Consider the following 441,172-nt stretch of genomic DNA (forward strand, 5'->3'; position numbering starts at 1 on the left):
ATCGGCGCCGCGAAATTGCTGGCCGTGCTGGCCGAGGCCACGCCCAACAACGAGCGCGGCACGCCGGACGTCTGGTGGCAGCTGCATCTGGCTGCACTGCGCATGATGAACATGCCCGACGACTTCGAGCTGGTGGCGCTCAACTACTGCATCACCTACGAGGTGTCGCCGCCGGCCTGGCAAGACCCCAAGGGCGCCTGCACTTCGGTGGCCGCACCGGCGGCAAGCCGTTCGAACTCCGTGTGGTCGCTGCTCTCGGTCAATGGCGAATCGGAGAGCTTTCCCACCACCGACACCGGCTTTGCCGCGCTGGCCGGCGATCTGCGCGGCGAGGCGCATTCGAGCCTGCAGCGTCTCGATACGGACCTGCGCAACACCACGGCGCCCGTCATCTCGTGCGCCGCGCTGCTGCGCATGGACCTGGCTGCCGCCGGCACGCTGCTTGGCTGGGTGCGGGCGCGCGACGCCCAGGGCGAGCGCGTGCAGTTCGTGGATGCCCATCGGCTGATCGCGGTGCTGTTCGACCTGGTCGGCATCGCCGACCATGCGACCGTGGCCCTGCGGAAGAACTAGGGCGCCCTGGCGCTGCGCACATTCGGTAGCAGCCGCGGGCTTGCATTGCCCTGCGGCATCCCCAGATGGCTTCGATGGAACAGTTTCACGGCACCACCATCGTGAGCGTGCGCCGCAAGACCCCCCAGGGCGACCAAGTCGCCATTGGCGGGGACGGGCAGGTCACTCTCGGCAATATCGTCATCAAGGGCACCGCGCGCAAGGTGCGGCGGCTCTATCACGGCAAGGTGCTCGCGGGCTTTGCCGGCGCCACGGCCGACGCCTTCACGCTCTTCGAGCGCTTCGAGGCCAAGCTCGAGAAGCACCAGGGGCACCTCACCCGCGCCGCCGTCGAGCTCACGAAAGACTGGCGCACCGACCGCGTGCTGCGCAAGCTCGAGGCCATGCTGGCCGTGGCCGATGCCACCACCTCGCTCATCATCACCGGCAATGGCGACGTGCTGGAACCCGAAGACGGCGTGATCGCCATCGGCTCCGGCGGCGCCTACGCCCAGTCCGCCGCCAAGGCGCTGATCGACAACACCGAGCTCACGGCCGAGCAGATCGTGCGCAAATCGCTGGCGATAGCCGGTGAAATCTGCATTTACACGAACATGAACCACACGGTGGAAGCGCTCTGACCATGTCCATGACCCCGCAGGAAATCGTCTCCGAGCTCGACAACCACATCGTCGGCCAGCCCGCCGCCAAGCGCGCCGTGGCCATTGCGCTGCGCAACCGCTGGCGCCGCCAGCAGGTCGAGGAGAAGCTGCGCACCGAGATCACGCCCAAGAACATCCTCATGATCGGCCCCACGGGCGTGGGCAAGACCGAGATCGCACGCCGCCTTGCGCGCCTGGCGGATGCGCCCTTCATCAAGGTGGAAGCCACCAAGTTCACCGAGGTGGGCTATGTCGGCAAGGATGTCGACTCGATCGTTCGCGACCTGGCCGAGATTGCCGTCAAGCAGACGCGCGAGGCCGAGAGCGCCAAGGTGCGCGCACGGGCCGAAGATGCCGCCGAGGACCGCATCCTCGACGTGCTGCTGCCTCCCGCGCGCGGCGCCGACGGCGCAACGCCGGCGCTGGACGGCCCCAACCCCACGCGGCAGGCCTTCCGCAAGAAGCTGCGCGAGCACCAGCTCGACGACAAGGAAATCGAGCTCGACCTGGCCGAAGCCCGCGCGCCGCTCGAGATCATGGGCCCGGCCGGCATGGAGGAAATGACCGAGCAGCTGCGCGGCATGTTCGGCCAGCTCGGCGGCGGCAAGCGCAAGACGCGCAAGCTCAAGATCGCCGAGGCGATGCGTCTGCTGATCGACGAGGAAGCGGCCAAGCTCGTCAACGAGGACGAGATCCGCACCCAGGCCATCACCAACGCCGAGCAAAACGGCATCGTCTTCATCGACGAGATCGACAAGGTCGCCACGCGCAGCGAGGCCCAGGGCTCCGACGTGTCGCGGCAGGGCGTGCAGCGCGACCTGCTGCCGCTGGTCGAGGGCACGGCCGTGAGCACCAAGTACGGCGTGGTGCGCACCGACCACATGCTTTTCATCGCGAGCGGCGCCTTCCACCTGAGCAAGCCGAGCGACCTGATTCCCGAGCTGCAGGGGCGCTTTCCGATCCGTGTCGAGCTGCAATCGCTCTCGGTGTCCGATTTCGAGAGCATCCTCACGCAGACCCGCGCCTCGCTCGTGAAGCAGTACCAGGCGCTGCTCGCCACCGAGGGCGTCACGCTCGAATTCACGCCCGACGGCGTGAACCGCCTGGCCACCATCGCGTACGAGGTCAACGAGCGCACCGAGAACATCGGCGCACGCCGTTTGTCGACCGTGATGGAGCGCCTGCTGGATGAGGTAAGCTTCGACGCGACCCGCATCGAGGGGCAGACCATCCGCATCGATGCCGCTTATGTCGACGAGCGCCTTGCGGCACTAAGTCACGACGAAGATCTTTCGCGCTTCATCCTCTGAAGCTGCTTTGCGGCCCCTGTAACGGCGGCCGCGCTTCACGCATCACATTCATTGCGTGAGCTAAGTGCTTAATTCTCAACGAAATTCGCCGATTTCCAGGTTTGGAAATCGGCGCTAAGTCGTTGATTCCATTACAAAAAATAGCACCAACGGCCAGTTGCGTCTGAAGTGTTTCCTGCTACAGTGCAAAAAAGTGCAGTTAAGTGGGAAAAAGTGCGGGTGGTGCCTCTTTCGGGTGCTGCGGCATTCCCAATACAGGGGTTCTGGTCGTGTTTCAAGGCGCTTCATCGCTCAGTCTGGATGCCAAGGGGCGGCTCTCCGTGCCGACCCGGCATCGCGACGTCCTGAGCGCCACGGCGGGCGGCCAGCTCACGATCACCAAGCATCCGCACGGCTGCCTCATGGTGTTCCCGCGTCCCGAGTGGGAGAAATTCAGGGAGCGCATCGCCGCGCTGCCGATGTCGGCACAGTGGTGGAAGCGCGTCTTCCTCGGCAACGCCATGGACGTGGAGATGGACGGCACCGGACGCATCCTGGTGTCGCCCGAACTGCGTGCCGCCACGGGCATCGTGCGCGACACGCTGCTCCTGGGCATGGGCAACCACTTCGAGCTCTGGGACAAGGCGACCTACGAGGCCAAGGAGGCCGAGGCCACCCAGGGCGAGATGCCGGATGTGTTTCAGGACTTCGCGTTCTGAGGACCGACGTGAACACTCCATGGACCCATACGACCGTGATGCTGAACGAAGCGGTGGAAGCCCTTCTTTCCGGCAGCACGGCAGCCACCGGCACCTACGTGGATGCGACCTTCGGGCGTGGAGGGCATGCGCGCGCGATCCTCGCGCGGCTGGCGCCGGAAGGCAGGCTGATCGCATTCGACAAGGATGCGGAAGCGGTGGCCGAAGCAGCGCGCATCTCGGATGCGCGTTTTTCCATCCGGCACCAGGGATTCCGTTCGCTGGGCGAATTGCCCGATGCCAGCGTGGCGGGCGTGCTGATGGACCTGGGCGTGAGTTCGCCGCAAATCGACAACCCGGTGCGCGGTTTCAGTTTTCGTTTCGACGGTCCGCTCGACATGCGCATGGACACCACGCGCGGCGAGAGCGTGGCCGATTGGCTGGCAACGGCCGAACTTCAGCAGATTGCAGAGGTGATCCGTGACTATGGCGAAGAACGGTTTGCTGTTCAGATTGCAAAGGCGATTGTTGCTCGCAGACAAGAACGGGGCGCAATTTCAACCACCACCGAACTGGCCGAGCTCGTGGCTGGCGCGGTCAAAACCCGCGAGCCGGGCCAGAACCCTGCAACGCGCACATTTCAGGCTTTTCGGATTTTCATCAACGCCGAGCTTGAAGAGCTGCAACAGGCGCTAGAGGCAAGTCTTTCCGTGCTGCAACCCGGAGGCCGGCTCGCGGTGATCAGCTTCCATTCGCTGGAAGACCGCATCGTGAAGCAGTTCATCGCCAGGCACTCGAAGGAGGTGTACGACCGCCGCGCGCCGTTCGCCGCCCCCAAGGCCATGAAGCTGCGCGCGCTCGAGCGCATCAAGCCCTCGGCCGAAGAGGTGAGCGGCAACCCGCGCTCGCGCAGCGCGATCCTGCGCGTGGCCGAGCGCACCGCCGAGTCTGTCTGACATGGCCCGCCTCAACCTGCTCCTGCTGCTCGCGGTGGTCGCCTCCGCGCTCTACCTCGTGCACACGCAGTACCTGTCGCGCCAGCTCTACACCGAGCTCGACCGCACCCAGCAGGAAGCCCGCCGGCTCGAGCTCGACCACGACCGGCTGCAGGTGGAAAAGCGCGCGCAGGCTACGCCATTGCGCGTGGAGAAGCTGGCCAAGGAGCAGCTGCAGATGCGCACCACCACGCCGGCCATCACGCAGTACGTGCGGCCCGACGGCACGGTGATCCCGGCCGTGGTGGCGCCGCCGCCGGCGCCGCCTGCGACGCCAGCGGCCAAACCCGTCGCGAGGACCCAGCGATGAGCGCCGCGCCGGGCCGTCCCAAGCAAGCTCGCTCCCGCTCGGCGGGAAGGCGCGCAGCGCCAAGGGTGCACCAATGAGCCGTCGCAGCGTCCGCTACACCACCAGTCCCTTGCTCGCGAGCAAGACGCCTGTCTGGCGCAGCAAGTTCATCGTCGCCGGCATCGCCTTCGGCTTCGTGGTGCTCGCGGGCCGGGCCGCCTACGTGCAGGTGTTCAACAACAGCTTCTTCCAGCGGCAGGGCGAAGTGCGCTTTGCGCGCACGCTCGAGCTGCCGGCCAACCGCGGGCGCATCCTCGACCGCAACGGCCTGATCCTGGCGTCCAGCGTGGTGGCGCCGAGCATCTGGGCCATTCCGGAAGACATCGAGCGCGACGACCCCGAGGTGCGGGCCAAGCTCAAGCAGGTGGCCAAGCTGCTCGAGATGCCGCAGAAGGACTTCGACAAGAAGCTCGAGGACGAGGACAAGACCTTCGTCTGGATCAAGCGCCAGGTCGACGAGCCGATCGCCAAGCAGATTGCTGCGCTCAACCTCAAGGGCATCTACCAGCGCAAGGAATACAAGCGCCAGTACCCCGAGGGCGAGGCCGCGGCGCACGTGGTGGGCTTCACCAACGTCGAGGACAACGGACAGGAAGGCATCGAGCTCTCTTTCAACAAGGAGCTGGCCGGCAAGGCCGGCTCGCGCCGCGTCATCAAGGACCGCCTGGGCCGCGTGGTCGAGGGCGTGGGCGAGCAGGTGCCGCCGGTCGACGGCAAGGACATCCAGCTCAGCGTCGACAGCAAGGTGCAGTTCTTCGCCTACCAGAAGCTGCGCGACGCGGTGACGGCGCGCAAGGCCAAGGCCGGCAGCGTGGTGGTGCTGGATGCGGTCACCGGCGAGGTGCTGGCGCTGGCCAACTATCCGAGCTACGTGCCCGACAAGCGGCAGAACCTCACGGGCGAGCAGCTGCGCAACCGCGCGCTTACCGACACCTTCGAGCCCGGCTCGACCATGAAGCCGATCACCGTGGCCATGGCGCTGGAGGCCGGCCGCGTGAAGCCCTCCACGCTGATCGAGACCTCGCCCGGCCGCTTCCAGCTGGGCGGCTTCACCATCAGCGACACGCACAACTACGGCACGCTCACGGTCGAGGGCGTGATCCAGAAGTCGAGCAACGTGGGTGCGCTCAAGATCGCCCAGAAGATGACCCCGCACGAGATGTGGGACACCTACACGGCGCTCGGCTACGGCCAGAAGCCGCAGATCCAGTTCCCCGGCGCGGTCACGGGGCGCCTGCGCCCGTGGAAGACCTGGAAGCCGGTCGAGCAGGCCACCATGGCCTATGGCTACGGCCTGTCGGCGTCGCTGTTCCAGATGGCGCATTCGTACACCGCCTTCGCGCACGACGGGGCCATCATTCCGGTCACCATCCTCAAGAGCACCGAGTCGCCCGTGGGCGTGCGGGTGTTCTCGCCGTCGAACGCGCTGGCCGTGCGCAAGATGCTGCAGATGGCGGCCGGCCCGGGCGGCACTGGCACGCGCGCGCAGACCATCGGCTACTCGGTCGGCGGCAAGTCGGGCACCGCCCACAAGCAGGTTGGCAAAGGTTACGCGAGCAACAAATATCGCGCCTGGTTCACCGGCATGGCACCGATCGAAAAGCCGCGCATCATCGTCGGCGTGATGATCGACGAGCCGAGCGATGGCCAGTATTTCGGCGGCGTGGCCGCCGCGCCCGTTTTCAGCGAGGTCGTGCAGCAGACCCTGCGCATGATGAACGTTCCGCCCGACCTCGCGGTCAAACCGCTGGTGGTGACGCAAGGCGTCGACGAGAGCTTCTGAGCATGCTGACACTCACTTCCCCCTCGCTCGCCGCGCTCTGGCTCAAGGAGCGCGTGCAGGGCGCGCTGCATGCGGACAGCCGGCCGGTGGGCGCGGGCGACGGCTTCATCGCCTGGCCCGGCGCGGCCACCGACGGGCGCAGGCACGTGGCTTCGGCACTGGCGCAGGGCGCTGCGGCCTGCCTGGTCGAGCACCAGGGCGTGGAGGCCTTCGGCTTCGATGGCGACGAGCGCATTGCAAGCTACCCGGGGCTCAAGGCCGCCACCGGTCCGATCGCATCGGCCTTCTACGACGACCCCTCGGCCGCGCTCGAAGTGCTGGCCGTGACCGGCACCAATGGCAAGACCTCCACCGCATGGTGGCTCGCCGAATCGCTCTCCGCGCTGGCCGTGCCCGGCGGCGTTCGCGCGCCGCGGCTCGACGGCAGCGCCGAGCGCGGCGTGCCTTCTCCCTGCGCGGTGATGGGCACGCTGGGCATCGGCGTGCCGCCGGAGCTCGTCTACACAGGCCTCACCACGCCCGACCCGGTGATGATGCAGCGCGAACTGCGCGCGCTGGTGGAGCGCGGCTTCGGCGCCTGCGCCATCGAAGCCTCGTCGATCGGCATCGCCGAACGCCGGCTCGACGGCGCGCGCATCGCGGTGGCGGTGTTCACCAACTTCACGCAGGACCATCTCGACTACCACGGCAGCATGGAGGCCTACTGGCAGGCCAAGGCCGAGCTGTTCCGCTGGCCCGGCCTGCGCGCCGCGGTGATCAACATCGACGACGTGCACGGCGCCAGCCTGTGCGCGAACCTGCTCGAGGCCGGCATCGGCGCGCTCGACGTCTGGACCGTCTCGGCCGCCGGCGCGCCGGCGCGGCTCATGGCGCGCGACGTCGGCTACGACGCGCAGGGCCTGCGGTTCTCGGTGGCCGAGCACGACAACGACGCCGTGGAGCGCATGTCGACCGGCCTGATCGGCCAGTACAACGTGGCCAACCTGCTGGGCGTGCTCGGCACGCTGCGGGCGCTGGGGCTGTCGCTCGCGCAGGCCGTGACGGCCTGCGCCGGGCTCACCAGCGTGCCGGGCCGCATGGAGCGCGTGGGCGCGGCTGCCAATGCGCCGCTGGCCGTGGTCGACTATGCCCACACGCCCGACGCGCTCGACAAGGCACTGGCCGGCCTGCGCCCGCTCGCGCAGCAGCGCGGCGGCGCGCTCTGGTGCGTGTTCGGCTGCGGCGGCGACCGCGACCCGATCAAGCGCCCGATGATGGCGGCCGTGGCCGAGCGCCAGGCCGACCGCGTGATCGTGACCAGCGACAACCCGCGCAGCGAGAACCCCGACGCGATCATCAGCCAGGTGCTGCTCGGCCTCGCGCGCCCCGAAGCGGCCCAGGTGCAGCCTGACCGCGCGGCCGCCATCGCCGACGCCATTGCGCAGGCCGCACCGCAGGACGTGGTGCTGCTCGCCGGCAAGGGCCATGAAGCCTGGCAGGAAATCGCCGGCCAGCGCATTCCGTTCTCGGACCGCATCCATGCGCTCGATGCACTCACCCGGCGAGGTGCCGCATGAGCCATTCGCCGATGATGTTCACGCTGGCCCAGGCGCAGCAATGGATTCCGGGCGCACGCCTGGTGGGCGACCCGGCAACCACCATTGCCCGCGTCCATACCGACACCCGCACGCTCGCCGAGGGCGACTTGTTCGTGGCGCTCAAGGGCGAACGCTTCGACGCCAACGAATTCCTGGCCGATGCCAAGGCGCGTGGCGCCGTCGCCGCCGTTGCGCACGGCGGCCTCGAGGCGGCCGGCCTGGCCGGCCTCGAGGTGCCCGATTCGCTGGCCGCGCTCGGCGCGCTCGGCGCCGGCTGGCGCGCGCAGTTCGATCTGCCGCTGATCGCCGTGACGGGCAGCAACGGCAAGACGACCGTCACGCAGATGATCGCGGCCGTGCTCGTGGCCTTCAGGGGCGATCGCGCACTCGCGACGGCCGGCAATTTCAACAACGAGATCGGCGTTCCGCTGACGCTGCTGCGCCTGCGCGCGAAGCACCAGCATGCGGTGGTCGAGCTGGGCATGAACCATCCGGGCGAGATCGCACGGCTGGCGGCCATCGCGCGTCCGACCGTCGCGCTGGTCAACAACGCGCAGCGCGAGCACCTGGAGTTCATGGCCACCGTGGAAGCCGTGGCGCTCGAGAACGGCGCGGTGTTTTCCTTCGTGCCGGAGGACGGCACCGCGGTGTTCCCGCATGGCGACGAGTTCGCCCCGCTGTGGAACGACATGGCACGCGAGGTGGCCACGCGCCGCTGCATGACCTTCGGCGAGCAGGAAGACGCCGACATCTCGCTGGTGGCCGCCGAATGGCGGCAGGGCGCATGGCAAGCGCGCATCCGCACGCCGCTGGGCGACTTCGATGCGCAGCTGCACATCGCGGGCCGGCACAACGTCGTCAATGCGCTGGCAGCCACCGCGTGTGCGCTCGCCGCCGGCATTCCGCCCGAAGTCATTGCCCGCGGCCTCACGGCCTTCGCGCCGGTCAAGGGCCGCTCCAAGGCGAGCGCGGTGGTGCTGCCCGGCGGGCATTCGCTCACGCTGGTGGACGACAGCTACAACGCCAATCCCGATTCCGTGCGCGCGGCCATCGACGTGCTTGCGGCCTTGCCCGGCCCGCGCCTGCTGGTGCTCGGCGACATGGGCGAGGTCGGCAACCGCGCGCCCGAGTTCCATGCCGAGGTCGGCGACTGGGCGCGCCAGCGCGGCATCGAGGCCGTGTATGCGCTCGGCGCCGAAACCGCGCACAGCATCGCGGCCTTCAACGGCGGCGACAACGGCCGCCATTTCCCGGACATCGAGGCGCTCGTCGCCGCGGTGCTGGCGCGGCTGCCCCAGGTGGGGAGCGTGCTCGTCAAGGGTTCGCGCTTCATGAAGATGGAGCGCGTGGTGCAGGCGATCGAGCAATCACGACAACAACAAAAGGAGGCCGGTCATGACGCATGAGCCGCGCGACACCACATGCTGATGAGCCTGGCCCAATGGCTGCAGACACTTTCGCCCGAGTTCGGGTTCCTGCGCGTTTTCCAGTACCTCACGTTCCGTGCGCTGATGGCTGCGCTGACGGCGCTGGTCGTCGGTCTGGTGGCCGGCCCCTACGTGATCCGCCGCCTGGCCGCGCTCAAGATCGGCCAGCCGGTGCGCGGCTATGGCATGGAAACGCACCTGACCAAGAGCGGCACGCCCACCATGGGCGGCGTGCTGGTGCTGTTCGCCATCGCCTTCGCCACGCTGATGTGGTTCGACCCCTCCAACCGCTTCGTCTGGATCGTGCTGTGGGTCACGCTGGGCTTCGGCGCCATCGGCTGGGTCGACGACTGGCGCAAGGTGGTGCGCAAGGACCCGGAGGGCATGCGTTCGCGCGAGAAGTATTTCTGGCAGTCGGTGGTCGGCCTGATCGCGGGCTTCTACCTGCTCTTCAGCATCTCGGAGAGCTCGAACTGGCGCGTGCTGCAGCTGTTCTTCGCCTGGGTGCAGTCGGGCTTCGACCTCGACTTTCCGCCCAAGATCAACCTGCTGGTGCCCTTCTTCAAGGAAGTGAGCTATCCGCTCGGCGGCATCGGCTTCGTGATCCTGACCTATCTGGTGATCGTGGGCGCGAGCAACGCGGTCAACCTGACCGACGGCCTGGACGGCCTGGCGATCATGCCGGTGGTGATGGTGGGCTCGGCGCTGGGCGTGTTCGCCTACGTCACGGGCAGCGCGGTGTATTCCAAGTACCTGCTGTTCCCCAACATCCCGGGCTCGGGCGAGCTGCTGGTGTTCTGCTCGGCCATGGCCGGCGCGGGCCTCGCGTTCCTCTGGTTCAACACCCATCCGGCGCAGGTCTTCATGGGCGACGTGGGCGCGCTGGCGCTCGGCGGCGCACTGGGCACCATCGCGGTCATCGTGCGCCAGGAGATTGTGTTCTTCATCATGGGCGGCATCTTCGTGGTCGAGGCGATCTCGGTGATGGCGCAGGTCATGTACTTCAAGTACACCAAGAAGCGCTACGGCGAGGGCCGCCGCGTGCTCAAGATGGCGCCGCTGCACCACCACTTCGAGAAGAGCGGATGGCGCGAGACGCAGGTCGTGGTGCGCTTCTGGATCATCACGATGCTGCTGTGCCTCGTGGGCCTGTCGACGCTGAAGCTGCGGTGAAAAGAAGAGAAATCACATGCGGCACCTGAAAGACCTCCCCGTATTGATCCTCGGCCTCGGTGCGTCCGGGCTGGCGATGGCGCGCTGGTGCGCGCGCCACGGCGCGGCCGTCACGGTGGCCGATACGCGGGAGGCGCCGGCGCTGCTTGCGACGCTTCGGGCGGAATGGCCCGAGGTCGCGTTCATCGGCGGGCCGTTCTCGGCCGCGCTGGTCGAAGGCACACCGATCTGTGCCGTGTACCGCTCGCCGGGGCTGTCCCCCGCGACCATTGCACCGGTCGTCGATGCGGCGCGGGCCGTGGGGCTCGCGGTCGGCGGCGAACTGGATCTGTTTGCACGCGCGCTGCTGGACCTGCGGACCGTCGAGCTGCCCGCGGTCGAAGCGGCAGCTGAAGTGCCGGAAGACGAGCCTGTGGTGGAGGTGCCGGCGGAGCCCGTCGCAGAACTCGAGGCGCAGGGCGAATTGCCACTCGCTGGCGAACCGGCGGAAGCTGTGGCGGCCCCGGCACCGCAAGAGCCGGCAACGCCCGAGATGCCGGAAGCGGCAGAGCCCGCTGCCGATGCGGCAGAAGCCGAACCCGCACCGCCCACCGCGCAGGCCGAAGCCATGCCGCGCGACCCGTCGCTGAGCGTTCCCGCCGCGCCGCCGCCCGAAGAAGAGCAACAGCCGGCGCAGGAAGAGGCGCCGGCAGCCGAGGCGCAAGAAGCCCCCGCGCCGGCACCCGCACCGGCCTCCGCCACCGTGTCGCGCCTGCCGACCCCCGGCCAGCCCTACGTCCCCACGGCCGCCAGGGAGGCCGCCGAGTTCGTCGCGAAGATCGCCGAACTCTCCGCCACCAACCCGGCCTCCGCCGCGGTCGAGGAAGAAGACACGCCGCAGCTCAAGCTGGTGCCGATCGAGGAGCCGCCGGCGCCCAAGGGCTACACGCCCGCGGTGCTCGCCGTCACCGGCACCAACGGCAAGACCACCGTCACCGCGCTCACCGGCCAGCTGGTCGAGCGCGCGGGCAAGAGCGTGGCCGTGGCCGGCAACATCGGGCCGACGCTGCTCGACACCCTGGCCGCGCACATCGATGCCGAGACGCTGCCCGACGTCTGGGTGCTCGAACTCTCGAGCTTCCAGCTGGACGGCGTGCAGGGCTTCGAGCCGACCGCCGCCACGGTGCTCAACCTCACGCAGGACCATCTCGACTGGCATGGCGACATGCCGCATTACGCCGCGGCCAAGGCGCGCATCTTCGGCACGCAGGGGCTCATGGTGCTCAACCGCGACGATCCCGGCGTGATGGCCATGCTGCCTGCGCCCGTCAAGGTGAAGCTGCAGCGCCCGCAGGTTCGTGCCCATGTCACCTTCGGCGCCTCGATGCCGCAGCGCCCCGGCGACTACGGCATCGAACGCGTCAACGGCATGGCCTGGCTGGTGCGCGCACTCGAAGCCGACGAGACGCAGAAGCGCAAGCGCGGCGCGGTGGTCGAGGAAGAAATCTTCCTGCAGCGCCTGCTGCCCGCCGACGTGCTGCGCATCCGCGGCCGCCACAACGCGATGAACGCACTGGCGGCGCTCGCGCTGGCCAGCGCCGCCGGCTGCCCGCTCGGCCCCATGCTTTATGGCCTGCGCGAATACCGCGGCGAGCCGCACCGCGTGGAGCCGATCGCCATCGTCGACGAGGTCGAGTACTTCGACGACAGCAAGGGCACCAACGTCGGTGCAACGGTCGCCGCGCTCAACGGCCTGGGCGAAGACCGGCGCGTGGTCGTGATCCTCGGCGGCGAGGGCAAGGGCCAGGACTTCGAACCGCTGGCCGGGCCCGTGGCGCAGTACGCGCGCGCCGTGGTGCTCATCGGCCGCGATGCGCCGCTGATCGAGCAGGCGCTGGCCGCCACCGGTGCTTCGCTGATGCACGCGGGCTCGATGCAGGAGGCCGTCAAGCTGGCCGCCGCGCGCGCCAACCCCGGCGATGCCGTGCTGCTGTCACCGGCCTGTGCGAGCTTCGACATGTTCAAGGACTACGAGCACCGCGCGGCCGTGTTCCGCGAGGCCGTGCAGGCGCTTGCGGACGACCCGCGCGAGGCGGCCCCGTCGTCGAACGATGCCGACTTTTCCTCGGGAGACCCGGTTTGAACACCACGGCCGCCGGCGCCACGCCCAATGCAAAGACCAGCCGGTTCGGCGGCTGGTTCCGGCGCGCGCGCAGCGGCATCGACTCGCTGCCGGTGCACCTGCCGGTGCGGCTGGGCGGCGCTGGCGTCACGCAGACCAAGGCCGCGCCGATGCGCGTGCTGGGCTTCGACCAGGCGCTGGTCTGGGTCACCGTGGCGCTGCTCACCTGGGGCCTGGTGATGGTCTATTCGGCCTCCATCGCGCTGCCGGACAACCCGCGCTTCGCGCGTGCGGGCTACAGCGCGTCGTTCTTCCTCACGCGGCACGCGGCCTCGGTGGTGTTCGCGTTCATCGCGGCGCTGCTGGCCTTCCAGATTCCCATGAAGACCTGGGAGCGCGCCGCGCCCTGGCTCTTCGTGGCCTCGCTGCTGCTGCTGGTGGCGGTGCTCATTCCGCACATCGGCATCAACGTCAACGGCGCGCGGCGCTGGCTGCCGCTGGGCTTCATGCGCTTCCAGCCGTCCGAGCTCGCCAAGCTCGCGATGGTGCTCTATGCCGCCAGCTACATGGTGCGCAAGATGGAGATCAAGGAACGCTTCTTCCGCGCCGTGCTGCCGATGGGCGTGGCGGTGGTGGTGGTCGGCATGCTGGTGATGGCCGAACCCGACATGGGTGCATTCATGGTGATTGCCGTGATTGCCATGGGCATCCTGTTCCTGGGCGGCGTGAACGCGCGCATGTTCTTCGTGATCGCGGCGCTGGTGGTGGTGGCCTTCGGCACCATCGTGGCCACCAGCTCGTGGCGCCGCGAGCGCATCTTCGCGTACCTCGATCCATGGAGCGAGGAGCACGCGCTGGGCAAGGGCTACCAGCTGTCGCACTCGCTGATCGCCATCGGCCGCGGCGAGGTCTTCGGCGTCGGCCTGGGCGGCAGCGTCGAGAAGCTGCACTGGCTGCCCGAGGCACACACCGACTTCCTGCTCGCGGTGATCGGCGAGGAGTTCGGCCTGGTCGGCGTGCTGCTGATCATCGGCCTGTTCCTCTGGCTGACGCGCCGCGTCATGCACATCGGCCGCCAGGCGATCGCGCTCGACCGCGTGTTCTCGGGCCTCGTGGCGCAGGGCGTGGGCGTGTGGATCGGCTTCCAGGCCTTCATCAACATGGGCGTGAACCTCGGCGCACTGCCAACCAAGGGGCTCACCTTGCCGCTGATGAGCTTCGGCGGCTCGGCCATCCTGATGAACCTGGTGGCGCTCGCTGTCGTGCTGCGCATCGACTACGAGAACCGCGTGTTGATGCGGGGGGGACGCATATGACCGGCCGCACCGCACTCGTCATGGCCGGCGGCACCGGCGGCCACATCTTCCCGGGGCTCGCGGTGGCCGAGGCGCTGCGCGAGCGCGGCTGGCGCGTGCACTGGCTGGGCGCGCCCGGCAGCATGGAAGAAAAGCTCGTGCCGCCGCGCGGCTTTGCCTTCGAGCCGGTGCAGTTCGGCGGCGTGCGCGGCAAGGGGCCGCTCACGCTGTTCCTGCTGCCGCTGCGGCTTCTGCGCGCGTTCTGGCAGAGCATCGGCGTGGTGCGCCGCGTGCAGCCCCACGTCGTCGTCGGCCTGGGCGGCTACATCACCTTTCCGGGCGGAATGATGAGCGTGCTGCTCAACAAGCCGCTGGTGCTGCATGAGCAGAACTCGGTGGCCGGCCTTGCCAACAAGGTGCTGGCGGGTGTGGCCGACCGCGTGTTCACGGCCTTCCCCAACGTGCTGAAGAAGGCGCAGTGGGTGGGCAACCCGCTGCGCGCGGCGTTCACCTCGCAACCCGAGCCGGCCGTGCGCTTCGCAGGCCGCAGCGGACCGCTGCGGCTCCTGGTGGTGGGCGGCAGCCTGGGGGCCAAGGCGCTCAACGCCGTGGTGCCGCAGGCGCTGGCGCGCATCGCGCCGGCCACGCGCCCGCGGGTGCTGCACCAGAGCGGCGCCAAACAGATCGACGAGCTGCGCGCCAACTACGCGGCAGCCGGCGTGGAGGGCGAACTCACGCCCTTCATCGAAGACACCGCGCAGGCCTATGCCGACGCCGACATCATCGTCGCGCGCGCCGGGGCCAGCACCGTGACAGAAATCGCGGCCGTCGGCGCAGCAGCGCTGTTCGTGCCTTTTCCCTCGGCGGTCGACGACCACCAGACCACCAACGCGCGCTTCCTCGTCGACGCGGGCGGCGGCTGGCTGGTGCAGCAGGCCGACCTCACTCCTGAATTGCTGGCTGATTTGCTACAGAAAACCGAGCGCACCGCGCTGATCGACAAGGCCACCAGGGCCAAAACCATGCAGAAGACCGAAGCCGTCGAGGCCGTCGTCCGCGCCTGCGAGGAGCTTGCCAGATGAAGCACGCGATCCGTCACATCCATTTCGTGGGCATCGGCGGCTCGGGCATGAGCGGCATCGCCGAGGTGCTGTTCAACCTGGGCTACCGCATCACCGGTTCCGACCTGGCCGACAGCGCCACCCTGCGCCGGCTCGCGGGCCTGGGCATCGGCACCTTCGTGGGCCATGCCGCTGCGCACATCGACGGCGCGGATGCGGTCGTCACTTCCACCGCGGTGCAGTCGGACAACCCCGAGGTGCTGGCCGCGCGCGAGAAGCGCATTCCCGTGGTGCCGCGTGCGCTGATGCTGGCCGAACTGATGCGGCTCAAGCAGGGCATCGCGATTGCGGGCACGCACGGCAAGACCACCACCACCAGCCTGGTGGCGAGCGTGCTCGATGCGGCCGGGCTCGATCCCACCTTCGTGATCGGCGGGCGCCTGAACAGCGCCGGCGCCAACGCGCAGCTCGGCAGCGGCGACTACATCGTGGTGGAAGCCGACGAGTCGGACGCCTCGTTCCTGAACCTGCTGCCCGTGATGGCAGTGGTCACGAACATCGATGCCGACCACATGGAAACCTACGGGCACGACTTCGCAAGGCTCAAGAAGGCTTTTGTCGACTTTCTGCACCGCATGCCGTTCTATGGCGTGGCCATCCTGTGCACCGACGATCCGGCGGTGCGCGACATCGTGGCCGAAGTCACCTGCCCGGTGACGAGCTACGGCTTCGGCGAGGAAGCCCAGGTACGCGCGATCGACGTGCGCGCGGTGGGCGGCCAGATGCATTTCACGGCCCAGCGGCGCAACGGCGTCACGCTGCCCGACCTGCCGATCGTGCTGAACCTGCCGGGCGAGCACAACGTGCGCAACGCGCTTTCGGTGATCGCGGTGGCGGTGGAGCTCGGCATTCCCGACGAAGCGGTGCAGCGCGGACTGGCCGGCTTCAAGGGCGTGGGCCGACGCTTCCAGAGCTTTGGCGAGGTGGCCGCGCAGGGCGAGCCGGCCGGCAGCTTCACCGTGATCGACGACTACGGCCATCACCCGGTCGAGATGGCCGCGACCATTGCCGCCGCGCGCGGCGCGTTCCCGGGGCGCCGGCTGGTGCTGGCCTTCCAGCCGCACCGCTACACCCGCACGCGCGACTGCTTCGAGGACTTCGTCAAGGTCATCGGCAATGCCGACGCGGTGCTGCTGGGCGAGGTCTATGCCGCGGGGGAGCCGCCCATCGTGGCGGCGGACGGCCGCACGCTGGCGCGCGCCCTGCGCGTGGCCGGCAAGGTGGAGCCGGTGTTCGTCGACGACATCGGCGCCATGCCGCAGGCCATCCTGGACAACGCGCGCGCCGGCGACGTGGTGCTTTGCATGGGTGCGGGCTCCATTGGCGCCGTGCCGGGCAAGGTGGTTGAAATTGCAGCCGCGGCATCGCTGCCGCCAACAACGCGCAGCAGGCGCAAGGGGGAGGCAGCATGAGCCTTCAGGATCCAAAACAATTCGGCAAGGTGGCCGTGCTGTTCGGCGGAAGCTCCGCCGAGCGCGAAATCTCGCTCCTTTCCGGCAATGGCGTGCTCGGGGCGCTGCGCTCGCGCGGTGTCGACGCGCATGCCTTCGATCCCGCCGAGCGCGACCTGGTCGAGCTGCGGCGCGAGGGTTTCGCGCGCTGCTTCATCGCGCTGCACGGCCGGCACGGCGAGGACGGCACGGTGCAGGGCGCGCTCGAGCTGCTCGGCATTCCCTACACCGGCTCGGGCGTGATGGCTTCGAGCGTGGCCATGGACAAAGTCATGACCAAGCGCATCTGGCAGGCCGACGGGCTGCCGACGCCCAGGTACGTGCGCCTGGCCTTCGACCAGCAAAGCCGCGAGCAGATCCGCGCCGTGCCCGACGTGCTCGGGCTGCCGCTCATCGTGAAGCCGCCGCGCGAGGGCTCGTCGATCGGCGTGACCAAGGTCGAAGGCTACTCGCAGATGCAGGATGCCGTGGCGCTGTCGGCGAAGTACGACGCCGACGTGCTGTGCGAGGAGTTCATCGAAGGCGAGGAAGTGACCTGCGCCGTGCTCGGCAGCGGCCTCGACGCCCGTGCGCTGCCCGTGGTGCGCATTGCCGCGCCCGAAGGCGCCTACGACTACCAGAACAAGTACTTCACCGACGACGTGAAGTACCACTGCCCGAGCGGCCTGCCCGAAGCCGAGGAGCACGAGATCCAGCGCATCACGCTGGCCGCGTACCACACACTCGGCTGCCGCGGCTGGGGCCGCGCCGACGTGATGATTCGCGCGAGCGACCGCAAGCCTTTCCTGCTCGAGATGAACACCTCGCCCGGCATGACCAGCCATTCGCTGGTGCCCATGTCGGCGCGCGCATCGGGCATCGCCTACGAAGACCTGTGCCTGCGCGTGCTGGCCTCGGCTTCGCTGGATGCCGCGGGGGGAGCGCAATAGCCATGGCCGACAGCATTCCCGTGCCCTTCGACGTCAAGCTCATGAACATCGTCTCGAACCTGGCGTTCGTGGTGGTGGCGCTCATGCTGCTGGCGGCGGGCGCATGGTGGGTGCTGCGCCAGCCGTTCTTTCCGATCGGCGGCATCAAGGTCGATGGCGACGTGACGCACAACAACGCCGTGACGCTGCGCGCCAACGTCGCGCCGCAGCTCGCGGGCAACTTCTTCACCGTCGACCTGGCACGTGCGAGAACCGCCTTCGAGTCGGTGCCCTGGGTGCGCAAGGCGGTGGTGCGGCGCGAGTTCCCGAACAAGCTGCGCGTGACGCTGACCGAGCAGGTGCCGGTGGCCAACTGGGGCGACGAGGCCGGCTCGAAGCTGATCAACGGCTTTGGCGAGGTGTTCGAAGCCAACGTGGCCGAGGTGGACGACCGGCTGCCGCGGCTCGACGGTCCCATCGAGCAGGCCGGGCAGGTGCTTGGCATGTACCGCGTGATTGCGCCGCTGTTCCCGCCCTACGACTTCAGCGTGGAAGAACTCACGCTGTCGAGCCGGGGCAGCTGGAAGGCGGTGCTGGACACCGGCGCCGAGATCGAGCTGGGCCGCGGCCAGGCCGAGGAGGTGACGGCCCGCACGCAGCGTTTCCTGAAGACCGTGACCCAGGTCGCGGGCCAGTACCGCCGCACCGCGGCGGACGTCGAGGGGGCCGACCTGCGGCACAACGACGCCTATGCGCTGCGTCTTCGCGGCGTCACCACGGTCGTTGCCGACCCCAAGACGAAGAAGAAATAGATAGCGAATACCGAGGACATTCAATGCCCAAAGAATACAAAGACCTGGTTGTCGGACTCGACATCGGAACCGCCAAGGTGATGGTGGTCGTCGCCGAGGTGCTGCCCGGCGGCGAACTCAAGCTGGCGGGGCTCGGCATCGCGCCGAGCAACGGCCTCAAGCGAGGCGTGGTGGTGAACATCGACGCCACGGTGCAGAGCATCCAGCAGGCCTTGAAGGAGGCCGAGCTGATGGCCGACTGCAAGATCAGCCGCGTCTACACCGGCATCACCGGCAGCCACATCCGCGGCATCAATTCGAGCGGCATGGTGGCGGTGAAGGACAAGGAGGTCACGCCCGCCGACGTGGCCCGCGTGGTGGAAACCGCGCGCGCCATCAACATCTCGAGCGACCAGCGCCTGCTGCTGGTGGAGCCGCAGGAATTCGTGATCGACGGGCAGGACGTGAAGGAGCCGATCGGCATGAGCGGCATGCGGCTCGAGGCCAAGGTGCACATCGTGACCGGCGCGCAGAGCGCGGCCGAGAACATCATCAAGTGCGTGCGCCGCTGCGGCCTCGAGGTCGACCAGCTGATGCTCAATCCGCTGGCCTCCAGCCAGGCGGTGCTGACCGAGGACGAGCGCGAGCTCGGCGTGGTGCTGGTGGACATCGGCGCGGGCACCACCGACGTGGCCATCTTCACCAACGGCGCGATCCGCCACACGGCGGTGATCCCGATCGCGGGCGACCTGATCACCAGCGACATCGCGATGGCGCTGCGCACGCCCACCAAGGACGCGGAAGACATCAAGGTCGAAAACGGCTATGCCAAGCAGCTGCTGGCCGACCCCGACACGCAGGTGGAAGTGCCGGGCCTGGGCGACCGCGGTCCGCGCATGCTGAGCAAGCAGGCGCTGGCCGGCGTGATCGAGCCGCGCATCGAGGAGATCTTCTCGCTGGTGCAGCAAGTGGTGCGCGAGTCGGGCTACGAAGAGGTGCTGTCCTCGGGCGTGGTGCTCACGGGCGGCAGCGCGGTGATGCCCGGCATGGTCGAGCTCGGCGAGGACATCTTCCTGAAGCCGGTGCGGCGCGGCATTCCGAAGTATTCGAGCGCGCTCTCCGACATGGTGGCGCAGCCGCGCGCCGCCACCGTGATGGGCCTGCTCGAGGAAGCACGCTTCGCACGCATGCGCGGCTTCAAGGTCGCGCAGAAGAACGGATCCGTAAAGACTGCGTTCGGGCGTTTCAAGGACTTCATCGTGGGGAACTTCTGACCATGAACCACTCCCCACTCTGGCTCGCACGCGGCGGTCCGCCCTTGCATTTCAACGAGCGATGGCGGCGCACGGGTCCACCGCCGCGACGACAGCTTCGTTGAACTCGTCAAGACACCAGAAAAATTCATAGATACACAACGGCAACTGCAAATTCAAGGAGTTAGAAATGACCATCGAAATGATCGAAGTCGAAGAATTCAACCAAGGCACCCAGATCAAGGTGATCGGCGTCGGCGGCGGCGGCGGCAATGCCGTCGCGCACATGATGGAGCGCGGCGTGCAGGGCGTGCAGTTCGTCTGCGCCAACACCGACGCGCAGGCGCTCCAGCGCAGCAACGCGCACAAGATCATCCAGCTGGGCACCAGCGGACTGGGCGCGGGCAGCAAGCCCGACAAGGGCCGTGACGCGGCCGAAGCCGCGGTGGACGACATCCGCGCGGCCATCGACGGCGCGCACATGCTTTTCATCACGGCCGGCATGGGCGGCGGCACCGGTACCGGCGCCGCACCGGTGATCGCGCGCGTGGCCAAGGAGATGGGCATCCTCACCGTGGGCGTGGTGACCAAGCCCTTCGACTGGGAAGGCGGCCGCCGCATGACCAACGCCGACGCCGGCCTGGCCGAGCTCGAGGCCAACGTCGACTCGCTGATCGTGGTGCTCAACGAGAAGCTGCTCGACGTGCTGGGCGAGGACATCACCCAGGACGAAGCCTTCGCGCATGCCAACGACGTGCTCAAGAACGCGGTGGGCGGCATCTCGGAAATCATCAACGAGTACGGCGGCGTGAACGTCGACTTCGAAGACGTGCGCACCGTGATGGGCGAGCCCGGCAAGGCCATGATGGGCACGGCCGCTGCTGCCGGCCCGGACCGCGCGCGCATTGCCGCCGAGCAGGCCGTGGCCTGCCCGCTGCTCGAAGGCATCGACCTCTCGGGCGCCAAGGGCGTGCTGGTGCTGGTGACCGCATCGAAGGGCTCGCTGAAGCTCAACGAGTCGAAGCTCGCGATGAACACCATCCGCGCCTACGCCTCGCCCGATGCGCACGTGATCTATGGCGCGGCCTACGACGAGAGCCTGGGCGACCAGATGCGCGTGACGGTGGTCGCCACCGGCCTGTCGCGCGCCGATGCGCGCCGCCAGGCACCGACGCTCGAAGTGATCCGCACCGGCACCGACAACATCCCGTTCAACGTGCCCACGCTCGGCGCCGGCCATGCGGGCCACGCCGGCCACGGCGGCGGCAACCAGCCGAACTACGACGGCATGGCCGTTCCCAGCGTGTGGCGCACGAACCGCACCATGGCCGCGGCCAAGGTGGACGCGCTGTCGTCGGGCGGCATGGACGATTTCGAGATCCCGGCATTCCTGCGCCGTCAGGCTGATTGACGGCAAGGCAACCGAACGCAGAGGGCACGAAGGTTCGCAAGGGGTACGGGGAAGACCTGAAAGGGACTTCTGCCGGCTCTAGGCGCTGCGTCCGCTTCGTGCCCTTTGCGTCCATCGCCGGTCGGTGGGCATAGAACCCATGTCTATCGCTGCCATAGCGAGGGGAATAGCGCGACACGGGCGCCGCGCGCCTAAAATCTTCGGCGTGCTGCAACAACGAACCCTCAAGTCGATCAGCCGCGCCGTGGGCGTGGGGCTTCACAGCGGCCAGCGCGTGGAACTCACGCTGCGCCCCGCTCCGGTGGACACCGGCATCGTGTTCCGGCGCGTCGACCTGCCCGAGCCGGTCGACATCCGCATGACCGCCGAAGCGGTGACCGACACGCGCCTGGCCTCCACCGTCTCGACCGGCGGCGCCAAGGTGCAGACGGTCGAGCACCTGATGTCGGCCTGCGCCGGCCTCGGGATCGACAACCTCTACATCGACATCACGGCCGACGAAGTGCCGATCCTCGACGGGTCGGCCTCGTCCTTCGTGTTCCTGCTGCAAAGCGCGGGCATCGAGCTGCAGAAGGCGCCGCGCCGCTTCATCCGCGTGACGCGCAAGGTCGAGGTGCGCGAGGGCGAGGGCGCCAACGAGAAGTGGGCGAGCCTGGAGCCCTACCACGGCTACAAGCTGAGCTTCGAGATCGACTTCGACCACCGCGTGGTCAATTCCACCGGCCAGCGCGTGGAGTTCGACCTCGGCACCGACTCCTACAGCCGCGACATCGCACGCGCGCGCACCTTCGGCTTCACCAAGGAAGTGGAATACATGCGCAGCAAGGGCCTGGCGCTCGGCGGCGGCCTGGACAACGCCATCGTGATGGACGACACCAAGGTGCTCAATGCCGGGGGCCTGCGCTACGACGACGAGTTCGTGAAGCACAAGATCCTCGACGCCATGGGCGACCTCTACATCATCGGCAAGCCGCTGCTCGCGGCCTACACCGCGTTCCGCTCGGGCCATGCGCTCAACAACAAGCTGCTGCGCGAACTGCTGGCCCACAGCGACGCCTACGAGGTCGTCACCTTCGAAGACGAAAAGCGCGCACCGCGCGGCTTCGGCGAAGTGGCGCGGGCCTGGTAGGCCGCGTTCGCAATGCTTCTCTTCCGCTGGGCCATCCTGCTGCTTCTGCTGGTGGCGGGCGTGTCGTTTGCGTTCTATGCGGGCACGGGCCAGGCCAAGTACCGGCGCTTCGGCTGGATCGTGCTCAAGTGGACGCTGCTTGCGGCCTTCGGCTTCTTCGCGGTGCTGATTGCCGAACGCGTGGTGTGATCTGGCTCGTCCCCAGGCTGCGCGGCACTTCGTGGCCGGTGATCGATCTCAGTCGGCCAGGGTCTGCAACGCCTGCACCTGCTGCGCCAGCAGCGGCCCCCTGCGGTGCGCGGGCACCAGCAGCATGAGCGTGTCGCCCAGTGCCTTCGGCCGTCCCCAGGGCGCATGCAGCCTGCCTTGCGCGAGCAGCGGCGCCACCAGCCGCTCGCGGCCCATCAGCACGCCTTCGCCGTCGAGCGCCGCCTGCAGCGCGAGGCTGTAGAGCGAGAAGTCCGGGCCGGCGGCCAGCGCATCGGCCTCGGCTGCGTTGATACCGGGACGCACGGCCTGCAGCCAGCGCGCCCAGTCGTCGTGCCACACGGTGTCGTGCAGTCCGCCGCAGCGGGCCAGTACATCGACCAGGTCGTCGAGCGCGCGCGGGCGCCCGCTTGGCAGCGCCTGCTGGAGGCGCGGGCTGCACACCGGCACCAGCCGGTCGCGCGCGAGCGCCATGCCTTGCGCGCCGACGGCGGTTTCGATGCGATCGCCGGCACGTGCATAGAAGAGGCCGAGGTCGAAGGGTTCGCGCCGGAAGTTCGGCGGCTGCTCGAGCGCCGTCACGGACACCTGCACGCCGGGCAGCGCCGCCTTCAGCCGCGAAAGCCGCGGCGACAGCCACAGCTGCGCCATCGCCGGCAGGGCCGCGACCTGCAGCGTGCTGCGGCGCGCGGCAGTCTGCGTCTCGTGCCGCAGCGCCTGCACCGCGAGGCCGAGCTGGTCGACCGCGGCGCTGAGGGCGGGCAGTGCGCGCCGTCCGTGCGCGCTGAGGCGGATGCCCTGGCTGTGGCGTTCGAACAGCGCACCGCCGGCCCAGGTCTCCAGCGCCTTGATCTGCTGCGCGACGGCGGCCGGCGTGACGAACAGCTCCTCGGCCGCACGCGCAAAGCTGCCATGGCGTGCCGCAGCCTCGAAGGCGCGAACGGCTGTGTGCGGGGGCAGGCGAGGGCGGGGTGGTGCGAGGGGCATGCGGCGTGGAGGCCCAAGTTTTTCTATCGCTCGGGCCCAGATTATCCGTGTTGCCCGCAGTGATGGCGCAGGCGACCATGCGGCCACCTGCCACTTCCAGCGAGATCTGCCGCATGCCTGCCGCCCTCCAACGCCGTTCCTGGGTTCCCGCTGCCAGCGAAGACCATGTGCTCGCGATTGCCGCCGATGCCGCCGCGCGCGATGCGGCGGGCGTGGCCGCCGAGATCGAAAGGCTCGCGGACGACAACCACCGCATCCACGACCGCGAAGGCCTGAACCTCAACCCCGCCACCAACGTGATGAATCCTGCCGCCGAGGCGCTGCTGTCGCGCGGGCTCGGCTCGCGGGCATCGCTGGGCTACCCGGGCGACAAGTACGAAGTGGGGCTGGAGGCCATCGAGCGCATCGAGGTCATCGCGGCCGAGCTGGCCGCCGAGGTGTTCGGCTCGAAGTTTGCCGAAGTGCGCGTGAGCTCCGGCGCGCTGTCGAACCTCTATGTGTTCATGGCGACCTGCCGGCCCGGCGACACGATCATCGCGCCGCCGCCGGCCATCGGCGGCCACGTCACGCACCATGCGGCCGGCGCGGCCGGGCTCTATGGATTGAAGACGGTGTCCGCGCCGGTCGATGCCGACGGCTACACGGTCGATGTCACGGCGCTGGCCAGGCTCGTGCGCGAGGTCAAGCCGAAGCTCATCACCATCGGCGGCAGCCTGAACCTGTTTCCGCACCCGGTGCCGGCGATCCGCGAGATCGCGGACAGCGTGGGCGCGAAGCTGTTGTTCGATGCCGCGCATCTTTCGGGCATGGTGGCCGGCAAGGCCTGGCCGCAGCCGCTCGAGGAGGGCGCGCATGCGATCACCATGAGCACCTACAAGAGCCTCGGCGGTCCGGCCGGCGGGCTGATCGTGTCGAACGATGCGGCGCTGATGGAGCGCATCGATGCCATCGCCTATCCCGGCCTCACGGCCAACTCCGATGCGGGGCGCACCGCGGCGCTGGCGCGCGGGCTGCTCGACTGGAAGGTGCACGGCACGGCCTACGCCTCGGCGATGCGCGAGACCGCGCAGGCGCTGGCACGCGCGCTCGACGCCGAGGGCCTGCCGGTGTTCGCGAAGGCGCGCGGCTTCACGCAGTCGCACCAGTTCGCGCTCGAGGCCGCGCCTTGGGGCGGTGGGCAGCGCGCCGCGAGGAAACTGGCCGGGGGTGGCTTGCTGGCCTGCGGCATTGGCCTGCCGATCGCACCGGTGGAGGGAGACATCAACGGCCTGCGCCTGGGCGTGCCGGAGATCGTGCGGCTCGGCTTCACGCCCGACGACATGCCGCAGCTTGCGTCGTGGATCGCGCGTGCGCTGGAAGGCGATGCGGCGTCCGTGGCCGCCGAGGTGCGCGAGCGCCGCACCCGGCTGGGCGGCCTGCGCTACATCGTGCGCTGAGTCAGCGCGAACGGCCCTGCCGGTAGGTGCCGGCGTGCGTCTTCGACAGCTCGGCCGCCTCGGCCAGACGCGCCATCGACCGGCCCACCTGCGCATGCGTGATGGCTATGCCCAGCGCGTCGGCCGCATCGGCGCCCGGCAGGCCCGGCAGGTCGAGCAGGCGCTTCACCATTTCCTGCACCTGCGCCTTGGCGGCCTGGCCGTGGCCCGCCACCGCCTTCTTCATCTGCAGTGCGGTGTACTCGGCCACCGTGAGCTTGCTGTTGACCAGCGAGGTCACGCAGGCGCCGCGCGCCTGGCCCAGCAGCAGCGTCGACTGCGGATTGACGTTGACGAAAATGATCTCGACCGCCGAGGCATCGGGCTGGTAGCGCGCGGCGATTTCCGCAATGCCGTCGAACAGCACCTTGAGCCGCGCCGGCAGGTTGCCGCTGCCCAGGTGGCGCGTGCTGATGGTGCCGCTGGCCACGTAGCGCAGCGCATGGCCGTCCGAATCGACCACGCCGAAACCGGTGGTCAGGAGGCCGGGGTCGATGCCAAGAATGCGCATGTCAGTTTTCCACCGCGCTGTGGGCGACCCACGAGCATGAAACCGACACGGCCCCAGGCCAGGAACACCGCGGAACCGGCTTTGCCGGGCCGCTGGTGTTGCCCCCTGGAGGGGGGAGTCGAGCTACACGAAGTGAGCGAGGGACGGGGGTGGGTTTCATCCTAGAGGTTGAAGTACCAGCGGATCGAATGGAAGAAGATCGGCGCCGCGAAGCACAGCGCATCGACACGGTCGAGCAGGCCGTTGGCCCCGGTCACGCCCACGCCCTTCTTGCCCCAGTTGGGAATGCCGCGATCGCGCTTGAGCGCCTTCATCACCAGGTGCCCCATGGAGCCCGCGATGCAGGCGATGACGGACACGGCGAGGGCCTGGCCGAACTTGAAGGGCGTGATGAACGAGAACAGCGCGCCCACCAGGCTGGCCACCACGATGCCGATGCCCCAGCTGGTCCAGTTGAAGCTGCGGCTCACGTTGGGCGCGAAGGGCTTGCGCTGCGTGCGGCGCGAAATCACGTGCTGCACCAGCACCGAGGTCTGCACCACGAACACCAGGAAGAACACGAGAAAGGCGCTCTTGCCCTCGTAGCCCGGAAAGCTCAGCAGCAGCAGCGCCGGCACATGGCTCATGCCGTAGACGCAGACCATGATGCCCCACTGCAGCTTGGCGTTGCGTTCGAGGAAATGGCTCGGGTCGTCGGCCAGCGCACTGGCCACCGGGATCGCGAGGAACACGTAGACCGGAATGAACACGGTGAACAGGTCGAAGCGCGCGGTGGCGACGAGCCAGAACTGGATCGGCAGCACGACGAAGAAGGCCAGGATCAGGCTGCGATGGTCGCCGCGCCGCGTGGGCGAGAGCGTGATGAACTCGCGCAGCGCGAAGAAGGCGATCAGCGCGAACAGCACGGTGGCCACCGTCTCGCCCAGCGCCCAGCCGACCCAGAACACGATCACCATGAACCAGGTGGTGCCCAGCAGCTTGCGGTAGTGCGCCAGCTCGGCCTGCCAGGCGGCGTCGTGCACGGGGTTGCGGCGTTCCTTGAAGGTGAGGAAGAAGGCCGTGGTGCTCACGACCACGAGCAGCCCGAAGACGATGAGGAACAGGGCCGCGACCTGCTGGGTCGGGGTGAGGCTGCGCAGGAACTGGTTCATGTCAGACCTCGCGCAATGCGATCACCGCGGCACGCGCGCGGTCGAGGAAGGGGCGGCGCTCCTCGCCTTCCTCGACGCGGATCGGCGCGCCGAAGGTGACGGAGCACAGGATCGGCACCGGCACGATCTCGCCCTTGGGCATCACGCGCTGCACGTTGTCGATCCACGCCGGCACCAGCACCACCTCGGGGAACATCGTCGCGAGCGTGTAGAGGCCCGACTTGAACTTCTGCGGCTCTCCCGTGTGGCCGCGCGTGCCCTCCGGAAAGATGATGATCGAGTCGCCGCTGCGCAGCGCTTCGACCAGCGGCGCCAGTGGATCGGAGACGGGCGCGGCAGGTTCCGGCTCCACGGCCGGCGGCGTGACGGCGAGCGGCGCGGCCGGTGGTGGAGGAGGCGGCGGAGCGGGAAGGTCGAGCCGCCCTTGCACTTCGTCGAAGGCTTCGGGCGTGATGTCGACGACGGGCGGTGCCATGGGCGCCATCGGCAACAGGGGCTCCATCGAGGGTTCGATGCGCTCGGGCTGTGGCGCAGCAGCGGCATCTCGGACGGGCGGCAGCGGCGCTTCAGGTTCCGCCGGCGCTTCGGCAGGCGCGGCCGGCGCCGTGGCCGCGCGCTCCACATACACCGCGTTGAACACCTCGGTCGTGATCCAGCGCTTGAACGGCGTATTGGCCCAGTAGTCACGCGCCGCAATGGGCCGCGTGATGCTGCGCAGTTCCTCGGGCAGGGCCGCCCAGATCATCACCAGGTCGGCGTGGCTCTGGTGGTTGGCGAAATAGATGCGCTGCTCGGCCTTCGGCGGGCAGCCGTACCAGCGTGCCTGGGCGCCGGTGAGCAACCGGACGATCCCCAACAACAACCAACCCGTGAGCTTTGCCAGCATGGGCGCGATGATACGGGGCATGCGATGGCGTTTCGATCCTCTTTGTCTGGCGTGGGCGATGGCCCTGTTCCTTGTTCTCATCCTGCTGGCCACCATCGGCGCGCGCTGGGGCTGGCTGCGGAGCTTTTTTGGCGACGTGCTGGCCGTGGCGTGGGTCTACCTCGTCTTCAAGACCTTCGTCGCCGCGCGCGTGCTGCCAGTGGGGCTGGCCGCGCTCGGCGTAGGCCTGGCGGTCGAGCTGGGGCAGTTCCTGGCATCGGCCTGGCACCTGCACATTTCGAACCGCGCCCTGCGCATCGTGCTCGGCAGTACCGCCGACTGGTGGGACGTGCTGGCCTATGTGATCGGCTTCGCAGCCGTGCTGGCCATCGAAGCGCTGCGCGAAGCCCTCAGGGCAGTTCGGCCGACGGCATCCGCGCCACGATCGTCGACGCCCTCCCGCTGAGGTAGGACGAGCCGATGCGGCGCTCGAAGAACTTGGGGCTCGGCAGCATCACGGCGAGGCGCGCGGCTTCGGCTGCGCTCAGGCGCGAGGCGGGCTTCCTGAAGTAGTACTGGGCCGCCGCCTCGGCGCCGAACACGCCTTCGCCCCATTCGACGTTGTTGAGGTAGATCTCGAGGATGCGCCGCTTGTCGAGCAGCACCTCGAGCGCCATCGCAAGCGCCAGCTCCTGGCCCTTGCGCAGCAGCGTGCGCTCGCCGGAGAGCAGCAGGTTCTTCGCCAGCTGCTGCGTGATGGTGGAGCCGCCGCGCAGCTGCACCGGCCGCACCGGCTTGCCGCGCGCAATGGCGCGCGCCGCACGCCTGGCCGCCAGCTCCTCGGCCTTGGCGTTGCGCTGGCGCGCACGCTCGATGGCTTCCCATTCCACGCCGTTGTGGTCGATGAAGTCGGCATCCTCGCTCGCGATGACGGCGCGCTTGAGGTTGTCGCTGATCTGCGCGTAGGGCACCCATTCCTGGCGCCAGGCACCCTTGCGGCCCTGGTGGATGGCGATCTGCCAGGCTTCGCTGCGCTGGAACGCGGTGCTTTGCGGATCGATCACCGCCATGGCCGCGATGCGCCCCACGAAGAAAAGCTCCAGTGCCACGCCCGCCACCAGCAGGCAGGCCACCAGCCGCAGCAGCCGCTTCATTGGCCGGCGGCGAGTGAAGCGCGCAATTCGGCCAGCACCTGCGCGGAGGGCGGGCGCACGCCGCGCCAGAACTCGAACGCTTCGGCCGCCTGTTCGACCAGCATGCCGAGCCCGTCGCGCGGCACGGCGCCGTGCGTTTCGGCCCAGGCCATGAAGCCGGCGGCCGCGGGGCCGTACATCAGGTCGACCGCGAGCGCGCCGGGGCGCAGCACCTGCGCGCGCACCGGCACCGCATCGCCAGCGAGGCTGGAGGCCGTGGCATTGACCACCACGTCGAAATTGCCGGTCACCTCGTCGAGCGCCCAGGCTTCGAGCGCCGCGCCATGACTCAGCGCCAATGCCGCATGGCGCTGCACCAGCGCCATGGCCTTGCCGACCGTGCGGTTGGCCACCACGATGCGCGCAGCGCCGGCGTCCAGCAGCGGCCCGAGCACGCCCGCTGCGGCGCCGCCCGCACCGATGAGCAGCAGCTCGCGGCCCGCCAGCGGCACGGCGGCATTGCGCACGATGTCGTTGACCAGCCCGATGCCGTCGGTGTTGTCGGCGTGGATGCTGCCGTCGGCCTCGAAGCGCAGCGTGTTCACCGCCTGCGCAAGCACGGCGCGCTCGCTGGTGTGCAGCGCGAGCGCGGCGGCGTCGAACTTGAACGGCACGGTCACGTTGCAGCCGCGTGCCGCGTCGCCGCGCTCGGCGGCTTCCCGGCGGAAGGCGGCCACGCCTTCGGCAAAGGCGCCGACCGGAACGAGCCGGCGGCTGTAGTCCATCTGCTGGCCGCAGAGTTCGGCAAACCGGGCGTGGATGCGCGGCGAGCGGCTGTGCTCGACGGGGTTGCCCATTACGCAGTACAGGTCCATGGCGCGTGGATTCGCTGTTGGCTATTGGGAGGAGAGCTCGATGGTCTCGTCGCGCGTGAACTTGAAGCGCGACTGCAGCACGATCTGGTCGGTCTCTTTTCGCATTGCGTCGGTGAACTTTCCGAAGCTGCCGATGCTGTGCACGATGGCCTTGGCGCGGCGGTCGAGCACGATGTCGCCCGAGCTTTCGTCGACCACGGTGTCGAGGATCTTGCCGTCGTGGTTGATGGTGATCGTCATCTTGAGCTCGCCATAGAGCTTCTTGCCGGCGGCCGTGGGGAAGTTCTCGGTACCCCGCACCTCGATGCGCCGGCGCAGCGTGTCCACGTAGATGGCGTAGGCCGCCTCGCGCGTGGAAGGGCTCAGGTAGCGCTTCTTGGGGCGCGCGTTTTCTTCATTCACGCGGCGCTCGATCTCGGCCAGCAGCTCCACCATCTGGCGCCGCTTTTCCTCGCGGGCGATGGCTTCCTTCGGATCGCCCGAGGCGCGCGGGTCCGGCGCAGGCATGGCCGCCAGGTCGCGCTTGAGCTGCGCGAGCAGCTGCATCTGCTGGGCCTGCATGGCCTCGACCTGGCGCCGCGCCTCCTCGATCGAGTCGCCGACGGCGGTGAAGCTCGACGGCGGCAGCGGGCTGGTGGCGCGGCCGCGTTCGAGGTCGCCGCCGCCCGCGAGCGAGGTCTGGGCCATCACGCGGGTCTTGGCGTCGGGCTTGTCGTTGGTCTTGCTGTTGACCAGGATCACCTCGAGCGGGGTTTCGCTGAAGACCCGGTTGAACGATTCGGGATCGACGAAACGCACCGCCAGAAGTGCGGCGTGCGCGATGACCGACACGCCAAGTGCGATCTGCAGCGTGCTCAGATCCCTGAAGTTCATGGACGACGCTCCTTGGCGCGCATGGGATGACCGGTGCTCATGCCGGCGTGTTTTCCGGGGCCGCCTCGCTGTCGCTGAGGTCGACCGCAATGGCGATGGGGCCGGCGACTTCTTCCGCTTCCTCGTCGCCGCCTTCCTCCTCGGCCGCGACATCCACCTTGGGCGCGTCGAGGCGCTCGAGCACGGTGCCGTGCACGTCGAGCGCGATTTCGTCGATCTCGCCGAGCTTTACGCGCAGGCGCGCGCCGCGCTCCTGCTGGCCCGCCACCGGGAACACCAGCGGCAGCGTGTCCGCGCGCACCAGCGCGCCGTTCGGGATGTCCTTGATGACGGTCGCCTCGAGCTCGGTGATGCCCCGCTGCTGCAGGTACTTGAGCGTCCAGAAGCGCTCCATGCCGCCCTGGTAGGCGTTGTAGGTTGCGTAGGCGGCGTCGAAGCCCGAGAGAATGGAGAACAGGTCCGCATCCTTGGGCTTGAACGGCGCGGCCAGCGCGGCGGTCTTGCCGTGGCGCGCGGCGGCAATGATCTGCCACTGGTTCACCAGGTCGGTGTAGCGGCGCAGCGGCGAGGTGCTCCAGGCATAGCTCTTCACGCCCAGGCCCGCATGCGGCAGGGCCCGCGTACCCATGCGCACCTTGATGCCGGGCGCCAGGCTGGCCTGGCTGCGGTAGAGCCCGGGCACGCCGAGCTCGCCGAGCCAGCCGCCCCAGCTGCTGTTGGCCAGGATCATGGCTTCGGACACGATCAGGTCGAGCGGCGCGCCGCGCTGGCGCGTGCTGATCTGCACCTGCTCGCTGCCGTCCGGTTCGCCGTCGTTGCCCACGAGGCGGAAGTTGTAGTCGGGCCGGTTGAAGTTCTCGGGCTTGCCGCGCACCACTTCGCGCCGGGCCTTCAGCTCTTTCGCGAGGCGGAACAGGAAGGACAGCGGCGCGCGCAGCTTTGCAGCGGCCTCGGGCGTGTTCTCGCTCGTGAACGAAGCGTCCTCGAGCCAGGGCTGCGTGACCACCGCGTCGAGCTGGTCGTGCCGCAGGTTGGCCACGATCGGCACGCGTTCGAGCTTCGTCTCGGTCGATTGCAGTTCGAGCGTGGCTTCGTCGAAGCGCGCGTAGAGCGACACCGCGGGCCGGTCGCCGCCTTCGAGCAGCGTGTAGGTGCTCACGACATCGTCGGGCAGCATGGTGATCTTGTGGCCCGGCATGTAGACCGTGGACATGCGCGCGCGCGCCACCTGGTCGATGGCGCTGCCCGGCGTCAGTGCCAGGCCGGGCGCGGCGATGTGGATGCCGACCGTGACGCTGCCGCTGCCGAGGCCCTGCACCGAGAGTGCATCGTCGATTTCGGTGGTCTGCGAGTCGTCGATCGAGAATGCCTGCACGCCTTCGGCCAGCGGCAGCTCGTCCACGATGGGCGGCGCGGCGAGTGCCGGGAAACCCGTGCCCTTGGGAAAGTTCTCGAACAGGAAGCGCCGCCAGTGGAACTGGTAGGGCGAGTCGATGGCGCCGGCGCGTTCCAGCAACTCGAGCGGCGGACGCTGGGTGGCGCGCGCGGCGTCGACCACGGCCTTGTATTCGGGCGCGTTCTTGTCGGGCTTGAACAGGATCTTGTAGAGCTGCTCGCGGATCGGCTGCGGGCAGATGCCCTCGGCCAGTTGGGCGGCCCATTCGACGATCTGCGCCTGCACCACCTTCTTCTTCTCGATGGCGGCCAGCGCCTGCTGCAGGATCTCGGCTGGCGCCTTCTTGAAGCGCCCTTTGCCCGCGCGGCGGAAGTAGTGCGGCGCCTCGAACAGCGCGAACAGCGCGGCGGCCTGCTGCGCGAGCGTGGGCTTGTCGCTGAAATAGTCGGACGCGAGGTCGGCAAAACCGAACTCGCCCTCCGGCGCGAATTCCCAGGCCAGGTCGAGGTCCATTGTGGCTGCGAGCGCGCGCGCCTCGGCGATCAGCTCGGCCGGGGCCGGCTTCTCGAAACGCAGAACGATGTTGGCGCCCTTGACCTTGACGCGCTTGCCGGTGTCGAGCTCGACCTGCGCCGATGCTTCGGCCTCCGACAGCACGCGGCCGCCGAGGTACTTGCCGGCTTCTTCAAACAATACAAACATGCCCGGATTGTCCCAGACTTGGGGACGCGCACGGGCCTGGCTGCTGCGCGATGCCTGCCGGGCTTCAGACGGGATTGATGAACGCGATCACGTCGTCGAGGTGGTTTTCCTCGAAATCGGACAGCGCATGGTCGCCGCCCTCGATCAGCTTGATGTTGCTGTCGGGGTAGCGTGCCGAGGTTTCGTGCCAGTCGAGCGCTTCGTCGCCCTTGGCGATGATGGCCAGCACGCGCTCGGGGCGGGTGAGCGCGCCGACCTCCATGGTGCGCAGCTCCTGGATGTATTCGGGCTTGAAATAGAAGTGCTCGGCCGGGTCGTGCCAGGCGGTCTGGTCGCCGATGTAGCGCGCAAGGTCGCGCGCCGGATGCACCGCCGGATTCAGCAGCACGGCGCGGCAGCGCGTCATGCCGGCCACGTAGGTGGCATAGAAGCCGCCCAGCGAGGACCCGACCACGGCCATCGACTTGCGCGGCCAGTCCGCGATGCCCTTCATCACCATGTCGATGGCCTCGCGTGGCGAGGGCGGCAGCTGCGGGCACCACCACTGCAGGTCCGGGTGCTCGCGGGCCACGCGCGCTGCCATCAGCCGCGCCTTGGTGGAGCGGGGCGAGGAGCGGAATCCGTGCAGGTACAACAAGTGAGTGGTTTGCGGGTCCATGCGGGGCGGAGACTGGAAGTGGTGCGGTCTACACAGCTCCCTGGAAGGAGCCGGTTGATTTTGCATGAGGACCGTGCGCCCGACGCGGTCGTCGGCGCACGAGGCTTCGATATGAGGGCTTACTGCACGGGCAAGCTGGTTTGCCACAGGGTCCATGGACGATGCCAAGAGGCAAAAAGTATTCAACTGGAGCGCGCGACCGGACTCGCAAGTCGAAGCGAGTTTCGACGGCCCGCGCTGGTGTCCGCATCCCATGAAAACGGGAGGTCCGCCGGCTCTTTTGCGTTGCGCCGAAGCTTATGCTCAAGCCCATGAATATCGAGGCAACGGACACCGGGAAGACGCACCGCTGGGGCGTGCTCGTGGTCGAGGACGACAGCCGCGCGCGCGCCTTCTTCGAGGCGAGCGTGCAGCGCAGCGCCAGCCTTTTCTGGCTCGGAAGCGCCGGCACGGTGCACGAGGCACTGGCGTGGATGGCCCAGACCACCATCATTCCCGACGTGCTGCTCGTCGATCTCGGCATGCCCGACGGCAGCGGGCTCGACGTGATCCGCGAGGCCGTGGCGCGCTTTCCGGGCTGCGAGCCGCTGGTGATCTCGGTCTTCGGCGATGAGGAAAACGTGCTTGCCAGCATCGAGGCCGGCGCCGTCGGCTACATCCACAAGGACGCTGCGCCGGAAGACATTGCGCAGACCATCGTCGAGATGAAGGCCGGCGCCTCGCCGATCTCGCCCATGATCGCGCGGCGCGTGCTGGCCAAGTACCGCAGCCTGCAGCTGGCCGGAACGCTCGCCGCCGCGCCGCCCGAGGCAGCCCTCGGCACCACCACGGCGCCCAGCCTGCTGTCCGTGCGCGAGCACGAGGTGCTGACCTTGATAGCGCGCGGTTTTTCCTATGCCGAGATCGCACGGCTCAAGGGCCTGAGCGTGCACACAGTGCAGACGCACATCAAGAATCTCTACGGCAAGCTGGCCGTGCACTCCAAGAGCGAGGCCGTGTTCGAGGCCACGCGCCTCGGCCTGCTGTCCCATCCGGGGTGAATCGCGTGGCCGGACGCATGTTCGGGCGGGCGGGCAGGGCGCTTGCTGAGCTATGGCTCGCGGCAACTCTGATGCTGGCGGCGCAGCCGGCGGCGGCCGCGCCGGCCGAGGGCACGATCGAACTGCGCCGCGGCACCGTGTGGACCACCGTCGACGGCGCCACGCACAAGGCGCCCGTCGAACTCTCCTACCACTGGGACCGCCAGCACGGCGGACGCCCCGGCTACGCGACCTTCGAGCTGCCATTCACGCTCGAAGCCGAGCCCGAGGTGCCCTGGGGCATCTTCATTCCACGCGCCGGCAGCGTTCTGGAGGTGTGGCTCAATGACGCGCTGCTGCAGGTCTACGGCGACCTGACCCGCGGCAACGGGGCGGACTACGCCAAGGCGCCGCTGTACGTGCCGGTGCCGGGGCACCTGCTGAAGGCCGGCGAGAACCGCCTGCAGGTTCGCATACGCGCCGACAGCGCCCGCCGGGCCGGGCTTTCGCGCGTGACCATCGGAGCCGCGACGCCGGTGCGCACCGATCTCTTCGAAAGCGCCTATGCCTGGCGCTTCACCGGCTCGGTGCTACTGACCGCCTTCAGCCTGATCGTCGGCAGCATCGCGCTGGCGCTGTGGCTCACGCAGGTGGATGCCGCTGCCACCGGATGGCGCCGGCGCGACAGCCTCTATTTCTGGGCCGCGCTGGCCGAGTTCTGCTGGGCGATCCGGGTGGCCGACGGCGTGATCGCCGAGCCGCCGCTGCCCTGGGGCGCCTGGGGCGTGCTCATGGCCACCTGCTATGCGGGCTGGGCCGCGTCCGCCATGATGTTCTGCTACCAGCTCGCAGGCTGGGACGGCAGCCCGCGCATGCGCTGGCTGCGCTGGCCGATGGCAGGCATGGTGGCCGGAACCTTCGCGGCGAGCGCCATTGCACTTCACCGCGAACAGCCCTATTGGCTCACCGGCTGGCTCGCGCTGGAGATCGTGTTCGTTGCGCTGTTCGTCGGCGCCTTTGCCGTGGCCACCATCCGGCGGCCGAACGTGGGCCGCCTGCTCGTGGCTGCCGCCGCACTGGTGACGCTGGGCTTCGGCACCCGCGACTGGCTCGTGATCCGCCTGAGCGACACCTACGGCGAGACCACCTGGGTGCGCTATTCCTCCGTGTTCTTCGGCATCGCGCTGCTGCTGATCGTCTTGCGGCGCTTCCATGCCGCAAGCGTGCAGGCGCGCGGCTCGGTCGCTGCCCTGGCCGAACGCGTGGCGCAGCGCGAGCGTGAACTCGCATCCACCTTCGCCGCGCTCGAACAGGTGGCGCGCGACCAGGCGCGCACCCACGAGCGCGAGCGCATCCTGCGCGACATGCACGACGGCGTGGGCTCGCACATCAGCTCGGCCATCCGGCAACTGCAGTCGGGCCAGGCCAGGCCGGAGGAACTGCTGCGGACGCTGTGCGACTCGCTCGACCAGCTCAAGCTGGCCATCGACTCCATTCACCTGCCGCCGGGCGACGTCGGCGCCCTGCTGGCGGCACTGCGCTACCGGCTGGAGCCGCGCCTGGCGGCCGCGGGCATCCAGTTCGAATGGGCTGTGGACGAGGTGCCCGACGTGAAGCGGCTCGACGCCCAAGCCATGCGGCAACTGCAGTTCCTGCTGTTCGAGGCGATTTCCAACGTGCTGCAGCACGCCCAGGCCAGGACCCTCCGGATCGAGGCCGAAGCGCTGGCCGGCGCCGTGCAGCTGCGCGTGATCGACGACGGCCGGGGCTTCGATGCGCTGCAGGTGCCCAGGGCGCTGGCGGAGCGCGCCGCCGCCATCGGCGCCCGGCTGGCGCTCGAAAGCCGACCGGGGCGCACGGTCGTTCAGCTCGGCTTCGGCTGAGGTGCGCCGCGGGGCGCGGATAATCCGCCCCCATGTCCGCAGTGTTCAACCAGCCCTCCCTGGCGCGCCGGGTCGCGCCCATCTTCCAGGGCTTCGACGGTTTTCTGGCCTTCGCCGTGCTGCTGCTGGCTTTCGCCGGGCTGCTGACCATGTATTCGTCGGGCTACGACCATGGTTCGCGCTTTGCCGACCACGGCCGCAACATGCTGCTGGCGGGTTTCATCATGTTCGTGGTGGCCCAGGTGCCGCCGCAGCGGCTGATGATGTTCGCGGTGCCGCTCTACGCGACCGGGGTGGCGCTGCTGATTGCGGTTGCGCTGTTCGGCATCACCAAGAAGGGCGCACAGCGCTGGATCAACGTGGGCGTGGTGATCCAGCCCAGCGAAATCCTCAAGATCGCGATGCCGCTGATGCTGGCCTGGTGGTTCCAGCGCCGCGAGGGCCAGCTGCGGCCGCTCGACTTCGTGGTGGCCACGGTGCTGCTGGCGGTGCCGGTCGGGCTCATCATGAAACAGCCCGACCTGGGCACCTCGCTGCTGGTGCTGGCGGCCGGCATGGCGGTGATCTTCTTTGCCGGGCTGCCCTGGAAGCTGATCGTGCCGCCGGTGGTGATCGGCGCCGTGGCGGTCACGCTGATCGTGGGCTTCGAGTCGCAGCTGTGCGCCGACGGCGTCGACTGGCGCGTGCTGCACGACTACCAGAAGCAGCGCGTGTGCACGCTGCTCGACCCCAGCAAGGACCCGCTGGGCAAGGGCTTCCACATCATCCAGGGCATGATCGCCATCGGTTCGGGCGGCGTCGGCGGCAAGGGCTTCATGCAGGGCACGCAGACGCACCTCGAATTCATTCCCGAGCGCACCACCGACTTCATCTTCGCCGCCTATTCCGAGGAGTTCGGCCTGGTCGGCAACCTGGCGCTGATCGCGGCCTTCATCCTGCTGATCTTCCGCGGGCTGGCCATCGCCGCTGCGGCGCAGACCCTGTTCTCGCGCCTGCTCGCGGGCGCGGTCACCATGATTTTCTTCACCTATGCCTTCGTCAACATGGGCATGGTGAGCGGCATCCTGCCGGTGGTGGGCGTGCCGCTGCCGTTCATCAGCTATGGCGGCACCGCCATGGTCACGCTGGGGCTGGGGCTGGGCATCCTGATGTCGATCGCCCGGGCCAGGAAGCTGGCCCAGAACTAATTCCAGAAACACCGAGGAACCGGCTTTGCCGGGCCTCTGGTGTTGCCCCCGGTAGGGGGTGGGCGAAAGCGACACGAAGTGCGCGAAGCCTGGGGGCGAGCAATAATCAGGAATGATCTCCCGCGAACCCACCATCGAGCGCCTCGCCACGGCGCAAAAGCTCCTGCTCACGCCCTTCGGCCTCGACGAATCTCACCTGGGCAAGGCCCTGGCCGAGATCACCGCACACAGGGTGGACGACGCCGACCTGTACTTCCAGTACACGCGCAGCGAAGGCTGGAGCCTCGAGGAGGGCATCGTCAAGACCGGCAGCTTCAGCATCGACCAGGGCGTCGGCGTGCGCGCGGTCAGCGGCGAGAAGACGGCCTTCGCCTATTCGGACGACATCTCCGAGGCTTCGCTGCTCGACGCGGCCCGCACGGTGCGCTCGATTTCCTCCGCAGGCCGCACCGGCCGCGTGAAGACCGCCACCCGCAAGATCGCCTCGAGCCGGTCGCTCTACAACGGCATCGACCCCATTTCCACCCTCGACAGCACGGCCAAGGTCAAGCTGCTCGAAAAGGTCGAGAAGCTGGCGCGTTCGCGCGACCCGCGGGTGGCGCAGGTCATGGCGGGCCTCGCGAGCGAATACGACGTGGTGCTGGTGGCGCGCGCCGACGGCACGCTGGCGGCCGACGTGCGCCCGCTGGTGCGCCTGTCGGTCACCGTGATCGCCGAACAGAACGGCCGGCGCGAGGTCGGCTCGGGCGGTGGCGGCGGGCGTTTCGGCCTGGCCTACTTCAACGACGCGCAGATTGCCGAATACGTCGACCAGGCCGTGAAGGCCGCGCTGACCAATCTCGATGCACGCCCGGCGCCCGCCGGCGAAATGACCGTGGTGCTCGGCTCCGGCTGGCCCGGCATCCTGCTGCACGAAGCCATCGGCCACGGCCTGGAAGGCGACTTCAACCGCAAGGGCTCGAGCGCCTTCTCGGGCCGCATCGGCCAGCGCGTGGCGGCCAAGGGCGTGACGGTGCTCGACGACGGCACCATTGCCGACCGCCGCGGCTCGCTCAACGTTGACGACGAAGGCAACGCCAGCCAGCGCAACGTGCTGATCGAGGACGGCATCCTCAAGGGCTACATCCAGGATTCGCTCAACGCGCGCCTCATGAAGGTCAAGACCACGGGCAACGGCCGCCGCGAAAGCTACGCCCACGTGCCGATGCCGCGCATGACCAACACCTACATGCTCGGCGGCGACAAGGACCCGAAGGAAATCGTGGCCAGCATCAAGAAGGGCCTCTATGCCACCAACTTCGGCGGCGGGCAGGTCGACATCACGAGCGGCAAGTTCGTGTTCTCGGCCAGCGAGGCCTTCTGGGTCGAGAACGGCAAGATCCAGTACCCGGTCAAGGGCGCGACCATCGTGGGCAACGGCCCCGACGCGCTCACCCGCGTGACCATGATCGGCAACGACATGGCGCTGGATTCGGGCGTGGGCACCTGCGGCAAGGAAGGCCAGAGCGTGCCGGTCGGCGTCGGCCAGCCCACCCTGCGCATCGATGGTTTGACCGTAGGCGGAACGGCCTGAGAGCTTGTAAGCTCCGCTCCTCATTTCTTACAAAGAGGAGCATTCGATGAGGATCAGGATCAATTCGTCTGCGGCCCTGTGGGCCGCGGCTGCCGCCGTGGCGCTGGCAACCGCAGGTTGCGCTTCGCGCGGCGGTTCGGGCGACAGCAGCCAGCCCGCGGCATCGGCACCTGCGGCCGGCGCCCCCGCGGCCCCGGCACGCGGCGGCGCCAAGGCCGGCATGGACGCCAAGGGCAACGTCGTTGATTCCTCCAAGGTCGAAGCCGGCAGCGGCCGCACCGTCAAGGGCCTGAATGGCTACGAAGGCGAGATCACCGGCAATCCGGCGCGCAACAGCAGGTTCACGCGGCTGCAGATCGGCATGAGCGCCAAGCAGGTCACCGACCTTGCCGGCCCGCCGACCGACCAGGGCGCCTACGTGACGGGCAAGGCCTTCATCCCGTTCTATTTCGGCAGCGACCGCCATCGCTACGAGATGACCTACAAGGGCCAGGGCCGCCTGGTCTTCGCGGGCGGCGGCATGGGCGACTACTCCAGCGGCAACCTGATCTGGATCATCCACAACCCCAACGAATCCGGCTACCGCTGAGCCCTTGAAGCCGGGCCTTTGCCCGGCTTTTCGTTTTCCGTGCTACATTTCGCCCACATGTCCGCCCTCCGCGCTTATTTCTTTGCCTACTTTTGGTTCCCGGTTTCCGGCGGACGAGAGGCGAGCGCGTAAAGCAAACGAACACCCTCCCAAAACCGCCGGCGCCTCGAGCCCCGGCGGTTTTTTTATGCCCTGACGATATCCACTCCAACAAGGAAAGCACCATGAGCACGAACACTGCCCCCGCCAGCGACAGCTGGTATGCGAGCGTCGAAAAAACCAGCAAGACCGACGACGAACGCATCAAGGACATCAACGTGCTGCCCCCTCCCGAACACCTGATCCGCTTCTTCCCGATTCGCGGCACGCCGGTCGAGACGCTGATCGAGGGCACCCGCCGCAGCATCCACAACATCATGGCGGGCAAGGACGACCGGCTGCTGGTGGTGATGGGCCCGTGCTCCATCCACGACCCGGCCGCGGCGCTCGAATACGCCCGCCGACTCAAGGCGGAGCGCGAAAAGTACGCCGGCACGCTCGAGATCGTGATGCGCGTGTACTTCGAGAAGCCGCGCACCACGGTCGGCTGGAAGGGCCTGATCAACGACCCGTACCTGGACGAGAGCTACCGCATCGACGAGGGCCTGCGCATGGCGCGCCAGCTGCTGATCGACATCAACCGGCTCGGCCTGCCCGCAGGCAGCGAGTTCCTCGACGTGATCTCGCCGCAGTACATCGGCGACCTGATCGCCTGGGGCGCCATCGGCGCGCGCACCACCGAAAGCCAGGTGCACCGCGAACTGGCCTCGGGCCTGTCGGCGCCCATCGGCTTCAAGAACGGCACCGACGGCAACATCCGCATCGCCACCGACGCCATCCAGGCGGCGGCGCGCGGCCACCACTTTCTCTCGGTGCACAAGAACGGCCAGGTCGCGATCGTGCAGACCAACGGCAACCGCGACTGCCACGTCATCCTGCGCGGCGGCAAGGCGCCCAACTACGACGCCGCCAGCGTCGAGGCGGCCTGCAAGGACCTCGAGGCCGCCAAGCTCCCGCCCACGCTGATGGTCGACTGCAGCCACGCCAACAGCTCCAAGCAGCACCAGAAGCAGATCGACGTGGCGAAGGACATCGCCAACCAGATCGCCGAGGGTTCGAACCGCGTCTTCGGCGTGATGGTCGAAAGCCACCTGCAAGCCGGCGCGCAGAAGTTCACGCCGGGCAAGGACCAGCTCTCGGGCCTCGAATACGGCAAGAGCATCACCGACGCCTGCCTGGGCTGGGACGACTCGGTGCAGGTGCTCGACACCCTGTCGCAGGCGATCAAGCGGCGCCGGGGTTAAAGCATTCCGGCCAGTTCGGGCCAGTGGTGCCGCATTGCGGCGGCTTCATCGCCGTCCGGCGGCACCAGGGAGAAGTCGGCGAAGTCGAAGCCCGGCCCGACCATGCAGGCGACCAGCGTGTAGTCGCCGCTCGCGTGGCCCTGGATCGGCCGGGCGGCCTGCCACTGGCCGGCCGGCACCACGTGCTGGGGCCGCGTGCCATGGGCGTCGACCGGCCCCAGCCGCACATGGGCCGGGGCCGTGCGCAGCGCGGCGTCGCAGGTCCAGAGCGCGAGCGGCACGCCTTCCAGGTGCACCCACACTTCATCCGACAGCACCCGGTGCCAGCGCGAATGCTGCCCGGCCTCGAGCAGGAAGTAGATGCTGGTGAGCGCACTGCGCGCAGCGCGGCCATCGGTGGGCAGGACGCTCGCTGCCGAGCGGAACACCTCGCTGTACCAGCCGCCCTCGGGGTGCGGTTGCAGCGCGAGGGTCTCGATCAGTTCGCGGGCGCGCATGGCCGTCATGGCGCGGGGGCCGCGCGCAGTGCCGCGAGCAGCTTCTCGTGCACCCCGCCGAAGCCGCCGTTGCTCATGCACACGATGTGGTCACCCGGCCGGGCCGCCGCCACGATCTGGGCGACCAGCGGTTCGATGGCTCCGGCCACCTGCGCACGCTTGCCCATGGGGGCAAGCGCGGCTGCGGCATCCCAATCGAGCCCGGCCGTGTGGCAGAACGACAGGCCGGCCGATTCCAGGCTCCATGGCAGCTGCGCCGCCATGACGCCCAGCTTCATCGTGTTGCTGCGCGGCTCGAAGGCCGCAAGGATGCGTTCGCCTTGCCGGCCGGCGTCGTCGAGCTTCTTGCGCAGCCCGTCGAGCGTGGTGCGGATGGCGGTGGGGTGGTGGGCGAAATCGTCGTAGACGGTGATTGCGCCGCCGCTGCGCTCGACGGTGCCGCGTAGTTCCATGCGGCGGCGAACGTTCCTGAAGCTGCCCAGCGCGCGCGCCGCATCGGCCGGCGCGACGCCGATGTGCTCGGCGGCGGCAATGGCCGCCAGCGCGTTCATCTGGTTGTGCAGGCCCGAGAGCGCCCATTCGACCCGCCCCACCACCTCGCCGCGCAGCAGCACGTCGAAGGCGTCGTGCGAGCCGCGCGCCTGCCATTCGCCGCCGGCGCCGAAGCGCGCCATCTCGCTCCAGCAGCCCTGGGCCAGCACGCGCTGCAGGCTTTCTTCCATGGCGTTCACCACCAGCCGCCCGGTGCCGGGGACGGTGCGCACGAGGTGATGGAACTGCCGCTCGATGGCGGCCAGGTCGTCGAAGATGTCGGCGTGGTCGAACTCCAGGTTGTTCAGGACCGCCGTGCGCGGACGGTAGTGCACGAATTTGCTGCGCTTGTCGAAGAAGGCCGTGTCGTATTCGTCGGCTTCGATGACGAAGGCCGGGCTCTCCCCGAGCCGCGCCGAGACGCCGAAGTCGAGCGGCACGCCGCCGATCAGGAACCCCGGCGCCTTGCCGGCCTTCTCGAGCACCCAGGCCAGCATCGACGTGGTGGTCGTCTTGCCGTGGGTGCCGGCGACCGCCAGCACGTGGCGCCCCAGCAGCACGTGTTCGGCCAGCCATTGCGGGCCGCTGGTGTAGGGCTTGCCGGCGTCGAGGATGGCTTCCATCAGCGGAAACTTGGGCGTGCCGTCGGCCAGCCGGGCCCTCGAAACCACGTTGCCGACCACGAAAACATCGGGTGAAAGCGCGAGCTGGTCCGCGCCGAAGCCCTCGATCAGATCGATGCCGAGCGACCGGAGCTGGTCGCTCATGGGCGGGTACACGCCGGCGTCGCAGCCCGTGACCCGGTGGCCTGCCTCGCGCGCCAGGGCGGCCAATCCGCCCATGAACGTGCCGCAGATGCCAAGAATATGAATGTGCATCGGGCGATTCTAGGGAGGCGGCAAGCGGTGCACGCGCTCCAGTCCTCGTCCCTTGTACTGATGTTTGTGCGAGGGGCGCCGTACTGCGGGCAAAATGTGTCGATGGACACGTCCACCAAGCGCGAGATTGCCGCCGCTGCAGCCCGCCTCGTCGTCGAGGAGGGGCTGGAGTACGGTCCGGCCAAGCGCCGGGCGCTGCGCGACCTGGGCTTGTCCTCGCGCACGGCGCTACCGAACAACGACGAGGTGGAGGCTGAGGTGCGCGACTACATCGCGCTCTATTGCGCCGACACCCAGCCGCAGGAGCTGCGTGCGCTGCGGCTGCTCGCGCTCGAATGGATGGAGCGCATGGCGGCGTTCCGTCCGCATGTGGGGGGCGCGGTCTGGCACGGCACCGCCACGCGGTTGTCAGACATTTATATTCAATTGTTCTGCGATGATTCCAAGTCGGCCGAGATTGCCCTGATCGACCACCACGTGGACTACGAGCCGCGGATGGTCACCGGGTTTCACGGCGAGCAGGTGGAGGCGCTGAGCGTGCACGCCGCAAGCCGTGCCTTGGGCGAGGAAATTGGCGTGCACCTGCTGGTGTACGACCTTGACGACCTGCGCGGTGCGCTCCGGCCTGACGCCCAGGGCCGCACGCCGCGCGGCGACCTCGCGGCGCTGCGCCGGCTGATCGAAAGTGAAAAGGACAGTGAATGACTTCTTCGCCCACACGGCGAGGCCTCCTTTATGGCGGCGTAGCGGTCGCGGCCGCTGCGGCCGGCCTGGGCGGCGCATGGTGGCGTGAGCGCGGCAGCAGCCCGAAGGGCGAGGTGCTGGCCGCGAGTTTCTGGGAGCAGCGCTTCGAGCGGCCGGAGGGCGGCGAACTGGTTTTTTCCAGTTTGCGCGGCAAACCGCTGCTGCTCAACTTCTGGGCCACGTGGTGTCCACCGTGTGTCGAAGAAATGCCGATGATCGACCGCTTCTTCCGCGAAAATGGCGCGAACGGCTGGCAAGTTGTGGGCTTGGCCATCGACCAGCCCAGCGCGGTGCGCAAGTTCCTGCAGAAGACGCCGGTCAGCTACCCCACGGGCCTGGCCGGCCTGCAGGGGACGGAATTGGTCAAGAATCTAGGCAACACGGGCGGCGGATTGCCGTTCACGCTGGTCCTGAACGGCACGGGCGAAGTGGCGGCTCGTAAAATGGGCAAGCTCGAAGCGGCCGACCTGGACGCTTGGCGGCGTGAACTGGTTCACGGTTAGAATCAGATACACACTCGGCATTAGCCGCCAATCGCTGAAAATCACCGATTTTTAGCCAAGTTACATCCTATTGACCGGCAAAGTCGGCACTGGAGCTCCATGGATCTGCGCAAACTCAAGACACTGATCGATTTGGTGTCGGAATCCAATATTTCCGAACTGGAAATCACTGAAACCGAAGGCAAGGTTCGCATCGTCAAGGGCGGCGGCGCTGCCCCGGTGCAATATGTACAGACCGTGGCGGCTGCACCTGCCGCTGCTCCTGCTGCCGGCGCACCGGCGGCACCCGCGCTTCCCAGCGCCCCCGCACCCGAAGCGGCACCCACCGGCCACGCGATCAAGTCGCCGATGGTGGGTACTTTCTACCGCTCCTCCAGCCCGGGCGCCCCGGCCTTCGTCGAAGTCGGCAGCAAGGTCAACGAGGGCGACACAGTCTGCATCATCGAGGCAATGAAGATCCTCAACGAAATCGAAGCCGACAAGTCCGGCACGATCACCCAGATCCTCGGCGAAAACGGCCAGGCGGTCGAATACGGCCAGCCGCTGTTCATCATCGAGTGACCATGTTCAAGAAGATTCTGGTTGCGAACCGAGGGGCTCGCGCCTCGGCGCGGGCGGGCGAAGGCCGTCAAATTGCCCTGGCACGCGCAGCGTACGGGCGATGCAGCCGCGGGGGCGCACATGTTTAAGAAGATCCTGGTTGCCAATCGCGGCGAAATCGCCCTCCGGATCCAGCGCGCCTGCAGCGAACTCGGCATCAAGGCCGTGATGGTCTATTCCGAAGCGGACCGCGAGGCCAAGTACGTCAAGCTTGCGCAGGAGGCCGTGTGCATCGGCCCGGCGCCGTCGTCGCTGAGCTATCTCAATATGCCGGCCATCATCTCGGCGGCCGAGGTGACCGACGCCGAGGCCATCCACCCCGGCTACGGCTTCCTGAGCGAGAACGCCAATTTCGCCGAACGCGTGGAGCAGAGCGGTTTCCAGTTCATTGGCCCGACGCCTGAAAACATCCGTGTCATGGGTGACAAGGTCTCGGCCAAGCAGGCCATGATCAAGGCCGGCGTGCCGTGCGTGCCGGGTTCCGAGGGCGAGCTCTCGGACGACGCCACCACCAACAAGCGCATTGCCCGCGCCATCGGCTATCCGGTCATCATCAAGGCGGCAGGCGGTGGCGGTGGCCGCGGCATGCGCGTGGTGCACACCGAGGCCGCGCTGATCAACGCAATCCAGATGACCAAGGCGGAAGCCGGCGCTGCATTCAGCAATCCGGCCGTGTACATGGAGAAATTCCTCCAGAACCCGCGCCACGTCGAAATCCAGATCCTGGCCGACAAGCACAAGAATGCGGTCTACCTGGGCGAGCGCGACTGCTCCATGCAGCGGCGCCACCAGAAGGTCATCGAGGAATCGCCGGCACCCGGCATTCCGCGCAAGCTGATCGAGAAGATCGGCGAGCGCTGCGCCGCGGCCTGCAAGAAGATCGGCTACCGCGGCGCCGGCACCTTCGAGTTCCTCTACGAGAACGGCGAGTTCTATTTCATCGAGATGAACACGCGCGTGCAGGTGGAGCACCCGGTGACCGAGTTCACCACCGGCATCGACATCGTGAAGACGCAGATCATGGTGGCGGCCGGCGAGAAGCTGCCGTTCACGCAGCGCCAGATCGAGATGCGCGGCCACGCCATCGAGTGCCGCATCAACGCCGAGGACGCCTGGAAGTTCACGCCGTCGCCGGGCCGCATCACCATGTGGCACCCGCCGGGCGGTCCGGGTGTGCGCGTCGATTCGCATGCATACACCAACTACTTCGTGCCGCCCAACTACGACTCGATGATCGGCAAGATCATCGTCTATGGCGACACGCGCGAGCAGGCCATGGCGCGCATGCGCACGGCGCTCAACGAAACCGTGATCGAAGGCATTCAGACCAACATCCCGCTGCACCGCGAGCTGATGGTCGACGCCAAGTTCATGAGCGGCGGCACCAACATCCATTACCTGGAAGAGTGGCTCGCAGCGCACAAACGCTAAGCGGACACCTGACGCCATGTTTGAACTTCGCCTGATGGCGCCGGAAGACCGGGTCGAAACGCTCAGCGACGCGCTCGACGCACTCGATGCGCTCAGCGTGTCGGTGGAAGATGCCGACGCGCAGACCGATGCCGAGCAGGCGCTGTTCGGCGAGCCCGGCATGCCCCCGCCCAAGGAAGGCTGGCAGCGTTCGCGTGTGATCGCGCTGTTTGCCGATGAAGCGCTTGCGAAAGAGGCCGCGTCGGTGCTTGCGCTGCAGGATTTCTTCGAAGGCTGTGCGGTGCTCGGCGTGGCGCCGGTGCCCGAGCAGGACTGGGTGCGGCTCACGCAATCGCAGTTCGCGCCGGTCGAGATCACGCCCGAATTCTGGATCGTGCCGACTTGGCATGAGCCGCCCGAGCAGGCAAGGCAGGTGATCCGGCTCGATCCGGGGCTTGCCTTTGGCACCGGCACCCATCCCACCACGCGCATGTGCCTGCGCTGGATCGCAAGGCAGGGTTCGTTCGCCGGCCAGCGCGTGCTCGACTACGGCTGCGGCTCTGGCATCCTGGCCATCGGCGCGGCGAAGTTCGGCGCGACCGACATCGATGCCGTCGACATCGACGAGGCGGCCGTTTCGTCGACCCGCCTCAATGCCGAAGCCAACGGCGTGCGCCTGAATGCCGGCCTGCCCGAAGCGGCCAAGGGCCGCTACGGCACCGTGCTGGCCAACATCCTGGCCACGCCGCTCAAGGTGCTTGCGCCACTGCTGCGCAGCCACGTGGCGGCCGGTGGATCGCTGGTGCTGGCCGGCATCCTCGAGCGCCAGGCCGACGAGCTGAAGCAGGCCTATGCGCCTTATGCCGCGCTCGAAGTCAGCGACAGCGAGGATGGCTGGATCCTCATGACGGCGCGTTGCTGAGGACGCGCGCGCCTGCCGTTTCGCGTTTGATCCCACTGGCGCGGCGAGGGCCCAACCCTACAATCGCCCCGTCATGAGCCTCGTCACGCGCTGCCCCGCCTGTGCCACCACCTTCAAGGTGGTGCGCGACCAGCTTCGCATTTCGGATGGCTGGGTGCGCTGCGGACGCTGCAGCCACGTGTTCGACGCCACGCTCGACCTGCACGAGGCGCCCGATGGCCCGCCGGCCACGAGCGCTGCGCCTCCACCGGCACCCGCTGCATCGACCGAGCCGTCCTCCTCCGATGCGATCGAAGACGCTGATTTCTTCGACGACGAACCCGAGCATCGCGAGCCGCCGGAGGCTGCAGCTGCGCCTTCCGAGGCCGGGCTGGTGCCGGCACCCGACCCCGCGCCTGCACCCGCACCAGCTCCCGCGCCCGCGCCCGCCTTCGCCTTGCCGGCGCACGGCATCGTCGCCGACGAGCTGTGGACCGACTTCGAAGCCAACGAGCCCGAATGGCGGCCGCCGGCGAGTTCGCTGCCGCCGTTTCCGAACATCGACCTGAATCTGGCGGCTCCGCCTTCGCCGCCGCCCCCGCCCGCACCACCGTTGCCGGCCCTGCGCCTCCAGGCGCGCGAGATGGCGGCAACCGCCAGCGAAGAAGACGAAAAGCACGCGCCCGAACCAGACCGCGACCAGGTGCAGATGCAAAAGGCGCTGCGCCGGGCCCGCATCAAGTCGGCCAAGATCGCGAGCGCCAAGGCGCGCGACGAGCGCGCCGCCGCAAAGATGTCGGCCTCGATGGTGCGGGAGGCGAGCGAGCCCGAACCGGGCCTGCTCCCTTCGCCTTTGCCGGCGGTCCGCGACGATGCGGAAGACTCGGAGCGGCTTCCTTTTTCCGATGGCAACGAGAACCTGGGCCGTCGCGCCGCAAGCGTCTGGCAGCGCCCTGGGGCACGGCGCTGGCTCTGGCTGCTGGCCGCGCTCGCCGTCCTGCTTCTGGTTGTGCAGGTCCTGCGCCACGAACGCGACGGCATCGTCGCGCGCCAGCCGAACCTGCGTCCCGCGTTCGCGGCCCTGTGCCGCGCGACTGGCTGCGAGCTCACCGCGCTGAGGCAGATCGGCGACATCGTGATCGAGGGCGCGGCCTTCGCGCGCGAGAAGACCGGCAACAACGACTACCGGCTCAGCTTCACACTGCGCAATGGCGCGGCCGTTCCGCTGGCCATGCCGGCCGTCGAGCTCTCGCTGCTCGACACGCAGGAGCGCGCCGTCGTGCGTCGCGTGTTGATGGCTGCGGACTACGGCGCGCCAGCGGTGCTTGCGGCGCGCTCCGATCAGGCGGCGTCATTGCCGCTGAGTTTGTCCGCGACCGAAGCGGCCGCGCTGCCCCCCATTGCCGGCTACCGCGTCGAAGCGTTCTATCCTTAGGCTTGGCTCGCGCCTGCCTTCTCATTCCATTCATCCATTTCTACCCAACGGCTCACCCATGGCAGCAGTGATTTGCGGTTCCCTCGCGTTCGACACCATCATGACCTTCGAGGGCCGGTTCGCCGACCAGATCCTTCCGGACCAGCTGCACATCCTCAATGTGTCCTTCCTGGTGCCGGGCCTGCGGCGCGACTTCGGCGGCTGTGCCGGCAACATCGCCTACAGCCTCAATGCGCTGGGCGGCACTGCCTTGCCGATGGCCACCCTGGGCAGCGACGGCGCCGATTACCTGGAGCGCATGCGCATGCTGGGCATCAGCACCGAGTTCGTGCGCCAGCTCGACGACACCTTCACCGCGCAGGCGATGATCATGAACGACGTCGACAACAACCAGATCACCGCGTTCCACCCCGGCGCGATGCAGCAGGCGCACCTCACGAAGATCGCCGCGCGCGAAGACATCCGCGTCGGCATCATCGCACCCGACGGCCGCGAGGCGATGCTGCAGCACGCGGAGCAGTTCGCCGCAGCCGGCATTCCGTTCGTGTTCGATCCGGGCCAGGGCCTGCCGATGTTCGACGGCGAGGCGCTCAGGCACTTCGTCGACCTGGCGAGCTGGGTCGTCGTCAACGACTACGAAGGCAAGATGCTGTCGCAGCGCACCGGCTGGAGCCTGGGCGAGATTTCGAAGCGTGTGCGCGGCCTGGTCGTGACGCTGGCGGCCGAGGGCTGCGAGGTCTGGATCGACGGCGAACGCGAGCATGTGCCGGGCGTGACGCCGGCGGCGGTGGTTGAGCCCACCGGTTGCGGCGATGCCTGGCGCGGCGCGCTGCTGTTCGGTCTGGAGAAGGAATGGCCGCTCGCGCAGTGCGCGGCACTGGGTAACCGCATCGGCGCGCTCAAGATCGCGCAGCGCGGGCCGCAGAACTACCAGATCGACCTGAAGGCGCTGGGCCTCTGAGCCACCCGCTGGCAGGCGCCCATAAAAAAAGCCCAGCACCGTGAGGTGCCGGGCTTTTTGCCGTCAAGGCCGCTGAGCAGACTCAGGGCTTGCTGGCCGTCGGAAACGGCCAGGCTGCCTGGGGGTTCAGCGTCGTTTGCGCAGCAGGAGCAGGCGCTACGGCAGGAGCCTTGGCAGCCTTCTTCGCAGCAGGCTTCTTGGCAGCAGCGGCAGGCTTGGCAGCAGGCTTTTTCGCGGCTTTCTTGGCCGCGGCCTTTTTGGCAGGAGCCTTCTTGGCGGCAGCCTTCTTCGCAGGGGCCTTCTTGGCAGCGGCCTTCTTTGCCGGAGCCTTCTTCGCCGCCGCCTTCTTGGCAGGAGCCTTCTTCGCTGCGGCCTTCTTCGCCGGCGCCTTCTTGGCAGCGGCCTTCTTGGCCGGAGCTGCCTTCTTGGCGGCTACCTTCTTTGCCGGCGCCTTCTTGGCGGCTACCTTCTTCGCTGCGACCTTCTTGGCCGGAGCCTTCTTCGCAGCTACCTTCTTGGCGGGAGCCTTCTTAGCGGCCGCGACCTTCTTTGCCGGAGCCTTCTTTGCAGCGGCTTTCTTAGCCGGCGCTTTCTTTGCAGTTGCCATTTCTATTTCTCCTTGATCAAGTTGAAAAAATCAACCTATTGAAGCACTCCACGCACGTTGGTAGCGTGAAGCGATCCATGGCGTTGGAATCTGAGCTCCAGCACCATGAACACCTGAGCCCTCGTCCATGCCGCGCTCTTCGGCGCGATCGGTGGCAAGGGCAATTCTTGAAATCATTAATTCTTGTCGAAAGATTCAATCCCAGGAGAGCGCACCACCCGACTGGTATTCGATCACGCGGGTTTCGAAGAAATTGCGCTCTTTCTTCAGGTCAATCATTTCGCTCATCCAGGGGAACGGGTTTTCCTCGTTCGGGAAGAGCGTTTCGAGGCCGATCTGCTGCGCACGGCGGTTGGCGATGTAGCGCAGGTAGCCCTTGAACATGGAGGCGTTCATGCCGAGCACACCGCGCGGCATGGTGTCTTCGGCGTATTTGTACTCGAGCTCGACGGCCTTCAGGAAGAGGGCCTTGATCTCGGCCTTGAACTCGGGGGTCCAGAGGCCGGGGTTCTCGAGCTTGAGCTGGTTGATCAGGTCGATGCCGAAATTGCAGTGCATCGACTCGTCGCGCAGGATGTACTGGTACTGCTCGGCGGCACCGGTCATCTTGTTCTGGCGGCCCAGCGCAAGGATCTGCGTGAAGCCGACGTAGAAGAAGAGGCCTTCCATCAGGCAGGCGAACACGATGAGCGACTTGAGCAGGGTCTGGTCGGTCTCGTGCGTGCCGGTCTTGAAGTTGGGGTCGCTGATGGCGTCGATGAACGGGATCAGGAACTGGTCCTTCTCGCGGATCGACGGCACTTCGTTGTAGGCGTTGAAGATCTCGCTCTCGTCCAGGCCGAGCGACTCGACGATGTACTGGTAGGCGTGCGTGTGGATCGCTTCCTCGAAGGCCTGGCGCAGCAGGAACTGGCGGCATTCGGGCGCCGTGATGTGGCGGTAGGTGCCCAGCACGATGTTGTTGGCGGCCAGCGAGTCGGCGGTCACGAAGAAGCCGAGGTTGCGCTTGACGATGCGGCGCTCGTCTTCGGTCAGGCCGTTCGGGTCTTTCCAGAGCGCGATGTCGCGCGTCATGTTCACTTCCTGCGGCATCCAGTGGTTGGCGCAGGTGGCGAGGTATTTTTCCCAGGCCCACTTGTACTTGAACGGCACCAGCTGGTTGACGTCGGTCTGGCCGTTGATGATGCGCTTGTCGGAAGCCTTGACGCGCTGGGCCGCGGCGGGTGCCGCGGGTTGTGCAATCGGCGAAGTCGGAGCATCCACCGGTCGGCCTGCGGACAGGCCGCTGGTCGATGCGTGGTGTTGCTGCAATCCTTGTTGCATATCCTTTGATAAGGAGGGCTTGACTTCTTCGTCCCAGGTCAACATAGAAAAATCCAATGCTCAATTATCGGAGCAACGATGTGAGTTGCAAAGTGCTCGTTCACGTCGCGCTCCATTTATGTGGTTGTTATGTTGCTCTCATGCATCGCGCGATGTCAGTCGATGCCGTGATCGACTGAGAGTTCGCGCGTCGTGCATGCACCTCTCTGACATCACTCGCGCGTCATTGGCATGCTTCGCAAGTCGGATCGTCGACGCCGCAGAAGGCGATGTCGGTGGCAGGCATCGCACTCATCTGCGCCTTCGCTGCGGCAGCCGCGGCTTCGAGTGCGCTCATGCCCGAAGGTGCATCGCTGCCCGAGGACACCGCGTTGAGGCGGCCCGACTGCACGGTGGATTTCTCGGCGTGCGTCGCGCTCTGCGTGCGCAGGTAGTAGGTGGTCTTCAAGCCGCGCAGCCATGCGAGCTTGTAGGTGTCGTCGAGCTTCTTGCCAGATGCGCCGGCCATGTAGATGTTGAGCGACTGTGCCTGGTCGATCCACTTCTGGCGGCGCGCTGCGGCTTCGACCAGCCAGGTGGTCTCGACTTCGAACGCGGTGGCGTAGAGCGCCTTCACGTCCTGCGGCACGCGGTCGATCGGGCGCAGCGAACCGTCGAAGTGCTTCAGGTCCATCACCATGACGTCGTCCCACAGTCCCAGGCGCTTCAGGTCGCGCACCAGGTAGTGGTTGATGACGGTGAACTCGCCCGACAGGTTCGACTTGACCGAGAGGTTGCCGAAGCAGGGCTCGATGGAAGCGTCGACGCCGATGATGTTCGAGATGGTCGCGGTCGGGGCGATGGCCACGCAGTTGGAATTGCGCATGCCGTCGGCCTTGATCTTCTGGCGCAGGGCTTCCCAGTCGAGCGTGGCCGAGCGGTCGACCTCGACGTAGCCGCCGCGGGCTTTTTCGAGCAGGTCGAGCGTGTCGATCGGAAGGATGCCCTTGTCCCAGAGCGAGCCCTTGTAGCTCGAGTACTTGCCGCGCTCGCGGGCCAGCTCGGTAGAGGCCCAGTAGGCGTGGTAGCAGATGGCTTCCATCGACTCGTCGGCAAACTGCACGGCTTCCTGCGAAGCGTAGGGAATGCGCAGTTCGTACAGTGCGTCCTGGAAGCCCATCAGGCCCAGGCCGACCGGGCGGTGGCGCAGGTTCGAGTCGCGCGCCTTCTTCACGGCGTAGTAGTTGATGTCGATCACGTTGTCGAGCATGCGCATTGCCGTCGAGATCGTCTTCTTGAGCTTTTCCTGGTCGACCTTGCCGTCCTTCAGGTGCTGCAGCAGGTTCACCGAACCCAGGTTGCAGACGGCGGTTTCGGTGTCGCTGGTATTCAGCGTGATCTCGGTGCACAGGTTCGACGAGTGCACCACGCCGGCGTGCTGCTGCGGCGAGCGCACGTTGCAGGCGTCCTTGAACGTGATCCACGGATGGCCGGTCTCGAACAGCATCGTGAGCATCTTGCGCCACAGGTCCGAGGCCTGGACCGTGCGCGCCGGCTTGATCTCGCCGCGCGCGGCCTTTTCTTCGTAGGCGGTGTAGGCCTGCTCGAAATCGGCGCCGAACTTGTCGTGCAGGTCGGGCACGTTGGAGGGCGAGAACAGCGTCCAGGTGCCCTTTTCCATCACACGGCGCATGAAGAGGTCGGGGATCCAGTTGGCGGTGTTCATGTCGTGCGTGCGGCGGCGGTCGTCACCGGTGTTCTTGCGCAGTTCCAGGAACTCCTCGATGTCCAGGTGCCAGGTTTCCAGGTACGTGCAGACGGCGCCCTTGCGCTTGCCGCCCTGGTTCACGGCCACGGCCGTGTCGTTGACCACCTTGAGGAAGGGCACCACGCCCTGCGATTCGCCGTTGGTGCCCTTGATGTGGCTGCCGAGCGCGCGCACGCGGGTCCAGTCGTTGCCCAGGCCGCCCGCGAACTTGGAGAGCAGCGCGTTTTCCTTGATCGACTCGTAGATGCCGTCCAGGTCGTCGGGCACGGTGGTCAGGTAGCAGCTGGAGAGCTGCGAGCGCAGCGTGCCGGCGTTGAACAGGGTGGGGGTGCTCGACATGAAGTCGAAGGACGACAGCACCTCGTAGAACTCGATGGCGCGGGCTTCGCGGTCGATCTCGCCGAGCGACAGGCCCATGGCCACGCGCATGAAGAAGGCCTGCGGCAGTTCGATGCGCGACTTGCGCACGTGCAGGAAGTAGCGGTCGTACAGCGTTTGCAGGCCCAGGTAGTCGAACTGGTTGTCGCGTTCGGCCTTGAGCGCGGCGCCCAGGCGCGGCAGGTCGTACTGCAGCAGCTTCTCGTCGAGCAGGTCGTTCTCGACGCCCTTCTTGATGAACTGCGGGAAGTAGTCGGCGTAGGCCGTGGCGCGCTCGGCGGGCATCACTTCGCGGCCGATGATCTCCTTGAAGATCGTGTGCAGCAGCAGGCGGGCGGTCGCGAAGGTGTAGTCGGGGTCTTTTTCGATCAGCGTGCGGGCCGCCAGGATCGAGGCCTTGTAGACCTCGTCGAGCGGCACGCCGTCGTACAGGTTGCGCATCGTCTCGGCGACGATCGGTGCGGCGGTGATGCTGTCGCCCAGGTTTTCGCAGGCCGATTCGATCAGGCCCTTGAGCTGGTTCAGGTCGAGCGCGACGCGTTCGCCGTTGTCCAGCACGTGCAGCGTCGGCGTGGCCGGCGCTTCCTGCTCGACCTGCTTGGAACGCTCCTGCGTGCGGCGCTCGCGGTAGAGCACGTAGGCGCGCGCGATCTCGTGGTGGCCGCCGCGCATCAGGCCGAGTTCGACCTGGTCCTGCACGTCTTCGATGTGGAAGGTGCCGCCGCCCGGCCGCGAACGCACCATCGCGCGGATCACGCCTTGCGTGAGCGCGTCGACGGTTTCGCGTACGCTGGCCGAAGCCGCGCCCTGGGTGCCGTGCACGGCCAGGAAGGCTTTCATCATCGCGATGGCGATCTTGTTGGGTTCGAAGGGAACCACGGCGCCGTTGCGGCGGATGATCTGGTAGTGCGCGAGGTTCTGTCCGGCGGGCGAGCCAGCGGTGTCGCGCTGCTGCTGCGTGGGCGTGGAGGGAACGGCACGCGAGGTCGATGGGGTGTTCAGGGCTGTTTGCATTCGCTTCCTCTCGGTTGGCAATTCTTGTTGGATGGCGATGCCTTGGTTAGGCGTCGCGCCGGCGTTGTTGACCGGACGGAGGACACTATATCTAGGGTCTGAGGGGTGTACAACCCACTAGATGTAGCGTTTTCCAGTGGATACAACCCCTGCCGTTTTTTCTTTCGGCCCGGCATACGGCCGTCGATGCCGCATGAATACTGGCCTATGTTGTCGCAACCCGCATGGGGCGTGGCTTGCAGGCCGATTTGGGCTTGCAGGGCGCATGGTTGCTGAATGCGGCGATTGCAATTTTCTCATTGCTGCGCCGCGGGATCGGCGCATCGCGAGGTGCCGCGCGATTGAAAAAATTAGCGCTGCACCACCTGCGGAGGAAACATCCGTGGACTCCAGCCGAGGTGCCCGCGCAGCAATTGCCAATCGAAACCGGCGCCGGGGTCCTGTTTTCGGCCCGGCGCGATGTGCTCGTGGCCGGCGATGTGCGCGATGGCGTAGTGCTGCGCAATGGCGGGGCAGAGGCTGGCCAGCGCCTCGTACTGCGCCTCTTCGAACGGCTGGCCTTCGAGGCCTTCGAGCTCGATGCCGATGGAGTCGTCGTTGCAGTTCTCGCGGCCGCGCCACGACGACACGCCCGCATGCCAGGCGCGCTCGTCGCAGCTCACGAATTGCCAGAGTTCGCCATTGCGCCGCACATAGAAGTGCGAGGAAACCGCAAGGCCGCGGATCGACTGGAAATAGGGGTGCGCATCCCAGTCGAGCTGGTTGGTGAAGAGCTGCTGCACGGCGTCGCCGCCGTATTCGCCGGGCGGCAGGCTGATGGAGTGCAGCACGATCAGGTCGGTCTGCGCGCCCGCGGGCCGGGGGCCGAAATTCGGCGAGCGCAGCGCCTTGGCGAAGCGGTACCAGCCGGCTTGCCAGAGCCCGTCGTCGTTGCTCGCCTGTGCTTCAGTCGTCGGCATGGCTGGTGCTGGCACCTTCGTCGCCGCCGGGCGTGGTGATGCCCAGCCGCGCGATGCGGTAGCGGATCTGGCGCAGGCTCATGCCGAGCCGCGCGGCGGCGGCCGTTCGATTGAAGCCGCTTTCGTGCAGCGCGCGCACGAGGATCTCGCGCTCCTGCTGATCGAGGTAGGCCTGCAGGTCCGAGGGGAGGGCGGGCGCCGAGGGCTTGGATTCCGCGACGGCCGCGGCGGGCGACCTAGGCGCTTCGCCGCCGGACGTCGCAGCAGAAGAGGGTGCGGGTTCGGCGATGGCCGTCTCGGCCGGCGCTTCGGCCGCCTCCGGCCGCGGTGCCATCAGGTCCAGATGCAGTTCGTCGCCGTCGTTGAGCGCCACCGCGCGGTGCAGCAGGTTCTCGAGCTCCCGCACGTTGCCGTCGAGCCGGTGCTGGGCAAGGCGGCGCAGCAGTTCGGCGGAAAGATGCGGCACCGGCAGCCCGCCGTCCTGCGCAATGCGCGCGAGCAGCGCGGCGCAGAGTGCCGGCAGGTCCTCGCGCCGGTCGCGCAGCGCGGGCACCGCGATCTCGATCACGTTGAGCCGGTAGAACAGGTCCTGCCGGAAGCGGCCGGCCTGGACTTCAGCGTGAAGATCCTTGTGGGTGGCGCTCACGATGCGCACGTCGACCGCGTCTTCCTGCGTCGAGCCGATGGAGCGTACGCTGCGCTCCTGGATCGCGCGCAGCAGCTTGGACTGCATCGCCAGCGGCAGGTCGCCGATTTCGTCGAGAAAGAGCGTGCCGCCGCGGGCAGCCTGGAAGTAGCCGTCGCGGTCCTGCGACGAGCCGGTGTAGGAGCCCTTGCGGGCGCCGAAGAATTCGGCCTCGAGCAGGTTCTCGGGGATGGCGCCGCAATTGACCGCCACGAACGGGCCTTCGCTGCGCTGGCTGCAGGCATGCACGGCGCGCGCCACCAGTTCCTTGCCGGTGCCCGATTCGCCGCGCACCAGCACCGGCGCCATGCCGCGCGCCACCTTGGCAATGCGCGACTTGACCAGGCGCATCGGTTCCGAGTCGCCCACCAGCCGCTCGAGCGCGGCGACGCCGCTGTCCGGAACGGCCGGCGCGCCGGCGCGCGGCTGGCCCGCGGGCGCCGCCTGCCAGGCCTTGGCCGGCGCTGTCTGTTGCGCCTGCACCGCGGAAGCGACCACGGCGCGGAATTGCTTCAGGTCGACCGGCTTGGTCAGGTAGTCGAAGGCTCCGGCCTTCAGCGCCTCGACCGCGTTCTCGGCGGAGCCGTAGGCCGTCATCACCACGCAGCGCTCGCTGCGCTGGTTCTTCTGGATGCGATGGATGATTTCCATGCCCTGTCCGTCGGGCAGCCGCATGTCGGTGATCACCGCATCGAACTGCCCCGCCTCGAGATGCTGCCAGGCTTCGGACACGCTGCCGGCGGCCTCGACGCGATAGCCTTCGCGCAGCAGGGTCAGCTCGTACAGCGTACGCAGGTCGGGCTCGTCATCGATGACCAGGATGTTGGCCGGGCGCTGCATGGAGGGATGGGGAGTGCTCACGGCGCTATTGTGTCAGCCGGTTTTCGCTGGGCGCGAAGCTGACGAAGAATTCGTTGCCCTCGGGCCCGCCCGCGACCAGTGCGCGCCGCTCGTAGCCGATGGTGGCGCCGTGGCGCCGGCACAGCTCGCGGCACAGGAAGAGGCCGAGCCCGCTGGAGCGGCTCTCGGATGAGAAAAAAGGCTCGAACAAGTGGCGCTGCACCGCCGGCTCCAGCGGCGCGCCGTCGCTCCACACCTGCAGGCTCGGGCGGCCGGAACTGCCGCGCTGCGTGGTGGTGACGACCTGGATCGCGCCCGCGCGGCTGCTGGCGTAGCGCGCCGCATTGTCCAGCAGGTTCACGAGCAGCCGGCGCAGGTGCTCGACGTCGAAGCGCACTTCGGCGTCGGCGGCGTCCAGCGCGATCAGCACGCCCTGGCGCTGCGTCTGGCGCACCCACTCCTCGGCCAGCGCCTGCACGGCGGGATCGAGCACGACCTGCTCGCCGAGCGAGAGCACGCGCTGCTGGCGCGCGCGCGAGACGTCGAGCACGTCGTCCACGATGCGTGCGAGCCGCTGCGCGTTGTGCTGCACCATGCTGGTCAGCTTGCGGTGCGCGGGGTCGGTGAGGTCTTCGTTGAGCAGCGCGCTGGCCTGCGTGATGGCCGCGAGCGGATTGCGGATCTCGTGCGCCACCGCGGCCGACATGCGGCCCATCGCCGCCAGCTTCTCGGTGCGGATGCGGGCCTCGAGCTCGCGCAGGTCCTGCAGGAACATGACGCAAAGACTGTCGACGTGCCGGTCGCTGGTGGGCGTGAGCCGCGTGCGCACACGCACCTCGCGCGCGGCGCCGCGCGCCTGCGCCACGGGGATTTCCTCGCTTTGCGGCGCACGGCGCGCAAAGGTCTGGCGCGCCAGCGCGGCCAGCGCATGCCAGGCGGGCTGCGCATGCAGCGCGAACGGCAGGCCGAGCCGGCCCAGCCCCTGGCCCAGGATCGCGTCGGCCGCCGGATTGGCCGCATGCACCATGCCTTCGGCGTCGATCACCAGCACGCCTTCGCTCAGCGTCTCGATCACCAGGTCGTTGACCTGCGCCTGCATCTGCGCGCTGCTGCGGTTGCGCAGCGCGGTTTCTTCCTCGCGTGCCAGCCGGCGCGCCAGCTCGTGCGCCAGCAGGGCCACCACGAAGAGCCCGGTGCCGGTGAGCGCCGCCTGCACGAAGCGGGTGGAGGAATCGCCGGGCTGCTGCAGCAGCCAGTGCCAGCCGGCATCGGCGAGCAGCAGCAGCGTGACCGTGGCCGTGGTGCCCAGGCCCACGGTCACCGTGCCCAGCACCGCGCTCATGAGCACCGGCAGCGCGAACAGCGGCGTGTAGTTGATGCTGCCGCCCTGGAGCACCTGCAGCGCGGTGAAGGTGCCCAGGTCGATGCCGATGGTGAGGAACCACAGCATGCCGAAGGCCCGGATCGGCGGCGTGAAATGCGCGTAGCGGGCGCCCAGCCAGGTGGCAGCCAGATAGCCGGCCGAAAGGGCCACGGCCAGCGGCTGCACCGTCTGGCCGAGCGCCATGGCCACGCCCTGCAGCAGCACGAGCACCAGCGCAACGAAGCAGCGCGCCGCCATGAAGCCGCGCCACAGCCGCAGCAGCGCGGCACTTTCGCCGCGCCCCGGCTCGAGCGTGCTCCAGTCGGTGGCGGGCTCGCCGCGCGCCCAGGGAGAAGAGCTCACCGGTGCATTCCTGGCGCTGCGCTCATCGATGCGGCGCCCGCTCAGCCGCGCTCGGCGGCCTGGCGGTGCGCCGCGCTGCAGTAGACCGCGTCGCCCGGCCCCGCGATCGCATCGCTTGCAGGCAGGTGCAAGCCGCAATGGGCGCAGCGCAGCATGGCCTGCGGCGAAGCCGGCGCGGCGGACGGGCGCTTGGCGGCGCGGGCGGCCTCTTCGCGCAGGGTCTCGCGCATTTCCTCCCGGCGGTTCTTGCGCCAGAGCCAGATCGCCACCCAGAGCACCGCGAGAACGAGCAGGTATTTCATGTCGCGCCGCGCGCCAGCACCACTTCGAGCACGAAGCGCGAGCCCACATAGGCCAGCAGCAGCAGGGCGGAGCCGGCATACAGCACGCGCCGCGCCGTGCGGCCACGCCATCCGAAGCGGACCCGGCCGATCAGCAGCACCGCGAAACTGATCCAGGCGAGCACCGAGAACACCGTCTTGTGGTCCCACTTCCAGCCGCGCACGCTCGCGCCGTAAAGCGTTTCGCTGAACAGCAGGCCCGCGAGCAGCGTGGCGGAAAGCAGCACGAAGCCGGCCATCACGAAGCGGAAGGTGAGCCGCTCGAGCGTGAGCAGCGGCACGCCGCCTTGCGGCTCGGCGGCGGCAAGGCGGATCTGCTTTTCGGCCCGCGTGATCAGCCAGGCATGGACCACCGCGGCGCCGAACAGGCCGTACGAGGCGATGCCCAGCGCAAGGTGCAGCGGCAGCCAGGGCGATGCCGACACATGCAGCGGCGTGCCGGGAAACAGGATGGCCAGCAGCACGGCGGCTGCGCCCAGCCAGGCCAGCGCGCGGCGCACCTTGAGTTGCGGGTACATGCGGCTTTCGACCGCATAGACCGTGAGCACCAGCCAGGCCGTGACCGAAAGCGCAGGCGCGAAGCCGAATTTCGGCTGGCTGCCGACCAGGCCATGGCCCAGCACCGCGGCATGCAGAAGCCACGCCAGCCCGAGGGCCCACTGGGTGGCTTTGCGGCTCAGCCGGGCACCCGCGGCAGCGGCAAATCCATAGGCAGCCGCGGTGGCGATGCCCAGCGCCACGGCAAGTGGGGAGGGGATCGCTAAAATCATTGCCGGAGTTTATCTCCCCCAGGCTTGCGCACTTCGCGTCGCGGCGCCAACCCCCTCAACGGGGCGACACCAGAGGCTCGGCAGAGCCGGTTCCCGGTGTTTCGCGAAGCGGCAGCAAGCGGCCGATACCAGTTCACGACTTTCCAATGGCCCGCCGCGGCGGGCAGCAAGGCATCTCCTTCATGGCCACCGCCCTCACAGAAAAGTTCTCCCGCCTCGTCAAGACGATGAGCGGCCAGGCCCGCATCACCGAAAGCAATGTGCAGGACATGCTGCGCGAAGTGCGCATGGCGCTGCTCGAGGCCGACGTGGCGCTGCCCGTGGTGCGCGATTTCGTCGCCCGGGTGAAGGAAAAGTCGCTCGGCCAGGAAGTGCTGGGCTCGCTCAAACCGGGCCAGGCGCTGGTCGGCATCGTCAACCGCGAACTCGCCGCCACCATGGGCGAGGGCGTATCCGACATCAACCTTGCGGCCCAGCCGCCGGCCGTGATACTGATGGCCGGCCTGCAGGGCGCGGGCAAGACCACCACCACCGCCAAGCTGGCCAAGCACCTGATCGAGAAGCGCAAGAAAAAAGTGCTCACGGTGTCGGGCGACGTCTACCGGCCCGCCGCCATCGAGCAGCTCAAGATGGTCACGAAGCAGGCCGGCGCCGAATGGTTCCCGAGCACGCCGGACCAGAAGCCGCTCGACATCGCACGCGCCGCGCTCGACCACGCCAAGCGCCATTTCTTCGACGTGCTGCTGGTCGACACCGCGGGCCGCCTGGCCATCGACGAAGTGCTGATGAGCGAGATCAAGCAGCTGCACGGCGCGCTCGATCCGGTCGAAACGCTGTTCGTGGTCGACGCGATGCAGGGCCAGGATGCGATCAACACTGCCAAGGCCTTCAAGGAAGCGCTGCCGCTCACCGGCATCATCCTGACCAAGACCGACGGCGATTCGCGCGGCGGCGCGGCGCTGTCGGTGCGGCAGGTGACGGGCGTGCCGATCAAGTTCGCGGGCACCAGCGAGAAGATCGACGGCCTCGAGGTGTTCGACGCCGAGCGCCACGCGGGCCGCATCCTCGGCATGGGCGACATCGTCGCGCTGGTCGAGCAGGTCACGGCCGGCGTCGACGTGGCGGCGGCGCAGAAGCTCGCGGCCAAGGTCAAGAGCGGCGCGGGCTTCGACCTGAACGACTTCCTCGGCCAGCTGCAGCAGATGAAGCAGATGGGCGGCCTCTCCAGCCTGATGGACAAGCTGCCGCAGCAGATGGCCGCCAAGGCGACCGAGGCCGACATGACCCGCGCCGAGCGCGACATCCGCCGCAAGGAAGGCATCATCCAGAGCATGACGCCGCTGGAGCGCCGCAAGCCCGAGTTGCTCAAGGCCACGCGCAAGCGCCGCATCGCGGCCGGCGCAGGCGTGCAGGTTCAGGAGGTGAACCGCCTGCTCAACGAGTTCGAGCAGATGCAGGGCATGATGAAGAAGATGAAGGGCGGCGGCCTCATGAAGATGATGAAGAAGATGGGCGGCATGAAGGGGATGGGCGGGATGGGTGGGCCCGGTGGGCCGAAGCTGCCGTTCTGAGCCCCACGCATATACATAGATAGAAGCCCGCCGGGGATGCTCCGGCGGGCTTCGTCGTTTTCAGGTCTGCACGTCGTAGTGCGTCGCGTGCGCCTCCACGGGCGCCGGCAGCTCCCAGCGATGCAGCATCCGCTCGATGCCTGCATTCGAGAGCGTCGTGTCGCGCTCGCGGTTGCGGCGCATCAACTCGGGGTGCGGCACCTCCAGGTACACCAGTTCGATCCGGGCGTGGTACGCCCAGAGCAGGTCCAGCGTCTTGGTGCGCATCTGCTGGCTCAGGTGCGTGGCGTTCCAGACGAAGCGCTCCTGCTTGCGCAGCAGCGCCTTGGCCTGATCGACCGCATGGTGCGCAGCGAGCCCGTCGTTCTCGCCGTGCTTCAACCCGAGTCCGGCACGCGCATCGTCAAAGGACACCACCGGCCAGCCCTTGCGGTGCTGCGCCACCCAGTGGTTCTTGCCGCTCGCCGGCAGGCCGCACATCACCGTCACCTGAGAGCCCGCGGCGTGGAACAGGGGGTAGTCCGGACTGGTGTCCGCGCCACGGAAGTAGGCCAGCCGAGTGTGTGCATCGGCCATTTGGCGGGGGCCTTCCCAGCAGCCTTCTTCCTGGGCCAGCTCCTCGAAGAGTGCGATGTCGGCCATGCTGTCCGCGCGCTTCTCGTAGTGGCGACCGAGCATGTCGCAGCGCGCCACGCAGCACAGGTCGGGCAGGCTCAGTTCCCACGAGAGCTTGTGCACCAGCCACTCGGGCCGCACCCCCTTGCGCGAGGCAAAGGCATGGAACGGCAACTGGTGCACCGCGATGAGCCGGCATACGGCTTCGCGCAGCGCGAACGGCACGCGGGCCTTCCACATCAGCACGCGCACGTCGACCGAACCGCGGCGGGAATGGCCGGGCTGGCCGATGCGGCCGCTGGCTTCGTCGATCACCGTGGTGTCAGGCTTGGCGATGTCGTGCAGCAGGCAGGCCATGAACAGCACGAAACGGCCGTCGACGCCGGCGCGCTGGTAGTGCGGGTCCTGCATCAGCGCGTCGAGCACCATGCGCGTGTGGATGCCGACGTTGCCTTCGGCGTGGTAGTACGGGTCTTGCGGCGTCTCTTCGAGGCGCAGCAGGCCCGGCAGCAGCTCGCAGCACTGCCGCCAGTCGGTGCCTTTGCCAGGCGCGGGCACCAGGGCGCACAAGTCGTCATAGGTCATCGCGTCCTCCCGGTGGTTGCGAGCTCGGCCGGGGAGTGCAAGGTGCGCAATCCCAGGTCTTGCCATGTGGTCGTGGGCGTCGGTGCGTACGGATCCACGCCTGCCGCCAGTCGATTGGGCAGCACCGGCCGGCGGCTGTGGTGCGAGCCCGAGTCGAGGATGGTCTGCACGAAATCAGGCCGCACCCACTTGTAGCGGCCGGTCACCTCGCCCTGCGATTCGGTCTTGAGGTACAGGCCCTCGGCCAGGTCGGACAGGTCGGTCTGCTGCCGCACGAGGTCGAGCGGCTGGCCTTCCTGCATCACGGCTTGTTCGAAAGCCGCCTTCCAGCTGGCAGTGCGCGCGAGCGACGGTCGTACGAGGGAGCGCAGTGCTTTCGCGTGGCGCGGCATCTCGCCGTCGTAGAGCACCGGCACCGAAACGACCGGGCTGCCGTCGAGAAGCGCGTGCCGTGCCGGCGTCGACAGGAAGCACTGCCTCTGCCGATCGTAGAGGTCGAACTCGAGAAAGAACGCGGGCAGCCGGTCGTACCAGCAGCTGTGTTTGGCAAAGCACCACTCGCCGTACATGACGTAGCGGTCTTCGAGCCGTTCGAGCAGCCCCGCTTCATGCGCTGCGGCCCAGTGCTTGAACAGGTTGAACTGGCGCTCGCTGGCGCCGCCCGCGAGATAGTGGCCGCGCGACTGCAGCAGCAGTTCACCCGCAGAGGTGAACGACACGGCCGCATTGGCGCCATCGAGCTTTTCCTCGATGACCACATGCTGGTCCTGCAGCGCGGACAACGGCGTCTGGCCATCGTCGGTGTCGCCGGCCTGCAGGCGCGAGCCTTCCAGATGCGCAGTACGCGGGTACTTGAGCAGTGGAACCGATGAAAGAGAAGAGAGAGGGAACACGTTGTTCTCCAGATGCAAATCAGGAAGAACCGACAACGTGCGGGGGCGAAGCTGGAAGAGAGATCGACTCGGTGGCCGGAGTAGAGCGGGCCGTGCCTGGTCAGTGAGGGAACGCAGCTAGGCGCCCGACATGACCAGCGAGTGGTGTTGTCGGCGTCAGAGGGTGGTGACGGCGAATCGGGGCACTTGGCGCTCCAGGGGATCGAGGGATCCGTGGGTTGAAAAAAGGAAGGCGCGATTCTAGCCACGCGCCATGAAAAAAGCCGACCCCGAGGTCGGCTTTTTTTCGAGGCTGTGTCTTCAGCGCATCAGGCCGTTGCCAGCGCCGCGGGGCGCGCCAGGCGCAATGCATGCATCCAGGCGCGGCGCAGCACGGCCGGCGAACGCGATTCCTCGGGAATCAGCAGGAAGCCGCGGTCGCGCAGCGAGGTGCCCAGCGCGATCTGGCTGGTCAGCACCGTCAGCGGAATGGCCAGCAGCAGCGGCAGGCCCACCGGCATGAGCCAGATCAGCGCGCTCGGATCGATCATTGCGACACCCAGGGCCAGCGCGCCGACCACCACGCTCATGGGAGCGAGCTGCGTCACGGCGACCTTCCACGGCACGGCAGCGGCTTCGCGCGGGGGCGACTTCCAGTCGAGCTTGATGCCGGTGAGGGCGACCAGCACGAACAGCGAGTGGGCCAGCATGCGAACCGGCGCCTGCACGATGGCCAGGCCGCTTTCGAGCACCGAGCTCTTCACCAGGCCCCAGAGGCCGCCGTACTGGCGCTGCTCGCCGCGCATCAGCACGGCCGCGATGCCGAGCACGCGGGGCAGGAACAGGAGGCACAGGGTCCAGACCCACAGGCCGGCGAGTTCCGCCGGCAGCACGCTCCAGCTGGAGATCAGGCTCGAGCCGCTCAGCCACAGCGCGGTGCCGAGCGTCAGGAATGCGAGCCACAGCGGCGCCGAGACGTAGGCCATGGTGCCGGTCACGAACATGGCGCGGTGCACCGGGTGGATGCCGGGCTCGGCCATCAGGCGGGCGTTCTGCAGGTTGCCCTGGCACCAGCGGCGGTCGCGCTGCAGTTCGGCCAGCAGGTCCGGCGGCTGCTGCTCGTAGCTGCCGACCAGGTCGGCGCAGAGCCACACGTTGTAGCCGGCGCGGCGCATCAGCGCGGCTTCGACGAAGTCGTGCGACATGATGCCGCCCGACATGCCGCCGGTGCCCTTGATGGGCGCCAGCGCGCAGTGCTTCATGAAGGGCTCGACGCGGATGATCGCGTTGTGGCCCCAGTAGTGCGATTCGCCCAGTTGCCAGAACTGCATGCCCAGCGTGAACAGGCGGCCCGTCACGCGGGAGGCGAATTGCTGCGCGCGGGCATGCAGCGTCACGTGGCCGATGGCCTGCGTGGCGGTCTGGATGATGCCGGCGGTCGGATTGGCTTCCATCAGCTTGACCATCGAGGTCAGGCAATCGCCGCTCATCACGGAGTCGGCGTCGAGCACGACCATGTAGCGGTAGTCCTTGCCCCAGCGGCGGCAGAAGTCGGCGACGTTGCCGGCCTTGCGGTGCGTGCGGCGGGTGCGCAGGCGGTAGTACACCTCGACCTGCGGCTGGTTGGGGCTGTCGGCCAGCGCGGCGCGCAGGTCTTCCCAGGCGGCGCGCTCGGCGGCGGCGGTTTCGGGCGAGTAGCTGTCGGACAGCACGAACACGTCGAACTGCTTGGCGTGGCCGGTGGCCGCGACCGATTCGCAGGTGGCGCGCAGGCCGGCGAACACCGTGGCCACGTCCTCGTTGCAGATCGGCATGATGATCGCGGTGCGTGCCTCGGGGTTCATCGGGTGGTGGGCCACCTGCTTGACCGAGAGCGCGTGTTTGTCACCGCGCACCGAGACGTAGAAGCCCATGAGCGCGGTCACGAAGCCGGTGACGACCCAGCCCGAGAGCAGGCCGTACAGGCCGATCTGGCCGTATTCGAGCCAGACGTTGTCGTAGTCGGGTTGCACGCCGGCAAACAGCACGGACGCGATCACGGTGCTCAGCAGCGTGAGCGCCATGAAGGCGAAGCGGCGCTGGGCCGCGGCGCGTTGCCAGGGCTGCTTGACCTGGGCGCCGGCTTCGGCGGTCTGGCTTTCCGGCTTGCCGCCGGCGCCGAGCTTGACCAGGAGGGCCGTGCCGATGCTGTTCCAGAAGCCGCGCCAGGGGCGGGGCGTCATGGAGCCGCGGTTGACCGGCGGAGCGGTCACGGAATTGGGGTGGCGTTCTTCGCGCACCGGGCTGCGGTGCGAAAAGTCGGCTTCGGTCAGCACGTTCAGTTGGGAGAAGTCGTTCGGCTTCATGTGTGATTTACCAACGTTGCTTGTCGAGGGAAGGGGTGTCGCCAATGGCAGGAAAGCGCTTGATCACGCAATCCGGTTCGGCGCCGCCCGCGCTTGCGAGCGCGGCCACCGAATGACCGGCGGCACGGGGCCGCACGGGGGAAAACTGCTTTTGACGCAGGCCGTCGCGCTGCTGGCGCAGTGCGAAAGATGGGCTGGTGAGTGCTGTCATGCCTGTACAGGGGCAAACCCTGTGCCAGGCTGGAAAAACGCTTTCAGATCAACGACTTATGGCGATCTGGATGCTGTTTTCGGGGTTGGAGCCGGCTGGAAGGCCCCGAAACCCCGGTTTTTGTCGCCGAATCCCGACAAGCCCGCGAGGCTGGTGGAGAATGGCCTTTTAAATCAACAACTTAGGGGCGTCGCTAGTCGGCGACAGGCTCGCTGCCCGGAGCGACAGCGTCGGCCTTGAAGTGGCCCGGCGTGAGTTCGTGCTTCTGCAGCAGGCGGTAGAACTCGGTGCGGTTGCGGTCGGCCAGCCGGGCGGCGTCGGCCACGTTGCCGTCGGTCAGCTTGAGCAGCCCGACGAGGTAGTCGCGCTCGAAGCGCTGCTTGGCCTCGGCATAGGTCTGGACCTCGACCGTGGGCACGCGCAGCGCGCGCTGCACCAGCGCCAGCGGGATCAGCGGCGAGCTCGACAGCGCGCAGACCTGTTCCACCACGTTGTAGAGCTGGCGCACGTTGCCGGGCCAGGCCGCGGTGGCCAGCGCCTTGAGTGCCTCGGGCGCGAAGCCGGACAGGCGCTTGCCGTACTTGGTCGAGAGCTTCTGCAGGAAGTGGTTGGCCAGAAGCGGAATGTCCTCGCGCCGGGCCGACAGCGGCGGCAGCGTGAGCGTGACCACGTTGAGCCGGTAATAGAGGTCTTCGCGGAACTGGCCGGCTTCCATGGCGACATCCAGGTCGCGGTGGGTGGCCGAGATGATGCGCACGTCGACCTCGATCGACTGGCTGGCGCCGAGCGGGCGCACCGCGCGCTCCTGCAGCACGCGCAGCAGCTTGACCTGCAGGGCGGGCGGCATGTCCCCGATTTCGTCGAGCAGCAGCGTGCCGCCGTCGGCCTGCTGGAACAGGCCCTTGTGGTTGGCGTGGGCGTCGGTGAAGGCGCCCTTCATGTGGCCGAACAGCTCCGATTCGAGCAGCGCCTCGGGGATGGCGCCGCAATTGACGGCCACGAAGGGCTTGTCGGCGCGCGGGCTGGCGCGGTGGATGGCGCGCGCCAGCAGTTCCTTGCCGGCGCCGCTGTCGCCGCGCAGCAGCACCGAGGCGTCCGACTTGGCGACCATGCGCGCCTCGGCCAGCAGCTCGGACATGCGGTTGCTGCGGCTCACGATCTCGGCGCGCCAGCTTTCGTCGCCGGCCTTGGCGGGGGTGCTGGCCGGTGCGCCGAGCGCCAGCGCCTGCGCGATCTTGTCGAGCAGTTCGCGGCCGTCGTAGGGCTTGGTGAGGTAGGTGAACACGCCGCGCGCCGTGGCCTCGACCGCATCGGGAATGGTGCCGTGGGCGGTGAGCAGGATCACCGGCAGCGAGGGGTGGCGCTTTCGGATCTCGTCGAACAGTTGGAGTCCGTCGCGGCCGGGCAGCCGCACGTCGCTGAGCACCAGCTGCGGATGCTCGATCTCGAGCTGCGTGAGCGCGGTTTCGGCCGAGGTCACGGCCGTGACCTGGTAACCCGCCGAGCTCAGCCGCATCGAGAGCAGCCGCAGCATGTCCGGGTCGTCGTCGACCACCAGCAGGCGCGCGCCGGTCGTGCTCATCGATGGGGCTCCTTGGGCAATCGCCGGCTGCGGTTCATGGATTGGGCCTGGTGCCGGAGGGCGGAGGCAGGGTCGGCGCCGGCACGTTGTTAGGACGCGCGAAGCTGCGCTCGATGGCGCGCAGCGCCTCGATGCGGTCGTTCAACTGGTCGATGCGGCGCTGGCTTTCGCGCACCTGCTGCGCCTGCTTGTCGCGGTCGTCCTCGACGCGGCGCTGTTCCACGTAGCGCGCGGCCAGCGCGCGCGCCAGCGGCTGCAGGGGCTGTGCCTCGGGCGAGGGGTTGGAGATCACGCGCTGCATCAGGCCCAGCGCGCGCGCCAGGTCGGCCGGCACCCGGGTCTGCGCGAGCAGCAGTGCAAGCTGCATCTGGGCGGTGGGCGAATCGCCCGGATCGCCGGCGCGGGTGATTTCGGCGGCCAGCTCGGTGCCGCCCAGCGGGCGCATCTTGTCGGCATAGGCCAGCATGGCCGCGACCGGGCCCTGGGTCATCAGCGTGAAGAGCGAGGCGGGCTGCGTGGCGGGCGCCTTGGGCTCGGCCTCGACCGGCATCACGCGCGGCACGGCGGGCGGCGGCGGCAGGGCCTCGGCCTCGGCGGGTGGTGCGGGCTGCGTCGCGCAGGCGGCCAGCAGCAGGACGAAAGGCATGGCCACCGCCCCGGACAGGGTCGAACTGCGGACGAACGGAAAAAGCATGGATTGAAGAAAAGGCAAGAGGCGGTATTTGTTTTCAGGGGATGCCCGGGGGCTTCACGGTGGGTTCAGGCCGTGCGCGGCAGTTCGATGCGAAAGCGCGCGCCGGGCCCCTCTGGCAGCAGGGTGATGCGGCCCCCATGGGCAGCAATGTACTCCTGCACGATCGAAAGGCCGATGCCCGTGCCCTTGACGGCATGCTCGGGCTGGCGTTCGCCCCTGTAGAAAGGCTCGAAAATCCGGTCCCGGTCGCCCTCGGCAATACCCGGGCCCGCGTCGTTGATATCGATGCACGCGGTGGTGGGCGTGCCGGACACCACGATCGAAATGACGCCGCCGCGCGCCGAATACCGGATCGCGTTGGACAGCAGGTTGGCCACCGCCGTGCCGAGCTTGGCTCGGTCCACCGGGAGCGTGATCGACTCGCCCTCGGCATGGACGCGCAGGCCGTGGGCCTGCCATTGCAGGCGCTGCGCCTCGATCTGCTCCTCGACCAGCGGCAGCAGGTCGGTGCGTTCGCGGCGCAGTTCGCGGGCCTCGAAGGCGGCGGCGTTGAAGCGCAGCAGCGCCTCGATCTGGCCCTGCAGCGAAACGGTGTTCTGGTTCAGGATCTGCGCCACTTCGAGCTGGGCCGGGTTGAGCGGACCCGTCACGCCGTCTTCCAGCAGCGAGACGCCTTCGCGCAGCGCCGCCAGCGGCGTCTTGAGTTCGTGCGAGACGTGGCGCAGGAAGCGTGCCTTGTCGGCATCGAGTTCGGTCAGGCGCAGGCGCAGCCACTCGAGCTGCTGCGACAGCCGCCGCACGTCGGCCGGGCCGCGGATGTCGATGGGCTCGTCGAGCCGGTTCTGGCCGAGTCCGACGATGGCGTGCTCGAGCCGCTTGAAAGGGCGCGCGAGCCAGATGCCGAAAGCCAGCGCCAGCGACACCGCCAGGATGCTGGCGGCCACCACTTCGCGCATCAGCCGGCGGCGCGCGTTCTCGATGCGCTTGGCCAGCGCGTCGTTCTGCATTTCGATCAGGAACTGGGCCTGCTGCGCAAGGTTCGTGTTCAGCGAATCGAGCTCGCGGAACTGCATGGCCATGCCGCTTTCGCGCGAGAGCGCGCTCTCGGGGCTGCCGCTCATCAGCCCCTCGATCACGCCGAGCTGGGCGCGCCAGAGCTCGATGCCCGAAGGTGCGAGGCCGTTTCTCTCGAGCCTTTCGAGCACCTGGTGCGCTTCGCGCGCGGCGTCGTCGAAGCGGCGGCGCAGCACGGCGTCGTTCAGCACCAGCGACTGGCGACCGGCGCGCTCCATGGCGGCACTGCGCTCGGCCAGCGACTGGGCCGCGCCCGAGAGCCGCAGCGCACGGGCCGCCGCATCGCGGCTCTGGGTCATGAGCGCGTCGTACTGGAACACCGAGCGCAGCGCCACGCCCACCAGGAGGGCGGTGATCAGCAGGAACGCGAAAAGCAGGAGCTGCTGGAACGAGCCCCGTCTGGACGGCCGCTTCGCCATCAGGCGGCGAGCGCGGCGGGAACCGGCACCGTCGACGATTCGCGCGTGGCCACTTCGCCGCGCAGCGTGTAGGCGAGCGAGCGCGTGATGCGCAGGTCGGCCATCTGCCCGACCAGGCGTGCGTCGCCTTCGAAGTTGACGACGCGGTTGCAGGCGGTGCGGCCCATCAGCTCGTTCGCGTCCTTGCGGGAAGCCCCTTCGACCAGCACGCGCTGCGTGGTGCCGACCAGCGCATCGCCGAAGCGGCGCACGTTGCCGTCGATCACGCGCTGCAGCGTCTGCAGGCGGGCCAGCTTCACCGCATGGGGCGTGTCGTCGTGCAGCGCGGCGGCGGGCGTGCCGGGGCGCGGGCTGAAGATGAAGCTGAAGCTGTTGTCGAACTGGCAGTCGTCGATCAGCTTCATCATCCTTGCGAAGTCTTCGTCGGTCTCGCCCGGGAAGCCGACGATGAAGTCGCTGGAGAGCGCGAGTTCGGGCCGGATGGCGCGCAGCTTGCGCACCGTGCTCTTGTATTCCATGGCGGTGTAGCCGCGCTTCATGGCCATCAGGATGCGGTCGCTGCCGTGCTGCACCGGCAGGTGCAGGTGGCTCACCAGCTGCGGCACCTTGGCATAGGCCTCGATCAGGCGCGGCGTGAACTCGTTGGGGTGGCTGGTGGTGTAGCGGATGCGCTCGATGCCGGGGATCTCGGCGACGTACTCGATCAGGAGCGCGAAGTCGGCGATCTCGGCCGTGTCCCCCATGCGGCCGCGGTAGGCGTTCACGTTCTGCCCCAGCAGCGTGACTTCGCGCACGCCCTGGTCGGCCAGGCCGGCGATTTCCACCAGCACGTCGTCCAGCGGCCGGTTCACTTCCTCGCCGCGGGTGTAGGGCACCACGCAGTAGCTGCAGTACTTGGAGCAGCCTTCCATGATCGAGACGAACGCCGTGGCGCCCTCGACGCGCGCGGGCGGCAGGTGGTCGAACTTCTCGATCTCCGGAAAGCTGATGTCGACCTGCGGACGGTCCAGGCGCTCGCGGTCCTTCAGCATCTCGGGCAGGCGGTGCAGCGTCTGCGGGCCGAACACGATGTCGACGTAGGGCGCGCGCGCGATGATGGCGTCGCCCTCCTGGCTCGCCACGCAGCCGCCCACGCCGATCTTCACGCCCCTGGCCTTCAGGTGCTTCACGCGGCCGAGGTCGCTGAACACCTTTTCCTGGGCCTTCTCGCGCACCGAGCAGGTGTTGAACAGGATCAGGTCGGCCTCGTCCACGTTCTGCGTCGGCTCGTAGCCCTCGGCGGCGTTCAGCACGTCGGCCATCTTGTCCGAGTCGTACTCGTTCATCTGGCAGCCGAAGGTCTTGATAAATACTTTTTTGCTCATGGGGTGTTTTCCTGGCCTTCCTCGCCGGGAGGGCCGATGCAGGGCGCTTGCGTGGTCCCGCGACGCGGCGGGCGCGGCCCGCCGGCATCTTTATTGCGTGTTGACGGTGTCGTTCGAAGTGAACGGCCAGATGTTCAGCAGCGGCTTGTCGAGCGACTCGCGCTTGGCAACGGCTTCGTCGGGCGTGAGGATCCAGACCTCGCGCAGCAGGCCGGCGGCATCGCGCGTGTAGTTGACGAGGAATTTCTGGCCCGTGATGGTGCTGGACATGACCAGCATGTTCTGCGCGCTGCGGATGCGGCCGCCCGGCGCCATGCGGTCAGGCTTGCCGTCGAGTTCGACGTCGACCCCGTCGATCACCATGAACTTGCCGCGCAGCGTGCCGACCGGGAAGGTGCGCCCGCCCACCAGGGACTCGTTCTGGGTCTGCGGCCGGGGCACCTCGGACTGGGCCGCGGCGCCAATGGAAAAAAGGCTTGCAGCTACTGTGCAAAGCGCTATGAAAGTGAGAGCATTCGTGGGTTTCTTGCAGCGGTTCATGGGGTATATCCAGAGGCTGTGGAGCGGCGATTTTAGCGGCGGGGTGAAATCATCCCCGGCGCCTGCCACAGCGGGTTGTACATGGGCCCTGGCATTGCGGCTTTACTTATCTTTACGGCACTCACGGACACTGCGAGTCGACGGCTGCTCCAATAGCCGCTGTCAGCCCAAAGTGCACAAGAACCCATGAAGAAAAAACTCGTCCTCGCTCTTGCAGGTGTGTTGATCGTAGCCGTCGCGGGATGGTGGTGGAACGGGTCGGGCGATCGCATGGCGGCAAAGAGCGCCAGGCCGGCCGCCGCCGCCGGTGGAGCCCCCGCGAATGGCGCGCCGGCCGCGCTCGTCACGCTCGCCACCGCCGAGCGGCAGGACGTGCCGGTCACGGTGCAGGTCAACGGCAGCGTGGTGTCGCTCAACAGTGTCGATTTGCGGCCGCAGGTGACCAACACCGTCGCGGCGGTGCACGTGAAGGAAGGGCAGTTCGTCAAGGAGGGCCAGTTGCTCTTCACGCTCGACGACCGCAACGACCAGGCCAACCTGGCGCGTGCGCGCGCCCAGCAGAAGCGCGACGAGGCCACCATGGCCGACCTCGAGCGCCAGTACAGGCGCAGCCAGGAACTGCTGGCGCAGAACTTCATTTCCAAGAGCGCCACGGACGCCACGCTGTCGCAGCTCGAGGCGCAGCGCGCTGCGGTGGCGGCCGACCGCGCCGCGGTGCAATCGGCGCAGGTGGCGCTGGGCTACGCCACCTTGCGCGCGCCCATTGCGGGGCGCATTGGCGCGGTCAACATCTACCCCGGCACGCTGGTGCAGCCCACGCTGTCGCTGGTCACCATCACGCAGCTCGATCCCATCGCGGTGAGCTTCCCGGTGCCGGAGGCCAATCTGCAGGACCTGCTGGCGGCGGCGCGCAGCCGGGCCAAGGTCGAGGCGCTTGTCAGTGGGCGCAAGGAGCCGCTCAGCGGCGTGCTCAATTTCGTCGACAACACGGTCGATCCGCAGATCGGCACCGTGCGCGCCAAGGCGGTGTTCGACAACGCCGACCAGAGCCTCTGGCCGGGCCAGTTCGTCGGCACGCGGATCACGGTCCGCACGCTCTCCGGCGCCACGGTGGTGCCGGCCGCGGCGCTCATGATGCTGTCCGACGGCGCTTCGCTCTACGTGGTCGACCAGGCCATGAATGCCAAGCGCCGCAAGGTGCAGGTGCTCTACACCTTCGGCACCAAGGTGGCGGTGAGCGGCGTCGAGCCGGGCGAGCAGGTGGTCATCGAGGGCAGCCAGAACGTGCGCCCGGGCGGCAAGGTTCGCGTCGACAAAAAGCCCGCACCGGCCGGCACCACCGGTGTCACGCCTGGCAGCGCAGCCTCCTCGGACACCCAGGCTCCGCGGGAACGCGCATGAACATCTCCGAGCTGTGCATCCGTCGTCCCGCGATGACGGTGCTGTTGTCTGCGGCAGCGGTGGTGGCGGGCATCTTTGCCTACTTCAGCATCCCGGTCGCCGCGCTGCCGAGCTACAACACGCCGGTCATCAACGTGAACGCCCAGTTGCCGGGCGCGAGCCCCGACACCATGGCTTCGTCGGTGGCGCTGCCGCTGGAAAAGCAGTTCTCGACCATTCCGGGCCTGCAGACCATCAGCTCGGTCAACACCCAGGGCGTGAGTTCGATCACGCTGGAATTCGTGAGCAGCCGCGACATCGACGCCGCCGCCGTCGACGTGCAGGCCGCGCTGCTGCGCGCCCAGCGCCAGCTGCCGCAGGAACTGACGCAGCTGCCTTCGTACCGCAAGGTGAACCCGGCCGACGCGCCGGTGCTGTTCATCTCGCTGATCTCGCCGTCGATGAACCCGTCCGAGCTCAACGACTATGCCGAGAACCTGATCTCGCCCACGCTCTCCACCATCGACGGCGTGGCACAGGTGGCGGTGTATGGCCGCAAGGCCTTCGCGGTGCGCATCAAGGCCAATGCCGACCTGCTCAATGCGCGCAACATCACGCTCGACGAGCTGGCCAAGGCGGTGAATTCGGCCAATGCCAACACGCCCGTCGGCGTGCTCGACGGGCCGCGCCAGACGCTCACCATCCAGGCCAACCGGCAGCTCACCAAGGCGGAAGATTTCGCCAAGCTGATCGTCGGGCAGCGCAACGGCGCGCCGGTGCGGCTCGACGAGGTGGCCACCATCGAAGACAGCTTCGAATCGGTCAAGACCGCGAGCAGCTTCAACGGCCAGAGCTCCATCTCGCTGGCCGTTCAGCGCCAGCCCAATGCCAACACGGTGGAGGTGGTGGACGCGGTGCGCGCACTGATCCCGCGCTTCAAGGCCGAGCTGCCGCAATCGGTCGAGATCCACATGGTGAACGACCGCTCGCTCTCCATCCGCGAGGCCGTGCACGACGTGCAGCTCACGCTGCTGGGCACCGTTGCGCTGGTGGTGCTGGTGATCTTCCTGTTCCTGCACCGGCTGGTGGCCACGCTGATCCCGGCCGCGACCATTCCCATCTCGCTGATCGGTGCTGTGGCCCTGCTCTACGCCTTCGGCTACAGCCTGGACAACGTCTCGCTGCTGGGCATCACGCTGGCCGTGGGGCTGGTGGTGGACGACGCGATCGTGGTGCTGGAGAACATCATGCGCTACGTCGAGAAGGGCATGGAGCCGATGGCTGCCGCGCTGCGCGGGGCGCGCGAGGTGGGCTTCACCATCATCTCGATCTCGATCTCGCTGGTGGCGGTGTTCATTCCCATCTTCTTCATGCCGGGCGTGATCGGCCTCCTGTTCCATGAATTCGCGGTGGTGGTGGCGCTGGCGGTGCTGGTGTCGGCCATCGTGTCGCTCACGCTGGTGCCGATGCTCGCGAGCCGGCTGCTCAAGCACGTGCCGCGCAAGGAAGGCGTGCTCGACCACGAGGAAGAGCACCCCGAGCCGGGAACCGCCGTCGGCCGCGCCTTCGAGCGCGGCTACCGCTGGGTGCATGCAGGCTACATGCGAACGCTCGACTGGACGCTCGCGCACCGCAGGCTGATGCTGCTGCTGGCGGGCGGCACCTTCGTGGTCACGGCCTGGCTGTTTGTCTCCATTCCGAAGGGCTTCTTCCCCGAGGAAGACATCGGGCAGATCCAGATCACCACCGAAGCGGCCGAGGACATCTCCTTCACCGCCATGAACGCGCTGCAGGAACGCGTGGCCGCTTCGCTCCAGGCCGACCCGAGCGTGGCTTACGTGAGCTCGTTCGTCGGCGTGGGCGGGCCGACCGCCACGCAGAACTCCGGCCGGCTGTTCGCCGTGCTCAAGCCGCGCAGCGAGCGTCCCAAGATGGCCGTGGTGCTCGAGTCGCTGCGCCAGCGCTTCCGCGAGATCCCGGGCATTGCGGTCTACATGCAGCCGGTGCAGAACCTGCGCCTGGGCGGCCGCCAGAGCAAGGCGCGCTTCCAGTACACGCTGCAGAGCGTCAATGCGGGCGAGATGGTGCCTTGGGCCACGCGGCTCATGGAGCGCATGCGCGCCGACCCGGCCTTCCGCGACGTCACCAGCGACTCGCAGAACCGCGGCCTGCAGGCCACGCTGGAGATCGACCGCGACAAGGCCGGCGTGCTCGGCGTCGCCGTGGGCGACCTGCGCACCGCGCTCTACAACGCCTATGGCGACCGGCAGATCGGCAGCATCTACGGCGCGAGCAACACCTACCAGGTGATTCTCTCGGCCGCCGACAACGACCGGCAGTTCGAGGACGACGTGTCGCGCCTGTCGGTGCGCAGCACCAGCGGCCGGCTGGTGCCGCTGTCGGCCTTCTCGACCGTCAAGCGCACCGTGGGGCCCACCTCGGTCAACCACCAGGGACAGCTGCAGGCGGTGACGGTGTCGTTCAACCTCGCGCCCGACGTGCCGCTGGGCAACGCGACCGCGAAGATCGACCAGTTCAAGCAGGAGCTGAAGATGCCGCAGTCGATCATCACCACCTATGGCGGCGACGCGGCGGTGTTCCAGAGCTCGCAGGCCAGCCAGGCCGTGCTGCTGGTGCTGGCCGTGCTCGTGATCTACGTGCTGCTGGGCGTGCTGTACGAAAGCTACATCCACCCGCTGACCATCCTGGCCGGGTTGCCGTCGGCGGCCGTGGGTGCCTTGCTTTCGCTCAAGCTCTTCGGCTTCGACCTGACGCTGATCGCGACCATCGGCATCCTGCTCCTGATCGGGATCGTGAAGAAGAACGCGATCATGATGATCGACTTCGCGCTCGACGCGCAGCGCACCGAGGGCATGAAGCCGGTGGATGCGATCCGCGAGGCCTGCCGGCTGCGCTTCCGCCCGATCCTCATGACCACGCTGGCTGCGCTGATGGGCGCGCTGCCGCTCGCATTGGGCCTGGGGGCCGGCGCCGAACTGCGCCAGCCGCTGGGCGTGGCGGTGGTGGGCGGGCTGATCTTCTCGCAGGTGATCACGCTCTACATCACGCCCGCGATCTACCTGGCGCTCGACCGCTACAGCGGCACCGGGCCGATGGTCGAGCTGCCGGGCGAAGCCAAGGCCGAGGCCGGTGGTGCCGCGGGGCATGCGGCCTCGCACGCCTAGGTCGTTGTCTCGTCGAGAACGTCGTCGTCTGCCGCCAGGTGGGCGGTGTCGCTCCAGCCGACGAGGCTGAAGCCCTCGGGCGTCCACAGCATGCGGTTGATGGCCGCATTGCCGAGCTGCCAGGTGCGCGGCGCCTGCAGCTCCTGGCGCGTGGCGGCACGGTAGAGCACGTCCATCACGCCGCCGTGCGCCACCAGCGCCACCAATTGGCCCGGATGGCGCGCGGCCAGTTTTGACGCGATGCGCGTCACCCGTTCGCGGAAGACCAGCAGGCTCTCGCCGCCCTCGGGCTGGAATTCGGGATCGCGCTCGCGCCAGCGCCGGGCCTGCTCGGGCAGGGTGGACTCGATCTCGGCAAAGCTCATGCCCTCGAAGCGGCCGAAGGCACGCTCGCGCAGGCCGGGTTCGGGCTGCACCGCGAGGCCGTGCGGCCTGGCGATTTCCTGCGCGGTCTGCCAGGCGCGCGACAGGTCGCTGGCGTAGATCACGCCGATGTCCTCGTGCGCCAGCGCCTGCCCGACGCGCCGGGCCTGCCAGAGCCCGGTGTCGTTGAGCCCGATGTCGAGCTGGCCCTGGATGCGCGTGTCGACGTTCCAGGCGGTTTCGCCATGGCGAACGGCAATCAGGCGGGTGATTTCTTCCATCGGTCAGATTCTAGAAGCGCGTCATTTCTTCTTCGCGGTGGACAGCTCGATGTTCACCCGGCGCTCGCCCTGCGGCGGATTCGGAAAGCCCTGCAGCGCCGCTTCGAACATCACCGGCAGGATGGTCGCGCTGACGTTGTACGGGCCCTCGTTGCGGGCCCGCGTTTCGTAGACCACGCGGTTCGAGCCGATGTCGCGCAGCACGATGCTTACTTCGCGCTCGTACCAGGGGTTGGCCGCGGGCGGCATGAAGGCCGGGCCGCCGTACCAGCCGCCGCCATACCAGCGGCGTGCGTAGCCGGGATAGCCGTAGCCATAGCCCCAGGGCCCGTCGAAGAGCCACGGGTCGGCCCAGGGCGAGAGGCCGGCCGTGACGCGGGCGCCGATCTGCGCGCTGTATTGCGGCCTGGCATCGTCGCGGCGCAGTCCCACTTTTTCGAGCGCGGCTGCGGCCATGGCCTCGAGCGATTCCTGCCGGGCGGGGTCGGCCTGCTGTGACGGCAGGCGCTCGAAGCGGTAGCTGGCGCCGGGCGCCACGGTGCCCGGCGACGCGAAGCTTTTCACATCGCTGTCGACCACCCAGGAGGTGGCGCAGCCGCTCAGGCTTGCTATCAGAAGAAGAGCTGAAAATGCACGTTTCATGAGGATCTCCGGGCTAGTCGGCCCAAAATTCCCCTGGGTTGCCCGCTCAGCCCTGAAGGATGCGCAGGGCGGCAGGTGCCTGGGAGAGCAGGTCGAAGGAGGGCGCGTCGAAGGCCTTGTCGCCGTCTTCGTCGGCCACGCCGGTTGCCTTCAGACCCTTGAAGTCGTGCCGCGTTCCGTCGAGCAGGTGCGAGGGCACCACGTTCTGCAGCGCGGTGAACATGTTCTCCACGCGGCCGGGGAATTTCCTGTCCCACTCGCGCAGCATTTCGCCGACCTGCTTGCGCTGCAGGTTTTCCTGGCTGCCGCAGAGCGTGCACGGAATGATCGGGAATTCGCGGTGCTGGGCCCAGCGCACCAGGTCCTTCTCGGCCACGTAGGCGAGCGGGCGGATCACGATGTGCCTGCCGTCGTCGCTCACCAGCTTGGGCGGCATGCTCTTGAGCTTGCCCCCGAAGAACATGTTGAGGAAGAAGGTCTGGAGCATGTCGTCGCGGTGGTGGCCGAGCGCGACCTTGGTGGCGCCCAGCTCGTCCGCCACGCGGTACAGGATGCCGCGGCGCAGCCGGCTGCACAGGCCGCAGGTGGTCTTGCCCTCGGGGATCACGCGCTTGACGATGCTGTAGGTGTCCTGGTTCTCGATGTGGAAGTCCACGCCCAGTTCGCTCAGGTATTTGGGCAGCACCTCTTCGGGGAAGCCGGGCTGTTTCTGGTCGAGATTGACCGCGACGATGTCGAAATGGATCGGCGCGCGGGCCTTGAGCTTGAGCAGGATGTCCAGCATGGCGTAGCTGTCCTTCCCGCCCGAGACGCACACCATGACCTTGTCGCCGTCCTCGATCATGTTGTAGTCGACGATGGCGCGGCCCACCTCGCGGCACAGGCGCTTCTCGAGCTTGTGCGTCTCGCGTTCGATCTTCAGGGAATTGGCGGGGGTGGCGCCGGCGACGGGCGCCTCGTCGATCCAGACGGCGTTCATGGGTGGGCTGCTTCGGTCAGGCAAATCGGGGGGAGGAGGGCCCGATTTTGCCTTGGTTCACCATTCCCCGGCTTCCATGCGGATAGCCACCTCGCAGTCGTCGAAGATCTCCAGCTTGGCGATCTTCACCCGCACGCCGACCACGCCGGGCAGCTGCAGCAGCCGCTGCGCGAGCTTGCCGATGAGCGTTTCGAGCAGGTTCACATGCTCGGCCGTGCACTCGTCGATGATGATGCGGCGCACCTTGCGGTAGTCCAGCACGTGGTAGATGTCGTCGTCCTTCGGCAGCAGCGGCTGGGCGCCCAGGTGCAGCTCGGCGTCGACCTGGATCGGCTGCGGCGCCGTCTTTTCCTGGTCGAGGATGCCCAGGTTGGCGTCGAAGCGCAGCCCCTGCAGGGTGAGTGTCTGGCGGCCGATCGGGTTGGAAGGCATGGTGGGGCTCACATCAGCGAGAAGTCGCGGTCGAATTTCATGAGGTGCTGGCCGCCGTCCACCACGAGCGTGGTGCCGGTGATCGAGTTGTTCTCCAGCGCGAACTTCACCGTGGCCGCCACGTCGGCCGGCGTGGAAGAGCGGCCCAGCGGCGACAGCGTGTGCAGCTTCGAGAACCTGTCTTCGTCCAGCATGTGGCTGGGCAGCGTGAGGCCGGGCGCCACGCCCACCACCCGCACGCGCGGCGCCAGCGCCAGCGCAAGCATGGGCGTGGCGGCCTCGAGCGCGGCCTTGGAGAGCGTGTAGCTCAGGAAGTCGGGGTTGGGGTTCCAGAGCTTCTGGTCGAGCATGTGCACCACCGCGCCCTGTGCGTCGCCGCGCAGCGCCAGGTGGTCGCGCAGCGCCTGCGCCAGCACGATGGCCGCGCCGGTGTTGCTGCGCGCATGGCGCTCCATGAGCGCGTAGCTGAAGCTGGCGGCGTCGTCGTGCTCGAACAGGGCCGCGCTGTGGACCACGGCATCGACGCTGCCGAAGTGCGCCGCCACGCGCGGCAGCAGGGCGCGGGTGGCGTCCTCGTCAAGCAGGTCGGCCTCGAACAGTGCTGAATTGCCCGACAGGGCCGCGCAATCGGCCACGGTCTGGGCGGCCTCGGCCTGCGAACTGCGGTAGTGCACCGCCACCTGCCAGCCGCCCGCGGCCAGCGCCAGCGCAATCTCGCGCCCCAGCCGGCGGCCGGCACCCGTGACGAGGACGGTGCGGCGGGCCGGCGTAACAGGAGGAAGTGGCGCTGTGCTCATGCGGGCAGAGAAGGGAGAATCGGCGGGTGACGACAAAAACGACGACAAACAGTTTACCCATCGCCCTCGATATCCTGATTGCCCGTTCGGTGGAGCGGGCGGGCGGATGGATCGGCTTCGACCGCTTCATGGCGCTCGCGCTGTATGCGCCGGGGCTGGGCTACTACGCCAACAGCTCGGCCAAGTTCGGCCACATGCCGTCTTCGGGCAGCGACTTCGTGACGGCGCCGGAGCTCACGCCCATGTTCGGGCAGGCGCTCGCGGCGCAGGTGGCCGAGGCGCTCGCGAAGACCGGCACCGACACGGTCTGGGAGTTCGGCGCCGGCACGGGCGCGCTCGCGGTGCAGCTGCTGCATGCGCTCGACGAGATGGGCCGCGCGGACGTGCGCTACCGCATCGTCGACCTGTCGGGCACCCTGCGCGAGCGCCAGCAGCAGGCGCTGGTGCGCTACGCGGACCGCGTCGAGTGGCTCGGTGAACTGCCCGATGCGATGCAGGGCGTGGTGGTCGGCAACGAGGTGCTCGATGCGATGCCGGTGCAGTTGCTGGCACGCGTGGGCGGCCAGTGGTTCGAGCGCGGCGTGGTGCGCAACGCGCGCGCCGACGGCTGGGCCTGGGCCGACCGCGAAACCGCCTTGCGGCCGCCGTTCGAGGTGCCTGGCGAGCACGACTACCTGACCGAGATCCATCCGCAGGCCGAGGCCTTTGTCGCAACCCTCGCGGACCGCCTGAAGAAAGGTGCGGCCTTCTTCATCGACTATGGTTTTCCGGAGCGCGAGTACTACCACCCGCAGCGCCACATGGGCACGGTGATGTGCCATCGTGCGCACCAGGCCGACGGCGATCCCCTCTCGGATGTGGGCTACAAGGACATCACGTCGCACGTCAATTTCACCGGCATTGCGCTTGCGGGGCAGGAGGCGGGGCTCGAGGTGCTGGGCTACACCAGCCAGGCGCGCTTTCTGCTGAACTGCGGGCTGCTCGAGCGGATGGGGCAGGGCAGCACGGCCGAAAGGGGCATGGCGGCTCGGCTCATCCATGAGCATGAGATGGGGGAGCTGTTCAAGGTGGTGGGGTTTGCGGTGGGGGAGGGGTGGGAGGCGATGGGGTTCCTGGAGGGGGATCGGAGCCATACCCTTTGAAATGTTTGTTTTCCGGGGCGAGACCCGGCCCCCGACCTCAAAAAGAACCATAAGCAACCAACAAAGATTTCTTTGAGAAAACCCCCGTCAAAACCTACATTGGCGCAATGACCGCCCCCCAGCACTTCGAAGTGCGCCCCTTCAACGCCCCCGTAGGCGCAGAAATCCTCGGCCTCGACATCGCGAAGCCCATCAATGACGAAGACTTCGCACGCATCCACCGTGCGCACCTCGATCACCACGTGCTGGTGTTCCGCAACCAGCAGATCACCCCGGCCGAGCACATCGAATTCAGCCGCCGCTTCGGTCCGCTCGAGATCCATGTGCTGCACCAGTTCCATCTGAAGAACCATCCCGAGATCCTGATCGTCTCCAACATCAAGGAGAACGGCGAGCCCATCGGCCTGGGCGATGCGGGCGTCTACTGGCATTCGGACATCTCGTACAAGCCACAGCCCAGCCTGGGCTCGCTGCTGCATGCGCAGGAGCTGCCGAGCGAAGGCGGCGACACGCTCTTTGCCGACCAGCATCTTGCGTGGGAAACGCTCTCCCCCGAGCTGCAGCAGCGCATCCTGCCGCTCAAGGCCGAGCACAGCTATCTCGCCAAGTACGAAGAGCTGCGCGCGAAGAACCCGTGGCGGCCCAAGCTCTCGCAGGAACAGATCGACCAGGTCGCGCCTGCCGTCCAGCCGGTGGTGCGCACGCATCCCGAAACGGGCCGCAAGGCGCTGTTCGTCAGCGAGCATTTCACGACGCGCATCGTCGGCCTGCCGCAGCAGGAAAGCGACGCGCTGCTGGCCGAGCTGTTCGCGCACAGCGTGAAGCCGCAGTTCGTGTACCGCCACCAATGGGCGCCGCACGACCTGGTGTTCTGGGACAACCGCTCGCTGATGCACCTGGCGGCCGGCACGCCCGACCATCTGCGCCGCCGCCTGAACCGCACGACCATCGTGGGCGACACGCCCTTCTGACTGCTTTTTCCGCTGATGCAGCGGGCTCAACCCGCGCCGGCCTTGTCGCCGCCCCGGCGCAACGCACGCAATTCGGCGTTGAGGAATTCGTTGGCGTCGCGCATCGAGCCGTTCGGCATCTTGACCTTGTAGGGCTTGCCCGTCACCTCCGAGCGGGAGGCGCAGCGGTCGATGAAGTCTTCCGCTGTGGCGATCTCGTCTTTGAAGTAGTCGAACTTGGCCTGCATGTGCTTGGCGGCATCGGCGGCGTCGTGCTCATTGCCGTTGCGCATGAAGGTCATCGTCGTCATCTTCGAGACGCGCAGGATCAGCGTGTCGATGAGTTTTTGCTCCGACGCGGAAGGGGTCGCCTGGGCCGCTGCGGCCGCAAGGCCGAGCACAAGCGCCAACAGGGCGCGACGCGGAAGTTGAAATGAAGCCATGTGGTCGATGTGGCAATTTCCGGACCATGCTAGGGCGGTGGCCCCCCGCGTGTCAAACCGGGCCCGGCTCGGGTCTAATCGCAGGTTTTGGCACGCTTGGTTTCCCATGAGCTCTTCCGCCCCCGATTTGCTGTCGATCGCCCATTCCCTGGCCGATGCTGCAGCCGCGCAGTCGATGCGCTATTTCCGCACGCCGCTGGACATCATCACCAAGGCCGACGAGAGCCCCGTGACGCTGGCGGACCGCGCCGCCGAGACGGCCATGCGCGAGATCCTTGCCGTGCGCGCCGCGGCGGACGGCATCTTCGGCGAGGAGCACGGCCTCGAGCGGCTCGACGCCGAGCGCGTCTGGGTGCTCGACCCGATCGACGGCACGCGCAGCTTCATCACCGGATCGCCGCTGTGGGGCACCTTGATCGGCGTGCTGCAGGGTTCCCGCGTGGTGCTCGGCATGATCGACATGCCGGTGCTCAAGGAGCGCTGGGTCGGCCAGGCCGGCCAGGGCGCCACGCGCGATGGCCAGCCGGTGCATGCCAGCGGCTGTACCGAGGTGGCCAAGGCGCGCATCGTCACCACCTCGCCCGACATCTTCGCGCCCACCGACTGGCAGGCCTTCGACCGCCTCAGCCGGCAGTGCGCGATGCGTCGCTTCGGCGGCGACTGCTACGGCTATGCCCAGCTGGCGGGCGGCACCATCGACCTCGTGGTGGAAACCGGGCTGCAGCCTTACGACTACCTGGGTCCGGCGGGCGTGATCGAGGCCGCGGGCGGCGTCATCACCGACTGGCAGGGCCAGCCGCTGGGGCTGGCGTCCGACGGCCGGGTGATCGCGGCCGCAACGCCCGAACTTCACCGACAAGCCATGGCCATCCTGGCGGCCTCTAGGGCCTGTTAACGCTATGGAAGGGGTCGCGAAGCTCGCCACAGCCCGCCCATCAAGGCGCGTGACGCCGTGCGTGCGTCCGCACGCACAAGGAGCGCAACGCCGAGGGGCGGGCTGTGGCGAGCTTCCCTTCGGGTTGCTTCGCCAAGGGGCCGTCTGCGGCGTTGCCCGCGCTTGCAAGGCCAAAGCCTTGCTGCGCCCGGGCGCCTTGCATCCAGCCCCTTGGCGAAGCAACGCGATCCCCTTCCATAGCGTTAACAGGCCCTAGACTGTTCCCCATGATCCGCTGGCTGATCGTCGTCGTCCTTGCCCTGGTGCTCATGAGCGGCCTCACGGCTTGGCTGCGCCGGTTCGGCTTCGGGCGGCTGCCGGGCGATTTCGAATTCCGCGCCTTCGGCCGCGAGTGGCAGCTGCCGATCTCGAGCACCCTGGTACTCAGCATGATCGCGGCGCTGGTGGCGCGCTTCGTCTAGCGCCGTTGATGAACCCAGAGACCCCAGAGAGAAGAACCACGCGATGAGAGCCTGCGTTGACATCGGCGGCACCAAGGTGGCCGTGAGCCTTTCCCCTTCGAGCGATGCGCCGCTGGCCGGCCGCCGCAGCGAGCCCACGGCCAAGACCGGCGACAACGACGCCGTGGCGGTGCAGATCATGCGCATGATCGACGAGGTCTGCGCCGAGCAGGGCATCGCGCCGGCCGACATCGACCGCGTGGGCGTCTCGTCCACCGGCCCCTTCGAGCTGCGCGACGGCATGGTGGAACTGGCCACGCCCAACATCTGCGGTGGCATTGCGGGGCCCGCGCGCGGCCTGCCCAACAACTGGATGACGGCGATCATCGAGGCGCCCCTGGCCCGGCGCTTCGGCCGCGTGCGGGTCGAGAACGATGCCGTGGCCGCGCTCGAGGCCGAGCGCCACTGGGGCGCGCTGCAGGGCCTGGACCACTGCGCCTACGTCACCTGGAGCACCGGCGTGGGCGTGGGCCTGTGTGTGGATGGCCGTGCGCTGCGCGGCAAGAACGGCAATGCCGGCCATGCGGGCCACAGCTTCGTGGCGGACGACGCCAGCGGCGCGCTGTGCGGCTGCGGCAACCTCGGCGACGTGGAAGCGCTGGTGGCGGGCAACTCCATCGCGCGCCGCTTCGGGCAGCCCGCGCCCGACCTGTTCGCGGCCGCCTCGGACGGCGAGCCGCATGCCGTCGAGATCGTCGATGCCCTGTGCCGCGTCATGGGCCGGATGATCTACAACCTGGTTGCCACGCTCGACCTCCAGCGCATCAGCCTGGGCGGCAGCGTGTTCTGGCACCACCGCGACTTCCTGCTGCCGCGGCTGCAGGCGCAGGTCGACGGCAAGCTCAAGCCGCTCACGCGCGGCGTGCTGCTGGTGCCCGCGGGGCTGGGCGAAAAGGTCGGCGACTACGCCGCCCTGGCACTGCTCGACTGAGAAGGTGCGAATGAACCTGCTGCGCACCCCCGATCTCGCACCTGCGGTCCTCACCGTACGCGAGTACGGTTCCGGTCCTCGACGCAAGCTCGGGGCGCTCGCGACGGCTCCTTCACACCTTCTGAGGCCGGCGCGCGGCGGCTCATCAGCGTCTCGACGATCTGGCCCAGGCGGCGCAGGCCCGTGTCGACCTCCTCGCCATACGGCCAGCCGCAGTTGATGCGCAGGTAGTGATCGAAGCGCGAGGAGTTGGAGAACAGCGTGCCGGGCGCCACCACGATCCGCTCCGCGAGTGCCGCATCGAAGACCCGTGACGACGACAGGCGCTCGGGCAGTTCGACCCACAGCTGCAGCCCGCCGGGCGGCAGGTTGATGCGCGTGCCGGCCGGAAAGTAGCCGGCGATCGCATCGGCGGTCTGTTCGCGCTGCGTCTTCAGGCAGCCGCGCAGATGGCGCAGATGGCGGTCGTAGGCGCCGGTGCCCATGAACAGGCCGGCCCCGCTTTGCGAGAGGCCCTCGTTGTTGCGGGTCTGCGCGTACTTGAGCATCTCCACCCGCGCGTGCCAGCGTCCGGCCGTGATCCAGCCCAGCCGCAGGCCGGGCGCGAGGATCTTGTGCAGCGAGGCGCAGTGAATGACGTTGCCGCTGCCGTCCCAGGACTTGAGCGCACGCGGCGGCGTCGGGGCGTCGACGAGCTCGCTGTAGGTGTCGTCCTCGATCAGCGGAATCTCATGCCGTTCGCACAGCTGCGCGAGCCGTGCCTTGTGGGCGTCGGGCATCACGCTGCCCAGCGGGTTCTGCAGGTGCGGCACCACCACCACGGCCTTGATGTTGTCGTAGGTGCGGATCGCGAGTTCCAGCGCCTCGATCGAGAGGCCGGTCTGCGGGCTGGTCGGGATCTCCAGCGCGCGCATGCCCAGGCTCTCGAGCACCTGCAGCAGGCCGTAGAAGGTGGGCGACTCCACCGCCACCGTGTCGCCCGGCTGCGCCACCGCACGCAGCGCGAGGTTGAGCGCCTCGATGCAGCCGTTGGTGACCAGGATGTCTTCCGGCGAGATCGCCATGCCCACGCGCAGGCTGCGCTGCGCGAGCACCTCCCGGAACTGGCGGTGGCCCTTGAGCGGCGCCGCGACCGTCAGCATGTCGGGCTGCTGGCGCAGCATGCGCGTCATCGCATTGCGCAGCGCCTCCGCGGGATACAGCTCGGGTGCGCCGCGCGCGATCGAAAGGTTGAGCTTCTCGGAAAGCTGCCGGCGGCGCGCCACGAAGTCCGACACCTTGGCGTGGATGCCCACGTACTGCGCCGGGTCGGGCGGCACGCCGGCCGCGGGCTCCTCCATCGGCGCGATGGCAAGGCGCCGCGGCCGGCGCACGAAATAACCCGAGCGGTCGCGCGCCTCGACCCAGCCGTCGCTTTCCATCGTGCGGCACAGCTGCAGCGCAGTCGACAGGCTGATGCCGTGCAGGCGCATGAGGCTGCGCAGCGAAGGCAGCTTGTCGCCCTGCTTGAGCGAGCCGGTGTGGATCGCATCCACGTAGTGCGCTGCGAGCTGGCGGTAGAGCGGTAGCGAATCCATGGGCTCGATGCTCCCCCTGTCGCGCATCCAAAAACAGATGCAGTTGCGAAGGAAAACGACCATAACAGATGCGCCGCGGCCACCGCTGTTCCGGTGCGAATCGCCTGGGCGTGTGCCTGTTTTCCGGGCGCCCGAATTCCTACGATGAACGCACCCACTCCAGAAGGCGCGCCATGTCCCCCACCACCCTCGACCGACTGCCCGATACCGTCGTCCTGCAACCCGGCGAGGCCCTGCGCGCCGCGCTCGACCCCGCCACCTGGCTGGAGATGCTGGAGGGTCGCGCGCTGCTGGTGTCGCCGCCTTCATGGTTCGGCGACACCGTGTTCACCGCGAAGACCGCGCTGACCGAGGGCGACGTGCACCGGCTGGAACGCGGCGGCTGGATCGAGCTGTCGGCGCTGGCGCCGGTGCGGCTGCGCGTGCATGCGCCGCAGCAGGCGCCCGCATCCACGGTCCGGCCAGCAGAGGCCCGGCCCGTCATGCGGCTGGTGCGGCTGCTGACCGGAACCTAGCCGACGTCCAGCCTACCGCTGGCTTGCGGCATGGCGCAGCGCCTCGAGAAAGCTGCGCCGCCACCAGTGGATGTCCTGCTCGCGGATGCGCGACAGCAGCTTCTGGTGCCGCTCGCGCCGTTCCTCGAGCGGCATCTGCAGCGCCTGCTGCACGGTCTCGGCCGTGCCGTGCGTGTCGTACGGATTCACCAGCAGCGCTTCCTTCAGCTGCTCGGCCGCGCCGGCGAAGCGCGACAGCACCAGCACGCCAGGGTCGGCCGGGTCCTGCGCTGCGATGTATTCCTTGGCGACCAGGTTCATGCCGTCGCGCAGCGGCGTCACCAGCCCGACCGCGGCCGCGCGGCACAGCCCCGGCACGCGCTTGCGCGCCACCATGCGGTGGATGTAGCGCACCGGCATCCAGTCGAGTTCGCCGTAGTCGCCGTTGATGGCGCCGCACAGCGATTCGAGCTCGCGCCGGATGTCGCCATAGGCATCGACGGTTTCGCGCGTGGGCGAGGCGATCTGGATCAGCGTGGCGCTGCGGCGGTTCTCGGGGTAGTTGGCGAGCAGTTCGCGAAAGGCGCGCACGCGCTGCGGAATGCCCTTGGAGTAGTCGAGCCGGTCGATGCCCAGCAGCAGCCGGCGCTGCGAATACTCGCGCTTCATGGTCTCGAACATGTCGCGCGATTCCTTCGCATGCGTGAGCGCCGCGAATTCGTCGACGTCGATGCCGATCGGGAAGGCGCCGCATCGCACCGTCTGGCCGTAGGCGCGGTACATCTCGTCGCCCAGGTATTCGCCGTGCGCCTCGTTGCGCACGTAGTGCTCGAAATGCTGCACGTCCTGCTGCGCCTGGAAGCCGATCAGGTCGTAGGCGAACAGCGAGCGCATGAGCCATTCGTGCTGCGGAACGGCCGCGATGATGATCTGCGGCGGCAGCGGAATGTGCAGGAAGAAGCCGATGCGCTGCCTGCAGCCCATGGCGCGCAGCTCGGCCGCGAGCGGCATCAGGTGGTAGTCGTGGATCCAGATGATGTCGTCGTCCTTCAGCAGCGGCTTGAGCTTGCGCGCGAACAGCTGGTTCACGCGCCGGTAGCCGCCGATGAAGCCGGCGTCGAAGTGGGCGAGGTCGAGGCGGTTGTGGAACACCGGCCACAGCACGTCGTTGCTGTAGCCCAGGTAGTAGCTGTCGTGGTCCTCGCGGCTCAGGTCGATGGTGGCGAGGGTGACCTTGCCGGCCTGCAGCATGTGCAGCTCGCCTTCGCCCGTGGGGCCGTTCTCGACGATCTGGCCGCTCCAGCCGAACCACATGCCGCCGCTTTGCTGCAGGCTCTCGCCGAGCGCCACGGCCAGGCCGCCCGCGGCGGGCTTGCGCGGGTCGGCCACGCGGTTGGAAACGACGACCAAGCGGCTCATATGCACGAATCCCACGGCGCCGAAAGCCGCACGGCCGCATTGATGATGCCGACCATGGAATACGTCTGCGGAAAGTTGCCCCACATCTCGCCCGTGACCGGATGCGTGTCTTCCGAGAGCAGGCCGAGCGGGTTGCGCGCGGCCAGCATGGTCTCGAAGATCTGGCGCGCCTCGGCCTTGCGGCCGATCTTGGCGAGCGCGTCGATGCGCCAGAAGGTGCAGATGTTGAAGGCGGTCTCGGGCTTGCCGAAGTCGTCGGCCGCCTCGTAGCGGCGCATGTAGGGGCCGTCGCAGAGCGTCTTCTCCATGGCGTCCACGGTCGAGATGAAGCGCGGGTCGCGCGCGTCGATCAGCCCCACCTCCACCATCAGCAGGATGCTGGCATCGAGCTCGTGGCCGCCGAAGCTTTCGGCAAAGGCCTGGCGCTCCTCGCACCACGACTTGGCGAGGATTTCCTCTTTCATGCGCGCGGCGTGGCCGTGCCAGTAGGCGGCGCGTTCGGGCAGCGCCAGCGCGCGCGCGATCTTGGCGAGCCGGTCGCAGGCGGCCCAGCTCATGAGCGCGGAGCTGGTGTGCACGCGGGCGCGGGTGCGCAGCTCCCACATGCCGGCATCGGGCGTGCCATACACGCGAATGGCCTGTTCGCCCACGGCCTCGAGGTGCGGAAACTCGGCCACGCCCGCGCGGCTCAGCAGACGGTGGTCATGGAAGGCCTGCGCCGCGCCGAGCACGATGTTGCCGTAGACGTCGTGCTGGAAGTGCTCCTGCGCCTGGTTGCCCACGCGCACCGGCCCCATGCCGCGGTAGCCCTGCAGGTTCTCGACCATCGACTCGGGCAGTTCGCGCTCCAGCCCGATGCCGTACAGCGGCTGGATGTGCTCGCCGTGCGAGCCGATCACCACGTTGCCGAGCCAGCGCAGGTAGTCTTCCATGGTGCCCACCTCGCTGAGCGAGTTGAGCGCGCGCACCACGAAGAAGGCATCGCGCAGCCAACAGTAGCGGTAGTCCCAGTTGCGCTGGCTGCCCGGCGCCTCGGGAATGCTCGTGGTCATGGCGGCGACGATGGCGCCGGTGTCTTCGTAGAGCGAGAGCTTGAGCGTGATGGCCGCGCGGATCACCGCCTCCTGGTACTCGAATGGAATCGCGAGCCGCTTGCTCCAGGTGCGCCAGTAGGCGATGGTTTCCTGCTCGAAGCTGCGCGCGGTGTCGGCAATGCCGTCGAGCAGGGTTTCGTCGACGCCGAACATGAAGTTGTATTCGCGCGAGATCACGAAGGGCTGGCGCGAAAGGATGTGCGAGATCGATGCGTCGGTGTTGAGCCGCAGCGTCACGTCCGGCCCCACGTAGCGGATGTGGTTGCTGCCGCGCGTGACCTCCAGCGGCCCCGAGGCGCCCCACTGGAAGCGCGGGTCGAGCGCCACGCGGATGCGCGGCGCGCCGGCAATCGGCCGCACGCGGCGCACCATCATCAGCGGGCGGAAGTAGCGCGAGCGGCTGTAGAAGCGCGGCGCGAAGTCGGTGATCTCGATGCCCTGGCCGGCGCTGTCGAACAGCTGCGTGCGCAGCACCGCGGTATTGGGTTCGTACCACTGCTTGCTGGAGGCGAAGTCCTCGATCTCGATGGCCCAGGCGCCGGCCTCCTCGCCGGGGTGCAGCAGTGCATTGAAGACCGGATCGCCGTCGAAGCGCGGCAGGCAGCACCACACGGCGCGCCCGCGTGCATCGATGAGCGCGCTGTAGGCGCAGTTGCCGATCACGCCCACGTTGAGCGAGGGCTCGGCCGGCGGCCCGAAGCCGCGCGGCGCACCGGAAGCTGCAACGCGCGGGTCGACCGGCGCCTGGTCGGCAGGCCCGGCTGCCCCGGAAATGGACATGCCCGCGCGATCTTCGGGTGCTTTCGACAATTGCAGCTCGCTCATCCATCGCTCCTCGGGGATTCGTTTTTCTTGCGGGCCGGCGCGGCCAGCTGGTCGCGCAGCTGCACCAGCCATTCAAAGACCGCGCGCGGCGATTCCAGCCGGTGCAGCGCCAGGCTCGGGCCCGAGCCGACCTTGATGCCGATGCCGCCGCGCGGCTGCACCACCGCGAAGCCGCTCTCGTCGGTGGTGTCGTCGCCGGCAAAGACCGGCAGGCGGCCCGCGAACGGCGCCTCCGTCATGAAGGATTCGATGGCAATGCCCTTGTTGACCCCGGTGGGCTTGACCTCGAACACGAACTTGCCGTGCAGCAGCTCGAGCAGCGGCCGGCCCGCGATGGCGCGCGACATGGCATCGCGGCACACGGCCTCCAGCTGCGGTGCGAGCCGGTAGTGCAGCGCGATGGCCGCGTGCTTGCGCTCGACCAGCAGGCCTTCATGCACGCGGGCCAGTTCGTTGGCGATGTCCAGGATGGGTGCGAGATCGGGCGCATGCTGCTCCTGCATGCGGCCCTGCGCGTCGCGCCGCTGCACGCCGTGCTCGCCCGCGGCGGGCAGGCGCAGCGGCGCGAGGAAGCGGTCGATGGCATCGATCTGGCGGCCCGAGACCACGGCCAGCGCGCCGCCGAGCTGATCGCGCAGGTCTTCGAGCAGGCCCACCAGGGCGGGAGGGATCTCGATCGCCTCGGGCGTCGGTGCGAGCGCGACCAGCGTGCCGTCGAAGTCGAGAAAGAGGGCGGTATCCCGGCCCAACGGGGGCGGCAACTGGGAGGACATTGGCATCGGTGAAAACCATAACACGGGCCTGGCATTTCCCGTGTCGGCCAAAGTCGGACGTCTGCGGCGGCGGCGTCAGTCCAGCGAGGCCGCCACGGCCTCCACGCGTGCGCGGTGGATCGCCTCGCCGATCTGCGGCCCGGCGGCGCCGGACTGCTGCGCCGCACGCGCCACGGCATCGGTGGGCACGCCGGCCGCGGTGGCCAGCACGGCCAGCAGCCGCTCGCGCTGCGGATAGGGCCGGTCCTCGAAGCCGAGCCGGCCGCGCGCATCGCACTCGCAGGCCAGCAGCACGTCGGCAAAGCGCGCCGGCTTGCGAAACGCGTCGCAGCGCTCCAGCAGGCGCACCAGCGCCGCGGCCGCGAGTTCGCCGCTGCGGTGGATGTTGCCGTGCTCGCGCGCCACCACTTCGGCCAGCTCGCGGATCTCGACCGGCACGCGCCAGCGCTCGCACACCGCGTGCAGCAGCTCGGCGCTGCGCTTCTCGTGGCCGATGTGGCGCGGCAGCAGCTCGGGCTCGGTCGTGCCCTTGCCGAGGTCGTGCATCAGGCAGGCGAAGCGCACCGGCAGCGAAGCCTCGAGCCCGGCGCTGGTGTCGATGACCATCATCAGGTGCAGGCCGCTGTCCACCTCGGGGTGATGGATCTCGGGCTGCGGCACGCCCCAGAGACGGTCGACCTCGGGCAGCAGCACCGCCAGCGCGCCGCAGGCGCGCAGCACCTCGAACATGCGCGACGGGCGGGTTTCCATCAGCCCGCGCGAGAGCTCCTGCCAGACGCGCTCGGGCACCAGCGCATCGGCCTCGCCGGCTTCGACCATTTCGCGCATCAGCGCCATGGTCTCGGGCGCGACCGAGAAATCGTCGAAGCGCGCCGCAAAGCGCGCCACCCGCAGGATGCGCACCGGGTCTTCGCGAAAGGCGTCGGTGACGTGGCGCAGCAGCTTTTGCTCGAGGTCGCGCCGGCCATGGAAGGGGTCGGCGAGCTTGTCGGCGTCGGGCTCGAAGCGGCCGTCGGCGTCCACGAACTCTGCGGGCAGCGCGATGGCGTTGACCGTGAGGTCGCGCCGCGCCAGGTCCTGCTCGAGAGTGACATCGGGCGAGGCGTGCACGGTGAAGCCGCGGTAGCCCGGCGCGCTCTTGCGCTCGGTGCGGGCCAGCGCGTATTCCTCGCGCGTCTGCGGATGCAGGAACACCGGAAAGTCGCGCCCCACGGGCAGGTAGCCGCGCGCCGCCATTTCCTCCGGCGTGGCGCCCACCACCAGCCAGTCGTGGTCTGACACTGGCCGCCCCAGCAGCCGGTCACGCAGCGCGCCGCCGACGAGATAGGTTTTCATGCGCCCAGTGTAGGGATTACGCGGGATGGAAAAAATAGAACGACCGTTCGATAATTTTTGGGCCGATCGGACGATCGTTCGTCGATATGCCCGAAAAGTAGCCGCTGTCGCAGTGGAGGCCGCGTGCTCAAGATTTTTAAACCAAAAGGAGTAATCACGTCATGAAGAAAACAATGCTTGCGCTGACGGTCATGGGCGCGCTGGTGTCCGGAGGTGCGTGGGCGCAGAGCGCTGGAGACTGGGTGGTCGGCGCGGGTTGGCTTCATTTCGCGCCGCAGGATTCGAGCAAGCCGCTCACGCTGACCGCGCCGGTGCGCAGCGTGGTGGCCGGTTCGGGCGCATCCGTCAAGGATTCGGACACGCTGGGCCTGAGCGCGATCTATTTCATCGACAGCCACTGGGCCGTCGAGGGCGTGTTCGGCATTCCGCCGAAGTTCAAGCTCGAAGGCACCGGCACGCTGGCCCGCGTGGGCGAACTCGGTGAAGCCCGCCAATGGAGCCCCACCATTCTCGGCAAGTACTACTTCAACGAGGGCAATGCCGCGCTGCGCCCGTTCGTGGGCCTGGGGGCGACCTATGTCTGGTACAGCGACATCCAGCTCACGCCGGAGCTGCAGGGTGCGCTCGGCAGCCAGCTGCGCCAGCGGCCATTCTCCACCTCGACCACCGCCAAGCTCGACAGCTCGTTCGCGCCCGTGCTCAATGCAGGCGTGGCCTACCAGATCGACAAGCACTGGGGCGTGTCGTTCTCGGTCTCCTACATTTCGCTGAAGACCAAGGCCAAGCTCACGACGTCCACGATCACCGGCCTGCCGGTCGCCACCAGCGAGGCCAGGCTCAAGCTGAACCCGATCGTGACCTACCTCTCGGCGACCTACAGGTTCTGAGGGCCCACCCCCGTCCCTCGCTCACTTCGTGTAGCTCGACTCCCCCCTCCAGGGGGCAACACCTGCGGCCCGGCGAAGCCGGTTCCGCGGTGTTCCTGGCCTGGGCTGCGCCCTGGTCAGCGGTGCTGGCGGTAGGGCTCGTTGAACGCCACGAAGTCCTTCTCGGCCAGGGCGTCGTCGATCCATGCCTTGACGCCGGGCAGGGCCTGCACCCGTTCGATGTAGGCGCTGATGGCTGGCGGCACCGGCAGCCCGTAGGTCTTGATGCGCGTGCCCACCGGTGCGAAGTAGCTGTCGGCAATGCTGAAGCCGCCGAACAGCAGCGGGCCGCCGTGGGCGTCGAGCAGGCCGCTCCACATCTGCACGATGCGGCCGAGGTCGGCCTGCAGGGCGGGGTTGTCCTTCAGCAGCCGTGCGCCGACGTCGGGCAGCGAGGCCTCGATGTTCATGGGGCAGAGGCTGCGCAGGTTGCCGAAGCCCGCATGCATCTCGGCGCAGACGCTGCGCGCGCGGGCCCGGTCGGCCGCGGCGCGGGGCCAGAGCTGCTTCTCGGGAAAGCTCTCGGCCAGGTATTCGGCGATGGCGAGCGTGTCCCACACCACCAGCTCGCCGTCCACCAGCGCCGGCACCTCGGCCACCGGGTTGATCGCGCCCATGGTCTTCTTGAAGTGCGAGTCGGGCGCGAAGGAATCGAAGCGGACCTTCACCTCTTCGAACGGGATGCCGGCCTGCTTCATGAGCACCCAGGGCCGCATGGACCAGGACGAGTAGTTCTTGTTGCCGATGTAGAGCTTGCGCATGGTGCGATCCTGCGGTTGGGATGAGAGAGAAAAACCGTCGATGCTAGCGGGGCCGCGTCCGCGAATTGATGCCGAAATGCGGCCGAATTGATGCGCCGCGGCGCTGCATTCTTCTTCAGCGCGGCGGCGGCTGCTGCTGGTCGTCGGGCGAAGCGATCACGCGCGGCGCATCGCCGGACTTGGCTTCGCCGCGCGGCGGCCCGACCAGGCGCTCGACCATCTCGACCAGGCGCGGCACCAGCGCAAGCACGGCCAGCGCCAGCAGTGCGCTCAGGATGGCGGTGACTTCGCGGCCCAGGCCGCAGGCCATGCCGATGGCGGCTGTCATCCACAGCCCCGCGGCGGTGGTGAGGCCCTGCACGTGATGTTCGTCCGGGCCGCGCTTGAGGATGGTGCCGGCGCAGAGAAAGCCCACGCCCGCCACCAGCCCCTGGACCACCCGGCTCATGTCGGCCGGCGCGATGCCGGTCTGCTGCGGAATCAGCACGAAAAGCGCCGAGCCGATGGCCACCAGCATGTGGGTGCGCACGCCGGCCGCCTTGCCCTGCTGCTCGCGCTCGAAGCCGAGCATGAACCCGATCACCGCCGCGAGCATCAGCCGAACGACGATGCGCGTGAACTGGGCGGCGTCGCCCACGTCCGAGAATTCGGCCGCGACGGTGTCCAGCACCTGGCCGGCCCAGCTCATGTCAGGGGAGGTCCTTGTTGGGTTCGGGCTCCGACGCGTCGCGCGGGCCCACGCGGCCCAGGCGCTCCTTCAGCGACTGCGGGCGCCCGCTGATCAGCGCGGCGTAGTTGGTGGTGTTGGCCAGCACCTTCTTCACGTAGTCGCGTGTTTCGCTGAAGGGCACGTTCTCGGCCCAGATGGCGGCTTCCATCACCGGGCCGTTGCGCCAGCTGCGCGGCCGTCCCGGGCCGGCGTTGTAGGCGGCCGCGGCCAGCGGCATGGAGCCGTCGAAGTCGTCGAGCGCGAGCTTCAGGTAGTTGGTGCCGATCGTGATGTTGGTTTCATGGTCGTTGATCTGCCCGGGCGTGAAGCCGGCCAGGCCGATCTTGCGCGCGGTCCAGCGCGCGGTGGCGGGCATGACCTGCATCAGACCCGAGGCGCCGACGCCAGATCGCGCGTCCATGATGAAGCGGCTTTCCTGGCGGATCAGGCCGTAGACGTAGGCCGGGTCGAGCCCGATGTCCTGGCTCTTGCGCAGCACCGTGTCGCGGAAGGGCATGGGAAAGCGCTGCTCGGCGTCGATCATGCCCTTGGTGCGCTCGCTGGTGTTGATGCAGCGGTCCCACACCTCGCGCTGGCAGGCGAAGTCGGCCGCGGCCAGCAGCGCGCGGTCGTCCATGCCGCCCTTGTCGTGCAGGTTGGTGGCGTAGTTCCATTCGCGCGTGCCCTCGGAGCGCAGGCCGATCGCAATGGCGTAGAGCGCGCGGTTGAGCGCGATGTTGCTGCGCGCGGCATTCTTTTCTTCGGGCGTGAGCGGCGCCGGGCGCGTGGGCACCACGGTGCGCTGGCCGAGTTCCTCCAGCGCCAGCATCTCGTAGAAGCCGCGGGTGCCCGCAATGCTCTGGTAGAGCTCGCTCGCCTGTGCGCGGCGGTCGTCGCCGCCCACCGCGCTGAGCGCGCGCGCCTTCCAGTAGACCCAGGTCGGCTCCAGCTGGGCGGTTTCGCTCATGGCGTTGATGGCGGGCACCACCTCTTTCCACTGGCCGTTGCGCAGCGCGGCGCGCACGCGCCAGCCGAGCATGTCGTCGGACAGGTCGCCGTTCTTCGTGACGTTGGCAAAGTAGCTGCCGGCCAGCGGCGAGAGCTTGCTGGCGGCCTGTCGGCCGATGGTGCCCCAGAGCCAGTTGCGCTCCTCGGCCGAAAGCATCGGCCCCCACTTGCTGTCGAGCTGGGTGGCGGCCTGCTCCGGGTCGGCCATGGCGATCTTGATGAGCGCCAGCACCACCAGCTCCTTGCGCGACTTGGCGGCCACGAAGGCGCGGCCGGTCAGGAACTTGGCCGCGCTGGCGTTGAGTTCCTCGAACAGCGGCAGCGCATCGGGCGCGGCAATGGTCACGGCGCCGCGCGCGGCCTGCGGCCGGTTGGCCTCCATGGCCAGGCGCGCCTTCTTCCAGGCGTCGTTGGGCGACAGCAGGCGGGCCGCGACCAGGCGGTCGGCCGCGGTCAGGCAGCCGTCGTCCGCCTCTTTCTGCGCGAACCAGTTGCGGCGCACCTCGTGGGCCTGGGCCTGCGTGGTGTTGCCGGACTGCAGCGCCTCGACCAGGATCGCGTAGCAGCGCACCTGCGGATCGTCGCCCATGCGAAAGCCCGCCAGCGCGGCGGAAAAGCCGTCCCAGTCGCGCCGCTGGCCCAGCAGCAGCAGCCAGTCGTTGCGCAGCCGGTCTTCCTGGTAGGTGCCGGGGTAGCGGGCGAAGAAGTCCTGCACCTCGTTCGGCGCGGCTTCCTGCAGGCGGGCCTTGAGTTCCCAGTAGGCGGCCCAGGGTTCGAGCGCATGGCCGCGCGCCTGCGGCAGCAGCGCCGCGAGCCGGCCCTTGTCGCCGCGCTGGAACGCCTGCTTCATTTGGATCAGGACGTCGTCGTTGCTGTTGGCCTGTGCGGCGGCGGGCTGCTGGAAAAGCAGTGCGGCGGCAGCCAGGACGGCGGAAAAAACCAGCGCGGACGCTGCATTGCGCGGGCGATGCCGCATGGGTGCCAAAATGCTTGGGAACTGCATCGGGGGATTATGGACAAGTCAAAGGATGCCGACACCTCGGCGACCACGAGTTTTCTCAAGGATCAGGTGAGAAAAGCACTGATCGAGCAGCGCCTGGCGATGCCCGACCGGCTCGCCAGGGCCGACCTGCTGCAGCGCGTGATGCGGATCTGGCTCGTGGGCCGGCCCGACACCGTGATCGGCGCCTACTGGCCGATCAAGGGCGAGTTCGATCCGCTGCCCGCGCTGCACCGCTGGAAGGAAGACGGCGAGCTGATCGACGAGCCTCAGCGCCGCCGCATCGGGCTGCCGGTGATGAACAAGGTCCACAAGACGCTGACCTTCCACGCCTGGTACCCGGGCTGCCAGATGGAGGAAGACGCCTACGGCATTCCCAAGCCCAAGGACACCGAGCTGATCGTGCCCACGCTGCTGTTCGTGCCCTGCGTGGGCTACAGCGCCGGCGGCTACCGGCTGGGCTACGGCGGCGGCTTCTACGACCGCACGCTGGCCGCGCTGGAGCCGCGCCCGTTCACGGTGGGCCTGGGCTTCACCAACGGCTTCCTCGAAGACTTCGAGCCCGAGGCGCACGACCTGCCGTTGGACGCCATCCTCAACGACAACGGCGTGGTCTGGCCTGCCGGCTGAGCCCGTCGCGAAACGAGCGCGGCCCAGGCCAGGAACACCGCGGAACCGGCTTTGCCGGGCCGCCGGTGTTGCCCCCTCGAGGGGGGGAGTCGAGCTACACGGAGTGAGCGAGGGACGGGGGGTGGGCTCGTTTCAATCGAGGTTGTCGACGGTGTCCGGATCGGGCACCTCGCCGATGGTCTCGCGCGTGGTGATGGCCTGCACCTGCAGCCAGTCCCAGAAGGCCTTGATCTCGGGCCGCAGCGCATTGCGCGGCCCGGCGATGAGCCAGTAGCCCATCGGCGAATCCATGCGGTGCTGCGGCAGCACCTCCACCAGGTCGCCGTTGGCCAGGCTTTCGGCGATGAGTGAACTGCGCGCCAGCGTCACGCCCTGGCCGGTGAGCGCGGCCTGCACCATCTGGTAGGCGTAGTTGAAGTAGAGCCAGCGCCTGGGCTGCGCGCGCTCCAGGCCGTTGACCTCGAACCAGCGCCGCCAGGTCAGCCATTCGAGGTGCGTGCGGTGCGCGTCGCCGGCCTCGATCAGCGTGAAGCCGGTGATGTCGGCGGGTGTCTTGATGGGCGGGCTGCTCTTCAGGAGCCAGGGGCTCGCCACCGGCGTGAGCGTTTCGCCGAAGAGGCGCACGGCGTTGGGCGGCATGACCTCGCGCGTGCCGTAGCGCAGCGCGATGTCGACGTCCGCCACCTCCAGGTCGACCGCCACGTCGCTGGCGTCGATGCGAATGTCGATCTCGGGGTTGTCGCGCTGGAAGGCCTCCAGCCGCGGAATCAGCCACATCGATGCGAAAGACGCAAAGGTGGTGAGCGACACGCTCTTGCGCCCCGCGCTCTGGCGGATCTGGCGTACCGCCGTATCGATGCGCGGCAGCGACTGCTGCACCGCGAGCAGCAGCTGCGCCCCCGCGCTCGTGAGCTCCACGGCCCGGGTGTGGCGCAGGAACAGCGCCACGCCCACTTCTTCCTCGAGCGACTGGATCTGGCGGCTCACGGCGGACTGGGTGAGCGCCATTTCTTCGGCGGCGGCGCGGAAGTTGAGGTGGCGCGCCACCGCCTCGAAGGCGCGCAGGTGCCCCGCGGAAATGGGGCGGGAGCGCAGGTGGGTTTGCGAATGCTGCATGGATGGGGACATGGGCGGCATCGGAGCATTGATGCGGATTCGGAATCAGTAGGCTACCTCGTTTTCATTGGACTGCCAACGCCATGGAAACGATCATTCATTCCCGAACTGCGCTATTGCCTCTGTCTTGTCATCGCACTTCGGAGAACGCCCAAGGAGTTTCATCATGTCCACTGCCGTCTGCACCACCGAATCGCTTGCTTCCCTGCCGTCTTCCACCCGCACCGCTTCCGCCGTTCCGCCGGCCGTGCGTCGCGGTGCCTGGCAGATCGCTCCCGGCGAGGCGATGAGCCTGAAGGCGCGGTCGGCCAGTGTGCTGCGGGTCAGGCAAGGCCGGGTCTGGGTCACGCCGGACGCCACGGCCGCCAGCCCCAGCGAAGACCTGGTGCTGGCCCCGGGCGAATCGCTGAACGTGGCCGCCGGCCAGCGCATCGTCATGGAAGCGTGGGATGGCTACGGTGCCACCTACTCGTGGGACCAGGCCTGAACGGTCATCCCTCCATGGACGCAAAGGGCGGCTTCGGCCGCCTTTTTCTTTTTCAGCCGTTGATGTCGAAACTGGGGCGCAGCGCCAGGAAGTGCGCCAGCGCGGCTTCGCCCTGCAGCGCACGGATGCCGGCCATGAGGTCGGGCCCCTCGCTTTCGGCCAGGCCCACGCCAAAGCCGCTGTAGCGGCGCGCCGCGAGCGGGCCGCGGCGGAAGACCTTGATGTCGGTGTGCCGAGGGTCGCGTTCGATGCGGCGCATCAGCGTCTCCACCGCCCCGTGCGGGCCTTCGAGGTGCTGGCAGAAACGCATGCCGTCGAAGACCAGAAGGCCGGTGATGCCGTACTGGGCATTGCGCGCGCGGGCCTGGGTCACGATCGAGCCCACGGTGGCCGGTGGCAGGTCCGGCGTGAGCATGCTGCAATAGAAGACTTCGTGGAGAGCTTGCTTTTCTGTCATGCGTTCGGAAGCGGAAGGCGTGCGAAGTGTATGAATCTCCCGGGCCCTGCGAAATGTCAAAAGACACAGGCCCGAAGCCTATAGTGGCGCGTGAAATTCGAGGACCATGCACCCCCCGCCTCGCCCCCTCCGGGGCCCCATCCCTGCGAGGCCTGCGCGCTGCGCAGGATGGAAGCCTTCCTGCCGGTCGCGCCGCAAGAGCTCGAAGCCATCGCATCCTTCAGGGCCGGCTCCCGCCGCGTCGCCGCCGGCGCCACCATCATCGACGAGCACCGGCCGAGCGCCGAGCTGTTCACGCTCTATGCCGGGTGGGCCTTTCGCTACAAGACGCTGAGCGACGGCCGGCGGCAGATCCTGAGCTTTCTGCTGCCCGGCGACTTCATCGGCCTGCAGGACGAGTTTGCCGACGGCCACACGCACGGCGTGGAGGCCGCCAGCGAAGCCACGCTCTGCGTGTTTCCGCGCGGCAGGCTCTGGGAGCTGTTCCATGCCCAGCCGAAGCTCGGCTACGACATCACCTGGCTGGCCGCGCGCGAAGAAAAGCTGGTGGACGACAACCTGGTGACCACGGGCCGCCGCAACGCGGCCGAGCGCGTGGCCATGCTGCTGATGCACCTGTACCGCCGGGCCCAGCGCGTGGGCATGGTGCGCGACGGCTGGGTCGAGTTTCCGTTCAGCCAGCAGCACCTGGCCGATGCATTGGGGCTGTCGCTGGTGCATACCAACAAGACGCTGCGCCGGCTGCAGAGCCTGGGGCTCTACAAGCTCGACGCAGGCTGGCTGCGCATCCTGGAGCCGCGTGCGCTCGAGGCGCTGGGGGATTATTTCGAGCGCCCGATGCGGCCGACGCCGCTGATCTAACGCGCGGCCACCAGCTGCCGCAGGTCGTCCTGGTAGGCCTGCAGCCGGCGCACCGCCTGCTCCCGCTGGCCGGCGCTCGTGGTGTTGTGCAGCGCGGCCAGGTTGCGGCAGCCTTCCTGCAGCAGGGCCTGCTGGTGGTCGCGCCAGGGGCCGGGGGGCGGCTCGGCGATGCGCATCACGTAGGCATGGATGGCCGCGCGCGCTTCGGACACCGGGGGCTTGGTGGCGTTGAAGCCGCGCAGCAGTTGCAGTGCCTCCTGCTGGCGCTGGCGGCGCTCGGCATCGGCCAGCCGCGGGTCAAACACCGACTGCGCCACCTGCCGGCGCAGCAGCTCGCGCTGCTCCGGGCTCAGCCGGCCATAGAAATCCTCCAGGCGGTCGAGGAAGCGGTCGTATCGCTTTTCCTGCACATCGGCGGCGCTGCGCTCGAGCCAGTCCTTGCGGTAATCGGCGTTGTTCTTCGCGTACTTGCGCTCGAGCTGCTGCAGCTGCGCCGCGGTCAGGCTCAATGCCAGCTCGGTGCCCGCCGGCTCGGCACGCTCGGTGACCGCCAGCAGGCGCTCGCGGATCTGGTCCGCCATGCGGCAGGCCTGGGCCGCCGTCACGTCGTGCGGCGCCAGGGCCTGCGCTTCCCGCAGCAGGCCGGCAATCCGCGGCAGCTCGTTCTGCCGGTGCCAGCTCAGCAATTGCCCGAGCTCGTCGCGCACCTTGGGCGTCTGCGAGCCGTCGAAGTCGAGGTAGGTGTCGAGCCACCAATAGCTCACCTCGGGCAGGTTGTTGTAGGCCAGCCTGACCGTGCTGCAGCCTGCGAGCGCGGCGGCCATCAGCAGCACGCCGATAATCCGCGCCAACTTGGCGCAACGCATTCGGGTAGAAAGAAGCATGAATCAGATTCCGCAAGACAACCAGGGACCGGTCGACGTCGTCATCATGGCGGCCGGCAAGGGCACGCGCATGAAAAGCAGGCTGCCCAAAGTGTTGCATCGTTTGGCCGGGCGCGCATTGCTCGGGCACGTGACCGATACCGCCGCGCGCATCGGCGCGCGCCATGTGGTCGTCGTCACCGGCCACGGTGCGGCCGAGGTCGAGGCCGCCATGGCCGGCAACGCCATTGGCGCCGCGCTGCAGTTCGCGCGGCAGGAGCCGCAGCTGGGCACCGGCCACGCGGTGCAACAGGCGGCCCCGCTCCTGCCCGACGACGGCACGGTGCTGGTGCTGTCGGGCGACGTGCCGCTGATCGGCGAGGACACGCTGCGCGCGCTGATCGCCGCCAGCAGCGGCCGGCGGCTCGCACTGCTGACCATCGAGTTCGACGATCCCACCGGCTACGGGCGCATCGTGCGCGCCGAAGGGCAGGCGGGGAGCGAGGTCAGGGCCATCGTCGAGCAGAAGGACGCCACCGAGGCGCAGCGCGAGATCCGCGAGATCTACAGCGGCGTGATGGCCGTGCCCGCCGCCCTGCTCAAGGGCTGGCTCTCGCGGCTGGACAACCGCAACGCGCAGGGCGAGTACTACCTCACCGACATCGTCAAGCTGGCCGCGGCCGACGGCGTGCCCGTGGTCGCGCACGTGATCACCGACAAACTCCAGGTCGCCGGCATCAACAGCCCCGCGCAGCTGGCGGCGCTGGAGCGCGCCTGGCAGCTGCGGCAGGCCGATGCGCTGATGGCGCAAGGCGTGCGGCTCGCCGATCCCGCGCGCTTCGACCTGCGCGGCGCGCTGGCCTGCGAGGCCGACGTCGAGATCGACGTCAACTGCGTGTTCGAGGGATCGGTGTTCCTGGGCGAGGGCGTGCGCATCGGCGCCAACTGCGTGATCGCCAACGCGCGCATCGAGGCGGGCGCGGTGATCCACCCGTTCACCCACATCGACGGCGAGAAGGCCGGCGTGAGCGTGGGCGAAAGGTCATTGGTCGGTCCCTTCGCGCGGCTGCGGCCGGGCGCACAGCTGGGCGCCGAGGTGCACATCGGCAACTTCGTCGAAGTGAAGAATTCGACGCTCGCCGCCGGCGCCAAGGCCAACCACCTGGCCTACCTGGGCGATGCCAGCGTGGGCCAGCGCGTGAACTACGGCGCGGGCAGCATCACGGCCAACTACGATGGCGCCAACAAGCACCGAACCGTCATCGAGGACGACGTGCACGTGGGCAGCAATTGCGTGCTTGTGGCGCCGGTCACCATCGGCGCGGGCGGCACCATCGGCGGCGGCTCGACGGTGAACAAATCGACCGAGCCTGGCGCGCTCACCGTGGCGCGCGGCAAGCAGGTCAGCTTTGCGAACTGGAAGCGGCCGCAGAAGAAGCCGAAGGCTGATTGAGAGAAGAGAGCCTGCGGCGCCTCAGGGCGTGAGCGGCACCCTGGGCTCGAACTTCGCGCGCTTGAGGCTGAAGAAAGCCTTGACGTTGCGCACATTGGCGTCGGCCGTGAACAGGCGCTGCGCCAGCGCGCCGTAGTCCGGCATGTCGCGCGCCGCCACCACCAGCACGAAGTCCGGCCCCGGCGAGACGCGCCAGCATTGCTGCACGGCGTCGTCGGCGATCACGCGGGCTTCGAAGGCATCCAGCGCTGCGGCGTCCTGCCGGTCCAGCGAAATCTCGACCACCGCCTGCAAGCCATGGCCCAGCACCGTGGCCAGCCGGTCGGGCGAGAGCAGCGCGACCTGGCGCTCGATCAGCCGCTCCTGCCGCAGGCGCTGCACGCGACGCAGGCAGGTGGGCGGCGAGATGCCCACCTCGGCGGCCAGCCGCTGGTTGGTCTGCGAGGCGTCGCGCTGGAGCGCATCGAGCAGACGCAGATCTATTGCATCCAGGGAAACTGATTCCATATTCAATTGAATTATGGAATAAAAATCCAGATATCTTGAGTAATGAAAGAAAAGTTCGAAATTTCATGAATTTCGAATGCATATTTTTTCAACTGTTTCCTACCATCGAGCCTCTTCTTCATTCAAAGGCAGCTCACCATGTGCGGCATCGTCGGCGCAGCGTCCCATCGCAACATCGTTCCGGTCCTGGTCCAGGGCCTGCAGAGGCTCGAATACCGCGGCTACGATTCCTGCGGCGTCGCGGTCCATGCGGGCGGGCTCACGCGGGCGCGCACTACATCGCGCGTGGCGGACCTCGTCACGCAGGTGCGCGAAGACCATGTCGAAGGCCTGACCGGCATCGCCCACACGCGCTGGGCCACGCACGGCGCGCCCGCCGTGCACAACGCCCATCCGCACTTCAGCCATGGCCCGGGCGCCGATGCGCAGGGCACGCGCCCCGGCCGCATCGCGCTGGTGCACAACGGCATCATCGAGAACCACGAGCCCCTGCGCGCGGCGCTCGAAGCCAGGGGCTACGTGTTCGAGAGCCAGACCGACACCGAGGTCATCGCCCACCTCGTCGACAGCCTCTACGACGGCGACCTGTTCGAGGCCGTGAAGGCCGCGGTGCTGCAACTGCACGGTGCCTATGCCATTGCCGTGATCTGCCGCGACGAGCCGCAGCGCGTGGTCGGTGCGCGCGCGGGCTCGCCGCTGATCCTTGGCGCGGGCAAGGAAGGCGGCGAGAACTTTCTTGCGAGCGACGCCATGGCGCTGGCCGGCGTGACCGACCAGATCGTCTATCTCGAGGAAGGCGACGTGGTCGACCTGCAGCCCGGCAAATACTGGATCGTCGACCGCAACCACAAGCCCGTGCAGCGCCAGGTGCGCACCGTGCAGGCGCACAGCGGCGCGGCCGAGCTCGGCCCGTACCGCCACTACATGCAGAAGGAAATCTTCGAGCAGCCGCGCGCCATCGGCGACACGCTCGAGGGCGTGGCCGGCATCGTGCCCGAGCTGTTCGACGGCATCGGGCAGGACGGCGAGGGCGGAAGGACGACAGGCGCAAGCGCCCACCGCGTGTTCAAGGACATCGACAAGATCCTCATCCTGGCCTGCGGCACCAGCTACTACAGCGGCTGCACCGCCAAGTACTGGCTCGAGAGCATCGCGAAGATCTCGACGCAGGTCGAGATCGCGAGCGAGTACCGCTACCGCGATTCGGTGCCCGATCCGAAGACGCTGGTGGTCACCATCAGCCAGTCGGGCGAAACCGCCGACACACTGGCCGCGCTCAAGCACGCGCGCTCGCTCGGCATGGAACAGACGCTGACCATCTGCAACGTGGCCACCAGCGCGATGGTCCGCGAATGCAAGCTGGCCTACATCACGCGTGCCGGGGTGGAAATTGGCGTGGCCTCGACCAAGGCCTTCACCACGCAGCTGGCCGGGCTGTTCCTGCTGACGCTCGCTATCGCGCAGACCAAGGGGCGCCTGAGCGAAGCCGACGAGGCGCGCTACCTGAAGGAGATGCGGCATCTGCCCGTCGCGCTGCAATCCGTGCTCGCGCTGGAGCCGCAGATCATCGGCTGGGCCGAGGACTTCGCGCGCAAGGACAACGCACTCTTCCTGGGCCGCGGGCTGCACTACCCGATCGCGCTCGAAGGCGCGCTCAAGCTCAAGGAAGTGACCTACATCCACGCCGAGGCCTACGCCGCCGGCGAGCTCAAGCACGGCCCGCTGGCCCTGGTCACGAGCGAGATGCCGGTGGTGGCCGTGGCGCCCAACGACACCCTGCTCGAAAAGCTCAAGAGCAACCTGCAGGAAGTGCGTGCGCGCGGCGGCGTGCTCTATGTGCTGGCCGATGGCGACACGAAGATCAAGAGCAGCGAAGGGCTGCACGTGATCCGCATGCCCGAGCACTACGGTGCGCTGTCGCCGATCCTGCATGTGGTGCCGCTGCAGCTGCTGGCCTATCACACGGCGTGCGCGCGGGGGACGGACGTGGACAAGCCGCGCAACCTGGCGAAGAGCGTGACGGTGGAGTGAGTGGGCGGGGTGCGGGGACCGGCGCCTTCGAGAGGACAATCGAAGAAACTCAGTTCGAAATCACAGCCTGCCACCACCATGCCCCGCCTCGACGACCCCCTGCACGATGCCGAAATCGGCTCCCGCGACAGCACGCTCGACACCACCCGGATCGACGACGTGCGCATCGGCGCCGTCCGTCCGCTCATCACCCCGGCCTTGCTGCAGGAGCGCGTGCCCGTGCGCGACAACACGCTGGCGCTGGTCGAAGGCAGCCGCGCGGCAATCGCCGACGTGCTGCACGGCCGCGATGACCGGCTGGTCGTCGTGGTCGGCCCTTGCTCCATCCACGACCACGACCAGGCCATCGAATACGCACAGCGCCTGAAGGCCGTCGCCGACTCGCTGCAGGACGACCTGCTGATCGTGATGCGCGCCTACTTCGAGAAGCCGCGCACCACCGTGGGCTGGAAGGGCTACATCAACGACCCGCACCTGGACGGCAGCTTCGCGATCAACGAAGGGCTGGAGCGCGCGCGGCGACTGCTGCTCGAACTGACCACGCTGGGCCTGCCGACCGGCACCGAATTCCTCGACCTGCTGAGTCCGCAGTTCATTGCCGACCTGATTGCCTGGGGTGCCATCGGCGCCCGCACCACCGAGAGCCAGAGCCATCGGCAGCTGGCGTCGGGCCTGAGCTGCCCGGTGGGCTTCAAGAACGGCACGGACGGCAGCGTGAAGGTGGCGGCCGATGCGATCCTCGCGGCCCGCGCGCCGCATGCCTTCATGGGCATGACCAAGATGGGCATGGCGGCGATCTTCGAGACGCGCGGCAACGACGACTGCCACGTGATCCTGCGCGGCGGCAAGGCTCCCAACTACTCGGCCGCGGATGTCGCATCCAGCTGCGAGGCACTGCTGGCGAACGGGCTGCGGCCGCAGGTGATGATCGACGTGTCGCACGGCAACAGCAGCAAGCAGCACCAGCGGCAGATCGTGGTTGCCGAAGACGTGGCGGCGCAGATCGCGGCCGGCGAGCGGCGCATCACGGGCCTCATGATCGAGAGCCATCTCGAGGAAGGGCGGCAGGACCTGAAGCCCGGCGCGGCGCTGAAGCACGGCGTCTCGATCACCGATGCCTGCATCGGCTTTGCCCAGACGGTGCCGGTGCTCGAAGGGCTCGCATCGGCGGTCAAGGCAAGGCGGCGCCTGCCCAAGGCCTGAGAGCGGCCATGCCAGCGCATCGAATTTTCACGATGGCGTTTGCGAAGGTCTATCCGATGTACGTCCAGAAGGCCGAGCGCAAGAACCGCACGAAGGAGGAGGTGGATCAAGTCATTCGCTGGCTGACCGGCTACGACCAGGCGGGCCTGGAGCGGCAGATCGAACTGGAGAACGATTTCGAGACCTTCTTTGCGGAGGCTCCCGCCATGAACCCGAACAGCTCGCTGATCAAGGGCGTGGTCTGCGGTGTCCGCGTCGAGGAAGTCGGCGATCCGCTGATGCAGAAGATCCGCTATCTGGACAAGCTGGTCGACGAGCTCGCGAAGGGCAAGAAGATGGAGAAGATCCTCCGGTAGCAGGACGATCCGGCCGGAAAGCAGTTCACGGCAGCTGCATGTCCACGTCTGTCCCAAGTGCGGCACCACCCACGGGCGCGCAGGCCTCAAAGGGCATCTGCCCGCCAGCCCTCAGTCCCACGCAGGAAGCTTCTGCAGCGCATCGTTGGGTCGGCCCACGATGTCGACGCCGGTGATGCCGGCGCCGCCCGGCAGGAGCTGGACGTCGCAAACCACTTCCCAGGCATGACTTTCGGTGCGCCGTGCAAGGCACACTTCCTCGCCGGCGGCAAGGAGCTCGGCGCATTCGCCGATGCCGATCCGCCGTGCCGCGCCAAGCGCAAACTCGGTCGAGCCGAACTCCTGCTCCACCACCGGGTGAATGGCGACGAGATCGATCTTCCCATCGCTGAAATGAACAGCGGTAATTGCATGCTGGGCCATGTTCAACCTCCATTCGTGGAGAGCCCCCCGCGGGGCGACGGCAACCGCCCTGGGCCTGGGCTCGGCCACCCACTGTACGCCCGCAACGGCGCGTCTCCTCGCCGTTGCGCCAAAGCCGACTCTGGCGAAGGGCGGCTTCCAGCGGCCGCGGCTGCACAATCCGCGCCATGCCCCGATCCCTGCCCGACCCCGGTCCTGTGCCTTACTGGCTCTACCTCCTGGAATGCGAAGGCGGCGTGTACTACACGGGGATCGCGCTCGACGTGGAGCAGCGCTTCTTTCAGCATGTGTTCGGGCTGGGCGCCAAATTCACGCGCGCGCGTCCTCCGCTGCGCGTGCTTGCGGCGCGCCCCTACCCTGACAAGGGGGCCGCGCTGCGGGCGGAGATCAGGGTCAAGGCACTGCCCCGCGCGCGCAAGCTCGCCTTCTTCGAAACCAAGGACTGACGCGCCCGCAAGAAAGAATACGCGGTTGACCGGCTGCGCTCCCGCCTGAAATTCGCTAGGCTTTGCTGGCGAGCGATCCCATCGAGCGCGGAGACAACGCGATGAGCCAGGGCGCACCTCTTCGTCTGCATGTGCCGGAGCCCACAGGGCGGCCGGGGCACGAGACCGACTTTTCCTACCTCCACCTGTCGCGTGCCGGCGAGGTGCGAAAACCGCCAATCGACGCATCGCCGGCCGACACCAGCGACCTGGCCTACACGCTGGTGCGCGTGCTCGACGACGAGGGCCGCGCGGTCGGTCCGTGGACGCCCGAGGCCGACCCCGAGCTGCTGCGCCGCGGCCTGCGCGCGATGATGAAGACGCGCGCCTTCGACGCCCGCATGCTGATCGCGCAGCGGCAGAAGAAGATCTCGTTCTACATCCAGTGCCTCGGCGAGGAGGCCATTGCCACCGGCCACGCGCTGGTGCTGCAGCAGGGCGACATGTGCTTTCCCACCTACCGCCAGCAGGGCCTGCTGCTGGCGCGCGAGGACGTGACGATGCTCGAGCTGATCTGCGAGCTGATGTCCAACGAGCGCGACCCGCTCAAGGGCCGGCAGCTGCCGGTGTGCTATTCGATGAAGCGCGCCGGCTTCTTCTCGATCTCGGGCAACCTGGCCACGCAGTTCATCCAGGCGGTGGGCTGGGGCATGGCCTCGGCGATCAAGGGCGACACGCGCATTGCCTCGGGATGGATCGGCGACGGCGCCACCGCCGAGTCCGACTTCCACACCGCGCTGACCTTCGCCCACGTGTACCGCGCGCCGGTGATCCTCAACGTGGTCAACAACCAGTGGGCGATCTCGACCTTCCAGGCGATTGCCGGCGGCGAGGCCACCACCTTCGCGGCGCGCGGCGTGGGCTGCGGCATCGCGTCGCTGCGCGTCGACGGCAACGACTTTCTCGCGGTGCTGGCGGCCTCGCGCTGGGCCGCGGAGCGCGCGCGCAGCAACCTGGGGCCGACGCTGATCGAGTGGGTCACCTACCGCGCCGGCGCGCACTCGACCTCGGACGATCCGTCGCGCTACCGCCCGGCCGACGACTGGGCGCATTTTCCGCTGGGCGATCCGATCCCGCGTCTGGCGCAGCACCTGACGGCCATCGGCGCCTGGTCGCAGCAGGAGCATGAGCAGACGCAGGCCGACCTGGAAGCGCAGGTGAACGCCGCGCTGAAGGAGGCCGAGCGCTTCGGCTCCATGGCCGACGGCCACGTCGCCGGCGCCGCGACCATGTTCGAGGACGTCTACAAGGAGATGCCCGAACACTTGAAGCGGCAGCGCGCGCAGCTGTCCTCCGAGGGATGACGCCATGGCCTCGATGACCATGATCCAGGCCCTGCGCTCCGCCATGGACGTGATGCTCGGGCGCGACGACAACGTGATCATCTACGGCCAGGACGTGGGCTACTTCGGCGGCGTGTTCCGCTGCACCGAAGGCCTGCAGGCCAAGTACGGCCGCTCGCGCGTGTTCGATGCGCCGATCAACGAGGGCGGCATCGTCGGCTCGGCCATCGGCATGGGCGCCTACGGCCTGCGCCCGGTGGTGGAAGTGCAGTTCGCCGACTACGTCTATCCGGCCTACGACCAGATCGTGTCCGAGGCGGCGCGCCTGCGCTACCGCTCGGCGGGCGACTTCACCGCACCGATCACCATCCGCATGCCCTGCGGCGGCGGCATCTACGGCGGCCAGACCCACAGCCAGAGCCCCGAGGCGCTGTTCACGCATGTCTGCGGACTGCGCACGGTGATGCCCTCGAATCCGCGCGACGCCAAGGGCTTGCTGATCGCCTCGATCGAGAACGACGACCCCGTGATCTTTCTCGAACCCAAGCGGCTGTACAACGGCCCTTTCGACGGCCACCACGAGCGGCCGCTGGTGTCCTGGTCGGCGCATCCGCTGGGCGAAGTGCCCGAGGGCTACTACACGGTGCCGCTGGAGTCGGCCACCGTGTTCCGCCCCGGCGCCGACCTGACGGTGATCAGCTACGGCACGATGGTCTTCGTCTCGGAAGCGGCCGCGCAGGAGACCGGCATCGACGCCGAGATCATCGACCTGCGCAGCCTGTGGCCGCTGGACCTGGAGACGCTGGTCGCCTCGGTCAAGAAGACCGGCCGCTGCGTGGTCGTGCACGAGGCCACGCGCACCAACGGCTTCGGCGCCGAGCTGGTGGCGCTGGTGCAGGAGCACTGCTTCCACCACCTGGAGGCGCCGATCGAGCGCGTGGCCGGCTGGGACACGCCCTATCCGCATGCGCAGGAGTGGGCCTACTTTCCGGGGCCGGCGCGCGTCGGTGCGGCGATGCGCCGCGTCATGGAGAACTGAATGGCCACGCATGCAATCAAGGTCCCGGACCTCGGCGAAGGCATTGCCGAGGTGGAGCTGGTGGCCTGGCGCGTGCAGCCCGGCGACACGGTGGCCGAGGACCAGGTGCTGGCCGACGTGATGACCGACAAGGCCACCGTCGAGATTCCCTCGCCGGTCGCGGGCCGGGTGCTCGCGCTCGGCGGCGAAGTGGGGCAGCAGCTTGCGGTGGGCGCGGAGCTGATCCGGATCGACGTGGAGGCGCAGGGTGAGGCGGTGCAGGTGCCGGCCGCACCCGCACGTGCGTCGGCGCCTGAACCTGCACCAGCCGTGGCGGCAGCAGCCGCAGCGGCATCCGCACCGGCCGCGCGCACGCCACCCTCGGTCGGCAAGCCGCTCGCCGCACCCGCGGTGCGCCACCGCGCCGCGGTGCTCGGCATCGATCTGCAGCAGATTCAGGGCAGCGCCGCCGACGGCCGCATCCTGCACGAGGATCTCGACGCCTGGCTGCTCCGCCGGCAGCGCGCGCAGGCGCCGAGCCCGCCGCGCTACGCAGAGCGCAACGACGAGGAGGCCGTGCCCGTGACCGGCGTGCGCCGCCGCATCGCGCAGCGCATGCAGGATGCGATGCGCCGCATCCCGCACTTCACCTACGTCGAGGAAGTCGACGTGACCGAGCTGGAGCTGCTGCGCGCGCGGCTCAACGAACGCTGGGGCAGCGAGCGGGCGCACCTGACGCTGCTGCCGCTGCTGGTGCGCGCCATCGTGCTGGCGGTGCCGCGCTTTCCGCAGATCAACGCCCGCTTCGACGACGAGACGGGCGTGCTCACGCGCCATGGCGCGGTGCACGTCGGCATCGCGACCCAGACCGCGGTCGGTCTCATGGTGCCGGTGCTGCGCCACGCCGAAGCACGCGATCCCTGGTCGAGCGCCACCGAGATCGCGCGGCTGGCCGAGGCCGCGCGCGCGGGCCGGGCCACGCGCGACGAACTGAGCGGCTCGACCCTCACCGTCACGAGCCTGGGCGCGCTGGGCGGCATCGCGTCCACGCCGATCATCAATGCGCCCGAGGTGGCGATCGTCGGCGTCAACCGCATCGTGCAGCGCCCGGTGATGCAGGATGGCGCGGTGGCCGCGCGGCGCATGATGAACCTGTCGTCCTCCTTCGACCACCGGGTGGTCGACGGCCAGCTGGCGGCCGAGTTCGTGCAGGCCGTGCGCGCCTCGCTCGAATGCCCGGCGCTGCTTTTTGCCGAGTAGCCGGCGCCGCGGCGCCTCAGGCCTCGCCGTCCGGCGCGAGTCCCGGTCCCTGGTGGAACACGAGGTCTTCCACCACCACGCCGCCCACCAGGTGCTGCGACAGGATGCGGTCCATGTTCTCGGGCGTGACGTTGTAGTACCAGGTGCCGTCGGGCTGCACGCACATCACCGGTCCGCCCTTGCAGGCCGCGAAGCAGCCGACGCGGCTGCGCTTGACGCGCAGCGCACCCTCGTGGAGGCCCGCGGCCTTGAACTTGTCGCCCAGGCTGTCGAACAGGTCCTGCGAGGCGCCGTTGGGGCTGCAGCGCGGTCCGGTGCAGACCAGCAGGTGGCGCTTGTAGCCGCCGATCTTCGGCTTGACCACTTCGCTCATTCCTGCGCCTCCTCGAGCGGCGCGGCCGCGGCGCTTTCTTCCTCGGCCGGTGCGGCCAGCACGGCCTCGATGTAGTCGGCGGGCAGGCGGTGCTGGACCGCCAGCGCGGCGGCGCTTGCCCCTTCGGCATGGTCGGCGCGCAGGTTGGCCATCCAGCCCAGCAGGCCGGTCGACAGCGAGCGGCCGGGCTTCTCGCCGCTGCGCGTGTTGCCGCCGTCGTCCAGGTCGTACTTGTTGGCATAGCCGCGCGGCGTGACCATGAGGCCGTGCTGCACGAAGGTGTGGCTGTTGCCGATGAGCACCGTCGTCAGCATGCCGATGTCGCACTCGCTCATGTGGGCGAGCGTGGTCAACTCGATGCGCTCGCGCCGGCGGTAGGCCGACTTGACCACCGCCACCGGCGTGTCCGGCCGCCGGTGCCGCAGGAAGAGCTGCTGCGCCTGCACGATCTGCTGCGTGCGCCGTCCGCTCTTCGGGTTGTACAGGGCCACCACGAAGTCGGCCGCCGCCACCGCGTCGAGCCGCCGCGCGATCACGGGCCAGGGCGTGAGCAGGTCGCTCAGCGAGATCGAGCAGAAGTCGTGCGTGAGCGGCGCGCCCACCAGCGCCGCGCAGGCGTTGATGGCCGACGCGCCGGGGACCACCTCGACGGCGATGCCCGCGTCCGGCGTCCAGCCGGCCTGGAACAGCACCTCGTAGGTCGGTCCGGCCATGCCGTAGACACCGGCGTCGCCGCTGGAGATCAGCGCCACCTTCTTGCCTTCGCGGGCGCGCTCGAGCGCGTTGACGGCGCGGTCGAGTTCCTCGGTCATGCCCTTGCGGATCACCTCCTTGCCCTCGAGCAGGTCGGCCACCAGCTTGATGTAGGTGCTGTAGCCGACCACCACGTCGGCTTCGGCGATCGCGGCCAGCGCGCGGCCCGTCATGTGGTCGTGGTGGCCGGGGCCGATGCCGACCAGCGAGATCTTGCCGCTCATGGATTCACCTCCAGTGCCGGCGCAGTGCGCGAAGCACCGAACGCAGCGGCCAGCGCCGGCCGCAGCCAGCGCTCGAACGCCAGGCCGCAGGCCACGCCCGTCGAGGCCCAGAAGCTCAGCGAGATCCAGGTGGTCGCCCAGATGAAGCGCGCATCGAGCATCCGCAGTGCGGCCTGTGCCTCGGCGCCGAAGCCCGCGAAAGGATCGCCCGCGGCCTGCGGCGCACCCACCACGAAGGGCAGCGCGAGCCAGGCCGCGGCCGCGGGCCAGCGCAAGGCGCTGCGCAGCCCCGCGAGCGAGATGCAGGCCAGCGCCGCGCCGGCCGCGGCCAGCACCCACCAGCCCTGGCGCGAACCCAGCCGGGCCGCATCCATGCCGGGGATCTCGGCCGGCAGCCCGAGCGAGGGCCAGAAGTGAAAGATCAGCCAGCCGGCGGCAGACACCAGCAGCGCCAGCGGCAGCGAGCGCATGCGGGCGTCGCGCCAGAGGCAGACGCCCATCGCCGCGAGCACCAGCAGCGCCATGCTGAAGGCATGCAGCATGTTGGCGACCCAGCTCCAGAAGCTGCGCTCGGCACCGTCCTGGGGCTGCCACTGCACTTCATCCGCGGCCGCGCCGTGGGCATGCGCCGCGTCATGGCCGTGGTCCGGCAGGGGCGCGGCCTTCTGCGACTCGTAGCTTTCGGCCGCCTGGATGATCGGCGTGGCCTGCCACTGCTGCACGCCGGTCTGCACGCTGCCCACCAGCACGGCCACCGCCAGTGCGCACCAGATCAATCGTTGGAAGATCATGGAATGTTCCGTGCTCAGTGGCAGGGCTTGACCGTGACGTGGCGCACGTCGTGCGCGGCGTTGTGCGCGAGCGGGCTTTCGGCGAAGGCGACGCCATACAAGACGAACAGGCCCAGCGCCGCGGCGCCGGCCAGTTGCAGCAGCAGGCTGCGCGGCGTGCCGGCATGGGCGAAGCCGCCGGTGTGGGAAGTGGTGTGCGTGGAGGAGGTGTTCATTGCGGGTTCCATTCGAGGTGAGGGTTGGGATTCATCAGGACATGCGCGCGATCGAGACCGTCGCGTGGCGCCCGTCGGTGCCGCGGTGCCTGTGCTTGGGGACGACCAGCGCCGCCATCGGCAGGCCGCCGCCGGCCAGCAGCGCGGCCGCCTCGCTGACCGAAGGCGTGCCGGTGTGGCGGCGCACCGTTTCCGACGGATGCGGCACGGGCACCTCGGCCAGCTGCGCGGCGGGATAGAAGCGCAGCGCCCAACCATGGGCCGCGGCCAGCGCCAGCAGGCCGGGCTCGTCGGCCTTCAGGTCGATGCTGGCGGCCGCGGCCACCTGCGCGAGCTGCGCGCCGATGCCGGCCAGCGCCTCGTCGATCGCCTGCTGCAGCGTGTGCCGGGGCGTACCGCGGTCGCAGCCCAGGCCGATGGCGTAGCGCACGGTGCTCATTGCGGCGGCCGGTAGACGACGAGCCGCTCGGCCAGCGTGCGCCAGCGCTCGGCGCTCACTTCGGCCTGCGTGATCCACAGCACGGCCTTGAAGCGCGCGAGATCCACATCGTCGAAGCGCGCGAAGCGGTGGATGTTGGCGGGCAGGGGAGTCGGGCGGTTCCACCAATCAGTGCTGCCCGCTTCCTGCACCACCGCGACCGGCTCGCCGTTCACGACATGGGCCGAGACGCGCGTGATGTTGATCTTGGGCGCCTCCACCTTCCAGCCGAGTTCGCGCCCGAGGATGTCGACCGGGATGGTCTTGCCCACGTCCGACGCGGTGGTCAGCACGGGCGTGGCATCCAGCAGCGCGGCGACCTGCTCGGCCATCGCGTTGGCGCCGCCCACGTGGCCCGAGAGCACCGGAATCACGAACTGCGCGGCGTCGTCCACCACTAGCACGCCCGGGTCTTCGTCCTTGCTCTTGAGGTGTGGCGCGATCAGGCGCACCACGGCGCCGAGCGAGACGAAGAACACGATCTGGTCGAAGTCCGCGAACAGCGCCGCGATCTCGTCGCGGAAGGCACCCGCGTAGGCGCGCACCGGGTTGGGCAGGCCGGCCATGAGCGGCGCGAACTTGTAGCCCACGCACACGCTGGCCTCGGGCAGCAGGCGGGCCAGTCCGGCCGTTTGCTGCGCGCCGTGCTTGGTGATGGCCACGAGCACCACGCGGGGTGCGGCTTCATTCGTCATTCGGGTTTTCGTCCTCTTCGATTTCGGTGCTGGTTTTCTTGCGGCAGCCGCGCACCAGTTCGCCGCGTTCGCGGCCGGGGTTCTTCACCAGCAGCAGCGACAGGTAGTTGACCTTGCTGCCTTTCAGGCTGGCCACGTCGTGCACGATGCGTTCGACCGGCGAGCCGGCCTTCTCGATGAAGCGGCTGTGCGCGAGCAGGCCGCGCCGCGCCAGCAGGTCGATCAGGTCGTCCAGCAGCGGCTTGACCTTCATCAGCACCAGCGTGTCGAAGTCGTCCAGCATCTTCTCGACCGCGGCAATGCCGTAGGCCGCCGGTACGATGGCTACGGTGTCGTCCTGCTCCGAGAGCGGCAGCTGCAGGCGCGCGCAGGCTGCGTTGAAGGAGGTGACACCGGGCACCACCTCGATGCGCGCGGCCGGGTCGAGTTCGCGCAGCACGCGCGCCAGGTAGCAGAAGCTTGCGTAGGTGGAGGCATCGCCCTCGACCAGGAACAGCACGTCCTGCCCGGTCGCCAGCAGCGCCTGCACGGTCTCGGCGGCCTTCAGCCAATGGCGCGCGAGCTTCTCGGCGTCGTGCGTCATCGGGAACAGCAGCGCCTGGTGCTGCGCGGGCGCCGAAAGCCCGGCGCGCAGCGCGATGTCGAGCGCGTAGCTTTCCTTGCGCAGGCTGCGCACGGGGTAGGTCCAGACCGCGTCGGCGCGCGTCAGCAGGGACCAGGCGCGGCGCGTGATCAGGTCCGGATCGCCCGGGCCGAGCGATACGCCGTGGAGCATGCCGGGTGCCGTCATGCCGCACCGCCCGTCAGCACGCGGACCTCCGTCCTTTGCGCACAGACCAGCCACACCGGGTTCTCGGCCGCGAGCCGGTGCATGTGCAGGATCGGCTTGCTGCGCGAGGCCTGCAGCTGCAGCACGTCCCAGCTCGCACCCTGCGCCTTGAGCGCCTCGACCGCACCTGCGAGGTTCTCGATGGTCACGAAGTTCATCACCAGCCAGCCGCCCGGGCGCAGCCGCCGCAGCACCAGCGCGATGAGCTCGGCCAGTTCGCCGCCGGAGCCGCCGATGAAGACCGCGTCCGGATCGGCCCAGGCCGCCAGGCCCTCGGGCGCCTTGCCGTGCACCAGGCTGTGGTTGCTGATGCCCATGGCCTGCCGGTTGCGCGCGACGATGGCGCTGTCGTCCGCGTTCTTCTCGATCGCGTAGACATGGCCGCGCCAGCACAGCCGCGCCGCCTCCAGCCCGACCGAGCCGGAGCCCGCGCCGATGTCCCACACCACGCTGTCGGCGCGCAGCTGCATGCGCGCGAGCGAGACGGCGCGCACCTCGTTCTTGGTGATCAGGCCCTTCTCGGGATGGCGCTGTTCGAAGCTCGCGTCCGGCAGGCCGAACAGCACCTGCGGCGCGCGCAGCCGGGTGCGCCAGAGCAGCACCACGTTCGGGTCGGCAAAGCGCATCTGTGCCGCCGCCGCGATGCGCATGCCGCTGACCACGCGCTCCTCGGGCTGGCAGAGGCGCTCGGCGACGGCCATCTCGAAATCGTCGGCCAGGCCCTCGGCCACCAGCATGCGCGCGATGCGGTCGGGCGTGTTGTCGGGGCTGGTGAGCACCGCGAGGCGATCGTGCTGGCGGATGTCGCGCAGCAGCGCGTAAAGGCCGTGCGCGGGCGGCGAACCCGGCAGCCAGTCGCCCGCGTCCTTCGCATGCACCGAGGCGAACTTCATCTCCTGCCACGGCAGGCCGAGGCGCGCGCAGGCCAGCTGCAGCGTCGACACGTTCGGAATGACTTCGATCGCCTCGATGCACAGGCGCGCGGCCAGGAAGGCCGCGATGCCGTGGCACAGCGGATCGCCGGTGGCCAGCACGACCACGCGGCGTTCCTCGGCCTGCGCGGCGCGGATCCATTCGGGCACCTGCGACAGTGCGCCGGTGAGGTCGCGCTGCACCGCGCCGGGTGCGATGTGCGGCGCGAACAGCGCCAGCGTGCGTGCGGCGCCGATCACCAGCTGCGCCTGCTGCAGATGGGCCATCGCGCTGCGCCCGAGGCTCGCATCGCCATCGTCCAGCACGCCGAGGATGCGGCATTTGTGGGTCATGTTGTTGTGGTTGTCGTTCACGGGGCCTCCGCGATCTTTCGGCCTTCGAAGTCGCAGACCAGCACCTTCAGTTCGAACTGGTCGGGGTAGCGCGTGCGCAGCGTCTGGATGACGCGCTGCGCCAGCGCCGTGTGAAAGGCGGTGCCGAGCCCGAGCGCGTCCATGCGCTCGCCGGCATAGCGGGCGGTCTCGTTGCCGCGGATCGCCTCGCACACCTCGGGCGGTGCGCCGAGTCCGGCGGCCAGTTCGGCCAGCAGGCCGGTGTCGACCTCTGCCCGGCCGGCGTGGGTGATGGTCTCGCCCTGCGCGATCTTGGTGAGCTTGCCCACCATGCCGCCGATCACCACTTTCCGGATCCCGGCCTTGACCGCGGCGCCCATCGCATAGCGCAGGAAGTCGCCCATCTGCACGAAGGCCGGCTCGGGCAGTTCCGGCATTTCGGCCATCACGAATTTCTCGGTGCGCCCGCCGGTCGTGAGCACGACCACGCCGTGGCCCAAGGTGCCCGCCACCTGCACGCCCTGCACCACGCTCGCACGGTAGGCGGCGGTGGAGTACGGCTTGACGATGCCGGTCGTGCCCAGGATCGAGATCCCGCCGAGGATGCCCAGGCGCGCGTTGAGCGTCTTTTTGGCCATCTCCTCGCCCTGCGGCACGGAGATGGCGACTTCGAGGCCGACCTCGTCGAGCAGCGCCGCGCCCACCGCGCGCACGTTGGCCTCGATGTTGCGGCGCGGCACCGGGTTGATGGCGGGGCCGCCCACGGCGAGCCCGAGGCCCGGCATGGTGACGGTGCCCACGCCGGCGCCGCCGGCCAGCACCACCTGGCCCGCGAGCTCGGGCAGTAGGCGCACGTCGGCCGTGAGATGGGCCTTGTCGGTGCAGTCGGGGTCGTCACCGGCGTCCTTGATGACCATCGCATGCGCGCTCGCGCCGTCGACGCGGCCGTCGTGCACCGCGAAGCGCACGAGGTCGCCGTTGGGCAGCAGGCACTCGACCTCGCCGGGCACCTGGCCCGTGACCAGGCCGATCACCGCCGCGCGCGCCGCCGCGGCCGAACACGCACCGGTCGTGAAACCGGTGCGGGTGCCGCGGGGCGCGCCCTTGTCCATCATGCGGCGTGTTCGCGCGCCTCGGCCAGGCCCAGCAGCGCGTGGATCGCGGCCACCACCAGCGTGGAGCCGCCCTTGCGTCCGCGGATCACGATCCAGGGCACGTCGTTTTCGAGCGCGACCAGGTCCTTCGACTCGGCCGCCGACACGAAGCCCACCGGCATGCCGACCACCAGCGCGGGGCGCGCGCCCTCTTCGTGGATCAGCCGCACGATCTCGATCAGCGCGGTCGGTGCATTGCCGATGCCGACGATCGCGCCGTCGACCAGCCCCAGGCGATGCGCCTTGCGCATGGCCTGCACCGCGCGCGTGGTGCCTTCGGCCATCGCCTGCGAGATCACGTCCGGGTCGCTGATGAACTGGTGCGTGCCCATGCCGAAGTGGGCCAGGCGCGGGGCCGAGAGGCCGACGCAGATCATCTCGACATCGGCCAGCACGCGGCTGGCGCGCGAGCGGATGGCGGCGATGGCGGCGTCGACCGCTTCAGGATGGAAGTCGGTCAGGCCGTTGAAGTCGAAGTCGGCGTTCGCATGGATCATGCGGCGCACCACGGGCCACTGGTCGGCGGTGTAGACATGCGATGCCACCTCGCGGTCGATCACCGCGAAGGAATCGTGCTCGATGGCACGGCCCGCCGCGGTGAGCTGCTCGGTGACGACGTTGGCCGCCGTGGAAGACGCCGGCTTCATCGCAGCACCGGCACCGGATCGTGCGCATGGGTGTGGCCATGCGCGTGGTCGTGGTCGTGGTCGTGGCCGTGATCGTGGTGGTGATCGTGGCCATGCGCCGCCGCGTCGCCGTGGTGATGGCCGCCCAGCCCGTGTTCCACCGCGAAGTCGCGGAACTTGCAGCCGTCGCAGGGCATGAGCGCGGCCGGCGCGCCGCGCCGCAGGTCGTCCACGCGCTGCTCCAGCAGCGCGAAGATCTCGGGCTCGAAGCCGAAGTAGCGCGTGGAGACAAAACGGATCGTCGGGTATTGCGCCTTCAGGTGCTCGACCTGGCGCGCGATGCGTTCGACCAGCGTGCCGTTGAACAGGTAGTACGGCAGCACCACCACCTGCTTCATGCCCAGCAGGCTCTGGCGCTGCACGGCCCGCTCCAGGCGCGGGTAGGTGATGCCCGTGAAGGCAAGGTCGACCAGCTCGTGGTCGGTCTCCTCCATCAGCCAGCGCGCCATCTTGGCCATGTCGCCGTTGGCCTGGCGGTCCGACGAACCCCGCCCCAGGATCACCACGCCGGTGGTGGTCGGGTCGGGCATGTCGAGCGCCTGCATCGCGTCCTTGAGGCGGCGCCGCAGGACCGCGAGGATCGGGTCGCAGGCCGTGAGGTGCGGCGCATAGAGGAACTGCACCATCGGGTACTTGAGGCGGGCGCCGTCGATGGCCTGCGGGATGTCCATCTTCACGTGGCCCGCGGCATTGAGGATGAGCGGCACCACGATCACGCGCCGCGCGCTCTCGGCGGCGCGGCGCAGGCCCTCGCTCATCGTGATCTCGGAGAACTCGATGAAGCAGACCTCGATGCGCCAGCCCGGCTGCCGCTCGCGCCATTGCGCGGCGAAGGCCTCGATCTCGTCGTTGCCGGATTTTTCGCGCGAGCCGTGGCCCACCAGCAGAATGGTTTCGGAGTTCATGGAAGTTCCTGGCGCAGGGTTTCGGCGGGAACGCTCGCGCGCCGGAAGCGGTGCGTGAAGCTCGCGTCGTAGAGCTTGGATTTGGCGAGCCTGGTCCACTGCCGCGCGCCCAGCGTGGGGCTGGCAATGATCATCGACTGGGTTGCGATGCGGGCCTCGCGGCACAGCGCCTGGATGGTCGCGACCGTGCCGCGCACGATCTTTTCTTCGCCGGGCCAGCTCGCCTTGTGGACCACCACCACGGGCGCATCGGGCGACCAGCCGGCGGCCGCGAGCGCGGCCGTGACCTTGCCCAGCAGCGTGATGCTCAGGAAGATGCACAGCGTGCTGTGGTGCGCGGCCAGCGCCTCGAGCGACTCGCCCTCGGGCATCGGCGTGCGGCCTTCGACGCGCGTGAAGATCACGGTCTGCGTGACCTCGGGCAGCGTGAGGCTTTCCACCGCCGCGGCCGCCGATGCCATGGCGGAGGACACGCCCGGCACCACCCCGACCGGCACGCCCGCCGCATCCAGCGGCTGCACCAGCTCGATCAGCGCGCCGTACAGGCCCGGATCGCCGGTCTGCAGGCGCACCACGGTCTCGCAGCGCGCGGCCTGCGCGATCAGCCAGGCCGACATCTGCTCGAGCGTCATGTCCTTGCTGTCGGCAATGGCGCAGTCCGGACGCGCCCAGCGCATCGCGGCTTCGCTCACCAGCGAGCCCGCGAACAGGATCGCCCCGGCGCGCTCGACGAGGCCGCGGCCCTTGACGGTGATGAGTTCCGGATCGCCCGGGCCCGCACCGACGAACCACACGGTTCCCGGCGCCGGCGCACTGCCTGGAGCGATGGCTCGCTCGTTCATGATGATGATTCCTCCGCGCCCGCCGCGCGATAGATGGTCGGTAGGACCTGGCAGCGGGAGAAATCGGAGGGGCGTCAGTGGATGCGGTTCCGGCGGATGCACACCTGCATCGAGCCGGACGCCATGCGCCGCCCGCCGATCCTCGCCCACCGCAAGGTCATGCGCTGGTCGTCAGGCCGGTCTCCGGGCTCACGAGCGGAGGGCCATCGGCTCTCCAGCAAGACCACCTTCCCATGCCGTTCGCGGCACAGTGGCGCGGGACCGAATCCCGGGGCCTTGCTTCTGACTCGTTTACCGTTGCGGGGGCAGCGTCGGCATTGCGCGGTGTTCTCTCCACCGCCGCGCACCGACTTCCCGTTTCACCCTGGCCACCCCGCCGTTGATACGGGGCGCCAGGACACCTGACAACGCGCGCAAAGTGTATCAGCCGCTTGCGGCAGGGCAGCGGAGCGTCACCTGTCCAGACCGAGCCGCCCGCGCAGTTCCTTCCGGGCTTCGGCGAAATCGCCCTGGTACGCGGGGTTGCCCTGGATCAGCACGACGATCATCGTCGCCAGGCGCCGGCCGGCCTCGATGTCGCTCGGATAGTGAACGCCGCCGAGCACGCGGTTCTCGCCGAACTCGCTGGCACGCGCGAAGATCTGCGCGCGCTTTTCCGGAACCATCTCGGCCAGCACGATGCCCGACAGATAGGCAAAGGCCGAGTGGCCGCTCGGGTAGGAGCCGCTCGACGAATAGCGCGCCACCGGCTCGATGCGCTTGTCGAACAGCGGCGGGCGCGTGCGCTGCCACTTTTCCTTTCCCTGCTTGTTGAGAATGCTCTCGGTCCTGTACAGGGTCTCGAACAGCCTGGCGGTGCGCGGCAGGTCTTCCTTCCTGAACCTGTCGCCCATCACGTCGGAAAAGCGGAAGACGCTCTGCTCCAGGTCGGCAACGGAGCGCTCGGCCTGCGCGGGCGTGCGCTGCCGCTGCAGCACGAGCATCTGCTCGATCTCGCGCCGCGTGGCTGCCTCGTCGGGGGGAGGTGCCAGGAAGCGCGTGGTGTCGATCTGCGCTGGATCGAGGTAGGTCGCCGTCGACGCAGCCGTTGTTTCGCCGACCTGCGGCGCTGTAGTTGGCAGCGGTGCCTGCGTGGTGCAGGCAGTGAGCAAAAAGGCGGCAAGGGACAGCCAGCAGAGCTTGCGGGTGATGCGCATCAAGGGTCTCCATTCGGTCGGGCGGCCAAAGTAGCAGAGCGGCCGGCCTCGTTCCAATCACCTCTTCTGATGGCGGCCATAAGACAATCGCAGCCGGCGCGTCGGGGTCTCAAAAGCTAGGACGCGAATTGCCGGCACTGCGCCAGTTCGATGCCGAGCGCGATGTCGGCGCCGACGGCATGGCGCGCCGCGCCGCGGTGATGCGGCTCGTCCACCAGCACGGCGTGCTCGCCGATGCGCACCCGGTAGCGCACGGCCCGGCCCAGGAATTCGGCGTGCTCCACCAGGCCCGCGAGCCAGGTGTAGCGGGCGTCGTGCACATCGTCGTCACCGCCGATCTTCACGGTATGCGGACGGAAGCCGATGGACAGCCGCGCAGTGGCGGGCATGTCCGGCCGCAGTGGCACGCGCAGTTCGCCGACACCTTCAACGTCGAGCAGCAGCACGCCACCTTGGCGAGCGCGCGCGATGCCGCTGAGCAGATTCCATTGGCCGACGGCACGGGCAACGGCCGCGTTGGCCGGGTAGTCGTACAGCCCAATGGGGCTGCCGACCTGCTGGATGGCGCCGTTGTCGAGCACGGCAATCCGGTCCGCCAGGCCGAGCGCCTCTTCCTGGTCGTGCGTGACCAGCACGGCCGTGATGCCAAGCTGCTGCTGCAGCTGGCGCAGCTGTTGCCGCAGTCCCAGCCGGAGGGTCTTGTCGACGTTGGAGAACGGTTCGTCCAGCAACAGCAGCCGCGGCTCGGCGGCAAGGGCGCGCGCCCAGGCCACGCGCTGCTGCTGCCCGCCCGACAGCTGGTTCGGTTCACGGTTGCCGTGGCCTTCCAGGCCGATGGCGCCCAGCCACTCGGAGACCGCGGTGCGAACGATCGGCGCTTCGACCCGGCGCTCGATCAGGCCGAAGGCGATGTTCTCCGCCACTGTCATGTGCGGCCAGAGCGCGTGGTTCTGGAACACCATGGCCACCTGCCGCGCCCAGGCGGGCGCTTCGGACACGTCGCGGCCGTCCAGCAGCACGCGGCCCAGGCCGGGCGCCTCGAGCCCCGCGATGATCCGCAGCAGCGTGGATTTTCCCGAGCCCGACGGCCCCAGCAGCGCAAAGAATTCGCCGGGCGCAATGTCGAGGCTGACGTCGTCCAGCACCTTCGTGGGGCCGTGAGAAAAGTGGATGTGGCGGCATTCCACACGCACTTTCTTCATGGAGGTGTCGGTGGGCATGAAAAGGGGTAAGGCGGGGGAAAGCGTGGAGTATGCAAGGCATGGCGCCGAAGGGCGAGAGAGGCGGCGAGCTGCCGGTCCGGGCAAACCCGAGTGAGGCTCCCGGCAATGCCTCGAATCAAAAACTGTGATTGGAATGCGTTGCGCCCCGGCCCTAAGCTCGGCCCGCCATCCACAAGACAACGGGAGACTTCCATGCGCATCGACTTTCGGCCCTTGCTGACGCTGGCCGCCCTCGCTGGTTGCACAGCGCTGCACGCGGGCACCGTCTCGGTCGTGACCTCGTTCCCCAAGGAACTGACGCAGGCCTACAAGACCGCGTTCGAAAAAGCCAACCCCTCGATCAAGCTCGAGATCCTCAACAAGAGCACCACCGCGGGCGTGGCCTATGTCCGCGAAATGCCGGCAGGGCAGCGGCCCGACGTGTTCTGGGCCTCGGCGCCCGATGCCTTCGAGGTCCTGGTCGACGGGAAGCTGCTGGAGCCGATTCCGGCGCTCGCGAATCCCGCCGTTCCCAAGATGGTGGGCAGCTATCCGCTCAACGAGGCTTCGGGCATGTACCTCGGCCAGGCGCTCGGCGGCTACGGGCTGATGTGGAACACGCGCTATCTCTCGGCCAACAAGCTGCCGCCGCCCGCCGAATGGAGCGACCTTGCCAAGCCGGTCTATTTCAGCCACGTGGCGCTGAGCTCGCCCTCGCGTTCCGGCACAACCCACCTGACCGTGGAAACCATCCTGCAGGGCGAGGGCTGGGACAAGGGCTGGTCGGACCTGCTCCAGATCACCGGCAACAGCGCGGCCATCACGGAGCGCAGCTTCGGTGTCCCCGACGGCGTCAACAACGGGCAGTTCGGCATCGGCATGGTGATCGACTTCTTCGGGCTCGCGGGCAAGTACTCGGGCTTTCCGGTGGAGTTCGCCTACCCGAGCGTCACGGCCATGGTGCCGGCCAACATCGCGCTGATCGCCGGCGCCAAGAACGCCGAGGAAGGCAGGAAGTTCATCGCGTTCTCGCTGTCGAAGGAAGGGCAGCAGCTGCTGGTTGCGCCGCAGATCTCGCGCCTTCCGGTGCTGCCGCCCGAGCAACTGAAGATGCCGGCCGGCTTTCCGAATGCCTATGAGGTGGCCAAGCGCACCAAGGTCAAGTTCGACGCGGATCTTTCGGCCACGCGCTACAACGTCGTCTCTTCTCTCTTCGACCAGACCATCACCTTCCGGCACAAGGAGCTGAAGGCCGCGACCAAGGCCATCCACGGCGCCGAGGCGGCGCTGGCGCGCAAGCCCAATGCGGAGGCCGCGGCACTGGTCAAGAAGGCGCGCAGCCTCGCGTTCACGCCGCTGGTCAGTGCGTCGATGGCGGCCGACAAGGCCTTCATCGCGATGTTCGCGGCCAACAAGAAGGATTCCGAGGCGAACAAGCGGATCACCGGCCTGGAGGGCGAGTGGAGCGGCAAGGCGCTGGAAAACTACAACCAGGCACGAAGCCTGGCCGAGCAGGCCGAGGCGCTTCTCAAGTAACCACAATGTCGCGCGGCCCGGCAAATGCCGGGCTGCCATGGAGATTTCATGCGCGGTTTTTTTCCATCGGACGTGCGGTCAGGTGCGTGGTGCGCCGCGGGCCTGGTTGCCGTCTTCCTGCTGCTGTTCCTCGTCATGCCCGTGGCATGGGTCTTCTACACCGCGTTCGTGAATGCCGACGGGAGCCCGACGATCGGGCACTTCGTCGCATTCTTCTCGCAGCCGCTGATGCAGGAGGCGTTCTTCAACAGCCTCTACGTGGCCGTGATGTCGACCGTGTTCGCGTCGCTGATCGCTGTGCCGCTGGCGTACTTCACGGTGCGCTTCCAGTTCCGCGGTGCGGCGCTGATCCAGACGCTCGGGGTGCTTCCGCTGATCATGCCGCCCTTCGTCGGCGCGGTGGCGCTGCAGCTGATCTTCGGCCGCTCCGGCAGCATCAACCTGCTGCTCAACGATTACTTCGGCTTCACGATTCCGCTCATGGATGGGCTGAGCGGCGTGATCTTCGTCGAGTCCATCCACTACTTTCCCTTCGTGCTGATGAACCTCACGCTCGCGCTGCGGAACATCGACGGCGCGATGGAAGAGGCTGCAATGAACCTCGGCTGCCGCGGCTGGCGCCTGTTCTGGCGCGTCATCTTTCCGCTGGCGCTGCCGGGCTTCGTGGCCGGCGCATCGCTGGTGTTCGTCAAGGTCTTCGACGACCTGGGCACGCCGCTGGTGCTGGGCACGACCAACATGCTCGCCCCGCAGGCCTACCTGCGCATCACCCAGGTGGGGCTGGAGGATCCGCTGGGCTACGTGACCAGCGTGATCATGATCGCGTTCTCCATCGCCGCCATGTCGCTGTCTGCGCGGATGCTCAAGGGCAAGGACTTCTCCACGATCCAGAAGGGTGGCGGGGCCATCCAGCGGCGCGTGCTGTCGCCCGCGGGATCGCTGCTGGCCTACGGCTGGATCGGGCTGGTGATGCTGCTGGTCCTGTCGCCGCACATCGGCGTGCTGCTGCTGTCGTTCGGCAACGTATGGAGCTTCTCTCCCTTGCCCGATGCCTACACCCTGGCGCACTACGCCACGGTGTTCCAGGACGCGGGCAGCATGATCGGCAACACCATGCTGTATTGCGGGCTGGCCGCGGGGCTCGACGTGGTGCTGGGCACCACCATCGCCTACCTGCTGCTGCGCACGCGGCTGCCGGTGCGCCACTGGCTGGACGTGACCGCGACGGCGTCGCTGGCCGTTCCGGGCCTGGTGCTGGCCATCGGCTACCTGCGCTTCTTCAAGGGCGTGATGGTCCCCGGCACCGAGGTGCTTCTCACCAGCACCTGGGTCATGATCATGCTGGCGTACGCCGTGCGGCGCCTGCCGTATGCGCTGCGCTCGTGCGTGGCGGCATTGCAGCAGATCCACGTGTCGCTCGAAGAGGCGGCCGAAAGCGTGGGAGCGACCAAGGCGCGCACCATCCGGCGCGTGGTGGTGCCGCTGATGGCCGGAGGAATCCTGGCGGGCTTCGTTACCAGCTTCATCACGGCGGCCGTCGAGCTGTCGGCCACCATCATGCTGACCACCAGCCAGTCGCAGGCGCCGATGAGCTACGGCATCTACCTGTACATGCAGAGCGTCGCGGGCCGCGGCCCGGGCGCGGCGCTGGGAGTGCTGGCCATCGTGGTCGTGGCGCTGGGCACCTACATCTCGCACGTGGTCGTGGAGCGCACCCGCAGCCGCTTCGTCGCGCGGCCGGTGGAAGACCAGGAAGGGGAAGCCTCGTTGTCGTTCGGGGCGGTTCCCGCGAAGATCTGAGGAGAGGAGACATCATGAAAAAAGTCAGCGTCGAGTGCCGCAACGTCCGGCTTGCCTATGGAACGACGGAAGTCCTGCGGGACGTCAACCTGCTCATCGAGCCCGGCGAGTTCTTTGCACTGCTGGGGCCTTCGGGGTCGGGCAAGTCGACCTTGCTGCGGCTCATTGCCGGCTTCAACCAGCACCAGCACGGCGAGCTTCTGGTGGACGGCAAGGACGTCAGCGGCATGCCGCCATGGAAACGCAACATCGGCATGGTGTTCCAGAGCTATGCGCTGTGGCCGCACCTGAGCGTGTGGGACAACGTGGCGTTCGGCCTGGTGGAGCGTCGCGTCGCGCGGGCCGAGATCAAGCGCAAGGTGGCCGCCGCACTCGAGACCGTGGACCTGCTGCGCTATGCCAAGCGCAAGCCGAGCCAGCTCTCCGGTGGCCAGCAGCAGCGTGTTGCGCTGGCGCGCACCATCGTGATCGAGCCGCAGGTGCTGTTGCTGGACGAGCCGCTTTCCAACCTGGACAAGTCGCTGCGCGTGCAGATGCGCCAGGAGCTGCTGGCGCTGCAGCGGCGGCTCGGCATCACCACCATCTTCGTGACCCATGACCAGGAAGAGGCCATGACCACGGCGGACCGCATGGCCATCCTCGACCGCGGCGTGCTGCAGCAGGTGGGCAGCCCCGCAATGCTCTATGACTATCCGGTCAACCCGTTCGTGGCGAACTTCGTCGGAACGATGAACTGCCTCACCGGCCGGGTCAGCAGCCGGCAGGGCAACACCGTCACACTCGACATCGACGGTGTCGGGGACCTTCCATTCCAGCTGCAGTCGGACGCGCCGGCCTCGGACCGCGTGCTGGCAACGTTCCGGCCGCACTCGCTGCGGGTGGACGTGGTCGACGCGGCGCGCGATGCACGCTTCGTCTGGATGCCGGGAACGGTGGAAGCGAGCGAATTCCTCGGAGAGTTTTCGCGCTACCGCGTGCGCGTCGGGCACCAGGCTGTCGAGGTTGACCAGCCGCACTATGCGGGCCTTTCCAAGTTTCCTGCGGGATGCGCGGTGAGCCTCGGGCTGGAGCCTTCGCAGGTGCGTCTTTTCGCGGCCTGACGCGCCTGTTGTTCGTGAACCATGGAGCTTTACCAGATCCGTGCCTTCGTCTCCGTGGCCCGGCTGGGCAACGTGACCAAGGCGGCTGATGCACTCCACGTGACCCAGCCCGCCGTGACAGCGCAAATCAAGGGGCTGGAACAGGACCTGGGCGTGGCCCTGTTCGTTCGCGCGGGCGGCCGGCTGAGCCTGACCCGGGCGGGAGAGCGCCTGCTTCCCTGCGCGGAGGCGCTGCTGCAGTCCTCGGCCGAGATGCAGGCCACGGCGCAGCGCCTGAAGGGCGAACTCTCGGGGAGCATCGAGCTGGGTGTGCCGGGCGAGACGCCCGAGTTCCTGCGGCTCGGTACGCTGCTGGGAGGCATGCAGCAGGGGCTGCCGCTGGTGGAGCTGCGTACGCGCAGCCTGCCGCTGCTGCATCTGCTGGACCAGGTGCGCGGCGGCGGCTTGTCCTGTGCACTCATCGTGGCGCCCAATCCGCCGCGCGACGTGCAGTGGCATCCGCTGCGCTCGCTCAGCTATCGGGTGGCCATTCCCAACCGGCTGAAGCCCGAGATGCAGAACTGGGGCTGGCGCTTCCTGGCGGGCCTGCCGTGGATCGACGGCGCGATCGAATCGCATGTGCATCAGATGCTGCGCGCCCTGTTCGAGCAGCAGGGGCTCGATCCCAACGTGGTCCTGCGCAGCGAGGACACCAGCGGCCTCGATGATTTCGTCCGCTCGGGCAGCGGCTGCGCGCTGCTGCGCGAAGAGGTCGCCTTGCTCGGCGCCGAGCGCGAGGACTGGATGGTCTGGAGCGCGGCCAAGGTCGATGCGCAATTGTTCTTCATCACTTCAGCGGAGCGTGCCAGCGATCCGTTGATCGTGGCGATGTCCTCGGTGATGCAGGCGGTCTGGGCTCAATGAACGGCTGAAGGAGCCTCTCGCCGGACGAGCGCAGGCGCATCGGCACGCTCCATCCGCCGCAGCACGGAACTCAGCTCGTCCTGCTCCGCAGGACCCAGCTCGCTCGCCAGGCGCCTGAACCCGGCCTGGTAACAGGGCAGCATCAGCGCCGCGGTGAGCGCGTGGACGTCATCGCCGCGTGCAAGGCGCTCATGGCACGAAGCGATGCTTCGATAGATTCCGAGCGCCTGCGCGACGCGGTCGTTCTTGCTGCTGTTCCTGCTGTTGCTGCTCATCGCCGGCTCCTTGTGGCGCGCCGTGGATGGCGCCACAAGGCAACTCTATGGATTGGCGGGCGCAGCGGGGAGTAACAAGATCGTCGTGAATCCGGCCCTACTCGACCGCGACCTTGCCCTCCTTGACCAGCCTCGCGAACTTCACCGTCTCCTCACGGATGCGGGCCGCCATCTCGGCGGAGCTGTCGCCGATCGGCTCGGCGCCGATGGCACGCATCCGCTCGGCGAACTCCGGCGACTTGATGATCCTGGCCATCTCGGCGTGAAGCTTCGAGGTGATGTCCTTCGGCGTGCCGGCCGGCGCCAGCACGCCGAACCAGGTGCCGATGTCGAAGCCTTTCAGGCCGGCCTCTTCGAGCGTCGGTACCTCGGGCAGCACGGCGGAACGCTTCGCGGTGGTGACGGCCAGCGCGCGCAGCTTTCCGCCCTTGATGTGCTGCAGCACGGGCGTGATGGTGTCGAAGGACATCTCCACCTGTCCGCCCAGCAGGTCGGTGGTGAGCGGACCGCTGCCCTTGTATGGCACGTGCAGCAGCCTGACGCCGGTGCTGGCCTGGAACTGGGTGCCGATCAGGTGCTGTGCCGTGCCGTTGCCGTTGGAGCCGTAGGCCAGCTCCTTCGGTGACGACTTGGCGAGCGCGACCAGTTCGGCGACCGACTTGGCCGGCGTGAGCGCAGCGTTGATCACCAGCACGTTCGGCACCATCGCCACCGTGGTGATGGGCGCGAAGTCTTTCTGGAAGTCGTAGGGCAGCTTCTTGTAGACGCTGGTCGCGATAGTGTGGTGCACCGCGCCCATCAGCAGCGTGTAGCCGTCGGGCCTGGCTTTCGCGACATAGTCGGCGCCGAGCGTGGCGCCGGCACCCGGCTTGCTTTCCACGATCACGGGCTGACCCAGGGCCTTGGAGAGCGCATCGGCGAGCGCGCGGGCCAGCACGTCGGTGGTGCCGCCGGAAGGAAAGGGCACGACCAGGCTGATCGGCTTGGCCGGCCATGGCTCCTGGGCGGCGGCCCAGGGCGCGATGCGAAGGCCGAGGGCCGCCAGGACGGTTCCCGCGAGGGCGCGGCGCCTGGTGGCACATGGTTGCTTCATCATGTTTTGTCTCCTGGCTGACGGTCTGTGCCGTGTGTTTTCGTTAGGCGAGCCGCGCGCACACGGCCTGCGTGACCTGCGCCGTGGTGGCGCTGCCGCCGAGATCGCGCGTGTGCAGCGCGGGATCGGCCGTCACGGCTTCGATCGCCTGCATGACGCGCCGCGCGGCCTCGGCCTCGCCCAGGTGCTCCAGCAGCATCACGACCGACCAGAAGGTGCCGACCGGATTGGCCAGGCCCTTGCCCATGATGTCGAAGGCGGAGCCGTGGATCGGTTCGAACATCGACGGGTAGCGCCGCTCGGGATCGATGTTGCCGGTGGGGGCGATGCCCAGGCTGCCCGCGAGCGCGGCGGCCAGGTCGCTGAGGATGTCGGCATGCAGGTTGGTCGCGACAATGGTGTCGAGCGAGGCCGGCCGGTTGATCATGCGCGCGGTCGATGCGTCGACCAGTTCCTTGTCCCAGGTGACGTCCGGGAACTCCTTCGACACCTGCAGCGCGATCTCGTCCCACATCACCATCGCGTGGCGCTGGGCGTTACTCTTGGTGATGACCGTGAGCAGCTTGCGGGGCCGCGACTGCGCCAGCCTGAAGGCGAAGCGCATGATGCGTTCGACGCCCGCGCGGGTCATCATCGACACGTCGGTCGCGGCTTCGATCGGATGGCCCTGGTGCACGCGGCCGCCGACGCCGGCGTACTCGCCTTCGGAGTTCTCGCGCACGATCACCCAGTTCAGGTCGTCCGGTCCGCAGCGCTTGAGGGGGCCATCGATGCCGGGCAGGATGCGCGTCGGGCGCACGTTGGCGTACTGGTCGAAGCCCTGGCAGATCTTCAGCCGCAGGCCCCAGAGCGTGATGTGGTCGGGAATGTGCGGATCGCCCGCCGAGCCGAACAGGATCGCGTCCTTGCCGCGCAGCGCGTAGAGGCCGTCGACCGGCATCATCACGCCGTGTTCGCGGAACCAGTCGCCGCCCCAGCCGAAGTTCTCGAACTCGAAGCCGAAGCTGCTGCTGGCCGAAGCCAGCGCTTCGAGCACTTTCTGGCCTGCGGGAACGACTTCCTTGCCGATGCCGTCTCCGGGGATGGTTGCGATCTTGTACGTCTTCATGGCGATGTCTGCGGGAGGTTGGAAAGAGCTTCGACTGTAGGAAGCAGGAGCCCGCGGAATCGGCGCTAAAGTGAAGCCATCGTTAACCTGTATTCAACAGTGGGGCCACGATGAGCAGCGCCATCCTTCCGGCCGATCTCGGCTTCTTCTCCACCCTGGCCAGCGCCGGCAGCCTCAGCGCCGCCGCGCGGGAGCTGGGCATCACCACGCCCGCGGTCAGCAAGCACCTGGCGCTGATGGAATCGCGCGCCGGCGTGCTGCTGGTCAACCGCTCGACGCGCCGCATGAGCCTCACGCCCGAGGGCGAGCTGTACCTGGAGCATGCGCGCCGCATCCTCGGCGAGATCGACGGCATGGAGGAACTGCTGGGCGTGTCGCGCGCCACGCCGCGCGGCCTGCTGCGCGTGAATGCCACGCTGGGCTTCGGGCGCAGCCATGTCGCGCCGCTGATCTCGCGCTTCGTGCGCAAGCATCCGGCCGTGGAAGTGCAGCTGCAGCTGTCGGTCAATCCGCCGGCGCCGAGCGAGGACCTGTTCGATGTCTGCGTGCGCTTCGGCGCGCCGCCGGACAGCCGCGTGGTGGCAAGACACATCGCGTCGAACCGCCGGCTGCTGTGCGCATCGCCTGCCTACCTGACGGCGCGCGGCATGCCCAAGGTGCCGAACGACCTGGCCAGGCACAACTGCATCGGCATCCGCCAGGGCGAGGAAGCCTATGGGGTCTGGCGCCTGACGAGCGGCAGAGGGCGCCATGCGCGCACCGAGTCCGTCAGGACGCGCGGCAACCTGGCGACCAACGACGGCGAGATCGCCGTGAACTGGGCCCTCGAAGGCCACGGCATCCTGATGCGCGCCGAGTGGGACATCAACCGCTACCTGCGCAGCGGCCGCCTGGTGCAGGTGCTGCCGCAGTACTTCACGCCCGATGCGGACATCTATGCCGTGTACCCGCAGCGGCACCAGCTGGCCGCGCGGGTGCGGGCCTTCGTCGATTTCCTGGCGCTCTCCTTCACGCAGCAGGCGGCGTCGGGCAAGGCATAGCCGTGCCGAGGAGGGGCGCTGCCGAAAGACCCATGCTTGCCAGCCCGCCCACCGCAGGTGTAGGAAAGGGGCGCGTCGGCGCGTGAGAACGGCTTGCCGCCGTGCAGCACGGGTGAGAATCCGCGGATGCATCCAACCAGCAGCACCTCATTCCTGCAGTCCACCATCAGGCCCGCCCTCATGGCCGCAGCCATCGCGGCGCTTGTCGCAGGCTGCGCTTCCGCACCGCCCGGATCGGCAACGCAGCCGCCGGGCACCACAGCGGGTCAGCGGCCCGCAACTGCGCCCACGCCCGCAGCTACGGACACTGCCGCGCTCGAGCAGCAGCGCTTTGCCAAATGGGTCGCAGACTTCCGCGCCACCGCACGCGCATCCGGCATCAGCGAGGCCACCTTGCGAAGCGCCTTCGACCAGGTGCAGTTTCTTCCGCGGGTGATCGAGCTGGACCGCGCCCAGCCCGAGTTCACGCGCACGGCCTGGGACTATCTCGACAACACCGTCTCGCCCCAGCGCATTGCCACGGGCCAGGACAAGCTGCTGCAGGTTCGCGCCGAAGCCGATGCGGCGGCCGCGCGCTACGGCGTGCCGGGCACCATCGTCGTTGCCATCTGGGGTATGGAAAGCAACTACGGCGGCAACTACGGCAGCACGCCGGTGATCGACGCGCTGGCCACGCTGGGCTTCGAGGGGCGGCGGGAAGACTGGGCGCGCCGCGAACTGCTCGCGGCGCTCAAGATCCTCGACAGCGGCGACATCGCGCGCGACCGCATGATCGGCTCCTGGGCGGGTGCCATGGGCCAGACCCAGTTCCTGCCGTCGAACTTCCTGGCCTACGCGGTCGATGCCGACGGCGACGGACGCCGCGACATCTGGGGCAGCATGCCCGACGTGGTGGCCTCGACGGCCAACTTTCTCTCGCGCTCGGGCTGGCAGGCCGGCATGCCGTGGGGCGTGGAGGTCAAGTTGCCGGCGAGCTTCGACTACGGCCGCGCCGACATGGCCGTACGCCAGCCGAGCACGCAGTGGGCGGCCGAGGGAATCACGACGATGGACGGCCAGCCGCTGCCGGAATTTGCCGACGGCTCGGTGCTGCTGCCCGCGGGCGCACAGGGGCCGGCCTTCCTGGTCGGGCCGAACTTCCGCGCCGTGCTGCGCTACAACAACTCGACCAACTACGCGCTCGCCGTGGGCCTGCTCGCGCAGCGCCTTGGCGGCGGCCCCGACGTGCAGACGCCATGGCCAAGAAGCCTGTCGGCGCTCTCGCGCAGCCAGATGGTCGAGTTGCAGACTGCGCTCACCCAGCGCGGCTTTGCCACCGGCGCGGCCGACGGCGTCATGGGCCCCGCCACGCGCGAAGGGCTGCGCCGCTACCAGCGCAGCGTCGGCCTGCCCGCGGATGGCTATCCGAGCGCGGAGCTGCTGCAGCGCCTGCAGCAACAACCCTAGCGGGCACCGTTAAACTGGGGCCGGGTGCGGGGCCCTTGCTTCTGGTTGGCGGCGCCGCAGGTTCATGCGATGGTCGGGCCGCCACGCGGATCAGCCACGCCACCCTCCCATGCAAGAGCCCACCATCCAGTACGTTGCCGCAGCCATCTTTGCCGTGGCGCTCCTCCACACCTTTGCCGCCAAGCAGTTCGAGCGGCTGTCGCACCGCTTTCCCCGCCATGCCGGCCTGTTCCACCTGCTGGGCGAGGTGGAGGTCGTGTTCGGCTTCTGGGCCATCGTGCTCGTGCTTGCGATGGCCCTGCTGGTCGGAGGCGGGCCGGCGCTCGGCTATGCGGAGTCGCGCAATTACACCGAACCCCTGTTCGTCTTCGTCGTGATGGTGGTGGCCGCCTCGCGGCCCGTGCTGCGCACCGTCATGTCGGGCGTGAGCCTCATTGCGCGCGTGCTGCCGCTGCCCACGCCCGTCGCGGCGGCATGGCTCGGGCTGGCCGCCGTGCCGCTGTTGGGCTCGCTCGTCACCGAGCCCGCGGCCATGACCATCGCGGCGCTCATGCTCGCGCCGCAGATCTTCAGGCCGCAGGTGCCCGAAGCGGTGAAGTACCTCGCGCTGGGCGTGCTGTTCGTCAACGTGTCGATCGGCGGCACGCTCACGTCGTACGCCGCGCCGCCGGTGCTGATGGTGGCCTCGACCTGGCAGTGGGACAGCGCCTTCATGCTCGCCACCTTCGGCTGGAAGGCAGCCATCGCCGTGCTCGTCAACGCCACCGTGGCCACCTTCGTGCTGCGCAAGCACCTGCCCGCCGCATCGGCCGCGGACGCGGCGCTCTCCGAAGCGCCCGTGCCGCCCGCCGTGGCCCTGGTGCACCTGGTGCTGCTGGCCGGCATCGTGCTGTTCGCGCATCATCCGGTCGCGTTCCTCGGGCTGTTCCTGATGTTCCTCGGATTCACGCAGGCCTACGAGCGCCACCAGAGCCCGCTGATCATCAAGGAAGCGCTGCTCGTCGGCTTCTTCCTGGCCGGGCTGGTGGTGCTGGGCGGCATGCAGCAGTGGTGGCTGGAGCCGGTCGTATCGAGCCTGCAGCCGCTGGCCTTGTTCTTCGGTGCGCTGGGCCTCACGGCCATCACCGACAACGCGGCGCTCACCTACCTGGGCTCGCTGATCACGAACATCTCGGACGAATCCAAGTACATGCTCGTCGCCGGCGCGGTGGCCGGCGGCGGCCTGACGGTGATTGCCAACGCGCCCAATCCCGCGGGCGTCGCGCTGCTCAAGCGCGGCTTCTCCGACGAGACCATCGGCGCTGGCGGACTGCTGCTGGGTGCGCTCGGGCCCACGCTCGTGGCCGCCGCGGCCTTCATGCTGTTGTAGCAGTGGAACCGCGCGCGGCGCGGATCGAAAGGAGACAGGAACATGCACGCGTTCTTTCACATCGGTCCGGCCGCAGGCGCGGTGCTCGCAGCGGCCCTGGCCATCGGCGGCTGCTCTTCGCACGGCGACGCCGTTTCATCCAGAAGCGCGAGGGCCGAGCCGCCGCCCACCGATTGCCGCGCCTGGGTGGGCGTCGACCGCAACCACGAGCTGCCCGGCTACCGGCTGCGGCAGCCCGATGGCCGCACCGTCTGCGTGCCGTTCGGCGTCAACGCCTACCGTCCGCCTGCGGGCTATGCCGGGAGCGACTACTACGTCGATGAATTCACCGATGCGCGCCTGAAGGAGCGCTGGCGCGCCTGCAAGGACGATGCCGCCTGCTTCGCGCGGATCGATGCGCAGATGCAGCGCTGGCTGCCGCCGAACAAGGCGCGCTCGACGCGCTCGACCGGCGTGGTCGATCCCTCCGGCAGGATCGATCCGGAAGGGCTCGTCGACCTGCGGCAGATCCGGCGCCCGGCCTTCTTCGCCAAGGCGCCTTATGCGGAGGCCATTGCGCGCGCCGATGGCAGCACCTTCGTGGTCGAGTTCACCGTGCCGCGCGACAGCTTCGAGCGCCTTGACCTGAAGATGGCCGATCCGGTCAAGCTGCGCGGCTGGTACATCGAGGGCCGCGGCGTCGACGACGGCAAGGGCGGCAGGATGCGCGCGCTGGTGATCATGGCGCCGGGCGGCGGCGGGCAGCTCACCGCGATCCAGCACCCCGACGAAAAGCCCTACCGCATCGACCCGGCCACGGGCCGCGCGGTCGAGGTCAAATTCCCGAACGCCACCACCGAGACCATGGGCCAGCGCTGGTGGCGCGAGAACCTCGATGCGCTCCACCAGGCGGGCTTCGACGTGCTGGCCTACGACCGGCGCGGCGAGGGCATCTCGGGCGGATTCAGCGACACCCACACGCTGGAGCAGGGCGAGGACGTGTTTCGCGTGCTCGCGCAACTCGACACCGGCCAAGGCCTGCGGCTGCTCACGCCTGACGGCCGCGTGCTCGAGGGCAGCGAGGCGGTAGGCAGGCTGCTGGGCGGCATGAAGTCGACGCGCATCCCGATCCTGCTCGGCGGCTATTCGCGCGGCTCGATGTCCACGGCCTGGGCCATGGCCAAGAACTTTTCGGGTGCGTGCAGCTACGACATGCCGGTGCCCGAATGCCAGCCGCCCAAGGGGCTTTCGAACATCAAGGGCGCGATCCTGCTGTCTTCATTCGCGAGCGGCGCGGGCTACCTGCCGGCATCGCCCGACCTGGCCGACCGCAACCTGTTCCTCGGTGGCATGGCGGCGGACCATCACATCCTGTTCTATCCGAACTCGGCGCCGCTCGCGGGCATGCACAAGTGGCCGGCCGCGTTCTTCGGCAAGGGCCTGTGGGACCGTGCGGAAACACTGCAAGGCACCGTGGCAGCCTACGACCGCATCCCTGGTGCACGTGAAATCGTGGTGGCCCGCGCACCCCATTCGATCGAGACCTGGCCGGACGGCGACAGGCAGTATTTGCGCGAGCGGATGGTGGCCTTCGCGAAGGTGGCGATCACGGGCGGCACCACCGTGCCGGGCGCAAAGCCCTGGTCCAACCTCAAGGAACTGGTCGCGACCACGCCTGATTCGTGGGAGTCGTCGTCGAGGCCGAAAGAATGAAGCGCGCCGCGATACTTGGGCGTGCAGCGGCAAACACCCTGGACGTGCGGACTGGTTGATGAGCCCCGCCGCCTACGCTCCAAACAGCATGGCGGCGAGTGCCCAGCTTGCCCAAAGAGCTGCATAGCCGGTGCCCCAAAGCCCACACACAAAGGCGACGGCGTACACGATTCGGCGGCCGACCCCTGGCGCATGAGGTACATGGCGCCAATAGATCCATGCGGCCCAAGGCAGGAGGATCAAGACTTCGATCAAGAGGGTAAGCGTCGGCGCGAACCTTCCCAACAAAGAGAACGCGCTGCTCCCGACGAAGCCGGCCAGCACCTGAATCAACGGCGAGGCAATGACCCATAGTGCGACATGCAAACCGAGCCGCCAGCCAGCCTTCATCGCAGTGCCTCGCCTTTGAAGAAGTGCAGGGGCATGGGTTGCTCCCATCCGGGAGTCTGGTAGCCAGCCACGCGGACATCCGGCACGTAACCCATCAGGCTTCGCAGAAGCGCCGTCCATGGAGCGTGAAGCTCGGCTCCGAGTGCTGTGCGCGCCCGACCGAATTGGTGTCCGATGACATTGTTCTCTCCCTTTGATTGGCCAGTTGCCCTGGCTCATTCGCCGCATGATATCGAACGATCCGGCCGGTTCGGTCGCGCAGCCGCTTGACTTGCCATCCATGATGTTGGATATTCCTCCGACATCATGGAAAATCAGCCATCCAGCCTCAACGATCGCATCGCGCAGCGCGTGCGAGACCTTCGCGCCGACCGCGGCCTTTCTCTCGAGGCGCTCGCGGCGCATTGCGGCGTCAGCCGCTCGATGATCTCGCTCATCGAGCGGGGCGAAAGCAGCCCGACGGCGGTGCTGCTCGAAAAACTTGCGACCGGCCTCGGCGTTCCGCTGGCGTCGCTGTTCGATGTACCCCTGCCCGAGCCAGGACCGGTGTCGCGGCTGGCCGACCAGCCGCAATGGCGTGATCCGCATTCGGGCTATGTGCGCCGCAACGTGTCGCCCGGCGGCTCCGCATCGCCGATCCATATCGTCGAGGTTCTTTTTCCGCCCAAGGCGCGCGTGGCCTACGAAACCGGCGCGCGGGAACCCCAGGTTCACCAGCAGGTGTGGGTGCTCGAAGGAAGCATCGAAGTCACGCTTGGCGACGATCGCCACCGGCTCGGCGCGGGCGACTGCCTGGCGCTGGTGCTCGACCGCCCCACCAGCTATTACAACCCCACGCGGCAGATCGCGCGCTATGCCGTCGTGATCGCCACCTCGCCTTCTTCCTGGAGATGACATGACAAAGCCAGCAGCAACCCCCGCGCCGCGCATCCGCGTTCTCTCCAGCGTGGACGACGCACATGTCCGCCAGCTGGCCGACGTGCTCGTCGACTGCGTCGAAGGCGGCGCCTCGGTCAGCTTCATGCTGCCGCTGACACGCGAGCGCGCACTGGCCTTCTGGCGCCACGTGGCCGAGGGCGTGGCAGGCGGAGAACGCGCACTGTTGGTGGCCGAAGACGCGCAAGGCATCGTCGGCACGGTGCAGCTGGTGCTCGCACAACCCGAGAACCAGCCGCACCGCGCCGAGGTCTCGAAGATGCTCGTGCACCGGCGTGCCCGCCGCCAGGGCATCGGCGCACTGCTGATGCAGGCCGCCGAGCAGCTGGCCCGCGAATACGGAAAGACCCTGCTCGTGCTCGACACCTCCAGCGCCGAGGCCGAGCGGCTCTATGCCCGGCTCGGCTGGGCGCGCGTGGGCGTGGTTCCGGGCTATGCGCTGCTGCCCGGCGGCGAGCCCTGCGACACCACCTACTTCTATCGCACGCTGCCGGATCAGCGCGTGGCACCGCAGGTGCGGTAGGCCGGGTTGCTGTTGCCTGCGGCGCGTGGCGCCGGTGCCGCAGCGGCCCTGCGGTTCACGGCCGTATGCAGCAGCAGCCCGCCGACCACCATCGCCATGCCGGCCAGCTCGTGGGCCGAGGGCAGCCTGCCCATCGCAACGCCCATCAGCAAGGCCGACACCGGAACGAAATTCAGGAACGCCGTGCCGGTGACGGCACCCAGCGTGCGCACGCCGTAGTTGAAGGCCAGCACGGAGATGGCGGACGGCACCAGGCCCACGAACAGCAGCGCGTGCCACGAGAGGCGCAGGCCCTCGGCAGTGGGTGCATGGCTCGCGCCGAAGGCGGTGGCGATCAGCGCGCCCGCCAGCAGCAGCGGCCAGGAAGCCAGCACGGTGAGGGCCGAATATTCGACCACGTCGAGCGTGGGAAAGCGCGCCGCGCCGCGCGTGTACCAGATCCAGCCCAGCGTGCCGGCAAAGGCCACCGCGTCGCCGAAGAGCGTCGAACCGGCGGATGAAGCGCCGCCGAAGACAAGGCCCGACACCATGGCGACGCCCGCGAGCGCCAGCGCCGTCGCCAGCAGCGCCAGGCGCGCGGGCCGCACGCCGTCGAAGGCCCAGCGCACCAGTTGCGTGGTCATGGGCGTGGTGGCCACGATCACCGCGCCGTGCGAGGGCACCGAATGCGCGAGCCCGACGAACAGCATCACGCTGAAGACGCCGAAGCCCGCGGCGCCCCGCAGCGCCAGCGGCAGCGCGTGCAGGCGCAGCTTGCGCCAGGGCGCCGCGCCGCGCGGCAGCAGCAGCGCAGCGAACAGCAGGGCCGACATGCTGTAGCGGATCAGCGTGAGCCACACGGGCTCGACGTGCGGCAGGACGTCCTTGCCGACAAGGAACATGGCGCCCCATCCGGAGGTGGCGAGCAGCAGCGCGGCAATGCCGAGCGGGCGTGGATTGGCGGTGAACATGGTGTGCGAGCCTCGTTGCATTGAATCGATGGCGCCAAGCTTCGGCTTTTCCGCGCGGTGCGGCCATTCGCTTCTTTGGACGGGGGTCTCCGAAAAAACGAACGGACGCGGGCCGCGCCAGCGCTCACAATTTGGGCCATGGAGCTCTACCAACTGAAGACCTTCGTTGCCATTGCGAAGGAGGGCAGCCTCACCCGCGCCGCCGAGCGCGTGTTCACCAGCGCGCCGGCCGTCAGCGCGCAGCTCAAGGCACTGGAGGACGAGCTGGGCGTGAAGCTGTTCGAGCGTACGCCGCGCGGCATGGTGCCCACGCAGGCCGGGCGCAGCCTGCTCGAGGAAGCCGAGCGCACGCTGGCCTCGGCCATGCGCATGCGCTCGGCCGCCGAACAGCTGCGCGGCGCGGCGCAGGGCGTGGTGCGCTTCGGCACCGTGGTCGATCCGGTGGCCTTGAGGCTCGGCGAGGTGCTGGTCAAGCTTGCGGAGCGCCATCCGCAGGTCACGCTGCAGCTGCGGCAGGGCCTGTCGTTCGAGACGCTGGCGGCGGTGCAGCGCGGCGAGCTCGACTGCGCCTACGCGCTCAGCGACAGCGAGCAGGTCGAAGGCATGGAGCTGCTGCGCCTCGTTCCGGTCGAGCTGGTCGTGGCGCTGCCGCTGCCGGTTTCCGAGGCCCACCCCGGCCTCACGCTCGATGAACTCACCCGCCTGCCATGGGTGGGCACGCCGCCCTCGTGCATCCTGCGCACGCACCTCGAGAAGCTGTTCGCGGGCGCCGGCCGCGACTACCGGCAGGGCCGCACGGCCGACAGCGAAAGCGCCGTGCGCAGCATGGTCGCAAGCGGCATGGGCGCGGGCCTGCTGCGGCTCGACCAGGCCGAGCAGGGCGAGCGCAACGGCGAGCTTGCGATCTGGAACGGCTGGCGCTCGCGCACCTGGCTTTGCTGGCTCGCGGCGCAAGGCCGGCACGCGAGCGCCGTCGAGGCGGTGCGCAGCGCGGTGCTCGAAACCTGGACCTGAGCGGCGCGCGTAGAGGCCGCCGAATTTGCAGCGGGCGCGCGCGGCCTGTCATCATTCGCGCCTGCAATGACCCAAGAACCGACTCTCTCCATGGATCTGTTGAACCGCGCCAGGCAGCTCCTGGCCGCTCCGGACGGCACGCTGCCCGGCGCCGCCGCCACACCCGAGGCCGGCTGCGTGGTGCTGATTGCGCTGGGCGACGGCGCGAGCCGCGCGCGCGTGGTCGCCGGGCGCGCCGAAAGCGCCGAGCAGGCCTGGCAAAAGGCCAGCGATGCGGCGATTGCGCTCGCGCAGCGCATCGGCATGCAGCCGCGCCGCGTGCGCGTGGAGCTGGTCGACCAGGTCGAGCCCATGAGCTGGGGCGCGCTGAAGGACCGCCTGGCGCGCACCAAGCGCAACTACTTCAACCAGGGCGTGTCCCTCGATGCGGCGTTTGACGCGGCGCTGCTCGCGCCGGAGATCAACGGCAGCGCCATCTTCTACAACGGCACGGTGGGCCATGCCGAGCCCAATCCGGGCAACCTGCGCCTTCATGCGAAGCGGCGCTTCGGTGTCGAGCTCGATTTTCCGCAGGACGACGCGGCGCCGGTGTGGTGCTTCACCACGCGCGCGGCCTATGCCGACGCGGAGGGCGCGTGGCCCATCACCCCCAAGGGACAGGCGGCGGGCTACCGCACGCTGCCCGAGTGGGGCGCCGGCCAGGTGCGCAGCCTGGTGGACAGCGCGAGCGACTATCTCGCGGCACAGATCAAGCCCACGGGCGAGTTCCACTACGGCTGGTTCCCGTGCTTCGACCGCGCGATTCCCACCTACAACACCTTGCGCCACGCGAGCTCGACCTATGCGCTGCTCGAAGCCTGGGAGCTGACCCGCAGCGACAGCCAGAAGGCGGCCATCGACCGCTCGCTGTCGCTGCTGACGCAGCGGCTGATCCGCCAGGCCGAGCTGCCCGGCGGCACGCGCGCGGCCTACCTGCTGGACATCGGCGACGAGGTCAAGCTCGGCGGCAATGCGGTGTGCCTGCTGGCGCTCGTCAAGTACACGGAGCTCACGGGCGATCCGCAATACCTGCCGCTGATGGAGCAGCTCGCGCTCGGCATCCAGGCCATGCAGGATCCGGCCACCGGGCGCTTCGTGCACGTGCTGAACTACCCGTCGCTCGAGGTGAAGGACGCATTCCGTGTCATCTACTACGACGGCGAGGCCGCCTTCGGCCTGATGCGCCTGTACGGCCTCACGCGGGACGAGCGCTGGCTCGCGGTGGTCGAGAAGGCCTTCGAGCATTTCATTGCCGCGGAGCACTGGCGCGCGCACGACCACTGGCTGAGCTACTGCGTCAACGAGCTCACAAGGGTTCGGCCCGAAACGCGCTACTACCAGTTCGGCCTGCGCAACGTGGCCGACTACCTGGACTTCGTGCTGGAGCGCATCACCACCTTCCCGACCCTGCTCGAGCTCATGATGGCCGCGCGCGAGATGGTGGAGCGCCTGGCCGCCGACCCCGCGCTGCGCCCGCTGCTCGAAGGCTTCGACCGCGCCAAGTTCGACCGCGCGCTCGAGCATCGCGCGCGCTACCTGGCCAACGGCTACTTCTGGCCCGAGCTCGCGATGTTCTTCCGCAACCCGGACCGCATCGCCGGTTCGTTCTTCATCAAGCACCACAGCTTCCGCGTTCGCATCGACGACGTGGAGCACTATTTGTCCGGGCTCATTGCCTACTGGAAGCACCGTCGATGAACAGCAGCAGCAATATCACCACCCGCGAATTCGGCCGCATGCCCGACGGGCGCGTCGTGACCGAATACACCCTGGACAACGGCCGGGGCCTGCGCCTGAGCGCCATCAACCATGGCGGCATCGTCACTGCGTTGCACGTGCCGGACCGCCATGGGCACAGCGGCAACATCGTGCTCGGCCTGCCGAGCCTCGCCGATTACCTCGGCCCGCATCCGCACCTGGGCACCATCGTCGGGCGCTACGCGAACCGGATCGCGGGCGGGCGCTTCACGCTCGATGGCGTTGCGCACCAGCTCCCGCTGAACAACGGCGCCAACACGCTGCATGGCGGGCACCAGGGCTTCGGCACGCGCTTCTGGCAGATCGAGCCGGTGCCGGCGGACAGCGCGGCGGGCGACATCGCCATCGAGCTTCGCTACACCAGCGCCGATGGCGAAGAGGGTTTTCCGGGCGAGGTGCAGGTGACGGTGCGCTACGCGCTCAGCACCAGCGAGAACACCTGGCGCATCGACTACCGCGCCGTGGCCGACCGGCCCACGGTGCTGAACCTGAGCCATCACGACTATTTCAACCTCGCGGGCGAGGGCGCGGTGCTGGACCATCGGCTCACGATTCCCGCGAGCCGCTACTGCCCGGTGGATGCAGGCCTGATTCCGCTCGGCCTCGCGCCGGTGGACGGAACGCCGTTCGACTTCCGCGCAGCCACGCCCATCGGCGCGCGCATCGATGCGCCGCACGAGCAATTGCGCGTCGCTGGCGGCTACGACCACAACTGGGTGCTCGACCGCGGGCCCGACGGCCTCGCGCTGGCGGCGCGGCTCGAGCACCCGCCGTCCGGGCGCGTGATGGAGGTACACACGACCGAGCCGGCGCTGCAGTTCTATTCGGGCAACTTCCTCGACGGCAGCCTGCGCGGTGCCGATGGCGAGAGCTTGCGGCGCGGCGCGGGGCTGTGCCTGGAAACACAGCACTGCCCCGATTCGCCGAACCAGCCGGACTTTCCTTCGACGGTGCTGCGGCCGGGAGAGGTGTTCGGCAGCAGCACGCTTCACCGCTTCGGCATTTCCTGAACCGTGGCCGCAACGAGCTTGCGGACCACCGGCAGCACCACCAGCAGCGACGGAAACGCGACCAGCCAGGAGACGCCCCAGGCGCTCATCCACATCTGCAGGAGCCCGCTCGCGAGCCCCACGCTCTTGAGCGTGGAGACGCCGGCGACGATGCAGGACATGAAGACCGAAAGGAAAAACGGCATGACGATGCCCGCATAGCGGGCGGGAAGTTTTCTGCGGTTCATGGGCGGGCCAGCTCCTGGATGTATTGGTTCAAGGTACGCGGCTCGCGGCCGAGGATCGCCCGCAGCGTCAGCGGATTTCCGCCGAGCCCGTGCGCGGCATAGTGCGCGTGCACCCTCGAGAGCAGCAGGCGCTGGCGCTCGTCGTAGGGCGGATTGGCCCGCGCAACCCAGTCGCCGAAGCTCCATTGCTCGGCCGACACCGGGCGCCCCAGCGCCTCGCTGGCCATGCGCGCGATTTCAAGCCGGTTGAAGCGGTCCGGCGCGCACAGCTCGAAGCTGCCGAAGGCGAGGTGGTCGCCCGTCAGCGCGAGGGCGGCGACTTCCGCCACGTCGCGAAAGTCGACCCGGGCGATGCGCGTGGAAACGGGGTAGGGCTCGGCAAGCACGCCGTCCTTCGCGATGGCGGGCCAGGCGGCATCCAGGTTCTGGAAGAAGTTGGCGGGATGCAGCAGCGTGTATTCAAGATCCGATTCGAACAGCGCCGTCTCGACCGCGACCTTGCTCGCATGGTTGGCGAGCGTGGCGTGCGTGGGCTGGATCACCGAGGAGAAAACGAACTTCCGCACGCCCGCGCCGGCGGCTGCGGCCACCATGTTGCATCCCATCCGTGCTTCGTCGGGCTGGAAGGCGGGGCCGATGTGGAACACGCCGCCGGCGCCCGCGGCCGCGCGCGCAAGGCTCGCCGGGTCGCGCAGGTCGCCGATGACCGCTTCGGCCGCGCCGTTGCCCAGGGCGGCGCGTGCGCCTTCTTCGTTGCGCACCAGCGCGCGCACCGCGGCGCCGCGCGCCAGCAGGGCAGACACCACCCAGTGCGCGACCCGGCCGGTCGCGCCGACCACCAGTACGGTGGCTTTTCTTTGCTCTTGCATGCATCTCTCCTTCGGTTGAGCGGTTCAAGACCGCGGCCGAAGAACGATACGAATTGCCGAAAAGTTTGAGAATCCATGCAAATCGACATAGACCTTCATTCAAAACGGAAAGATCTCATGGAGCAGATCCAGGACATCCGGGCCTTCGTGGCCATCGTCGACCACGGCAGCCAGAGCGCAGCGGCGCGGCACCTCGGGCGCTCGGTCCAGTCGGTCAGCCGCTCGCTCGGCGCGCTGGAACGCAGCCTCGGCGTGCAGCTGCTCCGGCGCACGACGCGGCAGTCCTCGGTCACCGAGGTCGGCCTCGCCTACCACCGCCGCGTGCAGGCGGCGCTTGCCGAATTCGATGCGGCCGCCGCCGAGGCGAGCAGCCAGCTCGCATCGCCCAGGGGACTGCTGCGGATTGCCGCGCCGGTGCAGTTCGCGCCGGCTTTCGTGGTGCCGCTGATCGCCGCCTTCATGCGGCGCTATCCGGCCATGGAAGTGGAACTCACCGCCTCGGACCGCTTCGTGAACCTGATCGACGGCGACCTGGACCTCGCCATCCGCATCGGCGAACTGCCCGACTCCGAACTCGCCGCCCGGCGGCTCGGCGGCTTGCGCATGATCGTGGCGGGCGCTCCGGCGTATTTCGAGCGCCATGGCCGCCCGCAGCGGCCCGAAGACCTGGCCGGCCACCAGTGCCTCGTGCGGACCACGCACGAGACCGATGCGCACTGGCCGTTCACGATCAACGGCAGGCCAAGGCGGGTCAAGGTCTCGGGGCGGTTCCGGGCCGACAACACGGCGGCCATCTATGCGGCCGTGACGCAGGGCCTGGGCCTGTGCTTCACGCCGCTCTGGCAGATTCGCCATCTGCTGGAGGGCGGCCGCGTCGAACTGGTGCTGACCGATTTCGAACCGCCCGAAATACCGGTGCACGTGGTGTGGCCCGCCGCCAGGGGAAGCCAGGCAAGGGCGAAGCTGTTTGCGGACTTCGCCGCCGAGAACCTGCCTAGGCCTTGACGGCCGCCGCGCCGAACTCGGCCGCGGGCAGGCCCGGGCTGCCGATGCGCACCGCGAACAATCCGCCGGCCAGCGGCTCGGCCTCGAGCTGTTCGGCCGTGAGCCCGCTGCGCGCGGTGCTGATGTAGAGCGTGCACAGGTCCTCGCCGCCGAAGGCGCAGTCCGTGACGTTGCTCGCGGGCAGTTCGATGCGGCACAGCTCGGCGCTGCTCACCGGGTCGTGGCAGCTCACGCAATGGCCGCCCCAGCGCGCAATCCAGAGGCGGCCGGCCGCGTCGGTCGTCATGCCGTCGGGCAGGCCGTCGCCCTCGGCGAAGCGAAGCCACACCCGCTTGTTGCCCACGGTGCCGGCCGTGCTGTCGAAGTCGTAGGCATAGACGCAGCCTTCGACCGTGGCATTGAAGTACATCGTGCGTTCGTCGAGCGACCAGGTCGGCCCGTTGGTCACCGCAAAGCCGTCGTCGTGGCGCGTGCAGCGGCCGTCGGCATCGAAGCGGTAGAGCGCGCCGGTCGGCGCCACGCAATCGAAGTCCATGCTGCCGCCCCAGAAGCGGCCCTGCCGGTCGCACTTGCCGTCGTTGAAGCGGTTGCCGGGCCGGTCGGGCTCGGGCTGGTGCAGGTAGCGCGGCGCCGCATCCACCGCGGGGTCGAAGAAGGCGAAGCCGCGGCGCATGGTGACGATCAGCCCCGGCGCGTTCGCGCGCTCGGCCAGCGCGGTGATCTCCTCGTCGAACTGCCAGCTGCGCCGCGCGCCGCTGGCCGGATCGAGGCGGTACAGGCGGCTTTCGAGGATGTCGATCCAGTAGAGCGCCCGTTCGCGCGGCGACCACAGCGTGCCCTCGCCGAGCGTGGCGCCCGCGGGCCACAGGCACTCGGGTTGGCCGAGGATCGATGGCACGCCTAGGGGCGTGGGAGTGGATGCGGTGCTTCCGGTCTGGGTCATTTGTTTTGCGCCTTTGTTGTCTCTGTCCTTGACGCGGCGGATCGTATCAAGGCATATTGATAATAGAAACCAAACTATTTGGCATCAAGTGATATTGATTTTGCAATGTCACAGCCAGCTCTCTGGAGACACCCATCTTGAAGGATTCCCCGCAGCTTTCGATTCATCCCAGCCTGAAGGGACGCACGGTGTTCGTCACCGGCGGCGGCAGCGGCATTGGCGCGGCGATTGTGGCCGCGTTTGCCGCGCAGGGCGCACGCGTGGCCTTCGTCGACATTGCCGAAGGCGCCAGCGCCGCGCTCGCGCAGCGCATCGAACAAGAAGGCCATGCCGCGCCATGGTGGCGCGCCTGCGACGTGCGCGACATCGGCGCGCTGCAGAAGGCCATTGCCGATGCGGCCGCCGAGCTCGGCGACTTTGCGGTGCTGGTCAACAACGTGGCAAGCGACGACCGCCACACGCTCGAATCGGTCACGCCCGACTACTACGACAACCGCATGGCCATCAACGAGCGGCCCGCGCTGTTCGCGATCCAGTCGGTGGTGCCGGGCATGCGGCGGCTGGGCTTCGGCTCGGTGGTCAACCTGGGCTCCACGGGCTGGCAGACCAAGGGCTCGGGCTATCCCTGCTATGCGATTGCCAAGTCGTCGGTCAATGGCCTCACGCGCGGCCTGGCGGTGGAACTGGGCCGCGACCGCATCCGCATCAACACCGTATCGCCCGGCTGGGTGATGACCGAGCGGCAGGTGCAGCTGTGGCTCGACGACGAGGGTGAGCAATCGCTCAAGCGCAACCAGTGCCTGCCCGACAAGCTGATGCCCGAGGACATCGCGCGCATGGTGCTGTTCCTCGCGTCGGACGACGCGAAGATGTGCACCGCGCAGGAGTTCACCGTGGATGCGGGCTGGACCTGATCAGTCCAGTTCCAGCTTGCGGCCGTAGACGCTGAGGCTCGCGGTCTTCAGCGCCTTCATCATCACCTTGGCCGCCGGCGACAGCAGCCGGTCGGTGCGCGTGATGATGCCGAAGGCGTCCATGTGGCAGGGCATGTCCAGCGGCAGCAGCGACACGATGCCGTGCGCGGCGTAATAGCGCGCCACGTCGGTCGCGAGCACGGCCACCATGTCGCTTTGCTGCAGCATGCGCGTGATGAAGAGCAGGGCTGAGCTCTCGATGATGTTGTTCGGCGGCACCAGGCCCTCCTCCTGGAACATCAGCTCGAAGCGGTGGCGCAGCACGCTGCCCGCGGGCGGCACGATCCAGCCGGCGCCCACCACGTCGCGCAGCGTGAGGCCGCTCATGCCCAGCAGCGGATGGCCGGGGCGCACCAGCGCACACACCGGCTCCTCGGCCAGCGCCTCGTAGCGCAGCTGCGACTTGTCGTGCTCGGCGAAGAGCCGCGCCACCAGGATGTCGAGCTTGCCCTGCTCGAGCCGCTCGATCAGCACCGCGCTGGTCTCGATCTCGAGCGACACGCGCAAATCGGGCTGCTCGCGCTTCACCATCGCCACCGCGGGCGGCATCAGCGTGAGGCCCGGCGCGGTGATGGCGCCCACGCCCACCTGGCCGAAGCGGCCGGCCTTGAGTGCGGTGAGTTCGTCGTGCGCCTGGTTCAGGCTGGCCAGCGCCACGCGGGCGTGGCGGATCATGGTTTCGCCGTACCAGGTGGGCCGCATGCCGCGCGGCAGCCGGTCGAACAGCGGCACTTCCAGCACGTCCTCCAGGTCCTTCAGCAGCTTGGAAGCGGCCGGCTGGGTCATGTTGAGCACCTGGGCCGCGCGGTGGATGTTGCCTTCCTCCGCCAGCGCCACCAGCAAGAGCAGCTGCCGCGTCTTGAGGCGCGCACGGATGAACCAGTGGTTGTAGTTGGTCATGTCTCGTGGGTTGTTGTTTGTGAGAGCTTTGTGCTCAGAGGGTTTTCCAGAATCCAGCGATTGATATGCATTTTGTCGAAAAAATGATTGGATTGATATCAATTCTGTTCATAGACTCGCCGCACTTTTCCAAAACGAGAGACAAGGTCGGCGCGCAGGTGATTCACGGCGAGATCCATCAGAACGTGCGGCAATACATCAACGGCCGCTGGGAAACCAGCGCGACCACCGGTGTGAGCGCCAATCCTTCGGACACCAGCGAAGTGGTGGCCGAATACGCACGCGCCGATCGCCGCCAGGTGGAATCCGCGATCCGCGCGGCCGCCGACGCCTTTTCCCACTGGAGCCACAGCACGCCGCAGCGCCGGGCCGACGTGCTCGACCGCATCGGCACCGAACTGCTGGCGCGCAAGGACGAACTGGGCCTGCTGCTGGCGCGCGAGGTCGGCAAGACCCTGCCCGAAGCGGTGGCCGAGGCGGCGCGCGCGGGGCAGGTGTTCAAGTTCTTCGCGGGCGAGGCGCTGCGCGGCGGCGGCGAGAACATGGCCTCGCTGCGCGCGGGCGTGCAGGTCGACGTCACGCGCGAACCGGTCGGCGTGGCCGGGCTCATTACGCCGTGGAACTCGCCGCTCGCGGTGCCGGCAACCAAGATTGCGCCGGCGCTCGCGCACGGCAACTGCGTGGTGTTCAAGCCCGCCGAATTGGCGCCGGCCTGCGGCTGGACGCTGGCCGAGATCATCAGCCGCGCCGCGCTGCCCGCGGGCGTGTTCAACCTCGTGATGGGCAGCGGCCGCGAGGCGGGCCAGGCACTGGTCGACAGCCCGCTGGTCGATGCCCTGAGCTTCACCGGTTCGGCGCGCAACGGCGAGCGCATCCTGCAGGCGGCCGCTACGCGGCGCGCCAAGGTGCAGCTCGAGATGGGCGGCAAGAACGCACTCGTGGTGCTGGCCGACGCCGATATCGACCATGCGGTCGACTGCGCGGTGCAGGGCGCGTATTTTTCCAACGGCCAGCGCTGCACGGCATCGAGCCGGCTGATCGTCGAGGCCGCGGTGCACGACGCGTTCGTCTCGCGGCTGCGCGATCGGCTCAAGGCACTGAAGATCGGCCATGCGCTCGAACGCGGCGTCGACGTCGGGCCGCTGGTCGATGAAGAGCGGCTGGCGCGCAGCCTGGCCTGGGTCGGCATTGCGCGCGAGGAGGGCGCCGAGCATGTGTGGGGCGGCGAGCCGCTGCAGCGCGCAACCGCCGGCCACTACATGAGCCCCGCACTGTTCCTGGCCACGCCCGGGCACCGCATCGCGCGCGAGGAAATCTTCGGCCCGCTGGCCTGCGTGCTTCGCGCGGCCGACTACGACGAGGCGCTGGCGCTGTGCAACGACACCCCTTCGGGCCTGAGCGCGGGCATCTGCACCAACTCGCTCAAGCACGCGATGCATTTCAGGCGCCATGCCGAAGTCGGCATGACGATGGTCAACCTGCCGACGGCGGGCGTGGATTTCCACGCGCCCTTCGGCGGGCGCAAGGGGTCGGGCTACGGGCCGCGCGAACAAGGGCGCCACGCCGCGGAGTTCTACACGACGGTCAAGACCGGCTACATGCTGGCCTGACCACCACGGATGGTTTTCATCAACAAGCAAGCACTCAGAAAGAAGGAGACATTCCAATGAAACTCAATCGCCGCACCCTCAACATCGCGCTCGCCGCCGCCTCGCTCGGCGGGCTCCTGCCTGCCACCGCGCTGGCGCAGAAGAAGATCGTGCTCGGCTTCAGCCAGGTGGGCGCCGAGAGCGAATGGCGCACCGCCAACACCGAGTCGATCAAGGCCTCGGCCAAGGAAGCGGGCATCGAGCTCAAGTTCTCCGACGCGCAGCAGAAGCAGGAAAACCAGATCAAGGCGATCCGTTCGTTCATCGCGCAGAAGGTGGACGTGATCGCCTTCTCGCCGGTGGTCGAGTCGGGCTGGGAAACCGTGCTGCGCGAAGCCAAGGCCGCGAAGATCCCGGTGGTGCTGACCGACCGATCGGTGAACACCAAGGACGACTCGCTCTACGTGACCTTCATGGGCTCCGACTTCGTCGAGGAAGGCCGCAAGGCGGGCCGCTGGCTGGTCGAGAAGATGAAGGACCAGAAGGGCGACGTGAACATCGTCGAGCTGCAGGGCACCGTGGGCTCGGCACCGGCCATCGACCGCAAGAAGGGCTTCGAGGAAATCATCAAGGCCGACCCCAAGTTCAAGATCCTGCGCTCGCAGACCGGCGACTTCACGCGCGCCAAGGGCAAGGAAGTGATGGAAGCCTTCCTGAAGGCCGAGGGCAAGAAGATCAACGTGCTCTACGCGCACAACGACGACATGGCCATCGGCGCCATCCAGGCCATCGAGGAAGCGGGCCTGAAGCCGGCCAAGGACATCACGATCATCTCGATCGATGCCGTCAAGGGTGCCTTCGAAGCCATGATCGCCGGCAAGCTCAACGTGTCGGTCGAATGCAGCCCGCTGCTCGGCCCCCAGCTGATGAGCGCCGTGAAGGACATCAAGGCCGGCAAGCCGCTGCCCAAGCGCATCGTGACCGAAGAGACGATCTTCCCGATGGAAGTCGCCGCCAAAGAGTTTCCCAATCGCAAGTACTGAGAGCCCACACCCATGAAACGCAACTTCCTCAAGGCCTCGCTCGCAGGCATCGCACTGGCCATCGCCGGCATCGCGCCGCTCGCGCACGCGCAGGACAAGGGCCCGATCGCCATCTCGATGCCGACCAAGTCGTCGGCGCGCTGGATCGCCGATGGCGCCAACATGGTCAAGTACTTCAAGGAGAAGGGCTACAAGACCGACCTGCAGTACGCCGACGACGACATTCCGAACCAGCTCGCGCAGATCGAGAACATGGTGACCAAGGGCTCCAAGGTGCTGGTCATCGCGGCCATCGACGGCACCACGCTGTCCGACGTGCTGCAGAAGGCGGCCGACAAGGGCGTGAAGGTCATTGCCTACGACCGGCTCATCAAAGGCTCGAAGAACGTCGACTACTACGCCACCTTCGACAACTTCCAGGTCGGCGTGCTGCAGGCGCAGTCGATCGAGGCGGCGCTCGGCCTGAAGAGCGGCAAGGGCCCGTTCAACATCGAGCTGTTCGGCGGTTCGCCCGACGACAACAACGCCTTCTTCTTCTACAACGGCGCGATGTCGGTGCTGGAGCCGTACATCAAGAGCGGCAAGCTGGTGGTGCGCAGCAAGCAGATGGGCATGGACAAGGTCGGCACGCTGCGCTGGGACGGCGCGGTGGCGCAGGCCCGCATGGACAACCTGCTGTCGGCCTACTACACCAAGGACCGCGTCGATGCGGTGCTGTCGCCGTACGACGGCCTGTCGATCGGCATTCTCTCGTCGCTCAAGGGCGTGGGCTACGGCTCGGCGTCGCAGCCGATGCCGGTGGTGTCGGGGCAGGACGCGGAGATCCCGTCGGTCAAGTCGATCCTGCGCAAGGAGCAGACCTCGACCGTGTTCAAGGACACGCGCGAGCTGGCCAAGGTCACGGTGGCCATGGTCGACGCCATGCTGTCGGGCAAGACGCCCGAGGTGAACGACACCAAGACCTACAACAACGGCATCAAGGTGGTGCCCTCGTACCTGCTCAAGCCCGTGAGCGTGGACGGCGGCAACTGGAAGCAGGTGCTGGTCGACAGCGGCTACTACAAGGAAAGCCAGGTCAAGTGAGCGTCGGAATGGCAGCAGCAGAAGCGGACGGCCGCAGCATCCTCGAGATGCGCGGCATCACCAAGACATTTCCGGGCGTGAAGGCGCTCAGCGATGTCAACCTGGCGGTGCGCGCGGGCGAGATCCATGCGGTGGTCGGCGAGAACGGCGCGGGCAAGTCGACGCTCATGAAGGTGCTGAGCGGCGTCTATCCGTGCGACTCGTACACCGGGGAGATCCACTTCGAGGGCGAGCTGCGCCGCTTCCGGAGCATTGCCGACAGCGAGAAGCTCGGCATCATCATCATCCACCAGGAGCTGGCGCTGGTGCCGCTCTTGTCCATTGCCGAGAACATCTTTCTCGGCAACGAGATTGCGCACGGCGGCGTGATCGACTGGTTCGCCGCCTATGCGAAGACGCACGAGCTGCTCGCCAAGGTGGGCCTGAAGGAGCCGCCCACCACGCTGGTGACCGACCTGGGCGTGGGCAAGCAGCAGCTGGTGGAGATTGCCAAGGCCCTGGCCAAGGAGGTCAAGCTGCTGATCCTCGACGAGCCCACCGCCAGCCTCAACGAGAACGACAGCGACGCGCTGCTGATGCTGCTGCTCGAGCTGAAGCGCCAGGGCATCGCATCGATCCTGATCTCGCACAAGCTCAACGAGATTGCCAAGGTGGCCGACTCCATCACCGTGCTGCGCGACGGCGCCACGGTGGAGACCATGGACTGCCGCGGCCAGCCGATCAGCGAGGACCGCATCATCCGCGGCATGGTGGGGCGCGACATGGCGCACCGCTATCCGCAGCGCAATCCGAAGATCGGCGAGACGGTGTTCGAGGTGCGCGACTGGCGCGTGCACCATGCGCTGCATGCCGACCGCGAACAGATCAAGGGCGTGGACCTGCATGTGCGCAAGGGCGAGATCGTCGGCATTGCGGGCCTCATGGGCGCGGGCCGCACCGAGCTGGCGATGAGCGTGTTCGGCAAGTCCTACGGCCAGCGCATCAGCGGCACGGTGCTGATGCACGGACAGCCGGTGGACGTGGGCACGGTGCGCAAGGCCATCGACCATGGCATTGCCTACGTCACCGAAGACCGCAAGGGCCTGGGGCTGGTGCTGGAGGAAAACATCCAGAAGAACGTGAGCCTCGCCAACCTGGAGGCGGTCTCGAGTTCGATGGTGATCGACGACGCGCGCGAATTCAAGGTGGCGAGCGACTACCGCCGTGCACTCAACATCCGCTCTTCGGGCGTGGAGCAGCTGGTGGTGAACCTGTCGGGCGGCAACCAGCAGAAGGTGGTGCTCAGCAAATGGCTCTTCACCCAACCCGAACTTTTGATTCTCGACGAACCCACGCGCGGCATCGACGTGGGCGCCAAGTACGAGATCTACACCATCATCGACCAGCTCGCGAGCGAGGGCAAAGGCATTCTCATGATTTCTTCCGAACTGCCGGAACTGCTTGGCATGTGCGACCGCATCTACGTGATGAACGAGGGCCGCTTCGTGGCCGAATTTCCGGCCGCCGAGGCTTCGCAGGAGCGCATCATGCATGCCATCGTGAGCGCGGGGAGTTCCGTCCATGTCGCAGCCTGACGCCAACGCGGTGAACGCCGCCGTCCCCCTGGCAGAGGCCGCCCCGAAGCTGCACGCCGGCTTCCTGAAGAACAATCTGCGCGAATACGGCATGCTGATCTCGCTGGTCGCGATCATGGTGCTGTTCCAGGTGCTGACCGACGGCACGCTGCTGCGGCCGCTGAACCTCACCAACCTGCTGCTGCAGAACAGCTACGTCGTCATCATGGCGCTGGGCATGCTGCTGGTGATCGTGGCGGGGCACATCGATCTGTCGGTGGGCTCGGTCTGCGGCTTCATCGGCGCGCTGGCGGCGGTGCTGATGGTGGAGTACGAGTGGCACTTCGTGCCCACGGCCATCATCAGCATTGCGGCCGGCGCGGTCATCGGCGCCGCGCAGGGCTGGTTCGTCGCGTTCCGCAAGATCCCGTCGTTCATCGTCACGCTCGCGGGCATGCTGGTGTTCAAGGGGCTCACGCTGGCGCTGCTGGCGGGGCAGTCGGTGGGGCCGTTCCCGGTCGAGTTCCAGCGGCTGAGCTCGGGCTTCATTCCCGATCCGCTGGGCGGCGACACACTGCGCACCACCTCGCTGGTGGTCGGCGCGCTGGCCGCTGCGGCGCTGGTGTTCTTCAAGCTGCGCGGGCGCGCCAAGCTCGCGGCGCACGGCATGGAAACGGAGCCCTATGTGTTCTTCCTCGTGAAGAACCTGTTCTTCGCGGCCATCATCCTGTTCTTCAGCTACCTGCTCTCGACCTACAAGGGCCTGCCCAACGTGCTGATCGTGATGGCGGTGCTGATCGTGGTGTACGACTTCGTCACCAACCGCACCACCATCGGCCGGCGCATCTATGCGCTCGGCGGCAACGAGAAGGCGGCGCGGCTGTCGGGCGTGAAGACGCAGCGGCTTGCCTTCCTGACCTTCGTCAACATGGGCGCGCTGGCCGCGCTCGCGGGCCTGGTGTTCGCGGCGCGGCTTAACACGGCCACGCCCAAGGCGGGCCTGGGCTTCGAGCTCGACGTGATCGCGGCCTGCTTCATCGGCGGCGCCTCGGCCTCGGGCGGCGTGGGCCGGGTGATGGGCGCGGTGATCGGTGCCTTCATCATGGGCGTGATGAACAACGGCATGTCGATCCTGGGCATCGGCATCGACTACCAGCAGGTCATCAAGGGCCTGGTGCTGCTGGCGGCCGTGTTCCTCGACGTCTACAACAAGAACAAGTAGGCGCATGAGCCAGAGCGGCATCAGCCCCGTGCTTGAACTGCGGGGCATCCACAAGCAGTTCGGCGGCATCCCGGTGCTGCGCGACGTGCAACTGCGGCTGTACCCCGGCGAAATCCATGCGCTGATGGGGCAGAACGGCGCGGGCAAGTCGACGCTCATCAAGGTGCTCACGGGGGTTCTTCCGTCGAGCGGCGGCGAGATGCACCTCGAGGGAAAGCCCATTCATCCCGCCTCGCCGCTGGAGGCGCAGAAGCTCGGCATCAGCACGGTCTACCAGGAGGTCAACCTGTGCCCGAACCTCTCGGTGGCCGAGAACGTGTTTGCGGGCCGTTATCCGCGCTGCGGCGCGGCGCAGGGTTTCCGCATCGACTGGGCGGCGGTGAACCGGCGCGCCGAAGAGCTGCTGGCGCGCATCGGCCTGGACATCGACGTGAGCCGGCTGCTGTCGAGCTATTCGGTCGCGGTGCAGCAGATGGTGGCCATTGCGCGCTCGCTGGGCGTGTCGTCGAAGGTGCTGATCCTCGACGAGCCGACCTCGAGCCTGGACGACGACGAGGTCGAGAAGCTGTTCGAGGTGCTGAGGCGCCTGCGCAGCGAAGGGCTCGCGATCGTCTTCGTGACGCACTTCTTCAACCAGATGTATGCGGTGTCGGACCGCATCACGGTGCTGCGCAACGGCAACTGGGTGGGCGAGTGGCGCGCCGCGGACCTCGGCCCGCAGGCATTGATTGCCGCGATGCTGGGGCGTGAGCTGGCAGCCCAGTCGGCCCGGCCCGCGGCGCTGCCGGCCTTCGATGAAGCCGCGCCCGCCTTGCTGCAGGCCGAGGGCCTGGGCCAATCGGGGCAGCTGCAGGCCACCGACCTGCGCGTGCGCGCGGGCGAGGTGGTCGGCATCGCGGGCCTGCTGGGCGCCGGCCGCACCGAGCTGGCGCGCCTGCTGTTCGGGCTCGAGGCGCCCGACCGCGGGGTGCTGAGCATCGATGGCCGTTCCGTCAGCTTCTCGAACCCCGCCGACGCCATCCGCGAAGGGCTCGCGCTGTGCCCCGAAGAGCGCAAGACCGATGGCATCGTGGCCGAGCTGTCGGTGCGCGAGAACATCGCACTTGCGCTGCAGGCGCGCCTCGGCGTGCGGCGCTTCCTGTCGCGTGCCGAGCAGACGGCGATCGCCGAGCGTTTCGTCGCGTCGCTGGGCATCAAGACCGCGAGCGTGGAAACCCCCATCGGCCTGCTCTCGGGCGGCAACCAGCAGAAAGCCATGATCGCGCGCTGGCTCGCGACCGAGCCGCGCCTGTTGATCCTCGACGAGCCCACGCGCGGCATCGACGTGGCGGCCAAGCAGGAAATCATGGAAGAGATCCTGCGGCTCGCGAAGGCGGGCATGGCGGTGATCTTCATCTCCTCGGAGATGAGCGAGGTGGTGCGCGTGGCGCATCGCATCGTGGTGCTGCGCGACCGAAAGAAGGTGGGCGAGCTGCCGGGCGGCTCGAGCGAGGACGAAGTCTACGAAATGATTGCGGCGGCATGAACCAGCGTGATGTCTTGTCTTTCTCCCTCCCCCGCTGGGGGAGGGCCGGGGTGGGGGCCAGCGGCCTTCACTGCCGCGCAGTGTTCGAGGCCGCGTGCCCCCATCCCAGCCTTCCCCCGGAAGGGGAAGGAGCAAGGCAGAAGACATGAAGCGCCTCTCGTCCCTGATGAGTCATCGCCTCGCCTGGCCCATCATCACATTGCTGCTGCTGCTCGCAGTCAACACCGCGTTCAATGCCAGCTTCCTGCACCTCGAATGGCGCGACGGCCATCTGTACGGCAGCCTGGTCGACATCCTGAACCGCGCGGCGCCGCTGGTGCTGGTGTCGCTGGGCATGACGCTGGTGATTGCCACGCGCGGCATCGATATTTCGGTGGGCGCAGTGGTGGCCATTGCGGCGGCCGTCGCGGCCTGGATGATCGGCGGATCGGTGGCGAGCGACGTGAGCCGCTTCCCGATGCCGCTTGCGATCCTCGCGGCGCTCGGCGTTGCGCTGCTCTGCGGCCTCTGGAACGGGATGCTGGTCGCCAAGGTCGGCATGCAGCCGATCATCGCCACCCTGATCCTCATGGTGGCCGGCCGCGGCGTCGCGCAGCTCATTGCCGACGGGCAGATCATCACCATCTACTACAAGCCCTTTTTCTTCCTCGGCAGCGGCTACCTGCTGGGCCTGCCGTTCTCGCTGTTCATCGTGGCGGCGGTGTTCGTGCTGCTCTACCTGGCCATCACGCGCACGGCGCTGGGGCTTTTCATCCAGGCGGTGGGCATCAACCCGACGGCCGCGCGCGTGGCGGGCGTGCAGGCGCGCAGGCTCATCGTGGGTGCCTATGCGTTCTGCGGCGTGTGCGCGGGCGTGGCGGGCCTGTTGATCAGCTCCAACGTCAAGAGCGCGGACGGCAACAACGCGGGCCAGCTGCTGGAGCTCGACGCGATCCTGGCCGTGACGCTGGGCGGAACCGCGCTCACTGGCGGGCGCTTCAGCCTCATGGGCAGCGTGATCGGCGCGCTGATCATCCAGACGCTGACCTATGCGATCTATTCGCTGGGGGTGCCGCCGGAGATCAACCTCGTGGTGAAGGCCGTGGTGGTGTTCGCGGTGATGCTGCTGCAGTCGCCGGAGTTCAGGGCGGAGGTGCGGACGCTGGTGCAGCGGCCGGTGCATGAGGGGATGCAGTCATGAGCGCGGTGATCGAGGCGGCACCCTCACCCCAGCCCTCTCCCGCGAGCGGGAGAGGGGGCAAGGCAGGGCTCAACCCGAAGTACCTGCCGCTCGCGGCGACCATTTCGCTGTTCGTGCTGGTGGCCACGCTCGGCTCGGTGTTCTACGACGGCTTCTTCTCGGCGCAGGTGTTCCTCAACCTGCTGATCGACAACGCCTTCCTGATCGTGGTGGCCGTAGGCATGACCTTCGTGATCCTCTCGGGCGGCATCGACCTGTCGGTGGGCTCGGTGATCGCGCTCACCACGATGGTGTCGGCCTCGCTGGTCGAGAAGCACGGCTGGAGCCCGGCGGTGGTGATCCCGCTGGTGCTGGCCATGGGCACGGCCTTCGGCGCGTTCATGGGCCTGCTCATCGAGCGCTTCCGGCTGCAGCCCTTCATCGTCACGCTCGCGGGCATGTTCCTGGCGCGCGGGCTGTGCTACCTGATCAGCATCGACTCCATCAGCATCACCAACGCCTTCTATGCCGAGGCCTCGCAGATCCGCATTCCGGTCTGGGGCGGGGCCTCGCTGTCGATCAGCGCGGTGATCGCCATCGGCGTGCTGCTGGCGGCGGTGTTCATTGCGCACTGCACGCCCTTCGGCCGCGCGGTGTACGCCATTGGCGGCAGCGAGCAGTCGGCCATGCTCATGGGCCTGCCGGTGCGCTCCACGCTCGTCGGCGTCTACACGCTGTCGGGCTTCTGCTCGGCGCTGGCGGGCGTGATCTTCACCTTCTACATGCTCTCGGGCTACGGCCTGCATGCGCTGGGGCTGGAACTCGATGCCATCGCGGCGGTGGTGATCGGCGGCACGCTGCTCACGGGCGGCGTGGGCTACGTGGCGGGCACGCTGTTCGGCGTGCTGATGCTCGGAATCATCCAGACGCTGATCTCCTTCGACGGCACGCTGAGCTCGTGGTGGACGCGCATCGTCGTCGGTGCGCTGCTGTTCGTGTTCTGCCTGTTGCAGCGCTTCTTCACCTCGCGTGCGCCGCGGCGCTGACGCGTTCTTTTTTTCTCTCGCTTTCAGGAAACTTCCGCATGCCGGACCCAACCCCCAAGAAGAAGCTGCGCTCGACCGAATGGTTCGGCTCGGCCGACAAGAACGGCTTCATGTACCGCAGCTGGATGAAGAACCAGGGCATACCGGACCACGAGTTCGACGGCCGGCCGATCATCGGCATTTGCAACACCTGGTCGGAGCTCACGCCCTGCAACGCGCACTTCCGCAAGATCGCCGAGCACGTGAAGCGCGGCATCTCGGAGGCGGGCGGCTTCCCGGTCGAGTTTCCGGTGTTCTCCAACGGCGAATCGAACCTGCGGCCCACCGCCATGCTCACGCGCAACCTCGCGAGCATGGACGTGGAGGAGGCCATCCGCGGCAACCCGGTCGATGCGGTGGTGCTGCTCACGGGCTGCGACAAGACCACGCCGGCATTGCTGATGGGCGCCGCGAGCTGCGACATCCCGGCCATCGTGGTCACGGGCGGACCGATGCTCAACGGCAAGCTCGAGGGCAAGGACATCGGCTCGGGCACGGCCGTGTGGCAGCTGCACGAATCGCTCAAGGCCGGCGAGATCAACCTGCACCAGTTCCTCTCGGCCGAAGGCGGCATGTCGCGTTCGGCCGGCACCTGCAACACCATGGGCACGGCCTCGACCATGGCCTGCATGGCCGAGGCGCTGGGCACCTCGCTGCCGCACAACGCGGCCATTCCGGCGGTCGACGCGCGGCGCTACGTGCTCGCGCAGATGTCGGGCATGCGCGCGGTCGAGATGGCGAAGGAGGGGCTCACGCTGTCGAAGATCCTCACGCGCGAGGCTTTCGAGAACGCCATTCGCGTCAACGCCGCCATCGGCGGATCGACCAATGCGGTGATCCACCTGAAGGCCATCGCGGGGCGCATCGGCGTCGACCTCGAGCTGGAAGACTGGACGCGCATCGGCAGCAACACGCCGACCATCGTCGACCTGCTGCCCTCGGGCCGCTTCCTGATGGAGGAGTTCTACTACGCGGGCGGCCTGCCCGCGGTGCTGCGGCGCCTGGGCGAGAGCGGCCTGCTGCCGCACCCCGGCGCGCTCACCGTCAATGGCCAGTCGATCTGGGACAACGTGCGCGAGGCGCCGAGCCTCAACGACGAGGTGATCCGCCCGCTCGACAAGCCGCTGATCGCCGACGGCGGCATCCGCATCCTGCGCGGCAACCTGTCGCCGCGCGGCGCGGTGCTCAAGCCTTCGGCGGCATCGCCCGAACTGCTCAAGCACCGCGGCCGCGCGGTGGTGTTCGAGAACCTGGAGCACTACAAGGAGCGCATCGTCGACGAGAGCCTCGAGGTCGATGCGAGCTCGGTGCTCGTGATGAAGAACTGCGGTCCCAAGGGCTACCCCGGCATGGCCGAGGTCGGCAACATGGGCCTGCCGCCCAAGCTGCTGCGGCAAGGCATCAAGGACATGGTGCGCATCTCGGATGCGCGCATGAGCGGCACGGCCTACGGCACGGTGGTGCTGCACGTCGCGCCCGAGGCGGCCGACGGCGGACCGCTCGCGGCGGTGCGCGACGGCGACTGGATCGAGCTCGACTGCGATGCGGGCCGCCTGCACCTCGACATCAGCGATGAAGAACTGGCCTCGCGCCTGGCTTCGCTGACCAGCGTCGATGCGCAGCCCATGAGCACGCGCGGCGGCGGCTACCAGAAGCTCTACGTCAACCACGTGCTGCAGGCCGATGAAGGCTGCGACTTCGATTTTCTGGTGGGCTGCAGAGGCTCCGCCGTTCCCCGCCATTCACACTGATCCATCATGACCCCCAGATACCGCGGCATCTTCCCGGTGGTGCCGACCACCTTCACCGAACAGGGCGCGCTCGACCTCGAGAGCCAGAAGCGCTGCGTCGACTTCATGATCGACGCGGGCTCCGACGGCCTGTGCATCCTTGCCAACTTCTCCGAGCAGTTCGTGCTCTCCGACGAGGAGCGCGAGGTGCTCACGCGCACGGTGCTCGAGCATGTGGCGGGCCGCGTGCCGGTGATCGTCACCACCACCCACTACAGCACCCGCGTCTGCGCCGAACGCAGCCGGCGCGCGCAGGACATGGGCGCCGCCATGCTGATGGTGATGCCGCCCTACCACGGCGCCACCTTCCGGGTGCCGGAGCCGCAGATCTTCGAGTTCTATGCCGGCCTCTCCGATGCGGTGAGCATTCCGATCATGATCCAGGACGCGCCGGCAAGCGGCACGCTGCTGTCGGCTCCGTTTCTCGCGCGCATGGCCAGGGAGATCGAGCACGTCGCGTATTTCAAGATCGAGACGGCCGGTGCCGCATCCAAGCTGCGCGAGCTGATCCGCCTTGGCGGCGATGCCATCGAAGGCCCGTGGGACGGCGAGGAGGCCATCACGCTGATGCCCGACCTCGATGCCGGCGCCACCGGCTCGATGACGGGCGGCGGCTATCCCGACGGCATCCGGCCGATCATCGAGGCGCACCGCGCGGGCGACCGCGACAAGGCCTTCGCGCTCTACCAGCAATGGCTGCCGCTCATCAACTACGAGAACCGCCAGGCGGGCCTGCTGGCCTGCAAGTCGCTCATGAAGGAGGGCGGCGTGATCGCTTGCGAGGCACCGCGCCATCCATTGCCGGCGATGCACCCCGAGACGCGTGCCGGCCTGATCGAGACGGCGAAGCGGCTGGATCCGCTGGTGCTGCGCTGGGGGAGATAGCCGGTTCGCCGTCCTCGACGAAGTAGGGCGCGAGGATCTCGGTCAGCCAGTTCATCACGGCGAGCACGCGCGGCGCGAGGTGGCGCCGGTTGACGTACACCAGCGACACCGGCATCGCGCGGGCGGTGAACGCCGGCATCACCTGCATGAGCGAGCCGGCCGCAAAGCACGGCAGGAGGCCGCCGATCGGCGCCTGGATCAGCCCGAGGCCCGCGACTGCCGCGGCGTTGTAGGCGTCGGTGCCGTTCACCGTGACGATGGAGCGCATCGGCTTCATCCGGTAGCGGCCCTGGGCCGCGTCGAAGTATTCCCAACCTGCGTCGTTCGGCGAGAGGGTCTGTGCGAAGTGCACGATGCGGTGCTGCGCGAGGTCGGCGAGCGTCTGCGGCGTGCCGTGCGTCTGCAGGTAGGCCGGGCTCGCGGCATTTGCCATCCGCATGAAACCGAGGGGCCTGGCGACGAGTTCGGAATCGCCCAGCACGCCCACGCGCAGCACGCAGTCGAAGCCCTCGTTCACGAGATCGACGCGGCGGTCGGTCGTGCTGATGCCGATCTCCAGCGCGGGATGCCGCGCGAGGAATTCGGGCAGCCGCGGAATGACGAGGTCGCGCGCCACGGTGGCCGGCAGGTCGATGCGCAGGCGCCCCGTGAGGCCGCCGATGTTCGAGCGGAACATGGTGGCCAGTTGCTCGCCTTCGGCGAGGTAGTCCTTGCAGCGGTCGAGGAAGCGCGCGCCGTCTTCCGTGAGCCGCACGCTGCGCGTCGTGCGCTGCAGGAGCCGCGTTCCCAGGCGTTCTTCGAGCTGTTGCACGGCCACCGAGACGCGCGCGCGGGTCAGGCCGAGCTGGTCCGCGGCCCGGCTGAAGCTCGCGAGTTCGGCCACCTTCGAGAAGATGCGCAGTTCGTCGATGATCATGGCGGCTGATTGTTTCTTTTTCGGATAACAGTGTGCGTAGTTTGGCGGAATTTATCTTTCTGCCGGTAATTTTTAAAGTCCATCCATCGATCTACCGATGAACCACCAAGGACTTTGAAATGACCGCTTCCAACACCTCTCATCCCTCCCGCATCGCACTTATCACCGGCGGCAGCCGGGGCCTCGGCCGCAGTGCCGCGCTGGCGCTCGCCGCCGATGGCGTCGACGTGATCCTGACCTATGTGTCGAACGAAGCCAGCGCGCAGGCGGTGGTGTCGGAGATCGAGGCGAAGGGGCGCCGTGCCGTCGCGCTCCGGCTCGACGTCGGCGACAGCACGGCCTTCGCGGCGTTCGCGGACTCGGTGAAGGCGACGCTGGCTGCCACCTGGCAGCGCGAGCGCTTCGACTTCCTGGTGAACAACGCCGGCGTGGGCCTGCATGCGAACTTCGAGGACACGACAGAAGCCCAGTTCGACATGCTCTTCAACGTGCACTTGAAGGGCCCGTACTTCCTCACGCAGAAACTGCTGCCGCTCATCAACGACGGCGGACGCATCGTCAATGTGTCGTCCGGGCTCACCCGGTTTTCCATGGCCGGTGCGTCTGCCTATGCCGCGATGAAGGGCGGCGTGGAAACGCTCACGCGCTACCTTGCGAAGGAACTCGGCGCGCGCGGCATTGCGGCCAACACGATTGCGCCGGGTGCGATCGAAACCGACTTCAGTGGAGGCATGGTGCGTGACAACCCGCAGGTGAACGCGATGGTGGCGGGTTTCACCGCGCTTGGGCGCGCAGGCCAGCCCGACGATATCGGCGGAGTGATCGCGGGCTTGCTGGGGGAGGGCAATCGCTGGGTGAATGCCCAGCGCATCGAAGCATCCGGAGGGATGCTGGTCTGAGCGTGCGGCGCACCCGGCAGGTTGGGGTTCAGCTCTTCTCGAGCTCGCTCACTTGCAGAGACAGGTCGAACAGCTTCGACTTGCTCGCGTAATAGCGGTCGAGCCGCCATTCCTTCAGGATGTCCATGGCGAGCTCGAAGCTCTTGTAGTCGAGGCTGTAGAGCCTGACCAGCTCGAAGCTGCGTTCGGATTCGAGCGCCAACACGAGCTGCGCCAGGATCTTGGCCGACTCGTTGGCCGGGTCCGTTTCTATGAATCGGCGAGCGACCTTGATGGCATTCATGGGATAGTGTTCCTCGGTAGGCAGAGACCGAGAACTATAGCTAGCACGCCCTCGTGCTTTATGACAGTCGTGTGACAAGCGAGGGTCATTGCCCTTGACGGGCGTGGTGCACGCGTCCGCCGCCGCCCGGTCCGGGCAGCGGGGACGCCGCCGGGCAGCGAGCTTCAGCGTGTCGGCGCCGGCATCGGGGCCGGCATGGGCATCGGCTCCATGGGCGCGATGGGTGCAATGGCCGGTGGCGGAACCCGCGAAGGCGCGGGCATCGGCGCCGGCATCGCAGCAGCGGGCGCCGGCATGACGACGGTGGTGACCGATTCGCGGATCACGCCGCCGCCCATCACGCTGCCATCCACATTGCCGCGGGTGTTGCCGCTGCCGCCCATCACGCGGGCCTCGCAGTCCGCGCGATCGGCCGGTGGCTGGAGTCCGCAGCGCGCGAGGGCATTGCGCTGGTAGTCGGGTGCGCTGGTCAAGCCGCCGCGCGCAGCTTCCTGACGCGCGGCGCCGGCCTCGCGGATGCAGGCCGCGCGGTCCTGCTGGTTGTGGCCGCAGACCGCGAGTTCCTGCTGGTAGGTGGAGTCGCCGCGGCGCGACTGGGCCGGGGCCGAGGTGGCGGCGGCCAGGCCGCCCACGGCAATCAGGGCGGCAATCATCGAACGGGTGGTGCTGTTCATGGGGTGCTCCTTGGAGTGACCTGAGACATGAAACTGTTGGACGGGGTGGGCCGCCTCGGGTTCCGCGCGGCCGATGTCCATCAGCGCGTGGGTGCGGCCGGCTGCGCCGGCAGCGGGGTCACTGTTTCGCGGATGACGCCGCCGCCCATCACGCTGCCTTCGGTGCTGGTGCGCGCGCCGCCCTGCAGGCGGGCCTCGCAGTCGGCGCGGTCGGCCGCGGGCTGTTCGCGGCAGCGCGCCATCGCGTTGGCGTCGTAGCGGCCGGGGCTGGCGCTCGTGAGGCCATTGCGCCCCGCTTCCTGGCGCGCAGCGGCAGCCTCGCGCAGGCACGCCGCGCGGTCCTGCTGCACGCCGTCGCAGGTGGCGCGCTCCTGCTGCGCGCGCGCGGCCGTGCCGGGCGCCTGCGCGAACGATGCGCCTGGCACCAGCAAACCGCTTGCTGCAAGAAGCGCGGCAGCACAAAGGGTGGAACGAACTGTTGTTGTCATCGGGTGCTCCTGGTTAGGGCGCGCCCTCCGAAAGCGCGACCGGACATGCAGTGTGGTCCGGTGCAGGCCGTGCGGGGTGTGGGACGGCACAGACAGCAGCCCCGGCCGGACTCGCCCCTGCGTGTGGGACGTGTCCGGCATGGGCCGGCGCGCGGCCGGTCCGGTGCGTGTCAGCCCGCCGCGATGCGCTGCGCGAGGTGCGCGAGCGCTTCCTCGACCTGGTCGACCAGGATCAGCGACAGGTCGCCGGGCTGCAGGCGCGCCAGTGCGGTGTCGATGGCGACGAATTCGCCGCGGATCTCGTCGATGTAGCGCGTGCGCGCCGCGCCCTGCAGGCCCTGGCGCAGCAGCGCCATCACCTCGCCATCGGCGCGGCCGCGCTGGGCCGCGTCCTGGTACAGGATCACGTCGTCGAAGGCCTGGCCGAGGATGGCGGTCTGGTCGCGGATGTCGGAATCGCGCCGGTCGCCCGCGCCGCTGATCACCACCGAGCGCTTGTTGGCCGGCATGGTGTCCACGGCCGAGACCAGTGCGCGCATGGCGTCGGTGTTGTGGCCGTAGTCGGCGATCACGGTGGCGCCGCGGTAGTCCATGACATTGAAGCGCCCCGGCACCCCGGCCGCGTCGTTCATGAAGCTCGCGAGGCCGCTGCGGATGGTGTCCCAGTCCAGGCCCACGGCCCATGCGGCGGCCACGGCCGCCATCACGTTGTCGACCTGGAAGCCGATGGTGCCGCCGCGCGTGATCGGCACGTCGCGCAGCGCGATGCGCTCGCGCCAGGAGCCCTCGGCGGCCACCAGCGTGTCCTGGTCCACATAGACGGTGCGCTTGCCCTGCGCGCGGTGCGTGGCCATCACCGGATGCTGGCGGTCGGCGGTGAAGAAGATCACGTGGCCCGGGCAGCCCGCGGCCATGGCGGCGACGTTGACGTCGGCCGCATTGAGCACTGCATAGCCGTCGGGCGCGACGTTGCGCACGATCACGCGCTTGAGCACCGCGAGGTCTTCGACGGTGGTGATGTAGTTCAGGCCCAGGTGGTCGCCGCTGCCGATGTTGGTGACCACGGCCACCTGGCAACGGTCGAAGCCGAGGCCCTCGCGCAGGATGCCGCCGCGCGCGACTTCGAACACGGCCGCATCCACGTCGGGGTGCATCAGCACGTTGCGCGCGCTCTTGGGTCCGCTGCAGTCGCCGCTGTCCGTCTGGCGGCCGTCGACGTACACGCCGTCGGTGTTGGTCATGCCGGTGCGCAGGCCGCTCGAGGCGAGCAGGTGGTTGATGAGGCGCGCCGTGGTGGTCTTGCCGTTGGTGCCGGTGACGGCCACCACCGGGATGCGGCCGTCGTCGCCGTGCGCGAAGAGGGTGTCCATGACGGCCTCGCCCACCGCGCGGCCGCGGCCGAACGAGGGCGAGATGTGCATGCGCAGGCCGGGCGCGGCATTGACCTCGACCACGCCGCCGTGCTGTTCCTCGAGCGGGCGCAGCACGTTCTCGCAGACCATGTCGACGCCGCAGATGTGCAGCCCGACCATCTGCGCCGCATCGACCGCGCGCGCGGCCACTTCGGGGTGCACGGTGTCGGTCACGTCGGTGGCGGTGCCGCCGGTGGACAGGTTGGCGTTGTTGCGCAGCACCACGCGCTGGCCGCGCGCGGGCACGCTGTCGGGCGTGAGGCCCTGGGCCTCGAGGCGGCCGATGGCAATGTCGTCCAGGCGGATCTTGGTGAGCGAGGTGGCATGGCCTTCGCCGCGGCGCGGGTCGAGGTTCACTGCCTCCACCAGCTGGCGCACGGAGGCGCTGCCGTCGCCGATCACGTGCGGCGGATCGCGCCGCGCGGCGGCCACGAGGCGGTCGCCCACCACCAGCAGGCGGAAGTCGAAGCCGGGCAGGAATTTCTCGACCATGACCTCGCCGTACACGGCGGCCGAGTCGTAGGCGGCCGTGAGCTGCTCCTCGGTCGTGATGTTGACCGTGACGCCCTTGCCCTGGTTGCCGTCCTGCGGCTTCACCACCACCGGCAGGCCGATGTCCATGGCCGCGGCCCAGCCGTCTTGCGCATCGGAAACCGGGCGGCCCAGCGGCACCGGCACGCCGGCGGCGTTGAGCAGCTGCTTGGTGAGTTCCTTGTCCTGCGCGATCGATTCGGCCACGCCGCTGGTGCTGTCGACCTCGGCCGCCTGGATGCGGCGCTGCTTGGAACCCCAGCCGAACTGCACCAGGCTGCCGCTGGTCAGCCGGCGGTAGGGAATGCCGCGCGCCACGGCGGCATCGACGATGGAGCCGGTGCTCGGGCCGAGGCGCTCGGACTCGTCGAGGTCGCGCAGCTCGGTGATGGCGGCGGCGGCGTCGAAGGCGGTGTCGGCCTGCGCGGCCGCGATCAGCTGTTCGGCCAGTTCGATCGCGCGGCGGCCCACGGCCTCTTCGCTGTACTGGAACACGACCTGGTAGACGCCGTCTTCCACGGTGGGCGAGGTGTGGCCGAAGTTGACTGCGCAGCCGGCCTGGGCCTGCAGCGCCACGGCGGCGTTCTCGAGCACATGCGCCAGTGCCAGCGGCTGGCCCAGCACCATGGGATGCAGCTCGCCGATGGTGGGAAACCGTGCGCGCAGGCGGGCTTCGAAGCCCGGCAGGCGGCTGATGGCGTTCTCGTCGCCTTCGCAGGCAACCACCGCTTCGATGGCGGTGTGGCGGCTCCAGAGGTTGGGGCCGCGCAGGGCGCGGATACGGGTGACTTTCATGGGCGGCGGTGCGCTTCAGGCGAGTTGCAGTTGGGGGGACGAGAGCGGCTGGGTCTGCGACAGCTGCAGCGAGGCCAGCGCCGCCTGCAGGTCGGCCTCGAAGGCCTCGACGCCAGCGCCGATGAGGTTCAGCGGAATGCCCAGCGCCCAGGCCGCGGCCACCGCGGCCAGCAGGCTTTCCAGGCTGACACCCACGTGCGTGGCGCGCCAGACGGTCAGCCGGCCGAGGCCGGGCAGGAAGGATTCGCTGCTGCCGTTGGCCAGCACCACGCGGTCCTGCCGCACCAGCACGGCCTTGCCGCCGGCGGCCTGGTGCGCGGCGAGCGCGGCAGCCTGCGGATCGGCCGCATAGAGGATGACGGCGCCGTCGCACAGCGGCGCCAGGCCCGCCACGCGCGGATCGCCCGCGTTCAGCACCGCGGTGCCTTCGCCCAGCACCACGTCGACCTGCGTGCGCAGCACCTTGACCATCTGGTCGCTCTCGGTGATGTCGTAGTCGGCCAGCGCCTCGGCGCCTTCGAGGTCGGTCACGATGCCGATCTCGCAGCGGTCGTAGGCCAGGCCGTCGCGCAGGATGGTCTCGGCGCCGTTCTCGATCACCACGGCTTCCACCGCGCGGTTCACCAGCAGGCGGCGGCCGGCCTCCCAGTTGGCGCTGTCGCGCGCATCGACGCGGCGGCGCTCCAGGAACAGGCCGTCGCGGCAGGCCAGGCCCGTGTGGCGCCCGCCCAGGTTGATGAGCCAGGCGACCAGGCGCGCGAGCACCGCGGTGTCGCGCGAGCCGGCCACGCCGATCACGGGGATGCGGCCCGGCGCATCGCCCGGGAACAGGTGGTCGCAGATCGCGCGCCCCACCGGGCGCGGCGAGCCCACGGCCGGCTTCAGGTGCATCAAGAGGCCGGGGCCGGCATTCACTTCGACGATGGCGCCGCGCTGCGGGCCGAGCGGCTTGCCGATGTCCTGCGCCACCAGGTCGATGCCCGCGATGTCGAGGCCCACCACGCGCGCAGCCAGCACGGCGGCATGCGCGACTTCAGGGTGGACCTGGTCGGTGCAGTCGTTGGCCATGTTGCCGTTGCGCTGGATCGTGACCACGCGGCCGGCGGCCGGCACCGAGGCGCCGTCGAGTTCCTGGCGCTTCAGTTCGAGCTGCAGCTTGGCGTCGGTGTCGAGCACGATCAGGTCGAGCGGGTATTCCTCTTCGGCGCCGCGGCGCGGATCGCTGTTGAGCTGTTTCTCGATCAGCTCGGCGACGGTGCTCTTGCCGTCACCGGTCACGGTGATGATCTCTCCGCGCGCGGCCGCCACCACTTCACCGCCCACCACCAGCAGGCGGTGTTCGTGGCCGCGGATGAAGCGCTCGACCATCACGTCGCTGCCTTCGGGCTCGGCCACCGCGAAGGCGGCCATGACTTCCTCGCGGGTCGTCAGCTCGAGCGAGACGCCGCGCCCGTGGTTGGCATCCGAAGGCTTCACGGCCACCGGCAGGCCGATGTCTTCGGCCGCTTCCCAGGCTTCCTCGGCGCTGGCCACCACCTGCCCCTCGGGCACCGGCACGCCGCAGCTCGCGAGCAGCGACTTGGTGAGCTCCTTGTCGCTGGCGATCGATTCGCCGATGGCGCTGGTGTAGTCGGTTTCGGCGGTCCAGATGCGCTGCTGGTTGGCGCCGTAGCCCAGCTGCACCAGGTTGCCGCTGTTGAGACGGATGTGCGGAATGCCGCGGTCGGTGGCGGCCGACACGATGGCCGCGGTGCTCGGGCCCAGGTAGCAGTCCTCGACCTTGGCCTTGACCGCATCGACCGCCTTCTGCACGTCGGCCGAAGTGAACGGGTCGTTGTTGATGGCCGCCATCAGCAGGCGGTGACCCTCGGCCAGCGCCACGCGGGCCACCTGCTCGTCGCGCGCGCGGAACACCATGCGGTAGACGCCGTGCTCCGAGGTGCTGCGGGTTTGCCCGAAGCCGGTCGGCATGCCGGCCAGGTTCAGGAGCTCGATCACCACGTGTTCGAGCACGTGGCCCGACCAGGTGCCTTCGGTCAGCCGCTGGATGAAGCCGCCGCGCTCGCCCACGCCGCAGTGGTGCTCGATGAGCGCCGGCAGCAGGGCCGTGAGCCGGTCGGTGAAGCCGTCGATCTTGTTGGAAGGGTAGTCCTCCAGCTGGCCCAGGTCGAGCCAGACTTCCAGCACGGGCCGGTAGGTCCAGAGGTTAGGACCGCGCAAATAGTTGATGCGCAGCAGGCGGATGTCGTCGAAACGGGTCATGCAAACGTTCGATGTGCTTTGGCCGAGCACCGCGGCGCCTTCAAGCGCGCCCATGGCAATCGGTCAGAATCGGCGCCCGACAAAGGACGCCATGGCGCGGTCCCTGAGGCCCGCGACGGGCAAGAGTCAAAGAAACACAATGCAACATCACGATCCAGTCGGCACCCGGGAGGGCGAAATCGAGACGGCCTCAGACGCGCTGAAAAGCCGGCTCGCAGCCGCGGAAAACGTTCTGGTCACACTGCCGGTTGACCTTGACGATGAACTTCTGTTTACCTTTGGGCTCGTGGCCCTCACCGACCGGCGGCTGCTGGCGCTGCAACCGGACGGCCAGTGGTGTGAGTGGACACTATCAGATTCATCGCTCCGCCTCCATCTGAGCGATCATTCGGGCGTAGGAACGCTCGACCTGGTGGGCGCCGAAGGCCGCCTCGCGCGCTGGCGCTACACGCTGGCCAGCCAGCCGGCCGCGCTGCGGCTGCTCAAGCTCTTCGGCCAGCGCGAGAACGGCACTGTCGCGGAGGCGACAGCCGAGCCCGATGGCGACGAGCTGGCCTCGCCCGACGCCGAGCTCCAGACGCCGCCGTCGACCTGGGTGCTGCTGCGGCTGGGCCGCTTCGCCAAGCCCTACCGCAAGCAGCTGATCGCCGGCTTCCTGCTGACGCTCGTCTCCACGGCCGCGACGCTGGTGCCGCCCTACCTGACCATCCCGCTGATGGACGACATCCTGATTCCGTTCCAGAACGGGCAGAAGATCGACCCGGCCCGCGTCGGGCTCTACCTGAGCGGCCTGCTGGGCGCGGCGCTGGTCGGCTGGGGCCTGGGCTGGGCGCGCACCTACCTGCTGGCGCTGGTGTCGGAGCGCATCGGCGCCGACCTGCGCACCACCACCTACGAGCATCTGCTGACCCTGCCGCTCGACTATTTCGGCGGCAAGCGCACCGGCGACCTGATGGCGCGCATCGGCTCGGAAACCGACCGCATCAACGTGTTCCTCTCGCTGCATGCGCTCGACTTTGCGAACGACGTGCTGATGATCGTGATGACCGCGGTCATCCTGGTCTCCATCAATCCGCTGCTGGCCGTGGTCACGCTGGTGCCGCTGCCCTTCATCGCCTGGATGATCCACGTGGTGCGCGACCGGCTGCGCACCGGCTTCGAGAAGATCGACCGCGTGTGGTCCGAGGTGACCAACGTGCTGGCCGACACCATCCCGGGCATCCGCGTGGTCAAGGCTTTTGCGCAGGAGCGCCGCGAAGCCGAGCGCTTCCGCGTGGCCAACGCCTACAACCTGCAGGTCAACGACAAGCTCAACCGCACCTGGTCGCTGTTCACGCCCACCGTCTCGCTGCTGACCGAGATCGGCCTGCTCGTGGTCTGGGGCTTCGGCATCTGGCAGGTGGCGCGCGGCAGCATCACGGTGGGCGTGCTCACGGCCTTCATTGCCTACATCGGCCGCTTCTACACGCGGCTCGACTCGATGAGCCGCATCGTCTCGGTCACGCAGAAGGCGGCGGCCGGCGCCAAGCGCATCTTCGACATCCTCGACCACGTGAGCAACGTGCCCGAGCCCGCCAACCCGGTGAAGATCGAGCGCGTGCAGGGCCGCATCGAGATGAGCGGGCTGGGCTTTCGCTACGGCTCGCGCGCCGTGATCCACGACCTCGACCTGACCATCGAGCCCGGCGAGATGATCGGCCTCGTGGGCCACAGCGGCTCGGGCAAGAGCACGCTGGTCAACCTGATCTGCCGCTTCTACGACGTGACCGACGGCGCCATCAAGGTCGACGGCACCGACATCCGCCGCTTCGCCGTGGCCGACTACCGGCGCCATGTCGGGCTGGTGCTGCAGGAGCCGTTTCTCTTTTTCGGCACCATTGCGCAGAACATCGCCTACGGCAAGCCCGACGCCACGCGCGCCGAAGTGGTGGCCGCCGCGCGGGCCGCGCATGCGCACGACTTCATCCTTCGCCTGCCGCACGGCTACGATTCGCTCGTGGGCGAGCGCGGCCAGGGGCTGTCAGGCGGCGAGCGCCAGCGCATCAGCATTGCGCGCGCGCTGCTCATCGATCCGCGCATCCTGATCCTCGACGAGGCCACTTCGGCGGTGGATACCGAGACCGAGAAGGAAATCCAGAAGGCGCTCGACAACCTCGTGCAGGGCCGCACCACCATTGCCATCGCGCACCGCCTGTCGACGCTGCGCAAGGCCGACCGGCTGGTGGTCATGGACCGCGGCGAGGTGGTCGAGGTCGGTCCGCACGACGACCTGATGGCCAGGCAGGGCGCCTACTGGCGGCTCTACCAGGCGCAGCTGCGCCAGGCCGACGAGGAGGCGAGCGAAGGCGCCGTCGACGAACGCGCCGGCGCACAGCTGCCGCTGGCCATCAGCCACGCGGCCCACCCGGCCGGAGAAGCATGATGAGCGACACCATTCCCACTTTCGATCTCGAGCGCGATGCCTTCGGCCGCCTGGTGCTGACCGATGCCGAGGGCGAGCGCCACGAGGGCGTGACGCCCGTGCGCGCCTTTCCGCTCAGCGCGCCCGGCGAGGGCGTGTCGCTGGTCGGCAGCGATGGGCGCGAACTGGTCTGGATCGACCGCCTCGAAGCGCTGCCTCCACAGATCAGCGCGCTGCTCGAACAGGAACTCGCGGTGCGCGACTTCGCGCCCACGCTGCTGAAACTGCACCGCGTGTCGAGCTTCGGCGTGCCCAGCACCTGGACCGTGAGCACCGACCGCGGCGACACCAGCTTCGTGCTCAAGGCCGAGGAAGACATCCGCCGCCTCGAAGGCGGCGCACTGCTGATCGCCAGCGCGCACGGCGTCCAGTTCCGCATTCCCGACGTCAAGGCGCTCGACCGTGCCTCGCGCAAACTGCTGGAGCGCTTTCTCTAGACCGCCCCGTTCAGGCCGAGGCCGCGCTGCCCGGTGCGGCCGGCAATGCAGGTGCCGGCTGCGTGGCCGCGCGGGCCTGGCGGTGGCCCCACTCGGTGATCGGCTTCTCGAACCGGCGGTAGAGAAAATCGGAGACAACCAGCGCCGCGCCGAAGGACGCGAACAGCAGCGTTGCCCCCGCCACCGTGGTGGGCGAGATGCCGATCACGGCCTGCGCTGCCAGGTACTGCACCAGGTACATCGCGTACGAGCGGCGCCCCACGAACAGCATGAAGCGCGACGAAAGAAGCCTGCGCAGCCAGCTGTTCGCCGCAACCAGCGAGGGCAGCCACAGGCCCACCAGCACCACGTACACCGCGATGAGCTGCGGCTCGCCGAAGCGGGCGCTGATCGTGAGCGACTTGCGGTGCACCAGGAACAGGGCCAGCGCAATGGCGATGGCGGCCGCCTGCGTCATGAGGCCGCGCATCCATGGGAAGGTCCGGCGCGTGTGCATCGCCATCGCCACCATCGAGCCCACCAGCATCCCAAGGTAGTGCCAGGGCGAGAATCCGGCCGGGTGGGCGCCCGTCATCCAGACGGCCGCCAGCAGCGCGAGGCTGCATCCGGCGATTCCGAAGCGCGAGGCGGCCGTGGAACCGAACAGCGCGAACAGCGCCGGCCACACCAGGTAGTACTTCCACTCGATGCCCAGCGTCCAGGTCATCTGCAGCGGCGCGAAGCCGGCAAACTCGTTCAGCAGCGTGAGGTAGTAGGGCGTGGCCGCCTTCATCTGCTCCCAGGCCGCACCCTGGGCAACATAGCTCAGCGCGAGCACCAGCAGGTAGACCAGAAAATACAGCGGCAGGATCCGGGCCGCGCGCCGGATGTAGAACGCCTTGAGCGACACCCTGCCCGTGGCATCGCGCTCGCGCAGCAGCAGCGTGGTGATCAGGAAGCCGGAAAGCACGAAGAAGGCATGCACGCCGAGCCAGCCCGAGAACTTGTCCCAGCGCGGCCCGCCGAAGTGGAACCCGAAAACAAGGAAGACGGCCACCGCCCGCAGCCCATCGAGTGCTGCGAAATTGCGGGTCTCCAGGTAATCGTCGGGGCCGTGGATCGACCCTTGTTCACGCATGTTGAGCGGTGCCTCTCCTTCGAATCGCGCGGATTCTGCCCGAGATAGCACTTTCGTGGTGCATCGGCAGGGTCGGGCGGCCGCGGCTGTTGGTGCGGCGCCACGCTGCGCCGCAAGGGCTGCGAAAATCGCGGTTTTGAAGAGACGGACATGCCCCTGCACACCACCGCCCTCGTCCTGTTCTCCGGCGGCCAGGATTCGACCACCTGCCTCGCGGACGCGCTGTCCAGGTACCAGCGCGTCGAGACGCTGGGCTTCGACTATGGCCAGCGGCACCGCGTCGAGCTCGACGTGCGCGGCACCATCCTCGCGAAGATGCGCGAGCGCTTTCCCGACTGGGCGCCGCGCCTGGGCGAAGACCACGTGCTCACGCTGGCCGCGCTGGCCCAGCTCGGCGGCTCCTCGCTCACGGAGGAAGTCGCCTTCGAGATGCAGGCCGACGGCCTGCCCAACACCTTCGTGCCGGGGCGCAACCTGCTGTTCCTTACCCTGGCCGGCGCGCTGGCCTACCGGCGCGGGCTGCAGGTGATCGTCACCGGCGTCTGCGAGACCGACTTCTCCGGCTACCCCGACTGCCGCGACGACACCATGAAGGCGATGCAGCTCGCGCTCTCGCTCGGGCTGGAGCGCCGCCTGGTCATCGAGACGCCGCTGATGTGGATCGACAAGGCCGAAACCTGGCAGATGGCGCACCGCCTGGGCGGCGAGCCGCTGGTCGACCTGATCGTGGAAGAAACCCACACCTGCTACCTTGGCGACCGCACGCATCGCCAGGCCTGGGGCTATGGCTGCGGCGAGTGCCCGGCCTGCGAGCTGCGCAAGAAGGGCTGGGAGCGCTATGCTTCGCGCCCCCAGGAGGCCTAGGTAGCCGCCGTTTCCAGCCGGTAGCGCGCGCCGCCCGCCGGTGGGTCTTCGGGCTGGGGCACCAGCGTCCAGCGCTGGTTGTGGAAATCGCCCACCGCCGCGCGGTGCGCGATCGACACCATGGCGCCGCCCGCGGCCTTCACGCGGTCGGAGAGCCGCTTGTAGAGCACGCCCTCGGCCTCGGCATCGAGCGCGCTGGTGATCTCGTCGGCGAAGAGCCATGACGGCTTCTTCAGCAGCACGCGCGCGATGGACAGCCGCTGCTGCTCGCCACCCGAGAGCTTCTGGCTCCAGGCATCGCTGTCGTCGAGGCGGTCCACGAGGTTGGGCAGCAGCGCGTCGACCAGTGCCTGGCGCAGCTCGGCATCGCTGTAGTTCTCGGCCGGATTCGGATAGGTCAGCGCATTGCGCAGGGTGCCGTCGGGCACGTAGGGACGCTGCGGCATGAACACCGCGCCATCGGGCACCTTCACATGGCCGCGCGCGAACGGCCAGATGCCGGCAAAGGTGCGGAACAGGGTCGACTTTCCGCTGCCCGACGGCCCCTGCAGCAGCACGCTGTCGCCCGGCTGGACCGCCAGCGCCGCACCGGCCAGCAGCGAGGTGCCGTTGGGCAGCGCCACCGTGAGATCGCCGGTCTGCAGCGCGGGCGCGCTGCCGTCGCGCTCGAGCGACTGGCTGCGCGCGGCGTGCGCGCGCATCGCATCGTCGAAGCTGGTGAGGCGGTCGGTGGTGGCGCGCCAGACGGCCACGCGGTCGTAGTTGTCGACGAACCAGCTCAGCGAATCCTGCACCTTGCCGAAGGCCGACGAGATCTGCATCAGCTGGCCGAGCTGGATGGCGCCGCTGAAGAAGCGCGGCGCGGCCACCAGGAACGGAAAGATCACTGCCGCCTGCCCGAAGAACGAGGTGAAGGTGATCAGGTTCTTCTGCTGCTTGATGAGCACCAGGTAGTTGCGCAGCACGCTGCCGAAGCGCAGGTCGAGCTGGCCGTGCTCGACCTTCTCGCCCTTGTCCAGCGCAATCGCCTCGCTGTACTCGCGCACCCGCACCAGGTGGTGCCGGAAGTCGGCTTCGAAGCGCTGCTGCCGGAAGTTGGTGCCGATCAGCGGGCGGCCGATGAAGTGCGTGATGGCCGTGCCCACCACGCAATAGGCCACCGCCAGCCAGACCATCGCACCCGCGATCTGGTAGCTGCTGCCGCCCATCGAGAACGCGAAGCTGCCCGACAGTCCCCAGAGGATGCCCACGAAGCTCACCAGCGTGACCACGGCGTTCAGGAGGCCCATTGACAGCGTCATCGTGTAGTCGGTGAACATCTGCATGTCCTCCTGGATCCGCTGGTCGGGATTGTCGGGCGCCTGGCCGTCCTGGTTCGCGTAGCGCGCGAGTTCGAGGTGATAGAAGGTGCGGTCGGACATCCAGCGCGACAGGTAGTCGCGCGTCATCCAGCTGCGCCAGCGCAGCTGCAGCAGCTGCGTCACATAGAACTTGAGCACCTGCACCGCGATGTTGAAGAAGGCGATCCAGCCGAAGACGCCCACCTCGCGCCAGAAAACCGCCGAATCCTTGTTCTGCAGTCCGTCGTAGAAGCGCCCATACCACTGGTTGCCCAGCACCGCCACGTACACGTAGAACAGGTTCAGCGCGACGATGCCCAGCAGCATCGCGCGGGCGCGCCATTTTTCCTCGGAACGGAAGTAGGGCGCCGCAAGCGCGAAGACGCGCTTCACTACCTGGGCGAACGTGGCGGCACGCGCCGTGACGGATAAAGACATGCAGGTTTCCTCGCTGGGCGCGGGTGCGCCGGACATCGTGAGGAATCGATGGTAGTCAAATGTTCCTTAAGCAGGGCTGAACCGGCCCGGATGCTCGGCAAGCGCTCAGCGCAGCATGATGCGCGCCGCGATCTCCAGGAAGTGCTTGAGCGGCGGCGTCTCGAGTCCCTGCACCTTCGCTTCCTCGTCCCACAGCCGCAGCCGCACGGCATCCGCGGCCCAGCGCTGATCGGCAAAGCGCCGCGCCGCTTCGTCGTCCATCACGCCGCCCTGCAGCGCGAGGCTGCGTACCGAATCGGGCGAAAGCCGCGCGAAGTAGCCGGGCCGCGTCGCGCAAAGATAGCGCTTGGCGTCCACGTGCAGCCGGATCGGCTCGCGCACCTCGGCGCCGAAGACGCCGCGCAGGAGCGGCATGGCGATGTACTGGTGGCGGTCGTCGATGCCCAGTTCGGTGGGCGAGCGCGACAGCGTCTGGTGCTCGGCGATCAAGAGGTGTCCGAGGTCGTGCAGCAGCGATGCCGTGACCAGCGCATCGCCCGCGCCGGCCTGCTCCGCAAGCCATGCGCACTGCAGCGCATGCTCGAGCTGCGACACCGGCTCGCCCGCATATGCGACCCCGCCGCGTTCGGCGAACAGGCGGGCGATTTCGGCGAGGTCGAGTGTCATGGAGCTGGGGCGAAGGCGGAATGCGCGGAGCGAGGGCACGCAGCTTCGCGCATTCCGATGACCGGGGCATGACGAAGCCCGCGGCGCTGCACCAGCGCACCGCTCAGTCGGCATGGCGTCCGACTTGACTTGCGGGAAGGCGGGCATAGCATCCGCCGCATGAGAAGCACAGTCCTTGTTCTTCTGCTCTGCATCGGCCTGGTAGCGGCCGGCTGCAACGACAAGCCCAAGCCCGGCGTCCCGGTGCCGAAGGCTTCGGCCGATGTCGTGATGCCGGTCCCGTTCGCGGGCTGATTCGCCCCTCCCGGGCGTGCGGGCGGCCATGCGCCGCCGGGCATTGCGCGTGCTCGCCTTGGCATGTCCGCGCCCGGCGATATCCTTGGCGCGGAGCAAAAAACAATGAAGACTTTCGAGACAAGCGCCCACGCGGCGGATTCGCGCTACGCCATGCTGCGGCTCGGCCTCACGCTGCTGGTCATGACGGTCGGCAGCAGCGGCATGTACGTGGTCTCGGTGATGCTGCCTGCCGTGCAGGCCGAGTTCGGCGTCGCGCGCGCGGACGCCTCGCTGCCCTACACGCTGCTGATGCTCGGCTTCGGCGTGGGCGGCGTGCTGATGGGGCGGCTGGCCGACCGCTTCGGCGTGATGTGGCCCTTGCTGATCGGCGCGCTGAGCCTTGGCGTGGGCTATGTCGCCTGCGGCATGGCCGATGGCATCGTTTCCTTCATCGCGGCGCAGGCCGTGCTGGTCGGCCTGCTCGGCAGCGCCGCGGCCTTTGCGCCGCTGGTGGCGGACACTTCGCTCTGGTTCGTCAAGCGGCGCGGCATCGCGGTGGCGGTGTGCGCGAGCGGCAACTACGTGGCCGGCGCCATCTGGCCGCCGATCGCGCAGCACTTCATCGAGACGGTCGGCTGGCGCCAGACCTACATCGGCATGGGCCTTTTCTGCGGCCTCGCGATGGCGGCGCTCGCGCTCTTCTTCCGTGCGCGGCCACCGGCACTGGCCGTCGTGCCGGCCAGCCATGCCGGCCATGCCGCGCGGCGGCGCGACCTGACGCGGCCCTTCGGTTTCAGCACGGGCACGGCCCAGGGCCTGCTGTGCGTGGCGGGCGTGGCCTGCTGCGTGGCCATGGCGATGCCGCAGGTGCACATCGTGGCCTACTGCGGCGACCTCGGCTACGGCGCGGCGCAGGGCGCGCAGATGCTGTCGCTGATGCTGGGCTTCGGCGTGGTGAGCCGGCTGGTGTCGGGCGCGATCTGCGACCGCATCGGCGGGCTGCGCACGCTGCTGCTGGGCGGCGCGCTGCAGGGCGTGGCGCTGCTGCTGTTCCTGCCGTTCGACGGGCTGGTGCCGCTCTACGTGATCTCGGCACTGTTCGGACTGTTCCAGGGCGGCATCGTGCCGTCCTACGCGATCATCGTGCGCGAGCACTTCCCGCCCGAGGAGGCCGGCGCGCGCGTGGGCACGGTGCTGATGTTCACGCTGTTCGGCATGGCGCTGGGCGGCTGGATGTCGGGCAAGGTGTTCGACCTCACCGGCAGCTACCACGCGGCGTTCCTCAACGGCATCGGCTGGAACCTGCTGAACGTCAGCATCGCGGCGATGCTGCTGTTCAGGGTCCGGCATCTGCGGCTTCGCACCGCCGCGGCGTAGCTCGCTGCGTCAGAGGTCGGGCATGCCCATCGCCGGATCGCTGACCGTGTGCCGGCCGGTCTCGACGCGGCCGGCAAAGCGGCGCACGAAGCTCGTGTCGGCATCGCAGCTCACGGCAAAGTCGTACCACGCGCCGCTGGCTGCGAGGTCCCAGTGCAGCTCGGCCTTGGCGCCGCCTGCCACCGTCGCGGTCCACGGGCCGTCGCTGCGGTAGGCCTTGGCGCGCACGCTGAACTTGCAGGCGTTCTTGCCGCCGTTGAGCAATTCCAGGTAGACGTTGCCGTTGGCGATGTCGTAGCACACGCGCACCTCGGGCATGGCGGCGTCGCCGGCGCGCAGGGCGTTCAGGTCGCCCTTGAAATGGCGGTGGAAGCCGTTGGGGCCGAGCACCCAGAGGTCGTAGAAGCCGCTGTCGTCGCGCATCGCGCTCCATGCATCGTCGAGCGTCTTGCCGGGCTCGACCATGTAGCGGCGCGGCAGGCGGTCGAGGTTGAGCCTGTCATAGACATGGAACACCGCGCTGGCCGTGCCGGTGTTCGAGAACAGCAGCTGGATCTTTCCGCCGATGGCATCGGCGCGGGCACTCGTGTGCAGCTCGTAGGGCAGCGCGCGCGAGGGCCGCGTGCCGGTGGCCTGGCGCGGCAGCAGCGGGTCGAGCGGCAGTGCCACTTGCGCCAGGGCCTGCTGGTCGGCGCGCAGCTTGTCGGCGTCGGCCCTGGTCGTGCGCCCCGCCAGGGTGGGCAGCGCTTCCGTATTGGGCGTGGCGAAGTTGAAGGCGCTGGTGAGATCGCCGCACACTGCGCGGCGGAAATCGCTGATGTTGGTTTCCTTCACGCCGAAGCGCGTCTCGATGAAGCGCAGCACGGAGGTGTGGTCGAAGGCCTGCGAATTGACCCAGCCGCCGCGACTCCACGGCGACACCACATACATCGGCACGCGCACGCCGGGGCCGTAGACGCGGCCATCGGGCGGCGGCTGGTCGGTGGTGCCGGGCGGATTCGGATGGTTGAAGTATTCGGGCGCGAGCGCTTGCACTGGCAGCGTGGTCTTGCCCGCGGGCGTGCCGTCGGCGTTGATCGAAGGCGCGGCCGGCGAAGGAACGTGGTCGAAGTAGCCGTCGTTCTCGTCGAAATTGATGAACAGCACGGTCTTGCTCCACACCTCGGGAACGGCGGTGAGCGCATCGAGCGTTTCCTGGATGTACCAGGCGCCCTGCACCGGGCTCGACGGGCCGGGGTGCTCGGAATAGGTCGCGGGCGCGACGATCCACGAGACCTGCGGCAGCTTGCCGTTCCTGATGTCCTGGCGGAACTGCTCGAGAAAGCCGCCGTCCGGCATGGTGTTGGCAATGCCCTTGTAGAGCGGATTGCCGGCGTCGTCGCTGGCCGGGTCGTAGGCGGGCGAGATGGCGTCGTTGCTCACGGGCTTGCCCGAGACTTCGTTGGCGAGCCGGTACTGCTTGAAGCCGGCCAGCGAGTTGTCGCCGAAGTTCTCGGGCATGTTCTGGTAGACGATCCAGCTCACCTTGGCTTCCTGCAGCCGCTCGGGGTAGGTCTTCCAGCTGTAGCCATTGGCCGAGCTGTCGATCGAATCCCACTCGTTGTTGACCGTGGCCACGTTCGCGCCGGTGGGGCCGTTGGTGCCGGTCCAGAGGAACATGCGGTTCGAATTGGTGCCGGTGTGCATGCTGCAGTGGTAGGCATCGCAGAGCGTGAAGGCGTTGGCCAGCGCGAATTGGAAGGGCAGCTCCGCTTCTTCGAGGTAGCCCATCGATTGCGTGAAAGGCGCCGTCTTGGTTTTCTTGTAGCGCACCCATTCGTACATGCGGCCGCCAGCCCACGCAGCCTGGCCGTCGCTCCAGCTGTGCGGCGTCCCGGCCACGCGCTGCGCGTTGCCCTTCGAGCCGTCGAGGTGGTAGGGCAGCACTTCCTTGCCGGCGTCGTCGAGCTGCTGCCACACGCTGCGTCCCTTGGGCAGCGGGATGGTGAAGCGGTCGCCGAAGCCGCGCACGCCCATGAGCGTGCCGAAGTAGTGGTCGAACGAGCGGTTCTCCTGCATCAGGATGACGATGTGCTCGACGTCCTTGATGGTGCCGGTCTTGTTGTTGGCGGGAATGGCGAGCGCGCGGCGGATGCTCGGCGGAAAGGCCGAGAGTGCGAGCGCGGCGGCACCGGTGGTGGCTGTGCCTGTGAGGAAACTGCGGCGTGAGGTCATGGTGTTGTTCTGGTGTGGGAGGGTGTTCAGGGTGCGCAGCGCATCTCGGGCTTTGCGCCGGTGTCGGGCGGCGGCGTGGTGGGCGTGGTGGGCGTGGTTGGCGTCGGCGTGCCCACGCCGGGCAGGCCGCCGAAGAAGCCGCCGCCACCGCCGCTGCCGCCGCCGCAGGCGGAAAGGGCGCAGGCCAGGATCAGCGCGGGAACGAGCCGCGCAGGCAGGGATGAAAGTCGCATGGGGATTCCTTGGGAGTCGTCGTTGCGTGGGCGCCCGGAAGAGCGCTGAAAAAAGACCGCGCGGGCTCGAAGACGCAGCGCCGAAAAGGCATCGCGAAGCACCCGCGCGGAGGCAGGCCGCAAGACTAGGGAGATCGCGTTACATCGCCATGAACGAGCGATGACAAGGCAGCGGCGCAGGGCGCGCCGCGGGAGCGCTCAGCGCTCGTTGCTGATGCCGCTCGAGACGTGGCCCGCAGGCACGTGGCGCGCCGCGGCATCGACGTGGCCGGTCTGGTCGTCGAAGAAGAAATCGGGTTCGAACTCGCGCAGGAATTCGCCCTTCGGAAGGCCACCGAGGAACATCGCTTCGTCGACGCGGATGTTCCACTTCATGAGCGTGCGGATCGCGCGCTCGTGCGCCGGGGCGCTGCGCGCAGTGACCAGCGCGGTGCGGATGCGCATCTGCGCATTGCCCGCCATCTGCAGGCGATGCAGCGCCGTCAGCAGCGGCTTGAAGGGCCCTTCGGGCAGCGGCAGGTCGGCCTTGCTGAGCTCGTGCGCCTGGAAGGCATCGAGGCCTTCGGCCTGGAACACGCGCTCGGCTTCGTCGGAGAACAGCACCGCATCGCCGTCGAACGCGATGCGCACTTCGTTCGGCCAGGCATCGCTGGCCTTTACCGATTCGACCAGCACGCGCGCGGCAGGAAAGCCCGCGTTGAGCGCTTCGCGCACGTCCTGCGCATTGACCGAGAGGAACAGGTGCGCGCGCAGCGGCCGCAGATAGCCGAAGGGTGGGCGTCCCTGCGTGAACACGCCGCGCTGCAGCTTGATGTCGGCCGCCGCGCTCGAGCGGAAGATGCGCATGCCCGAGACCGGATCGTTGCGCGAAAGAATGACCACCTCGACGCGCTGCACGCCGTCCTCGTTGAAGCGCAGCAGCTTGCGGATCAGCGAGTAGGCGATGCCCGGCGCGGCCGGCACGTCGATGCGGTCGAGCTGCAGCTTCATGTAGCCCTCGTTGTCGCCGGCCTCGAAGATCCTGTTTTCTTCTTCGAGGTTGAACAGCGCGCGCGAGGAGATCGCGACCACGAGTTTGTCTTCGAGCGTGACGGGCATGGCGTGCAGTGCTTCCTGGCGGACTTACTTGACGAACTGGTTGAGCTGGATGATAGGCAGCATCACCGCCAGCACGATGAGCATCACCACGCCGCCCATGGCCACGATCAGCAGCGGCTCGAGGATGGTGGCCAGGTGCATCGCGCGGCGCTGCACCTCGGCGCCGAGCTGGTTGGCCGCGCGCTGCAGCATCAGCGGCAGCGTGCCGGTCTGTTCGCCGAGCCGCGCGAACATCGACACAAGGCCAGGGAAGCGCTTTTTCTGCGCCAGCGCCGAGGCCAGCGGCGCGCCTTCGCGCACCAGCACCAGGGCGTCGAGCGCATCCGCGCGCATGGCGCGGTTGCCCAGTGTCTCGGAGGCCGCCTGCAGCGCGCGCAGGATCGGCACGCCGGCGGTGGCCAGCATGGCCAGCGTGCTCGCAAAGCGCGCCGCGTTGTAGCCGCGCGCGAGCTTGCCCACCAGCGGCAGCCGCAGCCAGGCGGCGTCGAACTTCAGCCGGAAGGCCTCCTGCGCCAGCGCCAATCGCGCGGCGATCGCGGCGAACACCACGCCGCCCAGCATCCACCAGCCGTAGTTGCGCACCGCCGCGCTCAGCGACAGCATGACGGTGGTGAGGAAGGGCAGCGAGCGCTTGGTGCCCGCGAACACCTGCGCCACCTGCGGCACCACATAGCTCACGAGGAAGATCACGATCACGATCGCCACCAGCGTGACGATGGCCGGATAGAGCGCGGCGCCGATGAGCTTCTGCTGCAGCGCCTGCCGCTCCTCCAGGTCGTCGGCGAGCCGGTCGAGCACGAGGCCGAGGTTGCCGCTTTGCTCGCCTGCGCCGATCACGGCGGTGTAGATGGGCGAGAACTCGCGCGGATGGGCCGCGAGCGCGTGCGCGAAGGGCGAGCCCGCGTTGACCTCGGCACGCAGCGAAGCGACCAGGTTGCGCTGCGGCTCGGTCTCGGCTTCGTCGGTGAGCGCGGTCAGCGCGCGTTCGAGCGGCAGGCCCGAAGAGACCAGGCCCGCGAGCTGGCGCGTCCAGACCGCGAGGCCGGTGGAGCTGAAGACCCTGGCGCCGCCGCCCAGCCAGCGGCGCAGGCCGCCATTGCCGGTGCCGTTGACGTGGCTGCTGCTGACTGGCGTGACCGATAGCGGAATGAGCGCCTGCGCGCGCAGCAGGCTGCGGGCGCTGCGCGCGGTGTCGGCCTCGAGCACGCCTTCGCGCGACTGGCCGCTGGCATCGATGGCTTCGAAGGAATAGGCGGGCATGGCGGGTGCCGGGCGGATCAGTCGCGCGTGACGCGAAGCAATTCGGCGCGCGAGGTGATGCCGGCCTGCACCAGCCGTTCGCCGTCTTCGCGCATCAGGCGCAGGCCGCCGCGCGCGCCGGCCTGGAGCAGTTCGCTCTCGGCCGCCCTGCTGTGGATCAGGCCCTGCACGGTCTCGTCGGCCACCAGCAGCTCGAAGATGCCGGTGCGCCCCTGGTAGCCGGTTTGCCCGCACACCTCGCAGCCGGCGCCGCCGCAGGCCGTGCAGACCTTGCGCACCAGGCGCTGCGCGAGCACGCCCAGCAGCGACGAGCTCAAGAGGAAGGGCTCCACGCCCATGTCGGTCAGGCGCGTGACGGCGCTGACCGAATCGTTGGTGTGCAGCGTCGCCAGCACGAGGTGGCCGGTGAGCGAGGCCTGGATGGCGATCTGCGCGGTCTCGAAGTCGCGGATTTCGCCGATCATGATCACGTCCGGGTCCTGCCGCAGGATCGCGCGCAATGCCTTCGCGAAGGTGAGCTCGATCTTGGCGTTGATCTGTGTCTGCCCCACGCCCGGCAGCTCGTATTCGATCGGGTCTTCCACCGTCATGATGTTGCTGCGGCTGGCATCCAGCCGGGCCAGCGCGGCATACAGCGTGGTGGTCTTGCCCGAGCCCGTAGGGCCGGTCACCAGGATGATGCCGTGCGGCTGCGCAATGAGCTTCTCGAAGCGCGCGAGCGTGTCGCCCTGCATGCCCACCGATTCGAGCGTGAGCTTCGATTCGCTCTTGTCCAGCAGGCGCAGCACCGCGCGCTCGCCGTGCGCGCTGGGCAGCGTGGAGACGCGCACGTCGACCGCGCGCGTGCCGATGCGAAGGCTGATGCGCCCGTCCTGCGGCAGCCGCTTCTCGGAGATGTCGAGGTCGGCCATGATCTTCAGGCGCGAGATCAGCGCGGCATGCAGCGCGCGGTTGGGCTGCACCACCTCGCGCAGCGTGCCGTCGATGCGAAAGCGCACGGACGAGGTGCGCTCGTAGGGCTCGATGTGGATGTCGCTCGCGCCGTCGCGCGCGGCCTGCGTGAGCAGCGCGTTGAGCATGCGGATGATGGGCGCGTCGCCGGCGCTTTCCAGCAGGTCTTCCACCGCCGGCAGCTCCTGCATCATGCGCGAGAGGTCGGCGTCGCTCTGCACCTCGCTGACCACCGCGGCGGCACTCGACTCGCCCTGCGCATAGGCCGCGCTGATGCGCTGCGCGAGCGGGCCGTCGGCCAGCACCTCGAAGGCCTGCACGCCGTACTTGCGCGTGACCTCGCCGACCGCGCTGCGCGAGGGATGGCTCGACATCCACAGCGTGTGGCTGCCGTCGTCGGCTTCTTCGAGCAGCAGTTGCTGGCTGCGGGCGAACGCGTAGGGCAGGGGGTGGCGCATGGGCTTCAGGGCAATTCGCGCGAGCTGGTCGGGTCGGCCGTGGGCGGCAGCGCGCCGCGCAGCGGGCTCGGGCGCAGGCTGCGCGTGTCGGCGGGCGGGCGCGGCGGCGGGATCAGCTGCGTGCCCTGGATGCGGTCGCTGCCGCTGCTGTTGCTGCTGGTGTCGCGGCTGCCCGCGCGCGGCAGCGGTGCCTCCGGCAGCACGGGCGCGGCATCCACGCCGCGCAGCATGACGTTGTCGGTGTTCGGCTGGGTGCGCTGCTGCATGCCGCGGATCTCGTCGTAGCGGTCGTAGGCAAAGGCTTCGGTCGAGGCGCCGTCGCGCATGACGGCGGGGCGCAGGAACATCATCAGGTTGCTCTTGTTGCGCGTACGGATCTCGTTCTTGAACAGGTTGCCGAGCACCGGGATGTCGCCCGCCACCGGCACTTTCTCGACCGTGTTGCCGTAGTCGTCCGACAGCAGCCCGCCGAGCATGACCAGGCCGCCGTCTTCCACCAGCACGCTCGATTCGATCGAGCGCTTGTTGGTGGTGGGGCCGTTGGGGTTGTTGATGGTGTTGCCGTCGACGGTCGAGGTCTCCTGGAAGATGGTCATCTTCACGGTGCCGTTCTCGTTGATGGTCGGGCGCACGCGCAGCGTGAGGCCCACGTCCTTGCGCTCCACCGTGGTGAACGGGTTGATGCCCACCGAGCCCGAGGTGCTGGCGTACTGGCCGGTGACGAAGGGCACGTTCTGGCCGATGACGATCTTGGCTTCCTCGTTGTCCAGCGTCAGCAGGTTGGGCGTGGAGAGCACGTTAGCGTCGCCGTCGCTGTTGAAGAAGTTGGCGATCGCGCCCAGGATGTACTGCCCGCCGATCTTGCCGGCGATGCCGAGGTTCAGCCCCGACGACGGCCGCACGTTGGCCACGTCGCGGGTGGCCAGTGCCTGCGTCAGCGCCAGGATGTTGGCGCTGGCCAGGCTCGAATTGGTGCCGATGACCGCGTTGTTGCCCAGCGCGCTCTGCCACTGGACGCCGAAGTTGGCGGCCTTCTTGGCGCTGACCTCGACGATCAGCGCCTCGATCATCACCTGCGCGCGCCGGCCGTCGAGCTTGTCGATCACCGCGCGCATCTGCCGGTACTGCGGCTCGGGCGCCGTGATGATCAGCGAGTTGGTCGACGGGTCGGCCTGGATCTGTCCGCCGGTCGACGGCTGGTTGGCATTGTTGAGCGGCGCGTTGGCGGCCGCCGAGCCGCCGCCTTGCCCGCTGAGATTGACCGGCATGGCCTGCGGAACGTTGGCTTGCTGTTGCGGTGCGCCGCCGCCGCCGGCGGCCCCCGGTGCGCCCGGCGTGCCGGGCAGCTGGTTGGCTGCCATGGCGGCGCGCAGCGTGGCCGCCAGCCGCACCGCATCGGCGTTCTTCAGGTAGACCACGTAGATGTTGCCGGCCGCGCCGTTGCTGCTCTCGGCGGGTGCGCGGTCGAGCTTCTCGACCAGCGTGCGCACCAGCGCCGCGCGCGCCGGATTGGCCGCGCGCAGGATCAGCGCGTTGCTGCGCGGGTCGGCCAGCAAGGTGGTGCGGAACGAGGCATCGGCCGTGCCCGGCGCGGCGGCGCCCGGCGTGGCGCCCGAGCCGCTGCCGTCGACCAGCCGGGTGATCAGCGGCAGCATGTCGGTGGCGATCGAATGCTTGAGCGGGATCACCTCGATGTCCGACGCATTGGGCACGTCGAGCGCCGCGATGATGCGCGCCAGCCGGCGCATGTTGTCCGCGTAGTCGGTGATCACGAGCGAGTTGTTGCCCGGGTTCACGTTGATGGTGTTGTTGGGCGGAATGAGCGGGCGCAGCACCGGCAGCAAGCTGTTCGGCGACTCGTAGTTGAGCCTGAAGATCTGCGTGACGATCTGGTTGCCCGCCACCGAGCCGGCGCTGGGCGTGGCGGTATTGACGGTCTGGGTCTGGAGCTTGGCGTCGGCTTCGGGCACCACCTTGTAGAGCCCTTCGGCCTCCACCACCGCAAAGCCCTGCAGGCGCAGCGCGGAAGCGAACTGGTTGAACGCCGCGGCCGGCGCGATGGCCCGGTCGGTCACGAGGTTCATCGTGCCCTTCACGCGCGGGTCGACCACCACGTCGCGGCCGGTGACCACCGCCATGGTGCGGGCCACGGCCTCGATGTCGGCGTTGGCGAAGTTGAGCGTGATGGGCTCGCCCCGGCGCGGCGCATCGCCGGACTGCGCGAACACGGGCGGCGCGGCCTGCAGCAAGGTGGCGGCAACCAGCATCTGCGCTGCGAGTGCAACGACGGCGAGGCGGCTGCCGGGCGAAGTCAGTGGCTTCATCATGATCAACCCAGGGTGATGATCGAACGCGCGTTGTCGCGCCGCCCGATGATGTTCAACAAATTGGAAAGCGCGTCTTCGCGGCCGGCCGCGGCACTGGCTTCGCCATTGAAGCGAAAGGCGGTGCCGTTCCAGCTGCCGCTGCCGTTCAGCTGGAGGCTGCCTTCGCGCGTGCTCAGCAGCAGGCTCGGGCGGCTGCCGCCTTCGAGCGTGAGGCGGTAGCTGCCCATCGGCTTGAGTGTCGACAGGCTGGACGAGACATCGGTGGCGTCGAGCGTGGCCTGGCCCGCGATGCGCAGCACGGGGCCCTCCCACTGCATCGAGAGGCCCCGGGTGGAGAGGTCGAGCGTGCCTTCGAGCCGGAGCGTGTTCCAGGGCGCGCCCAGGCCGGTCAGCAAGGTGGCGGGCCAGCGCGAACTGCCGTCGTCCCACTGCAGCTGCATGCCGCTCGCGCGCGGGCTGGCCTTGAGCTGGAGCGGCCGCGCCGCGCAGCAGGGCAGGTCGAGCACCGCGAACATGCCGCTCCATGCCGGACGCATGCGCCAGTTGAGCGCGCCGGGCAGCGACACCGCTTCGGCGCCGCCGGCGCCGCTGGCAAGCACCACGGCCGCGGTGCCGTTCCAGACCGTGCCGCGCGGGTTGACCAGCAGCAGCCGGCCCTGGCTCCAGTTCGAGAGCGCCGCGGCCAGCCAGCGCGCCGGCGCGAACAGCACCAGGGCCAGCAGCGCCCCCAGCACGATGCCGAGCAGGGCCCAGCGCCAGCCGCGGCGCGGCGCCGATTCGGCAAGGGAGGAGCGCGTCACCATGCGGCCGTGCTCAACGGGCTGCGGGCAGCGCCATCACGAGCGTGCCCTCCCAGCGCACCTTCGCGGGCTGCGGGTCCTTGCTGCCGGCGGCCGGCGGCGCGGCGGCCGCGCGGGTCAGGTGGGCCTCGCGCGGCACCGCGTGCGCATTGCCGCGCGCCTGCGCCAGCCACTGGGCCACGGCCTCGGCCGGCGTGGCGCGCATCGTGAGGGTGGCGGCGCCATCGCCGCTGGCCGTCATGAGCTGGGCATTGGTGCCCAGGCTCTCGCGCACCGAGGTTTCGAGGGCGCGCAGCGCGTCGTCCCGGTTCAGCCGCGGCTGCGCCTGCAGCGCCTTGGCGCGGTTCTGCAGCATGGCCATCTGCTGCAGCTGCGCGTCGAGTTGCGCATGTTCGGCCGGCGCTGCGGCCAGCGTGCGCAGCGCGGGTGCGAGCGCAATCCACCACAGCAGCGCGAGCGACACGAGCACGGCCGCGATGGCGACCATGCGCCGCTCGCGCAGTTCGAGGGCGGCCCAGCGGGCCCGGAGCTGTTCGCCGAAGTTCATCGCGCAGCCTCGGCCTGCACCAGAAGCAGATCGCCTTCGGCGCGCACGCTGTAGCCGCGCGGGCCCATCGCGCCCGAAAGCCGCGTGAGCTCGGAAGGCTGCAGGCCCAGCCCGCGCAGGCGCAGCTGGCCGGCGCTGTAGTCGATGGCGCTGGGCGTTTTGCCCGGCGGGAGATGGGGAGCAAGCGCGCCGATCATCGGTTCGAGGTCGCTGCCCGCGACATCGCCCACGGCCTGCTGCAGCGCCGCGACCTCGCGCGCCATCTGCAGCGGCGCATCGACCACGAGTTTCACGGAGGGGAAGGTCTGGGTCAGCATGGTCTTGACGGCCTGGCGCTTGGCCTCGAGTGCATTGCGCTCCTTCCAGGCCCAGGCATTGAGGCCGATCAATTGGGTCAGCAGCAGGGCGGCGATGCCCCAGCGCGCGGCGCGCCACTCGGGCGCATAGCGCAGCGCCTGCACCACCGACGCAAATTTCTTGCCGGCGCGGGCACGTCCCGTCACGGCCAGGTCGAACTGCGCGAGCTCCCAGGGCGAGCGCGCCGCCTGCAGCCAGCGCTGCGGCGCCTGCGCGATGGGCACGCGGCGCTCGAGCAGGCGCTCGGCGGCCTGCGCGACGGCGGGCTCGGCGCTGATCACGGCGGTGTCCAGCGGCAGGCCGGCGGCCAGCGCGAGCCCGGCGCCCGCGAGCGGCAGCGAGACCACGCCATCGGCATCGCACACCGTGAGCTGCGGCGCCTCGGCCTCGCCGGTGACCTGCAGCAGCGGCGGGCCGTCCACGGGCTGCGGCGCGAATTCGGGAACGATGCGCACCACGCGCCGCCCCGCCGACTCCAGGCCCTGCACCAGCATGCGCAGCCAGATCCGGTTGCAGGCGGCCACCCAGACCGGCACGCCGGCCCTGGCTTCGGGTTCGAGCGCGAAGTGCAAGGCCTCGGGTTCGTCCAGCAGGTGTTCTTCGAGCAGGCCGTCGAGCACGGCGCGCAGCTTCGATGCGCTGCTCATGCTGCCCTTGGGCAGCGTCACGCGGTGCCAGGACAGCGCCGCGGCCGGAATGCCGAGCGTGACTTCCGCGCCGGCCGGCAGCAGCGCGAGCAGCGCGCGGCCATGGTTGCGCAAGGCGATGCCGTCGTCGCCTGCCTGGGCCCAGTCGTACTCGCCCGCGGCGTCGGCCGGCGGGAGGGGGGCGATGAGCAGCAGCGGGGTCATGTCGATTTCAGGAGGGCGGGTGATTGTAGGGGTGCACCGATGGTGCCATTGCTACTCTATTTGTAGCGTTTGACGTAGATGCGACGGGCTCTGGACGATGTATTGAAGCAACAAAAATGAGGAAAGGAAGCCGCACTCAGGGTTTAGCCGGAGTGGCTGTGGCAAGGCCGGCGCCGCGGTTGCGCCAGATCGTCTTCACCGTGACGCCGTCGCGCTGCAGCAGCGAGCGCTCCTCGACCCAGGTGCGGTCGAGCCGCAGCCGGCCGTAGACCTCGAAGAACTGGGTGCCCACGCTGTGCTGGCCGGCGTTGAACTGCGTGCCGCCGTTCGGGAGCGCGGCATTGGCGTCGGCAATCTGCTTGAAGTAGGAGCGCGTGCGCTTTTCCACCAGCTGGCGCGCGTCGCTGATGCTCAGGGATGGCAGGCTCGCGCTGAGGGCTTCGGCGCTGGCGGTATTGATGTTGAGCGGCGTGCGGATCGGGAGGATCGTCACGTAGGGTTCGAGGGCGGCCGCGGTTGAGGGCGAAAGGCCGAGCCACACCAGCTGCGAGACCTCCTGCGGCATCAGCGGCGCCGCCCCGGCGTCGCCGCCGCCGGCGGCATCGGTGCCGGTGGCGAGCGCGCGCACGAGCGAGGCGGTCATCGCGCTGAGCTCGGAGGCCGGCAGGCCCAGGATGTTGAACAGCTTGGTGAAGGTGGCGACGCTGGCCGGCACCGGCTTGTTGCCGTCGACCAGCGACAGCACGTTGAGCTTGGATTGCGCATCGACCACGCGGCCTGAAAGGAAGGCGTCGGGCAGTCCTTCGAGGTTGTCGCTCGCCACGTTCTTCTCGGCCGACAGAAAGCTCGTGAGCCGCGCTTCCGCGAGCGGCACGGCCCAGGGCTCGGCCAGATGGTCGGGCCCGCCGGTGAGAGCGTCTTCGCGCAGGATCAGGCGCGACCAGTCGAGCGCGCCAATCAGCACCCATGCCGCCTGCACGCGTCCGCGCTCGGCCGCCTCGACTTCGGACGCGCGCCACTGCTGCCACAGCGCCGCGGCGGAGAAGGTGGCGACCAGCATCACGGTCAGCATGGCCGCGAGCAGCGCGGCGCCGCGCTGGCGTTGCCCGGTGGGTCGAAAAACCGTGGATGCGGTCATGAGCGCGGCGCTCCCACCGTGGGCTTGACCCAGTCGCGCGTGAGCGTGCCCGACAGCCCTTCGCCCGGAGCCAGGGTCAGCACCAGGCGAACGCCGTCCGGCATGTTCACGAGGGCGCCGACAGGATTGGCCGGGTTCGCCGGATTGGGCGCGCTGGCCGGCAGCTCGCCTGCGGGCGTCCAGGCGTTCTCGCGGAAGTAGTAGAGCTGCCAGCTCGTGGCCGGCATCAGCGCGACGTCGCCGCCGCCGCCTTCCTGCGCCCACGAGGACGCCATGTTCCACGCCTGCTGCCATTCGCCGCGCGTGGTGAAGGGTGGCGACTGCCAGCGCCGCCAGCGGATGCCATCGGCGCCGGCGCGCAGCGTCCACGCCGCCACCAGCATGGCGGGTGCTGCCGCATCGCTGCTGCGCCGCGTGAGCCGCAGCACGCGGCCGTCCCAGTCGATGGGGCGGGTTTGCGCGATCGGGGTCACGGCGTCGAGATCGGCGCTCCATTGCGCGAGCGCGGTCTGCAATGCCAGCACCGCGTCGGCGCGCTGCTGGTTCTGCGTCGTGGCGCGCGACATGTTGTCGAGCCCGCGCCAGCTCACGAGCGCCAGCAGCGCCATCACCGAAATGGCCACCAGCAGCTCGATCAGCGTGAAGCCGCCGCGGGTTCCGTGGCTTGCGAAGCGGCGCATCAGAAGCGGCCCACCACGGTCGACACGCGCAGCACCGGCGCGTTGGCCTCGTCGCGCACCTGCACGTCGACGCGCCGGAAATTGGGATTGAGCGTGGCGATGGTGGAGGTGGTCACGTTGAACGAGACGCCGGCCTGCACGCAGATCGAGCCCGAATCGCCCACGGCCGGCATCTGCCTGGCCAGCCGCGCCTTGGCGAGCTCGTTTTCCGCGCACAGGTCGGCCAGCAGGAGGTCGGACTGGCGCTGCGCATTGCGTGTCAGCGACATCGTGGCCTGCGAGCCCGCCGCAAGCGCGAGTGCGACGATGCCCAGCGCAATCAGCACCTCGATCAGCGTGAATCCGCCGCATGCCGATGGGCGTCGGGGCGTCATGGCGTGCTCACGGTGAAGGGCCTGAGGCCGTCGGTGGCAATGCGCAGCGAGCGCGCGGGCGGACCTTCGGAATACAGCACGATCTGCTGCGCGGCAATGATCGGGTCGGGGCCCAATTGCACCGCCGCCACCGGCGCGCCGCTGGCCAGCGAAGCCGTGGCGCTGATGCCGCTCGCGGCCCAGCCGCTGGGCAAGGCATCGGGCGGCAGGCCGTCGAACACGAAGCTGCCACCTTCCACGATGCGCCATCGCACTGCGACGCCGCTCGCGCGCGACTGGGCGCGGGCCGATTCGAGCAGTGCGGCCAGCCGGTCGGCCTCGCGGTCGAGCCGGGCTGCGTTGGTGTCGCGCATCGCAAAGCTCACGCTGGCCGTCGCGATCGCGATGATCGCGATCACCACGATCAGCTCGAGCAGCGTGAAGCCGCCCGCGCGCCTACTGCCAGCTGCCGATGTCGGCATTCTTGCCCTCGCCGCCGGCCTGGCCATCGGCGCCGAGCGAGAGCACGTCGATTTCGCCCTTGATACCCGGATTCATGTATTGGTACGGATGGCCCCACGGATCGTTCGGCAGCTTTTCGACATAGGGCTTCCAGTTGGGCGCGGCCGGCCCCACGGTCGGGCGCACGAGCAGCGACTGCAGGCCCTGCTCGGCCGTCGGGTAGCGCTGGTTGTCCAGGCGGTAGAGCTTGAGCGCCTGCATCAGGTTGTTGATGTCGGTCCTGGCGGCGGTCACGCGGGCATCGTCGGCGCGCTCGATCACGTTCGGCACGATCAGCGCGGCCAGCACGCCGATGATGACCAGCACCACCATCAGCTCGATCAGCGTGAAGCCGCGCTGGGCAGCGCGGGTGGCGTCGCGTAGGATTTTTTTCATAGCTTGGATGACATGGTTCGGAAGGCGCGCTGCATGATAATCCGCGCCCATGACAAGTCCCTATTCCGCCGCGCGCTGGCACGCCCCCGTTGCAACCACGGGCCTGTGGGCGCTGGCCGCCGGTGCGGCGGTGTTCTGGGGGCTGCGGCTCGCGGCGCCGCCCGAGCCCGTGGCCGCAGCGGCCACCATGCCCCGGGCGGCGGTCTCGGCCGACGCGGATGCGGTTGCGCGGCTGCTCGGCGTGGTTTCGGGCACCGAAGCAGCGCCCGCCGCACCCGAGGCGGCCAGCCGCTTTGCGCTGTCGGGCGTGGTCGCGGATCCGTTCAATCAGGGCGCTGCGCTGATTTCCATCGACGGCAAGCCGCCGCGTCCGTTCCGCGTCGGCTCGCGCGTCGGCGACAACTACGTGCTGCAGTCGGTCGGGGTGCGCGCGGCGACGCTCGGCACCAGCGCGCAGGGACCGGCGGCCTTCACGCTGCAGTTGCCCGTGCGCGCGCCGATCAGCGTCGGCAGCCCGGCCGCGCCAACGCCGACCGCCAGGCCCAGCGGACTTTTCCCGGCCACGGTGCCTCCGGTGGTGGCACCGCCTGCCGGCGGGGCCGCAACGCTACAGGCGCCGCCATCGCCGCAGCCGGGGTCTGAGCAGCAGCCACCGGCACAGTCTGCGCAATAAGGATCAGGCGGCCGCTCAGGCCTGCAGGAACAGCCTGTACGCCGGATTCGCCGTTTCCTCGACGTAGGGATAGCCCAGCGTTTCGAGGAAGTCGTCGAAGGCCGCGGCGTCGCCGGCGGGCACCTGCAAGCCCACCAGGATGCGGCCGTAGTCGGCGCCCTGGTTGCGGTAGTGGAAGAGGCTGATGTTCCAGTTCGGCCGCATCAGGCTCAGGAACTTGAGCAGTGCCCCGGGGCGTTCCGGAAACACGAAGCGCAGCAGCCGTTCGTCGTGTGCAAGGCCCGTGCGCCCGCCCACCAGGTGCCGCAGATGCTCCTTGGCGAGCTCGTCGTGCGTGAGGTCGAGCGCGTCGAAGCCATGGGCAATGAAGGTCTGCGCGATGGTCGTCGATTCGCCGCGTGCCGAGGTGGTGAGGCCCACGAACACATGCGCCTTGGCCGCGTCGCTGATGCGGTAGTTGAACTCCGTCACATTGCGCAGCGCGCCACCAATCGAGCCCGTTTCCTGCGACTCGCTGGCCGGCATCTCGCCCACCAGTTCGCAGAAGCGGCGGAAGCTGCCGCGCTCTTCGGGAATGGTCACCGCGAACAGCGCCTCGCGCTCTTCGCCGACCTCCGCGCGCTCGGCCACGAAGCGCAGCCGGTCGAAGTTCATGTTGGCGCCGCACAGGATGGCCGCGTAGGTCTCGCCATGGCGGCCGTGCCCGGCCACGTACTGCTTGATGGCCGCCACCGCGAGCGCACCCGCCGGCTCCACGATGCTGCGGGTGTCGACGAACACGTCCTTGATGGCCGCGCAGACGGCGTCGGTGTCGACCGCGATGTATTCGTCGACCAGGTTGCTGGCGATGCGAAAGGTCTCCTCGCCCACCAGCTTGACCGCCGTGCCGTCCGAAAACAGCCCGACGTCGGGCAGGCTCACGCGCTGGCGCGCCGCCACCGATTGCATCATGGCGTCGGAGTCGTTCATCTGCACGCCGATCACCTTGATCTCCGGGCGCACCGCCTTGATGTAGTTGGCCACGCCCGAGATGAGCCCGCCGCCGCCGATGGCCACGAACACCGCGTCGAGCCGTCCCTGGTGCTGGCGCAGGATTTCCATGGCGATGGTGCCCTGGCCCGCGATCACGTCGGGATCGTCGAAGGGGTGCACGAAGGTCAGGCCCTGCTGCGCCTGCAGTTCGAGCGCATGCAGGTAGGCATCCGAATAGCTGTCGCCATGCAGCACCACCTCGCCGCCGAAGCCGCGCACCGCATCGATCTTGAGCCTGGGCGTGGTCACCGGCATGACCACCACTGCACGCGTGCCCAGCTTGCGCGCGCCCAGCGCCACGCCTTGCGCGTGATTGCCGGCCGATGCGCAGATCACGCCGCTCGCCAGTTGCTCGGGTGTGAGGTGCGCCATCTTGTTGTAGGCGCCGCGCAGCTTGAAGCTGAACACGGGCTGCTGGTCTTCGCGCTTGAGCAGCACGGTGTTGCCGAGCCGCTCGCTGAGCGCATTGGCCTTCTCGAGCGCGGATTCGACCGCCACGTCGTAAACGCGGGCGTTCAAAATTTTTCTGAGATAGTCGGCGGGCGTCAGTGCCGGCACAGGTACGTCGCGCACGGTTTTTTCCAAGGGAGGCTCAATTGTTAAATAGCAATGATAAGAGGCATCGGGATTGCGTACGGGATATGGCATGGACACAAATGTCATAAACCTCATCCAGAGAGCCCCGGCTGCGAACGATTCGGGTTTTTTTGCGCGCAGCTATCCCGCGAGCGAGGCGCCCGCCAGTCATTTAACAAATGAGCAAAATCTGTTAACCCTTTTTGTCAGCGACCTTTCCAAAGGGTTGATGCAGGCAGAAGCGGCGCGCGTGCAGCGCGGCGAAATCGGACGGCCGACCTGGCAGGTGATGGGCAACAGATTGCGCGCGCACATCATTCCTTTGCTGGGTGCCGTGCCGGCGCAGGCATTCGCTACTTCCGATGCGCAGCGCCTGATCGATCACCTTGGCGCGCAGGGCTTCACCAGCACGACGATCGCGCAGTACCTTGTGTTGCTGCGAAAGGTGTTGATGCACGGTGTGAACATCGGCGTGGTTCGCGATGTACCTGCCTTCCCGAAGGTCAAGGTGCGCAGCCAGCCGCGCGGAAGCTTCAGCGTTGCGGAATACCGGGCCGTGGTGGCGGCTGCACGGCGACTGCGCGGGCAGCCGCATCCGGTGCTCGATGAACTGGCCTCCGGCGAGCGCTTCTGGATCGCGCGCGAGCTGCTCGTCATGCCGCAGGAGTTGCCCTGGCTGATCCGCTGGATGGTCAACACCTTCGTGCGCCCGAGCGACATCAAGCTGATGAAGCACCGGCACATCGACATCGTGCGCGGCAAGCATGTCTACCTGCGCATGAACCTGCCCGAAACCAAGCGGCACAGCCAGCCCATCGTGAGCCTGCGCCCGGCGGTGCGGGTCTATGAATGCCTGCTTGCGCACCGTCGCGAGCAGGGCTTTGGCGGCGCGGATGACTACATCTTCATGCCGCAACTGAAGAACCGCGAGCACGCGCTGGCCGTGCTCAACTTTCTTTTCCATTGGGCGCTGGAAGCAACGTCGCTCCAGAAAGGGCCGCAGGGCCAGTCGAGGACGCTTTACTGCTTGCGCCATACCGCCATCACCTTGCGGCTCTTGTACGGGCAGGGCATCGACATGCTGACCTTGGCGCGCAATGCGCGCACGAGCGTCAACATGGTCGAACGTTTCTACGCGTCGGTTCTGAGCGGAGAAATGAATGTGGGCTTGCTGCAAAGCAGGCGCGGCCGCGCGAACTGAGCAAAGCCAAAAAGCCGCCCGGCTTGCGCTGGGCGGCTTGGGACTGGACCGATTCGAACTGGCTGAAGCCAGCATTGGAATCAGGCCGCGATCAGAAAGCGTGGCGGATGCCGAAGTCGTAGCCGGTCGAGGTCTTCGGGGTGAAGACGTTGTTGCTGATGAACTTCGGGCCGCCAACGGTCAGGGCTGCACCGTTCTTGTTGCTCACGCGAGCGATCGTTGCGTACAGGGCCGTGCGCTTCGACAGGTTGTGCACGTAGCCGAGCGCCAGCTTGTTGGCCTTGCGGTCCGGTTCGTCGAAGAACGGATTGTTGTCGTCCGTCTTGTACGTCACGGCCGAATACGATGCGCGGATCAGACCGGCACCCACAGGCGCCGTCACGCCCAGCAGCCAGCCGTTGAGCTTGTTCGATGCCACGGACGCCGGTTGGACGAAGAAGTCGCCGTCGATGTCGGTCTTTTCCTTGGCCCGAGACAGTTCGCCGAAGAGCTTCACGGGACCGAAGTCATACGAAGCGCCGAGGTTCAGTGTATTGACCTTGGTGGTCGTGCCGGCGTAGTAGTCGTCGCCGACGGTGTTGCTGCCATAAGCCAGCGCAACGTCCAGGGGGCCGTTGGCGTAGCCGAAGCGGCCGCCGACGTATCGGCCGGTGCGCGAATTGTTGACCGCATGAGGCGTGGCCAGGGCAGGGCTGTACTTGTCCTTTTCATGGAAGCCGTACTGCAACTGGCCATAAAAACCGCCGAGGTTTGGCGGCAGGAAGTAGCCGACGGTGTTGCTGGCGCGGGTGGGGTTGCCGAATGCACCGGTAGCCGTCTGGATCAGGTTGGTGCCAACGCCGTTGGCGCCGAACGGATCGAACACGGTGTTGTTCCAGAACGATGGGGTGTAGTCGCGGCCGAGGCGGACTTCACCGAAACCACCCGACAGGCTCACGGTCGAACGACGGTTGAAGGTTGCAACACCTTCCGAGCCGTCGTCGTTCTTGATCGGAGCTTCGAGCCAGAAGCTGGCTGCCAAGCCGCCGCCGAGGTCTTCCGTGCCACGGAAGCCGAGTTTGCTGGAGTTGTAGGCCGAGTTGGCCAGTTCACGGCGGCTGACCCTGACGCTGCCCTGGTTCACATAGAACGGGTTGTAGGCAACCGGGAAGCCGAGGGCGTTGTACGTCACGCCGTGGTTCAGGTCACGCGAGCTGTTCGAATAGCCGCTGATCGACGCATCGACCAGGCCGAACAGCGTGACGGACGACTGGGCCGAGGCAACACCGGCAACAGCCAGGGCAGCCAGAGCAACTGCCCTTCAGGCCCAAAAACTAGAGTGGACCCGCAGCGCCGCGGCCCCCCCAAAGAAAAAAGCCCCGAGCCTTGCAGCTCGGGGCTAAATCCACCAATTGGAAGGGTGGAGGAGACAACCGGTGCGCACGGTTTCGTACGCGATGAAATAAAGTATATCGGTTGTTTGTTGCGTTGCAACAAGCAAGTGACGATTTCCCCACACACTAATGGATGTCGGCGTGATTTTTTGCCGAACATCCTGAATGGATCTGACACAGATGGAATGCACAGTAAGTTGGACCGGCGATGCCGGAACCCGCTCGGCCATGGGTTTCGTGGCCGAGACCGGCAGCGGCCATGTCTTGATGATGGACGGCGCGCCGGATGCCGCCAAACCCGAGAACGGCGGCCAGAACCTGGCGGCCAGGCCCATGGAAACCGTGCTCGCCGGCACCGGGGGCTGTACCGCCTATGACGTGGTGCTGATACTGAAGCGAGGCCGCCACCGCGTGGAGCGCTGCAGCGTCAAGCTGACCAGCGAACGGGCAGAAAAGGATCCCAAGGTGTTCACCAAGATCCACATGCACTTCACCGTGGCGGGCAAGGGCATTCCTGCCGCCGCCGTCGAGCGTGCGATTGCCCTGAGCCACGAAACCTACTGCTCGGCCAGCATCATGCTCGCGAAAACCGCCGAGATCACCACCAGCTTCGACCTGATCGAAACCTGAGCCCGCCAAGCCTCAGATCCGGTGCGCCACCGTGGTCATCACGCGGGAGGCGAGCCGCATCAGGGCCTTGGCCGGCGCCGGCAGTTCCGCCGCGCCGGCATCGACGGCCTGCGCGGCGTGCCGCGCCTCGTCGATCTTCATCTGCTCGACTACCGCCCGGGAGGCACTGTCGGCGGCCGGCAGGCGGCCGAGATGGCTCTCCAGGTGGGCTTCCACCTGGCGTTCGGTCTCCGCGACGAACCCGAGGCTCAGCGGGTCCCCCAGGCGTCCGGCCATCAGGCCCAGGCCGAAAGCTCCGGCATACCAGAGCGGGTTCAGCACGGAAGGCCGGGCGCCGAGTTCGTCCAGCCGCTGGCGCGTCCAGGCCAGGTGATCGGTTTCTTCGTGCGAGGCTTCGAGCAAGCGGGCCCGGAGGACAGGATCGCGCGCCACCGCGGCCTGGGCCGTGTAGAGCGCCTGGGCGCACACCTCGCCCACGTGGTTCACCCGCATCAATGCCCCGGCCTCGCGCCGTTCCGAATCAGTCATCTCGCCGGGCGCCTGGATGGGCGCAGGCGTGGCCCGCGTTGCATGGGGCCGGGCAAAAAGAGTGCGCAATGCCGCATCAGCCGCAGCCAGGACGGGGTCGAGCGTGGAAGTCATGCCCGTATTTGAACGTATGCGGAAAGAGCAGCGCGAAACAGTTGCTTCATTTCATATGGTGGTTTGTGAGCGAGCCAAAGTCCTTTGTTGCAGGACTGCAACGAAACGCAGGGGCCACTGGAGATTTCGGGCGATTTGTTTTGCCCTGCCGCAGCGGCTCTGGTGCAATAGCATCAACTTCCCAAAAGGAGGTTGGCCCGGGGTCCGGTGGGAGCACAAAAGTGCCAGTCACGGTGAGCCCTTCGCACCGGAGCCCTATGTTTAACCTTGGAGAAACTTGCAATGAAAAAATCTCTAGTTGCTCTGGCTGCCCTGGCTGTTGCCGGTGTTGCCTCGGCTCAGTCGTCCGTCACGCTGTTCGGCGTGGTCGACGCGTCGATCAGCGGCTATTCGAGCACCTCGCGTGACCTGAACGGTGCCACGTTCCTGAACCCGTTCTACCTGAACCAAGGCAGCGTCAAGGTCAGCCGTCGTGAACTGGCTAACTCGGGCTACAACTCCAGCCGTCTGGGCTTCCGTGGTACGGAAGACCTCGGCGGTGGCCTCGCAGCCAGCTTCTGGCTCGAAGCCCCGATCAAGAACGACGACGGCTCGGAAGGTGTTGCAACCTTCGCTCGCCGCTCGACCGTGAGCCTGTCGGGTGGTTTCGGTGAAGTCCGCCTCGGCCGTGACTACACCCCCACGTTCTGGAACGACACCGTGTTCGATCCGTTCGGCACCAACGGCGTTGGCAGCAACCTGATCAACACCGCCAACAACACCTTCGGCGCGTTCGGCACCCCCACGGCTGCCGTCGGCTCGTTCACCAACGTTGGCGCCAGCAACTACGTTCGCGCCAGCAACACCATCGGCTACTTCCTGCCGCCGAACCTGGGTGGTTTCTACGGCCAAGTGCAGTACGGCTTCAGCGAGAAGACCAAGTACGATCCGGGCACCGCTACGCCGACCACCGCGAACGCTTCGCGTCAAGGCCGTTACGTTGGTGGCCGCTTCGGCTACGCCAACGGTCCTCTGGACGTTGCAATCGCTTACGGCAGCAGCACGGTTGGCGATCAGTACTACGTTGGCACGACCACCAAGGTCAACACGCTGAACCTCGGCGCTTCGTATGACTTCGGTCCCGTGAAGCTCTTCGGTGAAGTGTCGAAGGCCAAGAACAAGGTCGACTACGAAGTCGAACCGTTCCTCGGCGGCCGTCCTGACGTGGACCTCACCGGCTACCTGCTCGGCGTGACCGTGCCGGTCGGTGCTGGCCTGATCCGCGCTTCGTACTCGCACGTCAAGTACGACAACAACGCACCTGTGGTGTTGTTCGCTCCTGCCGTCGAAGATCCGAAGGCCAACAAGCTGGCTCTGGGCTACGTGCACAACCTGTCGAAGCGCACGGCTCTGTACGCAACGATCGCTCGCGTGAGCAACAAGAACGGTGCAGCCCTGACCGTTGGCGGCCCGGCCTTCATCAGCAACGGCGTCTTCACCCCGAAGACCTCGACCGGCTACGACTTCGGTATCCGTCACGCTTTCTAATTTGAGGCTGGCTTTCGCCAGCTTTGAATCGAAAGACTCAAAAGCCACTCGACGAAAGTCGAGTGGCTTTTTTATTTGTGCTTCGCTGGTTGGTTGTGCATGAGCTCAAGCGAAGCGCACCATCTGCGTGCACCCCCGGGGAACCACCGTGCGGGCACGCAGCTTGCACTGCTAGCATGCCTGTTCACTCTGCTTGCTGAATGATTGCCTTCGTCCTGCGCCGCCTGATCCAGGCCGTGATCGTCATGATCGCGGTCGCGTTCATCGCCTTTCTCCTCTTTCAATATGTGGGCGACCCCGTCGTGTTTCTGCTGGGCCAGGACGCCAAGCCCGAGCAGATCCGCGAGCTGCGCGCCGCATTGGGGCTCGACCAGCCCTTCTTCGTGCAGTTCTGGCACTTTCTCGTCAATGCGGCCCAGGGCGAGTTCGGCCTGAGCCTGCGCCAGGGCGCGAAAGTCTCGCGCCTCATCGGCGAGCGCTTTCCGGCCACGCTCGAACTCGCGCTCGTTGCGGCCGTGCTGGCTCTGTTCATCGGCATTCCGATGGGCGTGTACACCGCGCTGCGCCGCGGCACCTTCCTGAGCCAGGTGTTCATGACCGTGTCGCTGCTCGGCGTGTCCCTGCCCACCTTCCTGATCGGGATCCTGCTGATCCTGGTGTTTGCGGTGATTCTGGGCTGGTTCCCGAGCTTCGGGCGCGGGGAGACCGTGCAGTTCGGCTGGTGGAGCAGCGGCCTGTTCCGGGCCGACGGATGGCATCACATCATCCTGCCGGCGGTCACGCTCGCGATCTTCCAGCTGACCCTGATCATGCGGCTGGTGCGCGCCGAGATGCTCGAGGTCCTGCGCACCGACTACATCAAGTTTGCGCGCGCGCGCGGCCTGACGAACCGCGCCATTCATTTCGGCCATGCGCTCAAGAACACGCTGGTGCCGGTGATGACGATCACGGGCCTGCAGCTGGGCGGCCTCATTGCCTTTGCCATCATTACCGAGTCGGTGTTCCAGTGGCCCGGCATGGGGCTGCTGTTCATCCAGGCCGTGACCTTTGCCGACGTTCCGGTGATGGCGGCCTACCTGTGCCTCATTGCCTTGATCTTCGTGGTGATCAATCTCGTGGTCGACCTGCTCTATTTCGTGGTCGATCCGCGGCTGCGCGTGGGCAAGGCGGGAGGACATTGAAATGACGGTTGTCGCAGCAGCTGCAGCACCGCGACTGCAGGCCTCGGGCAGGGCGTTTGCGCACATCGCGAGCTTCTATCCGGAGATCACGGCCTTTCGCCGCGACCTGCACGCCCACCCCGAACTCGGCTTCGAAGAGGTCTACACGGCCGGCCGCGTGCGCGAGGCGCTGCGTGCCTGCGGCGTGGACGAGATCCACGAGGGCATCGGCAAGACCGGCGTGGTGGGCGTCATCCGCGGCCGGTCCACGGCGAGCGGGCGGATGATCGGCCTGCGCGCCGACATGGATGCACTGCCCATGCGCGAAGACAACGACTTCGGCTGGCGCTCCGCCAACGACGGCCTGATGCACGGCTGCGGGCATGACGGGCACACGGCCATGCTGGTCGGCGCGGCGCGCTACCTGGCCGAGACCCGCAGTTTCGACGGCACCGCGGTGCTGATCTTCCAGCCTGGCGAAGAAGGCTTTGCCGGCGCGCGCGTGATGATCGAGGACGGCTTGTTCGACCGCTTTCCGGTCGACGCGGTCTATGCAATGCACAACTGGCCCGCCATGCCCGCGGGCACCGTGGGCATCAACCGCGGCGCCATGATGGCGGCGGCCGACCGCATCACGATCGAGATCAAGGGCAAGGGCGGCCACGGTGCCCATGCCTACCAGACCATCGACCCCGTGGTGGTCGCCGCGCATATCATCACGGCCGCGCAGACCATCGTATCGCGCAGCGTGCGGCCGATCGATGCTGCAGTGGTCAGCATCTGCGCGGTGCAGGCGGGCGACCTGGGCGCGATGAGCGTGATTCCGGGCGAGGCCACGCTGGTGGGGACCGTGCGCACCTTCAGCGCGCGCGTGCAGGCGCAGGTCGAGCAGCGCCTGACCGAACTCTGCACCGCGGTGGCTGCGGGCTTCGGCGCCACGGCCACCATCAGGTACGAGCGCATCTACCCCGCCACCATCAACACCGCACCGGAGGCGATGTTCGCGGCCGACGTGGCCGAGTCGCTGGTGGGCGCTTCCAACGTCGAGCGCAGCATGGAGCCCAGCATGGGCGCCGAGGACTTCTCCTTCATGCTGCAGAAAAAGGCCGGGGCCTACCTGCGCATCGGCCAGGACGCCAAGTGCGGCGCCTTCCTGCACAACAGCCGCTACGACTTCAACGACGAGATCCTGCCGCTCGGCGCCGCATTGCATGCGGGGCTGATCGAGCAGGGCATGCCGCTGGCTGCCACCCGCAGCCAGCAGCCCGTGAAAGACGCCGCTACCGCGACGTCTTGATGTACTTCAGATTCCAACCCGAGGAGTGTTTCCATGAGTTTTCAGAAGAAGGCGGCTGCGGTCGCAGTTTTGTGCATGCTGGGCACCGCCAGCCTGATGGCCGGCGCGCAGACCATTCGCGTGGCGAACCAGGGGGACGCGCTGTCGCTCGACCCGCACTCGCTCAACGAGTCGCTGCAGCTGAGCACCACCGCCAACGTCTATGAAACGCTGGTCGGCCGCAACAAGGACCTGAGCGTCGCGCCGTTGCTGGCCACCAGCTGGAAACAGACCTCGCCCACCGTGTGGCGCTTCGAACTGCGCAAGAACGTCCAGTTCCACGACGGCACGCCCTTCACGGCCGACGACGTGCTCTTCAGCTTCGCGCGCGCCTCGGGCGACGGCTCGGACATGAAGTCCAACACCACCGACATCAAGGAAGTGCGCAAGGTCGACTCGCATACGATCGAGATCGAGACCAAAGGGCCGTTCCCCATTCTTCCCGACGTCATCACGCAGCTCATGATCATGAGCAAGAAGTGGTGCGAAGAAAACAAGGCCGTCACGCCCGTCGACCGCCGCAAGGGCATCGAGAACACCGCCTCGTTCAAGGCCAACGGCACCGGCCCGTTCCGCGTGCGCGAGCGCCAGCCGAACGTGCGCACGGTGTTCGTGCGCAACCCCACCTACTGGGGCAAGATCGAAGGCAACGCGCAGGAGATCATCTTCACGCCGATCGCCAACCCGGCCACACGCGTCGCCGCGCTGATCTCGGGCGAAGTCGACGTCATGGAGCCGGTGCCCGTGCAGGACATCGCGCGCGTCAACGCCAGCCCGACGGCGCGCGTCATCTCCGGCCCCGAGCTGCGCACCATCTTCCTGGGCATGGACCAGAAGCGCGACGAGCTGCTGTACTCCAGCGTCAAGGGCAAGAACCCGTTCAAGGACAAGCGCGTGCGCCAGGCCTTCTACCAGGCCATCGACATCGCCGGCATCCAGCGCACGGTGATGCGCGGGGCCTCGCGTCCCACCGCGCTGATGGTCGGCCCCGGCATCAACGGCTGGAACGAAGCGCAGGACAAGCGCCTGCCCTACGACGTCGAGGCCGCCAAGAAGCTGCTGACCGAAGCCGGCTACCCGAACGGTTTCGAAGTGACGATGAACTGCCCGAACGACCGCTACGTGAACGACGGCCAGATCTGCCAGAGCGTGGCCTCCAACCTCGCGAAGATCGGCGTCAAGATCAACCTCGCGGCCGAGACCAAGGGCACCTACTTCCCGAAGGTGCTGCGCCGCGACACCAGCTTCTACATGCTGGGCTGGACCCCGACCACCTACGACTCGCACAACGCGCTCACGGCGCTGATGGCCTGCCCGGACGACAAGACCGGCGCCGGCCAGTTCAACCTGGGCGCCTACTGCAATCCCAAGGTCGACGAGCTGACCAAGAAGATCCAGTCGGAGACCGACAAGCCCAAGCGCGACGCGATGATCAAGGAAGCCTTCGACCTGCACACCGCGGACATCGGCCACCTGCCGCTGCACCAGCAGACGCTGGCCTGGGGTGTCAGCAAGAAGGTGGCACTGACGCAGATGGCCGACAACTACATGCCCTTCAAGTGGATGAGCATCAAGCCGTGATCTCGCCGGCCGCTCGCCAATGGGCGGCCTGAGAGGCTCGATTCTGGGCCCGCTTCTTGCGGGCCCATCCTTTTTTCCTCACGATGAAAAAAACATTCGCCCGCTGGCTCGACAGCGATGTCGGCTACAGCTTTCGCACTTCGCCCGTGGCGATGGCGGCGGCGCTCATCGCGCTGGCCTGCGTGTTCTGCGCGGTCTTTGCAGGATGGGTGTCGCCGCACAACCCCTTCGACCTCGCGACGCTCGAACTCGGCGACGCGCGCCTGCCGCCCGCGTGGAGTGCCGAGGGCTCCTCCAAGTACCTGCTGGGCACCGACGACCAGGGCCGCGACATTCTCTCGGCCGTGATCTACGGCGCGCGCATCTCGCTGATCGTCGGCATCGTGTCGGTGGCGCTGTCGATCACGGTGGGCGTGGTGCTCGGCCTGCTGGCCGGTTTCCTCGGCGGCTGGCTCGATTCGTTCCTCATGCGCCTGTGCGACGTGATGCTGTCGTTTCCGCCCATCCTGGTGGCGCTGCTGATTGCCGGCGTCGGCCGCGCGCTGTTTCCCAATGCGCATGAGTCGCTGGCCTTCGGCGTGCTCATCATCTCCATCTCGCTGACCGGCTGGGTGCAGTACGCGCGCACGGTGCGCGGCTCCACGCTGGTGGAGCGCAACAAGGAATACGTGCAGGCCGCGCGCGTGACCGGCGTGGCGCCGCTGCGCATCATGCTGCGCCACGTGCTGCCCAACGTGATGGGCCCGGTGATGGTGCTGGCCACCATCCAGGTGGCCACCGCCATCATCACCGAGGCGACCCTGTCGTTCCTCGGCGTCGGCGTGCCGCCGACCTCGCCTTCGCTGGGCACGCTGATCAGCATCGGCAACCAGTACCTGTTCTCGGGCGAGTGGTGGATCACCGTGTTCCCGGGCCTGATGCTGGTGCTGATCGCGCTCAGCGTGAACCTGCTGGGCGACTGGCTGCGCGATGCGCTGAACCCGCGCCTGCGCTGAGATGGAAAAAAGGACAACGCCGCCATGACGCTGCTCCAGGTCAAGAACCTTGTGGTCGAGTTCCCGCACCGCCGCGGCACGCTGCGCGCGCTCGACGGAATTTCCTTCGACATCGCGCCCGGTGAAATCCTGGGCGTGGTGGGCGAGTCGGGCGCCGGCAAGTCGCTCACGGGCGCGGCCATCATCGGGCTGCTCGAGCCCCCGGGCCGCGTGGCCAGCGGGGAGATCGTGCTCGAAGGCCAGCGCATCGACAACCTCGGCTTCGATGCGATGCGGCCGATCCGCGGCCGCAAGATCGGCGCGATCTTCCAGGATCCGCTGACTTCGCTGAACCCGCTCTACACCGTCGGGCGGCAGCTGGTGGAAACCATCCGCGCGCACCTGCCGGTGACCGAGGCCGAAGCGCGGCGCCGCGCCATCGGCCTGCTGCAGGACACCGGCATTCCGGCCGCCGAGCAGCGCATCGACCACTTCCCGCACCAGTTCTCGGGCGGCATGCGCCAGCGCGTGGTGATTGCCCTGGCGCTGGCGGCCGAGCCCAAGCTCATCGTGGCCGACGAGCCGACCACCGCACTCGACGTGTCGATCCAGGCGCAGATCATCCAGCTGCTCAAGCGCATCTGCAAGGACCGCGGCGCCGCCGTGATGCTGATCACGCACGACATGGGCGTGATCGCCGAAACCTGCGACCGCGTGGCCGTGATGTACGCGGGCCGCATCGCCGAGATCGGCCCGGTGCACGAGGTGATCCACCAGCCGGCGCATCCCTACACCTCGGGCCTGATGGCCTCGATTCCCGACATGACGAGCGACCGCGAACGGCTCAACCAGATCGACGGCGCCATGCCGCGGCTCAATGCCATCCCGCAGGGCTGCGCCTACAACCCGCGCTGCCCGCGCACCTTTGCGCGCTGCCTGACCGAGCGGCCCGAGCTCATGCATGCCGGCGCCACGCGTGCCGCATGCTGGCTGCACGATGCCACCGATCCGCACAAGGGCCAGGCCGAGCTGGCCGCCCGGCACCACGATGCGCAGCTGGCCGGCGAGCGCGCCGTGCCCGATGCGGCCGCGCCGCTTGCGGAGGTGACCCGATGAGCGCCGCACCGCTCGTGGTGGCGCACGACCTCGCCCGCACCTTCGACGTCTCGCCGCCGTGGCTCAACCGCGTGCTCGAACGCAAGCCGCGCGTGCTGCTGCATGCGGTGGACGGCGTGAGCTTTTCGATCGAGCGCGGCAAGACGCTGGCGCTGGTGGGCGAGTCGGGCTGCGGCAAGAGCACCGTGGCGCGGCTGCTGGTCGGCCTTTACGCACCCACGCGCGGCGGCCTGCAGTTCGACGGGCAGGACGCGCACGCCGCGTTCAAGACCCCCGAAGGCCGCAAGCTGCGCCGCCGCATCCAGATGATCTTCCAGGACCCGTACGCGAGCCTGAACCCGCGCTGGATCGTGGAAGACATCGTCGGCGAGCCGCTGCGCGAGCACGGCATCCTCAGCGGCAAGGCCGAGCTGCGCGAGCGCGTGGGCGAACTGCTCAAGTCGGTCGGCCTTTCGCCGCTGGACATGAGCAAGTACCCGCACCAGTTCTCGGGCGGCCAGCGCCAGCGCATTTCGATTGCGCGCGCACTCGCCACCGAGCCCGAGTTCCTGGTGTGCGACGAGCCCACCTCGGCGCTCGACGTGAGCGTGCAGGCGCAGGTGCTCAACATCATGAAGGACCTGCAGCGCCAGCAGGGCCTGACCTATCTCTTCATCTCGCACAACCTGGCAGTGGTGCGGCACGTGGCCGACCAGGTCGGCGTGATGTACCTGGGCCGGCTGGTCGAGGTGGCGGACAAGCAGAAGCTGTTTGCCGAGCCACAGCATCCCTATACGCGCATGCTGCTCGACGCGATTCCGCAGATGAAGCACACCGGCCGCGCGCGCACGCCGGTGCAGGGCGAAGTGCCGAACCCGCTGAACCCGCCGGCCGGCTGCGCGTTTCATCCGCGCTGTCCGCATGCGAATGCGCGGTGCTCGGCCGAGCGGCCGAAGCTGCTGACCATCAGGGGCGTGCAGGTGGCTTGCCACGCGGCGGAGGAAGGCCGGATCTAGCCCGAGCCGAGGTGTGCGTAAACGCACCGACAAGCGTGGCAAAGCGGCGCAGAGTGCGGCCATGACGATGAAGCAGAACACAGGCACCGGCGGCAGCCCGGCGATCCGGTCGGCGCTGGGCCGACGCGGCTTTCTCATGGGTTCCGCGCTAGCGGCCACTTCGACGCTGGCTTCGCTTTGTTCGCTGTCGCACGCCGCCACCGGGGCGCCGTCGCAGCGGATGCCGGTCATCTTCATCGGCCATGGTTCGCCGATGAACGCGCTGGCCGACAACGCCTTCACGCGCCGGCTGTCCGCCTGGGGCAGGGAACTGCCGCGGCCTTTGGCCATCCTGAGCGTTTCGGCCCATTGGCTGAGCCGCGGCGCCACCGGCGTCGGAATGCAGGAGCGGCCGAAGACGATCCACGACTTCGGCGGCTTTCCACAGGCGCTTTTTGACATCGAGTACCCGGCACCGGGCCATCCCGCGCTCGCGCGCGAAACCGTCGGCGCGGTGAAGCAGGCCCCGGTGGTGGGCACCCAGCAGTGGGGCCTGGACCACGGGACCTGGACGGTGCTGAAGCACCTCTATCCGAAGGCCGACATTCCGGTGTTCCAGCTCAGCATCGACTACGACCAGCCGGCCGCCTTCCACTACGCGGTGGGCCGCGACCTGGCGGCGCTGCGGGACAAGGGCGTGCTCGTGATGGGAAGCGGCAACGTGGTGCACAACCTGCGGGCCACCGACCGTGGCACGGCCGACGGGCTCACAGCCAGCCGGCCCTGGGCGCAATCGTTCGACGACGCGGTGAAGGCTGCGCTCGCGGGGCGGGACGACCGCGCGCTGGTCGGCTATGAAAAGCTGGCAGGTGCCGCCACCGCGGTCGCCACGCCGGACCACTACTTTCCGTTTCTCTACGCGCTCGGTGCCGCGGGGCCGAGCGAGCGTGCGAAAACGGTCCACGAGGGATTCCAGTCGGGCACGCTGAGCATGCGCTGCGTGCAGTTCGGCTGAGCGCGCGGACCTACTGTTCCTCGCTCCACGAGAAGCCGTCGCGCGCAATCATCGCGCTCGAGGCGCTCGGCCCCCAGGTGCCCGCGGCATAGGGGCGCGGCCCGCCGTCCGATGCCCAGCTGTCGATCAGCGGCTCGACCCAGCGCCATGCCTCTTCCTGCTCGTCGCTGCGCACGAAGAGGTTCAGGCGGCCGTCGATCACGTCGAGCAGCAGCCGCTCGTAGGCGCCCACGCGCTCGGCGCCAAAGCGCTTGTCGAAGTCGAGGTCCAGCTGCACGGGCGCGAGCTGCGCGGCGCTGTGGTGGCCGTTGCTGCTGCGGCGGTTGTCCTGGGCCTGCGCGAGCAGGTGCAGCTCCAGGCCGTCCCGCGGCTGGAGGTTGATCACCAGCTTGTTGACGGCGCCGGCAGGTGCGCGGTAGATCGCATGCGGCGTGGGCCTGAAGTTGACCTCGATGCGCGCGTCGCGCGAGGCCAGCCGCTTGCCGGTCCGGATGTACAGCGGCACGCCGGCCCAGCGCCAGTTGGCGATCTCGGTGCGCAGCGCCACGAAGGTCTCGGTGCGGCTCTCGGGGTCGACGCCCGGCTCGTCCCTGTAGCCCGGCACGCGTTCGCCGTAGGCCGTGCCGGCCGTGTACTGGCCGCGAATCGCATGCAGCCCCAGCGTCTCGGGCGTCCAGGGCTTGAGTGCGCGCAGCACCTTGAGCTTCTCGTCGCGGATGGCGTCCGCATGCGAGTTGATCGGCGGCTCCATGCCGATGGCGCAGACCAGCTGCAGCGCATGGTTCTGCACCATGTCGCGAAGCGCGCCGGTCTGGTCGTAGAAGGCGCCGCGCTTTTCGACGCCCAGGTCTTCGGCGATGGTGATCTGGATGTTGGCAATGTGCTCGCGGCGCCAGATGGGCTCGAACAGCGCATTGCCGAAGCGCATGGCGAACAGGTTCTGCACCGAGGGCTTGCCCAGGTAGTGGTCGATGCGGAAGACCTGCTTCTCGTCGAGCACCTTGCACACTGCGGCATTGATCGCGCGGTTGGACGCCAGGTCGTGGCCCAGCGGCTTCTCGAGCACCACCCGGGTCGACGCTCCGTTGAGGCCGGCCGCGGCAATCTGCTCGACCACCTGGGTGAAGAGCGCGGGCGCCGTGGCCACGTACATCACCACCGTGTCGGCATTGCGCTGCTTGAGCAGTTCGGAAAGCCGGGCGTAGTCGGCCGGCTTGGACAGGTCCATGCGCAGGTAGTACAGCAGCGAGGCGAACTTCTCGAACTCCTCGGCCGAAGGGCGCTTGGCGCCTTCGACGGCATTGAAGCGCGACTGGATCAGTTCGCGGTACTGGTCGTCCGAGAGGTCGTCGCGGGCCACGCCGACGATGCGTCCGTCTTTCGGAAGGCTGCCGTGCCTGAAGGCCTGGAACAGCGCGGGCATGAGCTTGCGCCATGCGAGATCGCCAGTGCCGCCGAACAGAACGAGATCGAAGCTCATGAGTCGAAATTCCTTTTGTCTTGGTGCCGAGTGGGCTCTCTGTTTCAACCGAATGGTACTTGTACCAATTCATGAAACCTGTACGAAAGCTACGCTCAACCCCGGCCGGGAGGCCTATTTTTGTTTTGGAGGCGGGGTTTTCACATGAAGAAGCTTTTTACTGCAGCGGCCTTGGTGGGTTTGTCGGCTGCCGCGTCGGCCCAGGGCACGGTCAACGTGATCTGCTCGGTCCAGGCCGAATGGTGCAACGTGATCGCCACCGTGTATGCGCGCACCACGGGTACCCGCATCAACATGTCGCTCAAGGGCTCGGGCGAGGCGCTGGCCCAGCTCATCGCCGAGAAGGACAACCCCAAGACCGACATCTGGTTCGGCGGCACCGGGGACCCGCACCTGCAGGCGGCCGAGCAGGGCCTGACGCTCGAATACAAGTCGCCCACGCTGGCGCAGCTGCACCCCTGGGCCCAGCAGCAGGCGAAGCAGTCGGGCTACAGGACCGTGGGCATCTACTCCGGCCCGCTGGGCTTCGGCTACAACCCCGAGCTGCTCGCCAAGAAGAAGCTGCCGGTGCCCAAGACCTGGGCCGACCTGCTCAAGCCCGAATACAAGGGCGACATCCAGGTGGCCAACCCCGCATCGAGCGGCACGGCCTACACCATGATCGCCACGCTGGTGCAGCTGATGGGCGAGGACAAGGCCTTCGACTACCTGAAGGCGCTGCACAAGAATGTCGGCCAGTACACGCGCTCGGGCACCGGTCCCATCAAGGCGGTGGCGCGCGGCGAAACGGCCGTGTCGATCAGCTTCGTGCACGACGGCCCGGGCGAGAAGATGCAGGGCTTTCCGGTCGAGACCATCACGCCGGCCGACGGCACCGGCGCCGAGATCGGCTCCATGAGCATCATCAAGGGTGCGCGCAACCTCGAGGCCGCGAAGAAGTTCTACGAATGGGCGCTGACGCCGGCCGCGCAGGAGCTCGGCGCCGCCAACAAGCAGTTCCAGCTGCCGAGCAACGCGAATGCCAAGCTCGATCCGCGCATCCCTGACTTCAAGAAGATCAGGTTCATCAACTACGACTACGCCAAGTACGGCGCGAGCGCCGAGCGCCGCCGCCTGATCGCGCGCTGGGAAAAAGACGTCAATTCGCTGCCGCGCTAAGTGCAAGCCCTTTCCATCGGCGGCGCGCCGGCCAATCCGGCGTCAGTGGCCGCCGCCCGGCGGGCGCAGCGCTGGATCCGGGCCTGGGTGGCGCTGGGCCTTGCGGCCTACCTGCTGCTGCCCTGGTATGCGATCCAGGACGCCATCTGGTACGAAGCCGTTCCGCAGGTCTTCGGCCGGGCCGAGGGTGCCAACGGCCTGATGCAGGCGGCCACGCAGGGGCGCGGCTGGCTCTTCATCGGGCTTGCCGGACTCGCGATGTGCGCCATCGGCGCCTGGCTGCCGGCCGGCCGCGCGCAGGGGCGCTGGCTGCTGGCGGGTGGCGCCATCGGTGCCTTCGGCCTGGCCATTGCCGGGTTCGCCATCGGCGCGCGCGGCTGGAGCTTCGAAGCGCTCAACGCGCTGTTCGGCGAACTCGCAATCAACCAGTTCGGCATCGGCGCGGGCGGCTTCGTGGCGCTCACGGCGCTCACGATGCTGGCCGCCTTCGGCATTGCGCGGCTCGGGCTTTTCAAGGGCGACCTGTTCGTGGCGGCCGCGGTCATCGGCTGCGGCGTGCTGATGGCGCTGTTCATTGCCTACCCGGTGAGCAAGGCGCTCGCGGGTGCCTTCCTCGACGAGGACGGCCGCTGGTCGATCGCGGCCTTTGCCGCGCGCGTGTTCGCCGAACGCATCTGGGGCGTGGGCTGCCTGGCCGGCGGCGTGCGCTGCGGCGTGGCCTGGAACACGCTCGTGCTGGCGCTGCTGACGGCGGCTGGCACCACCTTCCTCGGCACCTTGATGGCGCTGATGGCCGAACGCGGCAGCAAGCGCGGCCAGGGCGCGCTGCGCGTGCTCGCGCTGCTGCCGATCATCACGCCGCCCTTCGTGGTGGGGCTCGGGCTCATCCTGCTGTTCGGCCGCGCGGGCATCGTCAACCAGCTGCTCGAGAGCGTGTTCGGCGTCGAGCCGACGCGCTGGTTCTACGGCATGCCGGGCGTGCTGGTGGCGCAGCTGTTCGCCTTCACGCCCATTGCCTTCATGATCATGCGCGGGGTGGTGCAGGGCATCGCACCCAGCCTGGAAGAGGCGGCGCAGATGCTGCGTGCCGACCGCCGCCGCACCTTCTTCACCATCACGCTGCCGCTTTTGAAGCCCGGGCTGGCCAATGCCTTCCTGGTGGGCTTCATCGAAAGCATTGCGGACTTCGGCAATCCGGTGGTGGTGGGCGGGCAGTTCTCGGTGCTGTCGACCGACATCTTCTTCGCCATCGTCGGCGCGCAGTACGACCAGGGCCGCGCGGCTTCGCTGGCGTGGGTGCTGACGATCTTTGCGCTTGGCGTGTTCGCGCTGCAGCGCGGCGTGCTCGGCCGGCAGAACTACACCACCGTGAGCGGCAAGGGCGACGCGGGCATCGCGATGGCGCTGCCCGACGGCGTGCGGCGCACCATCCAGTGCATCGCGCTGCCCTGGATCGCGTTCACCGCGGTGGTCTACCTGTTCGCCTTCGCGGGCGGCTTCGTGCAGACCTGGGGGCGCGACTACAGCTTCACGCTCGACCATTTCAAGAACGCGTTCGCGCTCGAATGGGGCCAGTTCGGCCTGGTGTGGGCCGGCACCGCGTGGAACTCGCTGCTCACCACGCTCAAGCTCGCGGGCATCTCGGCGCCCATCACCGCCGCGCTGGGGCTGCTGATTGCGTGGCTGCTGGCGCGCAACGAGTTCAAGGGGCAGGGCGTCTTCGAGTTCGGCGCGCTGCTGGCCTTTGCCATCCCGGGCACGGTGCTGGGCGTGAGCTACATCCTGGCCTTCAACGTGCCGCCCTTCGAGCTCACGGGCACCGGGCTCATCATCGTGCTGTGCTTCATGTTCCGGAACCTGCCGGTGGGCGTGCGGGCCGGCACGGCGGCCTTCAAGCAGCTGGACCGATCGCTGGACGAAGCCTCGCTGATGCTGCGCGCCTCCACGGCCCAGACGCTCTTCAGGGTGGTGCTGCCGCTGCTCAAACCTGCGCTGGTGGCCGCGCTGGTCTACAGCTTCGTGCGCGCCATGACGACGGTGAGCGCGGTGATCTTCCTGGTCACGGCCGAGAACGAGCTCGCCACCACCTACATCATCGGCCGCGTGGGCAACGGCGACTACGGCATCGCGCTGGCCTACTGCACGGTGCTGATGATCCTGATGTCTGTCGCGATTGCGCTGGTGCAGTTCGTGGTGGGGGAGCGCAGGCTGGGGCGGCGCGGGGCCACGCCGCCGCACCAGGGGCATCACAAGATGGAAAGCCTGGCGGCATGAGCCGCGCGGAGATCATTGAATGAACGGCATCGAATTGCGCAACGTCACCAAGCGCTACGGCACCGACAGGAACGGGCCGCTGGCGGTCAAGGGCATCAGCTTCGAGGTGCCTGCGGGCACGCTCACCACCATCCTCGGGCCCTCGGGCTGCGGCAAGACGACCACGCTGCGCATGATCGCGGGGCTCGAATCGGCCACCTCGGGCTCGATCTTCATGGGCGGGCGCGACGTCACCACGTTGGGCCCGGCCGAGCGCAACGTGAGCATGATGTTCCAGAGCTACGCGCTGTTCCCGCACATGAACGTGATCGAGAACGTGGGCTACGGCCTGCGCATGAGCGGCGTGAAGAAGGACGAGGCCGCCTCGCGGGCACGCGGCGCGCTCAAGGGCGTGGGGCTGGTCGGCTTCGACGAGCGGCTGCCCAGCGAACTCTCGGGCGGCCAGCAGCAGCGCGTTGCCTTGGCGCGTGCACTGGTGCTGGAGCCCGCGGTGCTGCTGTTCGACGAGCCGCTGTCCAACCTCGACGCCCGGCTGCGGCGCGAAATGCGCGAGGAGATCCGCGCGCTGCAGCAGCGCCTGAGGCTCACGGTGGCCTACGTCACGCACGACCAGAGCGAGGCCCTGGCCGTGAGCGACCAGATCATCGTGATGGACCACGGCGTGATCGCCCAGCGCGGCACGCCGGAGCAGCTCTATGCGCGGCCCGAGAGCGAATTCGTCGCCGGCTTCATGGGCGAGGCGATGGTGTTCCCGGCGGTGGCGCAAGCCGACGGCAGCGTCGCGCTCGGCCCGCTGCGGCTGCAGCCGCGCCATGCGGTGGCGCCCGGCGCGGTGAAGGTGGCGGTGCGGCCCGAGGCCTGGCAAATCGGGTTGGACGGCACCCGCGAGGGCCTGCCGGCCACGTTGCGCAAGGCGGCCTACCTCGGGAGCTTCTACGAATACGGCTTCGACACGCCGCTGGGGCCGGTGTTCGTGGTGTCGACCGATCTGTCGACGCCCCTTGCCGCGGGCGCCGAGGCCACGCTGTCGCTGGCGGCGCATGGTGTGAGCGTGGTGCCCGCCGCATGAAACAATGGAGCCATGAACGTGGTTTTCGATCTTGGCGCCGTGCTGCTGGCATGGGAGCCCACCCGGCTGGTGCAGACCCATCTTTCCGAGCATGCCCCCACCGAGGCTGCCGCAGCGGCGCTGGGCCGAGCGCTTTTCCACCACGACGACTGGATGAGCTTCGACTGCGGCATGCGCTCGCTGGACGAGGCCATCGCGCGCATGGCCCGGCGGCTGTCGCTGCCGGCGGAGCGGCTGGACGCCATGCTCGGCACGCTCGGGGAGCGCCTCGAGCCCATTGCCGTCACCGTGGAACTGCTGGAGGGCCTGTTCGTCCGGCGCGAGGCCGGCGAGGCGCTGCGCCTGTACTACCTCTCGAACATGCCGGCGCCCTACGCACGCGCGGTCGAGCGCCGGCACGGCTTCATGCGGCGCTTCGACGGCGGCGTGTTCTCGGGTGACGTGAAATTCATCAAGCCGGATCGCGAAATCTACGAACTGCTGGCGGTGCGCCATGCGCTCGATCCCGCCGAGACGGTGTTCATCGACGACTCGGCCGCCAACGTGGAGGCCGCGCGTGCCTTCGGCTGGCAGGCCATCCATTGCACCTACCCGCCAGCTCTGGCGGCGCAGCTGGCGCGCTACCTGCCGGCTACCGGCCGGTGAGCACCACCTTGGAGGTGTCGAAGCCCAGGCTGGCGGCGTAGTCCAGCTCGGCCTGCAGCGCGTCGTCCTCGAGGCGCGGCGCGCGTGAAAGCACCCAGAGGTATTCGCGGTCGGGCGTGCCGACCAGCGCCACCTGGTAGTCGCGGTCGAGCTTCAGGATCCAGTAGTCGCCCCACACCATCGGCAGCCAGCTGAGCCACGACGGTGCAAAGCGCACTTCGAGCCGGCCCGCGCCGGGCTGGCCGGCCACCGGCACCACACGGGCCGTTCCCACCGCTTCGTCGAAATTGCCATCGGGCCGCACGCAGCGGTTGAGCACCTGCATGGTGCCATCGACCTGGAGCGTGTACTCGGCGCTCACGGGACCGGCGCACTGCTTCTGGAAGCGGTTGGGCAGGCGGGCCTGCTCGTGCCAGATGCCCGCATAGCGCTGCAGATCGACCGGCGCCACCACCTGCAGCGGCGCACGCATGAGCGGCGCACCATCGGGCGGCCCGGGCAGCTGGGCTCGCCCGGTGCGCCCCGCACCCATGGCGATCCAGGTGGCGACGCCGCCCACCACGAAGGCCGTGGCCAGGGTGCCGATGGCGTGGCTGGTGCGGCGGTCATCGAAGGAAGGAGCGCGGCTGGCGGCGGCAGCCGCGGCGGAGCGATGGCGAAGGGGCATGGGCGTGGCACTCCTGTGGTCGGAAGCATCAATCGGAAACAGCCAGCCTAGTCCCCGGCCGGGGCGGCGCGCCGTCAGCGGCGGACCACAGCCGCTGTAGGGCAGCGCGGCCGGCCGGCCACTTACAACCCTGTCGGCGGCAGGCTGATGCGGGGCGGTGAAAACCCGTGCTACGGTGCGCATGAAAACATCGGACCCGGCGCAACAGCGTGCAGGACTTGTCATCACCCGCACTGGATAATCTTTCTCCATGAACCAACTCGATGCTCTCCGCCAATGGACCACCGTGGTCGCCGACACCGGCGACTTCAAGCAACTTGCCATCTCCAGGCCGCAGGATGCGACCACCAATCCGTCGCTCATCCTGAAGGCGGTGCAGAAGCCCGAGTACCGGCCGCTGCTCGACGAAGCCGTCAGCAAGCACGCGGGCAAGCCGCTCGACGAGGTCATCGACCGGCTGCTGGTGCGCTTCGGCACCGAAATCCTCTCGATCATCCCGGGCCGCGTGTCGACCGAGGTCGACGCGCGCCTCTCGTTCGACACGGCCGCCACCGTTGCGCGCGGCGAGCGCATCGTGGCGCTCTACAAGGCCGAAGGCATCGACACCGAGAAGCGCCTGCTGATCAAGGTGGCCTCCACCTGGGAGGGCATCGAGGCGGCGCGCGCCCTGGAGCAGAAGGGCATCCGCACCAACCTCACGCTGCTGTTCTCGTTCGCGCAGGCCGTGGCCTGCGGCGCGGCCGGCGTGCAGCTCATCTCGCCCTTCGTGGGCCGCATCTACGACTGGTACAAGAAATCGGCCGGGGCCCAGTGGAACGAGGCCGCCAACGCGGGCGCGAACGACCCGGGCGTCAAGTCGGTGCGCCAGATCTTCGAGTACTACAAGCAGCACGGCATCAAGACCGAGGTGATGGGCGCGAGCTTCCGCAATGTGGGACAGATCCGGGCCCTGGCCGGCTGCGACCTGCTGACCATCAGCCCCGAGCTGCTGGCCGAGCTGGCCGCAAGCAACGAGCCGCTCGCGCATGCGCTCGACGCCTCCGCCGCGCCCACGGCCGACATGCAGAAAGTGAGCTACGACGAGGCCGGCTTCCGCTTCGCGCTCAACGAAGACGCCATGGCCACCGAGAAGCTCGCCGAGGGCATCCGCGCCTTTGCGGCCGATGCCGTGAAGCTCGAAAAACTCATGCAGGAAAGCGGCAAGTAAGCATGGCCATGACCCTTCGCTGCGACCGCGCGCCCGCCTGGGCGCAATTGCAGGCCGCCTTCGAGACCGCGGGCCGCCAGTTCGACGTGCGCCACGCCTTCGTCGACGATGCCGGCCGTTTCGAACGCTTCAGCCAGGAAGCGCCGTACCTGTTCGCCGACCTGTCGAAGAACCTGATCGATGCGCGCACGGAAGAGCTGCTCTTCGCGCTGGCCCGCGAGTGCGGCCTCGAGGCGCACCGCGACGCGATGTTCGCGGGCGAGCACATCAACAACACCGAAGACCGCGCCGTGCTGCACACGCTGCTGCGCGCCCCCGCCGATGCGAAGGTGGGCAAGACGGCCGACAAGCTTCGCGAGGTGCACCAAACCCTCGATGCGATGCTGGCCTTTGCCGAGAAGGTGCGCGCCGACCACACGATCACCGACGTGGTCAACATCGGCATCGGCGGTTCCGACCTCGGGCCGCAGATGGCGGTGCTCGCGCTGGCCGAGTTCGCCGCGCCGGGCAAGCGCTTCCACTTCGTCTCGAACGTCGATGGCCACGAGCTGGCCGGCGTGCTGCAGGGCCTGGCGCCCGAGCACACGCTGTTCCTCATTGCCTCGAAGACTTTCACCACGGCCGAGACGATGACCAACGCGCTCTCGGCCAGGCGCTGGCACGAGCAGTCGGGCGGCACCGACATTGCCGGCCACTTTGCCGCGCTCACCACCAACGTCGAGGCGGCGAAGCAATTCGGCATCGACACCACCTTCGGTTTCTGGGACTGGGTGGGCGGGCGCTATTCGCTGTGGTCGGCCATCGGATTGCCGATCGCGCTGGCCATCGGCGCCGACGGCTTCCGCCGGCTGCTGGCGGGCGCGCACGCAATGGACGAGCACTTCCGCAGCGCGCCGCTCGAGCAGAACCTGCCGGTGCGGCTCGGCCTGCTCGACGTCTGGTACCGCAACTTCCACAAGTTCACGAGCCGCGGCATCGCGCCGTACCACAGCGCCCTGAAGCGCCTGCCGGCCTACCTGCAGCAGCTCGAGATGGAGAGCAACGGCAAGCAGGTCGATGCGAGCGGCGCGCCGCTGCCCGCCGGCCTGGGCACCTCGCCCGTGCTCTGGGGCGAGCCCGGAACCAACGGCCAGCATGCCTACTTCCAGATGCTGCACCAGGGCACCGACGTGATCCCGCTCGAATTCGTGGCGGTGCGCGATGCGGCGCACGACCTCGACGGCCACCACCCCAAGCTGCTGGCCAATGCGCTCGCGCAGGCGCAGGCGCTGATGGTCGGCAAGCTCGATGCCGGCGGCCACAAGAACTTCCCGGGCAACCGGCCGAGCAGCTTCTTCGTGTTCGAGAAGCTCACGCCCGAATCGCTGGGCGCGTTCCTTGCGCTGTACGAGCACCGCGTGTTCACCAGCGGCGCGCTGTGGGGCATCAACAGCTTCGACCAGTGGGGCGTGGAACTCGGCAAGGTGCTCGCGAAGGACATCGAGCCGCGCCTCGCCTCGTGCGACATCATGGGGCTCGACGCCTCGACGGCCGGCCTCCTGAAACGCCTGGGCACGCAGGCCTGATCCGCTGAAAGGCCGGGGCAGCAGGTCCGGATAGGCCGCGACAGGCCGATTCATAGGCCGTTTGTTTGCGAACTGATGGCCGAATTTGCCGTTGAAAGATGCATCGATATGATCGGCCCGGGGAATTTCCCTGGGATTCAATCAAGAGGAGTCGATCAATGGACTTTCAGACAGCAGTCAAGACCTGTTTCAGCAAATACGCCGATTTCAACGGACGCGCATCGCGTTCGGAGTACTGGTGGTTCGTGCTGGCCGAGGTCGTCGTTCTCATCGTGGCGAGCCTGATCCATCAATATGTGTACGTCATCGCGGCGCTGGGCTTCCTGCTGCCCGCGCTGGCCGTGGGCGCGCGCCGCCTGCACGACATCGGCAAGAGCGGCTGGCTCCAGCTGTTGATGATCATTCCGATCGTCAACCTGGTGCTGATCTACTTCTACGTGCAGCCCACGCAGCCCGAAACCAACCCGCACGGGGCACCCGCCACCTGAGCCTCGGTCAGGCTGCAATTTCCGCGCTGGAAAGCGCGCGCACCGGTCCGCCACTGGCCATGCGCACGCACAGGTCGAAGGCCTGCTGCAGCCCTTCGATCTGCGCGATGCCCTTGCCCGCGATGTCGAAGGCGCTACCGCTGGCCGAGGTGGCCACCGGCACGGGCAGGCCACCATGCAGCGTCACGCCCTGCTCGAAGCCCATCAGCTTCATCGCGATCTGGCCCTGGTCGTGGTACATCGACACCACCGCATCCACATCGCCGCGGCGCGCGCCGATGAACACCGTGTCGGGCGAGAACGGGCCGCGCGCATCGTGGCCCTCGGCGCGCAGCCGCTCGATGGCCGGCGCGATGATCTCGATCTCTTCCATGCCAATGGAGCCGCCGTCGCCCGCATGCGGGTTGAGCCCCGTCACCGCAATGCGCGGCTGTGCCACGCCCGCGCGGCGCAGCGCCGACGCAATGATCTTCACCGCGTCGCTCACGCCCTCCACCGTGATGTGGCTTGCCACGTCCTTCAGCGGAATGTGCGAGGTCACGCGCGAGGTCCAGAGCGATCCCGTGAGGTTGAACTCGCAAACGAAGCCCGTCACCGCGAAGCGCTCCTGCATGTAGCGCAGCTCGTCCTCGTGCACGAGGCCACCGAGCCGCAGCGAATGCTTGTTGAGCGGCGCGAAGAGAATGCCCTCGGCCTGGCCGCGCCGCACGGCCGCGGTGGCGAGTTCGAGCGCCTCGAAGGAAGCGCGGCCCGAGGCCTCGTTCGACGCCCCGAGCACCGGCTCCCGGCCTTCCATCCAGTCGTGCAGCAGCACGGTGAGGCGGCCGTCTTCGAAGCGCAGGTCGTCGAGTCCGCCGACCCGCAGCGGGTCCAGCTTCATGCCCGCCACGCGCTCGCCCGCGGCCAGCACCGCGGGGTCGGCGATCAGCAGCACGCGCGCGGCGTCCAGATTGCGCTGGCGCGCGAGCAGCTTCACGGCCATCTCGGGGCCGATGCCGCCGGGGTCGCCGAGCAGCACGGCGATGCGGGGCTTGGCGGAGATCAGGCTGGGGGTCTTCGATGGAGTGGACATGTGGGCAGGAATGAAATGATGATGAAGAAGAGAGGCCTCATTCGGCCTTGATGTTGGCGTCGCGCACCAGCTGGCCGTAGTGGTCGAACTCCTGCCTGTTCATCGCCGCGAAGGCTTCGCCGGTCAGCGTGCCGGGCTCGCCGCCCAGGGCCTTGATGCGCGTTTGCACGTCGGCCAGCTTCAGCGTGCGCACGAGCTCGGCGTTCAGCCGTTCGACCGCGGGCCGCGGCGTGCCGGCCGTCACGTAGAGGCCGTACCAGGTGGAGACGTCGGCGCCCTTGATGCCCTGCTCGGCCAGCGTGGGCACATCGGGCAGCTCGGGCGAGCGCTGCGGCGCGCTCACGGCCAGCGCGCGGAACTTGCCGGCCTTGATCTGGCCCATGGCGGAGGAAGTGCTGTCGAACATCATGTCGACTTCGCCGCCGATGATGTCGACGTGGGCCTGCGAGCTGCCCTTGTAGGGCACGTGGATCGACTTCATGCCGGTGGCCAGGTTGAAGGCCTCGCCGCCCACGTGCTGGGTGCTGCCGATGCCGGAGGAGGCGTACTTGAAGCCGCCCGGCCTGGCGCCCATGGCCGCCACCAGCTCCTTCACCGATTTGTAGGGAGAGCTTGCCGAGACCACCAGCACGTTGGGCATCACCGCCACCAGGCCGATCGGCTGCAGGTCTTTCAGCGGGTCGTACTTGAGCTTGAGGATGTGGGGCGCCACCGCCTGCGCGGTGTTGGTGGCCAGCAGCAGCGTGCTGCCGTCGGCCGCGGCGCGCGCCGTGAGTTCGCCGGCAATGGTGTTGGAGGCGCCGGGCCGGTTCTCCACCGTCACGGGCTGCTTGAGCACCGGAGCGAACTTGTCGGCCAGCACCCGTGCCAGGATGTCGGTGCCGCCGCCGGGCGAGGCGCCGACCAGGATGCGCAGCGGCTTGTCGGGGTAGGCCGGCTGCTGCGCACCGGCGGTGGCGGCCATCAGCGCCAGCGCGGCCGTGCCCGCCGCGCGGGCCAGAAAAGATTGCTTCATCGGGGTGTCTCCTGCTTGTTTGGCGCGAGCTTAGGCAGCTTCATGCGGCCGATCCAATCAAAAAAGCCCGAAGCTCCATATACTTTTGTGCATGACCTCCGGTTCCGGCCTGACCGACGCATCGCTGATGCTCCACGTGCGGCCGCGCCAGTTGCTCCTGCTGGCGCGGCTCGATACCCACCGCCACCTGGGCCGCGCGGCCGAGGCCATGAACATCAGCCAGCCGGCCGCCACCAAGCTGCTGCAGCAGCTGGAGGACTCGCTCGGCGAAAGGCTTTTCGAGCGCCTTGCGCGCGGCATGGAGCCCACGCCCTACGGCCAGATCCTGATCCGCTATGCCCGCCGCGTGCTCAGCGACTTCGGCAGCGCGCGCGAGGAAATGCTCGCGCTGCGCTCCGGCCTCAGCGGCTCGCTGCGCGTGGGCAGCGTGCCGGGCGCCGTGCCCGAACTGCTGGCGCCGGCACTGGTCGAGTACCACCGCCGCCATCCGCAGGTGGCCGTGTCGGTGGTGGTCGAGACCAGCGACGTGATGCAGGCGCAGCTGGAGCAGGGCGATGTCGACCTGGTGCTGGGCCGGCTCACCGACGGCCATGACGAGGCGAAGTACGCGAGCGTGCCGCTGCTGGGCGAATCGCAGGTGGTGGTGGTGCGCGCCACGCACCCGGTGTTCGAGCGCGCCACCGTCACGCTGGCCGAGATGGCCAACTGGTCCTGGGTGCTGCAGCCGCCGGGCTCGCCGCAGCGCGGGCGCTTCGAGGCGGCGATGCGGGAGGCGGGCATCCAGGCGCGGCTCGACATCATCGAAACGGCATCGCCCATCGCCATCACCGCCTTGCTCGAGAACTCCGACATGGCGGCCGTGATGCCGGCTTCGCAGGCCAGCCATTACGCCCGGCTGGGCGTGCTGCGCACGGTGCCGGTGGAACTGCCGGTGCGCGTGCCGCCGATCTGCCTCGTCACCCGGCAGGACCGCGCGCTCTCACCGGCCGCGGCGCAGTTCCGGCGCCAGCTGCTGGGCGGCGCCTGAAGCCTTTGGATTGAGATTTTCCATGCTGTATTGCACCAACTAGGGAATCTCCTAGCCAACTGGTGCATGAAAGTACCATGGCGAGCCGGTGAAGTACCAAACCCGCAAGCGCGTTTCTCCAGAATCCCGCCACGGCGACCCAAAAAGAGCGGGCGTCGCTCACCTCTAGGAGACAACATGAAGCGTTTTCTGAAAGCGGGCCTCGTCCTCGCACTCATCGGCACGGGCGCGATGTCCCAGGCCGCCACCGAACTCGTGATCGCGACCGTCAACAACGGCCACATGATCGAGATGCAGAAGCTCACCCCCTTCTTCGAAAAAGCCAACCCCGACATCAAGCTCAAGTGGGTCACGCTGGAAGAGGGCACGCTGCGCCAGCGCGTGACCACCGACATCGCCACCAAGGGCGGCCAGTTCGACGTGATGACCATCGGCCTGTACGAAACGCCGATCTGGTCGAAGAAGGGCTGGCTCAAGCCCATTGCCACCGACGCCGCCTATGACGTGGACGACCTGCTGCCCGCCATCCGCAACGGCCTGTCGACCGACGGCAAGCTCTACGCCGCGCCGTTCTACGGCGAGAGCTCGATGCTCATGTACCGCAAGGACCTGGCCGACAAGGTGGGCGTGAAGTTCTCCGAGCAGCCGACCTGGGCGCAGGTGAAGGAGTTCGCCGACAAGGCCAATGACCCGAAGGCCGGCGTGTACGGCATGTGCCTGCGCGGCAAGCCGGGCTGGGGCGACAACATGGCCTTCCTGACCACGCTGGTCAATACGCACGGCGGCCAGTGGTTCGACATGCAGTGGAAGCCGCAGATCGACACCAAGCCATGGAAGGACGCCATCACCTTCTACGTCGACTTGATGAAGAAGAACGGCCCTCCGGGCGCCTCGGCCAACAGCTTCAACGAGAACCTCGCGCTCTTCAACGAAGGCAAGTGCGCGGCCTGGGTCGACGCGACCATCGCGGCCTCGTTCATCAGTGACCCGAAGCAGTCGAAGGTGGCTGACAAGGTGGCGTTCGCGCAGGCGCCGATCGCCGTCACGCCCAAGGGCGCCAACTGGCTGTGGTCGTGGAACCTGGCTATTCCGGCCAGCTCGACCAAGGACGACGCCGCGCAGAAGTTCATCAAGTGGGCCACGTCCAAGGACTACGTCAACCTCGTGGCCAAGGAAACCGGCTGGGCTTCGGTGCCGACCGGCACGCGCAAGTCGACCTATGCGAACCCCGAGTTCCAGAAGGTTGCGAAGTTTGCTGCAGCCGAGAAAAGGGCCATCGACACCGCCAACCTCACCGACAGCACGCTGCCCAAGTCGCCCTACGCCGGCGTCCAGTACGCGGCCATCCCCGAGTTCCAGGCCATTGGCGTGGCCGTGGGCCAGCAGATGAGCGCGGCGCTGTCGGGCAAGGTCACGGTCGACCAGGCGCTGAAGACCTCGCAGACGGCGGCCGAGCGCGAGATGAAGAAGGCCGGGTACTACAAGTAAGCCAGGCTTTCTTTCTTGCTCCCTCCCCTCCCGGGGGAGGGTTGGGGTGGGGGCACGCGGCGCACCAATCGCCGCAGCGCTCGAGCAGCGAGCCCCCATCCCCGCCTTCCCCAGAGGGGGAAGGAGCCAGAGACAACGAGAAGGAACCTCTTCATGAAACGCCTCCTGCCCCGCGCCCTCATGGCGCCCGCCGTGCTTACGCTCCTGCTGTGGATGATCGTGCCGCTCGCGATGACGTTGTACTTCTCGTTCGTGAACTACAACCTCATGCAGCCCGGCGAACGCACCTTCGCGGGCATCGAGAACTTTCACTACTTCGTCACCGATCCGGACTTCTGGCCCGCCACCTGGAACACGCTGATGCTGATCGGCAGCGTGATCATCATCACGGTGGTGCTCGGCGTGCTGCTTGCGCTGCTGGTGAACGAACCCTTTCCGGGCCGCGGCATCGTGCGGGTACTGCTGATCTCGCCCTTCTTCGTCATGCCCGCGGTCAACGCGCTGCTGTGGAAGCACATGATGATGAATCCCATCTACGGCATCCTGGCCGACGTGTGGCGCTTCTTCGGCGCGACGCCGGTCGACTGGCTCACCGATGTACCGCTGTTCTCGGTGATCGTCATGGTGGCCTGGCAGTGGCTGCCGTTCGCCTGCCTGATCTTCATCACCTCGCTGCAGTCGCTCGACCGCGAGCAGATGGAAGCCGCGCGCATGGACGGCGCGAGCGCGTTCCAGCGCTTCTTCTACCTGACCATCCCGCACCTCGGCCGGCCGATGGCGGTGGTGATCATGATCGAGATGATCTTTCTGCTCAGCGTGTTCGCCGAGATTGCCATCACCACCAATGGCGGCCCGGGCAACGAGAGCACCAACATGACCTACCTGATCTTCAAGCAGTCGCTGATGAACTTCGACGTGGGCGTGGCCTCGGCCGGTGCGCTGTTCGCGGTGGTGCTGGCCAACATCGTGGCCGTGTTCCTGATCCGCATCATCGGCAAGAATCTGGATTGAAGGAACGACCATGCAACCCAGCAATTTCCTTCCGCAACTGCTGCGCACCGCCGGTGCATGGGCCGTGGCGCTGCTGCTGTTCTTCCCGCTCGGCTGGCTGTTCCTCACGGCCTTCAAGACGGAGCTGCAGGCGATCCACGTGCCGCCGCTCTTCATCTTCGAGCCCACGCTCGGCAACTTCAGCGAAGTGCAGCGCCGCAGCGACTACCTGCTGTATGCGCGCAACTCGCTCATCACCAGCCTGGGCTCGACCATCATCGGCCTGCTGATCGCGGCGCCCGCCGCGTACTCGATGGCCTTCTTCCGCACGAAGAAGACGCGCGACATCCTGATGTGGATGCTCTCCACCAAGATGATGCCGGCCGTCGGCGCGCTGGTGCCGATCTACGTGCTCGCGCAGACCGCGGGCCTGCTGGACTCGCTCACCGCGCTCACAGTCGTGTTCACGCTGTCGAACCTGCCGATCATGGTGTGGATGCTCTACAGCGCCTACAAGGACATTCCGAACGAAATCCTCGAAGCCGCGCGCATGGACGGCGCCAGCCTGTGGACCGAGTTCCGCCACGTCGTGCTGCCGCTGTCGGTGGGCGGCCTCGCATCGACCGGCCTCTTGTGCCTGGTGCTGAGCTGGAACGAGGCCTTCTGGGCGCTCAATCTCAGCTCGGCCAAGGCCGGCACGCTGGCCACGCTGATCGCCTCGTACTCCAGCCCCGAAGGCCTGTTCTGGGCCAAGCTGTCGGCCGCCTCGCTGATGGCGATCGCACCCATCGTCGTGTTCGGCTGGTTCAGCCAGAAGCAACTGGTGCAAGGCCTGACCTTCGGCGCCGTCAAGTAAAGAAAGGGAGACACCTCATGGCCTACCTGCAACTCAAAGACATCAAGAAGAGCTTTGGTGAAGTCAACATCATCAAGGGCGTCGATCTCGAAATCCAGAAGGGCGAGTTCATCGTCTTCGTCGGGCCTTCGGGCTGCGGCAAGTCGACGCTGCTGCGCCTGATCGCGGGGCTCGAGCCGATCACCAGCGGCAAGCTGCTGCTCGACGGCAAGGACATCACCTGGACGCCTTCGGGCAAGCGTGACCTGGCGATGGTGTTCCAGAGCTATGCGCTCTATCCGCACATGAGCGTGTACGACAACATGTCCTTCGCGCTCAAGCTCGCGGGCGTGCCGAAGGACGAGATCAAGACCAAGGTCGAGTACGCGGCGAAGACGCTCAACCTCACGCAGTACCTCGACCGCACGCCCAAGGACCTGTCGGGCGGGCAGCGCCAGCGCGTGGCGATCGGCCGCGCGATCGTGCGCGCGCCCAAGGTGTTTTTGTTCGACGAGCCGCTGTCCAACCTCGATGCCGCGCTGCGCGGCAACACGCGCGTCGAGATCCACAAGCTGCATCGCTCGCTCGGCGCCACCACCATCTACGTGACGCACGACCAGGTCGAGGCCATGACGCTGGCCGACCGCGTGGTGGTGCTCAGGGACGGCCTGATCGAGCAGGTCGGCACGCCCCTCGAGCTCTACGATCACCCGGCCAACCAGTTCGTCGCGCAGTTCATCGGCATGCCGTCGATGAACATGGTGGCGGCAAGCGCGATTCCGAGCTTCTCCGCCGCCACCGGCGGGCGCCTGCCGAGCGACGGCTTCCTGGGCGTGCGGCCCGAAGGCCTGCGCGTGCATCCGAAGCAAGCTGCCGCCACGGGCGTGCCGGGGCGTGTGGAGCTGATCGAGGCGCTGGGTGCCGACACGCTGATCCACGTCGACGTGGGCGGCGTGCCGCTGATCGCGCGCCAGAACGAGCGCACGCCGCTGCATGCGGGCGACGACGTAGCGGTCGAGCTCGATCCGTCGGTGCTCCATTTGTTCAACCGCGAAGGCCGTTCGGTCTCCGCCTGATTTCTTCCGGAACATTCCCGTGACCCTCGCAGCAGCGCCTCTCGATGCGCCAACTCCACCCGCGGCTCCGTCGGAGTTCATGGTGCTTCACCTCGGACTCGGCTCGTTCCATCGGGCCCACCAGGCCGTCTATTTGCAACGGCTGATCGATGCGGGCGACACCCGCTGGTCGCTCTCGGGCGCCAACATCCGTCCCGACATGGCCGAGGTCGTCGCCGCGCTGCAGGCGCAGGGCGGCCGCTACACGCTCGAAACCGTGTCGCCGGCCGGCGAGTACCGCTACGAACAGATCGAGGCCATCCGCGAAGTGCTGTCGTGGGAGCCCTCGCTGGCCGCGGTGATCGCGCGCGGCGCGGCGCCGTCCACGCGCATCGTGTCCTTCACCGTGACCGAGGCTGGCTACTACCTCGACACCAAGGGCCGGCTGGACCTGTCGTTCGGCGATCTCGCGGCCGACATCGAGCGCGCGCGTCGCGGCGAGGCGGGTGGCGAGGGCGTGACCATCTATGGCGCCGTCTGCGCGATCCTGCGCGCGCGCAAGGCCGCGCAGGCCGGTCCGGTGACGCTGCTCAACTGCGACAACCTGCGCCACAACGGCGATCGCTTCCGTGCCGGGCTGCTCGAGTTCATCGAACGCGCGGGCGATGCGGAACTGCTTGCCTGGGTGCAAGCGAACACTACCTGCCCGAACGCAATGGTCGATCGCATCACGCCGCGCCCGCCGCCCGAGCTGCGCGCGCGCGTGAAGGCCGCGACGGGGCGCGACGATGCGGCCGCGATCACCGGCGAGAGCTTCATCCAGTGGGTGATCGAGGACAACTTCGCGGCCGGGCGCCCCGACTGGGGCCGCGTGGGCGTGGAGCTGGTCGAATCGGTGCAGCCTTACGAAGAGGCCAAGATCCGCATCCTCAACGCCACGCACAGCTGCATCGCCTGGGCGGGCACGCTGGCAGGGCTGAACTTCATCCACGAAGGCACGCACGACGCGGCCATCCGCCGGATGGCCTTCGACTACGTCACCGACGACGTGATCCCGTGCCTCAGCCCGAGCCCGATCGACCTCGCGGCCTACCGCGACGTGGTGCTCGACCGCTTCGGCAACCCCGCGATCCGCGACACCAACCAGCGCGTGGCGGCCGACGGCTTCTCGAAGATCCCGGGCTTCATCGCGCCCACGGTGCGCGAGCGGCTGGCCGCGGGGCAGCCGATCGACAGCGTTGCGATGCTGCCCGCGCTGTTCCTGGCCTTCCTGCAGCGCTGGCATCGCGGGGCGCTGCCCTATGCCTACCAGGACCAGGGCATGGACGAAGCCGCGGCGCACGCGATCTGCGATGCCGCCGATTCGGTGCTCGCGCTGTGCTCGGACCCGGGCCTGTGGGGCGCCGCCGCGGGAGATGCACGGCTGGTCGACGCGGTGCGCGCAGCGAGCGGGCGCGTGGCAAATTTCCTGAACTCTGGAGCAACGACATGAGCGAACGTTTGAAGAACCGCCACGTGCTGCTGACCGGCGCCGGTGGCGGCATCGGTCTGGCCGTGGCCGAGGCCTGCATTGCGGAGGGCGCGCGCTGCAGCGTGGTCGACCGCGCTGCAGCGGCGCACGAGGCCGTGCGGGCGCTGCAGCAGCGCCACCCCGACAAGCTGGCCTACATCGCGGCCGATGTGACCGACACGCAGGCCATTTCGCACATGCTGGCCGAGGCGCAGGTCGCCTTCGGGCCGATCCACACGCTGTTCAACAATGCCGCGGTGTTCGACCTGGCGCCGCTGCTCGACAGCGACGAGGCTTCGTTCGACCGGCTGTTCGCGGTCAACGTGAAGGGCATGTTCTTCGTGATGCAGGCCGTGCTGCGCCACATGGTCGAAGCGGGCACGCAGGGCGCGTCGGTCATCAACATGGCCTCGCAGGCCGGGCGGCGCGGCGAAGCGCTGGTGTCGCACTACTGCGCGACCAAGGCCGCGGTCATCAGCTACACGCAGAGCGCCGCGCTGGCCATGGCGCCGCACGGCATCCGTGTCAACGGCATTGCACCCGGTGTGGTCGACACGCCGATGTGGGACCATGTCGACAGCCTGTTCGCCAAGGCCGAAGGGCTGCCGCCCGGCGAGAAGAAGCGCCGCGTGGGCCTGGAGGTGCCGCTCGGCCGCATGGGCGTGCCGGCCGACATCGCAGGCGCGGCGGTATTCTTGGCCAGCGACGAGGCGCGCTACATCACGGCGCAGACCCTCAACGTCGACGGCGGCAATGTCATGAGCTGACGAGTGATGACCGAAGACTTCCATCTGTACCTCGACAGCGCGGACCTGGCCGAACTGAAGACTTGCCTGCCGCACCCGGTAGTGCACGGCGTGACGACCAACCCCACGCTGCTGCAGCGTGCGGGCGTCGGCCGTGGCGAAGTGCCCGCTTTGCTGAAACGCTGCATCGAACTGGGCGCGCGGCAGGTGCAGGCGCAGGTGTATTCGAGCGAGGTCGACGGCATGCTCGAAGACGCGCAAGCGCTGCTGTCGCACTTCGACCGGGGCCAGCTGGTCGTGAAGATTCCCGCCACGCGCCAGGGCCTCGATGCCGGCGCGCGGCTCATCGCGCAAGGCGTGCCCGTCACGTGGACGGCCGTCTATGCGCCCGAGCAGGCGCACTTCGCGGCGCAACTGGGCGCGGCCTATGCGGCGCCGTACCTCGGGCGGCTCGAGGACGCCGGTGTCGACGGGCTCGCGCTGATCGCGCAGATGCAGTCGCTGGTCGCGCAGCGCCCTTCGTCCGGCACGCGGCTGCTGGTGGCCAGTATCCGATCGCGCGAGGCGTATCTCTCGTTGCTGGGGCTGCGCGTGGGGGCCATCACGATCCCGCCGCGCCTCTTTGGCGAACTGCTCGACCATCCCGCCACGCTGGCCGCCGAACGCGGCTTCCTGGCCGATGCACGCGCCTTGCCCTGACAGAGGAAAATCCGAGCACCATGCGCATTGCACTCACGGGCGAAGCCCTCATCGATTTCACCGCCAGCGAGGCCGGCACGCTCGCGTTCCTGGGCCATGAGGGCGGCTCGCCGCTCAACACGGCCGTGGCCTGCGCGCGCCTCGGCCAGCCCACCGGCTTTCTCACGCAGCTGTCGACCGACCTGTTCGGCGAACGGCTGATGGGCTTTCTCGAACGCAACGGCGTCGACACCAGCTTCATCCTGCGCAGCAATGCGCCGTCGACGCTGGCCTTCGTCGAGCGCACGCCGCGGACCAACCGCTATGCCTTCTACACGCGCGGCAGCGCCGACGCCACCTGGGCGCCCGAACCGCTGCCGCAGCTGCCGGCGGAGTGCCGCTTCCTTCATTTCGGCTCGATCTCGATGCTGCAGGAGCCGGCGGCCACGCGCATTGCCGAGCTGGTCACGGCCAGCGCCGGGCGCCGCGTGATCGTGTTCGACCCGAACGTGCGTCCCAGCCTGATTCCCGACATGGCCGCCTACCGCGAGCGCGTGACGGGCTGGCTCGCCATGGCCGACCTCGTCAAGCTCAGCGACGAGGACGCCGAACTGCTCGCCCCCGGCCAGCCGGTCGATGCGCTGGCCGCGGAATGCCTCCAGGCCGGCGCGCACGCCGTGGTCGTCACGCGCGGCGGCGCGGGCGCCACACTTTGGCGCACGGGGCACGCGCCCCTCACCGTGGCGGCGCCGCAGGTCCAGGTGGTCGACACCATCGGCGCGGGCGACACCTTCACGGCCGGACTCTCGGTGGCGCTGCTCGCGCACGGCGTCGAGCACCCGGCCCGGCTCGGCGAACTGGGCGACGACGCCTGGCGCGAAGTGATGCGCTTCGCCGCCACCGCCGCCGCACTCAACTGCACCCGCGAAGGTGCCGATCCGCCCACGCTCGACGCGGTGCACGCCGCGCTGGCGCAGGAAGACAATGGGGCCGTCGCTTCCCGGCCCTGACCCCCGTGCTGCCATGACAACGTCCACACGCAAACGCTCGATTCCCCGTCAGCGCCAACCCGAGCTGGAGCGTGACATTGCGCGCTCGCCGTCGCTGGGCTACGAGGCCCCCGAAACCGGCCTGGTGCGCTGCCTGGCGCACGGCTTTCCGAGCCCGCTGGTGCGATGGCATTTCCATGAAGACTACGAGCTGCACCTGATCACCGAGACCTCTGGCAAGGCCTTCATCGGCGACTGGATCGGGCCGTTCCAGCCCGGGCACCTCGTGCTGTGCGGGCCGCGGCTGCCGCACAACTGGATCTCGCTCGACGTGCCCGAAGGCGGCGCCGCGGGACGCGACCGGGTGATCCAGTTCCGCCACGAGCCCATCGAGCGCGCCGCGGCCGAGATTCCGGAACTGCGCGAGGTGATGCAGCTGTTCGAACGCGCGCGGCATGGCATCGAGTTCTTCGGCATGTCGCAGCAGGCGCAGGCGCACTGGGACAACATCAAGGCCGCGCGCGGCGTGCGCCGGCTCGGGCTGTTCCTCGAGTTCATGGCCGACCTCGCGCAGTGCACCGACTACCGGCTGCTCTCGAGCGTGCAGATGCAGGGCGCGCAAGGCATCGAGGGCGACGCCCAGGTCGACCAGATCAACGACATCGTCAACCGCATCACCAGCAACATGGCGGAGCCGATTTCCATGTCGGAGGTGGCGGCCGAACTGGGCATGAGCGAAAGCCGCTTCAGCCGCTTCTTCCGGCGCTCCACCGGCAACAGCTTCACCGACTTCGTCAACCGCGTGCGCATCAACAGCGCCTGCCACCTGCTGATGCAGACCGACCATTACGTGACCGACATCTGCTATCAGGTCGGCTTCAACAACGTGGCCAACTTCAACCGCCGCTTCCTCGAGATCAAGGGCATGACGCCGAGCGAGTTCAGGCGCCAGGCCGACACGCGGTTCGGCTGACCACAGGCTTTTTCCAAGGCGCAATCAGGGGGCACCATCTTGTATCTGGGACTCGACCTCGGCACGTCCGAGCTCAAGGCGCTGCTGCTCGCCGACGATCACCGCATCGTCGGCGTGGCACGCGCGCCGCTCACCGTCGAGCGGCCGCAGCCGCTCTGGTCGGAGCAGGCGCCGAGCCAATGGTGGCATGCGCTCGAGGAGGCGATGCGCGCGCTCGGAAAGTCGCATCCCGAGGAGCTGGCGGCCGTGCGCGCCATCGGCTTGTCGGGCCAGATGCATGGCGCCACGCTGCTGGACGCCGCCGGCGAGGTGCTGCGACCCGCCATCCTCTGGAACGACGGACGCAGCGGCCCGCAGTGCGAGGCGCTGGCGCGTACCGTGCCGCGGCTGGGCGAGATCGCGGGCAACCTCGCGATGCCTGGCTTCACCGCGCCCAAGCTGCTGTGGGTGCGCGAGCACGAGCCCGACATCTTCGAGCGCGTGGCGCGCGTGCTGTTGCCGAAAGACTGGCTGCGCTTCATGCTCAGCGGCGAGGCCGTCAGCGAAATGTCCGATGCGGCCGGCACGCTGTGGCTCGACGTCGGCGCGCGCGACTGGTCCGACGAACTGCTCGCGGCCACCGGGCTCACGCGCGGCCACATGCCGCGGCTGGTCGAGGGCAGTGCAGTGTCGGCGCGGCTCAAGCCCGAGCTGGCCGCGCGCTGGGGTGTGGGCAGCAGCACCGTGCTCATTGCTGGCGGCGCGGGCGACAACGCCGCCAGCGCCGTCGGCATGGGGCTGGTGGAGCCGGGGCAGGGCTTCGTGTCGCTCGGCACCTCCGGCGTGGTGTTCGTCTCGACCGACCGTTTTTTGCCCAACCCCGCGCAGGCGATGCACGCCTTCTGCCATGCGCTGCCCGGGCGCTGGCACCAGATGTCGGTGATGCTTTCGGCCGCGAGCGCCGTGAGCTGGGCCGCCAAGGCATTCAAGTTCGCCGACGAGGCGGCATTGCTCGAAGCTGCCGCGTCGGTTGCACCGGCACAGCGCGAACGTTGCCCGTTGTTCCTGCCGTACCTCTCGGGCGAGCGTTCTCCGCACAACAACCCGAACGCGCAGGGCGTGCTGTTCGGGCTCACGCATGCGCACGGTCCGGCGGAGATCGCCTATGCCGTGGTCGAGGGCGTGAGCTTCGGGTTGCGCGACGGCTTCGACACCCTGCGCCTGCCGGCCGGCATGCCGCTGCGCGAAGTGGCGCTGGTGGGCGGCGGCGCGCGCAGTGTGTGGTGGGGGCAGTTGCTGGCCGACATCTTCGAGGTGCCGCTCACGCTCTATGCGGGCAGCGAGACGGGTGGGGCGCTGGGTGCGGCTCGCCTTGCCTGGCTGGCCGACGGAGGCACCGTGGCCGAGGTGTGCACGCTGCCGCCGGTGAAGCAGCGGCTCGTGCCCTCGCAAGACGGCGCCACCGCGCACGCGGCACGCCATGCGCGCTTCAAGCGCCTCTACGCAGCATTGCGCGATCAGTTCCGATGAGCGCCGCATTGTGAAGCGCCCATAAAAAAACCCGTCGAGAGACGGGCTTTTTTGTTCAGGAGGCACCGCGGATCCGGCTCCGCCGGTCCGCAGGTGTCGCCCCCCTGGAGGGGGAGGCGGCTACACGCAGTGAGCCGCTTCGGGGGTGGGCAATTACATGCCCATGCCGCCCATGCCACCCATGCCGCCCATGTCGGGCATGCCGCCGCCAGCACCGGCTTCTTCCTTCGGTGCGTCGGCGACCATGGCTTCGGTCGTCAGCAGCAGCGAGGACACCGAGGCGGCGTTCTGCAGTGCGGTGCGGGTGACCTTCGTCGGGTCCAGGATGCCCAGCTCGAGCATGTCGCCGTACGTGTCGTTCGCAGCGTTGAAGCCGTAGTTGCCCTTGCCGGCCAACACCGCGTTCACCACCACCGAGGCTTCGCCGCCGGCGTTGTTCACGATTTCGCGCAGGGGTGCTTCGATGGCCTTGAGCACCAGCTTGATGCCGGCGTCCTGGTCAGCGTTGTCGCCCTTGATCGAGTCGCCCACGGCTTGCTTGGCACGCAGCAGAGCCACGCCGCCGCCAGCCACGACGCCTTCTTCCACTGCAGCGCGGGTGGCGTGCAGGGCGTCTTCGACGCGAGCCTTCTTTTCCTTCATTTCGACTTCGGTGGCAGCGCCAACCTTGATCACTGCAACGCCGCCGGCCAGCTTGGCCACGCGCTCTTGCAGCTTTTCACGGTCGTAGTCGCTGGTGGCTTCCTCGATCTGCACGCGCACTTGCTTCACGCGGGCTTCGATGTCGGCTGCAGCACCCGAACCGTCGATGATGATGGTGTTTTCCTTGCCCACTTCGATGCGCTTGGCCTGGCCCAGGTCGGCCAGCGTCACCTTCTCGAGCGTCAGGCCCACTTCTTCAGCGATGACCTTGCCGCCCGTCAGGATGGCGATGTCTTCCAGCATGGCCTTGCGGCGGTCGCCGAAGCCAGGTGCCTTGACGGCCACGACCTTCAGGATGCCGCGGATCGTGTTCACGACCAAGGTAGCCAGGGCTTCGCCCTCGACTTCTTCGGCAATGATCAGGAGCGGACGGCCAGCCTTGGCGACTTGTTCCAGCGTGGGGAGCAGGTCGCGGATGTTGCTGATCTTCTTGTCGAACAGCAGCACGAAGGGGTTGTCCAACAGCGCCGATTGCTTCTCGGGGTTGTTGATGAAGTAGGGAGACAGGTAGCCGCGGTCGAACTGCATGCCTTCGACGACGTCGAGCTCGCTGTCCAGCGACTTGCCGTCTTCCACGGTGATCACGCCTTCCTTGCCGACCTTGTCCATCGCGTCAGCGATGAGCTTGCCGATGGTTTCGTCGCTGTTGGCCGAGATCGAGCCGACTTGAGCGATTTCCTTCGACGTGGTGGTGGGCTTCGAAGCCTTCTTCAGCTCGGCGACCAGGGCCGTGACAGCCTTGTCGATGCCGCGCTTCAGGTCCATCGGGTTCATGCCGGCAGCCACCAGCTTGAAACCTTCGCGAACGATGGCCTGGGCCAGCACGGTCGCGGTGGTGGTGCCGTCACCGGCGTTGTCCGACGTCTTGGAAGCCACTTCCTTCACGAGCTGGGCGCCCATGTTCTGGAGCTTGTCCTTGAGTTCGATTTCCTTGGCGACCGACACACCGTCCTTGGTGACGGTGGGGGCGCCGAACGAGCGCTCGAGCACCACGTTGCGGCCCTTGGGGCCCAGGGTCACCTTGACTGCGTTGGCCAGGATGTTGACACCCTCGACCATGCGTGCGCGGGCTTCACCGCCGAAGACTACGTCTTTTGCTGCCATGTTTTATTACTCCGAATGGGGATGGATGGATTACTTCTCGACGACTGCGAACAGGTCGTCTTCCTTCATGACCAGCAGTTCGTCGCCATCGACCTTGACGGTCTGGCCGCTGTACTTGCCGAACAGGACGCGGTCGCCGACCTTGACGGTCAGTGCGGTCAGGTCGCCCTTGTCGGTGCGCTTGCCCGGGCCCACGGCCAGGACTTCACCCTGATCGGGCTTTTCAGCGGCTGCGTCGGGGATGACGATGCCGGAGGCGGTCTTGGTTTCGCTGTCGATACGCTTGACGATCACGCGATCGGCCAAAGGACGAAGTTTCATTGCATCTCCTGGATAAGAAACGGGGTTGTGGTCGGGCGCCGGCGGGAAAGACCGGCAGCCCATCGACTGGAAGCGAGGCTTTGTTAGCACTCATCAGCAGCGAGTGCTAATCATAAGGGCAATCGGGGGACTTTCAAGGGCGCGGGCGCGCATCTGCGGCGCTGCCCGCCTATTCCGGCGCGTGCGACAGCACAAAGGAGAGCGATGCCAGGTGCTCCACCTTGTCGGTCTTGAGGGGATCTTCCGGCGGTGCGGCCCACTGGGCGGTGACGACGTTCAGCCCCTGGTTTCGCACCTTGATGACCACACTGCCGTCGGCGCCGCTTTCCATGGGCCTGGCGTCGGGATCGTTGACGAAATCACTCAGCACCAGGGCGCCCGCCACGGGCTTGCCCTGGTAGAGCACGCGCAGGCGCAGGTCTTGCCCGAGCTTCTCGGGCAGGGCGGCATCGACCGGGACGATCTGCAGCGCATGCCCGGGCAGCGGCGGCAAGGCATTGCGCAGCGGGCTGCGCAGATGCACCGCATATTTGAAGTTGTGGCCGCTGGTGAGCGCGCCGGGAACTTCGTTCTTGCCCTTCTTGAGCCATTTGCCTTCCGGCGTCTTGCTCCAGATGCCGTTGTCGAGCACTGCCGCGACGATGGCGGGTTTCTCCCTGGTGTCCACAAGCAGCAGGCGCCCGTTCACCTCCAGGGCGGTCGGCACGGGCTTCCCGTATGCGTCATAGGCGCTGACCGCGGTGATCAGCGGCTGCCGCTTGACCGTATCCAGGTCGTCGGCGCCCTCGCCATAGATCAATGCGAGATCGCCCGAGCGCTGGGCAAACCAGATGCCGTGCGCCTGCGCGCCCGCGGAAGAAAGTACGGCCGCCGCTGCGAGCGTGGCCAGGGCGGCGATCCGGTGCAGCCTGTTCATCATTGGGAGTCCAGTCGAAAAAATGCGGATACGGGGTGAATGCACGGGCTTCAGAGGTCCAGCTTCAGGCTGGCCACGACGCTGCGCTTGGCGCCCGGAATCACATACAGGTTGCCCCACGAGGCGGTGTAGAAGTTCCGGTTGAAGAGGTTGTGCACGTCGATCGACACGCGGGCGGTCTTGTTGATCTGCCAGAAGCTCACCAGCTTGACGGTGGTGTAGGCCGGCAGCGCGTAGGTGTCGGCGCTGTTGCCCGAACGGTTGCCGACGTAGTTGATGCCGGCACCCACCCCATAGCGGCTGCCGTCGGCCAGCGCATCCTCGCGGATGGCGAACAGGCCGGCGCTCGTCTTCGGGATGTTCACGATGCGTGTGCCGGGCGCCAGCGTTGCGTCCTTCGAGATCCGGGCGTCGACGTAGGCGAAATTTCCGCTCACCCGCCAGTTCCTGTCGATCTGGCCATAGACGTCCGCCTCGAAGCCACTGCTCTTGACCTCGCCGGCCGCCACGGAGAAGCCGGGCGTGTCGCTGGCCGTCAGCACGTTCGTCTTCTTGATGTCGAACACGGCCAGGTTGGCGCCCAGGCGCTGGTCCCGTGTCTGCAGCTTCACGCCGGCCTCGAGCGCGGTGGAGCGCTGCGGATCGAAAGCCTGGCCGTTCTTGTCGGTGCCGCTGTTGCCGCGAAACGATTTGCCGGCGGAGACGTACCAGGAACTCCAGTCGTTCGGCAGGTAGGTGAGGCCTGCGCGCGGCGAAACGGCATCGTGCTTCTGGGCGCTGTTGCGGTTCACGCGGTCCTCGATGCTCTGCCTGAAGTGGTCGTAGCGGGCGCCCACCAGCAGCTTCCACTGCGGCGACAGGCTGATCTGGTCTTGCAGGAAAACGGCGCTCGCGCGCTGGTGCTCGTCCGAACTGGAGGTGAGCGATGTGAGCGGTGGCCGGGGCCTGCCATAGACAGGCTGGTAGATGTCGATCGGGTAGTTGCCCGAGCGGAGGATCTCGGTGTTCATCCACAGCCTGGAGGCTTCCACGCCGACCAGCAGCGTGTGGGCCAGCGCGCCGGTCGTGAACTTGCCTTCCAGCTCCGCCTGGAAAGAAGTGTCGCGCGACGGCAGCTGGCGCCAGGTGGCGCGGCGGTTGAGCGTCCGGTTGTCGCTGGCCAGCGAAGTCGCTTCGGTGTAGTTGCCGGAGAAGGTGCTTTCCTTGTAGCTCGCACCGATGCGCGCGCGCCAGTTTTCCGACAGCTGGCGGTCCAGGGTGAGCTGGTGGGTATTGCTGGTGAGCGTCATGTTGCCGTCGCCGGGCTCGTTGAGCACCCGGTCGCGCGGCAGGGTTCCGAGCAGGCCGCGAACGTTGATCAGCCCGCGGTCCAGCGGCGTTTTCGAACGCAGGAATTCGGACTCGTAGTTGAGCACTGTCTTGTCGTCGATGACCCAGGTCAGCGCCGGCGCGACCAGGGTGCGCCTGTTGCTCAGCAGGTCGCTTCGGCTGTCGCCTTCTTCCACCGCCAGGTTCAGCCGGTAGGCCACGTTCTGGCTCAGCGCGCCGGTGCTGTCCAGCGTGCTGCGGCGCAGGCCCTGGCTGCCGATGCTGAAGTCGGCCGTGTTGCGACGCGTGAATTCCGGCTTTTTCGTGACGATGTTGATGGTGCCGCCGGGTTCGCTGCTGCCGTAGACCGCCGAAGCCGGGCCCTTGAGGAACTCGAAGCGCTCGACCGTGGCGGTGTCGCGCGGCGGGTTGTAGCCGCGCGATCCGGGAAAGCCGTTGACCAGGAATCCCATATCGGTACTGCTGAACCCGCGGATGCCGAAGTTGTCCCAGGTGCCACCGAAGTCGTTGAGGCGCGTGATTCCGCTGACAAAACCCACCGTGTCGGCCAGGCGCGTCGCACCCATGTCTTCGATCAGCTGGCTGGAGACGATGCGCACCGATTGCGGCACCTCCCGCAGCGGCGTGCTGGTGCGCGTGGCGCCGCTGCTGGTCGTGGGGTTGTAGCCCCCGGATTCGGGCTCGGCGACAACATGCACTTCGGGCAGCGATGTGCTCGCAGGGTCCGGCTGTCCGGTGCCGGTGCCTTGTGCCATGGAGAGCGGGGAAATGGAAGCGAGGGGGAGCAAGGCAAAAGCGATGCGTGACGAGCGGATGCGGGATCTCATTGAAAGTTGTTGACGTTTTATTTATAGTTAATGAGAATAAATCTCATTACCTATTGTAGACGTCCGCTACAGCTGGTCGGTCGGCACGAACCAGGAAAACAGCAGCAGCTGCAGCCGCGTGAGCAGGCTCGAGTCGGGCTCGCTGTCGAGCACCTCGTTGTCCACGTCGCCGGTGCCTATCCATTGCACGTTCTCGCCGTCGGGCAGCAGCACGACGCGGTAGACGCCCTCGATGTCGTCGAGCTGGTAGGCATAGAGAAGCGCCTGGGTCAGCTCGAAACTTCGCACGCGAACGCCGAACTCGGTGTTCAGCCGCGCCGAGCGCGGGTCGAGGTTCATGGAGCCCAGCAGCACCCATTCGCGGTCGACCAGCGCGAGCTTGGCGTGCAGCCGGCCGCGCGCCTTCTTGAGCAGGTCGCGCAACTGCCGGTTGCGCTTGAGCTGCCGGGTGCTGACCTCGTACAGGTTCACGCCCAGCTTCAGCATGTCGACGCGATAGCGGTTGTAGTTGATGTTGACCAGCGGCTCGTCGCTGTCGGCCAGCGAATTGGTGATGACACTGATGCGCACGCCGCGCGCCCGGCCCTCGCGGATGCGCACCATGCCTTCCTCGCCCGGAATGAAGTAGGGCGAGATCACCACCACGTCCGAACGCGCCGTGGCGGTCATTTCATGGAAACGCGCGGCCAGCGATTCGGCCGGGGACGCGAGGGTGCCCAGCGCCTTGTTGGGGCTATCGGCCGCGGCATGGGCGTCGGCGCGCATCCACTTCATGCGGCCGACGTCGGCCAGCTGGGCGCCGAGCGGCGGATCGCCCATCAGGTCGGTGCCCTGCAGGGCGGCGGGCGGCGGGGCATGGGTCGGCGAGGTGGCGGCTTCGAACTCGGACTTCAGCGCCTCCGGGGTGCCGCTGGCGTTGGCGATCCGCTGGAGCGGGTAGACGACGTCGCTGTTCCAGTAGGTGTCGAAGATGCGGGCGGCCTCCGGAACCACGGGGCCGGCCATGATCAGTTCGAAGTCGATGAAGTTGGCGCCCTCGCTGCGCAGGAAATACTCGTCGGCCAGGTTGCGGCCGCCGGCAATGGCCATGGCGCCATCGGCCACGAAGAGCTTGTTGTGCATGCGATGGTTGAGGCGGCGGAAATCGCCGAAGAATTCCATCCAGCGCGTGGCCGAATGGTCGCGGGCGTTCACGAAGGGGTTGAACAGCCGGACTTCGGCGTTGGGTTCCGCGGCCAGGCCGAGCAGGAGGCGGTCCATGCCGGCCGTGTAGAAGTCGTCGAGCAGCAGGCGCACCCGCACGCCGCGCCGCGCGGCATCGCGCAATTCGCGCAGCAGCAGGCGGCCGGTCTTGTCGTTGCCGAGCTGATAGGTCTGTACGTCCAGCGAGGCCTGCGCCCGCCGCATCAGCTCGAAGCGCGCATCGAGCGCAAAGGAGGCCTCCACCAGCGGCCGGATGCTCGACAGGCCGTCGTGCGCGTCGTCCAGGCTGGCCGCGGCGCGGCCGAGCGCGGTGGAAGGGGAGGCGGCAATCGAGAGCGTTGGCGGCTCGGGCGTGCGCGGAGGCAGGCCGGCGCAGCCTGCGAGCACCCAGGCGATGCCGGTGGCCACCAGCCAGAGCGCCAGGCCGCGCAGCGCAGGAAACGAAGAGGCGATGAGCTTGTCGGGCATGGGGCCTGCGGACGCACACGACGTGCGGCCGGGATCGTAGCCGCTTTGCCTTGTGGCGCGCCGCACCGCTGGCGCGAGCGCTGCCGGAACGCCCCCTTGTCCAGGCGGGGAAATCGGAACAAATGAGACTTTATAACTATTAGAATGCGAATCGTTCTTAATAATGTTTCGGAGTGGAGAAGGAATGAAGAGGTTCATGGCGGGGCGCAAGGTCGCATCGGTGCTGGCAGGCTGCATGGCGATTTACGTGCATCACCAGGTTCTGGCCCAGACCACGGCGCCCGGCGCCCTGCCGGAAGTGAAGGTCGATGCAAGCGCCGAGCTCGAAACCGCGACTTCGCCGGTGATCGGCTACCGCGCCAGGAACGCCGCCACCGCCACCAAGACCGACACGCCGCTGGCAGAAACGCCTCAGTCCGTGACCGTGGTCACGCGCGACCAGATGGTGGATCAGGGCGCAACCAACGTGCAGGACGCGCTCAACTATGCGGCCGGTGTGCGCTCCGATGCCTATGGCCTGGACTCCCGCACAGACAGCTTTCTAGTGCGCGGGAGCGAGCCATCCGGGTACCTCGACGGGCTGCAGATGAATTCCGCCGGCTGGTACACCGCGACTGCGCGCCCCGACCCCTATACGCTGGAGCGCCTCGAAGTGCTGCGCGGGCCGGCGGGCATGTTGTTCGGCGCCGGCACCGCAGGTGGGGTGGTCAACATGGTCAGCAAGCGTCCGCAGCAGCAGACATATCGTGAGGTGGGGGTGCAGATCGGCTCCTGGGGCCGCAAACAGCTGCAGGCCGACCTGACCGGCCCGCTGACGGCGGACGGTGATTGGTCGTACCGCCTGGTGGCGCTTCAACGCAAGGCCGATACGCAGGTGGACTATGTACCGGACGACCGCTCGCTCGTCATGCCCTCGCTTACCTGGCGACCCAATGCCGGCACCTCGCTGACGCTGCAGGGCCTGTGGCAAAAGGACAAGACTGGCAGCACGTCGCAGTTCTTCCCTTGGCAGGGCACCATCTTGCCGAATGTCAATGGCCCGCTGCCGGTCAACCGGTTCATCGGCGAGCCGGGCGACGGTTACGACACCGAGCGCAAGACCTTCGGCTGGCTGTTCGAGCATAAATTCAATGACCAGTGGACCTTTCGGCAGAACTTCCGCATGTCGCGGACGTTCAACGACTCGCACTACCACTACGGTGACTTCTTTTCGCTTCCTGGTGGCTGGGGGCTGGACCCCGTCGGTCAGCGCCTGCTTGGCCGTGTCAATGACAAGTCGCTGACCTGGACTCGAATGACAGGCGTCGACAACCATGTCGAGGGCCATTTCAACACCGGCGCGCTGCGCCATACGCTGCTGATCGGCGCCGAATATTCCCGCCAGCGCCAGGACAAGCGCGAGGGCTCTGCCTACAGCTCCATCGACGCCTATGCCCCTGTCTACGGTATCGGCTACGTGCCGGTGACCGAGTTCAACGACCGTCCCCGCACCACCCAGCGCAATGCCGGCGTCTACGTGCAGGACCAGATGAAGTGGAACAACTGGATCTTCGTTGCCGGCCTGCGCCATGACCGCAGCACCTCGGGGACCGCGGGCAGCGCGTCGGAGACGACCAGCGCCGACTCGGGCCGACTGGGTGTGATGTACACGCTTCCTTCCGGTTGGTCGCCCTATGTCAGCTTCACGCAATCCTTCACCCCGCAAGCCGGCACCGATATCAATGGCACGCTGTTCAAGCCGTTGCGCGGCGAGCAGGTGGAGGCGGGTGTCAAGTACCAGCCGGAAGGTTCGGCGACGAGCTTTACCGCCTCGGTCTACTCGCTCAAGGAAAAGAACCGCATCGTCTCCGACAGTACCAATCCTGATTACGGCCGACAAGTCGATTCGACGAAGAACAAGGGGCTGGAACTCGAGCTGAAGACAACCGTGGCGCGTGACCTAGATCTCATTGCCAACTACACCTACATCGACGTTGATCACAAGCTCACCGACATGCCGCGCAATCAGGTGTCAGTCTGGGGTAAATACCGATTCTCCATCGCCGGTGTGCCGGGCTTCTCGGCCGGTGCCGGATTGCGCTACATGGGAGGTTTTCGCGACGTGGAGGGCAGCAGCGTGGGACCGCGCCTGCCTGCCGTGGCCCTGCTGGACCTGATGTTTGCCTATGAGTCGGACAAGTGGCGCTATGCCCTGAACATCAACAATGCGGCCGACAAGATCTATTTCAGCACTTGCCTGTCGCGCGGCGACTGCTGGTACGGCTCGCGCCGAAACATCGTGGCCAGCGCGACCTACCGTTTCTAACAGCTCACTTTCGACGAGGGCAGCAACGACATGAACAGCCGAAAGATCAAGACCTGGGCCTGGGTGCACAAGTGGAGCAGCCTCGTGTGCACCGTGTTCATGCTGCTCCTGTGCATCACGGGCCTGCCGCTGATCTTCCATCACGAGATCGGGCACCTGCTGGGCACCGAGGTCGAGTCGCCCAAGATGCCCGCGAACACGCCGCGCGTGAGCCTGGACCGCGTGCTCGAAACGGCGCGTGCGAAACACCCTGACCGCGTGGTGCAGTTTGTTTCGCAGCCCGAGGACGACGATGGCCTCTGGTTCGTCACGCTCACGCCAACGCCTGCGCCCACGGACGACTTCAAGTCGGTGGCGGTGGACGCCCGCACCGGCGCCGTGCTTGCCCAGCCCAAGCTCGACGAAGGCTTCATGTACGTGATGTTCAAGCTGCACGTCGACCTGTTTGCCGGACTCGCGGGCAAGCTGTTCCTGGGCTTCATGGGCCTGCTGCTGCTGGTGGCCATCGTCTCCGGCGTGGTGCTCTATGCGCCGTTCATGCGCAAGCTCGACTTCGGCACCGTGCGGCGCGAGAAGCGCCCGCGCCTGAAGTGGCTCGACCTGCACAACCTGCTGGGCATCGTCACGCTGGTCTGGCTGTTCGTGGTGGGTTCCACCGGCATGATCAACACCTGGGCCGACCTGGTCATCAAGTACTGGCAGTACGACCAGCTCAGCGCGCTTCTTGCGCCCTACAAGGACGAGCCGACGGTGCCGGTGGCACAGCGCGCATCGGTGCAGCGCTCGATGGAGGTCGCGCTCCAGCAGACGCCCGGCATGAAGCTGTCCTTCGTCGCGTTCCCCGGCACCGCGTTCTCGAGCCCGCACCACACCACCTTCTTCATGCGCGGCAGCGAGCCCTTCACCTCGAAGCTGCTGCAGCCGGTGCTGGTCGACGCCAAGACGGCCCAGGTGACCGCCGCGCCGAAGATGCCCTGGTACCTGACGGCGCTGCTGGTGTCGCAGCCGCTGCACTTCGGCGACTACGGCGGCATGCCGATGCAGATCATCTGGGCGCTGCTCGACATCGCGACCATCATCGTGCTCGGCAGCGGGCTGTACCTGTGGCTCAAGCGCGGCAACAGCGTGCCTGCTGCAGCCTCGCCGGTGGGCCAGCGGCCGCCGCATGGTGGGCATCAGCAGCCTGATCCGGCGCCCGCCATGAAGGTGCAGGCATGAAGCCGCGCCACAGCTTCCGGCACATGTGGGGCTGGCCGATCGTGCTCGGCATGCTGACCACCTTCGGGCTGGTCTCGGCGCTGTTCAGCGACGGCGGCCTGGGGGACATGCTGGCCTGGTTCGCGCTGGGCGTTCCCGTTGCCGTGTGCGGCTGGTACGGCTGGCGCAGAAGAAGCTGAATCCGGCCCGACCGGGTTCCTGCTAGTACGGGCAGGGGCGCGCGCCGACGCAGAATCGGCGCAATGAAGCCTGCACTTTCCGCTACCGCCACTGCCGCCGTCCGCCTGCTCCTGCTGGGAGCTCCGCTCGCCGCGGCGGCGCAGCAGGCCGACCGCGGCAGCCTGCCCGAAGTCACCGTCTCCACGCCGCGCGGCGAGGTCGCGCCGTTCAACGTGCCTGGCTCGGTGGACCGGGTCGATGGCGCCGAGATGCGCGACAGCCGGCTGCAGGTCAATCTTTCCGAAAGCCTGGGCGGCGTTCCGGGCCTGCAGGTGCAGAACCGCATGAACTATGCGCAGGACCTGCAGCTGTCGATCCGCGGCTTCGGCGCGCGTTCCACCTTCGGCGTGCGCGGCGTGCGGCTGTATGTCGACGGCATTCCCGCCACGCTGCCCGACGGCCAGGGCCAGACCTCCAACATCGACATCGGCTCGCTCGACCGCATCGAGATACTGCGGGGGCCGTTCTCGGCGCTCTACGGCAACTCGTCGGGCGGCGTGCTGCAGGCCTTCACCGCGTCGGGCGAGGGGGCGCCGCGGCTTTCGTACTCGGCGGCCGGTGGCAGCTTCGGCACCTGGCGCCAGTCGCTGCAGGCCAGCGGGTCGCAGGGCGCGGTCGACTACCTGCTGAACGCCAGCCGCTTCCAGACCGATGGCTGGCGCGAGCACAGCGCGGCGCGGCGCGACATCGCCAACGGCAAGCTCGGCATCGCGCTGGACAACGGCGACAAGCTCACGCTGGTGCTCAACAGCGTGCGCATCAGCGCGCAGGATCCGCTGGGCCTGACGGCCGGGCAGTACGCGCTGGCGCCGCGCAGCGCACCGCTCGCCACCCAGTTCGACACCCGCAAGACGGTGGAGCAGACGCAGGCGGGGCTGCTGTACGAGCGCCGAGTAAGTGCCGCGCAGTCGCTGCGGCTCATGGTCTATGGCGGCGAGCGCAAGACCGTGCAGTACCAGTCGATTCCGCCTTCGGCGCAGCAGAACCCGCTGCATGCGGGCGGCGTGATCGACCTCACTCGCCAGTACGGCGGGGTCGATCTGCGCTGGACCGCCGCGCTGCAACTGGCCGACCGGCCGCTCGAGTTGGCGGCGGGCCTGGGCTACGACAGCCTGCGCGAACAGCGCCGCGGCTACGAGAACTACCTCGGCCGCGTGGCTTCGCCCGTGCTGGGCGTGCAGGGGCGCCTGCGGCGCAGCGAACGCAACGAGGTCTGGAATCTCGACCCTTACGCGCAGGCCACCTGGCGCCTCGCGGAGCAATGGACGCTCGAGGCCGGCGTGCGCCGCAGCAGCGTGCACTTCGATTCGCAGGACCGCTACATCGTGGGCGCCAACCGCGACGACAGCGGCAGCGCGCGCTACAGCAAGACGCTGCCCGTGGCTTCGCTGCGCTACCAGGCCACGCCCGCTCTCGCGCTGTATGGCTCGATCGGCCGCGGCTTCGAGACGCCGACGCTCAACGAGCTTTCCTACCGCGCGGGCGGTGCCAGCGGGCTCAACTTCGCGCTGCGGCCCTCGGTCAACGACAGCGTCGAACTGGGCGCGAAGGCGCGGTTGGGCGGAGGGCTGCTGACGGCCGCGCTGTTCCAGACCCGCACGCGCGACGAGATCGTGACCGACACCAACACCGGCGGCCGCGCCACTTTCCAGAACGCGGGCCGCACGCGGCGCAACGGCCTCGAACTGGCCTGGCAGCACGAAACGGTCGACCACTGGCGCACCCAGCTGGCCTACACCTGGCTTGACGCGCGCTACCGTGATGCCTTCTGCTCGCCGTCGCCCTGCGCGGCATCCAACACGGTGGCGGCGGGCAACCGCATTCCGGGCATCGCGCGGCAATCGCTCTTCGCATCGCTGGGCTGGGTGCCGCCCGAAGGCTGGCGCGCCGGTGTCGAGATGCGCGCGCTCGGGCGCATGCAGGCCAACGACGCCAACACCGCCAGCGCGCCGGGCTATGCCGTCGCCGCGCTGTACGCCGGCTACCTGAAGAAGTGGGAGCGCTGGGAGTTCAACGCCTTTGCGCGCGTCGACAACCTGTTCGACCGCCGCTACGTGGGTTCGCTGATCGTCAACGAGGGCAACGCGCGCTACTACGAGCCCGCGCCGGGCCGCAACTGGACGGTGGGCCTGAGCGGGGCCTACCGCTTCTGAGGCTCAGACGCCGCCGTCCGTCATGCGGTACCAGCCGATCACGGCCGACACATAGAGGCGGCGCAGGCCATAGAGCGGGAATGGCCGCATCTCCGAGGGCCGCACCGGCAGCGCCCTCCTGTCGCCCGTGGCGATGTACTGCGCCAGGGCCTGGCCCATGCGCGTCTGCAGGCCGACCCCGCGGCCCTGGCAGCCGATGTCGATCAAGAGGCCCGGCGCGGGCTCGTGCAGGTGCGGCAGGTAGTCGCGCGTGATCGCGACATGGCCGCACCAGCGGTAGGCAATGGGCACGCCCGCCGCCTGCGGGAACAGCTTGGCAATCACGTGCTCCAGGTGCGACCAGTCGCCCGGCTGGCCGGCATCGGGCTCGCGGAAGGTGCCGCGCCCGCCCATCAGCAGGCGGCCGGCGTGGTCCAGGCGGTAATAGAGCAGCAGGTTGCGCGCATCGGAGGAGACGTGGCCTTCGGGCAGCACGGTCTTGCGTATTGCCTCGGGCAGCGGCTCGGTCGCGACCTGGAACGAGTTCGCATTGATGATGGTCTTGCGCAGGCCGGGCCACAGGCCGTCGGTGTAGCCGTTGGTGCACATCACCACGCGCTCGGCCGTCACGCGCGGGCCGCGTGCGGTGGCGGCCTGCCACTTGCCGTGGGCCTGGGTGAGCTGCGTCACGGGCGTGCCGGTGTGGATGACCACGCCGGCCGCCTGCGCCGCGCGCGCCAGTTCGCGCGCGTAGCTCAGCGGCTGCACGCCGCCGCCGCGCGGATCGAGCCAGCCGCCGAAGTACTTGTCGGTGCCCAGCAGGCGCGCGGTTTCGTTGCGGTCGAGCTGGCGCGCGGCCACGCCCTGCATCTGCCAGTCGCGCGTGCGGCGCTCGGCCAGCTGCAAGGCGGCCGGCGTGTGCGCGCCCTGGATCCAGCCCTGGCGCGCGCGGGGCACGTCCATGCCGTGCTTGTCGATCAGATCGAACACCGCGTCGGCCGTGCCCTTGGCAAAGTCGACCAGGCGCTGGCCTTCGTCGGAACCGAACATGCGCAGCAGTTCGCTCGGGTCGTGCTTGAGGCCCGGGATGACCTGGCCGCCGTTGCGGCCCGAGCCGCCGAAGCCGATCTCCTTCGCTTCGAGCACCACCACGCGCACGCCGCGCTCGGCCAGATGCAGCGCCGTGCTGAGGCCGCAGTAGCCGGCGCCGACCACGATCACGTCGGCCTGCGCGTCGGTGTCCAGCGGCGCGGTTGCCGGTGCGGGCACCGCGGTGGCGGCCCAGAGCGATGGGGCGAGCGGAAAGAATTCCTGCGGCGCGTTCGGCATGAATGAAGGCCTTCAGAGCGGATGGAGCACGCGGCGCAGGAAGTCCTGCGTGCGCGGGCTCTGCGGGTTGTTGAGCAGCTCGGCGGCAGGGCCCTGTTCGACGATCACGCCGCCGTCGATGAAGATCACGCGGTCGGCCACCTCGCGCGCGAACTGCATCTCGTGCGTGACCACCACCATCGTCATGCCGGTGCCGGCGAGCTTGCGCATCACCTGCAGCACGTCGCCGACGAGTTCGGGGTCGAGCGCCGAGGTGGGCTCGTCGAACAGGATGGCCTTGGGGCGCATCGCCAGCGCGCGCGCAATGGCCACGCGCTGCTGCTGCCCGCCCGAGAGTTCCGGCGGATGCGCCCCGGCCTTGTCGGCCAGGCCGACGCTCGCGAGCAGCTCCTTCGCATGCACGATGGCAGCGGCGCGGTCTTCGCCCTTCACGTAGACGGGCCCTTCGATCACGTTCTCGAGCACCGTGCGGTGCGGGAACAGGTTGAAGCGCTGGAACACCATGGCCACTTCGGCGCGGATCGCCTTGATCGACGCATGGCGGTTGTCCACGCGCCGGCCATCGATGCCGATGCTGCCGCCCGAGTAGCTCTCGAGCCCGTTGATGCAGCGCAGGATGGTCGACTTGCCCGAACCCGAAGGCCCGACGATGCAGACCACTTCGCCCTGCGAGATCGAGGCGTCGATGCCCTTGAGCACATGGTGGCTGCCGAAGGATTTCTGCAGGCCGCGGATCTCGATCATTTCCTGCCCCGCTTCTCGAAGTGGCGCACCAGCAGGATGAGCGGCACGCACATGATCAGGTAGAGCAGCGCCACCAGCGAGAACACGGTGGCGTTCTGGAAGGTGGAAGTGGCGATCAGCTTGCCCTGCAGTGCGAGCTCGGCCACGGTGATGGTCGAGGCCTGCGACGAGTCCTTGAGCATCATGATCATGATGTTGCCGTAGGAGGGCAGCGTGATGCGGAAGGCCTGCGGCAGCACCACGCGCCGCATCGTGAGCCGCCAGCTCATGCCCATGGCCTGTGCCGCCTCCACCTGGCCGTGGTCCACGGCTTCGATGCCGGCGCGGAAGTTCTCCGACTGGTAGGCCGAGTAGGCGATGCCCAGGCCCAGGATGCCCGCCTGCAGCGCCGTCAGCGAGAGGCCGAAGTCGGGCATCACGAAGTAGATGAAGAACAGCAGCACGATGATCGGAATGCCGCGCAGCAGGTTGATCACGCCCGCGCTGATCTTTGCGAGCAGCGGAATGCCCGAGACCCGCATCGCGGCCCAGACCAGGCCGAGCAGCGTGGAGATCACCAGCGAGCCCAGCGTCACCAGCACCGTGAGCTTGGCGCCCTGGAGCAGGATCGGCAGGAACTCCCAGACGTTGTGCAGGAAGGTGCTCATGGGCAGGGTCTGTCAGAGGGCAGGCAATGCAAGTGCCGCTCAGCTGTTGAGGCCCCACTTCTTGAGGATCGCGTCGATGCTGCCGTCGGCCTTGAGCTTGGTGAGCGCCGCATTCACCTTGCCCATGGTTTCGGTGTCGCCCTTGCGGGTGGCGATGCCGATGCTGTTGACCATGGTCGGCTGGTAGGTCGTCACCAGGCGCAGGTTCGGGAACACGTTCTTGGAGATCGCGTAGGCGGCGATCGGCGAGTCGAGCACGCCCGCGTCGATGCGCCCGGCATTGGCGTCGCGCATCAGGTCGGCGGTGGTGTCGTAGAGCTTGACCTCGCTGAAGATGCCGAGCTTCTGCAGCGGCTCGACAAAGGCCGTGCCCACCTGCACGCCCATGCGCTTGCCCTTGAACTCGGCGAAGCTGCGGTAGGCGGTGGTGTCCTTCACCGGCACCACGATGCCTTCGCCGTAGCTGTAGATCGGTTGCGAGAAGTCCACCACCTCCTGGCGCACCGGCGTGATGAACATCGCGGCCGAGATCAGGTCGATGCGCTTGGAAGTGAGCGAGCCGATCAGCGCCGAGAACTGCATCGGCTCGATCTGCACCTCGAAGCCCGAGGTCTTGCCGACGGCCTTGACGATGTCCGCCATGATGCCGTCGATGGTGTTGGTCTTGGTGTCGAGAAAGGTAAAGGGGTTGCCGGTGGGCGTGGACCCGACCTTGAGCACGGTCTGGGCCGAGGCCTGGCTGCCGAAGGCCATGGTCAGCGTGGCCAGCAGGAAGGCCGCGAGGGAAGAAGCGATTTTCATGGGGGTTCCTCTTCAAAAAAAGATCGAATGCCATGCGGCAGCCGGATGGCTTGCCCTGGATGCTTGCTTCAGTCGGACAGCCCCGCGGTCGGGCCGGGGCTTATCCGGGTGAACATGTGATTGCCCATAGGACGGTGGTGGGTGTGGTGCCGGGGTTGCGCCAGCGGCGCGGCATGCCCCCGTCGTAGCAAAAACTGTCGCCGGCCTTCAGCTTGAGCAGGCGCTCGCGCACGAAGAGTTCGAGCTGCCCCTCGATGACGTAGCCGACCTGTTCGCCCTTGCGCGTGAAGAACAGGTCGTCGCCCGTGGAGCCGCCCGGATCGATCACCGCCCGGTACATCTCGACGCCACCCGCGGCGGCGGGCGGCGTGAGGTTTTCCTTGTGGATGCCCTTGTCGCCGAGGTCGATGCGCTTGTGCGTGCCGGCGCGCGCCACCGCGCCTTCGGCCTCGCCCTCGCTGTACTGGGTGTTGCGCACCAGGGTCTCGATGGGCAACTGCAGTTCCTGCGCCAGCGCGCCGAGCGTACGGATGGAGATGGAGCGGTGCCCGCGTTCGAGCTGGCTCAGCAGGCTGACCGAAATGCCGCAGGCCTGTGCCACCTGCTGCAGCGAGCGGCCGAGGGCCTGGCGCCTTCTGCGCAGTTGCTCCCCGAGCCAGAGGTCGATGACCGAATGGATGCGCTGTGCCCGGCCGGCATCGGGGGCCGGAGTGGGGGCGGGAGGCGGACGAACCGGCAATTGCGACACCAGAGCCTTTGTAAAATTTTCACAAGACGCTCAAGTTTTACACACAACGCCGCGCACCGCCAGCAAATTCGGCGGGGGTATTCCAGAAGCGCAAATGCCGGCGCGAGGCCGGCATTTGCGTGGGAGGAGGGCGGAAAGCCCCCGGGAAATTACAGGCCGGCCGCAGCGCGCAGCGCAGCCGCCTGCGTGGTCGCTTCCCAGGTGAACTCGGGCTCCTCGCGGCCGAAGTGGCCGTAGGCGGCGGTCTTCTGATAGATCGGGCGCAGCAGGTCGAGCATCTGGATGATGCCCTTGGGACGCAGGTCGAAGAACTCGCGCACGAGTTCCGCGATCTTGCTGTCCGGGATCACGCCGGTGCCTTCGGTGTAGACCGTGATGTTCATCGGCTGGGCCACGCCGATGGCGTACGCCACCTGGATCTGGCACTGGCGCGCCAGGCCCGCGGCCACGATGTTCTTGGCCACGTAGCGCGCGGCGTAGGCCGCCGAGCGGTCGACCTTCGACGGGTCCTTGCCCGAGAACGCGCCGCCGCCGTGCGGGCAGGCGCCGCCGTAGGTGTCGACGATGATCTTGCGGCCCGTGAGGCCGCAGTCGCCCTGCGGACCGCCGATGACGAAGCGGCCGGTCGGGTTGATCAGGTAGCGCGTGTCCTTGAGCCATTCCTTCGGCAGCACGGGCTTGATGATCTCCTCGATGATGGCTTCGTTGAACGAGGCCTTCATCTTGGTGGGCGTTTCGCTCTGGTCGGGGCTGTGCTGGGTGGAGAGCACCACGGTGTCGATGCTGTGCGGCTTGCCGTCCACGTAGCGCATCGTGACCTGGCTCTTGGCGTCGGGGCGCAGGAAGGGCAGGCGGCCGTCCTTGCGCAGCTGGGCCTGGCGCTCGACGAGGCGGTGCGCGTAGTAGATGGGCGCGGGCATCAGCTCGGGCGTCTCGTCGCAGGCGTAGCCGAACATCAGGCCCTGGTCGCCGGCGCCGGTGTTCAGGTGGTCGTCGCTCGCGTGGTCCACGCCCTGGGCGATGTCGTTGGACTGCTTGTCGTAGCAGACCATCACGGCGCAGCCCTTGTAGTCGATGCCGTAGTCGGTGTTGTCGTAGCCGATGCGCTTGATGGTGTCGCGCGCGACCTGGATGTAGTCGACGTGGGCATTGGTCGTGATTTCGCCGGCGAGCACCACGAGGCCGGTGTTGGTCAGCGTTTCGGCGGCCACGCGGCTGCGCGGGTCCTGCTCGAAGATCGCGTCCAGGATGGCGTCCGAGATCTGGTCGGCGACCTTGTCGGGGTGGCCTTCGGAAACCGATTCGGACGTGAAGAGGAAGTCGTTCGCCATTTTGTTCAAAGCTCCTTGAAGTGACTTGGCGCGTTGCCAACTCTGCGGAGCCCTGGCGAACGCTTTAGCAGATGCCGAAGAATCGGCGGGGCACAATCGCTTTTGCGCTTGTGTTTGTCGCCCTGCAAGTTGTTCCGTAACTCGGCGACAATTTGCATTCTATTCGAGCCGCGCCAAATCGTGCGCGCGCGTCCTGGTTTTCACTCCCTGTTGCCTATGGTCACCCTGTTCCGCCTGCTTGCCCGCGTACCGATGCCCGTGATGCATCGACTCGGCGCACTGCTGGGCTGGATCGTCTGGTATTGCGCGCCCGACTACCGCCGCCGCTTCAAGGCCAATGCCGAAAGCGCCGGCTTCACCCTCGGGCAATACCGCCCCGCCATCGCAGCCGCCGGCCAGATGGCCGCCGAGCTGCCTTGGCTCTGGCTGCGTCCGCAGGGCGAAAGCGTGCTGCGCCGCGTGGTGCGCTGGGAAGGCGTGGAGGCGTTCGAGGCCGCCATGCGGGAGAAGAAGGGCGTGATCCTCGTGGCGCCGCACCTGGGTAGCTGGGAGATGTGCGGCCAGGCGATCGGCGAACGCTTTCTCGAGACCTTCGGGCCGATCACCGCGCTGTTCCGTCCTGCGCGCAAGAAGTGGATGGCCGAGCTCATCGCCGCCGGCTCGCGCGACCGGCCCGGCCTGCAGACGCTGCCCACCAACAACACCGGCGTGCGCGGCCTCATCCGCACGCTGCGCAGCGGCGGCTACACCGGCATCCTGCCCGACCAGGTGCCGCCGCTGGGGCAGGGGGTGTGGGCGCCCTTTCTCGGCCGGCCGGCCTACACCATGACGCTGCTGCCGCGGCTCGCGCAGCAAACCGGCGCCGCCTGCTTCCTGAGCGTGTGCGAAAGGCTGCCGCGCGGCGCGGGCTACGTGATCCGCTTCGAGCCGATCGTGGGTACGCCGCTCACCGATCCGGCGGCGCCCATCGAGGCCGCGGCCGCCGCCATGAACGACGCCATCGGGCGCCTGATCCACAGCCTGCCGGGGCAGTACGTGTGGGACTACGCGCGCTACAAGGAGCCGCGCGGCGAAACCGCGGTGGCGGCCCAGCCCGGGGAGCAGGCACGATGAGTCTCGGTTCCCGGCTCGGCATCGCCTTCATGCGCGCGATCGCGCCGCTGCCCCTGCCGCTGGTGCGCGGTTTCGGCGCGCTGCTCGGTCGCGTGCTGCACACCATCGCCCTGCCGCGGCGGCGCGTGGTCGACACCAACCTGGCCGTGTGCTTTCCCGGCAAATCCGAAGCCGAACGCCGCCGCATCGCGCGCGAGACCTTCGTCTACGTGGCGCAGTCCTGGCTCGACCGCAGCTGGCTCTGGCATGCGCCCGAAAAGGTGGTGGCCCGCCGGCTCAAGGTGGTCGGCGCGGCGGCGGAGATCCGCGAGATTGCCGATGGCGACGAGCCGATGATCCTGTTTGCGCCGCACTTCTACGGCCTCGATGCCGCGGCCACGGCGCTGACCATGCACACGGCAAGGCCTTCGGCCACCATCTACACGACCCAGCGCGATCCGATGGTCGACGAATGGATCCGCGAAGGCCGCACGCGCTTCGGCAACGTGGCGGCGCTGAACCGCGTCGACGGCATCAAGCCGGTGCTCGCGGGCCTGCGCAAGGGCGGCCTCCTGTACCTGCTGCCCGACATGGACTTCGGCCGCGACCAGACGATCTTCGTGCCGTTCTACGGCGTGCAGGCGGCCACGGTGCCCTCGCTCTCGCGCTTCGCGCGGCTGGGCAAGGCGAAAGTGGTGCCGGTGATCGCGAAGCTCACGCCTGGCGGCTACGAGATCGAAGTGCGGCCGGCCTGGCAGAACTTCCCGACCGACGACGCCGAGGCCGACACGGCGCTCATGAACCAGCGGCTGCAGGGTTACATCGACACGATGCCTTCGCAGTACTACTGGGTGCACCGCCGCTTCAAGACGCGGCCCGAAGGCGCGCCGCCGATCTACTGAAGCGGAGCCGCTTCAACCCCTGGCAAGAAAGGCTTCGATCTCGCGCGCGACCAGCTGCGGCTGCTCGTGCACGATCCAGTGGGTGGCGTTGGGCACCTTCTTGACCTCGAGCTTCGGTACGTAGTCTTCCAGGCCTTCGAGCAGGCCCGGCAGCAGCGCAGCGTCGTCGAGCGCCCAGAAGACGAAGGTCGGCACGTCGATGGTGAGCCGCTCGCGCGGCAGCACCGGAATGCCGTCGATGCTCTGGCCCGGCAACGGCGGCTTCATCGGCGTGACGCGATACAGGTTGCAGGCGCCCGTGAGGCCCGCATTCCACACTTCTCGGTAGCGCTGCTTCACATCCTCGGTCAGCCAGCCGAAGCCATCGGGCCCGGCCTTCATCAAGGTGAAGAAGGGCCACATGCGCTTGAAGTCGTCGGCCGAGAGCAGGGCCTCGGCATCGGGCCTGGCGAGAAAGTTCATGTAGGCGCTGGCTTGCTGCTGCGCCGGGTTGTGGCGCAGCTCGCGCGTGAAGGTGCCGGGGTGCGGCGAATTGATGATGACCAGCTTGCCGACCTGCTGCGCAAAGGCATTGGCATAGCCCCAGCCGAAAGCGCCGCCCCAGTCGTGCGCGACCAGGGCAGCCATGGTGCCGTCGGCGCTTTCGGTGGCCGCCAGTTGCTGGATGTCCTGGATCAGCAGGTGGGCCTTGTATGCGGCCACCTCGGTGGGCGCACTCGACTTTTCGAAGCCGCGCAGATTGGGCGCGACGCAGCGATAGCCGCCGTGTTCAGGCTGGGCGAAGTGCTCGAGCAGTTCGTCCCAGATGAAGGCGGCTTCGGGAAAACCATGAAGGAACATCATCAGCGGTCGCCCGGGCGTGCCGGTTGCGCGGCAGCTCAGCGTGATTCCGTTGGGCAGGCTGCGCTGGAACGTCTCGATCATGCGGGGTCTCCTTCAACTTTCGTTGCTATTGTTTTCATAGTGGATCACGCAGATGAAACGGCCCGCGCCGGTTTTCGCCTAGGTGTCTTGCGGCGCGGCCGGCTGGGCCGCCTCCGGTTTTTCTTCTCCGGGTGGATGCGCCCAGCGCCACAGCAGCTCGGCGGCTTCGCCCACGCCCTGTTTCTTGAGGGCGGAGAACAGTTTGACCTCGCCACCGCCGGCCTGCAGTCGCGTAATGGACAGCACCTTGGCGCCCTCGCTGCGCGTGAGCTTGTCGGACTTGGTCAGCAGCACGAGGAACTTGAGCCCCTGCTCCACGCGCGGACGGATCACGTCGAGCAGGATCTCGTCGAGCTCGGTCATGCCGTGGCGCGGGTCGCACATCAACACCACGCCGCGCAGGTTCTCGCGCGTCATCAGGTAGTTGCCCATGACGCGCTGCCAGCGCAGCTTGGCTTCCCTGGGAACGGCGGCATAGCCGTAGCCGGGCAGGTCGGCCAGCACGGCGTCGTCGGCCTTCTGCTTGCCGACGCCGAACAGGTTGATGTGCTGCGTGCGGCCCGGCGTCTTGGAGGCGAAGGCCAGGCGCGTCTGCTGCGTGAGCGTGTTGATGGCGGTCGATTTGCCCGCGTTCGAGCGGCCGACAAAGGCGATTTCGGGCAGGTCGAGCGGGGGCAGATGCTCCAGCTGCGGGGCGCTGGTGAGGAAGTGCGCCGTGTGCAGCCAGCCGAGCGCGGTGCGTTCGCGCTCGGCGACAAGAGGGTCCACGGCAGGGGTCGCGCGGGAAGGGGGAGCAGCGTGCTTGCGCGACGGGGTGATCATCAATGAGCTTTCGGAACGGGCTGCCATTGTAGAATCGCGCGGTTTTGCGCCAATAAATCGAGCCCCCGATATGAAGTTGTTTGCCAATTTTCTGCTTGCAGCCCTCATGGGCGTCGCAGCCAGCGCTAGCCTCGCGGCCGACGAGCACGCCGCCGCGCCAGCTGACGGACCCGTCGCGGCCAAGCCGGCCAAGCCCGATCCCGCCAAGGGCGACGCGCTGTTCAATTCCGCCGCCCAGGCCTGCGCTTCCTGCCACAACGCGGACGGCAACTCGGCCATTGCGGCCAACCCCAAGCTGGCGCAGCAGCACCCCGAATACATCCTCAAGCAGCTGCAGGAATTCAAGTCCGGCAAGCGCAAGAGCGCGATCATGCAGCCCATGGCGGCCAAGCTGTCCGACGAGGACATGCGCAACATCGCCTGGTTCGTGGGCTCCAAGAAGATCAAGACCGGCTTCTCCAAGGAGAAGGACCTGGTCGCGCTGGGCGAGAAGATCTACCGCGGCGGCGTTTCCGATCGCCAGATCCCGGCCTGCGCCGGCTGCCACAGCCCCAATGGCGCCGGCATGCCCGCGCAGTACCCGCGCCTGGGCGGCCAGCATGCCGACTACACGGTGGCACAGCTTGTTGCTTTCCGGGACAACGTGCGCCAGAACAGCGCTCCCATGACCGGCGTGGCCGCAAAGCTCAACGACCGCGAAATCAAGGCTGTTGCAGATTACATCGCCGGCCTGCGCTGACACCACGCGCTTCAGCGTGAACTAACCGCCGATAAAAAACCCAAACAGAGGGCGGGCCGATCCAGCTGGATGGCCCGCCCTTTGCTTTTTCCCTGTTTCTTTTTTCCCATCGACCGATGTCTGTCTCCACCCACGGCCTTCGCGTTCATCGCGGCCCGCAAGTGCTCCGCGCTGCGGTGGAACTGTTTTCGTCGATGCGCTTCGCGATTGCGCTGCTCACCGTCATCTGCATCGCATCGATCATCGGCACCGTGCTCAAGCAGCACGAGTCGATCAACAACTACATCAACCAGTTCGGGCCGTTCTGGGCCGAGCTGTTCCGCGCGGCCAGGCTCGATTCGGTCTACAGCGCCTGGTGGTTCCTGCTGATCCTGCTGTTCCTGGTGATCAGCACCTCGCTGTGCATCGCGCGCAACACGCCGCGCATCTTCATCGACCTGAAGACCTTCAAGGAAGGCATCCGCGCGCAGAGCCTCAAGGCCTTCGGCCAGCGCGCCGAGAGCCGGCTCGACGAGGCGCCCGCCGCGGCGGCCAACCGCATCGGCCAGTTGCTGGTGAGCGGCGGATGGAAGGTCAAGCTCCAGCAGCGCGAAGCCGCGGGCGGCCATGCCGAAGCCGGCTGGATGGTGGCCGCGCGCGCGGGCGGTGCCCACAAGCTGGGCTACATCGCCGCCCACAGCGCGATCGTGCTGGTGTGCATCGGCGGCCTGCTCGATGGCGACCTGGTGGTGCGGGCCCAGACCTGGTTCAACGGCAAGAGCGTGTTCACCGGCGGCGGCATGATTGCCGACGTGCCGGCGCAGCACCGGCTGTCGCCGCGCAACCCGACCTTCCGCGGCAACATCCTGGTGCCCGAGGGCGCGCAGGGCAGCGTGGCCATCCTGCAGCAGTCCGACGGCGTGCTGCTGCAGGAGCTGCCGTTCTCGATCGAGCTCAAGAAGTTCATCGTCGACTACTACTCGACCGGCATGCCCAAGCTGTTCGCGAGCGAAGTGGTGCTGCACGACCGCGAGACCGGCGCCCAGGTGCCCGCGCGCATCGAGGTCAACCATCCGGCCAGCTACAAGGGCGTGGAAATCTACCAGTCGAGCTTCGACGACGGCGGCTCCAAGGTGAAGCTCAAGGCGGTGCCGATGGCGGCTGCGGCCAAGCCCTTCGAGGTCGAGGGCGTCATCGGCGGGCCGAGCACCGAAATCACCAACGGCCGCGAAAAGCTCACGCTCGAATACGCCGCGTTGCGCGTGATCAACGTCGAGAACTTTGCCGACGGCGGCGCCATGGGCAGCGGCGCCGACGTACGCAAGGTCGACCTGCGCCACGACATCGAATCGCGCCTGGGCGCCGCCAACAAGACCAGCAAGCCCAAGGTGCTGCGCAACATCGGCCCGAGCATCGGCTACAAGCTGCGCGATGCCGCCGGCCAGGCGCGCGAGTACCAGAACTACATGGTGCCGGTCGATACCGGCGACGGCCAGCCGGTGTTCCTGCTCGGCATGCGCGAGAAGCCCGAGGAGCCGTTCCGCTACCTGCGCGTGCCGGCCGACGAGCAAGGCTCCATGGACGGCTTCGTGCGCATGCGCAGCGCGCTGGCCGACGCCGACACCCGCAACCGCGCGGTCGAGCGCTACATCGCCAAGGCGGTCGATCCGAAGCGGCCCGAAATGGCCGAGCAGCTGCGCGTTTCGGCGGCGCGCGCGCTCGCCCTGTTTGCTGGCAGCGAGCGCGCCAAGGCCGACGCCACCACGCTGGGGGGCTGGCAGGCGATTGCGGAATTCATGGAGGCCAACGTGCCCGAGGCCGAGCGCGAACGTGCCGGTGCGGTGCTGGTGCGCATCCTCAACGACGTACTGTTCGAGGCGCTCAACCTGAGCCGCGAAGGCGCGGGGCTCGCGGCGTTGCCGAGCGACGAGAAGTCGCAGGCCTTCCTGACCCAGGCGGTGCTGGCCATCAGCGACGCGTACTTCTACCCGGCGCCGGTCGCCATGATGATGACCGACTTCACCCAGGTGCAGGCCAGCGTGTTCCAGGTGGCGCGCGCGCCCGGCAAGAACGTGGTCTATCTGGGCTGCCTGTTGCTGATCGTCGGGATTTTTGCCATGCTGTACGTGCGCGAGCGCCGGCTCTGGGTGTGGCTCACCCCCGATGGCGCGGGCTCCGGAGACAACACCACGGCCGCCACGATGGCCTTCTCGGTCAACCGCAAGACCATCGACAGCGATCGCGAGTTCGAGCACCTCAAGCACAAGCTGCTTGCCTTGAAGACAGAAGGACCGGCGTCACCATGAACACCACCACCCTCACGCTCCACGAAAGCTGGTTTTCGCGCCGCAATCTTTTCGACTGGATATTCGCTGCGCTGGTGCTGGCGGGCGGGCTGTTTGCCTTTGCCCGGTACGCGGGCGCGATGGACTCGTACGAAAAACCCATCCTCGCCGCCGCAATGGTGTCGGTCATTGCGATTGGCTGGTTCTGGCGTCCGCTGCGGGTGCTGGCCATCGTGGTGGCGCTGGCCTCGCTGCTGGCCATCAGCTCCTACCAGGGCGACCTGGCCCGCGCGGACACGGTGTTCTGGCTCAAGTACTTCCTGTCGAGCCAGTCGGCCATTCTCTGGATGAGCGTGCTGTTCTTCATGAGCACGCTGTTCTACTGGCTCGGTTTCTTCGGCGGCAAGCAGGGCGACACCTTCGAGCTGATCGGTTCGCGCCTGGCCTGGGCCGCCATTGCCATGGCGCTCATCGGCACCATGGTGCGCTGGTACGAGAGCCACCTGCTGGGGCCCGATATCGGCCACATTCCGGTCAGCAACCTGTACGAAGTGTTCGTGCTGTTCTGCTGGCTCACGACGGCTTTCTATCTCTACTTCGAATCGCGCTACGGCACGCGCACGCTCGGCGCCTTCGTGATGCTGGTGGTGAGCGCGGCGGTCGGCTTTTTGCTCTGGTACACGCTGGTGCGCAATGCGCACGAGATCCAGCCGCTGGTGCCGGCGCTGCAGAGCTGGTGGATGAAGCTGCACGTGCCGGCCAACTTCATTGGCTACGGCACCTTCGCGCTCGCTGCCATGGTGGCCTTCGCCTACCTCATCAAGGAGCAGGCTGAGGAAACGCGCTGGTACAAGCTCACGCCGATCTGGCTCCTGGGCGTGGCGCTGTGCTTCGTGCCGGTGGCCTTCCGCCAGCGCGTGCAGGAGGCCGGCGGCAGCTATTGGGTGATCTATGCGGGCATTTCCGCGCTGATTGCTGCGGGCATCCTGCTCGGCCGCCGGCGCATTGCCGCCCGGCTGCCCGCCAACGAGGTGCTCGACGATGTGATGTACAAGTCGATCACGGTCGGCTTCGCATTCTTCACCATTGCCACCGTGCTCGGTGCCCTGTGGGCGGCCGACGCCTGGGGCGGCTACTGGAGCTGGGACCCGAAGGAAACCTGGGCCCTGATCGTCTGGCTCAACTACGCGGCCTGGCTGCACATGCGGCTGGTCAAGGGTTTGCGCGGCACCGTGGCCGCCTGGTGGGCGCTGGGCGGCCTGGCGGTGACCACCTTCGCGTTCCTTGGCGTGAACATGTTCCTGAGCGGACTGCACAGCTACGGCACGCTGTAGGCGGGGCTGCCGGCCTTTTCGCGAAGAATTGAAACCACGCGCAGCGATCGCGCGTAACCGGACCAGGGAATTCCACGAACTACCCTGAGCACAACGATTCACGCGAAAGGCCATCACATGTCGTTCCATTTCCGTCCGCAGGGTCGCAGCAGCGGTTTCATCCACCCGCTCTCGAGCGAGATCACGCCGCGCACCGTCTATGAGGGCCGGCGCGACTTGCTCAAGCTGATGGCCGGCGGCGCGGCCGGTGCGGCGCTGGCGAGCTTTGCGGGACGCGAGGCTTTCGCCCAGGCCACGGGCCCGCACAAGCTGGCGCTGCTTCCGGGGGCCAAGTCCGCCGTGCCGGGTGCGCAGACGATGGAAAAGCTCACCGACTACAAGGACGCGACGAGCTACAACAACTTCTACGAGTTCGGCACCGACAAGGGCGACCCGGTCAAGAACGCCGGCACGCTCAAGACCCGTCCCTGGACCGTGGAGGTCGAGGGCCTGGTCAAGAAGCCCGGCAAGTACGGCATCGAAGACCTGCTCAAGCTCAGCGCGCAGGAAGAGCGCATCTACCGCCTGCGCTGCGTCGAGGGCTGGTCGATGGTCATTCCCTGGGTGGGCTATTCGCTGGCGGAGCTCATCAGGAAGGTCGAGCCGCAGGGCAATGCGAAGTACGTGGAGTTCGTGACCCTGGCTGATCCCAAGACCATGCCCTTCGTGGGCTCGCGCGTGCTCGACTGGCCCTACACCGAGGGGCTCCGCATGGACGAAGCCATGCACCCGCTCACGCTGCTGGCCTTCGGCATGTACGGCGAGGTGCTGCCCAACCAGAATGGCGCGCCGGTGCGCATCGTGGTGCCGTGGAAGTACGGGTTCAAGTCGGCCAAGTCGATCGTCAAGATCCGCTTCGTCGAGAAGGAGCCGGGCACGGCCTGGAACAAGGCGGCGGCACAGGAATACGGCTTCTATTCGAACGTCAATCCGAATGTCGACCATCCGCGCTGGAGCCAGGCCACCGAGCGCCGCATCGGCGACGGCGGCGGACTCTTCGCCAAGCGCAACAAGACGCTGATCTTCAACGGCTACGAAGCCCAGGTCGGCCAGCTCTATGCGGGCATGGACCTGAAGAAGAACTACTGAGCCGGCACCGCACGCGGCCCTTGCCCCATGAACAAGCTGCTCATGCATCCGGCGGCCAAGCCGGCCATCTTCCTGCTGTGCCTGCTGCCGTTCGCGCGGCTGGCCTACGGCGCGTTCACCGACGGGCTGGGCGCGAATCCGGCCGAGTTCCTGATCCGCGCCACCGGCGACTGGACCCTGCGCTTCATCTGCATCGTGCTCGCGGTGACGCCGCTGCGCGTGATGGCCAAGACCAATGCGCTGGCGCGCTTTCGCCGCATGCTGGGCCTGTTCGCGTATTTCTACGTGGTGCTGCACCTGCTGTGCTACAGCTGGTTCGACATGGGCTTCGAGTGGGCCGACATCGCCAAGGACATTGCCAAGCGGCCGTTCATCCTGGTGGGGTTCTCGGCCTTCGTGCTGCTGACGCCGCTGGCGGCCACCTCGTTCAACCGCGCCATCAAGGCCATGGGGGCCAAGCGCTGGCAGATGCTGCACAAGCTGGTCTACCTGATTGCCGGCCTGGGCCTGCTGCACTTCTTCTGGATGCGTGCGGGCAAGAACAACTTTGCCGAGGTGTTCGTCTACGCCGCGATCATCGCGGCGCTGCTCGGATGGCGCGTGTGGAACTACGCGAGCAAGCGCAGGCCGAAGCCGTCGGCCGGCGTGCGCGGCGGCAGCAGCAGCGAGAAGGCGCTGCGCAGCAGCACCGGCTGACCGGCGCGAACCACGCCGATCCCGCGCGGATCAGCCCTCGATCTGCTCGCTGCGCAGCTGGTCTTCCATCGTCTCGCGGCGGCGGATCAGCGTGGCGGTCCGGCCGCTCACCAGCACTTCGGCGGCCCGGCCGCGCGTGTTGTAGTTGCTGGCCATGCTCATGCAGTACGCACCGGCCGACAGCACCGCCAGCAGGTCGCCGGCCACCACGTTGAGCGCGCGGTCGCGGCCGATCCAGTCGCCGCTTTCGCAGACCGGGCCGACCACGTCGTAGGTCGGCGCGTCGCCGCCGCGGATGCGCAGCGGCACGATCTTCTGGAACGCCTGGTACATCGCAGGCCGCGGCAGGTCGTTCATGGCCGCGTCGACGATGCAGAAATTCTTGTCTTCGCCCGGCTTGGTGTAGAGCACCTCGGTCACGCACACGCCCGCATTGCCGACCAGCGAACGGCCCGGCTCGACGACGAGCTTGCGCTGTCCGAAGCCGCGGGCGTCGAGCCGTGCGAGCAGCTGCTGCCACAGCGCATCGGCCTTGGGCGGCACTTCGCCGTTGTAGTCGATGCCCAGGCCGCCGCCGAAGTCGAGGTGGTGAATGGGCACCCCGGCCGCCTCGATGGCCTCGACCAGGTCGAGCACCCGGTCGCAGGCGTCCAGGTAGGGCGAGGCCTCGGTGATCTGCGAGCCGATGTGGCAGTCGATGCCGACCACCTCGAGTCCCGGCAGCCTGGCGGCATGCCGATACGCCTCGACCGCACGGTCATGGGCAATGCCGAACTTGTTGCCCTTGAGGCCGGTGGAAATGTAGGGATGCGTCTTCGGGTCGACGTTCGGATTGATGCGGATGCTGATGGGCGCGCGGCGCCCTTCGGCCAGCGCCACTTCGTTGAGCACGTCGAGCTCGGCTTCGCTCTCGACGTTGAAGCAGGCGATGCCGGCCGCCAGCGCCTGCCGCATTTCGGCGCGGGTCTTGCCCACACCCGAGAAGATGATCTTGGCCGGGTCGGCGCCCACGGCAAGCACGCGCGCCAGCTCTCCGCCCGAGACGATGTCGAAGCCGCAGCCGGCTTCGGCGAACACGCGCAGCACGCCGAGCGACGAATTCGCCTTCATTGCATAGCAGATCAGGGCCCTGCGGCCCTCGAAGCCGCGCTGGTAGGCGGCCAGCGCGTCGAGCATCCACTGCTTCGAATAGACGAACAGCGGCGTGCCATGCTCGCGGGCCAGCGCGTCCAGGCCAAGGCCTTCGACGTGGAGCGCGCCGTCGCGATGCGCAATGTGCGGATGGCCGGGAAGGGTCGAGGAAGCGTTCGTCACTTTTGCGTTCCGGTGCTGGGGGTGGCCGGAGCCGGGGCGCTGCTGGCCGCAGCGGGCTTGGGCGCGGCTTCTGCTTCCGAAGCGGCGCGCGGGCCGCCGGGGGTCAGCAGCTGAGGCAGGGTGGCACGCTGGGCCGCCGCCGGATCGGTCGGCAGGAACAGCGGTCCGCGCTGGCCGCAGGCAGACAAAGCGGCCGCCGCCGCGGCAAGACTGACCATGAGCACAGCGCGGGCGGGGGCGCTCACTAGAATTTGACGAACATTCAACATAACGAAATTGTAATGACCGACTCCGAATACATGGACCGCGCCGAAGCCGCGCTCGCCGCCATCGAGCTGGGCTGCGATCGCATCAACGATGCGACCGACGCCGACATCGACAACCAGCGCGTGGGCGGCATGATCACGATTTCATTCAAGAACGGCAGCCAGCTGATCGTGAACCTGCAGAAGCCCCTGCAGGAAATCTGGCTTGCCGCGCGCTCCGGCGGCTACCACTACCGCTACGACGGCAAGGCCTGGGTCGACACCAAGACGGGCGAGGAATTCTTCGGAAATCTTTCGCGTGAGGCGAGCCTTCAGGCCGGGCAGCCGCTGGAGTTTGCGGCTGCCTGAACCATCAGTTTCAGTTCCTGAAGAGGTCGAGGATGCGATTGCGCTCCTCGGGCGGCGGGGGCGGGCTCACCGGAACACCGCTCAGGGACTCGGCCGGCGGCGATGACGGCGTGTCCACGCCGAGGCTGGACACGCCGCGGCCCGGCGCGTAGTCGTCGTAGTACCACTCGCCGCCCACACTCACGACGCCGGACGGCGGCGTGGCGGAAAGATCGGTCACGGGCACGCCCTTGATCGCCGTTTCCATGTAGTTGATCCAGATCGGCAGGCTCAGGCCGCCGCCGGTTTCGCGGTCGCCCAGGTTGCGCGGCGTGTCGTATCCGATCCAGGAGATGGCCGTCATCGTGGGCTGGAAGCCGGCGAACCAGGCATCGAGCGAGTCGTTGGTGGTGCCGGTCTTGCCGTAGAGGTCGGGCCGCTTGAGCATGGCCTGGGCCTTGGCGGCGGTGCCGGCGCGCGCCACCGACTGCAGCAGCGTGTCCATGATGAATGCGTTGCGCTGGGGAATGGCGCGGATCGTTTCGTTGAGCAGCGGCGGCTGCTTGTCGACCAGCACCTTGTCCTTGTGGTCGGTGATGCGCGTCACCAGGTAGGGATTGACGCGGTAGCCGCCGTTGGCGAACACCGAATAGGCGGTGGCCATCTGCATCGGCGTGACCGCGCCGGCGCCCAGCGCCATCGGCAGGTAGGCCGGGTGCTTGTCCTTGTCGAAGCCGAAATTGGTGATCCATTCCTGGGCGTAGCGCGTACCGATCGACTGCAGGATGCGGATCGAGACCAGGTTCTTCGATTTCATGAGCGCGGTGCGCATCGACATCGGGCCGTCGTAGCCCCCGCCGTAGTTCTTGGGCTCCCAGGGCTGGCCGCCGGTGGTGCCGGCATCGAAGAACAGGGGCCCGTCGTTGATGACCGTGGCCGGCGTGAAGCCCTTTTCGAGCGCAGCCGAATAGATGAAGGGCTTGAAGCTCGAGCCCGGCTGGCGCCAGGCCTGCGTGACGTGGTTGAACTTGTTCTTGCCGAAATCGAATCCGCCCACCAGCGCCTTGATGGCGCCGTCGCGCGGATCCATGGCGACGAAGGCGCCTTCCACTTCGGGCAGCTGGGTGATTTCCCAGGTGTTCTTGGGCGTCTTCACCACGCGGATCACCGCGCCGCGCCGAATCTTGATGTTGGGCGGCGCCTTGTCGGAAAGGCCGGACTGTGCGGGCTTGAGGCCCTCACCCGTGATCTGCACCGGGTCGCCGTTGCCGCGCACGGCCGAGATTTCCTTGGCATTGGCCTTGAGCACCACCGCCGCCATCACGTCGCCGTTGTCGGGATGGTCGGTCAGGGCGTCGTCCACCGCATCGTCGAGTTCCTTCGGGTCGTTGGGCAAATCGACGAATTTCTCGGGGCCGCGGTAAATCTGGCGCCGCTCGTAATCCATGATGCCCTTGCGCAGGGCCTTGTATGCCGCAGCCTGGTCGGCGGCGACCAGCGAGGTGTAGACCTTGAGTCCGCGCGTGTAGGTGCTGTCGCCATACTGCGCATACATCAGCTGGCGCACGGTTTCAGCCACGTATTCGGCGTGCAGCCGGTTCGGGTCGGCCGCATCGCGCAGGTGCAATTCCTCTTTCTTGGCTTCGGCGGCCTGCTCGGCGGTGATGAAGCCTGCATCCTGCATGCGGTCGATCACATAGAACTGGCGGCCACGCGCGCGCTGCGGGTTGTTGACGGGGTTGTTTGCGCCCGGCGCCTTCGGCAGGCCCGCCAGCATGGCCGCCTGCGCAATGGAGAGCTCCTGCAGCGGCTTGCCGAAATACGCTTCGGATGCGGCCGCGAAGCCGTAGGCGCGGTTGCCCAGGTAGATCTGGTTCAGGTAGATCTCGAAGATCTGGTCCTTGGTGAGCAGGTGCTCCAGCTTGAAGGTGAGCAGCACCTCGTAGATCTTGCGGGTCAGCGTTTTCTCGGAGCTCAGGTAGACGTTGCGCGCCACCTGCATCGTGATGGTCGACGCGCCCTGGCTCTTCACGCGGTTCATGTTGGCCAGCCCGGCGCGCACCATGCCCTTGTAGTCGACGCCGCCATGGTCGTAGAAGCGCGTGTCTTCAGCAGCCAACACCGCCTCCTTCACGAGCTTGGGGATTGCCGCGATCGGGGTTAGATTGCGTCGCTCCTCGCCGAATTCGCCAATCAGGATGCCCTCCGCGGAGAAGACCCGCAGCGGCAGTTTCGGCCGGTAGTCCGACAGCTCGGAGATGTCGGGAAGGTTGGGATAGGCCACAGCCAGGGCGACGGCGATCACGCACAGCAACGCCAGAACACCGGCCGCGGCGATGCCGAACCCCCAGACCATGAAGCGCAGCAGCCATTTCAGCCAGGCTGGTCGTGTGGAAGGAGGGGTCTTGGCTGGCCCTTTGGGGCGTGAAGTTTCTTGCATGTGGGCCCGGGGAGTCACCGCACATTATAAAAAGCCGCCCCCTTGCCACGGGCCGAACTTGGGTGCATCGTTTTGCGGGCTAAACCAAAAGTTACCAAATGTGGCTTCGGCGTCAGCTTTTGACAACGGTCCGCCATTTTGCCGGCGGGGGTTGCTTGGTCGCCGGTACGCCTGCTGCTAGCATGCAACCGAACGCAAATTTTTCCATTGGTTACAAATGCAGGGGTAAAGGGACCTAACTTGGCTGCTTTCGGATCATTGTTTCGCCGTCAGAACGCCCCCATGCTCGGCCTGGATGTCAGCTCCTCCAGCGTGAAGCTGGTCGAGCTCGGCCGTGAAGCCAGTGGCAAGCTGGTTCTCGAGCGCTGCGCGATCGAACCCCTGGAACGGGGTTGGATCACCGACGGCAACGTCGAGAAGTTCGACGAAGTGGCCGAAGCCGTCCGCCGCGTCGTGCGCAAGAGCGGCACCCGCACCCGCAACGTCGCGCTGGCGCTGCCTCCTTCGGCGGTCATCACCAAGAAGATCATTCTTCCGGGCGGCATGAGCGAGCAGGAGCTCGAAATCCAGGTCGAGTCCGAAGCCAACCAGTACATCCCGTTCTCGCTCGACGAAGTCAGCCTCGATTTCTGCGTCACCGGGCAGAGCACCGCCTCTGCCGGCGACGTCGAGGTGCTGATTGCCGCGTCCCGCAAGGAAAAGGTCCAGGACCGCGAAGGCCTGGCCGAAGCGGCCGGGCTGAAGGCGGTGATCCTCGACGTCGAGTCCTATGCCTCCCGGCTCGCGACCGCCCGCCTGATCGAGCAATTGCCCGGCAAGGGCCTCGATGCCGTGGTGGCGCTTTTCGAAGTGGGTGCCTTCACCACCAGCATGCAGGTGCTGCGCAACCAGGAAGTGCTGTACGACCGCGACCAGGCTTTCGGCGGCGCGCAGCTGACCCAGCTGATCGTGCGCCAGTACGGTTTCTCGGCCGAAGAGGCCGAAGCCAAGAAACGCAGCGGCGACCTGCCCGACGACTACGGCTCAGGCGTCCTGAAGCCCTTCGTGGAAAGCATCGCGCAGGAAATTGCCCGTGCGCTGCAGTTCTTCTTCACCAGCACGCCCCACAACCGTGTGGACTACGTGCTGCTTGCAGGCGGCTCGGCGTCGCTGCCCAGCCTGGCCAGCGCCGTGACGCGCCAGACATCGTTCGCCTGTTCGCTCGTGAACCCGTTCGACGGCATGGAACTGGGTCCGAACATCCGCGAGAAGAAGGTTCGGCGCGAAGCGCCTTCCTACCTGACCTCTTGCGGTCTGGCCATGCGGAGGTTCGTGCAGTGATCCTCATCAACCTGCTTCCGCATCGCGAAGCCGCGCGCAAGCGGCGCCGCGAAGCGTTCTACGGCACCCTGGGCGCAGCCGCCTTGCTGGGCGTGCTGATCGCCGGCCTGGGCTATCTGTGGTTCGAGGCTCAGATCTCGGCCCAGCAGGCCAAGAACAATTTCCTGAAGACCGAGATCACCAAGCTCGAAGTCGAAATCAAGGAAATCTCGACCCTGCAGGAAGAAATTGCCGCGCTGCGCGCACGCCAGCAGGCGGTCGAAGACCTCCAGGGCGACCGCAACCTGCCGGTGCACCTGCTCAACGAACTGGTTCGCCAGCTGCCCGACGGCGTCTACCTGACCAGCATGAAGCAGGACAACCAGACCGTCACGCTGCAGGGCATGGCACAGTCGAACGAGCGCGTCTCGGAGCTGCTGCGCAACCTGGGCAACAACAGTTCGTGGCTGGTCAAGCCCGAACTGGTCGAAATCACTTCCGCGACGGTGAGCCTGAGTCAGCGCGACCAGCGCCGCGTGGCGAACTTCACGATGCGCATCGGCCTCAAGCGGCCGACCGACGCGCAGAAGGCCGCCGCCGACAAGGCGCTGGCTGCAGCGGCGCCAGTCAAGGGGTAGACGGATCATGGCAAGCAATCGCCCCTCTCAAAAAATGGACGTCGGCGCGGCGCTGCGCGGCTTCGGCGACCAGTTCCGCAACCTGAACCCGAACGACCCGTCCGCATGGCCGGCGGTGCCCCGCTACGCCCTGTGCCTGGCGGTGACCGCGCTGGTGCTGGCCGGCCTGTGGTTCCTCTGGCTCACCAATTCGAACGACGAGCTCGAGAGCGAGCGCGCCAAGGAAGTCACGCTGCGCGCCGACTACCAGAAGAAGGTGGCGCTGGCCGCCAACCTCGATCTGCTGAAGAAGCAGCGCGAGCAGGTGCAGCAATACGTGACGCTGCTCGAGAAGCAGCTGCCCAGCAAGGCGGAAATGGACGCATTGCTGTCCGACATCAACCAGGCCGGCCTCGGACGCAGCCTGCAGTTCGAGCTGTTCCGCCCGGGACAGGTTTCGGTGAAGGACTACTACGCGGAACTGCCGATCGCCGTGCGTGTGACCGGCCGCTACCACGACATCGGCTCCTTCGCCGCCGACATCGCGAGCCTCTCGCGCATCGTGACGCTGAACAACCTCACGATCACTCCGCAGCAAAAAGACAAGGACGGCACCCTCACGATGGATGCCACGGCACGCACCTACCGCTATCTCGATGACGAAGAGCGAGCGGCCCAGAAACGCGCCGCGGCGCCGAAGGCGAAGAAATGAGGACGACCGCCAAACTCCTTTGGCTGGTTGCGGCCGCCCTGGGCCTGAGCGCCTGCGCCGACTCGGAGCAGGAAGACCTGCGCCGCTGGATGGTCGAGCAGCGCGCCCAGGTCAAGCCCACGGTGCCGCCGATCACGGAACCCAAGAAATTCACCCCCCAGGCCTACACCGAGGGCGCGGCGTTCGAGCCGTTCAACCTGCTGAAGCTGACCCAGGCGCTGCGCCGGGAATCGAACCAGCCCAGCACGTCGGAACTGATCGCCCCCGAGCTTGTGCGCCGCAAGGAGGCGCTCGAAGCCTTCCCGCTCGACTCGATGGCCATGGTGGGCAGCATGAACCGCAACGGCCAGCCGGTGGCGCTGGTTCGCGTCGACAAGCTGCTCTACAAGGTGCGGGTGGGCGAGTACCTGGGCCTCAACTACGGGCGCATTACCCGTATCAACGAAACCGAAATCGCCCTGCGTGAGATCGTGCAGGACGCCGCCGGTGAATGGATCGAACGCGTGGCGACATTGCAGCTGCAAGAGAGTGCGAAATGAATCATAAAAAATCAACGATGGCACAGCGGCTGCGAGCTGCGGGGCTGGGTCTGCTGGCACTTGGCGCTTTCGCTTTGGCCCATGCGCAAAACGCCATCGAGGCGGTGACCAGTTCGACGCAGTCCGGCGCGGAGGTGATCCGCATCGACCTCGCCCAGCCGCTCACGGCCCTGCCGACCGGCTTCGCCGTGCAGACGCCGGCGCGCATCGCGCTCGATTTCCCGGGCGTCACCAACGCCATCGGCCGCTCCGCCATTGAGGTGAACCAGGGCAACCTGCGTTCCGTCAATGTGGTTCAGGCCGGCGAGCGCAGCCGGGTGGTGCTCAACCTCAAGCAGGCAACCGCATACAAGACCGAGATCCAGGGCAAGTCGCTGCTGGTGATTCTCGAGCCCGCGGCCGGCACCGCGCTGGCGTCGTCCACGCCCACCGTCTTTGCCGAGAACCGCAACCGCGACACCCTGCCGCTGCGCGACGTCGACTTCCGCCTGGGCGCGGACAACACCGGCCGCGTGATCGTCGACCTGCCGAACAACCAGGTGGGCGTCGACGTCCGCCAGCAGGGCAAGAACCTGGTGGTCGAGTTCACCAAGTCGACCCTGCCCGAAGGACTGCGTCGCCGCCTCGACGTGGCCGACTTCAACACGCCGGTGCAGCTGATCACCTCGCAGCAGTCGGGCGACCGCGTGCGCATGACGATCGAGGCCAAGGGCGACTGGGAGCACAGCGCCTACCAGAGCGAAAACCAGTTCGTGGTGGAGGTTCGCGCCCGCAAGGTGGACCCGACCAAGCTGACGCAGGGCGTGGGCTACACCGGCGAGAAGCTCTCGCTGAACTTCCAGAACATCGAGATCCGCTCGCTGCTGCAGGTGATCGCCGACTTCACCAACTTCAACATCGTGACCTCCGACTCGGTCACCGGCGCGCTGACGCTGCGGCTGAAGGACGTGCCCTGGGACCAGGCCCTGGACATCATCATGCAGGCGAAGAACCTGGGCATGCGCAAGAACGGCAGCGTGCTGTGGATCGCTCCCAAGGACGAGATCAACGCCAAGGAAAAGCTCGAATTCGAGGCCAAGGCCGCCATCGAGAACCTGGAGCCGGTGCGCACCCAGTCGTTCCAGCTCAACTACACCAAGGCGATCGCCATTGCGCAGGGCCTGACCGGCACCGGCGCCTCGGCCGGCGGTGGGGGCGGCTCCGGCACCACCACGCGCATCCTGAGCCCGCGCGGCAGCGTGATCGCCGAGTCGCGCACCAACCAGCTGTTCGTGTCGGACATCCCGTCGCGCCTGGCGCAGGTGGCCGACCTGATCCAGAAGCTCGACATTCCGGTTCGCCAGGTGCTGATCGAGGCGCGGATCGTGGAAGCCTCCGACACCTTCGGCAAGTCGCTGGGCGTGCGGCTCGGCGGCGGTATTGCTGGCGAGCGCTTCGCCTCCTCGTCGGGGAACCGGGCCTTCGCCAACCTGGGCATGATGCCCACGGTCACCGCAGGTACCAACGGCAGCGGAAACACTGCGACGACCACCTGGACCAACTCCAACTTCATCAACCTGCCCGCAGGCGATGCCGGCGGCACCGGCAATGCGGCAGGCACCTTCGCGATCTCGCTGTTCAACTCGAGCTTTTCGCGCATGCTGAACCTCGAGATCTCGGCGCTCGAGGCCGACGGCAAGGGCAAGCTGGTCTCGAGCCCCCGCGTCATCACGGCCGACCAGACCAAGGCGCTGATCGAGCAGGGCGAGGAAATTCCCTACCAGCAGGCCACGTCCAGCGGCGCCACCTCCATTTCGTTCCGCAAGGCGGTGCTGAAGCTCGAGGTCACGCCGCAGATCACGCCCGAAGGCAACATCATCCTCACGCTCGACGTGAGCAAGGATGCCCGCGGTGTCAACACCTCGGCCGGCCCGGCCATCAACACCAAGCACGTGCAGACCGAGGTGCTGGTCGAGAACGGCGGCACGGTCGTCATCGGTGGTATCTTCGAACTCACCGAAACCAATGACGAATCGCGCGTGCCGGTGCTGGGTGAAGTGCCCTACCTGGGTGCACTGTTCCGCAAGCGCGAACGCGTTGCCAACAAGACCGAAATGCTCGTCTTTATCACTCCGAAGATGATTACCGACCGCAACGCCGCGCGCTGACGCGCGGGCGTAGCAGCCACCGCGTGGCGATCGCACTCGTCGGGTTGCCCGGCGCCGGAAAGTCCGCAGTGGGCCGGCGCCTGGGCGCACGCCTGGACCTTCCCTTCGTCGACACCGACCACGTGATCGAGCAGCGCATCGGCTGCTCGATCCGCGACTACTTCGAGCGCGAGGGCGAAATCGCCTTCCGCGACCTCGAGCAGGCCGTCATCGCAGACCTCGCCGTCCGGCCCCACGGCGTGCTGGCCACGGGTGGCGGCGCCGTGCTGCGCGAGGCCAACCGCCGGCAGCTGCGCGACCACTTCCATGTGATCTACCTGCGCTCCTCGCCCGAAGACCTGTTCCGGCGCCTGCGCCACGACGTCAAGCGGCCTCTGCTGCAGGTGGCCGATCCGCTGGGGCGGCTGCGCGAACTGCACGATGCCCGCGATCCGCTCTATCGCGAGACGGCCCACGAGGTGGTCGACACCGGCCGCCCCTCGATCACCATGCTGGTGAACATCATCGTGATGCAGCTGGAGCTCGCCGGCATCGTGGCCGCGGGCACGCCGCCCGAAGAGCCCTCCGACTGAAGCGCCGGCGCGCAGCGCCTAAACTCGCTGCATGCCATTGCCCGCACCCTCCGCACCGCCAGAACGCGTCGACATCCAGCTCGGCGAACGCAGCTACCCGATCCTGATCGGCGCCGGCCTGCTGGACGACCCCCAGAGCTTCGCCGCCGTGCCCGCGGCCGCCAGTGCGCTGGTCGTCAGCAACACCACGGTGGCGCCGCTCTACGCCCAGGCCTTGCGAGCGGCGTTGGCCGGGCGCTTCCGCACCGTGCACCTGCTCGAGCTGCCCGACGGCGAGGTGCACAAGAACCTTGAGACCCTGAACCTCATCTTCGATGCGCTGCTCGGCCACGGCAGTGACCGCAAGACCGTGCTGTTCGCCCTGGGCGGCGGCGTGGTGGGCGACATGACGGGCTTTGCCGCCGCCAGCTACATGCGCGGCGTACCCTTTGTGCAGGTGCCGACCACGCTGCTGGCGCAGGTCGATTCGTCGGTCGGCGGCAAGACCGCCATCAACCACCCGCTCGGAAAGAACATGATCGGCGCGTTCTACCAGCCGCAGCTGGTGGTGTGCGACCTGGGCACGCTGCAGACGCTGCCGCCGCGCGAGCTCAGCGCGGGCCTGGCCGAGGTCATCAAGTACGGTCCGATCCACGACATGGCTTTCTTCGACTGGATCGAGGCGAATGTCGACGCGCTGGTGGCGCGCGAGCCGGCGGCACTCGCCTACGCGGTCAAGCGCAGCTGCGAGATCAAGGCGCTGGTCGTCGGCCAGGACGAGCGCGAGACCGGCCTGCGGGCCATCCTGAACTTCGGCCACACCTTCGGCCATGCGATCGAGTCGGGCCTGGGCTACGGCGAGTGGCTGCATGGCGAAGCGGTCGGCTGCGGCATGGTGATGGCGGCGCACCTGTCGCAGCGGCTCGGCGGCGTCGATGCGGCGTTCGTCGAACGGCTCACGCGGCTGATCGGGCGTGCCGGCCTGCCGACCGTCGGCCCCGCGCTGGGAGCGGAGCGCTATCTCGAACTGATGCGGGTCGACAAGAAATCCGAAGCCGGCGAGATCCGCTTCGTGGTGATCGACAAACCGGGCTCCGCTGCCGTCAGCAGCGCGCCCGATGCGCTGGTGCGCGAAGTGCTCGCGCGGTGCTGCCAGGCGGAATGAGCGCGGCGCCGAGGGTGCACCGATGAGCCTCGCGGCTTATGCCTGCCACCCCGCGCGCTCGCGCGGGAGGCGCCATGCCGAGCCGCCGGCGCCCACGCGCGACGCCTTCCAGCGCGACCGCGACCGCATCGTGCATTCCACCGCGTTCCGGCGGCTGGTCTACAAGACGCAGGTTTTCCTGAACCACGAAGGCGACCTGTTCCGCACCCGGCTCACGCATTCGCTCGAAGTCGCGCAGCTGGGCCGTTCCATCGCACGGGCCCTGCGCATCAACGAGGATCTGGTGGAGGCGATCGCCCTCGCGCACGACCTTGGCCACACGCCGTTCGGCCATGCGGGGCAGGACGCGCTCAACGCCTGCATGGAAGGCCACGGCGGCTTCGAGCACAACCTGCAGAGCCTGCGCGTGGTCGATGCGCTGGAGCACCGCTATCCGCAGTACGACGGCCTGAATCTCAGCTTCGAGACGCGCGAGGGCATCCTCAAGCACTGCTCGCGCGCCAATGCCGAGCGCCTGGAGGCCGGCGAGCCGAACGGCGTGGCGCGTCGCTTCCTCGATCGCACGCAGCCGGGCCTCGAGGCGCAGCTTTGCAATCTGGCCGACGCGATCGCCTACAACGCGCACGACATCGACGACGGCGTGCGCTCGGGGCTCATCAACGTCGAGCAGCTCGGCGAGGTGGAGCTGTTCGAGCGCTACCGCCGCGAAGCGCTGGCCGAGTACCCCCGGCTGGAAGGGCGGCGCGTGCTCTACGAAACCATCCGGCGCATGCTGAGCGCCCAGGTCTACGATGTGATCGACGCCACCCGTGCGGCCCTGGAAACCGCGAAGCCGGTCGATGCCGACGGTGTGCGCAACGCGCCGCCGCTCGTTGCGTTCAGCGAAACCATGCAGGCGCAATCCAACGAGCTCAAGACCTTCCTGTTCCGCAACCTGTATCGCCATCCGCAGGTGAGGCAGACCACCGACCAGGCGCAGCAGGTGGTGCGGGAATTGTTCGAGGCCTATCTGGAGCGCGGCGCCGAGATGCCCGTTTCCTACGCGGACCGCCACGACCGGCATCGCGCCGTGGCCGACTACATCGCCGGCATGACCGACCGCTTCGCCATGCGCGAGCATGAACGGCTGACCGGCCGGCGGGGGATTTCATGAATTCTGCGGCCATCGCCTCCGCGCGCGTTCCCGCCGCCGCCTTTGCCGTGGTGCTCGGCGGCGTCAGCGCCGCGCTGCACCTGGGCAAGCTGCCGCCCGCGGTGCCGGCGCTGCAGGCGTCGCTCGGCATCGACCTGGTCGAGGCCGGGTTCCTGCTGTCGCTGGTGCAGGTGGCGAGCATGAGCATGGGACTGATCGCCGGACTCGCGGCCGACACGATCGGCCTGCGCCGCAGCATGCTGACCGGCCTCGTGGTGCTGACGGTAGCGAGCCTGTTGGGCGGCGCCGTCGGCGCGGGGCTCCTGGGCGGCGCCTTTGCGGTGCAATGGCTGCTCGGCCTGCGCGCGCTCGAAGGCATCGGCTTTCTGCTGGCGGTCATGCCGGGGCCGGGGCTGATCCGCGCATTGACCCCTGCTGGTGCGGACAAGGCCGCGCTGGGCGTCTGGGGCGCCTACATGCCGCTCGGTGTTGCGCTTGCGCTGCTTTTCGGGCCCGCATTGATCGCCTGGGGCGGATGGGCCGACTGGTGGTGGACGCTGTCGGCCGTGTCGGCCGCGGCGGCGCTCTGGTTGTGGCTGGCGGTGCCCGCGGACGCGTTTCGTGCGGCTGGCGGCATGGCCGGCGGCTGGCCGTCGCGCCTGCGCGCCACGGTCGGCGCACGCGCTCCCTGGATGATCGCGCTGACCTTTGCCGTGTATTCGGCCCAGTGGATGGCGGTGATCGGCTTTCTTCCGGCCATCTATGCCGGTGCCGGCGTACCGGCCGGCTGGGGCGCGGTGCTCACTGCGGCGGCGGCCGCGATGAACATCGTCGGCAACGTCGCGGGCGGCCGCTGGCTGCAGCGCGGTGTCGCGCCCGAGCGCCTGCTCCAGGCGGGTTTCCTGGCCATGGCGCTGGGCGGTCTTGCGGCCTTCGCGCAGGTGGGGCAGGGCGCCGACGCATTCGGCCTGCCGCCGGTGCTTCGCTACGCCGCGATCTGCGTCTTTTCGCTCGGCGGCGGCATGGTGCCGGCGACCCTGTTTTTGCTCGGTGTCCGGCTGGCGCCGGGCCCGTCCACGGTTTCCACCACCGTCGGGCTCATGCAGCAGGCGTCTTCGCTGGGGCAGTTTCTGGCGCCGCCGGCGGTGGCCTGGGTGGCGCTGCGCGCCGGCGGCTGGCACTGGACCTGGACTGCCACGCTCGCATGTTCGCTGGCGGGCATGGCCCTGGCGCGGCGCCTCGGCAAAATTCGCCCTGCGGCGGAGGTGGCATGACCGGTCCGGCGACAATCGATGCCATCCAGGCCGAAGCCGACATGCGGCGCTGGCTCGAACGCGCGGTGATCGGTCTCAACCTGTGCCCGTTCGCGAAAGCGGTGCACGCGAAGGCGCAGATCCGCTATGCCGTGTACCTGCCCACCGACGAAGCCGCGCTGATCGACATGCTCCTGGCAGAGGCCGATGAACTCGCCGCGCTCGATGCCTCCGTGCGCGACACCACCTTGCTGATAGCACCCAACACCTTGGCCGATTTTCTGGACTTCAACGACTTCACGGCGCGCGCCGAACGCCGGCTCGCGCGCGCGGGTTTCGACGGCGTGTTTCAGCTCGCGAGCTTTCATCCGCGGTTCCAGTTTGCAGGTACCGAGGCCGACGACATTGGCAATGCCACCAACCGCGCGCCGTACCCCACGCTGCACCTGCTGCGCGAAGACAGCGTGAGCCGCGCGGTCGAGGCCTTTCCCGAGGCCGAAGCCATTTTCGAACGCAACATCGAGACGCTTGAAGCGCTGGGGCCGGATGGCTGGGCCGCGCTGGATGTAGGCCCGGGGAGCGCCCGGCCATGAGCGCGCAAGCAACCAGCAGGGCCGTGAAGACGGCCAAGACCGCCAAGGCCGAGGCCGAACTGGCGGAGGTCCTGCGGCCCGGCCAGTCCATCGAGCTTTTGAAGGAGCTACACATCCTCACGCGCGAAGGCCGGCTCAACCAGGATTCGCGGCGCAAGCTCAAGCAGGTCTACCACCTGTTCCAGTTCATCGAGCAGCTGCTGCGCGAACTGCCGGGCGGCGGCGCGGAAGCCACGCTGGCCGACCATGGCGCCGGCAAGTCGTACTTGGGCTTCATCATCTACGACCTGTTCTTCCGCTCGCGCCAGGGTGGCCACGTCTACGGCATCGAGACGCGCAGTGAACTGGTCGAGAAATCGCGCGCATTGGCACGCCAGCTCGGCTTCGACCGCATGTCCTTCCTGAACCTCACCGTGGCCGAGTCGGCCCAGGCGAGCGAGCTGCCGGAGCGCATCGACGTGGTCACCGCGCTGCACGCCTGCGACACGGCCACCGACGACGCGATCGCCTTCGGGCTCGCGAAGAAGGCGCGCTGCATGGTGCTGGTGCCCTGCTGCCAGGCCGAGGTGGCGGCCTGCCTGCGCGAAACCAAGGCGCTGGCCCTGTCGCGCACGCCATTGGCCGAGCTTTGGCGCCATCCGCTGCACACGCGCGAAATCGGCAGCCAGCTCACCAACGTGCTGCGCTGCCTGTACCTCGAGGCCCATGGCTACAGCGTCACCGTCACCGAACTGGTGGGCTGGGAGCACAGCATGAAGAACGAGCTGATCCTGGCGCGCCACACCGGGCAGCGCAAGGCCGGTGCGGCGGCGCGGCTCGGCGAACTGCTGTCGCAGTTCGGGCTCGACACTCTGGGCGAGACGCGGTTCCGCCTGCACTGAGCTCCCTCCAAAGCGCATAGCGTCACGTCACGCCATGGCCCGTCTGCCCCGTCTCACGCTCCCCGGCCTGCCACACCACGTGATCCAGCGCGGCAACAACCGCCAGGCCATCTTCATCGACCGCGCCGACCACGAGCGGCTGCTCGGCCTGATGGCGGACGCGGCCCCGCGCTTCGGCGTGGCACTGCATGCCTACGTGCTGATGGACAACCATTTCCATCTGCTGGCCACGCCCGACACGGCCACCGGGCTGCCGCAGTTCATGCAGGCGGTGGGGCGCAGCTACGTGCGCTATTTCAACGACCGCCACGGTCGCAGCGGCACCCTGTGGGAAGGGCGCTACCGATCGACCTTGATCCAGACCGACCGCTATCTGCTGACCTGCATGGCGTACATCGACCTGAACCCCGTGCGGGCCGGCATGGTGTCGGACGCGCGCGACTTTCCATGGTCCAGCCATGGGCATTACGCAGGCCTGCGGCATGACAGGCTGCTGACGCCGCATCCGCTCTACTGGGAGCTGGGCAACACCCCCTTTGCCCGCGAGGCGGCGTACGTCGAACTGGTGCGCGGCGGCGTGCGTGCGGCCGACCAGGGCACGCTGACCGAGGCCACCTTGCGGGGCTGGGCAGCCGGCGATGCGGATTTTCTTGCGTCGCTTCAGAAAGCGACCGAACGCCGCGTTGCCAAAGCCAAGGCCGGGCGTCCGCCGGCGGCGTCCGATTCCTGAGCTGAAGCTTCCCAGCGCAGTACTTCGAGGGGAGTCTTTGCTATCTTTATTGATATGTCCCTAATTTTATTCTGACCATAAGAGTCGGGATTTAATTAGAATCTGACCCCATTTAAAGTGTTTGGCATTCTTTGTGCATCGCAATATCCTTCTCTTCCCTGCGAAAAACTGAAGGAGTGCGCCATGACGACGGCTGCCGAGATCGAACATCTCCAACAACACGGTCTGTATTCCGGTGCCGATGAGCACGATGCCTGCGGCGTCGGCTTCGTCGCGCACATCAAGGGCGAGAAGAGCCATGCCATCGTGCTGCAGGGCCTGAAGATCCTCGAGAACCTCGACCATCGCGGCGCAGTGGGCGCTGACAAGCTGATGGGCGACGGCGCCGGCATCCTGATCCAGCTGCCCGACCGCCTCTATCGCGAGGAAATGGCCAAGCAGGGCGTGGCGCTGCCCCCGCCGGGCGAATACGGCGTCGGCATGATTTTCCTGCCCAAGGAACACGCCTCGCGCGAAGCCTGCGAGCAGGAAATGGAACGCGCGATCAAGGCCGAAGGCCAGGTGCTGCTGGGCTGGCGCGACGTGCCGGTGAACCGCGACATGCCGATGTCGCCCACGGTGCGTGCCAAGGAGCCGCTGCTGCGCCAGGTGTTCATCGGCCGCGGCAACGACGTGATCGTGCAGGACGCGCTGGAACGCAAGCTCTACGTGATCCGCAAGACCGCCAGCGCCAACATCCAGCGCCTGAAGCTCAAGCACAGCAAGGAATACTACGTTCCGAGCATGTCGAGCCGCACCGTGGTCTACAAGGGCCTGCTGCTCGCCGACCAGGTCGGCACCTACTACCTCGACCTGCAGGACAAGCGCTGCGTCTCGGCCCTCGGCCTGGTGCACCAGCGCTTCTCCACCAACACCTTCCCCGAGTGGCCGCTGGCCCACCCGTACCGCTATGTCGCCCACAACGGCGAGATCAACACGGTCAAGGGCAACTACAACTGGATGAAGGCGCGCGAAGGCGTGATGTCCTCGCCCGTGCTGGGCGCCGACCTGCAGAAGCTCTACCCGATCAGCTTCGCCGGCCAGTCCGACACCGCCACCTTCGACAACTGCCTCGAGCTGCTGACGATGGCCGGCTACCCCATCAGCCAGGCCGTGATGATGATGATTCCCGAGCCCTGGGAACAGCACGCCACCATGGACCCGCGCCGCCGCGCGTTCTACGAATACCACGCCGCCATGCTGGAGCCGTGGGACGGCCCGGCCTCCATCGTGTTCACCGACGGCCGCCAGATCGGCGCCACGCTCGACCGCAACGGCCTGCGCCCCTCGCGCTACTGCGTGACCGACGACGACCTGGTCATCATGGCCTCCGAATCGGGCGTGCTGCCCGTGCCCGAGCAGAAGATCGTGCGCAAGTGGCGCCTGCAGCCCGGCAAGATGTTCCTGATCGACCTGGAGCAGGGCCGCATGATCGACGACGAGGAGGTCAAGGCCACCCTCGCCAACAGCAAGCCCTACAAGCAGTGGATCGAGAACCTGCGCATCAAGCTCGACAGCGTCGAGGCCGAGCCGGTGCCCGCGCCGCTCTCGCAGGTGGCGCTGCTCGACCGCCAGCAGGCCTTCGGCTACACCCAGGAAGACATCAAGTTCCTGATGAGCCCGATGGCGCAGGCCGGCGAAGAGGGCATCGGCTCCATGGGCAACGACAGCCCGCTGGCCGTGCTCTCCAGCAAGAACAAGCCGCTCTACAACTACTTCAAGCAGCTGTTCGCGCAGGTGACCAACCCGCCGATCGACCCGATCCGCGAGGCGATCGTGATGTCGCTGGTGTCCTTCATCGGCCCCAAGCCCAACCTGCTGGACATCAACCAGGTCAACCCGCCGATGCGGCTCGAAGTGAGCCAGCCGATCCTCGACTTCGCCGACATGGCCAAGCTGCGCGACATCGGCACCTACACGCAGGGCAAGTTCAAGAGCTACGTGCTCGACATCACCTATCCGCTCGCCTGGGGCTACGAGGGCGTCGAAGCCAAGCTGGCGTCGCTCTGTGCCGAAGCGGTGGATGCCATCAAGGGCGGCCACAACATCCTGATCGTGAGCGACCGCGGCGTGAGCCCGACGCAGGTGGCGATTCCCGCCGTGCTGGCTCTCTCCGCTGTCCATCAGTACCTGGTCCGTGAAGGCCTGCGCACCACGGCCGGCCTCGTCGTCGAAACCGGATCGGCCCGCGAAGTGCATCACTTCGGCGTGCTCGCGGGCTACGGCGCCGAAGCCGTGCATCCCTACCTCGCCATGGAAACGCTGGCGGCCATGCACGCCGACCTGCCGGGCGACATGAGCGCGGAGAAGGCGGTCTACAACTACGTCAAGGCGATCGGCAAGGGCCTGTCCAAGATCATGTCGAAGATGGGTGTCAGCACCTACATGAGCTACTGCGGCGCGCAGCTGTTCGAAGCCATCGGCCTGAACACCGAGACGGTCAACAAGTACTTCACCGGCACCGCCAGCCGCGTCGAGGGCATCGGCGTGTTCGAGATCGCCGAGGAAGCCATCCGCATGCACAAGGCCGCGTTCGGCGACGACCCGGTGCTCTCCAACATGCTCGACGCCGGCGGCGAATACGCCTGGCGCACGCGCGGCGAAGAGCACATGTGGACGCCCGACGCCATCGCCAAGCTGCAGCACAGCACGCGCGCCAACAACTGGAACACCTACAAGGAATACGCGCAGCTCATCAACGACCAGAACCGCCGCCATCTCACGCTGCGCGGCCTGTTCGAGTTCAAGCTGGATCCGGCCAAGGCCATTCCGGTGGACGAGGTCGAGCCCGCTGCAGAGATCGTCAAGCGCTTTGCCACGGGCGCGATGTCGCTCGGCTCGATCAGCACCGAGGCGCACTCCACGCTCGCCATTGCCATGAACCGCATCGGCGGCAAGAGCAACACGGGCGAAGGCGGCGAAGACCCGGCGCGCTACCGCAACGAGCTCAAGGGCATCCCGATCAAGCAGGGCGACACGCTCAAGAGCGTGATCGGCGCGGCCAACGTCGAGGTCGACCTGCCCCTGAAGGACGGCGACTCGCTGCGTTCGCGCATCAAGCAGGTGGCGTCGGGGCGCTTCGGCGTCACGGCCGAGTACCTGCATTCGGCCGACCAGATCCAGATCAAGATGGCGCAGGGCGCCAAGCCGGGCGAGGGTGGCCAGCTGCCCGGCGGCAAGGTCACCGAATACATCGGCAAGCAGCGCTATGCCGTGCCGGGTGTGGGCCTGATCTCGCCGCCGCCGCACCACGACATCTACTCGATCGAAGACCTGGCGCAGCTGATCCACGACCTGAAGAACGCCGCGCCGCACGCGAGCATCAGCGTCAAGCTGGTGAGCGAAATCGGCGTGGGCACCATCGCGGCCGGCGTGGCCAAGTGCAAGAGCGACCACGTGGTGATCGCCGGCCATGACGGCGGCACGGGCGCATCGCCCTGGTCGTCGATCAAGCATGCGGGCAGCCCGTGGGAAATCGGCCTGGCCGAAACGCAGCAGACGCTGGTGCTCAACCGCCTGCGCAGCCGCATCCGCGTGCAGGCCGACGGCCAGATGAAGACCGGCCGCGACGTCGCCATCGGCGCGCTGCTGGGCGCCGACGAGTTCGGCTTTGCCACGGCCCCGCTGGTGGTCGAGGGCTGCATCATGATGCGCAAGTGCCATCTGAACACCTGCCCGGTGGGCGTGGCCACGCAAGACCCGATCCTGCGCAAGAAGTTCTCGGGCAAGCCCGAGCACGTCGTCAACTACTTCTTCTTCGTGGCCGAGGAAGTGCGCCAGATCATGGCCCAGCTCGGCATCCGCAAGTTCGACGACCTGATCGGCCGCGCCGACCTGCTCGACATGCGCAAGGGCATCGAGCACTGGAAGGCCTCGGGCCTCGATTTCAGCCGCCTGTTCGCGCTGCCGAACGTGCCGGCCGAGGTGCCGCGCTTCCACGTCGAAAACCAGGACCACGGCCTGGAGCGCGCGCTCGACGTCAAGCTCATCGAGAAGTCGCGTCCGGCCATCGAGCGCGGCGAGAAGGTGCAGTTCATCGAGGTGGCGCGCAACGTCAACCGCTCGGTGGGCGCCATGCTGTCGGGTGCACTGACCAAGGTGCATCCGCAGGGCCTGCCCGACGATTCGATCCGCATCCAGCTCGAGGGCACGGGCGGGCAGTCGTTCGGCGCCTTCCTGGCGCGCGGCATCACGCTCTACCTGATCGGCGATGCCAACGACTACACCGGCAAGGGCCTCTCGGGCGGCCGCGTGGTGGTGCGCCCGAGCCTCGATTTCCGCGGCGAAGCGGTGCGCAACACCATCGTGGGCAACACCGCGCTCTACGGCGCGACCACCGGCGAGGCCTACCTCTGCGGCGTGGCCGGCGAGCGTTTTGCCGTGCGCCTCTCGGGTGCCACGGCGGTCGTTGAAGGCACGGGCGACCATGGCTGCGAATACATGACGGGCGGCACGGTTGCGGTGCTCGGCAAGACGGGCCGCAACTTCGCGGCCGGCATGAGCGGCGGCGTGGCTTTCGTCTACGACGAGGACGGCCAGTTCGCCACGCGCTGCAATCTCTCGATGGTGTCGCTCGACAAGGTGCTGACCTCGGCCGAGCAGACGGCGAGCATGCACCGCAAGGTCTGGCATGGTGGCGAGACCGACGAGGCCCAGCTCAAGAAGCTGCTCGAAGAGCACCACCGCTGGACCGGCAGCAAGCGCGCGCGCGAACTGCTCGACAACTGGGCCGTGTCGCGCACCAAGTTCGTCAAGGTGTTCCCGAACGAGTACAAGCGTGCGCTCGCAGAACTGCACGACCGCAAGGTCGAACTCACGAGCAGCGGCAACAACGCGCACATGGGCCTGGAGCCGCATGCGCTGGTCGCGCCGGCCGCGACGGCTGCGGTCTGAGCGGCAACGAAAACGAAGAACAGAGGAAAGCACGATGGGAAAGATCACCGGCTTCATGGAGCATGAGCGCATCGAAGAGGGCTACAAGCCCGTCGAGGAGCGCATCAAGCACTACAAGGAATTCGTCGTTGCCTTGACGCCCGAGCAGGCCAAGGTGCAGGGCGCGCGCTGCATGGACTGCGGCACGCCGTTCTGCAACAGCGGCTGCCCGGTCAACAACATCATTCCGGACTTCAACGACCTCGTGTACCGCAACGACTGGCAGAACGCCTTCGCGGTGCTCGACTCGACCAACAACTTCCCGGAATTCACCGGCCGCATCTGCCCCGCGCCCTGCGAGGCCGCCTGCGTGCTCAACGTGAATGACGACCCGGTCGGCATCAAGTCGCTGGAACACGCCATCATCGACCGCGCCTGGGACGAAGGCTGGGTGGCGCCGCGCGTTGCCAAGCACAAGACCGGCAAGAAGGTGGCGGTGGTGGGTTCGGGCCCGGCCGGCATGGCGGCCGCGCAGCAGCTCGCGCGCGCCGGCCACGATGTGACGCTGTTCGAGAAGAACGACCGCATCGGCGGCCTGCTGCGCTACGGCATCCCCGACTTCAAGATGGAGAAGACGCACATCGACCGCCGCGTCGAGCAGATGAAGGCCGAAGGCGTGAGCTTCCGCACCGGCGTCATCGTCGGTGCCGCCAAGGACCCGCTGGGCAAGGGCTCCAAGGTCACGAACCTGGCCAAGGAAACCGTCACGCCCGAGCAGCTGCAGAAGGAGTTCGACGCCGTGCTGCTGACCGGCGGCGCCGAGCAGTCGCGCGACCTGCCGGTGCCGGGCCGCGATCTCGACGGCATTCATTTCGCGATGGAGTTCCTGCCCCAGCAGAACCGCGTCAACGCAGGCGACAAGGTCAAGGGCCAGTTGCGCGCCGACGGCAAGCACGTCATCGTGATCGGCGGCGGCGACACCGGGTCCGACTGCGTGGGCACCAGCAACCGCCATGGCGCGGCCAGCGTCACCCAGTTCGAACTGATGCCGCAGCCGCCCGAGGAAGAAAACCGCCCGCTGACCTGGCCCTACTGGCCGATCAAGCTGCGCACCAGCTCCAGCCACGAGGAAGGCTGCGAGCGCGAGTTCGCCATTTCCACCAAGGAGTTCATCGGCGAAAAAGGCAAGGTCACCGGCCTGAAGACCGTGCGGGTCGAGTGGAAGGACGGCCGCATGCAGGAAGTGGCCGGCAGCGAGCAGATCCTCAAGGCCGACCTCGTGCTGCTCGCGATGGGCTTCGTGAGCCCGGTGGCCAACGTGCTGGAGGCCTTCGGCGTCGAGAAGGATGCCCGCGGCAACGCCAAGGCCACGGTCGACTTCGTTGGTGGTTATGCCACCAACGTGCCGAAGGTGTTTGCTGCAGGCGACATCCGCCGCGGCCAGTCGCTGGTGGTGTGGGCGATTCGCGAAGGGCGCCAGGCTGCGCGCTCGGTGGATGAGTTCCTGATGGGTTTCAGCGACCTGCCGCGCTGATTTTTGTTTCAGTTTTGCGGGGCCGGCCACGGCCCCGCTATCATTCGCGGAAACCGCATGCCGGGATGCCTGAGAAGGTGCCCGGCTTTTTTATTGAGATGGAATCAGCCGCACCACCGCCACACCCCTTTGTCGAATTCCGCGACGTTTCGTTCGGCTACGGCGCGCGGGCGATCCTCGGCGGTGTGTCGTTTGCCGTGCCGCGCGGCAAGGTGACGGCGCTGATGGGCGCCTCGGGCGGCGGCAAGACCACCGTGCTGCGGCTCATCGGCGGCCAGCAGCGGGCGCAGCGCGGCGAGGTGCTTTTCGACGGCCAGGACGTCGGCAGGTTCGATGCTGCCGGGCTGTACAAGGCGCGGCGCCGCATGGGCATGCTGTTCCAGTTCGGGGCCCTGTTCACCGACATGAGCGTGTTCGACAACGTCGCGTTTCCGCTGCGCGAGCACACGCAGCTCTCGGAAGCGCTGGTGCGCGACATCGTGCTCATGAAGCTCGACGCGGTGGGCTTGCGCGGCGCGCGCGACCTGATGCCCAGCGAGGTGTCCGGCGGCATGGCGCGGCGCGTGGCCCTCGCGCGCGCCATTGCGCTCGATCCCGACCTCGTGATGTATGACGAACCCTTTGCCGGCCTCGACCCGATTTCCCTCGGCACGGCCGCGCGGCTGATCCGCCAGCTCAACGACACGCTGGGGCTGACCAGCATCGTCGTGTCGCACGATCTCGAGGAAACCTTCCGCATCGCCGACCACGTGATCATCCTGGCCAACGGCGGCATCGCTGCGCAGGGCACGCCTGCAGAGGTGCGCGAGAGCGCCGATCCATTGGTGCATCAGTTCGTCAATGCACTGCCCGACGGGCCGGTGCACTTTCACTACCCCGTTGTCGGCATCGAGGAAGATTTCGGCAATGGAGGAGGGCAGGCATGAGCGCAGCGATGGACCGCCCCCAGCAAGCGAAGACCCCCTCGGGGGGCAGCGAGGACACGAAGTGCCGAGCGTGGGGGCAGCCATGAGCTGGTGGAACCCCGCCGACATCGGCTTTGCCGTGCGCAGCAAGCTGGCCGACCTGGGCTACGGCGCCAAGCTGTTCCTGCGCCTGCTGGTGCGGGGGGCACGAAGCTTGCAGCGCTTCGGCCTGGTGCGCGACCAGATCCATTTCCTGGGCAACTACTCGCTGGCCATCATTGCGGTGTCGGGGCTCTTCGTCGGCTTCGTGCTGGGCCTGCAGATGTACTACGCGCTGCAGCGCTACGGCTCGTCCGAGGCGCTCGGACTTTTGGTGGCACTGAGCCTGGTGCGCGAGCTCGGGCCGGTGGTGGCGGCCCTGCTGTTCACGGGGCGTGCCGGCACTTCGCTCACCGCGGAGATCGGCCTCATGAAGGCCGGCGAGCAGCTCAGCGCCATGGAGATGATGGCGGTCGACCCGGTGCAGCGCATTCTTGCGCCGCGTTTCTGGGCCGGCGTGATCACGATGCCGCTGCTGGCGGCCGTGTTCAGCGCGGTCGGCATCATGGGCGGCTACGTGGTGGGCGTGCTGATGCTGGGTGTCGACCCGGGCGCGTTCTGGGGCCAGATGCAGGGCGGCGTCGACGTCTGGCGCGACGTGGGCAACGGCGTGATCAAGAGCATCGTGTTCGGTTTCACCGTGACCTTCATCGCGCTGCTGCAGGGCTACGAGGCCCAGCCAACGCCCGAAGGCGTGTCGCGCGCGACGACGCGCACGGTGGTGATGGCGTCGCTCTCGGTGCTCGGGCTCGACTTCCTGCTCACGGCCATGATGTTCAGTATTTGAAGGAGCTCCGGCTCCAATCGTTCTAGAGAGTGCAAACCATGCAACGTTCCAACAACGACATCTGGGTCGGCCTGTTCGTGCTGATCGGCGGCGCGGCGCTGCTGTTCCTCGCGCTGCAGTCGGCCAACCTGCTGAGCCTGAATTTCCAGAAGACCTACAACGTCACCGCGCGTTTCGACAACATCGGCGGCCTCAAGCCGCAAACGGCGGTCAAGAGCGCCGGCGTGGTGGTCGGCCGCGTGGAATCCATCTCGTTCGACGACAAGTCTTTTCAGGCCAGCGTCACACTGGCATTGCAAAACCGTTACAGTTTTCCCAAGGACAGCTCGCTCAAGATCCTGACCAGTGGCCTGCTCGGCGAGCAGTACATCGGAATCGAGGCGGGCGCCGAGGAGAAGAACCTGCAAGCCGGCGACACCGTCACCTCGACCCAGTCGGCCGTGGTGCTGGAAAACCTGATCAGCCAGTTCCTCTACAGCAAGGCGGCCGAAGGAAACACTTCGACGCCGGGAACAGCCAACAAGAAATGAAAACAAGCTTTTTTTCGCCATTTGCTATCAATAAAATAGCGAAATACGCCCGCTGGGCGGGTGCAGCCGCCGCTTTTTCGCTCATCGCGGGATGCGCAACCGGCCCCGGGGCCAATCCGGCCGACCCTTTCGAGCCCATGAACCGAGGCATCACCCGCTTCAACGACACGGTCGACGAGGCCGTGCTCGTGCCCGTGGCCACCGCCTACCAGCGCGTGCTGCCTTCCATGGTGCGCACCGGCGTGGGCAATTTCTTCGGCAACCTGGGCGACGTCTGGAGCTTCGTCAACAGCGTGGCCCAGCTCAAGCTGCAGAACAGTGCTGAGACCTTCATGCGGGTCAATGTCAACACTTTGTTCGGGCTCGGCGGCCTTCTCGACATTGCCACCGAGGCGGGCATCGACCGCCACGAAGAGGATTTCGGCCAGACGCTGGGCCGCTGGGGCGTGGGCGCCGGACCGTACGTGGTGCTGCCGGTGTTCGGCCCGTCGACCCTGCGCGATACGGCCGCATTGCCGGTGGACCGCGCCGGCAGCGTGCTCGGCAACATGAACGACGTGGCCTGGCGCAATTCGCTGTCTTTCCTAGAGGCTGTCGATACCCGGGCGAAGTACCTGCGCGCCGGCCGTTTGCTCGACGATGCGGCGCTCGACAAGTACACCTTCACGCGCGACGCCTTCCTGCAGCATCGCCGCAACGACGTCTACGACGGCAATCCGCCTGACGACGAAGGCGGAAAATAAAATACAAAAAGGCGCGGAAGAGGGGCTTTTCGCAGCCGGACAAGTGGTTTTCCCGCTTGCATCCGGTTTCAAGGCTTCACCTGCGCTTCAGGAACCCGGTCGGCTGGGAACCTGTCGAACACGTTCTTTGCAGGAGGCGCGGCCTCCGCCCGCCTGCAGATTTTCAAACTCGAAGGGATTGTCATGAACAACAAGATCTTGAAACGACGCGGCTTCGGCCGCCTGGTTCTGGCCAGCGCCTTGCTCTTCGGTGCCGCGACGGCTTTCGTGCGTCCGGCGCAGGCCGCCGACGAAGCGCCTGACGCGCTGGTGAAGCGTTTGTCGACCGACGTGCTCGAAACCATCAAGGCCGACACCTCCATCAAGGCGGGCGACATCAACAAGATCATGGTGCTGGTCGACAGCAAGATCATGCCCAACGTCAACTTCCAGCGCATGACGGCCTCCGCCGTCGGCCCGGCATGGCGCCAGGCCACGCCCGAGCAGCAGAAGAAGCTGCAGGAAGAATTCAAGACCCTGCTGGTGCGCACCTATGCCGGCGCGCTCGACCAGGTGAGCGACCAGACGGTCACGGTGCGCCCGTTCCGCGGGTCGCCTGAAGATACCGAGGTGCTGGTTCGCACCGAGGTCAAGGGCCGGGGCGATCCGGTGCAGCTCGACTACCGGCTCGAGAAAACGCCCGGCCAGGGCGGCGGCTGGAAGGTCTACAACCTCAATGTGCTGGGCGTCTGGCTGGTCGACACCTACCGCACCCAGTTCTCGCAGGAAATCAACGCCCGCGGCATCGACGGCCTGATTGCAGCGCTGGCGGCGCGCAACAAGGGCAACAACGGCAAGAGCTGAGGCCATGCTGGTCCTGCCCTCCAAACTCACCCACGATGAAGCCCCGGCCTGCATGCGCATGCTGCAGCAGGGGCTGACGGGGCAGACCGACACATCCACGGTGGTGGACGCCAGCGCGCTCGCGCAGTTCGATTCCTCGGCCTTGGCGGTGCTGCTGGAGTGCCGCCGCGAATCGAGCGCGCTCGGCCGGGGCTTCGCGGTCAAGGGGCTTTCGCCGCGGCTGCGCGAACTGGCTGCGCTCTACGGCATCGCGGGGCTTCTGCCGGCGGCGCCCTGACCGCAGGCGGCCCGGCAGCGGCCGCGTCAGGGCATCCGGCCGCCGCCAAGCGGCCTGCGGGGCGGGCCCGTAAAATCGCCGGCTCCCATGCCCGCGATCTCATTCCAATCGGTCTCCAAGACCTACCCTCCCTCCAGACAGCAGCGGGCCCAAGGCAAGCAGGGGCTGCGCGCCGTCGACGAGGTCAGCTTCCAGATCGAGCCGGGCGAGTTCTTCGGCCTGCTCGGGCCCAATGGCGCGGGCAAGACCACGCTCATCAGCATGCTGGCCGGCCTGTCCCGTCCCACGGCCGGCGCCATCAGCGTCCATGGCTTCGACGTGCAGCGCGACTATGCCGAGGCCCGGCGCCAGCTCGGCATCGTGCCGCAGGAGCTGGTGTTCGACCCCTTCTTCAACGTGCGCGAATCGCTGCGCATCCAGTCGGGCTACTTCGGCATCAAGAACAACGAGCCCTGGATCGACGAGCTGCTGCAAAGCCTGGGCCTGGCCGACAAGGCCACGGCCAACATGCGCCAGCTCTCGGGCGGCATGAAGCGCCGGGTGCTGGTGGCGCAGGCGCTGGTGCACAAGCCGCCCGTGATCGTGCTGGACGAGCCCACCGCCGGGGTCGACGTCGAATTGCGCCAGACGCTCTGGCAGTTCGTCGCCAGGCTCAACAAAGAGGGCAGCACCGTGCTGCTGACCACCCACTACCTCGAAGAGGCGGAGGCGCTGTGCAGCCGCATCGCGATGCTCAAGCTCGGCAAGGTGATCGCCCTGGACCGCACCAGCGAGCTCCTGAAGTCGGCCGCCAGCAACGTGCTGCGCTTCAAGACCGACGCCATGCTGCCCTGGGCCATCGCGCAGCATGCGCGCATCACCGGGCGCATCGTGCAGCTGCCGGCGCAGAACGCCCATGAAGTCGAACAACTGCTGGCCGCGATCCGCGAAGCCGGCGTCGCAGTGGAAGACGTGGAAATGCGCAAGGCCGACCTGGAAGACGTGTTCATCGACCTGATGGCGGGCGAGCAGACGCCGTTGGAGGTTGCAAGATGATGGCCGTGACGGGTTGGCACGCGCTGCTCTACAAGGAAACGCTGCGCTTCTGGAAGGTCGGCTTCCAGACCGTCGGCGCGCCGGTGCTCACCGCGCTGCTCTACCTGATGGTGTTCGGCCATGTGCTCGAAGACCATGTGAAGGTCTACGGCTCGGTCGGCTACACCGCCTTCCTGGTGCCGGGCCTCGTGATGATGAGCGTGCTCCAGAACGCCTTCGCCAACAGCTCGTCGTCGATCATCCAGAGCAAGATCATGGGCAACCTGGTGTTCGTGCTGCTCACGCCGCTGTCGCACTGGGGCTGGTTCTTTGCCTACGTGGGTTCGTCGGTAATCCGCGGGCTGGCCGTGGGGCTCGGCGTGTTCGTGGTCACGATGTTCTTCGCCATGCCGAGCTTCGTTGCGCCCGTCTGGATTCTCGTTTTCGCGCTGCTGGGCTCCGCCATGCTCGGCACCCTGGGGCTCATTGCCGGCCTGTGGGCCGAGAAGTTCGACCAGATGGCGGTGTTCCAGAACTTCCTGATCATGCCCATGACCTTTCTCTCGGGCGTTTTCTATTCCATCGGCTCGCTGCCGCCGTTCTGGCAGGGCGTGAGCCACCTGAACCCGTTCTTCTACATGATCGACGGCTTCCGCTACGGCTTCTTCGGCGTGAGCGACGCCTCGCCCTGGCTCAGCCTGGGCATCGTCGGCGCGGCCTGGCTGGTGGTGAGCGCCATTGCCGTCCACCTGCTGCGCATCGGCTACAAAATCCGCGGTTGACCGCTTTTTCCAGATCCCCATGACCGCCGAACAACTCCAGGCCCTGATCCAGTCCCACCTTCCCTGCGAGCACATCACGCTCGAAGGCGACGGCCGGCATTGGTACGCCACCATCGTCTCGGCCGAATTCGAGGGCAAGCGCGCGATTCAGCGCCATCAGCGGGTCTACGCGACCCTGGGTGCGAAAATGCATACCGACGAGGTGCATGCGCTCTCGATGAAGACCTACACGCCGGCCGAATGGGCGGCGTTGGAAAAATAACTCTCCGGCCCCCGGGCCCTGATTCGCTGGAAATTCGATGGACAAACTTCTGATTCGCGGCGGGCGCCAGCTCCGCGGCGAGGTACTCATTTCCGGCGCCAAGAACGCAGCCTTGCCGGAACTGTGCGCCGCGCTCCTGACCGACCAGCCCGTGACGCTGCACAACGTGCCGCGCCTGCAGGACGTGTCGACCATGCTCAAGCTGGTGCGCAACATGGGCGTTTCGGCCGAGCGCGACGACAACGGCACGGTGCGGCTCGATGCGGGCGACCTCAGCAACCCCGAGGCGCCCTACGAACTGGTGAAGACCATGCGCGCCTCCGTGCTGGCGCTGGGTCCGCTGCTCGCGCGCTTCGGCCGTGCCAAGGTGTCGCTGCCGGGCGGCTGCGCCATCGGCTCGCGGCCGGTCGACCAGCACATCAAGGGCCTGCAGGCGATGGGCGCCGAGATCGTGGTCGAGCACGGCTACATGATCGCCAGCCTGCCGGCCGGGCGCACCCGCCTGAAGGGCGCGCGCATCCTGACCGACATGGTCACCGTCACCGGCACCGAGAACTTCCTCATGGCGGCGGCGCTCGCCGAGGGCGAAACGCTGCTCGAAAACGCCGCGCAGGAGCCCGAGATCGTCGACCTGGCCGAAATGCTGATCCGCATGGGCGCGAAGATCGAGGGCCACGGCACCAGCCACATCCGCATCCAGGGCGTGGAGAGGCTGCACGGCTGCGAGCACGCCGTGGTGGCCGACCGCATCGAGGCCGGCACCTTCCTGTGCGCCGTTGCGGCCACGGGCGGCGACGTGTTCCTGCGCCATGCACGGGCCGACCACATGGACGCGGTGATCGACAAGCTGCGCGACGCCGGCTGCACCGTCGCGGCGCAAGAAGGCGGCGTGCGCATCAGCTCCAGCGCGCCGGCCTGCGAGCACCTCAAGGCGCAGAGCTTCAGCACTACCGAATACCCGGGCTTCCCGACCGACATGCAGGCCCAGTTCATGGCCCTGAACGTGATCGCGCGCGGCGCCTCGATGGTCACCGAGACCATCTTCGAGAACCGCTTCATGCACGTGAACGAGATGGTGCGCCTGGGCGCGACGATCCACGTCGAGGGCAAGGTGGCGATGGTCGAGGGCGTGCAGCAGCTCTCGGGCGCCACCGTGATGGCGACCGACCTGCGCGCCTCGGCCAGCCTGGTGATCGCCGGCCTGGTGGCCGAGGGCGAGACGCTGGTCGACCGCATCTACCACCTGGACCGCGGCTACGACCGCATGGAAGCCAAGCTGCGCGGCCTGGGCGCCGACATCGAACGCATTTCGGGAGCCGCCGCATGATCACCCTGGCGCTCTCGAAAGGCCGCATCTTCGAAGAGACGATGCCGCTGTTGGCCGCGGCCGGCATCGAGGTCACCGAAGACCCCGAAAAATCGCGCAAGCTGATCCTGGCCACCACCCGGCCCGACGTGCGCGTGGTGCTGGTGCGCGCCTCCGACGTGCCCACCTACGTGCAGTATGGCGGCGCCGACCTCGGCGTGACCGGTTTGGACGTGCTGCTCGAAAACGGCAACCAGGGCATGTACCAGCCGCTGGACCTGCGCATCGCGGCCTGCCGCCTCAGCGTGGCAGTGCGCGCCGACTACGACTACGCCTCGGCCGTGAAGCAGGGCTCGCGCCTTCGGGTCGCCACCAAGTACGTGGGCCTGGCGCGCGACTTCTTCGCCACCAAGGGCGTGCACGTCGACCTGATCAAGCTCTACGGCAGCATGGAGCTCGCACCGCTCACTGGCCTGGCCGACGCCATCGTCGACCTGGTCTCGACCGGCAGCACGCTCAAGGCCAACCACCTGGTCGAGGTCGAGCGCATCATGGACATCAGCGCGCGCCTCGTGGTCAACCAGGCCGCGCTCAAGCTCAAGCGCGAGCCGATCCGCCGCATCATCGACGCCTTCGCGTCGGCCATTCCTTCCGCCTGAACCCTTCCGCCCCAATGACCTCGAAAGCAGCCCCCCTTCGCCTGTCCACGGCTTCAGCCGGCTTCGACGCTGAATTCAAGGCGCGGCTGCATTGGTCCGCGGATGCCGACGCGGCCATCGAGAAGGTGGTGGCCGACATCCTGGCCGACGTGCAGAAGCGCTGCGATGAGGCGGTGCTCGCATACACGAACCGTTTCGACAAGCTGGACGCGAAGACGCTGCCCGAACTGGAACTGACGCAAGCCGAATTGAAGGCCGCATTCGAGGCACTGCCCGCGGCGCAGCGCGATGCGCTCGAAGCCGCCGCGCGCCGGGTGCGCAGCTATCACGAGGCCCAGAAGAAGGCCAGCGGGGAGAGCTGGAGCTACCGCGACGCCGACGGCACGCTGCTGGGCCAGAAAGTCACGCCGCTCGACCGAGTGGGCATCTACGTGCCGGGCGGCAAGGCCGCCTATCCGTCGAGCGTGCTGATGAACGCCATTCCGGCGCACGTGGCGGGCGTGGGCGAGATCATCATGGTCGTGCCGACTCCAAAGGGGGAGAAGAACCAGCTCGTGCTCGCTGCCGCCTACGTGGCCGGCGTGACGCGCGGCTTCACCATCGGCGGCGCGCAGGCCGTGGCCGCGCTGGCCTACGGCACCGCCACCATTCCCGCGGTCGACAAGATCACCGGCCCCGGCAACGCCTACGTGGCCGCCGCCAAGCGCCGCGTGTTCGGCACCGTGGGCATCGACATGATCGCGGGCCCGAGTGAAATCCTCGTGCTGGCCGACGGCAGCACGCCGCCCGACTGGGTGGCGATGGACCTGTTCAGCCAGGCCGAGCACGACGAGCTCGCGCAGAGCATCCTGCTGTGCCCCGATGCCGCGTACATCGACCGCGTGCAGGCCGAAATCGACCGCCTGCTGCCCGGCATGCCGCGCGCCGAGATCATCGCCGCTTCGCTCAACGGCCGCGGCGCGCTCATCCACACCAGGAGCATGGAAGAGGCCTGCGAGATCAGCAACCGCATCGCCCCGGAGCACCTGGAGGTGAGCAGCAGCGAGCCGCAGCGCTGGGAGCCGCTGCTGCGCCACGCCGGCGCGATCTTCCTCGGCGCCTTCACCAGCGAGAGCCTGGGCGACTACTGCGCGGGCCCCAACCACGTGCTGCCCACGAGCGGCACGGCGCGCTTCTCGAGCCCGCTGGGGGTGTACGACTTCCAGAAGCGCTCGAGCCTCATCGAAGTGAGCGAAGCCGGCGCGCAGGTGCTCGGCCCTATCGCCGTCACGCTGGCCGAAGGCGAAGGCCTGCAGGCGCACGCCGAGGCGGCGCGCATGCGGCTGCGCAGGATCTGAAGCCCGCCCGCCGCCGGCAGGAGCAAAGCAAGATGGCGCGACGCCGTTCCTTTCATCGTTCGCGCGCGGCGGCATGGCTGCTGGCGCTCGCGGCGGCGGGCTCGGCGCACGCCATGAGCATCCGCGAACTGCGCACGCTCGAAGCGAGCGAGAAGGACGGCAAGGCCTACGCGAGCTACTACCTCGTCGGCGTGCTCGAAGGCCTGCGCGAAGGGGTGGAAGCCTCGCAGCGCAACGGCCAGAAGCCGATCTTCTGCATCGAGGGCCGGCGCCTGGAGCCTTCGATGGCACGCTCCCTCTATCAAACCGAGCTGACCCGCAACGCCGACAGCTACGAAGCCGACATGCCGGTCCAACTGGTCATGGCCGGCGCCCTCCGAAACAGCTACCGCTGCACCCGATGACATCTTCTTCCCCCGCCGCCCGCCCGATCGACCGCATCCGCTCCGACGTGCAGTCCATGCACGCCTATGCAGTGCAGGACGCACGTGGCTTCGTCAAGCTCGACGCCATGGAAAACCCGTTCGGCCTGCCGTCCGCGCTGCAGGCCGAGCTTGGCGCGCGGCTCGGCGCGCTGGCGCTCAACCGCTATCCGGGCGAGCGCGGGGCCGACCTGCAGCGCGCACTGGCCGCGCACGCACAGATGCCCGAGGGCTTTTCGCTGATGCTGGGCAATGGCTCCGACGAACTGATCTCGCTGCTCGCCATCGCCTGCGACGTGCCTGGCGCCGCGGTGCTCGCGCCCGTTCCGGGCTTCGTGATGTACGCCATGAGCGCGAAGCTGCAGGGCCTGCGCTTCGTCGGCGTGCCGCTCACGGCCGATTTCGAGCTCGACGAGGCGGCCATGCTGTCGGCCATTGCGCGCGAGAAGCCGGCCATCGTGTACCTGGCGTATCCGAACAATCCCACCGCCAACCTCTGGGACGATGCTGCCATCGAGAAGATCGTGCAGGCCCAGGGCGAGCAGGGCGGCCTGGTGGTGATCGACGAGGCCTACCAGCCCTTTGCGGCCCGGAGCTACATCGACCGCCTCGCGCGGCATGGCCACGTGCTGCTGATGCGCACGCTCAGCAAGTTCGGCCTGGCCGGCATCCGCCTCGGCTACCTCATGGGCCCGGCCGCGCTGGTCGCCCAGATCGACAAGGTGCGCCCGCCCTACAACATCAGCGTGCTCAATTGCGAATGCGCACTGTTCGCGCTCGAGCACGCCGAGGTGTTCGAGGCCCAGGCGAGGCAGATCCGCGACGAGCGCCACCGCCTCATGATGGGGCTGGGCCGGCTTGCGGGCGTGAAGGCCTGGCCGAGCGACGCCAACATGATCCTCGTGCGCGTGCCCGATGCCGCCAAGGCCTTCGAGGGCATGAAGGCGCGCGGGATTCTTGTGAAGAACGTTTCTAAAATGCACGAACTGCTCGCAAACTGCCTGCGCCTCACCGTCGGAACGGCCGACGAGAATGCGCGGATGCTCGCGGCACTCGAAGCCTCACTATGACCACCCCCCAGACCGCCGATCGCACCGCATCGGTCACCCGCAACACCGCCGAGACGAAGATCACCGTCAGCGTCAACCTGGACGGCACCGGCAAGGCCAGGCTCTCCACGGGCATCGGCTTCTTCGACCACATGCTCGACCAGATCGCCCGCCATGGCCTGATCGACCTCGAGATCGACTGCCAGGGCGACCTGCACATCGACGGCCATCACACGGTGGAAGACGTGGGCATCACGCTGGGCCAGGCGGTGGCCAAGGCCGTGGGCGACAAGAAGGGCATCCGCCGCTACGGCCACGCCTATGTGCCGCTCGACGAGGCGCTGAGCCGCGTGGTCATCGACTTCTCGGGCCGCCCGGGCCTGGTGATGCACGTGCCGTTCACGAGCGGCATGATCGGCACCTTCGACAGCCAGCTCACCTACGAGTTCTTCCAGGGCTTCGTCAACCACGCCTTCGTCACGCTGCACATCGACAACCTCAAGGGCGTCAATGCGCACCACCAGTGCGAGACCGTGTTCAAGGCCTTTGCGCGCGCGATGCGCGGTGCGCTCGAACTCGATCCGCGCTCCGTCGGCGTCATTCCATCGACCAAGGGTTCGCTCTGAACATCCTCGTCGCCAAGCTATGAAATCTGTAGCAAATACCGTCGCCGTGGTCGACTACGGCATGGGCAACCTGCGCTCCGTCTCGCAGGCCGTGCAGCATGCGGCCGACCAGGTGGGCGTGCAGGTCTTCGTCACCTCCGACCCCGAGGTGGTGCGCAAGGCCACGCGCGTGGTGCTGCCGGGGCAGGGCGCCATGCCCGACTGCATGCGCGAACTGCACGACTCCGGCCTGCAGGAGTCGGTGCTCGAGGCGGCCGCGAGCAAGCCGCTCTTCGGCGTGTGCGTGGGCATGCAGATGCTGCTGTCGCGCAGCGACGAGGGCCCGACCGACGGGCTTGGCCTGATTCCGGGCGAGGTCGTCAAGTTTGACCTGGCCGGCCGGCTGCAGCCCGACGGCAGCCGCTTCAAGGTGCCGCAGATGGGCTGGAACCAAGTGCGCCAGGCCCGGCCGCACCCCGTGTGGGCGGGCGTTCCGGACATGAGCTACTTCTATTTCGTGCACAGCTTCTATGCGCGGCCGGCCGACATCCGGCACAGCGTGGGCGAGGCCGATTACGGCGCATGCTTTACCGCTGCCGTCGCACGCGATAACATTTTTGCCACCCAGTTCCACCCGGAGAAGAGTGCGGACCACGGGTTGCAGCTCTACCGAAATTTCCTCCACTGGAATCCCTGACCTTATATTCCCGCCCGGGCCGAACCTTCCTCAGCCCGGATTCCGCACACTCGCGTCACTTCCATGCTCCTCATTCCCGCCATTGATCTCAAAGACGGCCACTGCGTTCGCCTCAAGCAGGGCGACATGGACCAGTCCACCATCTTCAGCGAAGACCCCGCCGCCATGGCCCGCAAGTGGGTCGAAGCCGGCGCGCGGCGGCTGCACCTGGTCGACCTGAATGGCGCCTTTGCCGGCAAGCCGCAGAACCACGCGGCCATCAAGGCGATCCTGCGCGAGGTGGGCGACGACATTCCGGTGCAGCTGGGCGGCGGCATCCGCGACCTGGACACCATCGAGCGCTACATCGACGACGGCCTGCGCTACGTGATCATCGGCACCGCCGCGGTCAAGAACCCCGGCTTCCTGAAGGACGCCTGCGTGGCCTTTGGCGGCCACATCATCGTGGGGCTCGACGCCAAGGACGGCAAGGTGGCCACCGACGGCTGGAGCAAGCTCACGGGCCACGAGGTGGCCGACCTGGGCAAGAAGTTCGAGGATTACGGCGTCGAATCGATCATCTATACCGACATCGGCCGCGACGGCATGCTCTCGGGCATCAACATCGATGCCACCGTGAAGCTCGCGCAGGCCTTGACCATCCCGGTGATCGCCTCGGGCGGCCTGTCGAACATGGCCGACATCGACCAGCTCTGCGCGGTCGAGTCCGAAGGCGTCGAAGGCGTGATCTGCGGCCGGGCCATCTATTCGGGCGACCTCGATTTCGCCGCCGCGCAAGCCCGCGCGGACGAGCTGGCCGGCGCCTGAGGCACTTCCTTCCGTAGCGCGGCGTGCTCTCCGCGCTTGCCATTGCCAACTACCGCTCGCTGCGCCAGCTGACAGTGCCGCTCGGGCGGCTCACGGTGGTGACCGGGCCCAACGGCAGCGGCAAATCGAGCGTCTACCGCGCGATGCGGCTTCTGGCGGACATTGCCAACGGCGGCGTGATCCGGTCGCTGGTGCGCGAGGGCGGCCTCTCTTCCACCCTGTGGGCCGGGCCCGAGCGCTTTTCGGCCGCCATGCTGCGCGGCGATGCGCCGGTGCAGGGTACTACCCGCAGCGAGCCGGTTGCGCTGAAGCTGGGCTTCGCCGGCACCGAGGCCGATGAATTCGGCTATGCCATCGACATCGGCCTGCCGCCGCCGATTCCGGCAACGGCCTTCTCGCGCGACCCCGAGATCAAGCACGAAGCCATCTGGCACGGCGCGTTGCTGCGGCCCGCGGCGCAGCTGGTCGACCGCAAGGGCGCGTCACTGCGCCTGCGCGAGGGCAAGGGCTGGCAGGCCATCGGCCGGCCCATTCCCGCCTTCGCCAGCATGATGACCGAGTACGCCGATCCGCAAGCCGCGCCCGAGATGCTCGCGCTGCGCGAGCAGATGCGCTCCTGGCGCTTCTACGACCACTTCCGCTCCGACGCCGATGCGCCCGCGCGCCAGCCGCAGCTCGGCACCCGCACGCCGGTGCTCGCCAACGACGGCGCCGACCTGGCCGCGGCGCTGCAGACCATCCGCGAGATCGGCGACGGCGAGGCGCTCGACCGCGCCGTGGACGATGCCTTTCCGGGCGCGCGCGTCGAGGTGCGCGCGATCGAAGACCGCTTCGAGACGCTGATGCAGCAGCACGGCCTGTTGCGGCCGCTGACGGCGGCGGAGCTTTCGGACGGCACCTTGCGCTACCTGCTCTGGATTGCCGCGCTGCTGACACCGCGGCCGCCGGCGCTGCTGGTGCTCAACGAGCCCGAGACCAGCCTGCATCCCGACCTGCTGCCCGCGCTCGGCCGGCTGATCGCGCAGGCCGCGCGCGGGTCGCAAGTGATCGTGGTGTCGCATGCCGCGCGGCTGATCGCCGCCCTCGAGGACAGCGGCGAGCTGCAATCCGTGGTGCTCGAGAAGCGCTTCGGCGAAACCCGCATCGCCAATCTCGACATGAGCGAGATCCCGCATTGGGCGTGGCCGGCGCGCTGACCGCCCGGGTGGTTATTCCGCCTTCACCGCCATCGTCTGGATGATCGCCTGCAGCTGCGCGCTCATCGGCAGGTCGATGCTTTCTCCGGTGGGCAGCTTGCGCAGGAACCAGCGCTTGTACTGGCGCTCGATTTCGCCGTCCTGCGCCAGCACCTGGAAGGTGTCGTTGATCACCTTGCCCAATTGCGTATCGCCCTTGCGGTACATGATGCCGTAGGGATCGTAGGAGAGGTAGTCGCCGACCACTTCGTACTGGGCCTTGGCGGCTTCCCGCGCGATCAGGCCGTAGAGCAGCACGTCGTCGGTGGCAAAGGCGTCGGCCCGGCCGCTTTTCACCAGCCCGAAGGAGTCGGCATGGTCCCGCGCCACCCGCAGGTCGATATCGAGCCTGAACTTCTGCGACAGCTCGCGCAGCGTCTTCTCGTTGGTGGTGCCCGCGGTGACGGCCACCCGCTTGCCCGCCAGGTCGCGGAACGACCTGATCGGCGACCCCTTCTTCACCAGCACCTTGGTGCCAGAGACGAAGATGGTGGGCGAGAAGCTCACGCGCTTTTGCCGCTCGAGGTTGCTGGTGGTCGAGCCGCATTCGAGATCGACCGTGCCGCGCTCGACCGCATCCATGCGCGAATCGGAGGTCACCGGCACCCACTTGATCGCGAGGCTCTTGTTCACCGCCTCTTCAATGGCCGTGACCAATTCGCGGCAGAGCTCGATCGAATAGCCGACAGGCTCCTGGCGTGCATTGAGAAAGGAAAACGGCACCGATGACTCGCGGTAGCCGATGGCGATGGTGCCGCTCTCGCGCACCTTGGCGAGGGTGCCCGTCAAGGTCTCCGGGGCCTGCTGCTGCGCCCTGGCCGGGGTTGCCGCGCCAAGCGAAGCGGCCGCCAGCAGTCCGGCAAGAAGAAGCGACAGCGCGGCCTTGGCCTTCATGGCGAGCCTCATGCGTGGGCCGGATGGGCGAGGGTGGCTGCGGCTTCGGCGTCGAGTGCCTTGGCATTCACCGCCGCATCGCTCTCGGAGAGCAACTCGCCCTCCCACTTGGCGACCACGGCCGTGGCGATGGAGTTGCCCACCGCGTTGGTGGCCGAGCGCCCCATGTCCAGGAAAGTGTCGACGCCCAGGATCAGCAGCAGGCCGGCTTCCGGAATGTCGAAATGGTTGAGCGTGGCCGCAATCACCACCAGCGAGGCGCGCGGCACGCCGGCCATGCCCTTGGAGGTGAGCATCAGGATCAGCAGCATCGTGATCTGCGTGCTGATCGGCATGTGGATGTTGTAGGCCTGCGCGATGAAGAGCACCGCGAAGGTGCAGTACATCATCGAGCCGTCGAGGTTGAACGAATAGCCCATCGGCATCACGAAGCTCGAGATCTTGCGTCTCACGCCGAAACGGTCGAGCGCCTGCAGGATCTTCGGGTAGGCCGCTTCCGAACTCGCGGTGGCGAACGAAAGCAGGAAGGCTTCCTTGATGAGTGCCAGCAGCTTGAACACGCGCGGGCCCAGGAACGAAAAGCCCGCCAGAACCAGCACGCCCCACAGCACGAACAGGCCCAGGTAGAAGTCGCCCATGAAGACAGCGAACTTCAGCAGGATGCCCAGGCCGTTCGTCGCAACGGTGGCGGCCATGGCGGCCATGACGGCAAGGGGCGCCAGCTTCATCACGTAGCCTGTGATCTTGAGCATGGCGTGAGAGAGTTCGTCGATGGCGGCCACCAGCGTGCGGGCCTTGTCGCCGAGCGAAGCGAGCGCCACGCCGAAGAACATCGAGAACACCACGATCTGCAGGATCTCGTTGTTGGCCATGGCCTCGGCAAAGGACTTCGGCACCATGTGGCTCACGAAGTCCTTGAGCGTGAACTTCGCCGTCGCGAGGTTGGCCGAAGCGCCGATGTCCGGCAGCGGAAGGCCCAGGTTTTCGCCGGGCTTCAGCACATTGGCCATGACCAGGCCGATGACCAGCGAGATCAGCGAAGCGGTGAAGAACCATCCGAGCGACTTGCCGAACACGCGGCCCACCGACTTGGCGTCGCCCATGTGCGCGATGCCCACCACCAGCGTGGAGAACACCAGCGGGCCGATCAGCATCTTGATGAGGCGCAGAAACACGTCCGACACAATCGACACGTAGCCTGCGATCTGCGCTGCGGCCTTCTTGTCGGGAAAGCTCGTGAAGATCATGTAGCCGACAAGAATCCCGAGCACCATGGCGATCAGGATCCAGGCGGCGGCCGGCAGTTTTCTCTTCATGTGTGTCCCTTCGAGGTGTGTGTGGTTCTGGAGCGGGCGCGCATCGGCCGGCGCCCTGTTCTTGCGCGGCAGCGAAGGGTATCCAAGAAGGTCCCCTGCACGCAACCGGCACCGGTGCGGCGGCAATGAAGTCTTAAGTGTCCAATGCCAATTCCGTGCCACGGAATCTCCGCTGCCTACAATTCTCCAATGGATATCAGCTCGATCGAGTTTCGCGGCCAGCCCGCGCTGCGTGCCGCCGGCGCCGATGGCAGCACCTTCACCGTGTCTTTGCACGGGGCGCAGCTGCTTTCCTGGACCACGGCCGATGGGACGGAAAGGCTCTACCTGAGCCCCCGCGCGGTGTTCGACGGGCAGGCGGCAATCCGCGGCGGCGTGCCCATTTGCTGCCCCCAATTCAACCAGCGCGGCATGTTGCCCAAGCATGGATTCATGCGCAATCTGCCTTGGGAAAACAGAGGCATCGACGCCACATCGGGCGAACTAACCCTGCGGCTGCGCGACAGCGAGGCCACGCGCAAGCTCTGGCCGCACGCTTTCGAGGCGCGGCTGCAGATCGGCATGGCCGCGGGCCGGCTGCGCACCATGCTGACGCTGCTCAACACCGGCCATGGGCCGTTCAGCTTCGCCGCGGCGCTGCACACCTACCTGCGCGTCGGCGACATCGCGCAGGTGCGCCTCGAAGGCCTGCAGGGTGCCAACCGCTGGGATTCGCTGCGCGACGACCGCCATGTGGAAACGGCCCCGTCGTTGCATTTCGATGCCGAATTCGACAGCGTCTACGCCGCGCCCGCGAAGCCGCTGCGCCTGGTGCAGCCCGGCGGCACGCTCGAAATTGCGCAAAGCGCCAGCTGCAGCGAAACCGTGGTCTGGAACCCCGGTGCCGTGCTGGGTGCGAAACTCGCCGACATGCCCGAAGATGGCTACAGGCACATGCTCTGCGTGGAGGCCGCGCGCATCGACGAGCAGGTCATGCTCGTGCCCGGCGCCCAATGGCAGGGCTGGCAGCAGCTTCGCGTTCTCTGATTTCTTCCCTTACGACCGACCATGCTCGCAAAACGCATCATTCCCTGTCTCGACGTCACCGGCGGCCGCGTGGTCAAGGGCGTCAACTTTCTCGAACTGCGCGACGCCGGCGATCCGGTCGAGATTGCGGCGCGCTACAACGCGCAGGGTGCCGACGAACTCACCTTTCTCGACATCACGGCCACCAGCGACGGGCGCGACCTGATCCTGCCGATCATCGAGGCGGTGGCCTCGCAGGTCTTCATTCCATTGACGGTGGGCGGCGGCGTGCGCACCGTGGCCGACGTGCGCCGGCTGCTCAATGCGGGCGCCGACAAGACCAGCTTCAATTCGGCGGCCATTGCCGATCCGCAGGTGATCAACGACGCCTCCCAGAAGTACGGCTCGCAATGCATCGTCGTGGCCATCGATGCCAAGCGCCGCAGCCCCGAAGAAGCCGCCACGCGCGGCGCGGGCTGGGACGTGTACAGCCACGGCGGGCGCAAGAACACCGGCCTGGACGCCGTCGAATGGGCGACCGAGATGGTGCGCCGCGGCGCCGGCGAGATCCTGCTCACGAGCATGGACCGGGACGGCACCAGGAGCGGCTTCGATCTCGAACTCACCCGTGCGGTGAGCGACGCCGTCAATGTGCCGGTCATTGCCTCGGGCGGGGTGGGCAGCCTCGACGACCTGGCCGACGGCATCCAGGCCGGCGGGGCCGACGCGGTGCTGGCCGCCAGCATCTTCCACTACGGCGAGCACACCGTCGGCGAAGCGAAAGCCCGCATGGCCGCGCGGGGCATTCCCGTTCGGACCTGACCCGCTTCAGGGCCGCCCGGGCGGTGGGACAATACCCGCCATGAATTGGCTTGACGAAGTGAAATGGGACGCGAACGGGCTGGTGCCCGTGATCGCGCAGGAACAGGGCAGCAACGACGTGCTGATGTTCGCCTGGATGAACCGCGAGGCGCTCGAAAAGACCGCCGAGCTCGGGCGCGCCGTGTATTTCAGCCGCTCGCGCAACAAGCTCTGGTTCAAGGGCGAGGAATCGGGCCACGTGCAGACCGTGCACGAGATCCGCCTCGACTGCGACAACGACGTGGTGCTGCTCAAGGTCACCCAGCTCGGCCACGCGCCCGGCATTGCCTGCCACACCGGCCGCCACAGCTGCTTCTTCAGCAAATACGAGAAGGGCCAGTGGCACGTGGTCGAGCCGGTCTTGAAAGACCCGGAGTCGATCTACAAATGACGGCCACAGTGAACACCTCGGACGCCCTCGCACGCCTGGCCGCGGTCATCGAAAGCCGCCTGCCCGCGCGCGGCGGCGACCCCGACAAGAGCTACGTGGCGCGCCTGCTGCACAAGGGCCCCGATGCCTTCCTCAAGAAGATCGGCGAGGAAGCCACCGAGGTGGTCATGGCCGCCAAGGATGCCGACCATGGCGGCGACCGCACAAAAATAGTGAACGAAGTGGCCGACCTGTGGTTCCACACCATGGTGGCGCTGGCGCACTACGGTTTCTCGCCCGGCGAGGTGATCGCGGAGCTCGAGCGCCGCGAGGGCACCAGCGGCATCGAGGAAAAAGCCCTGCGCAAGGCGCAGGCCCGCGAGGCATCCAACGATTGAAAGGACGCGTCCCATGGCCAACGACATCGTGAACGTGGAGCCCGACGACTCGCTCAAGACCTGGGGCTGGGTCAGCTACATCCTGCACCTGATCGTGGCCATTGGCGCCGTCCTGCCGGGCGCGCAGGCCTCGGTGGCGCTGCTGCTGCTGGCGCTGCTGATCGATTTCATCAAGCGCGACGACGCAGCCGGCACCTGGCAGGCCACGCATTTCAGCTGGCGCATCCGCTCGGTGCTGTGGGCGGGCCTGCTGTACATCCTGACCTCGTGGCTCTGGCTGCTCTTTCTCGTGCCGGGCTGGATCGCCTGGAGCCTCATTTCGCTGTGGTTTCTCTACCGGATCGTGAAGGGCATGATCCGCATGAACGGCAGCCGTCCCATGGAACCCCAAGATGTCATCTGATCCGAACTGCGTCTTCTGCAAAATCATCGAAGGCAAGATTCCTTCGCGCAAGGTCTACGAGGACGACGAGCTGTTCGGCTTTCACGACATCTCCCCCTGGGCGCCGGTGCACTTCATGCTCGTGCCCAAGCGGCACATCGCCTCGATGGCGCAGCTCACCCCTGACGACGCCGCGCTGATGGGCCGGATCATGACGCTGGCACCCCGGCTCGCGCTGGAGCAGGGCTGCAGGCCCTATCCGGAGGGCGGCTACCGGGTCGTCGTCAACACCGGCGCCGAGGGTGGGCAGGAGGTCCACCATCTCCATGTCCACGTCATGGGCGGCCCCCGCCCGTGGCTGCGCGGCTGAATCCCATTAATCCGAACTGTCACATTCAGCCCGACTAAAATCGGACACATTCTTAGGAGTCTTCCATGGGTTCTTTTTCTATCTGGCACTGGCTGATCGTGCTGCTCGTCGTGGTCATGATCTTCGGCACCAAGAAGCTGCGGAACATGGGTTCCGACCTTGGTGGCGCCGTCAAGGGCTTCAAGGACGGCATGAAGGATGGCAGCACCACCGATGCACCCGCCGCTTCGTCGGCTCCTGCAGCGCAGGTGACCGGCCAGCCGGCCAACGGCGACAAGTCCACCATCGACGTCGAAGCGCGTCAGAAGTCCTGAGCGCGGGTCATAAGTGCTCGACCTCGGCATTGAGAAGCTGGCGCTCATCGGCGTCGTGGCTCTGATCGTCATCGGGCCGGAAAAACTGCCCCGGGTGGCGCGCACCGTCGGCACCCTGCTGGGCAAGGCGCAGCGCTACGTGAACGACGTCAAGGCTGAAGTCAACCGCTCGATGGAGCTGGACGAACTGCGCAAGATGAAGGGCACGGTGGAAGATGCCGCCCGGGACGTCGAGCAGAGCATCCACAGCGGCGCAAGCGAACTCGAGAAGCAGTTCTCCGGCTCGGGCGAAACGCTTTCGGCCCTGGCCGAACCCGAGCCCGCGGTGCCCGAATACAGGCATCCCCGCAAGAACTGGCGCCTGAAGCAGGGTGCCACGCCGCAGTGGTACAAGGCGCGCAACGGCGTGCGCACCAAGGCGCTCTCGGGGGCCGCGCGCGTCGCCCGCTTCCGTCCCCACAAGATCAACTAGCGGCTTTCCCACCAGCGCGTTCCTCGTGCGCCGCACGCCGGCCGAAGCCACGCTTTTCTCCTGCTTTTTCTCTTTCCAATGGCCGATTCCGACAACAAGAACAAAGACGCAGAAGACGAGCTGGCAGGCACCGAACAACCGTTCGTGCAGCATCTGGTCGAGTTGCGCGACCGGCTGCTCTACTGCGTCTACGGCCTGGCGGTCGCGGGCATCCTGCTGGCCATCTGGCCGGGACCGGGCGGGCTGATCGACCTGATCGCGATGCCGATCCGCGCGCACATGCCGCCGGACGCCAAGCTCATCGCCATCGGCGTGTTCTCGCCGTTCTTCGTGCCGCTCAAGGTGCTCATGATGACGGCGGTGCTGCTGGCGCTGCCCTGGCTCATGTACCAGGCCTGGATGTTCATTGCGCCGGGCCTCTACAGCCATGAAAAGCGCTTTGCGCTGCCGCTGATCTTTTTCGGCAGCCTGCTGGCCTATGCGGGCATCGCCTTCGTGCAGTTCTTCGTGCTGGACAAGATGTTCAGCTTCATCCAGAAGTTCACGCCGGCTGCGGTGGCAGCCACGCCCGACATCTCCTCGTATGTCGAAGCCATCCTCTCGCTCTACATCGCGTTCGGCGTGGCCTTCCAGGTGCCGATCGTCGTGATGCTGCTGGTGCGCTTCGAGATGGTCACCATCGAGAAGCTCAAGTCCTTCCGCGGCTACTTCATCGTGGTGGCCTTCGTGGTGGCCGCGGTGCTCACGCCGCCGGACGTGGTGTCGCAGCTCGCGCTGGCGGTGCCGATGTGCCTGCTCTACGAGGTCGGCATCATCGGCGCGCGCTATTTCGCGAGTACCGGCAAGAAATCCGAAGAGGAAGAGAAAAGCGCCGATTCCTCGGCGTCTTCCTGACCGGTCATTCGGGCTGGTTCGGCACCTGCCGCATCGGGCTCTTGGGCCGCAGGCCCGGCGTCACGTCCAGTTCCATCTTGTCGGTGCCGCGCTGCAGCGCGAAGCGCGTGGTGCTGCCGGGCTTGAGGCCGGCCACGGCGGTCAGCAGGGCCTGCACGTTGTCGGTCTTCTTTTCGCCGACCGAGGTGATCACGTCGCCCGGACGGATGCCGGCCTTGGCTGCGGGGCCGTTCTGCAGCACGCCGGTGATGATGACGCCGGCATCGGCCTTCACGCCGAAGGTTTCGGCCAGTTCGGGCGAGAGTTCGTTCGGCTCGACGCCGATCCATCCGCGGCGCACCTGGCCGTCCTTCACGATGCCTTCGAGCACGATCTTCGCCATGGAAACGGGAATCGCGAAGCCGATGCCCATGCTGCCGCCCGAGCGCGAATAGATGGCGGTGTTGACGCCTTGCAGGTTGCCGTTCACGTCGATCAGCGCGCCGCCCGAATTGCCGGGGTTGATGGCCGCGTCGGTCTGGATGAAGTTCTCGAAGTTGTTGATGCCGAGCTGGTTGCGCCCCAGCGCCGAGACGATGCCGCTGGTGACCGTCTGCCCCACGCCGAAGGGATTGCCGATGGCCAGCACCTGGTCGCCCACCTGGAGCTCGTCGGAATTGCCCAGCACGATCGCGGGCAGCTTGTCCATCTCGATCTTGAGCACGGCAAGGTCGGTGTCCGGGTCGGTGCCGATCACCTTGGCGCGCGTGTGGCGGCTGTCGTTGAGCGTGACCTCGATTTCGTCCGCGCCTTCGACCACGTGGTTGTTGGTCAGGATGTAGCCCTCGGCACTCACGATCACGCCGCTGCCCAGCCCGACCTGGGGCTGGTCGCCCTGGTCGCCGAAGAAAAAGCGGAACCACGGATCGTTGCTGCGGGGATGGCGCTGCGCGGCCTTGCTGGTGTTGATGCTCACGACAGCCGGCGAGGCTTTCTTTGCGGCCGCGCTCAGGCTGCCGGCCGCTGGCGCCGCGGGGACGCCCGCAGGTGCTTCGACGATCGACACCACGCCTCCCAGCGAGGTGGCGCGGCGGTTGATCCACTCGGGCTTGAGCGTGGCAACAACGAAATAGGCCGCCAAAAGGACGGTCACGGCTTGGGCAAAGAGCAGCCAGGTGCGTTTCATGAAGCTTGAGATAAAACGGGGGAACACGCCGTCCACGCGGCGCCAACGGGTCCATTGTCCCTCAACCCCATCCGCCAGAAACCGCGCGCTGCGGTCGAGAATGACAAAGGTCCGGTGCGCCAATAAGGGATAACCCTTAGCATCGCACAGGGAGCCCACACGGCTCCGAATTCCGGCCTTCCGCGCCGCCCACCCGGTGGGCGCGGCCTGGCGTTTCGCCGGCGCGCCGATTTTCCGCTTCCCATCCCTCGGCGGCCCGGCGCGCGGCAACGACCTCCCTGCCCGCAATGACTTCTCACGCAATCTCCCCGGACGGCACGCAGCCGGCGCCGGCGCGCACGCTCGGCGCGCGCGACTACAAGACCCTGGCCCTGTCCGCGCTCGGCGGAACGCTGGAGTTCTACGACTTCGTCATCTACGTGTTCTTCGCCACCGTGCTGGGTGCGCTTTTCTTTCCCGCCGACATGCCCGACTGGCTGCGGCAGCTCCAGACTTTCGGCATCTTCGCCGCCGGCTACCTGGCCCGCCCGGTGGGCGGCATCGTCATCGCGCATTTCGGCGACCTGCTCGGCCGCAAGCGCATGTTCACGCTGTCGATCTTCCTGATGGCGGCGCCCACGCTGGTCATCGGCCTTCTGCCCACCTACGCGAGCATCGGCATCGCCGCACCCTTGCTGCTGCTGGCCATGCGCGTGCTGCAGGGCGCGGCGATCGGCGGCGAAATGCCCGGTGCCTGGGTGTTCATCGGCGAGCACGTGCCGGCGCGGCGCTACGGTTTTGGCATCGGCATGCTGACCTCGGGCATCACGGGCGGCATCCTGCTGGGCTCGCTGGTCGCCGTGGCCATCAACCGCCACTATTCGCCGGCGGAGGTGAGCGGTTTTGCCTGGCGCATTCCCTTCGTGCTGGGCGGCGTGTTCGGCCTCGTCTCGGTGTACCTGCGCCGCTTCCTGCACGAGACGCCGGTCTTCAAGGAACTGGCAGACCGCAAGACCGTGGCGCGCGAGCTGCCGCTGCGCACCGTGCTGCGCGAGCACCGCGCGGCCAGTGTCTACGTGGCGCTGCTGACCTGGGTGCTGTCGGCCGCCATCGTGGTGGTGGTGCTGTACACGCCCACCTACCTGCAGAAGGTGCACCACATCCCGGCTGCGCTGGCGCTGGAAGCCAATGCACTCGCCACGCTGACGCTGACCATCGGCTGCATGCTGGTCGGCTGGGCCAGCGACCGCATCGGCACGCGCGCCGTGATGCTCGTCGGATGGGGCGGCCTGTTCGTGACGGCTTACCTTTTCTACACGGGGCTGCCCGGCACGCCGGCCACGCTGTTCTGGCATTACGGCCTGGTGGGATTGTTCGTGGGCACCATCGCCACCGTGCCGATTGCCGGCGTGCGCGCGTTTCCGGCGCCGGTGCGCTTCACGGGGCTTTCGTTCGCCTACAACATGTCGTATGCCGTGTTCGGCGGCCTCACGCCCGTGATCCTCACGCTCTGGCTGCAGCACGACACCATGGCGCCGGCGCATTACGTCGCCGTGCTGGCCGGGCTGGGTTTCGTGCTGGCCCTGTGGCCATTGGCGGCGCGCGGCCATGCGATGCGCGACGGCATCGGGAGCGCGACAATGGCGCGATGAGCACCACTCGCCATGAATTGCTGCATGCCTTCGACCTGCTCCTTGCGCCGTCGCGCTTCAAGGACTACGGACCCAATGGCCTGCAGGTCGAGGGCCGCACCGTGGTGCGGAAGATCGTCTCCGGCGTGACGGCGAGCCGCGCGCTCATCGAGGCCGCCATCCATGCCGAGGCCGACGCCATCTTCGTGCACCACGGCCTGTTCTGGCGCGGCCAGGACGGCTGCGTCACCGGCTGGATGAAGCAGCGCCTGGGCCTGCTGCTGGGCGACGACGTCAACCTCTTCGCCTACCACCTGCCGCTCGATGCGCATCCGGAGCTTGGCAACAACGCGCAGCTCGGCCTGCAGCTCGGCTTGCTCGCCCATGCGGGCTCGACGGGACGCTTCGGCGAGCAGGAGCTGGGCTTCCTCGGCGCGCGCAACAACGGGGAAGCCTTTGCCAGCGCCAAGGAACTGGCCGCGCATGCGGAGAAGGTGCTGCAGCGGCCCGTCACCCTGGTGGACACGGCGCATCGTCCGATCAAGAACATCGCCTGGTGCACGGGCGGCGCCCAGGGCTACTTCGAGGCAGCCATTGCGGCCGGGGCCGATGCCTTCATCACCGGCGAGATCTCCGAACCCCAGGCCCATTACGCCCGGGAGATGGGCGTCGCTTTCCTGGCCTGCGGCCACCATGCCACCGAGCGCTATGGCGCGCAGGCGGTGGCCGGGCACGTGGCGGCCCAGCTCGGGCTGAAGCACGAGTTCATCGACATCGACAATCCGGCATGAGCGGCCAGGCTCCCCTCGCTCCCGTCGCCATCACGCTGGGCGATCCCGCGGGCATCGGCCCGGAAATCATCGCCAAGGCTTTCCGCCAGGCGCCCGACGCCACGCGCGGTGCTTTCGTGGCCGGCGACGTGGCCGCGATGCGCCGGGCATCGCAGGCGCTGGCGTCGCCGGGGCAACCCGCCTGGCCGGTGGCGCAGATCGAACGCATTGCCGAAGCGGTCGAGATGCCGCCGGGCTGCATTCCGGTGCTGCAGGTGGTGGCGGCGCCGGCGCAAGACATCGTGCCGGGACGGATCGGCGCCGAAGCCGGCCGCGTGGCTGGCAACTGCGTGGTCTGGGCTGCACGCGCCGCATTGCGGGGCGAGATCGCCGCCATCGTCACGGCGCCGCTGCACAAGGAAGCACTGGCCGCGGCCGGGTTCCCCTATCCGGGCCACACCGAACTGCTGCAGGCCGAAGCCGCCGCGCACGCGGGCGTCGCGGTGGACGGCATGCCGGTGCGCATGATGCTGGCCAACGACGAGCTGCGCACCGTGCTGGTGAGCATCCACATGTCGCTGCGCGACGCCATCACGGCCGTGAGCTTCGGCAGCGTGCTGGAGACGCTGCGCATCACCCACCGCGCCTTGCAGCGCATGCTCGGGCGGGCGCCGCGCATCGGCGTGGCCGGCCTCAATCCGCATGCGGGCGAGGGCGGACTGTTCGGCTCCGAGGAGCGCGACATCATTGCACCGGCCATTGGGGCCGCCCAGGCCGAGGGCATCGACGCCCACGGGCCTTATGCGCCCGACACCGTCTTCATGCGTGCGCGCGCCAGGCCCGGCGTGCCGGGAAGCGGCGAGTTCGACGTGGTGATTGCGATGTACCACGACCAGGGCCTGATCCCGGTCAAGTACCTTGGCGTGGAGAAGGGCGTGAACGTGACGCTGGGCCTGCCGCTGGTGCGCACCAGCCCCGACCACGGCACCGCATTCGATATTGCGGGCACCGGCCGGGCCGATGCGTCGAGCCTCATCGAGGCGCTGCGCATGGCCAGAACCCTGGTGGGCGCCTGATCAGGAAGGCGCGCGGCGGCGGCTCAGGGGCGCTTCAGGCTGTCGCGGATTTCGCGCAGGAGGGCGATGTCCTCCGGCGGTGCCACCGGCGCCGCGGGCGCCTCCGCATGCGTCTTGCGCAGCTTGTTGATCTGCTTGACCATCATGAAGATGATGAAGGCAAGGATGACGAAGTTGACTGCGATGGTGATGAAGTTGCCATAGGCCAGCACCGGCACGCCGGCCTTCTTGAGGTCGGCCAGGTTGTTGGCGACACCCGGCGGCACGGTGCCCAGCACCACGTACAGGTTCGAGAAATCCAGCTTGCCGAACACCAGCCCGACGACCGGCATGATGATGTCGGCAACGATCGAGTCGACGATCTTCCCGAATGCCGCGCCAATGATCACGCCGACTGCGAGATCGATCACGTTGCCCTTGACGGCAAATTCCTTGAACTCACTGAGGATGCTCATGATTTCAATATGCTCCAGGAGCGCTGGTGTTGAAGGTGCCGCAAGTATGCCTTCGGAACGGCTCCGGCCGGCGATGGCGCACCAATAGAAAAGCGCACATATTTCACGTTAATGAATAATTTCTGGTTAATTGCCACCGGCTTCGGTGACAGCGGCTTCCTGTTGCCCACTGCATTGGGAATTGCAATTTGGCTTGCAATCGACCGCAGCACGCGCCCGGCGGCGGTGCGATGGGCGCTGCTATTCGGCGGTTGCGGTTTCATCGTGATGCTGTCCAAGCTCCTCTTCATGGGCTGGGGCATTGGCAGCGCCCATTTTGATTTCATCGGCTTCAGCGGGCATACCGCGCTGGCAACCAGCGTCTGGCCGGTCGTTTTCTGGCTGGCGGCGCGGCGCCGCGCACCAAACGTGCGCATGGTGGCTGCGGTATCGGGATGGGTATGGGGCGCCTTCATTGGTGTGTCGCGCCTGGCCCTCGAAGTTCACTCCACCGCAGAGGTCGTCACGGGGGCGATGCTTGGAACAGTTGTAAGCGCAAGCTTTTTGCTGTTGCATTGGCACCAGTCCATGTCGGTCAAAACACCACGCTGGCTCGCCTGGGCGATGGCGCTGCCGCTCCTCTTTTTCATAGTGGGGCGGCCTGCACCCACACAGGACGCGCTGGAGGCCCTCGCAGCGTGGATGGCGGGCATCGAGCGCCCTTTCACCCGAGCCGATCTCCTGCAGAACCGCAGGACCGTGCGTCAGCCTGCCAAAAGCACACAGTTTCTTACAAAAGAGCAAAGCTTTTCGGCGGGCGATTGACGCGGAAGATTTGTGGTCGGAGCGCCACAATTGCTCCGCGCAACCAGTTAATTGATAGTTCACATTTGCAAACTGCAAGACACAGCTGAAAGCGTGTCATCGACGCCCCTTTTCCCAATGAAAAAGGCGCTTCAGACATTGATCTCCGAGATAACCCCATCGAGTCCCGGGTTAATCCGCATATAGACACATTTTTTGCATCTATTGAACGGAAAAGGGTCAATGTGCGGGCAGCGACAATTCGTTCCGGCCCGCCTGTCCACGATGCGCGGGCTTTGCTTTGACAAACCGCGGCAAAAAAAGTCCCGCCCAATATCAACTGGGCTCGGGCCTTGCATATGAATCGCGGCTGCTGAAAACCAATTTGTGCAATGGGGATCAATTTGACACGCTTCGTGAACCCGAAGGGGTGGGGTTTTGCCCTAATGGGCGCGTTATTGCTGCAGGGCTGCGCACCGGGCTTCAATTCCGTGGGCGCCTACGAGGCGGACCAGAGCCTGCCGCCGGAGTTCCAGTACCTGCCGGCCGATGGTGCGCCGGATGGCGTCATCACGTCCATTTCGCCGGCCTTGATCCGCACGATGGCCGAGTCCCAGCCGGCAGCGGTTCCTGCGGAGGTAAAGGCGCTTTTCGGCGAATCGCCGGTCTACACCATCGGCCCGGGCGACGTCGTGGGCGTGATCGTCTATGACCATCCGGAACTGCTGCCGAATGCCGGTGCGGTGATCACGCAGCAGGCAGACCCGACGGGCATCAGCGTGGCGCCCGGCTTCATCGTCGGCGCGGACGGGCAGATCACATTCCCCTATATCGGCCGCGTCAAGCTCCAGGGGCTGACCGAAATCGAGGCCTCCGACCTCATCGCGGACCGCATCGCCACCTATATCAAGGCGCCGCAGGTCACGGTGCGCATCCAGTCCTTCCGAAGCCGCCGCGCCTTCGTCGAGGGCGAAGTGCGAAACCCGGGGCTGCAGATCTTCACCGACGTGCCGATGACGCTGGCCGAAGCCCTCAGCCGGGCCGGCGGCATCACCGCCAATGGCGACCGCTCGTTCGTGACGCTCACGCGCGGCGACAAGACCACGCTCATCAACCTGCCCAACCTGCAGGACCTGGGCGCGGACGCGAGCAGGATTCCGCTGCGCAACGGCGACGTGGTCCAGGTGCGGCACCGCGACGAGAGCAAGGTGTTCGTGATGGGCGAAATTGCCCGTCCGTCGGCGCTGCTCATGCACAACGGGCGACTCAGCCTCAACGAGGCGCTGGGCGAGGCCGGCGGCCCCAGCCTGACTTCGGCCAACACGGGCCAGATCTACGTCATCCGCAACAACGCGCGGGGCTTGCCGGCCATCTTCCACCTGAATGCCAAGAACCCGGCCGCGCTGGGCCTGGCCGAACGCTTCCCCCTGCAGCCGCGCGACGTCGTCTACATCGATTCGGTGCCGCTGGTTACCTGGAACCGCCTGGCCAGCCTGATCCTGCCGGCCGCGCAAGTGATCAACGCCGGCGACGAAGTCTGGAGCCGCCACAGATGAAATCGGTCCTGACAGTCTGCATCGGCAACATCTGCCGCAGCCCGATGGCGGAAGGCATCCTGGCCGCGGGCCTGCCGCATCTTCGCGTGGTGTCGGCCGGCACCGGCGCTCTCGTGGGCAAGCCGGCCGACGCGATGGCGCAGAAGCTCATGCAGGAGCGCGGCATCGACATTTCCGGCCACCTGGCGCAGCAGGTGAACCAGATGCTGTGCCGGCAGGCGGACCTGATCCTTGTCATGGACATGGCGCAGCGCCGCCATCTCGAGTCGGCCTACCCCTTCGTGCGCGGCAAGGTCTTTCGCATCGCCGAGGCCGCCAAGCAGGACGTGCCCGATCCCTACAAACAGGACGAGGCGGCCTTCGAGCATGCCCTGGCGCTCATCGACGTGGGAGCCAGGACATGGATCGACCGCATTTTGAAAATTACAAAACCTGAGCAGCAACCGACATGAACGCACCCCAGCAAGCCGCCCTGCCGATGCCCGCGCTGGAAGAGGAGAACGACGGGTTCAACTTCGTCGAGTACCTGGACATCCTGATCGACCACCGGTGGTTCATTGCCGTCGTGGTTGCCGTGGCCTTGCTGCTCGGCGCGGCCTACGCCCTTTTCGGGCAGCCGATGTACGAAACCAATGTGGCCGTGCAGGTCGAGGATTCCGGCAATTCGGCAGGCAGCTTCCTGGGCGATGCGGCGTCGTCGCTGCTGAGCGTGAAGACGCCGGCCGCGGGCGAGATCGAAATCATCAAGTCGCGCGCCATCCTCGGCCAGGCCGTGGAGAACACCAAGCTGTACATCAGCGCGCAGCCGCGCTATGCACCCATCGTGGGCAGTTGGCTCGCGCGGCGCGCCACCGAGCTGTCGGACCCGGGCTTCATGGGGCTTTCCGGCTACGTGACCGGGGCCGAGGCGATCATGGTTCCGCAGTTCGACGTGCCCGCGGATCTCGAAGCGAAGCAATTCATGCTGACTCTCGGGCCGGACAACCGCTACGAGCTGCTCGTTCCCAACGTCGACACCCCGCTCAAGGGCACCGTCGGAACCCCGCTCGTGGCCAACGTTCCGGGCGGCAGCCTCCGGCTGCTGGTCAGCTCCGTCAGCGCCAAGCCCGGCGCGCAGTTCCAGCTGGTCCGCAACTCCAGGCAACTGGCGCTGCTGTCGCTGCAGGACAACCTCAAGGTCGTCGAAAAAGGCAAGCAGTCCGGCGTTCTCGACGTCAGCCTGAAAAGCCCGAATCCGGAAAAGCTGACGCAGCTGCTCAATGAAATCGGGCGGCTCTATGTCCGCCAGAACATCGAGCGCAAGGCTGCCGAGGCCGAAAAGACCCTGGGCTTCCTGGACACCGCGCTGCCGCAATTCAAGAAGCAGCTCGAGCAGTCCGAAGACCTCTACAACCGCTATCGAAACGAGAACGGCACCGTCAGCCTCGATGACGAGGCCAAGAACGCGCTGGCCCAGACGGTCGACCTGCAATCCAAGCTGCTCGAAGCCGAACAGAAGCGGCGGGAACTTTCGGCACGCTTCACCGACAAGCACCCGAATCTCCAGACGCTGGACGCGCAGATTTCGGCCTGGCGCAGCCAGATCTCGGCGGTCGATTCGCGCATCCGGAAGATGCCGCTGCTGCAGCAGAACACCGTTCAGATGCAGCGCGACATCAAGGTCAACACCGACCTCTACGTATCGCTCCTGAACAGCTCGCTGCAGATGCGGCTGGCCAAGGAGGGCAAGGTCGGCAACGTGCGCCTGCTGGACGATGCCATCCTCCCCGAGGAGCCGGTCTGGCCCAAGCGGCCGCTGGTCATCGCCCTGGCCCTGCTGCTGGGCCTGGGGGCCGGCGTCGTGCTCGCGATTGCCAAGAACTCGCTGTTCGGCGGCATCCGCAATCCGAGCGAGATCGAGATGCACACGGGCCTCAACGTGTACAGCAGCATTCCGTTGAGCCCGGCCCAGCGGACGATCGACAAGAACATCGAGACCAAGGCGCCGGGGATGCACGTCCTTGCCCTCCAGCAATCGGAGGATCCCGCGGTCGAAAGCCTGCGCAGCCTGCGGACCGCATTGCAGTTCGCCATGCTGGAAGCGCCCAACAACCGCCTGCTCATTTCCGGCGCGACGCCGGGAGTCGGGAAGACCTTTGTCTCGGTCAATTTCGCGGCCATCACCGCGGCCTCGGGAAAGAAGGTCCTGCTGATCGACGCCGACCTGCGCAAGGGCCGGGTCAATCAATTCTTCTCCCTTTCCCGTTCGTCGGGCCTTTCGGAATTGATTGCCGGCACGCTGGGCATGGAAAAAGCCATTCGCTCGTCGATCCTGCCGAACCTGGACGTCATGACGACCGGGGTGCTGCCGCCCAATCCGGCGGAATTGCTCATGAGCGATTCTTTTTCCCAGATCCTGGAAAAGCTTTCGCCGGATTACGACCTTGTGATTATTGATACGGCGCCAGTGCTGGTGGCAGCGGACACCGCATCAGTGGCCCCGCTCGCGGGCTCTCTTCTCCTCGTGGCCCGGGCGGAAAAGACGCACCTGGGCGAATTGAACGAAAGCGTCAGAAGGCTGGCACACGCGGGCTGCTCGGCCAATGGCGTAATTTTGAATGCTATGGACTTATCCCGGCGCCATGCGGGCAGCAGCAGCTACAAATACGGCGGTTACCGTTACACACACTATAAATACAAAAACAACAGGGATACCACCTAGTCTGGCCGATGGTTTCTGAGAAAATTAAGTGACATTGTGATAATTATCACATCACGCACTAAATCGGTGCCTTCAATCAAACGCTAATAACAAAGGACTAGAGACAAGTGTGTCGCTCTTTTGTATTACGTATTTGGATCGCTCGGCCTGCGCATTGATTTTTCTGCGCTGCAACCTTCACGGCTTCCGTGCAAGGCCGTATTGGCCTGAAAACCAAGCCGCCACGTATCACTGAACCCGAAAGGGACAAGCACCTGCTTGTAAGACGAAAGGTTCTCCTGCAATGAGAGTTCTCAAGCTGCAAATTTGCCTCCGCTTCCAATGTGAGAAGGGCGCATTCCTATGACGAATTTCCGCCATGAAGAGTCGATGGCACCCGCAGGCGACGAAGCGATCGGCGCCATTGCGAATGACGTCGCATGGACGAGGGTGCAGCATCCCGCGATGCTGCGCGCCGGGAAAAGAGCGGTGGACGTTGCCGCTGCGCTGTTCTTTTTCTGCGCCTTCGGCTGGCTTTACGTCCTGATCGCCCTGGGCGTGTTCATCACTTCCGGAGCGCCTGTCCTGTATTCCCAGCCGCGCTTCGGGCGGGGAGGGCGCGTGTTCAAGTTCTACAAGTTCCGCTCGATGCTGCCGAACTCCGCCCAGATCCTCGAGGAGCATTTGCGGAACGACCCGGTCGCGCGCCAGCAGTGGGACGACTATCAAAAGCTCGAAAACGACCCGCGCATCACGCGCTTCGGCAAGTTCATCCGCAAGACCAGCCTGGACGAGCTGCCGCAGTTCTGGAATGTGCTCGTGGGCGACATGAGCCTGGTCGGACCCCGGCCGTGCATGCTCGACCAGAAGGTCCTGTACGGGGCGGACTGGTCGTTCTATTGCGCCGTCCGGCCCGGCATCACGGGCCTGTGGCAGGTCAGCGGGCGCAACCAGCTGAGCTACAAGAAACGCGTCGCGCTGGATGTCGCCTACGTCGAGACGCTCTCGGTCGGCCGGGACATCGGCATCTTCATCAGGACCATCTGGGTGGTCGCCGTGGGCCACGGGTCGCGATGAGCGGCCTGGCTTCGAAGGCAATCGAGCTTTGATTCACAGATGAAAAAGATCCTTATCTGCGCCGTGCCCTTCAGCGACAACCTGGGCGACGGAGTCATCGCGGCTTCCCTGGCTCATATTGCGGGCCTGAAGTATCCGCAGGCCAGGGTCGAATTCCTGGACATTGCCGGCCGGCTCGGCTTCGAGGAAGAAAACCTGCGTGGCGGCGGCGCATTCCGGCTCTTTGCGAAGCTACCTTCGTTCATCAGGTCGGTGATCGTGTTCCTGTATTGCCTCAAGGGCTATTTTCTCGGCTGGCGGAAAAACTGGAAGGCCGCGGTGGACGACGCGGACCTGATCGTCATTGGCGGCGGCCAGCTGTTTTGCGACGTGGCGCTCAATTTTCCGGCAAAGCTGTTTCTCCTGAGCAGGCTGCTGCGTGGAAAGAAGGTGGTGGTCCTGTCGGTCGGGGTGACGGCGAAATGGTCCTTTCTCGGGCGCTTTCTCGTCGGGCGATTCCTGAAAAATGCGAGGCCCGCCTTCTACGCCACGCGCGACCAGGAATCGGCCAGCAACCTGCACCATTACTTCCGAATTCCGAGAAGCGACATACAGGTCGTGCCGGACCCGGCGCTCATTTGTGCCGACGCTTTTTCGGAAGAGCTTTCGCCGGAAAAAAACTGGGACATCGGAATTTGCGTCAGCAGCCTCGATGCCCTGGTCATGAATTCCGAATACGAAGGCTCCAATTCAACGCAGTCAGCCAAGTTTTTTGCCGCCCTGGCCGAATCATTGCGGGCCGAGGGAAAGCGGGTGCTTTATTTCACGAATGGCGCCTCCGAAGACAACAAGGTCCTGGAAGAAATTTCGTCGGCCTCCGATGCGCCGAAATCGATTTTTCTCGTTCCCCGGCACCCGGACGAACTCGTTGCCTTGATCAGCGCGTGCTCGTGCATCGTGGCCCACCGGCTGCACGCGAATATCGTGGCCTACGGTTTGAACATTCCGTCCATAGGAATGAATTGGGACAAGAAGGTGGAGTCGTTTTTCGAACTGACCGGCAGAAAGCGCTACCTCTTCGACTTGTCGCCCCGGGTCGAAAAGCTGGGTACCTCGGTGCTGGGCCTGCTCGATGACCGGCACCCGGACCGGAAAGCGCTCGACGCCTTGAGAAGCCAGGTGGTGGCCGGTATCCATGCATTGATCTGATGGGCACCTCTATGAAGATATTGCACGTTGCCGAAACGCTCAAGGGCGGGCTCGAAACCTATCTTCGGCTGGTTTCGGGTTTTCAGCAGAACTCTCCGGTGATCAGCCAGGCCAAATTCATATTGCCCGGCCCGGTGGAGTGGCTGAATTCCCAGGACACGCATGTGGTTCCCACGGCCCGCAGTCCTCTTGCCCTTGCGAGCTACGCCGCCGAGATCAAGAAAATCATCCGTTCGGAGCGCCCCGCGGTTCTTCACCTGCACAGCTCGATTCCGGGCGGAATCGTTCGCGCCTTGGCGCTGCTCGGCCAGGTGCCGGCCGAGACAAAGATTGTCTATTGCTCGCACGGCTGGGCCTTCGACCAGGTCGGGCCCGCGTACAAGAAGTCGATCTATCGATGGATCGAATGGCTGCTTTCCCATTGGAGCGACGCGATCATCTGCATCAGCGGCCACGAGTTCCGTGTTGCCGAGAAATTCGGCATCAAGCGGTGCAAGTGCATTCCGAACGGAATTCAGCCCATCGCTCCCATTTCGGAAAACACGGTGGCTCCCAAGGTCCCGGCACGGCCCCGGAGGGTTCTTTTCGTGGGGCGGCTCGACCGGCAGAAGGGCATCGACGCCCTGCTCGACGCCTATGCCCGCGTCCAGCCCGGCTTCAAGCTCGTGATCGTGGGCGGAGCCGTCAGAAACGATCTTTCCCTTGCACGCTCGAGCGAAATCGAGTTCGCCGGATGGCTCGAGAAGGACGAACTCGAAGAAGCCTACAGATCGTGCGACGCAGTCATCGTTCCCTCCCGGTGGGAAGGCTTCGGCCTCGTCGCGGTCGAGGCCATGGCCCGGAGCAAGCCGGTTTTTGCGTCCGCCGTGGGCGGTCTCGTCGATATCGTCGAAGACAACAGGAACGGACGGCTGTTTTCGCTCGACGCACTGGACGACGTGCTGCGCGAGATCGACCGGATCTCCGATGAGGAATTGCAACGGATGGGGCGTGCCGGGCGTGAGATTTTCGAGGAGAAATACACCGCCGACCGAATGAACGCCGCCATCCTGGACTTGTACAAGGAGTCGGTACAGTGATGAAGCCTTCATCTTTTTCTTCGGCGGCAGGGCGTTTGCTGAGTGCTTTCAGGCTGCTGTGCGCGTCGGCGGCGCTGGCGGCCGTGGCCTGCCCGGCGCAGGCGCGCGGCATTGCCGAACTGGGCACGGAATATCCGGTCGCGCTGAGCGTGCAGATCGACCCGGCCACCATCTCGAACGAGGACCTGAACGAGATCAGGGCATCGGGCTTCGAATTCGTGAGATTCGGCGCGCGGCCGCCGCTGAAGAGCGTCAACCCGGCATCGGTCGACTATTCGGACCTGATCAAGCGCGTGAAAAACGCCAAGCTCCAGGCGATCGTGACCTTGTTCGGGGGCCGCGAGATCTGGGGGCAGAGTCCGGCGGAAGCGGGCGAGGGGCAGCGCGAAAAACTGTTTGCCAAGTTCGCGCTCGAGTTCATGAGCGCGCACGCGGCCGATGTCGCCGTCTGGGAATTGTGGAACGAGCCCGATCACAAGACCTTCCTGAACCCGGCGCTTTTCTCGAGCTTTGAAACCGCGACCGCCGAGTTCTGCCGCAGCATCGCGCAGATGAAGACGCCGCCGAAGATCGTCATGGGATTCGGCTTTGCGAAGCTCCCCTTCAGCCCCGGCCAGGTTCCGCCGCAGCTCGAGAATGCCTTCGTGTCGGCGGCCAAGGCCGACTGCCTGACGGACATATCGATCCATCCCTACCGCTCCATTCCGGAAACCGCCATTGCGGACTATGGAAAGCTGCGCGCGAAGCTCGACCAGCAGCAGCTCGGAAAGATCGGAATCGTCGCCTCCGAATGGGGCTATGCGTCCTACCTGCCGGTCCGGGATCGCAACACCCAGGCTTCGCTGATCCTGCGGGAATACCTGACCAACGTGGCCGCGGGCATCAAGCTGCTGAACCTCTATGCCTGGCAGGACCGGGGAACCTCCGTCATTTCGAGGGAGGACAATTTCGGCCTCAAGTCGAAGGGCGGCGAGAAGAAGGAGGCCTTTTCGAGCCTCACCGAATTCCTCAGGATCGCCCGGAATTCGAAGAAGGTTTCATATCAGAGCAATGCCGGCCTGAACAAGCTGGTGCTGAGCCGCGGAAATTCCTTGCTGCACGTGGTGTGGACGCAAAGCGCCGAGCAGAACGTGCTGGTTCCGGCCGAGAAGGGGAAGAAGTGCACGCGGGTCGACTTCTTCCCGCAAGTGCGTCACGGAAGCTGCGGCAGCCCCGTCGATGGGGGCTTTGCTGCCAAGGCCACCGACTATCCGGTCCTGCTTTCCATTTCGGATTAGGGTGAACAGGCCCAGGATGGCGTCCCTGTCCGGAATTCGAAAGCGCCTCGCAGGTCCGATCTATGCAGTTGCAGACCAGTGCATCTACAGCGCGAGCCAGCTGCTGCTGAGCTTCGCGCTGGCGCGGGCGCTGTCGCCCTCCGATTTCGGCATTGCCTCGGCGTTCCTGGCGATCGTCAGCTTCCAGTACATCGTGCATACCGCAGTGGTGCACGAGCCGCTGCTGATCAAGCGCTATTACGCGGGCCGATCCGCCGCCTGGTGGAGCTGGGCGCTCGTGTTGGCGGTCTCCATTGCCGGCTTCCTGGCCTGGCAGTTCACGAGTTTTCCGGGCCCGCTGAGCTGGGCCGGCGTGGCCCTGATCGCGGGCTATGAAATATTCTGGATTTCCCGAAGCATCCTGCTCGTGGGACGCCGCTACCTGGTGCTCTGTGCATCCGGCGTGCTGATCTGCATTGGATACGTGGCGGTCCTGATCGGCCTGAAGCCTGCCTCATGGACGCAGGCGCTGCTGTGGATTGCCGTCATCCAGCTGCCCTTTGCCTTCCTGGTGGCGATGAGCCTGCGCCATGTGATGGCACCGCTGCCGGCCGCGGCCAACGCCCAGGCCCTGACGCTCGGGGAGGCCGCCAGCTACGGCTGGAAGGCAAGCCTTTCGCAGTTCATGAGCTGGATCATGACGGGAGGCGCCATCCTGCTGCTGGGTTCCTCCGCGGACTCGGCGCAGGGCGGGCTGCTGAAGATCTACATCACCTTCCTGCTGCCGATGCAGTACGTGCTGCTTGCGCTGGGCTACTACATCCTGCCAAGGCTGGCGGCCAACTGGACGTCCGATCGGCGCAGGGACGCCTTTCGCCTGTTCGTCAAGTTCGTCGTCTTCGGTTTTGTGGTGGCCGAGATCGGCGGCATCCTCCTGGGCCTGCTGGGCCCGTACCTCGTGGTCCTGGCCTTCGGCAAGAACTACGGCGGAATGGATTTTTCGCCGTTCTTCTACGCGCCCGCCATCTTCGGCCTGACGATGTGCCTGCGCACGGGTTTCAGGGCCGCCGGCCGGCCTGGTGCGCTTCTGTGGTGCTCGATCTTCGGTGCGCTGGTGTTCGCTGCGGCCATGCTCGCGGCCACACCGCCCATTTCCTACATCCAGACCATCAACGCCATGACGCTGGGCTTTGCCTGCATGGCGGTCGTGATGATGGCCTGGCTGTTCTTCATCATGCGCGGCGCCGCTGCGGCGCCAGCCCGCTGAGCCGGCAACGCATGAAAACGGTTCAGCCCTAGTTCAGGCTCAGCCCTGGTTCGGAAACACCGCGGAACCGGCTCTGCCGGGCCGCTGGTGTGGCCCCCTCGAGGGGGAGTCGAGCGGCACGAAGCGAGCGAGGGGCGGGGGTGGGCCCTACCGCCGCTCGAAGTTCAGGATGTTGTCGCCCGTGCGCGGCGTGCCGCTGTCCGGCGGTGCGAACTTGTAGGCGCTCGGGTCGCGGGCCGAGGTCATCTCGTAGAGCGGGTGGATCCGGCCGAGCCGCGCACCGCCGTCGCGCACCAGCGGCGCCCAGGCGAAGTTGGCGGTGAACTTGTTCGAACGCGGCAGCAGCGCGTCGAAGGGCACGGAAAGATAGATGCCCTTGTCGAAGCTGCCTTCGCCGAACTGCCTGGCCGAAACATTGGTCTTGGTGGCATAGGCGCCGAGCACCACGCCGTTGTCGAAGCGGCGGCTGATGTCGATGGTGACGCCGCGGTCGCCCGCCAGGTACTGGCCCGCGCTGATCTTGGCCAGCACGCCGTTCCAGCCGGTGTCCCAGTAGAGCGTGGCGTGGCCGGTGTTCACCTTGTAGTCGCGCAGGCCGAAGTCCTGTTCGAAGTCGCGCTGGCGCACGTGGTTGAAGTCGACGCCGAAGGCGATCCGGCTGCGCCATGGCCGGTAGAGCCACTCCGCACCGACGCCCGCATACATGGCTTCCAGTGCACCGCCGTACACGCTGTAGTACTGATTGTCGGAAAGCCTGCCCACGTGCGTCAGCTGGAGCACCGGCATGGTCAGGCGCTTGGACGTGACGTACTCGCGCTGGAGGGTTCGCACGCGGGGCAGGTTGCTGCCCGCCGTGTAGGTGAACTTGTCGAAGTTGTCGATCAGGCGCAGGTTCAGCGCGCCGTTGACCCAGGTGCTGGGCGTGAAGCGGTATTCCGCCACCGCCTGCACGCCGATCTGGTAGAGCAGGAATGCGTTGGGCCCGCCGAGGATCTGGCCGAGGCTGGGCGTGAGGCCGATGCTGAACTTGTCGCTGCGGCGCTCCCACGGGCCAAGGGCCTTGTTGTCGGCCGTGGCGGAGGAGGAGGCTGCGGATGCGGCCGCAATGTTGGCGCTGCTGCCCGGCGGAACGAAGGTGGCCGGATCGCCCGAGCCCACGGGCGGGGGCGCATAGTCGCGCTGGCTGGCCGCGCGAACCTCGCCGGGCGTCTGCGCCTGGTAGTGCGCCGTCACCCATTCGTTGCGGTTGACCACTTGCGCGTGCATCGGCAGGCCCCGCTCCGAATAGTGGAGCACGAAGTTCTTGATCGAGGCCGGGGCATCGCGATGCAGCACGGCAATGATCTTCTCGACCCGCACATCCCGGTAGACGGTGGCGCTTTCGGTGATCCACACATGCAGCATCTGGCCTTGCGGCGCGATGCGCTGGATGGTCCAGTCGGTGCGGCTTTCGATGTCGGCCGCGGTGGCTGCCCAGCCCGGCGAAGCGGCGGGCGGGTCCGGCGAAAAGCTCGGCGCCGGCGGGTCTGCCGCCTTGGGCATCTGCATCGTGGCCAGGTTGGTCTGCAGCGTGACGCCCAGCATCACCTTGTTGCCGCGTTCGAAACCGGCCGAGAAAGTCACGCCGGGCGAGTAGCGGTACTCCAGGCCGATGTTGAACGGGGAGCGCTGCCGCTGGGGGTTGTCGAGCGGCTCGTTCTTGTAGTCGTTGCCGTCGTATTCGAGCTTGAGCGTCAGCGGATCCCAGGGCGTGCGCCATTGCACGCCGCCAAAGAGCGCGGCCGGTCCGCGAAAGAGCCGGCCGAAGTTGGCGCCACCCCAGGTCGTCTCGCTCACGCGGGTCTTGAAGCGGCTGCTCAGCAAGCCGAAAGGGTTGCTGATGTTGCCGCTGCTCCCCAGGTAGCCCCAGCCGATGCCGAGGCTGAAATCCAGGTCGCCGTGGCGCTTGCTTGCCACCAGGTACTCGGACGAAAAGAGGCCGGTGCCGCCGATGTCGCGAAAGCCCAGCGCCACCTCGGGCAGGTAGGCCGACTCCTTCCACAGCCGCGCCTTCAGGTCGATGCTCTTGTCCTTGTAGCCCTGGTTGCTGAGGCCGATGCCGTAGATCCGGTTGCTGATGGAGGTGTAGCGAAAGCCCGCTTCCAGCCAATCCAGCGGCTGGAACATGACGTTCAGCCGCGAGTAGGGCGAGACGTGCGTGAGCGAGGTGCGCATGTCGCCGGCCTGGCCCATGCGCGCCGTGGGCGTCTGCAGCAGGCCGGTTTCGCCCCAGTCGTTGCCGCTCGTCTGGAGCGCGCGGTATTGCGGTGCCGCCTCGGGGCGCACGGAAATGGCGGTCGACGGCGCCGGCGCGGCGGGGGCCGGCGGTACGTCGGGCAAGGCCGGCAGGGCGGGTGCAGCGGGTGCGGTGATGGCGGCGGCCGGTACGGCCGCACCAGCCGAAGGCTGCAGGATCGCGCCGCCTTGCGGCGAAGGCCCTTGCGTGGCGAGAAACTTGATGATGCCCTCGGAGATCGCCTCCAGGTCGTCCATGCCGCGCGGCGCGGCCCAGATCCATGCGCCCGGCGCCGGCTCGTTCGAGGGATGCGCATTCCAGTGCGCCACGCCCACGCGGGCAGTGCGTCCGTCGGGTTGGGCGACCCAGGCCCAGTCGTGCCTGCCCTCGGGGCTGCAGGCGGCGACATAGTCCCAGGCCGTGCGGCCGGGTTCATGGACCACCTGGCAAAGCTGCCCATCGGGCTGCAGGACCGAGATGGTCTTCAGCACGGGCGGCGGCGCCACCAGCTGCTGGCCGGCCGTCAGCACCGGGTCTTCTTCCGGATGCGCCTGGAGCCAGCGCGGATCGACGATGCCGAGCGCGACGCGGCCGGTCACCGGCAGGCCCTGCAGCCAGGCCATCAGCTGCTTGCGCCGGCCCTGCTCTTCGCGCGGCACGCGCCGGCTGGCGGCATCGAGCCGCAGCAGCAGGGTGTTCTTCAGAAACTGCTGCGCCAGGCGCTCTTGCGGGATGCGCCATGCCAATCCCGGCGAAGCCGTTTCCGCCGGCTGGCGCAGCAGCCAGGCGCTCAGCCGCTCGCCGGGACGGATGTCTGCGTCGTCGGTGGGTGATTTGTTGTCGACGGGGCTGTTGCCCAAAGGCTGTGCGCCGGCGGCGCAACCCGCCGCCAGTGCGCAGGCCACCGCCGCGCGAAGAGGCCAGGGATGTCTGCCGAAGCCACGCAGGAGCGAACTGCTCATGTACCAGCGCTCGCCGCTGCGACGGGTGCTGGGGGGGGAGGCGTCCACTGCTCGAAGCTCATACACAGATCATTGGAAATACATTGCTCGGAATAGACGACCCGAGGCGCGCCGCCCGCGTGCGAAACGCCAAAGCGCGCCGGAGGCAGCGAGGCGCTCGCCGGATGCGAAACGCTGCGCTCCTCGTACCAGCGCAGCGACGCGGCAGCCGTGCCGGCCAGCGCGGTCTGCTGCGGTGCAGCAATGGGCGTCCGCACGATCTCGTCGCGAATGCCGAACCGGTAGCCCGGCATCATGTCGCGCTCGCGCTGGTAGGTCTTCGGGGCCGCACCGTTCGCATCGCCGGCCCACGCGGGCAGGCTGGAAAAGCGCACCTCGCGCCAGTCGGTGCCGAGGCCGGTGGTTCCCACGAGGCGCCCGTCGAGCAGCCTCACGACCTCGCCGTTGCCGCTGTACCAGACCTCGACGGCACCTTCGGGGCGCTTGTCGATGTAGCCGAGCACCATGAAGACCGTCTGCTCGCCGACGGCGACCCGCAAATAGCGGTAATTCGGGTTGAAAGTGGGCTGGGGCGCCGCGGCGCTGCCGCCATAGATATGCCGCGCCGTGGCCAGCATGGCCGAGGATCCGGAAGAACAGCCGCCAACGCCCAAAAGAAATGCCGACAAAAGGCAGCATTCAATAAGTCGCGTGGCCAGACCAACGCGCGGAGCCCTCAGCGACTGCCCTCCCGCGAAGAGGGCCCGCACGTTTAATTCGTGCCGGTCGTGCCTGTACCCGTGCCTGTGCCGCCGGTGCCGCCCGTGCCGCTGCCACCACCGCTGTTGCCGCCGTTGCCGCTGGCTACGGCAGCTGCCAGGCCGACGCTGGCCGCGATGCCGCCGGCTTGGCCGGCCGTGATGCGGCCGAATGCGGAATTGGTTGCGCCGGTGGCGCTGGCCGGCTGAGGACCTGGCGTCTGGACCGGCGGGGGGGTCTGGGCCAGGGCCGAAGAAATGCCCAGCGCAGCAATGAAAGTGGCGGAAATCAGGGGGGCGATTCGCATGGCAAATATCCTCTCAATTAGCAGTTAACAGTTGGGAGAAGATTAGCAGTTGGCGAAGTGTGCCGCAACTAATTTAGCCATTGAGACATCTTTTACGCGTGCAAATCGTTGTGTCGAAATGTCTTGTAAATCAGGATTAATTCATTGTTATTAATTGCCTCTTTCGCATGGTTGGGAATGCCCATTCGCGCGGCTCCCGGCCGGCCCCGTTGAATATGCGCGCAACAGCCCGCTACAATCGCCGGTTGACCCTGCTCCAGCGAAGAAGACTTAGAGGATCCCCATGAGTGACATGACCTCCGGCTCCCCCCGGATCGACACAAGCAAGCGGACGTGGTTAATCGCATCCAGCTGTGCCGGCGTAGCGGGAGGCGTGGCCACCGCGATTCCCTTTGTGAGTACGTTCCAGCCCTCCGAAAAGGCCAAGGCCGCGGGCGCTGCCGTCGAAGTGGACATCGCAGGCCTCAAGGTCGGCGAGAAGATCACCGTCGAGTGGCGCGGCAAGCCCGTCTGGATCCTCAAGCGCTCTCCCGAGCAGGTTGCCGAGCTCCCCAAGCTCGACGGCCAGCTGGCCGATCCGCTCTCCAAGCGGCACCCCGACGAATTCACCCCCAAGTACGCGCAGAACGAACACCGTTCGATCAAGCCCGACGTGCTGGTGGTGGTGGGCATCTGCACCCACCTCGGCTGCTCGCCGGTCGACCGCCTCCAGGCCGGCCCGCAGCCTTCGCTGCCGAGCGACTGGGAAGGCGGCTTCCTCTGCCCTTGCCACGGTTCCACGTTCGACCTGGCAGGCCGCGTCTTCAAGAACAAGCCCGCGCCCGACAACCTGCCTGTGCCCCCGCACATGTACCTGTCGGACACCAAGCTCCTGATCGGTGAAGACTCCAAGAAGGCCTGAGGCAGAAGAACAACATGGCTGAATTCCACGAAATTTCCCCCAACGCGCCCGCGGGCGAGAAGCTGCTCAACTGGGTCGACAACCGCTTCCCGCTGAGCAAGCTCTGGAACGACCAGTGGGGCAAGTACTACGCGCCGAAGAACTTCAACTTCTGGTACATCTTCGGCTCGCTCGCGATGCTGGTCCTCGTGATCCAGATCGTGACCGGCATCTTCCTCGTGATGCACTACAAGCCCGATGCGAACCAGGCGTTCGCATCGGTCGAGTACATCATGCGCGATGTGCCCTGGGGCTGGCTCATCCGCTACATCCACTCGACGGGCGCCTCGGCGTTCTTCATCGTGGTGTACCTGCACATGTTCCGCGGCCTCATGTACGGCAGCTACCGCAAGCCGCGCGAGCTGATCTGGGTCTTCGGCTGCGCGATCTTCCTGTGCCTGATGGCCGAGGCCTTCATGGGCTACCTGCTGCCATGGGGCCAGATGAGCTACTGGGGCGCCCAGGTGATCGTGAACCTGTTCGCGGCCATTCCGTTCGTCGGTCCTGACCTCGCGCTGCTGATCCGCGGCGACTACGTGGTGAGCGACGCCACGCTGAACCGCTTCTTCAGCTTCCACGTGATCGCCGTGCCGCTCGTGCTGCTCGGCCTGGTGGTGGCCCACCTGATCGCGCTGCACGAAGTGGGTTCCAACAACCCCGACGGCATCGAGATCAAGGCCAAGCGCGGTCCCGACGGCCATCCGCTGGACGGCATTCCGTCGCATCCGTACTACACGGTGCACGACATCTTCGGCGTGGTGGTGTTCCTCACGATCTTCTCGGCCGTGATCTTCTTCGCGCCGGAAGCGGGCGGGTACTTCCTCGAGTACAACAACTTCATCCCGGCCGATTCGCTCAAGACGCCGAACCACATTGCGCCGGTCTGGTACTTCACGCCGTTCTATTCGATGCTGCGTGCGACCACCGACGACATGGTCAACGTGTTCGCGCTGATCATCGCCGCGGCCGCCGTCCTGAACTTCATCAAGGGCAAGTCGAGCACGGCCCTGAAGATCGCGCTCGTCGTCGTGGCGGCCGTGGCCATCTTCCTGCTCAAGGCCTTCGACGCCAAGTTCTGGGGCGTGCTCGTGATGGGGGGTTCGGTCATCATCCTGTTCTTCCTGCCATGGCTCGACAAGAGCGAAGTCAAGTCGATCCGCTATCGTCCGGGCTGGCACAAGTATGTCTACGGCGTCTTCGTGTTCTTCTTCCTGATCCTGGGCTACCTGGGCATCCAGGCGCCTGGCGTCTGGGGCAGCCTGGTCATCGGTTCGTTCGCGCTCGACATCGCGCAGACCATTTCCCAGATCGGCACACTTTTCTACTTCGGTTTCTTCCTGCTCATGCCCTGGTGGAGCAGCAAGGGCGAGTTCAAGCCCGTGCCTGAGCGCGTGACCTTCGCCGCCCATTGAGAAGCCCAAGAGAGCTCGAGAGAAACACGATGAAGAAAAGCATTTCTGGCTGGCTCGCGGTTGTAGGCCTGGCCTTGGGCCTGACCTTTTCCGCAGCCGCATCGGCCGAGTCCGGCGGCATGGCCTGGGACAAGGCGCCCAACAAGACCACCGACGTCGCCTCCCTGCAGAACGGCGCCAAGCTGTTCGTCAACTACTGCCTGAACTGCCACTCCGCGGCGTTCATGCGCTACAACCGGCTGCAGGACATCGGCATTACCGAGCAGCAGATCAAGGACAACCTGCTGTTCGCGACCGACAAGGTCGGCGAGACCATGAAGGCCAACATCGACGCGCGCCAGGCCAAGGAATGGTTCGGCACGACGCCGCCCGACCTGACCCTGGTTGCCCGCTCGCGCGCCGGCCACGGCGGCACGGGTGCGGACTACCTGTACACCTACCTGCGCACCTACTACCGCGACGACACCAAGGCCACCGGCTGGAACAACCTCCTGTTCCCGAGCGTTGCCATGCCCAACCCGCTGTGGGAGCTGCAGGGCGAACGCCGTCCTGTCTACACCAAGATCTCGCAGCATGGCCACGAGACCGAAGTGTTCAAGGGCTGGGAGCAGGTGACCCCCGGCAGCATGACGCCGCTGCAGTTCGACACTGCGGTCGGCGACCTGGTGAGCTACCTGCAATGGATGGCCGAGCCGGCACAGAACACGCGCATCCGCATCGGTGTGTGGGTGCTGCTGTTCCTCGTCATGTCGTTGGTCTTCGTGTGGCGACTGAACGCCTCGTACTGGAAAGACGTCAAGTAGTTCCGTCCACGCCGACCGCGCGCCTGGTGCGTGCGGTCCCACAGAGTGGGTTGCCAACGCGACCCACTCTTTTTGATTTTTAGGAGTCTCTCGCCATGATGGTCTTGTATTCAGGAACGACCTGCCCCTTTTCCCACCGCTGCCGTTTCGTGTTGTTCGAAAAGGGCATGGACTTCGAGATCCGCGACGTCGATCTCTACAACAAGCCTGAAGACATCAGCGTGATGAACCCGTACGGCCAGGTGCCGATCCTGGTCGAGCGCGACCTCATCCTGTATGAGTCGAACATCATCAACGAGTACATCGACGAGCGCTTCCCGCATCCGCAGCTGATGCCCGGCGACCCGGTCGACCGTGCGCGCGTGCGGCTGTTCCTGCTCAACTTCGAGAAGGAACTGTTCGTGCACGTGGCTGCGCTCGAGAACCGCACCGCCAAGGGCAACGAGAAGGCGCTCGAAAAGGCGCGCTCGCACATCCGCGACCGCCTGACGCAGCTCGCGCCCGTGTTCCTCAAGAACAAGTACATGCTGGGCGACAATTTCTCGATGCTCGACGTGGCGATTGCGCCGCTGCTCTGGCGCCTGGACTACTACGGCATCGACCTCAGCAAGAACGCGGCGCCGCTCCTGAAGTACGCCGAGCGCATCTTCTCGCGCCCGGCCTACATCGAAGCACTGACCCCGTCCGAAAAGGTCATGCGAAAGTAAGTAAGCTGCGTGCCTGCTTCCATCGTTTTTCGCCGTCTTTCATGATCAACGCGCTCGAGTCGTCCTCCACCCGCCCGTACCTCATCCGGGCGCTGTATGAATGGTGCACCGACAACGGGTTCACGCCCTATGTCGCGGTGCAGGTCGACGACACCGTCCAGGTGCCGCGCGAGTACGTGAAGAACGGCGAGATCGTGCTGAACATCAGCTTTGACGCGACCAGCTCGCTCAAGCTCGGCAACGATTTCATCGAGTTCAAGGCCCGCTTCGCGGGCAGTGCGCGCGAAATCGTCGTGCCGGTGGGCCGCGTGATCGCGATCTACGCGCGCGAGAACGGGCAGGGCATGGCGTTTCCCGCACCGGTACCTGCCGGCAGCGGCGTCGAAGGCGGCGGGCCATCCCCGGCGGCCGGCGCGCCTTCCTCGCCCCAGGGGCCTGCGCGCATGCCGCTGCGCGACGCGTCGCGCGGCACCGAAGGCGATGCCGGCAAGATCGTCCACCTGGTGACGGGTGAAGACGCGGATGAAATGGTCGATGTCGGCGACGACGCCGGCTCGCCCACCGACCCCACCGACGAGCCGCCGCGTCCGCCGGCAGGCGGCGGAAGCCGTCCGTCGCTCAAGCGCGTGAAGTAGCCGGCAGCCAGCAACGCACAAACGGGCCTGGGCGGGCGTTCTGTTCCGCACCGTTAAAATCCCGCAAGAGAATCCGTGCCGCTTTAGCTCAGTTGGTAGAGCACCCGCCTTGTAAGCGGAAGGTCGTCAGTTCGATTCCGACAAGCGGCACCATATCGAACATACCGGAAAGCACTCGCGCTGACCGGGCAAGAAAGAAGCGGCGATCTGCCCGCTCCTTTCCATCTCTTGGCCGAAGATCAGCAGCGGCCCTTCTTGGCCTGTCCCGGCGGGCAGTGGTATCCACCGCCGCCGCCAGGATGCTCGTCGGCATGGCGGTGTTGCGGCTCTGCGCGTCGCCAGTCGCCCTCCATCCAGCGCCATCCGCCGTCGGCCTGTACCCATCGGCCCGGCGCATAGGCGTAGTCGGGCCGCGCGGCCTGCCAGTAGCCGGAGCGCCAGACGTAGGCGCGTTCGTTCCATTGCCAGTGGCCGGGCACCCACACCTGGCCGGGCCGCGGCCCTGGCATGGGTTCGTAGCGCGGTGCAGGAGGCGCCACCTGGATCAGGCCGGGCACGTTGATGTGAACCGAAACCTGCGCCGCGGCGGGCAGTGCGGACACGGCCAGCGCGGCCGCGGCCAGAAGAGCTGAGACTTTCATTGAAACCCTTGAACATGTGGACAGGTCTGCACAACGCAGACCGGCGGGAAAGTGTAATCAGCACATTCCCTGGGGTGGGCCGGCAGCGCAGCCGTGGCCGCCGGTGCGCGCCCGTCCGCCGGTTTCGGATGCTAGAGTCGAAGTGCAAGTTGCACGCCGATGCGCAGACTACGCTTTCTCACCCACCGCCACCGGGCTCCCTCCACGAACCGGATGCTCGGCCTGCTGCTGGCCTTCAACGCCGGCGCCGTGAATGCGGGCGGGTTCCTGGTGCTGCACATGTACACCTCGCACATGACGGGCTTCGCGTCGCAGTTCGCGGACGGGCTGGTGCTGGGCAACACCAGGCTGCTGCTCAATGCGCTGGGCGCCCTCCTTGCCTTTCTGGCGGGTGCGGCGGTCTGCGCGATTCTCGTGAACTGGGGGCGCCAGCACCGGCTGCGCAGCGTCTACGCGGTGCCGCTGCTGCTGGAGGCGGCGCTCATGTTCCCGTTCGGGTTGATGGGCGCCATCACGCTGACCTGGCCAACGCCCTTTGCCGTTCCGCTCACGGTGCTGCTGCTGTCTTTCATCATGGGGCTGCAGAACGCCGTCGGCTCCAAGACCTCCGGCGGCAGCGTCCGCACCACCCACATGACGGGCAACATCACCGATGTGGGAATGGAGCTGGGCAAGCTGTTCTACTGGAACCGGCATTCGACGCCGGCCCACGCGATGGTGCGCCACAACCGCCGCCGGATGCAGATGGCGGGGGGACTGATCGGCATGTTCGTGCTGGGCGGCATCGTCGGCGCGCTGGGTTTCAACTACATCGGCTTCGTCTGCGTGGTGCCGCTCGCGGCGCTGCTGCTGGCCGTCTCCATCCCGCCGCTCATGGAGGACGTGCCGCGCTCCAGGCCGCTGCAGAAGCTGCTGGCGGCCTTCAGACGGCGCCCACGCTGCCCGTGACCGGCAGCACGATGCCGGTGATGTAGCTGGCGCAGCTCGGCGCGGCCAGGAACACGTAGGCAGGCGAGAGCTCTTCCGGCTGCGCGGGCCTTTGCAGGTCGGTGTTCTTGCCGAAATCCTTCACCTTCTCGGGCGGGCTGTCGGCGGGGTTCAAGGGCGTCCACACCGGCCCGGGCGCCACCGCATTCACGCGGATGCCCTTGGACAGCAGGTTGCTGGCCAGCGACTTGGTGAAGGCATGGATCGCGCCCTTGGTGGTGGAATAGTCGAGCAGGTGCGCGCTGCCCTCCAGCCCGGTGACCGAGCCGGTATTGATGATCGAGGCGCCTTGGCCCAGGTGTGGAACCGCGGCGCGCGCCATCTGGAAGTAGCCGAAGACATTGGTCCTGAGCGTGAGTTCGAAGCGCTCGTCGGTGATGTCCTCGATGGACGCCGCATGCAGCTGGAAAGCCGCGTTGTTCACCAGGATGTCGAGCTTGCCGAAGGCCTCGATCGTCTGGTCGACCGCGTCGCGGCAGAACGCCGGATCGCAGACGTCGCCCTTGAGGAGGATGCAGCGTGCGCCTTCGGCCTCCACGTGGTGCCGGGTTTCCTCGGCGTCCTCGTCTTCGTCGAGGTAGGCGATGGCGACGTCGGCGCCTTCACGGGCATAGAGCAGCGCCACGGCGCGGCCGATGCCGGAATCACCGCCCGTGACCAGCGCCGCCATGCCTTCGAGCTTGCCACTGCCCCTGTAGTGCGGCGCTTCGAAGCGCGGGCGCAGCGCCATGTCGGCTTCGAGCCCGGGCTTGCGCAAGTGCTGTGCCGGCATCGGGTTGGCCGGCTGGGATCGCGGCCCTGCCTGTGCGGGCGGACTGGTTTTCTTGGCGGCGGGTTTGGCGTTGTCCTTCGCGTCCTGCGTGTGCTGAACGGCCCGCTGCCTGCTGGCGGTGTGGGCGGGTCCCCGGGACTTGGCGGATTTCGCGGGTAATGCGGTGGTCGATTTCATGTTGCATGGGCTCCTGCGTATGAAAAACCACCGTAGAACGCCGGTGCGCGGCCTGCGTAGGAATCCGTCCCGAAAGCACGCCCACCGAGGCTGACCCCGGGCGTTCCGAGCCGCTTGGGGTGGGCTAAATTTCAGCGCCCTCGACCAGGAAGCGCACCCGGCGCACGCCCTGCCATTCGTCGGCATCGAGCCGGAAGGCGAGCTTCACGCGCGCGGGCAGCGGCTCGGTGTGGCCGAACCAGATGCCGTCGACCGGCTGCCCCTGGTGCCGCAGCTTGAGCGCCAGGTGCTTCTCGCCCACGAGGCGTTGCGACACCACTTCGACCTCTTCGCTGAAGGTGGGCGGGGCGAAGCCCTGGCCCCACACTTCGCGGTGCAGCGTGTCCACGAGGTCGATGCGCATGTACTCGCGTGCGATCGGCCCATCCGTTTCGATCTGGCGCGTGAGCGCGGAGGCGGCCAGCCATTCGTGCGCGACCTCGGCCAGCGCGCGCTCGAACACCTCGAACTTCTCTCGTGCCACGGTGCAGCCGGCCGCCATGGCATGGCCGCCGAAGCGCAGCAGCACGCCCGGATGGCGCTTGGCCACCAGGTCGAGCGCATCGCGCAGATGGAAGCCCGGAATCGACCGGCCCGAGCCCTTGAGCTCGTGCTCCTTGCCGGGCGCGCCGCTGGCGGCGAAGACGAAGGTCGGGCGGTGGAAGCGGTCCTTGATGCGCGAGGCCACGATGCCGACCACGCCTTCGTGGAAGTCGGCATCGAACACGCTGATGGCGGCGGGCGGCGCCTCGCTGCCGTCGGCGGTGGCGCCGAACAGCGATTCGGCCAGCAGCAGCGCCTGGTCGCGCATGCCGCCCTCGATGTCGCGGCGCTCGCGGTTGATGCCGTCGAGCATGCGCGCGAGTTCGTCGGCGCGGCCCGCATCGTCGGTCAGCAGGCACTCGATGCCCAGCGTCATGTCGGCGAGCCGGCCGGCCGCGTTGATGCGCGGGCCGAGCGCAAAGCCGAAGTCGAAGGTGGTGGCCACCGCGGCGTTGCGCCCCGCGGCCTTGAACAGCGCCGCGATGCCCGCGGGCAGTGCACCGGCGCGGATGCGCCGCAGGCCCTGCGCCACCAGGCGGCGGTTGTTGGCGTCGAGCTTCACCACGTCGGCCACGGTGCCGAGCGCCACCAGCGGAAGCAGCACGTCGAGCTTGGGCTGCGCGGCCGCCGTGAAGACACCGCGCGCGCGCAGCTCGGAGCGCAGCGCCAGCAGCACGTAGAACATTACGCCAACGCCGGCGATGCTCTTGCTCTCGAAGCCGCAGCCGGGCTGGTTGGGATTCACCAGCACGTCGGCGGCCGGCAGCTCGGGGCCGGGCAGGTGGTGGTCGGTGACCAGCACCTGCAGGCCGCGCGCCTTGGCGGCGGCCACGCCCTCGACGCTGGCGATGCCGTTGTCGACGGTGATCAGCATGTCGGCGCCGCTCGCGGCCACGCGCTCGGCAATTGGCGGCGTGAGGCCGTAGCCGTCGACCACGCGGTCAGGCACCAGGTAGCTCACGTTCTTTGCGCCGAGCAGGCGCAGGCCGCGCACCCCCACGGCGCAGGCGGTGGCGCCGTCGCAGTCGTAGTCGGCCACGATGCACAGGCGCTTGTCCTGCGCCATGGCGTCGGCCAGCAGCATCGCGGCCTCGCGCGTGCCGTGCAGTGTGTCGGGCGGCAGCAGGCGCGCCAGGCCGTCGTCGAGCTCGTCCTTGGCCAGCACGCCGCGCGCGGCGAACAGGCGGGCCAGCAGCGGATGCACGCCGGCCTGTTCGAGCGCCCAGACCGTGCGGGGCGGAATTTCGCGGGCAATGATCTTCACAGGGCCTCCAGCACGCTGGCGGCGCGCGGCCGGTCGAACAGGCTCCGGGCCCAGGCCACCAGCCCGCGCTGCTGCACCGCATAGCGCTGCGCGGCGCGGTCGCCGCACAGCGTGAGCGTGACGTCGGCGCCAGCGGTGCAGTCGGCCAGCAGGCCGGCGATGGGGCCTGCGTCCAGTGCCTGCCATGCCGTGGCCCAGCCCAGGCCGTCATCGCGCAGCGCGGCCACGCGCAGCGCGTCGCTCACGGTCGGTGGAAGGGTGCCGGGCGAGGGGACGCCGGCCTCGAGGGCGCCGGTGCCGCTGAGCCAGAAGGAGTTGATCGGCGGCACGCCGCGCGCGGCGCGGTCGTCGTTCACGCGCTGGGTGTAGAGCAGCATCTGCATTTCGTTCTGGAGGCGGCGCAGCGGCCGCGCGGCTTCGGCCAGTGGCGACCACTGCGAGATCGGGTGGCCCACCGCGCGGTCGATGGAGGCCGTGGCCAGTCCCTCGAAGATGTGCGCGCGCGCGAGCCAGCGGCCGGGCGTGGGGGAAGGGTGCAGCGCGATGCCGTCTTCCTCGAAGAAGGGATGGGCGGCGGCCAGCAGCGCGGCCGATTCGGCGGCGTCGATCTCGATCGCGGCCGGGTCGCCCAGCACCACGTCGTCGATGCCCACCTGCCAGTTGCACAGCGAGACCAGGCCCCAGCCCTCGCGGTCGCCGGGTTCGGCGATGCCGGCCTGCCGGGCTTCCAGCGCGGCCCAGGGAATGCAGCCGTCGGGCGCGGAAATGCCCAGCGCCCGGGCCAGCGCCCGTTCATGGGGCGGCGAGCGCGTGCTTTCGTCCTGCGTATCGGCCTCGGCGGGCGACAGCCGGGAGAGCAGGGCTTCGAGATTGGGCAGCCGAAGCGTGGGCAGTGCCGCGCGGCACGCCGGGGAACCGCGGCCGGCAAAGGGGATCAACAAGTGACGGGGGGAAGGTTCGGCCATTCCCCCTATTGTCCGGGATGCTAGGATGAAACGCCCCCCGAAGCGCCTTCGGCGCCTCCCCCCACTGGGGGGCGCACCCGGCGGCCCGGCAAAGCCGGTTCCGCGGGTGCACTGGCTGAGCTCAAACTGACAAATATGCGACTTCCTTATGAACTGAAGCTCGGCTGGCGCTACACGCGTGCGGGCCGGGCGACGCGACGCAACGGCTTCATCTCCTTCATCTCCGGCGTGTCGATGCTCGGCATCGCGTTGGGGGTGGCGGCGCTGATCATCGTGCTCAGTGTGATGAACGGCTTCCAGAAGGAGGTGCGAGACCGCATGCTCGGCGTGGTGTCGCACATCGAAATCTTGTCGCGCGACGGACAGGCGCTGCCCGACATCGATGCCATCACGGCTGCCGCCCGCAAGAACCCCGAGGTGATCGGCGCCGCGCCCTTCATTGCCACGCAGGCGCTCATCGCGCGCGGCGAGGACATGAAGGGCACGCTGGTGCGCGGCATCGTGCCCAAGCTCGAACCCGAGGTGACCGACATCGCCACCACGGCGCAGAAGGGCACGCTCGACAAGCTGGTGCCGGGCGAGTTCGGCATCGTGCTCGGCGGCGAGCTGGCGCGCTCGCTGTTCGTGCAGCCGGGCGACCAGGTCACGCTGGTGGCGCCGGGCGGCCAGGTCACGCCGGCCGGCGTGGTGCCGCGGCTCAAGCAGTTCACCGTGGTGGGCACCTTCGATTCGGGCCACTACGAGTACGACTCGGCGCTGGCCATGATCCATGCGGAAGACGCGCAGCGCGTGTTCCGGCTCGAAGGCCCGACCGGCATCCGCATCAAGCTCAAGGACCTGAACGAAGCACGCGAGGTGGCCGACCAGATGGCCGTCACGCTGCCGGGCCAGTTCCTCATCCGCGACTGGACGCGCCAGAACAAGACCTGGTTCGCGGCCGTGCAGGTCGAGAAGCGCATGATGTTCATCATCCTCACGCTCATCGTGGCGGTGGCGGCCTTCAACCTGGTGTCCACGCTGGTCATGACCGTGACCGACAAGCGCGCGGACATCGCCATCCTGCGCACGCTGGGCAGTTCGCCGCGCAGCATCATGGGCATCTTCGTGGTGCAGGGGGCGATGGTCGGCGTGATCGGCACGGTGGCCGGGCTGCTGCTGGGGCTGGGCATTGCCTACAACATCGACGTGATCGTGCCGGCGCTCGAGCAGCTGTTCCATGCGAGCTTCCTGCCCAAGGACATCTACCTGATCAGCAAGATGCCGAGCGATCCGCAGCGCAGCGACATCATGCCGATCGCGATCATTTCGCTGGTGCTGGCTTTTCTTGCAACGCTGTATCCCAGCTGGCGCGCGAGCCGCGTCAATCCCGCCGAGGCCCTGCGCTATGAGTGAACGACAAGAGACCGCCGCGCCAGGCAATGGCGTGGTGCTGAAGGCGCGCGGCCTCACCAAGCGCTTTCACGAAGGGCGCATCGACCTCACGGTGCTGCACGGCGTCGACCTGGACGTGCGCGCCGGGGAAACGCTGGCCATCGTCGGCGCCTCGGGCTCGGGCAAGAGCACGCTGCTGCACCTGATGGGCGGGCTCGACGCGCCCACCGCCGGCAAGGTCGAGCTGCTCGGCAAGGACATCGCGCATGCCGATGCGGCCGAGCAGGGGCGGCTGCGCAACAAGCACCTGGGCTTCGTCTACCAGTTCCACCACCTGCTGCCTGAGTTCAGCGCGCTCGACAACGTGGCGATGCCGCTCAAGATCCGGCGCATGGATTCCGCACAGGCGGCGGCCGCGGCCACGAAGATCCTCGAAAGCGTGGGCCTGGGCGAACGCCTGCACCACCGGCCGGCCGAGCTCTCGGGCGGCGAGCGCCAGCGCGTGGCCATTGCGCGCGCGCTGGTCACGCAGCCGGCCTGCGTGCTGGCCGACGAGCCCACGGGCAACCTCGACCGCAGCACGGCCGACACGGTGTTCGCGCTAATGATCGAGCTCGCGCACAAGCACCGCACGGCCTTCGTGATGGTCACGCACGACCAGGAGCTCGCGAAGCGCTGCGACCGCGTGCTGCAGCTGGTGGCGGGGCGGTTGGCGGGCTGAATTGCCGATGCCGCTTGCCACGGCGCATGCAATGTCGCGAAACTGTCCGTCTGCGCGGCACGAGGCCGTGCAATCACAGGAGCGCTTCTTCATCATGGAAACCGACGACGACACCCCGCCCGCGGCCACCGCCGAGCCGCGCAATTCGTACCTCGAAGAAAAAGCCTTCAAGTCGCGCACGCTGCTGATCTTCGGCAGCATCACCGACTCCGTGGCCGCCGACGTGACGCGCAGGCTGATCGCGCTCGACGCCGACAGCGCGGACAAGCCCATCGACATCCTGGTGAGCTCGCCCGGCGGCCACCTGGAGTCGGGCGATGCCATTCACGACATCGTGCGCTTCATCTCCGCGCCGGTGAACATGATCGGCACCGGGTGGGTCGGCAGCGCCGCCACGCACCTGTACCTGGCGGTGCCGCGCGAGCGGCGCGTGTGCCTGCCGAACACGCGCTTCCTGATCCACCAGCCCAGCGGCGGCGCGGGTGGGCAGGCGACCGACATCGCGATCCAGGCGCAGGAAATCATCAAGGCCCGGCACCGCATTGCGCACGAGATCGCGCGCGAGACCGGCAAGCCGATCGATGTGGTGCTGGCCGACATCGAGCGCGACCGCTGGCTCTCGGCCGCGGAGGCCGTCGAGTACGGCCTGGTCTCGCGCATCATCCAGCGCAAGACCGAGCTGCATGCCTGATCAGGCCTTGGGCTTGTAGGCCACCACGTCGATCTCGACCTTGGCGTCGACCATCAGCCGCGCCTCGGTGGTCGAGCGCGCCGGCTTGTTTTCACCGAAGTAGCTCATGTAGATGCGGTTGAAGGCACCAAAGTCGCGCGCGTCCTGCAGCCAGACGGTGCTCTTGCAGACGTCGTCGAGCGTGGCGCCGGCCAGCGCCAGCACCTTCTTCAGGTTTTCCATCACCTGGCGCGTCTGCGCCTCGATGCCGCCTGCCACGATCTCGCCTTCGGCATTGGCCGGCACCTGGCCCGACACGTAGATGAAATCGCCGGCGCGCACGGCCGGGGAGAAGGGGCGGGCCTGGCGGTCCGAGGCGACGGGCGGGGCGCCGAGGTATTCGAGCGGCATGGGAAGACTCCTGAAAGGATTGAAAGAAAAGCAGATCGCAAGTATCGATCCAATCTGAAAATTTGTTTCAGAAAAACCCACAAACAAGGGTTAACACGGATGATTTGGCATGGATAGTGCTTCAAAGTGCGGGCCGAAAAGAAAATTTCTTTCACAATTTGCCTGCCCCCACGAAGGAGTTCCCATGTCTCATGCCGGTCTTGTCCAGCGCCTGCCGAAGCTGTCGAAGCGCAGCCTGCTGGGTGCCTCCCTGCTCGCCATGCTGTGTGCCGCGTTGCCTTCGCAGCCCGCGCATGCCCAGGGGCCGCGCAACTTTGCCACGCTGGCCATGGTGGCCGAACCGCAGACGCTCGACCCGATGGCCTCCACGGCCGACCTGGTCGGAACCATCATGCAGCACGTGTACGAGACGCTCTACACCTTCGATGCCAAGTGGAACGTGGTGCCGATGCTGGCCGAGAGCAGCCCCAAGATCTCGGCCGACGGCAAGACCTACGCGATCACGCTGCGCAAGGGCGTGATGCTGCACAACGGCCGCGAACTCAATGCCGACGACGTGGTGGCCAGCCTGCAGCGCTGGATGGACCAGTCGCCGCGCGGCAAGGCCGTGGGCAAGGAAATCGAGAGCCTCAAGGCCAAGGGACCGCTGGGCGTGGAGATCGTGCTGAAGGCGCCGTATGCGCCGCTGCTCTCGCAGCTCGCGCTGCCCAGCGGCATGGCCGCGATCATGGCCAAGGATTCCATCGCTTCGCCGCTGAAGGAGTTCGTCGGCACCGGCCCCTACAAGTTCAAGGAGCGCCGCCCCGACCAGTTCGTGCTGCTCACGCGCTTCGACAAGTACACGGCGCGCAAGGAACCCGCGAGCGGCTATGGCGGCAAGCGCGAGGCGGCCATCGAGGAGCTGCGCTTCGTGCCGGTGCCCAATGCCAGCACGCGCGTCGAAGGCGCCCTGGCGGGCCAGTACGACTTTGCCGACCTGCTGCCGGTCGAGGCCCTGCCGCGGCTGGAGAAGTCGGGCGGCAAGACCGTGCCGATCATGACGCCGTCGTTCGGCTTCCCGTACCTCGTGCTCAACACCAAGGAGGGCGTGGCTTCGAACCAGGCCGTGCGCCAGGCGATCCAGTCGGCGCTCGGCGAAGGCGAGATGCTCGCGGCCGGCTTTGGCGACACGCGCTTCTTCGTGGCCGAAGGCAACCACTTTCCCAAGGGCTCGCCGTTCTATTCGACTGCGGGCACCACGCTCTACAACGAGCGCAATGCGTCCAAGGCCAAGGAGGCCGCGGCCAAGGCCGGCTACAAGGGCGAGCCGATCCGCGTGCTCACCAGCCGCCAGTACGACTTCCACTACAACATGTCGCTGCTGATGGCCGAGCAGCTCAAGCGCGCCGGCTTCAAGGTCGACCTGAACGTGGTCGACTGGGCCACGCTGGTGCAGCGCCGCAACGACCCGAAGCTGTGGGACATCTACGTGACCCACTCGGGCCAGTTCCCCGAGCCGATGCTCTCGCCGCCGCAACTGGGCGACGGCGCGCCGGGCTGGTGGGACACGCCCGCCAAGAAGTCGGCACTGCAGGCCTTCAATGTCGAGAGCGATCCGGTCAAGCGCGGCGCGCTGTGGGGCAAGGTGCAGCAGGTGGTCTATGAAGAAGTGCCGTACATCAACGTCGGCAAGTTCAACGGCCTCTCGGCCAAGAGCCCGGCGCTGGACAACTACCAGCCCGCGACCTGGCCGTTCTTCTGGAACGCAAAAATCAAGTAAACCCCGCGGCGCCATCCCCCCATGTTTCGCTACCTTGCTTCCCGTGCCGCCGGCATGCTCGTCGTGCTCGCGATCGTGGCGGTGCTCGTGTTCGTGCTCACGCGCGCGGCCTCGGGCGATCCGGTCTCGGTGCTGCTGGGCGACCAGGCCACCGCGGCCGACATCGCCCGCGTGCAGAAGGAGTACGGCCTCGACAAGCCGCTGCCCCTGCAGTTCGGCTACTGGCTGCGCGAAGTGCTGCAGGGCAACCTCGGCACCTCGATCTTCCTGCAGCGGCCGGTGACGCAGGCGCTGTGGGAGCGTGCCGAGCCCACCACATTGCTCGCGCTGATGGCGGTGGCCATTGCGGCGCTGATCGGCGTGCCCTGCGGCATCGTCTCGGCGGTGTTCCGCGGGCGCGTGGTCGACCAGCTCTTCACCGGCATCGCGATGCTCGGCGCGAGCATTCCGAGCTTCTGGCTCGGCATCGTGCTGATCCAGATCTTTGCCGTGTCCTTCGGGTGGTTTCCTGTCTCGGGCTACGGCGCGCCCGATGCGCCCTTGGCCGAGCGGCTGCATGCGCTGGTGCTGCCGGCCACGGTGCTGGGCCTCTTGAACTCGGCGCTCATCATCCGCTTCACGCGCGCCTCGATGCTCGACGTGCTCGGCGAAGACTACGTGCGCACCGCGCGCTCCAAGGGCCTGAGCGAAAGCACTGTCGTGCTCAAGCACGCCCTGCGCAATGCGCTGGTGCCGATCGTCACGGTGATCGGCCTCACGGTCGCGCTGATGATCGGCGGCGCCGTGATCACCGAGACCGTGTTCGGCCTGCCGGGCGTCGGCAACCTCGTGGTGAGCGCGGTGCTGCGGCGCGACTATCCGGTGATCCAGGGCGCGCTGCTCGTGATTGCGGCGATCTACGTGCTGATCAATTTTTCCATCGACCTGCTCTATGCCGTCGTCGATCCGCGCGTGAAGGTTTGAAAAAATGCAAATGCCCCGAATGCTCCGCCAGCTGATGCATCGCCGCATCGTGATGGTCTCCGCGCTGGTGCTTCTGGCCATTGCAGTGCTCGCCATCGGCGCGCCGCTGTTTGCCTCCATCGACCCCAACGACACCGCCGTGCTGCAGCGCCTGAAGGGACCGAGCGCCGAGCATCTGCTGGGCACCGACGAGCTCGGCCGCGACATGTATTCGCGCATCGTGCATGGCGCGCGCTATTCGCTGGCCATCGCGGCGCTCACCGCGCTGGGCTCCGTCATTGCCGGCACCGTGCTCGGCCTCATGGCGGGCTTCTTCCGCCGGCTCGACGCGCCGCTGATGCGCGTGGTCGACGCGATGATGTCCTTCCCCGACATCCTGCTGGCCATCGCGCTGGTGGCCATCCTGGGACCTTCGCTGATCAACACCGTGCTGGCGCTGGTGCTGGTCTACACGCCGCGCGTGGCACGTGTGGTGCGGGCCTCGACGCTGGTGGTGCGCGAGCTGTTGTTCGTCGAGGCGGTGCGCGCGCTGGGCGTGCGCACCTCGCGCATCCTGTGGCGCCATATCCTGCCGAACCTGATGTCGCCGATCCTGGTGCAGGTGTCGTTCATCTTCGCCTACGCCATCCTGGCCGAGGCGGGGCTGTCGTTCCTCGGCGTGGGCGTGCCGCCCGAGATCCCGACCTGGGGCACCATGGTCGCAGGCAGCCAGCAGTACGCGCACCAGGCCTTCTGGGTGGTGCTGTTCCCGGGGCTCGCGATCATCTTCACCGCGCTCTCGCTGCAACTGCTGGGCGATGGCGTGCGGGACCTGCTCGACCCCAAACTGAAGAAGACGCTGTGATGACGACCACGAACACCCCACGTCTTTCTGTCAGCAACCTGAGCACCAGCTTCCCCACCGAAGACGGCCTGGTCCGCTCGGTGGCCGAAGTGAGCTTCTCGATCCAGCCCGGCAGGACGACCGCGCTGGTCGGCGAATCGGGCTCGGGCAAGTCGGTCACCAGCCTCACGCTGATGCGGCTGTTGCCCAAGACCGCGAATGCGCGGGTCAGTGGACAAGCCTCTTTCGTGACCCGCGAAGGCAAGACCCTCGATCTGCTGCAGATCGGCGAGCGCGAGATGCGCAGCCTGCGCGGCAACCAGCTGTCGATGATCTTCCAGGAGCCGATGACCAGCCTGAATCCGGTCTTCACCATCGGCGAGCAGATTGCCGAGAGCGTGCGGCTGCACAAGGGCCTCGACCGCAAGGCGGCCATGGCCCATGCGCTGCGCATGCTGGAGCTGGTCGAGATTCCGGCGGCCGCGCAGCGCATTCACGAGTATGCGCACCAGCTCTCGGGCGGCATGCGCCAGCGCGTGATGATCGCGCTGGCGATGGCCTGCGACCCCACGCTCTTGATCGCCGACGAACCGACCACCGCGCTCGACGTGACCATCCAGGCGCAGATCCTCGAACTCATGCGCCGGCTGCAGGCCGAGACCGGCATGAGCATTCTCTTCATCACCCACAACCTCGGCGTGGTTGCGCACCATGCAGACGACGTGGTGGTGCTCTATGCGGGCCGCGTGGTCGAGAGCGCACCCGTGCGGCCGCTGTTCGCGCAGCCCGAGCATCCGTACACGCAGGGCCTTCTGGCCTGCCTGCCGGGCAAGGCGAGATTGCCGGGGCAACCGAAGCCCAAGCGCTTGTTCGCCATTCGCGGACAGGTGTCCAGCCCGTTAGCACCGCCGCCGGGCTGTGCCTTCGAGCCGCGCTGCGACCTCGCGCTGGCGGGCTGCAGCGCCGTAATTCCGCCGCTGATCGATATCCGCCAGGACCGCCAGGCGCGCTGCATTCGCGTGCAGCCCGATGCCCAGCTCGCGAGGGCCGCATGAGGCGCTCGCTGCTGCCCCCGTCTTGCTCCCTCCCCTCCCGGGGGAGGGCTGGGGTGGGGGCACGCGGCCGCTCCATCATTGCGACGGTCTCCACCGCCCGGAGCCCCCACCCCAGCCCTCCCCCGGAAGGGGAGGGAGAAAGCCCCTCATGACCACCGCCGCTCCCCTCATCGAAGTCCGCGGACTCAAGAAATACTTCGGCGCCAGCGACCGCCCGGTGCGTGCCGTCGACGATGTGTCCTTTGCCATCCAGCCCGGCGAGACGCTGGGCCTCGTCGGCGAATCGGGCTCGGGCAAGAGCACCATCGGCCGCACCGTGCTGCGTCTCATCGAGCGCACCGAGGGCCAGGTGCTCTACCGCGGCGACGACATCGGCGCGCTGTCGGGCGAGCGCATGCGGCGCCTGCGCAGCAAGCTGCAGATCATCTTCCAGGACCCGTACGCGAGCCTGAATCCGAAGATGCGCATCAGCGCGATCCTCGGCGAGGCCCTGTCCACGCACGGTCTGCACAAGGGCGCAGCGGCACGCGACAAGCGCATTGCCGAGCTGCTCGAAACCGTGGGCCTGCGCGCCGAGCATGCGAGCCGCTTTCCGCACGAGTTCTCGGGCGGCCAGCGCCAGCGCATCGGCGTGGCGCGCGCGCTTGCGGTCGAGCCCGAGTTCATCGTGGCCGACGAGCCGCTGTCGGCGCTCGACGTGTCGATCCAGTCGCAGGTCATCAACCTGCTGGCTGACCTGCGCGAGCGGCTCGGCCTCACCATGCTCTTCATCTCGCACGATCTCGATGTGGTCGAGTACCTGTGCGACCGCGTGGTGGTGCTGTACCTCGGCAAGGTGATGGAAGTCGCGACCACCGACGAGCTGTTCGCACGGCCTTCGCATCCCTACACGCAGGCGCTGCTGGCCGCGAGCCCGAAGCCCGATCCCACCCTCGCCACCGAGCGCATCGCGCTCAAGGGCGACATTCCCAGCCCCATCTCGCCGCCTTCGGGCTGCGTGTTCCGCACCCGCTGCCCCCATGCCATCGAGGCCTGCGCGCAGACTGTGCCGCCGCTCGACGAAATATCTCCCGGACACTACAGCGCCTGCATCCGCAAGGAACTGCTTTCCAACATTGCCGCATGACCATGACCGACACCGCCGCCACCGCCGACAAGGACTTCAACGATCCCCTGCTGGGCAACAGCTTCAAGGGCTACCCGCGCACCCAGCCGCCGCGCCGCCGCAGCGAGGTGGGTGCGGCGGGCTGGAACGTGCTGGCAGGCGACCTGCCGCTGCCGCTGGCCGTGCTCAAGCGCGAGGCGCTCGAGCACAACCTCGCCTGGATGCAGTCGCGCGTGCGCGCATGGGGCATCGACCTGGCGCCGCACGGCAAGACCACCATGTCGCCGCAGCTCTTCCAGCGCCAGCTCGATGCCGGCGCCTGGGGGCTCACCTTCGCCACCGTCACGCAGCTTGGCGTGGGCGTGGCGGCCGGCGCGCGCCGCACGCTGATTGCCAACCAGGTGGTGGGCGACGAGGACCTGGCCGGCATCCAGCTGCTGCTTCGGGCGCACGCCGACCTGCGCGTGGTGTTCCTGGTCGACTCGCTGGCGCAGCTCGCACTGATCGAGGACTGGTCGAAGCGGCATCCCGAGAGCGTGCCTTTCGAGGTGATGCTGGAAATCGGCGTCGAGGGTGCGCGCACGGGCTGCCGCACGCAGGAGGAAGCGGTGGCGCTCGCCACGCGGCTGCGCGCCAGCGATGCGGTCAAGCTCGTGGGCATCGAGACCTACGAAGGGCAGGGCGCCACGGGTGCCAGCGAGCCCGACACGGCCTACGCCACTGCGCTGATGGACCGCGTGGAAGCCATCGCGCGCCACTGCGATGCGCAGCAGCTGTTCGAGACCGACGAGGTGCTGGTCTCGGCCGGCGGCTCCGCCATCTTCGATCTCGTGGCCGGACGCCTGAAGCCCGCGCTCGGTTCGCCGGTGCGCGGCCTGCTGCGCTCGGGCTGCTATGTGACGCACGACCACGGCTTCTACAAGCGCATGGTGAGCGCGGTGGACGAGCGCCTGGGCTGCGGTTGCGGCGAGAGCCTGCGCCCCGCGATGGAGGTGTGGGCCACGGTGCAATCGCGGCCCGAGCCGGGCCTGGCGATCCTGGCCGTGGGCAAGCGCGACATCTCCTTCGACCTCTCGATGCCGATACCGATCGCGCGCGCCGCACGCGGCATGCTCGAAGCGCAATCCGTGCCCACCGGCTGGAAGATCACCGCGCTCAACGACCAGCACGCCTACCTGCGCTGGGACGCCGCCGAAGAAGCGCAGGCCCCCGTGGTCGGTGATCGCGTCGGCCTCGGCATCTCGCACCCGTGCACCACCTTCGACAAATGGCACTGGATGCCGGTGGTCGAAGAAAACTACCGCGTGAGCGACGCCGTCGCCATGCATTTCTGAACCTGCCGCGATGACCCCCTCCCTGCTTCAGAAGATCGCGCAGGCCCGCAGCAGTGCGCCGGCCACACGGCGCGCGATTCTCGACCTGATCCTCGAAGACCCCGACCGCGCGCTCGAAGAGAGTTTCGAGCAGTTGGCCGAGCGCTCGCGCAGCTCGGTGCCCACCATCATGCGCACCTGCCGCGACCTCGGCTTTGCGGGGCTGCGCGAATTCAAGCTCGCGCTCGCGCAGGAGCTGGCGCTCGGCGGCTCGCCGCTGCACCGGCGCGTGAACATCGAGGATGCGGCCGACGAAGTCGTCGGCAAGATCGCGCGCAGCGCCGCGGCCTCGGTGTCGGGCGTGCGCGGACAGCTCGACATGCAGGTGCTCGAGGGGGCGGTGGCCGCCATCGCGGCCGCGCCACACGTCGACCTGTACGGCGCGGGCGCCACCTCATGGTTCATGGCCAACGACCTGCAGGCGCGGCTCTTCAGGCTCGGCCTCTCGGCCAATGCCTGGGCCGACTACCACCTGCAGCAGGTGGCCGGTGCGGCGCAGCGCCCGGGCGGCGTGGTCATTGCCATCTCGCACGTGGGCGGCATGCCTTCGCTGCTCGACGCGGTGGACATCGCGCGCGGGCAGGGCGCCAAGGTGGTCGCGCTCACGCGGCCCGGCACGGCGCTGGCGGCCAAGGCCGATTTCCTGCTGGGCCTCTCGGTGCCCGACGACGCCGTGATGCACGTGGGCATCGACGCCTACCTGACGCACCTCACGGCCATCGAGATCCTGACGGTGCTGGTGGCGCAGCGCCGCGGCGAGCCTGCGGTGCAGCGGCTGCAGCGCGCACGCGAGGCCTTCCAGCGCCATGGCATCGACGCCACCACGCATCCGCTGCAAAGCTGGGATGGCGGCGGCATCAACACCGGAGGCCGCGCATCGTGAGCGATCGATCCAAAGCCATCCTGCTCGAGGCCGGACTCGTGGTCGACGGCTCGGGCGGTCCCTCGTGGCCCGGCGACGTGCTGCTGCAGGGCGACCGCATCCTCGCGCTCGGCGAAGGCCTGCGCGGGCGGCTGCCCGAAGGCCTGGCGCTCGAAGAGGTCGAGGTCGTCGACTGCCGCACAAAAGTGATCGCACCCGGCTTCATCGATGCGCACACGCACGACGATGCCATCGTGCTGGGCGACCCGCTGTGCCTGCCGAAGGTGTCGCAGGGCATCACCACCGTGGTGACGGGCAACTGCGGCATCTCGCTTGCGCCGTACCGCACGCCGCAATCGAAGCCGCCGCTCACGCTGCTGGGCGCGGAATCGTTCCAGCATGCCACCATGGCCGAGTACCGTGCGGCCGTCGATGCCGTGCAGCCTGCGCTCAACGTGGCGGCGCTCGTGGGGCATACCACCCTGCGCTTCGCGGCCATGGAGGCGCTCGACCGGCCCGCGAGCGGTGAGGAGTTGGCGCGCATGGAGGCGCTGCTGGAGGGCTGCATGGCCGAAGGCGCGCATGGGCTGTCTTCGGGGCTGTTCTACGAAGAAGCGTTTGCCGCGCCGGCCGAAGAAGTGACAGCGCTCGCGCGCGTCGTGGCAAGGCACGGCGGCGTCTACGCGACGCACCTGCGCAGCGAAATGCAGCAGATCATCGAGGCGCTGCACGAGGCGGGCGACACGGCGTTCAGCGCGGGCGTGCCGCTGGTCATCTCGCACCACAAGTGCGCGGGTCCCGCCAACTGGGGCCGCACGAAGGAAACGCTGCCGTTGATCGAAGCGCTTGCCCAGCGCCAGAAGATCTCGATGGATGTGTACCCCTACGTGGCTGGTTCGACCGTGCTGCGCGAAGACCTGGTCGATGGCGTCATCGACGTGCTGCTGACCTGGTCCGACCCGCACCCCGAAATGACCGGCCGCCTGGTTTCCGACATCGCGCGCGAGTGGGGGGTCACCGAGCAGGAGGCCTGCCTGCGCCTCAAGCCCGGCGGCGCCTGCTACTTCCAGATGCAGGAGGAAGACGTGGAGCGCGTCATCGCGCACCCGCTCACCATGATCGGCAGCGACGGCCTGCCGCACGACCGCCATCCGCACCCGCGGCTGTGGGGCGCGTTCCCGCGCGTGTTCGCGCGCTACTGGCGCGAGCGCCGCCTGTTCACGCTCGAGCAGGCCGTGCACAAGATGACGGGCATGACCGCGCGCAACCTGCGCATTGCAGACCGCGGATTGCTGCGTGTGGGTGCGATGGCCGACGTGGTGGTGTTCGACCCCGAGACCATCGCCGACACCGCGACCTACGACAAGCCGCACGGCCTGAGCCTGGGCGTGGAGCGGGTGTTCGTGAACGGGGTGCTGGCGTATCGAGGCGGCCACGGCGGATCGCCCCGCGTGCTCGCGCGCGCGGGGCGGATGCTGACGCGCGGCGAATAGCAGGTGCTTGGCGGCGCTGCCGGTACGATGGGGTGCATGAACGCCATTCACCGCAAGCCCGTTCCGCTCGCCAAGGCCTACCGCCTGCTCAACCATGGCCCCACCGTGCTCGTGAGTGCCGCGCACGGCGGCCAGCGCAACATCATGGCCGCGGCCTGGGCGATGCCGCTGGACTTCGACCCGCCCAAGGTGGCCGTGGTGCTCGACAAGAGCACCTGGACGCGCGTGCTGCTCGAAGCCTCGGGCAGCTTCGCGCTGCAGGTGCCCACGCGCGCGCAGCTCGACCTGACCGATGCGCTGGGCAACAGCTCGGGCCGCGAGATCGTGGAACGCGATGGACACGACAAGTTCGCGGCCTATGGCCTGCAGACCTTCGCGGGCGTCGCAACCGAGGCGCCGCTGCTGGAAGGCTGCGCGGCCTGGCTCGAATGCCGCCTGCTGCCCGAGCTGCCGATCCAGCAGCGCTACGACCTGTTCCTGGGCGAGGTGATCGCGGCGCAGGCCGATGCGCGCGTGTTCGCCGATGGGCGATGGAACTTCACCGGGCACGACGAGTTGCGCACGCTGCATCACGTGGCGGGCGGGCATTTCATCGTCGACGGCGAGGCCGTCGATGCGCGGCCGCTGGCGCCCGTGGGCCGCTAGTCTTTTCGCGCGTGGCCGCTTCGGGTTTCAGGGAGCGGGGTTGCGCGCGACCGGTAGCACCAGCATGCGGCGCAATGCCAGCACGCCGCACAGGCCTGCGATCGCGGCCAGCAGCAAGGCCCACGCCATGTCCGCCGTCGAGGTGCCATCCGGCCAGTCGCCGATGAAGATCGTGCCGCTGTTGTAGGCCGCGTGCAGCGCGATGCACGGGATCAACGAGCGGCTGCGCTCATAGAGCCATCCGAGCACGGTACCCATCACCAGGCCCACGACAAACTGGTAGATGTTCAGATGCGCGGCGCCGAAGAGCAGCGCCGAGCCCACGATGGCCTGCCACCGCGAATAGCGCAGCAGGAACCCGCGCAGCACGATGCCGCGGAACAGCATTTCCTCGAGCAGCGGCGCCATGAGGCACACGGCCAGCGTGGCCGCGATGCTGCCGTCGGCCATGCGGCTGAACATCGACTCTTCCCAGGCCGAAAGCGGCGCGACGAAAACCAGCAGGTTGAGCACGGCGGTCATCACCACCATCAGGCCCGGCACGAGCAGCAGCACGGGCGGCACGACCAGCATGAGGGTGGCCCGGGCGGAAGCGGGTGATTGGTGGAAGAGTTCGCGGTAGGTGAGCTTCTGGTGGTGCATGACCACGGCGAACACGCAGCCGTTGCCCAGCACTGTGGACAACACGCCGAGCTGCATCCCGTTCAGGCCGAGCCAGCGATTGGCATCGCGCAGCGCAACATCGATGACGAATTCGCAGATAAACACCGCCAGGAACAACAGCGCGGCCTGCGTGGCAGAGGGAAAGGCCGTGCTCTTGGTGGAGGGCATGGGCTGCTACAGCACGAACGGAATGAAGCGCCGCGTGCTGCGCATGTATTCGCGGTAGTCGTCGCCGAAGTGCGCGATGCATTCCTTCTCGTCGCTCAGGGCCGTGAGAAACAGCAGCACCGTGGCGGCCAGCACCAGCGCCAGGGTGAACCAGGTGAACTGCTTCAGGAAGGCGCCCCAGGCCAGCAGCATCAGCGCGGTGTACATCGGGTGGCGGATATAGCGGAAGGCCCCCGTGCTGACGATGGACGAAGTCTTCTCGAAGCCGTAGAGCGCCGGGTCGTCGCTGCGCGCCTCGGTCGGCTTGCCGTGGGCCTTGAGCAGCTTCACCGCATGGATCGGCAGCCAGATCGACAGCGCGAGGAAGACGCAGGAAAGCAGCTGGGTGAAGGACAGCGGATCGACGTGCCACACCGGCAGGTTCACGATGATCAGCACCAGCATGCACTCCCACGCGAAGAAGCGGTAGAAGCCGTGCGAGCCGGGCTGGCGCAGCGGGCCGCGCGAGACGTACAGCAGCGCGGCCGTGCCGGCAATGAAGAGAAGGATCTGGAACCAGAGAGGCATGGCGGCCGAATTTACACGGCTCGCCCGGCTTCAGCCAGAGATGGAGAATCCGCCGTCCACCGGGATCGCGGCGCCGGTCACGTAGTCGGAGGCGGGGCTCGCGAGGAACACCGCGGTGCCGGCGATGTCGGCCGGCTGGCCCCAGCGGCCGGCGGCGGCGCGGGCCACCACGCGGTCGTACAGGCCCGGGATCTGGCTGCGGGCGCCGTCGGTCAGTTCGGTCTCGAACCAGCCCGGCAGGATCGCGTTGACCTGGATGTTGTCGGCCGCCCATGAAAGCGCGGTCGATTTGGTGAGCTGCACGATGCCCGCCTTGCTCGCGGCATAGGCCGGCGCATAGGGCGCGCCGAAGATCGACATCATCGAGCCGATGTTGATGATCTTGCCGCCACCGGCCGCCTTCATGTGTGGGTGCGCGGCGCGGCTGCACAGGAAAGCGCTGGTCAGGTTGGTGTCCAGCACCAGGCGCCATTCGTCCAGTGCGAGCTGGTCGACGGGCTTGCGCACGGTGGTGCCGGCGTTGTTGACGAGGATGTCGAGGCGGCCGCAGCGCGCGGCCGCTTCGTCGACCGCCTTCTGCACCGAGGCTTCGTCGGCCACGTCGACTTCGAGCGCGAAGCTGTCGCTGCCCAGGGCCCTGAGCGTCTCGACCGCGGCGGCCGACTTCTGCGCGTTGCGCGCGGCAATGACCACGCGGGCGCCGGCCTTGGCCAGCCCTTGGGCCATGCCCAGTCCGATGCCGCCGTTGCCGCCGGTGACGAGCGCTGCCTTTCCTGTGAGATCGAACATCAGGTGGTTTCTGGTTTCTTGGAGACGAGGGTCAGGATATCGTAGCTCGCCACCAACTCGCCGTCCTGGTTCGTCACCTCCACGTCCCAGGCCACCACGCCCTGGCCCTGGCCGCTCGCGTCCTTCCTGTTGCGGTCGATCTTGCGCTTGCAGGTCAGGCGCGCACGGATGGTGTCGCCGATGCCCACGGGCTTCACGAAGCGCAGCGTGTCGAGGCCGTAGTTCGCGAGCACCGGTCCCGGCGCGGGCGAGACGAACAGGCCCGCCGCGGCCGACAGCACGAAGTAGCCGTGCGCGATGCGCTTGCCGAACGGCGACTCCCTGGCCGCCACTTCGTCGAAGTGCATGTAGAAATAGTCGCCCGAGATGCCGCCGAAGGCCACGATGTCGGCCTCGCCGACGGTGCGGCGGTGCGTGAGCAGCGAGTCGCCGATGCGCAGGTCCTCGAAGTAGCGGCGGAACGGGTGCACCTCGCTCTCGCGCACGGCCGCGCCGCGCACGTGTTCGCCGGTAATGGCCGCCAGCATCGTGGGCGAGCCCTGCACCGCGGCGCGCTGCAGGTAGTGCTTCACCGCGCGCAGGCCGCCGAGTTCTTCGCCGCCGCCCGCGCGGCCCGGACCGCCATGCTTGAGCTGCGGCAGCGGCGAGCCGTGGCCGGTCGATTCGGCGGCGGCTTCGCGGTCGAGCACCAGCAGGCGGCCGTGCCAGGCGGCCGCCACCGGAATGGCCCTGGCCGCGATGGCCGGGTCGCGCGTGACCAGCGTGCCGACGAGGCTGCCGCGGCCGCGCGCGGCCAGCGCCAGCGCCTCGTCGATGCCGTCATAGGGCATCAGCGTGCTGACGGGGCCGAAGGCTTCGACGTCGTGTGCGGCATCGTGTTCGAGTGGCTTGCGGCTCAGGAGCAGCGTGGGCGCGAAGAACGCGCCTTCGCTCACGCCGTCGCCCACGGGCGAGAAGCCGTCGCGCTCGCCGTAGACCAGCTCGGCGCGCTGCAGCAGCGTGGCCACGCGCTCGGCCACGTCGGCCTGCTGCGCGCGCGAGGCGAGGGCGCCCATGCGCACCTCTTCGCGCGAGGGATCGCCGACGACGGCCTTGGCAAGTCGCGTGCGCAGCCGCTCGGCCACGGCATCGAGGTGCTGGCGCGGCACGATCGCGCGGCGGATCGCGGTGCACTTCTGGCCGGCTTTGACCGTCATCTCGCGCGCCACCTCCTTCACGAAGAGATCGAACTCCTCGTCGTCGGGCGTCACGTCGGGTGCGAGGATCGCGCAGTTGAGCGAGTCGGCCTCGGCATTGAACGGGATCGACTGGCGCACCAGGTTCGGATGCACGCGCAGCCTGGCCGCGGTGTCGGCCGAGCCGGTGAAGGTGACCACGTCGGCGCCTTCGAGCCGGTCGAGCAGGTCGCCGGTGCCGCCGATCACCAGCTGCAGGCTGCCTTCGGGCAGGATGCCCGACTGCACGATGAGCCGCACCAGCGCCTCAGTGAGGTAGCTGGTGGCCGTGGCCGGCTTGCCGATGCAGGGCATGCCCGCAAGAAAGCTGGGCGCGAACTTCTCGAGCAGGCCCCACACCGGAAAATTGAAGGCGTTGATGTGCACCGCCACGCCGCCGCGCGGCACCAGGATGTGCGTGCCCGCGAAGCCACCCTTCTTGCCGAGCGGGAAGGCCGGGCCTTCGTGCACGAGGTTGCCCGAGGGCAGCTCGTTGCTGCCGATGCCGGCATAGGCGCTCAGCGTGCCGGCACCGCCTTCGATGTCGATCCAGCTGTCGGCGCGGGTCGCGCCCGTGTGGGCCGAGATCGCGTAGAGCGTTTCCTTGTGGGCTGCGAGGTACTTGGCCAGCGCCTTCAGCCGTTCCGAACGCTGCTGGAAGTCGAGCGCCATCAGCGCGGGAATGCCGGTGCGGCGCGCGTACTGCAGCGCTTCGGCGAAGTCGATGGCCTCGGCGTGCGTGGCTGCCACGGGCTGGCCGTTGACGGCGCTGCGCAGTTGCTGGGCGGTCTGCTGGCCGATCCAGCGGCCAGCGATGTAGCTTTGGAGGGTGGTGGTCATGGGCAATGTCCTTTCCGTGTTGCTCCTTCCCCCACTGGGGGAAGGCTGGGATGGGGGCTGTCCCCGAATTCAAGCCGTGTGGAGCTGAAGGCCGCGTGCCCCCACCCCCGCCCTCCCCCGGAAGGGGAGGGAGAAAAGCGGGTCATTCCTTCTTGCCGATACCGAGGTAGGTATCGATGATCCGTTGGTCATGCAGCAGGTCGCGCGCCTTGCCTTCGAGCGCGATGGCGCCCATCTCGAGCACATAGGCCCGGTCGGCCACCTGCAACGCGGCGCGTGCGTTCTGCTCCACCAGCAGCACCGAGACGCCATGGCTTCGCAGCTGCGAGACCACGCGCAGCACCTCGCGCACCACCAGCGGCGCCAGGCCGAGCGAGGGTTCGTCGAGCATCAGCAGCCGCGGGCGCGCCATCAGCGCGCGGCCGATGGCCAGCATCTGGCGTTCGCCGCCCGAGAGCGTCGAGGCCAGCTGCGGCTTGCGTTCGCGCAGCCGCGGAAAGATCTCGAACACTTCTTCCATGCGCGCGCGCTGGTCGCGCCTGCCCTTGCGCCACTGGTAGAAGCCGCCAAGCAGCAGGTTGTCTTCGACCGACATCTCGCCGAACAGCTCGCGCCGCTCGGGCACCAGCGCCACGCCGCGCGCGACCATGGTCTCGACGCTCGGGCGCGCGATGCGCTCGCCGTGCAGCGCGAGGCTGCCGGTGGAGGGCAAGAGGCCCATCGCCGCGCACAGCAGCGTGGTCTTGCCGGCGCCGTTGGGGCCGATCACGGTGACGATCTCGCCTTCGTTCACATGCAGGCGCACGCTGTGCACCGCCTCGACCGTGCGGTAGGCGACGCAGAAGCCGTCGAGTTGAAGCAGGGGGTGGCTCATCGTGCGTCTCCCAGCAGTTCGTCGTCGGCGCCGCCCAGGTAGGCTTCGAGCACGCGCGGATTGGCCTGCACTTCGGCCGGCGTGCCAGTGGCGATGACGGTGCCGAATTCGAGCACCGTGATGCGGTCGGCCAGGTTCATCACGAATTCCATGTCGTGCTCCACCACGAGGATGCCGAGGCCTTCGGCGCGCAGCTGGCTCAGCAGCACGGAAAGGGCGCGCTTCTCCAGGTGGCGCAGGCCCGCGGCGGGTTCGTCGAGCAGCAGCACCGAAGGCTGGCCGGCCAGCGCGCGCGCGATCTCGACCACGCGCTGCTGGCCGAGCGAGAGCGATGCGGCCGGCGTGTCGGCATGCGCCCCGAGGCCGCAGCGTTCGATCTGGCGGCGGGCCTCGGCCATCAGCGCGGCTTCCTCGGCGCGGTCCAGTCGCAGCATCGCGGCGATCCAGCCGCGCCTGGCGCGCAGATGCGCACCCAGCGCCACGTTCTCGGCCACGCTGCGCGCACCGAGCAGGCGCACGTGCTGGAAGGTGCGGCCCAGGCCGAGCGCGGCGAACACGCGCGATGGCTTGGCCGTCATCGGCTGGCCCGCAAGTCGCACTTCGCCGGAGCTTGGATCGTCCACGCCCGAGACCATGTTGAAGAAGGTGCTCTTGCCCGCGCCGTTCGGTCCGATCAGTGCGTGGATCTCGCCGGCCTTCAGCGTCATCGAGATGTCGTTGTTGGCCACCAGCCCGCCGAAGCGCTTGCTGACATTGGTGGCCTGCAGCAGCTCCTCGCCCCTGGCGGGCAGCTTGCGCTGCGCGAGCTGCACGGCCGGCGCGGCGGGCTGCATCCTGGCGGCGGCATGCGGGCGCACCCAGCGCCCCGCGAGGCGCGCCAGCGTGGGCCACAGGCCGTCCGCAAAGCGCTGCAGCACGAAGAGCATGAGCAGGCCGAACACGATCACTTCGAAGTTGCCGCTGCTGCCCAGCAGCGCGGGCAGCAGGTCCTGCAGCTTTTCCTTCAGCAGCGTGATGAGCGTGGCGCCCAGCACCGCGCCCCACAGGTGGCCCGCACCGCCCACCACCGCCATGAACAGCAGCTCGATGCCGATGTTCAGGTTGAAGGGCGTGGGGTTCACGAAGCGCTGCAGGTGCGCATAGAGCCAGCCCGAGACGGCCGCCAGCAGCGCAGCCAGCACGAACAGCTTCACGCGGTGGCGCGCCGTGTCCACGCCCATCGACTCGGCCATCAGCCGGCCGCCCTTGAGCGCGCGGATGGCCCGGCCTTCGCGCGAATCGAGCAGGTTGTGCATGGCCCACAGCGCGAGCAGGAGCACGGCCCAGATCACCACGCCCAGCGCGCGCGGCGTGGCCAGCGAGTAGCCGGCAATCACCAGCGGGGGCACGCCGGTGATGCCCGTCTGCCCGCCAAGGAAGTCCATGTTGCCGAGCAGGTAGTACAGGCTCAGGCCCCAGGCGATGGTGCACAGCGGCAGGTAGTGGCCCTGCAGCTTGAGCGTGACCGCACCCAGCGCCCAGGCCAGCGCAAAGGTGAAGACGAGGCCGAGCAGGAGCCCGGCCCATGGCAGCAGCGCAGGGCTCACGGCGCCGCCCATCCATGCGGCGGCCGCGGGCGAGGTGCAGATCCAGGCGGTGGCGTAGGCGCCCATGCCGACGAACGCGGCCTGGCCGAAGGAGGTCATGCCGCCCACGCCGGTGAGCATCACGAGCCCGGCCGCGACCAGCGCATAGAGGCCGATGTTGCTGAGGACGGAGACCGTGAACTCGGGCAGGAAGCCCCAGGCGAGCGCCAGCGCCGCCACGCAGGCGAGCGTCAGCTGCCGCGGCGTGGCCAGCGCGCGGCCGGCCGGTGCCGGTGCGGCGGCTGCAGTGTTGCTGGACGGGGTGTTGTTCATTCCTCGTCCTCCACATGATGGCTGTGCAGCGAACGCCACCACAGCACCGGAATGATCAGCGTGAAGACCAGCACTTCCTTGAAGGGGCTGGCCCAGAACGAGGCAAAGGCCTCGAGCTGCCCGACCAGCAGCGCGCCCGCGAGCGCCAGCGGATAGCTCGCCAGTCCGCCCACGATGGCGGCGACGAAGCCCTTCAGGCCGATCAGGAAGCCGGTGTCGTAGTAGACCGTGGTGAGCGGCGCGATCAACAGACCCGAGACCGCCCCGATCAGCGCCGCGAGCGCAAAGCTCAGGTCGCCCGAGAGCTCGGTCGGGATGCCCGACAGCCGCGCGCCCACGCGGTTGATGGCGGTGGCGCGCAGCGCCTTGCCGATCATCGAGCGGCCGAAGAAAAGAAACATCGCGAGCACCAGCAGCAGCGTGACGCCGACCACCACCAGCGACTGCCCGCTGACGGGAATGCCGCCGATGTCGAAACGCTCTTCGGAGAACGCCGTGGTGCGATAGCCCTCGGCGCCGAAGAAGAGCAGGCCCAGCCCCACCAGCACGCCATGCAGCGCGACGGAAACGATCAAGAGCATCAGCACGTTGGCGCTGGCCAATGGCCGGTACGCCAGGCGATAGAGCAGCGGCCCGAGCGGCATGATGAGCAGCAGCGTGGCGAGCGTCTGGCCTGCCATCGACGTAGGCTTGAGCAGCAGCACCAGCGCGGCGGCGGCCAGCGGCAGCACCACGCACCATGCGAGCGCGGAGGCCCAGTCGACCACTGCGCCGCGCTTCCAGCGCCAGAACTCGACCACCAGCACCATTGCCGCCAGCGCGAGCAGCAGCCACAGCGTGGCCGGCACGCGGCCGGCCTGCAGCACGGCCATCGACAGCGCCCCGAAGGCGACGAACTCGCCCTGGGGAATGAAGATGACGCGCGTGACCGAGAACACCAGCACCAGCGCGAGCGCCATCAATCCGTAGACGGCACCGTTCACGATGCCGTCCTGCCCCAGCAACAGGGCGATCTGCAGATCCATATAACTACAGCCTTCGGGCAGCGCCCGTGAGTCAGGTCAGGAACACCGAGGAACCGGCTTTGCCGGGCCTCTGGTGTTGCCCCCGGTAGGGGGTGGGAGAAGCGACACGAAGTGCGCGAAGCCTGGGGGCGAGCCGAGTTTCAGGGCTGGTATTTCCAGGCGCCGTTCTCGATCTTGACCATGACCCGGGCACGCTGGTCCAGGCCCAGGTGGTCGTTGGCGGTCATGTTGAACACGCCGTGCGCGCCCGACACTTCCTTGACTTGCTCGAGCGCATCGCGCAGCGCGGCGCGGAACTCGGGCGTGCCGGGCTGCGCCTTCTTGAGCGCCACCGGCACGGCCGAGGTCATCAGGAGGCCCGCATCCCAGGCGTGCGCGCCGAAGGTCGACACCGAGTTCTTGCCGTTCGCGGCCTCGTAGGCCGTGACATAGGCCAGGGCCGACTTCTTCACCGGATGGCTCGCGGGCAGCTGCTCGGCCACCAGCACCGGGCCGGCAGGCAGGAAGGTGCCTTCCACGTCCTTGCCGCCGACGCGCAGGAAGTCGGCATTGGCCACGCCGTGCGTCTGGTACATCTTGCCGGTGTAGCCGCGCTCCTTGAGCGTCTTCTGCGGCAGCGCGGCCGGCGTGCCCGAGCCCGCGACCAGCACCGCGTCGGCCTTGGCGGCCATGATCTTCAGGGCCTGGCCGGTCACCGAGGTGTCGGTGCGCGCGTAGCGCTCGTTGGCCACGATCTTGAGCTTCTTCAGTTCTGCCGCCTTGGCGAATTCCTGCGACCAGCCTTCGCCGTACGCATCGGAGAAGCCGATGAAGGCCACCGTCTTCACGCCGCTCGCGGCCATGTGCTCGGCAATCGCGAGCGACATCATGATGTCGTTCTGCGGCGTCTTGAAGACCCACTGCTTCTTGGCGTCCATCGGCTCGACGATGCGGGCCGACGCGGCAATGGAGATCATCGGCGTCTTGGCTTCGCTCACCACGTCGATCATGGCGAGCGAGTTGGGCGTGGTGGTCGAGCCCAGCACGATGTCGACCTTGTTCTCGGCGATGAGCTTGCGCGTGTTGGCCACGGCAGCCGTGGTGTCGGAAGCGTCGTCCAGCACGATGTAGTTGATCTTCTGGCCGCCGATGGTCTTGGGCATCAGCGCAATGGTGTTCTTCTCGGGAATGCCCAGCGAAGCGGCAGGGCCGGTGGCCGACAGCGTCACGCCGACATTGACGTCGGCCCAGGCCGCGGCGGCGGTGGCGCACAGCGCGGCGATCAGCAGGGGCTTGAAGAAGAATTTCATTTTGGACTTGTCTCCGGGTTGAAAAATCGTTGTGGCGTCAACGCTCGTCGAAGGACAAGGTGACACGTTCAGTGAGAGGGTGGGCCTGGCAGGTCAGCACGAATCCCGCGGCTACTTCATTCTTGTCGAGCGCGAAGTTTCTTTCCATGCGGACTTCCCCCTCCACCAGCTTCGCGCGGCAGGTGCCGCACACGCCGGAGGTGCAGGAGAACGGCACTTCGAGGCCGGCGGCCGAAGCCGCATCGAGGATGCTCGGCTGCCCTTCGGTGAAAGTGATCTCGCGCTGCAGCCCGTCGCGCACGATGGTGATGCGCGCCTGCTTGGCGTCGCCGGGCAGGGCTTCGTGCACCACCGCACCCACCTGGCCTGCCGACGCGGCCGAAGGCAGCGCGATACCGAAGCGCTCGATGTGGATGCGCTCCTCGGGCACGCCCGCGGCCAGCAGCGCGGCCTCGGCCTCGTCGTTCATCTGGAACGGGCCGCAGATGTAGGCATGGTCGATGCTCGCCGCCGGCACCAGCGTGTTCAGGAATTCGCCGATCTTCTCGCGGTTCATCACGCCGGAGCCCAGCGGGGAGTCGGTGTGCTCGTCGGAGAACACCAGCTGCAGCGCGAGCCGCGTCATGTAGCGGTTCTTCAGGTCCTCGATCTCTTCCTTGAACATCGTGGACTGCAGCTGCCGGTTGCCGTAGATCAGCGTGAAGCGGCTCAGCGGCTCGCGCGCGAGCACCGTCTTCATGATCGAGAGGATCGGCGTGATGCCGCTGCCGCCCGCAATGCCGACATGATGCCGCGCGGAGCCCGGCTCGATCGGCACGAAGAAGCGGCCCTGCGGCGCCATCACCTGCACCGTGTCGCCGGGCTGCAGGTGCGCGTTGATCCAGTTGGAGAACACGCCGCCGTGCACCTTGCGCACGCCCACGCGCAGCTCGCCGTCGTCCAGGCCGGCGCAGATCGAATAGGAGCGGCGCAGGTCCTGGCCGTCGATGTCGTGGCGCAGCGTGAGGTACTGGCCCTGGGTGAAGCCGAAGACCTGCTGCAGCTCGGGCGGCACTTCGAAGGAGACGATGACGGCTTCCGAAGTGTCGGGTTCGACGGCCTTCACGCGCAGGGGATGGAAGAGGGTGCTCATCGCTCAGATCGGCTTGAAGTGTTCGAAGGGTTCGCGGCAGGCGAGGCAGCGGTAGAGCGCCTTGCATGCGGTGGAGCCGAAGGCGGAGAGGCGTTCGGTGCGCTCGCTCGCGCAGCGCGGGCAGGCAATGCGTTCGCCGCCGGCGATGCGGCCGAAGAGGCGGATGGGCACGGCGGTGCCGGCCGCAGCTTCTGGCGTGAGGTGGGCCGGCGGCGCGATGCCATAAGCCTTGAGCTTGGCGCGGCCTTCCTCGCTGATCCAGTCGCTGCTCCAGGCGGGCGCGCGCCGCAAGGTGGCGCGTGCGCGGCCGAGGCCTGCCTTTTCGATGGCGGCCAGCACGTCGTGCTCGATGGCTTCGGTCGCGGGGCAGCCCGAGTAGGTCGGCGTGAGCACGATCTCCAGCCCTTCGTCATGTTCGATCACCTCGCGCACGATGCCCAGGTCGCAGACCGACACGGCCGGCACCTCGGGGTCGAGGACCGTGTGCAGCACGGCCCAGGCCGCGTCGACGCGCGATGCAATGGCGGTGTTCACCACACGCCTCCGGGATAGCTGCGCTGGAGATACTGCATTTCGGCCAGGATGTAGCCCATGTGCTCGCTGTGCACGCCCTGCTTGCCGGTGCTGCGGAAGGGAGTCTCCTGCGGCATTGCGAGCCCGGCGGCGTCGAGCACCTGCTGCATCTCGGCAAGCCACGGTTCGCGCAGCTCGCTCCATGCGGGGCCGAGGCCGCTCGCGCTGGCTTGCGCATCGACCGCATCGCTCTCGAACAGCTCGGGCATGTAGAGCCAGAGCTGCCTCAGCGCCTTTTCCGTGCGGCGGCGAGATTCATCGGTGCCGTCGCCGAGCCGCACGACCCAGTCGCCCGAATGCTGCTGGTGGTAGCGCGCTTCCTTCACGGCCTTGCCGGCGATGGCGGCCACTTCGGCATCGCACGATGCGGCGAGGCGCTGCCACAGCAGCTTGAGCAGCGTGGCGACCATCGTGTTGCGCACCACCGCAAAGGCGAAGTCGCCGCGCGGCAGCTCGACCATCGTGAGGTTGAAGTAGTCGCGTTCGTCGCGCAGGTAGGCGAGCTGGTCTTCGTCGTGCTCATGGCCGGCGCCTTCGAGCTTGCCGGCGTGCGTGAGCAGTGCGCGCGCCTGGCCCACGAGGTCGAGCGCGATGTTGGCCATCGCGATGTCTTCTTCCAGCACGGGCGCATGGCCGCACCATTCGCCGAGGCGCTGCGCCAGAACGAGGCAGGTGTCGCCGATGCGCAGCAGGTATTGCACGGCAGGCGTGCGGTTCAGTTCGATCGATGCTTGCATGGCGCGCCGCTCACATGTGGTCCACGGACTTGGGCAACTTGTAGAAGGTGGGATGCCGGTACACCTTGTCTTCCGCGGGATCGAAGAACATGTCCTTGTCCCCCGGGTCGCTGGCCACGATCTGGTCCGAGCGCACCACCCAGATGCTGCTGCCTTCCTGGCGGCGCGTGTAGACGTCGCGCGCCATCTGGATCGCCATCTTCGGGTCGGCGGCGTGCAGGCTGCCGCAGTGCTTGTGGTCGAGGCCGGCCTTGCTGCGCACGAACACTTCCCACAGGGGCCACTCTTGCTTCTGTTCGACGGTCATGCCGCCTCCTTCATAGGTTGTTTGTTGGCGTGGGCCAGCGCGGCTTCGCGCACCCATGCGCCGTCATCCCAGGCGTCGACGCGGGCCTGCAGCCGCTCGCGGTTGCAGGGGCCGTCGCCGCCGATCACGCGCCAGAACTCGCTCCAGTCGATGGCGCCGAAGTCGTGCGCCTGGCGCTCCTCGTTCCACTTCAGGTCGGGATCGGGCAGGGTCACGCCGAGGATGCGCGCCTGCTCGACCGTGGCGTCGATGAACTTCTGGCGCAGCTCGTCGTTGCTGAAGCGCTTGATGCCCCAGCGCATCGATTGCGCGCTGTTGGGGGATTGGTCGTCCGGCGGGCCGAACATCATGACCGAGGGCCACCACCAGCGGTTGACCGCGTCCTGCACCATCGCCTTCTGCGCCTCGGTGCCGTGGGTCATCATGGTCAGCAGTGCCTCGTAGCCCTGGCGCTGGTGGAAGCTCTCCTCGCGGCAGATGCGGATCATGGCGCGCGCGTAGGGCGCATACGAGCAGCGGCAGATCGGCACCTGGTTCATGATGGCCGCGCCGTCCACCAGCCAGCCGATGGTGCCCATGTCGGCCCAGGTGAGCGTCGGGTAGTTGAAGATCGAGCTGTACTTGGCGCGGCCGCTGTGCAGCGCATCGAACATCTGGTCGCGCGAGGTGCCCAGCGTTTCGGCGGCGGCATACAGGTAGAGGCCGTGGCCGCCTTCGTCCTGCACCTTGGCCAGCAGGATGGCCTTGCGCTTCAACGTGGGCGCGCGGCCGATCCAGTTGCCTTCGGGCAGCATGCCGACGATCTCCGAATGCGCATGCTGGCTGATCTGGCGCACCAGCGTCTTGCGGTAGTGCTCGGGCATCCAGTCCTTCGCCTCGATGAAGTCGCCGGCGTCGATGTGGGCGTCGAAGCGCTCCTCGAGCCGCATTTCCTCGGCGGAGCGCACGGCTTTCTTCTGCTTGCCGTCGCCTGCGTCCTTGCCCATGGTGTCCATGGCCTGGGTGTACATGTGCGTGTCCTTTCTGTGCGGAGTGTGGGCGCGCGGGCGGCTCAGCGCGGGCGCGTGTCGATCACGCGGCGGGCCTTGCCGGTCTGCGTGCGTTCCATTTCGTCGGGGCCGTGCACGACCACGCGGGTGGAGATGCCGATGAGCGTCTTCACGCGTTGCTGCACCCAGTCGGAGATGGCGTTGCGGTCGGCCGCGGCGGCCTCGTGCGGTGTGAGTTCGCAGTGCACCTCGACCTGGTCGAGCAGGCCTTCGCGGCTCACGCGCACCTGGTACAGGCCGGTGAGCGCGCTGTGCGCGAGCACGATCTCTTCCACCTGCGTGGGAAAGACGTTGACGCCGCGGATGATCATCATGTCGTCGCTGCGCCCGACGATCTTGCCCATGCGGCGGAACGAACGCGCGGTGGGCGGCAACAGGCGCGTGAGGTCGCGCGTGCGGTAGCGCACGATCGGCATGGCCTCCTTGCTGAGCGAGGTGAAGACCAGCTCGCCTTCCTCGCCATCGGCCTTGAGCTCACCGGTGTCGGGGTCGATGATCTCGGGGTAGAAGTGGTCTTCCCAGATGACGGGGCCGTCCTTGCTCTCGACGCATTCGCTGGCCACGCCCGGGCCCATCACTTCGGAGAGGCCGTAGATGTCGACCGCATCGAGGCCGGCCTTGGCTTCGATGTCGCGGCGCATGGCCTCGGTCCACGGCTCGGCGCCGAAGATGCCGATCCTGAGCGAGCTGTCCTTTGCATCGAGGCCCATTCGCTCGAACTGCTCGATGATCACCTGCATGTAGCTGGGCGTGACCATGATGATGTCGGGCTTGAAGTCCTGGATCAGCTGCACCTGCTTCTCGGTCTGGCCGCCCGACATCGGGATGACGGTGCAGCCCGCGCGCTCGGCGCCGTAGTGCGCGCCGAGGCCGCCGGTGAACAGGCCGTAGCCGTACGACACGTGGACCATGTCGCCGGCGCGGCCACCCGCTGCGCGGATCGATCGCGCGACCAGGCCGGCCCAGGTGTCGATGTCCTTGAGCGTGTAGCCGACCACGGTCGGCTTGCCGGTGGTCCCCGACGAGGCATGGATGCGCGCCACCTGCGCACGCGGCACGGCGAACATGCCGAAGGGGTAGTTGTCGCGCAGGTCGGTCTTCACCGTGAACGGAAACTTCGACAGGTCGGCCAGCGACTTCAGGTCGCCGGGGTGCACGCCCTTGGCATCGAAGGCGCGGCGGTAGTGCGGCACGTTGTCGTAGGCCCGTTGCAGCGTGGCGCGCAGGCGCTGGACCTGCAGCGCGGTGATCTCGTCGCGGCTCGCGGTTTCGATGGGCTCGAGCTCGCCGGGGGCAGGGTGTCTGGCTGTCATGGGCTTGTGTCTCCTCAGGCGGCAACGGCGGGGCGGCCCTTGGCGGTGTATGAACGGCCGCGGAAGATGGCGACGCGCTCGCCGCGCTGGTTGGTGATTTCGGTGTCGTACACGCCGGTGCGGCCGGCCTTCGACACTTCGAAGCAGCGCGCGGTGAGCACATCGCCTTCGCGCGCCGGCGCAATGAAGTCGATGGAAAAGCCCGAGGCCACGGTCAGCTCGTTGTACGAGTTGCAGGCGAAGGCAAAGGTGGAATCGGCCAGCGTGGCCATGAAGCCGCCGTGGCAGATGGCGTGGCCGTTGAGCATGTCGGTGCGCACGCGCATTTCGAGCGTGGCCTGGCCGGGGCCGACCTCGACGATGCGCATGCCCAGGCCCTTGCTGGCGTTGTCGTTCGCGAACATGCCGTCGCGGACGTGCTCGGCGGTTTGCTGGGGGGTGCGGGTCGTGTCTGCCATGGCCTAGCGGTCCTTGAATTGCGGCGCGCGCTTGGCGCGGAAGGCTTCGACACCTTCGCGGTAATCGCCGGCATTGCCCATCTCTCGCTGGATGCGTGCTTCTTCGGCCAGTGCCGTTTCCAGGTCCATGCGCTGCGCTGCGGCCATGGCTTGGCGCGTGGCGACCAGGGCACGGGTGGGCATGGCGGCCAGCTTCGAGGCGAGCGCGGCGGCCGTTTCGGGCAGCGCCGCGTCGTCCACGCACTGCCAGATCAGTCCGATGCGCGCGGCTTCCTCGGCCGGCAGCTTGTCGCCCAGCATCGCCATGCCCAGCGCGCGTGCCGAGCCCACGAGCCGCGGCAGCAGCCAGGTGCCGCCGGTGTCAGGCACCAGGCCGATCTTGGCGAAGGCCTGGATGAAGCTGGCCGAACGCGCCGCCACGACGAGGTCGCAGCACAGTGCGATGTTGGCGCCCGCGCCGGCGGCCACGCCATTGACGGCGGCAACCACGGGCACCGGCATCGAGCGCAGCCGCGCGACGAGCGGGGCGTACCAGGTGGTGATGACCTGGCCCAGGTCCTTGGGTGCGGCGCCGGGCGAAAGGTCGGGGGCCACCGCCGGATCGGCCAGGTCCTGCCCAGCGCAGAAGGCGCGGCCCGCACCCGTGAGCACCACGCAGCGCACCTCCGGGTCGTCGGCTGCGAGGTCCAGCGCCGCCATCAGTTCGCCGTGCATTTCGGTCGTGAAGCTGTTGAGCGCCGCGGGCCGGTTGAGGCTCAGCGTGCGAACCGCACCGGCATTGCTGGTGAGAACTAAAGGTTCTGGCATCGGGCTTGTCTCTCTTGTCTGTGGGAATCGAATCGGCGTGCAAACACTATTGACCGACCGTCCGGTAGATTTTAAGATCGAGCCCGATGCCAGCACAAGCGGATGGATTCAGGGCAAACCCTGAGCCCGCAAAAAGGAGACCGATCGAATGCCCAGCTACGCCATCGACGGCGTGATTCCCGTCGTCGACCCGACGGCCTACGTGCACCCCAGCGCCGTGCTGATAGGCGACGTGATCGTCGGCCCCGGCTGCTACGTCGGCCCCTGCGCCAGCCTGCGCGGCGATTTCGGCCGCATCGTGCTGCAGGAAGGCTCCAACGTGCAGGACCATTGCTGCATCCACGGCTTTCCCGACCAGGACACGGTGGTCGAGGTCAACGGCCACATCGGCCACGGCGCGATCCTGCACAGCTGCATCGTGCGGCGCGATGCGCTGGTGGGCATGAATGCGGTGGTGATGGACGAGGCCGAGATCGGCGAGCAGGCCATCGTGGCGGCCTGCGCCTTCGTGCCGGCCGGCATGAAGGTGCCGGCGCGCTCGCTGGTGGCGGGCATTCCGGCCAAGGTGAAGAAGATGCTGAGCGAGGAAGAAATCGCCTGGAAGCTCGAAGGCACGCAGACCTACCAGGCGCTCACCGTGCGCAGCCTGGCCAGCCTGCGCGAGGTCGCGCCGCTGCAGCAGATGGAGCCTGGCCGCCCGCGGCTGCCTGCTTCCGAGGTGCGTTCGCTGATCGCGACGAGGCGCGGCTAGCTTCGGGCAAGATCACGGCCCGTCCGCAAGCACTGCAATCAAGGAAGAAAGAAGACCCGATGCCGCGTGGAAGATCCGCCACCTATGACGACCAGCGCGAGTTCATCCTGGCGCAGGCCGCCCAGCTGTTCGCGCGCCGCGGCTATCCCGCCACTTCGATGAACCAGGTGGCCGAGGCCTGCAATCTCTCGAAGGCCACGCTCTACCACTACTACAAGGACAAGAGCAGCCTCTTGATCAGCATTGCCGAGACGCACGTGTCCAAGCTCGCGGCGCTGGTGGCCGAGGAAGAGGCGTCGACGCACACCGACGAGGAGCGCCTGCGCCGCTTCATCTACCGCATCGTCGAGGAATACGCTGGCGCGCAGGACGCGCACCGCGTGCTGACCGACGACGTGCGCTTTCTGGAAGAAGAAGACCGCGAGCGCGTGCTGAACCAGGAGCGCGAGGTGGTGGCGGGCTTTGCACGTGCCGTGTCGGCGTTGAGGCCGGGCGCGCCGAGCGACGACCTCGCCAAGCCGCTGACCATGCTGCTGTTCGGCATGATCAACTGGATGTTCACCTGGATGAAGCCCGGCGGCCGGCTCGACCATGCGTCCATTGCGCCGATCGTGGCCGACCTGTTCCTGGGCGGCATCGGTGCGGTGAAGTCGCCGCCTGCCGTTTCACGGCCCGGCGCTTCCGTCAAAGAATCCGGTTGAACCAGAGCAGCGACAGCCCCGCCGACAGCAGCGTGAGGATGGCCGCGCCGAGTGCAAAGAGCGCCGAGATCTCGGTTTCCTTCTTCTCGACCGTGAGCCGCGAGCTCAGCGTTTCGTAGACCTTCTTCAGGTCGGCGGCGGTTCCGGCGTAGAAGTATTCGGCCTGGGTCTTGTTGGCCACGGCCTTGAGCGTTTCCTCGTCGAGGCGCACGCGCATCGACCAGCCTTCGAAGCCGATGGTCTCGCCGTCGACCGTGCCCACGCCCACCGTGTAGATGCGCACGCCGCGATCCGCCGCGGCCTTGGCGGCATCGAGCGGATCGACGCCCGTGGTGCGCTGCCCATCGGTCAGCATGATGATGGCGGCGGAGGTGTAGGAGCCCGGCGCCACCGGGGTGAACTCCTTGGCCTGCTTTTCCGCCTGGTCGATCGGCGTGCCGCGCTGGCGGCTGGGCGCGCTGAACTGGGAGACGTCGATGCCCGCGTCGGGGAACAGGGTGGCGAGCGACACCACGATCGCGTTGCCCGTGGCGGTGGCGCGCTGCAGCTGGAAGCTGTCGATCGCGGCGATCAGGTCGTCGTGGTTGGTGGTGGGCAGCTGCGCCACCTGCGCGCTGCCCGCGAAGGCCACGATGCCCACCTTGACGTGGCGCGGCAGGTCCTTGATGAAGCTCTTGGCCGCTTCCTGCGCCGCGACCAGCCGGTTGGGCAGCACGTCGGCCGCGCGCATGCTGCCCGACACGTCCATCGCCAGGATGATGGTCTGCTGATTGGACGGCAGCATCACCACCGCCATCGGCCGCGCGGCGGCCACCAGCATGGCGGCCATGGCCAGCAGGAACAGGAAGGGCGGAATGTGCCGGCGCACGCTCTGGCCGGCGCCCATGGCCTCGCGCACGATCGACAGGCTCGCATAGCGCACCGCGAGCTTCTTCTTGCGGCGGATCAGCCAGATGTAGAGCAACACCAGCAGCGGCAAGGCCGCCAGCAACCAGAGGAATTGAGGCCAGAGAAATGTCATGCTGCCACCGCCTTCATGCTGCCCGGGCCGATGCGCATGCGGCGCTTGCGCAGGTCGGCGAAACGAACGATGGCTTCCACCAGGTCGTCGCTGGTCGAAAGCTCGAGTGCGTCGACACCCGCTTTCGCGAGCGCAGCGCGCAGCGTGGCCTCGCGCTCGGCCGCCAGGCGTGCAAAGCGCTTGCGAAAGCCGGCGTCGTGCGTGTCGACCCAGAGCTGCTCGCCGGTTTCCGCGTCGCGCAGCGGCACCAGGCCGAGGTCGGGCAGCTCGAGTTCGAGCGGGTCGAACAGGCGCACGGCAATGACTTCATGCCGCTGCACCAGCTGGCCGAGCGGGCGTTCCCAGCCGGGCTCGCTCAGGAAGTCGGACACCACGAACACGGTGGAGCGGCGCGGCATCAGCATGGCCGCCGATTTCAGCAGGTCGGCCAGGCGCGTCATGCCCTTTTGCGCGGGCGCGGCCTCGGCCTTGCCAGCGCGCCGCTCCATCGCATGCAGCAGGTGCAGCACGTGGCGGCGGCCGCTGCGCGGCGGAATCACCGCTTCGAGGTCGGTGCCGTAGACCAGTGCGCCCACCCGGTTGCCGTGGCGCGTGAGCAGCCGCGCGAGCACGCCGACGAAGCCGGCCGAGATTTCGCGCTTGGCCTTGAGGCCCGAGCCGAAATCGACCGAGCGGCTCAGGTCGAGCACGAACCAGGCCGCCATCTCGCGGTCTTCGGTGAAGACGCGCACATGCGGCGTCTGCAGGCGGGCGGTGACGTTCCAGTCGATGTGGCGCACGTCATCGTGGTGCTGGTATTCGCGCAGGTCGGCCAGGTCGAGCCCGGTGCCGCGCATCAGCGTGCGGTAGTCGCCCTGCAGCAGGCCGTCGAGGCGGCGGATCACGGTCCATTCGAGCCGGCGCAGCGCGCGTTCGGCCCCACCGGCCTCGGCGATGAGCCGATCGTCGTTCGCGGCCGCAGGGGCCTTACGCCACCAGCTTTTCATGTTCGAGCGGTTTGGGAGGAGCGGGAACGGCCCTCATGATCTTCTCGATCAGGCTGTCGGGTGTGAGGCCTTCGGACAGGCCCTCGTAGGAAAGCGTCACGCGATGGCGCAGCACGTCGGGCACCAGCGCGGTCATGTCCTCGGGCAGGGCATAGCTGCGGCCGCGCAGCAGCGCGAGAGCGCGCGCGCCTTCGGTCAGGCTGATGCTCGCGCGCGGGCTCGCGCCGAAGGTGATGAAGCGGCGCATGTCCTTCAGCCCGTGCTTGTCGGGTGTGCGCGTGGCCGACACCAGCTTGACCGCATACTGGATGAGCGAAGGGTCGACGTACACGCGCCGCGCCTCCGCCTGCAGGGTGGCGAGCTGCTCGGTGGTTGCCACCGGATTGACCTCGACCAGCGAGCCGATCACGCGCTGGACGATGACGAACTCTTCCTCGTCGCTCGGGTAGTCGACCAGCACCTTCATCATGAAGCGGTCGACCTGCGCCTCGGGCAGCGGATAGGTGCCTTCGGTCTCGATCGGGTTCTGCGTGGCCATCACCAGGAAGGGGCGCGGCACCTTGTGCGTCTCGCCGGCAATGGTGACCTGGCGCTCCTGCATCACTTCCAGCAGTGCGCTCTGCACCTTGGCCGGCGCACGGTTGATTTCGTCGGCCAGCAGCAGGTTGGCGAACACCGGGCCGAGCGAGGTGCTGAACTCGCCGGTCTTCTGGTTGTAGATGCGCGTGCCCACCAGGTCGGCCGGCACCAGGTCGGGCGTGAACTGGATGCGCTTGAACTGGCCGCGCACGGTATCGGCCAGCGTCTTGACGGTGAGCGTCTTCGCAAGGCCCGGCACGCCCTCGACCAGCAGGTGCCCGCCCGCAAGCATGGCCACCATCACGCGCTCCAGGAAGCGGTCCTGGCCCACCACCACGCGCTTGACCTCGTAGAGGATCTGCTCCATCAGCTCGGCCGTGGCGGGAGAGGTGGAAAAGGGGTTCTCTGTGCTCATGCGGGGACCTCTTGTTGAACGATCGAAACTGGGCGCGTTCCTGCTGGCCTAGAACGGCGGCGAACCGGCGGCCGAGGCCGCGTTCTCGATGGGCACCGCAAACCCGATGCCGATGAAGGTGCGCTGCTGCGTGGGATTGAGGATGGCGGTGACGATGCCGAGCACCTCGCCGTCCATGTTGATCAGCGGGCCGCCCGAGTTGCCGGGGTTGGCGGCCGCGTCGAACTGGATCAGGTTGCCCAGTTCCTGCTTGCCCTCGGGCGAGCGGAACGAGCGCTTCAGGCCCGACACCACGCCGGCCGACACCGAGGGGCCGATGCCGAACGGAAAACCGACCGCGGCCACCTGGTCGCCGGGCTGCAGGTCTGCGGTCGAGCGCATGGCGGCGGGAATCAGGTCGTCGGGGATCTTCTGGGCCTGCAGCACCGCGAGGTCGTTCTCGGGCTGCACGCCGGTGATGGTGGCCACGGCCTCGAGCCCGTCGGAGAAGGTGACCTTGATGGTTTCGGCGCCGGCAACCACGTGCAGGTTGGTGAGGATCACGCCCTTGTCGACGATGACCACCCCGGTGCCCACGCCGCGCTCGACCTCGCCCGGGGGCGCATCGGCTTCGGGCGGCTTGCCCTTGGCCATGTTGCGGCCGCGCTTCTGGATCTTGGCCTCGGGCGTGGCCTTCTCGGGGCCGTAGCCGACCACCCGCACCACCGAGGGCCGCACGATCTCGGCGGCCTTGGCGGCGGGCGAGGGGAGTGTGTGGGTCTGCAGCGTGCGCAGCACGGCCGAATCGATGTCCTTCTGCGTCAACGCCTTGCCCTGCCGGGGCCACCACGTGGCACCACCCGCAACGAGCGCGGTGCACAGCACGAGGAGGAACGCGAAACTGCGCCGGCCCGGCTGCCAGCCGGCCTTGGCGTGCGGCGGGGGTGGCGCGCCGTTGCCCGCTGCGCCCTCGGGCGACGGCACGGCCGCCTCATCGGCCGCGGGATCGGCCGCTTGAGGCAGCGTGCGGGGCGAACGGCTGTAGAAAGCGGGCCTGCGCATCGGGGCACCTCCGGCAAGGGATGACGGGTCAGTAGGGAGTCACAGTAGCACGCTTTCTTCTGCCTTGCATCCCTTCGGGCATCATCTCGCCATGGCTGTTTTTGTCGATACCCACTGCCACCTCGACGCGCCCGAATTCGGTGCGGAAATGCCGCTCATCCGTGCGCGGGCGGCCGAACGCGGCGTCGCGCTGTGCGTGATTCCCGCCGTGGCGGTCTTCAATTTCGCGACCGTGCGCGAACTGGCGCAGGTGCAGGGCGATGCCTATGCGCTCGGAATCCATCCGCTGTGCACCGGCAATGCAGAGGAGGCCGACCTGGAGACACTCGATGCCGAGCTTGCCGCGCGCCGCGGCGATCCACGGCTGGTCGCGGTCGGCGAGATCGGCCTCGACTACTTCGTGGAAGGGCTGGACAGCGACAAGCAACAGCACTTTTTTCACACTCAGTTGCAACTCGCGCGCAACCACGATCTGCCGGTGCTCATCCACGTGCGCCGCTCGGTCGACAAGGTACTCAAGCACCTGCGGCAGACCGCGGCCGGCCGGCCGTGGCAGGGCATTGCCCATGCGTTCAATGGCAGCGAGCAGCAGGCCAGGGCCTGCATCGAGATCGGCCTGAAGCTGGGCTTTGGCGGTGCCGTGACCTTCGACCGCGCATTGCAGCTGCGGCGGCTGGCGGCCACGCTGCCGCTCGAATCGATGGTGATGGAAACCGATGCGCCGGACATCCAGCCGCACTGGATCTATCGCACGCAGGCGCAGCGTGCGGCCGGTGAATCGCAGGGCCGCAACGAACCCGGCGAACTGCCGCGCATCGCAGAAGTGGTGGCGCAATTGCGCGGCATCGGTATCGATGAACTGGCCGAGGCCACGACTCGGAATGCGCTCGGAGCCCTGCCTCGGCTCGAAAGTCTTCTCCCCTTGTCGGAAGCCCGGCCGCACCGCGCGTAGGCCGATACCCCGTCTTGCGCTTGCGCAAGCGAGGCGCGCATTTTTACTGTCATCCTTGGCGTTCGAACTGGCGTTGCTTGTTCAGTGGCAAGTCTGTCACTCCAACTCTTCATCCAACAAGGAGTCTTTACACATGACCACCTCTTTCATTCGCACCGTGCCCGTCGTGCTCGCCCTCGCGCTCGCCTCCATCGGCGTGTCCGCCGTGGCCCAGACCGCTGCGCCGGCCACCGCCACGCCGGCTCCGGCCACCGCGGAACCCAGCACCACCGAAAAGGTGAAGGAAGCCGGCAAGGACGCCGTCGATGCCACCAAGCGCACGACCAAGAAGGCCGTGAACGCCACCGAGCGCGGCACCAAGAAGGCCTGGAACGCGACCAAGCGCACCACCAAGAAAGCCACCAACGCCACCAAGAGCGTGGCCGCCAAGACCGGCGACGCCGTGGAGACCGCCGGCCACAAGACGGCCGACGGCATGCGCAGCGCCGGCAAGGCGATCGGCGAGAAGGTGCCCGGCACCGCCGAGAACGAAGCCGCCAAGAAGTAATCGGAATTCGCTTTCGGAAAAACCCGCTTCGGCGGGTTTTTTCATGGGCGGGCGACAGTGCCAAGATAGAGCCCATCCATGAACCTACCCGCCGCATCCGACACCCGCAGCCCCGTGCTCACGGGCCTGGCCCCCATCGTCTCGCCCGCCACCGTCGTACTGATCCTGGGCAGCTTCCCGGGCGTGCGGTCGCTCGAACTGCAGCAGTACTATGCGCATCCGCAAAATCAGTTCTGGAAAATCTTGCAAGCCGTTTGGCCCCACCATCCGCTCCCCGTGGGCGAAGACAGCTATCCCGGGAAGAAAAAGTGGCTGCTCGAGCGCGGCCTGGGCGTATGGGACGTGTATGCGGCCTGCGAGCGCGAGGGCAGCCTCGACTCCGCCATCCGCGCGCCCGTGGCCAATGACATCGTGGGCCTGCACCTGCCCCGGCTGGCGGCCATTGCGCACAACGGCGGCGAGAGCTTCAAGCACGCGCGCCACACGCGCACCCTCGGGGTGCCGGTCTACCAACTGCCTTCCACCAGCCCCGCCAACGCGTCGTGGAGCTTCGAGCGCAAGCTCGCAGCCTGGCGCGAGGTCTTTGACGCCCACCACCTTCTTTGATGGCCACGAGCAAAACCCCCGTTCTCCCCGAAGTCAACTTTTCCGACTGGGGCGACATCCGCTACCTGCACCTGGGCACCGAATGGGTCCAGGGCTCGATGAAGCTCGACGCGCCGTTCGAGATCGAGCTCGAATACGTGCAGCGCATGATGGCCTGGCTGCTGTTCGCCGACCCGAAGAGCCTGGCCGGCCGCCATGCGATGCAGCTGGGCCTCGGTGCGGCCACGCTCACCAAGTTCTGCCGCAAGACCCTGCGCATGCGCACCACCGCGGTGGAGCTGAATCCGCAGGTGGTGTCGGCCTGCCGCGGCTGGTTCAAGCTGCCGGCCGACGACCCGAAGCTGCGCGTGGTCATTGCCGATGCCGCGCAGGAGATCCGCAAGCCCGAATGGCAGGGCACGGTCGATGCACTGCAGGTCGACCTGTACGACCATGAGGCCGCCGCGCCGGTGCTCGACAGCGAAGACTTCTACGCCGATTGCCGCGCGCTGCTCACCGAGGATGGCTGCATGACGGTCAATCTCTTCGGCCGCTCGTCGAGCTACGAGCGCAGCCTCGAGAAAATCGCCGGTGCATTCGGCGCCGACGCGGTCTGGGCCTTCAAGCCGACGCGCGAAGGCAACACGGTGGTGCTGGCGCAGCGCGCACCCAGCCGGCCCAAGCGCGAAGCCCTTGCCGAGCGCGCCCAAACGATCCAGACTCGATGGGGCCTGCCCGCGCCCAAATGGCTGCGCGTGTTCAAACCGCTGAATCCCACCCTCACCCGACCAACCGGCCCATGAGCGCTGTTTCCGCTACCGCATCCCCGGCCGCCCGCCACGAAGGCCCGCTCGACCTGCGCCGCCTGATCGAATGGCTTGCCGCCGACGGCATGATTTCTCCGGTGGAAGCCAAGCGCACCATCGCGCGCTGCGCCCAGGCCGAGAGCCGGCAGGCGCCGCTGGTGCGGCTGGCCAACGTGGCCATGACGCGCGAAAGCGACGGCAAGCCGCTCGATCTCGAAATGCTCACGCAGTGGCTCTCCGGCCGTGCGGGGCTGGCCTACCTGCGCATCGATCCGCTCAAGGTCGACGTGGGCAAGGTCGCCGACACCATGAGCGCGGCCTATGCCGAGCGCCACAAGGTGCTGCCGGTGCAGGTGCTGCCCAATGAAGTGGTGGTGGCCACGGCCGAGCCCTTCCTGACCGACTGGATCGCCGAGGTGGAGCGCCAGTCGCGCCGCACGGTGCGCCGCGTGGTGGCCAACCCCACCGACATCCAGCGCTACACGGCCGAGTTCTTCGCGCTCGCCAAGTCGGTGCGCGCCGCGCAGAAAGCCGGCGGCAACACCGGCGGCGCGAGCTTCGAGCAGCTGGTGGAGCTGGGCAAGAGCACCAAGCAGCTCGACGCCAACGACCAGAGCGTGGTGCAGGTGGTCGATTGGCTCTGGCAATACGCCTTCGACCAGCGCGCGAGCGACATCCACCTGGAGCCGCGCCGTGAGCAGGGCGTGATCCGCTTTCGCATCGACGGCATCCTGCATCCGGCCTACCAGATGCCCATGGGCGTGATGAACGCCATGGTGTCGCGCATCAAGCTGCTGGGCCGCATGGACGTGGTCGAGAAGCGCCGCCCGCTCGACGGCCGCATCAAGACGCGCAACATGCGCGGCGACGAAGTCGAAATGCGCCTGTCCACCCTGCCGACCGCCTTCGGCGAGAAGATGGTGATGCGCATCTTCGACCCCGACACCGCGGTGAAGGACCTCGACGCGCTGGGCTTCGCGCAGCACGACGCGCAGCGCTGGGAGCAGCTCGTCACGCGGCCCAACGGCATCATCCTGGTGACCGGGCCCACCGGCTCGGGCAAGACCACCACGCTGTACTCCACGCTCAAGCGCGTGGCCACCGAAGAGGTCAACGTGAGCACGGTCGAAGACCCGATCGAGATGATCGAGCCTTCGTTCAACCAGACGCAGGTGCAGCCGCAGCTCGATTTCGGTTTTACCGAAGGGCTGCGCGCGCTGATGCGGCAGGACCCGGACATCATCATGGTCGGCGAAATCCGCGACCTGGCCACCGCCGAGATGGCGGTGCAGGCCGCGCTCACCGGCCACCTGGTGTTCAGCACGCTGCACACCAACGACGCGCCGAGCGCCATCACGCGGCTGATGGAGCTCGGCGTGCCTTCGTACCTCATCAACGCCGTGATGCTCGGCGTGCTGGCCCAGCGGCTGGTGCGCACGCTGTGCCCCAACTGCAAGCAGCCCGACGACACGGTCACGCGCGAGAAGCTCGAGACCATCGTCAAGCCCTGGCAGATCACCGGTTCGGTGCGCGCCTACAAGCCGGTGGGCTGCGTCGATTGCCGCATGACCGGCTACATGGGCCGCATGGGCCTGTACGAGCTGCTGAGCATCAGCGAAGACTTCAAGGCTCAGGTCACCAAGGAGCCCAACCTGGCCGGGCTGCGCCGGCAGGCCGTGATCGACGGCATGCGTCCGCTGCGCCTGGCCGGGGCGCTGCGCATCGCCGAAGGCGTCACCACCATCGAGGAAGTGCTGAGCGCGACGCCGCCGCTGGAGTGAACGGCAGCGGCGAGGCCCAGGGGTTATCCCTAGGCTTTCGGTTAGTGGAATCCACATCGGGCTGACCGCCAGCTGACTCGACAATCTCGCATCGAAATTTGTTCGAGGAGACTGTTCGTGAAAATCAAGAGTCAGAAAGACTTTTTCTCGGGACTGATGTTTACGGTCGTGGGCGTGGCGTTCGCATGGGGCGCCACCACCTACAGCGTAGGCAGCGGCGCCCGCATGGGGCCGGGTTACTTCCCGTTGATGCTGGGCATCCTGATGGCCGTCATCGGCCTGGGGATCATGTTCAGCGGCCTGACCGTCGAAACCACCGACGGCGAAAAGATCGGCAAGTGGGCCTGGAAGCAGGTCGTGTTCATCCTGGGCGCCAATCTCGCGTTCGGCATCCTGCTGGGCGGCCTGCCGAGCATCGGCGTGCCGGCCATGGGAATGATCATCGCCATCTACGCGCTCGTGATCATCTCGAGCCTGGCGGGCCATGAGTTCAAGCTCCCCAGCGTGCTGATCCTGGCCACCGTGCTGGCCGTCGGCAGCTATGTCGCCTTCATCTGGGCGCTCAAGCTGCAGATCCAGGTCTGGCCGACCTTCATCACCGGTTGAGAAGAAAGCGCGCAAATGGAATTGTTTGAACACCTCTCGATGGGTTTTGGCGTTGCCTTTACCTTCACCAATCTGCTGTACTGCCTGGTCGGCTGCATCCTGGGCACCTTGATCGGCGTGCTGCCGGGCATCGGCCCGGTCGCAACCATCGCGATGCTGCTGCCCGCCACGTACGCACTGCCGCCTGTGTCGGCGCTGATCATGCTGGCCGGCATCTACTACGGCGCGCAGTACGGCGGCTCGACCACCGCCATCCTGGTGAACCTGCCGGGCGAATCCTCCTCCGTGGTCACCGTGATCGACGGCTACCAGATGGCGCGCAAGGGCCGTGCAGGTCCGGCGCTGGCCGCTGCGGGCCTGGGTTCGTTCTTTGCCGGCTGCGTTGGCACGCTGATCCTCGCGGCCTTCGCGCCGCCGCTGACCGAGCTGGCCTTCAAGTTCGGTCCGGCCGAGTATTTCTCGCTGATGATCCTGGGCCTGATCGGCGCGGTGGTGCTGGCCTCGGGCTCGCTGCTCAAGGCCATCGCCATGATCGTGCTGGGCCTCCTGATGGGCCTGGTGGGCACCGACGTGAATTCGGGCGTGGCGCGCTACAGCTTCGACATTCCGGAGCTCACCGACGGCATCGGCTTTGTGGCCATTGCCATGGGCGTGTTCGGCTACGGCGAAATCATTGCCAACCTTTCGCGTCCCGACGACGAGCGCGAAGTGTTCACCGCCAAGGTCTCGGGCCTGTTCCCGACCAAGGAAGACTTCAAGCGCATGATCCCCGCGGTGCTGCGCGGCACGGCGCTGGGCTCTTCGCTCGGCATCCTGCCGGGCGGCGGCGCGCTGCTGGCGGCCTTCGCGGCCTACACCATCGAGAAGAAGACCAAGCTGCAGCCTGGCGAAGTGCCGTTCGGCAAGGGCAACATCCGCGGCGTGGCGGCGCCCGAGTCGGCCAACAATGCCGGCGCGCAGACCTCCTTCATCCCGCTCCTGACGCTGGGCATTCCGCCCAACGCGGTGATGGCGCTGATGGTGGGTGCGATGACCATCCACAACATCCAGCCCGGCCCGCAGGTCATGACCAGCAACCCCGAGCTGTTCTGGGGCCTGATCGCCTCGATGTGGCTGGGCAATGCGATGCTGATCATCCTGAACCTGCCGCTGATCGGCATGTGGATCAAGCTCCTGTCGGTGCCCTACAAGTTCCTGTTCCCGGCGATCGTGCTGTTCTGCGCGATTGGCGTGTACTCGACCAACAACAACACCTTCGACATCTGGATGGTGGGCATCTTCGGCCTGGTGGGCTACACCTTCTTCAAACTGGGTTGCGAGCCTGCCCCGCTGCTGCTGGGCTTCATCCTTGGGCCGATGATGGAAGAGAACCTGCGGCGCTCGCTGCTGCTGTCGCGCGGCGACTGGAGCGTGTTCGTCACGCGCCCGATCTCCGCCAGCCTGCTGGCCGCCGCGGCGCTGCTGCTGGTGATCGTGCTGCTGCCGGCCGTCAAATCGAAGCGCGAAGAAGCCTTCGTCGAGGTTGACTGAGGGCTCGATTGACAGCGACCCAAGAGGCGCCTTCGGGCGCCTTTTTCTTTTTCAGGGCCTGGCTGCTCTTGGCGGCTTCATGTGCTGGCGCGCCATGGTGAGGAAGGCCATGGCTGCGGGACTGAGCGGATGCTTGGCGAGGCGGATGGCGACGACCGGGTACTCGAGCACCGGGCGCGTGACGGCCACCGCGCGCAGGTTGCCGGGCATCAGCACCTCCACATAGCGCGGCAGGAGCGCCACGCCTGCGCCCGCCTGGATCAGGCCGAAAGCCGTCGACAGCATCGACACGTGGTGGACCACGCGCGGATACACATTGGCCATGCTCGAAAGCTGGCGGCTCACGGCGCGCCATACGTTGGCGTCGGGGTTCACATGGATGAAGGGCAGCGCCTCGAGCTGCCGGGCATCGACCACCACGCGCTGTGCCAGCGGATGGTCGTCGCGCACGAACAGTGCCATGCGCTCGGTGAACAGCGGCTCGGTCGCGAGTTCGGAGTGTTTCTGCCCGATATCGGAACCGAAGCCCAGATCGGCCTCCTGCGAGAGGATGCGCGAGATCATCTGCTCCGCGGTGCTGTCGAGCAGCGTGGTTGCCAGCGTGGGGTGCTTCTGCGAGAACCGGCCGAGCATCGGTGGCAGCAGGGCGCCCGCCGTGAGGTGGCCCACCGCCAGCACCACGCGTCCTTCGCGCAGCTGCGACTGCGAGCGGCAGGCGTCCACCGATTCATCGATCAGCCGCAACGCGCGCACGGCGGTCTCGACCATCATCTGGCCCGCGCCCGTCAGCTGGATGCGGCGGCCCCGCACCACCAGCGGCTGCCCGAGTTCTTCCTCCATGCGCTTGACCAGGTGGCTGATCGCGGGCTGCGTCAGCTGAAGGGCTTCCGCCGCGAGCGTGAAGCTGCCCGATTCGGCCACCGCCGCCAGCGCGCGCAGCTGCTGCAGGGAGACTTCTTCCGCCGCGTTCCTTGCCATAAACCGAACTCATAGTTGAATAACTCGAATTATCTGGCTTGATGCCGGTGCGCTGCATAGCATGCGAGCTTTTCTCCACCAGGCCAGAATCAGCACCATGAAAAGAATCCAGTTCCTCCAAGCGGCCGCAGCGGCGCTTTGCGTGGCTGCGTCGACGCCCGGCCTGGCCCAGGGCTACCCGAACAAGCCGGTGCGGCTCATCGTGCCGTTTCCGGCGGCCGGCGCGACCGACCTCTTTGCCCGCACGCTCGGGCAGAAGATGGGCGAAAAGCTCGGCACCACGCTGGTCATCGACAACAAGCCGGGCGCAGGCGGCGCCATCGGCTCCGACATGGCCGCGAAGGCACCGGCCGACGGCTACACGCTGCTGCTGGCCACCACCAGCACCCACTCCATCGGGCCGGCCATCACCAGCAAGCTGCCCTACGACACGGTGCGCGACTTCACGCCCATCGCGCATGTGGGCGACGCGCCGAGCATCATGCTGGTGCCGGTCAATTCGCCCGCGAAGACCGTGCGCGAGTGGATCGATTACGCAAAAAAGAACCCCGGAAAGCTCAACTACGCCTCCAGCGGCAACGGCACCATCGTGCAGCTCACGGCGGAGCTGTTCAAGTCGCAAGCCGGCGTGTTCGTGACGCACATTCCCTACAAGGGCACGGCGCTGGCCATTCCCGACCTGATCAGCGGCAAGGTCGACGTGCTGTTCGACTCGCTACCCACCGGCATGCCGCATGTGCGCGACGGCCGGTTGCGCGCGCTGGGCGTTACCACGCTGAAGCGCAGCCCGCTCGCGCCCGAGCTGCCGCCGATCGCCGACACGCTGCCGGGCTTCGAGTCGAACACCTGGTTCGGCTTCTACGGCCCCAAGGGCCTGCCGGCGGACATCGTCGCGCGCGTCAACAAGGCCGCGAACGAGGCGCTGGCCGATCCCGAGGTGAAGGAAAAGCTTTCGCGCCTGGGCATCGAGCCTGCTGCTGCCGGAACGCCCGAGCAGTTCGCCAGGATGGTGGCGGCCGACGCCGCCAAGTGGAAAAAAATCGTGGTCGAGCGCAAGATCAGCAACGAATAGCGAGCACATCCCATGAACTTCGACTTCAGCAACCCCTATCTCTCCACCCGCATTCCGATCTTTGCGCGCAACGTGGTGTCCACGTCGCATCCGCTCGCCTCGCAGGCGGGGCTGCGCATGCTGCAGCAGGGCGGCAATGCCGTCGATGCGGCCATTGCCACGGCGGCCGTGATGACGCTGGTCGAGCCCGTGAGCAACGGCCTGGGCAGCGATGCCTTCTGCATCCTGTGGGATGGCAAGGAACTGCACGGCCTCAACGCCTCGGGCCGCGCGCCCAAGGCCTGGACGCCCGACTACTTCAAGGCCAAGTACGGCGCCGATGCCGCCACGCCGCCGATGCGCGGCATCGATTCGGTCACCGTGCCGGGCGCGGTGCGCGGCTGGGTGGCGCTGAGCGAGCGCTTCGGCAAGCTGCCTTTTGCCGATCTGCTGGCGCCGGCCATCGACATCGCCGAACGCGGCTACCTGGTGCCGCCGGTGGTGCAGCAGAAATGGGCCGCCGCGGTGCCGGTGCTGGCCTCGGTGGCGGGCTTCGCGCAGACCTTCATGCCCTGGGGCCGGGCGCCCGAAGTGGGCGAGCTGTTCCGCTTCACGGCCGCCGCGCGTGCGCTCAAGGCCATTGCCCGCACCAAGGGCGAGGCCTACTACAGCGGCGAGATCGCCGAGGCGCTCGCCAGGTTTTCGAAAGAGCAGGGCGGCTCGCTCACGGTGGCCGACCTCTCGGCCTACCAGCCCGAATGGGTCCAGCCGATCTCGCGCGACTACCGCGGCCACACGCTGCACGAGATTCCGCCCAACGGGCAGGGCATTGCGGCGCTGATCGCGCTCGGCATCCTCGAGAAATTCGACATCGCCTCGCTGCCGGTCGACTCGGTCGCTTCGCAGCACCTGCAGATCGAGGCGATGAAACTCGCCTTCGCCGACGTCTACCGTTACGTGTCGGAGCCATCGTCGATGACGGTGACACCCGCGCAAATGCTCGATGACTCCTACCTGGCATCGCGTGCGAGACTCATCGACGTGAAAAAGGCACAGGACTTCAAGGCCGGCAACCCCGTCAAGGGCGGCACCATCTACCTCACGGCGGCCGACGAGAGCGGCATGATGGTGAGCTTCATCCAGAGCAACTACATGGGCTTCGGCTCGGGCTGCGTGGAGCCCGAGTTCGGCATCAGCCTGCAGAACCGCGGCCACGGCTTCAGCCTCAAGGCCGAGAGCCCGAACGTCGTGGCGCCGGGCAAGCGGCCGTTCCACACCATCATTCCGGCCTTCCTCACCAAGGACGGCCAGCCGGTGATGAGCTTCGGCGTGATGGGCGGCAACATGCAGCCGCAAGGCCACATGCAGACGCTGGTGCGCATGCTCGACTACAAGCAGAACCCGCAGGCCGCCTGCGATGCGCCGCGCTGGCGCTTCAACGCGGGGCTCGAGATCAACGTCGAGGCCGCGATGAATCCGGCCACGGTTCAGGGCCTGCGCGAGCTCGGCCACCACCTCGACGTGATCGACGACTCCTACCAGGACTTCGGCGCCGGCCAGTTCATCTGGCGCGCAGGCGATCCATCGGTCGAAGGCTACGTGGCCGCCAGCGATCCGCGCCGCGATGGCTTGGCGGCAGGCTTTTGACGGCTACGCGATGATCGGGGAATGACCAAGTCCGCCGTACAGACCGGCATTCCCTCATCTTCCGCAAGCGGCGCAAGGAGCATTGCGCCCGGCCTCATCCTCGCCTCGCTGGGCGCGGTCGCGTTCAGCGGCAAGGCCATCATCGTCAAGCTGGCCTACCGCTACGGCGTGGATGCGATCACGCTGATCATGCTGCGCATGCTGTTCGCGCTGCCGCTGTTCGCGCTGATGGCGTGGTGGGCCGGCCGCGGCAAGCCCGCGCTCACGGGGCGCGACTGGTTCGGCGTGGTGGGGCTCGGCTTCTCGGGCTATTACCTTGCGAGCTTTCTCGACTTTGCGGGGCTCGCCTACATCTCGGCCAGCTTCGAGCGGCTCATCCTTTATCTCAACCCCACGCTGGTGCTGCTGTTCGGCTGGCTTTTGTACCGGCGGCGCGCCACGCGGCCGCAGGTGCTCGGCATGATCGTGAGCTATGCCGGCGTGCTGCTCGTGTTCGGGCATGAGCTTTGGATCGGCGGTGGCGGCAAGGGTGGCGGGGCGGCGGCCTGGGGCACCTTCCTCGTGTTCCTGAGCGCCGTGAGCTATGCGGGCTACCTTGTCTACAGCGGCGAATTCGTCAAGCGCCTGGGCTCGCTGCGGCTCGTGGGGCTGGCCACCACCGTGGCCTGCCTGCTGTGCATCCTGCAGTTCGTGCTGACGCGGCCGATGAGCGCCGCGATGCAGGTGGCGCCCGAGGTCATCTGGCTGTCGGTGCTCAACGCCACGCTGTGCACGGCGGTGCCTGTCCTCATGGTCATGATGGCCATCGAGCGCATCGGCCCGGCCATGGCCGCGCAAACCGGCATGATCGGGCCGCTGTCGACGATCCTCATGGGCGTGGTCATACTCGGCGAGCCGTTCACCGCGTGGATCGCGGCCGGCACGGTGCTCGTGATTGCGGGCATCTTCGTTTTCACACGCATGGGGCGCTAGCGTCCCTGCAGTCAAGGAGCAACAACATGGATTTGGGCATTGCAGGCAAGACCGCGCTGGTGTGCGGCGCGAGCAAGGGACTCGGCTACGGCTGTGCCGAGGCGCTGGTGCGCGAGGGCGTGAACGTGGTCATCGTGGCGCGCGGCGCCGAGGCGCTGGAAGCGGCGGCTGCGAAGCTGGCCGCAGCGGCAGCCGGCTCGCCGGCGCCTTTCGTCAAGCACGTGGCCGCCGACATCACGACGGAGGCCGGCCGCGCCGCGGTGTTCGCACTGGGCCACGACTTCGACATCGTGGTCACCAACGCCGGCGGCCCGCCCCCGGGCGACTTCCGCAGCTGGGACCGCGAGGCCTGGATCAAGGCCGTCGATGCCAACATGCTGACGCCCATCGAGCTCATCAAGGCCACGGTCGACGGCATGGCCAAGCGCGGCTTCGGGCGCATCGTCAACATCACCTCGAGCTCGGTGAAGTCGCCCATCGACATCCTGGGCCTCTCCAACGGTGCGCGCAGCGGCCTCACGGGCTTCGTGGCCGGCGTGGCGCGCACCTCCATCGCCGCGCAGGGCGTGACCATCAACAACCTGCTGCCCGGCTCCTTCGACACCGACCGCCTCAAGGGCACGATGGCAGGCACGGCCCAGAAGACCGGCCAGGACTTCGACACCGTGTGGGAAGCCCGCAAGAAGAACATCCCGGCCAGGCGCTTCGGCACGCCGGCCGAGTTCGGCGCGATCTGCGCCTTTCTCTGCAGCATGCAGGCGGGCTACATGACGGGGCAGAACGTCCTTGCTGACGGCGGCGCCTACCCTGGCACGTACTGAGCTCGCCCCCAGGCTTCGCGCACGTCGCGTCGCGCGCCTATCGGCGCCGTGAGGACACCACGATCCCGCCCACGATCAGCGCGAAGGCCGCACCGTGGTACCAGTGCGGCGGCTCGCGCAGGAAGGCCGCGGACAGCAGCGCAGCGAACAGCGGCGTGAGGTTCATGAAGAAGCTCGCCGCCTGCGGCCCCGCATGCTGCACGCCGCTGCCCCAGCAGCGATAGGCCAGCACGGCCGGGCCGATGCCGATGAAGGCCAGCGCCGCCAGCAGCGGCCATCCGAGCGCCATGCGCGCATCGGTCAGCATCCATTCCCCGGCCGCGAACAGCCCCGACCATGCGAGGCCGAACACCAGCTGCGCCATCAGGAACGCGGCCCAGTCCTGCCGCACGCCCTGCGGCTCCCGCGTGCGCGCGAGGAACCAGCTGTAGAACGCCCAGGCGATGGTGCCCAGGATCATGTAGAGATCGCCCGGCACCAGCCGCAGCGCGAGCAGCTGCCGCCATTCGCCGCGGCTCAGCACCAGCAGCACGCCCAGCATCGAGAGCAGCGAGCCACCGATCTCGCGACCGCTGACACGGGCGCCGAAGAAAATGCCGCCCACCGCCAGCATCCACAGCGGCAGGCTGGAGCCCACCAGCGTGACGTTGATCGGCGCGGAGGTCTGCAGCGCCAGGTACTGGAACGCGTTGTAGCAGCCGATGCCCAGCAGCCCCAGCACCGCGTAGCGCTTCCAGTGCGGCCACATCGGGCTGCCGCGGCGCAGCACCGGCCACGCGAGCGGCAGCAGCAGCACGAACGCGATGACCCAGCGCACGAAATTCAGCGTGAGCGGCGACACCAGGTCGCGCACCAGGCGGCCCACCACCGCGTTGCTCGCCCACAGCAGCGGCGGCACGGTGAGCAGGAAGACGGTCGACGGCGTGAGGCGCTGCTGGATCTGCATGGCCGCCGACTCTACCGGGCATTCCCCGCCCCCGCCGCGCGAAGGCCAAACGTGGCACGATGCGCCTCTTCTTTTCTGTGCGACTGGAGACTTCGAAGATGATGAGCAAAGCCGTCCGTATCGACCGCCATGGCGGCCCCGAGGAACTGAAGATCGTCGACGTCGAGGTGGGCGAGCCCGGCCCCGGCGAGATCCGCATCCGCCACAAGGCCGTGGGCCTGAACTTCATCGACACCTACCAGCGCAGCGGGCTCTATCCGTTCCAGATGCCGCTGCAGCTGGGCATGGAAGCCTCGGGCGTGGTCGAGGCGGTGGGCGAAGGCGTGGTGCACCTGAAGGCCGGCGACCGCGCCGCCTACGCGAGCCAGCCGCCCGGCGCCTACAGCGAGCTGCGCGTGATGCCGGCAAAGAACGTCTGCAAGCTGCCCGATGCGATCTCGTTCGAGACCGGCGCGGCCATGATGCTCAAGGGCCTGACGACGCAATACCTGCTGAAGAAGACGCTGCCGGTGGAGGGCCTGCAGCCCGGCGACTTCATCGTGTTCCACGCGGCGGCCGGCGGCGTCGGCCTGATCGCCTGCCAGTGGGCCAAGGCCCTGGGCCTGCAGCTGATCGGCACCGCGGGCAGCGATGCCAAGTGCAAGCTGGCCCTGGCGCACGGCGCGGCACATGCCATCAACTACAGCACCGAGAACTTCGCGGCCCGGGTGAAGGAGATCACCGGCGGCAAGGGCGTGAAGGTGGTGTACGACTCGGTCGGCAAGGACACCTGGGAAGGTTCCATCGACTGCCTGCGCCCCTTCGGCCTTTTGGCCGTGTTCGGCAACGGCTCGGGCCCGGTGCCGCCGATCAGCCTGGGCACGCTCGCGTCCAAGGGCTCGCTCTACGTGACACGGCCGACGCTGTTCACGCACATGGCCACGCGCGAGAGCACGCAGGCGATGGCGGACGACCTGTTCGGCGTGGTGCAGAGCGGCGCGGTGAAGATCCCGATCGACCAGCGCTATGCACTGGCCGACGTGCAGCAGGCCCACCGCGACCTGGAAGCGCGCAAGACCACCGGCTGCACCATCCTCACGCTCTGAGTCCGGGCCGTGGCGGGCCCGCCGCAGGGCCAGCCCTGTCCTACCCGGGGTGGGGTGTCATGCCTGCGTCTTGTGCAAGGTGCACTTTGTAGCCTTCAGCAAAGCCAGCGAAGGCCAGCGCCATGGACACCGTCAGAACCTTCATCGTCGAGGACAACCCCGCCATCCGCGAGAACCTGGCCGGAACCCTGCGCGAGGTGGCGCGGATCGATCCGGTGGGCCAGGCCGAAACGCAGGACGAGGGCGCGCGCTGGCTCGCAGGCAACCTCTCGCAGTGGGACTTGGCCATCGTCGACCTGTTCCTCAAGGATGGCACCGGCTTCGGCGTGCTCGAAGCCTGCCGCAACCGCGATCCGAACCAGAAGATGGTGGTGCTCAGCAACCACCTGACCCCGGAGATGCGCCGCAAGTGCGCGCAGCTGGGCGCCGACGCGGTGTTCGACAAGGCCACCGAGCTCGACGACCTGATCGATTTCTGCCTGCGCCGCCGGCAGGAGCAGTTGATGGCGCCGCGGTTGCCGGCGGCGCACTGACCGCTGCGCGCCGGATCAGCCCTCGATCTTCCCGAGCCGCGATTCGCGCAGCCGGCTCGGCGCCAGCGCGCCCGCCGATTCCAGGATCGGATAGGCAATGGAGCAGATGTGCGAGTTGATCCGCTTCAGGTCGCTGATCAGGTCGATGTGCAGCGAACTGGTCTCCATGCTCAGCGTGGTGCGGTCGGAGAGCCGGTCGAGGTGGGTGGTGGCATAGGCCCGCTCGAGGTCGCGGAAGCGGGCTTTTTCCTGCAGCAGCCGCTGCGCGTCGCGCACGTTGCCATTCAGGAAGACGCTCATGCTCAGGCGCAGGTTGGCGACCAGCCGTCCGTGCAGCTCCACGATTTCCGCCATGCCCGCCTCGGAGAAATTGCGCTGCGGCTTGATCTTCTTGTCCTCGATGTCGATGATCACGCGCTCGATGATGTCGCCGATCTGCTCCATGTTGATGGTGAAGCTGATGATGTCGGTCCAGCGCCGGCTTTCTTCCTCGCCCAGCGCCTCGCGCGAGATCCGCGTCATGTAGTACTTGATGGCCGAGTAGAGCTCGTCCACCGTGTCGTCGAGCTGCCGCAGTTCCTGCGCCAGGCGCAGGTCGTTGTGGCGGATCACGTCGAGCGTGCCGATGAGCATGGTCTCCACCACGTCGGCCTGGTGCAGCGCCTCGCGCGCCGCGTTCGAAATGGCGAGCGAGGGCGTCGAAAGGGCCGACGGGTCGAGATGGTGCGGCCGCGTCGAGCTGGCCGGCAGCGGCGGCACCGGCAGCACCTTGGTGACCAGCGTGGCGACCCACTGCGTGAGGCCGATGAAGCCCACGCTGATGATCACGTTGAACGCCAGGTGGAACAGCACCACGCCGTGCGTCGCATTCGGCACGTGCGGCTGCACATGGCGCAGCCAGAGGCCGACGAAGGGCGCGAGGATGGCCACCCCCAGCGCCTTGAACAACAGGTTGCCCACCGTGACCTGGCGCACCGGCACGGCGGACTTGGCCGTGGTCAGCACCGCCAGCAGGCCGCTGCCGAGGTTGGCGCCCAGCACCAGCCCGAGCGCGACGTCCAGCGGCACCACGTTGGAGCTGGCCATGGCCGCCACCAGCAGCACCACGGCCAGGCTCGAGTAGGCCACGATCGCCAGCGCGGCGCCGATGGTGATCTCGAGCAGCACGTCGCTGTTGAGCGAGGCCAGCAGCACGCGCACGGCCGGCGCTGAAAAGAGCGGCTCCGTCGCCTCCACCACCAGCTGCAGCGCCAGCAGCATCAGCCCCAGGCCGATCAGCACCCGCCCCACGCGGCCCGCCACGCTGGCCGAGCGGGAAATGAACAGCACCACCCCCACGAAGATGAACATCGGCGACAGCCAGGACAGGTCGGCCGAGAACAGCACCGAGATGAGCGCCGTGCCGATGTCCGCTCCGCGCATCACCGCCAGCGCCGCCGGCAGCGTGACCAGGCCCTGCCCCACGAAGGAGGAAGTCATCAGCGAAGTGGCGGTGCTCGACTGCACGAGGGCCGTGACGCCGATGCCCGAGAGCGCGGCCGTGAAGCGGTTGCGCATGCTCTGCACCAGGATCTTGCGCAGGTTGGCGCCGAACACGCGCAGCACGCCCGTGCGCACGAGGTGCGTGCCCCACACCAGCAGGGCGACGGCGGCGAGCAGGTTCAGGAGGTGCTTCATGGATGCCGGTTTCTATCCTTTTCGTTTTTGTTCGTTTGCGGCCCCATTTTCCACATGTATGGCCTCAGTCGATCAACGCTCCGTTGTCATGGAAGGGAAAAGGGCCTTCGAAGGTACCGGAAGCCGCCAGATGGGTCACGAGCCGGCCGTCCCGGGCCGACCAGGCATGGACCCTGAAGCCCGGCGGCTCCAGCGTCCAGGCCGAGGCCGCATCGGGCGACAGGTCCAGGCAGACCTGGTGCGCCGGCGCCGGCGAAGTCGATGCGATGGTGCCGCCGAAGCGCACGTCGATGGCGCGGTGCAGGTGGCCGCAGATCACGCGCTCCACGTTGCCATGCCGCGCAACCAGTGCTTCGAGCGCCTCGGCGCCCTGCAGCAGGCCGATCTCGTCCATGTGGCCGATCAGCGTGCGGAAGGGCGGGTGGTGCATGGCAATCACCACCGGTTCGCCGCGGCAGGCGCCGAGCTGTTCCTCGAGCCAGGCCAGGCGTTCGCCGCAGAGTTCGCCGTGGCTCGCGCCCGGCACGCAGGTGTCCAGCGCGAGCAGGCGCAGCGCGCCCACGCGCACCGAATACTGCACGAAGCCGGCCGAGCCCACGCCCGCCGCCAGATAGGCATGGCCGGGGAAGCTGCGGCGCAGCTGGCCGCGCTCGTCATGGTTGCCCGGCATCAGGTAGACCGGCATCGCGAGCGGCGCCAGCAGGCGCGCCAGGTGCTCGTACTCGGCCGCGCGGCCGAAGTCGCTGAGGTCGCCCGTGATCACGACGGCGTCGGGCTGCTGCGGCAGCCGCAGCACCGACTGCACCGCGCGCTCCAGGTAGGGCGCGGTGTCGATGCGGCCATAGGCCAGGCGTCCCGGTTCGCGGATGTGCAGGTCGGTCAGCTGGACCAGGAAAGTGGTGTCTTGTGTCGTTGTCGTCATGCGCTGGTCTCCTGCGAGGTCATCAGGCGGTCGGGCAGGATGCGCAGGCCCACCGGATCGCCGGGGCCGAAAGGCGTGTCGCGGCCCACATCGGCCACGAGCAGGGGCTGGTCCTGCATGCGCAACTGCAGCTGCACGCGGTCGCCGAGGAAGGTGCGGCGCTCGACCGTGGCGGCGCCCCAGTCGGGCCGCGGCGCGCCCACTTCGACGTCTTCCGGCCGCACCAGCAGCATCGCATGGCTGCGCCAGGCGGGCGGGCAAGGCAGGGTGCTTCCGCCGAGTCGGACAACGCCTTGCGCAATGGCGTCGGCCTCGCGCGCGAGGCGGTTGACGCGGCCCAGGAACTCCGCCACGAAGGGATGCGCCGGCGCGCGGTACAGCTCTTCGCCGCGGCCGATCTGCACGATGCGCCCGGCGCTCATCACCGCCAGGCGGTCGGCAATGGCCATCGCCTCCTGCTGGTCGTGGGTGACGTGGATGGCCGTGATGTGCAGGCGGCGCAGCAGTTCGGCGAGCTCGTCGCGCAGCGACTCCTTGAGCTTGGCATCGAGCGCGGCCAGCGGCTCGTCCAGCAGCAGCACGCGCGGACGCACGGCCACGGCGCGCGCCAGCGCCACGCGCTGCCGCTGGCCGCCCGAGAGTTCGGCAGGGCGCTTGTTCTCCAGCCCGCCCAGGCGCGTCAGGTCGACCAGCTCGCCCACTGCGCGCCTTTCCTCTGCCGGCGCCACGCCGCGGATGCGCAGCCCATAGCCGATGTTGGCCGCCACCGTCATCTGCGGAAAGAGCGCGTAGCTCTGGAACACCATGCCGACGCCGCGATGCTCCACCGGCCGCCCGGTGACGTCCTGCCCGCCGAACACGATGCGGCTGCCTTCGTCGGGCGCTTCGAGCCCCGCGATCAGCCGCAGCAGCGTGGTCTTCCCGCAGCCCGAGGGCCCGAGCAGCGCGAGCACTTCGCCCGCCTCCACATGCAGGTCGGTCGGCAGCAGGCCGCGCGTGCCGTCAGCGTAGGTTTTCGCGCAATTCGCGATGTCGATGGGGACGCGTTCAAGTTCCATGGCGTTTCTGCATCAGGTTGGCAAGGTATTGAAGGCCCCACAGCACCGGAAGGATCACGGCGAAGAAGACCAGCGTGTAGGCCGATCCGATCTCGATGCGCATCGAGGCATAGCTGTCGGCCAGGCCCACGGGCAGGGTGCGCGTGAGCGGCGTGTGCAGCATCCACGTGAGGTTGAACTCGCCCACCGAGAGCGTGAACACCATCAGGCCGCCGGCGACGATCGCGGGGAACACGGCGGGCACGAGGATGCCCATGAAGCGCTGGCGGAAGTTGGCGCCCAGCGAGCGCGCCGCCTCTTCGAGCGCGAGCAGGTCGTCGCGCTGGAAGGCCGAGCTCACGGTGCGTACCATGAACGGCAGCGTGAACACCATGTGGCCCACGAGGATGAAGGCGAAGCTCTGGCGGAAGGCCGTGAGCTGGCCGTAGGCGAGGATCAGCGCCAGCGCCGTGGCCAGTCCCGGCACCGCCACCGGCAGCGTGAGCAGCTCCTCGAAGATGTGCGCCGCCCGCGAGCGGCTGCGCGCCAGCGCATAGGCGCAGGGCACGCCCAGCAGCACGGTGCCCACCACGCAGGCCAGCGCCAGCGCGAGCGACCAGCCGACGGTGCCGCCGTAGTTCTCCCACACCTCGCCGAGCCAGCGCAGCGTGAGGCCGCTCTTCAGGCCGGCGCTGTAGTTGTTGACCAGCCCCGCCATCACCGACAGCAGCATCGGCGCGATCATGAAGAGGCTCACAAGCACGGTGATGGCCAGCAGGAAGGGCGCCCTGGGTTGCGTGTTCTTGCGCATGAGGCAATTCCTTCGATCAGCGTGCGACCGGGTTGGCGCCGAAGCGCCGCGCGGCGAACAGCACCACCCAGGTCACGAGGCCCAGCGCGATCGACAGCGATGCGGCGAGCGCGAAGTTGGCGTAGTTGGTGAACTCGTTGTAGATGGTGATGGGGATCACCTCGAACTTGCTGGCCAGCGTGAACGCGGTGCCGAAGGCGCCCATCGAGGTGGCGAACAGGATCGCGCCACAGGCGAGCGTGGTGGGCGCGAGCTCTGGCAGCCACACGTCGCGTGCTACCCGCAGGCGCGAGGCGCCGAGCGAACGCGCGGCTTCTTCGAGCTGCATGTTCATGGCCTCGGCCGCGGCGGCGTAGGTGGCAACGGCGCGCGGCAACGAGAAGTAGAGGTAGGCCAGGAACAGGCCGAGCAGGCCATAGGCGAAGGTGATGCGTTCGCCGAACAGGCTGTCGCCGAGGTCCGCCACCAGCCCTTGCCGCCCGCCGAGCAGGATCACGAAGAAACCGATGATCACGCCCGGAAAGGACAGCGGCAGCGTGAGCAGCGACAGCAGCATGCGCTTGCCTGCGAAGGTGTGCCGCGCAAGGTAGATGCCCACGGCGGCGCCCAGCACCAGCGTTGCCAAGGTCACCGCCACCGACAGTGCCACGGTATTGGCCATGCTCTGCAGGTAGCGGGAGTCGGTCAGCACAGCGAAGTAGGTGGCCCAGCCCTTGCTCGCCGGCAGCGTGAGCAGGCGCACCACCGGCAGCAGCCAGAAGGCCGCGAAGAACACGGCGGCAGGAGCTGCGCAGGCGAGCAGGCGCCAGCGTGGGTTCCAGGCGTTGGCCGACGACGACTTCATGGCGCGGGCTTCTTCAGCGCACTTCCTTGAGATAGCGGTCGGAGAACGCCCGCTGCGCCTCCGCCATGCGCGCGTAGTCCACGCTCTTGGCGCGTGCGTATTCGCTGGCCGGCAGGAACTGCGCCTCGATGTCCTTGGGCATTGCGCTCGTGCGCACCGGCCGCAGGTAGGCCTTGGCCCAGATCGCCTGGCCTTCGTCCGACAGCACGAAGTCGAGCACCTTCTTGCCTTCCGCGGCATGCGGTGCCTTGGCAACCAGGCTCATCACGTAGGGCACGGCCAGCGTGCCTTCGCTCGGGATGACGAAGGCGACGTTGGCCTTGTCCTTGTACTTGGCGCGGTAGGCGTTGAAGTCGTAGTCCAGCAGGATCGCGATCTCGCCCGACAGCACGCGCGCGTAGGAGGTCTGCTTGGGCACGATGGGCTCGTTCTTCTGCAGCGCCTTGAAGTAGTCGATGGCCGGCGCGAAGTTGTCGAGCGTGCCGCCGCGCGCCTCGTTCACGGCCACTGCGCCGACATAGCCCACGAAGGCCGAGGCCGGATCGAGGTAGCCGATCAGGCCCTTGTATTCGGGCTTGAGCAGGTCGGCCCACGACTTCGGAACCGGCTTGCCCTTGAGCGCATCGACGTTGACCATGAAACCGAGCGTGCCCGAATGGATGGTGAACCAGTTGCCGGCCGGGTCCTTCAGGCCGTCGGGAATGTCCTTCCATGCGGCCGGCTTGTAGGGCTCGACCACGCCTTCCTTCTGTGCTTGCACCGCGAAGGTCACGCCCAGGTAGGTGACGTCGGCCACGGGGCTCGCCTTCTCGGCCACCAGCTGCGCAAGCGACTGACCCGAGTTCTTGTTGTCGGCCGGCACGGTGATACCTGTTTTTGCCTTGATGGCCTTGAGCTGCGTGCCCCAGTCGGCCCACTCGGTGGGGCAGTTGTAGCAAATGGCGGTCTGGGCCATGGCCGTGCTGCCGGCGGCGAGCGCGGCAGCCAGCAGGCCCAGGCGGGCCATGCGCGAGAAGCGGGAAGTCAGCATGAAGGAGCTCCTTGGAGGGTGAGAGGCGGTAGCGGGTTGAGTGATCAGTCGGCGGCGGTGTCGCGCGCGGCTGCGCACGACTCGCCGTCCCGGAAGAAGTACGGCAGCAGAAGGCTCGCATCGGCCTGCAGCGCGGTGCCGCCGGCCATGGCCTGGACCAGCAGTTCGACGCTGCGGCGGCCGATGTCGTCGTTGGGCTGGGCGATGGTGGTGAGCGCCGGCGTCAGGTCTTCGCCGAGCGCGATGCCGTCGAAGCCGATGACGCTGAGGTCGTCCGGCACACCAAGGCCGTCCAGGTGCGCGGCGCGGATGCTGCGGATGGCGAGCAGGTCGTTCGAGCAGACCAGCGCGGTGGGCCGGCCGGGCGCCTGCAGCACGCCGGCGAGCGCATCGACCGCGCTCTCGACGAAGGGCACCTCGATCAATGGCGGCGCCTTGAGCCCGGCATCGGCCATGCCCTTGCGGTAGCCGCGATAGCGCTGCTGCGCGCGGTCGGACGCGGCGAGCGTACCGCTGACCATCGCGATGCGGCGATGCCCGTGCAGCACCAGCCGCGCCACCGCATCGGCCACGGCGGCTTCGCCATCGACGGTCACGCAGGGATGGTCGGGGTGCCTGTTGTAGGCCAGCACGTAGGGCGTGCCGGTGCTGCGCAGCCGGGCCAGCGCGGCCGACGTGGACGGATTGGAAACCACGAGGATCAGCCCGTCGACATTGCCGGCCAGAAGCAGGTGGACCGCGCGTTCTTCCTCGTCGAGCTGGTAGCCCGTGGTGACGGGAATGATCGCGTAGCCGCCGGCGATGGCTGCCCGCGCGATGCCCTGCAGGCACTCGGCAAAGGTTGGGTTCAGCAGCGTCGGCAGCACTACGCCCAATGCACGGCTGCGCTGGGTGCGCAAGGTGCGCGCGCTGGCGTTCGGCACATAGTCGAGTTCACGCGCGACGCGCTCCACCAGCTCCCGCGTGGAGCGGGTCACCTTGTCGGGGAAGTTGAAGGCCCGCGACACGGTGGCCACGGAAACCCCGGCTTTGGCTGCAACGGCTTGGATGCTCATTCGTGCGGTGTCATGTAATCGATTACATTTCACCGCGGCAGTATGACCCCGCTATGACAGGCCGTGAAAGTGGGGAGAAACCCTCGCGTTGTGGTGGAGGCTCGTCTTGCCCCCTCTCCCTCCGGGAGAGGGTGAGGGCGGACGGCCTCTAAAAGACGACGAACCTACTTCCCGCGCCGAACCCGCCGGATCTCGTCCAGGATCAGGCAGATGGCCCCGAGCGTGATCGCACTGTCCGCCGCATTGAACGCCGGGAAGTACCAGTTGCCCGCGTGGAAGCTCAGGAAGTCCACCACGTAGCCATGCATCATCCGGTCGATCACGTTCCCGATCGCTCCGCCCAGGATGCAGGCCATCGAGAACGAGAATAGCTTCTGCCCCGCGTGCGACTTCAGCATCCAGACGATGAACACCGCGGCCGCCACGCCAATGGCCGTGAAGAACCAGCGCTGCCAGCCCGAGTGGTCGGCCAGGAACGAGAACGCGGCGCCCGTGTTGTGCGCCCGGACCACGTTGAAGAAGCTCGTGACGTAGGTCGCGTCGCCGAGCTTGTAGTAGCCCAGGATCAGCGTCTTGGTGAACTGGTCGATGATCAGGACGATTGCCGCCAGAGCGAGCCACGGCCAGATGCTGCCGCTGCGCGAGCGCGATGCCGACATGGAGCGTGCGGCCGCCATCAGGCAAAGCTCCGCGGCTCGCCGGCACCGAACAGGTTGCTCGTGCAACGGCCGCAGATCGTGGGATGCGCCGGGTCGTGGCCCACGTCGTCGCGGTAGTGCCAGCAGCGGTCGCACTTCTGCGCGCTGCTCGGCGTGACCACGGTGGACAGCGCCTCGCCCGCCGCCAGTTCGATGGCGGAGGCGATGAAGACGAACTTCAGGTCGTCGCCCAGCGAGCCCAGCAACGCGAAGTCATCAGCCGCTGCGCTGAGCCGCAGGTTCGCCTGCAGCGACGAGCCCACCTTGCCTTCGGCGCGCACGGCCTCGATGTCCTTGTTGACCACGTCGCGGATCTCGCGGATGCGGCCCCACTTGGCAAGCAGTGCTTCGTCGGGCGCGGCGAACTTGCTGTACGTCTGCGCAAAGATCGACTCGCCCGGCTTGCCCGTGCTCACGAATTTCCATGCCTCTTCGGCCGTGAAGCTCAGGAACGGTGCCATCCAGCGCAGCATCGCCTGCGAGATGTGCCAGAGTGCCGTCTGCGCACTGCGGCGCGCCCGCGAGCCCGGCGCGGTCGTGTAGAGCCGGTCCTTCAGGATGTCGAGGTAGAAGCCGCCCAGGTCTTCCGAGCAGTAGATCTGCAGCTTGGCCACCACTGGATGGAACTCGTACACCTGGTAGTGCGCGAGGATCTCGGCCTGGAACTGCGCCGCGCGCGACAGCGCATAGCGGTCGATCTCGAACAGCTGGTCGAGCGGCACCGCATCCTTCTGGATGTCGAAGTCGCTCGTGTTCGCGAGCAGGAAGCGCAGCGTGTTGCGGATGCGGCGGTACGCATCGACCACGCGCGCCAGGATCTTGTCGTCGCCAGCGATGTCGCCCGAGTAGTCGCTCGCGGCCACCCACAGGCGGATGATTTCCGAGCCCAGCTTGTTGCTGATCTCTTGTGGGTCGATGCCGTTCTTGAGCGACTTGCTCATCTTGATGCCCTTGGCATCCACCGTGAAGCCGTGCGTAAGCAGGCCGCGGTACGGCGCGCGGTCTTCCAGCGCGCAGGCGATCAGCAGCGACGAATGGAACCAGCCGCGGTGCTGGTCATGGCCTTCGAGGTATAGGTCGGCTTCGGGGCCGCTCTCGTGGTGCACGTTGGGGTGCGTGCCGCGCAGCACGTGATAGAAGGTCGAGCCCGAGTCGAACCACACCTCGAGGATGTCGGTGCTCTTGGTATAGCTCGGTGCATCTTCGGCGCCCAGGATGTCTTCGACGGTGACGCGGCTCCAGGCTTCGATGCCGCCCTTCTCGACGATGTCGGCGGCCTGGTCGAGGATCTCCATCGTGCGCGGATGCAGCTCGCCCGAATCCTTGTGCAGGAAGAACGGGATCGGCACGCCCCAGCTGCGCTGGCGGCTGATGCACCAGTCGGGCCGCCCGGCGATCATGTCGTGCAGGCGCGCCTTGCCGTTCTCCGGGTAGAAGCTGGTCTGTTCGATGGCGTCGAGCGCGGTCTGGCGCAGCGTCTTGGGTGCCTTGTCCTTGGTGAACACGCCTTCGCCCTCGTCCATGCGGATGAACCACTGCGCCGCGGCGCGGTAGATCACCGGCGTCTTGTGGCGCCAGCAGTGCGGGTAGCTGTGGGAGATGGTCTCGGTGGTCAGCAGCCGGTTGGCGTCGCGCAGCGCGGCGATGATCACCGGCACCGCCTTCCAGATGTTCTGCCCGCCGAACAGCGGGAAGTCGGGCGCGTAGCTGCCGTTGCCCTGCACCGGGTTCAGGATGTCGTCGTAGGCCACGCCGTGGGCGATGCAGGAGTTGAAGTCGTCCACGCCGTAGGCCGGCGACGAGTGCACGAGGCCGGTGCCGTCGGTGGCGGTGGCGTAGTCGGCCAGGTAGACCGGCGACAGGCGCCGATAGCCCGCGTCCACGTCGTACAGCGGATGCTCGAATTCGAGCCCGCCGAGCTTCTCGCCCTTGACCGTGGCCAGCACCTTGCCGTCGAGCGCATAGCGCGTCATGCACATCTCGACCAGCGAATTGGCCAGGATCAAGAGGCCGCGCTCGGTGTCGACCAGCGAGTACTCGATCTCGGGATTCAGGTTGATCGCCTGGTTGGCCGGGATGGTCCACGCGGTGGTGGTCCAGATCACGGCAAAGATGTCGCCGAGGATCGTGTGGTCGGTCCCGAAGGCCTTGAGCACCTTCTCGCGCTCGTGTGCCTTGAACGCCACGTCGAGGGTCTGGCTCTTCTTGTCCGCGTATTCGATCTCGAACTCGGCCAGCGACGAGCCGCAGTCGAAGCACCAGTACACGGGCTTCAGGCCGCGGTAGACGAAGCCGCGCTCGATCACGCGCTTGAACGCGCGCAGCTCGCCGGCTTCATTGGCGAAGTCCATCGTCTTGTAGGGGTGGTCCCATTCGCCCAGCACGCCCAGGCGCTGGAAGTCGGCCATCTGCTGCGCGATCTGTTCCGTGGCGTAGGCGCGGCTCTTGGCCTGCATCTCGTCGCGGCTCAGGTTGCGGCCGTACTGCTTTTCGATGGCGTTCTCGATCGGCAGGCCGTGGCAGTCCCAGCCGGGCACGTAGAGCGCGTCGTAGCCTTCGAGCTGGCGCGCCTTGGTGATCATGTCCTTGAGGATCTTGTTCACCGCGTGGCCCATGTGGATCTGGCCGTTGGCGTAGGGCGGGCCGTCGTGCAGGATGAACTTGGGCGCGCCGTGGCGGGCGTCGCGCAGGCGGTGGTAGCGGCCTTCTTCGTTCCATTCCTTGACCCAGCCCGGTTCGCGCTTGGGCAGGTCGCCGCGCATCGGGAAGGGGGTGTCGGGCAGGTTCAGCGTGGAACGGTAATCGGTGGGGGAAGCGGCGTCAGACATGTTGGGGTGCGAAACAGAGGGGCTTCGACAGGCTCAGCCCGAACTGCATTTGAGCGGTCGGTGCGGAAGAAAAGCCGTTCGCCCTGAGCTTGTCGAAGGGCGGCAGCACGGTGCGTGCAGGGCTAAATTCGATCGCGCGTGGTCTGGCGGTGGGTTTCGGCGTGGGTCGACGCAAAGAACGCGCGCGCGTCGCGCCCATCCTTGGCGATGCCCGCAGTCAGGGCCTCGAGGCTGGTGTAGCGCAATTCGTCGTGCAGTTTGTGCAGGAGTTCCACGCGGACGATTTTACCGTAGGCCCCTTCGGCTCCCAGATGCGAGGGCCACTCCAGGCAATGCGTCTCCAGCAGCACGCGGCCCGCGTTGACGTCGTTGGCATCGAGCGAGGGGCGCACGCCGAGGTTCGCCACGCCCGGCAGCGGCTGGTCGGCCAGCCCGTGCACCAGCACCGCGAAGATGCCGCTGGCCGCCGGTTTCCAGTGCTTGAAGCGCAGGTTGAGGGTGCGGAACCCGTCGTCCTTGCCGGGCGCCGAGGCGCCCAGCGCGCGGCCGAGCTTGCGGCCATGGACCACGTGGCCCGAGATCGTGTAGGGCCGCCCGAGCAGATGCTGGGCATCGGCCATGCGGCCCTCGGCCAGCGCCTCGCGCACGGCCGAACTGGAAACGCGCAGGCCGTGGACCTCGTAGCTGTTCATGCGCGCCACGTCGAAGCCGTGCGCATCGCCGGCCGCGTCGAGCATGGCGTAGTCGCCGGCCCGCCTGGCGCCAAAGCGGAAGTCGTCGCCCACCAGCACATAGCGCGCGCCCAGGCCGTCGATCAGCACGTTCTGGATGAATGCTTCGGGCGACTGGGAGGCGAGCCGGCCATCGAAGGGCAGCACCACCGTCTGCGCCACGCCGCAGGCCGCGAGCTCGGTGAGCTTGTCGCGCAGCGTGCCGATGCGCGCGGGTGCCAGGTCGGGTTTCCTGGTGACGGCGGCGAAATAGTCGCGCGGATGCGGCTCGAAGGTGAGCACGCAACTGGGCAGCCCGCGATGGCGTGCCTCGGTCTGCAGCAGCGCCAGCATGGCCTGGTGGCCACGGTGCACGCCGTCGAAATTGCCAATGGTGAGGGCGCAGGCCGGAGCCACGCCCGGGTGCCGGAAGCCGCGGAAAACCTGCATGGGTGGGTATCTTTTTGATAGCGCCTTTTGCCCGTCGAATGGGCACATCAGGCCGTTTTGTCACAAAGCCGGTATATTGTGACTCAGTGCGTCGCCCGAAGGGGCCTCCGGCGCGCTGCGTGTCCCTGGTCTTTCCGTGATTCTTCCCTTTTTGAGGAGGCGTGTGGTGAAGGTCTTGAAGCTGTCGGCCCAAGGGCTGCCCCAGTCATGGATATCGCTCGAACAGGCGGTCATCCACTATGCAGCGGACGAAGTCCGCTGGGAGGTGGGCGCGCAGGTGGCCGTGTTCCGTGGCGGCCACAATGCCATCACCGGCCAGCAATCGCAGATCGCGATCAACAGCATCATCGGCACCAAGGGTGTGCCGCGCATCAATCCCTTCACCCAGCGCCCGGGGCTCACCAACAGCAAGCTGTTCTCGCGCGACCGCAACATTTGTGCTTACTGCGGCGGGCATTTCCACGAAGACGAACTCACCCGCGAGCACATCATTCCGTTCGCGCAGAACGGCATCGACACCTGGATGAACGTGGTCACGGCCTGCCGGCCCTGCAACCACCGCAAGAGCAGCCGCACGCCCGAGCAGGCCAACATGCCGCTGCTGTACGCGCCCTACGTGCCCAGCCTCTGGGAAGATTTCATTTTGCGGAATCGCCGTATCCTGGCGGACCAGATGGAATTCCTGATGGCGCACCTGCCGCAGAGCTCGCGGCTGCACGACACCTAGCGCTTCCAGTCCGGCGGCCGTTTCTCGATGAAGGCCTGGACGCCTTCGAGCGCACTCTCGTCCATCATGTTGCAGGCCATGGTCTGGCTGGCGTCGGCCAGCGCGGCCTCGATGCCGGTTTCGAGTTGCCGGTAGAACAGCGCCTTGCCGAGCGCGAGCGCCTGGCGCGGCTTGGCGACGATGCTCGCCACCAGCGCCTCCACCGCGGCGTCGAGCTGGCCGGGTGGCGCCACCCGGTTGACCAGGCCCTTCTCGCGGGCTTCCTCCGCGCCGATGAATTCGCCGGTCACCAGCATCTCGAAGGCCTGCTTGCGGCCGAGGTTGCGCGACAGCGTGACGCTCGGCGTGGCGCAGAACAGTCCCACGTTCACGCCGCTGACCGCGAAGCGCGCCTCGGTCGCGGCCACCGCCAGATCGCACACCGCGACCAGCTGGCAGCCCGCGGCCGTCGCAATGCCGTGCACGCGCGCGATCACCGGCACGGGCAGGCGCTGGATCGACAGCATCATGGCGCCGCAGCGCTCGAAGAGCCGCTGGTAGTAGCCGAGAGAGGGTTCGGCGCGCATTTCCTTCAGGTCATGGCCCGCGCAGAAGGCCTTGCCCGCCGCCGCGATGACGACGGCGCGCACCGTGTCGTCGGCCGCAATGTCAGCGAGCGCCTGTTCGAGCGCGCCGAGCATGCCTTCGGAGAGGGCATTGAACGAGGCCGGGCGGTTCAGCGTCAGCGTGGCCACGCCGCGCGCATCGCGTGCCGCCAGCACGAAGGGAGAAGTCGTGTCGTTCATGTCCTTGGCCCTCGTCGATCCATCAGTAGGTCAATTCGAGCACCGTCACGTGCTGCTGCGCCGCAGGCCAGGTCAGGCCGGTGATCCGCTCCGCGTTGAATTCACCGGTCACGGCGCGCTGCGGTTGCGCGGCGGCCAGGCGCAACCGCGAACTCGACACGCCGGAGCCCCTGGGCGGCACGCCGGGCGGCGGGCTCTGACCGTCGAAGCGCATGGTGTCGCGCTCTGCATCGAAGTAGCCGCGGGGCCGCGTGAAGACGACGACCGCCTGGGCGCTGCCATCGGCCGGCGCGAGGCGTTCGGGGCGCAGGTTCACGACGCGGCTGCTGCGCGGAAACGGGCTGCGGTAGATGTGCGTGATGCCGTAGCCGGGTGCGCTGAGCACGAACTCGTAGGCCGTGTCGCCGCGCGCATTGAACGGACCCCAGCGGCCATCGGCGCCGATGCTCTTGCTGTGCACCGCATCGCCGCGCCGTGCGCCCGTGGCCGGATCGATGGCATACACGGTGACCTGCCCGCCATTGAGCGAAAGGTTCTCCGCGCCCACTGCACGGCCGTCGAGCACGACGCTCGCCTCGGGTGCCACCGCCGTGCTGCGCGGCGCTTCGCCGGTCAGGAACTGCCAGGTCGCCGCGAACGCGGGGGGCGAGAACGAGGTTTCCCGGTGGTCCACGCGCGGCAGCACCACGTTGGTCGCGCCCTTGAGCGCGGGGCCGTCGAAGCCGATGTTCGTCGGCTGGCCCGGCACGCCGATCCACACGCCGTCGGGCTGGGCGTACTTGTCGTTGTTGTCGGAGCGCAGCGTGAGCCACTTCACGCCCGGCGTGACTTCCTCGCCGTTCGACCCCTTCGGCGCATTGAGCTGCTGCATGAAGCCCGAGAGCCCCGAGAACTCGTTGTTCTCGCGGAAGCCCTTCACCGCCCAGATGCCGTGCGCCGGATTGCCGCCCAGCACCACGTGGCTCACGACGGCTGCGCCGCCGCCGTTCTGCACGTAGTTGCGGATCGTGTTGCCGCCGCGCGAATTACCGATCAGCACCACCTTGCCGGCGCCCGTGGCCTTCAGCACCTTGTCGACCTCGGCCTTCAGGAACACGGCCGAATCGGTGGTCGAGCTGCGGCCCGGCTGCGCCACGGCATCGTCGTCGCGCGCCAGCGGATAGGGCTGGTCGAGCGCGAAGAGCCGGTCGCGCGGCCAGCCGTTCGATTCGAAGCGCCAGATGGTGGTCAGCCACAGTGCGGCCGAATCGCCGTTGCCGTGCATGAAGACGATCGGGGGGCGTTCGGTGTACGAAGGCGAGGGAGCGGTGGCGCAGGCGGTCAGCATGGCGGTCGATGCGAGCCCGAGGGCCAGTAGGGTGCGGCGTGATGGCATGTGAGGTGTGTTCCTGGCAGGTTCCAGTAAGAACGCCCGCCGGCGCAAGGCGGGCGGGCGTTGGATGCTATGGGAAAAACAGCGTCAGGCGAAGACGCCGGCCGTGTCCTGCATGCGCGCCGACACTTCGCCCAGGTGGTGCAGCGTGTCGCCGAAGGTCATTTCGAGCTGCGTGAGCTTGCGGAAATAGTGGCTGCCGATGTATTCGTCGGTCACGCCGATGCCGCCATGCAGCTGCACCGAATTCGCGGCGACAAAACGCATCGACACGCCGAGCTGGTACTTGGCGCGCGCCAGTGCCTGGCGCCGCTCCTCGGCCGGCGCATTGAGCTTGAGCGTTGCGTAGTAGCTCATCGAGCGCGCGAGCTCGAGCTGCATCTTCATGTCGGCCACGCGGTGGCGCAGCGCCTGGAAGGTGGAGATGGCCACGCCGAACTGCTTGCGCTGGTTCATGTAGTCGACGGTGAGGGCCGCGGTCTTGTCCATCACACCCACTGCTTCGGCGCAGGTGGCGGCAATGCCGACGTCGACTGCATATTCGAGCGCGGCCAGGCCGTCGGCCGTGACCAGCGTGGCGTCTGCCTTGTCGAACACCACCTCGGCCGCGCGGCTGCCGTCCTGCGTGCCGTAGCCGCGGGCCTCGACGCCGCTCGCGCTGCGTTCGACCAGGAAGAGGGCGATCTTGCCGTCGGCCTTGGCCGGCACCAGGTAGGCATCGGCTTCGTCGCCCACGGGCACCACGCTCTTGGCGCCCGTCAGCGACCAGCCGTCGCCGGCCTTCACGGCCTTGGCGTCGCACAGGTCGAGCCGGTAGCGCGACTTGCGTTCCTGGTAGGCCAGCACCACGATGGCCTGGCCGCCGGCAATGCGCGGCAGCCAGTTGTCCTTGGTGTCGGCACTGGCGTAGCCGCTGAGCACGGCGCCGGCGATCAGCGTCTGCGCAAAGGGCTCCAGCACGATGCCGCGGCCCAGCTCTTCCATCACCACCATGCCGGCCACCGGGCCCATGCCCAGGCCGCCGTCGTCCTCGGCGATGTAGAGGCCGCCCAGGCCGAGTTCGGCCAGTTCGTCCCAGGCCTCGCGCGAGAAGCCGCCGTGGGCCTCGATGCCGCGGCGGCGTTCGAAGTCGTAGCCCTTGTCGACCCACTTGCGAACGGCGTCGCGCAGTTGTTCCTGGTCGTCGGTGAAATTGAAATCCATGTTCTTGTCTCCTCAGCCCAGCACCGTCTGAGCGACGATGTTGCGTTGCACTTCGTTCGAGCCGCCGTAGATGGTGGTCTTGCGCATGTTGAAGAAGGTCGATGCGAGCGGCGCAAGGGCCGGGTTGCCGCCCGGGAAGTTGCCCTGCCAGCCGGCTTCCATCGCTTCGCGGATGAGCGGCAGCGAATAGGCACCGCCCGCCAGCATCATCAGTTCGCTGTAGCGCTGCTGGATCTCGCTGCCGCGGATCTTGAGCAGGCCCGCGACGTCGAGCGAGTTCTTGCCCGAGGTGGCGGCCGAGAGCACGCGCAGCACCATCATCTCGAGCGCGACGATGTCGACCTCGAGCTTGGCGATCTCGTCGCGGAAACGCTGGTCTTCATAGACGCCTTCGCTCTTCGCGATGCGCTTCAGGCGCTCGAGCTCGCGCTTGGCGCGGTTCACGTCGGCGATGTTGGTGCGCTCGTGCGAGAGCAGGTGCTTGGCGTAGGTCCAGCCCTTGTTCTCCTCGCCGATCAGGTTCTCGGCCGGCACCTCGACGTTGTCGAAGAACACCTCGTTCACTTCATGGCTGCCGTCCAGCAGCTTGATCGGCCGCACCGTGACGCCGGGCGACTTCATGTCGAGCAGCAAAAAGCTGATGCCGGTCTGCGGCTTGCCCTCGTTGCTGGTGCGCACGAGGTTGAACATCCAGTCGCCGTACTGGCCGAGCGTGGTCCAGGTCTTCTGGCCGTTGACGATGTACTTGTCGCCCTTGCGTTCGGCACGGGTCTTGACCGAGGCGAGGTCGGAACCCGAGCCCGGTTCGCTGTAGCCCTGGCTCCACCAGACCTCGCCGCTCGCGATGCCGGGCAGGAAGCGCTTCTGCTGCTCGGCATTGCCGAAGGCCATGATCACCGGGGCGACCATCACCGGGCCGAAGGGGATGATGCGCGGCGCGCCGGCCAGCGCGGTTTCTTCCTCGAACAGGTGGCGCTGGATGGCGGTCCAGCCCGGGCCGCCGAATTCCTTCGGCCAGCCGTAGCCGAGCCAGCCCTTCTTGCCGAGGATCCTGGCCCAGCCCTGCAGATCGTCGCGCGTCAGTTCGAGCGCGTTGTGCACCTTGTGCGAAATCTCTTGGGGAAGGTTTTCCCTGACCCAGGCGCGAATTTCTTCGCGGAACTTCTGTTCTTCGGGCGTGAAGCTCAAATCCATGCGTGCCTCGCTGTGTTGATCGTGCCGCCGCAAACGGCGCGGCGTGTCTCCGGAGCTTCGAGTTTTAGCACGGTCGTGCTGTGAATCGGTGTCCGCGCGGCGACAACGCGGGCGGAGCACAGATAATCCCGGCCTCCCATGAAGAACATCGTGATCCTGATTTCCGGCGGCGGCTCCAACATGGCGGCCATCGTGCGCGCCGCCGAGCGCGACCGCTGGTCCGAGCGCTTCGGCGCCCGCATTGCCGCGGTCGTCAGCAACAAGGCCGAAGCGGGCGGGCTCGCGCTCGCCAGAACGCACGGCATCGCAACCGCTGTGGTCCCGCACAAGGAGTTCGCGACGCGCGAGGCCTTCGACGAGGCGCTGGCGAAGGCGGTCGACGCGCATTCGCCGGCGCTGGTGGTGCTGGCGGGCTTCATGCGCATCCTGACGCCGGGCTTCGTCGGGCGCTACGCCGGCCGGCTGGTCAACATCCATCCTTCCTTGCTGCCGGCCTTTCCGGGGCTGAACACGCACCAGCGGGCGATCGACGCGGGCTGCAAGGTGGCCGGCGTCACGGTGCACCAGGTCACGACGGAACTCGACCATGGCCCGATCCTGGACCAGGCGGTGGTGCCGGTGCTGCCGGATGACACGGCCGCCACGCTGGCCGGCCGGGTGCTCGCGCAAGAGCATCAGTTGTATCCACGCGCCATTGCTGCGTGGCTTGCAGATACATCAAGTCACACGTCTTAAATTTGTTTATATTCGCGGGTTTTCGGGAGCATGAATTGAAAACCCAATCGCTACTGTCCGCGGTCGCCGGCGCCATCCTGCTGTCGGCCTGCGCCGCGCCAGCCCCTGCACCAACCCCTGCATCCGCATCCGCTGCACCACCCGAGCCGGTGTTCCAGTGCAATGCGGACGGCGCGCGTTTCGCCGTCGGCCAGCCGCTGTCGCCCCAGCTCGAGGCCGCCGCCCGCGTGCGCGCCGGCGCGGGCACGGTGCGCGCGCTGAAGCCCGGGGAGGCGGTGACGATGGAACTCAACGGCGGGCGCCTGAACCTCGATGTGGACGCACGCGGCCGCGTGACGGACGTTCGCTGCGGCTGAGGCGCGTCGGGGCCGGTGCCGTCGGCTATGTAGCGTTGCGGACCGGCGCGAAGCGCCGCCGGATGACGCCATCGATCTCCACGGTGCCCTCGAACATCGCAGCTGGCCGGACCCACAGCCCCTTCGCGCCATAGAGCGCGCGGTACAGCGTCATCGGTTCCAGCGTTTCGCTGTGGCGCACGGTGCCCAGTACCTCGTATTCGCCGCCCTTGTAGTGCCGGTAGCGGCCGGGTGGCGTCTCGATCAGGGGTGGCAGGTCGTTGTCGTCGTTCACGGTCTAGCGTGCCTTTCAAACGGTAGGGTCGGAGGGAGGAGAGTCGGATGGATCGCGCTGATTTTGTTCACCTCGTCAGGCTGAGCGAGCATGCCAGCGCGGACCACAGCGCGCGCTACCGGCGCGGCGTCGCGGCCTTTGCCGCCCTCGGCTATCTCTGGGTGCTGGCCTGCCTTGCGCTTTCCGTCGGCATCATCGCCTGGGCCGCGCTGGCTGCGGGACGCGGGCGTTTCAGCTTCACGCGCGGCTGGCTGCTGCTGTTCGCCCTGGGCCTGCTCTGGGCCACGCTGCGCGCGCTCTGGGTCCGGTTCGACGAACCCGAAGGGCGCGAGCTTTCTCGTGCGGATGCGCCGGCGCTGTTCGAGGCGCTCGAGCGCATCCGCAAGAAGATCAAGGGGCCGCCGGTCCATCGCGTCTATCTCGACGACGAGTTCAATGCCAGCATCCGGCAGGTGCCGCGTTTCGGGCTCTTCGGCGGGGCGGTCAATTCCCTCAGCATCGGGCTGCCGCTGCTCATGATGCTGGACCGGCGGCGGCTGCTGTCGGTGCTCGCGCACGAGTATGGGCACCTGCGCGGCAACCACGGCAAGCTCAGCGCCTGGATCTACCGCACGCGCCTTTCGTGGCTGAAGCTGGACGCGAGCCTGCAGCGCGACGAAGGCGTGATGGCGCTGGTGTCGCAGGCGTTCTTCCGCTGGTACTTTCCGCGCTTCGCGGCCCGGACCTTCGCGCTCGCGCGGCAGGACGAATACGAAGCCGACCGCATCTCCGGCCGCCTGCTGGGCACGCCCGTGGCCGCGGCCGCCTTGACCGAAATAGCCATCAAGGCCAGCTGGTATGCCGATGAGTTCTGGGCCTCGCACTGGGCGCGCGCCGAACGGGAGCCGCAGCCGCCCGGACCCTTCGAGGCCCTGCAGAAGTGCGCTGCCACGCCGCCGGATGCGGAATTCGCGCGCCAGGCCCTGCGCGAAGCCATGCGGCGAGTGAGCGACCTGGACGACACCCATCCCGTGCTGCGCGACCGGCTCGAGGCGCTCGGCCAGAAGGCCGTGGTGCCGCCCTGGTCGGCCGAGCCGGCATTGGGCATGCTGGCCGACAGCGCCCGGTGGATCGCGCATTTCGACAACCAATGGCGCCGCGCCCATGCCGGCGACTGGAAGCAGCACCACGCGCATCGCTCGCGCCTCCGCGAGCGCGTCGACCTGCTTGCGGCGCGGGGAGAGCGCAACACGCCCGACGAGCTGGTGGAGTGGGCGGATGCCGAACGCCGGCTCGATCCGGCCGCCCCGGTGCGTGCCCGCTATGAGCGTGCACTCCAGATCGCGCCTGAGCACTCCGGCGCGCTGCGCGGACTGGCCCAGATGCTGCCTCTGCGCGACCGCGCGGCGCGCCTGGCCGTGCTCGAGCGCCTGTACGGCTCCAGCGCGACCAGCCGCTGGTGGGCCGCCAAAAGTGCCGTAGCCGCGCTCGAAGACCCCGATGCGGGCGCGCACGACGAGGAGGCGCTCAAGCTGTGGCGCGGCCGCCTCAAGGAGGCCGAGGAAGCCGAGGCCCGCGCCTGGGAAGAGATCACCGGAACGCCCTTCTTCAGCCAGATCGCCCGGCACGACCTGAACGACCATGAACTGGGCGAACTGCAGGCCGACCTCGCGCGCTGCCTGCCCATTTCGCGGGCCTGGCTGGTGCGCAAGATGCTGCGCGAATTCCCGTGGCGCCGGGCCTACGTCGTGTTCGTCGAACTGCCGGGGCTGGACGACGACGACCGCTGGCAGCTCTGCCGCCAGCTCGAACAGACGCTGAGCCTGCCGGGCGCCGCGCTGGTGCTCTGGGCCGGCCATTCGCCGACCCTGGCCGAAATCGAGCGGCAGGCTTTCGGGGCGATCTGGACGCGCACGGCGTAGCAGGCCGCCCCGGCTGAGACAATCGGGGCATGCACCCCAAAGCCCTGTTGGAGGCCACCGCCGATCTGGTCGGCCTTGTCCTGAAATTCGATCACCCGGCCGACCAGGTCGTTTCGCGCTTTTTCCGCGACCACCGCGAGTTCGGCCCGCGCGAGCGCGCCACGCTTGCCGAGACCGTCTACACCGTCTTGCGCAAGAAGCTGCTGTTCGACCATCTCTCGCCCTCGGGCAGCGGTTCGAAGGAGCGCCGCATGGCGATCCTGGGCTTTCATGGCCCGCGCGATTTTCTGAAGAGCGCTCTCAACGACACCGAAAAGCGCTGGCTCGACAACTGCGACGCAGTCAAGCCGGACGATCTGCTCGAACGCCATCGCCACAATCTGCCCGAATGGCTGGTGGGGCCGCTCAAGGCCCAGCTGGGCGACGGTTTCTGGGCCCTGGTCGAAAGCCTGCAGCAGCCCGCGCCGCTCGATCTTCGCGTCAATGCCCTGACCGACAAGCGCGCCGAAGTGAAGGCGGAGCTTGCGAAGGCTGCTATCAAATCGGAAGCAACGCCGTTCTCGCCCTGGGGCTTGCGCATCGACGGCAAGCCCGCGCTGACCAAGCTGGACGCCTTCGCCCGCGGTGCCGTCGAGGTGCAGGACGAGGGCTCCCAGTTGCTCGCGCTGCTGCTGGATGCCAAGCGAGGCGAGATGGTGGTCGATTTTTGCGCCGGCGCCGGCGGCAAGACGCTGGCCATCGGCGCGACCATGCGCAACACCGGCCGGCTCTACGCCTTCGACACCTCGGCCCACCGGCTCGACGCGCTCAAGCCGCGGCTCGCGCGCAGCAAGCTGTCGAACGTGCATCCGGCCGCCATTGCGCATGAGCGGGACGACCGCATCAAGCGCCTGGCCGGCAAGATCGACCGCGTGCTGGTGGACGCACCCTGCTCGGGCCTGGGCACGCTGCGCCGCAATCCGGACCTGAAATGGCGCCAGTCGCCCAAGTCGGTCGAGGAATTGACGGTCAAGCAGGCTGCCATCCTGCAAAGCGCGGCGCGCCTGCTGAAATCGGGCGGACGGCTGGTTTATGCCACCTGCAGCGTGCTGCCCGAGGAAAACGAGGCCATTGCCGAGGCTTTCAGCGCCGCCAACCCCGATTTCGTGCCCCAGGACGCCGCGGAACTGCTGCAGGGCCTCAAGGTGGAGGGTTTCGAGGCGCTCTGCGCAGGCGGAGCGAACGGCCACCGCTATCTGCGGCTGTGGCCGCACCGCCACGCCACGGACGGTTTCTTTGCAGCGGTGTGGAACCGCAAATAGGCACGGCACTCCAAATTAGGGTAAATCTGCGCCTTTAAGGAAGGGCAAAGGGCCTCATTCAAGCCCTGCCGCCTTAAAATCGCGGGTTAACTGAAAGGCTGCACCTTCGTGTGGCCATGGAGCACTTAATTCAATGTTGATTCCTGACTCTGCCGTTTTGAGCGCGGCCATCGACTGGCTCGGACACGGCTTGTGGGACCTCACATGGTGGCAAGTCGTGCTGTACACGCTCGTCACTACGCACATCACGATCGCTGCGGTCACGATCTTCCTGCACCGCACGCAGACGCACCGGGCCATGGATCTGGGCCCGATCCCCTCGCATTTCTTCCGCTTCTGGCTGTGGCTCGGCACCGGCATGGTGACCAAGGAATGGGTGGCCATCCACCGCAAGCACCACGCCAAGTGCGAAACCGAAGACGATCCGCACAGCCCCCAGGTCAAGGGCATCGACGAAGTCCTTTGGCGCGGCGCCGAGCTTTATCGCGCCGAGTCGAAGAACAAGGAAACGATGGAGCGCTACGGCCACGGCACGCCCGACGACTGGCTCGAACGCAACCTGTACACCCGCTACAGCTGGCAGGGCGTGGGCCTCATGCTGGTCATCAACCTTGCGCTGTTCGGCGTGCTCGGCCTCACGGTCTGGGCCGTCCAGATGCTGTGGATCCCGATCACCGCGGCCGGCATCATCAATGGCATCGGCCACTACTGGGGCTACCGCAACTTCGAGGCGCCGGACGCCAGCCGCAATGTCTCGCCCTGGGGCCTGATCATTGGCGGCGAAGAGTTGCACAACAACCACCACACGTACCCCACCTCGGCCAAGTTCTCGGTCAAGAAGTACGAATTCGACATCGGCTGGGTCTACATCCAGATGATGCAGAAGATCGGCTGGGCTAAGGTCAAGAAGGTGCCGCCGAAGATGCAGATGGGCGACATCCAGCCCGTGGCCAACGAGAAGACGCTCGAGGCTGTCATTGCCAACCGCTATGAAGTCATGGCCGGCTATGCCCGCGAGATGCGCCGTGTCACCAAGGCCGAACTGGCTGCGCTCAAGACCAAGGGCGGCGACATCTCGGTGCTCAAGGCGGCCAAGAACTGGCTGCATCGCGACGACGACAAGGTGCCGGCATCGGCCCGCTCGCACCTCGTGCAGGCGCGCGCTGCCCACCCGGTGATCGACAAGATGGTCACCATGCGCGAAGAGCTGCGCCAGCTCTGGCTCAACACTTCGCAGTCGCGCGAGCAGCTGGCGGCCGATCTGGCGGCCTGGTGCCATCGCGCGGAGGCCAGCGGCATCGCCGGCCTGCGCGAATTCTCGACCCGCCTGCGCGCTGCACGCGCCTGAGCGAGCAGGCAGCAAGCCCTCTTCGCCCGTCAAAAAGCCGACCTCGGGGTCGGCTTTTTTGTGCCTGCCGCATGTGGCATTCGACAGGCAACAAAAAACCCGCTGGGTGAGCAGCGGGTTTTTTGCTGGGGAAATCGGGCCGAATTACTTCAGCTTGATTTCCTTGTATTCGACGTGCTTGCGTGCCTTGGGGTCGAACTTCATGATCGACATCTTTTCAGGCATCGTCTTCTTGTTCTTGCTGGTCGTGTAGAAGTGGCCGGTACCCGCGGTGGATTCCAGCTTGATCTTTTCGCGTCCGCCTTTGCTCGTTGCCATGATTCAGCTCCTTAAGCTTGGCCGCGTGCACGCAGGTCTGCGAGCACGGCGTCGATGCCGTTCTTGTCGATCAGGCGCAGTGCGGCGCTCGAAACACGCAGGCGAACCCAGCGGTTTTCGGTCTCGACCCAGAAACGGCGGTATTGCAGGTTCGGCAGGAACCGGCGCTTGGTTTTGTTGTTGGCGTGGGAAACGTTGTTTCCGACCATCGGGCCTTTGCCCGTTACGTCGCATACGCGTGCCATGAGGACACTCTTTCTTGAACAGCTGGCACCGGTGCAATCGTGGCGGATTGCAGGTGTTTTGCAGCTTGACCTCGCCAGAAAACGGGTGGCGGTACCCCGGCTTTGCCCGGATGCTCGGCCCCTCGTGAAAGGGGCTATTTCGGCAAAGCCTCGGATTATAGCCCTTTTGGGGCCACCCGCCTAAAGCGTGCCGTCCTGCTCGAGGAAGCGCTGGGCGTCCAGCGCGGCCATGCAGCCGGTGCCGGCGCTCGTGATGGCCTGGCGGTACACGTTGTCCTGCACGTCGCCGGCGGCAAAGACGCCCGGAATGCTGGTCATCGTGGCAAAGCCCTGCAGGCCCGAGCGGGTCAGGATGTAGTTGTCCTTCATTTCCAGCTGGCCCTGGAAGATGTCGGTGTTGGGGTGATGGCCGATGGCGATGAAGCAGCCCTTGAGGTCGATCTGCTCGGTGGCGCCGCTCTGCGTGTTCTTGATCCGGATGCCCGTCACGCCTGTGTCGTCGCCCAACACCTGGTCGAGTTCGTTGTGCAGCTTCAGGACGATCTTGCCCTCGGCGACCTTTTCCATGAGCTTGTCGATCAGGATGGGCTCGGCGCGGAACTTGTCGCGGCGATGCACCAGCGTGACCTTGTTCGCGATGTTGGCCAGGTACAGGGCTTCCTCGACGGCGGTGTTGCCGCCGCCGATCACGCACACTTCCTGCTCGCGGTAGAAGAAGCCGTCGCAGGTGGCGCAGGCCGAGACGCCGCGGCCCATGAACTTCTGTTCCGAGTCGATCCCGAGGTACTTGGCGGAAGCGCCGGTGGCGATGATCAGCGAATCGCAGGTGTAGGTGCCGCTGTCGCCGGTGAGCGTGAACGGGCGCTTGCCGAGGTCGACCTTGTTGATGTGGTCGAAGACGATCTGCGTCTTGAAGCGCTCCGCGTGCTCGAGAAAACGCTGCATCAGCTCGGGGCCCTGCACGCCGTGCACGTCCGCGGGCCAGTTGTCGACCTCGGTGGTCGTCATCAACTGGCCGCCCTGGGCAATGCCCGTGATGAGCAGCGGCTGGAGGTTTGCGCGGGCTGCATAGACGGCGGCGGTGTAGCCGGCCGGGCCGGAGCCCAGAATCAAGACCTTGGCGTGTTGGGGAGCGGACATGAGTGGAAAACCTAGGATTTGCGCTGCTTCAGCGTGTACATTTTCAGGGTGGTAGCGATATATGTGGAGTATCACCGCTCGGTTCAACACCGGGTGCACGGTGTTTTCAATGCGCGCGATTGTAGTAATCCATCGGGCCCGACCATGGACGAGCTTGCGCACGCCGTATCAGGGATTGATAAATGTCGATGCTGTCCAATCTTGAGTTGCTGCGGCGCGTTCCGCTGTTTGCCTCGCTCACGTCCTCGCAGTCTGCAAGCATTGCGGATGCGATCATCAAGAAGCGCTTCAAGCGGGCCGAGGTCGTTGTCGAGCAGGGCAAGAAATCCGACGCGCTCTACATCATCCTGACCGGACGCGCGCGCGTGACGAGCGCCGACAACCGCGGGCGCGAGGTGATCCTTGCCACGCTGCATCCCGGCGACTACATCGGCGAGATGAGCCTGATCGACGACGAGCCCCATTCGGCCACGGTGCGCACGGAGATCCAATGCGACGTCCTCATGCTGGACCGGGACGCGTTCGCGCGCTGCCTGCCCGAGAACTCCTCGATGGCCTACAACATCATGCGCGGCCTGGTGCAGCGCCTGCGCCATGCCGACCGCAAGATCGAGTCGCTCGCGCTGATGGACGTCTATGGGCGCGTGGCGCGTTCGCTGCTCGAGTTCGCGATCGACGACGGGGCAGGCAACCTGAAGGTGCGCGACAAGATCTCGCGCCAGGATCTCGCGAAAATGGTGGGCGCCTCGCGCGAAATGGTGAGCCGCGTGATGAAGGATCTCGAGGAGCGCGGATTTGTCCAGACCCAGGACGACGGCTCCATGATCGTCAAGGACCGGCTCTTGTCCCTGGCTTGAGCCGCCGGGTCCGGCGCTTCAGGCGGCCGCACCCTTTTGTTGTAGTGTTCAGGCATCCAGCCGCCGTTTCGAAGGATTGGGTGCCGCGTTTTTCATGACCTATTCGCTCAATACACTTCAATCTTCTTCTGCCGCCGAGGGGCAACCGGTGCGCCTGCGCGCCATGCGCTTCGCCCACGAGATCACGCTGGTGGCGGGCTTTGCGGGGCTCCTGTTCTGGCTGCTGGCCATGCTGAGCTTCACGCCCTCCGATGCGGCGTGGTCGACCTCCGGCACCGGCGGCGAGATCAAGAACTGGGGTGGCCGCATCGGCGCCTGGCTGGCCGACGGCAGCTATTTTCTGGCGGGCTATTCGGTCTGGTGGTGCCTGGCGGCGGGCCTGCGGGCATGGCTTTCGTCGCTGGCCAACTGGCTGCGCGGCGGCGAGGCTGCGCCGGCCGAGCAGCCGGTGCGCGGGCGCTTCAACCGCAGCCGCCTGGCTTTCTGGTTCGGCCTGGTGCTGCTGCTGTGCGCGAGCGCGGTGCTCGAATGGTCGCGCCTGTACCGGCTCGAGTCCCACCTTCCGGGCTCGGGCGGCGGCGTGCTGGGCTACCTGGTGGGGCCCGCCAGCGTGCGCTGGTTGGGCTTTACCGGCTCGGCGCTGGTGGCCATCGCCGCCGGCGTGATCGGCTCGGCGCTGGTGTTCCGCTTCTCCTGGAGCCAGATCGCCGAACGCATCGGCGCGCGGGCCTACTCGCTGTTCGAGTCGCGCCGCGAAAAGCGCGAGATGGCGGCCGACATCGCCATGGGCAAGCAGGCCGCGCGCGAGCGCGCCGAGGCCGAAGACCTGCCGTTCTCGCGCGCAGCGGCCGGCGGTGAGCCGATGGATGCCGACGGCGACGAAGAACTGCGCATCGAGCCGCGCCCGAAGCGCCGCGCGGCGTCGCCGCCGGTGCAGATCGAGCCCGCCATGACCGAGGTGCCCCGCAGCGACCGCGTCGTCAAGGAGCGCCAGAAGCCGCTCTTCAAGGAACTGCCCGACAGCAAGCTGCCGCAGGTCGACCTGCTCGACGCCGCGCAGGCGCGCCAGGAAACGGTCTCGGCCGACACGCTCGAGATGACCTCGCGAATGATCGAGAAGAAGCTCAAGGACTTCGGCGTCGAGGTGCACGTCGTGCTGGCGTCGCCGGGCCCGGTGATCACGCGCTACGAGATCGAGCCGGCCACCGGCGTCAAGGGCTCGCAGATCGTCGGCCTGGCCAAGGACCTGGCGCGTTCGCTCTCGCTGGTGTCGATCCGCGTGGTGGAAACCATTCCGGGCAAGAACTACATGGCGCTCGAGCTGCCGAATGCCAAGCGCCAGTCGATCAAGCTCAGTGAAATCCTCGGCTCGCAGGTCTACAACGAAGGCAAGTCCTTCCTGACGATGGGCCTGGGCAAGGACATCATCGGCAACCCGGTGGTGGCCGACCTTGCGAAGATGCCGCACGTGTTGGTGGCCGGTACCACCGGTTCGGGCAAGTCGGTGGGCATCAACGCGATGATCCTCTCGCTGCTCTACAAGGCCGAGGCACGCGACGTCCGCCTGCTCATGATCGACCCGAAGATGCTCGAAATGTCGGTCTACGAAGGCATTCCGCACCTGCTGGCACCGGTGGTCACCGACATGCGGCAGGCCGCGCACGGCCTGAACTGGTGCGTGGCCGAGATGGAGCGCCGCTACAAGCTCATGAGCAAGCTGGGCGTGCGCAACCTGGCCGGCTACAACACCAAGATCGACGAAGCCAAGGCGCGCGAGGAGTTCATCTACAACCCCTTCAGCCTCACGCCCGACGATCCCGAGCCGCTCAAGCGCGAGCCGCATATCGTGGTGGTGATCGACGAGCTGGCCGACCTGATGATGGTGGTGGGCAAGAAGATCGAAGAGCTCATCGCCCGCCTCGCGCAGAAGGCGCGCGCGGCCGGCATCCACCTGATTCTTGCCACGCAGCGGCCCAGCGTCGACGTGATCACCGGCCTCATCAAGGCAAACATTCCCACGCGCATCGCATTCCAGGTGTCGAGCAAGATCGACAGCCGCACCATCCTCGACCAGATGGGCGCCGAGGCGCTGCTCGGCATGGGCGACATGCTCTACATGCCGAGCGGCACGGGCCTGCCGATCCGCGTGCACGGCGCGTTCGTGAGCGACGAGGAAGTGCATCGCGTGGTGGCCTACCTCAAGAGCCAGGGCGAGCCCGACTACATCGAAGGCGTGCTCGAAGGCGGCACGGTCGATGGCGACGGCGACATGCTGGGCGAGGGTGGCGACGCCGAGAAGGATCCGATGTACGACCAGGCGGTCGAGGTGGTGCTGAAGAACCGCAAGGCCAGCATCTCGCTGGTGCAGCGCCACTTGAAGATCGGCTACAACCGCGCGGCGCGGCTGGTGGAAGACATGGAGAAGGCTGGCCTGGTCAGCGCCATGAGCGGCAGCGGCCAGCGCGAGATCCTGGTGCCGGCGCGCGCCGAATAGCCGGCCCATGCCTGCGCACCTGGGCGTTACCCACTGACAGCCACTTTGCAAAAGCTGCAATAACGTTGCAAAACTTCATGAAGCCCCGCGCATGGCGCAACGCGCAGCGGGGTATGGTCGTGCCGACGCCATCGCTTTTCCGAGGAACCCCAATTGAAAATTCGCCATTGGCTGTTGATCGGCCTCCTGTGTTCCGCCAACGCCTGGGCCGGCGGCCTTGAAAGCCTCGAGGCCTTCGTGAAGACCGTCAAGTCGGGCCGTGCCGAGTTCACCCAGACCGTGACGGCGCCGCCGCGCGACGGGCAGGCCGGCCGCACCAAGACCTCCACCGGCACCTTCGAATTCCAGCGGCCCGGCAAGTTCAAGTTCGACTACCAGAAGCCCTTCGCCCAGAGCATCGTGGCCGACGGCAAGACGCTGTGGCTCTACGACGCCGACCTGAACCAGGTCACGCAGCGTGCCCAGTCGCAGGCGCTGGGCTCCACGCCCGCCGCATTGATTGCCGCGGCACCCGACCTGCGCGCGCTGCAGGCCGACTTCACGCTCGAAGCCGCGCCCGAGCGCGACGGCCTGCAGTGGGTCAAGGCCACGCCGAAGAACAAGGACGGCCAGCTGCAGAATGTGCAGGTCGGCTTCCAGGGCGATGCGCTGGCGGCGCTCGAAATTCTTGACAGCTTCGGGCAGCGCTCGGTGCTCAAGTTCAGCAAGGTCGAGGTGAATCCGGCGCTGCCTGCCAGCGTGTTCGAATTCAAGGCGCCCGCCGGCGCCGACGTCATCAAGCAATAGCAGCCATCGGGCGCACCGCAGGTTTGGCCACCAGTTCGCATCAACCCCTTGCCGAGCGCCTGCGTCCGAAGACGCTCGGCGAGGTCATCGGCCAGCAGCACCTGCTGGGGCCGGGCATGCCGCTGCGCATTGCCTTCGAATCGGGGCAGCCGCATTCCTGCATCCTCTGGGGACCGCCCGGCACCGGCAAGACGACCATCGCGCGGCTGATGGCCGATGCCTTCGATGCGCAGTTCCTCAGCATCAGCGCGGTGCTTGGCGGCGTCAAGGACATCCGCGATGCGGTCGAGCGCGCCACGGCCGCGCGCGACGGCCTGGAGCAGCAGCGCACGATCGTCTTCGTCGACGAGGTGCACCGGTTCAACAAGAGCCAGCAGGATGCGTTCCTGCCGCATGTGGAGTCGGGCCTGTTCACCTTCATCGGCGCCACCACCGAGAACCCCTCTTTCGAGGTCAACTCGGCCCTGCTTTCGCGTGCGGCCGTGTACGTGCTGCAGCCGCTCACCGAGGCCGACCTCAAGCAGATCGTGGCCAAGGCGCAGGCCATCCAGGCGGTGCCGGGCATCGAGGACACGGCCATCGACCGGCTCGTCGCCTATGCCGACGGCGATGCGCGGCGCCTGCTCAACACGCTCGAGACGCTGGCCGTGGCGGCCCGCGCCGAAAAGCTCGGCCACATCACCGACGAGTGGCTGCTGCGCGTGCTCGGCGAGCGCATGCGGCGCTACGACAAGGGCGGCGAGCAGTTCTACGACACCATCAGCGCGCTGCACAAGTCGGTGCGCGGCAGCGACCCCGACGCCTCGCTCTACTGGTTCGTGCGCATGCTCGACGGCGGCGCCGATCCGCGCTACATGGCGCGCCGGCTGGTGCGCATGGCCAGCGAGGACATCGGACTGGCCGATCCGCGCGCGCTGCGGCTCGCGCTCGACGCCGCCGAGGTGTACGAACGCCTGGGCACGCCCGAGGGCGAACTCGCGCTGGCCGAGTGCGTGGTCTACCTGGCGATGGCGCCCAAGTCGAACGCCGTCTACACCGCCTACAACGCCGTGCGCGCGCTCATCAAGAAGGACAGCACGCGTCCCGTGCCGATGCACCTGCGCAACGCGCCCACCAAGCTCATGAAGGACCTCGACTACGGCAAGGGGTACCGGTACGCGCATGACGAGGAGGGCGGCTTTGCCGCGGGCGAGCGCTACCTGCCCGATGGCCTGGAGGGCCAGGTCTTCTACCAGCCCGTCGAGCGCGGGCTCGAAATCCGCATCGCGGAAAAACTGCGCGAACTGCGCCGCCTGAACGGCCAGCGCGAGGAGTGATACGCCTTTTCACCATGCGCGTACGCCATGCATGACTTCACTCGCATACAGCATGGCATGAGCGGGTAAACCCCGGGCAAGGCGCACCAAATCGGCGCTGGTGGGTGCTTACAATCCCGCCCACAAATCAGCCAGCGGCACATGTTGGCTGGTTTTTTGCTTATCAAGCCAAGGTGCCAAACCGGTGCCAAGGTGGGTGAACAGCACCCCGCAACGGTGCAACAAATAGGGAACGCGTTATGGAAATATTGCTGCAGCAGATCATCAACGGTCTGGTCCTGGGCAGCATGTATGCCTTGATAGCCTTGGGCTACACCATGGTGTACGGCATCATCAATCTGATCAACTTTGCGCACGGTGAAGTGCTGATGGTGGGGGCGCTCACGAGCTGGACCATCATCGGGCTCATGAAGGAGTCGATGCCCGGCACGCCTGGCTGGCTGGTCCTCATCATCGCGCTGGTCATTGCCTGCATCGTTGCGGCCACGCTCAACTTCGTCATCGAGAAGGTCGCCTACCGGCCGCTTCGCAACAGCCCCAAGCTCGCGCCGCTCATCACGGCCATCGGCATGTCGATCCTGCTGCAGACGCTGGCCATGATCATCTGGAAGCCCACCAACAAGGCCTATCCCAACCTGCTGTCGACCACGCCCATCGAGGTGGGCGGCGCGGTGATCTCGCCCACGCAGGTCATGATCCTGAGCGTCACGGCGTTCTCGCTGGTGGTGCTGATGTGGTTGGTCAACTACACCAAGCTCGGCCGCGCGATGCGCGCCACCGCCGAGAACCCGCGCGTCGCGGCGCTGATGGGCATCCGGCCCGACATGGTCATTTCGGCCACCTTCATCATCGGTGCCGTGCTCGCGGCCATCGCGGGCGTCATGTACGCCTCCAACTACGGCATCGCGCAGCACGCGATGGGCTTCCTGCCCGGACTCAAGGCCTTCACCGCGGCGGTGTTCGGCGGCATCGGCAACCTGGCCGGCGCGGTGGTCGGCGGCATCCTGCTCGGGCTGATCGAGGCCATCGGGTCCGGCTACATCGGCGCCCTCACGGGTGGCGTGCTGGGCAGCAACTACAGCGACATCTTCGCGTTCATCGTGTTGATCGTCATGCTCACGCTGCGGCCCTCGGGCCTGCTCGGCGAGCGTGTGGCGGATCGGGCCTGAGGAGCAGCACGCCATGAAAAACAGCAAGAACCTCGCGCTCTACATCCTGGGCGTCGTCGCGGTGCTCGCACTGCCGATCTTCCTGCAGAGCCAGGGCAACGCCTGGGTGCGCATCGCCGACATCGCATTGCTCTACGTGATGCTCTCGCTCGGCCTGAACATCGTCGTGGGCTACGCCGGCCTGCTCGACCTGGGCTATGTGGCCTTCTTTGCGATCGGGGCCTACCTGTTCGCGCTGATGGGCTCGTCGCACCTGTCGGAAACCTTTCCGTGGTTCAAGGCCATGTTCCCGAACGGGCTGCACACCTCGCTGCTCATCGTGATACCGCTGGCGCTCGTGGTGGCCGGCATGCTGGGCGTGCTGCTCGGTGCGCCCACGCTCAAGCTGCGCGGCGACTACCTGGCCATCGTGACGCTGGGCTTCGGTGAAATCATCCGGGTGTTCCTGAACAACCTCGACCAGCCGATCAACATCACCAACGGGCCGAAGGGCATCACAGCCATCGACTCCATCAAGTTCTGGGGGCTCGACCTCGGCAAGGCGTGGAAGTTCGACGGCTTCACGATCTCGTCGGTCACGCTCTACTACTACCTGTTCCTTGCGCTGGTGGTGGCCACCATCATCATTTCGCACCGCCTGCAGATGTCGCGCATCGGGCGCGCCTGGATGGCCATCCGCGAAGACGAGATCGCCGCCAAGGCCATGGGCATCAACACCCGCAACATGAAGCTGCTGGCCTTCGGCATGGGCGCCAGTTTTGGCGGCGTGTCGGGCGCCATGTTCGCGGCCTTCCAGGGCTTCGTCTCGCCCGAATCGTTCAGCCTCATGGAGTCGGTGATGATCGTCGCCATGGTGGTGCTGGGTGGCATCGGGCACCTGCCGGGCGTGATTCTCGGCGCCGTGCTGCTGGCCGCCTTGCCCGAGGTGCTGCGCTACGTGGCCGGCCCGCTGCAGGCCATGACCGACGGCCGCCTCGACGCGTCCATCCTGCGCCAGCTCTTCATCGCGCTGGCCATGATCGTGATCATGCTGGTGCGTCCGCGCGGTCTCTGGCCTTCGCCCGAGCATGGCAAGACCTTGCAGCGCAAGGGCGTGGCTTCCGATGCGCCGGTGGCGCCGGGTTCGCTGCAGACCCACGCGCCGGGCATCGAGACGCCCGCCGACGAACTGCCGGGTGCGGCCTCGCGTCCCATGTCGATCAATCCGTGAGCCGAAGGAAGCCATCCACATGACGACAGACACCATCCTCGACGTTCGCGGAATCTCCAAGCGCTTCGGCGGCCTGCAGGCCCTTTCCGACGTCGGCATCACCATCAAGCGCGGCCAGGTCTATGGCCTGATCGGTCCCAACGGCGCCGGCAAGACCACCTTCTTCAACGTGATCACCGGGCTCTACACGCCCGACAGCGGCAGCTTTGAGCTGGCCGGCAAGCCCTACCAACCGACGGCCGTGCATGAAGTGGCCAAGGCCGGCATTGCGCGCACCTTCCAGAACATCCGCCTGTTCTCCGAGATGACCGCGCTCGAGAACGTCATGGTGGGGCGGCACATCCGCACCCATTCGGGCGTGTTCGGCGCCATGCTGCGCACGCGTTCGTTCAAGGCCGAGGAAAAGGCCATTGCCGACCGCGCGCAGGAACTGCTCGACTATGTGGGCATCGGCAAGTTCGCCGACTACAAGGCGCGTACGCTGTCCTACGGCGACCAGCGCCGGCTCGAGATTGCGCGCGCGCTGGCCACCGACCCGCAGCTCATCGCGCTCGACGAGCCCGCCGCCGGCATGAACTCGACCGAGAAGGTGCTGCTGCGCGAACTGATCGACCGCATCCGCAAGGACGACCGGACCATCCTCATCATCGAACACGACGTCAAGCTCATCATGGGCCTGTGCGACCGCGTCACCGTGCTCGACTACGGCAAGCAGATCGCCGAAGGCACGCCCTACGACGTGCAGAAGAACGAGAAGGTGATCGAGGCCTACCTCGGCACCGGAGGACACTGAAATGGCGACGACGACAATGACGAGCGCAGAAGACACAACGACGGCAACGGCAACGGCAACTCCGCGGAAGACTGCGGCCAACGCCACCGGCAAGACGCTGCTCAAGGTCAGCGGCCTGCGGGTCGGCTACGGCGGCATCCAGGCGGTGAAGGGCGTGGACTTCGAGGTCCACGAAGGCGAGCTGGTGTCGCTGATCGGCTCCAATGGCGCCGGCAAGACCACCACGATGAAGGCGATCACCGGCACGCTGCCGGCGGGCGCGGGCACCATCGAATTCCTGGGCCGCAACATCAAGGGCCGCGGTGCCTGGGACCTGGTGGGCGAGGGCCTCGTGATGGTGCCCGAGGGCCGCGGCGTCTTCACGCGCATGACGATCACCGAGAACCTGCAGATCGGCGCCTACATCCGCAAGGACAAGGCCGAGATCGCCAGCGACATGGAGCGCGTGTTCGTGACCTTCCCGCGCCTGCGCGAGCGCAAGGACCAGCTCGCGGGCACCATGTCGGGCGGCGAGCAGCAGATGCTGGCCATGGGCCGTGCGCTCATGGCGCGTCCCAAGGTGCTGCTGCTCGACGAACCCACCATGGGCCTGTCGCCGATCATGTGCGACAAGATCTTCGAGGTGGTTCAGACCGTGGCCGCGCAGGGCGTGACCATCCTGCTGGTGGAGCAGAACGCCAACCGCGCGCTGCAGCTGGCCGACCGCGGCTACGTGATGGAGTCGGGCCTCATCACGATGACGGGCGATGCCAAGGATCTGCTGAGCGACCCGCGCGTGCGGGCCGCCTACCTGGGCGAATAATCGCGCAGGTCAGTCGACCCGGGCGCCGGTCGCCTTCACGACGGCTTCGTACTTGGAGAGCTCGCTCTTCATGAACGCGCCGAACTGCTCGGGCGAACTGGGCACGGGCTCGGCCAGCAGCGTGGCAAAACGGGTCTTCGTTTCCGGTGCGTTCAGCGCCGCCACGAAGGCCTGGTTGAGCTTCATGACCACGTCGTGCGGCGTGCCGGCCGGTGCCACCAGGCCCCACCAGGTATCGATCGAGAAGCCTTTGAGCGTGTCGGCCACCGGCGGCAGTTCGGGCATGGCGCTGCTGCGCTGCAAGGTCGTGACGGCAATGGCCTTGAGCTTGCCCGAGCGGATGTTCGGCGCCGCCGTGGCAAGGTTGTCGAAGTTGAAGTCGACCTGGCCCGAGAGCAGCGCCAGCTGCGCCGGATTGCCGCCGTTGTACGGGATGTGCAGCGCGAAGATGACGGCCTGCTTCTTGAACAGCTCGCCCGCGAGGTGCCCGGCGCTGCCGTTGCCGCCGCTGCCGTAGTTGAGCTTGGCGGGGTTGGCCTTGGCGTAGCGGATCAGGTCGGCCACGGTGTTGATCTTCAGGCGCTGCGCGGTTTCCGCGTTCATTACCAGCACGTTCGGCACGCGCACCATCTGCGTGATGGGCGCGAAGTCGGTCGCTGCGTTGAACGGGATCTTGCTGTAGAGCCATGGATTCACCGCATGGGTGGCGGTGGCCGCGATGCCGATGGTGAGGCCGTCGGGCGCTGCCTTGGCCACGATGTCGGCGCCGATATTGCCGCCCGCACCGGGCTTGTTGTCGATGATGATCGGGCCCAGGGTGTCCTTTGCGCGTTCGGCCAGCATGCGGGCCGTGACGTCGATCGGGCCGCCCGCGGCATAGGGCACCACGAGCCGGATCGGGCGCTGCTGCTGGGCCGCGGCCTGGCCGGTGGCCAGCAGCGTGGCGCTGGCGAGCAGCGCGAGGAGGAAGTGTCTCGTCTTCATTCTTTTGTGTCTCGGGGGAAGGGAAAGCGGGATCAGGGCAGCGCCTTGTCGGCCTCGGTGGTGAACGCGTCGGCAAAGAATTCTTCTTCGGGCAGGCCGGCCAGCGCCACGTAGTCGTGCCTGGCCGAGTCGACCACGATCGGCGCGCCGCAGGCATACACCTGGTGGCCCGAAAGATCGGCAAAGTCTTCCAGCACTGCGCGATGCACGAAGCCCGTGCGGCCGGTCCAGTTGTCCTCCGGCGTGGCGTTGGAAACCACCGGCACGTAGCGCAGGTTCGGCATTTCCCTCAGCTGATCGCGTACCCAGGCGTCCATGTAGAGGTCTTCGGGCCGGCGGCCGCCCCAGTAGAGCGTGGCAGGCCGGTCGATGCGCTTGAACTTCATGTGCTCGAGCAGCGCCTTGATGGGCGCGAAGCCGGTGCCCGAGGCCAGCAGGATCATCGGCTTGGCGGAATCCTCGCGCAGGAAGAAGCTGCCGTAGGGGCCTTCGATGCGAAGGATTTCCTTTTCCTTCATCGCGCCGAACACATGGTCGGTGAACTTGCCGCCCGGCAGATGCCGCAGGTGCAGCTCGATGCCCGTGCCCGGCTCGGCCAGCGTGTGCGGCGCATTGGCCATCGAATAGCTGCGGCGCGCGCCGTCGCGCAGGATGAATTCCACGTACTGGCCCGCATGGAACTGCAGCGGCTCGCCGGCCGGCAGCTGCAGGCGCAGCTTCATCACGTCGTGCGACAGCCGCGTGAGCGCCAGCACCCGCACCGGCATCTTGCGGATCGGCAGGGCGCCGGCCTCGGTGACCTGGCGCGACTCGAGCACCACGTCGCTCTTGGCATGGGCGCAGCAGGTCAGGACGAAGCCCGCGAGTTGTTCTTCGGCGCTCAACGCCTTGCTCTGGTGCGGCCCGAGCTCGACCTCGCCCGAGAGCTTCCTGCACTTGCACGAGCCGCAGGCGCCATCCTTGCAGCCATAGGGAAGGCCGATGCCCTGGCGGATGCCGGCCGCGAGAATGGTTTCGTCGCCATGCACCACGAAATGACGCCCGCTGGGCTCGACGGTGATGGAAAAGCCCGCTTCATGCGGCGCTGCAACAGTCATCGGTATTCTTCGGCTTGTTTCAGCCTGGCTGAAAAGGGAAAGGAACTCGGATTTTGCCTTCAATCAATAGCCCTTCCGGCGCGCTGCCGGCGCGCTTTCGCCGCGAACGCCTGCTGATCGTGGGTTGCGGGGACGTCGGCCAGCGCGTGGCGCGCAGCCTGCGCGGCCGCCTGCAGCTGGTGGCGCTCACTTCATCGGGCGAACGGGTGCCGGCTCTGCGGGCGGCCGGCATCCGTCCGCTCGTGGGCAACCTGGACGATCCGGCCACGCTGCGCCGCTTGGCCGGCGTGGCCACCCGCGTGCTGCACCTGGCGCCGCCGGCGCGCGACGGCGGCGCCGCCTGGTGGCGGGACCAGCGCACCACCGCGCTGGCGCGCGCGCTGCGGCTGCGCTCCGTGCCGCTTGCGTTCGTCTACGGCTCCACCAGCGGCGTCTATGGCGACTGCGGCGGTGCGCGGGTGAGCGAAACGCGCCCCGTGCGGCCTGACACCCCGCGCGCCCACCGCCGCGTGGACGCAGAGCGCGCGGTGCGCTGGCTCGGCCGCAGCGCGGGCGTGCGCGCCAGCATCCTGCGCATCCCGGGCATCTATGCGCCCGACCGCGAGGGCGGCACGCCGCGCCAGCGGCTCGCGCGCGGCACGCCGGTGCTGCGGCGCGAGGACGACGTGTTCACCAGCCACATCCATGCCGACGATCTTGCGCGGGCCTGCGTGGCGGCGCTGTTCCGCGGCCGGCCGCAGCGCATCGTGCATGCCTCGGACGACACCGAGCTGCGCATGGGCGACTACATCGACCTCGCGGCCGATCTTTACGGCATGCCGCGCCCGCCGCGCGTGGCGCGCGAGGAAGCCCAGCGCCAGCTGCCGTTGCAGCTGCTGAGCTTCATGGGCGAATCGCGCCGGCTCGACAACACGCGGCTCAAGCGCGAGCTGCGCGTGCGGCTCGCGCATCCGACGGTGCACACCGGTTTGCGCGAAGAAGCAGCCTGAAGCCGTGCCGAGCCTGCCCGCGAAGGCTTTTCATTTTGTCGATGCCGCCAACTGGCCGGCGGTGCAGCAGCAGGGGCTGTGCAGCACCGGCGAGCTGCTGCGGCGCGGTGCCTTCGGCGCTGAAGTGGAAGCCTCGGTGCGCGCGCACCGGCCCGACGGCATCACGCTGCCCGACGGCCGCTACATCCGCGACCAGCGGCCCATGCCGCCCGGCGCGCTGGCACGCTGCCTCGATCCTGGCCTGGCGCCGGCCGACTGGTATGCGCTGCTCAACGGCTGCGTGTTCTTCTGGCTGGACGCCGAGAGGGTGCAGCGCCATCGCGCCGCCCTGCGCGGCCGGCCGCAGGTGCTGCTGACTTTCGATGCGCCTGGGCTGGCCGCCGCCCACGCGAATGTCGCGCACGTCACGCCATTCAACATCGGAAGCGCGGTGCGCAAGGCCGCGCCGCGTGGACTGCGCACGCTGGTGCCGCTGGCGCACTGGCAGGCCGACGGATGGGCATCGGAGGCGCTGCCACAGCGGGCGGTGCGGGCTGCAAGCCATCGGCCGGCAGAACTGGTCTTGCGCGCGGCAGCCGTGCCGGACGCGATGCGCCATGTCATGGCAACAGAAGTGATCGGGGCTGCGTGAAGACAGAGGAGAGGAGTGGTGCCCCGGGGGCCGCAATCGGGGCTCGGCACCGCCGGGCGCCACCCTCACCTTGCAAACGCCGCGGCCATAGCGATCAGTCTTGGCTTGGACGGCAGTGGCCAGTCTGCGCGTCGGGTTCAGACAGCAACGTACTCGACCGCGCCGGTGTCCCCGTCCAGGATCATGTCATAGGGATACCAGTAGATCTGCTCATCGCCGTAGTCGTCGACATAGCTGTACCCGATGTATGTCATTCCCAGGTATGTGTCTTGAACCTGGATGAAGGTGGCGTATTGCATTCCGTCCGCCCGGGCCAGCTTCTTGTTCGTCTTGTATTTCTTGACCGGCAGATCGCCCTTGTTTGCATGCTTGACGTGGAACGCAGCAATCTTTGCGTCTTTGATGTCCACGGAGACCGTGTGCGGCCCGCTCTTGTCGATGACGTGCTGGCCGTTGCTCTTGAGCTTGTCGCCCACCAATTTCGCGCCATTGTGCTGGTGATGCTTTCCCTTGGCGAAGCTCGCATCGATAAAGCCGAATACGCCGGAAAGGGCGAGGCCGGTGGTCAGAAGGCGTCTTGTGTGGTTCATTTCGATTCTCCTTGCCGAGCTTGACTGTCGCGCGCGGTGCGCGAGTCAGTGCCGGGCATCAAAGTTCTGCTCTGCCAAAGCGAGCCCGGATGTAGGACCTGGGGTGGCGTGTGCGCGGGCCGGCATCCAGCGGAAATCGGGACGTTGAACCCGCGACCACTGACTTGCTCACGACCCGGCCGGCTCCAACGCACCGGTGGCGTGAGTGGGGCAAGAGAAGGGCGGCCGGATTAAAAAGAGAGAGAGACGATCGTGGCGGCGGTCGAAGCGGCGAATGGATAAACCCCTGCGGGAGGTTTTCAATTTGCGGAACACGTCGCGAAACAGATGCGGGACGGTTGGAGCAATGCTGGCGAAAAAACTATCGCCAAATACGCCGTGTCGACGTGGTGCCCGGGGCCGGAATCGAACCGGCACACCTTTCGGTGGGGGATTTTGAGTCCCACCAGAAATCCAGCATCCATGCGGGTTTTCGGGCGAAACGTTCCGCTTTTTGCTGTGAAATCTTCCCTCTGAAGATCGGCAAATGCGGAACGCGTTTTAGGCCACCGGTTTAAGCCTCCGCACGGCCCCGTAGTGGCGCTCCGTGAGCCTCGTGCTGTCGTGCTGCAGCAGCTGCGATGCCGCCTCCAGGCTTTCCGATTTCTGGGCGGCCCGCTTGCGGCCGTCGCGCAGGTACAGCGCCCGAATGGCGCGCACCAGCTCGTCGTCGTTGTGGATGCCGGCCTTCACCGCAGCCCGCTCGCGCGCCTTGTCCCACTGGTAGCGCAGCTTTCGGATTTCCACAGGCTGGCCCTCAGGGGTGGACAGCAGCATCAAATGGTCCGCGCCGAGGGCCCTGCGACGCTGCACGAGGTCCGGCAGCGTCTGGGACAGGCTCATGTCCCATTCGGCCTCCTTGCCTGTCTTGCTGGCCTCCAGGTGCAGCAAGTCGCCGCGTGGCAGAAGCACGGCGATACAGTCCATCAGCCGCATGCCGGTGGCCGAGGCCAGGTCCATGCAGTCGCGCAGGGTCTGGTTGCCTTCGTAGTGGATCGCCTCCCACACCGGATCCAGTACCTTCATGCGGCGCGGCTTCTCCGGGTTCTTCCACTTCGATTTCTCCATGCCGGCGGCCGGCCACGGAAGCGTGGTCATACCCTCGATGCGGGCCCAGTTCCAGATCACCGACAGGAGAGCCATTTCCCGGTTGCCTTGAGTCTTGGCGGACCGGGCGCGGAGGTAGCCCTTCAACGTCGGCAGGTCGACTTGATCCCAAGTGGCTGGGCCAAAGGGCGGACGGAGCTGGCGCAGGCTCTTTGCATAGCCGCGGCAGGTCTCCGCGTTGGTGTAGCTGAGCAAACCGGTCTGTTCGTCGAGTTCCCAGGCGGAAAACGCCTCCTCGAGCGTGCCGGTGATCCGGGGCTTGAGGTTGTGGAGCTCGTCCCATTTCTTGATCGCCGCATCGAAATCGGTGCCAAGCGGAACGTCCGGCTTGCCCTCCGGACGCATGTCGTAGAAATAGTAGACGCTCACCTTCCCGGAGGCGCGCTTGCGCGAGTGGGAACGAAGCCGCGGATACTTCCCAGTCATTTCACCAGTGCCAGGTTGACCCCGGTGGATGGCCTGACCACGCGGCCAGCCAGCCATTCGCGGGTGTGGAAACGGCTCACGAGTATGCGCTTGTCACGGCGGCGGTAGGGGATGCCGTCGGCCTTCAGGATCCGCTCTTGTTCATCCGGCGATGCAGCGCCAGTCAGTGCGCGCACTTCGCTTGGGGTGAGCAGTTCTTCGGTCAGTGCAGCCGTGCTCATTGGACCTCCCGCAGCGCGTCGTCGCGCGCCTGGTTGAGCTCGGCCATCTTGGCGGGGTCTCCGCCGCGGTCCGGGTGGTATGCGGACGCCAGCCGCCGATAGACCTCGGTGAGCTGCGCGCGAGTGTTGACACCGGTGCCGAAAACGTCGCGCCACGTGCGCGGCGCCGAATTGGTGCTGCTGGGCGGCGGCAGCGCCGAGAACCCGGTGAAGGCCGCCTCGAGCATGTCTCCGGTTCCCCAACGTGCGATGCCGCGCAGCGCCTCGATGGTCTTGGCGATGGCCTGCATGTTGTGCTCGATCTTTTCCCACCGGTCGCACGCGAAAGACATCTGCCGCTTTTTGTAGGTGAAGTAGACCGACACGCCCGGGTCGTCCGGCTGGCGCTGGTTGGCGAGCGGCAGCCCGTCGCGGCGCAGCGCGATGTTTGTGCTGATGACGATGGCCGGATCCGGGTAACGACCGGCCAGGCGCCCGACCTCGGCCACGATGTTGTCGCGGGCCCGGGCGAAGGTCACTTCGAACTTGGCGCGCTCGCGGCGCCAGCGTTCGGTGCGCGGCCGGCCTACGGGCCACTGCAGCGGATAGGCTTCGGCGCTCACTGTGCGTCTCCTTCGCCGGTTTCGAGAGGGGTGTCGTCGGGATCGGGCGCCGCCGGCAGCGGCGAGTGCTTCGGCTTGGCCGCCTGCTTCGCACGGATCTGCTCGACCTTCGTCCAGATGCGCGCCAGCTCGGTCTCGCCTGCGGCAGCCATGTCGAGGTCTTGGGCCAGGCACAGTGCAGCCAGCGTGACCATGACGCCGCCAACCTCCTGCTCCTTTTTGCCCACCGGCCGCGCGAAGACATAGTCGACCAACTGGTGCGCTTCGCTGGCCGTGCAGCCGCATGCCTGCACGAGTTCCAGCGCTTCTTCCAGGAAACGGTGATTCCGCTCTTCGCGGTCGCCGGCGATCATTTCGCCGAAGCACGCCATCAGCCACGGCTGCACGCGCTGCTGGAATGGTTCGCGCGATGCGCAATCAGGGCAGCGCACACCGCCTTCGTCCGGGCTGTAGTACGACGGGCCTCCAATAATTCCGGTGCCATCGCAGGTCGTGCAGCCGTTGTCCTCGATCTCGACTTCCACGCCGATCAAGTCCTGAAGCAACTCGATGGCCTGCGGCTTCGTGCCGGTGACGCCATGCGCATCTGAAGCGCGCCAGTACTCGAAGCCATGTTCGATGGCCTTCTTCTGGATGGCGTCACGAGTCAGACCGGGCTGCTCGCACGCAGCGATGGCAGCACCGGGTGCGGCGAGGTAGATGCTGCCCGACTCGATGAACGCTCGTAGACGCTGTGCGATCTGCCAGCCCGTCGCCTTCTTGTACTCGTCGTGGCTCACGTCACCCAGCACGCGCTGGGTTGCTGCCTCCAGCGCGTGGACGATGTGGCGGGCATCGGTGCGGTTCAGCGGGTAGCTCGCCACCGCCCCGGCCTGCTCTCCGGCTGCGGGCTCTGCCTTCTGGCCGGCTACAACTTCTCGAATCGCACTTTCACCCGATACCCCAGCGCCTTGGCTATTGCATTCAGCACAGGCTCTGTGATCGTCTGCTTTCCCAACTCGATGTTGGTGATGCTGGTCCGCTCCAGGCCAACTCGTTGAGCCAGTTGCGCCTGCGTCAGGCCCTGCATCTTGCGTAGCGCCCGGATTGTCTTGGTGAGGTCTGTCTTCGTCATGGTCATCTATCCCGCCATCAACTGTTGAACCGAGGTAACCACGCTCTGCCTGCGGCTGCATGGTCTGAGAGAGGGCCAGGACTTCACGAGCGAACTGAAGCAGGCCCGGCTCCCCTGTGTGGTACTGCGTGCCGAGCCCGTACTTCGATGGCGATTCGCTGAAGAGTCGTTCGCCATCGTTGAGCGCGAGAATTTCCGCATCGCTCGGCGCTGCTGGCATCACAGCCGGATGGGTGGCTAGCCTGGCGAGGATTGCATCTGCCATATCGGGGGCGAGGTCACTGCCACGCGCCTCGGTGAAATCGTCCTGGCTCATGGTGCCGACACCCCATGCATCCCAAACCCGACCGCAGTGGTAGACCCCGGACAGGTTTTCCTCGATCAGATCGATGAGCGCGTCACGGGCCAGCGCCGTCGGCACGCCTGCGCCTTCCTTGTTGTCATCCGACATGGTTCTCTCCTTGGGTTGGGGCGCCGGGGATTGAGCCCACGGGCATGAAGTGCGTGTACGGCGCCTGTTCTTTGGGGCCGCGACTGCCAGTCGGTGCGCACGCTTGGAAGTACTCGACGTTCTCAGAGTGCTTTTGCCAAACACCGTCTTCGAGGTAATCGAAGTCGTGACGCTCGGGGTGTGCTTCGTCTTCTGCGTCGAGCCAGCCGACCACAAGCAGCACGCCTTCGGGTGCCGTCTCAATCGCTTGCCACCCACCCGAGGTGCCGTCAGACTGAGAGGCGCGGGCTTGGGTGAGAATTGCTTGCTTGTCGGCATCAAGGTGCAATCCACGGCTTTCGGCCTTGGTGAGCAGTTCGATGCACCAAGCAGCAAACCGGGTGTCTGGCATAGAACGGCGCGAAGCCTGCCAGATCTGCCATGCGTTTTCGGTTGCCAGGGCTACGTAGGTCAGGCCGTCATCTACGACCCTGCGCGTGACATTCAAGCCGTCACGGCGCGCGTACGCTTCAAACGCTTCGCGCTCATCCAAGCAGCCGCCGTTAAGGCATTGGGTGTTGTTCATGTTCAGTCCGTCCATTTGATGCAGCCGGCGCTCGAGCAGCGGCCGGACATTCGGCCGTCGACCGCGCTGGCGGTGTATGTGAAAAGGCCCCCGCAACGAATGCACCGCATGGATGCCTTCACCGACTCGGTGGGCCGCAGGGTTGTCGGGTCGAAGTGCCGACGGAAGATCTCCGTCTTGGCCTTCGCCACTGCGCTGGAGAAGGCGCCGAAGCCTGGGGTGGTCAAAGCTCCTCCTCCGCGGGCGGCTGCATGCCGTGCCTGCAGTTCGCGCGGCAATCTGCATCGCCCACGCCGCCTGGCTCGCCGTAGTCGTGCTCGCCGGTGGTCAGGTCGACGAAAACGGCCTGCGAGCAGTCCACCCAGCCGATGGGGCATGCGCGGCCGCCCTCGAACTGCCAGATGCGTCCGCTGTAGAAAGTGCCGTCCTGGCCAGCGAGCTGGCGCGCAGCGTCGATGAGTCGGGTCAGCTGCGCGGTCATAGGAGGGATTCCTGTGCGACGGCCGCGCCGGCGTAGCGCGCGCGGACCTTGCCTTCTCCCAGTTGCAGGCGCCGGTACTTGTCGAACTCGCAGAGGCAGTTCTGAACGTCCATCGCCTGAAGGTGCCGGTCTTCCCAGATCTGCGGCACCATGGGGCGCAGCACGCCGATCAACGCTGGCAGCTCGATCTCGAACTGCGCGTGGCTGATGGCCTGGTCCTTGGGGCGGTCGCGAAGCCGATTGATGCCTCGCGCGCTGCCCGGGCCGAGCGGGGCCCACGTAGGCGCGTCATCCCACGCGAAGACCGCAGGCAGCTGCGCCAAGTCGGCCACCACCTGGCCCGCCAGGAAGCTGCCCATGCCGTCGAATTCGATGAGGGCGGCCCAGGTGCCGCGCATGGTCGGCGCGACGACGCGGGAAGCCTGCGGCGCGATCAGCTCGACCAGGTCGCATACCGAGTCCACCTTGTTGCGGCCGGGGACGCCCGGCACGACGTAGGCACCGGTGAAGACCTTCTGGCCATCGGCCGCCCGTTGCGCCAGCGCGCCGCGCGCGCCCGGTAGGTCTGCGAGGCCGAACGTCCGGCCGCCGGTGATGGCCAGCAGAGAGTCCGGCCAGTTCACGAGGCGTGCCAGCAGGGCTGCGACAAGCGCAGTCTGCTGGTCGCAATCGGGTACGTACCAACGATCGAGCAGCGCGACGCTGACGCGGTCGTCCATGCGGCGGACGTTGCACCACCGGAAGTCCCGAAGCAGAGCGTCATCTGTCCATGGCCGTGGGAGGCCTTGCGCCTTCTTCGCTCGGATCCAATCGCGCTCGGTCATCCAACGCACGAGGATCGCGAGTTCGGTGGGGCTGAACTTCATGGCGTGACCTCGAAGAAGCCCAGCGCGCCCTTCAGCGGCCGGAAGGGAAGGGGCTTGGCGTTGACCAGCACGAAGCCGACGGCGCCCATGTACCAGGGCGACTGTAGGTAGAGCTCCGTCTCGACCAAGCACGCCGAGCCCACGATGCCGCCGCGCTCAAGATCGGCGGCGCGCGGCAAGACATCGAGCAGATGGTCAAGCCGGGGATCTGCATGCAGGAAGCGGCACACATCGGCGTACTCCGCATCGGTCATTCCTTTGCTGGCGTGGACCAGGAATTCGCCGCGAAAGCGCGTCGACCAGGTACGGTTCTCCACGTCCTTGTGACCGTTGACGATCAGCCACGCCCACGGCTGCCGAATCGACAAGGCCTTCATCGGCGCGAGCGCCGGTGGGAACGGCACGGTGCTGACCACTTCAGGCGGCGCCATGAGGTACCTCGTTCCATTCGCGGCCGTCGAGCAGGCGGCCGGCCAGCTTCTTGCCGAAACGTTGAATCGGTTCGTCGAGCGACTTCGGCGCCGACAGCAGTTCGCTGTCTATGCGACTTCGACCGTACGGCGCCCACTCGCCCCATTGCTTGAAGAAGAACGGGACATGAGCATGCTGGCATTGGTCACGCAGGCTGCGCACCCAGTCGGGCTGCGCGGGCCGCGCTTGCGGGCCGCTCTCGCCGCCAACGATTACCCAGTCGATTCGCGGTACCGAGTACTCGCCACATTTCGTCGAGCGCTTGCCTTCAAGCGGGTGATCGCTGAAGGTCCATTCGCCCTCGCTGCTGGCGCGCGAGATCCCGCCGAAGCAGCCGTTCCCGTCAGCGCCGAGCCACACGGGCCCCAGCAGCGGCTCCATGCTCAAGAAGCGAACTGCTGCCGGGGTGTCCTGCAGCTTGGGGATATCGCGGTCGGCCTCTGCCTGGTTGACCACGGTCGCGCCGAGCCAAACATTGAAGACCACGTCCACACCCGGATCTGCCGCGCGCCGTTCAGCCGTGGCCGCCTTGATCATTTCAAAAGCATTTCCGATGCGCTTCGTCAACAGTAGCCAGTCGAGGTTCGGTGTCGCCGCGATCAGATCAAATAGGTCGATGCGCCACTGCGGATCTACTGCGTTGTCGAACACGTCGGCCAGGCTGGCGCAGAACACGCGCTGCCGGCGGCCGTGCTGCGCGAAGAAGGCGTCGGCCTGGGCATTCCAACGCAGCGGCATCTTCCAGTTCGCCGCGCTGGTCCGCACACGTGGTGCTCCAGCGCCCCAGGTCTCGGCGCCCTTAGCGCGTAGCACCCGAGCCGGCGTGCTCGCCTCGGCATAGCAGTGGTCGCAGCCGCCACCGCCCGTGGCGGCAATGGAGACCTTCGTGCAGCCAATCCAAGGATTGAAGGTTGCGTCGCACCATTCAATATTGGTAGTCTCAGCCATGACTGAACTCCTGACGCGCAGCGAGATCGTGCGCAAAGCCTGGTTGAAGCGGAAGGCGACCTTCGTGCCTCCGATGAAGGGCAAGAAGATGTCCGAGGAGAGCCGCGCGAAAATGAGCGCCGCGGCGAAGGCTCGCCCGAGCAACCGCACAGGAAAGACGCACTCCCTGGAAACCCGAGCCAAGATCAGCTCTGCCACGAGAGAGCGCACACCACGCGGCGAGAACGCACCGGGATATATCGATGGGAAAGGCGTCGAGCGCTTGGGAGAGCGTTTGACTGACAGCTACAAGCGCTGGCGTTACGACGTTATGCACAGGGACGCGTTCGCCTGCCAGAAATGTGGCGATGCGCGAGGCGGGAACCTCCACGCCCATCACATCAAGCCATTCGCCACTCATCCCGAACTGCGTCTGGCGCTCGCGAACGGCGTCACTCTCTGCGAGGACTGCCATAAGGCCGTGCACGCTGAGCTGTGACGTGTGGTCCGTCCATTCGATCTTGCTGTCAGCTGCCACAGTGTGCCTCCCGAATGTCGATGATCGGAACGTAGTTGCCCATGGCCAGCGGCGGCTGGGGCTTGAGGGTGATGGTCACCACCAAGTTGTGCTGCCGCGCCCAGTCGACCAGCTGCTGTGCGTGCATCTGCACCGCCTGGATCTCTTTGGCGCGGATGCGGTCGGGGGAGGTGTCGAGGAGGTGCATACTTTGAGACCAAAAGTAGTAGTTAGGAGCAGCAATGCCGAAGCAAGTCTTCGAATACCGCGGGCACCGGATCGCCGTCAGCACACGGCCCGGCGAAAGCAGAATGAGCTGGGAATTCCAGATCGACGGCGAAAAGCCGGTGGGGCTGATAACTTCATCCGCTACGGACGAGACGAGTGCGGTTGCCGAAGCACGTTCGGCAGCAATGAGCATCATTGACCTGCGAGACGGGAGCACTTGACGATGCCTGCGAAGCCGACTCGCACCGCCGCCCAGCTGAAGCAGATGCTGATACAGCGCATCGAAGCCCTGCCGGGCCTTCGAGGTCAGCAGACCGACGTGCACCGCGGCGGAGTGATCGGCATCCCCTCGGACGACGGCGGCCCGAACTGGACCGTTCGAGTCGTCAGCGACCGCGGAACGCACCGCGCCGACATCGCGCAGATCATCCGGACGCTGCAGATGCAGTTCGACCTCGAGGACTGAGCGGCTGGAGATTGCGGCGGAAATCCCACAAGAAGATTCTTGGCGGTCGTGACGTAACACTTTGGGTAGCGCGCCATTCCGGTCGCGCACACACAAGGACCCGAATCGATGCTCAAGAACACCACCACTGCCGACGACCTGATCCAGCGGATCGCTGTGCTGTATCTGAAAGACCCTGACGTCCAAGGCGGCACACGCCGCAAAGATCTGCCGTTGGTTGTTGAGCGCCTGCCGGCACCGCGCCCGGGCGCTCCGAACTGGCATGCAGTCTTCGGCCAGCCGGCCGCCTACGGCGAGGCGATGGCCCGCGCGATTCAGGCGGTGCAGGCCGAGTTCGACCTGGTCATCCCGTTTCCAGGGAGCAGCGCTGTGCGGATTTGACATCAAAAGCCCTCCGCGAAGAGGGTGAGCTGTTGCGCGCGGCGCGCGCGCACCACGCGCCCGGCCGCGCGGCGGCGCCGGGCCCACGTGAGCAGGGTGGCGCGCCAGCCGGCATGCAGCGTGGCGCGCGCCTGCGCGAGGAACACGCGGAGCATGTGGCGGTCAGTGGTCATGCCAGCGCCCTTTCGCGCTCGCGCTCGCGTTCGCAGTAGTTGGCTGCGACGATGGCGCGCGCCACTGGCGGGCAAACGCTGTTGCCACACATGCGGACCTGTGCCGTCTTCGTCAGCGTGACCCGCTGCCCCGTGAATGGGTCGATGCCGTGGTCAATGATGTAGTTGGGAGGGAAGCCCTGGGCGTTGTAGAGTTCCCGCGGCTGCAGCATCCGAAGCGTGATGTCCACCAGCACGTACCAGCCGCCGCGCATCCAGGCTACCACCAGGTCGGCTGCGTCGGGAAATTGCTCCGGCAGATGCTCATGCAGTAGGTCGGCGCACTGCTTCGCGCGACTGCGATGCTCCGGCGCCAAGCAGGACAGCGGTACTTGCGCCAGCTGCACCAAGCCCATGCGGTCTTTCGTCGGCACGGTGTGCATGCCCTCTTTCAGGCTCTGCCATTGGCCGCCTTCACCGTAGTACTTCACGAGGTACGCGGTGACCAGTTGCTGGTTGCTTCCAGCGGTGGTGATCGTGGACATCGGCGAGCCGGCCGAACGCCCCGCCCCTTCATAGAAGCCGCCGTTGGCCTGTTCGAAATGCGCAGTTGCGATCGCGAGTTCGCCGCGGTTGGCCGCGGTGATGGTCGGCACGCTCTCACCCAGCGATACGCCGGGGCGCTCGCCATGGTGAGTCAGATGCATCAAGTGGGCCTGCGCGAGGGCGTGGTGCGTGCCTCCAGCCGATACCGTGGACAGACTGCCGTTGAGGTCGTGCGCGTTGCCTAGGTGGCTTGCGCTGGTCCCGCGCAGGGGCAGCAACGTGGCCGCGGTGAGGTTGAAGTGTCCGCCCTTGACGCTGGCGCAGGCGGTGCGCAACGACTCGTCGGCGCCCGCAGTTGCCAGCTTCATGGGGCGCGACTGGTCGCCGATAAAGGGCGCCAAGACGGGTTGGGCTACCGCGCCCTGCGAGCCTTCAGCCGTGATTGTCCAGTAGGGCTCGTTCTTGCCGCGCGTGCGTGGCGCTTGGCCAGCGCGCTCGCCGTTGCGGGTGTTGACGATGAATGGATTCGGGTTCGCCAGTGCATGGCGCCAGGTGCCTTTTGCTACGCGGCGCAGCGTGTTGTGCGCGAGTGGCTTCGGCCGGTCGAAGATGCTTACCGAGGGCAGGTTGAAGTCGATGCACTCGGCGGCCGTACGGTATGGCTTGAGTCCAGGTCCATGCGTTGCCGCTGGCCAGGCGATTGCCCCATCGTCGATGCGCTTGAGGATGACGTAGAGGCGATTGCGGATCGTCGGCGTCCCGTCGTCGCAGGCACGGCGCTCCTGAAACTCCATCGTGTAGCCGGGGCCAACGTTTCGCATGGCGGCTGCCCAGCGCTCGAAGCTCTGCCCGCGACGCGCTGGGCACGGCTGCCCGTCGTCAAGCAGCGGACCCCACCAGCGCCACTCTTCCACGTTCTCCATGATGACCACTCGGGGCTTCGTCGCGCGCACCCATTTGTGAATGGCCCACGCAAGCCCACGCCGGCGCCGTGCCTTGTTCCGGTCGCGGTGTGGTTTTCCGCCCCGTGCCTTCGAGTGGTAAGTGCAGTCCGGGCTTGCCCAGAGTAGACCCACCGGCCGGCCCTCCGTCACCTCGATCGGATCTACCGCGTACACGTCCTCGACATAGTGGCGTGTCTGCGGGTGGTTCGCTTGATGCAGCGCTACGGCCTCGCGATCGTGGTTGACGGCGATGTCGACATGTCGGCCGAGGGCCTGCTCGATGCCGGTACTGGCACCGCCGCCGCCTGCGAACAGGTCTATGACCAGCTCGGAAGCGATCGGCAGGACGAACTGCGGCGTCAGCACGTGGCCTCCGATACCCTGGGCTCGACGACCTCGCGCACCGCCTCGACTGTGATGCCGAGGGCCTGTGCCGCAGCGCGTGCCGCGGCCTCGCGGTCAGGGTTTAGGTCGAGGGCGCGCGCGAACGCGGCCATCACCTTCTCGATGGGGATGACGGCGAAGTCCATGCTTCAGGCGTCCTTCCCATCGGCGTCTGCGTCGGCGTCAGCGTCGCTGTCGGCATCCGCATCGGTGTCATCGGGCGGGTCGCCGGCGCGGCCGTTCTGCTCGGCGAAGATGTCGCCGGCCGTCTTGCCGTCGCCCTCGGCGCCGCCGGGCGGCGGAGGCGTGTCGGGCCTGCCGGCGCGGTAGCCCTTCTTCGCGGGCATGAGCTCGGCCGGGGCCAGCAGCATCACGGAGATCTCGCCCTCGGAGGCCAGGCCCGAAAGCTCGCCGTAGAGGTCGTTGTCCTGCAGCTCTTCGCCGTTGTACTGGATGGTGCCCTTTATCGTGACGCTTCCGCCTTCGTTGAGCTCGTAGCCCAGGTTGGCCAGCACCACGTCCGTGAAGTCGACGTGATCCTCTTCAGTGCCCCAGTCCCACACGAAGCGATAGCCGCGCCACTTCTCGCCGTCGGCGTACTTGAACTTCGTCGGCAGCTTCGGGTGGCGCAGGTTGGGCAGCGGGATCACGACGTCGGGCAGCGTCTCCTGGCCAGACTTCAGTGCGTGGTTGCAGTAGTGGTGCTCGCGCAGGCCGGGCTCGATCAGGTCGAGCAGCGTGTTCTCGCCGGTCAGTGCCCAGACGATGTCGATGGCGCGCACCTTCTCCGTGCCGTGCAGTTCGCGGCGCGGGTTGGCGTTGGTGATCAGGATCTGCGTGGGCTTTTCGATCTGGAAGCTCATGTGGTGGTGCTCCGATGGATTGAAGAAAAAGGGCGTGCCGCTCGCGCGGCGCTGGTCGGAAGTTGAGGGAGGGAGGAGGAGGGAGGCCGACCAGGCGCGCCCGAAAAGGGGTGTTCGTCTAGAACGGGATCTCGTCGTCGGGCTCTTCGGGTTTCGTGAGCACGATGGCTTCGACTGGCGCATGGGCGGTGCGGCGCACCTCTACTGCGTGCAGCACGTAGAACGACTGGCCCGGCGCATTCGCGGCAAGCCGCTCTGCTTCGTCACCAGCGCTCTCGGCGCTCACGTGCTGGCGGGTCGGCGGGCGGTTGCCCTCCGGGTTCCACACGAGCCAGAACTGTTGTTCGTTCATGGTCAGGCGGCGGCCGGAGCGGGTGCGGGGAACTTGTCGAAGGGCAACGGCTTGATGTGCTCCCCGAAGAACTTGCCCTTGGACTCGGCCGCCATGAAGTCGGCGTGCAGCTTCGCGTCGACGTTCGGGTACTGGTAGATGTGGCCAGGCCCGCGCGTGAACGTCACCTGCAGCGTGCGGCGCGCCGCGTCGTAGCCGATGGCGGCCACCTGGTTGGATTCCACGGGCGTCGTCGGGATGGCGACGTACTCTTTCTCGGAGAAGGCGGCCGGAGCCGCGAAGGTCTTGGGCATGGTGATGCTCCTGTAGTTGCGGGTGGGGGTCAGGCGGCCTGCTTGGCGTGGATGGCCTGCAGGTGGTTGGCCATGGAGGCCAACATGTGCGGGAACTCGGCTTCGTGGTAGCGCGGCGCGGCGCGCTCGCGACCTGCGGGCTCGAAGCCCAGGCCGCGCAGGCCCGCCTCGGTCACCGTGAAGTGGCCCAGCCGCTCGTTGATGGCGCCGATGCTCAGCGTGGGCGCACTGGTGGGCGCGGCGGCCGCGCGCACAGGCATTGGGATCACGGTGGGCGCCGGCGCAGCGGCGGGTGCGCTACTTGGCGTTGCTGACGGCGGCGCGACAGCGGTGGGGGCCGCACTTGGTGAAGCGGCAGGCGATGGAGCAGCGGCCGCGGCGATACGCATCTCGAACTTGGAGAGCAGCGCGCGGATCTCTGCGACGGCCGTTTCCTTGGCCTGCTGTGCCATGCCGGCGAGAGTGCCGAAGCGCTCGGCGTCGATGGGCCATGCCTCGGTCTCAGCGAGGGTCTCGCGGACGCATTCGATCGTGCCGCCCACGCGCACGCCGGCGCGCCCGAGAGTGGCGATCATCACCTGTTGCTGGATGCCCTGAATCTCGGACATCGCGAGGTCCTTGCGGATCTTCTCGCGCCGCTCATCTTCCTTCTTCTCCTCGGCCGCGCGGTGATCGGCCACGCGGGTCTTCACCAGTGAGGTGAGGTCCTCGGGCGCCTTCAGCACGATCTGCGCGGTGTCGGGGAACAACTGCGGCACGTCGGCCGCCAGTTCGCGCAGCGTGCTGAGGTTGATCTGGATGCGGGCGGCGATTTCGTTCGTCGCGATCTTCGCGTTGGCCAGCGTCGTGTCGATCGCTTCCTTCAGACTTTCCACCGTGCGCTTGTTCTTGATCGCACCAGCGAAGTCGGCATTGAAGTTCGTCGGCATGTAAGGTTTGCCGATGCGCTTGTTCAGCGTAGCGATGTGCTCATCCAGCGCTGCACGGCCGCGCAAGACCTCATCCGTTCGGATCTGCACTTTGCGTGCCTCGACTTCCTTCTCCTTCGCGAGTCGAGTAGTGCGGGCGAGATTGCGGTAGTCCGCGATCAGGCGGCGCATCTCTTCAACGTTCGACATGCTGGCCAAGGCGCTGCTCTCGCCCGCTTCGAGCGCTTCTTCGGCCTTCTTCAACGCCTTGCAAGCGGCATCTGTGTCCGCGAACTCTTGGTCTGTGGAGGCTTTCGCGGGAATCTTGGCGATGAAGGCGCGAAGTGCAACGCCGAAGTCTGGAAGATTCGAAACTACTGTGAGCGTGCCGTCCATACGCACAGAAACCGCAGGCAAAGACTCGACCGGTGCCGCCACCACAACGGGCGCAGCCTGCGTAGGAACGTAGTCGGCGAGATCCTGCTCGAACTGGGCCCAGCCGGCGCGCAGGCGCTCGAACCAGACCGGATCCGGCAGCACCCAGACGAACAACATGTTCTCAGGCGTGCCGTCGGACACCACGAAGATCAGTTTCTCGGCGCCCGTCACCTTCAGGACCTGCTGGCATTGCGGCATGTGCTCATCGGGCACCTGGCCAGCGGCAACGCTCGCGGCGAGCGCTTCGTTCCACTGCTTGTGCTCCATGGCGATGCGGTCATCCATCGTCAGGCCGTCGCACGACGCCGACTCCTTGCCGTCGGAGCAGGTGACGGGGTAGAGGTCTTCCCCGATCAGCTTCTCGATGTGCGGCCGCGCCAGGGCTTCGACTTCGTGCCCGTGGTCCAGCACGTTGACCTGCAGCCATTCGCTGAAGGTCTTCGCAATGCCCGTCTTCTTCATGCGCAGCAGCTCGTTGCGCGTGGTCTTCTTCGACAGGCCCAGCATGGCGGCTGCCTCGCTGGCGCCGAAGTGCTCGAGGCGGAACTGGTCCCAGGCGTCGGTGCCCTGCACCAGGTCGTGTGTTTGCTTCATGGTGGTGGTCTTTCAGGCGTTGAGTTCGGCGCGGCGCTTGTCGAAGAGCTCGCCCAGTTCGGTGCGGTGCACGGTGTTGCCCACCTCCTTGATGAGGTCGGCGGCGACGTTGAGTGCGTCTTCGGTCGTAGCCTTGTTCAGCTGCTCGGCCACGTGCGCGAAGGTCAGGCCGGTAGTTGCGCTATCGGCGGCCGGCTTGCGGATGGCGGCGATCTGCTCGTCGCTCAGGAGGAACTTGGTGCGCGCCTTATTAATGACCTGGTCGGGCTTGGCGCGACCGTCGGCGATGGCGGCACGCCACTCAGGCAGCCGCTGCGCAAAGAGGTCAGCTGGCCAGCACGCAGGCGCGGCCGGAGGTGGCGGTGCGCTGGTGCGCTTCTGCTCGTCGGTTTCATCGCCACCGCCACCACCGCGCCCGTCATCGTCGGCATCGTCCTTGGTGGCCAGCCCGGTGGCGGCGAGCAGCGTGTAGCGCTGCAGGTAGGTGATGGTCGATGCGACCTGCTGGATGCCGTTCTTCTTGCCACTGCTGTCGGGCGAGCCGTCGAGCGAAACGGATTCGCTATGGCCCAGGCGGTGCGTGATCGTGCAGATCACCACGATGCGGCCGCCGCCCTGCTGCAGGTCCCAGCGATGGGAAAGGCCGTGGCGCGCCATGGCCGGCACCACCACGTCGGTGATGTGCGACAGCTCGGCGTGCTTGTAGCCAACGAAGTCGCCGTCCTTCGTCGTATAGCCGACGTGCTTGCGCTTGAAGATCTCCAGCGGCTCGGCCTTGAAGTCGGCCATGGCCTTCACGAAGGCCTTGCGCGCTTCGTTGGCTTCCCAGCGCTCCTGCAGCTTCATCGCGCTCTCGACCAGTTCGAGCGACGCGCCGCGGCCGAGCGCGGTGAGCATCATCCCGAAGGGCGAAGCTTCGGCAGGCATGGTGCTGGCCAGCGCGCCGCCGGATTGGACGGAGGGAACCGGAGCGGCTGCGCGCTCGACGGGTTCGAGGTCGAGGACGCGTGCGTCTTCGATGGTGGTTGCGTTCACGGGTAGGCCTTTCAGCGGAAGAAGGTGAGAAGGAAATCGGGGTGGAAAAAGGCGAGGTAGCCGACCAGGGCCGCACAGGCGGCGGAGACGCGGATCCAGATCAGCACCAGCTGCAGCAGCTCGTCGATGGCGTTGCATGACGGCGCGACGGGCTCCGGCGTGTCGTCGGGGAAGTAGTGGGGGCGTGCGCGGCTCATCGACTGCCTCACTGGAAGTTGTTGAAGGCGATGGCTGCCACGACGCCGATCACGCCGACGACGTAGAGGGCGATGTCGGCCGCGCGGTGCGGGCGCGCCGGCTCCGGCAGCGGCACGATCACGCCGCCGATTGCGGCAGGGCCGAAGGCTTGCTCCAGCGTGCGAGGGCACGGCGTGGTGCGCTCGTGTGTCGCGTCGACCTTGCCGACGAACTGGGCCGGCGCAGAGAGCGGGGTGTGAATCAGACTGTGCACGTGGTCCTCGCTTTCACGGCGGCCACGACGGCGGCGCACTGCGCCACGTCGAACCAACCGATATGGCATTGCTCGACATCAGCGATGCCAAGCGCGCGGGCAAGCCAGGCATACGCCTCGCTGCGCGACATCGGGCCGTCCTGCCAGAGTGGGTTGAAGGCGTCCTTGGCGGCGCTGCGCGCGCGCCGGATCTCGGGCGTGGCCAGGGTGCCGAGGGGGATGCCCGTGAAGGGGTGCAGGCCGACATACGAATCGCAGCCGGTGCACATGAGAGCCCACGGCCATTCGCCGTACTCGCGGCCGTAGATGCAACTGTTCGAGTCGATGAAGACTGGCGAGCCGCAGTGAGGGCACTTCTCCGGCACCGGAAGCGGGTTCTTGACGCGCGCCACGGCGCGGCGCGAGGGTGCCCACGGCGATACCGGCTCGGTGCGGGGAGGCATGGATGCGCGGCGTTCGCGCTCTTTGCGGCTCACGCCCATGGCAGTTCCAGATCGCGCTGGGCGAAGTGCTGCGCAAACAGGCGCTCGGCTTGCTCGCCGTCGACGATCTGCACGTCGACGGCCTGCTTCGGGAACACCGGCAAGGCGTGCTCGGCGTCGAACATGAAGTGCGGGGCGTTCATGCGGACCTCGCCTTCAGCATCTCGTCTGCCATGCGGTAAGCCATCCGGGCGACGATGGCGAAGGGCGTGATCTTCTTTGTCGCTTGGTTGCCGACCTGCTCCATCGCTGTCTCGGAGGCCAGCGTGGCCTCCATGGCGCCTTTGGCGAAGTAGTCGCGCATGCTCATGCCGATGACGGCGGCGGCGCGCGCCAAGATGTACGCGCGTTCGCGCTCGGTCGGGTCTTCGATGTGCAGCGAAGCCGCCATTGCAGTGGCGTGGGAGCTCTGCGGATCGCTGACCGGGAAGGCCGGCCCGCCGTCGTCGAATGGCGTGTCGGTGTTCACGATGCCCGCCCGTTCTGCTGCTCGAGCGCAAAGGAGAGGGAGAGGTCGAAGTACGCCGGCGTGCCCTTGATCGCATTCAGCGCACGGTCGGTGGCCAGCGCTTGGTCTTCGGTCGGCACGAACACCTCTTCGGGGTGGTGCTTGGCTTCGACGCGCTCGCGGCGCGCGCTGCGCCGGCTGGCGAGGTTGGAGCGGGTGAGGGCGCTCATCACGCGGCCTTCCGACCATAAGGAAACCACCGCACAAGGCCGTCCGCCGCAAGGTTTGCCGCGACCGTCGAGAACCAGTGGCCGCCCCGGTCTTCCTTGCCGTACCGCAGACCCATGACCTTCAGGACGGTGAGCCCGATCAGTACGCCCGCGGCGTTCTGAAGGTTGTCCTTGAGTGCTTGTTTGTTCGCCATGCCCATCTCCTGTGTTGATGGGCAAATTACATCAAACGGTGAAAGCCATGTCAACATCAAATGATGTAGTTTCTAAAAATATTTCATCAAAAGATGACGGAGCAGATCAGGCGGACGCAAAAAAAGGCCCGCACGCGGCGGGCTTGGTGGGGAGGTGGGGGCCGACTAGATCGTCAAAGCTTTTTGCCGTTCCAGGCCCAGACCACGCGGCCGCGAACCTCAACGGGGCGTGAGCCGTCGAGCACGTCGACCGTCTTCACTGTCGGGTTGTCGCTGCTGATTTCGAAGGAGCCGTCGATGCGCTGGCGCACCCGCTTGATGTAGATCCGGTCGTTGGCTTCCATCACATACACGCCGTCGATCTTGGGCGCGTTCACTCCGATATCGACCAGGAGGATGTCGCCATCAGCAAAGGTCGGGTCCATCGAGTCGCCGTAGCCATGGATGAATCGTAGGTTCTCCAGGCTCGTGAGTGGCTTGATTGTCCGGCTCACCCATTGGGGTGACACGGTAAGACGACCGATGACTACCTCTTCGGGCATCACGTCGGAGCCTGGTCCCATGGAGCCAGCGACCGCGAGGAGCGGCACGTCGAACGTGTCATGGTCGACGGACCCGCCAGCACCCTTGATGACGGCCCGCGTGACCTCTCCGCCTTCGTCGTCGTCTAACCACCCTGCGGGCAACCCCGCAAAGCCTTCAATGCTACGGGCCACCTTCTCTCCGAACGAGGCGCGACCAGAGATCAGATCACTCGCCTGATTGGTCTTGCGCCCGATGGCCTGACCGAGCGCCACGGGGCCCTCGATGCCTCGATCTTTCGCGAATTTCTTGAGCCGGGCGATTCGGATGAGCTTGGCGGTCATGACCGCCGAGTGAATCAGCGCGACTACATCATTTGATGTTGACAGTTCTTTCATCATTCGATGTAATTCGGGGTATGGACATAAAACCGTACTTCTTCGGGCTCAGCAATGAGGATCGCAAGATCTTCGCCGACAAATGCGGCGCCACCGTCGGGCACATTCGCAACGTCTGTTACGGGGACCGCAAGGCCACCACCGTGCTCGCAGCGCAGTTCGAACTGCACTCAAACGGCGAGGTGACCGTCGAGGAAACGCTTCCCGCGCATCAGTGGCACCGCGTCAAGGACAAGGCTTGGCCCCACGCGAAAGGTCGCCCGCTGTCGGATGTTGCTGCCGAGCCAAAGCTCGAGCCCGCGAAAGAGGGCGCCTGAATGTCCCACATCTTGCCCACGGAAGGGCCGCCACCCGATTCGGTTGCGCGCGCTGAGCGGCTGGCCAACACCCTCGCATTGGTTCTGGCCTACGTCTTGTTCCTCGTGGCCGCCGCGCTCGCCCTGAGCGCCTTCTTCGTAGGCCGCCCGGCCGCAGCTCTCATCGCAATCACCGCTGGCGCCGTCGCTCTCTGGCTTGTCCTGGAGGGCGAGAGCGCGCTCGATGCGCAGGCGCTCGACGAGTTCAACGGCTAGGTCGTGAAGGCTTTGAAACATGAGACCGATGGTCTTTTTTTTGTGCCCGGAGGGGATAGTCAAGTGAAGTCAAATGATTTGAGCCAGGCTGACGCACAGCGCGAACTGGACCTTTTTCGGCAGCCTCCCGCAAACGAGGTGCCGCTCGAGCTGATTCGCAAGCAGGCCAGTGCCGGCGCCGCTTTCACGCTCGCATGCACGTCGTCGGGACTGCTCGACCAGACCATCTACGGCTTCATCGGCATCGACGCCGGCACCTTTTCCAAGATCAAGAAGGGCCTGGCCACGTTGCAGGCCGACCTTCTGGGCAAGTTCTGCTACGCGGTGAACAACCGCATCTATGCCGAATGGTGCGCTTACCAGCTCGGCTGCACGCTGGTCGAGATCAAGACCGAAGCCGAGCGGCGCGCCGAGGCTGCCGAGAAGCGTGCCGCCGAAGCCGAACTCAAGGTGCGCGTGCTGATGGAAACCTTCCACGGAAGGGCGATCGCATGAACGCCGACAGCAAGATGATGCGGACGCTCGGCGCGATCGGCCAGAGCACGACGTACAGCGAGATGGCGGCGGCCACGGGCATCGATGCCAAGCTGCTGATGACCAACGTGGCACACCTCAAGCGCCGCGGATACGTGGAGCG

General features: G+C 67.5%; 434 protein-coding genes, 2 tRNA genes, 1 pseudogene and 1 riboswitch (2 of these 438 running past the window's edge). Of the genes and pseudogenes, 238 read left to right on the plus strand and 199 right to left on the minus strand.

All coding sequences use genetic code 11. The features are described 5' to 3' along the window. The 20 genes from ACAM54_RS04260 to ACAM54_RS04355 all read left to right on the plus strand — a co-directional run. Positions 1 to 573: the 3' end of an STAS domain-containing protein gene (locus ACAM54_RS04260; RefSeq protein ID WP_261380236.1), read on the plus strand. It extends 1,074 nt beyond the left edge of the window; 573 of the gene's 1,647 nt are visible here — the last part of the coding sequence; its start codon lies off the left edge, out of view; the stop codon is at positions 571 to 573. A gap of 74 nt (positions 574 to 647) precedes the next feature. Further along, positions 648 to 1,193 carry an ATP-dependent protease subunit HslV gene (gene hslV, locus ACAM54_RS04265; protein ID WP_012746058.1) on the plus strand — a complete coding sequence of 182 codons (546 nt, stop codon included), beginning with the start codon at positions 648 to 650 and terminating at the stop codon, positions 1,191 to 1,193. A gap of 2 nt (positions 1,194 to 1,195) precedes the next feature. Beyond that, entirely contained in the window at positions 1,196 to 2,524 is a 1,329-nt protein-coding gene (gene hslU, locus ACAM54_RS04270) for an ATP-dependent protease ATPase subunit HslU (RefSeq protein ID WP_369649953.1), read from the plus strand. Between the two features lie 269 nt (positions 2,525 to 2,793). Then, a complete protein-coding gene (mraZ, locus tag ACAM54_RS04275; RefSeq protein WP_012746060.1) occupies positions 2,794 to 3,222 on the plus strand; it encodes a division/cell wall cluster transcriptional repressor MraZ in 429 nt (142 codons plus the stop codon). Positions 3,223 to 3,230: 8 nt separating this feature from the next. After that, positions 3,231 to 4,157: a 16S rRNA (cytosine(1402)-N(4))-methyltransferase RsmH gene (gene rsmH, locus ACAM54_RS04280; protein WP_369649954.1), complete on the plus strand. Its 927-nt coding sequence runs from the start codon at positions 3,231 to 3,233 to the stop codon at positions 4,155 to 4,157. 1 nt (position 4,158) lies between these two features. Continuing rightward, on the plus strand, positions 4,159 to 4,506 hold the full coding sequence (gene ftsL / locus ACAM54_RS04285; RefSeq protein ID WP_145740650.1) for a cell division protein FtsL: 348 nt from the start codon (positions 4,159 to 4,161) through the stop codon (positions 4,504 to 4,506). A gap of 73 nt (positions 4,507 to 4,579) precedes the next feature. After that, complete coding sequence (locus ACAM54_RS04290) at positions 4,580 to 6,328, plus strand: penicillin-binding protein 2 (protein ID WP_145740652.1); 1,749 nt, start codon at positions 4,580 to 4,582, stop codon at positions 6,326 to 6,328. Between the two features lie 2 nt (positions 6,329 to 6,330). Then, positions 6,331 to 7,884, plus strand: coding sequence for a Mur ligase family protein (locus ACAM54_RS04295; RefSeq protein WP_369649955.1), 1,554 nt, complete (start codon positions 6,331 to 6,333; stop codon positions 7,882 to 7,884). After that, positions 7,881 to 9,311 (plus strand): UDP-N-acetylmuramoyl-tripeptide--D-alanyl-D-alanine ligase, encoded by a 1,431-nt coding sequence (murF, locus tag ACAM54_RS04300; RefSeq protein WP_369649956.1) that lies wholly within the window; start codon positions 7,881 to 7,883, stop codon positions 9,309 to 9,311. Before ACAM54_RS04295 ends, murF begins: the two co-directional genes overlap by 4 nt. A gap of 15 nt (positions 9,312 to 9,326) precedes the next feature. After that, on the plus strand, positions 9,327 to 10,505 hold the full coding sequence (mraY, locus tag ACAM54_RS04305; protein ID WP_145740656.1) for a phospho-N-acetylmuramoyl-pentapeptide-transferase: 1,179 nt from the start codon (positions 9,327 to 9,329) through the stop codon (positions 10,503 to 10,505). Between the two features lie 16 nt (positions 10,506 to 10,521). Next, positions 10,522 to 12,627 carry a UDP-N-acetylmuramoyl-L-alanine--D-glutamate ligase gene (gene murD / locus ACAM54_RS04310; protein WP_192323177.1) on the plus strand — a complete coding sequence of 702 codons (2,106 nt, stop codon included), beginning with the start codon at positions 10,522 to 10,524 and terminating at the stop codon, positions 12,625 to 12,627. Continuing rightward, positions 12,624 to 13,922: a putative lipid II flippase FtsW gene (gene ftsW / locus ACAM54_RS04315; protein ID WP_145740659.1), complete on the plus strand. Its 1,299-nt coding sequence runs from the start codon at positions 12,624 to 12,626 to the stop codon at positions 13,920 to 13,922. The genes murD and ftsW overlap by 4 nt, the downstream gene beginning before the upstream one ends. Next, positions 13,919 to 14,983 carry an undecaprenyldiphospho-muramoylpentapeptide beta-N-acetylglucosaminyltransferase gene (gene murG, locus ACAM54_RS04320; RefSeq protein WP_369649957.1) on the plus strand — a complete coding sequence of 355 codons (1,065 nt, stop codon included), beginning with the start codon at positions 13,919 to 13,921 and terminating at the stop codon, positions 14,981 to 14,983. Before ftsW ends, murG begins: the two co-directional genes overlap by 4 nt. Continuing rightward, complete coding sequence (gene murC, locus ACAM54_RS04325; protein ID WP_369649958.1) at positions 14,980 to 16,434, plus strand: UDP-N-acetylmuramate--L-alanine ligase; 1,455 nt, start codon at positions 14,980 to 14,982, stop codon at positions 16,432 to 16,434. Before murG ends, murC begins: the two co-directional genes overlap by 4 nt. Continuing rightward, positions 16,431 to 17,402: a D-alanine--D-alanine ligase gene (locus ACAM54_RS04330; protein WP_145740664.1), complete on the plus strand. Its 972-nt coding sequence runs from the start codon at positions 16,431 to 16,433 to the stop codon at positions 17,400 to 17,402. The genes murC and ACAM54_RS04330 overlap by 4 nt, the downstream gene beginning before the upstream one ends. 2 nt (positions 17,403 to 17,404) lie before the next feature. Beyond that, positions 17,405 to 18,193: a cell division protein FtsQ/DivIB gene (locus tag ACAM54_RS04335; protein WP_012746072.1), complete on the plus strand. Its 789-nt coding sequence runs from the start codon at positions 17,405 to 17,407 to the stop codon at positions 18,191 to 18,193. A gap of 23 nt (positions 18,194 to 18,216) precedes the next feature. After that, the gene (gene ftsA, locus ACAM54_RS04340) at positions 18,217 to 19,446 is read left to right on the plus strand and encodes a cell division protein FtsA (RefSeq protein WP_007832444.1); all 1,230 of its coding nucleotides are present in this window, start codon (positions 18,217 to 18,219) and stop codon (positions 19,444 to 19,446) included. 169 nt (positions 19,447 to 19,615) lie between these two features. Beyond that, positions 19,616 to 20,836 carry a cell division protein FtsZ gene (gene ftsZ, locus ACAM54_RS04345; protein ID WP_012746073.1) on the plus strand — a complete coding sequence of 407 codons (1,221 nt, stop codon included), beginning with the start codon at positions 19,616 to 19,618 and terminating at the stop codon, positions 20,834 to 20,836. Between the two features lie 205 nt (positions 20,837 to 21,041). Next, entirely contained in the window at positions 21,042 to 21,965 is a 924-nt protein-coding gene (lpxC, locus tag ACAM54_RS04350) for a UDP-3-O-acyl-N-acetylglucosamine deacetylase (RefSeq protein WP_012746074.1), read from the plus strand. Positions 21,966 to 21,977: 12 nt separating this feature from the next. Continuing rightward, the gene (locus tag ACAM54_RS04355) at positions 21,978 to 22,154 is read left to right on the plus strand and encodes a hypothetical protein (RefSeq protein ID WP_012746075.1); all 177 of its coding nucleotides are present in this window, start codon (positions 21,978 to 21,980) and stop codon (positions 22,152 to 22,154) included. Between the two features lie 48 nt (positions 22,155 to 22,202). Here ACAM54_RS04355 and ACAM54_RS04360 read toward each other — a convergent pair whose 3' ends face one another. Next, positions 22,203 to 23,159 (minus strand): LysR family transcriptional regulator, encoded by a 957-nt coding sequence (locus ACAM54_RS04360; protein WP_369649959.1) that lies wholly within the window; start codon positions 23,157 to 23,159, stop codon positions 22,203 to 22,205. A 113-nt stretch (positions 23,160 to 23,272) separates the two neighbouring features. Between ACAM54_RS04360 and glyA the strand changes: the two genes are divergently transcribed. Beyond that, positions 23,273 to 24,595 (plus strand): serine hydroxymethyltransferase, encoded by a 1,323-nt coding sequence (gene glyA / locus ACAM54_RS04365; protein WP_369649960.1) that lies wholly within the window; start codon positions 23,273 to 23,275, stop codon positions 24,593 to 24,595. Position 24,596: 1 nt separating this feature from the next. Here the strand turns inward: glyA and ruvC are convergent, their stop codons facing one another. The 3 genes from ruvC to ACAM54_RS04380 form a co-directional block, all read right to left on the minus strand. After that, positions 24,597 to 25,145, minus strand: coding sequence for a crossover junction endodeoxyribonuclease RuvC (gene ruvC / locus ACAM54_RS04370; protein ID WP_145740669.1), 549 nt, complete (start codon positions 25,143 to 25,145; stop codon positions 24,597 to 24,599). A gap of 161 nt (positions 25,146 to 25,306) precedes the next feature. After that, the gene (locus ACAM54_RS04375) at positions 25,307 to 26,296 is read right to left on the minus strand and encodes a phosphatidate cytidylyltransferase (RefSeq protein WP_369649961.1); all 990 of its coding nucleotides are present in this window, start codon (positions 26,294 to 26,296) and stop codon (positions 25,307 to 25,309) included. 1 nt (position 26,297) lies between these two features. Continuing rightward, positions 26,298 to 27,182 (minus strand): lysophospholipid acyltransferase family protein, encoded by an 885-nt coding sequence (locus tag ACAM54_RS04380; protein ID WP_369649962.1) that lies wholly within the window; start codon positions 27,180 to 27,182, stop codon positions 26,298 to 26,300. Between the two features lie 7 nt (positions 27,183 to 27,189). Here ACAM54_RS04380 and ACAM54_RS04385 point away from each other — a divergent pair, with 7 nt between their 5' ends. Then, the gene (locus tag ACAM54_RS04385; RefSeq protein ID WP_369650946.1) at positions 27,190 to 27,627 is read left to right on the plus strand and encodes a DUF2809 domain-containing protein; all 438 of its coding nucleotides are present in this window, start codon (positions 27,190 to 27,192) and stop codon (positions 27,625 to 27,627) included. Here the strand turns inward: ACAM54_RS04385 and ACAM54_RS04390 are convergent. From ACAM54_RS04390 to ACAM54_RS04410, 5 genes are all read right to left on the minus strand, one after another. Continuing rightward, entirely contained in the window at positions 27,572 to 28,315 is a 744-nt protein-coding gene (locus ACAM54_RS04390; RefSeq protein WP_145740674.1) for a transglycosylase domain-containing protein, read from the minus strand. The two genes, ACAM54_RS04385 and ACAM54_RS04390, sit on opposite strands and share 56 nt — an antisense overlap. Next, on the minus strand, positions 28,312 to 29,169 hold the full coding sequence (aroE, locus tag ACAM54_RS04395; protein ID WP_369649963.1) for a shikimate dehydrogenase: 858 nt from the start codon (positions 29,167 to 29,169) through the stop codon (positions 28,312 to 28,314). Before aroE ends, ACAM54_RS04390 begins: the two co-directional genes overlap by 4 nt. A 21-nt stretch (positions 29,170 to 29,190) precedes the next feature. Further along, the gene (locus ACAM54_RS04400) at positions 29,191 to 30,042 is read right to left on the minus strand and encodes an energy transducer TonB (RefSeq protein ID WP_145740678.1); all 852 of its coding nucleotides are present in this window, start codon (positions 30,040 to 30,042) and stop codon (positions 29,191 to 29,193) included. Between the two features lie 37 nt (positions 30,043 to 30,079). Then, entirely contained in the window at positions 30,080 to 32,140 is a 2,061-nt protein-coding gene (locus tag ACAM54_RS04405) for a ribonuclease catalytic domain-containing protein (RefSeq protein WP_369649964.1), read from the minus strand. 64 nt (positions 32,141 to 32,204) lie between these two features. Next, on the minus strand, positions 32,205 to 32,798 hold the full coding sequence (locus ACAM54_RS04410) for a YqiA/YcfP family alpha/beta fold hydrolase (protein WP_145740682.1): 594 nt from the start codon (positions 32,796 to 32,798) through the stop codon (positions 32,205 to 32,207). Positions 32,799 to 33,097: 299 nt separating this feature from the next. Between ACAM54_RS04410 and ACAM54_RS04415 the strand changes: the two genes are divergently transcribed. The 6 genes from ACAM54_RS04415 (at position 33,098) to ACAM54_RS04440 (ending at position 40,392) form a co-directional block, all read left to right on the plus strand. Further along, entirely contained in the window at positions 33,098 to 33,838 is a 741-nt protein-coding gene (locus ACAM54_RS04415) for a response regulator (protein ID WP_369649965.1), read from the plus strand. 71 nt (positions 33,839 to 33,909) lie between these two features. After that, positions 33,910 to 35,700 carry a sensor histidine kinase gene (locus tag ACAM54_RS04420; RefSeq protein ID WP_369649966.1) on the plus strand — a complete coding sequence of 597 codons (1,791 nt, stop codon included), beginning with the start codon at positions 33,910 to 33,912 and terminating at the stop codon, positions 35,698 to 35,700. A 32-nt stretch (positions 35,701 to 35,732) separates the two neighbouring features. Beyond that, entirely contained in the window at positions 35,733 to 36,887 is a 1,155-nt protein-coding gene (rodA, locus tag ACAM54_RS04425) for a rod shape-determining protein RodA (RefSeq protein ID WP_145740686.1), read from the plus strand. A 112-nt stretch (positions 36,888 to 36,999) separates the two neighbouring features. Next, on the plus strand, positions 37,000 to 38,460 hold the full coding sequence (tldD, locus tag ACAM54_RS04430) for a metalloprotease TldD (RefSeq protein WP_192323173.1): 1,461 nt from the start codon (positions 37,000 to 37,002) through the stop codon (positions 38,458 to 38,460). A gap of 46 nt (positions 38,461 to 38,506) precedes the next feature. Then, positions 38,507 to 39,049 (plus strand): hypothetical protein, encoded by a 543-nt coding sequence (locus ACAM54_RS04435; protein ID WP_369649967.1) that lies wholly within the window; start codon positions 38,507 to 38,509, stop codon positions 39,047 to 39,049. Between the two features lie 224 nt (positions 39,050 to 39,273). After that, positions 39,274 to 40,392, plus strand: coding sequence for a 3-deoxy-7-phosphoheptulonate synthase (locus tag ACAM54_RS04440; RefSeq protein ID WP_192323171.1), 1,119 nt, complete (start codon positions 39,274 to 39,276; stop codon positions 40,390 to 40,392). On the opposite strand, the gene ACAM54_RS04445 is transcribed toward ACAM54_RS04440, so the two are convergent. Both ACAM54_RS04445 and mpl read right to left on the minus strand, forming a co-directional pair. After that, entirely contained in the window at positions 40,389 to 40,898 is a 510-nt protein-coding gene (locus ACAM54_RS04445; RefSeq protein ID WP_369649968.1) for a cupin domain-containing protein, read from the minus strand. The two genes, ACAM54_RS04440 and ACAM54_RS04445, sit on opposite strands and share 4 nt — an antisense overlap. Further along, positions 40,895 to 42,298: a UDP-N-acetylmuramate:L-alanyl-gamma-D-glutamyl-meso-diaminopimelate ligase gene (mpl, locus tag ACAM54_RS04450; RefSeq protein WP_369649969.1), complete on the minus strand. Its 1,404-nt coding sequence runs from the start codon at positions 42,296 to 42,298 to the stop codon at positions 40,895 to 40,897. The genes ACAM54_RS04445 and mpl overlap by 4 nt, the downstream gene beginning before the upstream one ends. A gap of 102 nt (positions 42,299 to 42,400) precedes the next feature. Between mpl and ACAM54_RS04455 the strand changes: the two genes are divergently transcribed. From ACAM54_RS04455 to ACAM54_RS04485, 7 genes are all read left to right on the plus strand, one after another. Further along, positions 42,401 to 43,003: a hypothetical protein gene (locus tag ACAM54_RS04455; RefSeq protein ID WP_192323169.1), complete on the plus strand. Its 603-nt coding sequence runs from the start codon at positions 42,401 to 42,403 to the stop codon at positions 43,001 to 43,003. Continuing rightward, complete coding sequence (locus ACAM54_RS04460; protein ID WP_369649970.1) at positions 43,000 to 43,545, plus strand: TlpA family protein disulfide reductase; 546 nt, start codon at positions 43,000 to 43,002, stop codon at positions 43,543 to 43,545. The genes ACAM54_RS04455 and ACAM54_RS04460 overlap by 4 nt, the downstream gene beginning before the upstream one ends. 99 nt (positions 43,546 to 43,644) lie before the next feature. After that, entirely contained in the window at positions 43,645 to 44,106 is a 462-nt protein-coding gene (gene accB, locus ACAM54_RS04465) for an acetyl-CoA carboxylase biotin carboxyl carrier protein (RefSeq protein ID WP_145740700.1), read from the plus strand. A gap of 120 nt (positions 44,107 to 44,226) precedes the next feature. Continuing rightward, positions 44,227 to 45,576 carry an acetyl-CoA carboxylase biotin carboxylase subunit gene (accC, locus tag ACAM54_RS04470; RefSeq protein WP_124960426.1) on the plus strand — a complete coding sequence of 450 codons (1,350 nt, stop codon included), beginning with the start codon at positions 44,227 to 44,229 and terminating at the stop codon, positions 45,574 to 45,576. A 16-nt stretch (positions 45,577 to 45,592) separates the two neighbouring features. Continuing rightward, the gene (prmA, locus tag ACAM54_RS04475; RefSeq protein ID WP_145740702.1) at positions 45,593 to 46,477 is read left to right on the plus strand and encodes a 50S ribosomal protein L11 methyltransferase; all 885 of its coding nucleotides are present in this window, start codon (positions 45,593 to 45,595) and stop codon (positions 46,475 to 46,477) included. Positions 46,478 to 46,550: 73 nt separating this feature from the next. Continuing rightward, the gene (locus ACAM54_RS04480; protein WP_369649971.1) at positions 46,551 to 47,891 is read left to right on the plus strand and encodes a zinc-ribbon and DUF3426 domain-containing protein; all 1,341 of its coding nucleotides are present in this window, start codon (positions 46,551 to 46,553) and stop codon (positions 47,889 to 47,891) included. A gap of 58 nt (positions 47,892 to 47,949) precedes the next feature. Next, complete coding sequence (locus ACAM54_RS04485) at positions 47,950 to 48,852, plus strand: carbohydrate kinase family protein (protein WP_145740706.1); 903 nt, start codon at positions 47,950 to 47,952, stop codon at positions 48,850 to 48,852. A gap of 82 nt (positions 48,853 to 48,934) precedes the next feature. On the opposite strand, the gene ACAM54_RS04490 is transcribed toward ACAM54_RS04485, so the two are convergent. The 8 genes from ACAM54_RS04490 to ACAM54_RS04525 form a co-directional block, all read right to left on the minus strand. Then, positions 48,935 to 49,459, minus strand: a complete 525-nt coding sequence (locus tag ACAM54_RS04490; protein ID WP_012746103.1) for a histone H1-like DNA-binding protein — start codon at positions 49,457 to 49,459, stop codon at positions 48,935 to 48,937. A gap of 195 nt (positions 49,460 to 49,654) precedes the next feature. Next, entirely contained in the window at positions 49,655 to 50,827 is a 1,173-nt protein-coding gene (locus ACAM54_RS04495; protein ID WP_145740708.1) for a ribonucleotide-diphosphate reductase subunit beta, read from the minus strand. A gap of 178 nt (positions 50,828 to 51,005) precedes the next feature. After that, complete coding sequence (locus ACAM54_RS04500) at positions 51,006 to 53,921, minus strand: ribonucleoside-diphosphate reductase subunit alpha (RefSeq protein ID WP_369649972.1); 2,916 nt, start codon at positions 53,919 to 53,921, stop codon at positions 51,006 to 51,008. 350 nt (positions 53,922 to 54,271) lie between these two features. Next, on the minus strand, positions 54,272 to 54,880 hold the full coding sequence (gene ampD, locus ACAM54_RS04505) for a 1,6-anhydro-N-acetylmuramyl-L-alanine amidase AmpD (RefSeq protein WP_145740712.1): 609 nt from the start codon (positions 54,878 to 54,880) through the stop codon (positions 54,272 to 54,274). Next, positions 54,867 to 56,405, minus strand: coding sequence for a sigma-54-dependent transcriptional regulator (locus ACAM54_RS04510; protein WP_369650947.1), 1,539 nt, complete (start codon positions 56,403 to 56,405; stop codon positions 54,867 to 54,869). Before ACAM54_RS04510 ends, ampD begins: the two co-directional genes overlap by 14 nt. 25 nt (positions 56,406 to 56,430) lie before the next feature. Beyond that, complete coding sequence (locus ACAM54_RS04515; RefSeq protein WP_145740714.1) at positions 56,431 to 58,131, minus strand: nitrogen regulation protein NR(II); 1,701 nt, start codon at positions 58,129 to 58,131, stop codon at positions 56,431 to 56,433. 41 nt (positions 58,132 to 58,172) lie between these two features. Continuing rightward, positions 58,173 to 58,433, minus strand: a complete 261-nt coding sequence (locus ACAM54_RS04520) for a PP0621 family protein (protein ID WP_369649973.1) — start codon at positions 58,431 to 58,433, stop codon at positions 58,173 to 58,175. Further along, positions 58,430 to 59,242, minus strand: coding sequence for an inner membrane protein YpjD (locus tag ACAM54_RS04525; protein WP_145740716.1), 813 nt, complete (start codon positions 59,240 to 59,242; stop codon positions 58,430 to 58,432). The genes ACAM54_RS04520 and ACAM54_RS04525 overlap by 4 nt, the downstream gene beginning before the upstream one ends. Positions 59,243 to 59,424: 182 nt before the next feature. Between ACAM54_RS04525 and ffh the strand changes: the two genes are divergently transcribed. Then, positions 59,425 to 60,813, plus strand: a complete 1,389-nt coding sequence (ffh, locus tag ACAM54_RS04530) for a signal recognition particle protein (RefSeq protein ID WP_369649974.1) — start codon at positions 59,425 to 59,427, stop codon at positions 60,811 to 60,813. Positions 60,814 to 60,873: 60 nt separating this feature from the next. On the opposite strand, the gene ACAM54_RS04535 is transcribed toward ffh, so the two are convergent. The 9 genes from ACAM54_RS04535 to ACAM54_RS04575 form a co-directional block, all read right to left on the minus strand. After that, the gene (locus tag ACAM54_RS04535; protein ID WP_369649975.1) at positions 60,874 to 62,013 is read right to left on the minus strand and encodes an AAA family ATPase; all 1,140 of its coding nucleotides are present in this window, start codon (positions 62,011 to 62,013) and stop codon (positions 60,874 to 60,876) included. Next, positions 62,010 to 62,906: an RNA ligase family protein gene (locus tag ACAM54_RS04540; protein ID WP_369649976.1), complete on the minus strand. Its 897-nt coding sequence runs from the start codon at positions 62,904 to 62,906 to the stop codon at positions 62,010 to 62,012. The genes ACAM54_RS04535 and ACAM54_RS04540 overlap by 4 nt, the downstream gene beginning before the upstream one ends. 308 nt (positions 62,907 to 63,214) lie before the next feature. Beyond that, positions 63,215 to 65,230 (minus strand): glucans biosynthesis glucosyltransferase MdoH, encoded by a 2,016-nt coding sequence (gene mdoH / locus ACAM54_RS04545; protein ID WP_209502472.1) that lies wholly within the window; start codon positions 65,228 to 65,230, stop codon positions 63,215 to 63,217. A gap of 7 nt (positions 65,231 to 65,237) precedes the next feature. Next, positions 65,238 to 65,441 (minus strand): hypothetical protein, encoded by a 204-nt coding sequence (locus tag ACAM54_RS04550; RefSeq protein ID WP_012746113.1) that lies wholly within the window; start codon positions 65,439 to 65,441, stop codon positions 65,238 to 65,240. Between the two features lie 193 nt (positions 65,442 to 65,634). Further along, positions 65,635 to 67,023, minus strand: a complete 1,389-nt coding sequence (locus tag ACAM54_RS04555) for a sigma 54-interacting transcriptional regulator (RefSeq protein WP_145740723.1) — start codon at positions 67,021 to 67,023, stop codon at positions 65,635 to 65,637. Between the two features lie 34 nt (positions 67,024 to 67,057). Continuing rightward, positions 67,058 to 67,669, minus strand: a complete 612-nt coding sequence (locus tag ACAM54_RS04560; protein ID WP_369649977.1) for a hypothetical protein — start codon at positions 67,667 to 67,669, stop codon at positions 67,058 to 67,060. 113 nt (positions 67,670 to 67,782) lie between these two features. Beyond that, complete coding sequence (locus ACAM54_RS04565; RefSeq protein ID WP_145740725.1) at positions 67,783 to 69,210, minus strand: sensor histidine kinase KdpD; 1,428 nt, start codon at positions 69,208 to 69,210, stop codon at positions 67,783 to 67,785. Next, the gene (miaB, locus tag ACAM54_RS04570; RefSeq protein ID WP_145740727.1) at positions 69,210 to 70,574 is read right to left on the minus strand and encodes a tRNA (N6-isopentenyl adenosine(37)-C2)-methylthiotransferase MiaB; all 1,365 of its coding nucleotides are present in this window, start codon (positions 70,572 to 70,574) and stop codon (positions 69,210 to 69,212) included. Before miaB ends, ACAM54_RS04565 begins: the two co-directional genes overlap by 1 nt. 90 nt (positions 70,575 to 70,664) lie before the next feature. Continuing rightward, positions 70,665 to 70,982, minus strand: coding sequence for a hypothetical protein (locus tag ACAM54_RS04575; protein ID WP_225612796.1), 318 nt, complete (start codon positions 70,980 to 70,982; stop codon positions 70,665 to 70,667). A gap of 402 nt (positions 70,983 to 71,384) precedes the next feature. Between ACAM54_RS04575 and ACAM54_RS04580 the strand changes: the two genes are divergently transcribed. Then, positions 71,385 to 72,515 carry an efflux RND transporter periplasmic adaptor subunit gene (locus tag ACAM54_RS04580; protein ID WP_369649978.1) on the plus strand — a complete coding sequence of 377 codons (1,131 nt, stop codon included), beginning with the start codon at positions 71,385 to 71,387 and terminating at the stop codon, positions 72,513 to 72,515. Beyond that, positions 72,512 to 75,679, plus strand: a complete 3,168-nt coding sequence (locus tag ACAM54_RS04585; protein ID WP_145740731.1) for an efflux RND transporter permease subunit — start codon at positions 72,512 to 72,514, stop codon at positions 75,677 to 75,679. The genes ACAM54_RS04580 and ACAM54_RS04585 overlap by 4 nt, the downstream gene beginning before the upstream one ends. On the opposite strand, the gene ACAM54_RS04590 is transcribed toward ACAM54_RS04585, so the two are convergent. The 5 genes from ACAM54_RS04590 to ACAM54_RS04610 are packed head-to-tail and all read right to left on the minus strand — an operon-like array spanning position 75,676 to position 79,173. After that, complete coding sequence (locus tag ACAM54_RS04590; RefSeq protein WP_145740732.1) at positions 75,676 to 76,323, minus strand: histidine phosphatase family protein; 648 nt, start codon at positions 76,321 to 76,323, stop codon at positions 75,676 to 75,678. The two genes, ACAM54_RS04585 and ACAM54_RS04590, sit on opposite strands and share 4 nt — an antisense overlap. Positions 76,324 to 76,344: 21 nt before the next feature. Next, positions 76,345 to 76,965, minus strand: a complete 621-nt coding sequence (locus tag ACAM54_RS04595; RefSeq protein ID WP_145740734.1) for a DUF4136 domain-containing protein — start codon at positions 76,963 to 76,965, stop codon at positions 76,345 to 76,347. Positions 76,966 to 77,011: 46 nt separating this feature from the next. Continuing rightward, a complete protein-coding gene (gene ttcA, locus ACAM54_RS04600) occupies positions 77,012 to 77,944 on the minus strand; it encodes a tRNA 2-thiocytidine(32) synthetase TtcA (protein WP_145740735.1) in 933 nt (310 codons plus the stop codon). 57 nt (positions 77,945 to 78,001) lie between these two features. Beyond that, the gene (locus tag ACAM54_RS04605; protein WP_012746124.1) at positions 78,002 to 78,376 is read right to left on the minus strand and encodes a dihydroneopterin aldolase; all 375 of its coding nucleotides are present in this window, start codon (positions 78,374 to 78,376) and stop codon (positions 78,002 to 78,004) included. Between the two features lie 8 nt (positions 78,377 to 78,384). After that, complete coding sequence (locus ACAM54_RS04610) at positions 78,385 to 79,173, minus strand: SDR family oxidoreductase (RefSeq protein WP_369649979.1); 789 nt, start codon at positions 79,171 to 79,173, stop codon at positions 78,385 to 78,387. A 26-nt stretch (positions 79,174 to 79,199) separates the two neighbouring features. Here ACAM54_RS04610 and ACAM54_RS04615 point away from each other — a divergent pair, with 26 nt between their 5' ends. Beyond that, positions 79,200 to 80,315, plus strand: coding sequence for a class I SAM-dependent methyltransferase (locus ACAM54_RS04615; protein ID WP_145740739.1), 1,116 nt, complete (start codon positions 79,200 to 79,202; stop codon positions 80,313 to 80,315). 107 nt (positions 80,316 to 80,422) lie between these two features. Next, complete coding sequence (locus ACAM54_RS04620; protein ID WP_145740740.1) at positions 80,423 to 81,286, plus strand: TauD/TfdA family dioxygenase; 864 nt, start codon at positions 80,423 to 80,425, stop codon at positions 81,284 to 81,286. Positions 81,287 to 81,312: 26 nt separating this feature from the next. Here ACAM54_RS04620 and ACAM54_RS04625 read toward each other — a convergent pair whose 3' ends face one another. Continuing rightward, a complete protein-coding gene (locus tag ACAM54_RS04625) occupies positions 81,313 to 81,816 on the minus strand; it encodes a DUF5329 family protein (RefSeq protein ID WP_369649980.1) in 504 nt (167 codons plus the stop codon). Here ACAM54_RS04625 and hisN point away from each other — a divergent pair. From hisN to ACAM54_RS04640, 3 genes are all read left to right on the plus strand, one after another. Beyond that, positions 81,815 to 82,603 (plus strand): histidinol-phosphatase, encoded by a 789-nt coding sequence (gene hisN, locus ACAM54_RS04630; protein ID WP_369649981.1) that lies wholly within the window; start codon positions 81,815 to 81,817, stop codon positions 82,601 to 82,603. The genes ACAM54_RS04625 and hisN overlap by 2 nt on opposite strands. 266 nt (positions 82,604 to 82,869) lie before the next feature. Then, the gene (locus ACAM54_RS04635; RefSeq protein WP_012746130.1) at positions 82,870 to 83,064 is read left to right on the plus strand and encodes a DUF2905 domain-containing protein; all 195 of its coding nucleotides are present in this window, start codon (positions 82,870 to 82,872) and stop codon (positions 83,062 to 83,064) included. Positions 83,065 to 83,107: 43 nt separating this feature from the next. After that, positions 83,108 to 84,034: an ROK family protein gene (locus tag ACAM54_RS04640; protein ID WP_145740743.1), complete on the plus strand. Its 927-nt coding sequence runs from the start codon at positions 83,108 to 83,110 to the stop codon at positions 84,032 to 84,034. A 50-nt stretch (positions 84,035 to 84,084) separates the two neighbouring features. Here ACAM54_RS04640 and ACAM54_RS04645 read toward each other — a convergent pair whose 3' ends face one another. Beyond that, complete coding sequence (locus ACAM54_RS04645; protein WP_369649982.1) at positions 84,085 to 85,611, minus strand: PLP-dependent aminotransferase family protein; 1,527 nt, start codon at positions 85,609 to 85,611, stop codon at positions 84,085 to 84,087. A gap of 173 nt (positions 85,612 to 85,784) precedes the next feature. On the opposite strand from ACAM54_RS04645, the gene ACAM54_RS04650 reads away from it, so the two are divergent. Beyond that, complete coding sequence (locus ACAM54_RS04650) at positions 85,785 to 86,126, plus strand: hypothetical protein (protein ID WP_192323152.1); 342 nt, start codon at positions 85,785 to 85,787, stop codon at positions 86,124 to 86,126. Between the two features lie 12 nt (positions 86,127 to 86,138). Here the strand turns inward: ACAM54_RS04650 and otsA are convergent, their stop codons facing one another. The 4 genes from otsA to ACAM54_RS04670 all read right to left on the minus strand — a co-directional run bounded on the left by otsA (position 86,139) and on the right by ACAM54_RS04670 (position 91,551). After that, complete coding sequence (gene otsA, locus ACAM54_RS04655; protein ID WP_145740749.1) at positions 86,139 to 87,524, minus strand: alpha,alpha-trehalose-phosphate synthase (UDP-forming); 1,386 nt, start codon at positions 87,522 to 87,524, stop codon at positions 86,139 to 86,141. Further along, on the minus strand, positions 87,521 to 89,443 hold the full coding sequence (locus tag ACAM54_RS04660; protein WP_145740751.1) for a glycoside hydrolase family 15 protein: 1,923 nt from the start codon (positions 89,441 to 89,443) through the stop codon (positions 87,521 to 87,523). The genes otsA and ACAM54_RS04660 overlap by 4 nt, the downstream gene beginning before the upstream one ends. Beyond that, on the minus strand, positions 89,440 to 90,222 hold the full coding sequence (gene otsB, locus ACAM54_RS04665; RefSeq protein WP_261380240.1) for a trehalose-phosphatase: 783 nt from the start codon (positions 90,220 to 90,222) through the stop codon (positions 89,440 to 89,442). Before otsB ends, ACAM54_RS04660 begins: the two co-directional genes overlap by 4 nt. A gap of 69 nt (positions 90,223 to 90,291) precedes the next feature. Then, on the minus strand, positions 90,292 to 91,551 hold the full coding sequence (locus tag ACAM54_RS04670; RefSeq protein WP_369649983.1) for a multifunctional CCA addition/repair protein: 1,260 nt from the start codon (positions 91,549 to 91,551) through the stop codon (positions 90,292 to 90,294). A 161-nt stretch (positions 91,552 to 91,712) separates the two neighbouring features. Here ACAM54_RS04670 and ACAM54_RS04675 point away from each other — a divergent pair, with 161 nt between their 5' ends. Further along, the gene (locus ACAM54_RS04675) at positions 91,713 to 92,438 is read left to right on the plus strand and encodes an OmpW family protein (protein ID WP_369649984.1); all 726 of its coding nucleotides are present in this window, start codon (positions 91,713 to 91,715) and stop codon (positions 92,436 to 92,438) included. Between the two features lie 116 nt (positions 92,439 to 92,554). Here ACAM54_RS04675 and ACAM54_RS04680 read toward each other — a convergent pair whose 3' ends face one another. The 3 genes from ACAM54_RS04680 to ACAM54_RS04690 form a co-directional block, all read right to left on the minus strand. Then, positions 92,555 to 93,238: a glutathione S-transferase family protein gene (locus ACAM54_RS04680; protein WP_209500035.1), complete on the minus strand. Its 684-nt coding sequence runs from the start codon at positions 93,236 to 93,238 to the stop codon at positions 92,555 to 92,557. Between the two features lie 115 nt (positions 93,239 to 93,353). Next, positions 93,354 to 93,926 (minus strand): MgtC/SapB family protein, encoded by a 573-nt coding sequence (locus tag ACAM54_RS04685; protein WP_145740758.1) that lies wholly within the window; start codon positions 93,924 to 93,926, stop codon positions 93,354 to 93,356. Between the two features lies 1 nt (position 93,927). After that, the gene (locus tag ACAM54_RS04690) at positions 93,928 to 95,958 is read right to left on the minus strand and encodes a transglycosylase SLT domain-containing protein (RefSeq protein ID WP_369649985.1); all 2,031 of its coding nucleotides are present in this window, start codon (positions 95,956 to 95,958) and stop codon (positions 93,928 to 93,930) included. A 9-nt stretch (positions 95,959 to 95,967) separates the two neighbouring features. Here ACAM54_RS04690 and ACAM54_RS04695 point away from each other — a divergent pair, with 9 nt between their 5' ends. Beyond that, on the plus strand, positions 95,968 to 96,585 hold the full coding sequence (locus tag ACAM54_RS04695; RefSeq protein ID WP_192323145.1) for a 5-formyltetrahydrofolate cyclo-ligase: 618 nt from the start codon (positions 95,968 to 95,970) through the stop codon (positions 96,583 to 96,585). Positions 96,586 to 96,717: 132 nt separating this feature from the next. On the opposite strand, the gene ACAM54_RS04700 is transcribed toward ACAM54_RS04695, so the two are convergent. Continuing rightward, positions 96,718 to 97,701 (minus strand): LysR substrate-binding domain-containing protein, encoded by a 984-nt coding sequence (locus ACAM54_RS04700; protein WP_145740764.1) that lies wholly within the window; start codon positions 97,699 to 97,701, stop codon positions 96,718 to 96,720. 166 nt (positions 97,702 to 97,867) lie between these two features. On the opposite strand from ACAM54_RS04700, the gene ACAM54_RS04705 reads away from it, so the two are divergent. Further along, a complete protein-coding gene (locus ACAM54_RS04705) occupies positions 97,868 to 98,188 on the plus strand; it encodes a DUF2917 domain-containing protein (RefSeq protein WP_145740765.1) in 321 nt (106 codons plus the stop codon). A gap of 52 nt (positions 98,189 to 98,240) precedes the next feature. Here ACAM54_RS04705 and ACAM54_RS04710 read toward each other — a convergent pair whose 3' ends face one another. Further along, positions 98,241 to 98,645 carry a BLUF domain-containing protein gene (locus ACAM54_RS04710; protein WP_145740767.1) on the minus strand — a complete coding sequence of 135 codons (405 nt, stop codon included), beginning with the start codon at positions 98,643 to 98,645 and terminating at the stop codon, positions 98,241 to 98,243. Positions 98,646 to 98,813: 168 nt separating this feature from the next. On the opposite strand from ACAM54_RS04710, the gene ACAM54_RS04715 reads away from it, so the two are divergent. After that, entirely contained in the window at positions 98,814 to 99,506 is a 693-nt protein-coding gene (locus ACAM54_RS04715; protein ID WP_145741984.1) for a Crp/Fnr family transcriptional regulator, read from the plus strand. On the opposite strand, the gene ACAM54_RS04720 is transcribed toward ACAM54_RS04715, so the two are convergent. Further along, positions 99,503 to 100,357: a DUF6279 family lipoprotein gene (locus ACAM54_RS04720; protein WP_261380241.1), complete on the minus strand. Its 855-nt coding sequence runs from the start codon at positions 100,355 to 100,357 to the stop codon at positions 99,503 to 99,505. The genes ACAM54_RS04715 and ACAM54_RS04720 overlap by 4 nt on opposite strands. 31 nt (positions 100,358 to 100,388) lie before the next feature. On the opposite strand from ACAM54_RS04720, the gene glmU reads away from it, so the two are divergent. Continuing rightward, positions 100,389 to 101,822 (plus strand): bifunctional UDP-N-acetylglucosamine diphosphorylase/glucosamine-1-phosphate N-acetyltransferase GlmU, encoded by a 1,434-nt coding sequence (glmU, locus tag ACAM54_RS04725; RefSeq protein ID WP_369649986.1) that lies wholly within the window; start codon positions 100,389 to 100,391, stop codon positions 101,820 to 101,822. Between the two features lie 21 nt (positions 101,823 to 101,843). Here glmU and ACAM54_RS04730 read toward each other — a convergent pair whose 3' ends face one another. Beyond that, positions 101,844 to 102,329 (minus strand): Lrp/AsnC family transcriptional regulator, encoded by a 486-nt coding sequence (locus ACAM54_RS04730; RefSeq protein ID WP_369649987.1) that lies wholly within the window; start codon positions 102,327 to 102,329, stop codon positions 101,844 to 101,846. 138 nt (positions 102,330 to 102,467) lie between these two features. Here ACAM54_RS04730 and glmS point away from each other — a divergent pair, with 138 nt between their 5' ends. The 3 genes from glmS to ACAM54_RS04745 all read left to right on the plus strand — a co-directional run bounded on the left by glmS (position 102,468) and on the right by ACAM54_RS04745 (position 105,919). Further along, entirely contained in the window at positions 102,468 to 104,360 is a 1,893-nt protein-coding gene (glmS, locus tag ACAM54_RS04735; RefSeq protein ID WP_307698345.1) for a glutamine--fructose-6-phosphate transaminase (isomerizing), read from the plus strand. A gap of 78 nt (positions 104,361 to 104,438) precedes the next feature. Continuing rightward, positions 104,439 to 105,563, plus strand: a complete 1,125-nt coding sequence (locus ACAM54_RS04740; RefSeq protein WP_369649988.1) for a 3-deoxy-7-phosphoheptulonate synthase — start codon at positions 104,439 to 104,441, stop codon at positions 105,561 to 105,563. An 8-nt stretch (positions 105,564 to 105,571) separates the two neighbouring features. Further along, positions 105,572 to 105,919 (plus strand): DUF2200 domain-containing protein, encoded by a 348-nt coding sequence (locus ACAM54_RS04745; protein ID WP_145740777.1) that lies wholly within the window; start codon positions 105,572 to 105,574, stop codon positions 105,917 to 105,919. 111 nt (positions 105,920 to 106,030) lie between these two features. On the opposite strand, the gene ACAM54_RS04750 is transcribed toward ACAM54_RS04745, so the two are convergent. Continuing rightward, on the minus strand, positions 106,031 to 106,342 hold the full coding sequence (locus ACAM54_RS04750; RefSeq protein WP_145740779.1) for a hypothetical protein: 312 nt from the start codon (positions 106,340 to 106,342) through the stop codon (positions 106,031 to 106,033). A gap of 167 nt (positions 106,343 to 106,509) precedes the next feature. On the opposite strand from ACAM54_RS04750, the gene ACAM54_RS04755 reads away from it, so the two are divergent. From ACAM54_RS04755 to ACAM54_RS04770, 4 genes are all read left to right on the plus strand, one after another. Continuing rightward, a complete protein-coding gene (locus tag ACAM54_RS04755) occupies positions 106,510 to 106,788 on the plus strand; it encodes a GIY-YIG nuclease family protein (protein WP_145740781.1) in 279 nt (92 codons plus the stop codon). A gap of 101 nt (positions 106,789 to 106,889) precedes the next feature. Then, entirely contained in the window at positions 106,890 to 108,131 is a 1,242-nt protein-coding gene (locus ACAM54_RS04760; RefSeq protein ID WP_369649989.1) for a 3-methyl-2-oxobutanoate dehydrogenase (2-methylpropanoyl-transferring) subunit alpha, read from the plus strand. A gap of 4 nt (positions 108,132 to 108,135) precedes the next feature. After that, a complete protein-coding gene (locus ACAM54_RS04765) occupies positions 108,136 to 109,149 on the plus strand; it encodes an alpha-ketoacid dehydrogenase subunit beta (RefSeq protein ID WP_307698341.1) in 1,014 nt (337 codons plus the stop codon). After that, positions 109,150 to 110,388: a dihydrolipoamide acetyltransferase family protein gene (locus ACAM54_RS04770; RefSeq protein WP_369649990.1), complete on the plus strand. Its 1,239-nt coding sequence runs from the start codon at positions 109,150 to 109,152 to the stop codon at positions 110,386 to 110,388. It begins immediately after the preceding gene. A gap of 16 nt (positions 110,389 to 110,404) precedes the next feature. Here ACAM54_RS04770 and ACAM54_RS04775 read toward each other — a convergent pair whose 3' ends face one another. The 14 genes from ACAM54_RS04775 to ACAM54_RS04840 form a co-directional block, all read right to left on the minus strand. Further along, entirely contained in the window at positions 110,405 to 110,761 is a 357-nt protein-coding gene (locus ACAM54_RS04775; RefSeq protein WP_369649991.1) for a ferredoxin, read from the minus strand. Further along, on the minus strand, positions 110,758 to 111,738 hold the full coding sequence (gene cobJ, locus ACAM54_RS04780; protein WP_369649992.1) for a precorrin-3B C(17)-methyltransferase: 981 nt from the start codon (positions 111,736 to 111,738) through the stop codon (positions 110,758 to 110,760). The genes ACAM54_RS04775 and cobJ overlap by 4 nt, the downstream gene beginning before the upstream one ends. Beyond that, positions 111,735 to 112,529: a CbtA family protein gene (locus ACAM54_RS04785; RefSeq protein ID WP_369649993.1), complete on the minus strand. Its 795-nt coding sequence runs from the start codon at positions 112,527 to 112,529 to the stop codon at positions 111,735 to 111,737. Before ACAM54_RS04785 ends, cobJ begins: the two co-directional genes overlap by 4 nt. Positions 112,530 to 112,543: 14 nt before the next feature. Continuing rightward, positions 112,544 to 112,744 (minus strand): CbtB domain-containing protein, encoded by a 201-nt coding sequence (locus ACAM54_RS04790; RefSeq protein WP_145740791.1) that lies wholly within the window; start codon positions 112,742 to 112,744, stop codon positions 112,544 to 112,546. A 34-nt stretch (positions 112,745 to 112,778) separates the two neighbouring features. Then, positions 112,779 to 113,183: a cobalamin biosynthesis protein gene (locus ACAM54_RS04795; RefSeq protein WP_369649994.1), complete on the minus strand. Its 405-nt coding sequence runs from the start codon at positions 113,181 to 113,183 to the stop codon at positions 112,779 to 112,781. Then, on the minus strand, positions 113,180 to 113,917 hold the full coding sequence (locus ACAM54_RS04800) for a cobalamin biosynthesis central domain-containing protein (RefSeq protein ID WP_145740795.1): 738 nt from the start codon (positions 113,915 to 113,917) through the stop codon (positions 113,180 to 113,182). Before ACAM54_RS04800 ends, ACAM54_RS04795 begins: the two co-directional genes overlap by 4 nt. Beyond that, positions 113,907 to 114,707 carry a precorrin-2 C(20)-methyltransferase gene (gene cobI / locus ACAM54_RS04805; protein ID WP_369649995.1) on the minus strand — a complete coding sequence of 267 codons (801 nt, stop codon included), beginning with the start codon at positions 114,705 to 114,707 and terminating at the stop codon, positions 113,907 to 113,909. Before cobI ends, ACAM54_RS04800 begins: the two co-directional genes overlap by 11 nt. Continuing rightward, positions 114,704 to 116,011 carry a precorrin-6y C5,15-methyltransferase (decarboxylating) subunit CbiE gene (cbiE, locus tag ACAM54_RS04810; RefSeq protein ID WP_307698432.1) on the minus strand — a complete coding sequence of 436 codons (1,308 nt, stop codon included), beginning with the start codon at positions 116,009 to 116,011 and terminating at the stop codon, positions 114,704 to 114,706. Before cbiE ends, cobI begins: the two co-directional genes overlap by 4 nt. Positions 116,012 to 116,028: 17 nt before the next feature. Next, entirely contained in the window at positions 116,029 to 117,126 is a 1,098-nt protein-coding gene (locus ACAM54_RS04815) for a cobalt-precorrin-5B (C(1))-methyltransferase (protein ID WP_369649996.1), read from the minus strand. Next, positions 117,123 to 117,812: a precorrin-8X methylmutase gene (locus tag ACAM54_RS04820; RefSeq protein ID WP_369649997.1), complete on the minus strand. Its 690-nt coding sequence runs from the start codon at positions 117,810 to 117,812 to the stop codon at positions 117,123 to 117,125. The genes ACAM54_RS04815 and ACAM54_RS04820 overlap by 4 nt, the downstream gene beginning before the upstream one ends. Continuing rightward, positions 117,809 to 118,756, minus strand: a complete 948-nt coding sequence (locus ACAM54_RS04825) for a sirohydrochlorin chelatase (protein WP_369649998.1) — start codon at positions 118,754 to 118,756, stop codon at positions 117,809 to 117,811. Before ACAM54_RS04825 ends, ACAM54_RS04820 begins: the two co-directional genes overlap by 4 nt. Further along, positions 118,753 to 119,598 (minus strand): precorrin-4 C(11)-methyltransferase, encoded by an 846-nt coding sequence (gene cobM / locus ACAM54_RS04830; RefSeq protein ID WP_369649999.1) that lies wholly within the window; start codon positions 119,596 to 119,598, stop codon positions 118,753 to 118,755. Before cobM ends, ACAM54_RS04825 begins: the two co-directional genes overlap by 4 nt. Before the next feature lie 156 nt (positions 119,599 to 119,754). Further along, a riboswitch (cobalamin riboswitch) is annotated at positions 119,755 to 120,018 on the minus strand. Positions 120,019 to 120,050: 32 nt separating this feature from the next. After that, complete coding sequence (locus tag ACAM54_RS04835) at positions 120,051 to 120,794, minus strand: phosphatase PAP2 family protein (RefSeq protein ID WP_369650000.1); 744 nt, start codon at positions 120,792 to 120,794, stop codon at positions 120,051 to 120,053. A gap of 116 nt (positions 120,795 to 120,910) precedes the next feature. Further along, complete coding sequence (locus ACAM54_RS04840) at positions 120,911 to 121,996, minus strand: ABC transporter ATP-binding protein (RefSeq protein ID WP_369650001.1); 1,086 nt, start codon at positions 121,994 to 121,996, stop codon at positions 120,911 to 120,913. Positions 121,997 to 122,209: 213 nt separating this feature from the next. On the opposite strand from ACAM54_RS04840, the gene ACAM54_RS04845 reads away from it, so the two are divergent. Genes ACAM54_RS04845 through ACAM54_RS04860 form a run of 4 tightly spaced genes read left to right on the plus strand, consistent with a single transcriptional unit; the run spans position 122,210 to position 127,335 of the window. Then, the gene (locus ACAM54_RS04845) at positions 122,210 to 123,532 is read left to right on the plus strand and encodes an ABC transporter substrate-binding protein (RefSeq protein ID WP_369650002.1); all 1,323 of its coding nucleotides are present in this window, start codon (positions 122,210 to 122,212) and stop codon (positions 123,530 to 123,532) included. Positions 123,533 to 123,580: 48 nt separating this feature from the next. Next, on the plus strand, positions 123,581 to 125,332 hold the full coding sequence (locus ACAM54_RS04850) for an ABC transporter permease (protein ID WP_369650003.1): 1,752 nt from the start codon (positions 123,581 to 123,583) through the stop codon (positions 125,330 to 125,332). A 14-nt stretch (positions 125,333 to 125,346) separates the two neighbouring features. After that, the gene (locus tag ACAM54_RS04855; RefSeq protein WP_369650004.1) at positions 125,347 to 126,432 is read left to right on the plus strand and encodes an ABC transporter ATP-binding protein; all 1,086 of its coding nucleotides are present in this window, start codon (positions 125,347 to 125,349) and stop codon (positions 126,430 to 126,432) included. A 21-nt stretch (positions 126,433 to 126,453) separates the two neighbouring features. Then, positions 126,454 to 127,335, plus strand: a complete 882-nt coding sequence (locus ACAM54_RS04860) for a LysR family transcriptional regulator (RefSeq protein ID WP_369650005.1) — start codon at positions 126,454 to 126,456, stop codon at positions 127,333 to 127,335. On the opposite strand, the gene ACAM54_RS04865 is transcribed toward ACAM54_RS04860, so the two are convergent. The 3 genes from ACAM54_RS04865 to ACAM54_RS04875 form a co-directional block, all read right to left on the minus strand. After that, positions 127,329 to 127,610 carry a hypothetical protein gene (locus tag ACAM54_RS04865; RefSeq protein ID WP_369650006.1) on the minus strand — a complete coding sequence of 94 codons (282 nt, stop codon included), beginning with the start codon at positions 127,608 to 127,610 and terminating at the stop codon, positions 127,329 to 127,331. The two genes, ACAM54_RS04860 and ACAM54_RS04865, sit on opposite strands and share 7 nt — an antisense overlap. A gap of 97 nt (positions 127,611 to 127,707) precedes the next feature. Then, on the minus strand, positions 127,708 to 128,706 hold the full coding sequence (locus ACAM54_RS04870; RefSeq protein ID WP_369650007.1) for a Bug family tripartite tricarboxylate transporter substrate binding protein: 999 nt from the start codon (positions 128,704 to 128,706) through the stop codon (positions 127,708 to 127,710). 40 nt (positions 128,707 to 128,746) lie between these two features. Continuing rightward, positions 128,747 to 129,811, minus strand: coding sequence for a tartrate dehydrogenase (locus ACAM54_RS04875; RefSeq protein WP_369650008.1), 1,065 nt, complete (start codon positions 129,809 to 129,811; stop codon positions 128,747 to 128,749). Positions 129,812 to 129,921: 110 nt separating this feature from the next. Between ACAM54_RS04875 and ACAM54_RS04880 the strand changes: the two genes are divergently transcribed. From ACAM54_RS04880 to ACAM54_RS04895, 4 genes are all read left to right on the plus strand, one after another. After that, a complete protein-coding gene (locus tag ACAM54_RS04880; protein WP_369650009.1) occupies positions 129,922 to 130,851 on the plus strand; it encodes a LysR substrate-binding domain-containing protein in 930 nt (309 codons plus the stop codon). Between the two features lie 126 nt (positions 130,852 to 130,977). Continuing rightward, complete coding sequence (locus ACAM54_RS04885; protein ID WP_145740813.1) at positions 130,978 to 132,297, plus strand: lytic murein transglycosylase; 1,320 nt, start codon at positions 130,978 to 130,980, stop codon at positions 132,295 to 132,297. Positions 132,298 to 132,406: 109 nt separating this feature from the next. Continuing rightward, entirely contained in the window at positions 132,407 to 133,666 is a 1,260-nt protein-coding gene (locus tag ACAM54_RS04890; protein WP_369650010.1) for a putative Na+/H+ antiporter, read from the plus strand. 42 nt (positions 133,667 to 133,708) lie between these two features. Beyond that, positions 133,709 to 135,358: an alpha/beta fold hydrolase gene (locus ACAM54_RS04895; RefSeq protein ID WP_369650011.1), complete on the plus strand. Its 1,650-nt coding sequence runs from the start codon at positions 133,709 to 133,711 to the stop codon at positions 135,356 to 135,358. 72 nt (positions 135,359 to 135,430) lie between these two features. On the opposite strand, the gene ACAM54_RS04900 is transcribed toward ACAM54_RS04895, so the two are convergent. Beyond that, positions 135,431 to 135,748, minus strand: a complete 318-nt coding sequence (locus ACAM54_RS04900) for a hypothetical protein (RefSeq protein WP_369650012.1) — start codon at positions 135,746 to 135,748, stop codon at positions 135,431 to 135,433. A gap of 306 nt (positions 135,749 to 136,054) precedes the next feature. Between ACAM54_RS04900 and ACAM54_RS04905 the strand changes: the two genes are divergently transcribed. Both ACAM54_RS04905 and ACAM54_RS04910 read left to right on the plus strand, forming a co-directional pair. Beyond that, entirely contained in the window at positions 136,055 to 136,642 is a 588-nt protein-coding gene (locus tag ACAM54_RS04905) for a helix-turn-helix domain-containing protein (RefSeq protein ID WP_192323104.1), read from the plus strand. 1 nt (position 136,643) lies between these two features. Continuing rightward, complete coding sequence (locus tag ACAM54_RS04910) at positions 136,644 to 137,207, plus strand: N-acetyltransferase family protein (protein ID WP_369650013.1); 564 nt, start codon at positions 136,644 to 136,646, stop codon at positions 137,205 to 137,207. Here ACAM54_RS04910 and ACAM54_RS04915 read toward each other — a convergent pair. After that, positions 137,180 to 138,157, minus strand: a complete 978-nt coding sequence (locus ACAM54_RS04915) for a DMT family transporter (RefSeq protein WP_369650014.1) — start codon at positions 138,155 to 138,157, stop codon at positions 137,180 to 137,182. The genes ACAM54_RS04910 and ACAM54_RS04915 overlap by 28 nt on opposite strands. A 138-nt stretch (positions 138,158 to 138,295) precedes the next feature. Here ACAM54_RS04915 and ACAM54_RS04920 point away from each other — a divergent pair, with 138 nt between their 5' ends. The 3 genes from ACAM54_RS04920 to ACAM54_RS04930 all read left to right on the plus strand — a co-directional run bounded on the left by ACAM54_RS04920 (position 138,296) and on the right by ACAM54_RS04930 (position 141,978). Then, positions 138,296 to 139,171: a LysR family transcriptional regulator gene (locus ACAM54_RS04920; protein WP_369650015.1), complete on the plus strand. Its 876-nt coding sequence runs from the start codon at positions 138,296 to 138,298 to the stop codon at positions 139,169 to 139,171. A gap of 90 nt (positions 139,172 to 139,261) precedes the next feature. Beyond that, positions 139,262 to 140,908: a Mur ligase gene (locus tag ACAM54_RS04925; protein WP_369650016.1), complete on the plus strand. Its 1,647-nt coding sequence runs from the start codon at positions 139,262 to 139,264 to the stop codon at positions 140,906 to 140,908. After that, entirely contained in the window at positions 140,905 to 141,978 is a 1,074-nt protein-coding gene (locus ACAM54_RS04930; RefSeq protein ID WP_369650017.1) for an aldose epimerase family protein, read from the plus strand. Before ACAM54_RS04925 ends, ACAM54_RS04930 begins: the two co-directional genes overlap by 4 nt. Here the strand turns inward: ACAM54_RS04930 and ACAM54_RS04935 are convergent. Together ACAM54_RS04935 and ACAM54_RS04940 are read right to left on the minus strand one after the other, a co-directional pair. After that, positions 141,957 to 142,205 (minus strand): DUF2798 domain-containing protein, encoded by a 249-nt coding sequence (locus ACAM54_RS04935; RefSeq protein WP_145740828.1) that lies wholly within the window; start codon positions 142,203 to 142,205, stop codon positions 141,957 to 141,959. The genes ACAM54_RS04930 and ACAM54_RS04935 overlap by 22 nt on opposite strands. After that, positions 142,202 to 143,074: an NmrA family NAD(P)-binding protein gene (locus ACAM54_RS04940; protein WP_369650018.1), complete on the minus strand. Its 873-nt coding sequence runs from the start codon at positions 143,072 to 143,074 to the stop codon at positions 142,202 to 142,204. The genes ACAM54_RS04935 and ACAM54_RS04940 overlap by 4 nt, the downstream gene beginning before the upstream one ends. 117 nt (positions 143,075 to 143,191) lie before the next feature. Between ACAM54_RS04940 and ACAM54_RS04945 the strand changes: the two genes are divergently transcribed. Then, on the plus strand, positions 143,192 to 144,079 hold the full coding sequence (locus ACAM54_RS04945; protein WP_369650019.1) for a LysR family transcriptional regulator: 888 nt from the start codon (positions 143,192 to 143,194) through the stop codon (positions 144,077 to 144,079). On the opposite strand, the gene ACAM54_RS04950 is transcribed toward ACAM54_RS04945, so the two are convergent. After that, a complete protein-coding gene (locus ACAM54_RS04950; RefSeq protein ID WP_369650020.1) occupies positions 144,069 to 145,022 on the minus strand; it encodes an SMP-30/gluconolactonase/LRE family protein in 954 nt (317 codons plus the stop codon). The genes ACAM54_RS04945 and ACAM54_RS04950 overlap by 11 nt on opposite strands. A gap of 137 nt (positions 145,023 to 145,159) precedes the next feature. Here ACAM54_RS04950 and ACAM54_RS04955 point away from each other — a divergent pair, with 137 nt between their 5' ends. Then, positions 145,160 to 145,936, plus strand: a complete 777-nt coding sequence (locus tag ACAM54_RS04955; RefSeq protein ID WP_369650021.1) for an SDR family NAD(P)-dependent oxidoreductase — start codon at positions 145,160 to 145,162, stop codon at positions 145,934 to 145,936. Here ACAM54_RS04955 and ACAM54_RS04960 read toward each other — a convergent pair whose 3' ends face one another. Next, positions 145,937 to 146,896 (minus strand): LysR family transcriptional regulator, encoded by a 960-nt coding sequence (locus ACAM54_RS04960; RefSeq protein ID WP_145740835.1) that lies wholly within the window; start codon positions 146,894 to 146,896, stop codon positions 145,937 to 145,939. It abuts the gene before it with no gap. Positions 146,897 to 147,054: 158 nt separating this feature from the next. Between ACAM54_RS04960 and ACAM54_RS04965 the strand changes: the two genes are divergently transcribed. The 10 genes from ACAM54_RS04965 to ACAM54_RS05010 all read left to right on the plus strand — a co-directional run bounded on the left by ACAM54_RS04965 (position 147,055) and on the right by ACAM54_RS05010 (position 159,830). Further along, complete coding sequence (locus tag ACAM54_RS04965) at positions 147,055 to 148,506, plus strand: aldehyde dehydrogenase family protein (RefSeq protein WP_309924339.1); 1,452 nt, start codon at positions 147,055 to 147,057, stop codon at positions 148,504 to 148,506. Positions 148,507 to 148,562: 56 nt separating this feature from the next. After that, entirely contained in the window at positions 148,563 to 149,528 is a 966-nt protein-coding gene (locus ACAM54_RS04970) for an ABC transporter substrate-binding protein (RefSeq protein WP_145740839.1), read from the plus strand. A gap of 12 nt (positions 149,529 to 149,540) precedes the next feature. After that, complete coding sequence (chvE, locus tag ACAM54_RS04975; RefSeq protein WP_145740841.1) at positions 149,541 to 150,611, plus strand: multiple monosaccharide ABC transporter substrate-binding protein; 1,071 nt, start codon at positions 149,541 to 149,543, stop codon at positions 150,609 to 150,611. Between the two features lie 8 nt (positions 150,612 to 150,619). Beyond that, positions 150,620 to 152,185 (plus strand): multiple monosaccharide ABC transporter ATP-binding protein, encoded by a 1,566-nt coding sequence (gene mmsA, locus ACAM54_RS04980; RefSeq protein ID WP_369650022.1) that lies wholly within the window; start codon positions 150,620 to 150,622, stop codon positions 152,183 to 152,185. Further along, positions 152,172 to 153,386, plus strand: a complete 1,215-nt coding sequence (gene mmsB / locus ACAM54_RS04985; RefSeq protein WP_369650023.1) for a multiple monosaccharide ABC transporter permease — start codon at positions 152,172 to 152,174, stop codon at positions 153,384 to 153,386. The genes mmsA and mmsB overlap by 14 nt, the downstream gene beginning before the upstream one ends. Before the next feature lie 4 nt (positions 153,387 to 153,390). Further along, positions 153,391 to 154,911 (plus strand): sugar ABC transporter ATP-binding protein, encoded by a 1,521-nt coding sequence (locus ACAM54_RS04990; RefSeq protein WP_307698313.1) that lies wholly within the window; start codon positions 153,391 to 153,393, stop codon positions 154,909 to 154,911. Between the two features lie 145 nt (positions 154,912 to 155,056). After that, complete coding sequence (locus ACAM54_RS04995) at positions 155,057 to 156,091, plus strand: ABC transporter permease (RefSeq protein ID WP_369650024.1); 1,035 nt, start codon at positions 155,057 to 155,059, stop codon at positions 156,089 to 156,091. After that, positions 156,088 to 157,116 carry a galactofuranose ABC transporter, permease protein YjfF gene (gene yjfF, locus ACAM54_RS05000; protein ID WP_369650025.1) on the plus strand — a complete coding sequence of 343 codons (1,029 nt, stop codon included), beginning with the start codon at positions 156,088 to 156,090 and terminating at the stop codon, positions 157,114 to 157,116. Before ACAM54_RS04995 ends, yjfF begins: the two co-directional genes overlap by 4 nt. Before the next feature lie 38 nt (positions 157,117 to 157,154). Continuing rightward, a complete protein-coding gene (locus tag ACAM54_RS05005; RefSeq protein ID WP_369650026.1) occupies positions 157,155 to 158,906 on the plus strand; it encodes an IlvD/Edd family dehydratase in 1,752 nt (583 codons plus the stop codon). 6 nt (positions 158,907 to 158,912) lie between these two features. After that, complete coding sequence (locus ACAM54_RS05010) at positions 158,913 to 159,830, plus strand: dihydrodipicolinate synthase family protein (RefSeq protein WP_192323088.1); 918 nt, start codon at positions 158,913 to 158,915, stop codon at positions 159,828 to 159,830. A gap of 94 nt (positions 159,831 to 159,924) precedes the next feature. Here ACAM54_RS05010 and ACAM54_RS05015 read toward each other — a convergent pair. After that, positions 159,925 to 160,746, minus strand: a pseudogene (locus ACAM54_RS05015) (LysR family transcriptional regulator); the annotation flags it as partial. 119 nt (positions 160,747 to 160,865) lie between these two features. Between ACAM54_RS05015 and ACAM54_RS05020 the strand changes: the two are divergent. After that, positions 160,866 to 161,645 (plus strand): SDR family NAD(P)-dependent oxidoreductase, encoded by a 780-nt coding sequence (locus ACAM54_RS05020; protein WP_145740858.1) that lies wholly within the window; start codon positions 160,866 to 160,868, stop codon positions 161,643 to 161,645. A 28-nt stretch (positions 161,646 to 161,673) separates the two neighbouring features. On the opposite strand, the gene ACAM54_RS05025 is transcribed toward ACAM54_RS05020, so the two are convergent. From ACAM54_RS05025 to cphA (ACAM54_RS05045), 5 genes are all read right to left on the minus strand, one after another. Then, complete coding sequence (locus tag ACAM54_RS05025) at positions 161,674 to 161,928, minus strand: hypothetical protein (RefSeq protein ID WP_145740860.1); 255 nt, start codon at positions 161,926 to 161,928, stop codon at positions 161,674 to 161,676. A 164-nt stretch (positions 161,929 to 162,092) separates the two neighbouring features. After that, positions 162,093 to 162,602 carry a hypothetical protein gene (locus tag ACAM54_RS05030; protein WP_145740862.1) on the minus strand — a complete coding sequence of 170 codons (510 nt, stop codon included), beginning with the start codon at positions 162,600 to 162,602 and terminating at the stop codon, positions 162,093 to 162,095. Between the two features lie 80 nt (positions 162,603 to 162,682). Beyond that, positions 162,683 to 163,090: a hypothetical protein gene (locus ACAM54_RS05035; RefSeq protein ID WP_145740864.1), complete on the minus strand. Its 408-nt coding sequence runs from the start codon at positions 163,088 to 163,090 to the stop codon at positions 162,683 to 162,685. Between the two features lie 170 nt (positions 163,091 to 163,260). Further along, positions 163,261 to 165,828: a cyanophycin synthetase gene (cphA, locus tag ACAM54_RS05040; protein ID WP_192323085.1), complete on the minus strand. Its 2,568-nt coding sequence runs from the start codon at positions 165,826 to 165,828 to the stop codon at positions 163,261 to 163,263. Between the two features lie 15 nt (positions 165,829 to 165,843). After that, positions 165,844 to 168,090, minus strand: a complete 2,247-nt coding sequence (gene cphA, locus ACAM54_RS05045; protein ID WP_369650027.1) for a cyanophycin synthetase — start codon at positions 168,088 to 168,090, stop codon at positions 165,844 to 165,846. 139 nt (positions 168,091 to 168,229) lie between these two features. Between cphA (ACAM54_RS05045) and ACAM54_RS05050 the strand changes: the two genes are divergently transcribed. Both ACAM54_RS05050 and ACAM54_RS05055 read left to right on the plus strand, forming a co-directional pair. Continuing rightward, entirely contained in the window at positions 168,230 to 170,512 is a 2,283-nt protein-coding gene (locus ACAM54_RS05050; RefSeq protein WP_192323083.1) for an ABC transporter ATP-binding protein, read from the plus strand. Continuing rightward, entirely contained in the window at positions 170,512 to 170,988 is a 477-nt protein-coding gene (locus ACAM54_RS05055; RefSeq protein ID WP_145740871.1) for a DUF1854 domain-containing protein, read from the plus strand. Before ACAM54_RS05050 ends, ACAM54_RS05055 begins: the two co-directional genes overlap by 1 nt. A gap of 10 nt (positions 170,989 to 170,998) precedes the next feature. Here ACAM54_RS05055 and ACAM54_RS05060 read toward each other — a convergent pair whose 3' ends face one another. Further along, on the minus strand, positions 170,999 to 172,105 hold the full coding sequence (locus ACAM54_RS05060; protein WP_369650028.1) for an acyltransferase family protein: 1,107 nt from the start codon (positions 172,103 to 172,105) through the stop codon (positions 170,999 to 171,001). Positions 172,106 to 172,255: 150 nt separating this feature from the next. Between ACAM54_RS05060 and queC the strand changes: the two genes are divergently transcribed. Beyond that, complete coding sequence (queC, locus tag ACAM54_RS05065) at positions 172,256 to 172,969, plus strand: 7-cyano-7-deazaguanine synthase QueC (RefSeq protein WP_192323080.1); 714 nt, start codon at positions 172,256 to 172,258, stop codon at positions 172,967 to 172,969. On the opposite strand, the gene ACAM54_RS05070 is transcribed toward queC, so the two are convergent. Beyond that, on the minus strand, positions 172,966 to 174,747 hold the full coding sequence (locus ACAM54_RS05070) for an ABC transporter ATP-binding protein/permease (protein WP_369650029.1): 1,782 nt from the start codon (positions 174,745 to 174,747) through the stop codon (positions 172,966 to 172,968). The two genes, queC and ACAM54_RS05070, sit on opposite strands and share 4 nt — an antisense overlap. A 105-nt stretch (positions 174,748 to 174,852) precedes the next feature. Next, positions 174,853 to 175,413 (minus strand): phosphonate degradation HD-domain oxygenase, encoded by a 561-nt coding sequence (locus ACAM54_RS05075; protein ID WP_369650030.1) that lies wholly within the window; start codon positions 175,411 to 175,413, stop codon positions 174,853 to 174,855. 159 nt (positions 175,414 to 175,572) lie between these two features. Here ACAM54_RS05075 and ACAM54_RS05080 point away from each other — a divergent pair, with 159 nt between their 5' ends. Together ACAM54_RS05080 and ACAM54_RS05085 are read left to right on the plus strand one after the other, a co-directional pair. After that, complete coding sequence (locus ACAM54_RS05080) at positions 175,573 to 175,707, plus strand: hypothetical protein (protein WP_259347628.1); 135 nt, start codon at positions 175,573 to 175,575, stop codon at positions 175,705 to 175,707. Between the two features lie 105 nt (positions 175,708 to 175,812). Then, complete coding sequence (locus tag ACAM54_RS05085) at positions 175,813 to 177,066, plus strand: MFS transporter (protein WP_369650031.1); 1,254 nt, start codon at positions 175,813 to 175,815, stop codon at positions 177,064 to 177,066. A 9-nt stretch (positions 177,067 to 177,075) separates the two neighbouring features. Here ACAM54_RS05085 and ACAM54_RS05090 read toward each other — a convergent pair whose 3' ends face one another. From ACAM54_RS05090 to gspG, 14 genes are all read right to left on the minus strand, one after another. Beyond that, positions 177,076 to 179,280: a phosphocholine-specific phospholipase C gene (locus tag ACAM54_RS05090; RefSeq protein ID WP_369650032.1), complete on the minus strand. Its 2,205-nt coding sequence runs from the start codon at positions 179,278 to 179,280 to the stop codon at positions 177,076 to 177,078. Between the two features lie 26 nt (positions 179,281 to 179,306). Continuing rightward, positions 179,307 to 179,513, minus strand: coding sequence for a hypothetical protein (locus ACAM54_RS05095; protein ID WP_145740880.1), 207 nt, complete (start codon positions 179,511 to 179,513; stop codon positions 179,307 to 179,309). Between the two features lie 198 nt (positions 179,514 to 179,711). Next, positions 179,712 to 180,611: a 5'-nucleotidase gene (locus ACAM54_RS05100; protein ID WP_369650033.1), complete on the minus strand. Its 900-nt coding sequence runs from the start codon at positions 180,609 to 180,611 to the stop codon at positions 179,712 to 179,714. 24 nt (positions 180,612 to 180,635) lie between these two features. After that, a complete protein-coding gene (gspF, locus tag ACAM54_RS05105) occupies positions 180,636 to 181,871 on the minus strand; it encodes a type II secretion system inner membrane protein GspF (RefSeq protein ID WP_369650034.1) in 1,236 nt (411 codons plus the stop codon). Between the two features lie 17 nt (positions 181,872 to 181,888). Continuing rightward, positions 181,889 to 183,280: a GspE/PulE family protein gene (locus ACAM54_RS05110; RefSeq protein WP_369650035.1), complete on the minus strand. Its 1,392-nt coding sequence runs from the start codon at positions 183,278 to 183,280 to the stop codon at positions 181,889 to 181,891. Between the two features lie 5 nt (positions 183,281 to 183,285). Continuing rightward, positions 183,286 to 185,607 (minus strand): type II secretion system secretin GspD, encoded by a 2,322-nt coding sequence (gene gspD, locus ACAM54_RS05115; protein ID WP_145740884.1) that lies wholly within the window; start codon positions 185,605 to 185,607, stop codon positions 183,286 to 183,288. Between the two features lie 2 nt (positions 185,608 to 185,609). Further along, positions 185,610 to 186,410 carry a type II secretion system protein N gene (gene gspN, locus ACAM54_RS05120; protein ID WP_369650036.1) on the minus strand — a complete coding sequence of 267 codons (801 nt, stop codon included), beginning with the start codon at positions 186,408 to 186,410 and terminating at the stop codon, positions 185,610 to 185,612. A 10-nt stretch (positions 186,411 to 186,420) separates the two neighbouring features. Continuing rightward, positions 186,421 to 186,954: a type II secretion system protein GspM gene (gspM, locus tag ACAM54_RS05125; RefSeq protein WP_209536414.1), complete on the minus strand. Its 534-nt coding sequence runs from the start codon at positions 186,952 to 186,954 to the stop codon at positions 186,421 to 186,423. Continuing rightward, a complete protein-coding gene (gene gspL / locus ACAM54_RS05130; RefSeq protein WP_369650037.1) occupies positions 186,951 to 188,162 on the minus strand; it encodes a type II secretion system protein GspL in 1,212 nt (403 codons plus the stop codon). The genes gspM and gspL overlap by 4 nt, the downstream gene beginning before the upstream one ends. A gap of 136 nt (positions 188,163 to 188,298) precedes the next feature. Beyond that, positions 188,299 to 189,300, minus strand: a complete 1,002-nt coding sequence (gene gspK / locus ACAM54_RS05135; RefSeq protein ID WP_145740891.1) for a type II secretion system minor pseudopilin GspK — start codon at positions 189,298 to 189,300, stop codon at positions 188,299 to 188,301. Next, entirely contained in the window at positions 189,297 to 189,980 is a 684-nt protein-coding gene (locus ACAM54_RS05140) for a type II secretion system protein J (protein WP_369650038.1), read from the minus strand. The genes gspK and ACAM54_RS05140 overlap by 4 nt, the downstream gene beginning before the upstream one ends. Beyond that, positions 189,980 to 190,354 (minus strand): type II secretion system minor pseudopilin GspI, encoded by a 375-nt coding sequence (gspI, locus tag ACAM54_RS05145; protein WP_369650039.1) that lies wholly within the window; start codon positions 190,352 to 190,354, stop codon positions 189,980 to 189,982. The genes ACAM54_RS05140 and gspI overlap by 1 nt, the downstream gene beginning before the upstream one ends. Beyond that, positions 190,351 to 190,815: a GspH/FimT family pseudopilin gene (locus ACAM54_RS05150; RefSeq protein WP_369650040.1), complete on the minus strand. Its 465-nt coding sequence runs from the start codon at positions 190,813 to 190,815 to the stop codon at positions 190,351 to 190,353. The genes gspI and ACAM54_RS05150 overlap by 4 nt, the downstream gene beginning before the upstream one ends. Then, on the minus strand, positions 190,790 to 191,230 hold the full coding sequence (gspG, locus tag ACAM54_RS05155) for a type II secretion system major pseudopilin GspG (RefSeq protein ID WP_047783707.1): 441 nt from the start codon (positions 191,228 to 191,230) through the stop codon (positions 190,790 to 190,792). Before gspG ends, ACAM54_RS05150 begins: the two co-directional genes overlap by 26 nt. A 49-nt stretch (positions 191,231 to 191,279) precedes the next feature. Here gspG and ACAM54_RS05160 point away from each other — a divergent pair, with 49 nt between their 5' ends. Then, positions 191,280 to 191,903, plus strand: a complete 624-nt coding sequence (locus tag ACAM54_RS05160) for a hypothetical protein (protein WP_369650041.1) — start codon at positions 191,280 to 191,282, stop codon at positions 191,901 to 191,903. A gap of 15 nt (positions 191,904 to 191,918) precedes the next feature. Here the strand turns inward: ACAM54_RS05160 and ilvA are convergent, their stop codons facing one another. Then, positions 191,919 to 193,508 (minus strand): threonine ammonia-lyase, biosynthetic, encoded by a 1,590-nt coding sequence (gene ilvA / locus ACAM54_RS05165; protein ID WP_318646678.1) that lies wholly within the window; start codon positions 193,506 to 193,508, stop codon positions 191,919 to 191,921. A gap of 73 nt (positions 193,509 to 193,581) precedes the next feature. Between ilvA and ACAM54_RS05170 the strand changes: the two genes are divergently transcribed. Then, positions 193,582 to 194,712, plus strand: coding sequence for a hypothetical protein (locus ACAM54_RS05170; RefSeq protein ID WP_369650042.1), 1,131 nt, complete (start codon positions 193,582 to 193,584; stop codon positions 194,710 to 194,712). 91 nt (positions 194,713 to 194,803) lie between these two features. Here the strand turns inward: ACAM54_RS05170 and ACAM54_RS05175 are convergent, their stop codons facing one another. Next, positions 194,804 to 196,000, minus strand: a complete 1,197-nt coding sequence (locus tag ACAM54_RS05175) for a porin (RefSeq protein ID WP_209536484.1) — start codon at positions 195,998 to 196,000, stop codon at positions 194,804 to 194,806. A gap of 265 nt (positions 196,001 to 196,265) precedes the next feature. Between ACAM54_RS05175 and ACAM54_RS05180 the strand changes: the two genes are divergently transcribed. Beyond that, positions 196,266 to 196,715 carry an OsmC family protein gene (locus ACAM54_RS05180; RefSeq protein WP_012746235.1) on the plus strand — a complete coding sequence of 150 codons (450 nt, stop codon included), beginning with the start codon at positions 196,266 to 196,268 and terminating at the stop codon, positions 196,713 to 196,715. Between the two features lie 12 nt (positions 196,716 to 196,727). Here the strand turns inward: ACAM54_RS05180 and coq7 are convergent, their stop codons facing one another. After that, a complete protein-coding gene (coq7, locus tag ACAM54_RS05185; protein ID WP_307698301.1) occupies positions 196,728 to 197,357 on the minus strand; it encodes a 2-polyprenyl-3-methyl-6-methoxy-1,4-benzoquinone monooxygenase in 630 nt (209 codons plus the stop codon). A gap of 282 nt (positions 197,358 to 197,639) precedes the next feature. Here coq7 and ACAM54_RS05190 point away from each other — a divergent pair, with 282 nt between their 5' ends. The 8 genes from ACAM54_RS05190 to ygiD all read left to right on the plus strand — a co-directional run bounded on the left by ACAM54_RS05190 (position 197,640) and on the right by ygiD (position 207,040). Next, positions 197,640 to 198,884, plus strand: coding sequence for a porin (locus ACAM54_RS05190; RefSeq protein WP_369650043.1), 1,245 nt, complete (start codon positions 197,640 to 197,642; stop codon positions 198,882 to 198,884). Between the two features lie 200 nt (positions 198,885 to 199,084). Then, positions 199,085 to 200,065 (plus strand): ABC transporter permease, encoded by a 981-nt coding sequence (locus ACAM54_RS05195; protein WP_145740909.1) that lies wholly within the window; start codon positions 199,085 to 199,087, stop codon positions 200,063 to 200,065. 1 nt (position 200,066) lies between these two features. Next, complete coding sequence (locus ACAM54_RS05200; RefSeq protein ID WP_307698641.1) at positions 200,067 to 201,341, plus strand: M20 aminoacylase family protein; 1,275 nt, start codon at positions 200,067 to 200,069, stop codon at positions 201,339 to 201,341. Between the two features lie 33 nt (positions 201,342 to 201,374). Then, entirely contained in the window at positions 201,375 to 202,961 is a 1,587-nt protein-coding gene (locus ACAM54_RS05205) for an ABC transporter substrate-binding protein (RefSeq protein WP_369650044.1), read from the plus strand. An 83-nt stretch (positions 202,962 to 203,044) separates the two neighbouring features. After that, positions 203,045 to 203,956, plus strand: a complete 912-nt coding sequence (locus tag ACAM54_RS05210; protein ID WP_369650045.1) for an ABC transporter permease — start codon at positions 203,045 to 203,047, stop codon at positions 203,954 to 203,956. 24 nt (positions 203,957 to 203,980) lie between these two features. Continuing rightward, positions 203,981 to 205,051, plus strand: coding sequence for an ABC transporter ATP-binding protein (locus ACAM54_RS05215; RefSeq protein ID WP_369650046.1), 1,071 nt, complete (start codon positions 203,981 to 203,983; stop codon positions 205,049 to 205,051). Further along, complete coding sequence (locus ACAM54_RS05220; protein WP_145740918.1) at positions 205,048 to 206,046, plus strand: ABC transporter ATP-binding protein; 999 nt, start codon at positions 205,048 to 205,050, stop codon at positions 206,044 to 206,046. The genes ACAM54_RS05215 and ACAM54_RS05220 overlap by 4 nt, the downstream gene beginning before the upstream one ends. A gap of 61 nt (positions 206,047 to 206,107) precedes the next feature. After that, a complete protein-coding gene (ygiD, locus tag ACAM54_RS05225; protein ID WP_369650047.1) occupies positions 206,108 to 207,040 on the plus strand; it encodes a 4,5-DOPA dioxygenase extradiol in 933 nt (310 codons plus the stop codon). Positions 207,041 to 207,050: 10 nt separating this feature from the next. Here ygiD and zwf read toward each other — a convergent pair whose 3' ends face one another. Further along, positions 207,051 to 208,520, minus strand: a complete 1,470-nt coding sequence (zwf, locus tag ACAM54_RS05230) for a glucose-6-phosphate dehydrogenase (RefSeq protein ID WP_369650048.1) — start codon at positions 208,518 to 208,520, stop codon at positions 207,051 to 207,053. 144 nt (positions 208,521 to 208,664) lie between these two features. On the opposite strand from zwf, the gene ACAM54_RS05235 reads away from it, so the two are divergent. From ACAM54_RS05235 to ACAM54_RS05250, 4 genes are read left to right on the plus strand one after another with little or no spacing between them, the layout of a single operon-like run. After that, positions 208,665 to 209,678 carry an ABC transporter substrate-binding protein gene (locus ACAM54_RS05235; protein ID WP_145740923.1) on the plus strand — a complete coding sequence of 338 codons (1,014 nt, stop codon included), beginning with the start codon at positions 208,665 to 208,667 and terminating at the stop codon, positions 209,676 to 209,678. Next, entirely contained in the window at positions 209,679 to 211,952 is a 2,274-nt protein-coding gene (locus tag ACAM54_RS05240) for an ABC transporter permease (RefSeq protein WP_369650049.1), read from the plus strand. A gap of 19 nt (positions 211,953 to 211,971) precedes the next feature. Further along, a complete protein-coding gene (locus ACAM54_RS05245) occupies positions 211,972 to 213,021 on the plus strand; it encodes an ABC transporter ATP-binding protein (protein WP_369650050.1) in 1,050 nt (349 codons plus the stop codon). A gap of 12 nt (positions 213,022 to 213,033) precedes the next feature. Then, positions 213,034 to 213,666: an HAD family hydrolase gene (locus tag ACAM54_RS05250; protein ID WP_369650051.1), complete on the plus strand. Its 633-nt coding sequence runs from the start codon at positions 213,034 to 213,036 to the stop codon at positions 213,664 to 213,666. Here ACAM54_RS05250 and ACAM54_RS05255 read toward each other — a convergent pair. Continuing rightward, entirely contained in the window at positions 213,653 to 214,333 is a 681-nt protein-coding gene (locus ACAM54_RS05255) for a lipocalin family protein (protein ID WP_145740930.1), read from the minus strand. The two genes, ACAM54_RS05250 and ACAM54_RS05255, sit on opposite strands and share 14 nt — an antisense overlap. A gap of 250 nt (positions 214,334 to 214,583) precedes the next feature. Between ACAM54_RS05255 and tal the strand changes: the two genes are divergently transcribed. The 3 genes from tal to ACAM54_RS05270 all read left to right on the plus strand — a co-directional run bounded on the left by tal (position 214,584) and on the right by ACAM54_RS05270 (position 217,593). Beyond that, complete coding sequence (gene tal / locus ACAM54_RS05260; RefSeq protein ID WP_145740932.1) at positions 214,584 to 215,540, plus strand: transaldolase; 957 nt, start codon at positions 214,584 to 214,586, stop codon at positions 215,538 to 215,540. A gap of 2 nt (positions 215,541 to 215,542) precedes the next feature. Then, positions 215,543 to 217,105, plus strand: coding sequence for a glucose-6-phosphate isomerase (gene pgi / locus ACAM54_RS05265; RefSeq protein WP_369650052.1), 1,563 nt, complete (start codon positions 215,543 to 215,545; stop codon positions 217,103 to 217,105). Positions 217,106 to 217,263: 158 nt separating this feature from the next. Further along, complete coding sequence (locus tag ACAM54_RS05270; protein WP_145740936.1) at positions 217,264 to 217,593, plus strand: DUF805 domain-containing protein; 330 nt, start codon at positions 217,264 to 217,266, stop codon at positions 217,591 to 217,593. 7 nt (positions 217,594 to 217,600) lie between these two features. On the opposite strand, the gene ACAM54_RS05275 is transcribed toward ACAM54_RS05270, so the two are convergent. Both ACAM54_RS05275 and ACAM54_RS05280 read right to left on the minus strand, forming a co-directional pair. Beyond that, positions 217,601 to 218,665: a 4-hydroxythreonine-4-phosphate dehydrogenase PdxA gene (locus tag ACAM54_RS05275; RefSeq protein ID WP_369650053.1), complete on the minus strand. Its 1,065-nt coding sequence runs from the start codon at positions 218,663 to 218,665 to the stop codon at positions 217,601 to 217,603. Between the two features lie 37 nt (positions 218,666 to 218,702). Continuing rightward, positions 218,703 to 219,680 (minus strand): tripartite tricarboxylate transporter substrate binding protein, encoded by a 978-nt coding sequence (locus tag ACAM54_RS05280; RefSeq protein ID WP_145740940.1) that lies wholly within the window; start codon positions 219,678 to 219,680, stop codon positions 218,703 to 218,705. A 91-nt stretch (positions 219,681 to 219,771) separates the two neighbouring features. Here ACAM54_RS05280 and ACAM54_RS05285 point away from each other — a divergent pair, with 91 nt between their 5' ends. From ACAM54_RS05285 to xylB, 11 genes are all read left to right on the plus strand, one after another. Further along, entirely contained in the window at positions 219,772 to 220,707 is a 936-nt protein-coding gene (locus ACAM54_RS05285; RefSeq protein WP_369650054.1) for a LysR family transcriptional regulator, read from the plus strand. Positions 220,708 to 220,884: 177 nt separating this feature from the next. Beyond that, positions 220,885 to 222,195, plus strand: a complete 1,311-nt coding sequence (locus tag ACAM54_RS05290; RefSeq protein WP_145740942.1) for a sugar ABC transporter substrate-binding protein — start codon at positions 220,885 to 220,887, stop codon at positions 222,193 to 222,195. A gap of 153 nt (positions 222,196 to 222,348) precedes the next feature. After that, positions 222,349 to 223,206: a carbohydrate ABC transporter permease gene (locus ACAM54_RS05295; RefSeq protein ID WP_369650055.1), complete on the plus strand. Its 858-nt coding sequence runs from the start codon at positions 222,349 to 222,351 to the stop codon at positions 223,204 to 223,206. A 10-nt stretch (positions 223,207 to 223,216) separates the two neighbouring features. Then, positions 223,217 to 224,041 carry a carbohydrate ABC transporter permease gene (locus ACAM54_RS05300; protein WP_021005825.1) on the plus strand — a complete coding sequence of 275 codons (825 nt, stop codon included), beginning with the start codon at positions 223,217 to 223,219 and terminating at the stop codon, positions 224,039 to 224,041. Positions 224,042 to 224,058: 17 nt separating this feature from the next. Further along, a complete protein-coding gene (locus ACAM54_RS05305) occupies positions 224,059 to 225,096 on the plus strand; it encodes an ABC transporter ATP-binding protein (RefSeq protein WP_369650056.1) in 1,038 nt (345 codons plus the stop codon). Positions 225,097 to 225,175: 79 nt separating this feature from the next. Then, the gene (gene dalD, locus ACAM54_RS05310; protein WP_369650948.1) at positions 225,176 to 226,567 is read left to right on the plus strand and encodes a D-arabinitol 4-dehydrogenase; all 1,392 of its coding nucleotides are present in this window, start codon (positions 225,176 to 225,178) and stop codon (positions 226,565 to 226,567) included. Next, entirely contained in the window at positions 226,564 to 227,352 is a 789-nt protein-coding gene (locus ACAM54_RS05315; RefSeq protein ID WP_369650057.1) for an L-iditol 2-dehydrogenase, read from the plus strand. Before dalD ends, ACAM54_RS05315 begins: the two co-directional genes overlap by 4 nt. 6 nt (positions 227,353 to 227,358) lie before the next feature. Continuing rightward, on the plus strand, positions 227,359 to 228,030 hold the full coding sequence (locus tag ACAM54_RS05320) for a transaldolase family protein (protein ID WP_369650058.1): 672 nt from the start codon (positions 227,359 to 227,361) through the stop codon (positions 228,028 to 228,030). Between the two features lie 20 nt (positions 228,031 to 228,050). Further along, positions 228,051 to 229,019: a carbohydrate kinase gene (locus ACAM54_RS05325; protein ID WP_192323059.1), complete on the plus strand. Its 969-nt coding sequence runs from the start codon at positions 228,051 to 228,053 to the stop codon at positions 229,017 to 229,019. A gap of 13 nt (positions 229,020 to 229,032) precedes the next feature. After that, positions 229,033 to 229,971, plus strand: a complete 939-nt coding sequence (locus tag ACAM54_RS05330) for an AraC family transcriptional regulator (RefSeq protein ID WP_192323058.1) — start codon at positions 229,033 to 229,035, stop codon at positions 229,969 to 229,971. 39 nt (positions 229,972 to 230,010) lie between these two features. Next, the gene (gene xylB, locus ACAM54_RS05335) at positions 230,011 to 231,480 is read left to right on the plus strand and encodes a xylulokinase (RefSeq protein ID WP_369650059.1); all 1,470 of its coding nucleotides are present in this window, start codon (positions 230,011 to 230,013) and stop codon (positions 231,478 to 231,480) included. Positions 231,481 to 231,633: 153 nt separating this feature from the next. Here xylB and groL read toward each other — a convergent pair whose 3' ends face one another. The 5 genes from groL to ACAM54_RS05360 form a co-directional block, all read right to left on the minus strand. After that, positions 231,634 to 233,286, minus strand: a complete 1,653-nt coding sequence (groL, locus tag ACAM54_RS05340) for a chaperonin GroEL (protein ID WP_028259335.1) — start codon at positions 233,284 to 233,286, stop codon at positions 231,634 to 231,636. Between the two features lie 30 nt (positions 233,287 to 233,316). Then, on the minus strand, positions 233,317 to 233,607 hold the full coding sequence (locus ACAM54_RS05345) for a co-chaperone GroES (RefSeq protein ID WP_021005834.1): 291 nt from the start codon (positions 233,605 to 233,607) through the stop codon (positions 233,317 to 233,319). Between the two features lie 169 nt (positions 233,608 to 233,776). Next, positions 233,777 to 234,526, minus strand: coding sequence for a DUF4198 domain-containing protein (locus ACAM54_RS05350; RefSeq protein ID WP_369650060.1), 750 nt, complete (start codon positions 234,524 to 234,526; stop codon positions 233,777 to 233,779). A 47-nt stretch (positions 234,527 to 234,573) separates the two neighbouring features. Continuing rightward, complete coding sequence (locus ACAM54_RS05355; RefSeq protein ID WP_369650061.1) at positions 234,574 to 236,679, minus strand: TonB-dependent siderophore receptor; 2,106 nt, start codon at positions 236,677 to 236,679, stop codon at positions 234,574 to 234,576. 66 nt (positions 236,680 to 236,745) lie between these two features. After that, entirely contained in the window at positions 236,746 to 238,350 is a 1,605-nt protein-coding gene (locus ACAM54_RS05360) for a phospholipase D family protein (RefSeq protein WP_369650062.1), read from the minus strand. Between the two features lie 184 nt (positions 238,351 to 238,534). Here ACAM54_RS05360 and ACAM54_RS05365 point away from each other — a divergent pair, with 184 nt between their 5' ends. The 4 genes from ACAM54_RS05365 (at position 238,535) to ACAM54_RS05380 (ending at position 244,245) form a co-directional block, all read left to right on the plus strand. Beyond that, on the plus strand, positions 238,535 to 240,655 hold the full coding sequence (locus ACAM54_RS05365) for a TonB-dependent siderophore receptor (protein ID WP_369650063.1): 2,121 nt from the start codon (positions 238,535 to 238,537) through the stop codon (positions 240,653 to 240,655). 30 nt (positions 240,656 to 240,685) lie between these two features. Then, on the plus strand, positions 240,686 to 241,873 hold the full coding sequence (locus tag ACAM54_RS05370; protein WP_145740966.1) for a PepSY domain-containing protein: 1,188 nt from the start codon (positions 240,686 to 240,688) through the stop codon (positions 241,871 to 241,873). Further along, complete coding sequence (locus ACAM54_RS05375) at positions 241,870 to 242,052, plus strand: hypothetical protein (protein WP_369650064.1); 183 nt, start codon at positions 241,870 to 241,872, stop codon at positions 242,050 to 242,052. The genes ACAM54_RS05370 and ACAM54_RS05375 overlap by 4 nt, the downstream gene beginning before the upstream one ends. 63 nt (positions 242,053 to 242,115) lie before the next feature. After that, positions 242,116 to 244,245: a TonB-dependent receptor gene (locus ACAM54_RS05380; RefSeq protein ID WP_369650065.1), complete on the plus strand. Its 2,130-nt coding sequence runs from the start codon at positions 242,116 to 242,118 to the stop codon at positions 244,243 to 244,245. A gap of 3 nt (positions 244,246 to 244,248) precedes the next feature. On the opposite strand, the gene ACAM54_RS05385 is transcribed toward ACAM54_RS05380, so the two are convergent. The 6 genes from ACAM54_RS05385 to metK all read right to left on the minus strand — a co-directional run bounded on the left by ACAM54_RS05385 (position 244,249) and on the right by metK (position 249,824). Further along, the gene (locus ACAM54_RS05385) at positions 244,249 to 245,553 is read right to left on the minus strand and encodes an NAD(P)/FAD-dependent oxidoreductase (RefSeq protein WP_369650066.1); all 1,305 of its coding nucleotides are present in this window, start codon (positions 245,551 to 245,553) and stop codon (positions 244,249 to 244,251) included. Positions 245,554 to 245,565: 12 nt separating this feature from the next. Further along, on the minus strand, positions 245,566 to 246,297 hold the full coding sequence (locus ACAM54_RS05390) for an amino acid ABC transporter ATP-binding protein (RefSeq protein WP_369650067.1): 732 nt from the start codon (positions 246,295 to 246,297) through the stop codon (positions 245,566 to 245,568). Then, positions 246,294 to 246,944: an amino acid ABC transporter permease gene (locus ACAM54_RS05395; RefSeq protein ID WP_145740976.1), complete on the minus strand. Its 651-nt coding sequence runs from the start codon at positions 246,942 to 246,944 to the stop codon at positions 246,294 to 246,296. Before ACAM54_RS05395 ends, ACAM54_RS05390 begins: the two co-directional genes overlap by 4 nt. A 39-nt stretch (positions 246,945 to 246,983) precedes the next feature. Next, entirely contained in the window at positions 246,984 to 247,745 is a 762-nt protein-coding gene (locus ACAM54_RS05400; RefSeq protein WP_369650068.1) for an ABC transporter substrate-binding protein, read from the minus strand. A gap of 100 nt (positions 247,746 to 247,845) precedes the next feature. Then, entirely contained in the window at positions 247,846 to 248,493 is a 648-nt protein-coding gene (locus ACAM54_RS05405) for a helix-turn-helix domain-containing protein (RefSeq protein ID WP_369650069.1), read from the minus strand. 149 nt (positions 248,494 to 248,642) lie between these two features. Next, positions 248,643 to 249,824, minus strand: coding sequence for a methionine adenosyltransferase (gene metK / locus ACAM54_RS05410; RefSeq protein ID WP_145740980.1), 1,182 nt, complete (start codon positions 249,822 to 249,824; stop codon positions 248,643 to 248,645). Between the two features lie 216 nt (positions 249,825 to 250,040). On the opposite strand from metK, the gene ACAM54_RS05415 reads away from it, so the two are divergent. Together ACAM54_RS05415 and ACAM54_RS05420 are read left to right on the plus strand one after the other, a co-directional pair. Beyond that, the gene (locus tag ACAM54_RS05415) at positions 250,041 to 250,937 is read left to right on the plus strand and encodes a lysophospholipid acyltransferase family protein (protein ID WP_369650949.1); all 897 of its coding nucleotides are present in this window, start codon (positions 250,041 to 250,043) and stop codon (positions 250,935 to 250,937) included. Then, positions 250,934 to 251,818 (plus strand): lipid A biosynthesis acyltransferase, encoded by an 885-nt coding sequence (locus tag ACAM54_RS05420; RefSeq protein WP_369650070.1) that lies wholly within the window; start codon positions 250,934 to 250,936, stop codon positions 251,816 to 251,818. Before ACAM54_RS05415 ends, ACAM54_RS05420 begins: the two co-directional genes overlap by 4 nt. A gap of 12 nt (positions 251,819 to 251,830) precedes the next feature. Here the strand turns inward: ACAM54_RS05420 and ACAM54_RS05425 are convergent, their stop codons facing one another. Together ACAM54_RS05425 and yihA are read right to left on the minus strand one after the other, a co-directional pair. Further along, positions 251,831 to 252,742 carry an alpha/beta fold hydrolase gene (locus ACAM54_RS05425; RefSeq protein ID WP_145740983.1) on the minus strand — a complete coding sequence of 304 codons (912 nt, stop codon included), beginning with the start codon at positions 252,740 to 252,742 and terminating at the stop codon, positions 251,831 to 251,833. 78 nt (positions 252,743 to 252,820) lie between these two features. Beyond that, positions 252,821 to 253,564: a ribosome biogenesis GTP-binding protein YihA/YsxC gene (gene yihA / locus ACAM54_RS05430; RefSeq protein WP_145740985.1), complete on the minus strand. Its 744-nt coding sequence runs from the start codon at positions 253,562 to 253,564 to the stop codon at positions 252,821 to 252,823. 70 nt (positions 253,565 to 253,634) lie between these two features. On the opposite strand from yihA, the gene ACAM54_RS05435 reads away from it, so the two are divergent. From ACAM54_RS05435 to ACAM54_RS05455, 5 genes are all read left to right on the plus strand, one after another. Then, positions 253,635 to 254,303: a cytochrome c gene (locus tag ACAM54_RS05435; protein ID WP_145740987.1), complete on the plus strand. Its 669-nt coding sequence runs from the start codon at positions 253,635 to 253,637 to the stop codon at positions 254,301 to 254,303. Between the two features lie 116 nt (positions 254,304 to 254,419). Beyond that, positions 254,420 to 256,588, plus strand: coding sequence for a cytochrome c biogenesis protein ResB (locus tag ACAM54_RS05440; protein WP_369650071.1), 2,169 nt, complete (start codon positions 254,420 to 254,422; stop codon positions 256,586 to 256,588). Further along, positions 256,585 to 257,901 (plus strand): c-type cytochrome biogenesis protein CcsB, encoded by a 1,317-nt coding sequence (ccsB, locus tag ACAM54_RS05445; protein ID WP_369650072.1) that lies wholly within the window; start codon positions 256,585 to 256,587, stop codon positions 257,899 to 257,901. Before ACAM54_RS05440 ends, ccsB begins: the two co-directional genes overlap by 4 nt. Before the next feature lie 117 nt (positions 257,902 to 258,018). Further along, the gene (msrP, locus tag ACAM54_RS05450) at positions 258,019 to 259,029 is read left to right on the plus strand and encodes a protein-methionine-sulfoxide reductase catalytic subunit MsrP (protein WP_369650073.1); all 1,011 of its coding nucleotides are present in this window, start codon (positions 258,019 to 258,021) and stop codon (positions 259,027 to 259,029) included. Between the two features lie 27 nt (positions 259,030 to 259,056). Next, a complete protein-coding gene (locus ACAM54_RS05455; protein ID WP_209536441.1) occupies positions 259,057 to 259,725 on the plus strand; it encodes a sulfite oxidase heme-binding subunit YedZ in 669 nt (222 codons plus the stop codon). 30 nt (positions 259,726 to 259,755) lie between these two features. Here the strand turns inward: ACAM54_RS05455 and lysA are convergent, their stop codons facing one another. Both lysA and ACAM54_RS05465 read right to left on the minus strand, forming a co-directional pair. Next, on the minus strand, positions 259,756 to 261,039 hold the full coding sequence (gene lysA, locus ACAM54_RS05460) for a diaminopimelate decarboxylase (RefSeq protein WP_369650074.1): 1,284 nt from the start codon (positions 261,037 to 261,039) through the stop codon (positions 259,756 to 259,758). Next, positions 261,036 to 261,308: a lipoprotein gene (locus tag ACAM54_RS05465; protein ID WP_307698599.1), complete on the minus strand. Its 273-nt coding sequence runs from the start codon at positions 261,306 to 261,308 to the stop codon at positions 261,036 to 261,038. Before ACAM54_RS05465 ends, lysA begins: the two co-directional genes overlap by 4 nt. 12 nt (positions 261,309 to 261,320) lie before the next feature. Here ACAM54_RS05465 and cyaY point away from each other — a divergent pair, with 12 nt between their 5' ends. Then, positions 261,321 to 261,653 carry an iron donor protein CyaY gene (gene cyaY, locus ACAM54_RS05470; protein ID WP_145740999.1) on the plus strand — a complete coding sequence of 111 codons (333 nt, stop codon included), beginning with the start codon at positions 261,321 to 261,323 and terminating at the stop codon, positions 261,651 to 261,653. A 10-nt stretch (positions 261,654 to 261,663) separates the two neighbouring features. On the opposite strand, the gene ACAM54_RS05475 is transcribed toward cyaY, so the two are convergent. Continuing rightward, complete coding sequence (locus tag ACAM54_RS05475) at positions 261,664 to 264,072, minus strand: penicillin-binding protein 1A (RefSeq protein ID WP_186454127.1); 2,409 nt, start codon at positions 264,070 to 264,072, stop codon at positions 261,664 to 261,666. Between the two features lie 240 nt (positions 264,073 to 264,312). Here ACAM54_RS05475 and ACAM54_RS05480 point away from each other — a divergent pair, with 240 nt between their 5' ends. From ACAM54_RS05480 to ACAM54_RS05635, 32 genes are all read left to right on the plus strand, one after another. After that, positions 264,313 to 265,392 carry a pilus assembly protein PilM gene (locus tag ACAM54_RS05480; protein WP_369650075.1) on the plus strand — a complete coding sequence of 360 codons (1,080 nt, stop codon included), beginning with the start codon at positions 264,313 to 264,315 and terminating at the stop codon, positions 265,390 to 265,392. Beyond that, positions 265,389 to 266,009, plus strand: coding sequence for a PilN domain-containing protein (locus ACAM54_RS05485; protein WP_369650076.1), 621 nt, complete (start codon positions 265,389 to 265,391; stop codon positions 266,007 to 266,009). The genes ACAM54_RS05480 and ACAM54_RS05485 overlap by 4 nt, the downstream gene beginning before the upstream one ends. A 7-nt stretch (positions 266,010 to 266,016) precedes the next feature. After that, a complete protein-coding gene (locus tag ACAM54_RS05490; RefSeq protein WP_145741006.1) occupies positions 266,017 to 266,700 on the plus strand; it encodes a type 4a pilus biogenesis protein PilO in 684 nt (227 codons plus the stop codon). Beyond that, entirely contained in the window at positions 266,697 to 267,239 is a 543-nt protein-coding gene (locus ACAM54_RS05495; RefSeq protein WP_145741008.1) for a pilus assembly protein PilP, read from the plus strand. The genes ACAM54_RS05490 and ACAM54_RS05495 overlap by 4 nt, the downstream gene beginning before the upstream one ends. Further along, on the plus strand, positions 267,236 to 269,386 hold the full coding sequence (gene pilQ, locus ACAM54_RS05500; protein ID WP_369650077.1) for a type IV pilus secretin PilQ: 2,151 nt from the start codon (positions 267,236 to 267,238) through the stop codon (positions 269,384 to 269,386). Before ACAM54_RS05495 ends, pilQ begins: the two co-directional genes overlap by 4 nt. A 23-nt stretch (positions 269,387 to 269,409) precedes the next feature. Beyond that, positions 269,410 to 269,958, plus strand: coding sequence for a shikimate kinase (locus ACAM54_RS05505; RefSeq protein ID WP_145741012.1), 549 nt, complete (start codon positions 269,410 to 269,412; stop codon positions 269,956 to 269,958). 31 nt (positions 269,959 to 269,989) lie between these two features. Next, positions 269,990 to 271,102, plus strand: a complete 1,113-nt coding sequence (gene aroB / locus ACAM54_RS05510; RefSeq protein ID WP_145741013.1) for a 3-dehydroquinate synthase — start codon at positions 269,990 to 269,992, stop codon at positions 271,100 to 271,102. 22 nt (positions 271,103 to 271,124) lie between these two features. Beyond that, on the plus strand, positions 271,125 to 272,255 hold the full coding sequence (locus ACAM54_RS05515) for a deoxyguanosinetriphosphate triphosphohydrolase (RefSeq protein ID WP_369650078.1): 1,131 nt from the start codon (positions 271,125 to 271,127) through the stop codon (positions 272,253 to 272,255). Next, positions 272,252 to 273,508 (plus strand): CynX/NimT family MFS transporter, encoded by a 1,257-nt coding sequence (locus ACAM54_RS05520; protein WP_369650079.1) that lies wholly within the window; start codon positions 272,252 to 272,254, stop codon positions 273,506 to 273,508. The genes ACAM54_RS05515 and ACAM54_RS05520 overlap by 4 nt, the downstream gene beginning before the upstream one ends. Beyond that, positions 273,505 to 274,080: a DUF1415 domain-containing protein gene (locus ACAM54_RS05525; protein ID WP_369650080.1), complete on the plus strand. Its 576-nt coding sequence runs from the start codon at positions 273,505 to 273,507 to the stop codon at positions 274,078 to 274,080. Before ACAM54_RS05520 ends, ACAM54_RS05525 begins: the two co-directional genes overlap by 4 nt. After that, entirely contained in the window at positions 274,077 to 274,961 is an 885-nt protein-coding gene (locus tag ACAM54_RS05530) for an SAM-dependent methyltransferase (RefSeq protein ID WP_192323045.1), read from the plus strand. Before ACAM54_RS05525 ends, ACAM54_RS05530 begins: the two co-directional genes overlap by 4 nt. A 34-nt stretch (positions 274,962 to 274,995) precedes the next feature. Next, positions 274,996 to 275,691 (plus strand): transposase, encoded by a 696-nt coding sequence (locus ACAM54_RS05535; protein WP_369650081.1) that lies wholly within the window; start codon positions 274,996 to 274,998, stop codon positions 275,689 to 275,691. A 183-nt stretch (positions 275,692 to 275,874) separates the two neighbouring features. Next, complete coding sequence (locus ACAM54_RS05540) at positions 275,875 to 280,623, plus strand: glutamate synthase-related protein (RefSeq protein ID WP_145741025.1); 4,749 nt, start codon at positions 275,875 to 275,877, stop codon at positions 280,621 to 280,623. A 34-nt stretch (positions 280,624 to 280,657) separates the two neighbouring features. Further along, on the plus strand, positions 280,658 to 282,136 hold the full coding sequence (locus tag ACAM54_RS05545) for a glutamate synthase subunit beta (protein ID WP_369650082.1): 1,479 nt from the start codon (positions 280,658 to 280,660) through the stop codon (positions 282,134 to 282,136). Between the two features lie 65 nt (positions 282,137 to 282,201). Next, the gene (locus ACAM54_RS05550; protein ID WP_145741028.1) at positions 282,202 to 283,062 is read left to right on the plus strand and encodes an ABC transporter ATP-binding protein; all 861 of its coding nucleotides are present in this window, start codon (positions 282,202 to 282,204) and stop codon (positions 283,060 to 283,062) included. A gap of 82 nt (positions 283,063 to 283,144) precedes the next feature. After that, positions 283,145 to 283,927, plus strand: a complete 783-nt coding sequence (gene mlaE / locus ACAM54_RS05555) for a lipid asymmetry maintenance ABC transporter permease subunit MlaE (RefSeq protein ID WP_145741031.1) — start codon at positions 283,145 to 283,147, stop codon at positions 283,925 to 283,927. Positions 283,928 to 283,965: 38 nt separating this feature from the next. Continuing rightward, complete coding sequence (mlaD, locus tag ACAM54_RS05560) at positions 283,966 to 284,457, plus strand: outer membrane lipid asymmetry maintenance protein MlaD (RefSeq protein ID WP_012746305.1); 492 nt, start codon at positions 283,966 to 283,968, stop codon at positions 284,455 to 284,457. Further along, positions 284,454 to 285,200 (plus strand): VacJ family lipoprotein, encoded by a 747-nt coding sequence (locus ACAM54_RS05565; protein WP_369650083.1) that lies wholly within the window; start codon positions 284,454 to 284,456, stop codon positions 285,198 to 285,200. Before mlaD ends, ACAM54_RS05565 begins: the two co-directional genes overlap by 4 nt. Before the next feature lie 183 nt (positions 285,201 to 285,383). Then, the gene (locus tag ACAM54_RS05570) at positions 285,384 to 286,043 is read left to right on the plus strand and encodes a phospholipid-binding protein MlaC (protein WP_145741035.1); all 660 of its coding nucleotides are present in this window, start codon (positions 285,384 to 285,386) and stop codon (positions 286,041 to 286,043) included. 4 nt (positions 286,044 to 286,047) lie between these two features. Then, positions 286,048 to 286,320 (plus strand): lipid asymmetry maintenance protein MlaB, encoded by a 273-nt coding sequence (locus tag ACAM54_RS05575; RefSeq protein WP_124957423.1) that lies wholly within the window; start codon positions 286,048 to 286,050, stop codon positions 286,318 to 286,320. An 87-nt stretch (positions 286,321 to 286,407) separates the two neighbouring features. Further along, positions 286,408 to 287,355 carry an ABC transporter ATP-binding protein gene (locus tag ACAM54_RS05580; RefSeq protein WP_124957422.1) on the plus strand — a complete coding sequence of 316 codons (948 nt, stop codon included), beginning with the start codon at positions 286,408 to 286,410 and terminating at the stop codon, positions 287,353 to 287,355. A gap of 5 nt (positions 287,356 to 287,360) precedes the next feature. Further along, complete coding sequence (locus ACAM54_RS05585) at positions 287,361 to 288,116, plus strand: ABC transporter permease (RefSeq protein ID WP_369650950.1); 756 nt, start codon at positions 287,361 to 287,363, stop codon at positions 288,114 to 288,116. 19 nt (positions 288,117 to 288,135) lie between these two features. After that, on the plus strand, positions 288,136 to 288,378 hold the full coding sequence (locus ACAM54_RS05590; protein ID WP_012746311.1) for a BolA family protein: 243 nt from the start codon (positions 288,136 to 288,138) through the stop codon (positions 288,376 to 288,378). 37 nt (positions 288,379 to 288,415) lie between these two features. Then, complete coding sequence (murA, locus tag ACAM54_RS05595; RefSeq protein WP_369650084.1) at positions 288,416 to 289,705, plus strand: UDP-N-acetylglucosamine 1-carboxyvinyltransferase; 1,290 nt, start codon at positions 288,416 to 288,418, stop codon at positions 289,703 to 289,705. Then, a complete protein-coding gene (gene hisG, locus ACAM54_RS05600) occupies positions 289,702 to 290,343 on the plus strand; it encodes an ATP phosphoribosyltransferase (protein WP_021005882.1) in 642 nt (213 codons plus the stop codon). Before murA ends, hisG begins: the two co-directional genes overlap by 4 nt. Before the next feature lie 14 nt (positions 290,344 to 290,357). Then, positions 290,358 to 291,680: a histidinol dehydrogenase gene (gene hisD / locus ACAM54_RS05605; RefSeq protein WP_369650085.1), complete on the plus strand. Its 1,323-nt coding sequence runs from the start codon at positions 290,358 to 290,360 to the stop codon at positions 291,678 to 291,680. Positions 291,681 to 291,712: 32 nt separating this feature from the next. Next, positions 291,713 to 292,084, plus strand: coding sequence for a hypothetical protein (locus ACAM54_RS05610; RefSeq protein ID WP_145741040.1), 372 nt, complete (start codon positions 291,713 to 291,715; stop codon positions 292,082 to 292,084). Next, the gene (hisC, locus tag ACAM54_RS05615) at positions 292,081 to 293,172 is read left to right on the plus strand and encodes a histidinol-phosphate transaminase (protein ID WP_192323039.1); all 1,092 of its coding nucleotides are present in this window, start codon (positions 292,081 to 292,083) and stop codon (positions 293,170 to 293,172) included. The genes ACAM54_RS05610 and hisC overlap by 4 nt, the downstream gene beginning before the upstream one ends. After that, positions 293,169 to 293,777, plus strand: a complete 609-nt coding sequence (gene hisB, locus ACAM54_RS05620; protein ID WP_012746317.1) for an imidazoleglycerol-phosphate dehydratase HisB — start codon at positions 293,169 to 293,171, stop codon at positions 293,775 to 293,777. The genes hisC and hisB overlap by 4 nt, the downstream gene beginning before the upstream one ends. A gap of 19 nt (positions 293,778 to 293,796) precedes the next feature. After that, complete coding sequence (gene hisH / locus ACAM54_RS05625; protein ID WP_192323038.1) at positions 293,797 to 294,453, plus strand: imidazole glycerol phosphate synthase subunit HisH; 657 nt, start codon at positions 293,797 to 293,799, stop codon at positions 294,451 to 294,453. A gap of 63 nt (positions 294,454 to 294,516) precedes the next feature. Then, positions 294,517 to 295,260 (plus strand): 1-(5-phosphoribosyl)-5-[(5-phosphoribosylamino)methylideneamino]imidazole-4-carboxamide isomerase, encoded by a 744-nt coding sequence (gene hisA, locus ACAM54_RS05630; RefSeq protein WP_012746319.1) that lies wholly within the window; start codon positions 294,517 to 294,519, stop codon positions 295,258 to 295,260. 23 nt (positions 295,261 to 295,283) lie between these two features. Next, on the plus strand, positions 295,284 to 296,456 hold the full coding sequence (locus ACAM54_RS05635; RefSeq protein WP_369650086.1) for an AAA family ATPase: 1,173 nt from the start codon (positions 295,284 to 295,286) through the stop codon (positions 296,454 to 296,456). 12 nt (positions 296,457 to 296,468) lie between these two features. Here the strand turns inward: ACAM54_RS05635 and ACAM54_RS05640 are convergent, their stop codons facing one another. Both ACAM54_RS05640 and ACAM54_RS05645 read right to left on the minus strand, forming a co-directional pair. Beyond that, entirely contained in the window at positions 296,469 to 297,389 is a 921-nt protein-coding gene (locus ACAM54_RS05640; RefSeq protein ID WP_369650087.1) for an amino acid ABC transporter substrate-binding protein, read from the minus strand. 8 nt (positions 297,390 to 297,397) lie between these two features. After that, a complete protein-coding gene (locus tag ACAM54_RS05645; RefSeq protein WP_145741068.1) occupies positions 297,398 to 298,705 on the minus strand; it encodes a dicarboxylate/amino acid:cation symporter in 1,308 nt (435 codons plus the stop codon). A gap of 189 nt (positions 298,706 to 298,894) precedes the next feature. Here ACAM54_RS05645 and ACAM54_RS05650 point away from each other — a divergent pair, with 189 nt between their 5' ends. The 9 genes from ACAM54_RS05650 to tatC all read left to right on the plus strand — a co-directional run bounded on the left by ACAM54_RS05650 (position 298,895) and on the right by tatC (position 303,771). Further along, positions 298,895 to 299,731, plus strand: a complete 837-nt coding sequence (locus ACAM54_RS05650; RefSeq protein ID WP_209499897.1) for a D-hexose-6-phosphate mutarotase — start codon at positions 298,895 to 298,897, stop codon at positions 299,729 to 299,731. Between the two features lie 21 nt (positions 299,732 to 299,752). Next, complete coding sequence (gene hisF, locus ACAM54_RS05655; protein ID WP_145741072.1) at positions 299,753 to 300,532, plus strand: imidazole glycerol phosphate synthase subunit HisF; 780 nt, start codon at positions 299,753 to 299,755, stop codon at positions 300,530 to 300,532. 31 nt (positions 300,533 to 300,563) lie between these two features. Next, positions 300,564 to 300,962: a phosphoribosyl-AMP cyclohydrolase gene (gene hisI, locus ACAM54_RS05660; RefSeq protein WP_192323189.1), complete on the plus strand. Its 399-nt coding sequence runs from the start codon at positions 300,564 to 300,566 to the stop codon at positions 300,960 to 300,962. Further along, a complete protein-coding gene (locus tag ACAM54_RS05665) occupies positions 300,959 to 301,339 on the plus strand; it encodes a phosphoribosyl-ATP diphosphatase (protein WP_012746326.1) in 381 nt (126 codons plus the stop codon). The genes hisI and ACAM54_RS05665 overlap by 4 nt, the downstream gene beginning before the upstream one ends. Before the next feature lie 13 nt (positions 301,340 to 301,352). Then, on the plus strand, positions 301,353 to 301,742 hold the full coding sequence (locus ACAM54_RS05670; RefSeq protein WP_192323035.1) for a hypothetical protein: 390 nt from the start codon (positions 301,353 to 301,355) through the stop codon (positions 301,740 to 301,742). After that, entirely contained in the window at positions 301,732 to 302,091 is a 360-nt protein-coding gene (locus ACAM54_RS05675; protein WP_145741077.1) for a histidine triad nucleotide-binding protein, read from the plus strand. The genes ACAM54_RS05670 and ACAM54_RS05675 overlap by 11 nt, the downstream gene beginning before the upstream one ends. 65 nt (positions 302,092 to 302,156) lie before the next feature. Further along, on the plus strand, positions 302,157 to 302,405 hold the full coding sequence (gene tatA / locus ACAM54_RS05680; protein WP_369650088.1) for a Sec-independent protein translocase subunit TatA: 249 nt from the start codon (positions 302,157 to 302,159) through the stop codon (positions 302,403 to 302,405). 13 nt (positions 302,406 to 302,418) lie between these two features. Then, positions 302,419 to 302,877: a Sec-independent protein translocase protein TatB gene (gene tatB, locus ACAM54_RS05685; protein WP_124957405.1), complete on the plus strand. Its 459-nt coding sequence runs from the start codon at positions 302,419 to 302,421 to the stop codon at positions 302,875 to 302,877. 78 nt (positions 302,878 to 302,955) lie between these two features. Beyond that, positions 302,956 to 303,771: a twin-arginine translocase subunit TatC gene (gene tatC / locus ACAM54_RS05690; protein WP_145741079.1), complete on the plus strand. Its 816-nt coding sequence runs from the start codon at positions 302,956 to 302,958 to the stop codon at positions 303,769 to 303,771. A 4-nt stretch (positions 303,772 to 303,775) separates the two neighbouring features. Here the strand turns inward: tatC and ACAM54_RS05695 are convergent, their stop codons facing one another. Then, positions 303,776 to 304,936, minus strand: coding sequence for a S1C family serine protease (locus tag ACAM54_RS05695; RefSeq protein ID WP_145741081.1), 1,161 nt, complete (start codon positions 304,934 to 304,936; stop codon positions 303,776 to 303,778). A 287-nt stretch (positions 304,937 to 305,223) separates the two neighbouring features. On the opposite strand from ACAM54_RS05695, the gene ACAM54_RS05700 reads away from it, so the two are divergent. Genes ACAM54_RS05700 through pdxA form a run of 3 tightly spaced genes read left to right on the plus strand, consistent with a single transcriptional unit; the run spans position 305,224 to position 308,392 of the window. Next, positions 305,224 to 306,567, plus strand: coding sequence for an MFS transporter (locus ACAM54_RS05700; protein WP_369650089.1), 1,344 nt, complete (start codon positions 305,224 to 305,226; stop codon positions 306,565 to 306,567). Next, entirely contained in the window at positions 306,564 to 307,337 is a 774-nt protein-coding gene (locus ACAM54_RS05705) for a Nif3-like dinuclear metal center hexameric protein (protein WP_309933092.1), read from the plus strand. The genes ACAM54_RS05700 and ACAM54_RS05705 overlap by 4 nt, the downstream gene beginning before the upstream one ends. Continuing rightward, positions 307,334 to 308,392, plus strand: coding sequence for a 4-hydroxythreonine-4-phosphate dehydrogenase PdxA (gene pdxA, locus ACAM54_RS05710; protein ID WP_369650090.1), 1,059 nt, complete (start codon positions 307,334 to 307,336; stop codon positions 308,390 to 308,392). Before ACAM54_RS05705 ends, pdxA begins: the two co-directional genes overlap by 4 nt. Positions 308,393 to 308,415: 23 nt before the next feature. Here pdxA and mscL read toward each other — a convergent pair whose 3' ends face one another. Further along, on the minus strand, positions 308,416 to 308,847 hold the full coding sequence (gene mscL, locus ACAM54_RS05715; RefSeq protein ID WP_192323031.1) for a large conductance mechanosensitive channel protein MscL: 432 nt from the start codon (positions 308,845 to 308,847) through the stop codon (positions 308,416 to 308,418). Positions 308,848 to 308,958: 111 nt separating this feature from the next. On the opposite strand from mscL, the gene ACAM54_RS05720 reads away from it, so the two are divergent. The 9 genes from ACAM54_RS05720 (at position 308,959) to ACAM54_RS05760 (ending at position 319,733) form a co-directional block, all read left to right on the plus strand. Next, complete coding sequence (locus ACAM54_RS05720) at positions 308,959 to 309,651, plus strand: phosphatase PAP2 family protein (protein WP_369650091.1); 693 nt, start codon at positions 308,959 to 308,961, stop codon at positions 309,649 to 309,651. A 371-nt stretch (positions 309,652 to 310,022) separates the two neighbouring features. Further along, entirely contained in the window at positions 310,023 to 311,186 is a 1,164-nt protein-coding gene (locus ACAM54_RS05725) for a polysaccharide biosynthesis/export family protein (protein ID WP_192323029.1), read from the plus strand. Next, positions 311,183 to 311,638, plus strand: coding sequence for a low molecular weight protein-tyrosine-phosphatase (locus tag ACAM54_RS05730; RefSeq protein ID WP_145741094.1), 456 nt, complete (start codon positions 311,183 to 311,185; stop codon positions 311,636 to 311,638). Before ACAM54_RS05725 ends, ACAM54_RS05730 begins: the two co-directional genes overlap by 4 nt. Beyond that, positions 311,635 to 313,887 carry a polysaccharide biosynthesis tyrosine autokinase gene (locus tag ACAM54_RS05735; RefSeq protein ID WP_369650092.1) on the plus strand — a complete coding sequence of 751 codons (2,253 nt, stop codon included), beginning with the start codon at positions 311,635 to 311,637 and terminating at the stop codon, positions 313,885 to 313,887. Before ACAM54_RS05730 ends, ACAM54_RS05735 begins: the two co-directional genes overlap by 4 nt. Before the next feature lie 342 nt (positions 313,888 to 314,229). Then, the gene (locus ACAM54_RS05740) at positions 314,230 to 314,943 is read left to right on the plus strand and encodes a sugar transferase (protein WP_145741098.1); all 714 of its coding nucleotides are present in this window, start codon (positions 314,230 to 314,232) and stop codon (positions 314,941 to 314,943) included. Between the two features lie 39 nt (positions 314,944 to 314,982). Next, entirely contained in the window at positions 314,983 to 316,131 is a 1,149-nt protein-coding gene (locus ACAM54_RS05745; protein WP_369650093.1) for a polysaccharide pyruvyl transferase family protein, read from the plus strand. A gap of 11 nt (positions 316,132 to 316,142) precedes the next feature. Continuing rightward, the gene (locus ACAM54_RS05750; RefSeq protein WP_145741102.1) at positions 316,143 to 317,210 is read left to right on the plus strand and encodes a glycosyltransferase family 4 protein; all 1,068 of its coding nucleotides are present in this window, start codon (positions 316,143 to 316,145) and stop codon (positions 317,208 to 317,210) included. Then, positions 317,210 to 318,487 (plus strand): hypothetical protein, encoded by a 1,278-nt coding sequence (locus ACAM54_RS05755; protein ID WP_369650094.1) that lies wholly within the window; start codon positions 317,210 to 317,212, stop codon positions 318,485 to 318,487. The genes ACAM54_RS05750 and ACAM54_RS05755 overlap by 1 nt, the downstream gene beginning before the upstream one ends. Positions 318,488 to 318,503: 16 nt before the next feature. Beyond that, entirely contained in the window at positions 318,504 to 319,733 is a 1,230-nt protein-coding gene (locus ACAM54_RS05760) for a lipopolysaccharide biosynthesis protein (protein ID WP_369650095.1), read from the plus strand. Positions 319,734 to 319,880: 147 nt separating this feature from the next. Here ACAM54_RS05760 and ACAM54_RS05765 read toward each other — a convergent pair whose 3' ends face one another. The 3 genes from ACAM54_RS05765 to ACAM54_RS05775 form a co-directional block, all read right to left on the minus strand. After that, positions 319,881 to 322,970 carry a YjbH domain-containing protein gene (locus ACAM54_RS05765; RefSeq protein WP_369650096.1) on the minus strand — a complete coding sequence of 1,030 codons (3,090 nt, stop codon included), beginning with the start codon at positions 322,968 to 322,970 and terminating at the stop codon, positions 319,881 to 319,883. Next, positions 322,967 to 323,587, minus strand: a complete 621-nt coding sequence (locus ACAM54_RS05770) for a YjbF family lipoprotein (RefSeq protein ID WP_369650097.1) — start codon at positions 323,585 to 323,587, stop codon at positions 322,967 to 322,969. Before ACAM54_RS05770 ends, ACAM54_RS05765 begins: the two co-directional genes overlap by 4 nt. 134 nt (positions 323,588 to 323,721) lie before the next feature. Further along, a complete protein-coding gene (locus ACAM54_RS05775) occupies positions 323,722 to 324,015 on the minus strand; it encodes a hypothetical protein (protein ID WP_145741118.1) in 294 nt (97 codons plus the stop codon). A 283-nt stretch (positions 324,016 to 324,298) separates the two neighbouring features. On the opposite strand from ACAM54_RS05775, the gene petA reads away from it, so the two are divergent. The 6 genes from petA to ACAM54_RS05805 all read left to right on the plus strand — a co-directional run bounded on the left by petA (position 324,299) and on the right by ACAM54_RS05805 (position 328,665). After that, positions 324,299 to 324,916, plus strand: coding sequence for a ubiquinol-cytochrome c reductase iron-sulfur subunit (petA, locus tag ACAM54_RS05780; protein ID WP_145741120.1), 618 nt, complete (start codon positions 324,299 to 324,301; stop codon positions 324,914 to 324,916). Positions 324,917 to 324,930: 14 nt separating this feature from the next. Next, the gene (locus ACAM54_RS05785; protein ID WP_145741122.1) at positions 324,931 to 326,367 is read left to right on the plus strand and encodes a cytochrome bc complex cytochrome b subunit; all 1,437 of its coding nucleotides are present in this window, start codon (positions 324,931 to 324,933) and stop codon (positions 326,365 to 326,367) included. A 29-nt stretch (positions 326,368 to 326,396) separates the two neighbouring features. Then, positions 326,397 to 327,170, plus strand: a complete 774-nt coding sequence (locus ACAM54_RS05790) for a cytochrome c1 (RefSeq protein WP_369650098.1) — start codon at positions 326,397 to 326,399, stop codon at positions 327,168 to 327,170. A gap of 95 nt (positions 327,171 to 327,265) precedes the next feature. Further along, positions 327,266 to 327,877, plus strand: a complete 612-nt coding sequence (locus ACAM54_RS05795) for a glutathione S-transferase N-terminal domain-containing protein (protein ID WP_012746352.1) — start codon at positions 327,266 to 327,268, stop codon at positions 327,875 to 327,877. 41 nt (positions 327,878 to 327,918) lie between these two features. Beyond that, the gene (locus tag ACAM54_RS05800) at positions 327,919 to 328,512 is read left to right on the plus strand and encodes a ClpXP protease specificity-enhancing factor (RefSeq protein ID WP_369650099.1); all 594 of its coding nucleotides are present in this window, start codon (positions 327,919 to 327,921) and stop codon (positions 328,510 to 328,512) included. A gap of 77 nt (positions 328,513 to 328,589) precedes the next feature. After that, a tRNA-Thr gene (locus ACAM54_RS05805) sits at positions 328,590 to 328,665 on the plus strand. 86 nt (positions 328,666 to 328,751) lie between these two features. Here the strand turns inward: ACAM54_RS05805 and ACAM54_RS05810 are convergent. Next, on the minus strand, positions 328,752 to 329,153 hold the full coding sequence (locus ACAM54_RS05810; RefSeq protein WP_145741125.1) for a YXWGXW repeat-containing protein: 402 nt from the start codon (positions 329,151 to 329,153) through the stop codon (positions 328,752 to 328,754). Positions 329,154 to 329,312: 159 nt separating this feature from the next. On the opposite strand from ACAM54_RS05810, the gene ACAM54_RS05815 reads away from it, so the two are divergent. Further along, positions 329,313 to 330,101 carry a YoaK family protein gene (locus ACAM54_RS05815; RefSeq protein WP_369650100.1) on the plus strand — a complete coding sequence of 263 codons (789 nt, stop codon included), beginning with the start codon at positions 329,313 to 329,315 and terminating at the stop codon, positions 330,099 to 330,101. Here ACAM54_RS05815 and ACAM54_RS05820 read toward each other — a convergent pair. The 3 genes from ACAM54_RS05820 to ACAM54_RS05830 all read right to left on the minus strand — a co-directional run bounded on the left by ACAM54_RS05820 (position 330,076) and on the right by ACAM54_RS05830 (position 333,900). Next, on the minus strand, positions 330,076 to 331,089 hold the full coding sequence (locus ACAM54_RS05820) for an SDR family oxidoreductase (protein ID WP_369650101.1): 1,014 nt from the start codon (positions 331,087 to 331,089) through the stop codon (positions 330,076 to 330,078). The two genes, ACAM54_RS05815 and ACAM54_RS05820, sit on opposite strands and share 26 nt — an antisense overlap. Before the next feature lie 124 nt (positions 331,090 to 331,213). Next, positions 331,214 to 332,935: a single-stranded-DNA-specific exonuclease RecJ gene (gene recJ / locus ACAM54_RS05825; RefSeq protein WP_369650102.1), complete on the minus strand. Its 1,722-nt coding sequence runs from the start codon at positions 332,933 to 332,935 to the stop codon at positions 331,214 to 331,216. Beyond that, on the minus strand, positions 332,932 to 333,900 hold the full coding sequence (locus tag ACAM54_RS05830) for a hypothetical protein (RefSeq protein ID WP_369650103.1): 969 nt from the start codon (positions 333,898 to 333,900) through the stop codon (positions 332,932 to 332,934). The genes recJ and ACAM54_RS05830 overlap by 4 nt, the downstream gene beginning before the upstream one ends. 135 nt (positions 333,901 to 334,035) lie before the next feature. Here ACAM54_RS05830 and ACAM54_RS05835 point away from each other — a divergent pair, with 135 nt between their 5' ends. From ACAM54_RS05835 to ACAM54_RS05845, 3 genes are all read left to right on the plus strand, one after another. Next, entirely contained in the window at positions 334,036 to 335,292 is a 1,257-nt protein-coding gene (locus tag ACAM54_RS05835; RefSeq protein ID WP_021005926.1) for a lipoprotein-releasing ABC transporter permease subunit, read from the plus strand. Further along, entirely contained in the window at positions 335,285 to 335,992 is a 708-nt protein-coding gene (lolD, locus tag ACAM54_RS05840) for a lipoprotein-releasing ABC transporter ATP-binding protein LolD (RefSeq protein ID WP_145741135.1), read from the plus strand. Before ACAM54_RS05835 ends, lolD begins: the two co-directional genes overlap by 8 nt. Positions 335,993 to 336,086: 94 nt before the next feature. Continuing rightward, positions 336,087 to 336,683, plus strand: a complete 597-nt coding sequence (locus ACAM54_RS05845; RefSeq protein WP_124957377.1) for an ATP-dependent Clp protease proteolytic subunit — start codon at positions 336,087 to 336,089, stop codon at positions 336,681 to 336,683. Here the strand turns inward: ACAM54_RS05845 and ACAM54_RS05850 are convergent, their stop codons facing one another. Further along, complete coding sequence (locus ACAM54_RS05850) at positions 336,684 to 337,073, minus strand: RidA family protein (protein WP_021005929.1); 390 nt, start codon at positions 337,071 to 337,073, stop codon at positions 336,684 to 336,686. Positions 337,074 to 337,257: 184 nt separating this feature from the next. Here ACAM54_RS05850 and ACAM54_RS05855 point away from each other — a divergent pair, with 184 nt between their 5' ends. The 9 genes from ACAM54_RS05855 (at position 337,258) to ACAM54_RS05895 (ending at position 347,151) form a co-directional block, all read left to right on the plus strand. Continuing rightward, positions 337,258 to 338,832 carry an ABC transporter substrate-binding protein gene (locus tag ACAM54_RS05855; protein ID WP_369650104.1) on the plus strand — a complete coding sequence of 525 codons (1,575 nt, stop codon included), beginning with the start codon at positions 337,258 to 337,260 and terminating at the stop codon, positions 338,830 to 338,832. A 21-nt stretch (positions 338,833 to 338,853) separates the two neighbouring features. Beyond that, positions 338,854 to 339,795 carry an ABC transporter permease gene (locus tag ACAM54_RS05860; RefSeq protein ID WP_124957374.1) on the plus strand — a complete coding sequence of 314 codons (942 nt, stop codon included), beginning with the start codon at positions 338,854 to 338,856 and terminating at the stop codon, positions 339,793 to 339,795. Positions 339,796 to 339,799: 4 nt separating this feature from the next. Then, entirely contained in the window at positions 339,800 to 340,639 is an 840-nt protein-coding gene (locus ACAM54_RS05865) for an ABC transporter permease (RefSeq protein ID WP_309924616.1), read from the plus strand. After that, on the plus strand, positions 340,639 to 341,673 hold the full coding sequence (locus ACAM54_RS05870; protein ID WP_369650105.1) for an ABC transporter ATP-binding protein: 1,035 nt from the start codon (positions 340,639 to 340,641) through the stop codon (positions 341,671 to 341,673). Before ACAM54_RS05865 ends, ACAM54_RS05870 begins: the two co-directional genes overlap by 1 nt. A gap of 148 nt (positions 341,674 to 341,821) precedes the next feature. Beyond that, a complete protein-coding gene (locus ACAM54_RS05875) occupies positions 341,822 to 342,799 on the plus strand; it encodes an ABC transporter ATP-binding protein (RefSeq protein WP_369650106.1) in 978 nt (325 codons plus the stop codon). Positions 342,800 to 342,801: 2 nt separating this feature from the next. After that, positions 342,802 to 344,112: an amino acid deaminase gene (locus ACAM54_RS05880; protein ID WP_369650951.1), complete on the plus strand. Its 1,311-nt coding sequence runs from the start codon at positions 342,802 to 342,804 to the stop codon at positions 344,110 to 344,112. Positions 344,113 to 344,122: 10 nt separating this feature from the next. After that, complete coding sequence (locus tag ACAM54_RS05885) at positions 344,123 to 345,034, plus strand: MurR/RpiR family transcriptional regulator (protein WP_145741147.1); 912 nt, start codon at positions 344,123 to 344,125, stop codon at positions 345,032 to 345,034. Beyond that, entirely contained in the window at positions 345,031 to 346,506 is a 1,476-nt protein-coding gene (locus ACAM54_RS05890; RefSeq protein ID WP_369650107.1) for an amidohydrolase family protein, read from the plus strand. The genes ACAM54_RS05885 and ACAM54_RS05890 overlap by 4 nt, the downstream gene beginning before the upstream one ends. A gap of 36 nt (positions 346,507 to 346,542) precedes the next feature. Then, positions 346,543 to 347,151 (plus strand): flavin reductase family protein, encoded by a 609-nt coding sequence (locus ACAM54_RS05895; RefSeq protein WP_369650108.1) that lies wholly within the window; start codon positions 346,543 to 346,545, stop codon positions 347,149 to 347,151. 27 nt (positions 347,152 to 347,178) lie between these two features. On the opposite strand, the gene ACAM54_RS05900 is transcribed toward ACAM54_RS05895, so the two are convergent. The 16 genes from ACAM54_RS05900 to ACAM54_RS05975 form a co-directional block, all read right to left on the minus strand. Next, complete coding sequence (locus ACAM54_RS05900) at positions 347,179 to 347,982, minus strand: lysostaphin resistance A-like protein (protein ID WP_369650109.1); 804 nt, start codon at positions 347,980 to 347,982, stop codon at positions 347,179 to 347,181. A 6-nt stretch (positions 347,983 to 347,988) separates the two neighbouring features. After that, on the minus strand, positions 347,989 to 348,549 hold the full coding sequence (locus ACAM54_RS05905) for an isoprenylcysteine carboxylmethyltransferase family protein (protein WP_369650110.1): 561 nt from the start codon (positions 348,547 to 348,549) through the stop codon (positions 347,989 to 347,991). A 30-nt stretch (positions 348,550 to 348,579) separates the two neighbouring features. Next, the gene (locus ACAM54_RS05910; RefSeq protein WP_369650111.1) at positions 348,580 to 349,338 is read right to left on the minus strand and encodes an SDR family NAD(P)-dependent oxidoreductase; all 759 of its coding nucleotides are present in this window, start codon (positions 349,336 to 349,338) and stop codon (positions 348,580 to 348,582) included. Next, positions 349,338 to 351,392, minus strand: a complete 2,055-nt coding sequence (gene paaZ / locus ACAM54_RS05915; protein WP_369650112.1) for a phenylacetic acid degradation bifunctional protein PaaZ — start codon at positions 351,390 to 351,392, stop codon at positions 349,338 to 349,340. Before paaZ ends, ACAM54_RS05910 begins: the two co-directional genes overlap by 1 nt. A gap of 142 nt (positions 351,393 to 351,534) precedes the next feature. Then, the gene (locus ACAM54_RS05920) at positions 351,535 to 352,266 is read right to left on the minus strand and encodes an ABC transporter ATP-binding protein (protein ID WP_369650113.1); all 732 of its coding nucleotides are present in this window, start codon (positions 352,264 to 352,266) and stop codon (positions 351,535 to 351,537) included. Next, a complete protein-coding gene (locus ACAM54_RS05925; RefSeq protein WP_369650114.1) occupies positions 352,263 to 354,164 on the minus strand; it encodes an ATP-binding cassette domain-containing protein in 1,902 nt (633 codons plus the stop codon). Before ACAM54_RS05925 ends, ACAM54_RS05920 begins: the two co-directional genes overlap by 4 nt. Further along, the gene (locus ACAM54_RS05930) at positions 354,161 to 355,189 is read right to left on the minus strand and encodes a branched-chain amino acid ABC transporter permease (protein WP_309924636.1); all 1,029 of its coding nucleotides are present in this window, start codon (positions 355,187 to 355,189) and stop codon (positions 354,161 to 354,163) included. The genes ACAM54_RS05925 and ACAM54_RS05930 overlap by 4 nt, the downstream gene beginning before the upstream one ends. A gap of 140 nt (positions 355,190 to 355,329) precedes the next feature. Beyond that, positions 355,330 to 356,478: an ABC transporter substrate-binding protein gene (locus ACAM54_RS05935; protein ID WP_192323016.1), complete on the minus strand. Its 1,149-nt coding sequence runs from the start codon at positions 356,476 to 356,478 to the stop codon at positions 355,330 to 355,332. A gap of 37 nt (positions 356,479 to 356,515) precedes the next feature. After that, positions 356,516 to 357,610, minus strand: a complete 1,095-nt coding sequence (paaE, locus tag ACAM54_RS05940; RefSeq protein ID WP_369650115.1) for a 1,2-phenylacetyl-CoA epoxidase subunit PaaE — start codon at positions 357,608 to 357,610, stop codon at positions 356,516 to 356,518. 3 nt (positions 357,611 to 357,613) lie between these two features. After that, positions 357,614 to 358,144, minus strand: a complete 531-nt coding sequence (gene paaD, locus ACAM54_RS05945; protein ID WP_369650116.1) for a 1,2-phenylacetyl-CoA epoxidase subunit PaaD — start codon at positions 358,142 to 358,144, stop codon at positions 357,614 to 357,616. Continuing rightward, a complete protein-coding gene (paaC, locus tag ACAM54_RS05950) occupies positions 358,141 to 358,920 on the minus strand; it encodes a 1,2-phenylacetyl-CoA epoxidase subunit PaaC (RefSeq protein ID WP_369650117.1) in 780 nt (259 codons plus the stop codon). Before paaC ends, paaD begins: the two co-directional genes overlap by 4 nt. A 10-nt stretch (positions 358,921 to 358,930) precedes the next feature. Further along, complete coding sequence (paaB, locus tag ACAM54_RS05955; RefSeq protein WP_025569821.1) at positions 358,931 to 359,227, minus strand: 1,2-phenylacetyl-CoA epoxidase subunit PaaB; 297 nt, start codon at positions 359,225 to 359,227, stop codon at positions 358,931 to 358,933. Continuing rightward, positions 359,224 to 360,237, minus strand: a complete 1,014-nt coding sequence (gene paaA / locus ACAM54_RS05960; protein WP_369650118.1) for a 1,2-phenylacetyl-CoA epoxidase subunit PaaA — start codon at positions 360,235 to 360,237, stop codon at positions 359,224 to 359,226. The genes paaB and paaA overlap by 4 nt, the downstream gene beginning before the upstream one ends. A 41-nt stretch (positions 360,238 to 360,278) precedes the next feature. Further along, the gene (gene paaK / locus ACAM54_RS05965) at positions 360,279 to 361,589 is read right to left on the minus strand and encodes a phenylacetate--CoA ligase PaaK (protein WP_369650119.1); all 1,311 of its coding nucleotides are present in this window, start codon (positions 361,587 to 361,589) and stop codon (positions 360,279 to 360,281) included. A gap of 14 nt (positions 361,590 to 361,603) precedes the next feature. Next, entirely contained in the window at positions 361,604 to 362,047 is a 444-nt protein-coding gene (gene paaI / locus ACAM54_RS05970) for a hydroxyphenylacetyl-CoA thioesterase PaaI (protein ID WP_145741179.1), read from the minus strand. A gap of 3 nt (positions 362,048 to 362,050) precedes the next feature. Further along, positions 362,051 to 362,854 (minus strand): enoyl-CoA hydratase-related protein, encoded by an 804-nt coding sequence (locus tag ACAM54_RS05975; protein ID WP_369650120.1) that lies wholly within the window; start codon positions 362,852 to 362,854, stop codon positions 362,051 to 362,053. A 148-nt stretch (positions 362,855 to 363,002) separates the two neighbouring features. On the opposite strand from ACAM54_RS05975, the gene ACAM54_RS05980 reads away from it, so the two are divergent. After that, positions 363,003 to 363,605, plus strand: a complete 603-nt coding sequence (locus ACAM54_RS05980; RefSeq protein WP_145741183.1) for a phenylacetic acid degradation protein PaaY — start codon at positions 363,003 to 363,005, stop codon at positions 363,603 to 363,605. 59 nt (positions 363,606 to 363,664) lie between these two features. Next, a complete protein-coding gene (locus ACAM54_RS05985; RefSeq protein ID WP_025569679.1) occupies positions 363,665 to 364,306 on the plus strand; it encodes a TetR/AcrR family transcriptional regulator in 642 nt (213 codons plus the stop codon). Here the strand turns inward: ACAM54_RS05985 and ACAM54_RS05990 are convergent. The 4 genes from ACAM54_RS05990 to ACAM54_RS06005 are packed head-to-tail and all read right to left on the minus strand — an operon-like array spanning position 364,290 to position 368,348. Beyond that, positions 364,290 to 365,327, minus strand: coding sequence for a VWA domain-containing protein (locus tag ACAM54_RS05990; RefSeq protein ID WP_369650121.1), 1,038 nt, complete (start codon positions 365,325 to 365,327; stop codon positions 364,290 to 364,292). The two genes, ACAM54_RS05985 and ACAM54_RS05990, sit on opposite strands and share 17 nt — an antisense overlap. Next, positions 365,324 to 366,313 carry a DUF58 domain-containing protein gene (locus ACAM54_RS05995; protein ID WP_025569676.1) on the minus strand — a complete coding sequence of 330 codons (990 nt, stop codon included), beginning with the start codon at positions 366,311 to 366,313 and terminating at the stop codon, positions 365,324 to 365,326. Before ACAM54_RS05995 ends, ACAM54_RS05990 begins: the two co-directional genes overlap by 4 nt. Beyond that, a complete protein-coding gene (locus ACAM54_RS06000) occupies positions 366,294 to 367,307 on the minus strand; it encodes a MoxR family ATPase (protein WP_145741187.1) in 1,014 nt (337 codons plus the stop codon). Before ACAM54_RS06000 ends, ACAM54_RS05995 begins: the two co-directional genes overlap by 20 nt. A 48-nt stretch (positions 367,308 to 367,355) precedes the next feature. Beyond that, positions 367,356 to 368,348, minus strand: coding sequence for a S1C family serine protease (locus ACAM54_RS06005; protein ID WP_025569674.1), 993 nt, complete (start codon positions 368,346 to 368,348; stop codon positions 367,356 to 367,358). A gap of 91 nt (positions 368,349 to 368,439) precedes the next feature. Between ACAM54_RS06005 and ACAM54_RS06010 the strand changes: the two genes are divergently transcribed. From ACAM54_RS06010 to ACAM54_RS06040, 7 genes are all read left to right on the plus strand, one after another. Continuing rightward, entirely contained in the window at positions 368,440 to 369,300 is an 861-nt protein-coding gene (locus ACAM54_RS06010) for a TatD family hydrolase (RefSeq protein ID WP_025569671.1), read from the plus strand. Positions 369,301 to 369,433: 133 nt separating this feature from the next. Next, a complete protein-coding gene (locus ACAM54_RS06015; RefSeq protein ID WP_025569669.1) occupies positions 369,434 to 369,847 on the plus strand; it encodes a hypothetical protein in 414 nt (137 codons plus the stop codon). Between the two features lie 78 nt (positions 369,848 to 369,925). Then, positions 369,926 to 370,453, plus strand: coding sequence for a DNA-deoxyinosine glycosylase (locus ACAM54_RS06020; RefSeq protein WP_369650122.1), 528 nt, complete (start codon positions 369,926 to 369,928; stop codon positions 370,451 to 370,453). Beyond that, positions 370,453 to 371,235, plus strand: coding sequence for a spermidine synthase (locus ACAM54_RS06025; RefSeq protein WP_145741197.1), 783 nt, complete (start codon positions 370,453 to 370,455; stop codon positions 371,233 to 371,235). Before ACAM54_RS06020 ends, ACAM54_RS06025 begins: the two co-directional genes overlap by 1 nt. Beyond that, on the plus strand, positions 371,232 to 373,019 hold the full coding sequence (locus ACAM54_RS06030; protein ID WP_145741198.1) for a GspE/PulE family protein: 1,788 nt from the start codon (positions 371,232 to 371,234) through the stop codon (positions 373,017 to 373,019). Before ACAM54_RS06025 ends, ACAM54_RS06030 begins: the two co-directional genes overlap by 4 nt. 117 nt (positions 373,020 to 373,136) lie before the next feature. After that, complete coding sequence (locus tag ACAM54_RS06035) at positions 373,137 to 373,625, plus strand: tripartite tricarboxylate transporter TctB family protein (protein WP_145741200.1); 489 nt, start codon at positions 373,137 to 373,139, stop codon at positions 373,623 to 373,625. A gap of 15 nt (positions 373,626 to 373,640) precedes the next feature. Then, positions 373,641 to 375,155, plus strand: coding sequence for a tripartite tricarboxylate transporter permease (locus ACAM54_RS06040; protein ID WP_369650123.1), 1,515 nt, complete (start codon positions 373,641 to 373,643; stop codon positions 375,153 to 375,155). 51 nt (positions 375,156 to 375,206) lie between these two features. On the opposite strand, the gene ACAM54_RS06045 is transcribed toward ACAM54_RS06040, so the two are convergent. Then, the gene (locus tag ACAM54_RS06045; protein WP_209499866.1) at positions 375,207 to 376,133 is read right to left on the minus strand and encodes a LysR family transcriptional regulator; all 927 of its coding nucleotides are present in this window, start codon (positions 376,131 to 376,133) and stop codon (positions 375,207 to 375,209) included. A 97-nt stretch (positions 376,134 to 376,230) separates the two neighbouring features. Here ACAM54_RS06045 and ACAM54_RS06050 point away from each other — a divergent pair, with 97 nt between their 5' ends. Genes ACAM54_RS06050 through ACAM54_RS06065 form a run of 4 tightly spaced genes read left to right on the plus strand, consistent with a single transcriptional unit; the run spans position 376,231 to position 380,624 of the window. Next, positions 376,231 to 377,205, plus strand: coding sequence for a Bug family tripartite tricarboxylate transporter substrate binding protein (locus tag ACAM54_RS06050; protein WP_369650124.1), 975 nt, complete (start codon positions 376,231 to 376,233; stop codon positions 377,203 to 377,205). 12 nt (positions 377,206 to 377,217) lie between these two features. Further along, the gene (locus tag ACAM54_RS06055) at positions 377,218 to 378,831 is read left to right on the plus strand and encodes a gamma-glutamyltransferase family protein (RefSeq protein ID WP_145741208.1); all 1,614 of its coding nucleotides are present in this window, start codon (positions 377,218 to 377,220) and stop codon (positions 378,829 to 378,831) included. Positions 378,832 to 378,852: 21 nt separating this feature from the next. Then, positions 378,853 to 379,803: a DMT family transporter gene (locus ACAM54_RS06060; RefSeq protein WP_192323009.1), complete on the plus strand. Its 951-nt coding sequence runs from the start codon at positions 378,853 to 378,855 to the stop codon at positions 379,801 to 379,803. Between the two features lie 26 nt (positions 379,804 to 379,829). Continuing rightward, on the plus strand, positions 379,830 to 380,624 hold the full coding sequence (locus tag ACAM54_RS06065) for an SDR family oxidoreductase (RefSeq protein ID WP_192323008.1): 795 nt from the start codon (positions 379,830 to 379,832) through the stop codon (positions 380,622 to 380,624). 37 nt (positions 380,625 to 380,661) lie between these two features. On the opposite strand, the gene ACAM54_RS06070 is transcribed toward ACAM54_RS06065, so the two are convergent. Next, on the minus strand, positions 380,662 to 381,570 hold the full coding sequence (locus ACAM54_RS06070; protein WP_192323007.1) for a DMT family transporter: 909 nt from the start codon (positions 381,568 to 381,570) through the stop codon (positions 380,662 to 380,664). Positions 381,571 to 381,671: 101 nt separating this feature from the next. Here ACAM54_RS06070 and ACAM54_RS06075 point away from each other — a divergent pair, with 101 nt between their 5' ends. Then, entirely contained in the window at positions 381,672 to 382,655 is a 984-nt protein-coding gene (locus ACAM54_RS06075; protein ID WP_369650952.1) for a quinone oxidoreductase, read from the plus strand. Positions 382,656 to 382,777: 122 nt separating this feature from the next. Beyond that, the gene (locus ACAM54_RS06080) at positions 382,778 to 383,188 is read left to right on the plus strand and encodes a response regulator transcription factor (protein WP_369650125.1); all 411 of its coding nucleotides are present in this window, start codon (positions 382,778 to 382,780) and stop codon (positions 383,186 to 383,188) included. A 15-nt stretch (positions 383,189 to 383,203) separates the two neighbouring features. On the opposite strand, the gene ACAM54_RS06085 is transcribed toward ACAM54_RS06080, so the two are convergent. The 10 genes from ACAM54_RS06085 to ACAM54_RS06130 form a co-directional block, all read right to left on the minus strand. Continuing rightward, a complete protein-coding gene (locus ACAM54_RS06085) occupies positions 383,204 to 384,865 on the minus strand; it encodes a Na/Pi cotransporter family protein (RefSeq protein WP_145741218.1) in 1,662 nt (553 codons plus the stop codon). A gap of 64 nt (positions 384,866 to 384,929) precedes the next feature. Continuing rightward, entirely contained in the window at positions 384,930 to 385,787 is an 858-nt protein-coding gene (locus ACAM54_RS06090; RefSeq protein WP_369650126.1) for a phosphodiesterase, read from the minus strand. Then, positions 385,784 to 386,845, minus strand: coding sequence for an ABC transporter ATP-binding protein (locus tag ACAM54_RS06095; RefSeq protein WP_209536463.1), 1,062 nt, complete (start codon positions 386,843 to 386,845; stop codon positions 385,784 to 385,786). The genes ACAM54_RS06090 and ACAM54_RS06095 overlap by 4 nt, the downstream gene beginning before the upstream one ends. Beyond that, a complete protein-coding gene (locus ACAM54_RS06100; RefSeq protein ID WP_369650127.1) occupies positions 386,835 to 387,635 on the minus strand; it encodes an ABC transporter permease in 801 nt (266 codons plus the stop codon). Before ACAM54_RS06100 ends, ACAM54_RS06095 begins: the two co-directional genes overlap by 11 nt. Before the next feature lie 16 nt (positions 387,636 to 387,651). Continuing rightward, complete coding sequence (locus ACAM54_RS06105) at positions 387,652 to 388,479, minus strand: ABC transporter permease (protein WP_369650128.1); 828 nt, start codon at positions 388,477 to 388,479, stop codon at positions 387,652 to 387,654. 13 nt (positions 388,480 to 388,492) lie between these two features. Then, a complete protein-coding gene (locus ACAM54_RS06110) occupies positions 388,493 to 389,485 on the minus strand; it encodes an ABC transporter substrate-binding protein (protein WP_225612803.1) in 993 nt (330 codons plus the stop codon). A gap of 68 nt (positions 389,486 to 389,553) precedes the next feature. After that, a complete protein-coding gene (locus ACAM54_RS06115; protein WP_369650129.1) occupies positions 389,554 to 390,564 on the minus strand; it encodes a LacI family DNA-binding transcriptional regulator in 1,011 nt (336 codons plus the stop codon). A gap of 164 nt (positions 390,565 to 390,728) precedes the next feature. Next, positions 390,729 to 391,241, minus strand: coding sequence for a signal peptidase II (gene lspA, locus ACAM54_RS06120; RefSeq protein WP_209499854.1), 513 nt, complete (start codon positions 391,239 to 391,241; stop codon positions 390,729 to 390,731). After that, positions 391,241 to 394,090, minus strand: a complete 2,850-nt coding sequence (gene ileS, locus ACAM54_RS06125) for an isoleucine--tRNA ligase (RefSeq protein ID WP_369650130.1) — start codon at positions 394,088 to 394,090, stop codon at positions 391,241 to 391,243. Before ileS ends, lspA begins: the two co-directional genes overlap by 1 nt. Positions 394,091 to 394,212: 122 nt before the next feature. After that, the gene (locus tag ACAM54_RS06130; RefSeq protein ID WP_145741230.1) at positions 394,213 to 395,250 is read right to left on the minus strand and encodes a bifunctional riboflavin kinase/FAD synthetase; all 1,038 of its coding nucleotides are present in this window, start codon (positions 395,248 to 395,250) and stop codon (positions 394,213 to 394,215) included. 166 nt (positions 395,251 to 395,416) lie between these two features. Between ACAM54_RS06130 and ACAM54_RS06135 the strand changes: the two genes are divergently transcribed. Further along, a complete protein-coding gene (locus tag ACAM54_RS06135; RefSeq protein ID WP_012746419.1) occupies positions 395,417 to 395,977 on the plus strand; it encodes an HNH endonuclease in 561 nt (186 codons plus the stop codon). Here the strand turns inward: ACAM54_RS06135 and ACAM54_RS06140 are convergent. The 4 genes from ACAM54_RS06140 to ACAM54_RS06155 all read right to left on the minus strand — a co-directional run bounded on the left by ACAM54_RS06140 (position 395,974) and on the right by ACAM54_RS06155 (position 400,531). Further along, the gene (locus ACAM54_RS06140; RefSeq protein WP_192323001.1) at positions 395,974 to 396,762 is read right to left on the minus strand and encodes an enoyl-CoA hydratase; all 789 of its coding nucleotides are present in this window, start codon (positions 396,760 to 396,762) and stop codon (positions 395,974 to 395,976) included. The two genes, ACAM54_RS06135 and ACAM54_RS06140, sit on opposite strands and share 4 nt — an antisense overlap. Before the next feature lie 22 nt (positions 396,763 to 396,784). Further along, positions 396,785 to 398,137, minus strand: a complete 1,353-nt coding sequence (locus ACAM54_RS06145) for an alpha/beta fold hydrolase (RefSeq protein WP_369650131.1) — start codon at positions 398,135 to 398,137, stop codon at positions 396,785 to 396,787. Positions 398,138 to 398,221: 84 nt separating this feature from the next. After that, positions 398,222 to 399,337: an acyl-CoA dehydrogenase family protein gene (locus ACAM54_RS06150; protein ID WP_369650132.1), complete on the minus strand. Its 1,116-nt coding sequence runs from the start codon at positions 399,335 to 399,337 to the stop codon at positions 398,222 to 398,224. 12 nt (positions 399,338 to 399,349) lie between these two features. Continuing rightward, positions 399,350 to 400,531: an acyl-CoA dehydrogenase family protein gene (locus ACAM54_RS06155; RefSeq protein ID WP_145741236.1), complete on the minus strand. Its 1,182-nt coding sequence runs from the start codon at positions 400,529 to 400,531 to the stop codon at positions 399,350 to 399,352. A gap of 138 nt (positions 400,532 to 400,669) precedes the next feature. On the opposite strand from ACAM54_RS06155, the gene purN reads away from it, so the two are divergent. After that, on the plus strand, positions 400,670 to 401,266 hold the full coding sequence (gene purN / locus ACAM54_RS06160) for a phosphoribosylglycinamide formyltransferase (protein ID WP_369650133.1): 597 nt from the start codon (positions 400,670 to 400,672) through the stop codon (positions 401,264 to 401,266). A 35-nt stretch (positions 401,267 to 401,301) separates the two neighbouring features. Then, entirely contained in the window at positions 401,302 to 401,622 is a 321-nt protein-coding gene (locus ACAM54_RS06165; RefSeq protein WP_145741239.1) for an I78 family peptidase inhibitor, read from the plus strand. A 25-nt stretch (positions 401,623 to 401,647) separates the two neighbouring features. Here the strand turns inward: ACAM54_RS06165 and ACAM54_RS06170 are convergent, their stop codons facing one another. Then, a complete protein-coding gene (locus ACAM54_RS06170) occupies positions 401,648 to 401,896 on the minus strand; it encodes a DUF1653 domain-containing protein (protein WP_369650134.1) in 249 nt (82 codons plus the stop codon). 47 nt (positions 401,897 to 401,943) lie between these two features. Here ACAM54_RS06170 and ACAM54_RS06175 point away from each other — a divergent pair, with 47 nt between their 5' ends. From ACAM54_RS06175 to ACAM54_RS06185, 3 genes are all read left to right on the plus strand, one after another. Then, positions 401,944 to 403,797, plus strand: coding sequence for a M48 family metalloprotease (locus ACAM54_RS06175; RefSeq protein ID WP_369650135.1), 1,854 nt, complete (start codon positions 401,944 to 401,946; stop codon positions 403,795 to 403,797). A gap of 29 nt (positions 403,798 to 403,826) precedes the next feature. Beyond that, entirely contained in the window at positions 403,827 to 405,098 is a 1,272-nt protein-coding gene (locus ACAM54_RS06180; protein WP_369650136.1) for an RsmB/NOP family class I SAM-dependent RNA methyltransferase, read from the plus strand. Between the two features lie 133 nt (positions 405,099 to 405,231). Continuing rightward, on the plus strand, positions 405,232 to 406,446 hold the full coding sequence (locus ACAM54_RS06185) for a fatty acid desaturase (RefSeq protein ID WP_369650137.1): 1,215 nt from the start codon (positions 405,232 to 405,234) through the stop codon (positions 406,444 to 406,446). Positions 406,447 to 406,590: 144 nt separating this feature from the next. On the opposite strand, the gene rpmG is transcribed toward ACAM54_RS06185, so the two are convergent. The 3 genes from rpmG to trxB all read right to left on the minus strand — a co-directional run bounded on the left by rpmG (position 406,591) and on the right by trxB (position 408,149). Then, the gene (rpmG, locus tag ACAM54_RS06190) at positions 406,591 to 406,764 is read right to left on the minus strand and encodes a 50S ribosomal protein L33 (RefSeq protein ID WP_007830291.1); all 174 of its coding nucleotides are present in this window, start codon (positions 406,762 to 406,764) and stop codon (positions 406,591 to 406,593) included. A gap of 11 nt (positions 406,765 to 406,775) precedes the next feature. After that, complete coding sequence (gene rpmB, locus ACAM54_RS06195; protein WP_007830293.1) at positions 406,776 to 407,009, minus strand: 50S ribosomal protein L28; 234 nt, start codon at positions 407,007 to 407,009, stop codon at positions 406,776 to 406,778. Between the two features lie 180 nt (positions 407,010 to 407,189). Next, positions 407,190 to 408,149 (minus strand): thioredoxin-disulfide reductase, encoded by a 960-nt coding sequence (gene trxB, locus ACAM54_RS06200; RefSeq protein ID WP_012746430.1) that lies wholly within the window; start codon positions 408,147 to 408,149, stop codon positions 407,190 to 407,192. Between the two features lie 182 nt (positions 408,150 to 408,331). On the opposite strand from trxB, the gene ACAM54_RS06205 reads away from it, so the two are divergent. From ACAM54_RS06205 to ACAM54_RS06240, 8 genes are all read left to right on the plus strand, one after another. Then, positions 408,332 to 409,006, plus strand: coding sequence for a Crp/Fnr family transcriptional regulator (locus tag ACAM54_RS06205; protein ID WP_018903175.1), 675 nt, complete (start codon positions 408,332 to 408,334; stop codon positions 409,004 to 409,006). A gap of 94 nt (positions 409,007 to 409,100) precedes the next feature. Further along, entirely contained in the window at positions 409,101 to 411,500 is a 2,400-nt protein-coding gene (locus ACAM54_RS06210) for a DNA translocase FtsK (RefSeq protein WP_369650138.1), read from the plus strand. Between the two features lie 153 nt (positions 411,501 to 411,653). Further along, the gene (gene lolA / locus ACAM54_RS06215) at positions 411,654 to 412,286 is read left to right on the plus strand and encodes an outer membrane lipoprotein chaperone LolA (protein ID WP_145741250.1); all 633 of its coding nucleotides are present in this window, start codon (positions 411,654 to 411,656) and stop codon (positions 412,284 to 412,286) included. A 23-nt stretch (positions 412,287 to 412,309) separates the two neighbouring features. Beyond that, on the plus strand, positions 412,310 to 413,602 hold the full coding sequence (locus ACAM54_RS06220; protein ID WP_145741252.1) for a replication-associated recombination protein A: 1,293 nt from the start codon (positions 412,310 to 412,312) through the stop codon (positions 413,600 to 413,602). Positions 413,603 to 413,841: 239 nt separating this feature from the next. Then, on the plus strand, positions 413,842 to 414,771 hold the full coding sequence (locus ACAM54_RS06225; RefSeq protein WP_307698565.1) for a branched-chain amino acid ABC transporter permease: 930 nt from the start codon (positions 413,842 to 413,844) through the stop codon (positions 414,769 to 414,771). A gap of 13 nt (positions 414,772 to 414,784) precedes the next feature. Then, complete coding sequence (locus ACAM54_RS06230; protein WP_145741256.1) at positions 414,785 to 415,981, plus strand: ABC transporter ATP-binding protein; 1,197 nt, start codon at positions 414,785 to 414,787, stop codon at positions 415,979 to 415,981. Between the two features lie 19 nt (positions 415,982 to 416,000). Then, on the plus strand, positions 416,001 to 416,774 hold the full coding sequence (locus tag ACAM54_RS06235; protein ID WP_124957304.1) for an ABC transporter ATP-binding protein: 774 nt from the start codon (positions 416,001 to 416,003) through the stop codon (positions 416,772 to 416,774). Positions 416,775 to 416,790: 16 nt separating this feature from the next. Further along, a complete protein-coding gene (locus tag ACAM54_RS06240) occupies positions 416,791 to 417,576 on the plus strand; it encodes an ABC transporter ATP-binding protein (RefSeq protein ID WP_145742000.1) in 786 nt (261 codons plus the stop codon). A 9-nt stretch (positions 417,577 to 417,585) separates the two neighbouring features. Here ACAM54_RS06240 and ACAM54_RS06245 read toward each other — a convergent pair whose 3' ends face one another. Further along, a complete protein-coding gene (locus ACAM54_RS06245; protein ID WP_369650139.1) occupies positions 417,586 to 418,560 on the minus strand; it encodes a Bug family tripartite tricarboxylate transporter substrate binding protein in 975 nt (324 codons plus the stop codon). 32 nt (positions 418,561 to 418,592) lie between these two features. Next, a complete protein-coding gene (locus tag ACAM54_RS06250) occupies positions 418,593 to 419,657 on the minus strand; it encodes a CDP-6-deoxy-delta-3,4-glucoseen reductase (RefSeq protein ID WP_369650140.1) in 1,065 nt (354 codons plus the stop codon). A 53-nt stretch (positions 419,658 to 419,710) separates the two neighbouring features. On the opposite strand from ACAM54_RS06250, the gene ACAM54_RS06255 reads away from it, so the two are divergent. Then, positions 419,711 to 420,646 carry an SDR family oxidoreductase gene (locus tag ACAM54_RS06255; RefSeq protein ID WP_369650141.1) on the plus strand — a complete coding sequence of 312 codons (936 nt, stop codon included), beginning with the start codon at positions 419,711 to 419,713 and terminating at the stop codon, positions 420,644 to 420,646. A 4-nt stretch (positions 420,647 to 420,650) separates the two neighbouring features. Continuing rightward, positions 420,651 to 421,277, plus strand: coding sequence for a hypothetical protein (locus tag ACAM54_RS06260; RefSeq protein ID WP_369650142.1), 627 nt, complete (start codon positions 420,651 to 420,653; stop codon positions 421,275 to 421,277). 137 nt (positions 421,278 to 421,414) lie between these two features. On the opposite strand, the gene ACAM54_RS06265 is transcribed toward ACAM54_RS06260, so the two are convergent. From ACAM54_RS06265 to ACAM54_RS06320, 12 genes are all read right to left on the minus strand, one after another. Further along, entirely contained in the window at positions 421,415 to 421,867 is a 453-nt protein-coding gene (locus tag ACAM54_RS06265; RefSeq protein ID WP_145741263.1) for a hypothetical protein, read from the minus strand. Between the two features lie 387 nt (positions 421,868 to 422,254). Then, positions 422,255 to 422,333: transfer RNA gene (locus tag ACAM54_RS06270), tRNA-Leu, on the minus strand. Between the two features lie 74 nt (positions 422,334 to 422,407). Further along, positions 422,408 to 423,439, minus strand: a complete 1,032-nt coding sequence (locus ACAM54_RS06275) for an integrase (RefSeq protein WP_369651888.1) — start codon at positions 423,437 to 423,439, stop codon at positions 422,408 to 422,410. Next, positions 423,436 to 423,660, minus strand: coding sequence for a DUF4224 domain-containing protein (locus ACAM54_RS06280; protein WP_369650144.1), 225 nt, complete (start codon positions 423,658 to 423,660; stop codon positions 423,436 to 423,438). The genes ACAM54_RS06275 and ACAM54_RS06280 overlap by 4 nt, the downstream gene beginning before the upstream one ends. After that, positions 423,657 to 424,262 (minus strand): hypothetical protein, encoded by a 606-nt coding sequence (locus tag ACAM54_RS06285; RefSeq protein WP_369650145.1) that lies wholly within the window; start codon positions 424,260 to 424,262, stop codon positions 423,657 to 423,659. Before ACAM54_RS06285 ends, ACAM54_RS06280 begins: the two co-directional genes overlap by 4 nt. After that, complete coding sequence (locus tag ACAM54_RS06290; protein WP_369650146.1) at positions 424,259 to 425,125, minus strand: hypothetical protein; 867 nt, start codon at positions 425,123 to 425,125, stop codon at positions 424,259 to 424,261. The genes ACAM54_RS06285 and ACAM54_RS06290 overlap by 4 nt, the downstream gene beginning before the upstream one ends. Before the next feature lie 44 nt (positions 425,126 to 425,169). Then, on the minus strand, positions 425,170 to 425,382 hold the full coding sequence (locus ACAM54_RS06295) for a helix-turn-helix domain-containing protein (protein WP_369650147.1): 213 nt from the start codon (positions 425,380 to 425,382) through the stop codon (positions 425,170 to 425,172). Positions 425,383 to 425,816: 434 nt separating this feature from the next. Next, positions 425,817 to 426,392, minus strand: a complete 576-nt coding sequence (locus ACAM54_RS06300) for a hypothetical protein (protein ID WP_369650148.1) — start codon at positions 426,390 to 426,392, stop codon at positions 425,817 to 425,819. 223 nt (positions 426,393 to 426,615) lie between these two features. Then, the gene (locus tag ACAM54_RS06305; protein ID WP_369650149.1) at positions 426,616 to 426,873 is read right to left on the minus strand and encodes a hypothetical protein; all 258 of its coding nucleotides are present in this window, start codon (positions 426,871 to 426,873) and stop codon (positions 426,616 to 426,618) included. Beyond that, positions 426,870 to 427,739: a nucleotide kinase domain-containing protein gene (locus ACAM54_RS06310; RefSeq protein ID WP_369650150.1), complete on the minus strand. Its 870-nt coding sequence runs from the start codon at positions 427,737 to 427,739 to the stop codon at positions 426,870 to 426,872. Before ACAM54_RS06310 ends, ACAM54_RS06305 begins: the two co-directional genes overlap by 4 nt. Beyond that, positions 427,736 to 428,170 carry an ASCH domain-containing protein gene (locus ACAM54_RS06315; RefSeq protein ID WP_369650151.1) on the minus strand — a complete coding sequence of 145 codons (435 nt, stop codon included), beginning with the start codon at positions 428,168 to 428,170 and terminating at the stop codon, positions 427,736 to 427,738. The genes ACAM54_RS06310 and ACAM54_RS06315 overlap by 4 nt, the downstream gene beginning before the upstream one ends. Beyond that, complete coding sequence (locus ACAM54_RS06320; protein WP_369650152.1) at positions 428,157 to 429,158, minus strand: phage Gp37/Gp68 family protein; 1,002 nt, start codon at positions 429,156 to 429,158, stop codon at positions 428,157 to 428,159. Before ACAM54_RS06320 ends, ACAM54_RS06315 begins: the two co-directional genes overlap by 14 nt. Between ACAM54_RS06320 and ACAM54_RS06325 the strand changes: the two genes are divergently transcribed. Continuing rightward, the gene (locus ACAM54_RS06325; protein ID WP_369650153.1) at positions 429,157 to 429,636 is read left to right on the plus strand and encodes an NUMOD3 domain-containing DNA-binding protein; all 480 of its coding nucleotides are present in this window, start codon (positions 429,157 to 429,159) and stop codon (positions 429,634 to 429,636) included. The genes ACAM54_RS06320 and ACAM54_RS06325 overlap by 2 nt on opposite strands. Positions 429,637 to 429,664: 28 nt before the next feature. On the opposite strand, the gene ACAM54_RS06330 is transcribed toward ACAM54_RS06325, so the two are convergent. Next, a complete protein-coding gene (locus ACAM54_RS06330) occupies positions 429,665 to 430,078 on the minus strand; it encodes a hypothetical protein (RefSeq protein ID WP_369650154.1) in 414 nt (137 codons plus the stop codon). A gap of 27 nt (positions 430,079 to 430,105) precedes the next feature. Here ACAM54_RS06330 and ACAM54_RS06335 point away from each other — a divergent pair, with 27 nt between their 5' ends. Further along, positions 430,106 to 430,348: a hypothetical protein gene (locus ACAM54_RS06335; RefSeq protein WP_369650155.1), complete on the plus strand. Its 243-nt coding sequence runs from the start codon at positions 430,106 to 430,108 to the stop codon at positions 430,346 to 430,348. A 108-nt stretch (positions 430,349 to 430,456) separates the two neighbouring features. Beyond that, positions 430,457 to 430,729: a hypothetical protein gene (locus ACAM54_RS06340; protein WP_369650156.1), complete on the plus strand. Its 273-nt coding sequence runs from the start codon at positions 430,457 to 430,459 to the stop codon at positions 430,727 to 430,729. Between the two features lie 2 nt (positions 430,730 to 430,731). Here the strand turns inward: ACAM54_RS06340 and ACAM54_RS06345 are convergent, their stop codons facing one another. The 16 genes from ACAM54_RS06345 to ACAM54_RS06420 all read right to left on the minus strand — a co-directional run bounded on the left by ACAM54_RS06345 (position 430,732) and on the right by ACAM54_RS06420 (position 439,966). Further along, positions 430,732 to 430,902 (minus strand): hypothetical protein, encoded by a 171-nt coding sequence (locus ACAM54_RS06345; protein ID WP_369650157.1) that lies wholly within the window; start codon positions 430,900 to 430,902, stop codon positions 430,732 to 430,734. After that, on the minus strand, positions 430,899 to 432,737 hold the full coding sequence (locus tag ACAM54_RS06350) for a DNA cytosine methyltransferase (protein WP_369650158.1): 1,839 nt from the start codon (positions 432,735 to 432,737) through the stop codon (positions 430,899 to 430,901). The genes ACAM54_RS06345 and ACAM54_RS06350 overlap by 4 nt, the downstream gene beginning before the upstream one ends. Next, positions 432,731 to 432,901 carry a hypothetical protein gene (locus ACAM54_RS06355; protein ID WP_369650159.1) on the minus strand — a complete coding sequence of 57 codons (171 nt, stop codon included), beginning with the start codon at positions 432,899 to 432,901 and terminating at the stop codon, positions 432,731 to 432,733. Before ACAM54_RS06355 ends, ACAM54_RS06350 begins: the two co-directional genes overlap by 7 nt. A 3-nt stretch (positions 432,902 to 432,904) precedes the next feature. After that, positions 432,905 to 433,618, minus strand: coding sequence for a hypothetical protein (locus ACAM54_RS06360; protein ID WP_369650160.1), 714 nt, complete (start codon positions 433,616 to 433,618; stop codon positions 432,905 to 432,907). 118 nt (positions 433,619 to 433,736) lie between these two features. Next, a complete protein-coding gene (locus ACAM54_RS06365; protein ID WP_369650161.1) occupies positions 433,737 to 433,970 on the minus strand; it encodes a hypothetical protein in 234 nt (77 codons plus the stop codon). 2 nt (positions 433,971 to 433,972) lie between these two features. Beyond that, complete coding sequence (locus ACAM54_RS06370) at positions 433,973 to 434,263, minus strand: KTSC domain-containing protein (protein ID WP_369650162.1); 291 nt, start codon at positions 434,261 to 434,263, stop codon at positions 433,973 to 433,975. Between the two features lie 29 nt (positions 434,264 to 434,292). Further along, positions 434,293 to 436,182: a YqaJ viral recombinase family protein gene (locus tag ACAM54_RS06375; protein ID WP_369650163.1), complete on the minus strand. Its 1,890-nt coding sequence runs from the start codon at positions 436,180 to 436,182 to the stop codon at positions 434,293 to 434,295. Between the two features lie 33 nt (positions 436,183 to 436,215). After that, complete coding sequence (locus ACAM54_RS06380; protein WP_369650164.1) at positions 436,216 to 437,238, minus strand: ERF family protein; 1,023 nt, start codon at positions 437,236 to 437,238, stop codon at positions 436,216 to 436,218. Between the two features lie 11 nt (positions 437,239 to 437,249). Beyond that, the gene (locus ACAM54_RS06385) at positions 437,250 to 437,435 is read right to left on the minus strand and encodes a hypothetical protein (RefSeq protein WP_369650165.1); all 186 of its coding nucleotides are present in this window, start codon (positions 437,433 to 437,435) and stop codon (positions 437,250 to 437,252) included. 8 nt (positions 437,436 to 437,443) lie between these two features. Then, positions 437,444 to 437,689, minus strand: coding sequence for a hypothetical protein (locus tag ACAM54_RS06390; RefSeq protein ID WP_369650166.1), 246 nt, complete (start codon positions 437,687 to 437,689; stop codon positions 437,444 to 437,446). Next, the gene (locus tag ACAM54_RS06395; RefSeq protein WP_369650167.1) at positions 437,677 to 438,171 is read right to left on the minus strand and encodes a zinc-finger-containing protein; all 495 of its coding nucleotides are present in this window, start codon (positions 438,169 to 438,171) and stop codon (positions 437,677 to 437,679) included. Before ACAM54_RS06395 ends, ACAM54_RS06390 begins: the two co-directional genes overlap by 13 nt. Then, positions 438,162 to 438,314, minus strand: coding sequence for a hypothetical protein (locus tag ACAM54_RS06400; RefSeq protein ID WP_369650168.1), 153 nt, complete (start codon positions 438,312 to 438,314; stop codon positions 438,162 to 438,164). Before ACAM54_RS06400 ends, ACAM54_RS06395 begins: the two co-directional genes overlap by 10 nt. Next, positions 438,311 to 438,640: a hypothetical protein gene (locus ACAM54_RS06405; protein WP_369650169.1), complete on the minus strand. Its 330-nt coding sequence runs from the start codon at positions 438,638 to 438,640 to the stop codon at positions 438,311 to 438,313. Before ACAM54_RS06405 ends, ACAM54_RS06400 begins: the two co-directional genes overlap by 4 nt. After that, positions 438,637 to 438,849: a hypothetical protein gene (locus ACAM54_RS06410; protein WP_369650170.1), complete on the minus strand. Its 213-nt coding sequence runs from the start codon at positions 438,847 to 438,849 to the stop codon at positions 438,637 to 438,639. The genes ACAM54_RS06405 and ACAM54_RS06410 overlap by 4 nt, the downstream gene beginning before the upstream one ends. Further along, positions 438,849 to 439,043 carry a hypothetical protein gene (locus tag ACAM54_RS06415; protein ID WP_369650171.1) on the minus strand — a complete coding sequence of 65 codons (195 nt, stop codon included), beginning with the start codon at positions 439,041 to 439,043 and terminating at the stop codon, positions 438,849 to 438,851. The genes ACAM54_RS06410 and ACAM54_RS06415 overlap by 1 nt, the downstream gene beginning before the upstream one ends. A gap of 173 nt (positions 439,044 to 439,216) precedes the next feature. Further along, positions 439,217 to 439,966 carry a helix-turn-helix transcriptional regulator gene (locus ACAM54_RS06420; protein ID WP_369650172.1) on the minus strand — a complete coding sequence of 250 codons (750 nt, stop codon included), beginning with the start codon at positions 439,964 to 439,966 and terminating at the stop codon, positions 439,217 to 439,219. Positions 439,967 to 439,983: 17 nt separating this feature from the next. On the opposite strand from ACAM54_RS06420, the gene ACAM54_RS06425 reads away from it, so the two are divergent. The 4 genes from ACAM54_RS06425 to ACAM54_RS06440 all read left to right on the plus strand — a co-directional run. Further along, positions 439,984 to 440,280 (plus strand): hypothetical protein, encoded by a 297-nt coding sequence (locus ACAM54_RS06425; RefSeq protein WP_369650173.1) that lies wholly within the window; start codon positions 439,984 to 439,986, stop codon positions 440,278 to 440,280. Then, positions 440,281 to 440,535, plus strand: a complete 255-nt coding sequence (locus ACAM54_RS06430; protein WP_369650174.1) for a hypothetical protein — start codon at positions 440,281 to 440,283, stop codon at positions 440,533 to 440,535. It begins immediately after the preceding gene. A 78-nt stretch (positions 440,536 to 440,613) separates the two neighbouring features. Further along, the gene (locus ACAM54_RS06435; protein WP_369651889.1) at positions 440,614 to 441,030 is read left to right on the plus strand and encodes a transcriptional regulator; all 417 of its coding nucleotides are present in this window, start codon (positions 440,614 to 440,616) and stop codon (positions 441,028 to 441,030) included. Beyond that, positions 441,027 to 441,172 carry the 5' end (the start) of a hypothetical protein gene (locus tag ACAM54_RS06440; protein WP_369650176.1) on the plus strand. It continues 181 nt past the right edge of the window, so 146 of the gene's 327 nt are visible here — the first part of the coding sequence; its start codon is at positions 441,027 to 441,029; the stop codon falls past the right edge of the window. The genes ACAM54_RS06435 and ACAM54_RS06440 overlap by 4 nt, the downstream gene beginning before the upstream one ends.

It is taken from the genome of Variovorax sp. V93, from assembly GCF_041154485.1.
GTDB lineage: Bacteria > Pseudomonadota > Gammaproteobacteria > Burkholderiales > Burkholderiaceae_C > Variovorax > Variovorax beijingensis_A.

Excerpts from the sequence above, each read along its gene's own strand:
- ACAM54_RS05205 (WP_369650044.1), top strand. The coding sequence starts at position 201,375 with ATGAGTTTTCAGAAGAAGGCGGCTGCGGTCGCAGTTTTGTGCATGCTG.
- ACAM54_RS05215 (WP_369650046.1), top strand. The coding sequence starts at position 203,981 with ATGACGCTGCTCCAGGTCAAGAACCTTGTGGTCGAGTTCCCGCACCGC.
- ACAM54_RS05565 (WP_369650083.1), top strand. The coding sequence starts at position 284,454 with ATGAAAACAAGCTTTTTTTCGCCATTTGCTATCAATAAAATAGCGAAA.
- paaI (WP_145741179.1), bottom strand. The coding sequence starts at position 362,047 with ATGGCAGACACGACCCGCACCCCCCAGCAAACCGCCGAGCACGTCCGC.
- ACAM54_RS06175 (WP_369650135.1), top strand. The coding sequence starts at position 401,944 with ATGGATCGCGCTGATTTTGTTCACCTCGTCAGGCTGAGCGAGCATGCC.
- ACAM54_RS06155 (WP_145741236.1), bottom strand. The coding sequence starts at position 400,531 with ATGGATTTGAGCTTCACGCCCGAAGAACAGAAGTTCCGCGAAGAAATT.
- yjfF (WP_369650025.1), top strand. The coding sequence starts at position 156,088 with ATGAGCGCGGTGATCGAGGCGGCACCCTCACCCCAGCCCTCTCCCGCG.
- ACAM54_RS05425 (WP_145740983.1), bottom strand. The coding sequence starts at position 252,742 with ATGATCGAGACGTTCCAGCGCAGCCTGCCCAACGGAATCACGCTGAGC.
- ACAM54_RS06145 (WP_369650131.1), bottom strand. The coding sequence starts at position 398,137 with ATGCCATCACGCCGCACCCTACTGGCCCTCGGGCTCGCATCGACCGCC.
- ACAM54_RS04875 (WP_369650008.1), bottom strand. The coding sequence starts at position 129,811 with ATGAAGACGTACAAGATCGCAACCATCCCCGGAGACGGCATCGGCAAG.
- ACAM54_RS06295 (WP_369650147.1), bottom strand. The coding sequence starts at position 425,382 with ATGACCATGACGAAGACAGACCTCACCAAGACAATCCGGGCGCTACGC.
- ACAM54_RS04520 (WP_369649973.1), bottom strand. The coding sequence starts at position 58,433 with ATGAAATACCTGCTCGTTCTCGCGGTGCTCTGGGTGGCGATCTGGCTC.
- ACAM54_RS05025 (WP_145740860.1), bottom strand. The coding sequence starts at position 161,928 with ATGAATGCCATCAAGGTCGCTCGCCGATTCATAGAAACGGACCCGGCC.
- ACAM54_RS05085 (WP_369650031.1), top strand. The coding sequence starts at position 175,813 with ATGAAGACTTTCGAGACAAGCGCCCACGCGGCGGATTCGCGCTACGCC.
- ACAM54_RS05285 (WP_369650054.1), top strand. The coding sequence starts at position 219,772 with ATGACCTCCGGTTCCGGCCTGACCGACGCATCGCTGATGCTCCACGTG.
- ACAM54_RS05235 (WP_145740923.1), top strand. The coding sequence starts at position 208,665 with ATGAAGAAGCTTTTTACTGCAGCGGCCTTGGTGGGTTTGTCGGCTGCC.
- ACAM54_RS05305 (WP_369650056.1), top strand. The coding sequence starts at position 224,059 with ATGGCCTACCTGCAACTCAAAGACATCAAGAAGAGCTTTGGTGAAGTC.
- glmU (WP_369649986.1), top strand. The coding sequence starts at position 100,389 with ATGAATCAGATTCCGCAAGACAACCAGGGACCGGTCGACGTCGTCATC.
- ACAM54_RS05360 (WP_369650062.1), bottom strand. The coding sequence starts at position 238,350 with ATGCCCGACAAGCTCATCGCCTCTTCGTTTCCTGCGCTGCGCGGCCTG.
- ACAM54_RS06245 (WP_369650139.1), bottom strand. The coding sequence starts at position 418,560 with ATGAAGACGAGACACTTCCTCCTCGCGCTGCTCGCCAGCGCCACGCTG.
- ACAM54_RS04915 (WP_369650014.1), bottom strand. The coding sequence starts at position 138,157 with ATGTTCACCGCCAATCCACGCCCGCTCGGCATTGCCGCGCTGCTGCTC.
- ACAM54_RS06395 (WP_369650167.1), bottom strand. The coding sequence starts at position 438,171 with ATGGGCGTGAGCCGCAAAGAGCGCGAACGCCGCGCATCCATGCCTCCC.
- ACAM54_RS04660 (WP_145740751.1), bottom strand. The coding sequence starts at position 89,443 with ATGAGCGAGCTGCAATTGTCGAAAGCACCCGAAGATCGCGCGGGCATG.
- ACAM54_RS04885 (WP_145740813.1), top strand. The coding sequence starts at position 130,978 with ATGCATCCAACCAGCAGCACCTCATTCCTGCAGTCCACCATCAGGCCC.
- ACAM54_RS05550 (WP_145741028.1), top strand. The coding sequence starts at position 282,202 with ATGCCTGAGAAGGTGCCCGGCTTTTTTATTGAGATGGAATCAGCCGCA.
- murG (WP_369649957.1), top strand. The coding sequence starts at position 13,919 with ATGACCGGCCGCACCGCACTCGTCATGGCCGGCGGCACCGGCGGCCAC.
- ACAM54_RS05080 (WP_259347628.1), top strand. The coding sequence starts at position 175,573 with ATGAGAAGCACAGTCCTTGTTCTTCTGCTCTGCATCGGCCTGGTAGCG.
- dalD (WP_369650948.1), top strand. The coding sequence starts at position 225,176 with ATGGTGCTTCACCTCGGACTCGGCTCGTTCCATCGGGCCCACCAGGCC.
- ACAM54_RS06425 (WP_369650173.1), top strand. The coding sequence starts at position 439,984 with ATGGACATAAAACCGTACTTCTTCGGGCTCAGCAATGAGGATCGCAAG.
- ACAM54_RS04845 (WP_369650002.1), top strand. The coding sequence starts at position 122,210 with ATGCGCATCGACTTTCGGCCCTTGCTGACGCTGGCCGCCCTCGCTGGT.
- ACAM54_RS06130 (WP_145741230.1), bottom strand. The coding sequence starts at position 395,250 with ATGCAGGTTTTCCGCGGCTTCCGGCACCCGGGCGTGGCTCCGGCCTGC.
- ACAM54_RS06110 (WP_225612803.1), bottom strand. The coding sequence starts at position 389,485 with ATGGCCCGCCTGGGCCTGCTGGCTGCCGCGCTCGCCGCCGGCAGCACG.
- zwf (WP_369650048.1), bottom strand. The coding sequence starts at position 208,520 with ATGAGCTTCGATCTCGTTCTGTTCGGCGGCACTGGCGATCTCGCATGG.
- aroB (WP_145741013.1), top strand. The coding sequence starts at position 269,990 with ATGCCATTGCCCGCACCCTCCGCACCGCCAGAACGCGTCGACATCCAG.
- ACAM54_RS06240 (WP_145742000.1), top strand. The coding sequence starts at position 416,791 with ATGACGAGCGCAGAAGACACAACGACGGCAACGGCAACGGCAACTCCG.
- ACAM54_RS05800 (WP_369650099.1), top strand. The coding sequence starts at position 327,919 with ATGATCAACGCGCTCGAGTCGTCCTCCACCCGCCCGTACCTCATCCGG.
- pdxA (WP_369650090.1), top strand. The coding sequence starts at position 307,334 with ATGAGCGGCCAGGCTCCCCTCGCTCCCGTCGCCATCACGCTGGGCGAT.
- mraY (WP_145740656.1), top strand. The coding sequence starts at position 9,327 with ATGCTGATGAGCCTGGCCCAATGGCTGCAGACACTTTCGCCCGAGTTC.
- gspF (WP_369650034.1), bottom strand. The coding sequence starts at position 181,871 with ATGCCCGCCTATTCCTTCGAAGCCATCGATGCCAGCGGCCAGTCGCGC.
- ACAM54_RS04405 (WP_369649964.1), bottom strand. The coding sequence starts at position 32,140 with ATGTTTGTATTGTTTGAAGAAGCCGGCAAGTACCTCGGCGGCCGCGTG.
- ACAM54_RS05110 (WP_369650035.1), bottom strand. The coding sequence starts at position 183,280 with ATGCGCCACCCCCTGCCCTACGCGTTCGCCCGCAGCCAGCAACTGCTG.
- tatC (WP_145741079.1), top strand. The coding sequence starts at position 302,956 with ATGGCCGATTCCGACAACAAGAACAAAGACGCAGAAGACGAGCTGGCA.
- ACAM54_RS05700 (WP_369650089.1), top strand. The coding sequence starts at position 305,224 with ATGACTTCTCACGCAATCTCCCCGGACGGCACGCAGCCGGCGCCGGCG.
- ACAM54_RS06180 (WP_369650136.1), top strand. The coding sequence starts at position 403,827 with ATGCACCCCAAAGCCCTGTTGGAGGCCACCGCCGATCTGGTCGGCCTT.
- ACAM54_RS05545 (WP_369650082.1), top strand. The coding sequence starts at position 280,658 with ATGGGAAAGATCACCGGCTTCATGGAGCATGAGCGCATCGAAGAGGGC.
- ACAM54_RS04635 (WP_012746130.1), top strand. The coding sequence starts at position 82,870 with ATGATCCGCTGGCTGATCGTCGTCGTCCTTGCCCTGGTGCTCATGAGC.
- ACAM54_RS05790 (WP_369650098.1), top strand. The coding sequence starts at position 326,397 with ATGAAGAAAAGCATTTCTGGCTGGCTCGCGGTTGTAGGCCTGGCCTTG.
- ACAM54_RS04525 (WP_145740716.1), bottom strand. The coding sequence starts at position 59,242 with ATGATTTTAGCGATCCCCTCCCCACTTGCCGTGGCGCTGGGCATCGCC.
- ACAM54_RS04415 (WP_369649965.1), top strand. The coding sequence starts at position 33,098 with ATGCTCAAGCCCATGAATATCGAGGCAACGGACACCGGGAAGACGCAC.
- ACAM54_RS06075 (WP_369650952.1), top strand. The coding sequence starts at position 381,672 with ATGAGCAAAGCCGTCCGTATCGACCGCCATGGCGGCCCCGAGGAACTG.
- ACAM54_RS04445 (WP_369649968.1), bottom strand. The coding sequence starts at position 40,898 with ATGACGGCCATGCGCGCCCGCGAACTGATCGAGACCCTCGCGCTGCAA.
- coq7 (WP_307698301.1), bottom strand. The coding sequence starts at position 197,357 with ATGACTTCCACGCTCGACCCCGTCCTGGCTGCGGCTGATGCGGCATTG.
- ACAM54_RS06030 (WP_145741198.1), top strand. The coding sequence starts at position 371,232 with ATGAGCGCTGTTTCCGCTACCGCATCCCCGGCCGCCCGCCACGAAGGC.
- ACAM54_RS05245 (WP_369650050.1), top strand. The coding sequence starts at position 211,972 with ATGAACGGCATCGAATTGCGCAACGTCACCAAGCGCTACGGCACCGAC.
- ACAM54_RS06105 (WP_369650128.1), bottom strand. The coding sequence starts at position 388,479 with ATGAAGTCGTCGTCGGCCAACGCCTGGAACCCACGCTGGCGCCTGCTC.
- tal (WP_145740932.1), top strand. The coding sequence starts at position 214,584 with ATGAACCAACTCGATGCTCTCCGCCAATGGACCACCGTGGTCGCCGAC.
- ACAM54_RS05255 (WP_145740930.1), bottom strand. The coding sequence starts at position 214,333 with ATGCCCCTTCGCCATCGCTCCGCCGCGGCTGCCGCCGCCAGCCGCGCT.
- ACAM54_RS05420 (WP_369650070.1), top strand. The coding sequence starts at position 250,934 with ATGAGTCTCGGTTCCCGGCTCGGCATCGCCTTCATGCGCGCGATCGCG.
- ACAM54_RS04455 (WP_192323169.1), top strand. The coding sequence starts at position 42,401 with ATGGACACGTCCACCAAGCGCGAGATTGCCGCCGCTGCAGCCCGCCTC.
- ACAM54_RS05095 (WP_145740880.1), bottom strand. The coding sequence starts at position 179,513 with ATGCGACTTTCATCCCTGCCTGCGCGGCTCGTTCCCGCGCTGATCCTG.
- ACAM54_RS05640 (WP_369650087.1), bottom strand. The coding sequence starts at position 297,389 with ATGAAGGCCAAGGCCGCGCTGTCGCTTCTTCTTGCCGGACTGCTGGCG.
- ACAM54_RS04360 (WP_369649959.1), bottom strand. The coding sequence starts at position 23,159 with ATGCCCCTCGCACCACCCCGCCCTCGCCTGCCCCCGCACACAGCCGTT.
- ACAM54_RS05985 (WP_025569679.1), top strand. The coding sequence starts at position 363,665 with ATGCCGCGTGGAAGATCCGCCACCTATGACGACCAGCGCGAGTTCATC.
- ACAM54_RS04650 (WP_192323152.1), top strand. The coding sequence starts at position 85,785 with ATGTCCCCCACCACCCTCGACCGACTGCCCGATACCGTCGTCCTGCAA.
- ACAM54_RS05645 (WP_145741068.1), bottom strand. The coding sequence starts at position 298,705 with ATGAAGAGAAAACTGCCGGCCGCCGCCTGGATCCTGATCGCCATGGTG.
- ACAM54_RS04775 (WP_369649991.1), bottom strand. The coding sequence starts at position 110,761 with ATGAGCGAAGTGGTCAAGCCGAAGATCGGCGGCTACAAGCGCCACCTG.
- paaB (WP_025569821.1), bottom strand. The coding sequence starts at position 359,227 with ATGACCGTCGAACAGAAGCAAGAGTGGCCCCTGTGGGAAGTGTTCGTG.
- ACAM54_RS04890 (WP_369650010.1), top strand. The coding sequence starts at position 132,407 with ATGCAAGAGCCCACCATCCAGTACGTTGCCGCAGCCATCTTTGCCGTG.
- ACAM54_RS04375 (WP_369649961.1), bottom strand. The coding sequence starts at position 26,296 with ATGAACCAGTTCCTGCGCAGCCTCACCCCGACCCAGCAGGTCGCGGCC.
- ACAM54_RS04960 (WP_145740835.1), bottom strand. The coding sequence starts at position 146,896 with ATGACCAACTACAACCACTGGTTCATCCGTGCGCGCCTCAAGACGCGG.
- gspI (WP_369650039.1), bottom strand. The coding sequence starts at position 190,354 with ATGACGCCCCGACGCCCATCGGCATGCGGCGGATTCACGCTGATCGAG.
- ACAM54_RS04835 (WP_369650000.1), bottom strand. The coding sequence starts at position 120,794 with ATGCGCATCACCCGCAAGCTCTGCTGGCTGTCCCTTGCCGCCTTTTTG.
- hisG (WP_021005882.1), top strand. The coding sequence starts at position 289,702 with ATGATCACCCTGGCGCTCTCGAAAGGCCGCATCTTCGAAGAGACGATG.
- otsB (WP_261380240.1), bottom strand. The coding sequence starts at position 90,222 with ATGCCAATGTCCTCCCAGTTGCCGCCCCCGTTGGGCCGGGATACCGCC.
- ACAM54_RS04900 (WP_369650012.1), bottom strand. The coding sequence starts at position 135,748 with ATGAAGGCTGGCTGGCGGCTCGGTTTGCATGTCGCACTATGGGTCATT.
- ACAM54_RS04485 (WP_145740706.1), top strand. The coding sequence starts at position 47,950 with ATGGCAGCAGTGATTTGCGGTTCCCTCGCGTTCGACACCATCATGACC.
- ACAM54_RS06320 (WP_369650152.1), bottom strand. The coding sequence starts at position 429,158 with ATGGCTGAGACTACCAATATTGAATGGTGCGACGCAACCTTCAATCCT.
- ACAM54_RS04690 (WP_369649985.1), bottom strand. The coding sequence starts at position 95,958 with ATGCAGTTCCCAAGCATTTTGGCACCCATGCGGCATCGCCCGCGCAAT.
- hisD (WP_369650085.1), top strand. The coding sequence starts at position 290,358 with ATGACCTCGAAAGCAGCCCCCCTTCGCCTGTCCACGGCTTCAGCCGGC.
- tatA (WP_369650088.1), top strand. The coding sequence starts at position 302,157 with ATGGGTTCTTTTTCTATCTGGCACTGGCTGATCGTGCTGCTCGTCGTG.
- ACAM54_RS06230 (WP_145741256.1), top strand. The coding sequence starts at position 414,785 with ATGAAAAACAGCAAGAACCTCGCGCTCTACATCCTGGGCGTCGTCGCG.
- ACAM54_RS04820 (WP_369649997.1), bottom strand. The coding sequence starts at position 117,812 with ATGAAGCCGGCGTCTTCCACGGCGGCCAACGTCGTCACCGAGCAGCTC.
- ACAM54_RS04920 (WP_369650015.1), top strand. The coding sequence starts at position 138,296 with ATGGAGCTCTACCAACTGAAGACCTTCGTTGCCATTGCGAAGGAGGGC.
- ACAM54_RS06225 (WP_307698565.1), top strand. The coding sequence starts at position 413,842 with ATGGAAATATTGCTGCAGCAGATCATCAACGGTCTGGTCCTGGGCAGC.
- ACAM54_RS05650 (WP_209499897.1), top strand. The coding sequence starts at position 298,895 with ATGGATATCAGCTCGATCGAGTTTCGCGGCCAGCCCGCGCTGCGTGCC.
- prmA (WP_145740702.1), top strand. The coding sequence starts at position 45,593 with ATGTTTGAACTTCGCCTGATGGCGCCGGAAGACCGGGTCGAAACGCTC.
- ACAM54_RS05370 (WP_145740966.1), top strand. The coding sequence starts at position 240,686 with ATGAACAGCCGAAAGATCAAGACCTGGGCCTGGGTGCACAAGTGGAGC.
- ACAM54_RS04355 (WP_012746075.1), top strand. The coding sequence starts at position 21,978 with ATGCTTCTCTTCCGCTGGGCCATCCTGCTGCTTCTGCTGGTGGCGGGC.
- ACAM54_RS04880 (WP_369650009.1), top strand. The coding sequence starts at position 129,922 with ATGAGCAGCGCCATCCTTCCGGCCGATCTCGGCTTCTTCTCCACCCTG.
- ACAM54_RS05295 (WP_369650055.1), top strand. The coding sequence starts at position 222,349 with ATGAAACGCCTCCTGCCCCGCGCCCTCATGGCGCCCGCCGTGCTTACG.
- rpmB (WP_007830293.1), bottom strand. The coding sequence starts at position 407,009 with ATGGCACGCGTATGCGACGTAACGGGCAAAGGCCCGATGGTCGGAAAC.
- chvE (WP_145740841.1), top strand. The coding sequence starts at position 149,541 with ATGAAACGCAACTTCCTCAAGGCCTCGCTCGCAGGCATCGCACTGGCC.
- ACAM54_RS04745 (WP_145740777.1), top strand. The coding sequence starts at position 105,572 with ATGCCAGCGCATCGAATTTTCACGATGGCGTTTGCGAAGGTCTATCCG.
- ACAM54_RS04335 (WP_012746072.1), top strand. The coding sequence starts at position 17,405 with ATGGCCGACAGCATTCCCGTGCCCTTCGACGTCAAGCTCATGAACATC.
- ACAM54_RS06335 (WP_369650155.1), top strand. The coding sequence starts at position 430,106 with ATGCCTGCGAAGCCGACTCGCACCGCCGCCCAGCTGAAGCAGATGCTG.
- mpl (WP_369649969.1), bottom strand. The coding sequence starts at position 42,298 with ATGCACATTCATATTCTTGGCATCTGCGGCACGTTCATGGGCGGATTG.
- ACAM54_RS05395 (WP_145740976.1), bottom strand. The coding sequence starts at position 246,944 with ATGAGCACCTTCCTGCACAACGTCTGGGAGTTCCTGCCGATCCTGCTC.
- ACAM54_RS05325 (WP_192323059.1), top strand. The coding sequence starts at position 228,051 with ATGCGCATTGCACTCACGGGCGAAGCCCTCATCGATTTCACCGCCAGC.
- ACAM54_RS06430 (WP_369650174.1), top strand. The coding sequence starts at position 440,281 with ATGTCCCACATCTTGCCCACGGAAGGGCCGCCACCCGATTCGGTTGCG.
- ACAM54_RS05935 (WP_192323016.1), bottom strand. The coding sequence starts at position 356,478 with ATGAAATTCTTCTTCAAGCCCCTGCTGATCGCCGCGCTGTGCGCCACC.
- ACAM54_RS06025 (WP_145741197.1), top strand. The coding sequence starts at position 370,453 with ATGGCCACGAGCAAAACCCCCGTTCTCCCCGAAGTCAACTTTTCCGAC.
- ACAM54_RS05150 (WP_369650040.1), bottom strand. The coding sequence starts at position 190,815 with ATGCCGACATCGGCAGCTGGCAGTAGGCGCGCGGGCGGCTTCACGCTG.
- ACAM54_RS04480 (WP_369649971.1), top strand. The coding sequence starts at position 46,551 with ATGAGCCTCGTCACGCGCTGCCCCGCCTGTGCCACCACCTTCAAGGTG.
- ACAM54_RS04560 (WP_369649977.1), bottom strand. The coding sequence starts at position 67,669 with ATGCCTTTCGTCCTGCTGCTGGCCGCCTGCGCGACGCAGCCCGCACCA.
- ACAM54_RS04705 (WP_145740765.1), top strand. The coding sequence starts at position 97,868 with ATGTCCACTGCCGTCTGCACCACCGAATCGCTTGCTTCCCTGCCGTCT.
- ACAM54_RS05900 (WP_369650109.1), bottom strand. The coding sequence starts at position 347,982 with ATGCCCTCCACCAAGAGCACGGCCTTTCCCTCTGCCACGCAGGCCGCG.
- ACAM54_RS05090 (WP_369650032.1), bottom strand. The coding sequence starts at position 179,280 with ATGACCTCACGCCGCAGTTTCCTCACAGGCACAGCCACCACCGGTGCC.
- ACAM54_RS04680 (WP_209500035.1), bottom strand. The coding sequence starts at position 93,238 with ATGCGCAAGCTCTACATCGGCAACAAGAACTACTCGTCCTGGTCCATG.
- ACAM54_RS06150 (WP_369650132.1), bottom strand. The coding sequence starts at position 399,337 with ATGGATTTCAATTTCACCGACGACCAGGAACAACTGCGCGACGCCGTT.
- hisF (WP_145741072.1), top strand. The coding sequence starts at position 299,753 with ATGCTCGCAAAACGCATCATTCCCTGTCTCGACGTCACCGGCGGCCGC.
- ACAM54_RS04625 (WP_369649980.1), bottom strand. The coding sequence starts at position 81,816 with ATGGGAAACCAAGCGTGCCAAAACCTGCGATTAGACCCGAGCCGGGCC.
- ACAM54_RS05745 (WP_369650093.1), top strand. The coding sequence starts at position 314,983 with ATGAAAAAGATCCTTATCTGCGCCGTGCCCTTCAGCGACAACCTGGGC.
- ACAM54_RS05355 (WP_369650061.1), bottom strand. The coding sequence starts at position 236,679 with ATGAGATCCCGCATCCGCTCGTCACGCATCGCTTTTGCCTTGCTCCCC.
- ACAM54_RS06205 (WP_018903175.1), top strand. The coding sequence starts at position 408,332 with ATGTCGATGCTGTCCAATCTTGAGTTGCTGCGGCGCGTTCCGCTGTTT.
- mlaE (WP_145741031.1), top strand. The coding sequence starts at position 283,145 with ATGAGCTGGTGGAACCCCGCCGACATCGGCTTTGCCGTGCGCAGCAAG.
- ACAM54_RS04785 (WP_369649993.1), bottom strand. The coding sequence starts at position 112,529 with ATGATCTTCCAACGATTGATCTGGTGCGCACTGGCGGTGGCCGTGCTG.
- mdoH (WP_209502472.1), bottom strand. The coding sequence starts at position 65,230 with ATGAAGCCGAACGACTTCTCCCAACTGAACGTGCTGACCGAAGCCGAC.
- metK (WP_145740980.1), bottom strand. The coding sequence starts at position 249,824 with ATGGCGAACGACTTCCTCTTCACGTCCGAATCGGTTTCCGAAGGCCAC.
- ACAM54_RS05385 (WP_369650066.1), bottom strand. The coding sequence starts at position 245,553 with ATGCCGAACGCGCCGCAGGAATTCTTTCCGCTCGCCCCATCGCTCTGG.
- cobM (WP_369649999.1), bottom strand. The coding sequence starts at position 119,598 with ATGAACGAGCGAGCCATCGCTCCAGGCAGTGCGCCGGCGCCGGGAACC.
- lolD (WP_145741135.1), top strand. The coding sequence starts at position 335,285 with ATGAGTGAACGACAAGAGACCGCCGCGCCAGGCAATGGCGTGGTGCTG.
- ACAM54_RS06415 (WP_369650171.1), bottom strand. The coding sequence starts at position 439,043 with ATGGCGAACAAACAAGCACTCAAGGACAACCTTCAGAACGCCGCGGGC.
- ACAM54_RS06235 (WP_124957304.1), top strand. The coding sequence starts at position 416,001 with ATGACGACAGACACCATCCTCGACGTTCGCGGAATCTCCAAGCGCTTC.
- ACAM54_RS04670 (WP_369649983.1), bottom strand. The coding sequence starts at position 91,551 with ATGAAAACCTATCTCGTCGGCGGCGCGCTGCGTGACCGGCTGCTGGGG.
- cobI (WP_369649995.1), bottom strand. The coding sequence starts at position 114,707 with ATGACGGCACCCGGCATGCTCCACGGCGTATCGCTCGGCCCGGGCGAT.
- ACAM54_RS04790 (WP_145740791.1), bottom strand. The coding sequence starts at position 112,744 with ATGAACACCTCCTCCACGCACACCACTTCCCACACCGGCGGCTTCGCC.
- ACAM54_RS06090 (WP_369650126.1), bottom strand. The coding sequence starts at position 385,787 with ATGACGACAACGACACAAGACACCACTTTCCTGGTCCAGCTGACCGAC.
- hisH (WP_192323038.1), top strand. The coding sequence starts at position 293,797 with ATGAAATCTGTAGCAAATACCGTCGCCGTGGTCGACTACGGCATGGGC.
- ACAM54_RS04585 (WP_145740731.1), top strand. The coding sequence starts at position 72,512 with ATGAACATCTCCGAGCTGTGCATCCGTCGTCCCGCGATGACGGTGCTG.
- ACAM54_RS05525 (WP_369650080.1), top strand. The coding sequence starts at position 273,505 with ATGACCGGTCCGGCGACAATCGATGCCATCCAGGCCGAAGCCGACATG.
- yihA (WP_145740985.1), bottom strand. The coding sequence starts at position 253,564 with ATGATCACCCCGTCGCGCAAGCACGCTGCTCCCCCTTCCCGCGCGACC.
- ACAM54_RS05590 (WP_012746311.1), top strand. The coding sequence starts at position 288,136 with ATGACCGCCGAACAACTCCAGGCCCTGATCCAGTCCCACCTTCCCTGC.
- ACAM54_RS05795 (WP_012746352.1), top strand. The coding sequence starts at position 327,266 with ATGATGGTCTTGTATTCAGGAACGACCTGCCCCTTTTCCCACCGCTGC.
- cphA (WP_369650027.1), bottom strand. The coding sequence starts at position 168,090 with ATGACCCGTTTCGACGACATCCGCCTGCTGCGCATCAACTATTTGCGC.
- ACAM54_RS05170 (WP_369650042.1), top strand. The coding sequence starts at position 193,582 with ATGGACACAAATGTCATAAACCTCATCCAGAGAGCCCCGGCTGCGAAC.
- ACAM54_RS06315 (WP_369650151.1), bottom strand. The coding sequence starts at position 428,170 with ATGGCGCCGCCTGAAGTGGTCAGCACCGTGCCGTTCCCACCGGCGCTC.
- ACAM54_RS04610 (WP_369649979.1), bottom strand. The coding sequence starts at position 79,173 with ATGAGCACAGCGCCACTTCCTCCTGTTACGCCGGCCCGCCGCACCGTC.
- paaC (WP_369650117.1), bottom strand. The coding sequence starts at position 358,920 with ATGCAAGCATCGATCGAACTGAACCGCACGCCTGCCGTGCAATACCTG.
- ACAM54_RS04715 (WP_145741984.1), top strand. The coding sequence starts at position 98,814 with ATGGAAGCCTTCCTGCCGGTCGCGCCGCAAGAGCTCGAAGCCATCGCA.
- ACAM54_RS04995 (WP_369650024.1), top strand. The coding sequence starts at position 155,057 with ATGAAGCGCCTCTCGTCCCTGATGAGTCATCGCCTCGCCTGGCCCATC.
- ACAM54_RS06400 (WP_369650168.1), bottom strand. The coding sequence starts at position 438,314 with ATGAACGCCCCGCACTTCATGTTCGACGCCGAGCACGCCTTGCCGGTG.
- ACAM54_RS04865 (WP_369650006.1), bottom strand. The coding sequence starts at position 127,610 with ATGAGCAGCAACAGCAGGAACAGCAGCAAGAACGACCGCGTCGCGCAG.
- ACAM54_RS04730 (WP_369649987.1), bottom strand. The coding sequence starts at position 102,329 with ATGGAATCAGTTTCCCTGGATGCAATAGATCTGCGTCTGCTCGATGCG.
- mlaD (WP_012746305.1), top strand. The coding sequence starts at position 283,966 with ATGCAACGTTCCAACAACGACATCTGGGTCGGCCTGTTCGTGCTGATC.
- ttcA (WP_145740735.1), bottom strand. The coding sequence starts at position 77,944 with ATGAACGCCGTCTGGATCGACGAGGCGCCCGTCGCCGGCGCCACCCCC.
- ACAM54_RS04535 (WP_369649975.1), bottom strand. The coding sequence starts at position 62,013 with ATGACCTATGACGACTTGTGCGCCCTGGTGCCCGCGCCTGGCAAAGGC.
- hisC (WP_192323039.1), top strand. The coding sequence starts at position 292,081 with ATGACATCTTCTTCCCCCGCCGCCCGCCCGATCGACCGCATCCGCTCC.
- petA (WP_145741120.1), top strand. The coding sequence starts at position 324,299 with ATGAGTGACATGACCTCCGGCTCCCCCCGGATCGACACAAGCAAGCGG.
- ACAM54_RS04695 (WP_192323145.1), top strand. The coding sequence starts at position 95,968 with ATGGACAAGTCAAAGGATGCCGACACCTCGGCGACCACGAGTTTTCTC.
- ACAM54_RS04910 (WP_369650013.1), top strand. The coding sequence starts at position 136,644 with ATGACAAAGCCAGCAGCAACCCCCGCGCCGCGCATCCGCGTTCTCTCC.
- ACAM54_RS05665 (WP_012746326.1), top strand. The coding sequence starts at position 300,959 with ATGACGGCCACAGTGAACACCTCGGACGCCCTCGCACGCCTGGCCGCG.
- ftsZ (WP_012746073.1), top strand. The coding sequence starts at position 19,616 with ATGACCATCGAAATGATCGAAGTCGAAGAATTCAACCAAGGCACCCAG.
- accB (WP_145740700.1), top strand. The coding sequence starts at position 43,645 with ATGGATCTGCGCAAACTCAAGACACTGATCGATTTGGTGTCGGAATCC.
- ACAM54_RS04500 (WP_369649972.1), bottom strand. The coding sequence starts at position 53,921 with ATGCAAACAGCCCTGAACACCCCATCGACCTCGCGTGCCGTTCCCTCC.
- ACAM54_RS04460 (WP_369649970.1), top strand. The coding sequence starts at position 43,000 with ATGACTTCTTCGCCCACACGGCGAGGCCTCCTTTATGGCGGCGTAGCG.
- ACAM54_RS06005 (WP_025569674.1), bottom strand. The coding sequence starts at position 368,348 with ATGCGCAGGCCCGCTTTCTACAGCCGTTCGCCCCGCACGCTGCCTCAA.
- ACAM54_RS05730 (WP_145741094.1), top strand. The coding sequence starts at position 311,183 with ATGAAATCGGTCCTGACAGTCTGCATCGGCAACATCTGCCGCAGCCCG.
- ACAM54_RS04990 (WP_307698313.1), top strand. The coding sequence starts at position 153,391 with ATGAGCCAGAGCGGCATCAGCCCCGTGCTTGAACTGCGGGGCATCCAC.
- ACAM54_RS05345 (WP_021005834.1), bottom strand. The coding sequence starts at position 233,607 with ATGAAACTTCGTCCTTTGGCCGATCGCGTGATCGTCAAGCGTATCGAC.
- ACAM54_RS04595 (WP_145740734.1), bottom strand. The coding sequence starts at position 76,965 with ATGAAACGTGCATTTTCAGCTCTTCTTCTGATAGCAAGCCTGAGCGGC.
- paaE (WP_369650115.1), bottom strand. The coding sequence starts at position 357,610 with ATGAGCACCCTCTTCCATCCCCTGCGCGTGAAGGCCGTCGAACCCGAC.
- ACAM54_RS04950 (WP_369650020.1), bottom strand. The coding sequence starts at position 145,022 with ATGACCCAGACCGGAAGCACCGCATCCACTCCCACGCCCCTAGGCGTG.
- glyA (WP_369649960.1), top strand. The coding sequence starts at position 23,273 with ATGCCTGCCGCCCTCCAACGCCGTTCCTGGGTTCCCGCTGCCAGCGAA.
- ACAM54_RS06095 (WP_209536463.1), bottom strand. The coding sequence starts at position 386,845 with ATGGAACTTGAACGCGTCCCCATCGACATCGCGAATTGCGCGAAAACC.
- ACAM54_RS05330 (WP_192323058.1), top strand. The coding sequence starts at position 229,033 with ATGACAACGTCCACACGCAAACGCTCGATTCCCCGTCAGCGCCAACCC.
- ACAM54_RS05010 (WP_192323088.1), top strand. The coding sequence starts at position 158,913 with ATGACCCCCAGATACCGCGGCATCTTCCCGGTGGTGCCGACCACCTTC.
- ACAM54_RS05390 (WP_369650067.1), bottom strand. The coding sequence starts at position 246,297 with ATGATCGAGATCCGCGGCCTGCAGAAATCCTTCGGCAGCCACCATGTG.
- ACAM54_RS04855 (WP_369650004.1), top strand. The coding sequence starts at position 125,347 with ATGAAAAAAGTCAGCGTCGAGTGCCGCAACGTCCGGCTTGCCTATGGA.
- ACAM54_RS05275 (WP_369650053.1), bottom strand. The coding sequence starts at position 218,665 with ATGTCCACTCCATCGAAGACCCCCAGCCTGATCTCCGCCAAGCCCCGC.
- ACAM54_RS05920 (WP_369650113.1), bottom strand. The coding sequence starts at position 352,266 with ATGAGCCACCCCCTGCTTCAACTCGACGGCTTCTGCGTCGCCTACCGC.
- ACAM54_RS06365 (WP_369650161.1), bottom strand. The coding sequence starts at position 433,970 with ATGAACGAACAACAGTTCTGGCTCGTGTGGAACCCGGAGGGCAACCGC.
- ACAM54_RS05160 (WP_369650041.1), top strand. The coding sequence starts at position 191,280 with ATGACAAGTCCCTATTCCGCCGCGCGCTGGCACGCCCCCGTTGCAACC.
- accC (WP_124960426.1), top strand. The coding sequence starts at position 44,227 with ATGTTTAAGAAGATCCTGGTTGCCAATCGCGGCGAAATCGCCCTCCGG.
- ACAM54_RS04390 (WP_145740674.1), bottom strand. The coding sequence starts at position 28,315 with ATGAAGCGGCTGCTGCGGCTGGTGGCCTGCCTGCTGGTGGCGGGCGTG.
- ACAM54_RS04895 (WP_369650011.1), top strand. The coding sequence starts at position 133,709 with ATGCACGCGTTCTTTCACATCGGTCCGGCCGCAGGCGCGGTGCTCGCA.
- ACAM54_RS04550 (WP_012746113.1), bottom strand. The coding sequence starts at position 65,441 with ATGACAGCACTCACCAGCCCATCTTTCGCACTGCGCCAGCAGCGCGAC.
- ACAM54_RS05880 (WP_369650951.1), top strand. The coding sequence starts at position 342,802 with ATGACCGACACCGCCGCCACCGCCGACAAGGACTTCAACGATCCCCTG.
- hisB (WP_012746317.1), top strand. The coding sequence starts at position 293,169 with ATGACCACCCCCCAGACCGCCGATCGCACCGCATCGGTCACCCGCAAC.
- ACAM54_RS05030 (WP_145740862.1), bottom strand. The coding sequence starts at position 162,602 with ATGAACAGCACCACCCGTTCGATGATTGCCGCCCTGATTGCCGTGGGC.
- ACAM54_RS06000 (WP_145741187.1), bottom strand. The coding sequence starts at position 367,307 with ATGAGCACAGAGAACCCCTTTTCCACCTCTCCCGCCACGGCCGAGCTG.
- ACAM54_RS05675 (WP_145741077.1), top strand. The coding sequence starts at position 301,732 with ATGTCATCTGATCCGAACTGCGTCTTCTGCAAAATCATCGAAGGCAAG.
- cobJ (WP_369649992.1), bottom strand. The coding sequence starts at position 111,738 with ATGAGCGGCAAGATCTCGCTGGTCGGCATCGGCCCCGGCCACCACGAC.
- ACAM54_RS05815 (WP_369650100.1), top strand. The coding sequence starts at position 329,313 with ATGCGCAGACTACGCTTTCTCACCCACCGCCACCGGGCTCCCTCCACG.
- murC (WP_369649958.1), top strand. The coding sequence starts at position 14,980 with ATGAAGCACGCGATCCGTCACATCCATTTCGTGGGCATCGGCGGCTCG.
- ACAM54_RS06250 (WP_369650140.1), bottom strand. The coding sequence starts at position 419,657 with ATGACTGTTGCAGCGCCGCATGAAGCGGGCTTTTCCATCACCGTCGAG.
- ACAM54_RS05775 (WP_145741118.1), bottom strand. The coding sequence starts at position 324,015 with ATGCGAATCGCCCCCCTGATTTCCGCCACTTTCATTGCTGCGCTGGGC.
- ACAM54_RS04590 (WP_145740732.1), bottom strand. The coding sequence starts at position 76,323 with ATGGAAGAAATCACCCGCCTGATTGCCGTTCGCCATGGCGAAACCGCC.
- ACAM54_RS06275 (WP_369651888.1), bottom strand. The coding sequence starts at position 423,439 with ATGACTGGGAAGTATCCGCGGCTTCGTTCCCACTCGCGCAAGCGCGCC.
- ACAM54_RS06305 (WP_369650149.1), bottom strand. The coding sequence starts at position 426,873 with ATGACCGCGCAGCTGACCCGACTCATCGACGCTGCGCGCCAGCTCGCT.
- ACAM54_RS06010 (WP_025569671.1), top strand. The coding sequence starts at position 368,440 with ATGGCTGTTTTTGTCGATACCCACTGCCACCTCGACGCGCCCGAATTC.
- ftsA (WP_007832444.1), top strand. The coding sequence starts at position 18,217 with ATGCCCAAAGAATACAAAGACCTGGTTGTCGGACTCGACATCGGAACC.
- ACAM54_RS05050 (WP_192323083.1), top strand. The coding sequence starts at position 168,230 with ATGCAACATCACGATCCAGTCGGCACCCGGGAGGGCGAAATCGAGACG.
- ACAM54_RS05180 (WP_012746235.1), top strand. The coding sequence starts at position 196,266 with ATGGAATGCACAGTAAGTTGGACCGGCGATGCCGGAACCCGCTCGGCC.
- ffh (WP_369649974.1), top strand. The coding sequence starts at position 59,425 with ATGGCCACCGCCCTCACAGAAAAGTTCTCCCGCCTCGTCAAGACGATG.
- ACAM54_RS04440 (WP_192323171.1), top strand. The coding sequence starts at position 39,274 with ATGAGCACGAACACTGCCCCCGCCAGCGACAGCTGGTATGCGAGCGTC.
- mscL (WP_192323031.1), bottom strand. The coding sequence starts at position 308,847 with ATGAGCATCCTCAGTGAGTTCAAGGAATTTGCCGTCAAGGGCAACGTG.
- ACAM54_RS05610 (WP_145741040.1), top strand. The coding sequence starts at position 291,713 with ATGGCGCGACGCCGTTCCTTTCATCGTTCGCGCGCGGCGGCATGGCTG.
- ACAM54_RS05075 (WP_369650030.1), bottom strand. The coding sequence starts at position 175,413 with ATGACACTCGACCTCGCCGAAATCGCCCGCCTGTTCGCCGAACGCGGC.
- ACAM54_RS04710 (WP_145740767.1), bottom strand. The coding sequence starts at position 98,645 with ATGACAGAAAAGCAAGCTCTCCACGAAGTCTTCTATTGCAGCATGCTC.
- ACAM54_RS05810 (WP_145741125.1), bottom strand. The coding sequence starts at position 329,153 with ATGAAAGTCTCAGCTCTTCTGGCCGCGGCCGCGCTGGCCGTGTCCGCA.
- ACAM54_RS04940 (WP_369650018.1), bottom strand. The coding sequence starts at position 143,074 with ATGCAAGAGCAAAGAAAAGCCACCGTACTGGTGGTCGGCGCGACCGGC.
- ACAM54_RS04925 (WP_369650016.1), top strand. The coding sequence starts at position 139,262 with ATGGATCTGTTGAACCGCGCCAGGCAGCTCCTGGCCGCTCCGGACGGC.
- ACAM54_RS05300 (WP_021005825.1), top strand. The coding sequence starts at position 223,217 with ATGCAACCCAGCAATTTCCTTCCGCAACTGCTGCGCACCGCCGGTGCA.
- ACAM54_RS06020 (WP_369650122.1), top strand. The coding sequence starts at position 369,926 with ATGAACCTACCCGCCGCATCCGACACCCGCAGCCCCGTGCTCACGGGC.
- ACAM54_RS05720 (WP_369650091.1), top strand. The coding sequence starts at position 308,959 with ATGAATAATTTCTGGTTAATTGCCACCGGCTTCGGTGACAGCGGCTTC.
- ACAM54_RS04850 (WP_369650003.1), top strand. The coding sequence starts at position 123,581 with ATGCGCGGTTTTTTTCCATCGGACGTGCGGTCAGGTGCGTGGTGCGCC.
- ACAM54_RS04380 (WP_369649962.1), bottom strand. The coding sequence starts at position 27,182 with ATGCTGGCAAAGCTCACGGGTTGGTTGTTGTTGGGGATCGTCCGGTTG.
- ACAM54_RS05005 (WP_369650026.1), top strand. The coding sequence starts at position 157,155 with ATGCCGGACCCAACCCCCAAGAAGAAGCTGCGCTCGACCGAATGGTTC.
- ACAM54_RS05270 (WP_145740936.1), top strand. The coding sequence starts at position 217,264 with ATGGACTTTCAGACAGCAGTCAAGACCTGTTTCAGCAAATACGCCGAT.
- aroE (WP_369649963.1), bottom strand. The coding sequence starts at position 29,169 with ATGGACCTGTACTGCGTAATGGGCAACCCCGTCGAGCACAGCCGCTCG.
- ACAM54_RS05455 (WP_209536441.1), top strand. The coding sequence starts at position 259,057 with ATGAACAAGCTGCTCATGCATCCGGCGGCCAAGCCGGCCATCTTCCTG.
- ACAM54_RS05735 (WP_369650092.1), top strand. The coding sequence starts at position 311,635 with ATGAACGCACCCCAGCAAGCCGCCCTGCCGATGCCCGCGCTGGAAGAG.
- ACAM54_RS06420 (WP_369650172.1), bottom strand. The coding sequence starts at position 439,966 with ATGATGAAAGAACTGTCAACATCAAATGATGTAGTCGCGCTGATTCAC.
- groL (WP_028259335.1), bottom strand. The coding sequence starts at position 233,286 with ATGGCAGCAAAAGACGTAGTCTTCGGCGGTGAAGCCCGCGCACGCATG.
- purN (WP_369650133.1), top strand. The coding sequence starts at position 400,670 with ATGAAGAACATCGTGATCCTGATTTCCGGCGGCGGCTCCAACATGGCG.
- ACAM54_RS04800 (WP_145740795.1), bottom strand. The coding sequence starts at position 113,917 with ATGACGAATGAAGCCGCACCCCGCGTGGTGCTCGTGGCCATCACCAAG.
- ACAM54_RS06355 (WP_369650159.1), bottom strand. The coding sequence starts at position 432,901 with ATGGACTTCGCCGTCATCCCCATCGAGAAGGTGATGGCCGCGTTCGCG.
- ACAM54_RS04970 (WP_145740839.1), top strand. The coding sequence starts at position 148,563 with ATGAAACTCAATCGCCGCACCCTCAACATCGCGCTCGCCGCCGCCTCG.
- paaZ (WP_369650112.1), bottom strand. The coding sequence starts at position 351,392 with ATGACCACCACCCTCCAAAGCTACATCGCTGGCCGCTGGATCGGCCAG.
- ACAM54_RS05140 (WP_369650038.1), bottom strand. The coding sequence starts at position 189,980 with ATGCGCCGCTTCGCAAGCCACGGAACCCGCGGCGGCTTCACGCTGATC.
- ACAM54_RS04645 (WP_369649982.1), bottom strand. The coding sequence starts at position 85,611 with ATGGATTCGCTACCGCTCTACCGCCAGCTCGCAGCGCACTACGTGGAT.
- ACAM54_RS06070 (WP_192323007.1), bottom strand. The coding sequence starts at position 381,570 with ATGCAGATCCAGCAGCGCCTCACGCCGTCGACCGTCTTCCTGCTCACC.
- otsA (WP_145740749.1), bottom strand. The coding sequence starts at position 87,524 with ATGAGCCGCTTGGTCGTCGTTTCCAACCGCGTGGCCGACCCGCGCAAG.
- hisN (WP_369649981.1), top strand. The coding sequence starts at position 81,815 with ATGAGCTCTTCCGCCCCCGATTTGCTGTCGATCGCCCATTCCCTGGCC.
- ACAM54_RS04740 (WP_369649988.1), top strand. The coding sequence starts at position 104,439 with ATGCCCCGCCTCGACGACCCCCTGCACGATGCCGAAATCGGCTCCCGC.
- ACAM54_RS05375 (WP_369650064.1), top strand. The coding sequence starts at position 241,870 with ATGAAGCCGCGCCACAGCTTCCGGCACATGTGGGGCTGGCCGATCGTG.
- ACAM54_RS04675 (WP_369649984.1), top strand. The coding sequence starts at position 91,713 with ATGAAGAAAACAATGCTTGCGCTGACGGTCATGGGCGCGCTGGTGTCC.
- ACAM54_RS05435 (WP_145740987.1), top strand. The coding sequence starts at position 253,635 with ATGAAGTTGTTTGCCAATTTTCTGCTTGCAGCCCTCATGGGCGTCGCA.
- pilQ (WP_369650077.1), top strand. The coding sequence starts at position 267,236 with ATGAATCATAAAAAATCAACGATGGCACAGCGGCTGCGAGCTGCGGGG.
- ACAM54_RS05695 (WP_145741081.1), bottom strand. The coding sequence starts at position 304,936 with ATGAAACGCACCTGGCTGCTCTTTGCCCAAGCCGTGACCGTCCTTTTG.
- ACAM54_RS05760 (WP_369650095.1), top strand. The coding sequence starts at position 318,504 with ATGGCGTCCCTGTCCGGAATTCGAAAGCGCCTCGCAGGTCCGATCTAT.
- ACAM54_RS05755 (WP_369650094.1), top strand. The coding sequence starts at position 317,210 with ATGAAGCCTTCATCTTTTTCTTCGGCGGCAGGGCGTTTGCTGAGTGCT.
- ACAM54_RS05220 (WP_145740918.1), top strand. The coding sequence starts at position 205,048 with ATGAGCGCCGCACCGCTCGTGGTGGCGCACGACCTCGCCCGCACCTTC.
- ACAM54_RS04565 (WP_145740725.1), bottom strand. The coding sequence starts at position 69,210 with ATGGCGAAGCGGCCGTCCAGACGGGGCTCGTTCCAGCAGCTCCTGCTT.
- ACAM54_RS04905 (WP_192323104.1), top strand. The coding sequence starts at position 136,055 with ATGGAAAATCAGCCATCCAGCCTCAACGATCGCATCGCGCAGCGCGTG.
- ACAM54_RS06040 (WP_369650123.1), top strand. The coding sequence starts at position 373,641 with ATGGAATTGTTTGAACACCTCTCGATGGGTTTTGGCGTTGCCTTTACC.
- ACAM54_RS04510 (WP_369650947.1), bottom strand. The coding sequence starts at position 56,405 with ATGCAGCGCCCGGCCAACATCCTGGTCATCGATGACGAGCCCGACCTG.
- ACAM54_RS05315 (WP_369650057.1), top strand. The coding sequence starts at position 226,564 with ATGAGCGAACGTTTGAAGAACCGCCACGTGCTGCTGACCGGCGCCGGT.
- ACAM54_RS04755 (WP_145740781.1), top strand. The coding sequence starts at position 106,510 with ATGCCCCGATCCCTGCCCGACCCCGGTCCTGTGCCTTACTGGCTCTAC.
- murA (WP_369650084.1), top strand. The coding sequence starts at position 288,416 with ATGGACAAACTTCTGATTCGCGGCGGGCGCCAGCTCCGCGGCGAGGTA.
- ACAM54_RS06300 (WP_369650148.1), bottom strand. The coding sequence starts at position 426,392 with ATGAACAACACCCAATGCCTTAACGGCGGCTGCTTGGATGAGCGCGAA.
- ACAM54_RS05990 (WP_369650121.1), bottom strand. The coding sequence starts at position 365,327 with ATGACATTTCTCTGGCCTCAATTCCTCTGGTTGCTGGCGGCCTTGCCG.
- ACAM54_RS05020 (WP_145740858.1), top strand. The coding sequence starts at position 160,866 with ATGACCGCTTCCAACACCTCTCATCCCTCCCGCATCGCACTTATCACC.
- ACAM54_RS06080 (WP_369650125.1), top strand. The coding sequence starts at position 382,778 with ATGGACACCGTCAGAACCTTCATCGTCGAGGACAACCCCGCCATCCGC.
- ACAM54_RS06385 (WP_369650165.1), bottom strand. The coding sequence starts at position 437,435 with ATGAGCCGCGCACGCCCCCACTACTTCCCCGACGACACGCCGGAGCCC.
- ACAM54_RS06310 (WP_369650150.1), bottom strand. The coding sequence starts at position 427,739 with ATGAAGTTCAGCCCCACCGAACTCGCGATCCTCGTGCGTTGGATGACC.
- ileS (WP_369650130.1), bottom strand. The coding sequence starts at position 394,090 with ATGTCTGACGCCGCTTCCCCCACCGATTACCGTTCCACGCTGAACCTG.
- ACAM54_RS04495 (WP_145740708.1), bottom strand. The coding sequence starts at position 50,827 with ATGTTGACCTGGGACGAAGAAGTCAAGCCCTCCTTATCAAAGGATATG.
- ACAM54_RS05070 (WP_369650029.1), bottom strand. The coding sequence starts at position 174,747 with ATGTCTTTATCCGTCACGGCGCGTGCCGCCACGTTCGCCCAGGTAGTG.
- ACAM54_RS04400 (WP_145740678.1), bottom strand. The coding sequence starts at position 30,042 with ATGAACTTCAGGGATCTGAGCACGCTGCAGATCGCACTTGGCGTGTCG.
- ACAM54_RS05060 (WP_369650028.1), bottom strand. The coding sequence starts at position 172,105 with ATGCGTGAACAAGGGTCGATCCACGGCCCCGACGATTACCTGGAGACC.
- murD (WP_192323177.1), top strand. The coding sequence starts at position 10,522 with ATGCGGCACCTGAAAGACCTCCCCGTATTGATCCTCGGCCTCGGTGCG.
- ACAM54_RS05365 (WP_369650063.1), top strand. The coding sequence starts at position 238,535 with ATGAAGAGGTTCATGGCGGGGCGCAAGGTCGCATCGGTGCTGGCAGGC.
- ACAM54_RS04760 (WP_369649989.1), top strand. The coding sequence starts at position 106,890 with ATGAGCCAGGGCGCACCTCTTCGTCTGCATGTGCCGGAGCCCACAGGG.
- ACAM54_RS06115 (WP_369650129.1), bottom strand. The coding sequence starts at position 390,564 with ATGAGCATCCAAGCCGTTGCAGCCAAAGCCGGGGTTTCCGTGGCCACC.
- ACAM54_RS05910 (WP_369650111.1), bottom strand. The coding sequence starts at position 349,338 with ATGTTCGATCTCACAGGAAAGGCAGCGCTCGTCACCGGCGGCAACGGC.
- rodA (WP_145740686.1), top strand. The coding sequence starts at position 35,733 with ATGTCCGCAGTGTTCAACCAGCCCTCCCTGGCGCGCCGGGTCGCGCCC.
- ACAM54_RS06060 (WP_192323009.1), top strand. The coding sequence starts at position 378,853 with ATGACCAAGTCCGCCGTACAGACCGGCATTCCCTCATCTTCCGCAAGC.
- glmS (WP_307698345.1), top strand. The coding sequence starts at position 102,468 with ATGTGCGGCATCGTCGGCGCAGCGTCCCATCGCAACATCGTTCCGGTC.
- ACAM54_RS05535 (WP_369650081.1), top strand. The coding sequence starts at position 274,996 with ATGGCCCGTCTGCCCCGTCTCACGCTCCCCGGCCTGCCACACCACGTG.
- ACAM54_RS05415 (WP_369650949.1), top strand. The coding sequence starts at position 250,041 with ATGGTCACCCTGTTCCGCCTGCTTGCCCGCGTACCGATGCCCGTGATG.
- ACAM54_RS06185 (WP_369650137.1), top strand. The coding sequence starts at position 405,232 with ATGTTGATTCCTGACTCTGCCGTTTTGAGCGCGGCCATCGACTGGCTC.
- ruvC (WP_145740669.1), bottom strand. The coding sequence starts at position 25,145 with ATGCGCATTCTTGGCATCGACCCCGGCCTCCTGACCACCGGTTTCGGC.
- pgi (WP_369650052.1), top strand. The coding sequence starts at position 215,543 with ATGGCCATGACCCTTCGCTGCGACCGCGCGCCCGCCTGGGCGCAATTG.
- ACAM54_RS05490 (WP_145741006.1), top strand. The coding sequence starts at position 266,017 with ATGGCAAGCAATCGCCCCTCTCAAAAAATGGACGTCGGCGCGGCGCTG.
- ACAM54_RS06100 (WP_369650127.1), bottom strand. The coding sequence starts at position 387,635 with ATGCGCAAGAACACGCAACCCAGGGCGCCCTTCCTGCTGGCCATCACC.
- ACAM54_RS05845 (WP_124957377.1), top strand. The coding sequence starts at position 336,087 with ATGGAAACCGACGACGACACCCCGCCCGCGGCCACCGCCGAGCCGCGC.
- ACAM54_RS04870 (WP_369650007.1), bottom strand. The coding sequence starts at position 128,706 with ATGATGAAGCAACCATGTGCCACCAGGCGCCGCGCCCTCGCGGGAACC.
- ACAM54_RS05850 (WP_021005929.1), bottom strand. The coding sequence starts at position 337,073 with ATGCCGCTCGAATACCTCGGCGCCCCGCCCGTCGCCTCGGACCGCCAG.
- ACAM54_RS04490 (WP_012746103.1), bottom strand. The coding sequence starts at position 49,459 with ATGGCAACTGCAAAGAAAGCGCCGGCTAAGAAAGCCGCTGCAAAGAAG.
- cbiE (WP_307698432.1), bottom strand. The coding sequence starts at position 116,011 with ATGACCCACAAATGCCGCATCCTCGGCGTGCTGGACGATGGCGATGCG.
- ACAM54_RS06265 (WP_145741263.1), bottom strand. The coding sequence starts at position 421,867 with ATGAACCACACAAGACGCCTTCTGACCACCGGCCTCGCCCTTTCCGGC.
- ACAM54_RS04815 (WP_369649996.1), bottom strand. The coding sequence starts at position 117,126 with ATGATGGACAAGGGCGCGCCCCGCGGCACCCGCACCGGTTTCACGACC.
- ACAM54_RS06210 (WP_369650138.1), top strand. The coding sequence starts at position 409,101 with ATGACCTATTCGCTCAATACACTTCAATCTTCTTCTGCCGCCGAGGGG.
- gspK (WP_145740891.1), bottom strand. The coding sequence starts at position 189,300 with ATGACCGCATCCACGGTTTTTCGACCCACCGGGCAACGCCAGCGCGGC.
- ACAM54_RS05895 (WP_369650108.1), top strand. The coding sequence starts at position 346,543 with ATGAACGCCATTCACCGCAAGCCCGTTCCGCTCGCCAAGGCCTACCGC.
- ACAM54_RS05905 (WP_369650110.1), bottom strand. The coding sequence starts at position 348,549 with ATGCCTCTCTGGTTCCAGATCCTTCTCTTCATTGCCGGCACGGCCGCG.
- ACAM54_RS05705 (WP_309933092.1), top strand. The coding sequence starts at position 306,564 with ATGAGCACCACTCGCCATGAATTGCTGCATGCCTTCGACCTGCTCCTT.
- ACAM54_RS06280 (WP_369650144.1), bottom strand. The coding sequence starts at position 423,660 with ATGAGCACGGCTGCACTGACCGAAGAACTGCTCACCCCAAGCGAAGTG.
- ACAM54_RS05830 (WP_369650103.1), bottom strand. The coding sequence starts at position 333,900 with ATGGCCGAACCTTCCCCCCGTCACTTGTTGATCCCCTTTGCCGGCCGC.
- ACAM54_RS04860 (WP_369650005.1), top strand. The coding sequence starts at position 126,454 with ATGGAGCTTTACCAGATCCGTGCCTTCGTCTCCGTGGCCCGGCTGGGC.
- paaK (WP_369650119.1), bottom strand. The coding sequence starts at position 361,589 with ATGACAGCCAGACACCCTGCCCCCGGCGAGCTCGAGCCCATCGAAACC.
- ACAM54_RS05100 (WP_369650033.1), bottom strand. The coding sequence starts at position 180,611 with ATGCCCGTCACGCTCGAAGACAAACTCGTGGTCGCGATCTCCTCGCGC.
- ACAM54_RS04580 (WP_369649978.1), top strand. The coding sequence starts at position 71,385 with ATGGCGGCAAAGAGCGCCAGGCCGGCCGCCGCCGCCGGTGGAGCCCCC.
- ACAM54_RS06065 (WP_192323008.1), top strand. The coding sequence starts at position 379,830 with ATGGATTTGGGCATTGCAGGCAAGACCGCGCTGGTGTGCGGCGCGAGC.
- ACAM54_RS04945 (WP_369650019.1), top strand. The coding sequence starts at position 143,192 with ATGGAGCAGATCCAGGACATCCGGGCCTTCGTGGCCATCGTCGACCAC.
- ACAM54_RS05770 (WP_369650097.1), bottom strand. The coding sequence starts at position 323,587 with ATGCTGGCCACGGCGCGGCATATCTATGGCGGCAGCGCCGCGGCGCCC.
- ACAM54_RS04825 (WP_369649998.1), bottom strand. The coding sequence starts at position 118,756 with ATGAACTCCGAAACCATTCTGCTGGTGGGCCACGGCTCGCGCGAAAAA.
- gspN (WP_369650036.1), bottom strand. The coding sequence starts at position 186,410 with ATGGTGACGCGCTCCTCCCTTGCCGAATCGGCGCCGCGCCGCGGCTGG.
- ACAM54_RS05290 (WP_145740942.1), top strand. The coding sequence starts at position 220,885 with ATGAAGCGTTTTCTGAAAGCGGGCCTCGTCCTCGCACTCATCGGCACG.
- ACAM54_RS05765 (WP_369650096.1), bottom strand. The coding sequence starts at position 322,970 with ATGAGCAGTTCGCTCCTGCGTGGCTTCGGCAGACATCCCTGGCCTCTT.
- ACAM54_RS05495 (WP_145741008.1), top strand. The coding sequence starts at position 266,697 with ATGAGGACGACCGCCAAACTCCTTTGGCTGGTTGCGGCCGCCCTGGGC.
- ACAM54_RS04295 (WP_369649955.1), top strand. The coding sequence starts at position 6,331 with ATGCTGACACTCACTTCCCCCTCGCTCGCCGCGCTCTGGCTCAAGGAG.
- ACAM54_RS05865 (WP_309924616.1), top strand. The coding sequence starts at position 339,800 with ATGCAAATGCCCCGAATGCTCCGCCAGCTGATGCATCGCCGCATCGTG.
- ACAM54_RS06340 (WP_369650156.1), top strand. The coding sequence starts at position 430,457 with ATGCTCAAGAACACCACCACTGCCGACGACCTGATCCAGCGGATCGCT.
- ACAM54_RS06370 (WP_369650162.1), bottom strand. The coding sequence starts at position 434,263 with ATGCCCAAGACCTTCGCGGCTCCGGCCGCCTTCTCCGAGAAAGAGTAC.
- ccsB (WP_369650072.1), top strand. The coding sequence starts at position 256,585 with ATGAACACCACCACCCTCACGCTCCACGAAAGCTGGTTTTCGCGCCGC.
- ACAM54_RS06085 (WP_145741218.1), bottom strand. The coding sequence starts at position 384,865 with ATGAAGCACCTCCTGAACCTGCTCGCCGCCGTCGCCCTGCTGGTGTGG.
- ACAM54_RS04420 (WP_369649966.1), top strand. The coding sequence starts at position 33,910 with ATGCTGGCGGCGCAGCCGGCGGCGGCCGCGCCGGCCGAGGGCACGATC.
- ACAM54_RS06055 (WP_145741208.1), top strand. The coding sequence starts at position 377,218 with ATGAACTTCGACTTCAGCAACCCCTATCTCTCCACCCGCATTCCGATC.
- ACAM54_RS05995 (WP_025569676.1), bottom strand. The coding sequence starts at position 366,313 with ATGAAAAGCTGGTGGCGTAAGGCCCCTGCGGCCGCGAACGACGATCGG.
- ACAM54_RS05530 (WP_192323045.1), top strand. The coding sequence starts at position 274,077 with ATGAGCGCGCAAGCAACCAGCAGGGCCGTGAAGACGGCCAAGACCGCC.
- gspD (WP_145740884.1), bottom strand. The coding sequence starts at position 185,607 with ATGATGAAGCCACTGACTTCGCCCGGCAGCCGCCTCGCCGTCGTTGCA.
- ACAM54_RS05860 (WP_124957374.1), top strand. The coding sequence starts at position 338,854 with ATGTTTCGCTACCTTGCTTCCCGTGCCGCCGGCATGCTCGTCGTGCTC.
- miaB (WP_145740727.1), bottom strand. The coding sequence starts at position 70,574 with ATGAGCAAAAAAGTATTTATCAAGACCTTCGGCTGCCAGATGAACGAG.
- ACAM54_RS05190 (WP_369650043.1), top strand. The coding sequence starts at position 197,640 with ATGAAAAAATCTCTAGTTGCTCTGGCTGCCCTGGCTGTTGCCGGTGTT.
- mmsB (WP_369650023.1), top strand. The coding sequence starts at position 152,172 with ATGTCGCAGCCTGACGCCAACGCGGTGAACGCCGCCGTCCCCCTGGCA.
- ACAM54_RS05380 (WP_369650065.1), top strand. The coding sequence starts at position 242,116 with ATGAAGCCTGCACTTTCCGCTACCGCCACTGCCGCCGTCCGCCTGCTC.
- ACAM54_RS05515 (WP_369650078.1), top strand. The coding sequence starts at position 271,125 with ATGAGCCTCGCGGCTTATGCCTGCCACCCCGCGCGCTCGCGCGGGAGG.
- ACAM54_RS05725 (WP_192323029.1), top strand. The coding sequence starts at position 310,023 with ATGGGGATCAATTTGACACGCTTCGTGAACCCGAAGGGGTGGGGTTTT.
- ACAM54_RS05195 (WP_145740909.1), top strand. The coding sequence starts at position 199,085 with ATGATTGCCTTCGTCCTGCGCCGCCTGATCCAGGCCGTGATCGTCATG.
- mmsA (WP_369650022.1), top strand. The coding sequence starts at position 150,620 with ATGGCAGCAGCAGAAGCGGACGGCCGCAGCATCCTCGAGATGCGCGGC.
- ACAM54_RS05055 (WP_145740871.1), top strand. The coding sequence starts at position 170,512 with ATGAGCGACACCATTCCCACTTTCGATCTCGAGCGCGATGCCTTCGGC.
- msrP (WP_369650073.1), top strand. The coding sequence starts at position 258,019 with ATGTCGTTCCATTTCCGTCCGCAGGGTCGCAGCAGCGGTTTCATCCAC.
- ACAM54_RS04640 (WP_145740743.1), top strand. The coding sequence starts at position 83,108 with ATGAGAGCCTGCGTTGACATCGGCGGCACCAAGGTGGCCGTGAGCCTT.
- ACAM54_RS05835 (WP_021005926.1), top strand. The coding sequence starts at position 334,036 with ATGCGACTTCCTTATGAACTGAAGCTCGGCTGGCGCTACACGCGTGCG.
- tldD (WP_192323173.1), top strand. The coding sequence starts at position 37,000 with ATGATCTCCCGCGAACCCACCATCGAGCGCCTCGCCACGGCGCAAAAG.
- ACAM54_RS05740 (WP_145741098.1), top strand. The coding sequence starts at position 314,230 with ATGACGAATTTCCGCCATGAAGAGTCGATGGCACCCGCAGGCGACGAA.
- cphA (WP_192323085.1), bottom strand. The coding sequence starts at position 165,828 with ATGAAAGTCACCCGTATCCGCGCCCTGCGCGGCCCCAACCTCTGGAGC.
- ACAM54_RS05580 (WP_124957422.1), top strand. The coding sequence starts at position 286,408 with ATGCCCGCGATCTCATTCCAATCGGTCTCCAAGACCTACCCTCCCTCC.
- ampD (WP_145740712.1), bottom strand. The coding sequence starts at position 54,880 with ATGCCGACGACTGAAGCACAGGCGAGCAACGACGACGGGCTCTGGCAA.
- ACAM54_RS05785 (WP_145741122.1), top strand. The coding sequence starts at position 324,931 with ATGGCTGAATTCCACGAAATTTCCCCCAACGCGCCCGCGGGCGAGAAG.
- hslU (WP_369649953.1), top strand. The coding sequence starts at position 1,196 with ATGTCCATGACCCCGCAGGAAATCGTCTCCGAGCTCGACAACCACATC.
- ACAM54_RS05855 (WP_369650104.1), top strand. The coding sequence starts at position 337,258 with ATGTCTCATGCCGGTCTTGTCCAGCGCCTGCCGAAGCTGTCGAAGCGC.
- ACAM54_RS05475 (WP_186454127.1), bottom strand. The coding sequence starts at position 264,072 with ATGCAAGAAACTTCACGCCCCAAAGGGCCAGCCAAGACCCCTCCTTCC.
- ACAM54_RS05400 (WP_369650068.1), bottom strand. The coding sequence starts at position 247,745 with ATGAAAATCGCTTCTTCCCTCGCGGCCTTCCTGCTGGCCACGCTGACC.
- ACAM54_RS05210 (WP_369650045.1), top strand. The coding sequence starts at position 203,045 with ATGAAAAAAACATTCGCCCGCTGGCTCGACAGCGATGTCGGCTACAGC.
- hisA (WP_012746319.1), top strand. The coding sequence starts at position 294,517 with ATGCTCCTCATTCCCGCCATTGATCTCAAAGACGGCCACTGCGTTCGC.
- ACAM54_RS04770 (WP_369649990.1), top strand. The coding sequence starts at position 109,150 with ATGGCCACGCATGCAATCAAGGTCCCGGACCTCGGCGAAGGCATTGCC.
- ACAM54_RS04935 (WP_145740828.1), bottom strand. The coding sequence starts at position 142,205 with ATGAACCGCAGAAAACTTCCCGCCCGCTATGCGGGCATCGTCATGCCG.
- ACAM54_RS04750 (WP_145740779.1), bottom strand. The coding sequence starts at position 106,342 with ATGGCCCAGCATGCAATTACCGCTGTTCATTTCAGCGATGGGAAGATC.
- ACAM54_RS05875 (WP_369650106.1), top strand. The coding sequence starts at position 341,822 with ATGACCACCGCCGCTCCCCTCATCGAAGTCCGCGGACTCAAGAAATAC.
- ACAM54_RS05930 (WP_309924636.1), bottom strand. The coding sequence starts at position 355,189 with ATGGATCTGCAGATCGCCCTGTTGCTGGGGCAGGACGGCATCGTGAAC.
- paaA (WP_369650118.1), bottom strand. The coding sequence starts at position 360,237 with ATGTACACCCAGGCCATGGACACCATGGGCAAGGACGCAGGCGACGGC.
- rpmG (WP_007830291.1), bottom strand. The coding sequence starts at position 406,764 with ATGGCAACGAGCAAAGGCGGACGCGAAAAGATCAAGCTGGAATCCACC.
- ACAM54_RS04605 (WP_012746124.1), bottom strand. The coding sequence starts at position 78,376 with ATGCCTTCCAACCCGATCGGCCGCCAGACACTCACCCTGCAGGGGCTG.
- ACAM54_RS05870 (WP_369650105.1), top strand. The coding sequence starts at position 340,639 with ATGACGACCACGAACACCCCACGTCTTTCTGTCAGCAACCTGAGCACC.
- ACAM54_RS04435 (WP_369649967.1), top strand. The coding sequence starts at position 38,507 with ATGAGGATCAGGATCAATTCGTCTGCGGCCCTGTGGGCCGCGGCTGCC.
- gspL (WP_369650037.1), bottom strand. The coding sequence starts at position 188,162 with ATGACCCCGCTGCTGCTCATCGCCCCCCTCCCGCCGGCCGACGCCGCG.
- ACAM54_RS06140 (WP_192323001.1), bottom strand. The coding sequence starts at position 396,762 with ATGAACGACACGACTTCTCCCTTCGTGCTGGCGGCACGCGATGCGCGC.
- ACAM54_RS04330 (WP_145740664.1), top strand. The coding sequence starts at position 16,431 with ATGAGCCTTCAGGATCCAAAACAATTCGGCAAGGTGGCCGTGCTGTTC.
- ACAM54_RS04410 (WP_145740682.1), bottom strand. The coding sequence starts at position 32,798 with ATGGACCCGCAAACCACTCACTTGTTGTACCTGCACGGATTCCGCTCC.
- ACAM54_RS04290 (WP_145740652.1), top strand. The coding sequence starts at position 4,580 with ATGAGCCGTCGCAGCGTCCGCTACACCACCAGTCCCTTGCTCGCGAGC.
- ACAM54_RS04555 (WP_145740723.1), bottom strand. The coding sequence starts at position 67,023 with ATGAGCACGACCGGCGCGCGCCTGCTGGTGGTCGACGACGACCCGGAC.
- ACAM54_RS05440 (WP_369650071.1), top strand. The coding sequence starts at position 254,420 with ATGTCTGTCTCCACCCACGGCCTTCGCGTTCATCGCGGCCCGCAAGTG.
- trxB (WP_012746430.1), bottom strand. The coding sequence starts at position 408,149 with ATGTCCGCTCCCCAACACGCCAAGGTCTTGATTCTGGGCTCCGGCCCG.
- ACAM54_RS06330 (WP_369650154.1), bottom strand. The coding sequence starts at position 430,078 with ATGATGCTCATTGCTGCCGAACGTGCTTCGGCAACCGCACTCGTCTCG.
- gspM (WP_209536414.1), bottom strand. The coding sequence starts at position 186,954 with ATGAACTTCGGCGAACAGCTCCGGGCCCGCTGGGCCGCCCTCGAACTG.
- murF (WP_369649956.1), top strand. The coding sequence starts at position 7,881 with ATGAGCCATTCGCCGATGATGTTCACGCTGGCCCAGGCGCAGCAATGG.
- ygiD (WP_369650047.1), top strand. The coding sequence starts at position 206,108 with ATGACGATGAAGCAGAACACAGGCACCGGCGGCAGCCCGGCGATCCGG.
- ACAM54_RS06050 (WP_369650124.1), top strand. The coding sequence starts at position 376,231 with ATGAAAAGAATCCAGTTCCTCCAAGCGGCCGCAGCGGCGCTTTGCGTG.
- ftsL (WP_145740650.1), top strand. The coding sequence starts at position 4,159 with ATGGCCCGCCTCAACCTGCTCCTGCTGCTCGCGGTGGTCGCCTCCGCG.
- ACAM54_RS04385 (WP_369650946.1), top strand. The coding sequence starts at position 27,190 with ATGATACGGGGCATGCGATGGCGTTTCGATCCTCTTTGTCTGGCGTGG.
- ACAM54_RS06410 (WP_369650170.1), bottom strand. The coding sequence starts at position 438,849 with ATGAGCGCCCTCACCCGCTCCAACCTCGCCAGCCGGCGCAGCGCGCGC.
- hslV (WP_012746058.1), top strand. The coding sequence starts at position 648 with ATGGAACAGTTTCACGGCACCACCATCGTGAGCGTGCGCCGCAAGACC.
- ACAM54_RS05200 (WP_307698641.1), top strand. The coding sequence starts at position 200,067 with ATGACGGTTGTCGCAGCAGCTGCAGCACCGCGACTGCAGGCCTCGGGC.
- ACAM54_RS04765 (WP_307698341.1), top strand. The coding sequence starts at position 108,136 with ATGGCCTCGATGACCATGATCCAGGCCCTGCGCTCCGCCATGGACGTG.
- ACAM54_RS05520 (WP_369650079.1), top strand. The coding sequence starts at position 272,252 with ATGAATTCTGCGGCCATCGCCTCCGCGCGCGTTCCCGCCGCCGCCTTT.
- gspG (WP_047783707.1), bottom strand. The coding sequence starts at position 191,230 with ATGAAAAAAATCCTACGCGACGCCACCCGCGCTGCCCAGCGCGGCTTC.
- ACAM54_RS05575 (WP_124957423.1), top strand. The coding sequence starts at position 286,048 with ATGCTGGTCCTGCCCTCCAAACTCACCCACGATGAAGCCCCGGCCTGC.
- ACAM54_RS05350 (WP_369650060.1), bottom strand. The coding sequence starts at position 234,526 with ATGATGAACAGGCTGCACCGGATCGCCGCCCTGGCCACGCTCGCAGCG.
- ACAM54_RS05670 (WP_192323035.1), top strand. The coding sequence starts at position 301,353 with ATGGCCAACGACATCGTGAACGTGGAGCCCGACGACTCGCTCAAGACC.
- ACAM54_RS04840 (WP_369650001.1), bottom strand. The coding sequence starts at position 121,996 with ATGAAGAAAGTGCGTGTGGAATGCCGCCACATCCACTTTTCTCACGGC.
- lspA (WP_209499854.1), bottom strand. The coding sequence starts at position 391,241 with ATGGCGGCCGCACGCTCCATGTCGGCATCGCGCTCGCGCAGCGGCAGC.
- ACAM54_RS05750 (WP_145741102.1), top strand. The coding sequence starts at position 316,143 with ATGAAGATATTGCACGTTGCCGAAACGCTCAAGGGCGGGCTCGAAACC.
- ACAM54_RS04795 (WP_369649994.1), bottom strand. The coding sequence starts at position 113,183 with ATGAGCACCGTGCGCTACGCCATCGGCCTGGGCTGCGACCGCGGTACG.
- ACAM54_RS05320 (WP_369650058.1), top strand. The coding sequence starts at position 227,359 with ATGACCGAAGACTTCCATCTGTACCTCGACAGCGCGGACCTGGCCGAA.
- ACAM54_RS05820 (WP_369650101.1), bottom strand. The coding sequence starts at position 331,089 with ATGAAATCGACCACCGCATTACCCGCGAAATCCGCCAAGTCCCGGGGA.
- ACAM54_RS05925 (WP_369650114.1), bottom strand. The coding sequence starts at position 354,164 with ATGAACAACACCCCGTCCAGCAACACTGCAGCCGCCGCACCGGCACCG.
- ACAM54_RS05540 (WP_145741025.1), top strand. The coding sequence starts at position 275,875 with ATGACGACGGCTGCCGAGATCGAACATCTCCAACAACACGGTCTGTAT.
- queC (WP_192323080.1), top strand. The coding sequence starts at position 172,256 with ATGCCCCTGCACACCACCGCCCTCGTCCTGTTCTCCGGCGGCCAGGAT.
- ACAM54_RS04930 (WP_369650017.1), top strand. The coding sequence starts at position 140,905 with ATGAACAGCAGCAGCAATATCACCACCCGCGAATTCGGCCGCATGCCC.
- ACAM54_RS05570 (WP_145741035.1), top strand. The coding sequence starts at position 285,384 with ATGAACAACAAGATCTTGAAACGACGCGGCTTCGGCCGCCTGGTTCTG.
- ACAM54_RS06015 (WP_025569669.1), top strand. The coding sequence starts at position 369,434 with ATGACCACCTCTTTCATTCGCACCGTGCCCGTCGTGCTCGCCCTCGCG.
- ACAM54_RS04685 (WP_145740758.1), bottom strand. The coding sequence starts at position 93,926 with ATGAGCTGGGCCGGCCAGGTGCTGGACACCGTCGCGGCCGAATTCTCG.
- ACAM54_RS04620 (WP_145740740.1), top strand. The coding sequence starts at position 80,423 with ATGACCGCCCCCCAGCACTTCGAAGTGCGCCCCTTCAACGCCCCCGTA.
- ACAM54_RS06345 (WP_369650157.1), bottom strand. The coding sequence starts at position 430,902 with ATGACCACTGACCGCCACATGCTCCGCGTGTTCCTCGCGCAGGCGCGC.
- ACAM54_RS04700 (WP_145740764.1), bottom strand. The coding sequence starts at position 97,701 with ATGCAGCATTCGCAAACCCACCTGCGCTCCCGCCCCATTTCCGCGGGG.
- ACAM54_RS05975 (WP_369650120.1), bottom strand. The coding sequence starts at position 362,854 with ATGCCAGAACCTTTAGTTCTCACCAGCAATGCCGGTGCGGTTCGCACG.
- cyaY (WP_145740999.1), top strand. The coding sequence starts at position 261,321 with ATGACCGACTCCGAATACATGGACCGCGCCGAAGCCGCGCTCGCCGCC.
- ACAM54_RS06325 (WP_369650153.1), top strand. The coding sequence starts at position 429,157 with ATGACTGAACTCCTGACGCGCAGCGAGATCGTGCGCAAAGCCTGGTTG.
- ACAM54_RS05465 (WP_307698599.1), bottom strand. The coding sequence starts at position 261,308 with ATGTTGAATGTTCGTCAAATTCTAGTGAGCGCCCCCGCCCGCGCTGTG.
- ACAM54_RS06360 (WP_369650160.1), bottom strand. The coding sequence starts at position 433,618 with ATGAGCTTCCAGATCGAAAAGCCCACGCAGATCCTGATCACCAACGCC.
- ACAM54_RS05280 (WP_145740940.1), bottom strand. The coding sequence starts at position 219,680 with ATGAAGCAATCTTTTCTGGCCCGCGCGGCGGGCACGGCCGCGCTGGCG.
- ACAM54_RS05035 (WP_145740864.1), bottom strand. The coding sequence starts at position 163,090 with ATGACAACAACAGTTCGTTCCACCCTTTGTGCTGCCGCGCTTCTTGCA.
- ACAM54_RS06045 (WP_209499866.1), bottom strand. The coding sequence starts at position 376,133 with ATGGCAAGGAACGCGGCGGAAGAAGTCTCCCTGCAGCAGCTGCGCGCG.
- ACAM54_RS05885 (WP_145741147.1), top strand. The coding sequence starts at position 344,123 with ATGACCCCCTCCCTGCTTCAGAAGATCGCGCAGGCCCGCAGCAGTGCG.
- ACAM54_RS05250 (WP_369650051.1), top strand. The coding sequence starts at position 213,034 with ATGAACGTGGTTTTCGATCTTGGCGCCGTGCTGCTGGCATGGGAGCCC.
- ACAM54_RS05980 (WP_145741183.1), top strand. The coding sequence starts at position 363,003 with ATGCCCAGCTACGCCATCGACGGCGTGATTCCCGTCGTCGACCCGACG.